Here is a 461,373-nt window from a genome sequence, read left to right as displayed (position 1 = left end):
GCCCGGCTGTCGAGGAGCCCGGTGCTGCGCGCGGTCAGCTGGGTCTACGTCTGGGCGTTCCGCTCCGTCCCGCTGATCGTGGTGCTGCTGTTCCTCTACAACTTCAGCGCCCTGTACAAGACCCTGAGCGTGGGCATCCCCTTCGGTCCCGCCTTCATCTCCTTCGACGAGTCGAAGCTCGCCACCGACATGGTCATCGCGGTCGTCGGCATCAGCCTGCACGAGTCCGCGTACGCCGCCGAGGTCGTCCGCGGTGGCATCCTCTCCGTGGACCAGGGCCAGCACGAGGCGTCCGCCGCACTCGGCCTGCCGAAGGGCTACCAGTTCCGCAGGATCGTGTTCCCGCAGGCGCTGCGCTCCATCGTCCCGAACTACGTCAACCAGCTCATCGGCCTGATCAAGGGCACCTCGCTGGTCTTCTACGTCTCCCTGCTCGACCTGTTCGGCTCGGCGCAGTCCATGGGCTCCACCTACCCCGGCGACATCGTGCCGCTGCTGATGGTCGCCACCGTCTGGTACCTGGTCCTCACCAGCGTCGTCTCCGTCGTCCAGTTCTATGTCGAGCGGTATTACGCCCGGGGCGCCACGCGCTCCCTGCCGCCGACCCCGTTGCACAAGCTGCGGACCGGGTTCACCGACCTGAGGGCCCGCATCCGCAGGGAGGCCGCCGTATGACCGCCGAGACCACCCTCGACAACGCGCCCGCCACCGTGGAGGTGCACGACGTGCACAAGTGGTACGGCGCCCACCGGGTGCTGAACGGGGTCGACCTGACCGTGCGCCCCGGCGAGGTCACCGTGATCATCGGCCCCTCCGGTTCCGGCAAGTCCACCCTGCTCAGGGTCATCAACCACCTGGAGAAGCCGGAGATCGGCCACGTCAGCCTCAACGGCGAGCTGATCGGCGTACGTCGGCACGGTGAGAGGTTGAAGGAGCTGAGCGAGCGGGCCATCCTGACGCAGCGCAGCAGGATCGGCTTCGTCTTCCAGAACTTCAACCTCTTCCCGCATCTCACGGTCCTCGACAACGTCGCTGCCGCACCGGTGGCGACCGGGAAACTCAGCAAGCCCGAGGCCCTGGAACTCGCCCGCGACCTCCTCGGCCGTGTCGGCCTGGCCGACAAGGCCACCGCCTATCCACGGCAGTTGTCGGGCGGACAGCAGCAGCGGGTGGCCATCGCCCGCGCCCTCGCCCTGCGCCCCGGCGTCATCCTCTTCGACGAGCCGACCTCCGCGCTCGACCCGGAGCTCGTCGGTGAAGTCCTGTCCGTCATCAAGGACTTGGCGACCAGCGGCACCACCCTCGTCATCGTCACCCACGAGATCGGCTTCGCCCGCGAGATCGCCGACCGGGTCGTCTTCATCGACGGCGGCAGGATCGTCGAGCAGGGCCCGCCCTCCGAGGTGCTCGACAAGCCGCGCCACGAGCGGACCAGGGACTTCCTCAGCAAGGTCCTCTGAGCCCACCGCTCCCCACGAACCCCCCACGCGTCACCCGCCCCACCCTCACCACCCTCTCGAACACCAAGGACGGCCATGCCCACCCACATCTCCCGACGCAGCCTGATACGCGGCATCACCGCGGCGACCGCCGTCGCCACCCTCGCCACCGGGCTGACCGCCTGCGGTGGGGACAGCGACGCCGCCACCAGAACGAACGACAGCGCAGGCACCGTCACCGTCGGGCAGCTCTCCAACGGCGCCGCCAAGGAGACCACCCTCAAGGTGTCCGAGATGAAGTCCATCAGCGCGAAGCTGCCCGACGCCCTCAAGAAGAGCGGCAAGCTGGTCATCGGCTCCGGCACTCTGCCCTCCGGCGCCCCGCCGCTGGGTTTCGTGGGCAGCGACCAGAAGACCCTCACCGGCTCCGAGATCGACCTCGCCCGGCTGGTCGCGGCCGTCCTCGGCCTTGAGCCCGAGGTCAAGCGGTTCACCTGGGAGAACCTCTTCGTCGGCATCGACAGCGGCAAGGTGAACGTCGGCTTCTCGAACATCACCGACACCGAGGAGCGCAAGCAGAAGTACGAGTTCGCCTCCTACCGCAAGGACGACCTCGCCTTCGAGGCGCCCAAGGACTCGAAGTTCAGCTTCGACGACGACTACCAGGCCCTCGCCGGCAAGACCGTCTCCGTCGGCGCCGGCACCAACCAGGAGCGCATCCTGCTGGAGTGGAAGGGCAAGCTGGAGAAGGAGGGCAAGAAGCTGACCGTCAAGTACTTCCAGGACAACAACAGCACCTACCTGGCCCTCAACAGCGGCAAGATCGACGCCTACTTCGGCCCCAGCCCCAACCTCTCCTACCACGTCACCCAGACCAAGAGCACGCCCACCCCGACGAGGATCGCCGGCCAGTTCTCCGGCGCCGGGGCGACCCTCCAGGGCCTGATCGCCGCGACCGCCAAGAAGGACAGCGGCCTCGCCCAGCCCCTCGCCGACGCGATCAACCACCTGATCGACAACGGCCAGTACGCCAAGTGGCTCGCCGCCTGGAACCTCTCGGGCGAGGCCGTGGCCAAGTCGGAGGTCAACCCGCCCGGCCTGCCGTTGGACAACTCCTGACGGGAACAACCTGCCGAGGTCGGCGCGTTGTGACTCATGACGAGATGTGCGAGGCGCGAAAGCGCGCGACCCGGAGGACGGAGGTGGCGGACGTGACGCACATATTCCACGCCGTCCACCTCCACTCCCGGCCCCACATCGACCTCCAGCGCGTGGCCGGCGCGCTCTGTTGCTCCTGACCCGTTTCTCCACCGCCGAGCCCACCCCTGCGTGAGGCCTTCGGCGTTCTTGTCACGGACTTCCAGGAAGGCACTGACTCGTGTCCTCAACACCCTCTCCCTCCCTGCATCTCGCCGTCGCCCTCGACGGGACCGGCTGGCATCCCGCCTCCTGGCGCGAGCCGGTGGCCCGCCCCCGGGACCTGCTCACCGCCGGGTACTGGACCGACCTGGTCACCGAGGCCGAGCGCGGACTGCTCGACTTCGTGACCATCGAGGACGGCCTCGGTCTCCAGTCCTCCCATTTCCTGGACCCGGACGAGCGCACCGACCAGGTTCGCGGCCGCCTCGACGCCGTCCTCATCGCCTCCCGCGTGGCCCCGCTGACCAGCCGCATCGGTCTGGTGCCGACGGTCGTCGCCACCCACACGGAGCCGTTCCACATCTCCAAGGCGATCGCCACCCTCGACTACGTCAGCGCCGGGCGCGCCGGTCTGCGCGTGCAGATCACCGCCCGCCCGAACGAGGCCGCGCACTTCGGCCGCCGCACCGTCCCGCGCATCGAGGCCTACGACAGTCCGGCCGCGCAGGAGGTCGTGACCGACCTGTTCGACGAAGCCGCCGACCACGTGGAGGTGGTGCGCCGCCTCTGGGACAGCTGGGAGGACGACGCCGAGATCCGGGACGCCGCCACCGGGCGCTTCATCGACCGCGACAAACTCCACTACATCGACTTCGAGGGCCGGCGCTTCAGCGTCAGGGGCCCCTCCATCACACCCCGTCCGCCGCAGGGCCAGCCGATCGTCAGCGCCCTCGCCCACGCCACCGTCCCCTACCGGATCGTGGCCCGCGCCACCGACGTCGGATACGTCACCCCGCACGACGCCGACGAGGCCCGCGCGATCGTCGCCCGGATCCGCGCCGAGCAGGACGTGGCCGGCCGGGCCGCCGAGCCGCTGCACATCTTCGGAGACATCGTGGTCCTCCTCGACGACGACCCGGCCGCCGCAAGGGCACGCCGGGAACGGCTGGACGCGCTCGCGGGACAGCCGTACACGAGTGACGCCCTGATCTTCACCGGCACCCCCGCCCAACTCGCCGACCTGCTGCAGGACTTGAGCGGGGCAGGACTCTCCGGATTCCGGCTTCGGCCCGCCGTCGCGGGCCATGACCTTCCGGTGATCACCCAGGGACTCGTCCCCGAACTCCAGCGCCGGGGCGCCTTCCGCCACGCCTACGAGGCCGCCACCCTGCGCGGCCTGCTGGGCCTGGCCCGCCCCGCCAACCGCTACGCCGCCACCTGAGCCGGAAGGACCCGCAGCCATGACCAAGCCGCTGAAGCAGATCCACCTGGCCGCCCACTTCCCCGGCGTCAACAACACCACCGTGTGGAGCGACCCGCAGGCCGGCAGCCACATCGAGTTCAGCTCCTTCGCCCACTTCGCCCGGACCGCCGAACGCGCCAAGTTCGACTTCCTGTTCCTCGCCGAAGGACTCAGGCTCCGTGAACAGGGCGGGAAGATCTACGACCTGGACGTCGTCGGCCGCCCCGACACCTTCACGATCCTCGCCGCGCTCGCCGCCGTCACCGAGCACATCGGCCTGACCGGCACCATCAACTCCACCTTCAACGAGCCCTACGAGGTCGCCCGGCAGTTCGCCGGCCTCGACCACCTCTCCGGCGGCCGCTCCGCCTGGAACGTCGTCACCTCCTGGGACGCCTTCACCGGCGAGAACTTCCGCCGCGGCGGCTTCCTGCCGCAGGACGAGCGCTACTCCCGCGCCAAGGAGTTCCTCGCCACGGCGAACGAGCTCTTCGACTCCTGGCACAGCGACGAGATCGTCGCCGACAAGGAGACCGGCACGTTCCTGCGGGACGCCAAGGCCGGCGCCTTCGTCCACAGTGGACAGCACTTCGACATCCACGGACAGTTCAACGTCCCGCGGTCGCCACAGGGCCGCCCGGTCGTCTTCCAGGCCGGCGACTCCGAGGAGGGCCGCGAGTTCGCCGCCGCGGAAGCGGACGCCATCTTCAGCCGGCACGGCACCCTGGAGGGCGGCCGGGCCTTCTACAGGGACGTGAAGTCCCGCCTGCCCAAGTACGGCCGCAGCCCGGACCAGCTGCTCATCCTGCCCGCCGCGACCTTCGCCCTCGCCGACACGGACGCCGAGGCGGAGGAGCTCGCCCGCGAGGTGCGCCGCCGACAGGTCAGCGGGGCCACCGCCCTCAAGCACCTGGAGTTCGTCTGGAACCGGGACCTGTCCTCGTACGACCCGGAAGGGCCCCTCCCCGACATCGACCCGGACGTCGGCGACGACCACATCTCCAAGGGCCGCGCCCAGGTCCGCATGTACCGCGACCCGCTGGCCACCGCCCGTGAGTGGCGCGAGCTGGCCGAGGCCAACAAGTGGTCCATCCGCGACCTGGTCATCAACACCGGCAACCGGCAGAACTTCGTCGGCTCCCCGGCCACCATCGCCAGGACCATCAACGACTTCGTCCAGGCCGACGCGAGCGACGGCTTCATCCTCGTCCCGCACATCACCCCGAACGGCCTCGACGAGTTCGCCGACAAGGTCGTCCCGCTGCTTCAGGAACAGGGCGTGTTCCGCACCGAGTACGCAGGCACGACCCTGCGCGACCACCTCGGCCTGACGCACCCCGACGGGCACCGCGACGCACCCCGCGACGAGCGGCTCGCGTCGTGAAGTTCATCGCGATCACCCTGATCGTGCACCGCCCGGATCCGGTCACCGGCGTGAAGAAGCCGACACACGAGCGCTTCCGCGAGGTCCTCGACAACGCCCTGCTCGCCGAGGAGCTGGGCTTCGACGGCTTCGGCGTGGGGGAGCGGCACGAGCGGCCGTTCATCTCCTCGTCCCCCACGGTCGTCCTCAGCCACGTCGCAGCCCTGACGAAGCGGATACGGCTCTTCACGGCCGTGACGACGCTCAGCCTGCTCGACCCGGTGCGCGCCTACGAGGACTACGCCACCCTCGACCACCTCTCCGAGGGCCGCCTCGACCTGATCATCGGCAAGGGCAACGGCGCAGCCCAGCGCGACCTGTTCCACGTCACACCCGACGACCAGTGGGACCGCAACGCCGAGAGCTACGAGGTCTTCCGGCGGATCTGGCGCCAGGACAAGGTGACCGCGGCAACCCGTTTCCGCCCGCCCCTGACGGACGCCGAGGTGTGGCCGCGGCCCTACCAGCAGCCCGTCCGGGTCTGGCACGGCAGCGCCACCAGCAAGGAGTCGGTCGACCTGGCCGCCCGCTACGGCGACCCGCTCTTCTCCGCGAACGTCACCAACCCCATAGAGCCGTATGCCGAGTTGGTCCGCCACTACCGCGAGCGGTGGGAGCACTACGGCCACGACCCGGCCGACCTCGCGATCGGGGCCGGCACGGCGGGCATCCACGTGGCCCCGACCTCCCAGCAGGCACTGGCCGCCTACCGACCGGTCTTCGAGGCCAACCTGGCCTTCTACCGGCAGGCGGGGCTGCCTGTCGTGTTCGAGACGCTGGAGGACTTCGTCGAGCGCAGCTCCGCCCTGATCGGCAGCCCGCAGCAGGTCATCGACAAGGTGCACCGCTACCACGAGCAGTTCGGCCACACGGCGGTCCACGTCCAGGCGGACGCGAGCGGCCTCACCGAGACCCGGCACCGCGACTCGCTGGAACTGTTCCAGTCGGCGGTGACACCCGTGCTGCGCAAGGACATCCCGGACCCGCCCTTCGCATGGGCCCCGGTGCTTCCGGCAGCACCGACATCGCAGGAGCGAGTCCATGTCTGACATCCCCCTCGGCGTCCTGGACCTGATCCCGATCTCCTCCGGCTCGACCGCAGCGGACGCCCTGCGCAACTCCATCGACCTCGCCCGGCAGACCGAACGCCTCGGCTACGCCCGCTACTGGTTCGCCGAACACCATCTCAACCCCGGCGTGGCGGGTACGTCCCCCGCGGTCGCCCTGGCCCTGACCGCCGCGGCCACCTCCACCATCCGCCTCGGCTCCGGGGCCGTACAGCTCGGTCACCGGACCGCGCTGTCCACGGTCGAGGAGTTCGGCCTGATCGACGCCCTGCACCCCGGCCGTCTCGACCTGGGCCTCGGCCGCTCGGGCGGCCGCCCACCGGGGGAGAAGGCGACGACCGCGACGGCGACCCCGGTCGTCGACGGCCGCGCCCCCAACGGCCTGCTCATCCCGCCCCGCTTCTCCTTCGAGCACCTCCTCGGCTCACCCCGCATCGCCCTGCAGCGCAAACTGCTCCTGCTGCCGGGCGCCGAGTCGCAGGACTACGCCGAGCAGATCGACGACATCCTCGCGCTGCTGGCCGGCACCTACCGCTCCCCGGAGGGCATCGAGGCACACGCGGTGCCGGGCGAGGGCGCCGACGTCGAGGTGTGGATCCTGGGCAGCAGCGGCGGCCGGAGCGCCGAGGCCGCAGGCGCCCGCGGCCTGCGCTTCGCCGCGAACTACCACGTCAGCCCGGCCTCCGTCCTGGAGGCGGTGGACGGCTACCGCTCCGGCTTCCACCCCTCCGAGTTCCTCGACAAGCCCTACGTCAGCGTCTCGGCCGACGTCGTGGTCGCCGAGGACGACGCGACGGCCCGCGAACTCGCCGCGGGCTACGGCCCATGGGTCCGCAGCATCCGCACCGCCGAGGGCGCCATCGAGTACCCGACCCCCCGAGGAGGCCCGCGCCCGCGCCTGGAGCGACGAGGACCGGGCGCTGGTCCAGGACCGCGTCGACACACAGTTCGTGGGGTCGGCGGGCCGGGTGGCCGATCAGCTGGAGCAGCTTCAGGAGGCCACCGGGGCCGACGAGTTGCTGATCACGACGATCACGCACGACCACGCCGACCGGGTGCGGTCGTACGAACTGCTGGCGCGGGAGTGGAGTCGCAGGTGAAACGGCAGGCCCGGCGGCGGTCCCCCGCACGCCGGGCCTGTAGGCGCGCACCAGGTCAGCGCTGAGCGGTGGGGCCGACCGGGGTGTCCCCGCGCAACGTGATGCGGTGCATGACGCGATGCCGGTCGCCGTAGTCACGGTTGGCGTAGTGGGCCGTGCTTCGGTTGTCCCACAGGGCGACGTCACCCGGTTGCCAGCGATGCCGTACGACGTGCTCGGGCTTGGTGAGGTGGGCGTACAGGATGTCGAGGATGCCCCGGCTCTCGTATTCGGAGACCCCGGTGATGTGCGAGGTGAAGCCGGGGTTCACGAACAGGCCCTTCCGCCCGCTCTCCGGGTGCACCCGCACCACCGGATGCTCCACCGGCGCCAGTTCGGTGAACACCTCGCCCTCCCAGACGTTGCCGCTCCCCTGCCGGCGCTGCGCGAGGTAGTAGCCGAAGGCGCGGTTGCCGTCGTGCACGGCGGTGAGCGTGTCGGCGTACGCCCGCAGGCCCGGCGACAGCGACTCGTAGGCGAGCTGGCTGTCGGCCCAGTTCGTGTCGCCGCCGTTGGGCGGCAGGACGACGGCGCGCAGGACGGAGATGGCCGGGGGCCGGCGTACGAAGGTCACATCCGTGTGCCACACGTCGGAGAACCCGTTGTCCTGGCTGTCCAGCGCGTACACCTCGGCCGCCACGTCACCCGAGTCGTGGATCGGGTGCCCGGCGGTGACCTCGCCGAGGCGCCGGCCGAACTCGATCTGCGCGGTTTCGTCCAGGCCGTCCTGGCCACGCACGAAGAGCACCTTGTACGCCACGAGCGCTTCCCGGATCGCCTGGATCTGCTCGTCGCCGAGGCGAGCGAGGTCGATACCGTGCAGCTCGGCGCCGAAGTTCGGGCCGAGGGGGGTGAGGGGGAGCTGTGGCGGGGCGATGACGGTCATCCGAACATCCCTTCCTTGATACGAGGTTCAGGCAGCGGCGGCTGTCTTGACGGCGTGGGACACCTGGGCGCGCAGCTCGGCGAACTCCCGTGACTCGCGCAGCTCGTCGGCGTCGACCCCGCCGCGCGGGAGGTCGACCGGCAGGTCCAGGGCGACGGTCCCGGGGGCCTTCGTCAGCACGACGATGCGGGAACCGAGAAACACCGCCTCCTCGGCGGAGTGGGTCACGAACACCGTGGTCCGGCCGGTGACCTGGCGTACGTCCTCCTGGAGCCGTTCCCGGGTCAGCGCGTCCAGCGCCGCGAACGGCTCGTCCAACAGGAAGAGGGGGTTCTCGGCGGCCAGGGCACGGGCGATGGCGACGCGCTGCTGCTGCCCGCCCGAGATCTCCCAGACGCGCCGCTTCTCGGTGCCCTCCAGCCCGACCCGGGCCAGCAACTCGGCGCGCCGCTCGGGCCATTGGGCGCGTTCCACGCCGGCGTACCGCAACGCCAGGTCGACGTTGCCCTGCACGGTCCGCCACGGGAACAGCCGCGGCGACTGGAACACCACCCCGGCCGCCTCGCCGGGCCGTGGCGCCTTGCCGGACACCCGCACCGAACCCTGCGTGGCCCGCTCGAACCCGGCGATCAGCCGCAGCAGGGTGCTCTTGCCACAGCCGGAGGCGCCCACCAGGACGAGGAACTCGCCCGCGGGGACGGTCAGATCGACCGGACCGACGGCCGTGACGGGACCGTACCGATGAGTGACGTGCTCGATCCGGACGGAACCGTCGAGTGCGGGCTCAACCGCAGCCTCGACAGTGTCACTTGAGGACATCGGGGAGTCCCTTCAGGTAGAACGCCTTGCGGACGACGGCCTCGGAGGGCGCCGCGTCGATCTGGTTCTGGCCGGCGAGGAACTGGGCGGTGTCGGTGACGTAGGTCAGCAACTTGCCCGGGCTGCCGTCGGTGCCCAGCCAGTCGGCCGAGGTGACCTGCTCCGGGGTGAGGAACACTCCCTGCGCGAGCTGTGCCTTGGCGTCGGCGGTGCTGATGCCGAGCTCGGCGGAGACGTCCTTGACCGCTCCGTCCGGGTCGGACTTCAGCAGCCGCAGCGCCTGAGCCTGCACCGACCGCCAGGTGTCGATCACCTTGGGAGCGCGGGCGATCAGCTCGTCCGACACGACGGCCAGGTCGAGTGTCGGCTTGCCCGCAGCGCCGATCTCCTTGCTGCTCGTCAACTGAGTGCCGGTTTGGCGGAGTTCGTCGAGGGTGGGCAGCCAGACATAGGCGGCATCGATGTCACCGCGCTGCCAGGCGGCGAGGATCGGCTGCGGCTGCAGGTCGATCAGCTTGACGTCGGACGCCTTCAGCCCGGCCTGCTCCAGCGCCGCCAGCAGGCTGTAGTGCGAGGTGGAGGCGAACGGGGTGGCGATGGTCCTGCCTTTGAGGCCGGCGACGTCGGTGATGCCGGTCTGCTTCCGGGCCACCAGGGCCTCGTTCTCGCCCGCCACGTCGAGGATGAAGGCGACCTTGTACGGGACCGGTGAACTGCCCGACACTCCGCGGGCGAACGGACTCGACCCGAGCGCGGCGATGTCGAGGGACTTGCCGATGAAGGCCTGGTTGACGCCGGCGCCGGAGTCGAACTTGATCCAGGAGATCTTGTAGCCCGGCAGCGCCTGCTCCAGCAGCTTGCGCCGCTTCACGATCAAGTCCCCGCTGGGGAAGGCGAAGTAGCCGATCCGCAGTTGCCGGGAGCCGCCCGACGAAGCCGCCGAGCTGTCCGAGGAGCAGCCGGTGACGGCGGCGGAGACCGTGGCCAGGGCGCCGGCGAGCAGGAGCCGGCGGGACGGGCCGGGGGAGACACGGGACATGACAGGGCCGTTTCTGTGCAGAGGGGTTCTTCTGCGCGGAGCAGAGGGGTGTCTTCTCCGCGGGGGGGGAGGGGGGGTGTCTTCTACGCGGTCCTATGCGCGGCCGCGCCACGGGACGACAGCGCGTTCCAGCCGTAGCAGCAACCCGTCGATGACGAGCCCGGAGACGCCGATGGCGATGATGCCGACGAGTACCACCGGGGTGTTGTTGTAGTTGGCGGCATCCTTGACCATGCCGCCGATGCCGGGCAGTCCGTTGACCAACTCGGCGGCGACGAGGGAGGAGTAGGCCACCCCCACGGCGAGCCGCACTCCGGTGAGCGTCTCCGGGAGGGCGGACGGGACGACGACGTCCCGGACGACGTCCAGCCGCGACGCGCCGAGGGCACGGGCCGCCTCGATGAGGCTCTTCGGTACGGCCGCCACGGCTGTCGTGGTCGACACCGCCACCGGCGGGAAGGCGGCCACCGCCAGCAGGGTCACCTTCGGCTCCTCGTTGATGCCCAGCCAGATGATCAGCAGGGAGAAGTACGCCAGCGGCGGCAGCGTCCGCAGGAAGGTGATCCAGGGCTCGAACAGCGAGCGCACCCAGCCGACGGTGCCCATGAGCAGCCCGAAGACCACCCCGGCGGCGATGCCGATGCCGGCCCCGAGCGCGATGCGTTGCAGGCTGATGCCGAGGTGCTCGACGAGAGTGGTGCCGTTGTAGCCCCGGACGCCGTCGTGCGTGGTGGAGACGTCGATGAACGCGTCCCACACCTTGGCCGGCGGCGGAACCAGCGTGGCGCTCCACGTCCCGCTCGCCGCCAGCAGTTGCCACAGGACGAGGAAGAGCAGGAGCGAGCCGACCGGCAGTGCGGCAGGGCGCACGCGTGCCCCCACGCCCCGCGCGGGCGAGCCGGGCCGGGGCGGCACATCGGCAGGCGTGGGGGTGCGATCAGGCTTGGACAGAGGGGGAGTTGTGGACACGGGGCGTCCTCCATGCGGCGCCGGGACATGAGCTGCTGCCGTCGACCGACATGGGCGGCGGGCCCCGAGCGGGAGTGAAGCTGAACGAAGCGGAGAGAGCACCCTGCGACAGGTGCGGGCACGCCCTCGCCGGGTGGGACCACCGGGCGGCACGGCGCGTGAGACAGGGCTACGTCAGCAACAACAACCCGAGCCCGGGCGTCGGCACAGGTCGATGACCAGGCGTCGCACCAAGGGCTCGGGGTTCATGAAGCCCATTTCTACCTCAGCCGCAGCCCGTCACCAAGAGGCGTCCACTCTCTGGAACTCCGGCAGGACATCCTGTGTCAGCCGGTGCCGCGGCGTCGGCGTGGCCGGGAACGTCACCCTCCCCCGAAGGTGGCGTTCCCGGCCACTGTCCCCGGCGCCGGACTGTGGGCTCTCCCGTCCGTGCGCGTCAGCGGATCCGTGCCGTCACCAGCACATGACCGCTGTCTCCCCCGACCCCCAGCTGGAGTAGAGGCGCACTCTGACGTGATAGCGGCGGCCCTTGACGAGGCGGGCCCTGACGGTGGCGTTGTCCGGGGTACCGCCGTCGTCCTGGGCGGTGAGGTACCGGGGTTCGCCGTCCCGTCCCTCGAAGACCACGACGACGGTGTCGCTGTCGCCGAAGGTGCCCACCGTGTACTCGCGGGTCTCCGGCGGCTCGACGACGAAGTCGGCCTGCTCCGCCGGCCCCAGCCGCAGCGGCACCGAACGGAACGGCACCAGCTCCCGCGGCCCCGGCGGCTCGGCCGGCGGGTACCAGCGCTGGACGAACTCCTTGTCGGCCCTGGACAGCACACCCGGCGGGTTCAGGCCCGCGCGGAACTGCTCCGGCTCCAGGATCAGCCCGGTCGAGAAGGGATACTCCATGATCGAGTGCGGGTCCCAGGCGGAGCCGTTGACCTCGTTCGGATCGAGCTTGCGCAGGATGTTGAAGAACGTCCGGTCCCGGCTCCAGAAGTTCGGCGGGCCCGCCAGATCGGCGTACACGGCCTCGTCGTCCCAGTGGATACCGGCGAACGGGCTCTGGTGCTCGTGCAGCATGCCGAGCGCGTGCCCGATCTCGTGCAGGGCCGTTCCGCGTTCCCCGGGCACGGTCAGGTCCCAGCCGAAGTTCATGGTGCGTTCGTTGAGGCCGACCCGGAGCGCGTCCTTGCCCACGGTCGACCAGGAGCCGTCGCCGAGCTGGAACCCGATGCGCAGTTCGGCCTCCGACCGGTCGCCCACCTCCACGAACGACAGCCCGATGCCGAGGCCCTGCCACTCCTCGAAGCACTCGCGCACGACGTCCTGCTGCTCCTTGCTGCCGACCCACGACACGCGCCGGGTCTCGCCGGTCTCCGGATCGGGGATCACGGATCCGTCCGAGTCCCGGTCGAAGAAGCAGTAGTGCAGCACGGTGCCGTTGACCCACATCCGGCGTCCGCCGATGAGCGCACTGAGCCGCTCGGCGGCCAGCCCCGGGGCGAAAGCGGGGGCCGACTGCTGCGCGAGGGAGCAGTAGCGAGCGGTCATGCGGACAGCCTGCCGTCGGCCCGCCACGGGCGCCTGAGTCGAGGGCTACTCAAGTACCCGTGTATCAAGGGTGAGTCACCGCGCTCCTATTGTCGTGACGAACTTCGAACGTGACGCGAAGACCCTGGAGTTGCCCTGGCCGTTCACCGGCCGGGCGGACGAAACCGAGCTGGTGCGGGGCTCCTTGACCGCCGGACGTCAGGGCCTCGTGATCACCGGTCCGGCGGGCTGCGGCAAGACCCGCCTGGTCACCGAGGCCGTCCGCGGCACCGACTGCGCCCGGGTGGCCGGCACCCCCGAGACCCGCCGGATCCGCTTCGCCGCGTTCGCACACCTCGTACCGGAGTCGGCCTCCCTGCACGGCGCCTTCCAGCACCTGTCCGGCGTACGGCTGCTCCTGGTCGACGACGCGCACCTGCTCGACGACGCCTCCGCCGCGCTCGTCCACCAGCTGGCGGTGCACGGACGCACCCGTCTCCTGGTCGTCACCACCGACGGCGCCCCGGTCCCGGGCGCGATCTCCCGGCTGTGGACCGGTGAACTCCTGCCCCGCCTCACCCTGGAGCCGCTGCCCCGCGAGGAGACCGCCCACCTGCTGGCGGCCGGAACCGCAGTCGGCGGCGGTGGCCTCGAACCTCTCACCGTGAACCGGCTGCACCGCCTGTGCCGGGGGGACCTGCGGCTGCTGCGCGACCTGGTGGGCGCCGTGCGCGAGCGCGGGCTGCTCAGCCGGGTCGCCGGCTCGGAGTCCGCCGAGTGGGCATGGCGCGGCCCGGTGCCGGTCACGGCCAAGGTGCGCGAGCACACCGGACAGGTCCTCGACCGTGCCTGCTCCGAAGAGCGCGAGATCCTCGAACGCCTGGCCTTCGCCGAGCCGTTGCCCCTGGATCTGGAACCGGCTCCGGAAACGGCTTCGGAACAGGGGCCGGAACAGGGCTTGGAGCCGTACCGACTCGATCTTCGCGCCCTCGAACGCCTGGAGGCCGACTCCCTGGTCCACGTCGACGACCGGGGCGCGGTCCGCCTCGCCCACCCCCTGCACGGCCCGGTGCTGCGGGCCGCGGCCGGCCGGCTGCGGGCGAGGCGGCTGTCCAGTACGCCGGATCGGTGCGGGCCCGCCCTCGACGCCGAGCAGGCCGCACTGTCCGACGCCATCGAACGAGCGGACGTACGGGCGCTGCCGACACCGGTGGGGGAGTGGCTGGTCGCGGAGGGCGTACCGGTGCCGTCCGGGTACGCGGCCGTGCGCGCCGGATTCGCGCGGTTGCGCGGCGAGTTGCGTGAGGCGGCGGCATGGGCGCGGGAGGGCCTGCGCGACGGCGCTGCCGATCCCTCCTGCCACCTCGAACTCGCCCTCGCCGCAGCCCAGTCGGGCGATCCGACGGCCGCGCACAAGATCCTGGGTGGCCGCCCCCACGGGGGTGGGGCGGTCACCCGGCCGACAGCGGCCCGCGGCCCCGCCGACGGGACCGTCGAGGCGAGGGGCGGCGACCTCGACGGGAGTGTCCAGGCACTCTCCGGCGATGCGTACGACGCCGTCCGCCTCGGCGACCCGGAGCGCGCCGCGGGCCGCCTGACCGGCGTCTTCGCCGAGCACGCCGCCGCGCTCGACCGTGGCGACGGCCCCGCCCTTGACCGGGTGGCCCAGGAGCTGGAGCAGCGCGGCTTCCTGCTGTTCGCGGCCGAGGCGCACGCCCATGCCGTACGGGCCCACCGCGACCCGCGTGCCGCCCGCACCGCACGCACGCGTGCCGTCGCCCTGGCCCGGCGCTGCCAGGGCGCCCGCACCCCGGCCCTGTCCGGCCTGGTCCTCGGCGAACTGACCACCCGGCAGCGCCAGATCGTCACCCTCGCGGCAACCGGCCTGAGCAACCGCCAGATCGCCGAGAAGCTGACGCTCTCCGTCCGCACGGTCGGCAACCACCTCTACGGCGCCTACGCCCGCCTCGGCGCCAGCGACCGAGGCGCCCTGCCATGGCTGGTGGAACTACCGGACGCGCAGCCGGCGTGAGGGAGTTGTTCAGGCCGTACCGGGATCACGCCGTACCGGGATCAGGTCATACCCGGATCAGGCCGCTCCGAAGGCCGAGAACGCCCACCCCGTCGCCTGATGGAGCGCGTCCCCCGGCAGGGCCGCCCGCGCGTCGCGCAGCGCCTCCGCCAGGGAGAGCCCCTGGCTCAGCCCCTTGTGCAGGGCGAGCATCAGCGGCACCACCGCCGCGTCGTTGACCGGCGCGCTGCTCGCCACCACGCCCGCCGTGCCCAGCGGCAGCAGGGCGGTGACCAGGCCGAGCAGTTCGTCGGCGCCGACGGAGGCGAAGCGGGCGGTGTCGCAGCAGGACAGGATGATCCGGTACGGGCTGCGGTCCAGGCGCTCGAAGTCATGGACGATGAGCGGCCCGTCGGCCATCCGCAGGTCCGAGAAGAGCGGGCTGTCCGCACGGAACGTGCCGTGCGCCGCGATGTGCGCCAGCTCGGCCCCGTCGAGCTCCTCCAGGACACGCGGCACGCGCGCGTCCGCGTACTCCAGGACGACCGATCCGCCGTACCGGCCGGCCAGGTGCGGCACTTCCGCGCCGCCGGTCGCCAGTCCCGGGCCGCGTACCAGCACATGCCTGCCACCGGGCGGCGGTTCGGTCTCCCGGGCGCGCAGCCAACTGCTCGCCGACGGCGACACGCTGAGCACCCGCTCCCGCAGCGACGGCAGCAGCGCCCACGGCACGCGGTGAAGCCGGCCCGGCGGTACGACCACCACGGGGCCGTCGCCCAGATGGGCCGCGGCCGGACCGAGCAGCAGCTCCTCCAGGCGCCGCCCCGCCGCCTCCACCACCGGAAGCCGACCCTCCGCACCCGGGTGGGCCAACCGCCGCAGCCCGGCCTGGACGTGCTCGGCCTCCCTCTCCGCGTCGGCCAAGAGCCCGGCCTCGTACCGACGCACCCGCCCCTGTCCGCACAGCAGCACCTGAACCCGCCCGTCCAGTACGGCGAGTTCGGCCAGTCGTACGTCGTCGCCCAGCCGTTCCAGCAGCCGGCCCGGGTCGAAGCGGTGGCCGTCGCCGGGTGTGTCGCCGCGCATGTGCAGGGTCCGGGAGCGTATCTCCCGCTCCAGACGCCGCTGTTCGCGCTCCAGTGCCGGAACGGGACGCGCCTCCATGCGGGCGGCCTCCGCGCGGGCCGCGATCTCCCGGAACGCAGTGAGGTTGCTCTGCAGCTCCGGGTCCGCGGGCGGCCGGGTCGGTGGGGTGGACAGCGCGGTGGCCCGCCAGCGCTCGCTCCACACCAGCAGCCGGCGTGGACTGCCCGAGTCGAGGCTGGCCTGCTGGGCCAGCGCGGCCAGCTCCGCGCCCTGCTCGGTGGCGCGGGCACGCAACTCCGACGCGCCCAGCGTCATCCGGTGCGCATCGAGCACGTCCAGGCCACGCCGGCAGGCCTCCAGGACGCCGCGTCCCGAACCGGCCGCCTGGGCCCGCAGCGCCTGCGCCGCCCAGCCCGTCATCCGCGCCAGCGGCGGCCCGCTGCGCCTGCTGCGGGCGGCCACCGCCAGATGCTGCTCCGCGTCGGCCCGCCAGCCCAGGCCGAGCGCGATCCGGCCGGCGAGCAGCGAGGCCTCCGGCGCGGCCGGCGCGCCGAACGAGGCCAGCCGTTCGGCGACCGCCGCCGTGTCGGCCACCAGCCGCCCCGAACTGCGCCCGGCGGCCACCCGCGCCTCGATCAGCACCAGCCGGGCATGCGTCTCCCACCAGCCGCGGCGCTGACCCGCGAACAGCCGTACGGCCATGTCGGCGCGCGCGATCGCGGTGTGCGCCTCGCCCGCCAGCCGGGCGGCACGCGCGGCGGCCAGCAGCAGCTCGGCCTTGCGGGTGGACTGACCGCCGATGCCGTCGAGCACGGCGATCGCCGCGTCGGCCTCGGTCAGCGCCTCCCGGGCCAGCCCGGCGGCCATCAGCACCTCGCAGCGGCGGATGTTGAGCATGAAGGTCGGCGTGCCGAGCTTGGCGTACCGCTCCTCGGCCTCGTCGAGCAGCCGCAGCGCGGCGGGGATGTCGCCCGACCGGAACGCTGCCAGACCCCGGCTCTCCACCGCGTCGGCCTTGTCGTGCTCCTGGCCCGTGGTGTCCCACAGCGCCTCGGCCGCGGTGAAGTCGGCATCCGCCCGGTCCACCGCGCCGACCGCCAGATGCACGGTCGCCCGCAGGGTCAGCGCCCGCGCCGTCCAGATGACGTCTTCCATCTGCCGCAGCACGGGTATCGCCTTGCGTACGTCCTCCAGCGCCTCCCGGTGATGGCCCAGCACCCAGCGGGCGTAGGCCCGGCGGAACAGCACACGCGCGCGTGTGTGCCCGCTGCCGCGCTCCACGCCGCGCTCCAGCGCGGCCAGCCCCTGCTGAGTGCGCCCCGCGTGCACCAGCGCGACCCCGAGCGCCGCCAGGACGTCCGCCTCCCGGTCGGCCGACTCCGCGCGTGCCGCGAGGTCCCGGGCACGCCGCAGGTGATACAGGGCGATGCGCATGTCGCCCCAGTCCCGCTGCCAGATGCCGATCACCTGGTGGGCGACGGAGGCGTGCAACGGCGTCGGATCGGCGTCGAGCACCCCTTCCGCCCTCGCCAGGGCGTCGTTGGGGGCGGCGAACACCATCGGCAGCAGTTCGAGAACCGATTCGCTTCCCGCTGTCACTCCACGGATGGTAGTTGCCCCAGGACCGTGCCACACAGGTTTGGCGCTGTATCAATCAGTGACCGCACGGCTCTGATTGACGACCGTCGCCTCAGTGGGAGGACACGCCATGGCACCACAGCGATTCCACGAACAGTTCGAGCAGATCCAACGCACCATGCCCGACGTCCCCCTCGCGATGGGACCGGACGACTCCGCCGAGTTCATCTACGAGAAGGGTTACGTCCTGGTCCGCGACGGCGAGGACGCCCGCCTCGTCGAGGACACCGTACGCACGCACTTCACCGCCGAGCCCGACCTCGTGCAGGACAACGTGCGGCGCGTGAGCCCGCAGACCAACCGCTCGGGCATCACCCGCATCCAGGTCGGCGACCCCGGCGAGGGCGACCGCGCCGGTGACCGCCCCGTCGCGCACGCCCTGCGCGCCCTGCGCGAGACGGAGGGCCGGGCCGGACGCCGCCTGGTCAGCCGCAACCACCTGGTGTCGATCGCCGTCAACTCCTGCCCCGGCGACGAGCCCGTGCCCGTCCCGGCCACCGAGCAGCTCAACCCCGCCGTGGCCGAGGGCGCCCACGACCCGGACACCGCCGTCGGCGTCCTCGTCATCGACACCGGCCTCATGAACGACTTCCGGTCCGCCCCGCTGCTCGCCCACACCGACGGCGACGCGCAGCTCAAGGAGTGCGACGACGACGGCGTCCTCCAGCAGTACGTCGGCCACGGCACGTTCATCGCGGGCCTCGTCGCCGCCGTCGCACCCAACACGAACGTCACGGTGCGCAACTCCCTCAACGACGCGGGCGCCATCCTGGAGTCCGAGTTCGGCGAGAAGCTCTTCGAGGCCGTCGACGCGGGCGGCTGGCCCGACATCCTCAGCCTCTCCGCCGGCACCTCCAACGGCCGCACCGACGGCCTGCTCGGCGTCGAGGCCTTCATGCAGGAACTGCGCGGCCAGCGCACCCTGCTCGTCGCCGCGGCCGGCAACAACGGCAGCGCCACGCCCTTCTGGCCCGCCGCCTACGCCGACCTGCCCGACTACCAGGACACCGTGCTGTCGGTCGGCGCGCTGCGCGGCGACGGCGAGTTCGGCGCCTGCTTCAGCAACCACGGCTCCTGGGTCAAGGTGTACGCCCCCGGCGAGCGCCTCACCAGCGTCCTCACCGGCTTCGACACGCCGGTGCCGTACGTGTACCAGCACTCCACCTACGATGCCTGCCGGTACGGATTCGGCTACTCCTGCTCCTGCGTCTCCCCGCGCCACAGCGGCCTGTTGAGCGAGCCGGGCGGGAGCAGCGGCACCAAGCCCGACCAGGTGATGTTCGAGGGGTTCGCGCACTGGAGCGGCACCTCGTTCGCCACTCCGGTCGTCGCCGCGATGATCGCCACCCACATGAGCTCGCAGCAGGAGAACGACCCGCGGGTGGCCCGGTACAAGATGCTCGCGGCGAACACCGGGTTCGCGGAGGTGCGGGGGGCGCATGTACCCGCGCTTCGCCCCCCGACCTGGCGCCCTGTCCCCGTCGCACCGCCGGCTCCTCGCTCATGAGGGTCGGAACCGCCCCCTCCGCGGCGTACGATGACTTGCCGTACACGAGGGGTGGGGCTGTGGACCGTGCAGATGTCGGTGCGTTGGTCCAGTCCGCCGTCGACGGCGACGCGGCGGCCTGGAAGGCGCTCGTGGAAGGAATGAGCCCACTGGTGTGGTCCGTCGTGCGCGCGCACCGGCTCAATGACGCCGACGCCCACGAGGTGTACCAGACCGTGTGGTTCCGTTTCGCCCAGCACCTCGGGCGCATCCGTGAACCCGAGAAGGCCGGGTCCTGGCTCGCGAGCACCGCACGGCACGAATGCCTGAAGGTGCTCAAGAGCTTAAGGCGGCTGACCGTGACGAGCGATCCGCAGCTGCTGGACCGGGTCAGCGAGGAACGTACGCCCGAACAGTCGCTCCTGGACTCCGAGGAGGCCGCCGCCGAGTCCGAGCGCATCCGCTGGATGTGGCAGGAGTTCGAGGAACTCGGCGACCGTTGCCGCCAGTTGCTGCGCGTGCTGATGGCCTCGCCGCCGCCCAGCTACCAGGAGGTGTCCGCCGCACTGGGCATCGCCGTGGGCAGCATCGGGCCGCTGCGCCAGCGCTGTCTGCGCCGACTGAGGGCCCGACTCGACGCACGGGGAGCGTTGTGAACGACGAGATGCACGACGAAGCGACCGGCGAGGAGCCCGTCGACCACAACGGGTCCGGCGACGACGGGTTCGACATCGAACTGCTGGAGGAGGAACTCCGCCAGGCCGCCGCCATCCTGGACCCCGTGCCGGCCCAGCTGCGGCAGCTCGCCGTCGAGGCCTTCGCACTGCACGACCTCGACGCCCGGATCGCCGAGTTGACCTTCGACTCGGTGGTGGACGCCATTCCGGTCAGGGGGGCCACGGACGTGCCGCGGATGCTGACGTTCCGCGCGGGCGAGGTGACCGTCGACGTGGAGGTGACCGCGCAGGGGCTGATGGGGCAGGTGCTGCCGCCCCAGCAGGCACGGATCGAGGTGCTGGGCGGCCCGCAGACGGCCATCCCGGTGGAGGCCGACGACATGGGCCGTTTCACCAGCGACGCACCGCCGAACGGCCCCTTCGCGCTGCGGCTGCGGACGGGCGCGGAGGTCGTGGTCACGGAGTGGCTGCGGGCCTGACCCACCGGGTCAGCGTGCGGCGGCGTCCACCAGCGCCGCCAGTGCCGCCGAGAGCCGGGTGAGTCCCGCACCTGCGGGGCCGCCCGGCTCGGTCATGTACGTGTCCCGGCGAATCTCGATCATCAGGGCGCCGACCCGGGGCTCGCTGCCGTAGAAGTCCAGCGGTACGTACGTTCCGCTGAACGGACTGTCCAGCCCCGTCTCCCCGCCCGGCGCGAACGCCTCCCGGGCGGCGGCGAGCAGTTCGGGCGGCGTGTGGAACGCGTCGGTGCCCAGGCAGACGGGCGGTCGAGCGCCCTCGCCGTGCAGTTCGTAGGGGAGCGGGGCTGCCGGATAGGAGTGCACGTCGATGATCACGGCCCGGCCGGTGGCGGCGAGCCGGTCGGCCACGGCTGCCGTCATGGCCTTCGCGTACGGCCGGAAGTACCGCTCGACCAGCGGTTCCGGGTCTGTGCCGGCGGGCCGCAGCTCCGCGCGATGCGTGGTCCGGGTGTAGACGGCACCCATGCCCACGGCCAGCATCTCCTCCCGCTCGTCCGGGAACCGCTCCGGATCGACGACCAGCCGGGACAGCCGGTTGACGAACCGCCAGGGCGTGAGCGACGCCCTTTCGGCCGCCGCCTCGGCGAGCTCCGCGGTGTGCGCGTCGGTGATGTGGTCGAGTTCGTGCTCCAGCGCCCGGTCGTCCAGCACGATCGAGGTCCGCGCGTCGGCCGGGATCTGCCGGGCGGAGTGCGGTACGTGCAGGATCACGGGGGAGTCGGCGGCGCCGGGCAGCAGCTCGAAGGAAGCAGACATGGGGCCTCTCAAGGTGTTCTGGTCAGGGGTGGCCGGGTGATCCGGCGGGGCGCGGGCATGGAGACCTGCTGCACCTTCACGTCGACGAGGGAGTGCCGGCAGTCGTACGCCGGTGCCGTGTCCACGAGCAGGAGGTAGGTGATCGTCGTGCCGCGGCCGATGAGGCCGGGTCCGATGCGCAGGAGCGAACCGCACATCTCCGTCTGCGGGGCACGGGCCGCGCCGGGGCCGGCCTCGGTGCGCAGCACTTCCAGACAGGGCACGCCCAGGTCGACCTGGAACGGGTCCCCCCGGTCGAACGCTTCGCTGGGGATGTCCCACCGCCCGGGGTTGGTCAGCACCAGCCGAACCACGTGTGGATCGGTGAGTAAGGCACCGTTCCACCGGATCTCCAGGCTCCCGTACATGACCTGCTGCACCAACGGCTGGTGGCTCACGGTGTAGTTGAGCCGCCGCTTGGGATGGGTCGAGCGGAACGCCGTCCACATCGCGAGGAACCCGACGAGCACGGTCCCGGCGACGCCGGCCGCCGTCCAGAAGGTCTCCCCGGTGTAGAAGGCACCGGACGCGACGGGCAGGAGAGAGGTGACCTCGTTCACGGGCAGCCCGACGCGCCAAGGGGCCGGTCGCGCGTCGTACTCCGTTCGTACGTGCGGCAACTGTTCCGGTGGCTCTCCGTCCCGGCCCGCCGACGGTTCCTTGCACGACTCAGAGGCGGCTGACTCCTCCGCCGAGGAAGGCCCGCCACTCGTGCGGTGTGAACACGAGTGCCGGTCCCTGAGCGTTCTTGGAGTCCCGGACCGCGACGAGACCGGCGACTGCCGCGACCTCGACACACGCTCCGTTGCCCGAACTGCGGCTGCTCCTGCGCCAGTCGGCCCCGTCCAGGTCGACCCGCGACAGCCTTCGTCCGTCGTGCGCGCTCATGACCCCTGCATCTCCCTTGCGATCCGCTCCAGCGTGGTGGGTGTCTCCTGCGGGTCGGGAGCGGCGGCCCGCACGAGGTCGAAGGTCTGGATGAAGGTGCGGACATCGCGTTCCTTCTCCAAGTACACGTTTCCGGCAATGGAGTTGACGTAGACGACGGTGGGCTCGCGCGGCCCGAACTCCAGCAGCGAGAAGGTCCCGGCGAGGGCCGCGTGGGCGCCCTTCGCGGTCGGCATGATCTGGATGGTGACGTTCGGCAGCTCGGTCGCCCTGGCCAGGTGCTCCAGCTGGTCCACCATGACCTCGGTGCCGCCGACCGGCCGGCGCAGCGCGCTCTCCTCCACCACCACCCACAGCTCCAGCGGCTCGGGAGTCCTGGTCAGCAGCGCCTGCCGTTCCTTGCGGAAGCGCACCAACTGGTCCACCTCGTACGGCTCGTTGGGCCGGACGGCGGCGATCACGGCACGGGCGTAGTCCGCGGTCTGCAACAGGCCGTGCACGAACGTGGGTTCATAGCTGCGCAGAACACTGGCGTCGGCCTCCAGGCCCGCATAGGTGGCCATGCCGGAGGGCAGCACCTCGTTGTAGTGCGCCCACCAGCCCTGCTGCTGGGCGCCCTTGTGGATCAGCATGACGGCCTCGGTGAGCTCCGGCTCGGTCACGCCGTACCACTGGAGCAGATCGCGGACGTCCCTGGCCTTGATGGGGGCCTGTCCGGTCTCCACCCTGCTGATCTTGGACATCGAGCACTCCAGGTGCGCCGCGACGTCCTCGATCCGCTTGCCCGCGTGTTCGCGCAGGCGGCGGAGTTCGGCGCCGAGCTGGCGCCGCCGCAGCGTGGGTCCGCCGGCCGTGGCCATTGCCTCACCCCTCGCGTCTGTTGCGCCGGGCAAGTGCGTCCGGCCGTCAATCTCCTTGTACCTGAGGATAGTTGAGATCATGCATATGGCTCACGCAATTGCGTGAGAGAAATTGCCTCACCTCAAAAGGGCCTGGTCACCGACCGCGGACATGACTCCGCCCCGGACATGACTCCGCCCCGGCCGGGCGGTGCACCGGTCGGGGCGGAGACGGCAAGGCCCGCAGGCCCGATGGGTCAGCTCAGGGAGGCGAGCGTCTCGTTCCAGGTGGCCGACGGGCGCATGATCGCGGCGGCCTTGGCCGGGTCGGGCTGGTAGTAGCCGCCGATCTCGGCCGGCTTGCCCTGGACGGCGTTCAGCTCGTCGACGATCTTCTGCTCGTTGGCGGTGAGCGTCTCGGCGAGCGGGGCGAAGGCCTTCGCCAGGTCCGCGTCGTCGGTCTGCTTGGCCAGCTCCTGCGCCCAGTACAGGGACAGGAAGAAGTGGCTGCCGCGGTTGTCGATGCCGCCGACGCGACGGGTCGGGGACTTGTCCTCGTTGAGGAAGGTCGCCGTGGCGCGGTCGAGGGTGTCGGCGAGGACCTGCGCGCGGGTGTTGCCCGTGGCCGTCGCGTACTGCTCCAGGGACGGCACCAGCGCGAAGAACTCACCGAGGGAGTCCCAGCGCAGGTAGTTCTCCTTGACCAGCTGCTGGACGTGCTTCGGCGCGGAGCCGCCGGCGCCCGTCTCGAACAGGCCGCCGCCCGCCATCAGCGGGACGACCGACAGCATCTTGGCGCTGGTGCCCAGCTCCAGGATCGGGAAGAGGTCCGTGAGGTAGTCGCGCAGGACGTTGCCGGTCACCGAGATGGTGTTCTCGCCACGGCGGATGCGCTCCACCGACAGCTTGGTGGCGTCGACCGGGGCGAGGATGCGGATGTCCAGGCCCTCGGTGTCGTGCTCCGGCAGGTACGCGTTGACCTTGGCGATCAGGTTGGCGTCGTGCGCGCGGGTCTCGTCCAGCCAGAAGACGGCCGGGTCGCCGCTGGCGCGGGCGCGGGTGACGGCCAGCTTCACCCAGTCCTTGATCGGGGCGTCCTTGGTCTGGCAGGCGCGGAAGATGTCACCGGCGGAGACCGCCTGCTCGATCACCACGTCGCCGGCCTGGTCGACCAGGCGGATCGTACCGGCGGCCTTGACCTCGAAGGTCTTGTCGTGGGAGCCGTACTCCTCGGCCTTCTGCGCCATCAGGCCGACGTTCGGGACCGAGCCCATGGTCGACGGGTCGTAGGCGCCGTTCGCACGGCAGTCGTCGATCACGGCCTGGTAGACGCCGGCGTAGGAGGAGTCCGGCAGCACGGCCAGCGTGTCGGCCTCCTGACCGTCCGGGCCCCACATGTGGCCGGAGGTGCGGATCATGGCCGGCATCGAGGCGTCGACGATCACGTCGGAAGGCACGTGCAGGTTGGTGATGCCCTTGTCGGAGTCGACCATGGCCAGCTCCGGGCCCTCGGCGATCTCCGCCTCGAAGGACGCCTTGATCTCGGCGCCGTTCGGCAGCGCGTCCAGGCCCTTGAGGATGCCGCCCAGACCGTCGTTCGGGGACAGACCGGCGGCGGCGAGGGCCGCGCCGTACTGCTCGAAGGTCTTCGGGAAGAAGGCGCGCACCACGTGGCCGAAGACGATCGGGTCGGAGACCTTCATCATCGTGGCCTTGAGGTGCACGGAGAACAGCACGCCCTGGGCCTTGGCCTCGGCGATCTGCGCGGTGAGGAACTCACGCAGCTCGGCCACGTGCATCACCGAGGCGTCGACGACCTCACCGGCGAGGACCGGTACGGACTCGCGCAGGACGGTGGTCGTGCCGTCCTCGGCGACGTGCTCGATCCTGAGCGCGCCGGCCTCGGAGATCACGACGGACTTCTCGGTGGAGCGGAAGTCGTTGCGGCCCATGGTCGCCACGTTCGTCTTGGACTCGGCGGACCAGGCGCCCATGCGGTGCGGGTGGGTCTTGGCGTAGTTCTTGACCGAGGCGGGGGCGCGCCGGTCGGAGTTGCCCTCACGCAGGACCGGGTTCACGGCGGAGCCCTTGACCTTGTCGTAGCGGGCCTGGATCTCCCGCTCCTCGTCGGTCTTCGGGTCGTCCGGGTAGTTCGGCAGCGCGTAGCCCTGGCCCTGGAGCTCGGCGATCGCGGCCTTGAGCTGCGGGATCGACGCCGAGATGTTCGGCAGCTTGATGATGTTGGCCGCGGGCGTCTTGGCGAGCTCACCGAGCTCGGCCAGGGCGTCCGGGATGCGCTGGTCCTCGGTCAGGTGCTCCGGGAACAGCGCGATGATGCGGCCGGCCAGCGAGATGTCCCGCGTCTCCACGGCGACACCCGCCTGCGAGGCGTAGGCCTGGACCACCGGCAGGAACGAATACGTCGCCAGGGCGGGGGCCTCGTCAGTGTGCGTATAGATGATGGTCGAGTCAGTCACCGGGTGCTCCGCTCCACGTCTGCAACATTGCTCGACATCAAGATATCTCGTGACCGACCCGTACTCGACAGGGGTCCGCACTGAGGTGCGGGATGTCTGCCGCGATCTCGGATCCGCGCAAACGGACCTACCGCCTCCGTGCAACCGGATCGCCCGGTCCCGGAGTCATGTAAGGCGATCACCACCGATCCGGCGGCCGGCCCTGACCATCCGGCCGCCCGAGCGAAAGCGGACCATGAGATATCGCAGCAGAGTGACGGCCCCCGCGGCCGCCCTGATCGGCACGGCAGCGGCCCTGGCCGCCGCCCCCTCCGCCCACGCGACGCCGACGCTGACGGGGGCATCGGCCGCCAAGACCTCCGGCACCCCGGGCCCCGAGACCCTCGGTGACCCGGTCTACCCGGCCCTCGGCAACGACGGCTACCGCGTCGCCGCCTACCACCTCGACTTCTCCTACGACGCCACGACCCGCCTGGTCGACGCCACCGCGACCCTGAAGATCCGCACCACCCAGGCCCTGAGCCGCTTCTCCCTCGACTCCCTCGGCCTCGACATCCGCTCCGTCCGCGTCGACGGCCGGGGGGCGGCCTTCGAGCAGGTCGACGAGAAGCTGCGCATCACGCCCGCCCGGACCCTGCCGGCCAACTGCCGGGTCACCGTCTGCGTCGAGTACTCGGCGGACCCGCGCCGCACCCTGCCGCACACCGGCTGGGTCGACACGCTGGACGGCTTCGCCGTGGCCTGCCAGGCGGACTCGGCGCACACCGTCTTCCCGTGCAACGACCACCCCTCCGACAAGGCCGACTTCTCGTTCCGCCTCACCGTCCCCAGCGGCCTGCGCGGCGTGGCGACCGGACTGCACATACGCACCGAGCGCCTGTCAGGCGGCCGTACCGCGTACACGTACCGCTCCCGCGAGCCCATGGCCACCGAGTTGGTGCAGATAACGGTCGGCGACTACGTGATCAAGGACCGTAAGGGCCCGCACGGCCTCCCGTTGCGGGACGTCGTGCCGGTCGCGCGGGCCGAGGCGCTGGAACCGGCGCTCGCGCTGACGCCGAAGCTGGTCGAGTGGGTGGAGGCGCGGCTCGGGGCGTACCCGTTCGAGACGTACGGACTGCTGCCCTGCAACTCCGACGTCCCGGAGCCCTTCGACTTCACCGGCCTGGAGACCCAGACCCTCACCATCTACCGGCCGAACTATCTGCTCCAGGAGGAGTCGAAGATCGGCTCGCACATGATGCACGAGCTGGTCCACTCCTACTTCGGCAACAGCGTCAGCCCCGCCACCTGGGCCGACCTGTGGATCAACGAGGGCCACGCCGACTTCTACGGGCTGCTCTACCGCTACGAGCGCGGCTGGGCCGACTCCCTGGGCATGACCACCCTGGAAGCCCGGATGAAGCACACCTACGCGCAGGGCGACCAGTGGCGCCACGACTCGGGGCCGGTCGCGGCGCCGAACGCGGTGAACCTCTTCGACAGCCAGCGCTACCTGGGCGGCGTCCTGGTCCTGTACGCGCTGCGCAACCTCGTCGGCGAGCAGGCCTTCAGCGCCCTTGAGCGGGCCTTCCTCGACCGGTACCGCAACGCCTCGGCGTCCACGGAGGACTACATCGCCGTGGCCTGCGAGGTCTTTGGCCAGGATCTGACCGGATTCCTGCGGGGCTGGCTGTACGGCACGAAGACGCCGCGGATGCCGGGGCACCCGGACTGGACGGTCACCCCGGTGCCCCCGGCCCTCGCCGCGCCGCACAGCCGCAAGGGCAGCCGGTCCCACGACAACTCGGCCACCCTCTAGGCACGTCCGAGCAGGTCAGTCGAGGCGGACGGGGGTCACCTCGTCCGCCTCTCCGGGGAGCCGCGGATGCGGTATCGACTGCTGCGGAATCGACACCGTCCCCTGCTGGATCGCCACCGTCCGCGTGGGCGCCGGAATGCGGATGCCCTCCGCGCGGTAGCGCTTGTGCAGGCGCTTGATGAACTCGTGCTTGATCCGGTACTGGTCGCTGAACTCGCCGACACCCAGGATGACCGTGAAGCCGATCCGGGAGTCGCCGAAGGTGTGGAAGCGGATGATCGGCTCGTGGTCCGGGAGGGCGCCCTCGACCTCGGCCATCACCTCGGCGATGACCTCGTTGGTCACCCGCTCGACGTGGTCCAGGTCGCTGTCGTAGGCGACGCCGACCTGGAGCAGGATCGTCAACTCCTGCTCGGGCCGCATGAAGTTGGTCATGTTCGTCTTGGCGAGCTCCCCGTTGGGGATGACGATCAGGTTGTTGGAGAGCGCGCGCACGGTCGTCTGGCGCCAGTTGATGTCCTCGACGTAGCCCTCCTCGCCGCTGCTCAGCCGGATGTAGTCGCCGGGCTGGACGGTCTTGGAGGCGAGGATGTGGATGCCCGCGAAGAGGTTGGCGAGCGTGTCCTGCAAGGCCAGCGCGACCGCCAGACCGCCCACGCCCAGGGCGGTGAGCAGGGGCGCTATGGAGATGCCCAGCGTCTGGAGCACCACCAGGAAGCCGATGGCCAGGATCAGAACCCGGGTGATGTTGACGAAGATCGTGGCCGAGCCCGCGACACCGGGGCGGGACTGGGTGACCGTCCGCATCAGCCCGGCGATCCCGCGGGCCACCGACAGCGTCACGACGAAGATGAGCAGCACGGTCAGGATCTGATTGACGTTGTGCTGGACCGTCTTCGTCAGCGGCAGCGCGGCGCCCGCGGAGGCCGCGCCGCCGAGGAACGCCGCCCACGGCACCACGGTGCGCAGGGTGTCCACGATGAGGTCGTCGCCGCTCCAGCGGGTGCGGTCGGCGTGCTTGCCCAGCCAGCGCAGCAGCATCCGCAGCAGGACGGCCGCCAGCAGCCCCGCCGCCAGCGCTATCCCCGCGATGACCAGGTCGTCCACAGTGAGCGCGCGCTTCACCGGTCACCCCCGAGGAGAAATGCTGCGGCGAACCCCTTCGCCGACGGCCGGATGTGAAGTCTCGTCACGTTGTCACCTGCTCGATTCCGCGATGTGCCGTCGCGCCGGCCACCCCATCCCCCGAGACCGGCACGAGGGCTCATCCTGCCGTATCGGGTACACGCGTTCGCACCAGGAGCGTCGGCCGGACGGCCTCATCAGCCGCTTTCGGGCATTCTCCCTCGAACTTCCGGCACCCCGAGGGCGGAACGACCGCCTCCGGAGGCGCGCTTGATGCGCGAGCGCCGCTCAGGGGGCGCTCCACGCCGCGCACGCTCCCGCAGCGACGGGGCACGGGATGGGGTAGGGGATGCGGTACGGATGCCTCAGCGGTGAGCCGCGTCACATGTCCGAGAACGACCCGTGCCGCCCCGCACCGGAGGCGAAACGGGACGCGCCCTCCAGGCTCTGAGCCAACACACCCATGCCGTGCCGGAGTTCGGCGCGCATCGCGGCCGGCTCGGCCAGCCCCTCCTGGTCGAGCACGGAGGCGCGGTCGGCGCGCAGGCAGGCCTGCGGGAACCGCGCGATCGTGGCGGCCAGTTCCTCGGCCTCGGCGCGGGAGCGTCCGCTCGGCACCACACGGTTGGCGAGCCCCATCCCGTACGCCTCGCCGGCCGGCACCGGACGTCCGGTCAGGATCATGTCCATGGCGCGGCTCGTGCCGATCAGCCGGGGCAGCCGTACCGTGCCGCCGTCGATCAGCGGTACGCCCCAGCGGCGGCAGAACACCCCGAAGACCGCGTCCTCCTCGGCGACCCGCAGATCACACCACAACGCCAGTTCGAGACCTCCGGCCACGGCGTGTCCCGCGACAGCGGCGATCACCGGCTTGGACAGCCGCAGCCGGGTCGGCCCCATCGGGCCGTCACCGTCCTGCGCGACCTCGTTGCCCCGTCCGCTGCCGAGCGCCTTCAGGTCGGCGCCCGCGCAGAACGTGCCACCCTCGCCCCACAGCACCGCCACCCGCGCCTCGTCGTCGGCGTCGAACTCCCGGAAGGCGTCGGCGAGATCGGCGGCCGTGGGCCCGTCGACCGCGTTGCGGACCTCCGGACGGGAGAGAACGACGGTGGTGACGTGCCCCTGGCGCTCGACGCGGACCGGCATGGCGGGGTCCCTTCCGTGGGTCGGACCCCGTACGTTACTGACTGGTCACATGACCTTCCACCGGAACCGATCGGTCGGACCGCCTGGATCGGACCGCCTGGATCGGACTGCCCGGATTGGACGGCCTTGATCAGATGACCTTGAAGCGCACGAGCGCCCCCAGCGTCAGTGCCCCCGGCAGCAGCGGCAGCCACACCGTGATGATCCGGTACGCCAGCACGACCGCCGTCGCCACCGCAACCGGGCCGCCCGCCGCCACCAGCGCCACTATCAGCGCCGCCTCGACCGAGCCGAGCCCGCCCGGTGTCGGCACCAGGGCGACGGCGACGGTCGCCGCCAGATAGGCGAGCGCCATGTGGGCCGGCGGCACGTCGAGCCCCAGGGCGAGCCCGACCAGGACCAGGCCGGCCGCCTGCAGCGCGGGGAAGGCCAGCGAACCGCCCCACAGTGCCAGTGCCCGGGACGGGCGGGTGTGCACCGAGCGCGCTTCGTCCACCGCGGTGCGCAGGAAGGAGAACACGGCGGTGCGCAGTCGGCGTACGAGTGCGAAGACGGCCACGATCACGATCGCCGCCGCGCCGATGACCAGCAGCAGCGGGCCCCACGCCCCCTCCGGCAGGAGCGGCCCGAGTTGCAGCGCGTGCGGGAAGGCGATCAGCAGGGCGGCCAGCAGGCCTACGCGGGCCACGCTCTCCGCGAGGAGATACAGGGCCAGCGCGGCCGAGGAACGGGCGAGCGGCAGCCCGCACACCGTCATGAAGCGCAGGTTGACCGCGCTCGCGCCCAGCCCGGTGGGCAGCAGGTGGTTGGCGGAGCCCGCCGCGAACTGCGTGACGAGCAGCCGCAGTTTGGGCAGCCGGTCGATGACGGCGCCCTGCCGGGTGACGGCCGCCGCGACCCAGGTGAGGCAGGTGGCGCAGGCCGCGGCGAGCAGCCACGGCCACTTGGCCGTCGCCAGATGACCGATGCCCTCGGCGAGCACGGAGCGGTGCTGCACCGCGACCACGATGACGAGGACGAGCGGAAGCAGGACCAGGATCCGGCGGACCGGGAGACGTCTGAGCAGGCGTCCCGCGGGAAGTCGTACGGCTGTCACATTCGGAGAGGTTCTCCACGCTGTGACAACTGCGGGTAGCGACAGCGGGGACGGCACCTTACGGACCGGCTGCGGACGGACTTCGGTGTTGACCTCAACATTGCTTGAGGTTCTACGTTCTCTCGCATGAGCATGGAGACCACAGCCTGGACCCAGCTGCACAGCGTCATGAACGCCGAGCAGGAGCGCCGCCCCTTCGCCCGCGCCACGCTGCGCCGCATCGCCGCCTTCGCCCGCCCGCACCGCCGCCGGATCGCGCTCTTCGTCGTGCTCGGGGTGATGACCGCGCTGCTCGCCGTCGCGACCCCCGTACTCGCCGGACGCGTCGTCGACGCGATCGTGACGGGCGGCGACGAGGGCACCGTCGTCCGCCTGGCCCTCTTGATCGCCCTGATCGCGGTGGCGGAGGCGGTGCTCGGGATCATCGCCAGGCGCCTGTCGGCGACGCTCGGCGAGGGCCTCATCCTCGATCTGCGGACGGCTGTGTTCGATCATGTGCAGCGCATGCCGGTCGCGTTCTTCACACGTACTCGTACGGGAGCGCTGGTCTCCCGTCTCAACAACGACGTCATCGGAGCCCAGCGCGCCTTCAGCAACACGCTGTCCGGCGTGGTCAGCAACCTCGTCACCCTGCTGCTCACCGTCGCCGTCATGCTCACCCTGTCCTGGCAGATCACCCTGCTCGCCCTCGTCCTGCTCCCGGTGTTCGTGATCCCGGCCCGCCGCATGGGCCACCGCATGGCCCGCATGCAGCGGGAGGCCGCCGCACTCAACGCCGCGATGGGCACCCGCATGACCGAGCGCTTCTCGGCGCCCGGCGCCACACTGATCAAGCTCTTCGGGCGCCCGGGGGAGGAGTCGGAGGAGTTCACGGCCAGGGCCCGCAGGGTGGCCGACATCGGCGTACGGACGGCCGTCGCCCAGTCGGTGTTCATCACCGCGCTCACCCTGGTGTCGGCCCTGGCCCTCGCCCTGGTCTACGGCCTCGGCGGCTGGTTCGCCCTGCGCGGCACCCTGGAGCCGGGCGCCGTCGTCTCACTGGCGCTGCTGCTGACCCGTATGTACGCGCCGCTCACCGCGCTCGCCGGCGCCCGCGTCGAGGTCATGAGCGCCCTGGTCAGCTTCGAGCGCGTCTTCGAGGTGCTCGACCTGAAGCCGCTGATCGAGGAGAAGCCGGACGCGAAGAAGGTCCCCGAGGGCCCGGTGTCGGTGGAGTTCGAGAACGTCCGCTTCGGCTACCCCTCCGCCGACAAGGTCTCCCTCGCCTCCCTGGAGGAGGTCGCGACCCTCGACACGCGCGGCGGGGCCGAGGTGCTGCACGGCATCTCCTTCCGCGCCGAACCCGGCCGGACGGTCGCCCTCGTCGGCTCGTCCGGCGCCGGCAAGTCGACCGTCGCCCAACTCCTCCCGCGGCTGTACGACGTCGACGAGGGCGCCGTGCGCGTGGCCGGCACCGACGTCCGCGACCTCAGCGCCGAGTCCCTGCGCGGCACCCTCGGAATGGTCACCCAGGACGGCCACCTCTTCCACGACACCGTCCGCGCCAACCTGCTGCTGGCCCGCCCCACCGCCACCGACGCCGAACTGTGGGACGCCCTGCGCCGCTCCCGCCTCGACGATCTCGTACGGTCCCTGCCCGACGGCCTCGACACGGTGGTCGGCGAGCGCGGCTACCGGCTCTCCGGCGGCGAACGCCAGCGGATGACCATCGCCCGGCTGCTGCTGGCCCGCCAGCGCGTCGTCATCCTCGACGAGGCCACCGCCCACCTCGACAACACCTCCGAGGCCGCCGTCCAGGAGGCGCTCGCCGAGGCGCTGGAGGGCAGGACCGCGGTCGTGATCGCCCACCGGCTGTCCACCGTGCGGGCGGCGGACCTGATCCTGGTCGTCGAGGCCGGCCGGATCGTCGAACGCGGCACGCACGACGAGTTGCTGGCGGCGGGCGGACGCTACGCCGAGCTGTACCGGACACAGTTCGAGCAGCTGGATTCGGCCAAGGTCGACGGCCGTACCCATCAGGAACACACAAACCTCGACAGCGTCATTGCTTCCACTGTGTTCACAACCTAGTGTGCGTTGGGTTTCCCAACAGCACCGCACATGATCTGACGCTCCCTCAAGCCGTGCAGCGCCGCACTGTCGTCCCGAGGAAGGCCACACGTCGATGCCGCTCACCCCCGTGCCCCCCACCGGCCCGTTCCGCACGCCGGGCGTACCGGTCAGCCGCCGCCGTCTCCTGGAGGGGGGAGCCGCCCTGCTCGGGGTGCTCGCCGTCGCCGGATCGTCCGCCACGGTGCACGCGGCCGACGGGGCCGGAGCGGCGGCCGACACCCCTGAGTGGAACGGCCACATCGACGTCTTCCGGATCGGCACCCAGCCGCCGCACACCACCCTCATGCCGTACGCGGACGTACGGCAGGCGCTGGACGCCGACCGCACCCGCTCGCCCTACCGGATCGGCCTCGACGGCAAGTGGAAGTTCGCCTACGCCGACCGCCCCGACGACCGGGACCCCGACTTCCACCGCACCGACGTCGACGACAGCGACTGGGACAGCATCCCCGTCCCCTCCGTCTGGCAGATGCACGGCTACGACCGCCCGATCTTCGTCAACATCACCTACCCCTGGTGGGGCCCGAACGGCCTGGGCGAGGAGGCCCAGCCCCCGGCCGTACCGACCCGCTTCAACCCGGTGGGGCAGTACCGCCGTACCTTCACCGTGCCGCGCGGCTGGTCGGGACGGCGCACCTTCCTGCACTTCGAGGGCGTGAAGTCCGCGCACTACGTGTGGATCAACGGGGAGTTGGTGGGGTACGCCGAGGACTCGTTCACCCCCGCCGAGTACGACGTCACCCCGCACCTCAAGCCCGGCACCAACCAGATCGCCGTCGAGGTCTACCGCTTCTCCGACGGCGACTGGCTGGAGGACCAGGACATGATCCGGCTGAGCGGCATCTTCCGCTCGGTCTACCTCTACTCCACGCCCGAAGTCCGCCTGCGCGACTTCAAGTTGGACACCCCGCTCAGCGACGACCACAGCGCCGCCGAGCTGTCCGTCACCGCCACCGTGCGCTCGTACGGCGGGACGGCCGAGGGCGGCTACTCCGTCGAGACGCAGCTGTACGACTCCCGCGGCCACGCCGTGTGGTCCAGGCCGCTCCAGCAGGCCGTCGACCTCGCGTCCGCCCCCGCCGGTGAGGACGTGACCGTCCGGGCGAGCAGAGCCGTGCCCGAGCCGAAGCTGTGGTCCGCCGAGCACCCGAACCTCTACACCGCCCTACTGCGGCTGCGCGACCCGGCCGGGAAGGTGATCGAGACCCTCTCGCACCGCGTCGGCCTGCGCGAGTTCGCGCTCAAGGACGGCCTGATGCGGATCAACGGCAAGCCGGTGTCCTTCCGCGGCGCGAACCGGCACGAGATGCACCCCGACAGCGGCATGGCACTCACCCGCGCGCACATGGTCAGGGACATCGAGATCATCAAGCGGATGAACATGAACTCCGTCCGCACCTCGCACTACCCCAACAACCCGCTCTGGTACGAACTCGCGGACGAGTACGGCCTCTATCTCGTCGACGAGACCAACCTCGAAACCCACGGCATCCGCGGCGAGTACCCCGGCAACCACGCCGACTGGACCAAGGCATGCGTGGCCCGCGCCCAGAGCATGGTCCACCGCGACAAGAACCACCCCTCGGTCGTCATCTGGTCGCTCGGCAACGAGGCCGGCGGCGGCAGCACCTTCGTCGCCATGCACGACTGGATCAAGTCCTACGACACCACGCGCGTGATCCAGTACGAGGGCGACGACCGGCCGGCGGTCAGCGACATCCGCTCCGAGATGTACGACAGTCCGTCCCGCGTCGAGCAGCGCGCGAACGACACCGCCGACACTCGGCCGTACGTCATGATCGAGTACGCGCACGCGATGGGGAACTCGAACGGCAACTTCAAGGAGTACTGGGACATCGTCCGCCGCCACGACGTCCTCCAGGGCGGCTGGATCTGGGACTTCGTCGACCAGTCGCTGAACTGGCCCGTGCCGACGCGCAAGTTCCTCACCGAGGCCGGGCCGGGCGCCCTGCGCGGCGAGATCCTCACCGCGAGCGGCACCTTCGACCGCGCCAAGGGCGTCTCCGGGGCCACCGTCTTCCCCCGTGACGAGCGCCTCGACCTCACCGGCTCGCTCACCCTGGAAGCCTGGGTCACCCCGCACCACACCGGCTACCACCAGCCGATCATCGCCAAGGGCGACACTCAGTACGCCCTCAAGCAGTCGGACAACACCCTGGAGTTCTTCATCCACGGCGACGGCCAGTGGATCACTGCCAACTGGACCCTCCCGGCCGACTGGACCGGCCGCGAGCACCACATCGCCGGAGTCTTCGACGCGGACACGGGCACGCTGACCCTCCACGTCGACGGCGAGGTGAAGTCCACCCGCACCACCACGCGCAGGCCCGCCACCACCACCGCGCCCCTCGCCCTCGCCACCGACGTGGACAACCCCACCCGGGAGTTCAGCGGCACGATCCGGCGGGCACGCGTGTACGCCCGTGCGCTCAGCGCCGCCGAACTCGGCCGCGACAGCCGAGGTCCCGGTGACGACGGCGTACGTTTCTGGTTCGACGCGGCCACCGTCGACCTCACCGAGAAGCGGCCCCGCGCGAAGACCTTCTTCCCGTACGGCGGCGACTGGGGCGACAACCCCAACGACGGCACCTCCAACGCCGACGGCATCGTCACCGCCGACCGCCGCCACACCGGCAAGGCGGCCGAGATCAAGCAGATCTACCAGGCGGTCAACGCGGCCCCGGCGTCCGGTGACTCACTGACAGCCGGCGCCGCCATCACCCTCACCAACGAGTACCTCTTCACCAACCTCCGTGAGTTCGACGGCCGTTGGGAGCTCGTCGCCGACGGCGAGGTGGTGCGGAGCGGCAGGCTGAGCCGCGACCAGCTGGACGTCCCGCCGCTCGGCAGCAAGGACATCACGGTGCCGGTGAAGCTGCCGGACGACCCGGCCCCCGGCACCGAGTACTTCCTCCAGCTCTCCTTCACCACCAAGGAATCCACCGCGTGGGCGAAGGCGGGCTTCGAGGTGGCCAAGCAACAACTCGCCATCGACGCCGACACCCCGCCCGTGACGCCCGTGCCCCTGGCGAACGTGCCGGCCCTCCGCCACGAGGAGGGGGACAAGGTCCTCACCGTCAGGGGAGAGGGCTTCTCGGTCACCGTCGACAGGACCAGTGGCGTCATCACGTCGTACGAGTCCCGCGGCACCCGGCTCCTCACCTCCGGCCCGGTGCCGAACTTCTGGCGGGCGCCCACCGAGAACGACCGCGGCAACGGCCAGCACACCCGCAACCAGACCTGGCGCGACGCGGGCGCGAACCGCAAGGTGACGGACGTGGCGGTGCGCGCCCTCCGCGACAAGGCGGTGGAGATCAAGGTCAGCGGCACGCTGCCGACTTCCGTCGAGTCGACGTACACCACCACCTACACGGTGTTCGGCAACGGCGAGATCAGGGTCGACAACACCCTGCACCCGGGCGCCGCGTCCCTGCCGTACATCCCGGAGGTCGGCACGCTGCTGTGCCTCCCCGGACGTTTCGAGCGCCTGCGCTACTACGGCCGCGGGCCGGAGGAGAACTACGTCGACCGCCGAGACGCCACCGACGTGGGCGTGTACTCCGGAACCGTCTCCGAGCAGTGGACCCCGTACATCCGCCCGCAGGAGAACGGCAACAAGACCGACGTCCGCTGGATCGCCCTGACCGACGCCAGGGGCACCGGCCTCCTCGTCTCCGGCGAACCCCTGCTGGAGGTCAACGCCTCGCACTTCACCCCGGAGGACCTGTCGTCCGGGGTGCGCCACGACTACCAGCTCACCCCGCGCGACGAGGTCGTCCTGCGCGTGAACCACCGTCAGATGGGCCTGGGCGGCGACAACAGCTGGGGCGCGCACACCCACGACCGGTACAAGCTGTTCCCGAGCCGCGACTACTCCTACACCTACCGGCTGCGCCCGCTGAGGGACGTCAACGAGGCGATGACGGCGTCCCGCAGGCCCACCGCGGTGGAGTGACCCGACGCGACCCCGGCCCCCTCGATCGCAGTGTGATCCACCTGTAACACCCGCAGGCGCAACCGGTGATGTTGTATTGAGCGTCGGGCTGTAGTGCGATGCTGAGCCGAGGGCACTCGGGCTAGGGAAACAGGGGGACGAAACCGTCATGGAGAACTTGCGGCCCGGCGATCCGACACAGGTCGGGGACTACCGGTTGCTCCGACGGCTCGGGGCCGGGGGCATGGGGCGGGTGTTCCTCGGCCGGTCGCAGCGGGGGCGCACGGTCGCCGTGAAGCTGGTCCATGCGCAGTTGGCGTACGACGCCGAGTTCCGACGCCGGTTCCGCGCGGAGGTGGCCGCGGCACGGCAGGTGGGCGGGGAGTGGACGGCCCCGGTACTGGATGCCGACACCGAGGCGGAGACGCCCTGGGTCGCCACCGGGTATGTCGCCGGTCCCACCCTGCACGAGGCGGTGACCGAGATGGGCGGGCCGCTGCCGGAGCAGTCGGTGTGGCACCTGGCCTCCGGTCTGGCCCGTGCGCTGCAGAGCATCCACGGCTGCGGGCTGGTGCACCGGGACCTCAAGCCGTCGAACGTGATGCTGACGGTCAACGGTCCCCGGGTGATCGACTTCGGTGTCGCCCGCGCGGCTGAGGCCAGTGTGCTGACCCGCACCGGTGCGATGGTCGGCTCTCCGGGGTACATGTCGCCCGAGCAGATCCTGGGCACCGAGATCACCGGGCTGAGCGACGTGTTCAGTCTCGGACTGGTGCTGGCGTTCGCCGCCACGGGCCGACAGCCATTCGGCGGCTCGGACAGCGGCGCCCACGCGATCATGCTGCGCGTGACCGAGGACGAACCGGACCTGGAGGGGATGCCCGAGCCGCTGGCCGAGTTCGTGGGGCGGTGCCTCGCCAAGCAGCCCGAGCACCGGATTCCGCCGGCGGAGATCGTGGCGACGGCAGAGGCGGCCACCGCGGATGGCACCTCGGACGCGTGGCTTCCGGGCGCCCTGATGGCGGAGCTCGGCCGGCGCGCCGCCGCCCTCCTCGACCTCGAGGAGGCGCCGCCGCCGACCCGGGTCGACAACCCGGCCCCGGGTCGTGTCGGGGACGACGTGCACGCCCTGCCGACCATGCACGGCGGGCACGTCCCTGCTCCGCCGCCGGGCACTCCGACGCCGGTACCGATGCCCCCCGTACCCACGCCGACGCCGACCCCCATGCCGCCGATGCCGACGCCGACGCCACGGACAACGGTGACCACACCGCCGATGCCGCCGGTACCGGGCGGCTACCCGCCGGGCGGCAGCCGAGCGAGCCGGGTCGGCCCCGTGCTGCTCGCTTTTGCCGCCGTCGTCGTGCTCGCCATCATTCTCTCCGTGGCGCTTCCCGGCCTCGGAGAAAAAGGGGACGGAGCCAACTCCGGGGCGTCCGGGGCGGGTTCCTCCACGAAGTCCCCGAAGGCGTCCCCGGCCGACTACAAGGGCAAGTGGACCGGGAACGTGCGCGAGTCGGACGGCAGCCTCTACTCGATCCAGGTGAACTACACGGGCGGGAAGATCGGCGACCAGGTGGCCACCGTCGAGTACCCGTCACTGGCGTGCAGCGGCCGATGGATCCTCACCATGGACACCGGGCATTCGGTACAGGTCCGAGAGGAGATCACCAAGGAGAGCAGCCCGATGAACTGCGTCGACGAGGTCGATCTCATCCTGACCCCCTCGGGCGACGGCGCTCTGCGCTACGAGGTGACGAGCGTGGAGGACACCGGAACGCTGCAGCGCAGCAAGTGACCGACACAGATCAGGGGGTCAGTCCGGGAGGGGCAGTGGCGGAAGCTGCTGGTACTCGGACCGGCCCCGGTTGAGCACGGAGATCGTCGCCGCGGTCAGCCACGGCACGGTCGGCCCGGCCAGCCGCATCGGCTCCCACTGCTGGTAGTCGGTGAACAGCGCCCACTGTTCGAGCACGGGAAGAAAACTGATGATCTCGTGGTGCCGAACCGTCACCCAACGGTTCTCCGCCGCGACATGCAGCAGCATGCGACGGTCGGTGAGTATCGCACGGCAGGAGGAGAAGTCGCGCCACTGCGCCTGAGCCATCGCCTGTGCCCGGTTGCGGGCGCTGTTGTTGGAGAGCGCGTCTCCGACCAGCCCGGCGGCGACGAACATCGGTGACCCGAAGTAGAAGCCCGAGCGCTGGTTGTAGGTCACGTTCGTGCCGTAAAAGCGCGAGTAGTCCGCCGCTACGTCGCCGTATGCGATCTCACCCTGTTCGAGCAGCACACCTGGAGTGGCGATCGGGGCCAACTCCCCTCCGCCGCGCAGGTGTCGGTGGAGAGAACACGCGGCCTCCCATCCCTGCTGGTGAAGGGCGCGCAAGTGATCGTCAGCTGAATTCCGTTGTGGCACTGCCTCTAGCCCCCACTGCGACACAGAACGGGTGGATCTCCGTCCGCTCCCATAATGCCAGGTGGGGATGGATCGGGACCCGAGTATTGCGTGCTGAGCGCAGGACCTTCACGGGTGGGCATGAGGTCGGCCGAGACGCGGCGGGCACATTCTCCCACGTGCTCCTTACCTGCGCTCCCGATGCCGGTGGGTCGAGGCGAGGGCGTTTATCCCGCCTCCTCCGGGTCACGCGCATATGGGAAAAGTGTCGGCTGGGATCGTCTGTGCCGCGTCCGTACGGGAGTCGCGACCTGGCCGCCGGTACACCAGGAAAGGGACGACTCATGACGGAGATCCGACCCGCCACCACCTCCGATTCCGGCGCACCTGTGGAGAGCGACGAACACTCGCTCACCGTGGGCCCCGGGGGGCCGATCCTGCTGCAGGACGCCTATCTGATCGAGCAGATGGCGCAGTTCAACCGGGAGCGGATACCCGAACGGCAGCCGCATGCCAAGGGAAGCGGCGCCTTCGGTCACTTCGAGGTGACACACGATGTCAGTGCGTACACGAAGGCCGCCCTCTTCCAGCCCGGTACGCGCACCGACCTGGTCATCCGCTTCTCCACCGTCGCCGGCGAGCGCGGCAGCCCGGACACCTGGCGCGACCCGCGCGGTTTCGCGGTGAAGTTCTACACCAGCGAGGGCAACTACGACATGGTCGGCAACAACACGCCGGTCTTCTTCGTGAAGGACCCGATGAAGTTCCAGCACTTCATCCGGTCCCAGAAGCGCCGCGCGGACAACAACCTGCGCGACCACGACATGCAGTGGGACTTCTGGACCCTCTCCCCGGAGTCCGCCCACCAGGTCACGTGGCTGATGGGCGACCGCGGCATCCCGCGGACCTGGCGCCACATGAACGGCTACACCTCCCACACGTACATGTGGATCAACGCCGCCGGCGAGCGGTTCTGGGTGAAGTACACCTTCAAGACCGACCAGGGCATCGAGTTCTTCACCCAGCACGAGGCCGACCAGATGGCCGCGGCCGACACGGACTACCACACCCGGGATCTCTTCGAGCACATCCGGGACGGTGACCACCCCAGCTGGACCCTGTACGTGCAGGTGATGCCGTACGAGGACGCCGCGGGCTACCGCTTCAATCCGTTCGACCTCACCAAGGTGTGGCCGCATGGCGACTACCCGCTCATCCCGGTCGGTCGCATGACGCTCGACCGCAACCCCACCGACAACCACGCTCAGATCGAACAGGCGGCGTTCCAGCCCAACAACTTCGTCCCCGGCATCGGTCCGAGCCCGGACCGCATGCTGCTGGCCCGTCTGTTCTCCTACGCGGACGCCCACCGCCATCGGATCGGCGGCAACTACCAGCAGCTTCCGGTGAACGCCCCCGTCGTCGACGTCCACACCTACTCGAAGGACGGGGCGATGGCCTACCGGAACACCACCGACCCGGTGTACGCCCCGAACTCCAAGGGCGGCCCCGCGGCGGACACCGAGCACTACGGATCCCCGCCCAGCTGGACGGCCGACGGTGAGATCACCCGCGCCGCCTACGTCTCCCACCCCGAGGACGACGACTGGGGCCAGCCCGGCACCATGGTGCGCGAGGTCCTGGACGACGCCGCCCGCGACCGCCTGGTCGACAACGTCGTCGGACACCTCCTCAACGGAGTGAGCGAACCCGTCCTCGAGCGAGCCTTCGCGTACTGGTCGAAAATCGACGAGACCATCGGCAAGCGCATCGCCGACGGCGTACGGGCCAAGGCCGACGAGAAGGATCCCAAGGCCGCCGAACAGGGCAACCCGGCACGGAGCTCCATGCAGAACAAGGCCTGACAGGCCCGATCGGGCCCCACGGCAGGGACGGCTGACGACGACGGCCCGGCGGGAGAGCGCTCCGGCTCTCTCGCCGGGCACGGCTATGCAGCCGCCGACGTCCGGAACGGTGCGGGCGTGGGCCTCGATGTGGCCATCATCACGAAGCTCTGCGAGGGCCGTTGAGTACGCTGATCCCGACCGTCGGCGAGGGCGTCAGAAGAGTCGCCGTAGCGTGTCAAACAGCCCTTGACCTGCAACAACGCAGGCAGGGAGCCTAGGTCCGGGAGTACCTCCATGCTGCGAACCATGTTCAAATCCAAGATCCACCGCGCCACCGTCACCCAGGCCGACCTGCACTACGTGGGATCGGTGACCATCGACGCGGACCTGCTCGACGCCGCCGACCTGCTGCCCGGTGAGCTCGTCCACATCGTCGACATCACCAACGGCGCCCGCCTGGAGACCTACGTCATCGAGGGCGAGCGCGGGTCCGGGGTCATCGGGATCAACGGCGCCGCCGCCCATCTCGTCCACCCCGGCGACCTGGTGATCATCATCAGCTACGCTCAGATGACCGACGCCGAGGCACGGGAGTTCGAGCCGCGGGTCGTGCACGTGGACGGCGCCAACCGGATCGTGGCCCTGGGCGCGGACCCGTCCGAGCCGGTGCCGGGCTCGGAGCAGGAGCGCAGCCCGCAGGCCGTGCCGGTGGCCTGACCGCACTCATCCTCAGCCTGACGACGGACCAGGAGCGTGCCATGAGCGACATCGAGATCCGTGACGACCGGGCGGCGGGCCGTCTGGAGGCCCTCCTGGGCGACGAAGTCACCGGCCGCATCGAGTACTTCGTCCTCGAATCCCCGGCGCGCGCTTTCGTCCCCGTCCACACCGTTGTGGAGCAGGCTCACGAGGGGAAGGGCATCGCGGGCTCCCTGGCACGCGAGCTGTACGGCATGGCGGCGCGCGAGGGAGCTGTCGTCGCGCCGCTGTGCCCGTACGTCGTGAAGTGGGCCGAGCGTCACCCCGACGAGGCCCCCGTGGCCGACCCGGGGCTGCTGGAGGCGGCGACGGACTGGCTGCGGGAGCACCCCGAGCGCTTCTGACGCCCACCTGGGCGGCCCCGATCGGGGCGGGCGAGTGACTGACGGCGCGGCCCTCGGGTACGCGGGGGAGTAGTCCAGAGCCGACGCGCACCGATTGGCCGGAGGACGCCATGACGAACCCGTATCCGGACCCCGTCCCGCCGGGACCGACCCCGGGACCGACCCCGGGTCCGGAGCCACAGCCTCCCGACCCCCACCCGGTACCGCCCCCGGAGCCCTCGCCGGCTCCCGAGCCGCCTCCGGCCCCGGGCCCGACCCCACCCTCACCGCCGACCCCGCCTGCACCCCCGGACCCGTCCCCGTCTCCGATCCCCCCGGGCCCGGAGCCGGTACCGAGCCCGGAACCGGGCCCGCCACTCAGCTGAGCCGGGCAGGGGAAAGCGGTGGGCGCTTGCAAATGCCGCCCACCGCAACCTCCTGAGGGGCGCGGGGCCCTATCGATCTGCGGCTCCGCCGCGTGGGCGCGACCAGCCCCCACGCACCCGCACGCGCAACTCGCGCTACGAGCGCCCCTCCCGAACTACTAGGCGGAAACCTCCGACCGGTCGCCACCCCACAGCGTGTGGAACGACCCGTCCCGGTCGGTCCGCCGATACGTGTGCGCCCCGAAGAAGTCCCGCTGCCCCTGCGTAAGCGCCGCAGGCAACCGCTCGGCACGCAGCGCGTCGTAGTACGCCAGCGCCGCAGCGAACCCCGGCGTGGGCACACCCTGCCGCGTCGCCGCGATGATCACCTCACGCCAGTCGTCCTGCGCCGCGGCGATCTCCTGCGCGAACGTGTCGTCGGACAGCAGGCTCGGCAGGTCCGCCCGGGTGTCGTACGCCGAGCGGATCCGGTCCAGGAACGCCGCGCGGATGATGCAGCCACCGCGCCAGATCGCGGAGACGGCGCCCAGATCGATGTCCCAGTCGTACTCGGCGCGAGCCGCGTCGATCTCGTGGAAGCCCTGCGTGTACGACACGATCTTCGACGCGTACAGCGCCTGCTCCACCCGGTCGGCGAACGCCCCCGCCTCCGCCTCGCTGAGCGGCGACGCCTTCGGGCCCGCCAGCTCCCGCGAAGCGTCCCGCAGCGCCGCGTGCCCGGACAGGGAGCGGGCGAAGACCGCCTCCGCGATACCGGAGACCGGTACGCCCAGGTCCAGGGCGATCTGGACCGTCCAGCGGCCGGTGCCCTTCTGCTCGGCCTGGTCGACGACCACGTCCACGAACGGCTTGCCCGTCGCCGCGTCCACGTGCGACAGCACCTCGGCCGTGATCTCGATCAGGTAGGAGTCCAGCCGGCCCTCGTTCCAGGTGCGGAAGATGTCCGCGATCTGCGCGGGCTCGTACCCGGCGACATCCCGCAGCAGCTGGTACGCCTCGCCGATGAGCTGCATGTCGGCGTACTCGATGCCGTTGTGCACCATCTTCACGAAGTGCCCGGCGCCGTCGGGGCCGACGTGTGTCACGCAGGGCGCGCCGTCCTTCGCCTTCGCGGAGATCTTCTCCAGCATCGGGCCCAGCGAGTCGTACGACTCCTTCGGGCCGCCCGGCATGATGCTCGGGCCGTGCAGCGCGCCCTCCTCGCCACCGGAGACACCCATGCCGACGAAGTGAATGCCCTGCTCACGCAGGTCGCGCTCGCGGCGCCGGGTGTCGGCGAAGTGCGCGTTGCCCCCGTCGATGATCATGTCGCCGGGCTCCAGCAGCGGCGCGAACTCCTGGATCACCGCGTCGGTCGGCTCACCGGCCTTCACCATGATCACCAGCCGCCGCGGCCGCTCCAGCGCCGCCACGAAATCCTTCGCGGTCTCGGCCGCGATGAAATCGCCCTCGCTCCCGAATTCCTCCACCAGCGCGTGCGTGCGCGCCGACGTCCGGTTGTGAACCGCGACCGTATAGCCGTTGCGGGCGAAATTACGGGCGAGGTTGCGGCCCATGACCGCGAGACCCGTGACGCCGATCTGCGCCGAAGTGCTCATGCGTTGGCTCCTAGTGATCTCGATACAGCAGCGGTACGGGTACCGCTCATGCCCGCCAGTATTGCCCCTTCGTCCATCCTGACGTGCCGGTACTCCGACCGCACATCCGGGTGGCGCGATGTCGCGCAGGCAGATACGGACGGAAGGCCCCGGCGCACTCAGTCGTCCCGGGGCGCCGGGCAACGTGCGCCGGTCGCACGGCACTTGGCGTGAAGAGGCGGCTGATTTGCTGTCTTGTCATGGCTCGTTCGCAGCGCTTACTTTTGCCCCTCCTGACGCATGTCAATGGGGGGCTCCGTCATGGCCGTACGCGGCCGGCACCGCCGGTACCAGCCGAACAGGATCAACCGCGCCTCACTCACCGTCACCGCGGGCGGTGCCGGTATCGCGCTCCCGCTGATCGGGACCGGTGCCGCGCAGGCGGCCGACGTGAGCACCTGGAACAAGGTCGCCGCGTGCGAGTCGACCAGCAGGTGGGACGTCAACACCGGCAACGGCTACTACGGCGGGCTCCAGTTCGCCCAGTCGACGTGGGAGGCGTACGGCGGCCCCCGGTACGCGGCGCGTGCGGATCTGGCCACCAAGGACCAGCAGATCGCCGTCGCGGAAAAGGTGCTGGACGGGCAGGGGCCCGGCGCCTGGCCGGAGTGCTCGGTACGGGCCGGGCTGACGCGCGGCGGCGACACGCCCGACATCCACCCCGCCGGCACCGGCAGGAAGACCTCGGTGCCGGACGTCCAGCCGCAGACACCGCCGCAGTCACGGGCGGGCACCGCCGAGATGTACACCGTCGTGCACGGCGACACCCTCTCGGGGATCGCCGAGTCGGAGCAGGTCAAGGGCGGCTGGCGGGGCCTGTACGCCGCGAACCGGAAGGCCGTCGGCGCGGACCCCGACCTGATCCTGCCGGGCCAGCGGCTGGCGCTGCGCGGCAAGGCCGCCACGACGACGCCCCCGAAGACGGAGCGGCCGACGGCCACCCCGAAGCCCTCGCCCGAGAAGACCTCTTCGGAGAAGACCACCCCGAAACGGGAAGAGCAGGCGACGACGACCAGTCGCTCCATGGTCTCCCCGGTGAGCGCCCCGTCGGGCACCCCGTACCGCAAGGCGGGTTCGGCCTGGTCGAAGGGCTATCACACCGGCCTCGACTTCCCCGTGCCGACCGGGACGTCGGTGAAGTCCGTCGGCGCCGGGCAGGTCGTGAGCGCCGGGTGGGAAGGCTCCTTCGGCTACCAGGTCGTCATCCGGCACACCGACGGCCGCTACACCCAGTACGCCCACCTCTCGGCCATCTCCGTCAAGGACGGACAGTCGGTGGGCGCCGGGCAGCGCATCGGCCGCTCCGGGTCCACGGGCAACAGCACAGGCCCGCATCTGCACTTCGAGGTGCGGACGGGGCCCGGCTTCGGCGCGGACATCGACCCGGTGGCCTATCTCCGGGCCGGAGGCGTCAGGATTTGACGCGGATGCGGTGCCGGTCGAGGACCGGCGTCGGGACGTACGGGCCCCCGTAGAACGGACCGTAGAGGTACTGGGGCCCGCTCTCGGCCTGCGGCGGCTCGTCCTCGTACGCGCCCTCCGCGACCTGGGCCGGTACGAGGATGTCCTCGATCCCGTCCGGTACGCGGATCTCGGATCCGTCCGCTTCGAGGAGCTCCCTCTCCGGTACGAGGACACCCTCGTGGGGCAGCGCCGCGGCCTGCTCCGGAACGCCGGCGAGCAGCGCCCCGGCGGGCACCGGAGCCGCGTCCGGCTCGGGCAGGGCGGCGGAGCGGGCCGGCGAGACCTGCGCCTCGGGCAGCGCCGCCGAGTCAGCGGTCTCCGTACGCGCGATCCGCTCGGTGGTCAGCAGGATCAGGCCACCCGCCGCGACCACGCCGCAGCCCAGGGCGAGCACGGTGCCCGTGGTGCCGTACCGGAAGGTCTCGCCGAACATCGTGATGCCGACCGCGGCCGCCACCACCGGGTTCACGACCGTCAGCGTGGCCAGCGGCGCCGCGAGGCCCGCGCCACGGTAGGCGGCCTGGGACAACAGCAGACCGGCCGTGGCGAAGACGCCTATCGTCGCCAGGGCGGGCACGTCGGCCGCCGACACCCCGCCGTTCCAGTCGACCGCGACGATCTTCGTGAACACCGAGGACATGCCGAACGCTATGCCGGACGCGACCGCGAGCAGCATGCTGCGCACCGCCGGATGCCGGTGGGCCGCCCGCCCCGCGATCATCAGCGTCACGACGACGGTGCCGGTCACGAGAGCGACGGCCACCCGCTCGGCCGTGGCCAGCGACTGCGACTCCGAGGCGCCGACCAGGGACAGCAGCCCGGCGAGACCCACGGTCGCCATGATGGCGCCCCGCCAGGCCGTCGACCCGGCCTTGCGGCCCACGAACAGCGCCGCCATCGGCAGCGCGAACACGATCGTCAGGGCACCCAGCGGCTGCACCAGACTCAGCGGACCGAAAGCAAGCGCCACCACGTGCAGCAGACCACCGAGGCCGTTCAGCGCGACCGCCGCCCACCAGCCCGGCCGACGCATCGGCGCGAACTGCTGTCCCGGAGAGGACACCGCGACACGCTCCTGTACGATCGCCCCGCCCGCGTACGCGACGGCAGAGACGAGCGACAGAAGCACGGACAACGCGAGGGCGCTCATGAGCTGGTCCTCTGCGTGAGGCGGGGCCGCTGACCCCGGCGCGGCGAACGGTCGGCTTTCATAATCAACACGATGCCTCGAAAACCTCTTCCCGTCGTCGTACCAGAGCACGCACTGTGTCGTACTACCGATGGAGTACGACGCCTGCGGAGTCATCCCCAAGACGGGTGACCCCGGGTGGAGACCCCCAGGTGATAACCCCGACGGGCCCTGGTACTACTGCCCTTCGTGGATCTCGACCCCCATCTCGCGGCGCTCCGGCCGCTCGGCGCCTTCTTCGTACTACGCACCCGCGGGGAAACGGCCCGGCCGCTCCCGACCCTGGCGGAGACCTACCGGGAAACCTCATCGAGGACTGAGGGGGACCCCCTGGATTTCCGCGTTCGGAAGGTCGCGAACGCCCTGCACGCCCCCGAGTTGCGCATCGCCGCCTCCGTGGCCCAGCAGGGGCTCGCGGCCCGGCTCTGGTCGGTGGCCCTCGGCTGCGCCGCCCTGTACGGCCGCATCCCCGACCTCGACCCGGGCCTGCTGCACTGGGACCCCGACGGCAGCGCCCCGGACGACCTGTGGCTCACCGAGGTGCGCCCGCTCCCCGCGGACCCGGCGACCGTCGCGGACGTCGTCCTGCACCGCCACCTCCAGCCGCTCACCGACGCCGTGCACGCCCGCTACCGCGTGGCCGCCGGGCTGCTGTGGGGCAACGCGGGATCCGCCCTCGCGGGCGCCGCCCGGCAACTGGACCAGTGGGCGCACGCAGGCGGCCGTACGGACACCGCAGCCCGGGCCCGCGCCCTGACCGCGGAACTTTTCGGCCACCCCCTCCTGGCCGACACCGGCACCCTCACCGGGACCGCGTTCCGGCGCCGCAGCTGCTGCCTCTACTACCGGGTGCCGGGCGGCGGAGTGTGCGGTGACTGTTGCTTCACACGAGCCCCGCGCTCTTCCCCACGCGCCCCATCTGGGTGACCATGAAAGGGCAACAAGCCGCTGAGAACAGGGGGTTCCGGGTGCGTGTGGGACTGCTGACCCGGGAGTACCCGCCGGACGTGTACGGCGGCGCGGGTGTCCATGTCGAGTTCCTCGCCCGGGAGTTGCGGGACCTCGTCGACCTGGAAGTGCACTGCTGGGGCGAGGGCCGCGCGGTGGGCGTGCTGCGCCACCGCCCCTGGTCGGCGCTCGACACCTCGAACGACGCGCTGCGCACCTTCTCCGTGGACCTCGCCATGGCCGCCGGCCTCGAAGGCCGCGACCTCGTCCACTCCCACACCTGGTACGCCAACCTCGGCGGCCACCTCGCCAAGCTCCTGTACGGCATCCCGCACGTGATGACCGCCCACTCGCTGGAGCCGCTGCGCCCCTGGAAGGCCGAACAGCTCGGCGGCGGATACGCCCTGTCGAGTTGGGCCGAGCGCACCGCGATCGAGGCCGCCGACGCAGTGATCGCCGTCTCCGGAGCCATGCGCGAGGACATCCTCAGCTGCTACCCGGCGCTCGACCCGGCGCGGGTCCACATCGTGCACAACGGCATCGACACCGGCCTGTACCGGCCCGACCACGGCACCGACGTCCTCAACCGGTTCGGCCTCGACCCCGACCGTCCCTACGTACTGTTCGTCGGCCGCATCACCCGCCAGAAGGGCGTGCCCCATCTGCTGCGCGCCGTACGGGACATCGACCCGGCCGCGCAGGTCGTGCTGTGCGCCGGGGCACCGGACACCCCCGAGATCGACCGGGAGTTCCGCGATCTCTACCAGGAGCTGAGCCGGGTCCGCGAGGGCGTGCACTGGATCCCGCAGATGCTGCCCCGCCCGGAAGTGATCCAACTCCTCACACACGCCGCCGTGTTCGTCTGCCCCTCGGTGTACGAACCCCTCGGCATCGTCAACCTGGAGGCGATGGCCTGCGGGACTCCCGTGGTGGCCTCGCAGGTCGGCGGCATCCCCGAAGTCGTCGACGACGGCAAGACGGGCCTGCTCGTCCCGCTCGACGACGACTTCGAGGCGGGCCTCGCGCGGGCGCTGGACTCGCTCATCGGCGACCCGGAGACCGCCGGGCGGATGGGCGAGGCCGGACGGCAGCGCGCGGTGGGGGAGTTCGGCTGGGACGCGGTGGCACGCCGGACGGCCCGGCTCTACGGGGAGATCCTCAAACAGGCTTAGCGCGCGGTGCTCAGGGGCAGGCTGGGACCAACCAGGGTGAGGGGAGCGGCCATGCGTCGTGGCGGACCTTCGGTGCTCGGAATCGTGCTGGCGGGCGGAGAGGGCAAGCGCCTGATGCCCCTGACCGCGGACCGCGCGAAACCAGCGGTCACCTTCGGTGGCACGTACCGTCTCGTCGACTTCGTCCTCTCCAACCTCGTGAACGCCGACATCCTGCGCATCTGCGTCCTCACCCAGTACAAGTCGCACTCCCTGGACCGCCACGTCACCACCACCTGGCGGATGTCCAGCCTGCTCGGCAACTACGTCACCCCGGTCCCGGCCCAGCAGCGGCTCGGCCCGCGCTGGTACCTCGGCAGCGCGGACGCGATCCTGCAGTCCCTGAACCTGGTCTACGACGAACGCCCCGAGTACGTCGCGGTGTTCGGCGCCGACCACGTGTACCGCATGGACCCGCGCCAGATGCTCGCCCAGCACATCGAGTCCGGCGCCGGCGTGACGGTGGCCGGCATACGCGTGCCGCGGGGCGAGTCGTCGTCCTTCGGCGTGATCAGCCCCGGCTCGGACGGCCTGAGCGTGGAGCGCTTCCTGGAGAAGCCCGCCGACCCGCCCGGCCTCCCGGACGACCCGGAGTGCGTATTCGCCTCGATGGGCAACTACATCTTCACCACCAAGGCCCTCATCGAGGCGCTCCAGCGGGACGCCGAGGACGGGAACTCCGTGCACGACATGGGCGGTTCGATCCTGCCCCAGCTCACCGACCGGGGCGAGGCCCAGCTCTACGACTTCAGCGCCAACCATGTCCCCGGCGAGACCAACCGGGACCGGGGCTACTGGCGGGACGTCGGCACCCTGGACGCCTACTACGACGCCCACATGGACCTCATCGCCGAGCGCCCCGCGTTCAACCTCTACAACCGCAGCTGGCCGATCTACACCCACTCCAACCAGCTCTCCCCGGCCCGCTTCAACGCGGGCGGCATGGCCAGCGAGTCCATCATCAGCGCCGGCTGCCTGATCCGCGGCCAGGTCACGCGGTCCGTGCTGTCGCCGGGCGTGGTGGTCGACCCGGGGGCGGTGGTGCAGGGGGCGGTGCTGCACGACAACGTGCGCATCGGCCGGGGCGCGGTGGTGCGGGGGGCCGTACTCGACAAGAACGTCGAGGTGCCGCCGGGCGCGACGATCGGCGTCAATCCGGAGCGGGACTCCGACCTGTACACCGTCTCCAAGGGTGGTGTGATCGCGCTGGGGAAGGGGCAGCAGGTCCCCTAGCTACTGCGCGGGACGCAGCAGCGGCGTCGCCCGGCGTACGACGACACCACGGGACAGGCTCCCGAGGATGGTGACAACCGTCCGGAAGGAGCCGACGCCATGCACCGCATCCTGCCCGTTCTCACCGCTGCCCTGGTCGCCTTACCCGTCCTGTCCGTCACCCCGGCGCACGCGGCGACCGGAGCCCAACGCCTCTCCGCCGACAGCCCGTTCGCCGACTGCGCGCCCGGCGCGCTGGACCCCGGCACGGCCGACGGCGCCATTGAGCCACAGCTTGCCGTCGACCCGCACGACCCCCGCCGCCTCGCCGCCGCGTGGCCGCAGGACCGGCAACGGGGTGTGGTCCTCGCCGTCAGCGACGACCGCGGCCGCTCCTGGACCCGGACCGTCGTACCCGGCCTGACCCGGTGTTCGGGCGGCACGTACGACTACGTGGACGGCCCTGCCGTGACCTTCACCGGGGACGGGGCGCTGCTGGTGACCGGCGGTCTCTTCATGGCCGACGGCTCGGCGAGCGCGGCCCTGTCCGTGCGCTCGGACGACGACGGCCGGACCTGGACCCGTCCCGCGGTCGTCGTCGAGGAGACGGACCCGGACCAGGGCGGACACGGGGGCGGTACCGCCGTGACCGACCCGCGCGACCCGGAGGTGCTGTACGTCGTCACCCCGCGCTTCCCCGCCCAGAGCCGCACCCGCAACGACGCCTGGATCAGCCGCAGCACCGACGGCGGACGCAGCTGGGCGGCACCCGTGCTGGTGGCGGACGCGGGGGAGGGCCATCTGATCTCGGGGCACCGGCTGAGCGTGCTCGACGACGGCACACTGGTCGACGTATACAGCAGGGTCAGGTTCGGCGAGGGCCCGATCACCAGCCGGCTCACCCTGCGGGCCGTACGCTCCACCGACGGCGGCCGTACCTGGTCCGCGCCGGTGAAGGTGGCCGACCAGCGCACCAAGTGGCTGTTCCAGGACCCCGAGTCCGGTGCGCAGGTCTCCCACACCACCAGCCTGCTTTCGGACACCGCCGTCGACCGGCGCACCGGCCGGATCTACGTAGCGTGGCAGGACTCGCGGTTCAGCGGCGGCGGCGCCGACGCGGTGGCCCTGGCGGCGTCGGACGACGGCGGCCGTACCTGGTCCGAGCCGGTGAAGGTGAACCGCACGCCCACATCCGTCCCCGTGCCGAACCAGCAGGCCTTCACGGTGACGCTGGCCGTCGGCCGTGACGGCACGGTCGCCGTCGCCCATTCCGACTTCCGACACAACGACGAGGGCACACCCCTGCTCACCGACCGCTGGCTGGCCCGCTGCCGCCCGAAGCCGGTCGACTGCGGATCCGGCGCGGCGACTTGGCGGGAGACCCGGCTGACCCCGACGTCGTACGACATGCGCAAGGCCCCGCGCATCCCCGACGAAGCCAGTCCCCGTGGCTACTTCCTCGGTGAGCAGATGGGGCTGGCCGCGACCGGGCGCGGCTTCACCGCCGTCTGGGCGAAGCCGGACGCGCCCGGCCGGGCGGCGGTGTACGCGTCCGTTGTGCGGTGACCTAGGGGCGAAGGGCTCCATGACGCCTCCCGGGTGACAACCACAGGATGCCCGGTGCCGCTACCTGTGCTGAAGTGACCTCATATGCACCATGAGTCCCGCCCCTTTCACAGGGGCGGGACTTAATCTGCCGTTAACTGAGCGTAGCTTGATCGTACTTGACTGTAATCGCCAGAGGGCGATTGACTGCTGGTCCACCCTTCGTCGACGCGAGGCAAGCCATTGACGTCTGACCTGCTCGCACCTCTCGACCTGGCGTTCTGGAACATCGAGTCCGCCGAACACCCCATGCACCTGGGCGCTCTCGGTGTCTTCACGGCGCACTCGCCCACCGCCGGCGCCCACGCGGCCGACCTGCTCGCCGCCCGCGCCGCCGCCGTGCCCGGACTGCGGATGCGGATCCGCGACGCATGGCAGCCGCAGGGCCTGCTGCGGCCGTTCTCCTTCGGAGGCGCCACCCGCGAGCCCGCGCCCGACTTCGACCCGCTCGACCACGTCCGGCTGCACGCCCCGACCGCCGACTTCCAGGAGGTCGCGGGCCGGCTGATGGAGCGCCCGCTGGAGCGCGACCGGCCTCCGTGGGAGGCGCATGTGCTGCCGGGCGAGGACGGCGTGTCGTTCGCGGTGCTGTTCAAGTTCCACCACGCCCTCGCCGACGGACTGCGGGCGCTGACCCTCGCCGCCGCCATTCTGGACCCCATGGACATGCCCGCACGCAAGCCTCGTCCCGAGGCGCCCCGCAGCGGCCGCCTTCCCGATGTGCGCAGGCTGCCGGGGCTGGTGCGCGGCGCCCTGTCCGACGTGGGGCGCGCCCTCGACATCGGTACCTCGGTCGCCGTGTCGACGCTGGCGATGCGCTCGTCGGACGCCCTGACCGCCGAGCCGAGCGGCACCCGCCGCACCGCCGGGGTCGTCGTCGACATCGACGACGTGCACGTGGTCCGCAAGGCCGTCGGAGGCACCGTCAACGACGTCCTGATCGCGGTCGTCGCGGGCGCCCTGCGCCGCTGGCTCGACGAGCGCGGCGACGGCAGCGAGGGCGTCGCGCCCCGCGCCCTGATCCCCGTCTCCAAACGCCGCCCGCGCACCGCGCACCCCCAGGGCAACCGGCTCTCCGGCTACTTGATACGGCTCCCCGTCGACGACCCCGACCCGCTGCGCCGCCTCGAAACGGTCCGTGCCGCCATGGACCGCAACAAGGACCTCGGCCCCAACCGGGGCGCGGGCGCCGTCGCCCTGCTCGCCGACCACGTACCGGCGCTCGGCCACCGGATCGGCGGACCGCTGGCCGGCCAGGCCGCCCGGCTCTGGTTCGACATCCTCGTCACCAGCGTGCCGCTGCCGGGCATCCCCCTGAGGCTCGGCGGCCACCCCGTCACCGAGGTCTACCCCTTCGCCCCGCTGGCCCGCGGCCAGTCCCTGGCGATCGCGATCTCGACGTACCGCGGACGGGTCCACTACGGCCTCGTCGCCGACGCCAAGGCCGTGCCGGACCTCGACGTGCTCGCCAAGGCCGTGTCCGAGGAGGTGCAGTCGCTGATCACCGCCTGCGGCCCCTGAGCCCCGCCTCCGCGGGCCCGCTTCGCCGGATTTTGGAGGACTGGCCCGGCGCTCCGTAGAATTCCCCGTTCGAAAGCGGGCGCGGTCGGCGCGCCGCTCCGGTGATCAGGGAAACGGCAGCGCGATGACGGTGACAGAGGAAGGCCCGGCGACCACGGACGAGGTCGTGTACGAGCCCGGTGACCAGGTCGTGCACGGCCCCGGCATCGACCCGGAGCGGCTCGCCGTGTGCCTGAGCGTGCTGGACGAGCTCGACAAGCTGGAGGTCGACCACCCCGACGCGATCGCCGTGCGCCGGGCCACCGCCGGCGTCTACCGCACCGTCAAGCAGCGCCGCCGCCAGGAGCGCCGGGCCGCCAAGACCGCCCACGACAAGGCGGTCACGGAGGCCACAGCGACCGGCTCCGCCCAGCGCATCGACGACGAGACCGAGGGCATCCTGCCGTCGTCGGCGACCGAGGAGGGCAGGATCGCCGGGATACTCCAGCGCCCGCGCTCCTGCTACACCTGCAAGACCCGGTACGTGGAAGTCGACTACTTCTACCACCAGCTCTGTCCCGACTGCGCCGCCCTGAACCGGGCCAAGCGCGACGTCCGCGCCGACCTCACCGGCAAGCGAGCCCTGCTCACCGGCGGCCGCGCCAAGATCGGCATGTACATCGCGCTGCGGCTGCTGCGGGACGGCGCGCACACGACGATCACCACGCGCTTCCCGAAGGACGCCATCCGCCGTTTCAAGGCCATGGACGACTCCGCGGACTGGATGCACCGCCTGGAGGTCGTCGGCATCGACCTGCGCGACCCCGCCCAGGCCGTCGCCCTCGCCGACCAGGTCGCCGAGGCGGGCGCCCTCGACATCCTCGTCAACAACGCGACGCAGACCGTACGCCGACTGCCCTCCGCCTACGCCGCCCTGGTCGACGGTGAGAGCGCCCCGCTGCCCGCCGGTGAACTGCCCGCCCACCACGTCATCGGGGCCTTCGGCTCCGGTGCGGTCGACGGACTGGCCTCCCTGCCCGCCGGAATCTCCGGCATCGACGCGCAGCAGGTCGCCGACCTCGCCCTGGTCGCGGGCAACGCCAGCGTCGCCCGGCATCTCGACGGCACCGCCATCGACGCCGGCGGCCTGGTTCCCGACGTCGTGGACAGCAACACCTGGGTGCAGACCATCGAGCAGATCTCCCCGGTGGAGCTCCTCGAAACCCAGCTGTGCAACTACACGGCGCCGTTCATCCTGATCAGCAAGCTGCGGCCGGCCATGGCGGACGCGGCGCGGAAGGCGACGAGCGGACGCGCGTACATCGTGAACGTCTCCGCGATGGAAGGCGTCTTCGGGCGCGGCTACAAGGGCGCGGGGCACCCGAACACGAACGCCGCCAAGGCAGCCATGAACATGGTCACGCGGACCAGTGCGCAGGAGATGTTCCAGAGCGACGGCATCCTCATGACCTCGGTCGACACGGGCTGGATCACCGACGAGCGCCCGCACTTCGACAAGCTGCGCCTCGCCGAGGAGGGCTTCCACGCGCCGCTGGACCTGGTCGACGGCGCGGCTCGGGTCTACGACCCGGTCGTGCGGGGTGAGGCGGGCGAGGACGTGTACGGGGTCTTCCTGAAGGACTACGTGCCCGGCAAGTGGTGAGCGGCTACCGGGGTCGGCCGGTGTGCTGCTCGTACCCGCGTGCCGCCGTCCACCAGTAGGTCGGCTCCCGTTATCCACTGTGCCGCGTCCGACGCCAGCCACAGCACCGCCTGTGCGACGTCGTCAGGCTCCCCGATGCGGCCCAGTGGCAGCCCGCTCGCGACCTCCTGCTCGCCCGGCTCCCACACGAACCGCGCCATCTCGGTCCGTACGAGGCCCGGGGAGACGGAGTTCACCCGTACTCCTGGGCCCAGCTCGCCCGCGAGCTGCTGGGTGAGGTGCAGGAGCGCCGCCTTGCTGGTGCCGTAGGCCCCGACGCCGGGGCCCACGTGCCCGGCGCCCTCCGTGCAGATGTTGATCACCGACCCGCCGTGCTCCCGCATCCAGGCCCGCCACGCGCACTGCACCAACCGCAGCGCGGCCTCGACGTTCACGGTGAAGGCCTCGCACCAGGCGTCCGGGTCGGCATCCATGAGCGGCCCGAACGGCTCGTTGGTCGCCGCGTTGTTGACGAGGATGTCCAGCCGGCCGAACGCGCTCAGGGTGGCCCGCGTGACCTCCCGCAGGTGCGCGGGGTCCGCCACGCTCCCGGCCAGCCCGATGCCGCCCAGCTCGGCAGCCGTCCTGCGCACCTCGTCCGCGTCCCGCGCGGTCACGCAGACCCGCGCCCCGGCCGCCGCCAGTTGCCGGGCGACGGCGAGTCCGATGCCACGCGTGCCGCCGGTGACCATGGCGGCCCTGCCCTCGAGACCGTGCGACGACGTCATCGCCGTACGGTCTCATGACGGGTCGTCAGTCAACAGCCCCGAGCGGCGAGTGCCGCGCCGCCACCAGTTCCAGCACCGTGCGCCAGTCCTCCAGGACCCCCGCGTCGAACTCGGCGCTGCGGCCCTCCTCGTCGGCCTGGCGCAGGCGCACCAGGTCGTCGTCGGCGGAGTTGAAGGCCCGGCACTGGTCGCGTACGAGGCGGGAGACCCGTTCGCCGAGGAGGGGCCGCACCGCGTCGGCGGCACAGTCGGAGTGGCGGGTCACGTCGGCCGGGCCCAGCAGCGGGCCGATGGCATGAACGAGCCCCGCGACCTGGAGTTCCTTGTCGGCGGGGCGTGCGCGGCGCAGCAGTGCGGCTGTCTGCAGCGCGTGTTGGTGGAGATCGACTCGGATGCTCCCGAGGCCCGGGGTGTCCCGGGTGCCCCGGCAGGCGTACAGCAGATCCATCAGCTCTTCGACACTGCGCAGCTCCATGCGTCAGTCCTCCCGCCGGACAAGCCGTTGCCGTACGTCAGCAGATCATGGCCGCCTTGCGATTCGGCCAACGGGACTTGAACTGCGTGGCGTGCCGGGAGTGGAGCCGGGCAGCGGGCGGGTGTTGAGCCGAACGAGTGACTTGTAAATTTCATATTTCGTGACAAGTGGGGATGAAGTCGGCAGGCGAAAACCGGTCGACTCCGGATAGTTACAGCTTGTTTGCAGCCCCATCGAGCGGGTACCCGCTCATTTGGTTAGTCTGTAGCGGACGGACAGCACTACAGGGTCCCAACCCACACCCATGGTCCGTCCCGGGACAAGCCGGTGCACAACGGCCTGCTCTCAGCACCAGTTACCGGCGCCACCGCGTCCGAGCCGACTTTGAGTATGACCCGAGCGGGCGTCAGGTATCCGGACCGCAGACTGGGCCGGCCCGCCCCGAGGGTGATCCGACACATAAGGAGTGCGCGGTGACACCTGAGAAGACGAATCGCGAACAGCGCCCCAAGGAACGCACGGAGCGCGCGGGCCGCCGGTCGAACGAGATCGGCAGTCTCGATGTGTGGGCCAGGTCCGCCCCCATCCGCCTGGCGGGCTACGAGGACGACCTCGCCGAGCCCCACATCCTGCCCAGCGTCGACTGACGTCCGACGCCGACTGAAGGGGCAGAACCCTTCGCGATCGCCGACCGCATGGGCGTGCGAGACCCACGCCCATGCCGAGCAGAGAAGCCGCGGCCGATGACCGGCCGCGGATTTTGTCTTTCTGGCACCGGATCGTGGTCGCCGGTGAGACGTACACAGGCCGACGGCCATCGGGGCATGGTCTTCAACGCCGTTGTCGAGGCCAACCCGGCCGTGCGTCTGTGGACCTCGCTCGGCTTCACGATTCTCGGCACGGCGCTTTGGCGAGCGAACCGAGCTCCCTCTCTATTTGCCTAAATGTTTTAGGCAAGTGCATACTCGTTTATGGCAAGCGAGGGGGTTGTTATGGCACGCGTAGGGCTGACCACGGAACGTCTGGTCCGGGCCGGTGTGGAGCTCGCCGACGAGGTCGGCTTCGAGCAGGTGACCGTGTCCGAGCTGGCCCGGCGGTTCGACGTCAAGGTCGCGAGCCTGTACTCGCACGTGAGGAACTCGAGCGACCTCAAGACACGGATCGCCCTGTTCGCGCTGGAGGAGCTGGCCGACCGGGCCGCCGACGCCATCGCGGGGCGGGCCGGCAAGGACGCCCTGGTCGCCTTCGCGAACGTCTACCGCGACTACGAGCGCGAGCACCCCGGCCGCTCCGCCGCCGCGCGGATGCGGCTCGACCCCGAGACGGCCGCCGCCAGTGCGGGCGTCCGGCACGCGCAGATGACACGGGCGATCCTGCGCGGCTACGACCTGACGGAGCCGGACGCGACACACGCCGTACGGCTGCTGGGCAGCGTCTTCCACGGCTACTCCAGCCTGGAGTCGGCAGGCGGCTTCAGTCACAGCGCCCCCGGCTCCGAGGAGACCTGGACCCGGATCCTCGACGCCCTCGACGCCCTGCTGCGCAACTGGCCGACCGCGCCCACCCCTGATCGAAAGGCCGAGGACACCGGCCCGGAACAAGGACGCTGAGGACATGGACACCCCGCACGACTGGATCACCACGCCCGTCACCGCCGAACTTCTGCGTGGCGCCCTCGACGTCGAACACACCGAGCACGGCGTGCTGCCGCACCGGCTGCCCGCGTGGGCGCGCACCCAGAACACCGACGAGCAGCTGGCCATGGCCGAGTCACAGCCCTCCGGCGTACGGCTCGCATTCCGCACCCGTGCCACCGCCGTCGAACTGGACGCACTGCGCACCAAGCGCTGCTACGTGGGTGCCCCGCCCCGCCCGGACGGCGTGTACGACCTGATCGTCGACGGCCGCCGCGCCGGACAGGGCAGCGTGACCGGCGGCAACGTCGTGACCGTCGACATGATGGCCGGGACCGCCGAGGACCGGCGCGGTCCGGCCGGTACCGTCGGCTTCACCGGTCTGCCCGACGGCGACAAGGACGTCGAGATCTGGCTGCCGCACAACGAGACCACCGAACTGATCGCCCTGCGCACGGACGTCCCCGTCGAGCCCGCGCGCGATCCGGGCCGCAAGGTCTGGCTGCACCACGGCAGTTCGATCAGTCACGGCTCCGACGCCGCGAGCCCCACCGGCATCTGGCCCGCGCTCGCAGCCACCCTCGGAGGCGTGGAGCTGATCAACCTGGGGCTGGCCGGCAGCGCTCTGCTCGACCCGTTCACCGCCCGCACCATGCGGGACACCACGGCCGACGTCATCAGCGTCAAGATCGGTATCAACCTGGTCAACATGGACCTGATGCGGCTGCGTGCCTTCGGCCCGGCGGTCCACGGCTTCCTCGACACCATCCGTGAAGGGCACCCGACGACACCGCTGCTGGTCGTTTCGCCGATCCTGTGCCCGATCCACGAGGACACACCGGGCCCCTGCGCCCCCGACTTCAGCGGCCTCAGCCGAGGCCGACTGAAGTTCGTCGCCATGGGAGACCCGGCGGAACGCGCGAGCGGCAAGCTGACGCTGGCCGTGATCCGGGACGAGCTGTCCCGCATCGTGAAGCAGCGGGCGGCCGACGATCCGAACCTGCACTACCTCGACGGCCGCGACCTCTACGGCGAGGCCGACTCCGCCGAGCTGCCCCTGCCCGACGACCTCCACCCCGACGCCACCACCCACCGCCGCATCGGCGAACGCTTCGCGCAGCGGGCATTCACCGGCGACGGGCCCTTCGCGGCGGCGGCCTCACCGAGTGGCGCCGAATAGCTGCCCGGCCGTCCAGCGATCCGAGACCTAGTCGAGCGGCGCCGTCCGCCGCCACGGACGCAGCTCCTGGATCCGCTCGGCCAGCGCCAGCAGCTCCGCCTCCGCCCCGGGACGCCCCACCAGCTGTATGGCGCAGGGGGCGCCGGAGGGCAGCGTCCCGAAGGGGATCGACATCGCGGGCCAGCCGGTGAGGTTCCACGGCGGGGTCAGCGGCGAGTAGTTGGTGTTGGCCATGATGTTGCGCAGCCAGCCCCGCTCGTGCCAGGGCTCGGACTTGGGGGAGCGGCGGGCCAGGGCCGGGGTGAGCAGGACGTCGTACTCGGCGAAGAACGGCTCCAGCCGCCGGCGCAGCTGCTGTCGGCTCTCGCCGACCCGCACCCGGTTGACGAAGCGCTTGCCGACAGCGGCGTGAACCCGGGTCCGGCGGGTGAGCCGCCGCGGGTCGAGGCCCTGCGCGTCCACCGCCGTGCCCGCAGTCCAGTGAGTCAGGGAAGTGACCCCCAGCGACATGGGATACGGCGGGTCGGCGCGCCGTACCTGGTGACCCGCCTTGATCAGCAGCCCGGCGGCGTCGCGTGCGGCGGTCGCGTACGGCTTGCTGATGGTGACCCCGGCGAGCGGGCTGCGCAGGGACACGGCGATCCTGCGCGTGCCGGGCGCCCGAGGGCCCACGATCTCGGTGTCCGCGAGGACCGACAGCATCAGGCGCGCGTCCTCGACCGTCGTGGCCAGCGGGCCGTTCTCCGACATGCCGAACCAGTCGCCGTCACTGACGCCGGCCGGGACCACTCCGGTGCCGGGCTTGATGGTGACCAGGCCGCAGTTGGCCGCCGGTATGCGCAGGGAGCCCATGCCGTCGTTGCCGAGGGCGATCGGCACCATGCCCGCGGCGACCGCGGCAGCGCTGCCGCCGGACGACCCGCCTGCCGTGCGCGAGGTGTCCCACGGGTTGCGGGCGGTGCCGTGCACGCCCTCCGTGGTGCCGAAGACACACAGCTCCGGCACGTTCGTCAGCCCCACGACCACCGCGCCGGCGGCCCGCAGCCGGGCCACGGTGACGTGGTCGTCGTCGGCCGGGGTGTCCGGCGTGGCCGCGGAGCCGACGCGCTTGGACTCGCCGCGCACCGCGAGGTTGTCCTTGACGGCCACCGGCACGCCCGCCAGGGGCAGTTCGGCGAGGTCGGCGCGCGAGCCCACCTCGTCGGCCTCGGCGAGCGCCGCCTCGGCCCGGACCACCCGGAAGGCGCCGACGCGGCCGTCCAGCCGCTCGATACGGGCCAGGTGCTCGGCCACCACCTCACGGGGCGTGGCCTGCTTCTCGCGTACGGCGGCGGCGATCTCGGCGGCGGTCCGGCCGACCCAGTTGGTCACGGGCGCTCCTCGGGGCTTACTCGCGAGTATGTAGGAGAACTCTGCCCGGCGGCGGACCCGGCGTCGAGAGGTCGCCGGGCTTGGATATTCGGGACGCTCTTCTTGGACTTTTCACAGCGGCTCTCCTCGGTGCCACCCCGCTGACCTGCGCGTCATCCGATCAATCAGCCAACTCGGCGCCAGTCGCATCCCATTGACAGCCCCTGGGGCCCGCCCAATCATCAGACATCCGATGAATGGGGGTGCCTCATGAGGAGACGCTGGCGATCGTTCGGTGTCCTCGCGGCGCTGATGCTGTTGTTCGCGGCGCCGGTGCCGGCGCTCGCGGAGGGCGACCGGGGGACGCCGGTCACGGTGCCGGCCCTGGCCGACTGGACGCCGTCATCCGGCAGTTACACATACGGGCGCTCCGCCCGCCTGGTGGCCGGCAGTGCGGGCGAACGGCGGGTCGCCGGCACCCTGGCCGACGACCTGAACGACGCCGGACACGGCAGGGTTCCCGTGGTGCGTGGCGGCGCCCGGACCGGTGACATCGTTATCGACGTCCAGCCCTCCCGGACCTCCCTCGGCGCGGAGGGCTACCAACTCCGCGCGGACGAGCGGCTCTCGGTCACCGCGGCGACCGAGACCGGCGCCTTCTACGGCACCCGCACCCTCCTCCAGCTCCTCGCCCAGGGGGACCGGATCCCGGCCGGCCACACGGTCGACGTACCGCGCTACAAGGAGCGGGGCGTCGGCGTGTGCGCCTGCTACATCAACATCTCCATGCCCTGGCTGGAGAACCTGGTCCGCGAGATGGCGTACCACAAGCTCAACCAGCTGCTCCTCGAACTGAAGGTGAAGAGCGAGGCCCACCCCGAGGCCAACACCTGGGGCTACTACACCAAGGACGAGATCCGCCGCCTGGTCGCCCTCGGCAAGCGGTACCACGTCGAGATCATCCCCGAGATCAACTCCCCGGGGCACATGGACCCGTGGATCGAGAACCGCCCGGATCTCCAGCTCACCGACTCCGACGGCAACAAGCAGCCCTCGCGCCTCGACATCACCCGGCCGGAGTCCTTCGCCTACTACACGAGCCTGATCGACGAGTACGCCGAGGTCTTCCCCGCCACTTCCTGGCACATGGGAGCCGACGAGTACATGCTCGGCTCCGACTTCGCCAAGTACCCGCAGATCCTCAAGTACGCGCAGGACAAGTACGGCCCGGACGCCACGCCGCAGGACGCCTTCATCGACTTCGTGAACCGCGTGCATGCCTACGCGGGGGACAAGGGCAAGAAGCTGCGCATCTGGAACGACGGGCTCACCGGTGCCAACACCGTCCCGGTGACCGCCGGAACGACGGTCGAGCACTGGCTGAACGTGGCGGTGAAGCCGAGTCAACTCCTCGACCGGGGCTATCCGTTGATGAACGCGGCCTACGCCCTCTACCTGGTCCGCGGCGGCTTCCACAGCGACACCAAGGGGCTGTACGACCAGAGCTGGGACCCGCGCAGCTTCGAGGGGGAGAAGCTGGCCTCCCGTGACGGGATCACCGGCGCGAAGATCAGCCTGTGGCCCGACAACGGACGCGGCGAGACCGAGAACGAGGTCGCCGTCGCCCTGTGGCCCGCGCTTCGGCACATCGCCCAGGCAACGTGGGGCGACCCGCATCCCGACGCCGGCTACGCCGAGTTCACGGCACGCGGCACGGCCGTCGGGCACGCGCCGGAGTGGCGGGACCTGACGCGGGTGCCGGTCGCGGACGGGTCGTACACCTTCCGGTCGCCCGGCCGGTCGTTCGCCGCCGAGGTGAAGCGCACCGCCGACGGCTACGTGACCGTGCGGACCGCGCAGGGCTGCCTCGAGGTGCGCGGCGGAAAGCTCACGCTCAACGTGCCGCTGGAGCCCGGAGTGGAGGCGACGCCTCAAGCGTGCGATGCGCAAAGCACCCTGCAGCGCTGGCAGTTGGAAGCCGTGGCAGGTGGCTACCGGCTCGTCAACGCCATCACGCGCATGGCGCTGAGCGTGACGGAGGACGGCCGGCTCGTGCAGTACCCGCCGGACCGGCGCACGCCCGCCGTTTGGCACCTGACCTGAGGACCTGACCCTGACCCGAGGAGCCGTCCCATGGCCGTATCCCGACGCGTCTTCGTCGCGACAGCCGCTGTCCTCGCCGCGACCGGCGCGGCAAGACCCGCCCTCGCGGCACCCGCCGCCGCTTCGAGCGACGCCCGCTACCGCATCCCCGTCAGCCCCGACGACACCGAGGCCGACCTGGTCCGCAAGGCCTCCCAAGTCCGCCCCACCGCACGGCAGATCGCCTGGCAGCGGCTGGAGCGCACCGCGTTCCTGCACTTCGGCGTGAACACCTTCACCGGTCTGGAGTGGGGCACCGGCGACGAGGACCCGGACGTGTTCCAGCCGACCGGCCTCGACACCGACCAGTGGGCCCGCGCCCTGCGTGACGGCGGCTTCCGGCTCGCCATCCTCACCGTCAAGCACCACGACGGATTCGTGCTCTACCCGTCCGGCTACACCGACCACTCGGTGGCATCGAGCAGTTGGCGCGAAGGCCGGGGTGACGTGCTGCGTCCCTTCGCCGACTCCATGCGCCGGTACGGCATCAAGGTCGGCGTCTACATCTCACCGGCCGACGAGAACCAGTACCTCCACGGCGTGTACGCCAACGGCAGCGCGCGTACCGACCACACCATCCCCACCCCCGTCGAGGCCGACGACCGCACCCCGGCGGCGTCACGCACGTACACCCTCCCCGCCACCGACTACGGCGCCCACATGCTCAACCAGCTCTACGAGGTGCTCACGGAATACGGCCCGATCGACGAGGTCTGGTTCGACGGCGCGCAGGGCCGCATCCCGCCGGACAAGGTGGAGAAGTACGACTGGGACAGCTGGTACACCCTCGTCCGCTCGCTCGCGCCCGACGCCGCGATCGCCGTCTCCGGCCCGGACGTGCGGTGGGTCGGCAACGAGGGCGGGCTGGCCCGGGAGGACGAGTGGAGCGTCGTACCGGTACAGGACAAGGACTACGGCCGGACGGACTACGCCCTCGCCTACGACGCCCCCGACGTGGGCAGCCGTGCGGCACTGGTGCAGGCCCGGCCCGTCGCCGACCACCTCCAGTGGTGGCCGGCCGAGTGCGACGTCTCCATCCGGGACGGCTGGTTCTACCATGCCGACCAACAGCCGAAGAGCGTCGAGCAGTTGACGGACATCTACTTCCGGTCCGTGGGCCGCAACTCGGTGCTCCTGCTCAACATCCCGCCGGACACGGACGGCCTGCTGCCCGCCGCCGACGTGGCACGGCTGCGGGAGTTCCGCGAGCGCGTGGACCGCGAGCTGCCTCGGGACCTGGCGCGCGACGGCCGTACGACCGCGTCGCCTGGCCGGGTCACCGTCGACCTCGGCCGCGAGCGGGAGGCGGACCGGATCCGGCTGGCGGAGGACATCCGGCACGGGCAGCAGGTGGAGAGCTTCGTCGTCGAGGTGCAGCGGGACGGTGCCTGGACGGAGGTGACCCGGGCCGGGGCGATCGGCGCGAGCCGGATCCTGCTGCTGGCGGCTCCGGTGCGGGCCCGGCGGTGGCGGGTACGGGTGACCGGCTCGCGGGCCGCGGTGCGGATCGCGGAGTTCGGGCTGTACCGGTCACGGGTCTGAAATTCGGTTGACCGGGGCGGGGCCGTGCGGGCTGGATGGGGTGCATGGCCGACCTTCAGGGCACGTACGACGACCTGTTCACCGCAGTGCCGAACGCGCTGGCCGCGACGCTGGACGCGGGGGACGCGGGCGGCTCCGTCGCGGTCTTCGTGGACGGCGACCCGGTCGTGGACGTCTGGGGCGGATTCGCGGACGCCGACCGCACCGTCCCGTGGGAGCGCGACACGATCGTCAACGTCTGGTCGGTGACCAAGACGATGACGGCCCTGTGCGCCCTCGTCCTGGCCGACCGCGGCGAGCTCGACCCGGACGCACCGGTCTCCCGCTACTGGCCGGAGTTCGCGGCCGCCGGCAAGGAGAAGGTGCTCGTACGGCACCTGCTCTCGCACACCGCCGGTCTGCCCGACTGGGACGGGCCGGTCGAGGAGCTGTACGACTGGCCCGCCGCCACAGCACGGCTCGCCGCGCGGGCCACTCGGTGGGAGCCGGGCAGCGCGGCCGGCTACCACTCGCTCACGCAGGGATTCCTGGTGGGCGAGGTCGTACGGCGGATCACCGGCCGCACCGTGGGCGAGTTCCTCGCCGAGGAGGTGACCGGGCCGCTGGGCGCGGACTTCCACATCGGGCTGGCCGCCGAGCACGACCATCGGGTTGCGCCCTCGATTCCGCCCACCGGACAGGGCGAGGACTACACGGCGAGCGCCCCCGCGGGCCCCTCGGCTTCCGAGGCGGGCAACGGCGTCAGCGTCCGCGACGGCAACAGCCTGGCCTGGCGCCGCGCCCAGATCCCCGCGGCGAGCGGCTTCGGCAACGCACGTTCCGTAGCCCTCGTACAGTCCCTGCCGGCCTGCGGGGGAGAGGTGAACGGGGCCCGGCTGCTGTCCCGCGCCGGTTGCGACCGCGCTTGGGAGGAGCAGTTCGCCGGCGACGACCGCGTCCTCGGCATGCCCGTGCGGTGGGGCCTCGGGTACGGCCTGTTCGGCACCACGTACGGCTGGGGCGGCTGGGGCGGTTCCCTCGTGATGATCGAGCCCGACAGCCGGATGGTGGTGGCGTACGTGACGCAGCAGATGCGCGAGCCTGCAAAGGACACCCGGGGGCTGGAGATCGTGGCGGCCGTATATGAGGGGCTTCAGGGCCTGCGCTGATGACGTCCGGCGAGCCCAGCGACCAGGACTGTCTCCGGGAGACAGAGCGCCTCGCCGGCCGTGTCCGTGCGGCGGCGTCCGACGACGGCCGGCTCTCGTACCTGGAGGATCCGAGGGGCTGTTCGCGAACTGGGCACCGCGGCCTGCCATTGGCCTAGGGCGTGGGGTCACGCGCCCCGCGCCACCCCCGTGCTCCCCCGCTCGATCAGCCGCGGCACCGGCACCCGCACCGCCCGCGCCGACCCCCCGTCCAGCAGAGCGGTCAACTCACGGGCCGCCGTGCGGCCGAACTCCACGCTGTCCCGGGACAGGGCCGACAGCCAGGGCTTGACCATGCGGCACAGGGCGGAATCCTCCCAGGACACCACCGAGACGTCGGCCGGTACGGAGAAGCCCAGTTCGGTCGCGGCGGCGGCGCCGGCGACGGCCATCACGTCGTTGTCGTAGATCAGCGCGGTCGGGGGAGCCGGGTCCTCCAGGACCCTGCGGGTGACCGCCGCACCCTCGGCGTCGGAGTAGTCGGTGGTCACCGACTTCACCTCGGTCAGGCCGCGCCGCCCGGCCTCGGCGCGCAGGGTACGGATGCGGCGTTCGGTGTGGGCGAGGCCCGGCAGGCCGGCGATGTGCACGATCCGCCGATGGCCGAGGGCGTACAGGCCGTCCACGACCGAAGCCATCGCGCCCGCGTCGTCCGCCCAGACCGTGGAGAGCCCGGGGTGGCGGTCGTCGGGGGCGCCGCCGATCACCACGGCGGGCAGGCCGAGTTCGTCGAGGAGGCCGGGGCGGGGGTCGTCGGTGCGCGGATCGACGACGAGGACGCCGTCCACGCGGTGCTCGGCCCACCAGCGGCGGTACACCGCGCACTCGTCGGCGACGTCCTCCACCACCTGGAACAGCAGCCCGAGATGCCGCTCCGCCAGCACCTCCTGGATGCCCGAGACCAGTTGGAGGAAGAACGAGTCCACCCCCAACGTGTCGGCCGGACGCGCCAGCACGAAACCGACCGTCGCCGCGCCCTCCCCGGACAGCGCCCTCGCTGCCGTACTGGGCCGCCAGCCCAGCTCCTCGGCGACCCGCCGTACCCGGTCGCGGGTCTCCTCCGACACGCCGGGCCGGCCGTTCAGCGCGAAGGAGACCGCGCTCTGCGAGACCCCCGCGTGCCGCGCTATGTCCTTCATCGTCGGCCGACGGGCCGGTGACCGCTTGCCTGACATGGCGATTCCCCATTCCGCCGACACATTCCCACGGCTCATTCCCGGAGCAGTATGCACTAATGCGGTTCAGGTCCGTGAACCTAATACGGTTCAGCTCGGTGATCCTAATGCGCATTAGTCACTAATGAAATTAGCTCCGCAAGAGCCATTGACGGGCCCGTGGAGCGGCGTGCAGGGTCTGCCTCGTCGACCAACCCGCCCGCAAAGGAGGACGGTTCACGGTGCCCGTTTCCCGTAGTACCCGCAGAGCCCTCGCCGCCGTTTTCGCCGCCTGTGTCGTCCTGCCGCTCAGTGCCTGCGGCTCGTCAGGGGGCGACAGCGGCACAGCCGACGCCTCCGGCAAGGTGGAGGGCGACATCACCTTCCAGACCTGGAACCTCCGCGCCAACTTCAAGCCCTACTTCGAGGGCCTGATCGCCGACTTCGAGAAGAAGTACCCCGGCACCGACGTGAAGTGGATCGACCAGCCGGCCGAGGGCTACGCCGACAAGATCAGCGCGGACGCCGCCGGCGGCACGCTCCCGGACGTCGTCAACGTCTCGCCGGACCTGGTCGCCCCGCTCGCCAAGGCGGGCCTCGCCCTCGACCTGGACAAGGCGGCCTCCCAGTACAAGAAGGAGTATCTGGAGGGGGCCTGGGCCAGCCATCAGATACCGGGCATGACCGGCACGTACGCCTTCCCCTGGTACCTCAACACCGGCCCGCTCTTCTACAACAAGTCCCTCTTCAAGGAGGCCGGACTCGACGCCGAGCAGCCGCCGAAGACGTACGACGAGGTCTTCGACGCCGCCCTGAGGATGGCGGACAAGACCGACGGCAAGGTCGCCACCCTCGCCAACGTGCCCACCATCGAGGACTTCGGCCGCTACGGCGTCGAGCTCATGAACAAGGAAGGCACCGCCTTCACCTTCAACGACGCGAAGGGTGTACAACTCCTCTCCAAGTACAAGGAGTTGTACGACGCCAAGGCCCTCGACCCGCAGGCGCTGACCGCCACCCCCGAGTCGTCCGGCAAGAAGTTCCTGACCGGGGCGGTCGCCATGAACCCCGGCAGCGCACTGGACCTCGGCAACTTCAAGAAGCAGGCGCCGAACCTGTACAAGAACATCGGGATCACGGACCAGATCACCAGCACCGGCCACGTCAACATGTACGTGATGGGCGTGATGGTCAACGCACGGACGAAGCGTGCGCCCGCCGCGGTCGCCTTCGCCCACTACGTCACCGACGCCGCGCACCAGATGTCGTTCGCCAAGCAGGTCGCGATCTTCCCCAGCACCGCAGGCTCCCTCGACGACCCGTACTTCACCAAGGAGGACGGCACCGACGAGACGCGCGTGCGGATCGCCGCCGCCAAGTCGCTGAAGAACGCCGTCAATTACACGCCCGTGCTGTTCAGCGAGCAGATGAAGACCGAACTGCGCAACGAGGTGGCCAAGGCGCTGCAGGGCAAGGAGAGCCCGAAGGAAGCTCTTGACAACGCTGTCGAGGCCTGTAACCGGCTCCTTCAGCAGCAGGGCTGAGCCGTCATGGCGAGCTCGGCTGTCCCTCGTGTCTTCCGGGTGCGGCGCCAACTGCCCACCAGTCCTTGGCTGTTCGCCGCCCCGGGCCTGCTGATCATCGGCGCCTTCATCCTGTACCCGTTCGTCTCCACGCTGGTCAACGCCTTCACCGACCGCCGCACGCTGATCCCGGGCGAGTACGTGGGCCTCGCCAACTTCCGCGAGCTGCTCGGCGACGACATGTTCTGGATCGGCCTGCGCAACAGCACGCTCTACGTCGTCGGAGTCGTCCCCGCCCTCGTCGTCCTGCCCCTGCTGCTCGCGCTGCTGGTGCAGAAGAACATCCCCGGCATCACCTTCTTCCGGTCCGCCTTCTACACCCCGGTCGTCGCCTCGATCGTCGTGGTCGGACTGATCTGGGTGTGGCTGCTGGACGAGCGGGGTCTGGTGAACTCGCTCCTGGAGACGATCGGTGTCGGCCGGGTCGGCTTCCTCAGCGACCAGTGGCTGCTCCTGCTGAGCGCCATGGCCGTGACGGTCTGGAAGGGCCTCGGCTACTACATGATCATTTATCTGGCCGCGCTCGCCAACGTGCCCCGTGAACTGCACGAGGCCGCCGCCGTGGACGGAGCGGGCGCGATCCGCCGGTTCCTCACGGTCACCGTGCCCGCCGTCCGCTCCACCATGGTGCTGGTCGGGGCGCTGTCGTCGGTCGCCGCGTTCAAGGTGTTCTCCGAGGTGTACCTGATGGCCGGCCCGAGCGGCGGCCCGGCGGGCGAGGACACCACCCTCGTGATGCTCGTCCAGCGCACCGGCACCGGCCTGACCGGCCGCGTCGGCTACGCCTCCGCCATCTCGGTCGTCGTGTTCGTCGTCACCGTCGCCCTGATGCTGCTCGTGCTGCGCGCGGACCGGAAGGACGAATCATGACCGTCCTGGAGAAGGTACGGCCCGCCGCGAAGGCGAAGGTCAAGCCGTCGGCCGGCGCTCGCGAACCCCGCGTCACCGACGAGCACGGCCGCCGCGTCCGCGTATGGGAACTCGCCCTGCGCTACCTGCTGCTGCTCGGCGTGCTCGCCCTCACCGTCGGCCCGTTCCTCTGGCAGCTGTCGACCTCGCTCAAGGGCCCCACCGAGGACATCTTCAGCTCCCCGCCGAAGTTCCTGCCCGGCGATCCCACCCTGCACAACTACGAGCGGGTCGCCGAGACCATCCCCGTCTGGGACTACGCCCTCAACTCGCTGAAGGTCGCCACCGCCAACGTCGTGACCAACTGCGTCGGCGCGGCACTCGCCGGCTACGCCCTCGCCCGGCTGCGCTACCGGGGCCGCCGCGCGGCCACGCTCGCGTTCATCCTCGCGATGCTCGTGCCCGTGGAGGGCATCATCATCGCCCAGTTCACGACGATGCGGGAACTCGGCCTCAACAACACCCTCATCGGCGTCGTGCTGCCCGGCTGCATCAGCGCCCTGAACGTCCTGCTGATGCGCAACGCCTTCCTCAACCTGCCGTACGAGATCGAGGAGGCGGCCTACGTCGACGGCGCCAACGTCTGGCAGCGGTTCCTGCGCATCGCGGTGCCGTCGGTGAAGGGGACTCTTGCCGTCGTCGCGATCTTCGCCTTCATGGGTGCCTGGGACGACTTCCTGTGGCCGCTCATCGTGCTGAGCGACCCGTCCAAGTTCACGCTGACCATCGGGCTCAACTATCTGCACGGCACCTTCGCCAACGACGAACGCCTCGTCGCCGCGGGCACGATCATCGCCGTGGCGCCGCTGATCGCCCTCTTCGCCTGTCTCCAGCGGTACTTCTTCCGGGGTGTCGGGGAGGGCGCCGTCAAGGGCTGACCCGCTGAGCCGGCCGTCCGTACCTCCGTCGCCCCTCCGTCGCACCTCCGTCACAAGGACACGCATGCCTTCTGCCGTGCGCTTCGGCGTCAACTACACCCCAAGCGTCGGGTGGTTCCACCACTGGCTCGACTTCGACCTCGACTCCGTACGCGCCGACCTCGACTCCATCGCGGCGCTGGGCCTCGACCACGTGCGGGTGTTCCCGTTGTGGCCGTACTTCCAGCCGAACCGCACCCTGATCCGTGGCCGCGCCGTCGAGCAGCTGGTCCAGCTCGTCGACGCCGCCGCGGAACGCGGCCTCGACGTCAACGTGGACGGTCTGCAAGGTCACTTGAGCAGCTTCGACTTCCTGCCTGCCTGGACCCGGACCTGGCACCGCCGCAACCTCTTCACCGACCCGGACGTCCTCGACGGCCAGGCCGCCTACCTGCGCACCCTCGCCGCCGCCCTCACCGACCGCCCCAACTTTCTCGGCATGACCCTCGGCAACGAGGTCAACCAGTTCTCGGCGGGCCCGCATCCCGACCCCGACCGGGCGACCGAGGAGGAGATCGACCGCTGGCTGACGCGCATGCTCGCCGCCTGCGAGGAGGGCGCCCCCGGGCGGCTGCACCTGCACGCCGAGTACGACGCCACCTGGTACCAGGACGACCAGCCGTTCACGCCCGCGCAGGCCGCCCGGCACGGCGCCGTCACGGCCGTGCACTCCTGGGTCTTCAACGGCACCGCCCAACGCCACGGCCGTATCTCCGTCCCGACCGAGCACCACGCCGCGTACCTCGTCGAGCTGAGCAAGGCCTGGGCCGGCGACCCGCGCCGTCCCGTCTGGCTCCAGGAGGTCGGCGCGCCCGCGCCCCTCGTCCCGCCCGAGCACGCCGCCGCCTTCACCGAGGCGACCGTCGCGAACGCCCTGGACTGCCCCGACCTGTGGGGCATCACCTGGTGGTGCTCGCACGACGTGTCCCGTGAGCTGGCCGACTTCCCCGGGCTCGAATACGGGCTCGGCCTGCTGACCAACGACCGGAAACCGAAGGACGCGGCGCACGTGCTGGCCCGCGCCGCGAGTGCACCGGTGCCCGCGCCCGCGCCTCGCACCACCGCCCTCGTCGTCCCGGCCGACCCAGCCGTCCGCTCGGCCTGCGCCCCCGGCGGCCCCGTCTTCAACGCCTTCTTCCGGCTCACCGCCGACGGCGCCCGCCCCACCACGGTCCTCGACACCCGTGCAGGCGACCGGGACCAGCTGGCCGCCCGCGGCATCACCGAAGTCGTCACTCCCGATCAGGTACTCCCCGCCCCACAAGGTCTCCAAGGAGGAACCCGCTCGTGAACCCCACCAGACGCACCGTCCTGCTCGCCGGCGCCACGGCCGCACTGCTGCCCTCGCTACCGGCGGCCGCCGCCCCGAGTTCCCGCGCGCCCAAGGCCGCCGCGCTCCAGCCGTACGCCTCGTACTGGTACCCGGACTCGCTGCCCTCCGGCACCCCGGGCACCGGCATCGCCTGGCGCAGCCTGAAGTCCTGGCGTCCGGCCGACGACACGGACCTCGCCTTCAACGCTTCGACCGTGCCGCTCGCCCCGCGCTTCACGCCGACGCCGGTGAACTCGACCGCCCGCGCGGGCCAGGCCCGTATCCAGTCCCTGGTGTCCTTCGGCCCCACCGCCGGCAACCCCTCGCAGGGCGCGACCACCGCCGACTACTACGCCCTCACCCACTGGGCGTACATCGACGAGCTGGTCTTCTGGGGCGGCTCGTCGGGGGAGGGGCTGATCCTCGCGCCGAACGCGCCGGTCGTCGACGCCGCTCACCGGCACGGGGTGCCCGTCCTCGGCAACATCTTCCTGCCGCCCGTCGCCTACGGCGGGCAGCTGCAGTGGACCCGAGACCTGGTGCAGAAGGACGCGGCCGGGCGGTATCCGCTCGCCGAACGGCTGGTCGCGGTCGCGGACGCGTACGGGTTCGACGGGTGGTTCGTGAACGCAGAGACCAGCGGCGGGGACAGCGCGCTGGGTTCGGCGATGCTGGGCTTCATGCGCGAGCTGAAGACCCTCGCCAAGGCCAAGGGCCAGCGCGTGACCTGGTACGACTCGATGACCGTGAACGGGTCCGTGAGCTGGCAGGGCGCGCTCAACTCCCAGAACGAGGCGTTCTTCCAGGCGGCCGACGACATGTTCGTCGACTTCCGGTGGACGGCCGCGAAGCTGACCTCGTCCGGTCAGCGGGCCGGGCAACTGGGCCGCAGCCGCTACGAGTTGTGGGCGGGTGTCGACGTCGAGTCGAACGGCTGGAACTCGTCCGTGAACTGGGACGCGATCGTGCCCCGCGACAAGGCGCACGTCGTGTCGGTCGGCTTCTACCGGCCCGAGTGGACACGCAACCACCTGCCCGCGGACGGCCGCGGGCCGGAGGCGTTCCACGCCGCCGACGACCGCTTCTGGACGGGGCGCTCACTGGACCCGTCCCGGCCGGACGGCACCGACGTCTGGCGCGCACCGGCCGTGTCGGTCGCCGACCGCTCGACGGTCACGGCGCTCCCGTTCGCGAGCGTGTTCAACACCGGGCACGGGCTGCGGTGGTACGAGGACGGGAAGGTGACGTCGGACAAGCCGTGGAACCATCTGGGCCTCCAGGACCGGCTGCCGTCCCGGCGCTGGGTCGTGCACACCGACGGACAGCGCCCCGCCGTGACGCTCGACTTCGCCGACGCGTGGCGCGGCGGGAGCAGCGTGCTCGTCGACGGTGAACTGGACGAGCCGGCGGTCGTGGACGCTTACGCGACACGCCTGCCGATCACCGCCGACACGGTGGTCGAGCTGACGCACCGGACCGACACGGGCAGCGTCAAGGTCGAGCTGGCGGTGGCCACGGCCGAGCCGAGCAGTCCGGGCGCGACACCGCCGTACACGTACTTCCCCGTGGACTCGGGCAGCACATGGCGGACCTCGACCGTACGGCTCGCAGGTCTGACCGGCACCGCGCACGCGATCGGCGTCCGGCTCACCGCGACGGGCGGGCCCGTGAAGTGGCGGCTGGGCGGTATCGCCGTCCGGGGGGCCGTCGTCACGCCGGCGGCGCCGACCGGATTCCGGATCACCGCGGCGTCCGGCGGAGACCTGCGCCTCGCGTGGAACCCCGGCTCCGGCGACGTACGCCACCACACCCTGCACCGCCTCCTCCCCGACGGCACCCGGCGCTTCCTCGGCGGCACCTGTCAGCCGGCCTACTTCGTCGCCGGCCTGCAACCCGAACAGGGGGAGCAGGCCACACGGTTGGAACTGCGTGCCGTAGGGGAGCTCTACACCTCGTCGGCTCCCGTGACCGTGACACACACCTGGTAACCGCCCTCACCCTTGGAGCACCCCGCATGCATGACGACCGCAGCCTGGTCGAAGCCCGCCTCAAGCGCGTCCTCGACGAGCGCATCCGCCCCGCCGTGTACCCCGAGTCCGTGCCGCTGGACGTCGCGGTGTGGCATGCGCCCGGCGAACCGGTGCCGGTCGCCGAGGGACTCGCGGCCGAACCCGAGCCGATCGAGGTCGGGGCGCGGTGGGGTGCTCCCTGGGGCACCAGCTGGTTCCGGGTCACCGGGACCGTGCCCGAGGCGTGGGCCGGGAAGACCGTCGAGGCACTGCTCGACCTCGGGTTCGACGAGAACATGCCCGGCTTCCAGTGCGAGGGCCTCGTCCACCGGCCCGACGGCACCCCGGTGAAGGGCCTCAACCCGCGCAACCAGTGGGTGCGCGTCGGTGCCCCCGTCGAGGGCGGGGAGCAGGTGCGGCTGCACATCGAGGCGGCCTCCAACCCGGTCATCCTGGACTACCACCCCTTCGTGCCCACGCAGTTGGGCGACAAGGACACCGCCGGCAGCGAACCCCAGTACACGCTGACCCGCATGGACCTCGCCGTCCTCGACGAGAACGTCTGGCAGCTGGTCATCGACCTGGAGGTGCTCGGTGAGCTGATGGCCGAGCTGCCGGTGGAGTCCGCGCGGCGCTGGGACATCCTGCGGGCGGTGGACCAGGCCCTCGACACGATCGACCTCCAGGACGTGGGCGGCACGGCGGCGCGGGCGCGGGAACGGCTGGCCGGTGTCCTGGCCACGCCCGCCGTGCCGTCCGCCCACCGCATCAGCGCCGTCGGGCACGCGCACATCGACTCGGCGTGGCTGTGGCCGCTGCGCGAGACCGTGCGCAAGGTGGCCCGTACGACCTCCAACATGACCGCGCTGATCGAGGACGAGCCCGACTTCGTCTTCGCCATGTCGCAGGCCCAGCAGTGGGCGTGGGTGAAGGAGCACCGGCCCGAGGTGTGGGCGCGGGTGAAGAAGGCGGTGGCGGACGGGCGGTTCGTGCCGGCCGGCGGGATGTGGGTCGAGTCGGACACCAACATGCCGGGCTCGGAGGCGATGGCCCGGCAGTTCGTGCACGGCAAGCGGTTCTTCCTCGACGAGTTCGGCGTCGAGAACGACGAGGCGTGGCTGCCGGACACGTTCGGTTTCGCCGCCGGGCTGCCGCAGATCATCAGGGCCGCGGGCTCCAAGTGGCTGCTGACGCAGAAGATTTCCTGGTCACAGACGAACAAGTTCCCGCATCACACCTTCCAGTGGGAGGGCATCGACGGCACCCGGATCTTCACCCATTTCCCGCCCGTCGACACCTACAACTGCTCCATGAAGGGCAGCGAGATCGCCCACGCGGCCCGCAACTTCAAGGACAAGGGCGTCGCCCGGCACTCCCTCGCCCCGACGGGCTGGGGCGACGGAGGCGGCGGCACCACCCGCGAGATGGTCGCGAAGGCCGCGCGGCTGCGGGACCTCGAAGGCTCGGCGACCGTGGTCTGGGAGACCCCGGCGGAGTTCTTCGAGAAGGCCGAGGCCGAGTACGCGAACCCACCGGTCTGGGTCGGCGAGCTCTACCTCGAACTCCACCGCGCCACCCTCACCAGCCAGGCCAGGACGAAGCAGGGCAACCGCCGCAGCGAACACCTTCTGCGCGAGGCGGAACTGTGGGCCGCGACTGCCGCCGTACGCACCGGAGTCCCCTACCCGTACGAGGAGTTGGACCGCATCTGGAAGACGGTTCTGCTGCACCAGTTCCACGACATCCTGCCCGGCTCGTCCATCGCGTGGGTGCACCGCGAGGCACGCGCCACGTACGAGCGCCTCGCGGGCGAGCTGACCGCGATCATCGAGTCGGCCCAGCGCGCACTGGCGGGCGAGGGCGAGACCGAGCTCGTCTTCAACTCCGCCCCGCACCCGCGCGAGGGCGTACCGGCGGGCGGCGCACGACCCCCGGCGACCGAGGGCCGCACGGCGCTCGCGCCCCGCCCGGACGGCGGTTTCGTCCTCGACAACGGCCTGCTGCGCGTCGAGATCGACGCACGGGGCCTGGTCGTGTCGGCGTACGACCTCGACGCCGACCGCGAGACGATCGCGCCCGGCGGGGCCGCGGGCCTCCTCCAGCTGCACCCTGACTTCCCGAACATGTGGGACGCCTGGGACGTCGACGAGTTCTACCGCAACACCGTCACCGACCTGACCGACCTCGACGAGATCGCCCCCGCGGGGGAGGGCGTGCGCATCGTGCGGTCCTTCGGCGACTCCCGCGTCACCCAACTGCTGTCCCTCGCGCCCGGGGAGCGGCGGCTGGTGGTGGACACCGAGGTGGACTGGCACGAGACGGAGAAGTTCCTGAAGCTCGCCTTCCCGCTCGACGTGCACGCCGAAAGGTACGCGTCCGAGACCCAGTTCGGGCACTTCCACCGGCCCACGCACACCAACACGTCCTGGGAGGCGGCCAAGTTCGAGGCCTGCAACCACCGGTTCGTGCACCTGGAGGAGCCGGGCTGGGGCGTCGCCGTCGTCAACGACTCGACGTACGGCCACGACGTGACCCGCACCGTCCGCACCGACGGCGACCGCGGCACGACCACCACGGTCCGGGTGTCCCTCCTGCGCGCCCCCCGCTTCCCGGACCCCGAGACCGACCAGGGCGTCCACCGCTTCCGGCACGCCCTGGTGCCGGGCGCGGGCATCGGGGACGCGGTGCGCGAGGGCTGGCGGATCAACCTCCCGGAGCGTTCGGTCACCGGCGCGCGGGAGGTGGCGCCGCTGGTGACGGTGGACCGGGACGCAGTCGTGGTCACGGCCGTCAAGCTGGCCGACGACGGCAGCGGAGATGTGGTGGTGCGGCTCCACGAGGCCCACGGCGGCCGGGTGCGGGCCACGCTGGCGGCGGACTTCGACGTCGCGGACGTCGCGGCGACGGACCTGCTGGAACGCCCGCTGCCTCAGACACCGTCGTACGACGGCCGTCGTGTCACCCTGCGCCTTCGCCCCTTCGAACTGGTGACGTTGCGGCTGGGGCGGACTGCGGTCCACTGACGGGTGAACGGCGGCGCGGCATCGCGTGGCGGGCGGCAACCGGCCTCAGAATCAAGGCGATTCGGCGTCCCATGTGCGCCTTGGAGGCACTCTTGAAGCTCGTCACGCGAGCCCAGCTGGGCTGGCCCGCATCCGCCGCACCCACGCAGACATCGACCAAGGGCGTGAAAGTCCATTACGAAGGCGCGCCGGTCAGCCTGCAGCTCCTCGAAGACCACGATCTCTGCATCGCCCAGTGGAAGAAGATCCGAGTCGACCACCTGGCGAACAAGAAGGAGAACTACTCGGACATCGCCTACAACTACGGTGCCTGCCCGCACGGCCGTCTCCTGGAGGGCCGCGGCCTCGGCAAGCGCACCGGGGCGAACGGGAACCAGGACCTGAACCGCGGCCACTACGCGATCATGGGCCTGGTCGGCGACGAGGGGCTCACCGAGCCGACGGACGCGATGCTCGGCGCGATCCGCGACGGCATCGAGCTGCTGCGGCAGCACGGTGCCGGCAGCGAGATCAAGGGACACCGCGACGGCCTCGCCACGGCGTGCCCCGGCGCCCACCTGTACGCGTGGGTGCAGCAGGGCGCGCCGCGGCCAGGTGGTTCGCCGCCCGATCCCGCACCGCGGCCGGTGATCGACGTGTCGAAAGCGGTCGCCGCGGCCCTGCACGACCCGACCGCGTCGGGCACGCCGGTGTCCTACCCGGGCGTGAAGATCGTGGAGCAGGCGCTCGTCGCGGAGGGCCTCCTCGCACCGAACCTCGCGGACGGCCACTTCGGCACGACGACCGTGGCGGCCTACGCAGCCTGGCAGCGCCGCTGCGGCCTCACCGGCGATGACGCCGACGGCATCCCCGGCCGGGCGTCACTGGAGACGCTCGGACGGGAGCACGGTTTCGACGTGAAGCCGTAGCGAACGGCGCGGGCGCGTCCGGGCGGCGATCAGCCGCCCAGCTGCGTCCGCAGCCACTGCTCCACCTCGCCCACGTGTGCGGCCGCCGCGGCCCTGGCCGCCTCCGGATCGTGGGCCACCAGGGCGCGGTGGATCGCGGCGTGTTCGCGGCGGGTGCGGGTGAAGGCGCCCTCCTCCTGGTAGCCGCGCCAGACACGGGCCCGGAAGGTACGGGAGGACAGTCCCTCCAGGATCGCGGCCATGGTGTCGTTGCCGGCGGCGGCCGCGATCACGCGGTGGAAGGCCAGGTCGTGGGCGAGGATCTCCTCGGGGTCCTCCGTGGCGTTCATCGCCGTCAGATGCTTCTCGACCTCGGCGAGCTGGTCCGGCGTGATGCGCGCCGCGGCCAGCGCCGTCGCCGTCGACTCCAGGATGCGGCGCACCTCCAGCAGCTCCACGAGACGCGGACCCCGGGAGAGGTCGGCGACCACGCCGAACGTCTCCAGCAGGTCGCCGGCCTCCAACTGGGTGACGTAGATGCCCGAACCGTGCCGGGCCTCCAGCACCCCCAGCACGGTCAGTGCGCGGATCGCCTCGCGCATCGAGCTGCGGGAGATGCCGAGCTGGACCGCCAGATCGCGTTCGGTCGGCAGGCGCTGGCCGGGCTCCAGCCGCCCCTCGGCGATCATCGCCTTGATCTGCTCCAGGGCGCGCTGCGTCACGGTGCCCTTCTGCGGGGCTGTCTCGTCTTCCACGCCGTTCCTCCCGTCGCCCGAGGCGCCTGAGCGGGCCCGGTGAGCCGCAGTGTAATCACCAGGTTGGTCCGACCACTACGGCTGGAAACGCCGAAAAACTGCCTCCGAAGGGTGTTGCGTCGGCGAAGTGGTCTGATAAATATGCGGGCATCTGCTCGAACACGCTCAACGAGGAGCCGCCAGATGCACGGCCAGATGCACGGCACGACAGCGCGGAAGCAGAACAGTTCGCGGAGGGGCAAAGCGGTGGCCGCAGCGGTCGGCGCCTGTCTCGTGCTCGCCGCGTGCGGCAGCACCAAGGACACCGGCGCCGCGAGCGCCGAAGGCGGCGGCAGCGGCAAGGTCGGGGTGATCCTGCCCCTGCTGACCTCGCCGTTCTGGCAGTCGTACAACGACTATGTGCCGAAGATGGCCGACTCCGAAGGCGTCGAGGCGCTCAAGACGGTCAACTCCAACAGTGACCCCTCCCAGCAGATCACCGACATCAACAACCAGCTCAACCAGGGCGTGAAGGGCCTCGTCGTCGCCCCGCTGGACAGCGCGGCCATCGAAGCGGGCCTCGACCAGGCGGAGCGCAAGGGCGTGCCGGTGGTCGCCGTCGACGTGGCGCCCGACAAGGGCAAGGTCGCGATGGTGGTGCGCGCCGACAACGTGGCCTACGGCGAGAAGGCCTGCCAGTACCTCGGCGAGCAGATCCCCTCCGGCAAGGTCGTACAGATCATGGGCGACCTCGCCTCGGTCAACGGCCGCGACCGCTCGGAGGCGTTCCGAGCCTGCGTGAAGAAGAACTTCCCCAAGCTGAAGGTCCTGGAGATACCGGCCAAGTGGGAGTCCGACACCGCGGCCTCCAAGCTGGACACCCTCCTGAACGCCAACCCTGACCTCAAGGGCATCTACATGCAGGCCGGCGGCGTCTACCTCGCGCCGACCATCCAGACCCTCAAGTCCAAGGGGATGCTGAAGAAGGCCGGCCAGTCGGGCCACATCACCATCGTCTCCAACGACGGCATCCCGCAGGAGTTCGACGCCATCCGCAAGGGCGAGATCGACGCGACCGTCTCCCAGCCCGCCGACCTGTACGCGAAGTACGGCATGTACTACATCAAGGCGGCGATGGAGGGGAAGACCTTCAAGCCCGGTCCGACGGACCACGACTCGACCATCGTCAAACTCCCCAGCGGCATCCTGGAGGACCAGCTGCCCGCCCCGCTGGTCACCAAGGACAACGTCGAAGACCCCAAGCTCTGGGGCAACACGGTCAAATGAGTACGGCCGTGATCACACCCCTCGTCGAGGCGCGCGACATCGTCAAGCGCTACGGGCCCACCACCGCCCTCTCCGACGGCCGGCTCACCGTCGTGCCCGGTGAGTCCCACGCCCTCGTCGGCCGCAACGGTGCCGGCAAGTCGACCCTGGTCAACATCCTCACCGGCCTCCAGGCGGCCGACGAGGGCGAGGTCCGCTTCGACGGCGAACCCGCGCCCGCGCCGGCCGACCGGGACGCCTGGCGACGCAAGGTGGCCTGCGTCTACCAGAAGCCCACCGTCGTCCCCGAGCTGACGGTCGCCGAGAACCTGTTCATCAACCGCCAGCCCCTTCAGCGCGGCTTCATCAGCTGGCGCAAGCTGCGCGCCGAGGCCGCCCAACTCCTCGCCACCTGGGACGTCCACGTCGACCCCGAGGCCCGCACCGCCGACCTCAAGGTCGAGGACCGCCAAATGGTCGAGATCGCCCGGGCGTTGAGCTTCGGCGCCCGCTTCATCATCCTCGACGAGCCCACCGCCCAGCTCGACAACCGCGAGATCGAGCGGCTGTTCACACGGATGCGGGCGCTCCAGGACTCCGGGGTCACCTTCCTGTTCATCTCGCACCACCTCCAGGAGGTGTACGAGGTCTGCCAGACCGTCACGGTCCTGCGGGACGCCCGCTGGATCACCACCGCACCGGTCGCCGAACTCCCGCGCCGGGCGCTGGTGGAGGCCATGGCGGGGGAGTCGCTGGAGACCATCGCCGAACAGGCCGTGGACCCGAGGGACATCGACCACGACGCCCCCGTCCTGCTCGAAGCCCGCGGGCTCACCTCACCGGCGTTCCGGAACATCGACCTCACCGTCCGCCGCGGCGAGGTCGTCGGACTCGCCGGGATCAGCGGCAGTGGCAAGATCCAGCTCGCCGAGTCCTTCGCGGGACTGCACACCCCGACCGGGGGGAGTGCCCAACTGGACGGTGAGCGGCTCCCGTTCGGCGACGTGCAGGCCGCCCTCAAGGCGGGCGTCGCCTGTGTGCCGCGCGACCGGCACGACCAGGGCCTGGTCGCCGGCATGACCATCGGCGACAACGCCACCATGAGCGTCCTCGACCGGCTCGGCCGCTTCGGCTTCGTCGGGACCGAACGCAAGCGCGGCTTTGCCAACGCCCTCATCGACCGTCTCGACATCCACACCGAGGGTCCCGAACAGCCCGTCTCCGACCTGTCCGGCGGCAACGCGCAGAAGGTCGTCATGGCCCGCGCCCTCGCCTCCGACCCCCGTCTGCTCGTGCTGATCAACCCCACCGCCGGCGTCGACGTGAAGTCCAAGGAGTCCCTGCTCGCCCGCATGGACAGCGCCCGCGAGGACGGCACCTCCGTACTCGTCGTCTCCGACGAACTCGACGACCTGCGCCGTTGCGACCGCGTCCTCGTCCTGTTCCACGGCCGTGTCGTCGCCGAGCACCCGGCGGGCTGGCGCGACCACGAGCTGATCGCCTCCATCGAAGGAGTGGACAACAATGGCTGACACCAAGGCTCCACCGGCCCTGCCCGTCAAGGTGCCGGACGCCCGTGCCGCCAGGACGGTCCTGCTCCGCCGTGCCCGCGAACTCGCCCTGGTCCCGGCCCTGTTGCTCCTTCTGGTGCTCGGCGCGGTCGTCAATGACTCGTTTCTCACCGAACGCAACCTGATCTCGATCCTCGGCGCCTCCGCCGCCCTTGCGATGGTCGTGCTGGCCGAGTCGCTGGTCCTCATCACCGGCAAGTTCGACCTGTCGCTGGAGTCGGTGGTCGGCATCGCACCCGCCGTCGGAGCGCTCCTCGTGCTGCCCGCCGCCCAGTCCGGCTGGGGCACCGAACTCCCCGCCGTCCTCTCGCTGTTGGCGGTCCTCGTGGTCGGCGCGGCCGTCGGGGCCTTCAACGGCGTCCTGGTCGTCAAGTTCAAGCTCAACGCGTTCATCGTGACGCTCGCGATGCTGATCGTCCTGCGCGGGCTGCTGGTCGGCGCGACCAAGGGCAAGACGCTGTTCGGCATGCCCGACAGCTTCTACTCCCTCGCCACCACGACCTTCATCGGCATCCCGATGTCGGTGTGGCTCGCGGCGGCAGCCTTCGCGATCACCGGGTTCGTGCTGAAGTACCACCGCATCGGGCGCGCCCTGTACGCCATCGGCGGCAACGCGGACGCCGCCCGCGCGGCCGGCATCCGGGTCGAGCGCGTGATGCTCGGCGTGTTCGTCGTGGCGGGCACGCTCGCGGCCGTCGGCGGGATCATCCAGACCGGCTACGTCGGGGCGATCAGCGCCAACCAGGGCAACAACATGATCTTCACGGTGTTCGCGGCCGCGGTGATCGGCGGCATCAGCCTCGACGGCGGGCGGGGCACCATGTTCGGCGCCCTGACCGGCGTACTCCTCCTGGGTGTCGTCCAGAACCTGCTCACCCTCGCCCAGGTCCCGTCGTTCTGGATCCAGGCCATCTACGGCGGAATCATCCTGGTCGCCCTCATGATCGCCCGCGTGACGACGGGCCGTGCGCAGGACTGACCCGGCGCCGTCCCCACCATCGACCGAAAGGCCCTCTGTGTCCCCGACCCCCGGTCCCCCCGTCCGCGTGACCGCGCTCGACACCTATGACATCCGCTTCCCCACCTCGCGCGAGCTCGACGGCTCCGACGCGATGAACCCGGACCCGGACTACTCGGCCGCCTACGTCGTGCTGCGCACCGACGGGACGGACGGGCACGCGGGGCACGGATTCACCTTCACCATCGGGCGGGGCAACGAGGTCCAGGTCGCCGCGATCGAGGCGCTGCGCGGACACGTCGTGGGCCGGCCCGTCGAGGAGCTGTGCGCCGACCCGGGGACCCTGAACCGCGACCTGATCGGCGACAGCCAGCTGCGCTGGCTCGGCCCCGAGAAGGGCGTGATGCACATGGCGATCGGCGCCGTCATGAACGCCGTGTGGGACCTGGCCGCCAAGCGCGCCGACAAGCCCCTGTGGCGCCTGCTCGCCGACGCCGACCCGGAGTGGATCGTCCGCCAGATCGACTTCCGGTACCTCACCGACGCGCTCACCCCCGAGGAGGCGCTGGCCATCCTGCGCCGGGGCCGGGAGGGAGCCGAGGAGCACACGGCCCGGCTGCTGGAGCGCGGCTACCCCGCCTACACCACCTCCGCCGGCTGGCTCGGGTACGACGACGACAAGCTCAGCCGCCTCGCCGCCGAGGCCGTCGCCGACGGCTTCCGGCAGATCAAGCTGAAGGTCGGCGCCGACCTGGAGGACGACGTACGGCGCTGCCGTGTCGCCCGCTCGGCCGTCGGGCCGGACGTCCGCATGGCGATCGACGCCAACCAGCGCTGGGACGTGGCCGAGGCGATTCGCTGGACCAAGGCCCTCGCCGAGTTCGACCCGTACTGGATCGAGGAGCCCACCAGCCCCGACGACGTCCTCGGCCACGCGGCCGTCCGCGAGGCCGTCGCCCCGGTGAAGGTGGCCACCGGCGAGCACGTGCAGAACAGGGTCGTCTTCAAGCAGCTCCTCCAGGCCGGCGCCCTGGATGTCGTCCAGATCGACGCGGCCCGCGTCGGCGGCGTCAACGAGAACCTCGCCATCCTGCTGCTCGCCGCCAAGTTCGGCGTCCCGGTCTGCCCGCACGCGGGCGGCGTCGGCCTGTGCGAACTCGTCCAGCACCTGTCGATGTACGACTACGTGGCCGTCACCGGCACCACCGAGGACCGCGTCATCGAGTACGTCGACCATCTGCACGACCACTTCCTCGACCCGGTGGTCATCAGGGAAGGTCACTACACGGCACCCACCGCGCCGGGCTTCTCCGCCGCCATGCGGCCCGAGTCGATCGAGCGCTACACGTTCCCGGACGGCGCCTTCTGGGCCGCCGACCTCCAGACGCAGAAGAAGGGGCACGCGGCATGAGCGACTTCGACGGTCTCAAGGCGCTGGTGACGGGAGGCGCCTCCGGTATCGGCCGGGCCACGGCCGAACTCCTCGCCGCGCGTGGCGCCCAGGTCGCCGTACTGGACCTGGACCCGTCCTCCGTCGAGAAGCCACTGCTCGCCTTCCGCGCCGACGTCACCGACGACGCGTCCGTGCGCGAGGCCGTGGCGGCCGCCGTGGCGGACCTCGGCGGACTGGACGTGGTGGTCAACAACGCCGGCATCGGCGCGCAGGGCACCGTCGAGGACAACGACGACGCCGAGTGGCACCGGGTCCTCGACGTCAACGTCGTCGGCATGGTCCGGGTGGCCCGCGCCGCTCTGCCTCAGCTGCGGGAGTCCTCGCACGCGGCGATCGTCAACACCTGCTCCATCGCCGCCACGGCCGGGCTGCCGCAGCGTGCGCTGTACAGCGCGACCAAGGGCGCCGTGTACTCACTCACCCTCGCCATGGCCGCCGACCACGTCCGCGAGGGCATCCGCGTCAACTGCGTCAACCCCGGCACGGTCGACACCCCCTGGGTCGGCCGCCTGCTCGACGCGGCCTCCGACCCCGCCGCCGAACGCACCGCGCTGGAGGCCCGTCAGCCCACCGGCCGCCTCGTCTCGGCCGCCGAGGTCGCGGGCGCCGTCGCCTACCTGGCGAGCCCGCTCTCCGGCGCCACCACCGGTACCGCCCTCGCCGTCGACGGCGGCATGCAGGGCCTGCGCCTGCGGCCGGTGAGCCAGTGACCATCCCCCGGGGACTCGGCTTCGGAGCCGCCGTCATCGGCAACCTCTACACCCAGGTCACCGACGAGCAGGCGCACGAGGCGGTGTCCGCCGCCTGGCAGCGCGGCATCCGCTACTACGACACCGCACCCCACTACGGCCTCGGGCTGTCCGAGCGCCGCCTCGGCGCGGCCCTGCGCGAGCACCCGCGCGCGGAGTACACGGTCTCCACCAAGGTGGGCCGCCGCCTGGAACCACAGGCCGATGCCGGCGACGACCTGGCGAACGGCTTCGCCGTTCCCGCCACGTACCGCCGCGTCTGGGACTTCAGCGCGGACGGCGTACGACGCACCCTGGACGCCGGCCTGGAACGGCTCGGTCTCGACCGTGTCGACATCGTCTACCTCCACGACCCCGACGACCACGCCGAGCAGGCCTTCCGGGAGGGCTACCCGGCCCTGGAGAAGCTCCGCTCGGAGGGTGTGGTCGGCGCGATCGGCGCGGGCATGAACCAGGCGGAGATGCTCACCCGCTTCGTCCGCGACACGGATGTCGACGTGGTGCTGTGCGCGGGCCGCTACACGCTGCTCGACCAGAGCGCGCTCACGGACCTGCTGCCCGCAGCCGTGGAGCGAGGCGTGTCCGTGGTGATCGGCGGTGCCTTCAACTCGGGCCTGCTCGCGGATCCCAAGCCGGGGGCGACGTACAACTACGCCGAGGCACCGACCGACCTGCTGGACCGGGCCGTACGCATGAAGGAGGTCGCGCGGCGCCACGGCATCACCCTGCGCGCCGCCGCGCTGGCCTTCTGCATGGCCCATCCGGCGGTGGCGAGCGTTCTGGTGGGCGCCCGCTCGGCCGACGAAGTCCACGACTGCGTCGATCAGTTCGCCACACCGGTCCCCGCGGCCTTTTGGCAGGAGCTACGGGACACCGGACTCCTGGTCACCGAGGAGCCGTCATGAGAGTCGCCCTGCACACCAAGGTCCGCGCGGACCGCGTCGCCGAGTACGAGGCCGCTCACCGGGAGGTGCCGGCCGAGCTCACGGACGCGATCCGTGCCGCCGGCGCCACCTCCTGGACGATCTGGCGCAGCGGCACCGACCTCTTCCACGTCCTGGAGTGCGAGGACTACGGCCGCCTCCTCGCCGAGCTGGAGAAACTGCCGGTCAACGTGGCCTGGCAGGCCCGCATGGCCCAGCTGCTCGACGTGGTGCACGACTACTCCGACGAGGGCGCGGACGCCGGGCTGCCCGTCGTGTGGGAGCTGCCGTGACGATCGTCGACGCCCACCACCACGTCTGGGACCTGTCGGTGCGCGACCAGGACTGGATCACGGGACCCGAACTCCAGCCGCTGAGAAGGAACTTCACGGTCGACGACCTCGCCTCCGAGGCCCGGGCCGCGGGAGTCGACCGTACCGTTCTCGTCCAGACGGTCACGGTCGCCGAGGAGACCCCGGAGTTCCTCGCCCTCGCCGCCGAGCACGAGCTGATCGCGGGCGTCGTCGGCTGGACCGACCTCACCCGCCCGGACGCCGCCGAGGAACTGGCCCGGCTGCGGGAGCTGCCCGGCGGCCGGTACCTGAAGGGCATCCGCCATCAGGTGCAGGGCGAGCCCGATGCGGAGTGGCTGCTGCGTGCGGACGTACGGCGCGGACTGGCCGCCGTGGCGGAGGCGGGGCTGGTCTACGACCTCGTGGTTCTGCCCCACCAGCTGCCCGCCTGCACCAAGGCGGCCGCCTCCCTGCCCGAACTCACCTTCGTCCTGGATCACATGGGCAAGCCCCCCATCGCGTCCGGCGCCCGCGAGCCCTGGACGTCCGACGTCCGTGCCCTCGCCGCACTCCCCAACACCGTCTGCAAGCTCTCCGGCATGGTCACCGAAGCCGACCTGGTCTCCTGGACCGTCGACGACCTGCGCCCGTACGCCGATGTGGTGCTGGAGGCCTTCGGCCCGCGGCGGCTGATGTTCGGCTCGGACTGGCCGGTGTGCACACTGGCGGCGCCGTACGGTCAAGTACTCGCCACAGCACAGGAGTTGACCGGCTCGGACGATCGCACGCACATCTTCGAAACGACCGCCACCCGCGTCTACGACCTCTGAGCCACGCCCGCCAGGCGCGTCGGCGGCAGATACTCCCGTACAAAGGTCCGCTCCCAGCACGCGCCCGTCTCCCGCAGCTCGCGCCAGGTCGTGTAGCGGTAGCGGAAGAGGCGGGCGCGGACATGGCGGGGCGGCGCGTCCGGCGGGAACGGCGAGCGGCGCAGCAGCTTCAGCGTGTCGCGGTCGTTCTCCAGCAGCCGCTCCACCAGTGCGCCGAACCACGAACCGGCGTATGCGGGTGACAGCGCGGCGAACCACATCAGCCAGTCCAGCCGTAGGTGGTATGGCGCGAACTGCCGAGGCCAGCGCCGCGGATCACCGGGTTTGCCCTTGAACTCGTACTCCCGCCAGTCCGAGTCCTCTCGCGGAACGTCGTCGGCGGTGCCCTCGATCACCACCTCGTACCGGACCCTGCTGACACTGCCGAACGCGCCGTAGGTGTTGACCAGGTGGAGCGGGTCGAAGGAGCGGTTCATGATCTGGCGGCGGGAGATCATGTTCGCGACCGGGTGGTAGCTCAGGCCGACGAGGAGCACGGCGACCGCGAGGACCACGATCACGTACCACAGCGGCGCCTCGGGCACGGACGGCGGATCGCTCGGGAACCGGATCGCCGACAGGGCCAGCACGATGGTGATCCAGTTCAGCCAGGAGAAGTTGCCTGACAGGACCAGCCACAGCTGGGTGAGGACCATCAGCGCGGCGGCGGCCGTGGCGATCGGCTGGGGGGTGAAGAGGAGGACCGGCACCACGAGTTGGGTGACGTGGTTGGCAGCCACCTCGACCCGGTGCACAGGCCTCGGCAGATGGTGGAAGAACCAGCTCAGCGGGCCCGGCATCGGCTGGGTCTCGTGGTGGTGGTCCAGGCACGTCAGCTTCCGCCAGCAGGCGTCGCCGCGCATCTTGATCAGGCCCGCGCCGAACTCGACGCGGAACAGGATCCAGCGCAGCAGGAACAGCACCACGACCGGCGGCGCCACCTCGTCGTTGCCCAGGAAGACGGCCAGGAAGCCGACCTCCAGCAGCAACGACTCCCAGCCGAACGAGTACCAGGTCTGGCCGACGTTCACGATCGACAGATACAGCGCCCAAGGGACCAGCCACAGCAGCATGGCGCCCCACAGCGGCACCACGGAGTCCAGCCCGGCGAGCAGCGCCACCGACACCGCACAGCCCGACCAGGCACAGGCCGCGAAGAACCGGTCCGAGTAGTGGAGTTGGAACAGGCTCGGGGCGGTTTTGAAGGGCACCCGCTCGACGAAGCGGGGCACGGGCAGCATGCCGCGCTCGCCCATGAGCGCGCGGAACTGCAGCGCCGCCGTCAGGAAGGCGACGAGATACACACCGGCCAGAGCCCGCTGGAAGACCAGCCGGCTCGTCCAGTAGTCCGGTGCGGTGAACCAGTCCACGGCCGTGCCCCTCCTCTCTCCATTGTCGCGCCCGGCGACCCTTGTGACTCTCCGTATACCACCTCTCCGCTTGCGTAACCCGAGTGAGTGAAGCAGACAATTAGGGACGAAATTTCTGATGATCTCCGATGACCGGGGGAGGACGTGGTGCGGACACCCACCCGAACCCTCGTCACGGCCTGCGCGCTCTCGGCGGCGCTCGTCGCCACCGGCTGCGGTGTCGCCGGCGACGAGGACGCGGACACGGGCGGCAAGCTCTTCCTCCAGCCCGTCGCCGACCAGGGGCCGGACCCGTTCACCGACTCCACGGCCACGTCGACCGCCACCCCGTCGCCCATCACCCGGACGCCGAGGCCGGCGCACTCGGGGCGGACCGGGCTCCAGCCCCTGTCCGGCGAGACACCCGGCCTGTACGGCGGCACCCAGGGCGCCGGAAGCTGTGACGTCCGGCGGCAGATCGACCAGCTCACCTCCGACCGTGCCAAGGCCCGCGTCTTCGCCCAGGCGGCGGGCATCCCCCAGGCGTCGATCCCCGCCCATCTGCGCGGGCTGACCTCGGTCGTCCTGCGTGCCGACACCCGGGTCACCAACCACGGGTTCCGCGACGGCATGGGAACCGGCTACCAGTCCGTCCTCCAGGCGGGCACCGCCGTCCTCGTCGACCACCACGGTGTGCCCCGCGTCCGCTGTGCCTGCGGCAACCCGCTCGCCCCGCCCGTCGACCCGCACGGCACCCCGGGCACCAGCGGCCGGGCCTGGTCCGGGTACCGGCCGAGCCAGGTGGTCGTGGTGGCCCCGACGATCCGGATGATCACCAACATCACGATCATCAACGTCGTCGACAACACCTGGATCGAACGGCCGATCGGTCATCAAGGCCATCACCGCGACCACGCCGTGCGGCCGCCGAAGCCGGTGGTTCCGACTCCGCACGACAGCGGCCCGCGCGGTGACGTCAGCGCGTTCCCCGAGGACGGGAGTGCGCCTCCGTCCGGTGGGCGCACCTCCCCGCCCGAGTCGCCGGCCGACTGCGTGACTCCGACCGCCACCGCCGCGCCCCGGACCAGTGACGGCCGGCCGGCCAGGGCCCCGTCGGACACGCCCAGCACCCTCCCCGCCGACTGTCCGACCGCCACTGCCACGGCGTCGCCCCCGACGACCGAGCCCGGCCGCACGCCCGCACCGCCGGAGCCGCCCGGCCCGGCCGAGCCGTCCGACGGGCCCAGCCCCTCCGGCTCCCGCACGCAGCCGGGGACCTCCACCGGCTCCCCGGAGGAAGTCGGACCCCAGGCCGTCCCGGACGCCCCCGACGCACCCGACGGCGCCGGGCTGATTCCCGACGGCCCCGACAGCACCGACGCGCCCGTCATCCCCGGCGCCTCCGACCGGACCAGCGGCAGCATCTTCGGCAGCCCGACCGACGTCTTCAACGGCTGACAGAGGCCGGAACATGGTCATGGAATCGGGCAAGGGCAGTTCCGTCGCCCCGGTCGAAGAATCCGGCAAATCCTGGCAAGGTGGCCCCATGGTTGATCGGGGAGCGAGCGCCCTGTCACTCCCGGACGACTGGCCCGCCCACCCGGATCCGATCCTGGCGCTCAATCGCATGGGCAGCTTCGACTGGGACCTGGACTCCGGGGTGTTCCACATGGACGCCCAGGCCCACGAGGTCTTCGACGTGCGCCCCGACGAATACGACGGAAAGCCCGAGAGCCTGGCGATCCGGGTGCCGCGCCCCGAGGCCTACCGACTGGACGGCATGGTCTCCAAGGCCCTGAAGGACGGCAGCGAGAACTACGGCGCCTACTTCCGCATCCGCTGCCGCGACGGCACCCTGCGCTGGACCCACACCCAGGGCTACATCCGCCGCGACGAGACGGGCCGCCCCCGCCGCATCATCGGCATCGTCCGGGACGCCACCGACGAACTCGCCGAGAGCGAGGAGCGGCGCGAGCAGGCGGCCGAGCACGAGGCGCGTCGTCAGCAGACCAGCGTCGTCCAGGTCACCACGGCCGCCCTCGCCCACGCCCGCACCGTCCAGGACGTCATCGACGTCCTCAAGGACACCCACGGCATCACCCACCTGGGCGCCACCAGCCTGGTCATGGGCCTGGTCGAGGCCGGACGTATCCGGCTGGTCGCCGAGGGACCCGCGGGCAGCTTCGTGCCCGGCACCATGGTCACCCGGATCGACGAGCAGTACCCGATGAGCGAGGTCGTACGAACCCTCAGCCCACGTTTCATCGAGTCGCCGGAGGAGTTCGCGGAGCGCTATCCGATCCTCTGGCCGAACATCACGGACCTGAACATCACGGCCGCCGCCTACATGCCGCTGATCGCACAGGCCCGGCCGATCGGAGCCATCGGACTGCTCTACAGCGACCGGAGCGGCTTCACCACCGAGGAGCGCAACGTGCTCGTCGCCCTCGGCAGCAGCATCGCGCAGAGCCTTCAGCGGGCCATGTTCTACGAGCAGGAGAAGGACCTCGCCACCGGCCTCCAGCAGGCCATGCTGCCCCGCACCATCCCCAGCGTGCCCGGCGCCGACGTCGCCGTCCGCTACCGTTCCGCCTCGCTCGGCCGGGACATCGGCGGCGACTGGTACGACCTGATCCCGCTGCCGGGCGGCCGGGTCGGCGCCGTCATCGGCGACGTCCAGGGCCACGACACCCACGCCGCCGCCGTCATGGGCCAGTTGCGCATCGTCCTGCGCGCCTACGCCGCCGAGGGACACACCCCGGCCACGGTGATGGCCCGCGCCTCCGTGTTCCTGCACGAACTGGACACCGACCGCTTCGCGACCTGCCTGTACGCGGAGGCCGACCTGTCCACCGGAGTCGTGCAGGTGGTCCGGGCCGGGCATATCGACCCCCTGCTCCGGGAACCGGGCGGCGCCTGCCGACGCGTCGCGGTGGAGGGCGGGCTGCCGCTCGGCCTGTCGGCGGAGTTCGGGCGGCTCGAATACCCGGTGAGCACCATCGAACTGGACTCCGACCACACCCTCCTGCTGTGCACCGACGGCCTGGTCGAACAGCCCGGCGCCGACCTCGACGACGGCATGCAGACCCTGACCGCGCTCATCGCGACCGGCCCGAACGACGTACGGGATCTCGCGGACCTCCTCATCGACGTCGCCGAGGAACGCGGCGGTGACGACGACGTGGCCCTGCTCCTGCTGCGCCGCCGAGTCCTGGACGCCCCGCAGGCCGGCGGCCGCCTCCAGCAGCATGTCGCCCCCGGTGACCCCGAGGCCCTCACCGGCGCCCGGCACATGATCCGCGCCGCCGTGCGCGCCTGGGGCGCCGAGGACCGGGCCGACGAGATCGAGCTGGTCGCCGACGAGCTGATCACCAACGCCCTGATGCACACCGAGGGCGCGGCCGTCGTGACCCTGCGGGTCCTCACCGGCTCCGACCGCCGGCTGCGGGTCGAGGTCGAGGACTCCTCCAGTGCCCTGCCGCGCCGCCGCGAGGCGGGGGAGTCGGGCGTCTCCGGCCGGGGTCTGCTCCTCGTCGACCTGCTCACGGACGTGTGGGGCGTGGAGGCGCGCGGCGGCGGCAAAGCGGTGTGGTGCGAGTTCGTGGTGCCGGAGCGGAGCTGAGGCTGTCGGTGCCGGGTGGCACTCTGGACGTATGCCGGAACTCCCCGAGGTCGAAGCGCTCAAGGACTTCCTGACCGAGAACCTGGTCGGCCACGAGGTTGTGAGGGTGCTGCCCGTCGCGATCAGCGTCCTGAAGACGTACCACCCGCCGGTCACCGCCGTCGAGGGGCACGAGGTCACCGCGGTGCACCGCTACGGCAAGTTCCTCGACCTGGTCACAGCCGGCGGCCCCCACCTGGTGACCCACCTCGCCCGCGCGGGCTGGCTCCACTGGAAGGACGAGCTCCCCAGCGGGATGCCCCGCCCCGGCAAGGGTCCGCTCGCGCTGCGCGTGGCCCTGGAGACCGGCGCGGGCTTCGACCTCACGGAGGCCGGAACCCAAAAGCGCCTCGCTGTGTATGTCGTGGGCGACCCCCAGGAGGTCCCGGGCATCGCGCGCCTCGGCCCGGACCCGCTCGCCGACGAATTCGACGAGACGCGCCTCGCGGCCCTGCTCAAGGACGAGCGCCGCCAACTCAAGGGCGCCCTGCGCGACCAGAGCCTGATCGCCGGGGTCGGCAACGCCTACAGCGACGAGATCCTGCACGTGGCGAAGATGTCCCCGTTCAAGCTGGCGGCCTCCCTGACACCCGAGGAGACGGGCACGCTGTACGAGGCCCTGCGGACGACCCTCACCGAGGCGGTCGAGCGCTCGCGCGGGGTGGCGGCCGGCCGGCTGAAGGCCGAGAAGAAGAGCGGCCTGCGTGTCCACGGCCGCACCGGAGAGCCCTGCCCGGTGTGCGGCGACACCATCCGCGAGGTCTCCTTCAGCGACTCCTCGCTCCAGTACTGCCCGACCTGCCAGACGGGCGGGAAACCGCTGGCGGACCGCAGACTGTCGCGCCTGCTGAAGTAGCCGGAACGGAACAGGCCGCAGCGGGCCTGAAGTCAGCCGGCGGAACCACGGCTCACCGGGGCTTGAGCGTCACCAGGTGTTCTCCGTCCGCCGTTCTCACCTCGTAGCGGGCGACCTCGTCCATGTGCATCGCCGAGGCACCCGTCATGGTGTTCTCCGCGGTGTCGTGGTCGCCGGCCTGCCAGCTGGTGACGGTCTCCTCGGTGCCGTCCCGGCCGACGGCGATCAGATGACAGGGGCGCGACCCCGCGCCGTCCTTCACCTTCAGCTCCACCTGGCTGCCGTAGCCCTCGTTCTCGGTGGTGACCTGCGCCCACACACCCGAACGGGCGTCGGTCGCCTCGACCACCTGTGCGGCACTGTCGTCGCCGCTCGCCATCACCGCGACTCCGGGTCCGGCCAGGGCGATCACCACCGATGCCGCCACGGCGTACAGCGTGCGCCGGCGCCGGGCGCGGTGGCGGACCGCCACCGTTTCGAGCAGCCGGTTCAGCATCTGCGGGCCCGGCTTGGCCATGGGGTGCACGAACTGGGGCGTGGACCGCCGGTACAGCATCAACTGGCGGGTGATGGGCCCGAACTCGGTCACGTGTGCCGCACAGCGGGGGCACTCCATGAGGTGGTCCTCGAAGCGGAAAGCCTCCGCCTCGTTCAGCACGCCGAGCGCGTACGCGGCGACGTCGCGATGCCTCTCCAGGGACCTCATGCCGAATCCTCGTGCCGTTGGGTGTGGGGTGTGTTACTCCTTGCGCCCACTGGTACGCACCAGGCAGTCGAATCACTCAAGGCCGCTACCGAATCGCAACCAAAGGATTCGTAGCGGCCGGGGCCGAGGATTGGTCCGAGAAGAAAACAACTTAAAAAAGATGGATGGCGAGGTGCCCGAGCGGCAGCCCGAGCTGCCACGCCGGCGTCCACACCTTCGGCCCGTCGTCCTCACCGACCAGCGCTCCGCCGCCCGGCACCGCGTTCAGATCGGGCGCGAGCAGCTCGGTCTCCTGCAGCCAGCGCCAGGCCGCCTCAGCGAGCTCCAGGTCGGGCGCGGGCCCGCCCGACTCGACGGCCTCGGCCGCCAGGCCCGCCATGCGCTCGCGCACCCAGTCCTGCCACGGCTGGTCGTAGGCCGTGAGCGACAGCCAGGTCTCCAGCTGGGTGACGACCCGGATGCCGGAGAGCTCGCCGTCGGTGTCGGACAGATAGATCGTGAGCGCCAGGGCATCGCGCCCGGCACGGAACTCGAAGGACGTCGGCGGCATGAGATCGCCGGTCCGCAGCAGCTCGTCGGCAATGTACTCGGCGTACAACCACGCCATGGGGACGGTCAGTTCACCGCCACCGGTGCCGTCCGTGCTCTCTTGACCTCTGTGCAGCATCCCTTCCTGCCTTCCTCCGGTGAGTGCGTCGCCCTACCCCGGGGCCCTGGGCTCTTGCCCAATCCGGAACACGGATGAGGACAGCCGATTACTCAACCGGGGTGTTCAGCAAGGCGCTTTACGGAGGTTTGACTAAGCCATTGGTTTCACCGCAGGTCGGCCGCATATCCAGGAAGCACCCGGCGCAGGGCGCGCAGCGCGTAGTACGCGCGGGACTTCACCGTACCGGGCGGGATTCCGAGGGTCTGAGCGGCTTCCGCAACACTCGCCCCTTGGAAGTACACCAGCACCAGAACTTCACGGTGCTCCGGAGTGAGTGTCTTCACAGCATCGCGCACATCGAGCATCTCCGCGGCCCGCTCGGCGTGATCGGAGATCACCCGTGCGTTCTCCAGAATCGCGTCGCCGACCTCCGGCGGCCGGGCCTGCCGGGCCCGCCGCGCGTCGATCGCGAGCCGCCGCCCGACGGTCATCAGCCACGGCCGCACGGAGTCGAATTCGTCGGCGCGCAGGGCCTCGGGATGCTGCCAGGCGCGCACCAGCGTCTCCTGGACGAGGTCCTCGGCACGCTGCCGGTCGCCGTCGCAGAGCCGGAGCAGGAGCGCGAAGAGGGGCCGGCCGTGCTCGCGCTGCAGCGCTGCGAGCTCGTGCTCGGCGGTCGTCCCGTTCGTGAGGGTGATTCCGGCCGTCATGGCCGTATGGCATCGCAGGTACCTGTTCCGGGACAGGGCACGCACACGGATCTGCGGCGGACGGTCGATCGCGTCGGCGAACGGTTCGGTGAACGGTTCCTTCCGCCTATGGGACGCGCGCCGGACGGCCTAATGAAAGTGGCCGGATTGTTTGCGGACGGGTAGGGCTTCGTACCTATTGATGCGTATATACGACCACGAGGGGTGAGCCGATGATCGCACGCAGTCGAGTTGTGGCCCTCGCTGCGACCGCCGTTCTCGCCGCAGGCGCCGCCTGCCAGGCCCACAGCCGGGACGCTCCGGGGAACCCGGGCCCCGCCGTCAAGGAGCCCCGTGGCTTCACGCTCGTGGCCTCCGGGGACGTCCTCCCGCACAGCGCGATCATCGAACGCGCCCGCTTCGACTCGGGCGGCTCCGGATACGACTTCCGCCCGATGCTCGCCGGCGTCGAACCCGTGGTCTCGGGCGCCGATCTGGCGCTGTGTCACATGGAGACCGTCTACGGCGAGAACGGCGAGTACACCGGCTACCCCCGGTTCAAGTCCCCGCCGGAGGTCGCGCGGGGTCTCGCGGCCACCGGTTACGACGGCTGCTCCACCGCCTCCGACCACAGCCTCGACGACGGCGCCGCCGGCATCCTGCGCACCCTGAACGCCCTCGACCGGGCGAAGGTGCGGCACGCGGGAACGGCGCGCACCGAGGCCGAGGCGCGCACCGTGACCGTGCTGCGCGCGGGGGCGGCCAAGGTCGCCCACCTCGCGTACACCTACGGCGTCAACGGCTTCCCGCTTCCGTCGGGGCAGCCCTGGGCGGTCAACATGACCGACCAGACCAAGATCCTCGCGGATGCCCGGGCCGCCCGGAAGGCGGGCGCCGACGTGGTCGTCGTATCGCTGCACTGGGGCACCGAGTGGCAGGACGCGCCCGACGGCCAGCAGTTGGCCCTGTCCCGCGAGCTCACGGCCGCCCGCACCGCAGGCCGCCCCGACATCGACCTGATCCTCGGCACCCACGCCTATGTGCCGCAGGCGTACGAGAAGGTCAACGGCACCTGGGTGGTCTACGGCATGGGCAACCAGATCGCCGGCGCGATGTACAACGACCGGGGCGTGCAGGACCCGCGCGGCAATCAGTCCACCCTCGCCCGCTTCACCTTCAAGCCGCCGGCCCGCAAGGGCGCTCGCTGGCAGGTGGCCAAGGCCGAGTTCGTGCCCCAGCTGTTCGACATCGACGCCGGCCGTGTGATCGACCTCAACCGGGCGCTCGCCAAGGGCGCCGACGTGCGCGGCGTGCGGGACCGGATCCGGGACGTCGTGCTGAGCCGGGGGGCGGGCAAGGACGGGCTGGTGATGGCGGAGTAGGCGGGTGGGGTCAGTCGATGTCGACGTGGTCGAAGGTCCGCACCATCTCCGTCAGCACGCGCACGCACGCCCGCACCTCGGCGTCGGTCAGACTCCCGCCCACCTGCCGGTTGAGGGTGTGCTCCCGGGCGAGGACGGCCGCGATGACGTCCCTGCCCTGCTCGGTCAGCCGGATCAGCGACGAGCGCTGGTGCGCGGGGTTCGGGATGAGCTCCACCCAGCCGCGGGCCGCCGCGTCGTTGACCATGCGCTGCACGAACTGTCGGCTCAGTGCCTGGGCCCGGCCCATCTGCGGCACCGTCATGGGCCCGTGCTGCCGGAGCAGATTGAGGACCGCCCGTACCCCGGCGGACACCCCCTCCACCGGTTCGCCCTGTTCGACCTTGCGTGCGGCGAACCGGTAGAGGGGGCCCACCAGGTCGAAGACCTCGGTGAGGCGGCGGCCGAGTTCGTCGGGAGGGAGAGGGAGGGGTGCGTCGGCGTGAGTCACGCGTCCATCATGACACCTCAGTTGTCAAAACCCTGAAAAGATGACACCTTGGTTGTCATGACAGTTGCTTCGGAACTGAGCACTTTCGCGTCCGCCGACGGCGACCTCGCCTACCTCGACAGTGGTTCAGGGGACCTCGTGGTCCTCCTCCACTCCGGGTACGTCGACCACCGGGTCTTCCACCCCCAGATCCCGGCCCTCGCCGCCGAGTACCGGGTGGTCGCCCTGGACCTACGCGGCCACGGGGCCTCCGCCAACGCGTCCATGCCCTTCCGCTGGGCCGACGACGTGGCTGCCCTGCTGCGCCACCTCGATGCCGGGCCCGCGATCCTCGTCGGCGTCTCGATGGGCGGGCTGGCCGCCACCAACACGGTGCTGGAGCACCCGGAACTCATCCGTGCGGTGGTCACCTGCGGCGCCGCGACCGGGGAGTTCCAGTACACGGACGCCTGGACCCGCGCGCTCCAGGCCGAGATGGCGGGCAAGCTGGCCGCGGGGGATGCCGAAGGCTGGCTCGACGCCTTCATGAAGGTCGTACCCGGCGAGCACCGGAGCCTGTCCGACGTCGACCAGGACATCCTGCGCCTGATGCGGGACATGGCCGGCAACACCCTCTCGAAGCACACGCCCGGTGAGAAGGACTGGTTCGTGCCCGTGACCGACACCTTCGCCCGGGCATCGGAGATCGCCGTCCCGCTGCTCACCCTCAACGGCGGCCTGGAACCCGCCGACATGCTCGCCGCGGCCGAGCGACTCGCCGCCACCGTCCGGGACGGCCGCGCCGAGGTCATCGAAGGCGTCGGCCACTACCCGAACCTGGAGAAGCCGGAGACCTTCAACCGGATCCTGTCCGAGTTCCTGCACACGCTCTGACGCGCCCTCATCCGGCGGCGGAGCAACCGAGACCGTTCGCCGTCGGCGACTCCGGCGCGATCCGCAGCCACCCGGCCCCGCCCCCCCCGCCGCGCCGGATCGCCGTACAGACAGCCGACGAAGCGCTCGTCCCGCCGCCCCTCCGTTACTACGGCACCACCGTTACTACGGCACCACCGTCACTACGGCACCACCGTCACCGGCCACCGCCCCGCCTTGACCAACCGCACCGCGACGGAACCGACGATCCGGTGCCCGGCCTGCTCCGAGGCGCCCACCACCACGGCGTCCGCCCTCAGGTCGTCCGCCGCCTTCACCAGGCCGTTGTAGGGGTCGCCGGGGAAGGTGTGGAACTCCCAGCGGACGTCGAATATCCCCTTCACCCGCTCGGTCGCGTCCCTGATCTGGGCGATCAGGTCCTCGGCGATCTCGTCGGTGGTCTCCGCGACCGGCGCCCCGAGGGCCGCGCCCGCCGACATCACCGGCTGCACGTACACGACGGCGAGCAGCGCGTGCTGCCGTCGGGCGAGGCCACCGGCGTAGGCCGCGGCGCGGAGCGAGGAGTCGGAGCCGTCCACCCCGACCACGATGACCTTGGGCCCGTCAGTGCCCCGCTCGAACTGGTGCGAGTGCTGTTCCGTCACGGCACGGAGGCTATCGGAAGCCGCTGGTCCCGCCGTCGGGCAGGCCGCTCGACGGGCGAGGAGGCCGCGGGCTTCCTAGAGTCGGAGCATGAGTGCCACCGTGGAGGTCACCCGCGAGAAGGGTGCCACGGGCCCGATACGGTCGCCCCGGAACGGCTTCCTGCACAGGGTGCCGGAAGGATTCGCGACCTTTTTCGGCGCCCTGGGACTGCTCTGCGCCCTACTGGCCGTCATCCCGCCGCTGCGCACCGCGCTCCGCCCGGTCGTGCGCGGCCTCGACCAGATCATCGTCCCCGTCAGCGCCAACCTCGCCTACGCCGTCTTCCTCTTCCTGCTCGCCGCCGCGACAGCGGCCCGCAAGAAGATCGCCTGGTGGCTGGTGGTCGTCTACCTCGGGCTGCTGGTCCTGAGCGACCTGATCGGCACGATCTTCGGCGACTACGCCGACTCCGTCCCCTCCCTGATCGTCTGCGCCCTCGCCCTGGGCCTGCTGATCGTCGCCCGCAAGGAGTTCTACGCCGCCTCCCGCCGCGCCGCCGTACGCCGGGCCCTCGGCGTCCTGGTCGCCGGGCTGGCCGTCGGAATCCTCATCGGCTGGGGGCTGGTCGAACTGTTCCCCGGCACGCTGCCGCAGAGTCAGCGGCTGGCGTGGGCCGCCGACCGGGTCTGCGGCGGCCTCGTCTCCGGCGCCTCCTACGACGGACGCCCGCCCCGCCCGCTGTTCTTCGTGCTCGGACTGTTCGGCGCGATCGCCCTGCTGAACGCCGCCGCGACGCTGTTCCGCTCGCAGCGCATGGAGGCCGCCCTGCACGACGACGAGGAGGCCCGCATCCGCGCCCTCCTCAAGGCCTACGGCGGCCAGGACTCCCTCGGCTACTTCGCCACCCGGCGCGACAAGGCGGTCGTCTTCTCGCCCAGCGGCAAGGCCGCCGTCACCTATCGCGTCGAGGCCGGCGTGTGCCTCGCCAGCGGAGACCCGGTCGGCGACCGGGAGGCCTGGCCGCGCGCCATCGCCGTATGGCTGGACGTGGCCCGCCGGCACGCCTGGGCGCCCGCCGCGATGGGCGCCTCCGAGGACGGCGCCAAGGCCTACGCGCGCGCCGGGCTCGGCGCCCTCCAACTCGGTGACGAGGCGATCCTTCAGGTGTCGGACTTCGACCTCGACGGCCGCGACATGCGGGTCACCCGGCAGGCCGTGCACCGGGTCCGCCGCACCGGCGCCCACTGCCGCATCCGCCGCCACTCCACCCTCACCGAGGGGGAGATGGAGGAGCTGATCGCCAAGGCCGACGCCTGGCGCGACACCGAGACCGAACGCGGCTTCTCCATGGCCCTGGACCGCCTCGGCGACCCGGCCGACGGCGACTGTCTCTTCGTGGAGGCCCTCGGCGAGGACGGCGAGCTGCTCGCGCTGCTCTCCTACGTGCCCTGGGGCAGGGACGGCATCTCCCTGGACCTGATGCGCCGGGACCGTGGCGCCCCCAACGGCGTCATGGAGTTCATGGTCGCCGACCTGTGCGAGGCGGCACCGAAGATGGGCATCCGCAGGATCTCGCTGAACTTCGCCGTGTTCCGCTCCGTCTTCGAAGAGGGCGCCCGCATCGGCGCCGGACCCGTGCTGCGGCTATGGCGCCGCCTGCTGCTGTTCTTCTCCAAGTGGTGGCAGCTGGAGGCCCTGTACCGCTCCAACGCCAAATACCAGCCGCAGTGGTTCCCACGGTTCATCTGCTACGGCGAAGCCGCCTCCCTCGCCCGCATCGGCACGGCGTCCGCCATCGCCGAGGGCTTCGTCTCCGTACCGTCGCTGCACCAACTCCGCAGAAAGGGGCACCCGCGAGGCGGACCGCGGCCCGCGACCACCGAAGGACTGCCCTCGCTGGCGGCGCTCGGCCTCGACGGAGGGGACGAGGCCGGGGCGGCCGGGCCGGATGCGGGCCTGCCCGAGCAGGTCCGCATCCGGCACCACACCCTCGACCGGCTGCGCGCCGACGGCGTCGACCCCTACCCGGTCGGCATCCCGGTCCGCACCCACGCACTGGCCCACGTCCACAAGGGCGAACAGGTCACCGTCGCCGGCCGGATCATGCTCGTACGCGACTTCGGCGGCATCGTCTTCGCCGTGCTGCGCGACTGGTCCGGCGACCACCAGCTCGCCCTCACCCGCAAGGACTCCGGCGCCGCCCTCGACCGCTTCACCGCCGACACCGACATCGGCGACCTCATCAGCGCCACCGGCCTGGCCGGCGTCAGCGACAAGGGCGAACCGACCGTCTTCGTCACCTCCTGGCAGCTCATCGGCAAGTGCCTGCGCCCGCTGCCCGACAAACGCCGCGGCCTTGCCGACCCCGAGGCCAAGGTCCGCATGCGCTACCTCGACCTGGTCTCCAGCCCCGCCGCCCGCGACGTGGTCCGGGCCCGCTCCACCGCCATCCAGGCGGTGCGCCAGGGCCTGCTGCAACGCGGCTTCCTGGAGGTCGAGACGCCGGTGCTGCAGCAGATCCACGGCGGCGCCAACGCCCGCCCGTTCACCACCCACATCAATGCCTACGACCTCGACCTCTATCTGCGCATCGCCCCCGAGCTGTATCTCAAGCGGCTGTGCGTCGGCGGCGTGGAGAAGGTCTTCGAGATGGGCCGCACCTTCCGCAACGAGGGCGTCGACTACAAGCACAACCCCGAGTTCACGATCCTGGAGGCCTACCAGGCGTACGCCGACTACGACGTGATGCTCGACCTCGTCCGCGAACTGATCCAGGGCGCCGCCACCGCGGCCTTCGGCTCGCCGGTCGCCCGCAAGGACGGCACGGAGCACGACATCTCGGGGCAGTGGCCGGTCAAGACGGTGTACGGCGCGATCTCCGAGGCGCTGGGGGAGGAGATCGACCCCGACACGGAACTGCTCCGGCTGCACCGGTACTGCGATCGCGTGGGCGTGCCGTACACGGCCGACGACGGCCATGGCGACGTCGTTCTGGAGATGTACGAGCGGCTCGTCGAGGAGAAGACCCAGCTGCCGACCTTCTACAAGGACTTCCCGACCGATGTCTCCCCGCTGACCCGCCAGCACCGCACCGACCCGCGTCTCGCCGAGCGCTGGGACCTCGTCGCCTTCGGCACCGAACTCGGCACCGCCTACTCCGAACTCACCGACCCCGTCGAGCAGCGCCGCCGCCTCACCGCCCAGTCCCTGCTCGCCGCCGGGGGAGACCCCGAGGCGATGGAACTCGACGAGGACTTCCTGGACGCCCTCGAGTACGCCATGCCGCCCACCGGAGGCCTCGGCATCGGCGTGGACCGCCTGGTCATGTTCCTCACCGGCCTGACGATCCGTGAGACCCTGCCGTTCCCCCTGGTCCGCCGCCGCTGACGGCGCCCCGCAGACCTGAGGGCTGCGCCGGGCGGGTGTTTTCGTACCGCCGTACCGGTGTCGCACTGGTGCGTCGGTCCCTCATCGGGCGACTGATGAGTCATGACGAAGGATCAGGTGCCCCCACGTCTGCTCACGCGTCGCCGCGCGCTGCTCGCCGGTGCCGCCGCCGTCACAGCCGCCGGCACGGCCGGAGTGTTCGCGAAGGTCGCGGGCGACACCGACAAGCCGGTCCGCACCGCCGCCCCGGCCGCGGGCGCACAGGCGCGGCCCGCGCTCAAGCCCTCCAGCTACCGCCTCCAGCCCCTGACGGGATACGGCCCTCCCCGGGTGGCGCCCCGCCGGACCCTCATCCGGCGCGAACCCCTGCTCAGCGTGTCCGGACGCGGCCGCACCATGGTGCTGACCTTCGACGACGGTCCCGACCCCCGCTACACGCCGCACATCCTGGACACCCTGCGCGAGTACGACGTCCGCGCGATGTTCTTCGTGTGCGGCGAGATGGCCGCCGCGAACGGGGACCTCCTCGCGCGGATGGCCGACGAGGGCCACGTCGTCGGCAACCACACCTGGTCCCACCCGCTGCTCACCCGTCTCAGCACCCGCCGGATCCGCGAGGAGATGGAACGCACCAGCGACGTCATCGAGGACACCTACGGCGAACGCCCCGTCTGGTTCCGCGCCCCCTACGGCGCCTGGAACCGCACCGCCTTCCGGCTCGGCGCCGAGCTGGGCATGGACCCGCTGGCCTGGACCGTCGACACCCTCGACTGGACCGCCCCCGGCACCCGCACGATCGTCGACCGCGTCGGGAACGGCGCCGCCCCCGGCGTCGTGGTGCTCTCGCACGACGCCGGGGGCGACCGCTCCCAGAGCGTCCGGGCACTGCGCGCCTATCTGCCGCAGCTCCTGGACTCCGGGTATTTCGTCACCGTCCCGGAACGGCACTATGCGTGACGGCTTTCGCCCGCCCGGCGAGGATGCTCAGCGCACCTCGACCAGGCTGGCGAAAGCAACGACGTTCCCGTCGTAACCGTTCTGCTGGGAGAAACCGCCGCCGCAGGTGATGACCCGCAATTCGGCACTCCCCTTCGAGGCGTAGACCCGGTCGCCGGGAAAGTTGTTCTTCTCGAACACCTCGATGCCGTAGATCTCGAAAACAGCCGTCTTTCCGTCCTTGCGGACGATCTCGACGCGATTTCCCTTCTGCAGGCCCCCGAGTCCGTAGAACACGGCGGGGCCCTGGCTGTTGTCGACATGGCCGACGACCACCGCGGTGCCCTTCTCGCCCGGAGACACCGAACCGCTGAACCAGCCCGCCAGGTTGGGGTCCTCCGGCGGTGGCGCGCCGACCCAGCCGTCCACGTCCAGACCGACCGGGATCATCGGCGCGTCCACCTGGATGCCGGGAATCCTGACGCGGTCCGGCAGGGCGTACGGCAGCGGCTGCGCGGCCCCGGCGAAGAGGCCCCCGGGCACCCGGGTGTCAGCGGCGGCCGCCGAGGCGGGCTGCGGCGGCCCCTCGTCGAACTCGCCCGAGCCGTTGCGAACGAGCGCGAGGCCGGTCAGCAGAACCAGCGCTATCACTCCCCAAGGAGCACGCTTCTTCCGCCGCTCCTCCTCTTCGGCGAGTTCGGCCAGTTCGGCCAGCTCGGACGCAGACATTCGACTACCCCTCTCGACGCGGCCGTCGCCCCGTCATTCGCGCATATCTGAACGCTAAGTCCCGCGTGCGAAAGCGGCGACGGGGCAGATACGAACGGGTGGCCCGCTCCTTGCGGTGCGCCATCCGAGTTTCCGCCCACAGGAAAATTCTGACGGTGCGTGACCTGCGGCAATTCAGCTTGTGAGGTTATCCGTCGGCGTGTCGTCTCACCAGGACGGACCATCGCCGAAATGCGGCCCGGGGCACGGCATCTGAGGGTCTTTCTGGGAGGCGCTTTCTCGCCGATCGACCGGGGACGGTTCCCGGGGCGTCTTCCGCGGAGGATCACATGCGTACCACTCGTGCCATGGCGGCCGCTGCCACCGCGGTAGCCGCTCTCAGCCTTGCCGCCCCCGCGGCCGTCGCGCGGGACGGCATGCCGTCCGGACCGAGCAATATCGTCGTCCTGCCCAACGTCATCGCCCGTGGCGGGCAGATCACCATCACGGTCGACAACTGCCCGAGAGGCGGCACCGCGACCTCGGACGCCTTCCGGCCCACCCACCTGAGCACGGTGCGCGGGAGCAACACCGCCAGGGGCACGGCCACGGTCAACAGGAACGCGCGGCCGGGTTCCCACAGCGTCACGGTCACCTGCGACTCCAGGACGCTGACCAACCCGACTGCCTTCACCGTCATCGGGGGCGTCCAGGGCGGTCTCGGCGGCAGCAGCTCCACCGGCGCGACCCCGACCGACATGGCCATCGGCGGCGGGCTCATCGCCGTGGCCCTCGTCGGTGGCGGCGTGTTCTGGATGCGGCGCCGCGCGGAGAAGCGGATCTGACCCGCGGGCCCGTCGGAGCGGGATCGCACGCCCACAGGCCTTCACCCCGGCCCCCTTGCGGGATCCGGGGCGAAGGCCTGTGCGGGTGAGGGGGTACCCCGCAACCCGCACAGCCCGGCGACCCACACAGGCCGACCTGTTGGTGTCACAGGCCCGACAGCTGACGGTGACGTCAGGCGCCGTCCTCGTCCGTGCGGCGTCGGGAGAGGTGGTACGCCGTGCCGAGCGCGGCCGTGATGAGGGCGGCGCCCAGGGCGACCTCCTTGAGGTCCAGCCCGGCGAGAGTGCCGCCCCCGCCCGCGTGGGCGCCCTTCTGCGGGTGATCCGGCCGCAGCGGTTCCGGCCGGCCGCCCGCGATGGTGAGGTCGACCGTCTGCCAGAACGTGCCGCAGTAGAAGGACACCTCGTACACGGCACCGGGCCTGGCGTCCCGGTCGACCGTGGCCCTGGCCGTCGTCCGCCCCCGGGGGATGGTGATCGTGTCGAAGACCGCGGACGCCACGGTCACGCCCTGCTCGCAGCCGGTCGCGCGCAGCCTGACCTCTCCGCCCGGCGCGACGGTGGTGGGTACGACCCTGGCCCAGAAACCGGAGTTGTCGCCGCTCGCGTGGGCGGCGGGGGCGGTCATGGTGAGGGCGCCGAGGCCCAGCAGGGCGGCCGAAGCGACACGTATCGCGCGCATGGTGGGTCCTCCGGGTTCCCCGAGGAGCAGCTGCGGACCTTCTTCCGCTCGCGCCGGAAATGCACCTCGATGAGCGAAACGCTAGGAAGGGAGCGCGCACCTGCGCGATCGCTGTCGTGCGAATGGGGCAACCCTGTGAGCCGCCCGGGGGACGTTCGCTCCCGCGACCGGGGGACGTGCCCGGCGTGGCGGCCCTGCCCGGCTCGGCGCCGCTGCTCCGCCGCCGTCCCCCGGCGCTCCGTCAGGTGAGGACCTGTCAGTCCTTGGCCTGGGGGAAGAGTTCGAGGAACGGTTCCGCCGACGCCGTGACCCCACGGCTGTACGGCGCGTCGAAGTCCCAGATGAGGAAGAGCAGGAAGGCGATCAGGGCGGAGAACAGCCCGGCGAGGACCAGTTCGCGGGGGGTGCGCCGGATCTGCAGCGCGAAGATCATCCCAATGGTGACGACGCCGCCGGCGATCAGCCCGAACCACACCACGCCCGGCATCGTCTCCCCGGTCGAGTTCGCGCGGGCGTTGCGCGCCTGGTCGGCGGCGGTCACCTGGTCGAGGAGCGGCTGGTAGGCCTGCGCCTCGAAGTCCGTCCTCGGCTCGTAGTCGGTGACGTCCTCGCGGACGCGCTGCAGGAGCTCGGTGCCGCGCTCGGTCATCCGCCCGTCGTCGGCCATCGTCTTCCACTCGGTGGTGACGACGTGTCCGACATAGGAGTTGACATCCTCCCGAATGCGGTCGCGGATGTCGGCCGGATAAATCCGCACCCGTTCCGAGATCTCGTGCAGCGCCACGGCCTCCGCCTGGACGTGGTCCTGGGCGGCGCTACGGCCCTCCCACACTCCCGCGATGGCAAGGCCCAGGACGATGGCGTACACCACGCCGATCCACATCGTCATGTACTCGATGACGTCCGGGGTCTCGGAGGGATCCTCGTCGTCCGGCGCGGTGCGGTGCCGGACGACGGTGATGATGACCACCACGGCGCAGGCGGCCAGCATCGCGAGGGTGAGAACAAGCCATTCCGGCAAGGGATGCCTCCAGGGTCAGCGCGGACGCAGTGCGGCGACGGCGACGATCGCCGGTACCGCGATGAGCAGGACGAAAATGAGCGGCGACGGGGCGCTGTGCGCCGGCCGCCGGTGTTGGGTGGCCCGATAGGGCGGGTAGTGCACCGGCGCGACGGACGGACTCGGGGTGGGCTTGGCCGACGACTTCGGCGTGGGAGTCGGGGCCGGTGGGGGCGGCGGCGTGGGGGTCGACCGCGGGCGGGGCGGCGCGGGCCGAGGAGCCGGGGGCGCCGGGGGAGGCGGGGGCGGCGGAGGCGGCGGCTCGGGTCTCGGAGTGGGCGTGGGTTTCGGCTCTGGCGTGGGAGTGGGGTCCGGAGAGGGCGACGGCGTGGGCGTCGGGGTGGGAGTCGGTGTCGGCGTCGGCGACGGGCACTGCGGGGGAGTGGGCCAGGTGAGGCTCCCCGCGACCGCCACCGCCCTCGCACCGTCCGGGCCGGTGTCGGCATACGCGCAGGCGGTTGCCCCCGCCACACCGGCCGGCGCCGACACCAGCAGCCAGGTCAGCGTCAGCACCGTCAACGCCCTTGTGGTGAGCGTGGATTGGATCGGTTCGAGTCCATGCACGACGAAGATCCTGAGCCCCGCGCGCGTGGCGACAGGCCCAAGAGTGAGAGGAATGCCCCGAACGGGCGATGGATGCCCCACGAAAGGTTTGATCAGCGGACGAGGGCGTAACCGCTGAGGCGCACGCGCGTGCGACGCGAGGCGGTTTTCACAGCTTCCGGAAAGAAATTTGTGCGCCGGTTGAACACGAGAGTGGCTTTCGTGCGTACCTCTTGTCGTGCGGCGGCGCAGCAGGGCGCTGCAACACCCTTGTGATTATGGGGAGTTGACGATGAAGACCTCGTGGCGGAGCGCCTCGCTCGTGGTGAGCGCCGTTGCAGTGCTGGCGCTGACGACGGCCTGTGGGCAGGAAACGGCCCCGCCGGCGAGCCAGAACGTCGGTGCCACGGCCGCGGCCGGTGATTACGGAACCGCTGGTACGGGCCTTGGGAACGGCACCGGTTACGACTCGGGCGCGGCGGGCCAGGAGAGCGCCGCCACCAAGCCCTCCTCCGCCGGTGAGCTGGCCGTTTCCACCAACCAGGAACTCGGCAAGGTGCTGACCGACAGCTCCGGTCTGACGCTGTACCGCTTCGACAAGGACACCGCCGAGCCGCCCAAGTCGAGCTGCGACGGCGACTGCGCCAAGAAGTGGCCGCCGGTCCCCGCGGACGACGCCACGGCCGGCGCCGGCATCGACAAGGCGCTGCTCGGCTCGGTCACCCGGGCCGACGGCACGAAGCAGCTGACGGTCGACGGCTGGCCGGCGTACCGCTTTGCGAAGGACACCAACGCCGGTGACGTCAACGGTCAGGGTGTCGGCGGCACTTGGTACGCGCTCGCGCCCGACGGCAAGAAGGCGCAGGGCGGTGCGGGTGCCGAGGCGGGCGATCTGCCCGGTCTGTCCACCCGCGAGGACTCGAAGCTCGGCGAGATCGTCATCGACAAGAACGGCCACACGGTCTACCGCTTCATGAAGGACTCGCCCTGGCCGATGAAGACGGCGTGCACCGGCGAGTGCCTGGAGAAGTGGCCGGTCATCGCGCCGGTCGGCGCCGAGGACACCGAGGGCATCGATCTGAAGGGGTCCGGTCCCAGGGGGCAGGGTTACGTGGTCTTCGACCGGCCCGACGGGATCAAGCAGCAGACCATCGACTGCGTACCGATCTACACCTTCGCCGGTGACAAGAAGCCCGGCGACACCAACGGTCAGGGCGTCGGCGGCACTTGGTTCGCCATCCGCCCCGACGGCAAGCCGGTCGGCGCGTCCGAGCAGTAAAAAGATCACACCTCCCCAGGGTTGATCGCCTCACCCAGTCGAGTTCCGACCACGGAAGGGAGGGAGAGACAGCGAGAGTGCCGGACGAACGGACGGCGCGCGCGACCCACCGGTCCGCCCCCTGATGCCATGCGCAGGGGGCGGACCGGTTTGCCGTCATTCACCATGATTCTTCGGCCTCTTTCGCCATGGTTCGGAACTCTGTGGAATGCTTCGGATGCTTTCGTAGCGGGTGCGTGGGGCATCAATACGGCACGTGCCACAGGCAGTGACCGGGAACGGATGGTCAATTTCCGTTTCCGCTCGCTCCTTTGGCGGGCGATCAGTAGCCTCAGCTCGAACACCGGATCGCCTACGCCTTGGAGAGATAGATGGAGCGTCCCGCCTGGGCCCCTCGGAGCATCGACATCTCGGTGCCCAGTGTCTCGCGGATCTACGACTACTACCTGGGCGGTTCGCACAACTTCGAGGTCGACCGGGACGCCGCCCGCAAGGCCATGGAGTTCATGCCGGGGCTCCCCAAGATCATGCAGGCCAACCGGGCGTTCATGCGCCGCGCGGTGCGCTTCGCGGTCGACCAGGGCATCACCCAGTTCCTGGACATCGGCTCCGGCATCCCGACGTTCGGCAACGTCCACGAGGTGGCCCAGGCCGCCGTCCCCGGTGCCCGCGTGGTGTACGTCGACCACGACCCGGTCGCCGTCGCGCACAGCCAGGCGGTCCTCGACGGCAACGACACCGCGGACGTCGTCGCCGCGGACCTGCTCAAGCCGCAGGAGATCCTGGGCAGTTCCGAGGTCGAGCGCCTCATCGACCTGAACCGGCCAGTGGCGCTGCTGCTCGTTGCCATACTGCACTTCGTGGAGGACGAGGACGACCCGTACGCCGTGGTGGCCGAGCTGCGCGACGCGCTCGCGCCCGGCAGCATGCTGGTGCTCACGCATGCCTCGTACGAGGGAATCCCGCTGTCCGAGGAGCGGGCCAAGGGCACGGTGGACGTGTACAAGGACATTCGCAACCCGCTGATCATGCGCTCGCGCGAGGCCATCGCGCGGTTCTTCGAGGGGTACGACATGGTGGAACCCGGACTGGTGCCGATGCCGCTCTGGCGGCCGGACACCGCACCGGACGACGAGGATCCGTATGCCTTCTCCGGCTTCGCCGGCGTGGGACGTACGGCGTGAGCGCGGGGCCGGACGGGCCGGAGGACAGACTGCGCCGGTTCGCGACGATCTGGAGCCGGGCGGTCTTCCCGGTGACCTCGACGTCGTCGACCCGGCCGGAGTTCGAGGAGCAACTGCGCCCGTTGGCCCGGCGGTTGAGTGAGGCGCTCAGGGCCAGGACCTTCGAGGCCGACGAGGGCAAGGCGGTCGGCGCCGCGCTCGTCTCCGCGCACTGCACCGACCCCGAGGCGCTCAGCCGCTCGCTGGACTGCGTCGACGCCTACCTCGTGCTGTACTGCGGCACCGACGGCGACCAGGAGGACCAGCGGGCCCGCTCGGCGCGGCTCCAGCACGCCATGGCCGCCGGGTTCGCCCAGGCGCTGCGCGAGCGGACGCTGGCCGAGCAGGAGGCGATCTCCGCGGCCGCCCTCAAGGCGCAGGGCGTGGTCGCGCAGGCCCTGCACGCCACCGAGGCCCGCTTCCGCGCGGTCTTCGAGGGTGCCGCCATAGGAATCGGCATCGCCGACCTGGACGGCAACGTCCTGCAGGTCAACGGCGCGCTGCTGCGGATGTTCGGCCTCTCCGAGCAGTCCATGCAGGGCCGCAGGGTCATGGAGTGGACCCACCCCGAGGACGCGCCGCAGACCTGGAAGCTCTACGAAGAGCTCGTCCGCGGCGAGCGCGAGCACTACCACGTCGAGAAGGCGTTCTACCGCCCCGACGGAACGGTCCTGTGGACCAACCTCACGGTCTCCCTGCTGCGTGACCCCGACGGCGAACCGCAGTACCAGCTGGCCCTGATGGAGGACACCACCGAGCGTCGCCTGCTCAATCTGCGGCTGCGCTACGAGGCCACCCACGACGCGCTCACCGGTCTGCCCAACCGCACCTTCTTCTTCGAGCGCCTGGAGAAGGCACTGAGCGCCGGGGAAGGCCAGCGGTTCGGCCTGTGCTACCTCGACCTGGACGGCTTCAAGACCGTCAACGACAGCCTCGGCCACGCCGCCGGCGACCGGCTGCTCGTCGAGGTCGCCGACCGGCTGCAGTCCTGCGCCACCGCGCCCGGCGAGATGGTCGCGCGGCTCGGCGGCGACGAGTTCGTGGCGCTGACCACCGGCCCCGACACCGAGCGCGAGGTCGACGAGCTCGCCGCCCGGATCATGAACGCGCTGATCGCACCGATCAGCGTCGACGGCCGGGAGCTGACCGTGCGCGGCAGCATCGGCATCGTCGAGGGCCCGGCCGGGGAGCGCGGCCCGGCGGAGGTGCTGCGCAGCGCCGACATCACGATGTACCGGGCCAAGTCGGCGGGCGGCAACCGCTTCGAGCTCGCCGACCCGGAGGCCGACGCCCGCGCCATCACCCGGCACGGGCTGACCACGGCGCTGCCGACGGCCCTGGACCGGGGCGAGTTCTTCATCGAGTACCAGCCGCTGGTCCACCTCGGCGACGGCAGTGTGCGCGGCGCCGAGGCCCTGGTGCGCTGGCTGCATCCGCAGCACGGCGTCCTCGGCCCGGACCGTTTCATCCCGCTCGCCGAGCACACCGGGCTCATCGTTCCGCTCGGCCGCTGGGTCCTGGAACAGTCGGTGCGCCAGGCACGCGAGTGGCGGGAACGCCACGTCGACGCGGGGCCGCTCCGCATCAACGTCAATCTCTCGCCCTGCCAGCTCACCCACCCCGGGCTGGTGCAGGACACGGTGGACATCCTGGAGCGGGCGGGCGTGGCCCCTGACGCCCTGTGCCTGGAAGTCACCGAGTCGGCCCTCATCGGCGCCGACGACGACCTGCTCAAGCCCCTGCGCCGGCTGGCCGAGATGGGCGTCGACATCGCCCTGGACGACTTCGGCACCGGCTACTCCAACCTCGCCAACCTGCGCCGGCTGCCGGTGAGCATCCTCAAGCTGGACCGCTCCTTCACGCAGAGCATGCAGCAGTTCCCGGCCGACCCCGTCGACCTCAAGATCGTCGAGGGAATCGTCTCCCTGGCCCACAGCCTGAGCCTGGCCGTGACCGTGGAGGGCGTGGAAACCGGCGCCCAGGCCGAACAACTGCGCATACTCGGCTGCGACACGGCCCAGGGCTGGTACTACGCCCGCCCGGGCCCACCGGACCGACTCCACGAACTGGCACTGGTGGACGCCTCGGGCTGAGCCGGCCGGGCCGGGCCGGACGGGATGGGCGGACTGCGGGGCCTCCCCCGGGCCGGGGAGGACGGGCTGAAGCCTGTTCGGCGCGTGGTGTGGGCTGGGTTGGGCCTGTTCTGGATCGGCGGGAGGGGCGGGCATGTGGCCCTTTCCCGGGCCGGGAGGGTGGGCTGAAGGCCGTTCCGTGAGTGGTGTGGGGCGGGCTGGGCCTGTTCCGGCTCGGCGGGAGGAGCGGGCCGTGGGTCCTTTCCCGGGCCGGGAGGGGCGGGCTGGGCCTGTTCCGGCCCGGTGGGATGGGCGGGCCGTGGGTCCTTTCCCGGGCCGGGTGGGGCGGGCTGAAGCCTGTTCCGCGACCGGAGCAGGGCGGGTTGGATCTGTTTCGGACCGGTGGGATGGGCGGACTGCGAGCCGTGGCCCGGACCGGCGAGCGGGACGGACTGCGAGCCTGTGGCCCGGACCGGCGAGCGGGACGGACTGCGAGCCGTGTCCCAGACCGGCGAGAAGCGCGCTGAACCCCTTCCGGGACCGGAGGCTGAACCCCTTCCGGGACCGGAGAAGGGCCGGTGCAGGCGGGGCGCGTCCCGGAGCCCGGTGCTCCCCGGTCCGTGCGGCCGCAGATGTCGACGTGTCCGGGCCGCGACCCACGTCGGGCACGGCGAGCGGGCGATCCGTGCGGAGCGTCCCGTTCGGTCGGATAGCGTGAAGGGCGCCGACTGCGGCACCGCGCGCCGCGTACGTCGGCGGGGAGAGGCAGGACAGGCCATGCCCGACAGGCCGATCGATCTGGATCTGCGCAAGCTGCGCTACTTCGTGGCCGTGGCCGAGCGCCGGCACTTCGGACAGGCGGCCGTCGCCCTGCACGTCACCCAGCCCGCGCTGTCCCGTCAGGTACGCCAGCTGGAGCACGAGCTGCGCGTCGAGCTGTTCACCCGCAGCACGCGCGAGGTCTCGCTCACCCCGGCCGGCGAGCAGTTCCTGCGGGACGCCAAGGCACTGCTCGCCGCCGCGGAGGCCGCCCAGGAGCGGGCCCGCCGCATCGGCGCCGGTGACGACGCGCTGGTCGTCGGGTTCATGCTGGGCACGGATGTGAGCCTGGCCCTGAACGCGTTCTCCGCGCGCTTCCCCCGCGTCTCCATCGAGCTGGTCCGGCTGCGCTGGTGGAGCCAGGCGCGGGCCCTCCTGGACGGCAGTGTCGACGTCGGGTTCGTCCGGCCGCCCCTGGAGGCCGACGGCGTGGATCTCCTGGCCCTGTACGCCGAGCATCTCGCCGCCGTGCTGCCGATCGATCATCCGCGGGCCCGGGACGCCAAGGTCGACCTCGCAGCCCTGACCGACGACCCCGTCCTGGAGTACGCCGAGGCGGCCGAGGCCTGGTCGGCCGTATGGAACGCCGACCCACGCCCCGACGGCACCCGGCCCGGCCATGGCCCCGCCTTCCACGACATGGAGGAGTTGCTGGGCTACGTCCGCGGCGGACGCGGAATCGCCTTCGTGCCGAGTTCCGTCGCGGCCGCGTTCCCCCGGTCCGACATCGCGTACGTCCCCGTCGCCGACGCACCACCGGGCCAGGTGTCCCTCGCCTGGAACGGCTCACGCCCCTCGCACCTCGTGACGAGCTTCGTCGACACCGTCCACGCCGCCGCGCGGGCTCGATCCACGACGTAGACCTGCGTCGATGCCTCCTCGGCATCAATCGACCCGTAACAAGCATTGGACGGGATCACAGCGGGCTCGGAGACTCGGAACTACCAGGAAATCGACTGGAGTACTTCCCCCGACCCCCTTGGAGCCCGCGATGCGTGCTGCCGTCGCCACCGGCGCGAACCTTCCGCTCGCCCTCGACACCCTCGACGTCCCCCAGCCCGCCCCCGGCGAGGTCCTGGTCAAGGTCACCGCCTGCGGCGTCTGCTTCTCCGACCTGAACCTGCTGCGCGGCGAATACCCCTTCGCCCGGTTCCCCGTCATCCCCGGCCATGAGATCACCGGAGTCGTGACTGCCGTCGGCGAGGGCGTGACCTTCCCCGCGGTCGGCACCACGGTCGGCGCCCAGTTCCTGTACGACTCCTGCGAGCACTGCGACTACTGCGTGCGCGGCGACCAGATCCTGTGTCCCCGCAAGCGGATCACCGGCGTCGTGGCCGACGGCGGCTACGCCGAGTACGCCCTGCTCAAGGCCAACTTCGTCACCCCGCTGCCGGAGGGCCTCGATCCCGTTGCCGCCGCGCCGCTGATGTGCGCCGGCCTCACCGCCTTCAACGGCCTCCGGCAGGGCGGCGCGCACGCCGGTTCCCGGGTCGCCGTCGTCGGTCTGGGCGGAGTGGGCACCCTGGCCGTGCGCTACGCCGTCGCCATGGGCGCGCGGGTCGCCGTGGTGGGCCGCTCCCGGCGCGGCGAGGACCAGGCCAAGACCCTGGGCGCCGAACTGTTCGTCGCCACCGACGAGTCCGACCCGGCCGAGGCGCTCAAGGCGTGGGACGGCGGTGCCGACCTGGTGCTCAACGCCGCCCCGTCCACCGCCGCGGCCGGAGCCACCCTGGGCGGCCTCGCCCCCGACGGCACCCTGCTGCTCCTCGGCTACGGCTCCGAGCCGCTCACGCTGCCCACCCCGCCCATGGTCCTCAACCGCCTGCACGTGGCCGCGTCCCCCTCCGGCTCGCCCCACGACCTGCGCGACACCCTCGCCTTCTCGCTGGCCCACGGCATCCTTCCCGAGGTCACCCCGATCACCCTGGACCAGGCCCCGGCAGCCCTCGACGCCATGGCGGAGGGCTCTGCCCACGGCCGCAGCGTCATCACCTTCGCCTGACCGGCCGGACCCACCCCGCGCTGGACCAGGCCCCGGCCGCGATCAGAACCACCCCCTACGTTTTCGCACGCCACCAAGGAGTTCGCCATGCCCTACGTCGTCCTTGTCACGGGTGCCTCCAGCGGCTTCGGCGCCCTGACCGCCCGCGCCCTCGCCGATGCCGGACACACCGTCTACGCCGGGATGCGGCAGACCACCGGCCGCAACGCCCCCGCCGTCGCGGACGCGCAGACCTACGCCGACCGGCACGGCGTGGCGCTGCGTGCCGTCGAACTCGACGTCTCCGCCCAGGAGTCCGTGGACGCCGCCGTCGCGCAGGTCACCGCCGAGGCCGGACGGATCGACGTCGTCGTCCACAACGCCGGGCACATGGTCCTCGGCCCGACGGAGGCGTTCACGCCCGAGCAGATCGCCGAGATCTACGACACCAACGTGCTGTCCACGCAGCGCGTCAACCGGGCCGTGCTGCCGCAGATGCGGGACCGGCGCGACGGACTGCTGCTGTGGGTGGGGTCGTCCAGCACCTACGGCGGTACCCCGCCCTACCTCGGCCCCTACTTCGGCGCGAAGGCCGCGATGGACCATCTGGCCAAGAGCTACGCGGTCGAGCTGAGCCGCTTCGGCATCGACACCTCCATCGTGGTCCCGGGTTCCTTCACCTCGGGCACCAACCACTTCGCCCACGCCATGCACCCCGAGGACACCGAGACCGCGCAGGCGTACGACACCCTCTACGCGGGGCTGATGGACGACGTCGGCAAGGCACTGGCCGCCCTGGCACCCGCCGACGCCGATGTCATGGAGGTGGCCCGAGCCATCGTCCGCATCGTCGGCACACCGAAGGGCGAGCGGCCCTTCCGCGTCACCATCGACCCGGCCGACGACGGTTCGGAGCGGGTCAGCGATGTCGCCGACGGTGTCCGTGCCGACTTCTACGAGCGCATCGGCATGACGGACCTGCTCACGCCCCGCACGGCCGGCTGACCCTCACCGTTCCAGCAGCATCCGCTGCAACTCCCGCGCGGCCCGCGGCGGAGCCACGTCGCTGCGATGGGCCAGGGCGATCGTGCGGTTAAGTCCGGGCCGGGCCAGCGGGGTGACCCGTAGCCCCCGGCCCGACCGGGCCGCCACCATGCGCGGCACGACGGCCACTCCCAGCCCCGCCCGCACGAACCCCAGCACCGCGTCCATCTCCCCGCCCTCGACCGCGAAGTCCGGCTCGAAGCCCTCGGCACGGCAGGCGGCCACCGTCAGCTCACGCAGGTCGTAGCCGTGCCGGAACATCACCAGGCGCTCGCCCTCCAGGTCGGCGACGCGCACGGTGCGCCGCCCGCCGCCCGGCCGGGGCGCCTCCGGCGAGGAGACGACCACCAGGTCCTCGCGCAGCAGCTCCACGGTGGTCAGCGCGGGGGAGGCCGGCGGCAGGGGCAGGACCACCAGGGCCAGGTCGAGGGCACCGCGGGCCAGCTCCCGGATCAGGTCGTGCGAGCCGCCCTCCTCGATCAGCAGCTGGATGCCGGGGTAGCGGTCGTGGAACGCGCGCAGCACGTCCGGGAGCAGGCCCGTGCACAGGCTCGGCGTCGCGCCCAGCCGGACCCGCCCCCGGCGCAGCTGCACCAGTTCCTGCACCTCGTACCGTGCGGTGTCCGCGTCGGCCAGGATGCGCCGGGCGAGCGGCAGCAGGGCCTCCCCGGCGTCCGTCAGCGTGATGTTGCCGCGCGCCCGCAGGAACAGGTCCGCCCCCAACTCCCGCTCCAGCGACTTGATCTGCTGCGACAGCGAGGGCTGGGCGACATGCACCAGGTCGGCGGCCCGGGTGAAGTGCCGGGTCTCGGCGACCGCCACGAAGTACTGGAGCTGCTGGAACTGCATCCAGCCAGCATAGGGCCCGCCTATCGAAACGAGCCGGACCATGTCTTGGACCGATGGGGTGGCCCGGCCGTAGCGTCCTGTTCCATGGCTCTGGCAACGCGGACGGACCGACGGCCGTCCATGGCACGCACAGTGTGGGACTCCACCGTCGGCAAGAAGACCGTGATGGCGGTCAGCGGACTGATCATGCTGGCGTACCTGGTGGTCCACATGATCGGAAACCTGAAGATCTTCTTCGGGGCGGGCGAGTTCAACCACTACGCGCACTGGCTGCGCACCGTCGGCGAGCCGTTCATGCACTACGAGTGGACGCTCTGGCTCGTCCGCATCGTGCTGGTCGTCGCCGTCGTCGCCCACGCCACGTCCGCGTACCAGCTCAGCCGCCGCGACATCAAGGCGCGCCCCAGCAAGTACGTGCACAAGAAGCCGCGCGCCTCCTACGCCACCCGCACCATGCGCTGGGGCGGCATCATCCTCGGCCTGTTCATCGTCTGGCACATCCTCGACCTGACGACCGGCACCGTGCACTCCGGCGGCTTCCAGCAGGGCCACCCGTACCAGAACGTCGTGGACACCTTCTCCACCTGGTACGGCAACGTCATCTACATCGTCGCGATGCTCGCCCTCGGCCTGCACATCCGGCACGGCTTCTGGAGCGCCGCCCAGACCCTCGGCGCCGGCAGCCGCACCCGAGACCGCGCCCTGAAGGCCACGGCCGACATCCTCGCGCTGCTGCTCACGGTCGGTTTCATCGCCGTACCCGTGGGCGTCATGACCGGATTGGTGAGCTGACATGTCTTCCTACGCCGAGTACACGACCGGCGAACCGGTCGTCGACGCCAAATCCCCCGCCGGGCCCGTCAGCGAGCGCTGGGACAAGCGCCGCTTCGAGGCCAAGCTGGTCAACCCCGCCAACCGGCGCAAGCACACCGTGATCGTGGTGGGGACGGGCCTGGCCGGCGGCTCCGCGGGCGCTACCCTCGCCGAACAGGGCTACCACGTCGTCCAGTTCTGCTACCAGGACTCCCCGCGCCGCGCCCACTCCATCGCCGCGCAGGGCGGCATCAACGCCGCGAAGAACTACCGCAACGACGGCGACTCCGTGCACCGCCTCTTCTACGACACGGTGAAGGGCGGCGACTTCCGCGCCCGGGAGTCCAACGTCCACCGGCTCGCCCAGATCTCCGTCGAGATCATCGACCAGTGCGTGGCTCAGGGCGTGCCGTTCGCCCGCGAGTACGGCGGCCTGCTCGACACCCGCTCCTTCGGCGGCGTCCAGGTGTCGCGGACGTTCTACGCCCGCGGCCAGACGGGCCAGCAGCTGCTGCTCGGCGCCTATCAGGCGCTGAGCAGGCAGATCGCCGCGGGGAACGTCGAGATGCACCCGCGTACCGAGATGCTCGACCTGATCGTCGTCGACGGCAAGGCGCGCGGGATCGTCGCCCGGGATCTCATCACCGGCCGCATCGACACCTACTTCGCGGACGCCGTCGTACTCGCGAGCGGCGGCTACGGCAACGTCTTCTACCTGTCGACGAACGCCATGAACTCCAACGCCACCGCGATCTGGCGGGCCCACCGGCGCGGCGCCTACTTCGCCAACCCCTGTTTCACGCAGATCCACCCGACGTGCATCCCGCGCACCGGCGACCACCAGTCGAAGCTGACGCTGATGAGCGAGTCGCTGCGCAACGACGGCCGGATCTGGGTGCCGAAGGCCAAGGGCGACGACCGCCCCGCCGACAAGATCCCCGAGGACGAGCGCGACTACTACCTGGAGCGCATCTACCCGTCCTTCGGCAATCTCGTGCCCCGCGACATCGCCTCCCGCGCCGCGAAGAACGTGTGCGACGAGGGCAGGGGCGTCGGGCCCGGCGGCCAGGGTGTCTACCTGGACTTCGCCGACGCCATCGAGCGGATGGGCCGCAAGGCCGTCGAGGCCAGGTACGGCAACCTCTTCGACATGTACCAGCGGATCACCGACGAGGATCCGTACGAGGTGCCGATGCGGATCTACCCTGCCGTGCACTACACGATGGGCGGCCTGTGGGTCGACTACGACCTGCAGACCACCGTCCCCGGCCTGTTCGCCATCGGCGAGGCCAACTTCTCCGACCACGGGGCGAACCGGCTCGGTGCCTCGGCCCTGATGCAGGGCCTGGCCGACGGCTACTTCGTGCTGCCGGCCACCATCAACGACTACCTCGCCCGCAACCCGCACCACGAGGCGGTCACCGACGAACACCCCGTCGTGCAGGAGGTGCTGGCGGACACCCAGGACCGGCTCAACCTGCTGCTGGCCGTGGACGGCGACCGTACGCCGGACTCCTTCCACCGTGAACTCGGCGAGCTGATGTGGGAGTTCTGCGGGATGGCCCGCACCGAATCCGGCCTGCGCAAGGCCCTCGAACGCATCCCTCAGATCCGCGAGGAGTTCTGGCGGCGGATCAAGGTGCCGGGCACCGGCGAGGAGTTCAACCAGTCGCTGGAGAAGGCCAACCGCGTCGTCGACTACCTGGAGCTCGCCGAGCTCATGTGCCTCGACGCGCTGGACCGCAGCGAGTCCTGCGGCGGCCACTTCCGCGAGGAGTCGCAGACGCCGGACGGCGAGGCGGCCCGCAAGGACGACGAGTTCGCCTACGCGGCGGCCTGGGAGTTCACCGACACGGGCACCGCTCCCGTACTGCACAAGGAAGACCTGGTCTTCGAGTACGTCCACCCCACTCAGCGGAGCTACGCATGAAGCTCACCCTGCGCGTCTGGCGGCAGCGCAACGCCGCCGCCGAAGGCGCCATGTCCACGTACGAGGTGGACGGCATCTCCTCCGACATGTCCTTCCTGGAGATGCTCGACACCCTCAACGAGGAACTCATCCTCCGCGGTGAGGACCCGGTCGCCTTCGACCACGACTGCCGTGAGGGCATCTGCGGCGCCTGCTCGCTCGTCATCAACGGTGACGCGCACGGGCCCGAACGGACCACCTCCTGCCAGCTGCACATGCGGTCCTTCAAGGACGGCGACACGATCGACATCGAGCCGTGGCGGGCGTCGGCGTTCCCGGTCATCAAGGACCTGGTCGTCGACCGGTCCGCGTTCGACCGGATCATCCAGTCGGGCGGGTACGTCACCGCCCCGACGGGTGCCGCGCCGGAAGCCCACGCCGCACCCGTGCCCAAACCGGACGCCGACTTCGCCTTCGAGCACGCCGAGTGCATCGGGTGCGGGGCGTGTGTGGCCGCGTGTCCCAACGGGGCGGCGATGCTGTTCACTTCCGCCAAGGTCAACCACCTGAACGTGCTGCCGCAGGGGGCGCCCGAGCGCGAGACCCGTGTCCTGGACATGGTGGCGCAGATGGACGAGGAGGGCTTCGGCGGGTGCACTCTCACCGGAGAGTGTGCCACCGCCTGTCCCAAGGGCATCCCCCTGATGTCCATCACGAGCATGAACAAGGAGTGGCTGCGGGCCACGCGGAAGGTGAAGCGGTAGGGCGCGGCGCCCAACAGACGTTCGCCGAAAGGTGCGGACGGGCGGGGTCGGGAGTGGTGCTCTCCGGCCCCGTCTCGCGTTTCCGCGCCCCTCAGGTGAACAGCACTGGATCGCCCGGCTGACCGGCCGGACACCGGAACATGGACGGCCGGTACCGGCTCACGCCGTTCAACATTCGCACATCCACTCTCCTGGCACAGGTCACGCATACGCCAACCGGCATAGGAAGAACAGGGGCGGCACATCGCACCGCTCCAACCGAGCTCCGCTCGCCGTCCCCGGCCCGTGACCAGGAGTAAGCCATGACCGGCGTACTGACCGTCGACCGTCCCCCGCAGCCCACGGCACCCACCCGCTACACCGTCGGCCTCGCCCGCAACGAGGAGGACGTGCGCGCCGCCCAGCGGCTGCGGCACGACGTCTTCGCCGGTGAGATGGGAGCCCAGCTGACCACCCCGCAGCCGGGCCACGACATCGACGCCTTCGACGCGTACTGCGACCACCTGCTCGTCCGTGAGGAGGTGTCCGGCCAGGTCGTCGGCACCTACCGACTGCTCCCGCCGGAGCGGGCCGCGGTCGCGGGCCGGCTGTACTCCGAGGGCGAGTTCGACCTGAGCCGCATCGACGGACTGCGCCCGAACCTGGTCGAGGTCGGCCGCTCCTGCGTGCACCCCGACCACCGCGACGGCGCCGTCATCAGCCTCATCTGGGCCGGCATCGCCCGCTACATGGTCGACCGCGGCCACGAGTGGCTGGCCGGCTGCTGCTCGATCCCGCTGGCCGACGGCGGCAAGCTCGCGGCGGCCACCTGGGACCGGGTGCAGGCCAAGCACCTCGCCCCGGAGGAGTACCGGGTACGACCGCTGCGGCCCTGGCAGCCCACCGAGCCCGCCCCCGCCGCCCGCATGGAACTCCCGGCCCTCCTGCGCGGCTACATCCGCCTCGGCGCCTGGGTCTGCGGCGAGCCCGCGCACGACCCGGAGTTCGGGGTCGCCGACATGTACGTGCTGCTGTCGATGCGCCGGGTCAACTCGCGCTACCTACGCCACTTCCTCTCCCTCGTCCCGGCGTGACGGACGTGGCGGCCATGAGCACCCCCTCCCTCGGTGCCGTCGGTGTCCCCACGGCGACCGCTGGCAAGGCCCAGGCGACCGGCGTACCGGCGCCGCTGGCCCATCCCGTCGAGGTGGCGACCCTCTGGCGGCCCAGCGCCCCCTGCACCCCCCAGGGGTGCGTGGACGCGACGGGACCGGCGAGAGCCCTGCCCCTGGCCGCCCTGCGGATCGCGGCGGTCCTGCTCCTGCTGATCGTCGGATTCCTGCTCACCCCGCTCGGCGGGCGGATACCCGGCGCACTGGTCCGGCGCTGGTCCCGCTGGGTCGTACGGGCCGCCGGCGTCCGGGTACGGATCGACGGCGGCGCCGCGCCCGAAGGCGGGCTGCTGCTCGTCGCCAACCACGTCTCCTGGCTGGACATCCCGCTGCTCGCCGCCGTCCGTCCGGCCCGGATGCTCGCCAAGTCGGAGATCAGGGACTGGCCGGTGGCGGGGTGGATGACCGCCCGCAGCGGTGCCCTGTTCATCGACCGGGACCGGATCCGTGCCCTGCCCGGCACGGTGGCCCGGATCGCCGAGGCGTTGCGGGCCGGCGACGCGGTCGCCGTCTTCCCCGAGGGCAGCACGTGGTGCGGCCGCGCGCAGGGCCACTTCCGCCGGGCCGCGTTCCAGGCAGCCCTCGACGCGGGCGTCCCGGTCCAGCCGGTCCGCCTGCGTTACCGGGCGGCCCAGGGCACGCCCGACACGGCGGCCGCGTTCGTCGGCGCGGACTCGCTCCTCACCTCGGTGTGGCGGGTCGTGCGGGCACGCGAGCTGGTCGCGGAGGCGGAGGTGCGGGAGCCGATAGCACCGGGCAGCTGTCCCGACCGCCGGTCCCTGGCGGAGGCGGCTCAGCTCAGCACCGGTCTTGGAGGTGTCGTTCGCCGTCGGCTGCCTGTTCGCACCGGCGGCGGCCGAGCCTGATTCACTCCAAGCGAGTGCGTGGACCCACTGGTTCGGCGATCATTCCGCCATGACCGTTGCGCCTACGCCGACTTGGCCCACGTGCGGGCAGTCCGACTGCCGCGGAGTCCTGGTGCGGGAGCGGGGGCGATGCCTCGCCCATGTCAGCGCCGCCGACCGCCAGATCGCCCTGCTGTCGGTCACCGCCGGCAGCCGTGCCGACTTCCGTGGCGTGCCCCTCACCTCGGAACTCATCGTCGAGCTGCGCCGCTGGACGCACGGCGTGCTCTACGACGCCCGCTTCGACCAGGCCGTCTTCTCGGGCGACGCCAACTTCCGCGGGTTCGTCTTCTCCGGGCGCGCCGACTTTCGTGATGCCTCCTTCCAGGGCGCGGCGAACTTCGAGGGGGCCTGCTTTCGTGGTGGTGCGGAGTTCGGCAGGGCCGTGTTCGAAGAGGACGCCGGTTTTGACGGCGTCAGCTTCGAGGCGGCCGTCGACTTCTCGCGGGCGCAGTTCCGCGGAGCCCTCGCCATGAACGGCGCCTATGTCACCGGGTCACTGGACCTGTCCCGGGCCCGCTGCTCGGGGCCCGTGGAGGGCATGGTCTTCTGCACCGAAGAGGTCCGCCTCAGGGGTGCGCAGCTGGAGCAGCCGGTACGGCTTCAATTGGCAGTGCCGCGGCTGCACTGCCGTGAGGTGACGTTCCTGGCGTCGTCCGAGCTGCTGGTGCAGCGGGCCGAGGTCGACCTCACCGACGCGAACCTCGCCGCCCGACTGTCGCTCTTCCAGCACTACGGGCTGTTCCGGCTGCCCGACGGCAGCCATATGGACGAAGTGTGGCTCCGGCGTCGCCTGTCCGGTTTCCGAATGTCCGAGCTGGTCTCGGTCCGGGGCGCGGACCTTTCGTATCTCACCCTCGTCGACATGTCGTTACGGCGGTGTGTGTTCTTCGGCGCCCACCACCTCGACCAGATACGTATCAGCGGCGAGTGCTACTTCGCTTCCCCTAGGCGCAGTTGGGGCGTGCACGGAGGCATCCCGTTGCGCTGGGCGAAGCGCCGGGCGATCGCGGACGAGCACCTGCTCAGACGGACGGTCGAGTACCGCGCCCGCAACCGCGAGGCCTGGGTCGAGGTCACCGACGACCTGCCCGGGACGGTCATGGAACCCGCCCACGTGGCCCAGCTCTACCGTCAGCTGCGCAAGGCGCTGGAGGACAACAAGGACGAGCCCGGCGCCGCCGACTTCTACTACGGCGAAATGGAGATGCGTCGCCTCGACCGTACCGAGACGACGCGAGCCGAGCGGTGGCTTCTGCACGCCTACTGGCTGTTGTCGGGCTACGGTCTGCGCGCCTCGCGCGCCCTTGCCTGGCTGCTGCTGGCCATGTGCGCCACGATGGTCCTGATGCTCGGGCTGGGCCTGCCGGACCAGAGCCCCGACCAGACCGTCTCGGGCAATCTGCCACGTGGCGGCGGCCACGTCACCCTGGAGATCGACAAGCCGAGCCCAGCGCTCACTCTGCCCCTTGCCGACCGGTTCAGTTCCGAGCGTTTCGAGAAGACCCTGCGCATCGTCCTGAACTCGGTCATCTTCCGGTCCAGCGGACAGGAGCTGACCATGTGGGGCACCTATATCGAGATGGTGAGCCGCTTCATCGAACCCGTGCTCCTCGGTCTCGCGGTGCTCGCCATGCGCGGACGGATCAAGCGCGGTTGAGGCCCACGCGCGCGAGATACGGCGCCGTGGCACTGCCGCTCGCCCGCGCCACCTGGGCGGGCGGCCCCGCCGCCACGATCCGTCCGCCCGCGTCGCCACCGCCCGGCCCCAGGTCGATCACCCAGTCCGCGCCCGCGACCACGGCCATGTCGTGCTCGACCACGACCACGGTGTGCCCGGCGTCGACGAGCCCGTGCAGCTGGCGCATCAGCACCTCGACGTCGGCCGGGTGGAGTCCGGTCGTCGGCTCGTCGAGGAGGTAGAGCGTGTGGCCGCGCCGGCCGCGCTGCAACTCGCTCGCCAGCTTGATGCGCTGGGCCTCACCGCCGGACAGCTCGGTGGCGGGCTGCCCGAGACGCAGATAGCCGAGGCCCACGTCGAGCAGGGCACCGAGACTGCGGGCCACGGCCGGGGTGTCCGCGAAGAACTCCGCCGCCCCCTCGACCGTGAGGTCCAGCACCTGCGCGATGTTCCGCCCCCGGTACGCAACTTGGAGCGTCTCGGGGTTGTACCGAGCCCCGCCGCAGTCGGGGCACGGCGCGTACGTGCTCGGCAGGAACAGCAGCTCCACGCTGACGAACCCCTCGCCCTGACACGTCTCGCACCGTCCTCCCGCGACATTGAAGGAGAACCGCCCGACGCCGTAACGACGGACCCGCGCCTCGTCGGTGGCCGCGAACACCTTGCGTACGACGTCGAAGAGGCCGGTGTAGGTGGCGAGGTTGGAGCGCGGGGTGCGGCCGATCGGCTTCTGGTCGACCGAGACCAGGCGGCCCACACCCGCCAGTTCCTCGGTGATCTCGCCGATCAGCGTGGACTTGCCCGAACCCGAGACGCCGGTGACGGCCGTGAACACACCGAGCGGGAACTCGGCGGTCACCCCGCGCAGGTTGTGCCGGCTGACCGGCCCGACCTTCAACTGGCCCCGCGGGGCACGCACTTGGCGTGCGGCGGCAGGCGAGCCGTCGCACAGGAACCGCGCGGTGGCCGACTCCGTGACCCCCGCCAGCTCCGCCACCGGCCCGCTGTGCAGCACCTTCCCGCCGTGCTCACCCGCCCGCGGTCCCACGTCGACCAGCCAGTCCGCGCCGCGCATGACGTCGAGATGATGCTCGACCACGAACACCGTGTTCCCGGCCGCCTTCAGCCGCGCCAGCACCGTCAGCAGCGCCTCGGTGTCCGCGGGGTGCAGCCCCGCGGACGGCTCGTCGAGGACGTACACGACACCGAACAGCCCGGACCGCAGCTGCGTCGCGAGCCGCAGGCGCTGCAGTTCGCCCGCCGAGAGCGTCGGCGTGGCGCGGTCGAGGCTCAGATAACCGAGGCCGAGCTCGACGACGGGCCCGATACGGGACTTGAGGTCCTCGGTGAGGACACGGGCCGCCTCCGAGGAGCCGCCCTCCAGCAGACCGGCCAGCTCCGTCAGCGGCAGCGCGGCCACATCGGCGATCGTCCGGCCGCCGAAGGTCACCGCCAGCGCCTCGGGCCGCAGCCTGCTGCCACCGCACGCCGCGCAGGGCGCTGCGGCGAGGAACCGCTCCGCCTTCGCCCTGAGGGTCGGGCTCTTGGAGTCGGCGAAGGTCTTCATGACGTACCGGCGGGCGCTCATGTACGTGCCCTGGTACGGCCGTTGGATGCGGTCGGCGTCGCGCACCGGGTGCACGGTGACGACCGGCTGCTCGTCGGTGAACAGGATCCACTCCCGCTGCTCGGCGGGCAGCTCGCGCCAGGGCAGGTCGACGTCGTGGCCGAGCGCGTCGAGGATGTCGCGCAGGTTCTTGCCCTGCCAGGCACCCGGCCACGCCGCGATCGCGCCCTCCCGGATCGACAGCCCCGGATCGGGAACCAGCAACTCCTCGGTCGTACGGTGCACCTGCCCGAGCCCGTGGCACTCCGGGCACGCCCCGACGGCCGTATTCGGTGAGAAGGAGTCCGAGTCGAGCCGCTCGGCACCCGGCGGGTAGTCGCCCGCCCGGGAGTACAGCATCCGCAGGGAGTTGGAGAGGTTGGTGACCGTGCCGACGGAGGAGCGGGACGTCGGCGCCGAGCGGCGCTGCTGGAGGGACACGGCGGGCGGCAGCCCGGTGATCTGGCCGACCTTGGGGGCGCCGACCTGGTGGATCAGCCGGCGCGCGTACGGCGCGACCGACTCGAAGTAGCGCCGCTGGGCCTCCGCGTAGATCGTGCCGAAGGCGAGCGACGACTTCCCCGACCCGGACACACCGGTGAACACGGCCAGCACGTCCCGTGGGATGTCGACGTCCACGCCCTTGAGGTTGTGCTCGCGGGCGCCGCGGACGCGTACGTAGGGGTCGTGCGGGGAGTGCATGGGTGAGGGCTCCGGAAGGTGCGCGTCGGTGTCGTGGGCAAACTCCGCAATTCTAAACGAACGGGGCGCGCGGGCCGTATGAGCCACCTGCTGTTCACGATGCCGTCGGCTCACCCACACCGGCCCCCCATACCGTCTCGCCAGTCTCTCTTCCTACCGAGGAGTATCGTGAGCGCCTCAGCTCTGAGCACTCTCACCGCCGCGCTGCTGATGATCACGGGCGCGTCCGCCCCGCAGCCGGTCTCCGTCTCCGCACGCGTGGAGACCCCCGCCGTGTACGACGACGAGGCGGGCGGCAACGCCGACGCCGACGACCCGGCCGTCTGGGTCGACCCCCACCACGCGGGCCGCAGCCTGGTGATCAGCACCCTCAAGGAGGCCGGCCTCGACGTCTACGGCCTCGACGGCAAGCGGCTCCAGCACATCGCCGCGCCCGCGGCACCCGGCGAGGACGCCGCCCCCGGCCGCTTCAACAACGTCGACGTCGTCCACGGCTTCGAACTGGGCGGCAAGAAGACCGACCTCGCCCTGGTCAGCGACCGCGGCCGGGACCGTGTCCGGGCCTACGCGATCGACCCGGCCGCGGTGGCGGCGGGCAGGCCCCCGCTGAGGGACGTGACCGCGGCCGGCGTCGCGCCGGTCTTCTCCGCGGGCGAGGCCGAGGTCGACGACCAGCGCACCGCCTACGGGCTGGCCGCCTTCAGCGACGACGACAACGCCTACGTGGCCGTGTCGCGCCGCTCGGAGACCCGCGTACGGCTGCTGCAGCTGGAGGACCGGAACGGCCGCGTCGGCTACGAGGCCGAGGACACCCTCGACCTGCCCGGCTCCTTCACGCTGCCGAACGGCAAGAGCTGGACGCCGTGCGCCGACCCCGGCGACCACGCGCAGGTCGAGGGCATGGTCGTCGACCAGGAGGAGCACGTCCTGTACGCCGCCCAGGAGGACGTCGGGCTGTGGCGGGTCGACCTCGACGACGAGGAGTTCGGCCGCCCCGAGCTGATCGACCGGGTGCGGGAGTACGGCACTCCGTGGACGTATGACGCCGGGGAAGAGGAGTGCGTCATCGACACCGCGGGCGACCCCGGCTTCGGCGGTGAGCACCTGAGCGCCGACGCCGAGGGCGCCACGATCTACCACGCCGCCGACGGCAAGGGATACCTGCTCGCCTCCAGCCAGGGCGACAACACCTTCGCCGTGTACGAGCGCCAGGGCCGCAACGCCTACCTCGGCTCCTTCACCGTCACGGACAGCGCCGCCACCGACGGGGTGCAGCATTCCGACGGCGCCGCCGTGGTCAACGTGCCGCTCGGCCGCTCGTTCCCCAAGGGCCTGCTCGTCACCCACGACGGCGAGGCCACGCCCGCCGACGGGGACCGGGAGGGGACCAACTTCAAGTTCACGCGGTGGGACTCGGTGGCGACCGCGTTCCCGAAGCCGCTGACGATCGACACCAAGTCGTTCGACCCGCGCGACACGGACTGACGTCCCGGCCGACGGCTCGCGCGGATCACGCAGAGGTGATCCGCGCGAGCCGCCGGTAGGAGTCCACCAGCGCCTCACGGTCGTACGTGCTCGTCGTGACCAGCACCTCCTGTGCCTGAGTCTCCTTCAGCACCGTCTCCAGCTCGTGCGCGACCTGCTCCTCGGTGCCCGCGATGTGCCCGGCGAGGCCGCCCTCGTAGAAGCCGCGCTCCTTGTCGGTCATGGCCGGCGCCTCCACGCGCTCGGCGGGAGCCAGCGGCGGGAACGTGCCGTGCGTGCGCGAGTACGCCATGGCCCAGGCCTCCGGCACGAGCAGCCGCCGGGCGTCCTCGGGCGTGGCGGCCACCGCGATCGAGCCGGAGATGACGACGTACGGCTCACGTGCCCAGGCGGAGGGCTGGAAACGGTCGCGGTAGTGATCGATCCCGCGCTGCATCTTCTCCCGGTTCCGCAGATCACCGATGACCATCGGCAGCCCGGTGCGGGCCGCGATGTCCGCGCCCTCGCCCATCGCCAGCACGAACGCCGGCACGGTCAGTCCCTCGGCGGGGCGCGCGTGCACGCCGGTCGGCGAGGTGCCGCGGAACCAGTCGAGCAGCTCCCCGATCTGCGCCGCGAAGTCCTCGGCGTCCCCCTTGTCCCGCCCGAGCGCCTTGCGGACACCGTCCGTGAAGCCGACCGATCGCCCGAGCCCCATGTCGATACGGCCGGGAAAGAGGGACTCCAGCACCCCGAACTGCTCGGCCACGACCAGGGGTTGGTGGTTGGGCAGCATGACCCCGCCGGTGCCGACCCTGATGGTGCGGGTGGCGGACGCGACAGCGGCGGCCAGGACGGTCGGCGCGGACCCCGCCACTCCCGGTACGCCGTGGTGCTCCGAGACCCAGACGCGGTGGTAGCCCAGCTCCTCCAGCTCCCGCGCCCGCCGTACGGTGTCACGCAGCGCTTCTCCGGTCGGGCGGCCCTCGCGGGTGCGGGAGCGGTCGAGGACGGAGAAGCGGGTCGAGGCGATCACGGAGCTCATGGAAGGTTCAACACCTGGGAGCGCGCAGGATTCCTCACGGTGCGATGTTGTGGTTCAGGCGGAACAGGTTGCCCGGGTCGTGGCGCCGTTTCAGATCCCTGAGACGGTCGTAGTTCGCGCGGTAGTTGGCCCGTACGCGGTCCTGGTCGTCGCCGTCCATGAAGTTCACGTAGCCACCGCCCATGGAGTGCGGTTCGAGCGCCCGGTGGAAGGCACGCACCCAGTCCTTGCGGTCCTCGCACTCCTGACGGGTGGTGAGCGTCGGGCTGAGCGCGACCGAGTAGTCGGCGTCCCGGTAGGAGAAGGCGGTCTCCTCCGGTCCCACGCGGTGGCAGGCTCCGTCGACGGGGAAGACGACCGTGACGCTCTGGATCGAGGGCGTGGTGGCGCCGTACTCGACGAGGGCGTCGACGGCTCCGTCCGGCAGGCCCTTGGTGAAGCTGCCCTTCCAGTAGTGGTACAGCCCGGCGGGCACCAGCTCGTCGAAGAGGGTGTTGATCACCGGGTAGGGCATGCGCTCCAGGTGCCGGCCCAGCACCGGCCCGAGTGCGGCGACCCGGTCCCGGATCCGGTCGTCCTCGTCCGGCGGCCCGCTCCAGCACGTGACCACGCCGCACATCGGGCGCCCGTGCCGGTGCTCGGGCAGGAACGGCACCGGCGGTCCGAGCCCCACGACGAGGACGGCCCCGAGACGTTCGTCCGCCTCGGCGACCAGCTCCCGGTACCGGCGGATCACGGCGGCGTCGAGCGGGAAGAACGTGGGCCCGCCGAGGATGTCGGCGATGGGGTGCAGCCGGAACGTGAAGGACGTGACGACCCCGAAGTTCCCGCCGCCTCCGCGCACCGCCCACATCAGATCGCTGTGCTGGTCGTCCGTGCAGGTCAGGAAGGATCCGTCGGCCGTCACCAGATCCACCGAGACGAGGTTGTCGCAGGCCAGACCGCAGCGCCGGGCCAGGTGGCCCATGCCGCCGCCGGTCGTCAGACCGCCCACGCCGGTCGTGGAGACGACCCCGCCGGTGGTGGCCAGCCCGAACGCGTGCGTGGCGTGATCGACGTCCGCCCAGGTGCAGCCGCCCTCCACCCACGCCGTGCGGGCGGCGGGGTCGACGCGGACCCCGCACATCCGGCCCAGGTCGAGGACGACCCCGTCGTCGCACGTACCGTGGCCGGGGACGCTGTGACTGCCGCCGCGCACGGCGAGCGGCAGGCCCTGCTCACGGGCGAAGTCCACCGTGGCGACGACGTCGCCCGCGTCGACGGCCCGCACGATGACGGCCGGCCGCTTGTCGTGCATGGCGTTGTAGACCTTGCGGGCCTCGTCGTAGGCCGGGTCACCGGGCACGACGACGTCGCCGCGCAGCCGGTCCGTCAGCCGGTGGCCGAGGGTCGCTGTGGAGGTGGTCATGGCGGCCGCTCTCCGTTCCTGTGCCGGGAGGGGATACACCACCGGTGTACGCGCGCGCAGGGGCCGTGCTCATCGCCGGAATCGCCCATCCAGGGGGCGCGGGGCATGGGCGGAACGGCCCATACGGTCACGCGATGCCGTGCCGGTACGCGTACCCCGTCGCCGCCGCCCGCGAGGACACGTCGAGCTTGGCGAAGATGTTGTTCAGATGCCGGGCGACGGTGTGCTCGCTGATCACCAGTTCCGCCGCGACGGCCCGGTTCGTGCGGCCCGCCGCGACCAGCCGCAGCACCTGGATCTCCCGCTCGGTGAGCCCACCGGGCCGCCCCGGGCGCACATCGGCGAGCAGAGCGGCCGCCCGGAGCGCGTCCGGTACGGCGCCGAGCTGCCGGAACACCTGCTCGGCCGCCCGCAGTTCCATCCGGGCCCCCTCACCGTCCCCGGCGGCCCGGTCGGCGGCGGCCAGGGTCATCCGCACCTGGGCGGCCTCGTACGGCACCCGCAGCTCCAGCCAGAGCGTCAGCGCCCGGCGCAGCCGGGGCAGCGCCCGGTCGAGGTCTCGGGCCACGAAGGCCACCGCGCCGGACGCCGTGGCGGCGCTCGCGTGCAGGAGAGTCGTCTGCGAACCGCACCGCCGCTGCCAGTCGCGGGCCAGGGAGCCCAGCTCCTCGGCTGCCGTGCGTGCCTCGGCCGTGCGGCCCAGGGCCAGGCACACCTCCACCTGGGCGGCCAGCAGTCTGCTCCGTGTGAGACCGCCCGCCTCGACTGTGCCCGCAAGCCGCAGGGCGGCAGCTGCGGCGTCGGCCTTGCCCTGGGCCTGCCGCAGCAGGGCGAGGCCGGGCTGCGGGTCGCGGCCGAGCTCATGGGCGCGGCCGTACGACCGCTCGGCCGCCGCGAGCTCGCCGCGCCTGCGGTGGATCTGGCCGGTCAGGTAGACCGCCTCGGCGGCCATCCGCCCCTCGTACGGCAGCAGTTCCTCGCAGGTCCGCTCGGCCTCGGCCAGCGCTTCGTCCCAGCTGCCCCGCAGCTCCAGCACCTCGACCCGGTGCACCCGGCACAGTCCCCGGAAGTTGTTCTCGGCCGGCATCGCCGCGCACCACCGCATGGCCGCGTCGGTCCATTCGGCGGCGCGGCCCAGGTCGACGCAGGCCATGGACTGCTGCAGGCCCAGGCAGTAGACCCAGCCGGTGAAGAAGGAGCTGAGCTCACCCGCCATGGCCGAGCACATCGCCTCGTCCAGCAGATCGAGCCCCTCGCGGACGCGCCCCTGGGCCACCAGCACACCCGCCTGCGCCTGGACGCCCATGGCGAGCAGATCCGGACTGCCGCGGCGCCGCGCGATCCCTGCCATGCGCCGGGCGGCAGCCATCGCCTCGTCGAACGCACCGCGCCGCTGAGCATCCTCCGCGTCGACCCAGGCGAGGTAGCACTGCTCGACACACTCCGGCTCACCGCCCAGGTGCCGCCGGGCCCGGCCCAGCCAGCCGGCGGCCACGGCCGTACGTCCCGCCAGTTGGTGCTCGTAGAACAGCAGCCACGCCGAGTGGCCCGCCTGCCGGGCGGCCCCCGCCGTGACATATCCGGAGTAGGCCCGCGTCCGCCCGGCGATCGACTCGTCGACACGGCCCGTCCACCAGGCGGCGTCGGCGAACGCGGCGCAGTCGTCGGGGGTGAGCCGGCCGGCGTCCAAGCTGCTCAGCAACCGGTGCGCCTCGGCCCACGCCTCACGCGCGGCGGCATCCCTGGCCCGCCGCAACGTGTCCGCGGCCGCCCTGTCCATCGTCCGCTCGGTCACCCGCGGCTCCCTTCTCGCGCTCTGCGAGCAGGACCGGCCCTCCACCAGAATAGGCAGGACGGCGGCGGGGGAGTCGGCCTACGGCCACCCCGGGTCAGCCCTCGGGGCGCAGCAGCCCGCGCTCGTAGGCCTTCACCAGGTGCTGGGGCACGAGGTGGCTGACGCCCGCGATGGTGACGGGCACGAGCTGCGGCGTGTTCGCCTTCCACCGGGCGCGGCGGTGGCGGGTGTTGCTGCGGGACATCTTCCGCTTGGGGACAGCCATGACGGACCTCCTCGGTGGGTGAACACTGAGGAGGCTATATGAAAATGAATCCCATTAACAATTGCGTCTGTCGGTCATGCCCGCGCAGGGGCGCTGCTGCTCGGAGTCACTCCTTGGCGCCCACCAGCATCCGCACCTCGAACTCCTCGTAGGCGGCGTCGTCCCGGGGCTGTCGGCGGTCGCTCAGCACCGTGCCGAGCCAGCCGAGGAAGAAGCCCGCCGGGATGGAGACGATGCCGGGGTTCTGGAGCGGGAACCAGGCGAAGTCCGAGTCCGGGTAGAAGGAGCCGGGCCTGGCGGAGACCACCGGGGAGAACAGCACCAGCAGGACCGAGCACACCAGGCCGCCCCAGAGGCTGAGCAGCGCCCCCTGGCCCGTGAAGCGGCGCCAGAAGAGGGTGTACACGATCGTCGGCAGGATCGCGGACGCCGCCATCGCGAAGGCGAGGAAGGCGAGCGTCGCTGTGTTGGCGCCCCAGGAGACGAGGGCGAGCATCATGGCGAGGACGCCGATGACGGCCGCGGACAACCGGGCGACCATCAGCTCCTCGGTCTCGCTCGCGCGCCCCTTGCGGATCACCTCGCCGTACAGGTCGTGGGCGAGGGACGAGGCGGCGGCGAGGGTGAGGCCGGCCGCGACCGCGAGCAGCGTGACGAACGCGAGGCAGGACAGCAGCGCGGTGAGGATGCCGCCGCCCAGGGCGTTGGCGAGGAGAAGGACGGCGGAGTCGCCCTTGTGGTCCGTCTCCGCGATGGTCTCCCGGCCGACGATGGCGGTGGCGCCGAGGCCGAGGATGCCGGCCGCGAGGCAGACCAGGCCGACCAGGCCCACCGCCCATACGACGGAGGAACGCAGTACGTCGATCCTGCGCGGCGCGAGCAGGCGCATCAGCACGTGAGGGAGCGCGGCGAGGCCCAGGACGATCGCCAGTTCCAGGCTGAAGAAGTCGAGCTTGCTGGTGGTGCTGACGCCGTAGCGCAGTCCGGGTTCGAGGAACTGGGTGCCGGTGCCGCTGTGGCTCGCGGCGGCGGACAGCAGGGCGCCCGGGTTCCAGTCGTAGTGGTTGAGCACCATGACGGCGGTGACCGTCACGCCCGCCACCAGCATCACCGCCTTGATGATCTGGATGACGGTGGCGCCGGGCGCGCCGCCGATCGCGGCGTACACGATGACGACCGTGCCGATCACGATCACGCACAGGGTCCGTGTCGCGGCGCCGGGTTCGCCCGTGAACTGGGTCAACAGGGCGATGCTGCCCACGAGTTGGGCAACCAGGTAGAGCGTCGCGATGGCGAGGGTGCACATCGCGACGGCGATCCTGACCGGGCGTTGCATCCGGGGCAGCCGCAGGGCCAGCGTGTCACCCAGGGTGAACTTGCCCGCGCGACGCAGGGGTTCGGCGATGAGGAGCAGCACCATCATCCAGGCGACGACGGTGCCGCCGAGGTACAGCAGGCCGTCGTAGCCGTTGAGCGCGACCAGTCCGGTGCTGCCGAGCAGGGTCGCGGCCGACACGTAGTCGCCGCACATCGCGAGGCCGTTGCGCAGCGGGGACATGGTGCGGTTGCCGAGGTAGAACTCGCTGATCTCGTCGCGCTGAGGGGCTGTCAGCAGCGCCATGAACAGCGTGACCACGACCACCGTCAGGAAGAGCACGAACGTCAGGTTGAGGCTGAACCTGTCGACGATGCCTGCGGACACGGTCACCACGTGCGGTGCCCCCCGGCCTCGCCGTGGGGCGCTGCGGCGCGGGGTGATCCGAGCTCCTGCTGCCGCAGTCGCGAGGCCAGGCCACGGGCCAGCGGGTCGACCCGGGTGCGCATGTGCCGTACATAGCACCAGGCCGTCACGCCCATCACGACGAACTGGCCGAGACCCAGCGCGAGGCCGAGGGTGAGGTGGCCGGTCAGACGCTGGTTCATCAGGCCGGGAGCGGCGTCCGACAGCAGTACGTACAGCAGGAATCCGCCGACCGACAGGATCGTCGCGCGCACGCCGAACCTGCGCTGGGCGCGGCGGAGGGAGTGGAATTCGGCGTCTTCGGATATGCGTTTGTACGGTAGGGGACCATTAACCGGAGAATTGGATGTGAGGGAATTGTCGTGCCATGGTGAAAACTCGGGCACAGGCGCACCTTCTTCGCTGCGGCATGCCGAACACACTGGGGGCGTGCGGGCCTGATGGGGACGGGTGGCGGTTGGCGAAAGCCGGAAGCCGGAGTATGACAGCGCTCTCTTTGAGCAATCAACCGGCGATGTGAATTGCCGCCCCGCTGTGGCGCATTCGCCCCTCTTGTTTTTCCGGCGATCATGTGAAGCGCGCGGATAACGGCTTTCGGTGAATTAGTCCGGACCATGCCTTCGGGTCGGACTGTTTCACATCAGGGCCCCGGATTAGAGTGACGGACGTGACCGACAGCAACGACCGCCCCCTCGCCGTGTTCGACCTGGACAACACCCTCGCCGACACGGCACACCGCCAGCACTTCCTGGAGCGCAAGCCGCGTGACTGGGACGGCTTCTTCGCCGCCGCCCCGCACGACCCGCCCCTCGCGGAAGGTGTCGCGCTGGCTCGGGAGAGCGCGCAGGAGTGCGAGGTCCGCTATCTGACCGGGCGGCCCGAGCGCTGCCGGCGGGACACACTCGACTGGCTCGCCGCGCACGGGCTGCCCGAGGGGCGCGTGTACATGCGGCGCAACGACGACCGGCGGCCCGCCCGGCGCACCAAGCTGGAGATCCTGCGCCGCCTCGCCCGGACCCACGAGATCCGGGTCCTGGTGGACGACGACGAGCTGGTCTGCGAGGACGCCGAACGGGCCGGATTCACCGTCGTACGGGCACGCTGGTCCGCCCCCTCCGCGGCGCTGAAGGTGGCGCAGGAGCGGGAGGGGCGGACCTGAGGAGAGGCGCCGGGCCCGCTACCCGGCCTCGTCCAGACGGAAGCCGACCTTCATGGTCACCTGCCAGTGCGCGATCTGCCCGTCGTCGAGCTGGCCGCGCACCTCGGTCACCTCGAACCAGTCCAGGTTGCGCAGGGTCTGCGAGGCACGCTCGATGCCGTTGCGGATGGCCTGGTCCACGCCCTCCGGCGAGGTGCCGACGATATCCGTGACCCGGTAGGTGTGGTTCGACATGTGGGTGCTCCTCTCACACGCGTCACTCCACGGTGCCCCAAGGAGGGGCATCGCGCGAGCCGTCCGTCACCGCGCCACGCTGAGTGACAGCGCGAAGCGACCCTCGCCGTCCGTCCACCAGTGCGCCAGCTCCAGCCCGGCGGCCGAGAGTTCCGCGCGGACACCCTCCTTCCGGAACTTCGCCGACACCTCGGTGCGCATGTCCTCGCCCGCCGCGAAGTGGACGGCGAGGTCCAGCGCGGGCACCTTCACCGTCTGCGCCGCACGGGAACGCAGCCGCATCTCGATCCACTCGTGGTCCGCGTCCCACACGGCGACGTGGTCGAAGGCGGCCGGATCGAAGTCGGCGCCCAACTCGCGGTCGATCACCGCCAGGACGTTCTTGTTGAACGCGGCCGTCACCCCGGCCGCGTCGTCGTACGCCTCGACCAGGACCCTCTCGTCCTTGACCAGATCCGTGCCGAGCAGCAGCGCGTCACCGGGGGAGAGCAGGGACCGCGCCGACGCCAGGAACGCGGCACGCTCGGCCGGCAGCAGATTGCCGATCGTGCCGCCGAGGAACGCCACCAGCCGGGGCCCCGGCGTGTCCGGCAGCGCCAGCCCGCCGGTGAAGTCGGCGATCAGCGCGTGCACGTCCAGCTCCGGGCGTTCCTCGATGAGGGCATGCCCGGCCAGGGTGAGCGCGCTCTCGCTGACGTCGACGGGCACGTAGGTGTGCAGTCCCGTCAGCGCGTCGATCAGGTACCGCGTCTTCTCCGAGGAGCCGGAACCCAGTTCGACCAGCGTGCGGGCGCCGGTGGCCGCGGCGATCTCGCCGGCCCGGTCGACGAGGATCTCTCGCTCGGCGCGCGTCGGGTAGTACTCGGGCAACTCGGTGATCTTCTCGAACAGTTCGCTGCCCTGCGCGTCGTAGAACCACTTCGGCGGCAGCGTCTTGGGCGTGCTCGTCAGGCCCTTGAGGACGTCGGCTCGCAGGGCGGCGTCGGTGGCGTCCTCGGGCAGGGTGCGGGTGAGAAGGAACGGACTCACGTGCGGGGCTCCTTCGGTGGTGCGGAGGGGTGCAGGGGGCCGCTCGGATCCTTGAGCGGGGTGAGCAGCACGTCGGTGCCGCTCGCCACGAGGAGGGTCCGGTCGGGGACCTCCTGCCAGTGCGGATCGTCGTCGTACGGCTCGGAGGCCACGACGGTGCCGCCGCCGGGCCGGGTCAGATGGAAGAGGGTGTCGCCCCAGGCGGTCGCGGCGATGGTCTCGCCGTTGCCGAGCAGCAGGTTGAGCCGGGAACCGGGGGCCGCCTCGGCGACCTCCAGGACCGTGTCGGCCAGCGCCTGCCCCTCGTCGTCGCCGCCGCGCAACCGCGCCAGGACCAGCGCCCATACGAGCGCCGAGTCGTTGCGGGCCTCCATGGACAGCACGTCCACCGCGGGCAGGGTCGGGACGAGCGACGCGAGCGAGCCCGGCCAGCCCTTCACCGCGCCGTTGTGGCTGAACAGCCAGGGACCCGCGGCGAACGGCGCCGCCGCGGCCTCCTGATCGGCGCCCGGCAGCGTCGCGTCCCGCACGGCGGCCAGCAGCGCGCCGCTGCGTACGACCCGGGCCAGATCGGCGAAGGACGGATCCGCCCAGATGGGCCCGGCCCGGCGGTACCGCGCCGGCACCGGGTCGCCCGCCGCGTACCAACCGACCCCGAAACCATCGGCGTTGACGGTCCCGTACCGCTGCCGCCGAGGCGCCCACGACTGGCGGTACAGGCCGTGTGGGGGTTCCACCAGGAGTGTGCCGAGCGGCTCCTCGGGGCCCAGATAGGCCAGGTGACGGCACATCAGGTGTCCCCCGCGGACCGGGCCGTGCGGAACCCGGAGAAGATCTGCCGACGGATCGGATAGTCCCAGTTGCGGAAGGTGCCCCGGCAGGCGACCGCGTCCACGGCGAACGCACCGCCGCGCAGCACCTTGTACTCCGGCCCGAAGAACACCTCCGAGTACTCCTTGTACGGGAACGCCTGGAAGCCCGGGTACGGCAGGAAGTCGCTCGCCGTCCACTCCCACACATCACCGATCAACTGCCGTACGCCGAGGGGAGATTCGCCCTCCGGATAGCTGCCGGCCGGCGCGGGGCGCAGATGCCGCTGACCGAGGTTGGCGTGCTCCGGTCCGGGATCGTCGTCGCCCCACGGGTAGCGCATCGAGCGGTTCCCGGCCGGGTCGTGGCGGGCGGCCTTCTCCCACTCGGCCTCGGTGGGCAGCCGGCGCCCGGCCCAGCGGGCGTAGGCGTCCGCCTCGTACCAGCACACGTGCAGGACGGGCTCGTCGGGCGGTACCACCTCGGTGACGCCGAAGCGGCGGCGGAGCCACTGCTTGCCGTCCCGGCGCCAGAACAGCGGCGCGTGGATCGAGTTCCCGCGGATGTGCGCCCAGCCCTCCGGCGTCCACCAGCGGTCGTCGTCGTAGCCGCCGTCCTCGATGAACGCCTTGTACGCGGCGTTCGTCACCGGTGTGGTGTCGATGTAGAACGGCGGCACCTCGCGCCGGTGCGCCGGGCGTTCGTTGTCCAGCGCCCACGGCTCGGTCGAGGTGCCCATCGTGAACGGGCCGCCGGGGACCAGGACTTCCGACGGTCCCGTCAGCAGGGGCGCCGGTTCCGGGTCGGGGGCCGTCAGGGCCTGCGGGCCCCTGCGGAGCTGATGGGTGATCAGCATCGTCTCGTCGTGCTGCTGCTCGTGCTGCGCGATCATTCCGAAGGCGAATGCCGCCTCGGTCAGCCGCGTCCCGTGGAACGCGGTGCTCTCCAGCAGGTCCAGGACCCGTCCGCGCACCTCGGAGGCGTAGTGACGGGCCTCGGTCGGCGGCAGCAGCGGCAGGGTGGGGCGGGCGGCGCGAGGGTGCTCGAAGGCGTCGTAGATGCCGTCGATCTCGGGCCGCATCGCCTCCCGCCCGGCGACCGTCCGGAGCAGCCACTGCTCCTCCTGGTTGCCGATGTGCGCGAGGTCCCACACCAGGGGGGACATCAGCGGCGAATGCTGGGCGGTGAGGTCGGGGTCCTCGACGCAGGAGGTCAACAGGGTCGTCCGGGCACGGGCGGTGGTGAGGGTGGTCAGTGCCCGCTCGCGGAGCGTGTCGGCGTCGTGGGCGGGGTCGGTCATGTCCGGTTGTCCTTCCCGTGCAGGGTGCGGTCCGTGCCGTAGAGCTCGTCCAGCAGGTCGTCGGCGGGGCAGCGGCCCTTGCTGACATAGCGGTCCCGGTACGCCGCGACGGTGTCCGTGACCTCGGTCGTGGCCCCCAAACGGGGCAGGGCCTCCAGCGCCGCCGCGAAGCAGGTGTCCGCCACCTCCTGCAACTCCGGGTCGGCGAGGCCCGAGCGGGCCGCGTCGAGCCACAGCGGATTGTGCGGGGCGGGCAGCGACATGCCGCGCTCGGCCAGCGGCTTCACCGCGCGGTAGGCGGTCTCGGCGGCCTCGGGGTCGTCGAAGAGCGCCGTGGCCACGGCGAGCGGCACGATCCACCCGTCCTCGCCCGGCTGTGCGTCGATCATGCGCAGTTCCAGATGGCCCCGCGGTCTGACCGGCGGGAACAGTGTCGTCAGGTGATAGTCGAGGTCCTCCTGCGTCGGTGGCCTCGGCGCTCCCGACCTGGTCCACTCCCGGAACGTCAGCCCGTCCGGGACGTCCCACGGGCCGCCGTCCCGCCGTACGCACATCACCGGCGCGTCCAGGACGTGCCGCGCCCAGGCGACCCGCGGGTCGCCGTTCAGCGGAGGTGCGCCCGCGCGGCCCGGGCCTATCTCCATCCACAGCAACTGCCGGGTGGAGAGCCAGCCCGTGGGCTCGTTCCCGGCCAGTGGGGAGTTGGCGAACGCGGCGACCAGAACCGCGCCCAGCTGGTGTGCCAGCCACCAGCGCCTTCCGTGCCCGAGCGGGCCGGGCTCCTCGTATCCGGAGTCCAGGCACACCTGCACGGAAGCCGAGGTGCACATCATGGCGCGGCCTGCCGGGCCCGCCCGGTCCAGGTACGCCTCCATGGCGTCATAGCGCGGCTGGCGCAGGAAACGGCGGGGTGAGTGCCAGGGATCATTGCCCATGCCGACCAGACCGAGGCTGTGCTCGCGCAGCACCGCGCGGGCGGCGTCGAGGTCGGCGGAGACGGTACCGATGCACTCCATCAGCGAGGCGGCGGGCGGGGAGCTCAGCTCCAGCTGACCGCCGGGTTCGACGGTGAGCGCCGACCTCAGGGGCACGGTCCGTAGTGCGGCGTAGGCCGCTTCGAGTCGTTCGGGTGTCACGGGGAGCTGCGGGCTGTGCAGCTCATGGACGAGCCATTCCACTTCGACCCCGAGGGCGCGGGGCGGGCCCGTCTTGAAGCAGATGCCCCGGACCAGGGCCTCCACCTCGGCTTCGGTGACTGCGGAGCGCGGCTGCTCCGTACAGTCGCTCACCGAATCTGACATGTCGTGGATCCTCCTGAGAGTCCAGATGCCACCCGGCCCGGATCTTGTGGGCGGGCCGGCACACTCGTCCCACCCAAGACCCTCGCGTCGCTTCGCACAAGGGCGCGAACCGGCACGTTCCGGGTGCGTAATCTTTGCTCTCCGGGCGTTGGCGGGGGCTTTCCCCAGCGTTCTCGGTCAGCTGTCGGCCCGGGAAATTCTGTTGCACCGCATGACCAGCATCGCTCAGGATGCCTGCATGAGCACGACGGGGGAGATCGCGTGCAGCCGACGCGGTCGCACGGTCATGGCGCGCACGGGGGTGGCGCCATGAGCGCGCGCCTGCGCGGCATCGCGCAGCAGACGCAAGAGATCGTGGCGGCGGGGAGGTACCGCGCGCCGGACGGCAGCGAGGTGTCCCTCGCGCCGGCGATCGAGGCGGCGCGGGACGGCACCCGGATGTACGGGCCGGACCCGGTGCTGGTGCCGGTGCGGCAGGGCCCTGAATGGGAGACGTTCTTCGAGGTCACGGGCGAGAGCAGCCTGGAGGCGGCCCGTCGCCTCGGGACCGGGACGGCCGTACTGAACTTCGCCTCGGCCCGCAACCCCGGCGGCGGCTATCTGAACGGCGCCCAGGCCCAGGAGGAAGCCCTGTGCCGCGCCTCGGCGCTGTACACCAGCCTGCTCGGCGCCCGCGCGTTCTACGACCACCATCGGGCCCACCGCGACCCGTTCTACACCGACCGTGTCATCCACTCACCCGGCGTGCCCGTCTTCCGCGACGACCGCGGCAGCCTGCTGGACGCCCCGTACCGGGCGTGCTTCCTGACGGCCGCCGCACCGAACGCGGGCGTCATCCGGCGTACGGCCCCGCAGCGCACGGCCGAGTTGCCGGGCGCCCTTGCGACCCGGGCCGAGCGGGTGCTGGAGACGGCCCTGGTGCACGGGTACCGGCGCCTGGTGCTCGGCGCCTGGGGCTGCGGGGTGTTCCAGAACGACCCGGTGCAGGTGGCAGGCGCTTTCCGGGGGGTGCTCACGCCCGGCGGGCGGTTCGCCGGGGCCTTCGAGCACGTGGTGTTCGGCATCCTGGACCGCACGCCGGACAGCCCGGTGCGAGCCGCGTTCGTCCGGGCGTTCCTCGAGGGGCAGCTCCGGCGGTAGCGCTCAGGTCCAGCCGTAGCGCTCGTGCAGCCGGTGCCTGACCAGGTTGAACCGCCCGCGGTCCAGGGCGCACGCCTCCCGGCGCATGCCCTGTTCATGCAGGCGGAGGATGCGGTCCACGTCGACCCAGGAGTCGCGCCCCGTCCGGTCCCACGGCCCGCTGCCGATGGCGACCCACTCACGGTCCCCGTCGTGCCGCTTGCTGGACAACTGCACCGCGAGGAACGTCCCGCCGGGCTCCCGGGCCACCACGAGCACCGGCCGGTCCTTGCCCCGCCCGTCGTTCTCCTCGAAGGGCACCCAGGTCCAGACGATCTCCCCGGGGTCGGGGTCGCCGTCGTGCGCGGGGGAGTACTCGGTGCGCACCTTGCCGACCGTGCGGGGATCGGCCTCGGTCGTGGCGGAGGGGCCGAACCGGCCCGGGACGTTCTCATCGGTGGAGATGCTCACGGGGGCACCCTAGAGGCTGCCCCCGCGAGCACGTCCGCCGGGTCACTTCTCGCGCCCGGTCACCTCTCGCACCGGGTCACTTCTCGTCCATCGGCACCTTCTGGGCGAGCCCGTTGAGCGAAGAACCCTCCTTCGGCACCTGCCCGTTCTGGTTCATCGACGCGAGCAGCCGGCGGGCCAGCCCCAGTCCCGTACCGCCCATGGTGAGCGCCTTGGCGAACATGTCCGCCATGCCGTCGGCGCCGTTGAGCAGCACCATGTTGTCGACGCTGCCGAAGGCGGACGCGCCGGCCCGGACGATCTCCGGCCAGTTCTCGGCGAGTTGCTGCGCGACCACGGCCTCCTGGTTCTCGGCGAGGGCGGCGGCCCGGGCCTTGATGGCCTCCGCCTCCGCGAGCCCCTTGGCCTTGGCCGCTTCGGCCTGCGCGAGGCCCTTGGCCTGTGCGGCGGCGGCCTCCGCCTCGCCGGTGGCGCGAGTCGCCGCGGCTGTCGCCGTGCCGCGCGCCTCGGTCGCCTCGGCCTCGGCGCCGGCAGCCGTCTTGACCCGGGTCGCCTCGGCGGCGGCTGCCAGCTCCGTCTCCTTCGCCTTGGCCTGCGCCGCCGAGATCCGCGCGTCGCGCTCGGCCTCGGCCAGGGTGCGCTTCTCGTAGGCCTGCGCGTCGGCGGGTTTGCGGACATCGGCCTGGAGCTGCTGCTCCCGGCGGTGCGCCTCCAGTTCGGCGACCCGGGTCTCCTGGACCACGACCTCCTGCTGGGCCGCCGCGTCGGCGAGCGGACCGGCCTGCCGGGCCTTGGCGCCCGCCTTGTCGCGCTCGGCCTGGTAGCCGGCCTGGAGGATCTCGCTGTCCCGGGTCGCCTCGGCCATCCGCGCGTAACTCTGCTGCTCCGCCTCGGTGGCGAGCCGGTTCGCCTCGGCCTGCGCGATCCGCGCGTCCCGCTGCACGGCCGCCGCGTGCGGCATGGCCAGGTTCTGGATGTACCCGGTGGGGTCCTCGATCTCGTGGATCTGCAGCGAGTCGACGATGAGCCCGAGCTTCTCCATCTCGGTACCGCACGCAGCCCGCGTCTGCCCGGTGAGCTTCTCCCGGTCGCGGATCATGTCCTCCACGGTCAACCCGCCCACGATGGACCGCAGATGACCGGCGAAGACGTTGTGCACCCGCTCCGACATCAGCTTCTGCTGGTCCAGGAAACGACGGGCCGCGTTGGCGATCGACACGAAGTCGTCGCCCACCTTGAAGATGACCACGCCCCGCACCTTCAGCGGAATGCCCTGGTGCGTCACACAGTCCACCTGCAACTCGGTCTCGTTCGCAAGGCCCTCGGTGCGGTGCTTGGAACCGGAGATGACCAGTGCCTCGTTGGGTTCGGCGACCCGCCACATCATCTTGAACAGACCGATCAGAACGAGGACGGCAGCTACCGCCACCTCCGCAACGACGCCGACAGCCATCGGCATACGCATCCTTGCCGCAACCTTGACGCAGACGGCTCTCACCTGCGAAGGAGCGGGCTCAACTGTCGTATGCAGCCTGGACGTAGACGGTCCGCGGCGGCTGGTACTCCACCACCATCACCACCGTGCCGCGTTCGATACGGTCGCTGCCGGTGGCCGGATGGGCGAGGAAGTGCTCGGCGCCGCCGCGCACCCGCACGATCACCTCGCCGACGAGCCCGGGTCCCACCGTGCCGGTGACCCGCCCCATGAGCCCGACCATCGACGCATCGCCCATCGTCACAGGGTAGGGCCTGCGTCCCCTCAGACGACCGGGGCGGGAACGGTCTCGCCCTGCTGCGGCGGCCACAGCTCGTGCCAGCGCAGCTCCGCCTCCAACTGCGCGGCCAGCGAGATCAGCAGGGGCTCGCTGTTCGCCGGCCCGAGCAACTGGGCGCCGACGGGCAGACCGTCCACGAACCCGGCCGGGACGTTCACGCCGGGCCAGCCCAGCACGTTCCACGGCCAGGCATAGGGACAGGCGGCGATCATCGCCCGGTCGGTGGCGAAACCGCCGAGTTCGAGCATCGCACCGATGCGGGGCGGGGGAGCGGCCGTTGTGGGCGCGAGGACCACGTCGTACGACTCGTAGAACGCGCCGATACGACGGTGCAGCACCGCCTCCGCGCGCCGGGCCGCCCGCAGCGGGACCCCGCCGAGGAGCCGGCCCAGCCGGGCGGCGTCCCGGGTGCGCCGGTCGAGCAGCGCGGGGAAGGGCGCCGCGCTCGCCCACTCGGCGATACCTACCGTCGCCCGCGGGATGAAGGTCAGCCCGATCTGGCCGTACGGCGGATCGGCCTCCTCGACGAAGTGCCCCAACGCGCCCAGTTTCTCGGCGAGTCGGACGACCCTGGCCCGTACCTCCGGCTGCAGCCGGGCGGGCAGAGCGGTGAACGGCGGCTTCAGGGAGAGCGCGATGCGCAGCCGTCCGGGTTCGCGGCCGACCGCCTCCGAGGCGTCCACCGCGGGCGGGCGGTGCGGGTCGAGGTCGTGGTTGCCGGCCGCGGCGTCCAGCAGGAGGGCCGCGTCGGCCACCGTACGGGCGAGGGTGCCGTTGACGGTGATGCCCTGGAAGGACTCGCCGCGCGGCCAGGTGGAGACACGTCCGCGCTGCGGCTTGATGCCGATCAGATGCGTCCACGATGCCGGGATCCGCACCGAGCCGGCGCCGTCCGAGCCGAGCGCGGCGGGCACCAGACCGGCGGCCACGGCGGCCGCCGAACCACCGGACGAGCCCCCCGGCGTGTGGTCCGAGTGCCACGGGTTGCGGGTCGCGCCGAAGGCCGGCCCCTCGGTGAACGGCCACTGCCCCAGCTCGCAGGTGTTCGTCTTGCCCACGATCACCGCCCCGGCCGCGCGCAGCCGCCGTACCGCCTCACCGTCCTCGGCGACCGGAGGGAACTCGCCGCAACAGCCGAACGCGGTCGGTTCGCCCGCCACGTCCATGTCGTCCTTCACCGCGACCGGTACGCCCAGCAGCGGGCGACGTCCGCCGGCGGCGAGTTCCGCGTCGGCGGCCTGCGCCTCGGCGAGGGCGGCCTCGGCCCGGACCACCCGGAAGGCGTTCAGGGACCCCTGGGTCGCCTCGATCCGCGCGAGCGCCTCCGCGACGAGCGCCTGCGACGTCACCTCCCCGTCGGCCAGCGCACGGGCGGACTCTGCGAGGCCTACGGCACGGTCGGGTGTCATACGGGCACCTCCGGGACGACGTTGTCTACCGAACAGTAACCTCCGCGGCCCGCGGGTGGAACGACTTCGGAAACGGGGGGAGTCCGATTGGGGGAGCGCCGCCGGAGCACAGGCTTCCCACAGGCATCTCCCGCTTCGTGCGCCAAGCATTGACGAGGCCTGGTCCCACCTCTACCGTCTGATCGCCTCACCGAACTGCGTTCGAGATGCCGAACGCATGGGGTCGTGTGAGCCCCTGAACCCGTGAACCCGTGAACCCCTGAACGTCATGGAGAGCCGCCGTGACCCCACCGCCCCCCAGACCGTCCCGCCGCACCCTGCTGCGCGCGATGGCCGTCCTGCCCGCCTCGGCCCTCGTGCTGGGTGAAGCGCCCGGACTGCTCGGTACCGCCCTGGCCGCCGCACCGCCGAGCGGATCGGCCACCCGGTACACGATCGTGCCGTTCCTGAACAGCGACGACGGGACCGTGAACGTCTACCAGTCGGACGACGCCACCGACTTCCGCCTGGCGAAGGCCTCCGCCTACACGCCGCCGAGCAACCGCATCCGCGACGCGAGCATCTTCAAGCACACCAACGGCTACTACTACGTCACCTACACGACTCACACCTGGCAGGACACCAGCACCACCATCGGCTTCGCCCGCAGCGCCGACCGGGTCAACTGGACGTTCCTGTACGACTACACGATCCCGATCGCGGGCCTCTCCCGCGCGTGGGCGCCGGAGTGGTTCGTCGACAGCGACGGCAGCGTGAACGTCATCGTGTCCTGCTCGACCGCCAACGACGAGTGGATCTTCACGCCGTATCTGCTGAGGGCCACGAACTCCGGTCTCACGGCGTGGAGTTCACCGGTGGCGCTGTCCGGTATCGGCGCGAACCACATCGACACGTTCATCGTGAAGCTCGGCTCGACCTACCACGCCTTCACCAAGAACGAGACGACGAAGTACATCGAGTACGCCACGGCGTCGAGCCTCACCGGCCCGTACACGATCTCCCGCACCGGCGACTGGGCCGGCTGGGGCAGCTACCGCGAGGGCCCCGCACTCGTCCAGCTCGACAACGGCGGCTGGCGGCTCTTCTTCGACGGCTACGGCGACGGCACGTACTACTACAGCGACAGCTACGACACCTTCGCGACCTGGTCGGCCCCGGCCGCCCTGCCCGCCGTCTCCGGAACGGCCCGCCACTTCACGGTCATCAAGGAGACCGTCTCGGGCGGCCCGGCCCTGGCGAAGAACGTCACCCGTTCCTTCCAGTCGGCCAACTACACCACCCGCTACTGGCAGGCACAGTCCTCCCTGCTCAACATCCCGGTGGTCAGCGGCTCCAGCACGGCCGCCGAGAAGCAGTCATCGACCTTCACGGTGGTGCCCGGCCTCGCCGACGCGAACGGCTACTCCTTCCGTGACTCGTCCGGCAAGTACCTCCGCCACTGGGACTTCCGAGCCCGCTTCGACACCAACGACGGCACATCGACGTTCGCGAGAGACGCCACGTTCGTCGCCCGCACGGGCACATCGAGCGGCTCGCTGCGCTTCGAGTCGTACAACTACCCCGGGTACTACCTGCGCCACTACAGCTATCAGCTGCGGGTGGAACGGGCGGACGGGACGGAGCTGTTCCGGCAGGACAGCTCGTTCGTGCCGGTGACTGCCTGGGCTTGACCTGCACACCTGCTGACCTGGGCAATCGTGCTGGCGGTTGCGGAGTACTTCCCTCCAGTTCCAGGGGTTCCGCAGGAGTTCCCGTTCCCGGCCGAGTGTGCACCGGTTGTGCACTCGGCCGGGGAGTGCGGCCCACTCTCGTGATGTTCGCAGCGCGGTCGCCCGCCAGGAACACGACCAGATCCGCGATCTCCGAGGCCCGGGAAAGCGCACTGTCCCTGCCGGGAGTGAGCGCCACTGGGAGGGAGCGCACGTCTTCCGAGCGCCGCGCTTTGTCTGCGGCCATGCCTACCCCGGCATCGGGCGCGAGGCCGGACAGGGTGGGCGGTTGTCAGCGGTTGAGGGCTTGGTCGAGGGTTTCGTGGGAGTCGATGAAGGTGTGGAGGCCGACGAGTCGGATCGTGCGCTGCACGGGTTCGGCGAGGGCGGCCAGGCGCAGCCAGCCGCCGGCCTCGGCGAGAGCCTTGTGGGCGGTGATGAAGATGTTGATGCCGGTGGAGTCCATGAAGCTGACTTCGCTCATGTCGACTACGACACGCGGGCCGGGAGGAGTGGTCACCTCCAGGGCCTGCTGCAGCGGTTCACCGGTGTGCTGATCGACCTCCCCTGCGACGGTCACCACGCGTATGCCGCCGTCGACCGCGGCAACGACCGACAGTTGGCCCAGTTGCCCAGCCCGTCCGGTACCCGTCCATTCGTCATCAGCCATGTCGGTGATCCTGGCATGCCCAGGTCCTCGCCCCAAGTGCTGCCCGCATCATAGGGATCAACCCGATGGGCAGTGGAGCCGGCAAGGCGCTTTCGGCGTCACCGTATGCGGGGGAGTCAATCGTGCGGGGGTGGGTAGGCGCGGCGTGTGAACGGGGAGCGATGGCAGTGATGAGGGAAGCGGGGCCGCTGGGCGAGGACGGCAGGGCCGGGGCCGGGTGTTCACGCTTGCAGACCACGGTGGCCCTGGAGGGAGACGGCACAACGATTGCTCAAGCCCGTCATCTTGCTGCCGACTTCCTGAGGCGCACTCAGAGCAGACACGGGGTTGCGGTCTCGCAGCGCGGTATGGACCTCACGCAGCTGGTCGTCAGTGAGCTGGTCACCAACGCCCGCAAGTACGCTCCGGGCCCCGTGCTGATGCACTTGCGGATTGACGGCGACGTGGTCGAAGTAGAGGTGTGGGACTCCGACCCGGTCCTGCCGGTGGCCCGGGCCGCCGATGTCGGCAGGGTCGGACAGCACGGTTTGGAGATCGTTCTGGCCGTCGCCCAGGGCTTCGAGGCCCAGCGAGAGCCGGTCGGTAAACGCATCACGGCCAGCATCGCCCTGCTCGACGATGACGCCCCCGGGGGCCGGCCCGAGTAGGTCGTAGGGGCCGTCTGTGCGGGTTCCCTGGCAGGGCGGAGATGACGTGGTGTGCTGGGCCAGGGCTTTGAGCAGTTCCATCAGCAGGGCCTTGTGAAGTGGGGCGCCTTGGGTGTGCTTGAGGATGTGTTCTGCGACGGCGGACAGTTTGATGTTGGTGTGCGTGACACAACGCGTGCGTTCTCCAGGCCCGCGGGCCGCAGGACACCCCGGGGCTTGGCTCCGAACCCCGCTTCGCGCGATGCGCTCATGACAGGTCGACGGTCGGGTGTGGGTCGGTGCGGTCATCGGCGGTCGTGCTCGCGCACGGGGCGCGGTCGCCTGCTCGGCCCACCACATGGGTGAGCTACCCGTCGAGGAATTGGTGTCTGGTGTCGGCCGGCGAGGTGAAGAGCCGGCCGTCGCGGACCTGCCATTCGCTCGTTCCGTCGACTTCGTGGCTGACGAGGAATAGACCTTGGACGAGGTCTCCGTCGTCGTCGGAAGCGGGGATCCGAGCAATCTCCTTGATCTGATCAATGAACCAGTCCAGGGCCGACGCACGGATGTCAGCCCCGTAGAAGATGTAGTGGGTCCAGTTGGTGTGCTGGCGCGGTGAGCCCCACCCGTTGGAGTAGTGGTTGTCTTCATGAGACGAGATGACCTTGCGGACGGCGGCGAGTTGTGTCTCGTCGCACTCCAGCCATCCTCTGATCGACACGTAAACGCCCATGAGGCGTCCTCTCTTGTCTTCAGTTCTGACGTGACAACCATCGGCTGATGTCGGCTGCGTAACAGCGCGGTTGAGCGGGTTTCCGCGAGGCGAATGCCGAGCTTGCGGAGTCGCTCGCCGGGAGATCGTTGCCGGCCGGTGTGCCGGCCGAACGTGGCACAGGTCGTGCGGCCGGACCAACACACCACACTTGAAAGGCAGGTGAAGGCAACGGGCAGCAAACACCGGCGGGTTCGGCCGTGCGCGGCGTCATCGGCGATGCGCCTGCAGCCCGGACGCGAAGGCCAGGATGTGCGGGACCGCCGCACGGAGGCTTTCGAAGTGACGGTGCACGCCCTCCACCGCGACAGCGGCGTTCACTCCCCACACGGTCATGCCGGCCCGTAGACCGGACTGCACTCCGGACGGGGCGTCCTCGATGACCAGGCAGTCTCCCGGCTCGGCACCCAGCCGCGCAGCGGCCCGCAGATACGGATCGGGAGAGGGTTTGCCCTCCTCAACAGCGGCCGCGTCCACGATCACGCCCGGCATCGGCAAGCCCGTCCGCTGGAAACGGCCGCGTACCCGGTGCTCGTAGTTCGAGGTCACCAGTGCCCAGGACGCCGACGGCAGGCCGTGCAGGAGCTCCGACGCACCGTCGAAGGCCGCGTAGACGCCGGACCGGACGTCGTCGTCCTCCAGCTCGTGCAGCGCTGCCAGACACTCGTGCGGATCTCGGTCAGGACAGACCCGCGCGAACGTCTCCACCGGCCGCGTCCGCAGGGCCACTTGGTACACCTCGTCCGCATCCAGCCCGTACCGCTTCGCCCACACCCGCCACACCTGACGCTGGTTGCTCACCGCGTCCATCAACGTGCCGTCCACATCGAACAGGACGTACCGCGAACGGCTGGACGGGGCAGATTCACTGGTCACATGCCGATCATGCCAGGCACCGACCAGGTGCCGGTGAGTGCGTGGAGCTGAGGTCGAAGTCGGACAGGGAAGACTGTGACCTGGACGGGGTCGACCAGACCGGCGGCCACCACCGTTGTCGGCATGCTCCTCATCCGGTTGACCTACGGATCACCCACCCCGGACTGGATCGCGAGTTCTTACGAGAAACTGACGCGACAACCGAACTCCCCCTTCACATCAGCCCCATGGACAACTCTGGTGGCGGTCCCACCACGAGAGTTCGGAGGAAGTCCATGCGGCGCAACGCACGAAAACGAACGAAGAGCACGAGCGGCAAGGTCATTGCCGCCCTGGCGGCCCTCACGCTCGGAGGGGGCGGGCTGGTGGTCGTGAACGTGTACGCCTCCGCCCATGAGACGTCCGGCGGCAACACCGTCAAACGGTCTTCTCAGGGCGGAGCGGGCCAAGCCGTGGCCCCGCAGGCCTCGACCATCGACTGCCCCGACGTCGGCAGCCGGCTGGAGCAGACCCCGGCCGGGGCCAGGGCACAGGTCGACAAGGAACTCGCCCTGCTGGACAGCCAGATCTCCGAGGCGTACCAGAAGCTGCGGAGTTCGGGCCGGGCGATGGCGCAGGACAGCGGCTTCGCGAACAACGCCGTCCTCGGCCCCCTCAAGGACAAGCGGGCCGCGACGATCGAGCGGATCGCCGCCGCCATGGACAGGGTGGGGGAGAGGCCGCAGGGTCTTGAGTCAATGGCCGCCTGTACGTTGCGCGATTCCGGCAGCGGCCAGGAGCAGGGCCAGGGGGAGTCCGGCGCCGGTGGTCAGGAAGGCAATGGTCCCGTCGCCGCCGACTTCGTCGACATCACCAAGGTCCGGCCCAACGTGACAGTGCCCCGCAAGTCGCGCAACGCGTCCAGGGGAACCTTCACCACCCGGTGCGGTGTGAACGAGAACAAGCTCTACAACTCCGACAACGTCATCGTCGCGCCCGGTGTGGACAACGGTGCTCATCACACCCACGACTACGTCGGCAACCAGGCCAACGACGCGTTCGCCGACAACCAGGACTTCGCGAACGGCGAGACGACCTGCCGGAACCAGGGCGACAAGTCGTCGTACTACTGGCCGGTCCTCCGGCTGCAGGACGGCACCGAGGAGTTCGACGCCGGGCAACAGGGCGGCGGCGCCGAGGGCAACACCGGCAGGATCCTCACCGCGTCGCAGGTGACCCTGGACTACGTGGGGAACGCGCGGGGCAAGGTCGTGGCCATGCCCAAGTTCCTGCGGATCATCACCGGTGACGCCAAGGCGTTCACCAACGGCACCGCGAACGCCAACGCGGCGTGGAGCTGCACAGGCTTCGAGAACCGTCAGCTGACGGACCAGTACCCGATCTGTCCCGAGGGCAGCCGCCTGGTCCGGACGTCGAAGTTCCAGAGCTGCTGGGACGGCCGGAACGTGGACAGCGCCAACCACCGCACCCACGTCGCCTACGCCGATCCGCGCACGGGCGTTTGCCCGAGCGGCTTCCGGGCCATTCCGCAGCTCGTGCAGCGCCTGGTCTACGACGTGAACGCGCCCAGCCTGAACGACGACGGCAGCTCCAGCCCGTTCTACGCGGTGGACGGTTTCCCCGAGCAGATGCACAAGCCGGTCACGGACCACGGCGACTTCGTCAACGTCTTCGACGAGCGGCTGATGAACCAGATGGTCCGGTGCATCAACACCGCCCGCCAGTGCCGGTGATGTTGACGGCCCGTCAGGTGCCGGGTGAGGGGCGGTTCCAGGTGCGGAGCTTGTCGGGGTTGAGGGTGCCCCACACCTGGACGACGTGAGGGCCGGCGACGTCGAGGCTGATGACGGCGGCCACGTGAGGGCCGTAGCGCACCACCAGACCGGTCCGTCCGTTGACGGGGCGGGGGTGCAAGGTGGTTCGTGGATGTCGGGCCAGCAGGGTCAGCAGGGTGCGGGCCACGTGGGTATTGCCGTGTACCGGATCGATCAGGGTCCGCACCTTGCCGCCACCGTCGAAGAAGGCCGTGGCATCGGCCGCGAGGAGGGACGTCAGGAGCCCCTCGTCGTGCGTCACGCAGGCCAGATGCACCGCACGTGCAACCGTGTCGTGCTGCCGGGCCGACGTGGGACGCGCGTGCCGGGCCCGCAGACTGTGCCTGGCCAGGGCGGCCGGTTCGGCACCCTGCGGTTCGGCACCACGCGATCCGGCACCACGCGAGTCGGTCCGGCGCACGAGATCGGCGACCGCACCGGCCCTGTCCAGTTCGGGCAGGGCCGGCCACGTCAGGCAGATACTCCCGGCGACGCCCGCCAGCCACGACCGCGGCGCCGTGATCCGTGCCCGGACCTGCTCCGGCAGTTCGAACCACCGTCGGTAGGTCTCGTCGATGACGTTCTCCGCCGCACGGCTGCTGCCGAGCATCCAGTACGCGACATGCAGCAGATGCCGCCGTTCGTCGAGCAACTCCGCGATCGGGACCGCGTCATCCGTACCCGCCATACGGCATCTCCCGGGCAGGGGCCACGTAGCAGGAGCAGGACCTACTGCTGCTTCGCGAGCCAGTCGGGCAGCCTGGTCCCGGCGAGGTGTGCGTCCGGACCCGGCAGGAGCGTGGTTTCCTCCAACTCGGCGCCGGCGTACGGGGCGTGCGGGTCGGTGACGACCGTGCGGGGGTCGTTCTGGGCGGCGAGCGTCTCGCGGATGAGCTCGTCGAGCTGGAACACGTCGGGGCCCGCGACCTCCACCGTGCCGTTGACGGGATCGCCGACCGCGGTACGGCCGACGGCCGCCGCCACGTCGTCGGAGTAGATCGGCTGGAACTTGGCGGGGGCCAGCCGCACCGTGTCGCCCTCGGTCGAGATGTCCGCAATCCCCTTGATGAACTCGAAGAACTGGGTGGCGTGGACGAGGGAGTAGGGCATGCCGGACGCCTTGATCAGCTCTTCCTGGGCCTGCTTGGCCCGGAAGTACCCGCTCTCCTGGAGGCGGTCGGTGCCGACCACGGACAGGGCGACGTGGTGGGTCACGCCGGCCTCGGCCTCCGCGTTGAGCAGGTTTTCCGTGGAGGTGCGGAAGAACTTCATGACGGCGTCGTCCTCCCACGAAGGGGAGTTGGACACGTCGACCACGACCGACGCGTCCTTCAGGACCTCGGCGAGGCCCTCGCCCGTCAGCGTGTTGACGCCGGTGTTCGGCGCGGCTGCGACCGCCTCGTGCCCGTGCTCCTCGAGCTTGCCGACGAGCTTCGACCCGATGAGCCCGGTTCCACCGATCACTACGACCTTCATGGTGCTTTCCTCTCGGAGAGATTCTTGGTCTGCACTGGATTGGTCTGCACTGGAAGTGACAGAGCAGGGGTCCTACTTGTGACAGCAGCGCTCACACAGCAGCTCATTCGGCGAGCTTGCCGTCGGTCGAGACCTCCTCCATCAGCGACGAGATCTCGTCGGAACCGCTCGGGATGCTCTCGCGGGTGACACCGGTCGTCGGGGACCACACGAGATTGACCTGCAGAGCGGGGTCGAGGCCGGGGTGGTCGCTGCGGTTGTGGCAGCCGCGGGTCTCGCGACGCTCCAGCGCCGCTTCGAGGGTGGCCCGGGCCGCCAGGGCGGCGGACTTGAGATCGAAGGCGTGCGCGAGGTCCTGATAGCCGGCGATGTCGGGGTGTACGCCGACGTCCTCCATCCGCTTCTCGATCAGGGCGAGTTCCGCCAGCCCCGCACGCAGGCCCTCCTCATCGCGTACGACCCCGGCGTGCTCGGTCATGGTGTTACGGATGGCGCGTTGCAGGGCACGTACGTTCTCGGGCCCGTCCGCCGCGAGCAGGCTGTCGACCTCCGTGCGGGCCTCGGCGACGGCCGACGCCGACCGGCGCTGTGCGGTCAGGGACTGCGAGTACGCGGCGGCGGCCTGCCCCGTGATACGGCCGAAGACCAGCAGTTCGATGAGACTGTTGCCGCCGAGGCGGTTGGCGCCGTGCAGCCCGCTCGACGCCTCCCCGATGGCGTACAGGCCCCGCACATCGGTGCTGTGGTCCTCGGGACGCACCCACACGCCGCCCATCGAGTAGTGCGCGGTGGGCGCGATCTCGATCGGCTCGCGGGTGATGTCCAGCATCTGCAGGTCGAGCATCGTCTGGTAGACGCGGGGGAGCCGCGTCATGATCGTCTGCCGGGGCAAGTGGGACACGTCGAGCCACACACCGCCCTTGGGGGTGCCCCGCCCTTCCTTGATCTCCGTGTAGGAGGCCAGGGCGACGCGGTCGCGGGTGGAGAGCTCCATCCGGTCGGGGTCGTAGCGGGCCATGAACCGCTCCCCGAGGGCGTTGCGCAGGACCCCGCCTTCGCCCCGGGCGGCCTCGCTGACCAGGGTGCCGGCCGCGTTCTCCGGTTCGATGATCCCGGAGGGATGGAACTGGACCAGCTCCGGGTCGCGCAGGCGGGCTCCGGCCTCCACGGCCAGACGGAACGAGTCCCCCGTGTTCTCGTCGCGCCGTGAGGACGTGCGCCGCCAGATCCGGGTGTGGCCGCCGGCGGCGAGGATGACGGCGTCGGCGTGGATCACGCAACGCCGTCCGGTCGCGAGGTCGAAGCCGTACGCACCGAAGACGGCACCCTCATGCACCAGCAGCCGGGTGATGTAGACGCCGTCGAGCACGGGGATCCCGAGTTGCTCGGCGCGGCGGACCAGGGTGCGCTGGATCTCCAGTCCGGTGTAGTCGCCGGCGAAGGCGGTGCGCCGGAACTTGTGCGCGCCGAAGAACCGCTGCGAGATACGGCCGTCCTCCTCCCGGGCGAAGGCCATGCCGAAGCGTTCCAGGTCGTCGATGCCCCGGGCGGCTCCCTGCGTGACGATCTCCACCGTGCGGGGGTCGGCGAGCAGATAGCTCTCCTTGATGGTGTCCGCCGCGTGCTGTTGCCAGCTGTCCTCGGGATCCATGGTGGCCAGCGCCGCGTTGATGCCGCCGGCGGCGAGTGCCGTATGGGCGTCCGCCTTGGGGCGTTTGCCCACGGCGAGGACGTCGACGCCGGCCTCGCCCAGCTCGATCGCCGCCCGCAGGCCCGCACCTCCGGTGCCGATCACCAGCACCATGGTGGAAAGACGTTGTTCGGTGACTGCCACGGTCTTCTCCGATCAGGGGGCGTCACTCATTACGACCGACCAGTGGTCGGATCTGTGACAGCACTCGGGAGGAGACGCACGCGCGGAGCAGAGCTCCAGTGTGCGGGGCACCGGCGTTCCGTGCCACGTCGTCCTCGCGCCGGGACAGCGGCGGGTCGGCCTGTCAGGGCCGCCTCAGCCGGTCAGCGAAGCCACGTAAGGGGCCAGCTTGGCCGGATTCAGGACCCACATGATGCGTTCGATGCCGCGCGCCGAGACGTCGATGCAGAGCAGCGCCTTCGCGTTGCCGTCGGCCGAGACGACGAGGACGGCCGGCCTGCCGTTGGCCTCGACCCAGCGCACGTCCGTCGAGGGCCAGAACCGTGGGGCGAAGGCGGCGAGGTACTTGGAGACGTGTTCGAGTCCGACGACCGGGATCCTGGACGCCCCGCGCATCCCGCCACCGTCGGCGTAACTGACCACGTCCTGTGTGAGGACCTCCTCCAGCACCGACAGACTGCCGGTCCGGGCCGCCGAGAGGAATGCCTCCAGCAGGCGCCGGTGAGCGGTGGAGCTGACCGGCTCCCTGCGCTCCGCCGCCAGGTGCTTCCTCGCGCGGCTCACCAGCTGGCGGGTGTTGGCCTCGCTGGACTCCAGGATGTCCGCGATCCGCTTGTAGGGGTAGGCGAAGGCCTCCCGCAGCACGTAGGCGGCCCGTTCGACGGGGTTGAGCTTTTCGAGGAGCAGGAGCACCGCCATGTCGAGGGCCTCGGCCCGCTCCGCGCCCACCTGCGGATCCGCCCGGGTGTCGACCGGCTCCGGGAGCCAGGGACCGACGTACGACTCACGCCGCATCCTCGCGGACTGGGCGAGGTTGATCGCCAGCCGGGTCGTGACGGTCGTCAGGAACGCGGTCGGTTCCTGGATGTCGGTGCGGTCGGTCTTCTGCCACCGCAGCCACGTCTCCTGGACGATGTCCTCGGCCTCCACGGCGCTGCCGAGCACGCGGTAGGCGATGCCGAAGAGCTGGGGGCGCGCTGCCATGAACTGCTGTGCGGCCTGGTCGAGGGGGGCTGCGTCATCCTCGGCGGGCATGGAGTCCTCCAGTCCTGGACGACCAGGCTACAAGCGGGCATGACAGGGTGCGCGCCGCCGGGAGCCGCCTTCCCGGGACGTTCGTCGGAGCTGCCCGGTCCCGCGCGGTCGTGGCAGGCGTTGGTAGCGTCGAAAGCGTGCCGTGTCCGCCGGTGCGGCGCGTCGATCGACCGAGAGAGATGTGATGTCCCCGACGATCCGCAGGGCTGTGATTCCCGCCGCCGGACTCGGCTCCCGACTGCTGCCTCTGACGAAGGCGACACCGAAGGAGATGCTCCCGGTCGGCGACAAGCCGGTCATCGAGCACACGGTGCGTGAGCTGGTGGATTCCGGCATCACCGACATCACCATCGTGGTCTCCGGCGGCAAGAGCCTCATCCAGGATCACTTCCGCCCCAACCCCGCCCTCGTCGAGCAGCTCCGCAGGGACGGCAAGACGGCGTACGCCGACGCGGTGGAGGAGGTCGCCGAGCTGGCCCGCCAGGGCCACATCACCTACCTCGACCAGTACGGCCCGTACGGCAACGGCACTCCGGTGCTGAACGCCGCCCGCTCCTTCGGCGACGAGCCCGTACTGGTGCTGTGGCCCGACGACGTCTTCGTGGCCGAGGTCCCCCGCGCCCAGCAGCTGATCCGGGCCTACGAGCAGACCGGCTGCCCCGTGCTGGCCCTGCTGCCGATGGACCCCACCGAGTCCCAGCGCTACGGCGTGCCCGTCGTCAAGGAGGACCTCGGGGACGGCCAGCTGCGCATCACCGGTCTGGTCGAGAAGCCGGAGCCCGCCGCCGCTCCCTCGTCGTACGCGGCGATCGGCGGCTACGTCATCACCCCGGGCATCATCGACGAACTGCGCGAGCAGACCCGCCGCTGGTACGAGCACCGGACCGGTGAGGTCTATCTGACCGACGCCATCAACGCCTACGCAGCCACCCGCGCGGTGTACGGCCAGGTCATCAAGGGCCGCTGGTACGACACCGGCAACCCGGCCGACTACCTGGTCGCCCAGATGGCCTTCGCCCTCGCCCACCCGGAGTACGGCCCGCTGCTGCGGGGCCTGGTCTCCGGGCTCGACGCCGACGGTGCCGCGGCCCGCCGGACGGGGACGGGGACTGACAGCTGATCGGGCGGCGCGGGGCCTCATGACATCGGGCGGTCCGTCGCCGCCTTCGCCCAGTGCCGGGCGCGGATGAGGGCGATCACGGTGTCGGTCGTACGGTCGAGGTGGCTGCGGCCCCCGGGCAGCTGAGCCACGGGGCTGATGTAGCTGCGCGGACCGAGGTGGGTGGCCGGATCGAGCCGGTGCACGGTGATCTTCCCCGCGCGACGGGCGCGGTTCCATCCGCTGCCGCGCAGCAGCCGCCGGCGCTGCGGGAAGATCCAGGTGCCGACCCGCTCGATCCGGTCGTAGGCGCTGGTGAGTTGATGCAGGTGTTCGGCCTTGGTGAGGTCGTTGGCGCCGTTGTGGAACCCGCCGAGCGTGATCAGCAGGAGCGAGCAGCGCAGCCGGGTGTGCAGTTCGTCGACCGCGCCGGTGGCGACCTGGGCGCCGCCGCTGTAGCTGAGCAGCACCACGGGGATGCCGCTGTCGGGCTCGTAGCCGGCGAGCCGCAGCTGCGTGGCGATCTGGGAGCCGACGGCCCGGTTGTAGAGGGGCCGGTACCGGTGGTCGGCAGCGACGAAGATCTGCATGACGTTGTGCAGGAACAGCAGCAGCCCGACCCGGCGGCGCAGCCACGCCCACACCGGCCGGTCGGCGAGCGGGTCGGCCAACGGCGAGTAGGGCTGCACCTGCCCCAGCACGCGCAGCTCAGGCGCTGCGGCGAGCACGGCCTTGACCAGCTGGCCGCCGTCCCGGGTGTCACGGACGCGGCGCTTGCCGATGCCGTCCAGGTAGACCAGGTAGGCCTCCGGCGGCCGGTCGGCGTCCGCACCCCGGGCGTAGGGCACCCCCTCGGGGAGCTCGCTGGTGGGGGCCCGGAAGCCGGCGCTGTAGACCAGCACCTCGTAGCGGGCCAGCAGGCCTTCGGCGAGCAGGACGGGCCCGAGTACGCAGGCCCAGATCAGGAAGTCGTTCATGCGACCGGCTCCGGTGTACGGGACGCACTGATCCGTACGACCAGACGCCGAACGGTCTCGACGGCGACACCGAGTCCGGCCCCGGCGACGGCCACGCAGCCGGCGGCGCCCCACCAGCCGAGCCCGGTCGCCGCCGCCAGCGGGTCGGCAAGCCCGGCGCCGACCCCCACGAAGAGCAGCAGGTGCAGCAGCGGCCCGAGCAGGGGAAACGCGAGCACGGCCGAGAGCAGCAGCGGCGCGACCAGGCCCGGTGTCCAGCCCAGCCCGTCGCCCGGCGGTGGCGAGGACACCACCAGCTCGGCGAGGGTCCACGCGGTCAGCGGCCACAGCGCGAACACGGCGGCCTCGACAAGGCCGGCAGCCGGCAGCAGCCCGGCCACGAGCAGCCGAGGCATGCCCGGCCGACCGGCCAGCAGCGGCAGGATGCGCCCGGTGGCCTCGGACAGCCCGGCGAACAGCAGCAGGACGACGACAGCGGACATCGCTCAACCTCGCTGCGACGGATCGGTGGGGACCGGCCGGTGGACCGAGCCGGCCGTATGCGCGTACCGCACCAGTTCGTCGGCGGCCCGCCGATATCCGCCGGCGTCGTGCTGGGCGGTCTTGAGGGTCGTCGCGGCTGCCCGGAACGCGGGCTCGTGCAGCAGGCGTCGGGCGAGAGCACGCACCGAGCCCTTGGCGACGTCCTGGGTGCGCAGCGACAGGCCCGCGCCGAGCCCTGCGACGCGGCGGGCGATCATCGGCTGGTCGGCGCCCTGCGGGACCACCAGCATCGGGACCCCGGCGTACATGGCCTCGTTGACGCTGTTCATGCCGCCATGGGTGACGAACAGCGCCGCCCGGGCCAGCACTTCCGGCTGAGGGACGAAACGCCGGGGGAGCACATTGGCCGGCAACGGGCCCAGTGCGCCGGGATCGGTCTGTCCGGTGGAGACGATCACGCTGCCGCCCAGCGGGGCGAGTGCGGTGGCGAAGGTGCGCAGCAGCTTCGGGTCGGTGTTGAACACCGTGCCGAGGGAGGCGTACAGCACCGGGTCCCGGAGCCGGTCGGCCTCGAACGACGGGTCGACCGGGCGGGCGCCGATGCTCGGGCCGACGAAACGGTACGACTGGTCGAAGTGCTCGACGGCAGGCTGGAACGCCCGTGACGTGTAGACCAGGTTGAGCGGCTGACGGATGTTCAGCAGGTCGAGCGGCGGTAGCCCGCGCGCGTCGAAGCGGCGATGCAACTCCAGGCGGGAGCGCAGGTAGCCCTGCACGCTGCCGGGTTGCCTCCGCGCCGCCGCCAACAGCTGCCACGACCCGCGGGTGGGGCTCGGGACCTGCCGGTTGAAGGCGAACGTGGTGAACGACGACGCCGCCGGTACGTCGAGTTCACGCGCGGCCACCGCGCCCCACAGACAGGAACTGTCGTGGACGATCAGGTCGGGCCGGTCGCGGCGCAGGTCGTCGAGCACGGCGGGCAGCAGCCGGACGGTGGTGCCCGCGAGGGACTCCAGCAGCGTGACCGGCGTCGGCGGATCGGGTAGCGGCAGTTCGCCTCCGGGGTAGAGGTGCACGGTCGCGCCGGTGGCCTCGATCTCCGCTCGGAACGCGGGCGAGGTGTGGTACGTGACGGTGTGGCCGCGCCGGACCAGCTCGGCCACGACCGGCAGCGTCGGGTTGACGTGCCCGTGCATGCCGATGTTGAGGAACGCGATGGTGCTCACAGCCTGGCCTCCACCAGGGAAGAAGTCGATGCCCCGCCCGGGCGGGCGGCCACCGTCGTGCACGGGACCGGCGACTTCTCGATCCGCGACGGCAGCCCGGCCCGCGTCATGACCGGTCAGCCGAACTGGCCGGGCTGGTAGTCCCCGGCGGGCTGCTGGTTGATGACGTTGATGCGGTTGTAGGCGTTGATGACCCCGAGGAGGGAGATCAGAGCCACGAGCTGGTCCTCGTCGAAGTGCTTGGCGGCGTCGGCCCATGCCTCGTCGGAGACACCGCCCGCCGCATCGGCGATCCGGGTGCCCTGCTCCGCCACTTCCAGGGCGGCGCGTTCGGCCTCCGTGAAGACCGTCGCCTCCCGCCAGACCGCGACCAGGTGGAGGCGCTGCGCGCTCTCGCCGGCGTGAGCTGCATCCTTGATATGCATGTCCGTGCAGAAGCCGCAGCCGTTGATCTGGCTTGCGCGGATCTTCACCAGCTCCTGGACCGTCGCCGGGAGGGTCGAGTCCGACACCGCCTTGCCGGCCGAGTTGATGTGCTTCAGGACCTTGCCTGCCAGGGCGTTGCCGAAGTAGTCGAGACGCGATTCCACGGGATCTCCTTGTCTTGTGGCGGGGTACGCCCTACTGACCGGAGTAACGCGGAACATGTGACAGGACGAGCTATGTGAGCTGCGTCTCACCTTCCGCGAGGCTCAACTGCACTTCGCTGCAAGGGAGTTCGAGGTGCGGTCGGTGCGCATGGTGGAAATGTTGAAGAAGGTACTTATGTTGCCTTGTGGGAAAAGATGCGCGCTATGTGACTGTGTGGTGCTCTGGGTCATGGAGGCTATGGCTGACCCCAGAGGAGATGGTGATATGCCTTCCGTTGACAAGGCGATCGAAGAGATCACGGGTGTCCGGACCGACCTGGAAGCGGCACTTGACCCTGCCGAGGCCGACGGCGTCTTCCGCGACAGCCGTGAGTGCGCCGCCCTGGCGCTGCTCTCCGCAGACACCAAGCTGCTGCTGTCCCCGCCGACCCCTCGCCCCAAGAAGGGCTGAGCGGACGAACGGGAGTAGCTGAATGGACCAGTCAGGCACTTCGGCCCTCTTGCAGGGCGCTGTGCAGGACATTGCGTCCGACGTGGTCTCCGCCCTCCGGGGCGGAGACCACGTGCGCATGTCCGGCACAAGGGCGGTCGACGACCCCGAGGGACAGTTCGCCCTCGCGGCCGTACGCGTGGTGGGAGCAGACCTGCTGCTGCCGCACGTACTCTTCCCGACTCCGCCCGCCTCGGACGTACTCACCGTGTTCCGGCAGACGGTGGAGGCCTTCCCGCCGCGCGCCGGCGCGGCACCCACCGTCCAGTGGAGTCACTGGGCGATGCGCCGCACCCTGCTGCGCATCGACGCAACAGGCGCATCCGCCGGGGACGGGGACACCGAACCCGACGCCGCATGGCTCGACGCGGCGACCTGGCAGGTGCTGACGCACCAACTCGCGGTCCTGGCCCCTCTCGCGGTGCCCGGCGAGGACTGTGCCGCGGTCCGCGCGGCCCGGGGGCGCCCGGTCGACCTGGCCCGCGGCTTCGTACGTGCGGTGCGCCGCAGGGACTGGCAGCAGGCCGCCGGAGCGGGACGCTGGCTGACCCTGATCGAGGGGGTACCGGACACGCTCGGCCTCGAAGCGGGCCTGGACTTCGTGGAACTGATGGGCGGCAAGGACCCCCGGGTGGCCCTCCAGGTCCAGGCGGCTCGGGTCATGCGGGCGGCCGGAGCACTCGTATGACCGATACGACGACCGTGACGGCCATGGGCGTCGATGCGATCCGGGACGTCGGAGCCGCCGCCTTCGCGTGGCTGTCCGCCCACCGCGAGGACTTCGCGCTGGGCGAGGACGCGCTCAGCGCCGACGGCCATGTCGACGCCACCTGGAAGCCGCTCGGGGAACTCGCCCAGACCTGTTCCAGCGTGCGCGCGCACACCCCGGCGTGGGACCCGCTGCACGCGTACGCCGCGGACCTGTTGAGGTTCGCCTGGCAGCAGACCGGGCAGGGGGAACTGTTTCTGCGCCTCCAGCGGTGGGAGCCCTTCGCGACCTACCCGCTGGAGGTCTACTCCGTCTTCGCCGCGGCCGGACTGCGGCATGCCGGGTACGAGGCGGCCGCCGCGACGACGGCCCGCACCCGTGGCTGGCGGCTCACCGAGCAGGAGCCGACCCGCCGGCTCGGCGTCCTGAAGGCCGAACGGCGCAGCGGTATCCACCGGCCGGAGCAGGCCGAGCCGGTGCTGCGGAGCACCTGGCTGGGCGGGCTCGCGGAGCCATGGACGTTCGAGCGCTCCTCCGGGTACGCGCTCACCCACGTCGTCTTCCATCTCACCGACTGGGGCCGCCTCCCCGCGGGCGTCCCCGCCGACGTGGCCGGCTACCTGGCCCACTGGCTGCCGCCCTGGCTCGACACCTGCCTGGACGCCGGGATGTGGGACCTGAGCTGCGAGTTGCTGGTCGTCGCCGCGAGCCTCCCGTGCCCGCCCGACCCGGCGACGCTCGAACACGCCTGGACCCGGATCGCGCGGGCGCAGTACGACTCGGGCGCACTGCCGCAACAGGCCCCTGAAGGTGAAGGGGGAGCGGAACCGGAGCCGGACTTCCTGCACTGCTACCACTCCACGCTGATGGCCGCTTTCGCGGCTGCACAGACCGTCAAGTGCCTGAGCGGCGAGGCCGATGACGACGGCCGCGCACCGCACGCGGAAAGCGTGCGGAACCGGTACGGGGGACAAGGAGTGCCCGGATGACCGACACCCGTCTGATGCACACCGTCGGCGTACGCGCCATGGAGTGGCTGTGGGCCCATCGCGACGGCTTCCGCCTGGAGCCGGACGTCGATCCCGAAGTGGGCTTCCTGGAGCGCTTCAAACCGGTCGGCGAACTGGCCCTGATCTGCCGGGTGCTGTTCCGCGAAGGGGTGGCCGGCTCACGCCAGGCCGAACTGGCGCGCAAGCTCCTCGACCACACCTGGCGGCACACCCTGGACGGCGGTCGCATGCTGGCACGCGGCCAGCACATCGAGCCGCTCTCGCCGATCCCGTTCGAGGTGTACCTGCCGTACAAGGAACTCGGGTACAGCGAACCCGAGGTGGAGCGTGCGACCGTCCTCTACCAGCGGCTCAACAGCTGGTCGGCCCTCGAACTGGACCCGACCCGACGCCTCGGACTGTCCGCGTTCCAGCGCCGCTTCGGCCTCACGCCCCGCATGCCCGAGGCAGACATCGTCGGCTCCACCTGGCTGGGCAACAGGCCCGAACCCTGGACGGTCAGCGGACACATCGCCTACGACCTCACCCACACGGTGTTCCACCTCACCGACTGGGGAGAGCACCCCGACGGCCTGCCGCCGGACATCGCCGACTACCTCGCCATGTGGCTGCCGGTCTGGATCGACGACTGGCTGGACCTCAAGCGCTGGGACCTGCTCGGCGAACTCCTCGTCGTCGACGCCTGCCTGCCCCGCCCCACCCTGGACGAACGGGGCTGGGAGGGCTTCGCCGCCGCGCAGCAGGCCGACGGCGCCATGCCCGCCGTACGGGACATGCCGGAGGGCGAGCCGGACGATCTGTTCGACATGATCTACCACCCGACGCTGGTCGCCGCCTTCGCCTCCGTGCTGGCCACCTCCCGCGCCCTGTCCGAGCTGACGCACGCCACGCCATGACCGGCCGGTCCACGCCCTGGCCGGGCATCGCCGACGACGTGGACCAGCCCCGAGCGGACGGCGGTCGCGGCGACGACGACACCCTGCGCGAGCGCCTGGAGAGCGCCGCCGATGCCGTCGACGCACCCGACGTCGTCTTCGCGGTGTCCCGGCACGGCCGCCGCACGCTGCACTGCGCCGGGACGGCGCCGCCCCCGCCGGTCCCCCGGCAGGACCTGCGCTACGAGATCGGTTCGGCCTCGAAGACGTTCACCGGCCTGCTGCTGGCCCAGCTCGTCCGGCGCGGCCTGCTGACCGGGGGCGAACCGGCCGCCGCCTGCCTGGACCCCGGCCGGCGGACCGGCGCCGACCCGGTGACGCTGGCCCACCTCATCACGCACACCGCCGGGCTGCCCGCCCTGCCGGCCGACTTCTACCGCCGGGCGCTGCCCGCCTGGCGTACCAACCCCTACGGCCGCTATCCGGCCGAGCGGGTCACGGAGGCCTTCCTGCGGTACCGCCCGCGGCACCGGCCCGGCACCCGGTGGCACTACTCCAACTTCGGCGTCGCCGTCCTCGGCCACGCCCTCGCGGCGGTGTCCGGTACGGCGTGGGAGGACCTGCTCGCCACGCACGTAATGCGTCCTCTCGGCCTGAGCGGCACGGCCCTGCGGGCGGAGGACCCGAAGGCCGACGCCGTCGGGCACGGCAAGGACGGGCGCACCCCGACCCTCGCCTTCGACGCGGGCGGCTTCGAGGCCGCCGGCGCCGTCCGCGCGACGCCGCACGACCTGCTCACGTTCCTGGAGGCGCACCTCGACCCGGACGGTTTCCCGCCGGCCGACGCGCTGCGAGCGGTGCGCACGCCCGTGCTCCGGCGCGGCCGGGGGCACCGGCACGTGCACACGGTGGCCTGGTTCCGGCACCCCACGGACGGCGGACCGATGTACTTCCACAGCGGAGCCACCCTCGGCCAGCAGGCCTTCCTGGGCTTCAGGCCCGACACGGGAACGGCCCTGGCCGCGGTGTGCACCCGCCGCTTCCGCGCCCACGACCCCTTCGTCACCACCGCGTACGGGTTCCTGGCCGAGGACTGCTGAGGACTGCCGGCGGGGGAGTAGCGACGGGCCGGGGCCGGGAGCGGACGGTGCGGGGACAGTGCCCCGCACCGGAAGCCGTACGACTCCTTGGACCGCCTACATCTTCTGCCACAGGGCCGGAGTGGCCACCGGCGACCACCTGCCCTGGGCCTGGTGGGTCTGCAGGCACTGGTAGCGCACACCCGCGACGGTCACCGTGGTGCCGGCCTCGTAGACGCGTCCCGCGGCCCAGGTGGCCGCCCCGTTGTCCTGCGGAGCGGGAACGCCCTTCTGGGCGGACGCGGTCTTCAGGACGAGGCCGAAGTCGTTGAGGATCGGGTTGATCGGCTGGTAGAAGGTGGTCCCGCCGGACGTGCAGTCACCCGAGCCGCCCGAGGTCACTCCCTGTGCCTGGGAGCCGGAGAGGTACGGGCCGCCGGAGTCGCCCGGCTCGGCGCACACGGTCGTCTCGGTCACGTCGTCGACGGTGCCCTCGGAGTAGCTGACACTCGTGTCGTGCTGCTCGATGGTGCCGCAGTGCCATCCGGTGGTGGAGCCGGAGCGGCAGATCGACGCCCCGACGAGCGCCTGGACCGAGCCGGTGACCTGGGTGCGCTGGCCGCCCTCGCCCTTCACGTCGGCCGTGGCCGTCCAGTCGCTGTTCACGGCGACCCATGACATGTCCTTGCCGGGGAACGTGGAGGCCTGGAACGTGCCCTGTTCGGCCATGTTGGAGCCGGTGGTCTCGTCCTTCGCGCTGCCGCAGTGGCCCGCCGAGGCGAAGCCCTGCTGGGTGCCCTTGGTGACGGAGAACCCGACGGAGCAGCGGGCGGAGCCGTTGATGTAGTAGGCCTCGCCGCCGACGACGTCCGCGAAGAGCCGCGGCCGGTGCTCCGACACGCGTACGCCGACGCCCTTGCCCCGGACGCCGGCGGCCTTGATGAAGGCGGTGGCGGCCGATCGCTTGGTCGCCTGCACGACGACCCGGTTCGTCGGCACGTCGACGTACCAGACCGGCGTGTCGCGCGTCTTGACCCGGGCGGAGGCGGCGTCCAGCTTCTGCTTGACGGCTCGCAGCTCGCTCAGCGGCCGCTTGACGACCGCGGCCTTCGCGCCCTGCGCCTGAATGGCGGACACGTCGCCCGCGTGGGTGGTGGCGACGGTGAGCTCGGCCGCGGTCGCCCCCCGCAGCCAGGCCCCCGCGAAGCGATCGCCCAGGGAATTGCGGAGGCGGCCTGCGCGGACGCCCGCCTCGGCCTCGTTGACCAGCCGCTTGGCCGCCTGCCCCGGCTTCAGCTTCAGGTCACGCTCCAGGGCCCGCAGCAGCGCGGCCGGCGGCCGGTCGGCACCGAGCGTCTGCGCGGCGGTGGACGCGGGCACCGCGGGCGGCGGCTCGGCCGCCGCGGCCGAGGTGGCTCCGGTGAGGGCGAGGGCGCCGAGAGCGGTGAGGGCGACGCGGCGACCCGCCGCGGTATGTCTGCCGAGCATGCGTTGTACCTCCATCGAGTACAGGTGGGGTTACGACCAATGAAGGCCTTGACAAAAAGGCATGACTCAATGTCAGAAAAGATGATTTTTCGCGCTTTGGGCGGTGCGCGGGGTCGTGTGTGCGGGTGACCCGGGGCGGCGCGCCAAAGTTTCATCATTCGTTTTCTTGAATGATTCGTGTTTAGCGCGATAGCTTGGCGTCATGACCGCATCCCAGACTCCGACCCCTGCCGAGGAGCTCCGCGGTGCCGGCCTGCGGGTGACGGCGGCGCGTGTCGCGCTGCTGGCGGCCGTCCGGGCCGGTGACCACCTCGGTGTCGAGGCCATCGCCTCCGGGGTTCGTGATCGCGTAGGTCATGTCTCCCTGCAAGCCGTGTACGAGGGCCTCCACGCCCTCACGGCGGCGGGACTCATCCGTCGTATCGAGCCGGCCGGCAGCCCGGCCCGGTTCGAGGGGCGTGTCGGCGACAACCACCACCACATCGTGTGCCGATCATGCGGTGTCGTCGCCGATGTCGACTGCGAGGTCGGCGAGGCGCCCTGTCTGACCGCGTCGGACGACCACGGCTTCACGATCGACGAGGCCGAGGTCATCTACTGGGGCCTGTGCCCCGACTGCTCCACCGCCCGCAGTGCACCCCGAGCACTGTGATCCACCTAGTTCGGAAGGTTTCCCATGGCTGAGAACCCCGATGCGATCGTCACCGACGCGAAGACGGAGGGCACCGGAGGCGGCTGCCCCGTCGCGCATGATCGCGCCGCGCACCCCACCCAGGGCGGTGGAAACCGCCAGTGGTGGCCGGAGCGGCTCAACCTGAAGATCCTTGCCAAGGACCCGGTCGTCGCCAACCCGCTCGGTGCGGAGTTCGACTACGCCGAGGCGTTCCAGGCCCTGGACCTGGCGGCCGTGAAACGTGACATCGCCGAGGTGCTCACCACCTCGCAGGACTGGTGGCCCGCCGACTTCGGCAACTACGGCCCGCTGATGATCCGTATGGCCTGGCACAGCGCCGGCACCTACCGCATCAGCGACGGCCGTGGCGGTGGCGGCCGCGGTCAGCAGCGCTTCGCCCCGCTGAACAGCTGGCCGGACAACGGCAACCTGGACAAGGCCCGCCGCCTGCTGTGGCCGGTCAAGAAGAAGTACGGCCAGTCCATCTCCTGGGCCGACCTCATGATCCTCACGGGCAATGTCGCCCTGGAGACGATGGGCTTCGAGACGTTCGGCTTCGCCGGCGGTCGCGCCGACGTCTGGGAGGCCGACGAGGACGTGTACTGGGGTCCCGAGACCACCTGGCTCGACGACCAGCGCTACACCGGCGACCGTGAGCTGGAGAACCCGCTCGGCGCCGTCCAGATGGGCCTCATCTACGTCAACCCGGAGGGCCCCAACGGCAACCCGGACCCGATCGCCGCGGCCCGCGACATCCGCGAGACGTTCCGCCGCATGGCGATGAACGACGAGGAGACCGTCGCCCTCATCGCCGGTGGTCACACCTTCGGCAAGACCCACGGCGCGGGCCCGGCGGAGAGCGTCGGCAACGACCCCGAGGCCGCCTCCATGGAGGAGCAGGGCCTGGGCTGGAAGTCCACCTACGGCACCGGCAAGGGCGGCGACGCCATCACCTCCGGTCTGGAGGTCACCTGGACCACCAAGCCCACCCAGTGGTCCAACGACTTCTTCGACATCCTCTTCGGCTACGAGTGGGAGCTGACCCAGTCCCCGGCCGGCGCCAACCAGTGGGTGGCCAAGGACGCCGAGGCGATCATCCCCGACGCGCACGACGCGTCGACGAAGCGTCTGCCCACGATGCTCACCACCGACCTCTCGCTGCGCTTCGACCCGATCTACGGCCCGATCTCGAAGCGCTTCCACGAGAACCCGGCCGAGTTCGCGGACGCCTTCGCCCGTGCCTGGTACAAGCTGACCCACCGTGACCTGGGCCCGAAGTCCCTGTACCTCGGCCCGGAGGTCCCGGCGGAGACGATGCTGTGGCAGGACCCGCTGCCGCAGCAGGCCGAGGGCGAGGCCATCGACGCCGCGGACGCCGCGGCGCTCAAGGCCAAGCTCCTGGAGTCGGGCCTGACCGTCCCGCAGCTGGTCTCCACCGCGTGGGCGTCGGCTTCGACGTTCCGCGGCAGCGACAAGCGCGGCGGTGCCAACGGCGCCCGTATCCGTCTGCAGCCGCAGAACGGCTGGGAGGTCAACGACCCCGACCAGCTCGCGCAGGTCCTGCGCGTCCTGGAGGGCGTCCAGTCGGAGTTCAACTCCGGTGCCAAGAAGGTCTCCCTGGCCGACCTGATCGTCCTCGGCGGTGCCGCCGCGGTCGAGAAGGCCGCCAAGGACGCCGGCTTCGACGTGGAGGTCCCCTTCACGCCGGGCCGTGTGGACGCGACCCAGGAGCACACGGACGCCGAGTCGTTCGCCGCGCTTGAGCCGTCCTCCGACGGGTTCCGCAACTACGTCGGCAAGGGCAACCGCCTGCCGGCCGAGTACCTGCTGCTCGACCGGGCCAACCTGCTCACCCTGAGCGCGCCGCAGATGACCGCCCTCGTCGGTGGTCTGCGTGTCCTGGGCGCCAACCAGGGGCAGTCCTCGCACGGCGTGTTCACGGACACCCCGGGCGTGCTGACCAACGACTTCTTCGTCAACCTGCTCGACCTGGGCACGACGTGGAAGTCGACCTCCGGCGACCAGACGACCTTCGAGGGCCGTGACGCCTCGGGCGCCGTCAAGTGGACCGGCACCCGTGCCGACCTCGTGTTCGGTTCGAACTCCGAGCTGCGCGCGCTCGCGGAGGTCTACGCGAGCGACGACGCGAAGGCGAAGTTCGTGAACGACTTCGTCGCGGCGTGGGCCAAGGTCATGGACCTGGACCGGTTCGACCTCGTCTGATCCATACCGAAACACGGCGTCCAGGCCGGCCCGCAGGGGTCGGCCTGGACGCCGTGTTTTGTACTGCTGCAACACCAGCCGCACCTTTCACAGAACGCGCACCCGTCTCCCATCAATTATTTAAGTTTCAATCGCTAGGCTCGCCGCAGAGGAAGGAGACACGGCGTGCTTGATGGCGACGTAGTGGTGATCGGCGGCGGCTATGCCGGCGTCCGGCTGGCGAAGCGACTGGACGCGACGGCGCGGGTCACGCTCGTGGACCGCAAGGAGGTCTTCTTCCACCGCATCGCAGCCCTGCGGGCCGGAGCGCGTCCGGACTGGTCGCACAGCCCCTTCATCCCGTACGACCGGCTGCTGCGCAACGGCCGGGTCGCCGTGGGCAAGGCGGTCCGCATCGACACCGCCGAGCGGCATGTCACGCTCGCGACGGGGGAGCGGCTCCCGTACGACGTGCTGGTGATCGCCACCGGCGCCGACTACCCCGAACCGGCCCGCTTCACCGGCACCACCACCGAGGAAGCGGTGAAGTCCCTCGTCGCCCATCAGCAGCACATCGCCGCGGCCGAGCACGTCCTGGTCGTCGGCGGCGGGCCCTCCGGGGTCGAGCTCAGCGCCGAGATCCGCCTCGCCCGGCCGGACGCCCGCGTCACGCTCGCCCACTCCGGGCCGGAGCTGCTGCACGCGACGGGCAGTGCGCGGGCCGGACGCAAGGCGCGGGCCTGGCTGGAGTCCCACGGCGTGGACGTGTGGCTGGACTCCTTCATGTCCCCCGGCACCGACTTCGACACCTACCGCGACGCCCGCGGCAACATCCTTGAGGCCGACCGCTCCTTCTGGGCGACCGGCACCACGCCCAACACGCTCTGGCTGCGGCTGGCCGGGCTCGGGAGCTGGCTGACCGGAACGGGCCATGTGAAGGTCGACCAGGCGCTCCGGGTGCAGGGGTGGCTGGACGTGTTCGCGGTCGGCGACGTGAACGACGCCACCGAGGTCAAGATCACCCCGGCCGCGCTCGCCCAGGCCGACCTGGCCGCACACAACATCCGCGCCTATCTGAACAGCGCCGGCAAGCACCGCAGGGAGCCCCGCTTCTACCGGCCGGTCCACCGCACCCCGCTCATCGTCCCGTTCGGCCCGGCCGACGGAGTGACGATGCTGCCCGTACCGGGCGGGGAGACGGCGGTCCTCGGCGGCCGCACCACCACGCTGGCCAAGGCCAAGACCCTCATGACGCCCTACATGAGGCGACAGCTCGGCTACACCGCGGCGTGACCCTGCCGTATCGAAACCCCGGCGCCGGGTACTCGGCTCCCTTACCGAGCCCGTCCCGGGCTCGTAACGGACCTCCGTGCGGCGAACGGAGTGGTCATGACGCAGAACCAGCAGAGCGCGACACCGGCCCGGCGACCCGGGATTCCCGGGCTGCGCCCGGTCGGGAACAGCCCGGGTGATCCGACGCCGGGCGGATCGCGTTCGCTGAACAGCCAGGAGCTGCCCCATGACCGCAGCCAGGCGATCCTGGAGGCGGCCAAACAGGTGGGTGCGCTGCTCAAGCGCAAGGGGCACAGATTCGCCCTGGCCGGCAGCGTAGCGGTGTACGCCCACGGCGGGAGCGGTCATCTGCAGCACGACGCCGACTTCTGCGTGCTGCGCGCGGACGCCGACGCGGTCGCGGACACCCTCGCCGAGGCGAGCCTCACGGTCCGTACGCCGCCCGAGGACTGGCTGATGAAGACGACATGCCTCGGACAGGAGATCGACTTCCTCTTCGAGATGGCACACCGCCCGGTCACCACGGACGTGCTGGCCCGCGCGCAGGACGTCCCGGTCGACTCGGTGCACATGCCCGTCCTTGCGCCGACCGACCTGATGCGCGGGCTGATCGAGGCCTTCTCGGAGCACTACTGCGACTTCGGTCCGGTGCTCGCCGCCGCCCGCGCCCTGCGCGAGAAGGTCGACTGGGAGGACGTACGAGGCTCCTGCGGGGACGAGCCGATGCCGGCCGCGTTCTTCTTCCTCCTGGAGCGCCTCAACGTGATCGCCCCCAGGGAGCAGCCCCGATGAGCCGCCCCGGCGTCGAGCCGGACCAGGGTCCGGGCGGCGCGCAGAACCTGGACTACCTAGTGGCCCATCTGACGGACCACCTGGCCGCCGGGCCCCTCGGTGAGCTGGGGGTGCGCATCGAGATCCGCGGCGAGGCGATCCTGCTGACCGGCACCGTGCCGTCCGCCCGGTACCGCGACGACGTCCTGCGCACCGCCCGCGCGGAACTGGCGGGACACCCGGTGCGCTGCGACATCGTGGTCGCGGACAGCACCGCGCCCGACCACGCCGAGGAGGTCCAATGATCCGGATCGCGGCCGTCGGGGACATCCACATGGGCCCCGAAAGCCAGGGCGTGCTGCGGCCCTCGTTCGAGACCCTGCACGAGAGCGCCGACGTCCTGCTGCTCGCCGGGGACCTCACCAGGCACGGCACCCCCGAGGAGGCCCGGGTCGTCGCCCGGGAGATCAAGGACCTGTCCGTTCCCGTGGTCGCGGTCCTGGGCAACCACGATCACCACGCCGACTGCCCGCAGGAGGTCACCGCCGTGCTCCAGGACGCGGGCGCGCGGGTCCTGGAGGGCCGGGCCACCGTGGTGGAGAACGGCTCCGCGCGGATCGGCGTGGCCGGTACGAAGGGGTTCGGCGGCGGGTTCGTGGGCCGCTGCGCGGGCGAGTTCGGCGAGCCGATCATGAAGGAGTTCGTCCGCTACTCGCGGCGCAGCGCAGACAGCCTGCGGGCCTCCCTGGAGGAGCTTCAGGGGCAGGACTGCGACGTACGCATCGCCCTGACCCACTTCTCGCCGGTGCCGGACACGCTGGCCGGGGAGCCTCCCGAGATCTATCCGTTCCTCGGCAGCTATCTGCTGGCGGAGGCCATCGACACGGCGGGCGCCGACCTCGCCGTGCACGGGCACGCCCACCTCGGCACCGAGCACGGCATGACCAGCGGAGGTGTGAAGGTGCGCAACGTCGCCCAGCCGGTCATCGGCCGGGCGTTTCACGTCTACCACCTCGCGCGGCCCGACCGGGCGACGGCCGGCGCGTCGGGCGGCAGGGCGGGCTGAGCCCGCCGTTTCGGCGCCCCGGCGCCCCGCCCCGGTGTGGGCGAGGCCACGTCGTTCACGAGGCGAAGGACATGTCGGACGCCCGGACCACCGGGCTACCGTGTGAGGGATCCCCGTTCCCGCCAGTACCTCGGACGGCCCTGCAGTGCTCGCAGATCTCTCCCCGCTCATCGCGGCGACCACCCAATGGCTGACGTGTTCCTACCCCGCCTGCGGTGGCGCGCTCGCCGCCGCCCTCGGCGAGGTGCAGGCCCGCCAGGCCGTCACCGTGGCGGCATGGCTGCGCTACCCCACGCCGACGGACGCCGCCCTCGTCGCGATGGCCGGGCCCGGCGGGTCGGCCGGCCTGGACTGGATCACCGGCGCCGACACCGCCACGCCGGACTACGCGGACGACTTCGCCTGGCGCACCTGGGTGGACGAGGTGGTGGCGAGCTGGGCGGCCTGCCTGCTCACCGACACCGACCTGGCCCGGCTGGCGGTCACCGAGATCGCCGAGGGCAGCCACGCGACCGGCGTGCCGGTCGAGTTCCGCCGCCTGGTGGCCCCGGACACCCAGGACCGCCAGGCAGCGGCACTGCTGCGCCACCCGGATCTCCTCGACCCGGTGGCCGCACTGCACCGCCCGGCCCTCCACGAGCGCCTCGACCCGGGCCGGGCGCTCATCGCCCGAGCGTTCGGCTGAACGCCCCCGCCTGAGTGCTTTTGCCGGAGCGCGTCCCCGCCCGAGTGCTCTTGCCGGAGCGCGTCCCCGCTTGAGTGCTCTTGCCGGAGCGCGTCCCCGCTTGAGTGCTCTTGCCGGAGGGCGCCCGTGCCTGAGTGTTCTCGCCCGAGCGTGCGCCCGTGCCTGAGCCGGGCTCGCCGGAGTGCGGACCTGCATGGCTGTTCTCGCCCGAGCGGCCGTCGAGCCCAGCCGGGTTGCCGCCCATGGGAAGTGCGCCAGGTCCAGGTCAGCCCTTCTTGCCGCGTCCCGACAGTGCGTCGCGCAGCCGGTCGACCAGGCCGGCTCCCGGAGCCAGCAGCTTGTTCGCCGGCGGTGTGTCCGGGGCGGACGGGTGCGGGCGGGTCGGCGCCACCTTCTTCGCCTGACGCACCTTGTCGCCCAGCTCGTCCAGCGTCTCCGGGGGACACGCCGCGCGCAGCCTCGGGAAGAGGTTCTGCTCCTCGTCGGCCAGATGCGAGCGGACCTCGGTCATCAGCATCCCGATGAGCCGGTCGAAGTCGGGGTCATCGGCGTCGCACCCCTCCAGGTCCTTCATGAGCCGCTCGGCCCGGGAGTGGTCGTCGATCTCCCGGTCGGCGATGACATCCCCGCCCGCCACATGCTCACGCACGGCCGGGTACAGATAGATCTCCTCGGCCACCGAATGCCGCACCAGCTCGATCGTGGCCTGGTCGGCGTACACCTTGCGGTCCTTGTCACCGGACGGAAGCGCCTCGATCCGGCCGAAGAACTCCTCGACCTCGCGGTGATCGGTCACCAGCTCGTCGATGACGTTCCCACCATGACCCATTGCTCTCCACCTCCAGAATCGGGCGGCGGTCCGGTCGGACGCGCCGCGGACTCCGAGTGCCCGCACCCGGCGGGCTCACACGAAGGGCGGCGGAACGGAAAGGACGGCCGCTGCCACGGCATCCCGCAGACGCCGTGACGACGACGCCCCCGAGCGCCGTCCCCAAGAACAAGCCACCTAGGGTGCGGGCATGACGTCGCAGGCATACCTCTCCGAACTGTTCTCCCTGGAAGGCCGGGTCGCCGTGGTGACCGGTGGCAGTTCCGGCATCGGCCGGGCCATTGCCGAGGCCCTCGCCCGCGCGGGCGCGAGTGTCGTGGTCGTGGCGCGCAGGGAGGCCGAACTGGCCGCGACGGTCGGCGAGTTGGAGGCACAAGGCTGCCGGGCGGCCTGGGTGAGCGCCGATCTCGGCACGCGCGACGGCGTGCGGGCGGCTGCCGAGGAGGCGGTCGGGGCATTCGGTGAGCCCGACATCCTCGTCAACTGCGCCGGGATCAATCTGCGGCCGCCGATGGGCGAGCTGGGCGAGGACGTGTGGGACACCACGATGGCCGTGAACCTGAAGGCGCCCCACCTGCTGGGGCAGCGCTTCGGGCCCGGCATGGCCGAGCGGGGCTTCGGGCGGATCATCCACATCACCTCCCAGCAGGCCCACCGGGCGTTCGTCCAGAGCGGCGCCTACGGCGTGTCCAAGGGGGCGCTGGAGTCGCTGGCCCGATCCCAGGCCGAGGCCTGGTCGCCCTACGGCGTCACCTGCAACACGCTCGTGCCGGGGTTCGTGATGACGCCGCTCAACACTCGTCTGTCGTCCGACGCCGAGAAGGTGGCGGCGCTCGCGGCACGCACGATGGTCGGACGCAACGGCCTGGCCGAGGACTTCGCCGGCGCGGCGGTGTTCCTCGCGAGCAGCGCCTCCGCCTACGTCACCGGGCAGGCGATCTTCGTCGACGGCGGGTTCTCCGTGCACTGAGCCCCGCGGGGGCCGTCGCGTCAGCGCAGGTCGAGCCGCATCAGGATGCGGGGGTGACCGGCCAGGACGGAGGTCGTGTCGGCGGCGTGGACGAACCCGGCGCGTTCGAAGTTCTTCCGGATGCCGGCGTACGCCATCGTCAGGTCGACCCTCGCGTCACCGTTGTCGAGGGGGTACGCCTCGATCACCGGGGCGCCCCGGTCGCGGGCGAACTCGACCGCGCCGGCGATCAAGGTGTGCGTGATCCCCTGCTTGCGGTGGCCGGGGCGGACACGGATGCACCACAGCGACCAGACCGGCAGGTCGTCGACGTGCGGGATCTTGCGGTTGCGCGCGAAGGACGTGGCCGAGCGCGGTGCCACCGCGGCCCAGCCGACCGGCTCGTCACCGTCGTAGGCGATCACCCCCGGAGGAGGATCGGCGCGGCACAACTCGGCGACGTACTCACCGCGGGCCGGCCCTCGGAGCTCGTTGTTGAGCTTGGACGGGATCCGGTAGCTCAGGCACCAACAGACGTTTGCCCCGGGCGACTTCGGACCCAGCACCGCGCGGACGGCCTCGAAGTCCGAAGCAGGGCGAACTTCCATGGTCATGGCACCACCTTTCCACGGAGCGCTCGCGTGCGCCGCGTGGTGGCACAGCGCAATGCGGGTACCCGAGGCGCATGAAGTGGCAACAGGTGGAGGCTTCTCCGGCGTCGGTGTACGTCCTGGTGCCGGCTCCCGGCGAGGACGCCCTCGCCGAGATCACCGGCTTCGCCCGGGAGCACGGGCTCGGGGCGTCGCAGGTGACGGCCGTGGGGGCCTTCTCACGGGCCGTCGTGGGGTGGTTCGACCGCGCGGCGAAGGACTATCGCCGCATCGCGGTCGACGAGCAGTGCGAGGTCCTGTCCCTCCTGGGGGACATCGCCGTCGGCGAGGACGGACCCACCGCGCACCTGCACGCCGTACTGGGCCTGTCCGACGGTACGACGCGCGGCGGCCATCTGCTGGAGGGCCGGGTGTGGCCGACCCTGGAGGTGATCGTCCGCGACAGCCCGGCTGCCCTCGCGAAGATCCACCGGCCTGAACTGGGGCTTGCGCTGATCGACCCGGAATGCTGATCGACCCGGAATGACGTCGCGCCCCGTGGCGCGTCACGCCGTGGTGCGGAACCTGTGCAGCATGTCCGCGACCTCTGTCTCCGAGAGCCGGCCGAAGTCCTCGTACCACTCGCCGACCGAGTGGAGGGACGCCGGCTGGTCCAGGCACACGAGGTCGTCGCAGTCGGTCCGGAGTGCGGTGAGGGTGCGTGGGCTGCCGACGGGGACCGCCAGGATCAGGCGCGCCGGGCCGTGGCGGTGCAGGAAGCGCAGTGCCGCCGTGGCGGTGAGTCCGGTGGCCAGGCCGTCGTCGACGAGGACGATCGTGCGGCCGTCGACGGACGGGAGCGGGTGGCGGCCGCGGTAGACGTACTCGAGGCGGTGCAGCTCGTTGCGTTCGCGGGCGACGACATCGCCGAGCCGGTCCTCGGACAGGTGCATCATGGCGAGGCTCTGCCGGTCGTACAGCGGTGGATCGTCGGCGACGACCGCCCCGATCGGCGTCTCCGGCCGGATCGGCGTGCTGATCTCGCGGGCCACCAGCACGTCCAGCGGGGCTTGCAGAGCACGGGCCACCTCGACCGCGACCGGCACGCCACCGCCCGGCAGGGCCAGCACGAGCGGGTTGATCAGATCACCGGAGTCGGTCCACTCGACCAGCCGCAGGGCCAGTTCCCGTCCGGCGTGGCTACGGTCGCGGAATGGCACGGCGCACCTCCCTCGCGCTCGGCGCGCTCGTCGGGTGCCCGGCGCGGCGGTCCGTGAAACGACGCACGGTCCGCGAATGAGCGCCCGGGAGGAGTGCGGAGCGTCCGGAGGAGGGCCGGGACGACGATGCGCACATGAGGCGGGCGAACACATGAGGGACGGTGGATCGGGTACGCGGATCATGCGGCGCGTACCGGACGGACGGGCACGACACGGCAAGGGGATGGACCATGACTGACCCCCACTTCGAGAGCGGTGCCTTCGCGGCACAGCAGGCTCTGCGCACGGTCGTCGAGAACGGCGCGGACGAGGCGGCGCTGAGCACGCTGGCCCACAGCGAGGTGCTGGTACCGGCGGCTGCGGACGCGGAGGGGCCGGCTCCCAAGGCACTGACGCTTCCGGTGTTCGAGCAGGAGGACGGGACCGAACTGGTGCCGGTCTTCACCACCCAGGAACGCATGGAGCAGGCCCTGCCTCGGATGCACCGGCACCGCAGCGTGCAACTCGGTGCCCTCGCCCACGGCTGGCCCTCCGACAACCTGTCCCTCGTCATCGACGCGGGCACCCCCGAGCAGCTCGCGCTGACGGCCCATGGCGTCAAGGCGCTGCTGGACCGGGAGGAAGGCTGACCGGCTGACCTCGCTTTTCGGTAGCTGCGAGGCGGGAACCCGGCCAGTCGTCCGTGCCCGCCGGCGGTCAGGAGGCCGCAGTGACCGATCCGCAGCACTCCCGGCAGAACCCGGCCACCCAGCACCCACAGCCCGAATTCCCCGCACAGAGCTACCGCGGCAGCGGTCGGCCGGACGGGCGCAAGACCGTCGACTCCGGCATCGAGCGGGTGGTGGCGCTCGCCTTCGCCCCGGGAGGGCGCCGACGTGCTGTTCACCCACCTCCAGGAGGAGGCCGACGAGGCACGCGAGACGTCCCGGACGGCATCGAGGCGATCACCACCGAGCAGTCGGCCTGCACCGAGGGCGCGATCGTGACCTTCACCCAGGGGCCGGCCCAGATGGTCGTCGGCCGGGGCATCCGCCCCGAGATCCTCAACGCCACGGGCGGAACGCCACTGCCGTAGCCGCGGGACGTTGCCGATGCCGACAGAGGAGGACCGCCGTATGACGAGGCCGAGCCGGGTGGTGGACGGCACGGACACCACAGCGCCACCGCTCTCCTACGCCGTGGTCGTGCCGACCCTGTTGCGGGACACCCTGGCGGACTGCCTGGGCGCGCTCGCCGCCGCGACCGGACCGCCGCCGGACGAGATCGTCCTCGTCGACGACCGTCCCGTGCCGGACCGCGGCAACCTGGGCCATCCGCTCGACGTGCTCGGCGACCTGCGGGCCCGCACCACGGTCGTGCGCAGCGGCGGCCATGGCCCGGCGGTCGCGCGCAACGCCGGTCTGCAGGGCGTGCGTACCGCCGACTGGGTCGTCTTCCTCGACGACGACGTGCAGGTGGGACCGCACTGGTGCGAGCAGGTGGTGCGGGACCTGGCCGAGGCGCCGTCGACCACGGCGGGCGTCCAGGGCGTGATCACGGTGCCGCTGCCCGGCGGGCGCCGCCCCACCGACTGCGAGCGCCGCACCGTGGGCCTCGCCACGGCCCGGTGGATCACCTCCGACATGGCCTACCGCACCGACGTCCTGCGGGAGGTCGGCGGCTTCGACGAACGCTTCCGGCACGCGCAGCACGAGGACACCGACCTCGCCCTGCGCGTCCTGGACGCCGGCTGGGGCATCCGGCGCGGCCGGCGCACCACCCGCCACCCCGTCCGTCCCGCCGACCGGTGGGACTCCCTGCACGACGAGCGCGGCAACGCCGACGACGCGCTCATGGTCCGGCTGCACGGCCCCGACTGGTGGTACAAGACGGCGTCGCCGCGCGGCCGTATCCGCGCCCATGCGGCGGTGACCTCGGCGGGCGTCGCCGCCTGCGCCCTCCTCGCGGCCCGAAGGCCCGCGGCCGCGGGCCTCGCGGCAGGCGCCTGGACCCTCGGCACCGCCCGTCTCGCCTGGAAACGCATCGCTCCCGGACCCCGCACCCGGTACGAGGTCGACACGATGCTCGTGACCAGCGTCCTCATCCCGCCCGCCGCGGTCTGCCACCGCCTCGGCGGACTGTGGCGCCATCGCGCGGCCCGTCCCTGGCGAGAGGTGACGGGGAGTTCCGAGCCCGCCGTCCCGACGAACTGACCGGCGCGGTACCCGGCAGGCCTGCGCCCGGCACACCCGAACGGGTGCCGCGTGTGGTCCGCGTGTGGTCCGTGTGACGACGGGTACTGCGGCGCACATGACCGACATCGAACTCAAGAGCTCCGCGTTCGACGACCACGCGATGATCCCGCGGCGGTACGCCCTGGAAGGGGAGAACCTCTCCCCGCCGCTGGCCTGGTCCGGAGTGCCCGACGAGGCGGTGGAGCTGGCCCTGCTGTGCGAGGACCCGGACGCCCCGTCGGGGACCTTCGTGCACTGGCTGGTCACCGGCATCGATCCGCACGCGGACGGGCTGCCGGCCGGCGGAACGACCCCCGGCAGTCACCCGCACACGAACGGCTACGGCGAATCGGGGTGGGGCGGCCCCCTGCCCCCGGTGGGCGATGACGCGCACCGGTACTTCTTCCGCCTGTACGCCCTCCCGGGCCCCGTTTCCGTCCCGGAGGCGGCCTCGGCCGTGGAGGCCCACCGGGTGTTCGACGAGCAGCAGCTGGCCAGCGGAACACTCATCGGGCTCTACAAACGGTGACGGCCGGGCTGCGTTTCCGGCGCGCAGAGCGCATGGTGGTGGCATGAGCACGCGTCCCCCCGTGGTGGTGCAGCCGCCGGCGTCGGACGGCGGGCGTCAGGTGACGATCCGCGGCGAGCCGACGGGCACCGCATACAGCCTGTTCGACGTCATGGACCTGGTGCACCGCGCCGGCCTCCCCGGCGAGGACCGGGCCGTCGACGACCCCGACCTGATCGAGTGGCGCGGCGGTGGGCCGTACGACTGGAACGGCACCGACACGTCCGACACGTCCGACACGGCAAACGGGTGAACGCGGGACCGGCCCCACCCTCGGAGGTCTGAGGTTCCCGTCGGAGCGCCGCTGACCTTGACTGGAGGCAGCAGGTCCGAACGGGACCACCACCTCACGGGGGATACACATGAACCGCAGGACGAGCATCTTCGCGGCCGGCCTCGCCACCACCGTTTCCGCCCTGGCCCTCACCGTCGGCGGACCGGCAGCCCCGGCCCAGGCCGCGGCGGCCGGCGATGCCGCCGCCATGGTGGGCACCGTCGACTGCGACGGCTGGGTGCACAACAACAACCCGGACCACGGCATCGCGGGCTGCAAGAACAACACCGACCGCACCGTCACCTTCCGCGCCGAGGTCGTCTGCGGCTGGGCCCCGGACGTCTCCGGCCAGTGGGTGACGCTGGCGCCGGGCCAGTACGGCGAGTCGTCGGGTGTCTGCGCGATCTACAGCTCCGGCGTCGGCAGCGTCGGCTGGAGCATCCAGTAGCACCTGAAGCCGACGGGGTGTCCGACACGGATGGGCGGGGTACGCGGCGACGGACGGAAGGGGAAGCCCATGCAGTTCCGTGACCGCGCAGAGGCCGGGCGTGAGCTGGCCGAGCAGCTGCGTGTCCGGCAGGACAAGGGCATCCTTCCGCACCCCGTGGTTCTCGCGCTGCCACGCGGCGGCGTCGCGGTCGCCCGGGAGATCGCCCGGGCGCTGCGGGCCCCGCTGGACGTGCTCGTCGTACGCAAGATCGGCGCCCCGTTCCATGAGGAGTTCGGGGTCGGCGCGCTCGCGGGCGACGGGCCTCCGCTCTTCGACGAGCAGACGCTGTTCCGGCTCGGGTTGAACGAGGCCGACCTGGCGCCGGTGGTGGAGCGGGAGCGGAACGAGCTGCGGCGGCGCGAGCAGCGCTATCGGCAGGGCCGTCCGGCTCCCGAGCTGCGTGGCCGTACGGCCGTCGTCGTCGACGACGGAGTCGCGACCGGCTCCACCGCACGCGTCGCCCTGCGCGCCCTACGGGCCCGGCACCCCGAGCGTCTGGTCCTTGCCGTGCCGGTCTGCGCACCCGAGACGGCCGAGGAACTGCGCCGGGAGGTCGACGACTTCGTCTGCCTGCACCAGCCAGGGCTGTTCAGCTCGGTCGGGGAGTGGTACGAGGATTTCGGCCAGCTGACCGACGCCGATGTGCTGGAAGCACTGGGGGGCGAGTGAGCATCGGCGGGAGCGGGCCGTTCAGCGGGCGGCTCGGGCGACGGGCTTCGTCAGGGTGAGCGCGCCGTCCGCTTCGAGTGCGAGGTGGACGCCGTGACTGATGCCGTCGAGGGTGGCGTGCAGCCACGTGCGGTCCTCGGGCGGGGCGGGCTCCAGGCGCATGCGGCGGGCGAGCAGCGGCACCATGCGCAACCCGATGAGTTCGCCCGTGTCCGCCGCCACCGTCACGAAGCAGGCGAGGTGCAGGTCGTCGCGGTACTGCTCGTATCCCGGGATGCCCTCGTAGTCGTCGATGAAGTCGCCGCAGCCGTGCAGGATCAGCCGGCCGCGGTGCACCTCGACGGGGCGGGGATGGTGCGAGGAGTGACCGTGGACGACATCGGCGCCGCCGTCCACCAGGGCGTGCGCGAAACGGCGCTGGTCCCGGGGGACGGGGTAGCCCCAGTTGGATCCCCAGTGCACGGACACGACCACGAGGTCGTCGGCCCGCTTCACCTGCCCTATGTGCCGTACCGCTTCGGCGGCCGCGGTCGGCGACAACTCGGGAACGTGGGCGACGCCGGGCCGGTCCGCCGTCGCCGCCCAGACCGCGGGGACGCCGCTGCTGCCGGCGCCGAGGGCGAAGACGAGCACGCGGCCGCCGTGGGGGAGCGGGAGTGCCACGGGCGCGTACGCCTCCTCGGCGCTCCGCCCCGCGCCAGCCGTGCGCAGACCCGCTCCGTGGAGCACGTCGAGGGTTTCCTCCAGGCCCGCGCGGCCGAAGTCGAGCACGTGGTTGTTGGACAGGACGCACACGTCGGGCCGGGCGACGGTGAGGGCCGGCAGGTTGTCCGGATGCATGCGGTAGTGGACCGCCTTGCCGGGCTCGAACGCGTCGCTGCGCGTCACCGACGTCTCCAGATTGACGATCCGCACGTCCGGACCGCCCGACTCCAGCAGCCCCAGCGCCTCGCCCCACGGCCACGACGGGTCGACGGGCGCCGGGATCGGTCCGTTCACCGCCTCCGCCATGCTCACGTAGGAGCGGGCGTCCGTGACGTACCCCTCCCGCAGCGTCGGGTCGCCGGGCCGGGCCAGGATCTGGTCGACGCCGCGTCCGAGCATCACGTCACCACAGACGAACAGCGTCACCGTGCCGCCGCTCATGTCTCCACCGTACGGGGGTACGGGGGCGACGAGGGGCCTGCCCTTCCTGTGGGCGGCGCTCTCACACGTCCACGGTCACCGCGCACGACCACCCGTACGGATCCGGCCCGATGTGCAGCCCGTGCCAGGAGACGCCCTTCGGGGAGGCGCCGGTGGCCCGCACGTCCGTCAGGTCGGCGAGCGCGAGCCGTACGTCGAGGGCGCCGTCCGAGGTGGTGGCCTCCAGGTCGACGGGCACCCGGCCGTCCGCGTCCAGCCGGAGGGCGACCTCGTCGAGCAGGGCGCTCAGCAGCCGTTCGTCGTCCTCCGCGGCGAGCCGCACCCGTTCCATGGAGGTGGGCCGTACCGCCGTCACGTCGGCGAAGCACTCCACCATGCCCAGCGCCGCCTCCACCAGGCAGCGCTCCCGGCTCACGCCCCAGGCCTCGATCCGTACGTCGTCCGGGTGCGGCACCGCCCGATGGCCGCTTCCACCGCTCCGCCGGGTCTGGATGTCGTCGTCCGTGTCGCCGACCATCGGCACCACCTGATCCGCTCATGCCGTCCGGGCCGCTCAGGGCCACACGGATAGGGGTACCCGTCTCAGGGCGCGGCGTACCGCCGGGGCGGAGGGAGCCGAGATGCCGGACATGGAACGGGCCGAGGCGCGCAGCCGGTTCGCCGGGGCGCCGGTGGCTCGGCTGGCGACGGTCGATCCGGAGGGCCGCCCGCATCTGGTCCCGGTCGTGTTCGCGCTGCGCGGCGACGAGATCGTCACCGCCGTCGACCACAAGCCGAAGCGCTCCCAGCGGCTCAGGCGGCTGCACAACATCGCCGGGCACCCGGCCGTCTGCCTGCTGGCGGACGTGTACGACGACGACTGGGACCGCCTGTGGTGGGTCAGGGCGGACGGCGACGCCCGGATTCTGCCGCCGGACGCGGCCGACGGGGCAGCGCGTGACGAGTACGCCGCCGCCGTCGAGTCGCTGCGGCAGAAGTACCCCCGCCACTACGAGGGACGGCCGCCCGCAGGGCCGGTGATCGCGATCACCGTCGTGCGCTGGAGCGGCTGGCGGGCCGCACGGGACGCCGAGTGAATCACACCGGGTGAATCAGGCCGCGTGAATCACACCGAGTGAATCAACGGGTGCAGACCCATTGACCTTGACCATCCATGAACATAATCTCCGTCTTCATATGTAGACGACGTCTTCATTTGAGGACCCCGTTCAGCGGGGTGAACGTAGGCGGCCGGCGTTCAAAGGAGAACTGACATATGCCGCTCGTGGTGGTCGGGATCAGCGTCCTGGTCCTGCTCGTCCTGATGACCAAACTCCGGCTGAACGGCTTCGCCGCCCTGCTCCTGGTGGCGGTGGGCGTCGGCCTGGTCCAGGGGATCGGGCTGGAGAAGATCCCGGACGTCCTCGCCGAGGGCATCGGCGACCAGATCGGCGACACCATGCTCACCATCGGGCTCGGTGCCATGGTCGGCCGGGTGATGGGGGACTCCGGCGCCGCCCAGCGAATAGCCGGCCGGCTTCTCGACGTGTGCGGGCCACGCTGGGTGCAGGTGGCCATGGTGCTGACGGCCATGCTCATCGGCGTCACGATGTTCTACGAGGTGGCCTTCGTCATCATCGTGCCGATCGCCTTCACCCTCGTCCGGGTCACCCGGGCCAACCTGCTGTGGGTGGGGCTGCCCATGTCGATCGCCCTGTCCACCATGCACAGCTTCCTGCCGCCCCACCCGGGCCCCACCGCGGTGGCCGCCACCTTCCACGCGTCCGTCGGACTCACCTTGTTCTACGGCCTGTTCATCGCCGTCCCGGTCGGCGCGTTCATCGCCCTGCTGTGGCCGCGCCTCCCGTTCGTCCGGGCGATGAACCCGTCCATCCCCAAGGGCCTGGTCAGCGACCGTGTCTTCGAGGACGACGAGATGCCCGGCATGGGCTGGTCGCTGTCCGTCGCCCTGCTGCCCGTCGTCCTCATCGCCGGCGCCGCGGTGACCGACCTCGCCGCCTCCGGCGACAACGGCCTGCTGCACTTCATCGCGTTCATCGGATCCGCGCCGATCGCCCTGCTGCTCACCCTGCTCGTGGCGATCTGGGCGTTCGGCCCGCGCATCGGCCGCAGCCTCGCCGAGGTCAGCGCCTCGTGCAAGGAGGCCGCCCAGGCGATGGCGATGATCCTGCTCGTCATCGGCGCGGGCGGCGCCTTCAAGAACGTCCTCGTCGAGGGCGGCATCTCCGACTACATCAAGGACGCCACCGACGGCTGGTCGATCTCCCCGATCCTCCTGGCCTGGCTGATCGCGGCCATCCTCCGCATCGCCCTCGGCTCCGCGACCGTCGCCGTCGTCACCGCCTCCGGTGTGGCGCTGCCCCTGCTCGCCGGCAGTGGCGTCCACCCCGAGGTGATGGTGCTCGCCGTCTCCTGCGGCTCGATCGCCTTCTCCCACGTCAACGACCCGGGATTCTGGATGTTCAAGGAGTACTTCAACCTGTCCGTCCTCGACGCGATCAAGGCGCGCACCACGTACACGACGGTGCTCGCACTCCTCGGGCTGGGTGGTGTCCTGGTCCTGGAACCGGTCCTCGACGCCCTCAGCATCTGACCGACCTTCCTCCTCACGAGAACGGCATCCGCCAGCCATGACCCAGCCCGTCGTCACCAGCTTCGCCGTCTATCCGGTCGCCGGCCACGACTCGATGCTCCTCAACCTCTCCGGCGCGCATGCCCCGTACTTCACCCGCAACGTCGTCGTCATCGAGGACTCCGAAGGGCGTACGGGGCTCGGTGAGGTGCCCGGCGGCGAGAAGATCACCCGGACCCTGCGCGACGCCGAACGCCTCGTCGTCGGCGCGCGCGTGGGTGACTACAAGCGCGTCCTGCGTGCCATCGAGTCCGCCTTCGCCGACCGCGACACGGGCGGTCGCGGCGCCCAGACCTACGACCTGCGCACCACCGTCCACGCGGTCACCGCCGTCGAGTCGGCCCTTCTCGACCTGCTCGGCCAGCACCTCGAAGTCCCGGTCGCCGCCCTCCTCGGCGACGGGCAACAGCGCGACTCCGTACGGGTACTCGGCTACCTCTTCTACGTCGGCGACCCGGACCGGACCGACCTGGACCACGTCCGAGCCCCGGACGCGGACGTCGACTGGTACCGCATCCGGCACGAGGAGGCACTGACCCCCGAGGCGATCGTCCGGCAGGCCGAGGCCACCTACGACCACTACGGCTTCCGTGACTTCAAGCTCAAGGGCGGAGTCCTGCCCGGCGCGCAGGAGGTCAAGGCCGTCACCGCGCTCAAGGACCGCTTCCCCGAGGCGCGGATCACCCTCGACCCGAACGGCGCCTGGTCGCTGCGCGAGGCGGTCGAGCTGTGTCGTCCGCTCCTGGGCACCCTCGCCTATGCCGAGGACCCCTGCGGGGCCGAGGACGGCTATTCGGGGCGCGAGATCCTCGCGGAGTTCCGCCGGGCGACCGGGCTGCCCACGGCGACCAACATGATCGCCACGGACTGGCGTCAGCTGACCCACGCCCTGGCCCTGCAGTCGGTGTCCATCCCGCTCGCCGACCCGCACTTCTGGACCATGCAGGGCTCGGTGCGCGTCGCCCAGCTGTGCAACGCGATGGGGCTGACCTGGGGCTGCCACTCGAACAACCACTTCGACATCTCCCTGGCGATGATGGCCCACTGCGGTGCGGCAGCACCCGGCGAGTACAACGCCCTGGACACGCACTGGATCTGGCAGGAGGGGCTGGAGCGGCTCACCGCGGAGCCGCCGAGGATCGCCGGCGGCGAGGTCGCCGTACCGGACACGCCCGGACTCGGCATCCGGCTGGACATGGACCGGCTCCTGGCAGCACACGAGCTCCACGAGGAGAAGGCACTGTCGGGCCGGGACGACGCCGTCGGCATGCGGTACCTGATCGACGGCTGGACCTTCGACGCGAAGCGGCCCTGCCTCGTGCGCTGAACCTCGCCGGGTGCCGTCAGATCATGGTCAGGGCGCGTCGCGCTCGCTGTCCCGGGCCGGTTCGGTGACCGCGATGGTGCCCTGGGCCACGGCGCACAGGGTCGTGGTGCCGTCGGCGGCGACCGTCGTCAGATCGCAGCGGCACACCGCACGCGTACGGCCGGCCCGGATCACCCGGGCATGGGCGCGCAGGGTCTCGCCCTTCGCGGGGCGCAGGAAGTCGATGGTGAAACCGGCGGTCATCACACCGGAGCCGACCGCGGCGCCCGCGGCGAACGACAGCGCGTTGTCCGCCGCGTAGCCGAGCAGACCGCCGTGGGCGAAGCCGTGCTGCTGCAGCAGATCCTCACGGAGGTCCAGTTCGAGGGTCGCCTCGCCGTCGCCGAAGGCCGTCAGCCGGGCACCCAGCAGCACGCTGAAGGGTTGGGAGGCCAGCACCTTGCGGGCAAGGGGCAGGTCGAGGGTGTTGTCCACGAGACCACCGTCCACCGTCATCGTAAGTCACTTCACTAGTGAAGTGAGAATGGTGCCGCGCCGTACCGTCTGTCAACATCGGTCCATGCCCGAGCCCGATCAGCGACTGTTCTTCCTGCTCCAGCGGGCGGCGCACCAACTGCGCACCGCCACCGACCGGCGCCTGCTGGCCACCGCCGGGATCACCACGGCCCAGCTCGGCGCACTGTTCGCGATCCGTGACGAGCCGGGCATCACCCAGCAGGCGCTGGCCCGCGCCCTCGGGCTGCGCGAGTCCGCCGTCACCGGGCTGGTCGGCCGCCTCACCGCGGCGGATCTGGTCGCCAGAAGGGCGCATCCGCGGCAACACCGCGCCGTGGTGCTGGAGTTGACCGGCGACGGGGCCGCCGCACTCGACGCCGCGCAGCCGGAGGTCGACCGGTTCAACGCCGAGGCGCGGGCGCTGCTGGGCGAGGACGGGTTCACGCGGACGGCGGCGGCGATGCGCGCACTGGCCTCTTGGGAGTCGCCCCGACCCGCAGACCCGCCACTATCGTGAGGCCATGCACTCGACGCGGGTCTCCTGGCATGTGAACGCCTCGCGCGCGGCCGTCTACCGGGCACTGCTGGACGCTGACGCCGTCGAGAAGTGGCGGGTCCCGGACGGCATGACCGGGCATGTGCACGAGTTCGACGGGCGCGAAGGCGGGGCGTTCCGGGTCTCGCTCACCTATGACCTGCCGACCGGCGCCGGGAAGTCGGACGCACACACCGACACCTACCACGGCCGCTTCGTGCGGCTCGTGCCGGACGAGCAGGTCGTCGAGGAGGTCGAGTTCGAGACCGACGACCCCGCCCTGCGCGGCCTGATGACGATGACCACCACCCTCACCGACGCCGAGGGCGGCACGGACGTCCTCGTCGTGCACGAGGGAATCCCCGACGTGGTGCCGGCCGCGGACAACGAGACCGGTACGCGGATGGCGCTTGCGAACCTCGCCCGGCTGGTCGAGGCCGGATCACGGTGATCCGTTCCGGGAGTTACGTGATCTTTGCCTGGGGTTCGCCGCCCGTATGAAAGCGCTCGCTCTCATGGGTATGCATGGACACCGAACTGCTGTCAGGGTTGCGCGTCGACTACACCGACCAGGACGACCCCGTGCTGATCCGGCCGGACGGAAGTCCGGTGGACACGTGGCGCGAGAACTACCCGTACGACAAGCGCATGGAGCGCCCGGAGTACGAGTGGCACAAGCGCCTGCAGCAGATAGAACTGCTGAAGCTGCAGAGCTGGATCAAGGAGACAGGCCGCCGGCTCGTCATCGTCTTCGAGGGGCGCGACGCGGCCGGCAAGGGCGGCACGATCAAGCGGTTCACCGAGCACCTCAATCCGCGCGGCGCCCGGGTAGTGGCGCTGGAGAAGCCGACCGAGCGGGAGCGCGGGCAGTGGTACTTCCAGCGGTACGTCGAGCATCTGCCCACCGCGGGCGAGATCGTGCTGTTCGACCGGTCCTGGTACAACCGGGCCGGCGTGGAACGGGTGATGGGCTTCTGTACGGATGACGAGTACCGGCGCTTCATGCGGCAGGCGCCTGCCTTCGAGCGCATGCTCGTCGACGACGGAGTCGACCTGATCAAGTTCTGGTTCTCGGTGTCCCAGGGCGAGCAGCGCACCCGGTTCACCATCCGCCAGGTCGACCCCGTACGGCAGTGGAAGCTCAGCCCGATGGACCTGGCGTCGCTGGACCGCTGGGACGACTACACCGCCGCCAAGGTGGCCATGTTCCGCGAGACGGACACCGAGCACACGCCCTGGACCGTGGTGAAGAGCAACGACAAGAAGCGGGCGCGCGTCGAGGCGATGCGCAGGGTGCTGGCCTGCTTCGACTACAACGACAAGGACGAGGAAGTCGTCGGTACCGCCGACCCCCGGATCGTCGGCGCGGCCGCGGGCCTGCTGGAGGCGGGGGAGGACGATTCCTAGGCTCTAACGGCGGGGCAGCACCGTGACCCGGCGGAAGTTGCACTCGTCCCCTGCCGGACGCTTCCCGGCAGGGGACGGCACGCTCTGGTGGGCCTTGAGCGCGGCGCTGACCAGGCTCATCAGCAGATCGACGTCCGTGTCGCAGTCGAGATGCACCGTCACCCAGCCCGAGCCGGGGACCAGCCTGATCGCGGTGGACTCCTGGAGGTCGGCGTGGAAACGTCGGATGGCCGACACCGTCAGGTGCAGGTCCACGTCATGGTCGGAGTGGAAGTGCACGATCTCGCTTTGGACGGAGCGCAGTGCCCGCCCTGCACCGCAACTGGCCGGGCCCGAACTCAGATCGGGCCAGACTTCCAGTTGCTTCATGGCGCGCTGGGCCAGTGTCATGCCCCCATAGTCACCCGATCACCGCGTCGCAACCAGAGGTTGAGCAATTCGTAACCGGGGCGTGAGGTACCTCTCGGCCATCCTGGCCTAGTCGGGAGGGGTCGGCGTGTCGTGCGTGCGGTACATCGCCTGGACGTCCAGCTCCAGCTGGACCGTCGGCCCGACCACCGCGATTCCGCGGGCCAGCATGCTGCGCCAGTTCAGGGTGAAGTCCTCGCGGTGCAGCTCCGCCCTGGCCAGCGCCGCACACCGCAACTCCTCGCCGTAGCCGCCGTTGACCGACCCCAGGTAGGTGGTGTCCAGCTCCACCGAGCGGCTCACGCCGTGCATGGTGAGCGACCCCTGCAGTGTCCACTTGGCGCCGCCGCGGAAGGCGAAACGGGTGCTGGTGAAGTCGATGTACGGGTAGCGCTCGACGTCCAGGAAGTCGGCCGAACGCAGATGGTTGTCCCGGGTGTTGTTGCCCGTGGTGATGCCGGCCGCCTCGATGCGCACCGACACCTGGGAATCGGCCATGTCGGGCGCCACCCGTATGCCGCCGGTGAACCGCTCGAAGCGGCCGTGGACATGGGCCATGCCGACGTGCTTGGCGATGAACCGGATCGCCGTGTGCGGCGGGTCGAACAGCCAGGTGCCCGCAGTCGGCAGTTCCAGCTGCCGGCCCGACATCAGCTGGACCCGCGCGGCGGGCTGCGGCGCATCGGCGACGACGTCCAGCGACTCCCGGTGCGGTGTCAGCCCCTCGGCCGTGATCATGAGGCTGTAGCGGCCCGGCGGGAGCGCGGCGAAGAAGAGGCCGTACGGGTCCGTCGTACCGGACGCCACGACCTCGTGCGAATCCATCGCCGTCACGGTCACGTCGGCGCCGCGCATCGGCAGCCCGACCGGGTCCACGACCTCACGGCCCACGACGCCTGCACCGGCCGGCACGGGCAACGGGATTCCCGGCGCTCCTCGCGAGCGTCGACTCCCTCGGGAGTTTCGGCTCCTGAGTAGACCGAGGGGCATGCTGATCACCTTTCTTCCGTCGTGGGGGGATCTTCGAGCGTGGGGGGCAGGGGGTGTGTCAGTGGGCGCTGAGGTGAGGTCGGCGAGGGACGTCAGTGGGCGCCTGAGACCGGCGCCACGCCCTCGTACGCCGCCCGCAGCAGCGCGAGTACGCCGTCGGCGGTGACCGGGCGGGGGTTGGGGTACGCCTGGCCGGCAGTCTGCGCGGCAGCCGCCGCCAAGTCGGCCTCGGCGAGGCCCAGTTCGGCGAGCAAGCGGGGCGCGCCGAGGCGTCCCGCCAGTTCCCACAGGGCCGTCGGAGCGTCGGCCGCGTCCAGGGCGCGGGCCACGGTGGCGGCCGCGTCCGGGGCGGCGGGCGCGTTGTGGGCCAGGGCGTACGGCAGGACCACCGTGTGCGTCTCGGCGTGCGGGAGGCCGAAGCTGCCGCCCAGGACATGGCACAGCTTGTGGTGCAGGCCCATGGTGGTGGCGCCCAGGCAGGACCCGCACAGCCAGGCCCCGTACAGCGCGCGACCGCGTGCGGCCGTCGACGCCGGCTCCTCGGCCACCGCCGGGAGCGCCCGCGCCATCGCCCGAACGCCCTCCTCGGCCATCAGCGCGACGAGGGGCGAGGTGTCAGGGGCGTACAGGGCCTCGACGGCGTGTGCGAGCGCGTTGATTCCGCTGGTCACGGAGAGGGGCACGGGCAGGGAGAGGGTGAGCTCGGGGTCGTAGACCACACTGCGGGGCAGCACCTTCGGGTCGCGGCCGGTCCGCTTGGCCCCGTGCTCGGTCAGGCCCCAGACGGGGGTCATCTCCGAGCCCGAGTACGTGGAGGGCACCGCGATCAGCGGCAGTCCGGTGCGCAGGGCGATCGCCTTGCCGAGCCCGATCGACGAGCCGCCGCCCACCGCGACGCACCCGTCGGCGCCCGCCGCGCGAGCCGCCTGGACGGCCACGTCGGCGACCTCGACGGGGACGTGCATCCGCGCCCGGTCGTGCACACCGACGCAGGCCGGGCCGAGCGCGTCGGCGACCGCCCGCGCGATGTCCGCGCCCCGCGCCCCGCAGACCACCAGCACCCGCCGCAACCCCAGCCGCTCGACCTCGCCCGGCGTCGCGGACACCGCGGCCCCGGGCCGGAAGACGACCCGGACGGGCAGGGCGTCGTAGGAGAAGTCGAGGGCGTCGTTCACGACCGCTCCAGTACGAGGTCGAAGCGGGCGTGCCGGAACGGGTTCGGCACGCCGAACTCCCGTGCCGCAGACGGGTCGTCGACCGGGGCGAAGTCGGTGACGAGGCCCGGCTTGACGGCGAACACCGCGTCCGAGTCCAGGTAGTCGCTGCCCGCCACGAAGATGTGCGTGGTCACCGGGGTGTGTCCGTCGGCCGAGACGATGAAGTGGATGTGCGCGGGCCGGTAGGGGTGCCGTCCGGTGGCCCGCAGCAGCGCGCCGACCGGTCCGTCCGTCGGGATCGGGTACGGGCTCGGCACGCACGTACGGAACCGGAACCGTCCCTCGCCGTCCGCGATGAACAGGCCGCGGCCGTTGCCCGGAGGCTGAACGTCCGGCTGCTGCACGTCGTAGAAGCCGTTGCCGTCGGCCTGCCACACGTCGACGACCGCGCCGGGCAGCGGGCCGCCGTCCCGCGACAGCACGCGCCCGCTGACCACGCACGGCTCGCCATCGCCGACCAGGTCGATGTTCGCGCCGAGCGCGCGCACCGGCGACTCGGTCATGTGGAACGGACCGAGGACCGTCGACTCGGTGGCGCCGGGACCGTGCCGCTCGTTGATCGTCTCGAGGAGCATCGACAGGCCGAGCACGTCCGACAGCATGATGAACTCCTGCCGGGTCCGCGTGCACGCCTGCCCGGTCGCCGTCAGGAACCCGACCGCCCGCTCCCACTCCTCCTGCGTCAGCCGCGACTCCCGGGCGAAGGCGTGCAGATGCCGGATCAGGCCGGTCAGCAGCTCCCGCAGGCGGGGGTCGTCCGTGCCCCGCAGACTCGCGACGACCTCGTCGGTGACCGTGTCCGGCGCGTCACCGGTCATGTCGGCTCCTTCCCGGGCTTCTTGTCGTGCGGCTGCCCGTCCCGCGGCTTCATGTCCTACTTCGGCTTCCAGTCCTTCTTCGGCTTCCTGGACGTCCATCTCAACCGTGCCCGAGAATCCGCCGCAGTGCGTCGGTGAGCAACCGTTCCGCGTCCACGGCCGCGTCGGCGTGCCGGAACGCCACATACCCGTCGGGGCGTACGAGGAGCGCGCCCGCGTCGGAGATCTCGCTCAGGCCGGCCCAGTCGCCGTAGGGGTCCTCGAACTCCCGGCCCGGTCCGATGACGACCGTGGCGATGTCGAGGGGCTGCGCCTCGGCCGCCCGCAGCCACGTCTCGCCGCCGATGCCGGTGAGCAGGGTGAAGCGGCCCTTGCCGACCGTGTCGAGGGTGGACAGGGTCCGGGTCCCGGAGGTGATCCAGGCGTGCGGGAGCTTGGCGCCGGGGCGGGAGGAGGGCTGGTGGTGCAGTTCGGGATCGCGGGTGAAGCCGGGGTCGGGCGTGCCGTCGGGGACGACCGCCTCGGAGGTGTAGCGCTGGTTGAGGTCGACGCCGTGCGCGTTGAACTCGTACGCCTTGAAGGCGATCGCCTCGCGCAGCGCGGCCCGCTGCCCGGCCGCCGCCTCGGTGGTGTCCTTGCGGGCGGCGATGTTGGCCCACAACTGCCCGGGCGTCTGCGGCGACAGCCCGTCGAGCGCCTCGAAGATCGGGGCGGTCTCGGCTATGGACTTGTTGGCGCGGGTGACGATCTGCCTGCCGACCGGAGCGCGCTCGGCGTCGTAGGTGTCGAGGAGTCGCGGCGAGGCGACGCCGTCGAGGACGAGCTTCAGCTTCCAGGCCAGGTTGTGGGAGTCCTGGATGGAGGTGTTGGAGCCGAGCCCGTTGGACGGCGGGTGGCGGTGCACGGCGTCACCGGCGCAGAGGACCCGGCCGTTGGCATAGGTCTCCGCGTACATCTCGTTGACCGTCCACGCCGAGGACGACTTGATGGTCACCGGAATCCCGTCGTCGCCGACCAACTGGCGTACGACGGACAGGGCGTACTCCTCGGTTAGGTCCGGGGCGCCGGCCGTCACGTCGTAGCCCCACACGATCAGCCACTCGTTCCAGGGCCGTACGCAGCGCACCAGGCCCGCGCCGATGCCGCCGACCGTGGCGCCGGGCGCGAGGACCCAGTACAGGGTGGAGGGGCGGTGCGCGGTGTACTTGCTCAGGTCCGCGTCGAAGACGATGTTGATGCTGCCCGCGACGCCCATCTGTCCGCCCATCGGCAGCCCGGCGTCCTCGGCGACCTTGGAACGGCCGCCGTCGGCGCCGATCAGGTACTTGGCGCGAATCGCGTACTCGTCGCCGCGCAGCCGGTCCTCGACGGTGACCGTGACGCCGCCCTCGTCCTGGACGAAGGACTTGTAGACCGTGCTGAACCGGAGGTCCGTGCCGCGCGCGACCGCCGCGTTCACCAGCACCGGCTCCATCAGGTGCTGCGGCATGTCGCACATCCGCGTCGGGCCGGCCAGCTCGTGCGCCGCCTGCACGAGCGGGTCGTTGCCCCAGGAGCGCACCCTGCCGAGCTCGTCGCCCGCAAGGCTCGTGCAGAACGTCGTGTTGCCCATCAGGTGCTGGGGCGTCGCCTTGGCGATGACCTCCTGCTCGACGCCCAGGTCGCGCAGCACCTCCATGGTCCGCTGGTTGGTGATGTGCGCGCGTGGCGTGTCGGCGAGGCTCGCGTACTGGGTGACGACCATGTTGCGCACGCCGTAGGTGCTCAGCGCCAGCGCGGCCGACGCGCCCGCCGGGCCGCTGCCCACGATCAGTACGTCGGTCTCGACAACGGTGTGCACGACAGAAAGCTCCAGGGGGCGAGTCAGGGGTGAGCAAGCAGATGAGCCAGGGGACTGGCCCGGATTCGGGCAGGCGCCGAGAATCGAGGACGGACCCATGCCTTTCAAGATCATGGAGTGCCGCGGTCGGTCATGGGTGTCTCAATACGAGACAACCTCCGCTGCACATCCCGCCGTCGCCGCGTGCGCGTCGCCCCGGATACGGTGAGGGGCGCCATGACCACCGCGGAACATCCTCCTGCCCTCGCCCCTCTCCGCCATGCCCGCGAACGGTTCCTGTCGGGCCGCCCGCTCCCGGCCGGCGTGCCGGACGACGTCGTCGCCGCCTGGCGGCGTGCCCGGTTCTTCGGCGTACGGCCCGATCTCGACGGCCCGGTACGGGAGTCGGCCCACCCCGTCGACTCGCCCCTGCTGGAGGCCGCGCGTCCGGTGCTCGCCCGGATCGCCCCGGCCCTGGACGCCGGACGCTCGGCGCTCGTGCTCACGGACGAACGGCTGAGGGTGCTGTGGTCGACCGGCAGCGCCCCCGGCGACGACACCTGCAGCGACCTGTCCGAGCGCGAGGTCGGCCACAACAGCGCCGCGCTCGCCCTGCGCACCCGGCGCCGGGCCGAGGTGCACGGACCCGAGCACTTCCTCGACGTGTGGCAGGACGTCTCCGCGGTCAGCGTGCCGCTGCTGGCCCCGGATTCGGAACAGGTGCTCGGCACGGTGACGGTCGCCTCCGGTCTGTGCGCGGGCTGCCGACCACACCCCGGCGCCGCCCTCGCCGAGGCGGCCGCCGCGGCGGTGGAGGCCGAACTGCGGGCACGCGCGCGTACCGCGGAACGGGCGCTGCTCGACGCATACGAGCGGGCCGCGCCGGGACGCGAACGAGCGGTCGTCGCGCTGGACGGCCGGAACCGCCTGATCAGCGAGGCGGCGGCACGCCTGGCCTCGCCGCAGGTGCTGGAGGCGCTTGAGCGGGGTGCGCGGGCGTGGGGGAGGGGGACCGGCGAGTCGTACGAGGTCTCGCTTCCCGAGGACGCGGGGTGCAGTGTCGAGATCACTCCGGTACGGCATGCGGGGTGCGCCGTCGGCCTGGTCGCCGTACTCGCGCCACGTTCCGCGGAGCCGGTGCCGGAGCCCGTGCCGCGTCCGGGGAGCGAGTTGACCGGGAACTCGGTGCCGTGGCGGCACGCTGTCGCGCGGGCCACGGCCCTGGCCCGGACTGCGGGGCCCTTGCTCGTCGTCGGCGAACGGGGAACCGGCAAGACCACGCTGGCCCTCGAACTGCTCGACGGCACGGCCCCCTTGGTCATGGACGCCGCCGAAGCACCCGAACTCGGCCTCAAGGATGACGCGCGTGGCGAGACGGGGGCCGCCCCGGCCGAAGGCTGGGGGAGGGCCGGTGACCGGCCTCTGCTGCTGCGGCACGCCGAACGGCTCGCTCAGCCCGACGTCGCCGCTCTCAACTCCCTCCTGGACGAGCGCCCCGACGCCCGCCTGGTGGTCACCTACACGCCCGGAACCTCACCCGGCCCCTGCCTCCAGCGCCTCCTCGACACCCTCGCGGCCCGCTCGGTGACCCTGCCGGCGTTGCGGGAACGCGCCGAGGACATCAGGGAGCTGCTGCCCGCCCTCGTGCCGGCGCCCGCACCCGGCAGCCCGCCGCTGACCTGGTCGCTGGACGCGCTGCGGGCGCTGGAGCGGCATCCCTGGCCCGGCAACGTCACCGAACTCGCCCACCTCGTGCGGGCGTTGGCGCGTCAGCGGCGGGTCCGCGGACCGGTGCGGCGGAGCGAACTGCCCGATCCCGTCCGGGAAGGGCCCGCGGGACGGAACCTCAGCCCGATGGAGCTCGCCGAACGCGCCGCGATCCTGGAGGCGCTGCGCCGGCACGGCGGCAACAAGGCGCGCGCCGCGGCGGCGTTGGGCATCGCCCGGGCGACCCTCTACCGGAAACTGCGGGAGTACCAGGGGCGGGATGCCGGGATCCGGGGTGGGATGCCGTGATCGGGGAGCGGGATGCTGCGATCGGGAGCGGGAAGTTGTGCTCGGCCCCCGGGCCGGAGCCGGACAGGTCCGGACGGGCCGGGGCGAGACCGTGCGGGGCGGGGCGCTCTGATCGATCCCCGCCCCCGACCGTCCTCAGCGTGCGCCGGTCCAGTTGTGCGCCACGTCGATCACGATCCGGCCGTCGGTCACCGACACCCGGAACGGCAGCCGCGCCCGGACGCCGAGCCCGATCTGCGTGTCCCCTTCGAAGCTGCCGACGAACCGGCCGTCCCTGAAGGTGCGGTATCCCGTGAGGTCCACGCCCTTGAGACGCTGACCGGCTCGCACGGGATACGTGGGCTTCCCGGTGTCGGGGTCGTAGGCGGGTGCGGTGACTCGCACCTCGAGGACGGCTCCGCCGCCGACGGCGATGTGGTTGCCCGAACCGTCCTGATAGACGCGACTGACGTACTGGACGGAATAGCCCAGGTCGCCGCTGCCCGCGCCGGGGACGTCGACGACCATGCGGTCGAAGCAGGCGTGCCGGCCGGTCCGGACGTTCGTCACCGACTCCGTCGTGGCGGCGGAGCGGGTCTCGGCCTGGCTGCCCCAGCCGGTGGGGCAGGCCGTGGCGGCCTGGCTGGTGCGGGCGGGGGCTGCGCCGGCAGGGACCGCCGCCACTCCCAAGGTGATGCCCATGAGCGCGGCTGTCGCCCATGCAGTTCGCTTTTGTACCATTGCGTCCCCCGGGGAGGCTAAGTGTCTGATATCTGGTGAGACACCCGGGTGGCGTCAATGGTTGCATTCCTCGCGAGAGATGGCAGGAATCAACCGGAAGATGGCGAGAGCGCCGATGACCAGCGCCCACACCAGGATGGGGAATGCCGCCACTCGTTCCATTCCGCCCATGCCGAGGCCCAGGTACCGCTCGGAGAGGAAGAGCCCGAGGGCCGTGATCGCGACGACTCCCAGCAGCCCGGTCAGCCGCCTCAGCGCCCGAGGCACGCTGCCCGCCAGGCCGGCCCCGGCCAGCGTCAGGCCGATATTGCCGGCCCCCATGACCAGCAGGGCGCCCAGCGCGTGTTGGTTCTCGTCGACGTCGGAGGGAGCCAGCCCGGCGAGCACGAAGCCGACACCTCCGCCCGCCAGCAGCAGCCTGGCCGACACTCCCGCCGCGCCCTTGCGCCAGAGGGGCCCGGTGAGCGCGGCGCCGACCGCGAGCAGTGCGCCGAGCGCGATGAACGAACCGTTCATCAGTCCGTGCTCGGGCGAGCAGATGTACCTCGGTTCGGGATCCGACTGCAGGGCGCAGTGGACGTTGCCCAGGTCGCTGATGTTGTTCCGGGCCCAGCTGTACACCGGGCTGTGCCACGCGGACTCCACGACCACGTGCAGTACGAAGAACTGGGCGACCCCGACGACCCAAGCGAAGTATCCGAGCCGGGCGAAGTATTTGGGCCGAGCGATGTAGTCGCGCCGGTCCGAGGGGCCGGACCGGTCCGAGGAGCCGCTCCGTGTGGGCGGGCCCGGTCTCATGACGTCACTGTTCCGATTCCTCAACTTGCATGCCTTTCCCCGTAGTTCGTCCGCACAAGCCGATCACGTGTCGTGGGTCCGGGACATGCCGGACGACCCCCGGAACGGGGTGGGGGCAACCCCAGGTCGACGATCTCGGCGGGAACCGACGCCGGGGCCCGGACGTTCCATGAAGTACCTGGGCGACTCACGGGGGTCGTGTGTGTACGAGTGGGGGAGCGACGTGGCACAGGTGCTGGTCATCGGGGGCGGGATCGCGGGCGCGGGGGCGGCTCTGGCGCTGGACAAGGCCGGATTCGACGTCGTCGTGTACGAGGCGCACCCCGACTCCGCCGAGGACATCGGCGCGTTCCTCACGCTGGCGAGCAACGGCATGCGCGCCCTGGCTCAGCTGGACGCCTCGGCCGCGGTGACCGCGATCGGCTTCCCGCTGACCTCGATGCGGGTCCTGGACGACACGGGCACCCAGCTGGCCCAGGTGCCGCTCGGCGAGGCCGGCACGCCGCACCTGCAGTACCGCTGTCTGCGGCGCGGCGACCTCAACTCCGCCTTGCAGGCCGAGGTCACGCGCCGCGGCATCGACATCCGGCACGGCGCGCGCCTGATGTCGGTCGTCGAAGGCCAGGGCGGCGTCACCGCCCACTTCGCCGACGGCAGCACGGCGACCGGCGATCTGCTCGTCGGGGCCGACGGCCTCAACTCCACCGTCCGCCGCCTCATCTCCCCCGACGCCCGGCCGGTCCACGCCGGGCAGTACGTCTTCTACGGCTACACCGGCGCCGCATCCGGTCCGGGCCGGCCCGACACCATCACGATGGTGCGCGGCAGCTCCGTCGCCTTCGGGTACGCGGTGTCGCCGGACGGGGAGACGTACTGGTTCGCCCGTGTCACCGACGAGCCTTTGGCCGCCGACGCCATCGCGCAGGGCACCCCCGCCCAATGGCGCGACCTGCTCCTGCCGCTGCTGCGCAAGGACTCGACCCCCGCCGCCGACCTGGTAGCAGCCACCCCCGACCACCTCATGGTCACCAACGCCACCGAACTCCCCACCGGAACACCCTGGCGCTCGGGCCGGACCCTGATCATCGGCGACGCGGCCCACGCGGCGTCCCCCGCCACCGGGCAGGGCGCCTCGATGGCGCTGGAGGACGCCGTGGTCCTCGCCAAGTCGCTGCGGGACGCCCCGGACACCGACTCCGCGCTGTCCCTCTACGAGACCCTCCGCCGCCCTCGCGTGGAACACAACATCACCGTGAGCGGCAACATCTCCCGCGGTGCCCACACCCCGTCGGGCCCCGGCCCCCGGGGCGCGAGTGCGGACCGGCCGGGCGACGACGATCTCATACGGCACCTGGAGTGGAGCACCGACCTCTCACAACTCGCGCCGTAGCCCGAAGGAACGACCAGCCGACGCAACCTCGCGGTGCACCGACCCCTCATACAGGTCGAACCAGTCCGGTTCGCGGAGAGGAGCGCCTGTTGGCCCGTCAGTTGTCCCGTCGACAGTTCGTGGTCTATTCGCTCGCGGCGACCACTCTGACCGTCGCGGCACCGCTCGGCTGTGACTCCGCGAGTGCGGAGGGCTCCGAGCGAACCGTGGACGGCGACCGCCGGTCCTCCGACGTCCTGGTCACCGGCACCGACGCGGAGATGCTGGTCCTGGAGGTCACTCCGGCCAACAAGGTCGTCGTACGGCTGCCCCGCGTCGAGGTCGGCCAGGGCGTCACCACCGCCGTCGCGATGCTGATCGCCGAGGAACTGGACGCCCGGCTCGCCGACGTGGACATCCCGCTCGCGGATGCCCGCAACGAGGGCAACCAGTTCACCGGCGGCTCCAGTTCGGTCAGTTCGCTGTACGGACCGGCGCGGAAGCTGGCCGCCACCGCCCGCGCCAAGCTGGTGACCGCTGCCGCCCGCCGCTGGCACGTCCCCGCGCGGACCCTGCGCACCCGGGGCACGAGAGTCTTCGCACCGGACGGGCGCTCGGCCACCTTCGGCTCGCTGACCAGGAGCGCCGCCCGGATCACACGGCCGACCGTGCCGACCGATCCGAAGCCGGCGTCGAAGCACCGGGTGATCGGGCGCCCGACGACCCGGATCGACGCCCGCGAACTCATCACCGGCAAGGCGAAGTACACCGGAGACCTCACGGCGGCCGGGGCCGAGCCGACGGTCGTGGCCCGGCCGCCGACGATCGGCGGGAAGGTCCTCTCGGTCGACTCTGCGGCAGCCCGGGCCATGCCCGGTGTCCACGCGGTCGTCCAGATCGACGGTGGTGTGGCCGTGGTCGCGGAGACCTTCCACCACGCCTTCCAGGCCAGGGACGCCCTCCGGATCAAGTGGGCGCCCGGCCCGCTGGCGAACCTCTCCGACTCCGGCATCCGCTCCCGGCTGCGCGCCGCGGTCCCGAAGCTGGGGGACCCGCCGCGCGGGTCGGCGCAGACCGAGGCCGAGTTCGAGTTCGCCTTCGTCAGCCACGCGCCGATGGAGGTCCTCACCGCCGTGGCGGACGTACGCGCCGGGCGGGCCGAGATCTGGTTCTCCTCCCAGACCCCGACGTCCGCGCGCGAGGACATCGCGGCGCGGCTCGGCCTGCCGGTGTCGAAGGTGCAGGTCCATGTGGTGCGCGGCGGCGGCTCGTTCGGACGGCGCCTGAACCATGACGCCGCGATCGAGGCGGCTCTGATCTCCAAGAAGGCGCGCCGGCCGGTCAAGCTCATGTGGAGCAGGGAGGACGACATCCGGCACGGCAGGATGCGCCCGGCCTCCCATCACCGGATCCGGGCCAGCCATGCGCGGGGCAGGGTGGTCGCCTTCGCCCACGCGACGGCCTCGGTCAGCGAGTTCTTCGAGGAGCGGGGGCTGTCCACACAGGGAGGCGTGAATCCCACCCAAGTAGGCCTGCGTTCCCCTCAAGGTGGCGTCGGTCCCGCTCAAGGCGCCGCACGCTCGGCCGTCCGCGCCCCCGCCGCTGCCCCGCTCCCCAGCGACAGTGGCCTCTACAACTTCGGCCGTCTCTCCGGGAACTCGGGCTCGGTCGACCTGGCGATCCCCCTCGGCGCCTGGCGCTCGGTGGACTCCGGCACGGTGCGCACCGCCGAGGAGATCGTCGTCGACGAGGTCGCCCGCAGCCTCGGCAAGGACCCCGTGGCCCTCCGCCGTACGACACTGCGGAGCAAGACCGTCAGGGCCGTACTGGACAAGGTCGCGACCGTCGGGAAGTGGGGCCGGACCATGCCGCGGGGGCACGCCCAGGGTGTCGCGGTCCACGAGGAGTACGACTCCTGTGTGGCCTGCCTGGTCGAGATCGACGCCGTCGACCCGAAGAACCCCCGGGTCACCAAGGTGGTGATGGCGGCCGACGTGGGAACGGCAGTCAACCCGCGCGGCCTGGAGGCGCAGCTCATGGGCACGGCCGTCGACGGCATCTCCACCATCCTCCGCGCCGGCCTGCACATCGACCGGGGCGCCGTCCGGGAGAGCAGCTTCGCCGACTTCCACTACGCCCGTCAGCGGCACGCCCCGCAGCACTTCGAGGCGCACATCATGCCCTCCCGGCGCGCTCCCGGCGGCGCCGGTGAACTCGGCGTCCCGGCCGCGTCCGGCGCCGTCGCCAACGCCTACGCACGGGCGACCGGCACCAAGCCGCGCCGTTTCCCCCTCAACTTCTGAGCCACCCGAGAAGGTACCGATGCCGTCCTACTCCTTCACCCTCAACGGCAAGCGGGTCACCGTCGAGGCCCCCGCCGACATGCCCCTGCTGTGGGTGCTGCGTGACCTGCTGAACGTCACCGGCCCCAAGTACGGCTGTGGCGTGGGCGCCTGCCGTGCCTGCACCAGCCATCTCGACGGCGACGAGATCCAGCCCTGCGTCGTTCCGGTCGCCGACTGCGCCGGCCGTGCGGTCACCACCATCGAGGGCCTGGCCGACGGTGAGCGCCTCCACCCGGTCCAACAGGCCTGGCTCGACTGCGACGTCGCCCAGTGCGGCTTCTGCCAGCCGGGCCAGATCATGGCCACGGCCGCGCTGCTGAAGAAGACGCCCCGGCCGACGGACGAGGACATCGACCGGATCGAGAACGTCTGCCGCTGCGGTACGTACGCCAGGATCCGCGAGGCGATCAAGAAGGCCGCCGCCAACAGCTGACCTGATGGGTGGCTTCGGTACGGCAGGAGGCCGCCGTACCCTGTGGCCGTGTACGACTCCTTCGACGGCTCCGGCGCCACGGCCGCGCGCTTCACCGGACTTCCGGTCACCGGGGAACGCCGGCTCTCCGCAACGCTCGCCGAAGTCACCCTCGCCGACGGGCAGGTCGTGATGGTCAAACGCGGCGAAGGCGACGGCGCCGCACAGGCCGAGGCGGCCGGGCTGCGCTGGCTGGCCGACGCCGGCACGGTCCGTATCCCCGCCGTGCATGGCCAGGACGGGCAGTGGCTGGTCACGGAACGGGTGGCGACCGGCCCTCCCACCACCGACGCGGCCGAGCGGTTCGGACGCGATCTGGCCGCACTGCACGCCACCGGCGCACCGGCGTTCGGCGCCGCGCCGCCCGGCGGCCCAGAGGACGCGTACATCGGGCTCGCCCCGATGCGCAACGTCACCGGCCCGGACTGGCCGCACTGGTACGCCGAGCACCGGGTGCTGCCGTATCTGCGCCGCGCTGTCGACGACGGCACGGTCCGTGGCCCGGAGGCGTCCGTGATCGAGCGGGTCTGCGAGCGGCTCCCCGAACTGGCGGGCCCCGCCGAGCCGCCCGCCCGGCTGCACGGCGACCTGTGGAACGGCAACGTCCTGTGGGGCGCCGACGGGCACGTCTGGCTGATCGACCCGGCCGCGCACGGCGGCCACCGCGAGACCGACCTGGCCATGCTCCACCTCTTCGGCTGCCCCCACCTGGACCGGGTCCTGGTCGGCTACCAGGAGGCGGCGCCCCTCGCCGCCGGCTGGTCCGAGCGGATCGGCCTCCACCAGCTCTTCCCGCTGCTGGTGCACACCGTGCTCTTCGGCCGCGGCTACGCCGGGCAGGCCATGACGGCGGCCGAGGCAGCCCTGCGCAGTTGACGGCGCACGGACCGCAAAAGTGCTGTGATGGTCAGTCAGCTCCAGCTGCCGGAGGGCCCGTTGGGGTTCCCCTGCGGCACGGGGCGGCCCGTGAACGCGTCCAGCAGGAGCCGGTCGGCGAGCGGGCGGTCCAGCTCGACGGTCACCTTCTTCGCACGCAGGTCGGACGTGCACAGGCCTTCCTCCATGCCGACGACGTAGCCGGACAGGACCACGCTGCCGGCCGTTTCCAGCACGTCCACGGCGGGTCCGTCGTCGCAGGACCCGTGGTGGGCCAGCACGGTGACGGAGCGGCCGTCCGCGGCCACCTCGACCAGCCGGTTGAGCTCCCACAGATTTTCGGTGGGGGTGTCCCGGACCGGCCCGATGGGCGGCTTGGGAAGCTTCGAGGGCCTCACGGCGACCCGCTTGAGCGGGGTGTCGTAGCCCTCGACGGTGAACAGCCAGGCGGGGACGGTGGCCGGGCCGCGGCTCGTGACCAGCGTCGTCTCGCCCAGCTTCGCCCCGGTCACGACGAGGCGCGGCGCGGGCGCGTCCGTGCGGTCCACCGTCTGGTACGCCTCCCGCGCCCCCATGAGCGGCAGCGTGAGCGAACCGCCGCCCCGCCACGTCACCTTCCCTTCCCTCTGCTCGGAGCCGGGGAGGTCGCCGCGCAGCTCGAAGTTCTGGCGTTCGTAGGCCTTCTTGTCGTTCTCGTCGTGGAAGGCGTCCTCGGGCGGCTGCACCGCGTCCGCCATCGGGAAGTAGCCCTTGAGCCAGGCGTCGGCGGCCGGTGAACCGTCCCAGGCCTCGGCGACCTCGTGGGCGCGGGCCCTGGTCTCCGGGGGCGGGTCCGCGTCGTCGGAGCCTGCCGTGACGGTGCCGCATCCGGCGGCGAGCAGGCCGAGGGTGGTGAGCAGCGAGGCGGTGCGTGAATCGGTCGTACGCATGGATCCCCCTGAACGGACAGCGGCAGGCGCGGGAAGGGCGGTGCCGCAGCCGCCCGACACTGTGACGCACGGAGGGCGGGCCGCGTTCGGTCACACCGGGGGACCGGTTGTCAGATCACGGCTTCGGCGCGCAGGGCCTCGATCTCCTCGCCGGTACGGCCGAGTTCGGTGAGGATCGCCTCCGTGTGCTCGCCCACCGCCGGGACCGGGTCCATGCGCGCGGGCAGTCCCGCGAGGTCGGCCGGCGGGAGCAGGGCCTGCACCGTCGCGCCGCCGGGTACGGTCACGTCGTGCCAGCGCTCGCGGGCGGCGAGGACCGGGTGATCCAGGAACGCGGTGACGTCGTTGACCCCGGCGCAGGCGATGCCGATGGACTCCAGCTCCTTGAGGATCTCCTCGGCGGCGGAGCGGGCGCAGCGCTCGGCGACGACGGCGTTGACCTCATCCCGGTGCGCCACCCGCGCGGAGCTGGTGGCGAAGCGCGGGTCGTCGGTCAGCTCGGGCCGGCTCAGGAACCGATCGCACAGGACGGCCCACTCGCGCTCGTTCTGGATGGAGAACAGCACCTCCCTGCCGTCGGCGGCCGGGTAGGCACCGTAGGGAGCGAGGGTGGGGTGCTGGGTGCCAAGCCGTGGAGGCTGGATGCCGCCGTACCGGGTGTAGTTGGCGGGCTGGCCCATCCACTCGGCCAGCGCTTCGAACAGGGACACCTCCACGGGGTGGGCCGTGCCGGTGGTGGCCCGCGTGAAGAGGGCGGTGAGGATGCCGCTGTAGGCGTACATCCCGGCCGCGATGTCGGCGACGGAGATCCCGACGCGCGCGGTCTCGTCGGGGGTCCCGGTCAGCGACACGAGCCCGGTCTGGCACTGCACCAGCAGGTCGTACGACTTGCGGTCGGCCCATGGCCCGGACGTGCCGTATCCGGAGATCGTGCACGGGATCAGCCGCGGCCGGCGCGCGCCGAGCGCCTCGACGCCCAGGCCGAGGCGGTCGGCGGCGCCCGGCGCCAGGTTCTGCACGAACACGTCGGCGTCGTCGAGGAGCCGGTGCAGGATCTCGCGGCCACGCGGATCCTTGAGGTCCAGCGTCAGGGACTCCTTGGACCGGTTGAGCCACACGAAGTAGCTGGAGTGACCGTGCACCGTCGTGTCGTACCGGCGCGCGAAGTCCCCCTCCCCGGGCCGCTCGACCTTGATCACGCGTGCGCCGAGATCGGCGAGCTGTCGGGTGGCGTACGGGGCGGCCACGGCCTGCTCCAGGCTGACCACGGTGATGCCGGACAGGGGAAGGTGTGGCGCGCTCATGGGGCCATGTCTACGGCGACATCGGAGATCGCGTCAATGCCGGGGCCGAGCGGTGGATGGGCACGTGAATGCGGATGCATATATTGCGTATGCCGGTAACAGTCGTGTGGTTACATGGGCTTCATGAAGGCCATCACACTGCAGCACTACGGTCAGCCCGAGGATCTGAAGCTGGTGGAGCACCCCGACCCCAAGGTGGCTCCGGGCGAGGTCCTCATCCGCGTGAAGGCCGCCGGGGTCAACCCGGTGGACTGGAAGGTCGGGGCGGGGTACCTCGACCCGCTCATGGAGACCCACTTCCCCATGATTCCCGGCTGGGACGTCTCCGGAGTCGTCGAACGGGTCGGCCTGGACGTCGACGAGTTCGCACCCGGTGACGAGGTGTACGGCTATGTCCGCAAGGACTCCGTGCAGCTCGGCACCTATGCCGAGCTGGTGTCCGCGAACGTGCGGCTGATCGCGCGCAAGCCGGCCTCGCTCAGCTGGGAGCAGGCGGCGGGCGTGCCGCTGGCGGGACTGACCGCCTATCAGTCGATCAAGCGCGTGGGCGTATGTGAGGGCGAGACGGTCCTGGTGCACGCGGCGGCCGGCGGGGTCGGCATCTTCGGCGTGCAGATCGCCGTCGCGCTCGGCGCCCGGGTCATCGGCACCGCGAGCGAGCGCAACCACGACTTCGTCCGGGAACTCGGCGCCGAGCCGGTGACCTACGGCGACGGCCTGGCCGACCGGCTTCGCGAGCTGGCCCCGGACGGCGTCGACGCGGCGCTCGACTTCGTCGGGGGCGACGCCGTGGACGTGTCCCAGCAGGTCCTCAAGCAGCGTGACCGGGTGGTGTCCATCGCCGACCCGGACGTCCTGGCGAAGGGCGGCCACGTCCTGTGGGTGCGCCCCGACTCGGCCGATCTGACGGCCCTCGGCGAACTGGCCGACGCGGGCCGCCTCGCCGTCCACGTCGACCGGGTGCTCCCACTCGCCGAGGCCGCCGAGGCCTGGCGGATCAGCAGTGCGGGGCGCGTGCGCGGAAAGCTGGTGCTGGCGGTCGGGGAGCAGGGGTAGCGCGAAGCGGGGCCCTCAGACGGGGATGCGGAGCGTCTCGACGGCCCGGACCAGTGGGGCCAGCTCGGGGTTCGTGGCGGCCTCGTCGAGGGCCTGGCGCAGCGCCTTGTCGTTGGTGGGCCGTGCCTCGTCGAGGAGCCTCAGGCCTGCTTCGGTGACGTCGGTGTAGATGCCGCGGCGGTCGGTGGGGCAGAGGTAGCGGGAGAGCAGGCCGCGGTCCTCGAGCCGGGTGACGAGCCGGGTGGTGGCGCTCTGGCTGAGGACGACGGCGTCGGCGACCTGCTTCATCTGCAGATGGCCGCCTTCGCCGCTGTGCTGACGGCTGAGCACGTCGAGCAGGGAGTACTCGCGCACGCTCAGGTCGTGCCCGGTCTGCAGGGCGCGCTCGATGTGCGCCTCGATCCTCCCGTGCAGCAGGGAGAGCGCGCACCAGCCCTGGGCGAGCGCGGTGAGCGCGGGGTCCGTGGCGGTCATGGCGCCGGAGTCCTCCGTCCCGAGATGAATGACCTCCAGGATAGGCCATCCGTGAAATTTCCGGCGAGTGCGCGTATAGCGCGCATGCAAGCAGTGGGGCGGCCGGCGGCTGAAACTCCGTGGCTGCCGAGGCCGGGCCGTGGATATCGTCACCGCTCATGCGCAGCCCGACCTCAACCACCACCCTGTGGCGACCCACCGGCCCCAAGGAGCTGGACCTGGTTCGCGAGCTGAACTGGCGAGCCTGGCCACCGAGACTGCCCGAGCAGCCGATCTTCTACCCGGTGCTCAACGAGGACTACGCCGTGAAGATCGCCCGGGACTGGAACGTCAAGCACGACGGCGCCGGCTTCGTGACCCGGTTCGAGGTCGATTCGGAGTTCCTGAGCCGCTACCCGGTCCAGCAGGCGGGCGGCGAGACGATCCTCGAACTGTGGGTGCCGGCCGAGGAATTGGACGAGTTCAACGCCCACATCGTCGGCACGATCGAGGTCGTTCACGAGTTCCGGTGACGGTGGCCACGGCCGTCAGGGGGTGCCTTCGCCGGCATGGTCCAGAAGGCCCCGCTGATTCCGCACCAGGTGCCGCATGGCCAGTGCCAGACCCAGCCGGAATCTGCCCTGCGGAGTACGCAGGGGCCAGCCCAGCAGGTGCTCGGCGTGGGCCAGTCGCTCCTGGAGCGTGGAGTGGTGGACGTTGATCTCGGACGCCGCCGCCCGCAGGCTCACCGTCGAGGCGACCGCGTGCAGCGTGGCGAGCAGCCAGGGCGCGGCCGCCGCAGCCGCCTCCAGGGCCTGTACGTCGGGCGGCGGCTCGGCGCCCGGCAGTACGAGGTCGGCGAGAAGGGCGATGCTGCCCAGCTCGTCGGCGTGGACGACGCCGGGGCCGGGGTCCTGCGCGGTGCCCTCGGCCGTGAACCGCAGCGCGACGCGGGCCTGCGACCAGGAGCGCGGCAGGTCGAGCACCGGGACCGCGGGCCCCACGCCCACCCGGCCGACGGGCGGCTCGGCGTCCAAGTGCGCCGGGACGATGCGGGGTTGGCCGTCGAGCGGGGCCAGGACGCGCGCCGCCGCGGCGGGGTCGAGGCCCAGCCGGCGGGCCGCGTGCAGCCGCGCCGCCTCCGGAGCCGTGGCATCGAGGACGGTCTCCACCAGCGCGGGGTCGTCGGCCGGCGCCCGCCCCCGGGTCCGGTCGAGCACGAGCCGTACGGCCCCGGCGGCCCGCTCCAGGATCACCGCGTCCACGACACTCGGCTCCGCCTCCTGGGCCCGCTCCAGCCACAGCGCCGGAACGCCGCCCGGCGTCAGCGCGGCGGACGGCCACGCGGGATCCGGCGGCACAGCGCTGTCCCGCCGCGTCCCGTCGACCTCGACCCTGACCTGCACCCGCCGGTCCGCGTCCACCAGCCGGGCCGGCACCCCGGCCAGCACGGCGGCACCACGCACCAACGCCTCCAGCCCGGCCCGCGACTCGGCGAGCCGATCGAAGTAGGCGATGACCCGCACGGCCGCCCCGGCATCCGGATCCAACGCGGTCAGACGTCCGGCCAGCTCTTTCATGGGCCCATGGTGCGGCACGCGGTCAAGGACCGAACCCACCCCGACTCAAAACCCAGAGGCCGGCAGCGCACCCGGGGGCGCGGGGAGCTGCGCGACAAGCCACGAACAACCCGCACCCGCACAACACCACAACCCGGCGGACGAGCAGGCGCAACCCCCAGCCCCCCGCCCCCACATCTCACCCGCTCAACAGCCTCTTCAGCCAAGCCAGCTGCGCCCCCCGACACGCCTGCGAAACCACCGCCTGCGGCGCGAAGCCATCGAATCCGTGGAAACCGCCCGGCCACACATGCAACTCGGCCACCCCACCGGCCTGCCAGATCCGCGAGGCATAGGCGACGACCTCGTCGCGGAACGTCTCCGCGGAACCGACGTCCAGAAAGGCCGGCGGCAGCCCGGACAACTCCTCGGCACGGGCCGGCGCGGCGTACGCGGAGACCTCGGGACCGCCCCGCCGCTCACCGAGCAGAGCCGTCCAGCCGGTCTCGTTCGCCGTACGGTCCCAGATACCGCGCCCCGCCATCTGGTGGGTGGACGGGCTGTCGTTGCGGTCGTCCAGCATCGGGCACATCAGCATCTGCCCGATCAGCTCGGGCCCCCGGCGATCCCGGGTGAGCAGGGCGAGCGCCGCCGACAGCCCGCCACCCGCGCTGGCACCGGCGACGACGATCCGCTGCGGGTCGCCCCCCAGCTCGGCGACATGCTTCGCCGTCCACTCCAGCCCGGCGTACACGTCCTCGATCTGCGCCGGATACGGGTGCTCGGGCGCGAGCCGGTACTCCACGGACACCACGACCGCGTCCAGTTCCTTCGCCCAGGTCAGGGGAACGTCGACGCCGACACGGTTGTTGCCGATGATCAGCCCGCCGCCGTGGACGTGATAGATCACGGGCCGCGGACCCGCGTCGGCCGGGGCGGCCGGCCGGCAGATCAGCAGGGAGACCTCGGGTGCGCCCTCGGGACCCGGCACCACGCGGTCCTCGACCTCGAAGAAGCCGTCCATGGTGAGGTCGAGTCGGGCCAGCATCTCGATCCCCGGACCCTGGCGGACGTCCGCTATCTCGTCCATCGTGAGGGCGGGCGAGATCATGTCCTTGATGAGCTCCAGGGCGGCGGCGAGCTCGGGGTCGAACGGCGGCGGGGGCGGGGCCTGGGTCATGGGGTCTCCTCACACGGCAGCACGCGGGTGCCGGACGGATCTGCGGCTCTGCGGCCATGATCTGCGCACCGGTCCCCGCCCGGAGGGCCGCCGTTCGGCGGAACCTCCCCGCCGTCCGGCGGGTGGCACCTGCGTGAGCCTGGAGCTTGCCAGGACATGACCCGTTGTTCACCTGTCGTAGGTGGAAGGGATGCCAGGTGGCGACAACGCTGTCAAGGTCCCACCTGCACCAGGAGTACAACCCGTGAACGTCTCCCTCTCCGTCTGGCTGCTGACCATCGTCGCCCTGTGCGCGCTCGTCGCCGTGGACTTCCTCATCGGTCGCAAACCCCACGACGTTTCCATCCGTGAAGCGGGGACGTGGACGATCGTCTGGGTCGTCCTGGCCTGTCTGTTCGGACTCGGCCTGTTCGTCCACGGCGGTGGCGGGCCCACCGGCGAGTTCTTCGCCGGGTACATCACGGAGAAGTCGCTCAGCGTCGACAACCTCTTCGTCTTCGTCCTGATCATGGGCAAGTTCGCGGTGCCCTCGCAGTACCAGCAACGCGTGCTGATGGTCGGCGTGATCATGGCCCTGGTGCTGCGCGCCGGGTTCATCGCGGCCGGCGCGGCGATCATCTCCGCGTTCTCCTGGGTGTTCTACCTCTTCGGTGCCTTCCTGATCTGGACCGCCTGGAAGCTCATCCAGGACGCCCGCAAGGAGGAGCACGAGGAGGAGTACGAGGAGAGCAAGCTGCTGAAGGCAGTGGAGAAACGCTTCGGCGTGGCCGACCGGTACCACGGCACCAAGTTGTTCATCACCGAGAACGGCAAGCGGGTCATGACCCCGATGCTGGTCGTGATGCTGGCGATCGGCTCCACCGACGTCCTGTTCGCCCTCGACTCCATCCCCGCGATCTACGGGCTGACCCAGGACCCGTACATCGTCTTCACGGCCAACGCCTTCGCCCTGATGGGCCTCAGGCAGCTGTACTTCCTCATCGGAGGCCTGCTGAAGAAACTGGTCCACCTCAGCTACGGCCTGTCGATCATCCTCGGCTTCATCGGCGTCAAGCTCGTCCTGCACGCGCTGCACGAGTCCGGCGTGCACGTCCCGGAGATCAGCATCCCCTTCTCGCTCGGCTTCATCGTGCTCGTCCTGGCCGTCACGACGGTGACCAGCCTGCGGGCTTCGAAGAAGCAGGAGCAGGAGCAGGCCGAGTCGGAGCACATGGCGCCGTGACGGCTTTCCTACGGCTCAGATGGCGGGCGACCGCCACCGCGGTGAGCGTCGCGACCAGTGCGCACACGCCGGTCCACCCGAAGCGGCCGTAGGCCCGGGCACCCAGCCACGAGCCGGCCGTGCCACCCAGGTAGGCGCAGGTCATGTACGCGGTGTTGAGGCGGCCGCGGACGTCCGCGCCGAGGCCGTAGATCCGCACCGTGTTGGCGACCATCCCGGACTGCATGCCGACGTCGAGCAGCAGCGTGCCGACGACCAGCGCGGTCAGCCCGGGCACGCCGCCCAGGCCGCCGAACGCCAGCACCACCGCCGAGGCACCGACCATGAGGAAGCACACGAGGTTGACCCGGTCCGGACCCCGACGGTCCACCAACCGCCCGGCGACCGGCGTGCACAGCATCGTCGCCGCGTTGACGAGCGCCAGCAGCCCGGCCGCCTTCGCGCTCATGCCGTACACCGGCCCCGTGAGGAGCAGCGCCACGCCCGTCCACACCGCGGAGAACCCGGCGAACACCGTCGCCTGGTACAGGCAGGAGCGGCGCAGCTCGGGTTCGGTGCGCAGCAGCCGCAGGGGTGCGGCGAGCAGCGCCGGGTAGGGGGCCCGGGCCGACGGGGGCAGCGTCGGGAGCATGCGGGCCAGCAGGACGGCGACCGTGAAGGAGAGCGCGGCGGCGAGGACGTACGGCGCCCGCCAGCCCAGCCAGTCGCCGAGGGCGCCGCCGACGGCACGGGACAGCAGCATGCCGGCGAGGGAGCCGCTCAGCAGGGTGCCGCTGACGACTCCGCGCCGTTCGGCGGGCACCAGGCCGGCCGCCAGCACACCGGCGAGCGGCGCGATCACCGTCACCGCCCCGACGAGCGCGCTCGCGACGACCAGGGGCAGCAGGGCCCGCGCCGAACTCGCGGCGAGCAGTCCGAGGCCTGTCAGCGTGAGCAGGGTGACGAGCAGCGGGCGGGGACGCAGCCGGTCGCCGAGCGGCACGAGCAGGTAGATGCCGGCCGCGTAGCCGAACTGGGTCGCGGTCACCACGGTGGCGGCCGAATCGGGGGAGACGCCGAGGCCCGAGGCCACCAACGGGCCGATCGCCTGCGGGAAGTAGACATTGCCCACCGCGACCCCGCAGGCGAAGGCGAGCAGCGCGATCGCCGGGGTAGCCTGCCGGGAGTTGTGATCCGTCATACGCCGAAGTCCACGGCAGCGACGGACGGTTGCCAAAGGATGTAGCCGGAGGCTTAATGATCAGCTTCCTGCTCGACGTCGACGACCTCGCGGACACCCGGTTCGCGATCTCGCCGTTGCGCGAGGTCATGGGCAGCCTGCGGGCTCTGCGCGCCCCGGGCCTCTACCCCCTGCACGCCCCATGGCGCCGGTCGGTCCTCGCACGCCTCGACCCCGCCGACGCCCGGCTGCTGCGGGCCCTGGTCGGCCGGAACCTGACGCTGCCCGACTTCCTGACCCCGCGTCCGACGACCTTCGCACCCACGCCGGCCGACCAGCTCACCGTCGTGGGGACGACGCCACCGGAGCTCGTACGACGCGACCTGCTCGCGACCCATGCCCCGCACCCCCTCCCGGACGCTCTGCGGCAGATCACGGCGTCCGGCGACGGGCCCGTGGCGGAGCTGCTGGAGGAGCTGTGCGAACTCCTGCAGCGGTACTGGGCGTTGGCCGTACGCCCCGACTGGCCACGGATGCGGCTCGTACTGGAGGCCGACATCACCCACCGTGCCCGGCAACTGGCCACCGGCGGAGCCCACCTCCTCTTCTCCGACCTGCACCGGAACGTCCGCTGGCGCGACGGCGTCCTGCGCGTCGACCAGATGATCGCCCGGCACGAGGTGGACGGCTCAGGGCGCGGCCTTCGCCTGGTCCCGTCCCTGTTCTCCCACAAACCCGCACCGCCGGTCAGCGCCGCCGAAGCGCCGATGCTGGCGTATCCCAGCAGGGGCGCCGCGACCCTGTGGGAACCGCGGCCCGAGCCCGACGACTCCGCCCTCACCGCGCTGCTCGGCGCGCCCCGCACCACGGTCCTGCGGCTGCTCGCCGAACCGCTCCCCACGGTCGAACTCGCCCGCCGTCTCGGCGTGACGCCCAGCGCCGTCTCCCAGCACCTGAAGGTGCTGCACGCGACGGGACTCGTCACCCGGGCCCGCGACGGACGGCGCGTGCTGTACCGGCGTACCGCGCTCGGCGACCAACTCGCGGGCGCGACTTGACGGCGTGGCCTGCCGGCGTGGTCCGACGGCGTGGTCCGACGGCCGCGCTCGGCGGCGGGGCTTGACTTCGAGAGCGCTCGAAGATCTAGCGTCGGCAAGGTCGCTGAAAATCCGGGTGAACGGAGACAGGCCATGCGCGTCGGCGTGCACATCAACCGGTTCGATCATCCAGGCGGAGGCCCCGCGCTCGGAGCCGAACTCGCCGCAGCGGGCGCCGCGGCCGAGGCGGCAGGTCTGAGCTGGCTGTCGGTGATGGACCACTACTTCCAGATGGAGTTCAACGACCGCGCCGAAGACCCCATGCTGGAGGCCTACACGACCCTCGGCTACCTCGCCGCTCACACCTCCACCGTCCGCCTCGGTGCCCTGGTGACCGGCGTGACCTACCGTCCGCCCGGCCTGCTGGCCAAGATCGCCACCTCGCTCGACGTGCTGTCCGGCGGCCGGGCCACCCTCGGGATCGGCGCCGCCTGGTACGGCCGCGAGCACGAGGGGCTCGGTGTGCCGTTCCCGCCGGTCGCCGAGCGTTTCGAGCGGCTGGAGGAGACTTTGCGGATCTGCCTGCAGATGTGGGATCCGCAGGCCAACGGCCCGTTCGAGGGCAAGCACTACCGCCTCGCCGAGACCCTCTGCGTCCCGGCACCCGTCAGCGCCCCGCGCCCCGAGATCATGATCGGCGGGGGCGGCGAGAAGAAGACGCTCCGGCTGGTCGCCCGCTACGCCGACGCGTGCAACCTGTTCGCCTCCTCGCCGGAGGAGGTCCGGCACAAGCTCGACGTGCTGCGCGGCCACTGCGACACCGAGGGGCGCGACTACGACGAGATCCGCAGGACCGTCCTCTACGCCGTGGAGCCCGCCGTCGGCGGCGACCTCGACGCCTTCACCCGGGACATCGCGGCCTACACCGAGCTCGGCATCGACACGGTGATCCTCAGCCCGCGCACCGGGGAACCGGCGGCCTTCATCGAGAACTTCGCGGCTCCTGCCGTACAGCGGCTGGCCGGGCTCGACTGAACCGAGGTCACCGGCCGTGCGAGTGTGCCGGAGTCCCCGTGGGCCGGCTGCGGGAGACGACGCGCATGCCGCGGGCGTCCACCATGCGCACCTGCAACGAACCGCAGGCGCACCGCGTCCACACCGTGCTGCCCGCCGCCGTGGTGTGCCGGGACACCACCTGGTAGGGCTCGGCTCCGTCGGGCCATCCGCAGTGCGGGCAGACGGTGCCGGTCGTGCTGGTCATGGCGACTCCTCGTACCTCGTGGCTGGTTGACCGTCGCGACACAACCAAGGGTGCGGTGCGCTTTCATGCACGTCCAGGTTGACTTTCCGGACGTCACCTTGAAGCGTGGCCTTCATGATTGACCTGCGCCGACTGCACGTACTGAGGGCCGTGGCGCACTACGGCACGGTCACCGCGGCCGCCCGCGCCCTGCACTTCACCCCGTCCGCAGCCTCCCAGCAGATCCGCCAGCTGGCCCGTGACCTGGGGGTCGACCTCCTCGAACCCCAGGGCCGCGGGGTGCGCCTCACCGCGGCGGCCGAAAGTCTCCTCGCGCACGCGGATGCGATCGCGGAGCGCTGGGAGGCGGCCGAGCTGGACCTGCGCGCCGAGTACAGCGCCCCCGCCGGGCAACTGCGCGTCAGTGGCTTTACGACGGCCGTGTCGGTGCTGCTGGCGCCGATGGCCGTACGCATGCGGGAGCGGCATCCGCAGCTGACCGTACGGATCCACGAGACGGCGGTGCCGGAGAGCTTCGACCTGCTCTTCGAGGGGGAGGCCGACCTGGCGGTGGTGGACGTGACCCCGCGCAACCCGCCGCTGAGTGACGCGCGCTTCGACCAGCAGCCGCTGCTGGACGACCCGTACGACCTCGTCGTCCCCGACGACCATCCGCTGGCCGGCCTCGGGCGCGTCGACCTCGCGGAGGCGGCGCACGAGGACTGGATCGCGCCGGTGCCGCAGAGCCCCTGCCGCCCGCATGTGATGTCGGCGTGCGGGGCGGCCGGGTTCACCCCGGACGTGATCCATCACGCGCTGGACTGGAACGTCACCGCCCACCTGGTCGCCAACCGGCTCGGCGTCGCGCTGATCCCACGCCTGTTCCAGTTGGCCCCGCAGCTGCCGATCACCCGGGTCCGCTGCGTCGGCGACCCGCACCGCAAGGTCCTCACCTGCACGCGCCGGGGCTGCCGGGAGCGGCCGGCGGTGGCGGTGGCGCTGGAGGAGCTGCGGGGGCTGGCGTCCACGGCGGTGGCCTGACGCAGGAGGCGGAGCCGGGCATGCGAGAAGGGGCCGGAGCGCTCGGCTCCGGCCCCTCCACGAGGACCTCGGGTCCGGGTCAGGCCGCGACGACCTCGCCCGCGTGCCCGTGGACGCGCGCGATGACCTCCGTCAGCTGCGCGGCGACCTCGGCGTCGTCGACCGGGTGGGTCTCGGCGAAGCGGGTCACGGAGCCGGGGATGGAGAGCTTGACGTCCTCCAGCACCTTGCCGCCTGCGATACCCACGGCCTTGCGGGTCTCGTCCTGCGCCCACACGCCGCCGTACTGGCCGAACGCGGTGCCGACCACCGCGACCGGCTTGCCGCCGAAGGCGCCGGAGCCGTACGGGCGGGACAGCCAGTCGATGGCGTTCTTCAGGACGGCCGGGATGGTGCCGTTGTACTCGGGGGAGAAGAGCAGGAACGCGTCCGCGGCCTGCGCGGCCTCACGCAGCTTGGCCGCCGTGGCGGGGACGGTGCCCTCGACGTCGATGTCCTCGTTGTAGAAGGGGATGTCGGCCAGGCCCTCGAAGAGCACGACCTCAGCGCCCTCGGGGGCGAGCTTGACGGCCGCCTCGGCCAGCTGACGGTTGTGCGAACCGGCGCGAAGGCTGCCGACGAGCGCGAGGATGCGAACAGACATGCGAACTCCAAGGATGCTGAAACACTGCCGTTACGATCCGGACCGGGGTCCGTTTAGTTTCTAGCACCTTAACCGGACCGCGGTCCAGTTTCATTCCCGATGCTTTACGCTGGCTTCATGTCCGCCGTACTGCCGCCGTTCCCGCAGTCTCAGGAGCCCGAGGGCAAGCCCCAGCTGCTGGAGGTCGGCTCCGCCCCCGACGAGCCCTGCCTGCGCGCCGACGCGGCCCGCAACCGCGCCCGGCTGCTGGAGGCGGCAACCGAGCTGATCGCGGAGCACGGGGCAGCCGGAGTCACCATGGAGGCGGTGGCCGCGGCGGCCGGCGTGGGCAAGGGGACGGTCTTCCGCCGCTTCGGCGACCGCACCGGCCTGCTGACGGCCCTGCTCGACCACTCCGCACGGAAGCTGCAGGCCGACTTCATCGGCGGGCCGCCGCCGCTGGGTCCGGGTGCGCCGCCGGAGGAGCGGCTGCGGGCGTTCGGTGTCGCGGTGCTGTACCGCGCGGCCGAGCAGCTGGACCTGCAACTGGCCGCGCAGCCGGAGCCGACCCGTCGCTTCGCCCACCCCTCGTACCGCGCGCTGCACACCCATGTCGCCGTGCTGCTGCGGCAGATCGTGCCGGACGCCGACTGCGATCTCCTCGCCCAGACGCTCATGGCGTATCTCGACCCCGGCCTGATCCACCACCTGACCAAGCAGTGCGGCATGCCCATGGAGCGGCTGGAGAACGGCTGGTCCGACCTGGTCACCCGAGTGACGCGCACCGAGGTGTGACCGGGCGGGGACCCTAACCTGAGCGCTACGCACAGGTTCTGCAAAGATGCGGTACGTCATGGTGCAGATACCGAAAACGCCCGCGCCCGCACTGCCCGCACAGCGCTCGGTACCCACGAGCGCCGACGTGGCCCGCCTGGCCGGCGTCTCGCGCGCGACCGTCTCCTACGTCCTCAACAACACCAGCGCCGTCCGGATCAGCGAACCCACCCGCCGCCGCGTCCACGAGGCCGCGAAGGAACTCGGGTACGTCCCGCACGCGGCCGCCCGCAGCCTGCGCGCCGGGCACAGCCGCATGGTCCTGATGCCCGCCCCGAGCTTCCCCGTCGGCTCCCTGTACGGCCGGTTCCTCAGCGACCTCCAGCTGGCGCTCGGCCGCCTGGACTACACCGTCGTGCAGCACGGCAGCGTCGGCCTGCACGGCGACGAGGCCGCCCGCGCCTGGGCCGAGCTGCGCCCCGCCGCCGTCCTGTTCTCCGGCTCCGGCCTCGGCCCGAAGGGCGTGACGGTGCTCAAGCGCTCCGGCGCCCGGGCCGTGGTCTCGCTCGGCCCCGAGTCCGTCGAGGGTGCCCACGCCCTGCTGATGGACTACGAGGCCGTGGGGTACCGCGCGGGCCGCCACCTCCACGACCGCGGCAGGCGCCGAGTGGGGGTCGTCGTCCCCGAGGAGGACGGCCTGGAGTCCTTCTCCGCGCCGCGTCTCGAAGGGGTGCGCCGCGCCCTGCACGGCACGGACGCCACCGTGACCGAGCTGCCCCTCGCCTACGACGAGCAGTCCGCCGTGCGGCTCGCCCGCAGCTGGCGCGACCGGGGCCTGGACGCCGTGTTCGCCTACAACGACGAGTACGCGATGCTGCTGATGCGCGCGCTGCAGGACGAGGGCGTCCGCGTCCCCGCCGACACGGCCGTCATCGGCGCCGACGACCTGATGCTCGGACGGCTGCTGCGGCCTAGGCTGAGCACGGTCCACATCGAACTGCCGTCCGGCCGCGACCTCGCGGAGCTGGTCGACCACGCGGTGCGCGACCCCGGCGCCGCACCCCAGACGCACAAGGTGCTGGGAGCGACGGTGGTGCACCGCGAGTCCAGCTGAGGCAGCCGGCGTCCGGCCGACGTACCGTCGAAGCCAGGGAGGCGTGGAATGCGCACGACGGTCGGCATCATCGGCGGCGGCCCCGCCGGGCTCCTCCTCGCCCGCCTGCTGCACCGCGCGGGCATCGACTGCGTGGTCCTGGAGAGCAGGACGCGCAGTTACGTCGAGCAGCGCCAGCGGGCCGGGATGCTGGAGCAGGGCACGGTCGACGCGCTGCACGAGGCCGGTGCCGCCGAGCGGCTGGAGGCGGAGGGCCTGGTGCACCAGGGCATCGAGCTGCGCTTCGACCGGGAACGCCACCACCTCGACTTCCCGGCTCTCACCGGCGGCCACACGGTCACGATCTACGCCCAGACCGAGATCGTGAAGGACCTCGTCGCGCTCCAACTCGCCGACGGCCCACCGCTGTTGTTCGAGGCCGCGGCGCTCGCCGTCGAGCAGCCGGAGAGCGCCACGCCCGTCGTACGGTTCCGGCACGAAGGCCGCGAACAGACGCTGACCTGCGACTGGGTCGCCGGCTGCGACGGCTTCCACGGCATCTCCCGCGCCACCTTCCCGGCCGGGATCAGCAGCTCGTACGCGCACGACTATCCGTACTCCTGGCTCGGCATCATGGCCGAAGTGCCGCCGTCCGGCGGCGAGTTGATCTACGCGCGGGGTGAACGCGGCTTCGCGCTGCACAGCATGCGCTCCTCGTCCGTCTCCCGGCTCTACCTCCAGGTCCCGGTCGGCACCGATCCCGACGGCTGGCCCGACGACCGCGTCTGGGACGAACTCGCCGCCCGCTTCGCGATCGACGCCGACTGGACCCTGAACCGCGGGCCCATCACCGCCAAGTCCGTGACGTCGATGCGCAGTTACGTCCACGAACCGATGCGCCACGGACGGCTCCTGCTCGCCGGCGACGCAGCCCACATCGTCCCGCCGACGGGCGCCAAGGGACTCAACCTCGCCGTGTCGGACGTACGGGTCCTGGCCCGCGCCCTCATCGAGCTGCACCGCACAGGGGACGCACAACTCCTGGACAACTACTCCGAGTTGTGCCTCCAGCGGGTGTGGCAGGCGACCCGTTTCTCCGACGACATGACTAGGATGTTGCACGCTCAACCAGACGGGGATGCCTTCGACCACCGGATGCAGCTCGCACGTCTGCGCCGGATCACCGCATCCCGTCACGCCGCCGCCGAACTGGCGGCCAACTACTCGGGACTTCCGCTCCTCACGTGAGTCCCGCCGGTGATCGAACGGAGATTCGCACATGCCGTTGCTCGACCCCAAGGCCTGGCAGTCCCGCCCCCTGTCGGGAGACGAGTACACCGTCACCGAGCCCGCCACCGGCGACACGCTCGGCACCGTCACCCTGGCCACCGCCGAGGACGTCGCCACCGCCGCCGAGGCCGCCCGCGCCGCCCAGGCCGAGTGGGCCCGCGTCCCGCACTTCGTGCGCGCCGGGGTGCTGCGCAAGGCCGGTGACCTGTTCGCCGCGCACGCCGACGAGCTGCGCGAATGGCTGGTCCGCGAGTCCGGTTCGATACCCGGCAAGGCCGACTTCGAGCTGCACGTGGCCTCCCAGGAGTGCTACGAGGCCGCCGCACTCGCCTCCCGCCCGGCCGGGCAGGTCCTGCCCAGCGAGGCGCCCCGCCTGTCGTACACGCGCCGGGTTCCCGCGGGTGTCGTCGGCGTGATCGCGCCGTTCAACGCCCCCCTGATCCTGTCCATCCGCTCCGTCGCCCCGGCCCTCGCGCTCGGCAACGCCGTCGTGCTGAAGCCGGATCCGCGCACGGCGGTATGCGGCGGGCTCTCGCTGGCCGCGGTCTTCGCGGAGGCCGGTCTGCCCGAGGGACTGCTGCACATCCTGCCGGGCGGCGCGGAGACGGGCCAGGCGCTGGTCGCCGACCCGCGGGTGCCCGTCATCTCCTTCACCGGGTCCACGGCCGCGGGCCGGGCCGTCGGCGAGGCCGCCGGGCGCCACCTCAAGCGCGTCCATCTGGAGCTGGGCGGCAACTCCGCCCTGATCGTGCTGGAGGACGCCGACCTCGACGCGGTGATCTCCACCGCCGCCTGGGGGTCCTTCTTCCACCAGGGCCAGATCTGCATGACGACCGGCCGCCACCTGGTCCACCAGTCGTTGTACGAGGAGTACGTCGAGCGGCTCGCGGCCAAGGCCGACGGCCTCGCCGTGGGTGACCCGCACCGCTCCGAGGTCCACCTCGGGCCGCTCATCGACTCGGGGCAGCTGGGGAAGGTGCACGGTCTGGTCGAGGCCAGTACCTCCCGGGGGGCCAAGCTCGCCGCGGGCGGCAGCCACGAGCAGCTGTTCTACCGGCCGACGGTGCTCGCCGGCGTCGACGACCGGACCCCCGCGTACACCGAGGAGGTCTTCGGGCCCGTCGCGCCGGTACGCCCCTTCACCACCGTCGACGAGGCCGCCGCCCTCGCCGCGGCGAGCTCCTACGGCCTCTCCCTGGGCATCGTCACCAGGGACGCCGCCCGGGGCCTCGACCTCGCCGAGCGCATCCCGACCGGCATCGTGCACATCAACGACCAGACCGTGAACGACGAGGCCGTCGCCCCCTTCGGCGGAATAGCCGCCTCCGGCACCGGCGCCCGGTTCGGCGGCGAGGCCAACCTGGACGCGTTCACCGACGTGCGCTGGACGACGGTGCGTGGTGACGTGGCGGCGTACCCCTTCTAGAGCAGGGCGTCACCGGCCGTTCTGGTCGGCCTGCTCCTGCTGGTCGGCGACGGCCTTGTGGACCTCGTCCATGTCGAGCTTGCGGGCCTGCCCGATGACGTCCGCCAGGGCGGCCTCGGGCAGGGCACCCGGCTGCGCGAACACGGCGACACGGTCACGGACGATCATCAGCGTCGGGATCGACTGGATACCGAAGGCGGCGGCAAGCTCCGGCTGCGCCTCGGTGTCGACCTTGCCGAACACAAGGTCCGGGTTCTCCTCGGCGGCCTTCTCGTAAACGGGGGCGAACTGACGGCACGGCCCGCACCAGGACGCCCAGAAGTCGATCAGGACGAACTCGTTGTCCGTGACCGTCTCATCGAAGTTCTCCTTGGTGAGCTCCACGGTGCTGCTCATGGCGTTTTCCCTCTTCCTGGTGTCGGGGCGGTGCCGTCGGCGTCAACAGGACCGTACGGCCGCGTATTCCGCGCGCGTACCCGTGTGGCCACTCCGCACACCACCCGTAAGACTGACCACATGACGGAAACGGATTCCAACGTGTACGACGTCGTGGTGGTCGGAGCCGGGCCGGTGGGGGAGAACGTCGCCGACCGCACCCGTGCCGCCGGTCTGACCACCGCGGTGGTGGAGAGCGAGCTGGTCGGCGGGGAGTGCTCGTACTGGGCGTGCATGCCCAGCAAGGCGTTGCTGCGCCCGGTCATCGCCCAGGCGGACGCCCGCCGCCTGCCCGGGCTCAGCCACTCGGTACAGGGCCCCCTGGAGGCGGCTGCCGTCCTGGCCCGGCGCAACGAGTTCACCGGCAACTGGAACGACGACGGCCAGGTCCAATGGCTGTCCGGCATCGGCGCCGACTTCCACCGCGGCCACGGCCGCCTCACCGGACCCCGCACGGTGGAGGTGACCGGGCCCGACGGCGCACGCCACGTGCTGACCGCCCGGCACGCAGTCGCCCTGTCCACCGGCACCCGCGCCATGCTCCCCGACCTGCCCGGACTCGCCGAGGTCAAGCCGTGGACCAGCCGCGAGGCCACCAGCGCGCAGTCCGTGCCCGGCCGGCTGGTCGTGGTCGGCGGGGGAGTGGTCGCCACCGAGATGGCCACCGCCTACCAGGCGCTCGGCTCCAGTGTCACGCTCCTGGTCCGCGGCAAGGGCCTGCTCAACCGCATGGAGCCCTTCGCCGGCGAGATGGTCGCCGAGGCGCTCACCGAGGCCGGCGTCGACGTCCGCACCGGTACGTCGGTCGAGTCGGTGACCCGTGAGAACGGCACGGTCGTGGTCGTCACCGACAGCGGCGGCCGTATCGAGGCCGACGAGATCCTCTTCGCGACCGGACGCGCCCCGCGCACCGACGACCTCGGCCTGGACACCGTCGGTCTGACGCCGGGTTCCTGGCTGGAGGTCGACGACAGCCTGCGCGTCACCGGCAGCGAGTGGCTCTACGCGGTGGGCGACATCAATCACCGTGCCCTCCTCACCCACCAGGGCAAGTACCAGGCCCGCATCGCGGGCGCGGCCATCGCCGCCCGCGCCTCCGGAGTCCCCCTCCTGGAATCGGACCCGTGGGGCGCCCACTCCGCCACCGCCGACCACGCCGCCGTCCCCCAGGTCGTCTTCACCGACCCCGAGGCCGGGTCCGTGGGCCTCTCCCTGGCCGAAGCGGAACAGGCCGGTCACCGGGTCCGCGCCGTCGACTACGACCTCGCCTCGGTCGCGGGGGCGTCGGTGTACGCCGAGGGCTACAAGGGCCGCGCCCGCATGGTCGTCGACCTGGAGCGCGAGATCCTGCTCGGCGTCACGTTCGTCGGCCCGGGCGTCGGCGAACTCATCCACTCGGCGACGATCGCGGTCGTCGGACAGGTGCCGATCAGCAGGCTGTGGCACGCGGTTCCGTCGTATCCGACGATCAGTGAGGTGTGGCTGCGGCTGCTGGAGTCGTACCGCGACAACTGACGTACTCAGTGGGGCAGTTCGAAGCCGAGGGCCAGCGCCGCCTCGCCCGGGGCGGGCTGGGCCCAGCGCTCGGCCATCGCCTGGTTCGAGGAGAGTGAGCGCAACTCGGCCCGGTCCAGGTAGAGCACGCCGTCGAGGTGGTCCGTCTCGTGCTGCACGATACGGGCGGGCCACCCCGTGAACACCTCGTCGACCGCGTGCCCGTGCTCGTCCTCGCCGGTCAGCCGCACCTCGCCCGGCCGGGCCACCACTGCCTGATAGCCCGGCACGCTGAGGCAGCCCTCGAAGAACGCGGCACGGGCGCCGCCTACCGGTTCGTACGACGGGTTCACCAGCACCCGGAACGGCTGCGGCACCCGCCCGCGCACCAGCCGCACGTCCTCCGGCACCGGCGCCGGGTCCTCGATCACCGCGATCCGCAGCCCCACACCGACCTGCGGTGCGGCGAGGCCGACGCCCGGCGCCGCGCGCATGGTGACCCGGAGCGCCTCGACGAAGCGGGACAGCAGCGCCGGGTCCAGCTGGCCGTCGAAGCGCGCGGTGGGACGCCGCAGCACCGGGTCGCCGGCCGCCACGATGGGCAACGGTCCCTCGGTGGCCAGGAGTTGCTCGACCTGCTCGGCCAAGGGGGCGCGCTCGTTCGGAAGTGCCATCGCGCCAGCATGCCACGGCACCCTCGCCGCTCGCCGACTCCCTTGTGACGCACGCCACTTAACATGCCCGGAACTCGACGGCCCCTTCGTCCGACTACTGGACCACAACAGCACCGAAGGAAACGTCCCCACTCCCCGTCCCACCCCCGGAGAAGCCGCCGATGTCCACCGCTCCCGCCACCACCACGGACGAGGCGACGCAGCCCGACGCACCGGCGTCGCCGCCCCGCAGATGGGCACCGCTGCGCCCGCTGATCCTGCGCCTGCACTTCTACGCCGGAGTGCTCGTCGCGCCGTTCCTGCTCGTCGCCGCGGCCACCGGCTTCCTGTACGCAGGAGCATTCCAGGCCGAGAAGATCGTGTACGCCCACGAGATGTACGTCCCGGTCGGCGACGCGAAACTGCCGATATCCGAGCAGGTCGCCGCCGCGCGCAAGGCCCACCCCGAGGGCACGGTCTCGGCGATACGGCCCTCCCCGGCCGACGACGAGTCGACCAGGGTCATGCTGTCCGGCGTCAAGGGCGTCGACGCCGAGCACGCGCTGGCCGTGTTCGTCGACCCGTACACCGCCGAGGTACGCGGCGCCCTCGAACAGTACGGCTCGACCGGCGCGCTGCCCCTGCGCACCTGGATCGACGAGTTCCACCGCGACCTGCACCTCGGAGAGACCGGCCGCTACTACAGCGAGCTCGCCGCCAGCTGGCTGTGGGTGATCGCGGCCGGCGGCCTGGTGCTGTGGTTCTCCCGCCGCCGCGCCCTGCGCAAGGTGCGGGGCACCAGCGGGCGCCGCCGCACGCTCGGCCTGCACGGCACCGTCGGCGTCTGGGCCGCGATCGGGTTCATCTTCCTCTCGGCGACCGGCCTCACCTGGTCGGCCTACGCCGGCGCCAACATCGACGAACTGCGCACCTCCCTCGGCCAGGCCACGCCGTCCATCTCGGCGACGGCCGGCGGCGAACACGGGGGCCACGGCGGCGCCGCCGCCACGGGTGGCAGCGGCGAGCACGGCGTCGGCCTCGACAAGGTCCTGGCGTCCGCCCGCGCCGAGGGCCTCGGCGATCCCGTGGAGATCGTGCCGCCCGCCGACGACTCGTCCGCGTACGTGGTACGGCAGGTGGGGCGCGGCTGGCCGACGAAGCAGGACTCGGTCGCCATCGACCCGGCCGGCGGCGAGGTCGTCGACGTGCTGCGGTTCGCCGAATACCCGGTGCTCGCCAAGCTGACCCGCTGGGGCATCGACCTGCACACCGGGGTCCTCTTCGGTCTGGTCAACCAGATAGGCCTGATGGCGCTCGCGCTGTCGCTGATCCTGCTGATCGTGTGGGGCTACCGCATGTGGTGGCAGCGCGGCCGCGGCTCCGCCTTCGGCCGGCCGATCCCGCGCGGCGCCTGGCAGCAGGTGCCCCCGCAGATCCTGGTCCCGCTGGTGGCGGTCGTCGCCGTGGTCGGCTACTTCGTGCCGCTGCTCGGCATCTCGCTGGCCGCGTTCGTCGTCGTGGACGTCGTCCTTGGCGAGGTGGCCCATCGGCGGGAGAAGCGGGGGCCCGCGGAAGTGAACTAGGCGGGCGGGAAGCCGGCCGCAAGAGCCGACGGACGAGAGACGAGGGCCCGGTTCCGATATGGAACCGGGCCCCTCGTGTCGATGCCGCCAAGAGCTGCTGCTCGACCCCGCTCAGAGCTGCTCGAAGTCACCCGCGAGCGCCGAGGCGAGGCGCAGATGCGGCTCCGCCTCATCGTCCCGCCCCTGCCGTTGCAGGGTGCGGCCCAGCATCAGCCGGGCGTAGTGCTCGACCGGGTCGCGCTCGATGACGACCCGCAACTCGCTCTCCGCGCGCCGCAGTTGGGCCGAGTGGTAATAGGAGCGCGCCAGCAGCAGCCGGGGCCCGGTCTGCTCCGGCACCTCCTCGACCAGCTTGCCCAGGACGCGGGCCGCGGCGGCGTAGTCCTTGGCGTCGAAGAACATCCGCGCACGCTCCCAGCGCTCGGCCGGTGTTCCGTGGTCGTAGTACGTCGTGTCCACTCGTGACCTCCTTCGAGGCCGTCAACGGAGCACGGTGGTTCAATATTCCACTACTTCGTGCCGGGTCTCGGGGCTACCGGTTCATGGCAGCGAGCTCGGCGTTGGCCCGCTCGGTGATGAGGGTCAGGACCCGTCCGGCGGCTGCCAGGTCCTCCGTGGGGATGTCGGCGTAGACCCGGGCGGAGATGGGAGCGGTCTCGGCGGAGGTCCGCTCGTACAACTCCCGTCCGGCGTCCGTGATCCGCACCCGGTACGGCTCCTGCGGGGCCAGCAGCTCTGCGGCGACCAGCTCGTCGACCACGGAGTGGGCCTCCGAGGCGTCGATCTTCAGCGCGCCGACGACGCTGTCGACGAGATGGTCGCGCTCGACCGGGCCGTCGGAGACCTTGACGAGCCGGAGGGTGACGGACTGCTGGAAGGTCGCGCCATGGCGGGCCAGCACACGCTCGAGAAGCGCGCGGCTCGCGTAGTGGGCCAGAGCTATGACACGGGGGTCGAGCAGGGGAGTGGTGGTGGTCATGACTACTCCTTGTCGGACTCACTGTCTGGGGCAAGCGGGTCAAGCGGGTCAAGCGGTGCGTCGAGCAGGACCGCGAGGTCACGGGTGAACTCCCGCGCCCGCACGCTGTCCAGGCCGCCGAGAGGTGCCAGCAACTGCTGCAGAAGCCCGTGCACGACCTCGATCGCCTGCCGGGTCCGCTCCCGGCCCTGCTCGGTCAGTGCCAGCTGCACCGCGCGCGGGTCGCGGGGGTCCCGGGTGCGTTCGAGGAGGCCGGCGCTCTCCAGGGAGCGCGCCAGCTTGGAGACGTACAGCGGCTCCAGCCCGGTGTGGTCGGCCAGGCGCCGCTGGCTGGGGCGCTCACCGTGGCGCTGCATGCCGTACAGCGAGGCCACCAGCGCGTACTGCGCGTGGGTGAGGCCCAGCGGGGCCACGGCTCGGTCGACCGCGACCCGCCACTTCGTGGACAGGCGCCACACCAGGAAACCGGGCGTGGCCTTCTCGGAACCCTTGCTCATGACCGATACAGTACATAGCTACTATGTCCATGGCTACTATTTTCTCAACGGCATCCGGACAGCGCAGGGGGACGGACTGACGTGATGGCCCGGACAGGGCTAGTTTGGGCGCCATGAGCAATCTTGATCGCGAGGCGGTGCCCGCCATCTGCGGCGGCCGCGGTTTCGTCGTGGCAGAGCCCGTACGCGAACTCCTCAGCCCTCGCCGCGTCAAGCTCGGCGAATCCACCGAAGTCCGCCGCCTGCTGCCCAACCTGGGCCGGCGCATGGTCGGCGCCTGGTGCTTCGTCGATCACTACGGTCCCGACGACATCGCCGACGAGGCCGGCATGCAGGTGCCGCCGCACCCGCACATGGGTCTGCAGACGGTGAGTTGGCTGCACGAGGGCGAGGTGCTGCACCGGGACTCGACGGGCAGCCTCCAGACGATCCACCCGCGCGAGCTGGGCCTGATGACCTCCGGCCGGGCGATCAGCCACTCCGAGGAGAGCCCGAAGTCACACGCCCGCCTCCTGCACGGCGCCCAGCTCTGGGTCGCCCTCCCGGACGGCCACCGGCACACCGACCCGCACTTCGAACACCACGCCGACCTGCCGGTCGTCACGGCGCCGGGCCTGCGGGCCACGCTGATCCTCGGCGGCCTCGACGGAGCGACCTCGCCCGGCACGACGTACACCCCGATCGTCGGCGCCGACCTCACCCTGTCGCGCGGCGCGGACGTACGCCTCCCCCTGGAGCCGGACTTCGAGTACGCCGTCCTTTCCATGTCCGGCGAGGCCCACGTGGACGGCGTGCCGGTGCTGCCCGGCTCCATGCTCTACCTCGGCTGCGGCCGCACCGAACTCCCGCTGCGCGCCGAGTCGGACGCCGGCCTGATGCTCCTCGGCGGCGAGCCGTTCGAGGAGGAGCTGATCATGTTCTGGAACTGGATCGGACGGTCGCAGGAAGAGATCGAACAGGCCCGCGCCGACTGGATGACCGGAACCCGGTTCGGGGAGGTGAGGGGGTACGACGGGGACCCGCTGCCTGCCCCTGAGCTGCCGGCGGTGGCGTTGAAGCCGCGGGGGAGGGTTCGTTGACCTGAGGCGATGCCTGAAGTCGGGCGGCCGGCGAACGAGCGGGAGACGGTCCGCTGCCCAGGAGGCGATCCAGCGAGGGCGCCAGGACCGGGGCGAGTGCCTCGGCGTACGCCTCTGGGATGTGGATCAAGATCTGTCCGGCCGCCACGCGCGGTTGCACTGTTGTCACCCCTGAGCCCCAATTTTAATACCGGTATAGTTTGACCGGTATAGTTATTGGTTGCATGAGAAGGGCGCCGCATGATCGAGATCTTGAACCCCACCCTGCTGACCCGGGCAAGGGACACCGGCGCCCTGGTCGCTGACATCCTGCAGACGCTGAGGAGCCGCAGCGCGATCGGTACGAACCTGCTGGACATCGACCGATGGGCCAAGGCGATGATCGCCGAGGCGGGAGCGGTGTCCTGTTACGTCGACTACGAGCCGTCCTTCGGGCGCGGACCGTTCGGCCACTACATCTGCACGGCCGTCAACGACGCCGTGCTCCACGGACGGCCGTACGACCACACGCTGGCCGACGGTGATCTGCTGACCCTCGACCTGGCCGTCTCCAGAGGCGGCGTCGCTGCGGACGCCGCCATCAGCTTCATCGTGGGCGACGCGAAGCCCCCGGAGAGCGTCGCGATGATCAGTGCGACCGAACGCGCGCTGGCCGCAGGGATCGCCGCTGCCGGGCCCGGTGCCCGCATCGGCGACATCTCGCATGCCATCGGCACGGTCCTCAGCGAGGCGGGGTACCCGATCAACACCGAGTTCGGAGGTCACGGCATCGGGTCGACGATGCACCAGGACCCGCACGTTGCGAACACCGGACGGCCCGGCCGTGGATACAAACTGCGCCCAGGGCTGCTGCTGGCACTGGAACCATGGGTCATGGCGGACACCGCTCAACTCGTCACTGATGACGACGGGTGGACGCTCCGAAGCGCGACGGGCTGCCGTACAGCACACAGTGAGCACACGATCGCCATCACCGGCGACGGAGCCGAAATCCTCACCTTGCCGAGGTGAGCGCGGTCGTGGGGGCGGAGCCCTGACCCCGTCCCGTCCACGGGCGAGCGGTGTGCGGGCCTGCACCGCGTCGGCTCACCAACTGGGCCTCGCCACTTCGCCGTACGACCAGCTGCGGCCCTTCGACATCTCGAAGTGCAGGTGCGGACCGCTGGAGTTGCCGGTGTTGCCCACCTTGCCGAGCTGCTGCCCGGCGCCGACGCGCTGACCGGTCCTGACCTGTCGCTGCGAGAGATGGCAGTAGGTGTAGACGTGACCGTTGTCCGCCGCCAGCCCGACCCACTGGCCGTACGCTCCGCCCTTGTTGTTCGACCAGGCGATGGTGCCGCCGCGCACGGCGATCACGGGCACGCCGGACCTCGCGGCGAAGTCCTGCCCGGTGTGCCGGCCGACACCGTCGGGCTTCCAGGCGTAGTCGCCGCGTGCGAAGAACGGGAAGGAGACCTTGTGGCCTGGCACGGGTGAGGCGACGCGTCCTCCCTTGCCGGAGGGCCGCGGAGCCGGGCGGGCACCCTTGCAGTCGACCTTGAATCCGGTGAGCCGGCCGAGGGTGGTCAGGGAGGTGCAGCCGGGGATGCCGTCGGCGTCGGCGCCCTTGAAGCCCTGGGCGCGTTGTTCGGCGCGGTAGGCGGCCTTGGTCTGTTCGCCGAAGAGGCCGGTGGCTCCGTCGGGGATCTTGCGGCCTCGCTTGATGAGGGCCTTTTGTACGGTGCGTACGTCCTCGTTGCGCTTGCCGAACCGGACGTTGGACAGTGCGACCATGAGGGACTCCTAGTACCCGTGCGGAGGTCGGCTCGGGTCGGCCTGCTGGACGCGGGCGGCGAAGTTCGAGCCGGACTGGTTCACGTGATAGCGGTGGCGTACGTAGTTGACCGTCGCGCACATGCAGGCGACCACGTTGTAGGGCGTGGTGGCGGTGCCCGCCTGGTGGTGGGTGGCGAACGTGGACGGGATGCACTGCGTGGCCCCCCGCGAGCAGTTCAGCGGGTGGCCGTCCGGAGCGATCCGGCCGTGCGCGTTGACGTCCTTCGTGTTCACCCGGAACCTCGGATGGTTGTGGATGGACTCGCGCTTGGCGATCGTGGTGAGCGCCGGAACCCCGAACTTCGGCTCCATGCCGGTCAGTTCGCACGCCGTGCGCGCATAGCGCCGCATTGCTGCCTCCCCCGACTCGTCGCCGGGATCGCGGAAGGTGACCTGGGCCAGGGCCATCCCTCCCCGGCCGCCGTCCGACGCGTGCCGGCAGTCGACCTTGAAGCCGGTGAGCCGGCCGAGGGTGGTCAAGGAAGCGCAGCCGGGGATGCCGTCGGCGTCGGTGCCCTTGAAGCCCTGGGCGAGTTGTTCGGCGCGGTAGGCGGCCTTGGTCTGTTCGCCGAAGAGGCCGGTGGCTCCGTCGGGGATCTTGCGGCCCCGCTTGATGAGGGCTTTCTGTACGGCGCGTACGTCCTCGTTGCGCTTGCCGAACCGGACGTTGGACAGAGCGACCATGACCGCTCGCTCCCGGTCTCTGTGCACGTCTGGCCGAGCGGATCCTCCCGAGCTGACCCTCAGTCGACGTGGTGGTTGACGTAGTAGGAGGAGTGCTCGTCCTCCGAGTGCGCGAGCTTCGACCGGGGGCCCATGCCGCGCTCGTCCTCGTTGACGGTCAGGGAGCCCGGCACGTCGTCACAGGAAGATCTCCTGGGTACCCTCCGCGGAGACCGGGACTCCCACCGCGATCCGGTCACGGGCAGCCGCTGAGAGAGGATCACCGGAGGGCCAGATCTCACGACCTCGTCGATGGTCGCCGTGGCAGTCATGGCCGTCCTCTCCGGCGTGGTGCGACGGGCTGTTCGGGGGCCCGTGGATCGAACGCCGCCGATCCGATCCCCGTGTTCGAACATACGGAAGCGGTGTCAGCGCAGCGTCATTGGGCCGTCATCGGTGATGCGCAATCGCCCGAGTTGCCGCTGGTGAACGAGGGGGCTGAGAATGGTGACGGTACGCCTCGTCGGGAGGATGCATCAGCCCTCGGCGCCGCACCGACGACCCACGAGCGCGGTCCACACGCCGCGCAGCCGACGAGGCCGGACGGCCTGCACAGGCGTACCCACACGGAACACCGTCCGTGAGGCGATCTACGTGGCGTCTGCTCCCCCTCTGCTGCAACTGCTCGGCCAGTTCCGGCTCGAACTGGCCACCGGGAACGTCGAGTTGTGCCGCAACGGCCAGCGGATGCTGGCGTTCCTGGGCCTGCGGGGACGGGTGTCCCGAACGGTCCTCGCAGGCACCCTGTGGCCCGAGGTCACCGAGGGGCACGCCAGGGGCAGCCTGCGCACCACGCTGTGGAAGCTGCCGCGAGCCGACCCGCCCCTGATCGGCTGCTGCGGAGACGCACTGCTCGTCACCCCCGCCCTGCGCGTCGACGTCCAGGACCTGACGCAGACGGCGCTCGGTGTGGTGCAGGGCGACTGCCCCGGGCTGCGTGCCCTGCCCCGACTCGCCCTGCTGACGGGGGAGGACCTGCTGCAGGGCTGGGACGAGGACTGGGTACTGCTGGAGCGCGAACACCTGCGGCAGCTGCGCCTGCACGCACTCGACGCAGTGGCCGACGACTTGATACGGCAGGGCAGACCCGCTCTGGCGATGGAAGTGGCCTGGGCGAGCGTACGCGCGGAACCGCTGCGGGAGAGTGCGCACCGTGCCGTGGTCTCGGCACATCTCGCGGAGGGCAACGTCGCCGAGGCGATGAGCCACTACGAGGCGTTCCGCCGGTTGCTGGACGACGAACTCGGCGTCGAGCCCTCGGCCGGATTCGTTCGGATGCTTCCCGAGCTTCGAGGAGACAGAGGCAGGAAGACAGAGGCAGGAAGACAGAACCATGCACCGGAGCGTTCGCGACTACTGGATCACCTTCAACTACCCCCTCGAGGGACGGGTCAACTTCATGTGCCTGGACGTCAAGGCGTACCTGAGCACCGGAATCGTTTCTGAGCGGGTCATAGCGGGTCACCAGCGGGTCATGGGGCACGGTCGAGGCCGCCCGGCGCTTCGGCCGTCGTCCCCGGGCCGGACGACGCGGGCGGCAGGGGCGGCAGGCCCGTGGCGAGGTCCGGCAGGAGGACGGGCTCCAGCCGGATCCGGTCCTGGGCGGTCAGGCGGCGCTCCAACTGCGGGGGCCGGTAGCCCGTGACCCGGTCGTAGCGCTCCTTGGCGGGCACCGCAAGGAACTCGTTGCCGTCGGGCACGCCCTCGGCGTCGACCGCTTCCCCGATCGGCCGGTGCAGGGGCTTGGCCAGCCGGTACATACCCGTCCGAGAGTCGTGCAGGTCGCCCAAGGCGTCCGACCGTACCCGGAAGTCGATGCTCTGCTCGGGCTTCATCACCTTGGGGCCGGCAGCGCTGAGTACGTCGGTGTCGAACTGCAGCCCCTGTCTGCGGGCCTGATCGACCATCCACAGCAGGGGGATGTCCGACAGTCCCGTCTCCTTGTAGCCGCCACCGACATCGCAGTGCACCCCGGCGAACCAGACCTGCTTGAGCTCCTGGCCCTGCTCGGCCGCGCCCGGCTGCTGGTGCCACAGCGCCGGCCGGAACGCCGAGCGCTGCTCGTCGATGGCCAGTGCGTGGAACGCCGCCCGGACCCAACTGCTCAACTCGGTGTTGTGGAACGCCCAGCGGCGGTTGAACCGGTGCGCCGCGGGCTGCAGCCACGTGGGGCCGGGCACGGGGATACCGAGGGCACCGACCGTGTCCCACACCCCGATGAAACGGATCTCCGTCTCGCGCGCATAGGAGCGGCGGAACAACGTGGCCGCCGCGCCGTTCGGTTGCTCGATCCGGTCCCGGTACAGGGCCCAGGCCTCCGGGATCCGGTCGGCGTGCTCCCGCCGCAGGATGCCGCCGTTACGCACCAGTCCCGCGAGACTGCGGGCGGTGAACGCGCCCCGGCTGAAGCCGAAAAGGAAGAGTTCGTCGTCGGGCTCGTACGTCTCGACGAGGAACCGGTAGGCGTCCACGACGTTCCGGGACAGACCCGCGCCGAACGCGCCGCCACGCAACCGCTCCCGCCGTCGCGTGCCCACGCCGCTGTGGTAATGGACGCGCTGCTCCTTACCGGCGGCGAACCCCGGGAGCACGGACAGGGCGACCTTGGCGACGTTGGTCTTGCTCGGTTGGTCGGCGAAGTTCCATGTGCCGTCACAGCAGACGACCAGACGCTTGGCCACGACCATCCCTCCTCGCGAGAGCGCGGAGCGGCGCACAGCACCACATCCAGGTTCCCACCACTCGAGGGGCCGCGCCATGCGACAGAGGCACCGCGCGACGGGGCGTACGTCACCCGCTGCCGGGTGCATTCATCCCGGTCAGTGAGGGCACTTGGCCCGCATGCAGGGGATGCGAGGAAGGGCGCTGGGTGTACGCCCCCGCGTCAGGGCCGCCGGAGAGGCCGTCCGGCGGGCCATCGCGGAGCCGGGGCGTGAGCGGGATCTGGCCATGCAGGCGGGCAAGGCCGCGCTGGCGGCGTGTGTGGCGTGGGCGGTGGCGGGCTGGTGGCTGCAGGCGCCGATGGCGTTCATCGCCCCGTGGGTGGCGATCGTGCTGGTGGAGTCGACCGTGTACCGGTCGATCGCGCACGGGCTGCAGCAGCTGGCGGCCATCGCCACGGGAACCGTGGTGGCCACCGGCGTCGCCCTGCTCCTGGACTCCCCGATGGCGGCCATGGCGCTGGTGCTCCCGGCGGTCGTGCTGCTGGGGAACTGGCGTCGACTGGGCAGCCAGGGCGTCTACGCGGCCACGGGCGCCCTCTTCGTCCTGACGGGCGGGCCGATCACGATCACCTCGTCGGCGGCACGGATCGCGGAGGCGGTCTTCGGCGCGGTCGTCGGTATCGCCGTCAATGCGCTGATCAGGCCTCCGGTGTATCTGCGCAGCACCCGTGCCGCGCTGGAGGACGCGTCCGGCGAGGCGCAGGAGATCCTGGACAGGGTGGCCGACCGGCTGGCCGCCGACGAGTGGGACTCCCACACGGCCGGTTCCCTGCACGAGCGTGCCCTGCGCCTCTGGCGCCTGGTGGACCAGGCCCACGCGGCGGTCGGCTGGAGCCGGGAGAGCCTGCGCGTCAATCCCCGCAGCCGCAGCCGCGTCTTCTCGCAGCCGGACCAGGACTACGACGACGCGGTCACCGTTCTCGACTACGTCGCCGTCCACACCGCGGGCGTCACCCGGGCCGTCCTGGAGTCCTCCGGCGACGATCGCAAGGGCTGGCGACCGGGCCCGCACGCCGCGAAGCCGTACGCGGACTTCCTGCACAGCAGCGCCAGTGCCATCCGGCTCTACACGCGCAGCCGGTTCGCCCCCGGCGGGCAGGACGAGCAGGCCGACCAGGAGCTCCGCGAGGTGGTCGAGGACCTGAACCGCGCCTTGGACGATCTACGGCAACGGCTGCTCGGCGCGGCCCCCGACGACCCCGACACCCTGGCGACCTACGGCACCCTCCTCACCCAGGCCCACCGCCTGGCCGACCAGCTGGTCGGGCACTGAGGGTGGGCGGGGACGGACTGGAGCCCGTCGCGCCAGGGGCGTCAAGTCGACCAGACCACCCTGCCGTTGTTCACGATGACCACCTTGGCGTCGGCCCGCAGGACCAGCTGGGCTCCCTCGTTGCCCCAGGTCTGGGAGGCCCAGATGGGGCGGTCCTCGGCGTTGTGGATGACGAGATTGCCGTCCTGCTGGAAGATCGCCCGGTGGTTCTGGCCGAAGGTCATGGACGCCCAGATGGGCTTGCTCTGCTCGTTGTAGACGACGAGATTGCCGTCGGTCTGCATGACCATCCGGATGCGGTTGGTGGTCCAGGCCTGGCTGACCTCCAGGACGCTGGTCGCGAAGACGCTCTCGGTGCTCCAGTTCGGCTTCGGACTCGCCTTGGGCTTCGGCTTCGGCTTCGGTTTCGCGGGAGCGCTGGTCTTGCGGGGCTCCGGGGAGGGCGCGGCGGGCGGGGGAGCGGCGACCTTCGGAAGCTCGCTCTTCTTCGGCTTCGCCTTCGTCGGGGACGGGTTGGGCTTCTCGGCCACGTAGTCGTCGAGGGCGGCGGGGGCGGAGTTCGGGTTGAGGACGGTGTCGGAACCCGCGGTCAGCCCTTTGGAATCGCCGGGCCCGTCGTCCTTCGCGCTGCCGGCCAGCAGCAGCGGTACGGCGATGAGCACCGCGCCGGCTATCGCGGCTCCCGCGAGGACCGGCTTGCGGGGGCGGCCGCTGCCCACACCGGTGTCGGTCTTGGTGCCCGGAGGCGTCGTCCCCACTGCCGCGGCCACCGCGACGCGCTCCTCGGGCGCCTCGGCCGTCCCGGCTGCCGCCGCGGGCGGGGCCGCGGCTTCGGCGGTCTCCTCGGAGGGAGGTGCGGTGGCGGTGGTCTCCCCTGCCGGGGTGCTGCCGGACGCCGCCTCGAGGGCTGCGGCCGTACTCGGCGCCGCCTCGTCCGGGGCGGAGGGCGTGGGCGGTAACCCGGCCTCCCCTTCGCGGGCGGCGGCCGCCTTGGCGTTCGCGCCGGGGGTCTGCTGCTGGGGGGACATGCGGTACTCCTCCTCGGTGGCGGAGCTGTCGGTGGTGTGCAGGGCCCGCGCGATGGCGGGCCGGACGAACACCGGGAAACCCGGCGGGCGTTGGCCGAGTGCCGCGCCGGGGTGAACCGGTTCGGCCCGGTCCCGGTCGCCGAGTTCCCCAGGACCCGCCGCGGTGGCGGCCGCAGGCTGGTCCGACGCCCTTTACGAGCTGTGCGGTCCTCCCGTACGGCCCCGGCCCGGACGTCCGGCCGGAAGGCACCGTATGCCGACCGGACCGATGGCGTAGCCCAACTTAGCCTGTACCGGGGGCGATCAGCTGCCCCACCCGCCCCAACGCTCCCGTCGCTTTGTCCGTCCACGCCTCCCTGCTCCCGGAACGTCCCCCACCCGGGCAGCAAACGGGCACGCAGGCACCCGATACGGACTCCGCCCGCACCGCCACGGAGGAGGCTCGTGTGGCATCCTGTTGGCGCCCCGAGTTGATCAGTGTCGGCGTGCATGCATGCAGTTCGACACTCAAGTATTCGTAGGGACACAAGAGTTCAGGTGGAGATGCGGCCCGGACAACGGCAGGAGGGCGGGCACGACGCCCTGCCCGAGATGCCCGGCGGCTCCGGCCCCGCAGTCGCGTCGGAGCCGGCCGGCTCCGACGCGGTCGAGGCCACCGACACCCCCGACATACCCGAGGCCGTGCAGGCCGCCGCCCGCCGGGCGCCGGGGCACTGGATCGGCATGGTGGACCCCGAGTGGACCGACGAGCGGACGCCGCCCGAGTGGGCGGTGCTGGGGGAGTGGCAGTCGGACGAGAGCGGGAGCGTGGGGGACTACCGCGCCAACCCGGCGTACCGGCCCTCCGCACGGGTGCTCGGCTGGCCGGAGCCCACCGACCCGGTGGACGCGGCGGCACAGCGGGCCGCCACCGGCTACGGACCGGTGGACGAGGCCCTCACGGCGCTCGCCGAAGCGGACATCACCGTGGTGCGCGGACCGGACGGCGGGCCGCTCACGGCCGCCGGGCGGGACGGGGCGCCGGTGGTGCTGTTGTTCACCTCACCGGCGCACGAGTTCATGTCCGCGGCACTTCGGCATGACACGCTCCCCGCCCGGGAGTTGGCCCGTTCCCTGACCGGTTCGGGCACCTTGCTGATGGTCAACGCCGGGGCAGCGGCCCCCTTGCTCGTCCCGGCGGACAGTCTCCTCGGTCCCGGACGCGGGCCGGGTGCCGAGGGGGCGTCCGCGGCGGACGCAGCGGCGGAGGAGGGCGTCGGCGCCCGCTCCGGCCCGGCGGACCGTACCGGTCCCGCGACCGCGGTTCCCTCCGCAGCCCGCACCGACAACTCCCCTGAACCCTGGCCCCACATCACAGGGAGGACCCCGTGACGCGTCCGGTCCAGCACACCCCCGGCTCCGCACGGTCGGAGTCCGGCTCCGACGGCGAGGAGACGGCCGCGACCGCCGCCACCGCCGTGGCTGCCTCGGCCACCGAGCCCGAACCCGAGCCCGCAGAGGCGAAGACCGGGGCCGAGGCCGGTTCCAGGGCCGGTGAGTCGGAGGAAACGGCCGTACAGGCCAAGACCACCGAGCCCGAGGCCGAGCCCGAGCCCGAGGCCGGGACCAGCACCGAGAGCGGGGCCGAGTCCGGCAGCCGGTCCGGGGCCGAGGCCGACACCGACCCCGGTGCCGCCGCTGCGGCCAAGAGCCGGCTGCCCGCACTCGTGCGCACCATGACCGTGACCGCCATCGACCGGCCGCAGCAGGAGGCCGGTCAGGTGGGACGGCCGGGCAGGGCGGCCCTGGCCGGGGCTGCGGTCGCCGGGGCACTGCTCGTGTCGGTGCCGTTCCTGGTACTCGCCGGGGGCGACGACAAGGACAACAAGACGGCCCCGGCGGGAGGAACCGTACTCGGCGGCGGTTCGCCGGAAGCACCGGGCGACTTCGTGGTGACCAAGCCCGACACCAGTGCCTCGGGCGACGGCAAGAAGGAGTCCGCCAAGCCCGACAAGCCGGCCAAGGAAGCTCCCGCGGGCACCTCGGCGCAGAACTCGGGCAAGGACGCGCCGAAGCAGGACGCCGGCCGGAAGGACCGTCCCAAGGGGGACTCGGGCCGGCAGGACCAGCCGGAGAAGCCCAGCGGCGGGAACAAGTCCGGCGGCGACGACAAGCCCGCCAACGCCGGTTCGGGCGTGACGTTCAGCGCCCCGGTCTCCCTGCGCAGCCACCTCTCCGGCCGCTGCATCGACGTCCCGAACGCCGAGTTCGGCGACGGCAAGCGGCTGATGGTGTGGGACTGCAACAACGGCCCCGCGCAGAGGTGGCAGTTCGCCTCCGACGGCACCGTCCGCATCAACGGCCTGTGCCTGGACGTGGCCAACGCGAACTACAACGACGGCACTCCCATCCAGATCGCCTGGTGCAGCGGCAACGCCGCCCAGAAGTTCGTCCTGAACGAGCGGCACGACCTGGTGAACACCGTCGTCGGCAAGTGCGTCGACATCAAGGACAACAACCGGGGCAACGGGGCTTGGCTGCAACTGTGGACCTGCGCCGGCACCGACAACCAGAAGTGGAGCGTCTGACCGGACGCCCACAGGCCGAGAACACCGCTCTCGGCATCCGTACGCCCCGAAGGCGGGGCATGATGGCACGGTCGGCCCGCCGACACGCGCCGCCGACGAGGGGCGCCCGCAGAAGACGCCGCCGGAGCAAGGAGGTTGGTGCGTGTCGCGCCAGGTACTGACGGTCGGTCCGGGGGACCGGGACCGCTACCGGACGATCGGTGAGGCACTCGCGGCCGCCCGAACCGGTGCGCTCATCAGCGTCCGGCCCGGGACGTACGCCGAGAACCTGGTGATCAACACCAGGGTCACCCTCACCGCCGCCGAAGGGCGGGGCACCGTCGAGATCCGGCCGCGTTCTGGCAGCGTCCTCTCGCTGCGGGCCGACGCCGTGATGCTCTCCGAACTGACCCTGCGCGGCGGCGACGCCGAGCTGCCCGCCGTGGACGTGCGGCGCGGGCAGGCCGCCCTCGACGGCTGCGAGATCGTCGGCGCCGCCTGGACCGCGATGCTGGCCGGGGGCACCGGTTCGCTCGCGCTGCGGGAGTGCCGGGTGAGCAACCCGCAGGGCGCGGGCATCGTGGTCACCTCGACCACGCCCACCACCGTGGAGTCCTGCACGCTGGAGCACCTGGGCACCAGCGGCCTGGTCCTCGCCGAGCAGGGCGAGGCCCGCATCCGCGGCTGCACGGTGCGCGACGCCCGCGGCAACGGCCTGCTCGCCAACGGCGAATCCCGCGGCACCGTCGAGGACTGCGACATCTCCTCCACCGACAAGCCCTCCCTCGCCCTGGAGCAGAACTGCTCCCTCACGGTGATCCGCACCGTGGTGCACGACACCAGCACGGGCGTGCACTTGAGCAGCGCGGGCCGCACGACGCTGGAGGACGTCCGCGTCACCGGCGCCTCCGGCAACGGGATCACGCTGGCCGCCGGCAGCGACCCGGTGCTGCGGCGCTGCCGCGTCTCGCGCACCCGCGGCCAGGGCGTGCTGGTCACCGACCGGGCCCGTGGCACCTTCGAGGACTGCTGGGTGGACGGTGCGCAGGGCGCCGCGGTACGCGTCGCCGGGGCCGCCTCCCCGGCGCTGACCGGCCTGACCGTCCGGGACTGCGAACAGACCGGACTGCTCCTGGAGGAGGACTCGGCGCCGGAGCTGGACCGGCTGGAAGTGATCGGCGGCGCGCCCGCGGTCTCGGTGCGCGGCGGCGCCAACCCGCTGCTGCGCCGGGCCCGCCTGGTGGAGCCCGCCGGTGACGGCATCGTGGCCGGCAAGGACGCCCGTGGCCGTGCCGAGGACTGCGAGATCGTACGGCCGAAGGGCGCGGGTGTGCGCGTGGGCTCCGGCAGCACCCTGTACCTGGCCGGCGGCGGGGTCTCCGACACCGCCACCAGCGGCCTGATCGTGGAGGACGGGGGCAACGTCACCGTGCGCGACTTCCGCGTCGAGATATCCGGCGAGGAGGGCGTGCTGGTCGCCGCGGGAGGCGAGTTGACCGCCAACCGCACCACCGTGCACGCCGCCCAGGGCCACGGCTTCCTGCTCCGCGAGGGCGCGCTCGCCTCGCTCAGCGGCTGCGAGGTCTCCGGCGGCGCCCAGGACGGCTTCCGGGTGGAGTCCACCGCGCCGGTCTCGCTCGTGAACTGCCTCGCCCGGGAGAACGAGGGCGGCGGCCTGGTGCAGACCGTGCCCGGCGAACGGCTCGCCGTGGACGGCCTGAACAGCACCGGCAACGGCAAGCGGGACGCCTGGGGCACCGGCAGCGCCGAGAACACCGACCCGGCCGGCTCCGGCGCCGCGGACGCGCCCCCGCCGGACCGCGCGGACGGCCCGCTCGGCGCCCTGAACGCGCTGATCGGCCTGGAGAACGTCAAGCAGCAGGTGGGCACCCTGGTCAACCTGACCCAGCTCGCCCAGCGCCGCGAACAACTCGGCATGTCCGCCCCGCCGATGAGCCGGCACCTGATCTTCGCCGGCCCGCCCGGCACGGGTAAGACCACCGTGGCCCGCCTCTACGGGGCGATCCTCGCCGAACTGGGTTCGCTGCGCAGCGGACACCTGGTGGAGGTCTCCCGCGCCGACCTGGTCGCGCAGGTCGTCGGCGGTACGGCGATCAAGACCACCGAGACCTTCCAACGAGCCCTCGGCGGCGTGCTGTTCGTCGACGAGGCGTACACACTCACCGCGGACAGCGGCAACGGCGGCGCCGACTTCGGCCGCGAAGCGGTGGACACGCTGCTGAAGCTGATGGAGGACCACCGCGACGACGTCGTGGTGGTCGCGGCCGGCTACTCCCGCGAGATGGAGTCCTTCCTCGGCTCCAACCCGGGTCTGGCGTCACGCTTCTCACGGACCGTCGAGTTCGAGAACTACTCGGTGCCCGAACTGGTCGCGATCATGGAGAATATGTGCGCCCAGCACCAGTACGAGCTGGGCGAGGGCACCGCGGCGGCGCTGGCCGCGCACTTCGAGGCGATGCCGAGGGACGCGGGCTTCGGCAACGGCCGTGCCGCGCGCGGGGTGTTCGAGGAGATGGTGGACCGGCAGGCGGTCCGGCTCGCCTCCCAGGCGCAGGTGGGCGAGCACGACCTGCGGCTGCTGCTGCCGGAGGACGTCTCCGCCACCGCCGCGACGGCCGCCGAGTCCGCCGCGCCGGACGACGACCCGCTGACGCGCCTCGGCGACATGATCGGCCTGGCCGAGGTGAAGCGCGACGTCGCCGACCTGGTCAACCTCATCACCACCGCACGCCACCGTGCCGCCGCCGGGCTGCCGGTGCCCTCGCTCAGCCACCACCTGGTCTTCACCGGCCCTCCCGGCACCGGCAAGACCACCGTGGCCCGCCTCTACGGCGAGATCCTGACCCAGCTCGGCATCCTGCAACGGGGCCAGCTGATCGAGGCGGCCCGCGCCGACCTGGTCGGCCGCTACATCGGCCACACCGCCCAGCTCACCCGCGAGGTCTTCGAACGGGCCCGCGGTGGCGTGCTGTTCATCGACGAGGCGTACACCCTCACCCCGCGTGGCGGCGGCGCCGACTTCGGCCAGGAGGCGGTGGACACGCTGCTGAAGCTGATGGAGGACCACCGCGACGAGGTCGTCGTCATCGTCGCCGGCTACACCGATGAGATGGAACGCTTCCTCGCCTCCAACCCGGGCCTGTCCTCCCGCTTCCCGCGCCGGATCACCTTCGCCGACTACTCCTCCGAGGAGCTCGTCACCATCGTGCGCGGCCAGGCCGGGAGCATGGGCTACGAATGCGGGCCCGGCACCGGCCCGCTGCTCAGGGAGTACTTCGAGTCGCTGCCCCGCGACCGCTCGTTCGGTAACGCCCGCCTGGCCCGCCAGGTGGTCGAGGCGATGGTCACCCGGCAGGCGGGACGGCTCGGTTCGCTGTCCGCGCCCACCCTGGACGACCTGCGCATCCTGATCCCCGAGGACGTCCCGGCCGCGGCCCCGAAGGCGGCTCCCCGATGACGCCGCGCGCCCGCGGGACCGCCCTCCTGCTGTCCGGCGCCGGCCTCGCCGCCGCGCTGCTGCTGCCCACGGCCGTCCCGGCCCAGACGGCACCCCTCTCGCGCCCGCCGACGGCCGACGAGAAGAAGGGGCAGGAACTCCCCGGCATGCCGTCCCTGCTCGATCCGGACGCCGAGGGCACGGCCTGCACCCCCGCCTCCAAGGAGACGGCGAAGAAGCAGGACTGGTCGCGCCAGCGCCTCGACCTGGACCGGCTGCGCGGGCACAGCACCGGTGCGGGCGTGACCGTAGCCCTGATCGACACCGGCGTCGCCCCCGACGCCGCCGGTCTCGACGGCCGGGTCACCGCCCAGGGCGCGGCCGCCGAGGACTGCGTCGGGCACGGCACCTTCCTGGCCGGGCTGATCGCCGGCACCGGCGGGGACAGCCCGCGCCTCGCCGGGGCCGCCCCCGGCGCGAAGGTCCTGGCGCTGCGCGGCACCGACACGCGAGGTGCGGCGAGCCCCGAACTGGTCGCGGCGGCGGTACGCGAGGCCACCGAATCGGGCGCCGAGGTGATCGCGGTCACGGTGGCCCTGCCGAGCCGCGACACCGCGCTGACCGACGCGATCGCCGCGGCCCGCCGTGGGGGCGCGGTCGTGGTCGCCGCGGCCACCCCTGACCCGCCCTCCCGGGGCGGCACCGACGAGATCCCGTCCCGCGTCTACTGGCCGGCCGGCGAACCCGGCGTCCTCTCGGTCGCCGACATGCTCCCCGGCGGCGTCCGCCCCGACGGCTCCCTGCCCACCACGGGCATCGACCTGGCCGCTCCCGGCGCCGGGGTGGTCTCCGGGGGCCCGCGCGGCAACGGCCACTACCTCGGCGCCGGCGCCTCGGTGGCCGCCGCCTACGCCGCCGGGGCCGCCGCGGTGGTCCGCGCCGCCCACCCCGACGACGCGCCCGACACCGTCATCCACCGCCTGACCGCGACCGCCTACCCGGCGGACATCCCCCAACTGGACGCCTACGCCGCCGTGACCACGATCCTCGACGACTCGGGTGCGCCGTCCGGCACCGAGGGCGCCGCGGATCCCGTGACCGTCCGCGACACCTCCACCGCCGACCGCGCCACCGGCCGAGCCACCCTCTTCGTCCTCCTCGGCTCCGCCGGCGTACTCGCCATCCTCTGGGCCGCTTTCACCCTCCCCCGGGCCCGCGCCCGCGGCTGGCGTCCAGCGGGACGACCGGAACGAGCGGCCAACTCAGAAGAAGTTGGCGTCAGTTAATCCTCGCGGCCATGTTCGACGTCGGCGTCTGTCGGGCTGCCTGAGCGAGCGGCGCGAGCCGAGGCCGGAGGGTGCCGGGGTGCCGTAGGGACGGTGGGCTGAGGGGGCCGGTAGGCCCGGGGCCGGACTGGTGCAACCGCTCCCAACGACAGTGGGGGCCACCTCAGGTGGCCCCCACTGCGTGCCTCACATGCCGTCAGCTTTCCTGCCCCCGACCCTCCTCCACCAGCGCCGTCTGCATCAACCGTGCCTTGCGGCGGGCGATGTGCAGGGCTCGGCCCGGCGGGAGGTTGAGGGGCTTCGCGTTGCCGAAGAGGCGGCCCTCGGTGGGCGGGCAGGAGAGGAGGACGGCGGGGTTGTTCGCCTCGTCCATGCGGCGGATCAGGCCGTCGCTGAGGCCGCGGCCGGCGCCCATGGCGCTGCGGGCGACGACCAGGTGCAGGCCCATCTCGAAGCCGAGGGTCAGATGCTCGAAGAGCGGCTCGAAGGGGCTCTGGAAGGAGTTGCCGGAGACCATGTCGTAGTCGTCGACCAGGATGAACAGCCGCGGCCCGGTCCACCAGTCGCACTGACGCATCCGGGCAGGGGCGATGTCCGCGCCGGGGACGCGGGTCTTCAGCGCGCGGGCCGCGCCGTCGACGGTCTCCTTCAGGTTGTCCAGGGAGATCACGTGCCCGATGCGGTACTCCTGCGGGATGGCGTCCACCAGAGTGCGGCGGTAGTCCACCGCGATGATCTTCGCCTCGCTCGGGGTGTACCGGGCGGTGATGCCCTCGGTGATACGGCGCAGCAGGTTGGTCTTGCCGCTCTCCGTGTCGCCGACCACGATCAGGTGCGGGGTGCGGCTGAAGTCGTGCCACACCGGCTCCAGGGCGTCCTGGTCGATGCCGAGCGGGAGGCGCAGGCCGCCGCCCTCGGTGGGCTGCGGCGCGGGGAGTTCGGCGAGCGGCAACCGGTGCGGCAGCATCCGCACCGGCGGTGCGGCCGGGCCCGACCAGTGCTTGGCGACCTCGCCCACCAGGTGGGCCACGCCCTCGCCCAGGTCCTCGAGGGAGCCGCTGCCGTCCAGTCGGGGCAGGCCGGCCAGAAAGTGCATCTTGCTGTCGGCGGTGATGCCGCGACCGCCGCTGCGCGGCACCGAGCGGGCCTTGCGGGTGTCGATCTCGGAGTCCATGGGATCACCCATCCGCAACTCCAGCCGGGTGGCGGACTGATCGCGGACCTGGGCGGACAGCTCGACCCAGCGGGTGGTGGTGATGAGCAGGTGGATGCCGTAGTTCAGGCCACGGGCGGCGAGTTCGTTGAACTTCGGGACCAGGTCGTCGTAATCCTGACGGACCGTCGACCAGCCGTCGACCACCATGAACACGTCGCCGAACGGCTCGTCGGGGAACTCCCCGGCGGCCCGGCGACGACGGTAGGACTGCATGGAGTCGAGGGTGTGGTCCACGAAGAACTGCTCGCGGCGGGCGAGCAGCGTCATCACCTCGGCGACGGCCCGGTGCACCCGCTCCGGGTTGAGCCGCGCCGCGACCCCGCCGACGTGCGGGAGCGAGGCGAGCTGGGAGAGACCGCCACCGCCGAAGTCCAGGCAGTAGAACTGGATCTCGGCGGGGGTGTGCGTGAGGGCGAGGGCCGCGATCAGCGTACGGGCCAGGGTCGACTTGCCGCTCTGGGAGCCGCCCGCGATGGCGACATGGCCGCCGGCCCCGGCCAGATCCACGACCAGCGGATCGCGGCGCTGGTCGAAGGGCTTGTCCACCAGGCCCACCGGCACCCGCAGCTTGCCGGTCCCGGCCCAGCCGGTGGCGGTGAGGCCGCGCTCGGGGTCGGGGGCGATGCCGGGCAGCAGGACGTCCAGCGGGGAGGGCTCGTCCAGCGGCGGCAGCCACACCTGATGGGCGGCGGGTCCCGCGCCGCGCAGCCGGTCGAGGGCCACGTCCAGCAGGGTCTCCTCGTCGCCGGTCTCCTCGATCTCCGGCTCCGGCTCGGATGTCGGCTCCAGCGTGCGCGGCACCACCCAGCCGCTGGTCCACGGCACGACCTGGCTGGCCACCCGGGCCTGCACCACGGCGCCGGTGCGGCGCCGGTACGTACCCGAGGAGTAGGCGGCGCGGAACCGGGTCAGGGCCTCCACGCCGGACTTCAGATAGCCGCTGCCGGGCTGGGCCGGCAACTCGTAGGCGTCCGGCACGCCGAGCACGCCGCGGCTCTCCATGGCGGAGAAGGTGCGCAGACCGATGCGGTACGACAGATGGCTCTCCAGCTGGTGCATGCGGCCCTCGTCCAGGCGCTGCGAGGCCAGCAGCAGATGCACCCCGAGGGAGCGGCCGAGGCGGCCGATCATCACGAACAGGTCCATGAACTCCCGGTGCGCGGACAGCAGTTCACTGAACTCGTCGACCACCACGAACAGGCTGGGCAGCGGGGTGAGGTCCGTCCCGGCGGCGCGGGCCCGCTCGTACTCCAGGGCGGAGGTGTAGTTGCCGGCGGCGCGCAACAGCTCCTGGCGGCGGATGAGTTCGCCGTGCAGGGCGTCCTGCATACGTTCCACCAGGGCGACTTCGTCGGCGAGGTTGGTGATGACGGCGGAGGTGTGCGGGAGTTCCTCCAGGCCGAGGAAGGTCGCGCCGCCCTTGAAGTCGACCAGCACGAAGTTGAGGGTCTCTGAGGAGTTGGTCAGCGCGAGACCGAGGACGAGGGTGCGCAGCAGTTCGCTCTTGCCGGAGCCGGTGGCACCGATCAGCATGCCGTGCGGGCCCATGCCCCCTTGCGCGGACTCCTTGATGTCGAGGTCCACCGGACGGCCGTCCACGCCGACGGCGATCGGCACCCGCAGCCGGGCGGAGCCGGTGTGCCGGTCGAAGAGGACCTTCGGGTCGTGCCGGTGCAGATCGGGGATGCCGAGCAGGGTCGTCAGCTCGACGTCGGCGTCCAGCGGCTGCGCGATGTCCGTGCCCAGGCTCATCCGGCGGGCGGTCAGCAGCCGGGCCAGCGACTCGGCGCCGAGCGGGCCGAGCCGGTCCGGGCGGCCGAGCGCGACGGAACGCTCCTTGCGGCTGCGGTCGGTACGCACCAGGTTCACCTGGTCCGGTCCGACGGTCAGCCGCAGCGTGTTGCGGCCGGGCCGCCAGCGCAGCGCCCCGGAGACGTCCAGGACCATGGCGTTGCGGTAGCCGTGGCCCTCCCAGCGGTGCCCCTCGGGGACGGTGACGCCGTCCAGGACGACGACCGTGTAGGGCTCGTCGCGGCCGGGGCGGGCATCCGGGTCGAAGCCGGGACGTTCGGCGAACTCGGCGCCGAGCAGATCGTCCAGCTCGGTGAGGTCGGCGGTGATCCGGCGGACCTGGCCGGCGCCGTCCTCCTCGTGCGGGTGCAGCGCGTGCGGCAGCCACTTGACCCACTCCCAGTCGGGCCGCCGCTCGTCACTGACGCACACCGCGAGCCACAGCTCCTCGGGCGCGTGGAACACCGCGAGCTGGCCGAGCATGGCACGCACCAGGGCACGTACCGCGTCGGCGCCCGGATCGGCGCCCTCGGCCCGGCTCGCGCCGCCCTCCCCGTACGACGCCGCGCCCGGCTCGGTCGCGTCCTCGCCGGGTGACTCCTCGGGGCGCAGCATGACCCGCGCGGAGGAGCGCAGGTAGAGCCCGAGGGGCTGCTCGGGGATGGTGGAGTAGGCGCGGATGAAGCGGCGCAGGGCGTGCGCGCAGAGCGGTTCGAGGTCCTCCACCGGGCGGGTGGAGACCGGGTTGAGGGTGAGGGCGAGCTGCTGTTCGCCGATCGCGAGCCGGACCTCGCCGAAGTCCTCGTCGGCCGGGCGGCGTTCCCACAGCCGTGAGGTGCGGGCCAGCGAACGCAGCGAGGCGGGATCCGGGTGGCGCCAGGCGAGCGCCCGCTGTTGCTCCGTGATGGTGCCCCGGACCCGCTTGCGCATCTGCGCCAGATAGCGGAGGTAGTCGCGGCGTTCGCCCTTCAGGCGCTGCTTGCGCTCGCTGGAGCGGCGCATCAGCTGCCCCAGCAGCATCGCACCGGCGGAAAGCGCCATGACGCCCATCGCCAGATACATGAAGACGCCGTTGCCACCGCCCGGGCGCAGGAACATCAGCATCATCGACACCGACATCAGCGCCATCGGCAAATAGGTCCATATCGCCGAGGTGTCCGGCACCGTCTCGGCGAGAACCGGCGGCTCCTGGAGGGTCAATTGGCCGTCGGGCATCTCGGGTCCGCGCCTGCGGGCCGGCCGGCGAAACAGCACCACACTCAAGGAACGAAACCTCCGGTTTCACTGGCTTTCCGGCCCGCGCCGAATACCGGCACACCCGGTAGCGGGAAAGACCGCACCGCACCCATTCTGCGGGTCCCGGGCGGCGCGGTGAACGCCGGATGAATGTTGTGAGCTGAAAGCGGGGGACGGTCAACTCCCCCCGCACTCAACTGCATACCGGACAGGGAGTCCGGTCCGCAGCACGATCCGGCGGGCGCAGGCAGTAGTCTGCATTCACGTAACGCGACCTGTCCACGTGGGAGAGGTGGTTTCCGGGCGCACGGACACAATTCCCTTGTCCGGCAGCCCGGTTCCCGGCCGCGCGGGCCTTACGTACTCTGCGCACGGCCCTCTCCCGAGGAAGTCCTTCTGTCAAAGCCCCCCACGGAAGACGAGAGTTCAGCTGATGACCGACAGTGCGGTGGCCGAACTGTGCCGCCTGACCGTACGTGCGCCGAGCGTCTCCGTCGATCTGGCCGTGCCCGCCGACGTGCCGGTCGCCGATCTGCTGCCGACGCTGCTGCGTTACGTCGGTGAGGAGGCCGAGGAGGCCGGACTCGACCACGCAGGCTGGGTGCTGCAGCGGCTCGGTGACGCCCCGCTCGACGAGGAGACCACCCTCGCGCGCGCCGGCCTCGCCGACGGGGACGTGCTCTATCTGCGCCCGCACACCGAGGTGTTGCCCGAGGCGAGGCTCGACGACCTGGTGGACGGCATAGCCGACACCGCGGGCCGCAGGCTGCACACCTGGCACCCCGAGGCGGCCCGCGGACTGCTGGTGGGCACCACGGTGGCGACCGTGGTGGCCGCCCTGGTGCTGGTGTTCTGGCCAGGGGTGACCGGCTCCGGCTCGGTCAGGGCCGCCTGCGCCGCCGTCGCGGGGGTGCTGCTGCTCGCGGGCGCGGGCACCGCCAGCCGCGCCGTCGGCGAGCGCCTCTCCGCGACCGCACTCGGCCTGCTGGTCGCGCCCTGCCTGGCACTGGCCGGCTGGGTGCTGCCCGGCGGCGAGCTGACCGGCCCGGACGCGGCGCGGGTCGTGGGCGCGCGGCTGCTCGCCGCGGGCGCCGCGGGCGCGGGCGGCGCGGTCCTCGCGCTGGCCGCCACCGCGGTCGGCGCCCCGGCCCTGCTGGCCACCGCGGTCGTCTCGGTGGCCACCGCGATCGCCGGGGCCCTGATCGGGTACTCGGGCCTGGACGTGCCCGCCGCCGTGGCGCTGGTGGCCGCGGTGGTCGCTCTGGCGGCCGGGACGGTCGCACCGTTCGCCTTCAAGCTGGCCGGGATGCGGATGCCGTCCCTGCCCTCCTCCGCCAGCCAGCTCCAGGAGGGCATCGAGCCCTACGCGGGCGACGAGGTCGCCGAACGCACCGAGCTGGCCGGGCGCTGGGTCACCGCGCTCTTCGCCGCCACCGGCGTCGTCGCCGCGGCCGCCCTCGTCGTCATCGCCCAACAGCCGGACCTGCCCGAGGTGTTGACCGCGGTCACACTGAGCCTGCTGCTGCTCCTGCACTCCCGCGGCCTGGTGCACATCGGCCAGCGGCTGACCCTGGCCGTACCCGGCGTCTGGGGGCTGCTGCTGCTCGCCCGCGCCTGGGCGGCCCACAGCGACGGCGACGGACGCCTGGTGGTCTTCGCGGTGCTGCTCGGCGCCGCTGCCGCACTGGTCATCGCCGCCTGGACGGTGCCCGGCCGGCGGATGCTGCCGTACTGGGGCCGGGCAGCGGAGATCGCGCACACCGGCTTCGCCGTGGCGCTGCTGCCGCTCAGCCTGTGGGTGGCCGGGCTCTTCGGCTGGCTGCGCGGCCTGTTCGGCTGAGCACACCCGCACTCCGGCAAGAGAACGAAGTCGAGGAGAGGCCGTGCAGTCCAAACGCGACCAGGTACACGCCCACAGTTTCATGATGGGCAGGCTCAGTTCGGGCCTGCTGATGGCCGACCCGGACGCCCCGGAGAGCCCGCTCGGGCGCACCACCCGCGGAGTGGTCTTCGGCGTCCTGGTCACCGTCCTGATCGGCGCCGGCGCCACCGTCTACGGCTTGCTGCGCCCCGGCGGGAACGACGCCTGGCGCGACGGGGACCACCTGGTGGTCAACCGCGACACCGGCGCCCGCTACCTGTGGACCGGCACCGACGGCGTACTGCACCCCGTGCGCAACTACGCCTCGGCGCGGCTCATCGGCGGGTCCGACCTGCAGACCGTGGACGTCGGCACCGCCTCGCTGCGGGACGTCCCCGTGGGCGCCCCGGCCGGCATCCCCGGCGCCCCCGACACCGTGCCCGAGCCCGGCCAACTCGACGACGGCGCCTGGCACATGTGCGTCACCGGGCCCGACGGGGCGCTGCCCGACACCTCCGGAGTCGTGGCGAACACCGGCGTGGACGAGCCGGGCGCCACCACCGTGGTCGCCGGGGCGCCGCTGGACTCCCGCGGCATCGGCGCAGACCGCGCGCTGCTGGTGCGCGGGCCGGACGACACCGAGTACCTGGTGTGGCGCGGCAGCAGACTGCCGCTGGACCGCGCCTCCGACGCCCGCAACGCCCTCGGCTACGGCTCCGAGCGGCCGATGCCGGTCTCGGCGGCCTTCCTCGACGCGCTGGCCCCCGGCCCCGCCCTGAAGCCGCCCGCGGTACCGGGGCGCGGTGCGGAGGGGCCCGTACTCGGCGGCGAAGCCAGCCGGATCGGCCAGCTGTTCAAGGTCAGCGTGCCCGGCGGCGGCAGCACCTACCACCTGCTGCGCAAGGACGGCCTGGTGCCGCTGACCCGGCTCGGCGCCGCCCTGGTGCTGGGCGACCCGGCCACCCAGAAGGACGCCTACCAGGGGCAGTCGCCCGAGGTGCGCACGGTCGGCGCGGACGCGCTGCGCGAGCACCGGGCCACGGACCCGGGCCCCTCCGCATCGGCTGAGCTGCCGGACGCCCCGCCCCTCCCGCAGTCCGCGCCACGCGGCACCGCGCTCTGTGCGCAGGTGGACGGCGACGACGGCGGCGCCCGGATCAGGTCGGTGCTGGTCCCCCTGACCCGGCTCGCCCCGGTCGCGGTGCCGCAGGGCACCGCCGAGCCGCTGAAGCAGGCCTGTGTCCCGGTGGACGCCACGGTGGTACGGCCCGGACGCGGCGCCCTGGTCAGGGCCCTGCACGCCAGTGGCGCCGCGCACGCCGGGACCACCTATCTGGTGGCGGAGAACGGCGTGAAGTACCGGGTCTCCGCCAAGAACTCGCTGGCAGCCCTCGGCTACGGGACCGGTGACATCGGCTCGGTCCCCGCCCCGCTGCTCGCGGCGCTCCCGACCGGCGCGGACCTCGACCCGGCCGCCGCGTCGGGCGCCGCGGAGCCCAAGGTCACGGCACCTGCGTGCGGTGCCGCCGGACGGCCGGAGCGCAGCGAGGCGAATGCCGAGAAGGACAAGGCGGACACGGCGCGCTGATCACAGCAAGGAAGGCATACCGTGCCGAAGAAAAAGAAAAGGGCGGGGGTAACGGAGGTATTCAGCCAAACTCGGCGCCGAGGGTGTGAAGTTCTCGGAGTCATCGGGGGATCGGGTGCGGCGGAGAACCTCAAATAAAGCTCAGAGTTTTAGACCCGCCGCGACCCTGAAATCCCGCGGAAGCGCTTTCATTGCCGGATACGGTCCTCGCCGATGCCCGTTCACCTACTTCGCGTGCCCGCTTTCTGCCCGCGTCGCGTCGCCCCGTGGACGGGTTCACATCCGCTGCCCCGCTGGTCGGGTGCGCGTGTTCATATCGCCGAAACCTCCGCACAACTCCCGTGCCACGCAAGAATTCTGGGGTGAGCTGACCGATGCTCAAATCTTCCCTGCACGCGTTGCGCGGAACGCTCAGTTCTCTTTAGCCTCAGCGGGCAACGATGCGTCGAGACAAGCCTGAACGAAGGGAGCGCGACATGGCGGACAGTGCCGCGAGGAAAGCGGATTATGCCAAGGGCTTGGGGGGTGTCTCCTCCCTGGAGTCGGCACGGAGCCAGGTCGAGAAGATCCAGAACAACGTCAGTGAGATCGCCGCGCGTTCGGGTGTCGGCGGCGACGAGGGCCAGGCCCTGCTGAAGCTCTTCCGCAGCTGGAACGCCGAGGCGCAGAAGGTCGTCATCCAGATCAGCAAGATGGTCGACGCGCTCCAGGAGAACGTGACCTCCGCCAACCGCCTGGCGCAGGAGAACCAGGACCTGACCGAGGTCCTCAACAGCAAGACCAGCCAGGGCGTCTTCGAAGCGCTGCGCTGACCCGTCCCCGCAGCACCGGCCCGCGTAAGGCGAGGCCGGACCCCCCTGAGCTTCCCGGGCGCCGACGCCCGGCCGTCCGAGAGGAGACGTCATGGCCGACGGCATCATCGACGTGCAGTACCCCGCGGTCCGCAATGCCATCGAGGAACTGATGGCCCAGACCCAGCAGATCATCACGACCCTCAACAACCTGGAGGACGAGCTGAAGCCGCTCGTCACCTCCTGGGAGGGTTCGGACCAGGAGACGTACCGCCAGGTCCAGGCGGAGTGGGACCAGGCCACCAAGAACATGGCCATGCTCCTCGGCGACAACGGCGAGCTGATCCAGACCATCCACGACAACCACTCCCGCGACGAGCGCAGGAGCGCCGACAACTGGGGGAACGTGCGGGCCCGTTAAGGCCTAGGGCCTGTTGCGAAAGTGGCCTCTGCCGCGCGACGCCCGGCACGCGCTCCCGCCGCACCGCCCGAAAACCCGAGTACGCCCGGTACGAGGGCTTTCGGTCGGCACGCCGCGAGCACGCACCGGACGCCGCGCGGCCGCCTTCCGGGCGACGAGACCACTTTCGCAACAGGCCCTGGCCGGAGTTCCCCCTCGTCCGCCCGCAGGGCGGCCCCGCGGCCGGCACACGTGACCGTCGGACGCCGAACCGCCCGTATCCCGGTCCCGCACGGACGGTTCGGCGACGCGGCCGGAACCGCCGCCCGAGGATTTCGGAAACGGACGTGCCGGACGCCGGTGAGCGGGCGGGAAACTCCGGACCGACCCGGTGTGCCCACCCGGCACACGGGCCCACCGGCCCGGCCGTCGCCCGTGCGCGGGGCGTTTGCCGGGCTCCCGTATCCCCGTCCGGCACCAAGCGGCAGGAGAGCGTCCCATGGCCGGTGAGAAGGCCGACGTCAAGCATTTCGACCTCAAGCAGATGGAGAACTTCCGGGACAACGAGGTGCAGCCGGTGTACACCGCCGCGAAGAAGCACCGCGAGGACGGCGACGGGTCCCACATCCGCCCCCTCGGCCACCTCATCGACGGCCACACCACACCGGAGAACCTCGCCCAGGACAAGCAACTCCTGCGCATCGGCAGGATGGTGACCGAACCCCTGGTCTCGGGACCGAAGCTGATCGAGGACATCCGCACCGCGGCCGAGGCCATCGACAAGCTGCTCGGTGACCAAATGGACCTCTTCAAGGAGCTGAAAGAGGCGCTCACCGACACGATTGACGAGGCCAACAAGACCAAGGACAAGAACCTCGACGCGATCGACGCGCAGACCTTGCTCCAGACCTTCGACGAGGTCGACACCCTCACCGCCGGCACCACCGGCGACCCGGACGACGAGTCCTGACCAACCGACCAGAAAGGGCGCCCGGTGGCCGATCGCTACGATCCCAACTCCGTCGCCAACCTCGACAAGTTCGACAATGCCGGCGACCCGTCGAGCGACACCTGGGCCACTCTGGTCACCCACATCACCGGCTATCCGGTGCCGGACCGTAACACCGTCTTCGACTCGCTCCGTTCCGAACACGGCGGCAAGCTCTTCCGGATGGACATCAAGGAGCGCAGCCTCTCCCTGCTCGTCAAGGACTCCGGTTTCCTGACGAACAAGGGCGAGGACTACGACATCTGGTTCTTCGACAGCGGCAAGAAGCGGTCCATCATGCAGGCCCGGATCGTCTTCGAGGGCCGTGTGAAGGACGGCGAGGAGATCATCTTCGCCGGTCCGGGTTCGGACAACGTCCATGACGCGCAGGTCCGTGAGGGCAACGAGTTCACGGACTACAACAAGGACAAGATGAGCACCATCCCGCTCGCCCGGTACATGAACGGGCCGCGGGCGGCACTCCTCGGACTGCTGGGCGGCAACACCCAGGACGCCCGGTTCAGCAACCTGGGCGTACCCGGTGCCGACGTGGTGGACCTGAACTCCTTCAACACCACAGGGGAGTCCTTCGACTTCGCGGCCAAGTTCTTCCGGGACCACGCGGTGGTGCTGAAGGACTGGGAGGACCGCTTCGGGCGGGACGACGCCAGCTGGAAGGGCGAGGCCGCGGAGGTCTTCCGCAGCCTGCTGAAGAAGATCCGCGAGAACTACGACAGTTACGTCGAGACCTTCGACTCCAGCCCCGGCTCCGGGGACGAGACCGGCACCGGCAACACGGTGTACTCGCGCGCCCTGTCACTGGGCCGCAAGTACCTGGTGGACTCCGCCAACAAGCTGCTGGAGGCGTGGCTGGCCTGGGCCAAGTCCCCGTACTACGACCCGCACCAGGTGCTGCGCTACGTCCTGGACGAACTCGCCCAGTGGGTGGACGCCAACAACGTCGCCAAGACCGACATCAAGTCGTACACCTCCCGCTACACCACGACCGTCAGCCACAGCCCGCAGGGCGGCTTCTCCCAGGTGCACCCCGAGTACGGCGACCTCACCGACATCGCGAACTGGGCGAAGGTCGGCGACAAGGCGGTGAAGATCTGGAGCCAGGGCGTCGACGAGTTCCTCGGCAAGCCCGCCGCCCAGGTGCAGTCGAACCTCAACAACCACTTCCTCGACCTGGGCGACGACTTCTCCGACAACGTGCCCAAGCCGAAGTCGACCAGCACGGCCGCGGAGGAGTACGAGGAGAGGAAGGCCGAGGAACAGCAGGAGGAGATCAACCGGCAGAACGAGGAGAACCGCAAGTACCAGGACGAGCTGCGCGAGGAGCAGGAGCGGCAGCGCGAGGAGGACAAGAAGTACCAGGAGGAACTCCGCGAGGAGCAGCGGCAGCAGCGGGAGGAGGACAAGAAGTACCAGGACGAGTTGCGCGAGGAGCAGAACCAGCAGCGCGAAGAGGACAAGAAGTACCAGGACGAGCTCCGCGAGGAGCAGCGGCGTGAGCAGGAGGAGGCCAAGCGCGAGGCCGAGGAGCAGACCAAGGCCATGCAGGAGAGCCTCGGCGGCATCAACGACCCGGGCGCCGTCACCGAGCAGAACCTCGGCAACATCGACGAACTGCTGAACCCGACCACGGTCACGGAGAGCCTGGGCAGCCTCGGCGACGTGAACAACCCGGGTGGTGAGCAGGAAGCTCTCACGAGCACCCCGCCGCCGGTCACCACGAATCTGGGCAGCCTCGGGAACCTGAACAACGGACCGGGCGGGACGAACAACGCCGCCAACGACGCGATCACCGAGAACCTCGGCAGCCTCGGCGGCCTGAACACCGGCGTCGGCTCCCTCAAGACCCCGACCGGCGGCAGCACCCAGCTCAACGACGGCAAGCTCACCACCGACTTCCCGGACGGCAGCAGCACCAGCTTCGACCCGGACAGCGGGACGCTCACCACGACCCATCCGGACGGCAGCGTCACCACGCAGGACCTGGGCGACGGCACCCGGGTGACCAACCCGGACGGCTCGGTCACGTCGCTCGGCGACGACGGCAAGCTGACGACGACCTTCCCGGACGGGACCACGCAGACCGTCGATCCGACGACCGGGCAGACCACCACGACCGACCCGGACGGCACGACCACCACGACCGACCTGGGCAGCCTCGACGGCCTCAACAGCGGCCTCGGCGGCGGCGACGGCGTGCTCGACACCCCGACCGGCGGCAGTACCCAGCTGACCAGCGGCGGCGACCTGACGACCGACTTCGCCGACGGCAGCCGTACCAGCTTCGACCCGGACAGCGGGACGCTCACCACCACGAACCCGGACGGCTCGACGACCACCACCGACCTGGGCAACGGTGCCGAGGTGACCAATCCGGACGGCTCGGTCACCTCGCTGGGCGACGACGGCAAGCTGACGACGACGTTCCCCGACGGCACCACGCAGACCGTCGATCCGACGACCGGGCAGACCACCACCACCGGTCCGGACGGCAGAACCACCACCGAGAACCTCGGCGGCCTGGGCAACCTCAACAGCCAGAACGGGCTCGGTGACCTGGGCGACCTCAACCCCGATCTGCCCACGGAGTCCATCGGCGACCTGGGCGACCTCGGGAACCTCAACACCGACCGGGCCGGCCTGGAGACCCCGACGGGCGGGCACACCGCACTTCAGGGCGACGACTTCGCCACCACCTTCGCGGACGGCAGCAAGGCCGTCTTCGACCCGGACACCGGGACGCTCACCACCACCGACGCGGACGGGTCCACGACGACCACCGACCTCACCCACGGCGCGAAGGTGACCAACCCGGACGGCTCCACCACCGTCCTGGACGACGGCAAGCTGACCACCACGTTCCCGGACGGCAGCACCCAGGTCATCGACCCGGACACCGGCATCGCCACCGTCACCGACGCCAAGGGCAACACCGAGACGGTGAACCTGCACGACCTCAACTCGCAAGGCGGACGCGGCGATTCGGGCGTACTCGACGACCTCGGCAGCCTCGGCGACCTCAATGGGACCGGCGGCGGTGACGGAACCGGCAGCCGGGACGTGTCGCTCTCCGATCTGGGACTCGGCGGCGGCGTGGGCGCAGGCGCGTCCGGCGGCGGCCTGTCCGGGGCGGACTCCTTCTCCCCGGGCGGCTCCGGCGGACTCGGTGCCGAGCCTCTCTCCGACGGTGCCGCCGCGAGCGAGGGCACCCCGCTCGCTCCCGCCGCCGCGGCCGGCACCCCTGGCGCGCCCGGCACACCCGGCAGCCCCGGGATGCCGATGGGCGGCGGCATGGGCGGCATGGGCGCCGGCGGCGACAAGGGCAACGGCGAGCGGGTGCGCGCCGTCCTGGTCGACGCGGCGGAGGAGAGCGAGCGCCGCAACCGCCGCCGACGCAGCCCGTGGAACCGCCAGGAGGACAGCGACACCTTCCTGGCGCCGGCCTCCCGGGTGGCGACCACCGGCGGCGACAGCCCCGAGGAGGAGACGGAGCAGGGCCGCAGGGTCACCAGCTCCGCCGACTACCTGGAGGAGGACACGGACGTGTGGGGCACCGAGGACGGCGGCACCCCGGCCGTCATCGGGCGGTGAGCACCGTGTCGCCCGGCACAGCCACCGCGCGCAGGCGAATCCCACCCGGCCCCGGCTTCCGCAGCGAGGGCCTCACCAGGCAAGATCAGCAGGGCAGTTGATGAAGTGGGCGACTCAGAAGGGCAGGAGCGGCCGTGACGGAACCGCTGGAGAAGCGCCTTGAGAAGGCGATGGCCGAACTCCAGGCGGCCCAGGAAGCGGTCGCGCGCACCGAACGCGAACTGCGGCAGGCGTCGTTCGCGGTGCTCTCCTCCGACCGCGCGGTCCGCGCCACCGTGGGCCCGCAGGGTGAACTGGCCGGGATCGAGTTCCTGGAGAACAAGTACCGCGACATGTCCCCCCAGGAGCTGGCCGCCAGCGTCCTGGAGGCGGCGAACGCGGCCCGCCTGAAGATGAACCGCCATGTGATGAAGGCGATGGCGCCCTTCGCCGAGCCCAGCAGCAAGGTGCCGGAACTGAAGGGCTTCGAGCTGGACTGGGAGCGGATCTTCGGTCCCGAGGTACTGCGCGAGGACGACGAGGACACGGTGCGCGACGGCCAGGCGGCCACCCCCGCCTGGCGGGACGCGCTCGGCGAGGACGGGGAGGACTGACCATGGGGCAGCGGTACTACGTCGACCCGCACCGCATCGAGGCGCTGGCGAGGCAGCTGGAGGAGATCGGCACCCTCGCCACGAGCATCACCGAGGAGTTCCTCGACGAGCTGGCGCCCACGGTCAGGTGGCCGGGCACGGAAGGCGAGTTCGCCGAGAAGGCCAAGCCGCAGGAGCAGAAGGAGCGGCAGACCACCAAGGAAACGATGATGTCCATCCGCGACGCGCTGGTCGGCATCACCGACGCCACGGTCAGCCAGGTCCGGATGATGAAGGACACCCGCGACCGCAACCTCGAGGACATCGAGCGGGGCGACAACCGCATCAGGACCAACGGGTTGAACGGCGACGGCGGCCCGGGCGGGCATGGCCGCCGCTGACCACCTCCGCACCGCCGGCCGCTCCAGCACCACGCCGGGAGCGGCCGCTCCGTCCTGCCCGCTCGGTGTCCAGGACGGCCCCCGATGAGCATTCAGGCATCGCCCGAGGTCAACGCGATGATCTTCATCCTCACCGGGGAGAAGCTCATCGACGCCGACGAGGACCTCGCCTACGAGAGCCGACGGCCCTACTCAGGGCTGGGCCGCAAGCTGGACCGGATGTCGTCACTGATCGACAAGTCGATCCACGACATCGCCGAGGTCATGCCGGACGACCTGGCCAAGTCGTACGCCAAGGCGATGGGCATGCTCATCGACGACGGCGGCAAGAACTACCTGCGCGACTTCGCCGAGCAGCTCGACAAGATCGCCGAGGGCCGGCGCAAGACCTCCATGGACATCATGGAGTCCAAGTGGCAGGTGATCGCCGAGGTCATCCGGCTGCTCATCGAGATCGCCATCTATCTGGCGATGTCCTTCTTCACCGGCGGCGCCTCGGCCAGCCAGATCATGATGGCCAAGCTGCGCAGCCGGTTCCTGATCCTCACCACGCTCACCCACCTGCTCCAGCGGCTGCACATAGCGCCCTCGCTGACCGAGGCGTTCGCCGAGGCGTTCACCACCTTCGCGGTCCGGCTGGCGATGATGAACTTCGCCCCGGACGGCCGCCGCCCCGACGGCTTCGACTGGAACGACATCCTCAAGTCCGCCGCGTTCGGCGCCGCCGCGGGCTTCTTCACCAGCATCTTCGACAACTTCGCCAAGAACATCGTCAAGAGCTACGACAACAACTTCCTCAAGAACGGGCCGGACCTCGACTTCAAGCCGACCCCCAACCCCAACCTGCGGAACACGCCCGGCCTCGACTTCAAGAACAACAGCCCCAACCCCAAGCCGAACCCCGACCCCGGCCCGGGCCCGAACAACCGCCCCGACCCCACTCCGAACCCCAACGGGAACGGGCCCAACCTCACCAACAACACGCCGGTGACGTTCCGCAACGACCCGCTCTCCTTCCGGAACAACCCCGACCTGTGGCGCAACAACCAGCTCCTGCGCAACAACGCCGACCGGCCGGGCGCGCTGGCCGGGCACTACGGGCTCAAGGGGACGGCCGACTTCCTCGCCGCCGGCGCGGGGGAGTCCGTCGCGGAGATCCTGATCAAGGGCGCCTTCGAGGGGGACTGGTCCACCAGCTGGTCCACCTTCGTCGGCGCGGGCGTCAGCAGCCAGGTCGAGGCCACCCTCACCGACACCGCCCAGAACAGCGGCGCCGAACTGCGCCACGTCATCGACAAGATGCGCAACCAGCCGCCCACCGTCTCCGGCGACACCGCAGACACCGGCGACTCCGACACGCGGGAGTCCTCCGGCTCCTCCCGCTCCGAGAACGGTGACGGCCCCGACAGCACGGGCGGTCCCTCGACCGTGAACACCCCGGGCGGCGTCGGCTCCTCGTCGACCTCGCCCCAGTCCGTCACCCAACAGAACACCGGACAGGGCGACTTCTCCGGCAGTCAGTCGCCTCCGCCCTACACCGCGGAGGACCTGCCGCCGTACACGACCCTGGACCCACCCCCGTACTCCCCGGGCACGCTGCCCGTGACCGCCGCCGAGAACGCGCTGTGGCAGCAGGTCCACAACGGGCCCGCCGAGGTCCGCGAGCAGGCACTGCGCGACATCGCAGCCCTGCGCGGCGCCGAACCGCCCGGCAGCACGGAGATCGGCGTCCGCGACAGCGTGCACAGCAACCTGTCGCAGCTGCCCGAGGTCCGGGTGGTGCCCGCCGGGAACGGCCCCGCCGCCCAGGTCGACGCCGACCAGGTCCGCCGCGCCCTCGACGGTTTCGGCACGCCGGTCACGGTGGACGACCCGCTCACGTCCTCCGTCGAGGTGGGCGGGCAGGACGACCGTACGGCTGCGGCGCCGGGTCAGGGGAGCGGCGGTTCCGTCGCCTCCAACGGCTCGACCAACGCAAACGCGCCCGGCACGGCCACCGGCGGCCGGCCGGGTGGCGTCCCCACCAGCGGAGGCGCCCCGGCCCCCGCCGCCCCCCGAACCCCGGACGGCGCGGCCCAGGCAGACGCCTCGCAGACGACGACAGACGACTCCCGGCAGACCTCGCCGCCGCCGGAGAGCACGTCCCCGGCGGGGGACACATCTTCTACGGGGGACACGTCCTCCCAGGAGTCCGCGTCCTCCCAGGAGTCCACCTCTTCCACGGACTCCAATTCCTCCACGGACTCCTATTCCTCCACGGAGAACACCTCTGCTCCGGACACCACCTTGCCGCCGGAGCCCACTCCCTCTCCGGACACCATCAACTCACCTGAAATCGCCGTCACTTCAGACTCCACAGGCCGCATCTCCACCCTGCCCGCGGACCTCACCGCCGCTCCGTCGAAGGTGGGCACCACCGGCTCGTACGCCGACACGGGCGACGCACTCGGCATCAGCGGCGCAACTACGGCACCGCCGCTGACGATCGTCGTCTCCTCCGAGGTGCCGCCGTCGGGGGAGGGGTCGCCGGAGGCCGTCGCGTTGCTGGACGGGGCCGGGACGGACCGGGCCGTGGTGCTCGGGCCGGCGGTCACGCCCGACGCGGCGGGGCGTCCGGTTCGCGCCGCCGTCGAGCTGACCCGCGAAGGGCCGGGCGCCCCGGTCCGCGTCCGCCCGCTCACCGGCCCCCCGCCCGCCATGCCGGAGGACGGCACCACGGAGGCCACGGGCGCCGCCACGGTCACCACGGAGACCGCCTTCCCCGGCGCGGACGTACTGCTGCCCCTCGCCGACGCCCTCGGACCCGCATCCCGCCCCGCCACCCTGAGCACGTCGACGACCGACAGCAACCCGGTGAGCACCACCACGGCACCGCCGCCCGCGAAGGTGCTCACGGAGACCACAACGCCCCTGCACGGCAACGGAGTCGGCTCGGATTCCAAGGTCGTCACCACCATCACCACCACCATCACCACCGAACCCCCCGCGGCCAAACTCGCCACCCTGTCCCGCCCCTGGACCGAGCCGGCCACCGACCTGCACCTGGAGTCGGGCCACGGCAACGGAAGCGGCGGACAAGTCACCGACCCGGGCGGCGGCGGGCGTGGTCCGGGCGGCGACGGCACTCCGCCGCCCCCACCCCCGCCCACCACGCCGGACAACACCCCGGCGACACCCCCCGTAGCGCCTCCACCGCCCGGACGGCTCGTCGTACGACCGGTGGACGACAGCGGCGACACCGGCGACGGGAACGGGCCCAAGCGCCCCACGGGCGAGCCGTTCGTCACCACCCTGGACGGCCACACGGTGCCCGTCGAGCAGCTGCGGCGCTGGGTGCCGGACGCGTCCGTGAAGCCCCAACCCGGGCGTGCCGTACGGACGTTGACCATCTCGCAGAGCCCCGCCGAGGACGGAACTGCGCACGGGACGGCACGCCGGACTCTGCTCGGCCAGGACGCCTTCCGCGGTGTGCGCACCACCTCAGGTCCGCCGGCCCCGGAGGGCAACTCCGTCCAGCCTCCGCCCCGTACCGTGTTCACCGGCCCGCCGACCGCCCTCCCCGGCTCGGGAACCGAGCAGGGCGCCGACTACTTCGCCGGGCACGGCACCCCCCGTACCGTCACCCTCGGCACCGACGACGCGGCGCGACCCACCGTGAAGGTCAGCGGTGTGCAGCTGGGCGAGGTGCTCAAGTCCTGGGCGCAGGACGGCGATCAGGACCGGCCGCTGGTGCTGTTCTCCTGCGAGACGGGGCGACAGCCTGAGGTGGCGGGCCTGCCGGTGGCGCAGCACGTGGCGAACCGCACCGGGCGGCCGGTGTACGCGCCGACCACCGAGGTGGGCACGGCCCGGGACCGGGACGGCGACGTGCGCCCGGTGCTCACCGAGGGGCCGGACGGGCCGGGCCGGTGGCGGCTGTTCACCCCCGAGCCGGGCGGCGCCGACCTCGACGGGCCGGCGCGCGACGCCGGCCTGCACACGGGCCCGGAACCGGCCGACGCCTTCGCCCGGGCCCGTACGCTCCAGCAGATCCGCACGTTGCGCGACGCCCTCGGGACGGACGCCGAACAGCGGCCGGAGAACCGGGAGTTGCTCGCCGGTCTCGCCTACGTGGACGGCCTGCGCTGGCTGAGCCCCGACACCGCGAGCCGCTACGGCGACGGCCGCATGACCCCGGATCTGCTGCGCCGCATGGTCACCGACCGGGTCGGCGCCGGGGGCGGTACCGATGTCGATCCGGCGGCCGGCCCCACCGTCGAGCAGTACACCGAATTCCTGAGCGCCGCTGCCGAGTTGCGGTCCACCGCCGGACCCGACACCACCCTCGACGCGCTGCTGCCCCCGCCGCCGCCCGCGCTCCCGCCGACCGCCCTGGTCTCGCCGGAGGACGTGCGTGGTCTCGCCTATGCGCCGTCCGCGCAGATCACCTGGTCGCTCTCCGACACCCCGCTGCCGCTCTCCGAGCTGGCCCTCAGCGCCGAGGACACCGCGGAACTCGCCCGTCGCAGACCCGACTTGGCGCCCACGCCGAGCCGCCCGGAGAGCCTCGCCGAAGACCTGGCCCTGTACAGCAAGGGCGCCACCACGACCGGCCCTGCGGACACCGTGCATGCGGACGGCACGCAGTTCAGGCGGCTGGACACGCCGGGCGACGGGGACTGCCTCTTCCGGGCGCTGCTCGACAGCGCGCGCAGCCAGGACCTACCGCCCGCGTGGGCGGCGCGCAACGTCGCCGGGCTGCGCGGCATGCTGCGCGAGCGGATCACCGGGTCCGAACTGGTCACCGCGGCGGCCGAGGCGATGCCGGACCCGGTGCTCGCCGTGGTGGACGACCTGCGGATGACCGCCATCGCCGGAGTGCGGGACCCGGACGCGCGGCGCCGGATCACCGGGCGCTGGAACCGGATCGCACAGTCGGTCGTCACCGACGGCGACGCCCGCCAGTGGCGGCGCATCCTGCGCGACAGCGGCTACCCGCACCTCGCCCACGTGGCTCCCACTCCCGCCGACGCGCGACGACTGGGCACCGAGGGGCTCATCGCCGAGGCGGCCGAACTCAGGGAGCTGTGGTCCTCCCCCTTCGCCGACCTGCTCCCGCAGGCGCTGGCGCACACCCTCGACCTCGACCTGCGGCTCGTCGGGCGCGACCCGCAGGCGTCGGGGAACACCCTCGTCACGACCCTCCACCCGGGCGGACAGGGCGGCACCCTGCACCTGGCCTACAACGGCAGCGACCACTACGACGCCCTGGTCCCGGCCAACGCCCCGCTCACCCCCGTACCGGACCCGGCCACCACCACCCCGGACCCGGCCACCGAGGAGCCGGACGGCTCCGACCCCTTCAGCGAGTGGCTGCGCGGCATGGGCGGGATCACCGACCTCGACCGCCCCGACCCCGAGACCCCCGACCGGGGCGACCCGGTGCCGCTGGAGACCCAGCTCGAACGGCACCGCCCGGCCCGGCTGCTGACCGGCCCGGACGCCCGGCCGCCGGGCCCGGCCCCGCGCACCGTCACCTTCGAGGACGGCAGCCGCCTGCCCGCCGTACTGATCAGCCCGGAGGCCGATCCGCACGGCGGCAGCCCGCAACCTCCCACGGACGCGACGACCCCGCAGAGCGTCCCGACCGGGCTCTTCACCGGCCCCGGTGTCCTCACCCTGCGTTCACCCGAGCAGGTTGCCCAGGAGATCCTCGGGCAACTCCCGAAGAAACTGCGCGACCAGTTCGACGAGGCGGAACTGCTGCGCCTGCTCACCGAGCAGCCCGGCGCCTTCACCGCCCCGCGCGGGGCACGCTTCGTGGGCCGGGAGAAGTCCGGCGTCGGCCACGAGATGACCGTCGAGGCCATCCCGTACCACCGGTGGGAACGCTTCTCCGACGTGAACGGCGGCACCGTACGGCTGGACACCATGCGGCGCGGCCAGGCCGGTACCGGCGGCGGGCGCAGCGTCGGTTACGGGCGCCGGATCGCCGCCGCGCTGAGCATGGGCCCGCCGCTCAACTGGCTGCTGAAGATCGGCGTCTCGCTGGGCTGGACCCGCAGGACCGACTACACGCAGGGCACCCAGGCGTACCACCAGACCGAGCACCGCGCCCACGAGGGCTCACACCTGCACCTGGACGACGTCCACTACCGGGTACGCGTGGACCGGGTCACCGAGGCGTCACCGAAGACCCCCGGCCCGGACAACTCGCCGCCCACGAGCCCCAGTTGGCGGCGCAGCCCGGTGCACTCCGCGGAGTTCGCCATGCGTGACGGGCTCAGCTGGCGGCTGCCGGACGACTTCACCGTGCCTTTCGCGGGGCCCCGGCGGGCGCCGGAGACGCTCACCTTCCCGGACGGGGTCGAGCCGCGGATCACCGACACCACCGGACTGCACCTGACGGACCCGCCGGAGGACCTGGCGCTGGCCATCTCCGGTGCACGGCCCGGCAGTTCGGCGCACCGCACGCTGGTCTCGTACGTCCGTCCGGGGCGGCTGCTCGCGCTGTTCGGACGGTTCTCCGGACCGGTCAGCGGACCCGAGCTGACCCGGGGGAGCGGCCAGCACCCGCTGGGGCACCTGATCGTCGAGCGGTCGATCCCGCACCGGGCCACCCTGGTCACGGAGTCGGTCAAGGCGGAGCTGCGCGACCTCACCCAGACCACGTATCAGAACGAGCGCGGCCACGCCCGCGACACCCGCTTCGGCGCCCAGGTCACCGCCGGCCCCAACTACACCCTCATCGGCCCGGAGACCGACGTACGTCTCCAGGGCGGCCCGCTGGTCCGCGCGGACCTCAGCACCGGGCGCGGCCACTACCTGGGCACCGACGCCGCCCGCAAGACCACCGGCCGCGTCCGCAACCACCCGGTCGCGCTCTACCGGGTGGAGCGCACCCTGATGGTGCGCAAGGCCGGCGAACCCCCGTCCGCGGCCCGCCCGGTCCGGGTGGTCAGTCTGGACTGGATCTCCACCCAGGACGCCCGCCGGCTCGCGGGCTGGGACAGCCGTACGCCCGGGCAGACCGGCCCGAACCCGGACGCCGAGCCGCCGGTGCCGTGGTACCTCACCCGCGAGGACCCGGTCCACCTCAGCGGCCAGGTCCGCGCCGAGGGCTTCCGACCCGACCGCCCGCAGAACGCCGTACCGAACCAAGGGCAGAACCAGCCCCAGAGCCGACAGCCGGACCAGCAACAGAACCGGCAGCAGAACCAGCAGCCGGGCCAGCAACCCAACCAGCAGCAGAACCAGAACGGGCAGCCCGCCCCCCAGGACCCCATGCGGGCCTTCGCGGACACCGTTCTCGACACCCTGCACCGCTCGTACCCGTCGCTGTTCGTCCCGCCGCTGATGCTGCGGCACCCGCGGCTGGCCAAGTTCTGGTACGGCGACGGGCGGATGCGGACCGCGCTGCACAACGACCGCCAGGTGCGCGAGGCGCTCAACCGGCCCACCCTCGCGCAGAGTCTGGACGACCTGACCACCACCGGGGTGCCGGTCACCCTCACCGAGGACGGCAAGGTAAGCCGCGGCCACCACACCCTGATCCTGCGGGCCCGGCTCTCCGACCGGCGGTTCGAGACCACCATGAGCGAACGGTCACTGCGCAACGCCGTGATCGGCACCGAGATCTCCGGCCAGGGGCAGCAGGCGTCCACCACGCTCTCCAGCGGTGTGGAGCTGGGCATCTCGCCGCGCGACCACGACAAGGCGCCCGAAGCCGGGGTGCCGCGCCAGACCGGCAACGTGTCCGTCGGCGTCCGCTACGCCAAGACCGACCAGAAGGCCACCCGGAGCACGGTCGCGGTCACCCACGACCACCTGACGTTCCAGAACGGCGCCGACCTCTACAGCTACCAGGTGGAACTGGGCGCCTCCTTCGAGGGCCACCGCCGCCCGCGCGGCTGGGCCCGGCTCGCCTCGGTCGGCCTGCTCGGCGCCGGCGTCTTCGTCAGCAAGGTCGAGGAGCGCCCGCTGTTCAACCGGGGCAGCGAGACCGTGGGCCGAGTGGAGCTGGCCGTGCCCGTGGCACACGGCTCCGAACGGCACGGCCCCGCCGACCCGCCGCCCGGCGGACCGGTGACGGCACCGGCGCCCACCACCCCCGCACCGCAGCGGCTCTCCGCCGTCGAGGCCGACCAGCTCCTCGACGGCACCCGCCCGCTGCCGAGGACGGAATCGGCCGAACGACAACTCACCCGGAAGCTGCTGAGCGCCCCGCACGTGGTGCTCAGCGCCGAGGGCGGCCCGCAGCGCCAGCAGCTCATGCAGGACACCGCCGACCGCGCCTCGGGCACCTCCTGGCACGTCAGCGCACCCGGCGCCCCGGTGCGCACCGCCCTGCGCCGGGCCATGGCCAACCTCAACGTGGCCGGCCAACTCGGCCAGTACCTGGGCCCGTTCGGCTCCCGCATCACCGGACTCAACGGTGCCGGACCGTTCCAGACCCACTACCTGAAGGCCGCCGTCCGCGGCGAACTGCACAACCTGCGCGTCAAGAGCGACCCGAAGCCCGCCAGCCTCGAAGCCACCATCGGCAACGAGCACCGCGTCGCCGGCAGCGTAAGCACCACCTCACGCACCACCCTCGGCGTCCAGGGCGCCGACATGCCGCTCCAGCAGGCCCCGGGCCAACCGGCGGTGGTCGGGTCCTACTCGACCGCCCTCCAATACGCCTGGGGCAAGGGCCGCAGCGTCTCGCAGACCCTCACCCGGGGACGCAACACCACCCTCACCTTCGCCGGGCGCATGTACCTGGTGGTCGCCGACGCCGCCGAGACCGTCGCCGTACGGGACCGGTGGACGGCCGCGATGGGCGCGATCGGCACCCGCGCCGGGGACCGGATCAGCTCCGCCGCCGGCCGGCTCTCCGAGCGCCTCGGACGCGGCCTCGCCCCGCGCCGGGCCGCCGCCGCGCTCCAGCGCGTCCGTGACGCCGTGATGTTCCATCTGCCGATGCAGGACGCCATCGAGGCCGGACTCGCCCCGGACGGCCTGGGCACCACCACCCCGCACAACCTCGGCGGCGGCTACCGGCTGCCCGGCTTCCTGCGCGGCCGCCGCTTCCCCACCCACCCCAGTGGCCAACTCGACGCGAGCCACGCGGCGCAGCAGCTGATGGGGCGGCTGGAGAAGATCGGAGTGCCCTCCCACGACCGCGAGCAGGTCCTCCAGCGGCTCTCCCCGGACTTCCTGCGCGCCAACCTGCACGAGCTGACGACCGACGGGATGACCCTGCCGGTCCGCTACCGCGCCTGGTCCAGCCCGCTGCGGCTGCCGGTCGGCGGCAGCCCCGGACAGGTCCGGTTCAAGCTGACGCCGGTCACCACCACCGTGGAGCGGCTGCGCACCGGCTTCGAGTTGGAGGACTACCGCACCACCGCCCGCGACGATGCCGACGGCTCCTCCCAGGACCGCGGCGCCGACGTGACGCTCGGCGTCGGCCAGCGCGCCGTCGACAGCGGTGTCCTCCTCGCCAACCCCTCGCTCCAGGGCACCGCGGCCAAGCAGCGGTCGAGCACCCGCACCGAGACCGCCGGCAGTACCTCGATGCCGAACATCGCCACCACCCAGGCGCACGCCGAGATCGTCACCAGCTACACCCTGACGGTCGCCATGACGGACGCGACCGGCGAACCGCTCTCCCCTCGTGCCGTCGCCCCGGTCGGCAGCCTCAACGAGATCCTCCCGGCGAGCCTGCTCACCCCGGACGGCGACGGCGCCGACGGCGCACTCACCGAGCAGAACGTGCCGGAACCCGAGCGCGCGGTACGGATGCTGACGGCCGATCAGGCACGCCCGGACGGCATCGCCGCCTGGCGCAGCGGCGACACCGACGACTCGGAGGTACTGCCCTTCGACGACCGGATCGGCTCCGGCATCCTCGCCGTGGACATCCGTGGCGCGGCCAACGTGCAGGACGCCCTGACCCTGGCCACCGCCCGCGCCGACGGCCTCGGCGACAGCGACCTCGGCAAACGGCACTCCGGCAGGACGCTCAGCGAACGCGTCCGCATGGCCCGCCTCACCCCGCTCACCGGCCTCGGCACCGCCCCCGCCCAGGCCCAGCAGGAGGCCACCACACAGGTCGGCCTGACCGCCGGCTTCCGGGAGGCGCTCGGCGCGAACGGCTCGTCGCTGCCCACCCAGGCCTCCGCCCGTCTCTTCGGCCAGTCCCACACCGCCGACTCCCGCCTCTACGCGAAGATGCACCGCCGCGGCGCCCGGCTGCTCACCGTGGAGAACAAGCCGCGCATGGAGGCCATGCAGCGCGCGAAGACCTCCGACGCGCTGGAGGCCGGCATCACCGACAACGTCGAGGGCGTGGTCGGCACAGCGCCGCTGGCCGGCAACAGCAACGCGGGCGTCACCAACCCGGGCGCCGCGATCCCGATCGGCGGCGCGAACGACGGCACCGCCCTCAAAGGCACCGTCGACACCACCCTCGGCACCCACCTCAAGGTCGTCACCGACCGCTCCATGCTCTTCGCGCTGCCGGTGAGCTGGCTGTCCGTGGCCGAGGTGGACCACCGCATCACCGACAGCCGCCCGCTGCACGCGCTCGGCAAGGCCAAGCGCGGAGCCCGGGCCGCCGAGGCCGAGACCACCGCCCTGGTCTGGCTGCGCGAGGACATCGCCCGCGACTACGGCCTCCTGGACGACAGCACGTTCCCCGACGAGGTCAGCAGCGCCTGGGACGACCTGGCGGGCGCGGCAGGCGACCTCGCCGCGGCCGAGAAGGGCTACTACGACGCCCGCGCCCGGGCCCGCGAGACATGGCTCGACCTGAACCCGCAGGAGCAGGCCGCGCTCGGCGACGACCACCCCGACCGGCCGACCGTCCTGCCGCAGGCCATGGCCCAGTCCCCGGCCGTCGCCGCCTGGCAGGCCGCCCGCGAGGAGGTCCGCCGCTGGGAACAGCGCACCGACGCCGCCGCCGCGGACCACCACCGGCTGCACCTCGCAGCCTCCCGCCGCACCGCCCACCACCAGGGTTCGGCCTCGGTCCCGGTGCCGGACCGGCAGCAGGAGTACACCGCGCCGGACTGGCGCTCCGAGGCGCCCGAGCCGTACACCGTCACCGACGGCACCGACTCCACCCCGCGCACTCTCACCTCGCCGGACGGCACCACCGTGCGCGAGGTGCACGAGATGCCGCACGACGGCGCCTCCTTCTTCCACGCACTGCTCGCCGCCGCCCACGACCGCGGGCGGCTGCCCCACCTGCTCGGCACCGACCTCGCCGGCCGGTTCACCGCCGCCCCCGGCGACCCGGCGGTCACCGAGCGGGCCGTCCGCGCCGCCCGCAACCGCCTCGCCTGGGCCCTGGGCGAGGACAGCAACGCGGACCTGCTCGACGGCCTCGCCCTGGACGCCGCGGACTCCTTCACCCAGGGCGAACTCGACTTCGCGGGCGTGCGGTTGAGCCCCGCCCAGCAGGCCGAGTTCGATGCACTCGGCCGGCTCCCGCAGACCGTCTGGCCGACTCCCGCGCAACGCGTGGCGCTGGCCACCGCGGCCATGCTCCGCCCGTTCACGAGCGAGCCGCGTCAGGACGACGGCACCGGGCAACCCGACGGCGAACCGGCCCCGCCCGAGCGCCGCGCAGGCGACCACGGCGGCGCAGACCTGCTGCCCGCCCTCGCCGCCCGGGTCCTGGGCACCCCCCTCACCGTGGTGACCGGCGAGGGCCGCGACCAGCTCTTCCTCCCGCACGGCACCGATCCGGCCGCCGTCGACCCGGTCACCGATCCGGTCCTGTTCGCCGCCGACGGCTTCTTCCACGCCGCGCTTCCGCCCGGCACCCCACTCCCCGTCGCCACCCCGCTCCCGGCCCCGGCCGGCGCCACCACGACCGCCGGGACGACGACCGGACCCACCTCGCAGCAGCAGTCCGCGAAGCCGCCGGCGCACCGCAGCCATGCCACCCCGCCCTGGATGCCGCCCGCCGACAGCAGCGGCCCCCGCTACCGCCTCGACCGCGACGGCATCCTCACCGCTCCCGACGGCGCCACGTACACCCAGGGCACCCCCACCGGCCGCGGCAACGGCTTCTTCGCCGCGCTCTCCACGGCCCTGCACCACGCCGCCGACCAGCCGGGCCTGGACAGCCACGAGGCAACCCGACTGCGCAGCCGCGCCGGAGCCCCGCCCAAGCGCCTGATGCGCCTGAACGGCCTCCCCGGCGCCCCGACCGAGCGCGACTCGCTCTTCACGCCCCCGCCACTCCGCCGGTTCCCCGGTACGCCCGCACCGAGCCAGGACGCCCGCGACGGCCACCTGCGCCGCCACCTCGCAGACGCCCCCTGGGGCCCGGCGGCCGACCGCGCAGTGGCCGAGTGGGCCGCCTCCGCGACCGGCGCCACCGTCACCCTGATCGAGGAGGACGGCACCGCCCACACCTACGCCGGACCGTCCGGCGAAGCGGGCCCCCACCTGAGACTCCGCCGCCGCGGCGGCGACTTCGTCCCCCTGACCCTGCGCACCCCGGCACCCGAGCCGCGGCAGGACGACGAGCAGGACCCGGCCACCATCCCGCTGCCCCCGTCCCCCACGGGCAACGACCTCCCGAGCCTCGCCGGCCTCCCCGCCGAGGAGGAGGCGCTCGACCTGAGCACGCTGTCCGGAAACAGCCCCACCCCGCACCTGGGGGACGCGGGCGACACGGGGCAGCCGGGCGTGGACTCGGACGTCGAGATGGACCTCGAATCCGACGACGACTCCGCGCCCGAGGAAGCTGCCGTACTCACCGGCCCGGAGACCGAGTTCGCGACTCGGTTCGCCGACCTCCTCAACGAGCCCGACCTGCGGGTAGACGCCCTGCTGGACGTGGTGCGACAGCGCAACACAGCCCTCGGCGGCTTCCCGGACGTGGCGTTCGACAGCGCCTTCACCGAGCTCACGGGCATCGGCGTACCCGAGGCCCTGGACCAGGCGGAGCAGGGCGGCCGACTCGCGACCGAGGACTACGACGACCTGCGCGAGGCCCTCGGCCTCGGTACCGGCGGCCCGTTCACCCAGACACACCCCACCGGCACCTCGGCGCGGGACCGCGAGGTGACACTGCGGATGCTGGACCGGGTGGCCCGCCTGGTGAAGGAAGCCCTCCGCAAGGAGAACCGGGAAGCGGACGCCCAGGTCACCCCGCACATCGCCGTCGCCCTGCTGCCGGACGGCTCCCTCGGCATCGCGGGCAACACCGGCGCGAAGGCGCTGACCAGCGACGAGGCCGCCCTGGTGGAGCAGGAACTGCGCTGGTTCGTCACCGGTCAGGAAGCGGCAGGCACACCGCGCCAGCGGAAGCTGGAGCAGTGGAACCGGGACGAGGAGCAGCACCGGCAGAGCCAGGCGCGGCTGGACCGGCGACAGCAGGAACTCGACCAGCGGGCACAGGAGTTGGCGGACCTGGGGGCCCGGCTGGACGAACAGTACGAGTCGGGCGCCTGGAACGACGAGCGGCAGCAGCAGTGGGACAACCTCCCGAACGAGGAGGAGGCCCTCCGGCAGGACCGCCAGCGCCTGACGGCGGACCAGCAGCAGTGGCGGCGCGACGAACGCTGGCTGGCCCGCAGGCGGCCCGCGATGGCACGGGAGATGCGCGACCGTACGAAGCTACGGGCCCTGGCCACCGGCTGGTACCGGCTCTACCACCCGGGTTCACCCGAACTCGACCTCGTCAAGCGGGCGTTGGCCAACCCGACCGTCTTCAACGTCAGCGGCCGCGACGCGACCCCGGCCTTCGGGTCGTACGGCTCCGAACACGGCGAGCTGACCCTGCTCGGGCACTGGGTCGAGCACTGGCAGAACAACCCCGGCGACCCGAACAACCCGCAGATGCTCGACCTCGGCGGGTTCAAGATGGCCTGCGCCTCCTGCGACCTCGCCTACCAGGCGGTCAACGAGCACATCGGGCGCCCCCTCGGCCACCGGGTGCAGGCGTCCGGGACCCACGGAACCTTCTTCCCCGGCTGGCGCATGCCGCAGTGGATGCAGCAGCGGACGGAGCTGTGGAACCACATCCGGGACAACGCGGGAAGCATCGGCGCGACCCTCGACGAGAACGGCGTACTCAACGGCGACAGGACAGGCACGGGGGCCCCGCAGAACCCCGACGCGTCCTCCTCCGAGTACGAGTCCGGCGGCGAGGCAACGGACACGGACGCCGCGATGGACACGGACGCCGCCCCGGACAACGCGGCGCCGAGCCCGGAAGCGGTGGGCCCGCGGCTGCCCCAGAACCCGTCCGCCGAACCACCGAGGGCGACCATCCCCACCCCACGGGGCTCGCGGGACAACCGCCCCCGTTTCGTGGTGCGGTCGGGCTTCGACACCCGTCGGTTCTCGTACCAGGGGGAGCCGGTCACCGACCTCACGGTACGGCTGGCGATCCGGGGTCCGGAGGGTCAGACCGCCCACGTCCGCGACCAACTCGACGCAGGTGTACGTGACTTCCTGAACGCCCCCGAGTACCGCCTGCCGAACGGTGACCGTCTGCATGTGACCGTCGAGCACGTCGACCCGTCCGAGAACCCGCACTTGACGGTGGACCTGGCGGGCCGGGACCGGGCCATGGACCAGAACACGTGGTGGTCGGACGCCGACCCGGTGCACATGGTCCACGAACTCACCCACCAGCTCGGCCTACGCGACGAGTACCGTGACGCCGACTCCCCGCACCGCCCCCACATCCCGGGCAGCCTGCTGGGCGACCTGAACGCTGCCCCCGAGGACGCCTCTCTCGCAGCTTCCGGTCTGCGTGGCAGGCATCTGGCGCTGCTCGGCGCCCTGATCGGGGATGTGACTCCGGCGCCTGACCAGGACACGGAGCAGAGCTGGGACGCGGCGCGTACCGCCACCACACCGGTCCTCCGCGAGTCGGTGTGGGTGGACCCGGTCTCCTTGCCGCAGCCGGCCGAGGGCACGACGAGCGAGGAAGTCCCGGCGCACATGCCGGCGGACCCGGATGCGACAGTCACGCCTTTCAGGTCGGGGAATTTCGAGTTCACGAATTTGAAGCACACGAACGAGAAGTACCGCGACAAGGCGATCCGGATCATCGAACTGCTCCGCAAGCACGACACGATCCGGGACTACATCGGCAACCGCCCCTGCCGCATCATGCTCCACCTGCGCACGACGGAGACTCCGGCTGATGTGACGGACCGCGGCGACGACGGCGTGGACATCAACCTGGCGAGCTACTACTTCGAGAAGTACGGCATCGGCTACATCATGGGCATGCTGGCCCACGAGATCGGCCTCCACCCTCTCGCCTCGCGAAGGACGGACATCCCTGTTGAGGAGTCCATGTTCGAGGATGTCCCGCTTCCGGTGCCGGGCCTGTCGGACTTGAAGACGCCGCGCAGTATGAGTACCAAGGGCGCGGGACAGGCGGACCACATCATGGCTGCTTTCACCAGCAGCACCCGTCACGGGATCTACCGGGACATTGTCCTGAGGATGGCCCATGTTCTGGCGGAAGAGGCTCAGTCGGGGGAAGAGGGCGCCAAGCCCAAGGACGTCACGGATCTGATCGACTGCTACTTGATGGACCTGGCGACGATCGCCGTCACCAACGACAACCGTAAGAGCGCGGCTTGGGAGCCTCGTAATACCGCGAAGGTCTATAACGCGTACAAGGAGATGTTCGCCGCTCGGTTGGCGGAGGACAGTCCGGTACGGCCGCTGCTGCCCGCGGACAAGGGCATGTTCGGCGTCACCAACAACTTCCTCGGCCTCGGCACCAGCTTCACCTTCAACAACCAGGGCGACAGCATCCAGACAGTCGGCCCCCGGCTTCCCCAGCCCAGCTCCGACACGGAGCCGTCGTCGAGCACACCGAGGCCGAGGGGCCCGCGTGACAGCCGTCCGCGTTTCGTGGTCCGGTCGGGCTTCGACGCCCGTCGTTTCTCGTACCAGGGAGAGCAGGTCACCGACCTCACCGTCCGGGTCGCGCTGCGCGGTACGGAGGCACAGGCCGCGCACGTTCGCGACCAACTCGACGCGGGCGTACGGCAGTTCCTGAACGATCCGGCGTACCGTCTGCCGAACGGTGACCGTCTGCATGTGACCGTCGAGCACGTCGACCCGTCCGACAACCCGCACTTGACGGTGGACCTGGCGGGCCGGGACCGGGCGATGGATCAGAACACGTGGTGGGCGGACGCCGACCCCGTACACCTGGTCCATGAGCTGACCCATCAGCTCGGCCTACGCGACGAGTACCGTGACGCCGATTCCCCCCACCGCCCCCACATCCCGGGCAGCCTGCTTGGCGACCTGAACGCCCGCCCCGAGGACTCCTCCCTCGCCGCTTCCGGTCTGCGTGGCCGTCACCTCGCCCTGCTGGGGGCGCTCATCGGGAACGTGACCCCAGAGCCTCAGCAGAACGGCGAGCAGACCTGGGAAGCGGCTCGCACCGCCACCACACCGATCACCCGCGAGTCAGTCTGGGTCGACCCGGTCTCCCTGCCCCGACCGGCCAACGGCACAGCAACCACCGAAGTCCCGGCCCACATGCCGCAGGCCGCGACCCTGACACCGTTCAAGTCGGGCAGCTTCGAGTTCACGAACCTGAAGCACACCGACGAGAAGTACCGCGACAAGGCCGTCCGGATCATCGAACTGCTCAGGGAGCACCCGACGATCCGGGACTACATCGGCAACCGCCCCTGCCGCATCACGCTCCACCTGCGCACGACGGAGACTCCGGCTGATGTGACGGACCGCGGCGACGACGGCGTGGACATCAACCTGGCGAGCTACTACTTCGAGAAGTACGGCATCGGCCACATCATGGGCATGCTGGCTCATGAGATCGGCCTGCATCCCCTGGCCTCGCGGGACACGAGCATCCCGGACGAGGAGGCGATGTTCCGGGGTATCCCCCTGCCGGTGCCGGGCCTGTCGGAACTGAAGACGCCGCGCACGATGAGCACGGAGGGCGCCGGGCAGGCCGACCACATCATGGCCGCCTTCACCAGCAGCACCCGGCACCGGATCTACCGGGACATCGTCCTGAAGATGGCCGACATGCTGGCCGACGCCGCGCGGGACGGCGTGGAGGGAGCCAAGGCCAAGGACGTCACGGACCTGATCGACTGCTACCTGATGGACGTCGCCTCGATCGCCATCACCAGCGACTACCGGATGAACGCGGCAAAGGAGCCCGGCAACACCGCCAAGGTCTACAACGCCTACAAGGCCCTGCTCGCCGAGCACATGGCCGAAGACAGTCCCGCCCGCCCCCTGCTGCCCGCCGACAAGGGCCTGTTCGGCGTCGTGCGGGACTTCGCCCAGCTCGCCACCAGCCTTGCGACCAACAACCGCGGTGACAGCATCCAGCAGCCCGTCACGACGGACGAGGCCCAGCCCCGGCTCCCGCAGCACCCCGAGACGCCCGCGCAGCAAGCCTCGCCGCCCTCCCCGTCCCCGCGCGACAGCCGCCCGCGATTCGTGGTGCGGTCGGGCTTCGACGCCCGTCGTTTCTCGTACCAGGGAGAGCAGGTCACCGACCTCACCGTCCGGGTCGCGCCGCGCGGTACGGAGGCACAGGCCGCGCACGTTCGCGACCAACTCGACGCGGGTGTACGGCAGTTCCTGAACGATCCGGCGTACCGCCTGCCGAACGGTGACCGTCTGCATGTGACGGTGGAGCACGTCGACCCGTCCGAGAACCCGCACTTGACGGTGGACCTGGCGGGCCGGGACCGGGTGATGGACCAGAACACGTGGTGGGCGGACGCCGACCCGGTGCACATGGTCCACGAACTCACCCACCAGCTCGGCCTGCGTGACGAGTACCGTGACGCTGATTCCCCGCACCGCCCCCACATCCCGGGCAGCCTGCTGGGCGACCTGAACGCCCGCCCTGAGGACTCCTCCCTCGCCGCTTCCGGTCTGCGTGGCCGTCACCTCGCCCTGCTGGGGGTGCTCATCGGGGATGTGACCCCAGCTGCTGAGCAGCACCCGGAGCAGTCCTGGGACGACGCCCGCATGGCTACGGCACCGGTCCCACGCGCGTCCGTCTGGGTCGACCCGGTCTCCTTGCCGCAGCCCGCCGAGGGCACGGACACCACCGAGGTCCCGGCCCACATGCCGCAGGCTGACGTACCCCTCACACCCTTCAAGTCGGGGAACTTCGAGTTCACCAACCTCAGGCACACGAACGAGAAGTACCGCGACAAGGCGATCCGGATCATCGAGCTGCTGCGGAAGCACGACACGATCCGGGACTACATCGGCAACCGTCCCTGCCGCATCACGCTCCACCTGCGCACGACCGAAACCCCGGCCGACGTCACCGACCTGGGCGACGAGGGCGTCCAGATCAACCTGGCCAGCTATTACTTCGAGAAGTACGACATGGGCTACATCATGGGGATGCTGGCCCACGAGATCGGCCTCCACCCCCTCGCCTCGCGGGACACGAGCATCCCGGACGAGGAGTCGATGTTCGAGGACGTCCCCCTCACCGTGCCGGGTCTGGCGGACCTCAAGAGCCCGCGGACGATGAACACCAAGGGCGCGGGTCAGGCGGACCACATCATGGCTGCCTTCCCCAGCAGCACAAGGCACCGGACGTACCGCGACATCGTCGCGAAGATGGCCCAGGTCCTCGTGGATGACGCCCAGGACGGGGAAGACGGCGCCAAGGCCAAGGACGTCACGGACCTGATCGACTGCTACCTGATGGACCTGGCGACGATCGCCATCACCAACGACAAACGCAAGGACGCCGCCTGGGAACCCCGGAACACGGCGAAGGTCTACAACGCGTACAAGGAGATGTTCGCCGCCCAGCTCTCGGAGGACAGCCCCGTCCGGCCGCTGTTGCCGCCGGACAAGGTCTGGTGGAAGGTCACGGGCAACTTCCTGGGCCTCGGTGCCAGCTTCACGTTCACCAACAAGGGCGACAGCATCCAGACCGTCGCGCCGGAACAGAGCACCAGCACGGCGGAGGCCAGGCCGCGCCTGCCGCAGCACGGCTCGGACAGTGCGCCCGAGAGCCCGTCGGCCGTGCCGCCGTCCAAGGCGCGGCGCGACAACCGGCCCCGGTTCGTGGTGCGTTCGGGCTTCGATGCCCGGCGGTTCTCGTACCGGGGCGAGCCTGTCACCGACCTCACGGTCCGTGTCGCGATGCGCGGTTCGGACGGGCGGATCGCGCGTGTGCGCGGCCAACTCGACGCTGGGGTTGGTGAGTTCCTGAACGACCGGGCCTACCGCCTGCCCAACGGCGACCGGCTGCACGTAACCGTCGAGTACGTCGACCCTGCCGATGCCCCCCACCTGACCGTGGACCTGGCGGGCCGGGACCGGGCCATGGACCAGAACACGTGGTGGGAGGACGCCGACCCCGTACACCTCGTCCATGAGCTGACCCATCAGCTCGGCCTGCGTGACGAGTACCGTGACGCCGACTCCCCGCACCGCCCCCACATCCCCGGTAGCCTCCTCGGCGACCTCAACGCCGGCCCCGAGGATCCCTCCCTCGCGGCTTCCGGTCTACGCGGCCGGCACCTGGACCTGCTCCACGCGCTCGTCGGGGATGTGACCTCAGCTGCTGAGCAGCACCCGGAGCAGTCCTGGGACGACGCCCGTACGGGCGCCACACCGGTCCCGCGTGCGTCCGTCTGGGTCGACCCGGTCTCCCTGCCCCAACCGGACGACCGCACCGACCCCACGGCCACAGAGGTCCCGCCCCACATGCCCGCGGACCCGAACGCGACGCCCGCTGCGGTCGAGCCGACCCTCGTCCCCTTCAAGTCGGGGAACTTCGAGTTCACCAACCTGAAGCTCACGGACGACAGGTACCGCGACAAGGCCGTCCGCATCATCGAGTTGCTGCGCAAGCACGCGACCATCCGGAGCTACATCGACGGTCGTCCGTGCCGCATCACCCTGCTGGTGCGGACCACGGAGACGCCGGCCAATGTGCGGGACCGGGGCGCGGACGGCGTCGACATCGAACTCGCCAGCTACTACTTCGAGAAGTACGACATCGGCTACGTGATGGGCATGCTGGCCCATGAGATCGGTCTGCATCCGCTGGCCTCCCAGAACGCGGGCATCCCCGACGAAGAGATGATGTTCCGGGGAGTGCCGCTGGCGGTGCCCGGACTGTCCGATCTGAAGACGCCGCGCACGATGAGCACGGAGGGCGCCGGGCAGGCCGACCACATCATGGCCGCCTTCCCCAGCAGCACGAGGCACCGGATGTACCGCGAGATCGTCATGGAGATGGGCCAGGTGCTCGCGCGGGACGCGGCGACCGGGGTCGACAACGCGAAGTCCAAGGACGTCACGGACCTGTTCGACTGCTACCTCATGGACCTCGCCTCGATCGCGGTCACCAACGACCACCGGATGAACGCGGCGACCGAGCCCGGCTACACGGCGCGGGTCTACAACGCCTACAAAAAGATGCTCCGAGCCCAGCTGGCACAGGACGCCGCGCTCCCGGCCCTCCTGCCGTCGGACAAGAGCATGTTCGGCGTGATCAACGACTTCCGGCGCATCGGCACCCACATCGCGATCAACAACCGAGGCGACAGCATCCAGCAGCCCCTCACTACCTGAGCCCGGCCACGGGCCGGCCAAGAGCCCGGCCGGCAACCTCACGCCGCACGTGCTGACCCGCTCGTGAGGACTGGCAGACCGCACCGTGGCACAGTGGCCGTATGTGCGGACGCTATGCCTCCAGCCGCGGTCCCGAGGATCTCGCCCAGCTGTTCCAGGTGTCCGAGTGGCATCCGGAGGAGACACTTGCGCCCAGCTGGAACGTGGCCCCGACCGACGAGGTGTGGGCCGTTCTGGAGCGCACGCCGCGCGGCGCCGACGAGGACGAGCCGGTACGGCGCCGGCTGCGGCCGCTGCGGTGGGGGCTGGTGCCCTCGTGGGCGAAGGACGTCAAGATCGGGGCGCGGCTGATCAACGCGCGGGTGGAGACCGTGCACGAGAAGCCCGCCTTTCGCCGCGCGTTCGTCAAACGCCGCTGTCTGCTTCCGGCCGACGGCTTCTACGAGTGGGACCAGGTCGAGGACAAGAAGTCGGGCAAGGTCCGCAAGCAGCCCTACTTCATCCATCCGGAGGACGGGCAGGTCCTGGCCCTCGCCGGGCTGTACGAGTTCTGGCGCGACCCGGAGATCAAGGATTCCGACGACCCCGCCGCCTGGCTGCTGACCTGCACGATCATCACCACCGAGGCCACCGACGCCGCCGGCCGAATCCATCCGCGCATGCCCCTCGCCCTCACCCCCGAGCACTACGACGCCTGGCTCGACCCGCACCACGAGGACACCGACGACCTCCGCGCCCTGCTCGCCCCGCCGGCAGACGGCCACCTGGATGCCCGCCCCGTCTCCCCGGCCGTCAACAGCGTCCGCAACAACGGCCCTCAACTCCTGGACGAGGTCCCCGCTCCCTGACCCCGAAGGTGAGTTCCGGGCAAGGGTTGCCCGGTCGGACGGCCGTCAGACGCTTTTGACATCCGTTTTCATCTAGCGTGGGGCCGAAGCCGGGACGGGTGCAGCTCGGCGGACCATTCGCCTTGCCCTCGGAGGGTTCCATGCCTGCGTCCTCGTACGGTCGCCTTCCGCTTGTGCCGCTGACGACCGGCGCATGCCTGATCCTCCTCGCCGGCTGCGGCAACACGCCGGACTCCGGACGTGACTCCGAGGCCGCGCAGGGCCCCGCTGCCGCGTCCGCCGTCCCGGTGGTGGCATCGACGAACGTCTACGGGAATGTCGCAGAGCGAATAGGCGGCGGAAAGGTGCAGGGTCGCCTCGTTCATCGGCGACCCCGACCAGGACCCGCACTCCTACGAGGCCAACACGCAGAACCAGCTGGCGCTGTCCAAGGCGAAGGTCGTGATCGAGAACGGCGGCGGCTGCGACGACTTCGTCGACCGCATGCTGAAGAGCGGCGGTTCGTCCGCCGAGGTGGTCAACGCCGTCAAGGTCTCCGGGAGGACGGCCCCGGCGGGCGGGGAGCTCTGGGCCGCCGCCGGAAGCCCACGCGACATGAAGACATGAAGGGGTGTTCATCTATTCCTGTATCGTGAGCGCATGACTTCGACGCTCACCCCGCCGTCGGCCGAGCGGGCCGTGTCGGCGTGTGCCGGGGCCGTGCCACGGCGGCGTACCCGGCTCCTCGCGCTGCCGGAGGTCCGCTGGGCCGGCGCGGCCACCGCACTGTTCCTGCTCGCTCTGCCCCTACAACTCGCCGGAGCGCCGGCCTGGACGTGGGGCCCGCTCTACGCGTTGTCGTACGCGACCGGCGGCTGGGAGCCGGGCTGGGAGGGGCTCAAGGCGCTCAAGGGCAGGACCCTCGACGTCGATCTGCTGATGGTCGTCGCCGCGCTCGGCGCCGCCTCGATCGGGCAGGTGATGGACGGCGCCCTGCTGATCGTCATCTTCGCGACCTCGGGCGCACTGGAGGCACTCGCCACCGCCCGCACCGCCGACTCCGTGCGCGGACTGCTCGACCTGGCCCCTGCCACGGCCACCCGGATCGCCCCCGACGGTACCGAACAGGCCCTCACCGTCGAGGAGTTGACGGTCGGCGACACCGTCCTCGTACGGCCCGGCGAGCGCGTCGGAGCCGACGGCCGGGTGCTGGACGGCGTCAGCGAGGTGGACCAGGCGAGCATCACCGGCGAACCGCTCCCCGCGCCGAAGCAGCCGGGCGACGAGGTGTTCGCGGGCACCCTCAACGGCACCGGGGCGCTGCGCGTCCGGGTCGAACGCGACGCCTCCGATTCCGTGATCGCCCGGATCGTACGGATGGTGGAAGAGGCGTCAGAGACGAAGGCACCCACCCAGTTGTTCATCGAGAAGGTCGAACAGCGCTACTCGCTGGGCATGGTCGCCGCGACGCTTGCCGTGTTCGGAGTCCCGCTCGCGTTCGGCGAGGAGTTCTCCGAGGCGCTGCTGCGCGCCATGACCTTCATGATCGTCGCCTCGCCCTGCGCGGTGGTCCTGGCCACCATGCCGCCCCTGCTGTCGGCCATCGCCAACGCCGGCCGGCACGGTGTGCTGGTGAAGTCGGCGGTGGTGATGGAGCGCCTCGGCCAGGTCGACGCCGTCGCCCTGGACAAGACCGGCACGCTCACCGAGGGCACCCCGCGTGTCGTCGACGTACGGCCCCTGCCCGGAACGGCGCTGGACGAGGACGAGCTGCTGACGCTCGCCGCGGCGGCCGAGCACCCCAGCGAACACCCGCTGGCCCGGGCCGTGGTGGACGCCGCACGCGAACGGCGCCTCCACCTGCCCGACGTGCGGGACTTCATGTCCGCGCCCGGGGTCGGCGTGAAGGCCGTCGCGGGCGGTCGTACCGTCGAGGTGGGTGCCCCGGCCCGCCTGCTCGACGACGCCTACGACGCAACCGACGCCGATGACGCGAGCCCGGTCGCCGCGCTCGCCGAAGAACTCCAGCACTCCGGCCGTACCGCCGTCCTCGTGGTCGTCGACGGCACCCCCGCCGGGGTGCTCGGCATCGCGGACCGGCTGCGCCCCGACGCCGCCGCCACCGTCGTCTCCCTCACCGCACTCACCGGCGCCGCCCCGACCATGCTCAGCGGCGACAACCCCCGGGCCGCTGCCCACCTGGCCGCCGAGGCCGGCATCGAGGACGTGCGCGCGGGGCTCCTGCCGCAGGACAAGATGGCCGCGGTCAAGGAGATGGAGGGGGCGGGCCGCAAAGTGATGGTCGTCGGGGACGGTGTCAACGACGCACCCGCCCTGGCCGCCGCCCATATCGGCGTCGCCATGGGCCGCGCGGGCTCCGACCTCGCCCTGGAGACCGCCGACGCGGTGATCGTCCGCGACGAACTCGCCGCCGTCCCCACCACCGTCGCCCTCTCGCGCCGGGCCCGGAAACTGGTCGTGCAGAACCTCGTCATCGCCGGGGTTTTCATCACCGGCCTCGTCACCTGGGACCTGGTCGGCACGCTCCCGCTGCCGCTCGGCGTCGCGGGCCACGAGGGCTCCACGGTCCTCGTCGGCCTGAACGGACTGCGGCTGCTGCGGGACGCGGCTTGGGAGCGGGCGGCGGCAGACGGGGCCGGCTGACGGAAGCGGCTGACAGCGCCCCGTGCCGACAGAGCCCGGCCGGCAGGGGCTGTGGCCCGAGGGCCGTACGTGCCGGCGGCCCACTGCGCGGGGCCGTTGGCCCGCCCTGTCACACACCGGGCGGGCCAACGGCCCCTGTCGCGCTGCTCCGTTCGGACTGCGCCGCCAGGTCAGTCGCAGCGGCCCGCCGGCCGAGCGCGGGTCACGGCATCGGTGGTGCCGGTCGTCGAGTCCAGCCACACCACCTGGCTGCCGCCGACCGCTGCCGCGGACGACTGCTCGCCGCGGTTGCAGGAGACCCGGCCCTTGCGGGTGGCCGGATCATCGGGCGCGCCGACCGCGTCGAACTGGTAGAGCTTGGGCGCCGATTCGTTGCTGAGCGGGGCGCCGGCCAGGTAGCTGCCGACCGTCACCCTGTCCTCCGAGACCGTCAGGTCGTAGGCGTTCAGGGCGTTCGGCCCGGTCTCCGGGCTCAGGTCCACCACGCCGGAACCGTCGAGTGCGGCGCGGCGCAGGGCCCTCGTTCCGTCGGTGGCGTCATCGTCGAGGAGCCAGAAGACGTGGGTGCCGTTGATCGCCGTCGGGCCGAGACTGCTGCCATCCGCAGCCGCTTGGACCGCTGTGTTCTCGCCGGTGGCGACGTCGATGACCCGTGTGCTCACCGCGTACTCGGCGCGCACCCGTCGCCGCTCCTGGTAGGCGACCTTGCCGTGGCCCACCGACGGCGCCCACGCCCGGTAGTAGGTGCCACCGCCGATCGTCTCCACGTTCGCCGGGTCCTTGATGCTCAGATACGCCACGGCCCGGCGCCCGCCGTAGGTGACGTAGTCGAAGGCCACGAGGTCACCGTCGACGTCCACCGAGCTGCCAGGGGTCCGGCCGTGCCAGAGCTTCTTCACGGGACCGCCCGCGAGCGGCCTGGCCAGGACGTCGACGCCGTCCGAGCCGTACGCCTGCCACACCACGGTCTTGCCGTCGGTGGCCGGATTGACGTGGTAGCGGCCGTCGTTGGGGCTCATCGGCTTGGGCGTGCCCTGGCCGTCGGCGCGCCCGGCCCACACCGAGTACGGCTCCGTGCCGTCCTCGTTGGACTTGGACGCCGCCCACCAGCCGCCGCCCCCGCCCAGGTTCGTGTTGCTGGTGTTGATCCGGTCGAGGAGGACGTCGGCGTCCATGCCGAGGGCCGACTCCCAGCCGGGCGCTATGCCGTGGGCGGTGAAGGCGCGCTGCAGTGTCTTCCGGCCCGCCGCCGGGATCGCGAGGTCCTGGGCGGCGGCGAGCACGGCGGCCCGTGCCTCGGTGAAGCCGTCGAGCGGCGTGAGGTACTCGGTCAGTGCTCTGTAGACGATCTTGTCCATCGTCTCGGCGCCCAGGTCCTCACGGGCGTCCCACAGCGCGCCGCCGATGATGGTCGAGTTGAGGTGGACACCGCCGCTGTCGGTGGCGAAGCCGACGCCGAGGAACGACTTGGCCGTGGTGCGTCCGTCGCCCAGGTCGCGCAGCGCGCATTCCCGAGGGGACTTGGTCCGGCAGAGCCGCTCGCCCAGCAGGCCCGAGTCGGGGTCCGTCGCCGGGATGCCGTACACGTCCGCCTCGATGGCGTTGCCGAAGTAGTCGGCGATGGCCTCGTTCAGGGCGCCGGACTGGCCGGCGTAGACGAGGTTCGCGGAATGCTCGATCACGCCGTGCGTCATCTCGTGGCCTACGACGTCCATGGCCGCGGAGAGCGGGCGGTACTCGGCGTCACCGTTGCCGTACACCATCTTCTGGCCGTCCCAGAAGGCGTTGACGTACGGCTGCCCGTAATCGGTCACGCCCACCAGGGAGTTGACGGTCATGCCGCGGCCGTTGAGGCTGTCGCGGCCGTGCTTGCCCTTGAAGTAGTCGTAGACCTGCCCGGCGGCCCAGTGTGCGTCCACGGCCCCCGAGTCGGTGGCCTCGGCGCCGAACGCAGGGGTCGGCGAGCCGAACTCCTGGACGCCCTCGGGCCACACCCCGCCGACGTCGGTGTACCACTTGCCGCGCGCGTCCCAGGTCGACAGGACGTTGTCGGAGTCGCCGGCGGGTATTCGGGAGCGGTCGCGCAGGACGTACAGGCCACGGTTGTCGTCGCGGTCGATGTCGAGGCCGACGGAGGTGCCGTCGAGCCTGACGCCGGTGCCCTTCTCGGCGGCGAGCGCCTGCCGCGGGGTCGTGTCGGCCGCGGACTGCCCGGCTGTCGTGCGAGGCGTGCCGAACGTCTTGATACCGCTGTACTGAAGGACCGGGTATCCGGCGCGGGCGTCCACGTAGACCTCGCGGCGCACGGGCGCACCCGTCGCCGGGTCCGTGCCGTGCACGGTGACGTGCCGGGTGAGGACGCCTGCTCCGGCGGGCAGTACGACGAGGCCGCGCGCGGTGCTTTCGAGCGGGGACTCCTCCTCGGCCCCCTCGCGCGGTGGCGCGGCGGCGAAGTTCCTGTCGCCGAGTTCGGTGAGGACGGCGTGTACGGCACGCTCGACGGCGAGCGCCTCGCCGACCTCGGGCGTCGTGCCGGTGCTCAGCTCGGTGAAGTACTTGCCCGAGGTTCCGGTGACGACCCGCTCGCCGTCCTGCCGCTGCATACGGACGACGTACTGGCCGCCCAGGACGGGCACCCCCCGGTGCCGCTGCTGGAGCCGGACGGTCTCGCGACCGTCGGCGGCGGTGGTCCCGGCGAGCACCAGATCGCGGTTCGCGTCGGGGATCCGGTACCGGCCCTGCCTGCCGTCCAGATAGGCGCGGGCCGCGGCTGCGGCACTGCCGGTGGCGGGAGCCTGCTCCCGGATGCCCCGTACCAGCGCCGGGGTCTGCGTCTCCTGCCCCGGGATCACTTCCGCCGGGCTAGGCGGCGGTGCCGTCGCCTCCGTCACGGCGTCGGCAGGCGCCGCCGAGACGACGAGTGCGACGACGCTCAACAGCGCCGCCGCACCCGGTAATCCGATCGGTTGTGCCCGGTGACCGCCTCGGCGGCCGCCGACTCTTCCGGTGGCTCTTCTGGGGTGACGCACGATACGCACGGTCTCCCGACCCCCCTCGCTCGCGGTGCCGGTGACACAGTGCCGCCCGGCCAGGGGTCATCGAAGCGGCGAAGTTCCGTTCGATCAACGGGGCGGGTGTGCCCAAAGGTGACTTCCGGCCGTAGTCGGGCAGGCGGCGGCTGCCGGTCAGCGTCCGGGCTCGGGCGTAGGGCTGTTGCTGCGGCGGACCAGCAGGTCGACGGGGATGAGTGAGTGGACCGGGTGGGGCTCGGCAGGGGCGTCGAGCCGGTCCAGCAGTAGGCGTAGCGAACGGGTGCCGGTCTCGGGGTGGGTGTGCCGACTGGTGGCTTCCGGCCGTAGTCGGGGAGGGGGGCTGCCGGTCGGCGTCCGGGCTTGGGTGCAGGGCTGTTGCTGCGGCGGACCAGCAGGTCGACGGGGATGAGTGAGTCGACCGGGTGGGGCTCGGCAGGGGCGTCGAGCCGGTCCAGGAGCAGGCGCAGCGAACGGGTGCCGGTCTCGGCGAAGTCCGTGCGCACGGTGGTCAGCGGCGGCCGGAAGTGCTCGGCCTCGGGGATGTCGTGGTGGCGCACGACGCTGACGTCGCCGGGGACGGACCGGCCGGCCTCGTGCAGCGCGTGCAGCAGGCCGAGGGCCATCCGGTCGGTGGAGGCGAACACGGCCGTGACGTCGGTGCGCCGGGTCAGGCGACGGCCCAGCTCAGCTCGTAGCCGGAGTCGGCGCTCCAGTCACGATCAGCGGGGCCGGCACTTCGGCCCCGGCCGCCTCCAGACAGGCCTGCCGGCTGCCCAGCCGCTGGTCGGCCGAGGTCCAGCCGGTCGGACCCGCGATGTGCCACACGGTGTCGTGGCCCAGGCCCAGCAGACGCCCTTGCCTGGACCCTGTTTGGACTGTCAGTACAGAGTCTGGACGTGTAGTCTGGATCGTGGCTCGGAGGGGCAGGCCGACGAGCCCTTGCGGCAGAGGAGTGTGCGATGGCGGCCGAGCGGGCCCTCGAAGCGGAGCGGGATGCGATCGTGGCCGCGCTGAGACCGGTCGTCGACGGGCTCGTGGCGACGTTCGGGGCGATGTGCGAAGTGGTCCTCCACGACTATCGGCGGCCGGAGAAGTCCGTGGTCGCCGTGGCCGGTTCGGTGACCGGGCGGGCCGTGGGCGGGGCCATGAGCGAGATCGGCATGCGGGTCGTCGCGCGCGGCGACGGTGCGGGCGACGAGCTGAACTACGTCACCCGCACGCGGAGCGGCAAGCTGGTCAAGGCGTCCACCATGGTGCTGCGGGACTCGACGGGCACGGTGTTCGGCGCCCTCTGCGTCAACCTCGACGTGACCGCCGTCAATGACGCCCACGCCCTGCTCGGAGCCCTCGCCGGCGCCGGCACCACCTCGGCCGACGTCCCGGTCACCACCTTCGGCAACGACATCGACTCCGTGGTCGACGCCATCCTCGACGCCCACCAGCTCCGGCAGAACGGCAGCTGGGCCGGTCTCGCACGCGCCGAGCGCCTGGAACTGTTCCGCGGCCTGGACGAGCGGGGCGTCTTCGCCGTGCGGCGCGCGATCGAACAGGTTGCGGCACGGCTCGGCATCTCCCGAGCGTCCGCCTACAGCTATCTGTCGCAGGCGCGCACCGAGGCCGGGACGTCGATCGACGAGGCCGCCACCGACACGACACCCTCTGGAGGACACGCGTGACGACCACCACCCCACCGGTCACCCTCGACGACGTCCGCGACGCCGCCGCCCGGCTCAAGGGCGTCGCGCACCGCACCCCGGTGCTGCGCTCGCGCACGCTCGACGAGCTCGTCGGCGCGGAGGTCTTCCTCAAGTGCGAGAACTTCCAGCGGGCCGGCGCCTTCAAGTTCCGCGGCGCCTACAACGCGGCCTCCCGTCTGACGCCGGAGCAGCTGGAGCATGGCATCGCCGCGTACTCCTCCGGGAACCACGCGCAGGCCGTCGCCCTCGCCGCCCGGGAACTCGGCACCACCGCGGTGATCGTCATGCCCGAGGACGCCCCGCCGTCGAAGCGGGCCGCGACCGTCGGTTACGGCGCCGAGATCGTCACCTACGACCGCTACACAGGCGACCGGGTCGCGATCGCCGAGACACTGGCCGCCGAGCGCGGCCTCACCGTCATCCCGCCGTACGAGCATCCGCACATCATGGCCGGGCAGGGCACCGCCGCGCTCGAACTCCTAGAAGAGGTGGGGGAGTTGGGTGCGCTGCTGACGCCGGTCGGCGGCGGCGGGCTCATCGCCGGCAGCTCCACGGTGGCCAAGGGCCTGTATCCGGACATCCGGATGATCGGCGTCGAGCCGGACGCCGGGGACGACACCAAGCGATCCCTGGAGGCGGGGCGGCGCATCAGCATCCCGGTGCCGCACACCATCGCCGACGGCCAGGCCCTGCACACCCCCGGCGAACTCACCTTCTCCGTCAACCGACGGCTCGTCGACGCGATCGCGCTGGTCAGCGACGACGAGATCCGGGACGCGATGCTGTTCGCCTTCGAACGCCTGAAGATCGTCGTCGAGCCGAGCGGCGCCACCCCGCTTGCCGCCCTGCTCACCGGACGGGCGGGCACGCTGCCACGCCGGGTTGGCGTGATCATCTCCGGGGGCAACGTCGACGCCGAGCGCTTTGCCGAGCTCTGTGGGACGCGGCCCTGAGCGGGAGTTTCCCCGAATGGCGGCCTCGGATGGCCGGGCGGACGATGGAGTGGTAGGGGGCCGGCCGTCGACGGCGGTCCGCAGGGTTCGCCGGGGAGACCGGCCGCGGTCGCGGTGAGTCGCGGCCGGAAGGGAGCACATCATGTTGGAAGTGAAGCCCATCGACAAGCCGGACGAGCGGCGTGATTTCCCCCGCGGTCACCTCGAAGCCGTCCACATGACGGATCTCGACTTCGCCGTGGCGACCTTCGAGCCCGGTTGGCGCTGGACGGAGTCCGTGGCCTCCATCGCGGGCACCGACACCTGCCAGATGCACCACAACTGCTACATGGTCCAGGGCCGCATGCATATCCGCATGGACGACGGCGGCGAGAGCGAAGTCGGTCCGGGTGACGTCTTCGTCTGCTCACCCGGACACGACGCCTGGGTCGTGGGCGACGAGCAGGTCGTGGTCTACGACTTCCAGGGACAGACGGCGAGGGAGTACGCGAAGCAGAAGTAACGCGCGGCCCACCGATTCGGGCCCGGTACGTCAGACATCACAGGGTGACGACTCCGGTGCGTCAGACGGTGACGACTATCTTCGCGCGCGCGTGCTTCACCTCCACGTACCGGAGCGCCTCGGCAGCCTCGCTCAGCGGATACGTCCGCTCGACGACCGGGGCGATCCTGCCGGACTCGGCGAGTTCGCGCAGCGCCGCCAGGTTGGCCCTGCTCTGCCGGGCCGAGATCTCGAGCAGCTGCTGCGGGCGCGCGAAGGGCGCCGCCAGCCGCCGCTTGAGGAAGAGCCCCATGGGGCCGACGACGCTGCCGCCCTCGTACACCCCGCCGCCGGACAGGATGAGCTTCCCGGTGGGCGTCAGGACCCGCCGGAACTCCCCGAGTGAGCGATTGCCGACGAGGTCCAGGACTACGTCGTACCGCTGCTCGCCCCGGGTGAAGTCGTCCTGCGTGTAGTCGATGACACGGTCGGCGCCGAGTGAGCGGACAAGGTCGACGTTCCTCGTGCTGCACACGGCCGTCACCTCCGCGCCGTACGCCTTGCCGAGTTGCACGGCGAACGTGCCCACCCCGCCCGACGCCCCGTTCACCAGGACCGTCTGGCCCGGTTGCAGCCGGGCGACGTCGCGCAGGCCGATCAGGGCGGTGTTCCCCGCCAGCGGTATCGCCGCCGCCTGCTCGAAGGTGAGGTTGGCCGGCTTCGGGCCGACCTCGCTGTCCCGCGCGCACACGTACTCCGCGAACGCGCCGTCGGCCTCCCCGTACACCTCGTCTCCCGGCTCGATCCCCGTGACCCCGGCGCCCACCGCCTCCACCGTGCCTGCGAAGTCCCGGCCCCGCACGCGCGCCCTGGGCCGCCGCAGCCCCATCATGCCGCGGCCGATCAAGGGGTCCCCGCGCATGAAGTGCCAGTCGTAGGCGTTCACCGAGGCCGCATGCACCCGCACCAGCACCTCGTCGGTGGCCGGCACCGGCCGGTCGATGTCCCTGAACTCCAGCACGTCCGCCGAGCCGTACCGGTCCTGCAGCACTGCCTTCATGGGATCCCCCTCCATCTCTGGCGAGCCTACGGAAAACCATCGGAGGCGGATATCGGGGATGAACCCTGATTTTCTCGGGGTCACCCCCGGCCTTGCCCTGATGAAACCGATCGGTTTACGCTGGGTCCCACAGTCGGAAACCGATCGGTTTCCATGTCTCGAGACAGCCTGGAGAGTCCCATGACCGCCATCGAAGGTTCCGTCGCCCTGGTCACCGGCGGCAGCCGCGGCATCGGCCGTGCCCTGGTCGCCGCTCTGTACGAGCGGGGCGCGAAGAAGGTGTACGCCACCGCCCGCGACCCGCGCACCGTCACCCACCCCGACGCGGTGCCGCTCGCCCTGGAGGTGACCGACCCCGCGTCCGTCGCGGCGGCGGCCGAGCAGGCGCAGGACGTCACCCTGCTGATCAACAACGCGGGCGCGTCGGTCAACGCGAACTTCCTCGACTCTCCCGTCGAGGACGTCCGCCGTGAGTTCGAGACCAACTTCTACGGACCGCTCCTGGTCACGCGGGCCTTCGTGCCCGTCCTCGAACGCAACGGCGGCGGGCACATCCTGAACGTCCACTCCGTGCTGTCGTGGATCGGTCTCGCCGGTTCCTACAGCGCGTCCAAGGCCGCCTTCTGGTCGCAGACCAACTCACTGCGCCTGGACCTGAAGCCGCGGGGCATCGAGGTCACGGGCCTGCACGTCGGATACGTCGACACTGACCTGACCGTCGGCATCGACGCGCCCAAGTCCACGGCCGAGAGTGTCGCCGCACAGGCCCTCGACGGGATCGTGTCGGGCGCCTTCGAGGTCCTGGCCGACGACATCTCGCGGCAGGTCAAGGCGGGCCTGGCGGCCGACCCGGCCACTCTGTACCCGCAACTCGCCGCCTGATCTCCGCCCTGATCACACCGGCAGCAGGCGCGCCACCAGCGCGCTGAGCTGCCGGGCGGTGCGGCACTCGTGCATCTCGACCAGCTCGGCGTAGGCAGGCGCGGCGGAGTCGCCCGTGCCCCAGCGGGAGTGCTGCTCCGGGTTCAGCCAGTAGACCCGACGGGCCCGTTCGGAGATCTGCCGTACGGCCGGCAGGTTCGGGTCGCTCTGGTTGGTACGGGCGTCACCGAGGACGAACACGGTCGTGCGCGGGCCGACGGTGTCGACGTACCGCTCCGCGAACTCGCCCAGCGCCATGCCGTAGTCGCTGCTGCCGTGATAGCCCGTCAGCGTGGCCTCCGCCTCGATGCGGGCGCTGAGCCCCTCCGGGTCGGCGGTCCCGCGCTGGAGCAGCCCGGTCACCTCGTCGATCCGGTTGACGAAGGCGAACACACGCACCTTGCTGAACTGGTCGTGCAGCGCCTGCACCAGCAGCATCGTGAAGTCCGAGAAGCCGGACACCGACCCCGACACATCGCACAGCAGCACCAGTTCGGGGCGGACGGGCCGGCGTCGGCGCAGTACCGGCTTCATCGGCACGCCGCCCGTCGACAGGGAACCGCGCAGGGTCCGCCGTAGATCGATGCTGCCCCGCGAAGCGCGGCGGCGGCGTGCCGCCAGCCGGGTCGCGAGTTTGCGGGCGAGTGGCTGCACGGCCCTGCGCAGCTCGGCCAGTTGAGCCTTGCCGGCGAAGAGGAAGTCGACCCGGTCGGCGGTCGGAGCCACCGCCCGCCGGGCGATCTCGTCCCGCCCGCGCCGCTCGGCGACCCGGCGGCGCGCCTCCGCGGCCACCAGCGCCCGGAACGCCTCGATGCGCTGCCGGATCTCGTCCTCCAGCAGCCGGTCCGTGAACCCCGGACTCCCGCCCTGCCCACGGATGGTGTCGCGGACACGGGCCAGCAGGGTCTGCGGCCGCAGCCGTTCGAGCGTCTGGTACGACGACCAGCCGTCCGACTCCGGCGAGGAGCCGTAACCGCCGAAACCGTCGACCGCCTCGGCCGCCAGGCGGCCCATCAGGGCCCGGTCGTCGGCGGCCAGGGCCGCCGCCAGACGGTCGCGCAGGTCGTCCCGGCCCGCCGCTTTCTGCTCCGGCGCGCCGACACCGCGCGGAAAGTAGAGGTCGAAGACCGGGTCGAACACCGGCCGTTGGCCGTTTCCGTGCAACAGCGTCGCCGCCAGCCCCTCGCGCAGCAGCTCCCGGTCAGCGAGACCGAGGGCCTCCATCGCGCGCCCCGCGTCGACCGTCTCGCCGGTGCCGATGCGGACACCGTGCGCGCGCAGCGCCGAGACGAGGGACGTCAGCCGCTCCGCGACGCCCGCGGGCGTGGTCACAGGGCGTCCAGGTCGAGCTTGGCGGTCGCCTTCAGGACGTCGTCCTGGTGCTTGAGGAGCACGCCGAGGCTGGCCTGCACGACCGTCTCGTCCAGCGTGCCGGCGCCCAGCGCCAGCAGGGTGCGCGCCCAGTCGATGGTCTCGGCTACCGACGGCACCTTGCGCAGGTCCATCGCCCGCAGCGCGCCCACGACCCGGACGACGGAGCGGACCAGCGCCTCGTCGAGCCCCGGCACCTTCAGCCGTACGATCCGGCGCTCCAGCTCCTCGTCCGGGAAGCCGATGTGGAGGAACAGGCAGCGGCGGCGCAGCGCCTCGGACAGCTCTCGGCTGGCGTTGGATGTGAGGACGACGAAGGGGCGGCGCGTCGCGGTGATCGTGCCGAGTTCGGGGACGGTCACCTGGAAGTCGCTGAGCACCTCCAGCAACAGGCCCTCCACCTCGACGTCCGCCTTGTCGGTCTCGTCGATCAGCAGGACCTTCGCCTCGTCGCCCCGGATGGCCGTCAGCAGCGGCCGCGTCAGCAGGAACTCCTCGCTGAAGATGTCCGTGCGCGCCTCGTCCCACGTCTCGTCGCGGCCCGCGCTGATGCGCAGCAGCTGCTTGGCGTGGTTCCACTCGTACAGTGCCCGGGACTCGTCGACGCCCTCGTAGCACTGCAGGCGCACGAGCCGCGCCCCGGCGACCTCGGCCACGGCCTTGGCCAGCTCCGTCTTGCCGACCCCGGCCGGGCCCTCCACCAGGAGCGGCTTGCCGAGACGGTCGGCGAGGAAGACGGTCGTGGCGACCGCGGACGAGGCGAGATAGCCGGTCTCGGCCAGACGTGCGGAGACGTCGTCGACGGAAGTGAACAACGGGGCCTCCGGCTGGGTGGGAGATGTCTGTTCCGGTCACCTATCTGGTCCGGTCACCTATCTAAGCGCTTGTTCACCGCCGCTGTCACCTGTGATCCGAGGCCTTTTCCGAGGGCTCCCTCGCTGGAGACCGATCGGTTTCCTTCTGGCTCGGGCGCGCGGTAGCCTCGCCGTATGGCCATGACAGACAAGGCGTCCACCAAGGACCGGCTCCTCGACGCGGCGGCCGAGCTCTTCTACCGCGACGGTGTCTCCATCGGCGTCGAGGCGCTGTGCCGGACCGCCGGGGTCTCGAAGCGGTCCATGTACCAGCTCTTCGCGAGCAAGGACGAGGTCCTCGCGGCGAGCCTGGCCCGACAGCTCCCGGCGTACGAGGCCCAGCTGGCGCCCGGCGCGCAGGACGCCGGCACGCCCCGGCAGCGGATCCTGCTTGTCTTCGAGCGGCTGGAGAAGGCTTCCACCGAGCCCGCCTACCATGGCTGTCCCTATCTCGCGGCCCTGGTCGAGCTGAAGGATCCCGGGCATCCGGCGAGTGTGGTCGCCCGCGGGGCGAAGGAGTGGATGCGGGACTTCCTCCGTGCGCGTGCACAGGAGGGCGGGGCGCGGGATCCCGAGCTGCTCGCCCGCCAGCTGATGCTGGTCTTCGACGGGGCCAGCGCCCGGGCGGGCGCCCAGGTCGAGACGCTGGACGGGCTGGCCACCGCGACCGTGACCGCACTGCTGGACGCGGCCGGCGTGGAGTGACACAGGAAGGGGCGGCCACCGTGGTGACCGCCCCTCGACCTACCTGTCGTCCTCGTCGTACCTGCCGTCCACGTACCTGTCGTCCTCGTCGTGCCCGGCGTCACGACGCCACCGCGACCGCCCCCACCGCCGGAGTGCGCAGCATCCGCCGGGCCGTGGCCAGGCTGGTGCCCAGGGTCGCCGTCGCCGCGATCGCGACCACGGCGACCGCCGTGCCGTAGGTCTGGCCCGGCAGTACCCCGTCGGTGCGGACCATCGTGAACGGGACGATCCCGGCCAGCGCGGCCACCATGCCGAGGAGGACTCCGGAGACGGTCAGGATCAGCGTCTCGGTGCCGACCGTCCCGAGCACCTGCCCCGGAGTCGCCCCGGCGAGTCGCTGCTGCCCGAACTCCCGGCTGCGGTAACTCGTCGCGGCATACAGCGAGTTGACCAGCATCACGCAGACGAAGACCACGATGATGCCGACGACCGTGAAGTTGAGCGTCTCCAGGTTCTTGGCGTCGATCGACTTCGTCAGACCCGAGGACTCGACGGCGTCGCTCTCCACCGCCTGCATGGTGAGCGTGGCCGTGGCCACCGCCGTGAAAAGGATCAGCGACATCAGGATCCCGGCCAGATGACCGGCCCGCTCCCGCAGATTCCGCACGGCCAGCCAGCCGCTCGCCCCGCTCAGCGGCAGTCGGTCCAGCACGCCCTCCAGGAGCCGCGGCGCCAACAGCGCGAAGCCGACCGACAGCAGGATCGCCCCGTAGGCCGGCGCCGCCATCAGCGCCGCGTCCGTCGCCGAGAACGCGAAGGTGGAGGAGGCCGCGGCGGCCCCGGCGAGCAGCGCGCCGTACGCGAGGAACTTCCGTGCCCCGCCCCGCCGTTGGTGTCCGCGCGTCGCCCGCCGTACGGCGAGGAAGGCGGCGCCCGCGGATGCGAGCAGTGTGATGTCGATGCCCGACAGGAGCGCGATCGGGCCGAAGGAGTGGTCGACGGACTCGGCAACCTGGCCGCTGTTCCGGAAGATCTCCAGCAGTGCCCGGCCGCCCAGCATCGCCGGGCCGATCGCCAGCGCCGCGCCCACCAGCGCCACGACCACCGCCTCGCCGACGACCATCCGCTTGAGCTGCGCCGGAGTCGCCCCCGAGCAGCGCAGCAGCTCCAACTCGGCGGTACGTTGACGGACGTTGACCGTCAGGGCGGAGGCGACGGCGAAGAAGACCAGCAGGGTGCCGTAGCCGCCGACGACGCCCGCCGCGGTGGACAGTGTCTCCGCGCTGGTCGAGTCGACGCCGTCCTGCGCGGCCGTGTCGTGCATCGAGTTGAACGTCATGATGATCGCCGCGCCGAGAAACGCGGACAGCAGCGTGGCGAGGAACCGCCCGGGGCGGTGCCGTATCGACCGTATGGCCAGCATGAACATCGCTCATACCCCCGTCGTCACGTTGTCGCCCAGGTGCGCCAGGCGTTCGGCCACCACATCCGCCGTCGGGGCGTCCAGCCTGCCCGCCAGCCGTCCGTCCGCCAGGAACAGCACCGAGTCCGCATAGGAGGCGGCGACCGGATCATGGGTCACCATCACCACCGTCCGGCCGTGCACCCGCACCGTCTCCTGGAGCAGCCGCAGCACATCGCGTGCGCTGCGCGTGTCCAGGGCGCCCGTCGGCTCGTCCGCGAAGATCACCCGGGGCTCGGCGACCAGGGCGCGGGCGATGGCGACTCGCTGGCGCTGACCGCCGGACAGCTGGTCCGGGCGGTGCCCCAGCCGGTCGCCGAGACCGACGGACGTCAGCACCTCCTTGGCCCGCCTCCGGTCGACGCGCTGCCCGGCGAGCTTGAGCGGCAGCACCGTGTTCTGGGCGACGGTCAGCGTGTCCAGCAGGTTGTACTGCTGGAACACGAACCCGATCCGGCCACGCCGGAACTTCGTCAACTCGGCCTCGCCGCCCCCGGACAGCTCGGTGCCGTCCACGCACACGATGCCGCTGTCGGGCCGGTCGAGACCGGCCGCACAGTGCAGCAGCGTGGTCTTGCCGGAGCCGGACGGCCCCATCACCGCGGTGAAAGTGCCCCGCCCCAGCCCCAGCGTGACCCCGTCCAGCGCGGTCACCGCGCTGTCCCGCGCACCGTAGGTCTTGGTGACCTTGACCAGCCGGAGTGCCTCGGCGGCGGGTCCCTTGTCGTGCGTACGTCGCGAGCTTGCCCGAAACATCGTCATCACTCTCCGTCCGGCACTCCCTGTGCCCCGCCGACGAAGCTACGGAGCCGGCGAGCCGACCACATGGGGCGCAGAACCCGTATTGCCGGGTGTACTTGGCGACACCCCCTGGCGGGGCAGAGCCTCGGGCCGCACGGAACCAGCCAATTGAACGGTTTCAATTCCATCATTGCCGCACGCTTCGCCGACTGAGTGCTTCTGTTGGAATCTGCACAGAATTCATGCTGCTCGCACCATGGACTCACGTCACTTCTGCCACTAGCTTCAACCGTCGTTCGACCTGAATCGTTCCAACTTCGATGAGCCGAAGGGACAACGGCATGAACGACGGAGTCGACCGTACGAAGGGCAGAGGGGTGCGCCGCAGGACCGTGCTCACCACCGCACTCGGCGCAGCACCGGTGGTTCTGGCGGGCGGGATCGCCGCGGGCGGCCCCGCTTCGGCCGCACCCAGCTCGCGCCGCACGGCCGTCGAGGGCCTGACGGTCGAGCACAGAACGAACCCCCTCGGCGTGGACGCCGCCCACCCGCGGTTCGGCTGGCGCATGGCGTCCTCGACGCGCGGCCGCCGCCAGTCCGCGTACCGGATCCTCGTCGCGACCGCACCCGACCGCCTGACCCCCTCCCGGGCGGACGTCTGGAACAGCGGCCGGGTCGCCTCACCCGACTCGATCGCGGTGCGCTACGAAGGCCCCGCCCTGCGCGCCTCCACCCGCTACCACTGGACGGTGACGGCCTGGGACGAGACCGGCCGCGCCGTCCCCGCCGCCCCCACCGCCCACTTCGAGACCGGCCTGCTCGGCACCGACGGCATCGCCGGCTGGGACGGCGCCCGTTGGATCACCATGGCCGGCAAGCAACCCAACACGCCCGGCGCCCCACTGCTCCGCCGCCAGGCAGACCTGACGGGACGTCAAGTGCTCGGCGCCCGGCTCTACATCTCCGCCCTCGGCGTCTACGAGGCCCACATCAACGGCCACCGCGTCGCTGTGGCGCAGGGCGACACAACCACCCATGAGCTGCTGACGCCGGGCTGGACCAACTACGACAGCACCGTCAACTACTTCACCTACGACGTCACGGACCTGGTCACGGGGGAGCGCCACGACGGGCAGCAGGGGAACACGGGGCACGTCACCCTCGCCGCCGTACTCGGCAACGGCTGGTACAACAGCCGTGTCTCCGAGAACAGCACCTACTACTCCGCCGACGGCAATCGCCTGGCCCTCAAGGCCAAGCTCCTGATCCGGTACGCCGACGGATCCGAGCAGACGGTGGTCACCGCACCAGGCGACGACTGGAAGGCCACCGACACCGGCCCCTACCGCGCCGACGACATCTACGACGGGCAGACCTACGACGCCCGTGAGGAACTGGCGGGCTGGACGGCCGGCGACTTCGACACCTCCGCCTGGGCCGGCGTGACCGAGCACGACTTCACCACCAGGTTCCCCGACGTCAGACTGGTCGCCCACCCGGGCGAGAGCGCCCGCCTGATGTCCCGGTGGGACCGCAAGCCGCAGTCCGTCACCGTCTACACGGGCGTCACCGGCCAGGACGGCAGCCCAGGCGGCAAGGGACGCATCGTCGTCGACCCCGCCCGCACGGTCACCGACCCGGACGCCGCAGCCGAGGCGGCCGTGACCCTGCACCCCGGCGACACGGCCGTCATCGACCTGGGCCAGAACCTGGTCGGCGTACCCCGCTACACCCTGCGCGGCCCCGCAGGCACCCAAGTCGCCTTCAAGCCCGGCGAGATGCTCAACGACGACAGCGAGGGCGCCGACGGCCCCGTCGGCTCGGTCTACCGCGCCAACCTCCGCTCCGCGAAGGCCACCAGCACGTACATCCTCAAGGGCGACCCCGACGGCGAGTCCCACGAGGACTCGCTGACCTTCTACGGCTTCCGCTACGTCTCCGTCACCGCGACCGACACGGTCACCCTGACCCGCTTCACCGGCCGGGTCGCGACCTCCGCCCTCCGTGACATCGGCACGATCACGACCGACGACACCGACGTCAACCAGCTGATCAGCAACGTGCGTTGGGGACAGCGCGGCAACTACCTCTGGGTGCCCACCGACTGTCCGCAACGCGACGAACGCCTCGGCTGGACGGGTGACACCCAGCTCTTCTCCAACACCGGGCTCTACAACACCGACGCGGTCAACTTCCTCAGCCACTTCGAGGACAACCTCATCGACTCGCAGCGCACCTACGGCCTGGACGGCGCCCAGTTCACGGCGGTCGCGCCAGGCAACCGCTACAACGCGGCCGCTCCCGCCAGCGGCTGGGCGGACTGCGGTGTGGTCGTGCCGTGGACGGTGTGGCAGATGACCGGCGACCCCACGATCGTCGACCGCAGCTGGGCGGCGATGACGAAGTACGTCGACTGGATCCGCGGGCGCACCGGCGACGCGTACGCCGGGCAGGGCGCCATCTTCGGCGACTGGCTCGCCTTCCAGGACACCAGCACCCAGCTGATCAGCGACGTCTACTACGGCTACAGCGTGCGCCTCATGGCGGACATGGCCCGCGGCACCGGCCGCACCACCGAGGCACGCGCCTACGACGACCTCTTCGCCCGCATCAAGCGCGCGTTCACCACCAAGTACCTGGCCACCGACGCGACGACGGGCCGGGTGACCGTACGGTCGAGTCTCGGAGACGCGCCTCCCACGGGCGGCCGGACCGAGGACGACACCCAGACCGCCCTGCTGTGGGTCCTCAAACTCGGCTTCTACGACACCGAGGCCCAGCGCCGCCAACTGGTCACGCTGCTCGCCGAGAACATCGGCAACGACGAGGCCTACAAGGAGGCCCACCCCGACAGCACCCGCGTGAAGTACACCGAGAACACCCTGTCCGTCGGCTTCCTCGGCGTGAACGTCCTCGCCCCCGTGCTCACCGACGAGGGCCGCGTCGACCTCGCGTACCGGCTGCTGCACCAGGACGCCATGCCGTCCTGGCTGTACTCGGTGCGCAACGGCGCCACCACCATCTGGGAGCGCTGGAACTCGTACTCCAAGGAGGACGGCTTCGGCCCGGTCGACATGAACTCGTTCAACCACTACTCCTACGGCGCGATCATGGAGTGGATGTACGAGAGCATGGCGGGCATCGCGAAGGACCCGGCCCACCCGGGTTTCCGCCACTTCTTCCTGCGCCCGCACCTCGACCCGGCCGGGCGGGTCACGCAGGTCGCCGGCTCGCACCACTCTCCGTACGGGGAGATCGTCAGCGAGTGGCGGGCGGAGGGCCGGAGGCTGACGTACCGGGCGGTGGTCCCCGCGAACAGTACGGCGACCCTGCACATCCCCACGTCCGACCCGGTCTCGGTGCGCGAGGGCAGGACCCCCCTGGCCCGGGTGACGGGCGTCGAGCACCTGGGCTTCGAGGACGGGACAGCGAGCTACCGGCTGCCCTCCGGCCACTACCGGGTGACCGCCGCCCTCGGCTGACCTGCGGTCCCCCGTGTGGCGATGCCGGTCGGGGGAACTCGGCCGGCATGGACGAGCCGACCCGCACCCGCACGTCGTACTGGATCGAGACGGCACCGCCCGGCGACCTCGCGCCCCCGCCGGACGGTGACCTCACGGTCGACGTCGCCGTCGTGGGCGCGGGGATCGCCGGGATCGCCACGGCCTGGGAGCTGGCCCGGCGGGGTCACGGCGTCGCCCTGCTGGAGGCGGACCGGATCGCCGCCGGCGTCACCGGGCACACCACCGCCAAGCTGACCGCCCAGCACACCCTGATCTACGACCGGCTCCGCCGCACCCGCGGGAAGGACGGCGCCCGCCTGTACGCGACCTCGCAGACGGACGCGATCCGGCACGCCGCCGACGTCGTCGACGAGCTCGGCATCGACTGCGACTGGGAGGAGACGGCGGCCTACACGTACGCCGAGGACGAGGACCGTACCGACGAACTGCGCGCCGAGGCCGATGCCGCCCGGGAGGCGGGCCTGCGCGCGGAGTACGTGACCGGGACGGAGCTGCCGTTTCCGGTGGCGGGGGCGGTGCGCGTCGAGGGACAGGCGCAGTTCCATCCCCGCAAGTACCTGCTGGCGCTGGTCGCCGACCTCAAACGCCTCGGCGGGCAGGTGTACGAGCACACCCGCGTGGTGGGTCTGTCCGAGGGCGAGCCCTGCGTGCTGACGACCGAGGACGGCGTGAAGGTGACGGCCGGCACCGTCGTGGTCGCCACCCACTACCCGATCTTCGACCGGGCGCTGCTGTTCACCCGCCTCTCACCCCGGCGGGAACTGGTCGTCACCGCCCCCATCGAAGCGGCCAAGGCGCCGACCGGCATGTACATCACCCCCGAGCAGAACACCCGCTCGCTCCGCACGGCCCCCTACGGGGACGGAGAACGCCTGCTCATCGTCACCGGCGAGCACTTCACCCCGGGCGCGGGCGGCGATGTCGAGGCGCGCTTCGACGCGCTGACCAGCTGGGCGGTGGAGCGCTTCGGTGACCTCACCTTCACCCACCGCTGGGCCACGCAGGACAACGACTCCACCGACTCCGTCCCGCTCGTCGGCCCCCTGCACCCCGCCGGCCGTCATGTGCACGTGGCCACCGGCTTCGGCGGCTGGGGACTCAGCGGCGGCATCATGGCGGGCCGCCTGCTCTGCGACCTGATCACCGGTCGGGAGAACCTGTGGAGCGACCTCTACGACCCACGCCGTCTGAAGTCCGTCGTCCGCGAGGGGAAGGACTTCGTCAAGCACCAGACTGACGTCGCCCGCCACTTCGTCGGCGACCGGCTGCACCACCTCCCCGGCCCGTCGACCTCATCGGTGGACGACATCGCCGCCGGAGAAGGCGCCATCGTCCGCGTGTCCGGCAAGCGCTGCGCAGTCCACCGCGACGACGACGGAAACGTGCACGCCGTCTCCGCCAAGTGCACCCACCTCGGCTGCCTGGTCGCGTTCAACCGCGCGGAACGAACCTGGGAGTGCCCCTGCCACGGCTCCCGCTTCGATCCGGACGGCCGTGTCGTCCAGGGGCCCGCCGTACGGCCGTTGGAGCGGCGCGACCTCTGAGGCGGTGCCCTCAGCTGCCGTCGGGGCCGACCAGGACGACCTCCAGCGTGCGCGGGCCGTGCACCCCCTCCACCCGGTCCAGCTCGATGTCGCTGGTGGCCGAGGGGCCGGAGATCCACGTCAACGGGCGGGTGGGATCGAGGCGTTCCAGCGCCTGAGGGACCGACGACACGACCTGCTCGGGGACCCGTACGACACAGATGTGGTGATCGGGCACGAGCGTGATGCGGCGACGGCCCTGGTCGGGGGAGCCGTCGAGGACGAGAGTGCCGGTCTCGGCGATGGCGAGTGCGCAGCCGGTGACCACGCTCTCGACCTTGTCGAGTTCGTGAGGCGTACTCACGGCGCGGTCGTGGACGCGGGTGGGGTCGGCGGCCGACATCCACTCCGGCGGGAGACCCGGAGGGACGAGCACGTACTGGGGCCCTCGTTCGGCGAGCAACCGCATGATCAGGTAGGGCAGTTCCTCCGTGGTCGTCCGGTGCACGATCGCCCGGTAGTCCGCCAGGTTCTCGGCCAGCAGACCGACCGTCTCCGCGACACCGCGCTGCCCGTGCTCACGCAGATAGTCCCGTGGAACCGCCTCCTCGTACGGCGGCTCGTCCCGGGGCGTGTCCGGTACGTCCGCCAGCGCGCGTCGCACCCGGCCCAGGATCCGTTCCCTGCTGCTCACTTGGCACCGCCCTTTCCGCCCTGCGTCCGCTGCCACCAGTCCCGGAACGGCTCCGCAGGCACCGCCGGCAGATCCCTCGTACCGCTCCAGGCCTTGCCAGGGCCGGGCAGCGAACGCGGATGCAGGCGGCGGGTGCGTGACGCGAATCGCTGCCCGGTGCGCAGTGCGCCCGGGTGGCTGAACGCCCAGCGTGCCGCCCGCATCGCGGCCCGCTCGGCGGCATGCCCCTTCGCGGGCTTCAGGACCACCTTGTTGCCGTTCGAGGTCACCTGGCCGCCCTCCACGACGCGCTCCCGCAGATGCACCAGCACCTCGGGGATGTCGATGGCGACCGGGCAGACCTCGTAGCAGGCACCGCACAGCGATGACGCATACGGCAGCGAGGCGTCGATCTCGCTTGTCACGCCCCGGAGTTGGGGGCTGAGGATGGCACCGATCGGGCCCGGGTAGACCGAGCCGTAGGCATGACCGCCGGCCCGCTCGTAGACGGGGCAGACGTTGAGGCACGCCGAGCAGCGGATGCAGCGCAGGGCCTGGCGGCCGACCTCGTCGGCGAGCGTGTCGGTCCGCCCGTTGTCGAGGAGGACCAGATGGAAGGTCCTCGGTCCGTCTGCCGTCGCGGAGTCCGTCGTGCCGGTCCACATGGACGTGTACGGGTTCATGCGCTCGGCGGTGGAGGAGCGGGGGAGGGTCTGCAGGAACACCTCCAGGTCCCGCCAGGTCGGCACGATCTTCTCGATGCCGACGACCGAGATCAGCGTCTCGGGCAGGGTCAGACACATCCGTCCGTTGCCCTCGGACTCCACCACGACCAGGGTGCCGGTCTCGGCGACCATGAAGTTGGCGCCGGAAATACCGACCTTGGCGCGCAGGAACTTCTCGCGGAGGTGCAGCCGGGCCGCCTCGGCGAGTTCGGCGGGGGTGTCCGTCAGGCCTTCCGGAGCCGGGCGGCCCCACTGGCCCATCTCACGCCGGAAGATGTCCCGGATCTCGCCCCGGTTGCGATGGATGGCCGGGACGAGGATGTGCGAGGGCCGGTCCTTGCCCAACTGCACGATCAGCTCCGCGAGATCGGTCTCGTACGCGCGGATGCCCTCCGCCTCCAGGGCCTCGTTCAGTCCGATCTCCTGCGTGGCCATCGACTTGACCTTGACGACCTCCGACTCACCGGTCGCCTTGACCAGCTCGGCCACGATCCGGTTGGCCTCGTCGGCGTCGGCGGCCCAGTGGACCGTGCCGCCCGCCGCCGTGACCGACTCCTCCAACTGCACGAGATACCGGTCGAGATGACGCAGCGTATGGTCCTTGATCCGTTTTCCGGCCTCCCGCAGGGCCGTCCAGTCGGACACCTCCGCGACGGCCTTGGCCCGCTTGGCGCGGATCGTGTGCGTGGCGTGACGCAGGTTGCCGCGCAGGGTCGTGTCGTGCACGGCCTCGTGCGCGGCCTCCGGAAACGCCGGCATCCCCACGAACGTTCCACTCATGCCGCCGGGTCCTCCTCCGTGCTCGCCAGGATCTCCGCGATGTGCACCGGCCGCATACCCGTCCGCAGCCGGGTCATGGTCCCGCCGATGTGCATCAGACACGAGTTGTCGGCCGCGCACAGCACCTCGGCGCCCGTCGACTCGGCGTTGCGCACCTTGTCCGTGCCCATCGCCGCCGAGACATCGGCGTTCTTCAGCGCGAAGGTCCCGCCGAATCCGCAGCACTCGTCCGCGCCCGGCAACTCCGCCAACTCCAGCCCCTTGACGGCCTGGAGCAGCCGCCGGGGCCGGTCGGCCAGCCCCAGCCCGCGCAGCCCGTGACAGGTCGGGTGGTACGTCACCCTGTGTGGGTAGTAGGCGCCCACGTCCGTCACCCCCAGCACGTCCACCAGGAACTCCGTCAGCTCGTACGTCTTCGGCACGACCGGCGCCAGGGTCGCCGCGAGCGTGTCCCCGCGCCCCTCGGCCCGGGCCCGCTCACCCATCCGCGGATACAGCTCGCGCACCATCGCCCCGCACGATCCGGACGGGGTAACGATCGCCTCGTACTCCCCGAAGACATCGGAGAAATGCCGGGCGAGCGGCTCGGCCTCATGCCGGTATCCGGTGTTGTAGTGCGCCTGTCCGCAGCAGGTCTGGGCCATCGGGAAGTCGACCTCGACGCCCAGTCTGGTCAGCAGTTTCACCACAGCGCGCCCGGTGTCCGGATAGAGCGTGTCGTTGACACAGGTCAGGAACAGGGCGACACGCATCGCGGCTCCTTGCGATCGATCATCGGATGAGTGCAGGGTAATGCGGCAGCGCGGCGCAGGGGAGACCCCGCTCGCCCCGGGTGCCCCGGTCACCGTCGGACAAGGCGGTCACCCCCGGACGAGCCGCGCCTGCGCCTCGCTCCAGCGCGCCGCGTCGCCCCGCGGCTCGTACCGGGTCAGCGGCTGCGTACGGGTGAGCAGGCGCCGCCCGTCGGCGAGGTCGCCGACCAGCCCGTGGGACCGTGCCTGGACCAGGACGTTCCCGAGGGCGGCGGCCTCGCCCGGGCCGGCCACCACCGGCAGCCCGCAGGCGTCGGAGGTCAGCTGGCACAGCAGGGCGTTGCGGGTGCCGCCCCCGACGACATGCACGACGTCGACGGGACGGTCGGCCAGCCGCTCGGCGTCCCTGATCGCGCGCCGGTGGGCCAGGGCGAGCGAGTCGAGGATGCAGCGCGTGATCTCGGCGGGCGAGACGGGCACCGGCTGCCCCGAGGCCCGGCACGCCTCGGCGATCCGCTCCGGCATCCGCCCCGGCGCCAGGAACGCCGCGTCCCCCGCGTCCACGACCGACCGCAGCGCCGGCACCTCGGACGCGTCGCGCAGCAGCCCGCCCAGGTCGGGGTCCCCCCAGGCCCGTACGCACTCCTGGAGCAACCACAGCCCCATGATGTTCCGCAGATACCGGACCGTGCCGTCCAGCCCCAGCTCATTGGTGAAGTTGGCGGCCCGGCTCTCCTCGGTCAGCACGGGGGCGTCCAGCTCCAGCCCCGCCAGCGACCAGGTGCCGGTGCAGATGTACGCGAACCGCTCGCCGCCGTCGGCCGCAACGGCGGCCACGGCGGACGCGGTGTCGTGCGACCCCACCGCCGTCACCGGCACCGGGCCGCTCAGCCCGGTCTCCTGAAGCACCTCGTCGCGCAGCACCCCCGCGGGCTCGCCGGGTTGCCGCAGCGGCGCGAACAGGCCCAGGTCGATGCCCAGCCGGGAGGCGATGTCGTAGGCCCAGTCGCGCGTGCGGGGATCGATCAGCTGGGTGGTGGAGGCGTTGGTGAGCTCGGTGCCCTGCTCGCCGGTGAGCCAGTACGTCAGCAGGTCCGGCATCAGCAACAGCCGCTCGGCGTAGTGCAGTTGAGCCGAGGCTCGGGCGGCCGTCAGCTGATACAGGGTGTTGAAGGGCGCGTGCTGCAACCCGGTGGCCGCGTACAGCTCCTCCGCCGGGACGGTCGCCCACACCTTCTCCGCGACCCCGTCCGTCCGGGAGTCCCGGTAGTGCACCGGATTGCCGAGCAGGGCCCCGTCCGCGTCCAGCAGGCCGTAGTCGACGGCCCAGCTGTCGATGCCGACCGAGTCGACCTGACCGGCCGTCCGCAGCCCCGCGAGCACGCCCGCGTACAGGGCGAGAACATCCCAGCGCAGTCCCTCGGGCACCCGCACGGGCCGGTTCGGGAAGCGGTGTGCCTCGGTCAGCTCCAGACGGTCGGGGCCGACGCGGCCGACCATGACACGCCCGCTGGACGCGCCGAGGTCGACCGCGGCGTACGACTTCACGGGCGCACTCACCGCAGGAAGGCGGCCGCGACGCCGGCGTCGACCGGGATGTGCAGTCCCGTGGTGTGGGTCAGGTCCCCGCCGGTGAGCGCGAGGACGGCGTTCGCGACGTGCTCCGGCAGAACCTCCCGCTTGAGGATGGTCCGCTGGGCGTAGAACTCGCCCAGCTTGTCCTCCTCGACCCCGTACACGGCGGCCCGCCGGGCACCCCAGCCCCCGGCGAAGATCCCGGACCCACGGACCACGCCGTCCGGGTTGACGCCGTTGACGCGGATGCCGTGCTCGCCCAACTCGGCGGCCAGCAGCCGCACTTGGTGAGCCTGGTCGGCCTTGGTGGCCGAGTAGGCGATGTTGTTGGGCCCGGCGAAGACCGCGTTCTTGGAGGCGATGTAGACGACGTCACCGCCCAGCCGCTGGGCGATCATCACGCGCGCCGCCTCCCTCGACACGAGGAAGGAGCCACGCGCCATGATGTCGTGCTGGAGGTCCCAGTCCTTGGCCGAGGTCTCGAGGAGGGGCTTGGAGATGGAGATCCCGGCGTTGTTGACGACGAGATCGACGCCTCCGAAGGCCAGCACGGCGGCCTTGAACGCGTCGGCGATCTGCTCCTCGGACGTGACGTCCACCGCCACCGCCACGGCCTTGTCGGGCCCGCCCAGCTCCTCGGCGACGGCCTGGGCGTTGCCGGCGTTGAGGTCGGCGACGACCACACACGCGCCCTCGGCGACGAGCCGGTGCGCGATGGCCTTCCCGATCCCACTCCCGGCGCCGGTCACGAACGCGACCCGCGTCGCGAGCGCCTTGGGCTTCGGCATCCGCTGAAGCTTGGCCTCCTCCAGCGCCCAGTACTCGATACGGAACTTCTCGGACTCCTCGATGGGCGCGTACGTCGAGACCGCCTCGGCCCCGCGCATCACGTTGATGGCGTTGACGTAGAACTCACCGGCGACGCGGGCGGTCTGCTTGTCCTTGCCGAAGCTGAACATGCCGACGCCCGGGACCAGCACGATCGCCGGGTCGGCGCCGCGCATGGCGGGGGAGTCGGGCAGGGCGTGCCGCCGGTAGTAGGCGGCGTACTCCTCGCGGTACGCGGTGTGCAGCTCCCCCAGCCGGGCGATCGCCTCGTCGAGGGGAGCGGTGGGCGGCAGGTCGAGGACGAGCGGCCGCACCTTGGTGCGCAGGAAGTGATCGGGGCAGGACGTACCGAGCGCGGCGAGTCGCGGGTGCTCGGCGCTCGCGAGGAAGTCGAGAACGACCTCGGAGTCGGTGAAGTGACCGACCTGCGGGCGGTCCTGCGAGGCGATGCCGCGGATGACCGGCGCCAGCGCCGCGGCCCGCTCCCGCCGCTCACCGGCGCCGAGCGCCGCGTACCCCTCGATCACCGGCCCGAAGGGCTCCGGCTTCCCGCGCTCGGCGAGAAACGCCTCGGCGGTCCGGATGATGTGCAGCGAATTGCGCTCGCACTCCTCGGAGGTGTCACCCCAGGCGGTGATGCCGTGCCCACCGAGCACGCACCCGATGGCCTGCGGACTGGCCTCCTTGACCGCGGCGATGTCCAGCCCCAGCTGGAACCCGGGCCGCCGCCACGGCACCCACACCACGCTGTCCCCGAAGCACTCGGCGGTGAGCTTCTCCCCGTCGGCGGCACAGGCGAGAGCGATGCCGGAGTCGGGGTGCAGATGATCGACATGAGCGGCCGCCACGAGCCCGTGCATGGCGGTGTCGATCGACGGAGCCGCCCCGCCCTTGCCGTGCAGGCAGTAGTCGAAGGCGGCGACCATCTCGTCCTCCCGATCGACGCCCGGGTAGACGTCGACAAGGGCCCGCATACGGTCCAGCCGCAGCACCGCCAGCCCGGCCTCGGTGAGCGTGCCGAGGTCACCACCGGACCCCTTGACCCACATCAGCTCGGCATCACCGCCGGTGACGGGGTCGATGCCGGTGCCCTTGGCGGACGCGTTTCCGCCGGCGTAGTTGGTGTTGCGGGGGTCGGAGCCGAGGCGGTGGGACCGGGCGAGGAGGGCGGCGGCTTCGGGATGGGGAGCCATGATCATTCAGTCCTGTCTGAGAGAGGGGGCGGACACGCCCTCAGGGGCGCGGGGCTGTATTGAATTTGCGGCTACCGCCGCGCGGGCGCGACCAGCCACATACAGCCTTGGGTCTGCGACCGGTCGGACCAGGCAGATGAGACCCAGTGATCAAGCCCCCCAACCGGCTTGCTGCCCACCAACCCGCTCAGCCACGACCTTCTCGGCCCACCCGGAACGGCGGTACGCACCCATGGGATCCGCATCGAGCCCCATCTCTTCCCGAACCTCGGCCAGCAACGGCCGCACATCCGTGTTGTACGCATCCATGAGCACCGCGTTCGCGCCCAGCACATCACCGGAAGCCTGCGCCGCAGCCAACGCCTCCCGGTCAACCAGCAGCGCCTTCGCCGTGGCCTCCTGCACGTTCATCACGGACCGGATGATCGCCGGGATCTTCGCCTCGATGTTGTGGCACTGGTCGAGCATGAACGCCACGTCGGACGTGAACCCGCCCCCACGCACCACCTCGTACATGATCCGGAACAGCTGGAACGGATCCGCGGCCCCCACCATCAGGTCGTCGTCGGCGTAGAAGCGCGAGTTGAAGTCGAATCCGCCGAGCTTCCCCTCCCGCAGCAGCGTCGCGACGATGAACTCGATGTTGGTGCCCGGCGCGTGGTGCCCGGTGTCGACGACGACCTGCGCCTTCGGCCCGAGCTTCAGACAGTGCGCGTACGCCGTGCCCCAGTCCGGCACGTCCGTCGTGTAGAAGGCCGGCTCGAAGAACTTGTACTCCAGCAGCATCCGCTGCCCGTCCCCGAGCCGCTCGTACACCTCCGCCAGACCCTCGGCCAGACGGTCCTGCCGCGAGCGGATGTCATCCTGCCCGGGATAGTTCGTGCCGTCCGCGAACCACAGCTTCAGATCGGCGGAGCCCGTCGCGTCCATGATGTCGACGCACCCCAGCAGATGATCGACGGCCTTCCGCCGCACCGCCGCATCCGGATGACAGATGCTGCCCAGCTTGTAGTCGTCGTCCTGGAACGTGTTGGAGTTGATCGCGCCCAGCTGCACGCCGCGCTCCTCGGCGTGCTTGGCCAGCGCCGCATAGTCGTCGACCTTGTCCCACGGGATGTGCAGGGCGACGGTCGGCGCGACACCGGTGAACGCGTGCACCTGAGCGGCGTCGTCCAGCTTCTCCTGCGGTGTCCGCGGAACGCCTTGCTGGGCGAACACCTTGAACCGCGTCCCCGAGTTCCCGTACGCCCACGACGGCGTTTCGACTGCCTGGGTCTTGAGTGCGGCCTTCACCGCGGCGAGCTCGGTCACTGAGGGCTCCTGTGACGTCGGGACGGAAGTCGGACGGTGGACATCTGAAAAGCTTCGCCGTGAAACGATTCAAGACGGGAACGTATGAGGCCCCCGGAGGGGTGTCAAGCCCCGCGGCCACGGCTTCCTGTTGTGACTCGGCCGTGACCTTCGTTCATCGAAAGTTTTTCGACACGGACCCATTGACGTGACATGGGCTCCGTGCCTAACGTCCCGGCAACCAAGTTGAAACCTTTCACGACGTCGAGAGGGCCGTCCCGCCGGCGTCGTCGAGGAGCCCCCATGACCCACCCGTCCACCACGGGTCCGGCCCCGGTTCTTGCGCTCAGGGACATCTCCAAGTCCTTCGGCGCGGTCCGCGCCCTGCGGGACGTCTCCCTGGAGCTGTTTCCCGGGGAGGCGCACGCCCTCGCCGGGGAGAACGGCGCGGGCAAGTCGACCCTGATCAAGACGCTCGCCGGAGTGCACCGGCCGGACGCCGGCCAGGTGCTGCTCGACGGCGCGCCCGTCGTCTTCCACGGCCCCGGCGACGCCCGCGACGCCGGTATCGCCGTGATCTACCAGGAGCCGACCCTCTTCCCCGACCTGTCGATCGCCGAGAACATCTTCATGGGCCGTCAGCCACGGCGCGCCCTCGGCCGGATCGACCACAAGGCCACGCACACCGCGACCCTCGCCCTGATGCAGCGGCTCGGCGTCGAACTCGACCCCGACCGCCCCGCGCGCGGCCTGTCCATCGCCGACCAGCAGATCGTCGAGATCGCCAAGGCGCTGTCCTTCGACGCCCGCGTCCTGATCATGGACGAGCCGACCGCCGCCCTCACCGGCAGCGAGGTCTCCCGGCTCTTCGGCGTCGTACGCACCCTGCGCGAACAGGGCGCCGCCGTCCTCTTCATCTCCCACCGCCTGGAGGAGATCTTCCAGATCTGCCGGCGGGTCACCACCCTGCGCGACGGCGCCTGGATCGCCAGCGAGCCGCTGGACGGCATGACCGAGGACGACCTCGTACGCCGGATGGTCGGCCGCGACCTCGACGACCTGTACCCGAAGCAGGACGTGAAGCCGGGCGAAGTGGCCTTGAGCGTACGCCGGTTGACCCGCGAGGGCGTCTTCACCGACGTCTCCTTCGACGTACGGCGCGGTGAGATCGTCGGTCTCGCGGGGCTCGTCGGCGCGGGCCGTACGGAAGTCGCGCGGGCCGTGTTCGGCATCGACCGCTGGGACGCCGGCGAGGTCTCCGTCGGCGGCAAGGCCCTCACCAACGGAGCCCCCTCCACCGCCATGGCCTCCGGCCTCGCCCTGGTCCCCGAGGACCGGCGTGCTCAAGGCCTGGTGATGGACATGTCCATCGAGCGCAACATCGGCCTCACCGGGCTTCGTACGACCGTCAGGGCCGGGCTGATGGACCGCGGCGCCGAACGCAGCCGCTCCCTCGACTGGGCCGTCAAGCTCCAGGTCAAGTACGCGCGGATCGCCGACACCGTCAACACCCTGTCCGGCGGCAACCAGCAGAAGGTCGTCCTCGCCAAATGGCTCGCCACCGGCCCCAAGGTGCTGATCGTCGACGAGCCCACCCGGGGCATCGACGTCGGCACGAAGGCCGAAGTGCACCGGCTGCTCAGCGAGTTGGCCGCCGACGGCGTGGCCGTCCTGATGATCTCCTCCGACCTGCCCGAGATCCTCGGCATGGCCGACCGCGTGCTCGTGATGCACGAGGGACGCCTCACCGCCGAGATCCCGCGCTCCGAAGCCACCGAGGAAACCGTGATGGCCGCAGCAACGGGGAGGGCCGCCGCATGACGGTGATCACTCCCAAGGAGGCCCCTGTCACCGACGTGCCGAAGTCCAGCGGCACCCGCCTGGTCGACCGCGTCTTCAAGATGCGCGAACTCGCCATCCTGGTCGTCTTCGTGGTGATGATCGTCGTCACCCAGCTGGGCAACAGCGAGTTCCTCACCGAACAGGGCATCAAGGACCTGCTGCTGAACGCGACGATCCTCGTCCTGGTCGCCACGGGCCAATCCCTGGTCGTCATCACGAGGAACGTCGATCTGTCGGTCGGCTCCACGCTCGGCATCAGCGCCTTCGCCGCCGGAACGTACCTCCAGGGCGGCGGAAACCCGGTCGTCGCCGTGGTCCTGGCGGTCCTGATGGGCATCGGCTTCGGCTTGCTGAACGGACTGCTCGTCAGCCTCGGCCAGGTGCCCGCGCTCGTCGTCACCCTCGGCACCCTCTACATCATCCGCGGCATCGACTCCATCTGGGTCGGCTCCCGCCAGATCACCGCGGCCGACCTCCCGGACGGCTTCGTCGACTTCGGCTCCGGCGGCATCTGGGCGGTGCCGTGGCTGGCGCTGATCGCCCTCGCCGTGCTCGTGGCGACCGCGTACTGCCTCAAGCACTTCGGCAGCGGCCGCGAGCTGTACGCCCTCGGCTCCAACCCGGAGGCCGCCCGCCTCGCCGGCATCCCGGTCCGCAAGCGGATCCTCGCCGCGTACACCTTCTGCGGTGCCCTCGCCGGTCTCGCGGGCGCCCTGTACCTGGCCCGGTTCGGCAACGTCGACTCCGGCACCGGCAACGGCTACGAACTCACCGTCGTCAGCGCGGTCGTGGTCGGCGGCGTCGTCTTCACCGGCGGCTCCGGCAGCGTCTACGGCGCCGCCCTCGGCGCGCTGCTGCTGACCTCCATCAACAGCGTGCTGCCCGCCCTCGGCGTCAGCTCCGTCTGGGTGCTCGCCATCAACGGCATCCTGCTCATCCTCGCCATCGCGGTCGACCGGATCGTCGCGCTGCGCGTGGCCAACGCCCTGAAGAAGAGGAACGCACGCCATGGCTGACTCGTCGCTCGCGCGCGCCGTTCGCTGGGACACGGTCGTCGGCGCCCTTCTGATCGTCGTGCTCCTGCTGTCCTTCACCACGGTCGACGGCTTCGGCAACGCTCTCAACCTGTCGTTCCTGATCGGAAACACCCTTCCGATCGCATTGATCGCTCTGCCGATGACGCTCCTGGTCGTCTCGGGCGAGATCGATCTTTCGGTCGCGTCGACCGCGGGGCTCTCGGGCGCCGTGATGGGTGCGCTGTGGAACCAGGGCATGACGATCGAGACGATCATTCCGATCTGTCTGTTGCTCGGTGTGGTGTGCGGTCTGATCAACGGGCTCCTGGTGACCAGGCTGGGCCTGCCGTCCCTCGCCGTCACGATCGGCACGCTCGCCGCCTACCGGGGCATCGCGCAGATCGTGCTCGGGTCGGACGCGGTGACCGACTTCCCGTCCCAGTACCTGGACTTCGCGGCGGGACGGATCGGCGACACGTTCATTCCGTACGCCTTCCTGCCCTTCCTCGTCCTGCTCGCCGTCGCCGTGGTCGCCCTGCACGCCACGCCGTTCGGGCGGTCGGTCTTCGCCACCGGCGCGAGCGAGGAGGCGGCGCGCTTCGCCGGTATCCGGGTCAAGCGGCAGAAGTTGATCCTGTTCACGGTGACCGGCCTGATGGCCTCCCTCACCGGTATCTTCTGGGCGCTGCACTACGCGAGCGCCCGCTACGACAACGCCACCGGACTCGAACTCTCCGTCGTGGCAGCCGTGTTGCTCGGCGGCATCGACTTCGACGGCGGCAAGGGCACGCTGGGCGGCGCCGTCGCCGGGGTGTTCCTGCTGGGGGCGCTGCAGAACGTCATGAGCCTCCAGGACGTCTCCGCCCAGTCGCAGATCGTCGTCACCGGCGTCCTGCTCGTGCTTTCCGTGCTCGGCCCGCGGGTCGCACGGCAGATCTCCGTGGCAAGGGCGGGCCGTAGAGCCGCCTCGACCCCGACCTCGTAACTCAGCCCTTCTTCGCAAAGGACTCCCACCATGCGCAAGTCATCCCTCCGCCGCGCCTCCGCTGCTCTCGCCGCCGCCACGTCCCTCGCTCTCGCCCTCACCGCGTGCGGCGGCACCACCAAGGAGGACGTCAAGAACGAGGGCGCCTCCGCCGCCACCGCCGGCAAGGCCGACCCGAACGCCGAGTTGAAGAAGGGCCTGACCGTCGGCTTCCTGCCCAAGCAGGTCAACAACCCCTACTTCACCTCCGCCGACAAGGGCGGCGAGGCGGCGCTGAAGGAGCTGGGCTCCAGCTACAAGGAGGTCGGGCCGTCCAGCGCCACCGACACCGCCGGACAGGTGAGTTACGTCAACACGCTCACCCAGCAGCAGGTCGACGCGATGGCCGTCTCCGCGCAGGACCCCGGCGCCCTGTGCACCGCGCTGAAGCAGGCCATGAAGAACGACATCAAGGTCGTCACCTACGACTCCGACACCACCGCCGACTGCCGCAACGCCTTCGTCTCGCAGGCGTCCGCCGAGGACCTCGGCCGCACCGAGGTGCAGCTGCTCGCCGAACAGATCGACTACAAGGGCGAGATCGCGATCCTGTCGGCCGCGCAGACCGCGACGAACCAGAACACCTGGATCGACTTCATGAAGGACGAGCTCAAGGACCCCAAGTACAAGGACATCAAGCTCGTCAAGATCGCCTACGGCAACGACGACGCCCAGCAGTCCTTCCAGCAGACCCAGGGCCTGCTCCAGGAGTACCCGAACCTGAAGGGGATCATCTCCCCGACGACGGTCGGCATCAAGGCGGCCGCCCAGTACCTCTCCGGCTCGAAGTACAAGGGCAAGGTCAAGCTGACCGGCCTCGGCACGCCGAACGACATGCGCAAGTACGTCAAGAACGGCACCGTCGAGGCGTTCGAGCTGTGGGACCCGTCGAAGCTCGGCGAGCTGGCCGCCCGTACCGCCGTTGCCCTGGTCTCCGGCCAGATCACCGGCAAGGAGGGCGAGACCTTCAAGGCCGGCGACATGGGCGAGTACACCATCGGCAAGGACGGCGTGATCAGCCTCGGCAAGCCGACCGTCTTCGACGCCAAGAACATCGACAAGTTCAACTTCTGACATCCGGAGGGTTGTTGATGCAGCGCGTGTGCTTCCTGCTGAAGGTCAGGGCGGACCGCCTCGACGAGTACCGCGAGCGGCACGCCGCCGTGTGGCCCGAGATGCTCGAAGCGCTCTCGGCCACCGGCTGGCACAACTACTCGCTCTTCCTGCGCGACGACGGCCTGCTCGTCGGCTACCTGGAGACCGAGGACTTCGCCGCCGCCGTGGCCGGTATGGAAGCCACCGATGTCAACGCCCGCTGGCAGGCGGATATGGCGCCGTTCTTCGAGTCATTGGACGGAGACCGGCCCGACGAGGCCATGCAGCCGCTCACCGAGGTGTTCCACCTCGCCTGACACACCCCACTCACACCTCCCCACCCCTCGCCGACAACGGAGTCCCCGAGATGAAGAGACGCACCCTGCTGGGCGCCGCCCTCGCCGGAGCCGTGATGACCCCCGCCCTCGCGTCCGGCACCGCCCGTGCCGCCGACCCCGGTCCGTCCCTCACCCTGACCGGCACGACCACGCTCGACACGCAGGCCATCTTCTTCGTGTCGTACGACGGCCTGGTCAACAACAACGCCTTCCAGAAGAACGGCCTGCTGACCTACAAGGGCTACCAGTACGCCGTCTGGTACACCGCCGACCGAGGCGCCGTCGTCGGCCGCCGCGCGCTCGGCGCCACCACCTGGTCCACGGTCAAGGTGGGCCACACCCTGCGCTACGACGACTCCCACAACGTCATCTCGATGGGGATCTCGAAGGTCGACGGCCGCCTCCATCTCAACATGGACTCGCACAGCGACGGCTTCACCTACGTCAAGTCGGTCGCCGGGCTGATGGACAACCCGGCAGGCCTGAGCTGGACCGCGAGCCGCTTCGGCGCACCCCGGTCGACCATGGACGGCCTCGCACTCACCTCGCAGTTCACCTACCCGCAGTTCATCTCCACCCCCGACGGCGGACTCCAGCTCAGCTACCGGGTCGCCGTCTCCGGCAACGGCCGCAACGCCCTCGCCGAGTACGACGGTTCGACCTGGACCGACCTCGGCGAGTGGTCCAGCTCCACCGGCACGTACACCAGCGAGCACGGCTCCTCGACCGCTCGCAACATGTACCTGCACGGCATCGACTACGACCGGGGCGGGCGCCTGCACTCCTTCTTCACCTGGCGCGAGCAGAACGGCGCCGTGATGTGCAACGGCGGCGGCATCACCAACCACGACACCGGCTACGTCTACTCCGACGACCGCGGCCGGACCTGGCGCAACAACGCCGGCACCGTCGTCGGCACGACCGGCGGCTCCGACAAGGTCGCCGTCACCGACAGCGGACTGGTGATCGACGCGATCAACCCGGACCACTCCCTGATGAACCAGGAGAGCCAGTTCACCGACTCCGCGGGCCTGCCGCACGCGATCATCAGCTACGTCCCCGGCCGCTTCGGCCAGTGCACCACCGACTACGTCGCCGACCGCACCGCGAACGGCCGCGCCTTCCACGTGCGCAAGAACGCCTCGGGCACCTGGCAGAAGACCGAGATCCCGGTCCCGCTGAACTCCAGCCAGCGCACCAAGCTGATCCTGGACAAGTACGACAACGCGTACGCGATCTTCCCGTTCTGCCGGATGGCCGGAGCCTCCCAGGCCTCCGGATACACGGACTGGACGGTGCTGTACGACGGTGTCACCGCCGGGCTGAACGCCTTCGGCGAGGTCGTGATCGACGAGACGCGCGTCGGTCAGGACCACTACCTGTCGATCATGTACCAGGAGAAGTCCAGCGGCACGACACCCTCGGCGCTGCGCAACCTCAACTTCCGCCTGCCTGCCTGATCGCAGCCGATGTGGGCGGCATGACGGTAATGTGAAGGCCTTCCCGCCGCCCCGCGTCTTACGAGTCTTTCTGGAGGTCCCTGCCCGATGGCCCAGTCGGTGGGTATCAAGGACGTCGCACGCGCCGCCGGAGTCTCCGTCGGCACGGTGTCCAACGTCATCAACCGTCCGGACGCGGTCGCCACGGAGACCCGGGCGCGGGTGCAGTCCGCGATAGACCGGCTGGGCTATGTCCGCAGCGAGTCCGCGCGCCAGCTGCGCGCGGGGCGCAGCCGGATCATGGGGCTGCTCGTCCTGGACATGGGCAACCCCTTCTTCGTCGACGTGGCGCGCGGCGCCGAGCGGACCGCGCGCGACGCCGGGCTCGGCGTGATGGTCTGCAACAGCGCGCAGAGCGCCGGTGAGGAGGCCGACTACCTGTCCCTCTTCGCCGAACAGCGCGTAAGGGGCGTACTGCTGACCCCGGCCGACGCCACCGGACGCAACATCGAAACGTTTCGCCGCCACAACATCCCCTTCGTCCTGGTCGACCGGGTCGCCGAGGGCACCACCGAGTGCTCGGTCTCCGTCGACGACGTCGCGGGCGGCGCGCTGGCCGTACGTCACCTCGTCGACGCCGGGCACCGCTCCATCGCGTACGTCAGCGGCCCGCCCGCTCTCAACCAGGTCCGCGACCGCCGTACCGGCGCCCTGAACGCGCTGGAGGAGGCCGGCCTCGGACCCGGGAACCTGCGCGAGCTGCCGACCGAGCGCCTCGACGTCGCCGCCGGCCGGGACGCGGGAGCCCGGCTGCTCGGCCTCGCCGACCGCCCCACCGCCGTCTTCTGCGCCAACGACCTGCTCGCCCTGGGCGTCCTGCAGGCCATGTACGCCGCGGGTGTCGGCGTCCCCGACGACCTGGCGATCGTCGGCTACGACGACATCGAGTTCGCCGCCGCCGCGGCCGTCCCCCTCACCTCCGTACGGCAGCCCGCGGTCACCATGGGCACCCTCGCGGCGGAGATGCTGCTGGAGGAGACGGAGGAGGAGACCGGGACGAAGCGGCACGAGCACCGGCGGGTCGTACTCCAGCCCGAGCTGGTGGTGCGGCGCTCCAGCCTGTCGGCCCGCTGATCCTCAGGCGGTCCGCACCTGGGGTCACTGATCGGTCGTTCAGTACGATTTCATGATCCCAGGACTCGGTCGGCGGACGAACATGTGCTGAACTGGGACGCGGCCCGAAAACCCTCCGTCCCGGGAGCCCTGTTGACCGTCAGTTACCGCCAGCCCGGCGTCGTCCTCACCGACCGTCACTTCACCGTGCCCCTCGACCACGACGCCCCGACGGGTGAGACGATCGAGCTCTACGCCCGTGAGGTCGTCGCCAGCGACAAGGCGAACCAGGACCAGCCGTGGCTGGTCTACCTCCAGGGCGGCCCCGGCTTCGGGGCGAACCGATTCGTCGGCAAGGGTGCCTGGCTCGGCCGCGCGCTCAAGGAGTACCGCGTCCTGCTGCTGGACCAGCGCGGCACCGGCCACTCCGCACCCGCCAACCGCCAGACGCTCCCGCTGCGCGGCACCGCCGCCGAACAGGCCGACTACCTCACGCACTTCCGTGCCGACTCGATCGTGCGTGACTGCGAGGCGATCCGCCGCGAGGTGACCGGCGGCGCCCCCTGGACCGTCCTCGGCCAGAGCTTCGGCGGCTTCTGCACGGTCAACTACCTCTCCACCGCCCCCGAGGGCCTGACCGCCGCGGTCGTCACCGGCGGCCTGCCCTCCCTCGACGCGCACGCCGACGACGTGTACCGGGCGGCCTACCCGCGCATCGAGCGCAAGGTCGCCGCGCACTACGCCCGCTACCCGCAGGACGTCGAGCGCGCCCGCCGCATCGCCGACCACCTCCTCGCGAACGACGTGGTCCTGCCGAACGGCTACCGCCTCACCGCCGAGGCCTTCCAGTCGCTCGGCATCCTCCTCGGCGGCAGCGAGGGCAGCCACCGCCTGCACTACCTGCTGGAGGACGCCTTCGTCCGCACCCCGCAGGGATCCGCCCTCTCGGACGCCTTCCAGGAGGAGGTCCAGGGCCTGCTGTCGTACGCGAGCCACCCGCTGTACGCCCTCGTCCACGAGGCGATCTACGGCCAGGACGCACGCCCCACCGACTGGTCCGCCGAGCGCGTCCGCGCGGAGTTCCCGCAGTTCGACGCCCCCAAGACCCTCGCGGGCGACGCACCGCTGCTGTTCACCGGCGAGACGATCCACCCCTGGATGTTCGACTGCGACCCGGCGCTGCGCCCGCTGCGCGAGACCGCCGAACTCCTCGCCGCCCGCACCGACTGGAAGCCCCTGTACGACCCGGCGCGCCTCGCCGCCAACGAGGTGCCGGTCGCGGCGGCCGTCTACCACGACGACATGTACGTCGACACCGCCCACTCCCTCGCCACCGCCCGCACCATCCGCGGCCTGCGGACCTGGGTGACGGACGAGTTCGAACACGACGGTGTACGGGCCGGCGGCCCCCGCGTCCTGGACCGGCTGCTCGCGCTCACCCGTGACGAAGCGTGATGTCGGTGTCACGCGTTAGTGTGCGGACATGACCGAGCCGACGATCACTCAGCTGAAGCCCATGCCGGACGACTGGCAGCGCGCGCTCGCCGTCGTCGCGCACCCGGACGACCTCGAGTACGGCTGCTCGGCGGCGATCGCCGCCTGGACCGACGCCGGCCGTGAGGTCACCTACGTCCTCGCGACCCGCGGCGAGGCCGGCATCGACACCCTGGAACCCGCGAAGTGCGCACCGCTGCGGGAGCGCGAGCAGCAGGCCAGCGCGGCCGTCGTGGGCGTGTCGGCGGTGGAGTTCCTCGACCACAAGGACGGCGTGATCGAGTACGGCATGGACCTGCGCCGCGACATCGCCGCCGCGATCCGCAGGCACCGGCCCGAGCTGGTGATCACGCTCAACCACCGGGACACCTGGGGCGGCGTCGCCTGGAACACCCCGGACCATGTGGCGGTGGGCCGCGCCACGCTGGACGCCGCCGGCGACGCGGGCAACCGCTGGATCTTCCCGGAGCTCATCGAGCAGGGCCTGGAGCCCTGGAACGGCGTCCGCTGGGTGGCCGTCGCCGGCTCCAGCACCCCCACGCACGCGGTGGAGGCGACGGCGGGCCTGGAGCGCGCGGTGCGCTCACTGCTCGAACACCGCACCTACATCGAGGTGCTGACGAGCAAGGACCCGGAGACGTACGTCCGTGGCTTCCTCACCGCGAACGCCGAGGCGCTGGGGGAGCGGTTCGGCGGGAAGCCGGCGGTGGCGTTCGAACTGTTCGGCCGGTAGTTCCGACGGATTGACGGGGAGACGGGGGCAGCACGTGAACGACACGGAAGCGCTGGCGGACCGCTTCGAGGAGCACCGCGGCCGTCTCAAGGCGGTCGCCTACCGCATGCTCGGCTCACTCGCCGAGGCGGAGGACGCCGTCCAGGAGGCCTGGCTGAAGCTGAGCCGCAGCGACGCGGGCGCCATCGAGAACATCGGCGCCTGGCTGACCACCGTCGTCGGCCGGGTCTGCCTGGACATGCTGCGCTCGCGCACACGGCGCCACGAGGAGCCCCTGGACGACACCTTCGTCCCGGACCCCGTGATCAGACCGCTGTCGACGATCGATCCCGAGCAGGAGGTTCTCCAGGCCGACTCGGTGGGCCTGGCCCTGCTGGTGGTGCTGGAGGCGCTGGAGCCCGCCGAGCGGATCGCGTTCGTGCTGCACGACATGTTCGCGGTGCCCTTCGACGACATCGCGCCGATCGTGGAACGCTCCTCGGCCGCCACCCGGCAGCTGGCCAGTCGCGCCCGGCGCCGGGTGCGGGGCGCGACGCCATCGTCCGAGCCCGACCTCGGCCGACAGCGGCAGGTCCTCGACGCCTTCATGGCGGCCTCCCGCGCGGGGGACTTCGAGGCGCTGCTCGCGGTCCTCGACCCGGACGTGGTGCTGCGTGCGGACTCCGGGCCGCTGGTCCGCGGTGCGGCGGCGTCGAAGGTGGTGCGCGGTGCGAAGCCGGTGGCCGAACAGGCGCTGCTGTTCGCTCAGTTCGCGCGGTACGCGCAGTTCGTGCTGGTCAACGGCGAGATCGGGGTCGTCCACGCACCCGAGGGGCGGACGCAGTCGGTCATGGGCGTCACCATCGCCGACGGCCGCATCACGCACATGTACATCCTGGCGGACCCCGACCGGCTCGGCGGCCTCGATCTGCCGGGCCTCGACGGCTGAGTCACCCGGGAGCGGAAACCCATCGGCGAGTTTCTCGTTCCGTATGCTGAACGGTATGCAAGATCAGATGTTCGACCGGGCCGACCTGCACGGTGACTGCACAAGCTGCTTCGGGCTGTGCTGTGTGGCCCTTCCCTTCGCCGCGTCGGCCGACTTCGCGGTCGACAAGGCGGCCGGGAAGCCCTGTCACAACCTCCGTGACGACCACCGGTGCGGCATCCACGACCGGCTCCGGCAGACCGGTTTCACCGGCTGCACCGTCTACGACTGCTTCGGCGCCGGCCAGAAGGTCTCGCAGGTCACGTTCGACGGACAGGACTGGCGGACGGGCTCGCGTGAGCACGCCCGGCAGATGTTCGACGTCTTCCCCGTCGTCCGTCAGCTCCACGAACTGCTCTGGTACCTCACCGAGGCACTCACCCTGCCCGCCGCCCGCCCTCTCCGGGCCGACCTGCGGCGCATCCTGGAGAGGACCGAGGAACTCACCCGGGGGACCCCGCAGGAACTCGCGGCGCTGGACGTGGCCGCGCACCGGCAGGACGTCAACGTGCTCCTGCTCAGGACCAGCGAGCTGGCCAGGGCCGGCATCGGCGGCGGGCGCAAGAAGAACCGCCGGGGCGCGGACCTGATGGGCGCCCGGCTGGGGGGTGCCGACCTGCGGGGCGCGAACCTGCGTGGCGCCTACCTCATCGCCGCCGACCTGACCGGCGCCGATCTGCGCGGCGCGGACCTCATCGGGGCCGACCTGCGCGACACCGACCTCACGGACGCCGATCTGACGGACGCCTTCTTCCTGACCCAGCCCCAGCTCAACGCCGCCCGGGGCAGCGCCGGCACACGGCTGCCCGCGTCAGTCGGCCGACCTGCGCACTGGACAGCGGACGTCTGACGTCGCGCTCTCGACGGTCCCGGACGGGACGGGCTCGGTGCGCGCGGTGCCGGGCATCCGTCGCCGCACGCGCAGCCGCAGCCCGTCCGGCATCAGCGTCAGCCGCTCCGTCACCCGCAGCCGATATCCCGGGTCGGCCGGCAGCTCGTACCGGCGCAGCAGCAGACCCAGCACCAGCGTGGCCTCGTGCAGCGCGAACTGGCGCCCGATGCACGCCCGCGCCCCGGTCCCGAACGGCTTGAAGGTGTGCGACGCACGCGTCCGAACGGCCTGTGGATCGAAGCGGTCCGGATCGAAGCGCTCGGCGTCCGGGCCCCACACCTGCGGATCACGGTGCAGCATCGCCGTCAGCACCAGTGCCCAGGCGCCCCGCCGCATCGGATGGTCGCCGCCGAGCACGGTGTCCTCGCGCGCCTCCCGGGCGAAGGCCGGCGCCGTCGGCCACAGCCGCAGCGACTCGTCGAGAATCCGGCGCACATACCGCAGCCGCGCCACCTGGTCGTAGCCGGGCGCCGCCGTGCCGCCCCACACGCGCTCCACCTCGGCGCGGGCGCGAGCCGCGACGTCCGGATGCCGGGACAGATAGTGCAGGGCGAAGGAGAGGGCGCCCGAGGTGGTCTCGTGGCCGGCCACCAGGAAGGTGATCACCTGCCGGCGGACGTTCTGCGCGCAGAGCCGCTCGCCCGTCTCCGGATGGGTGGTCTCCAGCATCCGGTCCAGCAGATCCCCGTCCCCGCCGCCGCCCGCGGTACGGGCGCGGACCAGGTCGTCGACCGTGCGGTTGAGGTAGCCGATGTCGACCTGGTTGCGCTGGGCGGCACGCCGCAGCAGGAACGGCGACGGCGCGGTGTTCAGCCGCTGCGCGTAGCTGAGCGTGCCGACCATCGCCGTCACGAAGGGATGCGGACGGGCGCGTTCGAAGGAGCCGAAGTCGTGCCCGAACCCGGTGCGGGCGATGGTCTCCAGGGTCAGCTTGGTCATGTCCCCGGGGACGTCCACCGCCCGGCCCGCGTCGGCGGCGCGGTCCCAGGAGTCCATGAGCCGGTCGGCGACGGCCAGCATCATCGGGTGGTAGCCCGCCATGGCCTCCCGGCTGAACCCCGGCGCCAGGACATCGTGCGCCAGCTGCCAGTTCGGCTCGTGGTTGTACGCCGTGAACAGGCCGTCCCCGACGACCGGCCGCAGGTTGGCTATGCCGAGCCCCACATGCTTGGCGAACCGCGACTCGTCCGCCATGTCGGCCGCGAGGCCGGCGCCCCACACGAACACGAACTCCTTGTTGAAGGCCTTGCGCCGGAAGATCGGCCCCAACTGCCGGGCGAACCGCAGGGAGTCCTGCAGCGGTGTACGCCGACTGGCGCCCAGCGCATCACCGAGCAGCGGGAGCCGGTGCGGAGGATGCGGGATGCGGGACAGCTCCGGCCAGCCCTGCTCGGCGCTGCGGAATCCCCTCGGAAGTCCGGACCCGGTCGTTGTCTCCGCCATGACGCGATCTCCCTCGATCTCCCTTGATCCAGCGGCACGTTGAGCTCGTTGTACGTGGGTTCAATAACGCGTTTCAGTGTGATCCCGCTATTGAACCCACGTCAAGTAAAGTGCGGGCATGGCCGCGAACCAGGGCGAGCGCACCCGCCGCCGGCTCAGCACGGAGGAACGCCGTGAGCAGCTCCTCGCGGTAGGGGCGCGGCTGTTCTCGGAGAGTCCGTACGACGAGGTGTGGATCGAGCAGGTCGCCGAGATCGCCGGCGTCTCCCGCGGGCTGCTCTACCACTACTTCCCGACGAAGCGTGACTTCTTCGCGGCCGTCGTCGAGCGGGAGAGCGAGCGCATGCTGCGGATGACGGCCGCCGTGCCCGGAGTCCCGGTCCGCGAGCAGCTCGCCGCGAGCCTCGACAGGTATCTGGAGTACGTCGAGGCGCACGCGCACGGCTACCGCGCCTTCCATCGCGCCGACGCGGCCGGCGACCACGCCGTGCGCAAGGTCTATCAACAGGCCCTTGCCGCGCAGGAGAAGCAGATCCTGGCGGCGATGTCGGCCGACCCCGAGTTCGGCCCGGCCTTCGAGAAGCGGCCCGACGTCCGGCTCGCGGTGCGCGGCTGGCTGGCGTTCACCACGGCCGTCTGTCTGGAGTGGCTGCGGGGTTCCGACCTCTCGCGGGAGCAGGTGCGCGACCTGTGCGCCCGCGCCCTGCTGGGTGTCATCGCCCGCTGAGTGCCCCCGCGCACGTCGAAGAGATCCCACAGGAACGCCGTGGCCGGTTGGCGTGCGGCTCGATCTTCGATAGGTTAGGTGAGGCTTACCTAAGGAGGTATGGGATGGGTGACAGCCAAGCCTGGACGGCGGCACCTTCCGCGGCGGAACGAGCACGGTCGGTGCTGGCCGGCGCGTGGTCCTGCGGGGTGACTGCGGAGAGCTGCCGCGAGGAGCTCGTGGGCGCGCACACCGTGACCGAGGAGGGGCGCGTCCTGCTGGAGGTGCCGGAGGACAGCGTGCTCGTCACGGCGGCGATCTGCGCGCCCCGCGGAGAGCCCTCCGCCGTCCTGGAGTTCGCCGACGTCGCCCCCGTGCCCGTACGCAGGCGGATCCGCACCCGGCTCTGGATGTCCGGCTGGTTCACGCCCGAGGACGGCAAACTCGCGTTCAAGGCCACCCGTGTGGTGCTGCGGCAGCCGTCCGGTCCCGTGGTCGTCGACCTCGACGAGTTCGCGGACGCCGCGCCCGACCCGCTGGCCACCGCCGAGGCCCGGCTGCTCACGCACCTCGCCGACTGCCACCCGGACGCCGTCGAGCGGCTCACCCGCCTCGTGGAGTCCGACAGTCTGCACGGCGCCGTCCGCGTCCAGCCGCTCGCCGTCGACCGGCACGGACTGACGCTGCGCATCGAACGTGCCAGCTCGCACGGTGACGTACGGCTGCCGTTCCACCGGCCCGCCGACGACGTCGCGCAGCTCACCGAGCGCATGCACATCCTGCTCGCCCAGGCCAGCGCCGCCTCCTGCCCGCGTGCCCTACAGCGGCAGCGCACAGACGGCGACGGGTGACGCGAACGGCTCGCCCGCGAGCTTCAGTTCACCGCTGTCCTCGTCGACATGGAAGACGCTGACGGTGCTCGACCGCTGATTCGCCGTGAACAGCAGCGTGCCGTCCGGCGAGAGGGCGATCTGCCGCGGGAAGTCCCCGGACACCGGCACCGTGTCGAGCAGCCGCAGCCGGGCGCCGTCCGCCTCCACCGCATAGCGCGTGAGGCTGTTGTGGCCGCGGTTGGCGAGATAGGCGTAACGGCCGTTCCGCGTCACCACGGGCTGCGCCGGATAGCTGGTGCCCGAACCCGTGCCCGTGGACTGCGCCGCGCCGATGCTCAGCCGGCCCGTGCCGACGTCGTACGCGCAGACCGCCACCGTGTTGTCGACCTCGTTGGCCAGATACGCGTACCGCCCGCCCGGGTGAAAGGTGAGATGCCGCGGGCCCGCACCCGGCTCGGTCCGCGCCCGCGCGACCTCGGAGAGCGTGCCGGCCTTCTGGTCGAGGCGGTAGCTGTACACCGTGTCCGTGCCCAGGTCGACGGCGAGCACATGGCCGCCGTCGGGGCTGGTGACGAACTGGTGCGCATGCGGGCCGTCCTGGCCCGGACCGGGCGCCGGATCGGAGTGCGTGACGAGATCGGTGCGCTCACCGAGCGCGCCCGAGGCGTCGATCGGGTGCACGGCCACGCTGCCCGTGCCGTAGTTGGCGCTCAACAGCCAGCGCCCGCTCGGATGCACGGACAGATGGCAGGGCGCCGCGCCGCCGGTGCTGCGGCTCCCCAGAACCTTGCGGTCGGCAAGGCGGACGGCGGTCACGGCACCGTCCTCACGCTCGTTGACCGCGTACAGCGTCCGGCCGTTCGGGTGCAGCGCCAGATACGACGGGTCGCCGACTCCGCCGATTGTGCCGGCCCCGGTGATGCGGCCCGATTCCGGATCGTACGTGGCCAGGCCGATGCCCTCGCCGCCGCCGTCGACGGAGGTGTAGGTGCCGAGGTGGAGAGGGCGGGGGCCGGACGGCTCGCGGCTCTCGGTCTGGGAGCTCGGACGCGTACCGGGGCCGGTGGCTTCGGGAGCTGCCGTGTCGGCCGTGTCCGCGGGGGCGGGGGCGTCGTCACACGCCGTGGCCGCCGGGAGTGTCACGCCGGCGGCCGATCCCGCGAGGGTTCCGACGAATCGGCGCCTGCTCAGCCCACCACTGCCCATGTCCACACCTCAGGTCGTCGGTCGTCGTGGTCGTGACAGCAACCTTGGCGTGGATCAGCAGCCCAGCGCAAGAACGGCAACGTGCGTTGCGCAGGGTGCAATGAGAGGGGTGTGGCTCCGCTTGCCGTCCGTCAGCCGGGAGTTGCCGTGCCCCGGCTACCAGTCACCGTCCTCCACCGGCTTCCCCGGCGCGTCCTTGAGCGGCTTCACCTGGCTGGTCGAGGGTGCCTGCCAGGGCTCGTGGTCGTCGCCGAGCCAGTCGCCGACCGGCTTCACGGCTCCCAGCGTGTCCGTGGGGGCGAGATCCTCGGCGTCCTGGTCGTAGTAGTCGAACCAGGGCAGCCCCGCGCGCGTGTACGCCGCCCGGTCCACCGGGGACGGCGGGGGAGCCTCGCCGGTGATGCGGCGCCACTCCGGGGGCGTGACGAGATGGACGAAGACCCGGCCGGCGGGGGTCTCGGCCCAGTCCGAGAGCGGACGGTCGTCCTCGTAGACCTCCTGGCGCATCGAACCGCCGACGCCCAGGCCCATCGCCGCGGCGGCCCTGCGCGTCCCGCCCGCCGATGCGCCGGCGGGCGCCGAGACCGCACCCTGGGCGGGAGCCGCCGCCATCGGCATGGCGGCGCCATAGCCTCCGGACGGCATGAACGCCCGTGCCCGCTCCGCCCGCAGCGTCTCCTCCCGACGCCACCGCGCCAGCTGCGGCTCCTTCAGCGGGAACGACTGGAGCTGTACGCCGCCCCAGACCTCCTCGCCCGTGACCTGGCCCTCGACGGTCGCGCCCAGCCCGAGCGGCACCGCCACGAACTGGCGGACCGTGCCCTTCCCGGAGTTGATGCCGTCCAGCCAGCGCTGGCGGGGCAGCACGACGTAGTTCTGCGGCTTGTGGCGCAGCCGGTCGCTCCACGGCTTCCCCGAGACCGCACACACCTTGCCCACGCCGACCTGGAGGGCGGCCGGCTCGGCGGTGCCCCCGAAGCTCAGCCACATCGCCTCGCGCAGATACACCGGGAGCATCACACCGCCGCGCGCCCGCCACGCCTCGGGAACGGTGTCCGGGTAATCCGCAACCCGCCGGACCGGGAACTCCCCGAGCCCCGGCGGCAGTGCATGCGTGCCCGACTCGGGCAGCCGCAGCGTACGGATGAACCGCACCGCCACCCCGCCCGGCAGCCGCAGCGTGTTCCCGTCGATCCGTACGGTCGTGTCGGCCATCGGCCCCCGCTCCCTCGCGTCCGGCGCCGGCCCCGTCCGTCCCCGCGCTCCCTACCGAGAACGTTCGAAGAACCCCGTCCGGTTCCGCCACAGCTGCTCCTGAACACCCATCCGCTCGCGCAGCCGGGTCAGGCGCGGCATCCGGGCGCGGGACTCCTGCGACACGCGGTCCAGTTCCTCCAGCAGCCGGCGCGAGCGGTGCTCGGTGTCGAGCTCGTCGAGGATGCGGTTGACCTCGGTCAGGACGGCGCCGTGCAGCTGCCAGTACCGCGTCTCGCGCTCGGCCTCCTCGCGCAGCAGCGGGGCGAGCTTGTCGCGGGTGCCCGCCGCCGTGCGCAACTCGGCGGCCAGCCGGGACTCCGCCGCGTCGGCGTTGCTGCTGACATTGGTGGTGACCAGCACCGAGAAGCTGACCACCGCGTCGGCGATCTCGGACAGCAACTGCCCCAGGACGGCGCCCGTCTCCTCCGCGAACAGCGGCTCGGGCTCGCGATCCCTCGCGAGGTCCGTGAGGGAGCGGGCCAGCACCCGCAGCACGACCGTGCAGATCTCCAGCGTGTCGAGCCCGGTGCGCAGCACCACGCGGTGCAGCACGCTGTCGCGCACGCGCGGATTGAGCCGCAGGCTGTCCTCGGCCTGCCGCAGGGCCGCGTCCACCTCGATGATGTCGTGGTCGAGCCGGCGTGCCTCGTGCAGCCGGGCCGCGGCCTCCTCGAACGCGGGGCGGCCGGCCGCCTCCTCGCCGATGCGCAGCATCAACTGCCGCAGCCGGCGGGCCAGTCCTCCCATCGACTCGCCGGCCTCGTCCACCCACACCGGCGGCGCGAGGAGCAGATTGAAGCCGAGCCCGACCACCGCGCCGATCAGCGTCTCCAGGACCCGCGCCCATGCCGTGTCCCCGACGGTCGTGACCCCGAGGACCAGCATCGCGCTGATCGCCACTTCGGGCACGTACTCGTTGACCCGCACAAGGTGCCCGACCCCGAGGGAGGCCACGATCAGCAGGGCGAGGCTCCACCAGGTCAGGCCGACCAGGAGGCTGAAGGCGATGGCCACCAGGACGCCGGCCACCACCGCGTTCACCCGGCGGATGCCGTTGGTGAGCGTGGCGTAGAAGGTCACCTGGACGACCAGCAGCGCGGTCAGGGGCGCGGTCAGCGGGGCGGCCTCCGGACTCAGGCGCAGCGCGATGACGTAGGCGATCGTCGCCGCGGCCGCCGATCGCAGCGTCTGGACCACCACGGGGTCCCGGCGCAGTTTCCCGAGCCGTTCCCGGAGCGCCGGTTCCTCACGTACCTCTCGCATCCTTGGGCTGTTCCCTTTCCACAGATGCTTCCCACACCCTGCTTGCGGAACGTAACGGTCCGCAAGGACCCCCAGATTGATCGCAGCGGCCGCCGTACGGCAAGGGGCCGGTCCGGTGATCGTCGACACCCGCGCGCGGCCGGGCGGCCGACCGGGTCCGGGACTGGGGAAAACCCCCGCCGTCACCCCAAGGTTGTCCGCACCCCGGGACGGAGGACCGTCGGATGGTCCCCGCCCGCCCGGAACGCAAGCCTTGGATCATGCAATGGCAATGGCAATGGCAATGGCAATGGCAATGGCATCGGCATCGGACCGGATTAACGCTGACCCTGTTCATCATCCTCGCCGCCCTGACGACCGGCATCCCGGCCACGGCGGCACCAGCCGCCACCACCACCTCCTCCACCACCGTCGTCGAGGCGCTCAACCGTGCCGCCCACCCGCTGCGGACCGTGGAACCGGGCGGCAACACCCGCGATCTGCGCCCCCTGGACCGGATGATCGGCGACGCGCGGGTCGTCGGCCTGGGGGAGGCCACCCACGGCTCGCACGACTTCTTCGCCCTCAAGGCCCGCGTCTTCTGGCATCTCGTCGAGGAGAAGGGATTCCGCACCTTCGCCCTGGAGGCCCCCTGGAGCACCGGTGTGCGTCTCAACGACTATGTGCTCCACGGCAAGGGCGATCCCCGGCGCATCATGCGCGCGGAGTTCCAGCGGGACTACCTGTGGTGGAACAACACCGACTATCTGCGGCTCGTCGAGTGGATGCGCGGATACAACGTCCGGCACCCCGGCGACCCCGTCCGTTTCATGGGCGACGACATCGCCTGGACCGGACCCGAGTCGTACGACGCCGTCGAGGACTACGCGGCCGGTGCCCGGCCCGAGCTGAGCGCCCGCCTCGCCGCGCTCTACCGCGGGCTGCGGCCCACCGTGCCGACCGGCGCGTACATCGAGCAGTACCTGGGCCTGCCGTACGCCGAACGCAAGGAGCGGGCGGAGCGCACGGGCGAGGCGCTCGCGCTGCTGCGGCGGCAGTCCGCGGACGGGGCCGGCGCCGCCGCCGACACGGAGGCGTACGACTGGGCCGTCCAGCAGGCGACGGTGATCGACCAGACCGCCCGGCAGTACGACTTCGACGTCGAGGACCCTGCCCAGATCGCCGAGGCCATGCGCTATCGCGACGGGGTGATGGCGGCCAACGTGGTGTGGTGGCAGGAGCACACCGGCACCAAGGTGCTGCTGTCGGCCCACAACAACCACGTCGGCCATGTCCCGGAAGTGCCTGCCGAGAACCCCGAGGTCCAGGGTGCCTTCCTGCGTGACCGCCTCGGGGCGGGCTATGTGAGCGTGGGCCTGACCTTCGGCCACGGCTCGTTCAACGCCACCGGCTGGGACGACGACACCATCCGCCGCTGGACGCTCGGCCCGGCGGGCCCGGGCAGCAACGAGCGGACCCTCGACCGGGTGCGGCACGGCGGCGACTACGTACTGGACCTGCGGTCCGTCGGATCACCGGCCGACGACTGGCTGCGCCGGGCCCGGCCGACGCGCAGCATCGGCACCGCCTGTCCGGACGGCCCGCACGACATCGCGCTCGCCCGCAGCTACGACGTCCTGATCCATCTGCGCGAGGTGGAGGCGGCGCGGCTGCGGGACCGGTAGCTGCCTGTCAGGCATACAGCTTGTCGATGAAGGCGGCCAGATTGCCCGTGGTCCGGACGATCTGCTCCTCCACCGTCAGGCTCTCCTCGAAGCGGGCCCCGGAGTCCGGGACCTTCTTGCCCCGGACGTAGAGGGAACAGGCGAGGTCGGTGCACATGTACACGCCGACGGAGTTGCCCTCGCGTCCGGCGGGGCCCGCTTTGCGCGCCGTCATCAGCGAGACGCCGCCGCCCGGATGGGTGGTCAGACAGAGCGAGCACATGCTGCGGTGCAGGAACCCGCGCCGCGAGGTCGGGAACCGGAAGGTGACGCCCACCGGCCGCCCCTCCCGCTCGACCACCAGATAGCTGCGATCGGGCGCCCCCGGGTCCCGCCACCCCAGGAAGTCGAGGTCGTCCCAGGGGCGTTCACCGAGATCGCGGGGGAGGGAGACGCGCTTCGCCTCCCCTTTCGAGCAGTTGATGAAAGAGTTGCGGACGTCCTGCTCGGTGAGCGGCTTCATGGGGGGCCTCCTGAGGGCTCAAGCGTCACAAAGTCAAACCTAGAGGTACTAGGTTCTTGGCTAGGTTAGGCAGGGTGCAGGAGGGGGGCCAGTGAATTTCGGCGAGGGCGAGGCCCGTGTACGGCGCGCTGAACTTCCGGCACCAAGTGGCCGGCGCCGCCCCACGGTTCGGCTCCTCGCACGTCCGCCTGGCCGGCACGGCGCTCGCCCGGGCGACCTTCTGCGCTGCCGAACCGAATTCCAGAACCTGCGACTGGCCGGGCGGACATGCCGTCGGTTGCTTCGGCGCGCGCCCCTGCCGGTACCGGCACCGCCTACTCCGCCCCGTCCCACGAGGCCGGTGTCGGGGGCCACATCCCCGGGGCGAGGACGCCCAGTGCGTAGGCGCGGGCGACCAGCTCCGTGCGGTTGGCCGCGTTCCAGCGGGACGAGAGGCGGCGCAGGTGGTAGTTCACGCCGTCCACCGTGAGGTCGGTCTCGCGGGCGGCCTGGGCGGTGGTGGTGCCTGAGGCGAGGAGGGCCAGGATGCGGGCCTCGATCGGTGCGACCTGTGGGGGGCGGCGCTGTTCGTGTGCCTCGCGCTCGGCGAGGACGCGGAGCATCACCAGCAGTGCCGGCGTGTCCTCCACGGTGTCGCTCACCGGGTCGGCCGTGAGCTCCCCGTACCGCTGCGTACCGTCCGGAGCCCGCCAGCGCACCGACACCTGATACCGCGACCGGTGCCGCAGCCGCAGCGCCTCGGCGATCCGCTCCACCTGCGTCGCCTCCTGCGGCCGGAACAGCTCCAGCACGTCCCGGCCCCGCAGCCGCCCCGGCGTCGTACCGAACTCGGCCGCCATCGCGGGATTGGCCACCTGGACCGCGCCGTACACATCGCACACCGCGACCGGCACCGAGACGCGGTCGAAGACCATCAGGGCACGATTGCGCCACACCACGGCCGCGGGGTGGGCCCAGTCCACGGACACCTCCTGTCACCGGGCGCAAGTACCGCGCGCGTTTCCGCACTACACAATCATGTAGTGCGGGGGCGTCGTGGGCCGGGACCCGTCGCTCACGCTTGATCGCAGTACTCCCGTACCGCGAAAGGCACTTGTCGCGCCATGCCCCCCACCGCGTTGCACCCCCAGCCCCTCGACGCCCTCCCCGGCGTCCCCGTCGTCGACATCACCGCCGTAGGACCCGGCTGTACCCCGATCCAGCAGGTCATGGAGCTGATGCGGGAGCACGGGCCGGTGCTCGTGCGGCGGCTGCACGGGCGGGACGCACTGTTCACCGCCGACCTGGATCTGGTGGCCGACCTCGCGGACGAGAAGCGGTTCGCCAAGCATGTCGGGCCCGCCCTGGAGAACGTGCGGGAGTTCGCCGCCGACGGGCTGTTCACGGCGTACAACGACGAACCGAACTGGGCCAGGGCGCACGACATCCTGATGCCCGCGTTCGCGCTCGGCTCGATGCGCACCTACCACCCGGTGATGCTGAAGGTGGCCCAGCGGGTCCTGGCGTCCTGGGATCGTGACGCCCGTGACGGCCGGCCGGTCAACGTGCCCGACGACATGACCCGCATGACCCTCGACACCATCGGGCTCGCCGGTTTCGGGTACGACTTCGGGTCGTTCGAGCGGGCCGAGCCGCACCCCTTCGTCGAGTCGATGGTCCGCTGCCTGGAGTGGAGCATGAACCGGCTCGCCCGCATCCCGGGACAGGACCACTCCGCCGCCGACGCGGCCTTCCGGGACGACGCCGACCATCTCGCGCAGGTCGTCGACGACGTCATCGCCTCCCGCGCCGGCACCGACCAGCGCGACGCCGAGGACCTCCTCGGGCTGATGCTCACCGCCGAGCACCCGAAGGACGGCAGCACCCTCGACGCGGCCAGCATCCGCAACCAGGTCATCACCTTCCTGATCGCCGGTCACGAGACGACCTCCGGCGCGATGTCCTTCGCGCTGTACTGCCTCGCCAAGCACCCGACCGCGCTCCGGCTCGTGCAGCGCGAAGTCGACGAGCTGTGGGGCGACCGGGCCGACCCCGAGCCGACCTACGACGAGATCGGCAAGCTGACGTACACCCGCCAGGTCCTCAACGAGGCGCTCAGGCTCTGGCCCACCGCCGCCGCCTTCAGCCGTCACGCCCTCGAAGACACCCTGCTCGGCGGACGCATCCCGCTGCGCGCCGGGCAGCCCGTCACCGTGCTTGCGCCGATGCTGCACCGGCAGCCGGTCTGGGGCGACAACCCCGAGCTGTTCGACCCCTCCCGTTTCACGCCGGAGGCGGAGGCGGCCCGTTCGGTGCACGCATTCAAGCCGTTCGGCACCGGTGAACGCGCCTGCATCGGGCGGCAGTTCGCCCTGCACGAGGCGACCATGCTGCTGGCGATGCTGGTCCACCGCTACCGGCTGCACGACCACGCCGACTACCGCCTCACGGTCAAGGAGACCCTCACCCTCAAGCCCGACGGCTTCACCCTGACCCTGACCCCGCGCACCCCCGCCGACCGCGTGCACACCCCGCTGCCCGGCGCCGCCCCCGCGGTCACGGAGGCCGCGTCCGACACGACCGCCCTTCCCGCCCGTGTCCGCCCCGGCACCAGCGCCCTGTTCCTGCACGGCAGCAACTACGGCACCTGCCGCGACTTCGCCGCCCAGCTGGCCGACGAGGCCGCCGCCATCGGCTGCGAGACACAGGTCGCGGCGCTGGACGAGTACGCGGGCGGTCTGCCCACCGACCGCCCCGTCGTGATCACCGCCGCCTCCTACAACGGCCGCCCCACCGACGACGCCACCGCCTTCGCCGCCTGGCTTCAGGAGGCGGCGGACGCCACGGACGTCACCTACGCCGTCCTCGGCGTCGGCGACCGCAACTGGGCCGCCACCTACCAGCACGTCCCGACCCGCATCGACGACCGCCTCGCCGAACTCGGCGCCACCCGTCTCGTCGGCCGCGCCGCCGCCGACGCCTCCGGCGACCTGACCGGCGCGGTACAGGACTTCACCGCCAGGCTCCGCACCGCGCTGCTGGAGCAGTACGGCGACCCGGACGCCACCGTCCCGGCCGACGACGAGCCGACGAGCGCGTACGAGATCCGCACCCTGACCGGCGGCCCCCTGCACGCCCTCGCCGAACGGCACGGCCTCGTCCCCATGACCGTCACCGAGGCGTACGACCTCACCGCCCCCGGCCACCCGCGCCGCAAGCGCTTCGTCCGCGTCGCCCTGCCGGACGGCGTCACCTACCGCACCGCCGACCACCTCACCGTCCTGCCCGCCAACGCCCCGGCCCTCGTCGACCGCGCCGCCGCCGCACTCGGTGTGGACCTCGACTCCGTCCTGGACATCCGGCCGGCCCGCCCGCGCCGCGACGGCCTCGCGGTGGACCGGCCTTTGACGGTACGTCAACTCCTCACGCACCACGTCGAGTTGCAGGAGCTCCCGAGCGCCGACCGGCTCTCGGCCCTCGCCGCCGCCAACCCGTGTCCGCCGGAGCGCACGGCTCTGGCGAACCTCACCGACGATCCGCGCACCCTGGTCGAGCTGATCGAGGACTTCCCCGCCCTGCGCGGCGCCCTCGACTGGCCGCAGCTCCTGGAGATCCTGACCCCGCTGCGCCCGCGCCACTACTCCGTCTCGTCCTCGCCCGCCGTCGACCCCGGCCACACGGACCTGATGATCTCCCTGCTCCAGGCCCCGGCGCGCTCCGGCAAGGGCACCTACCGCGGCACCGGATCCGGACACCTCACCACCGTCCGGCCCGGCGACACGGTGTACGCCCGCGTCCAGCCCTGCCGGGAGGTCTTCCGGATCGACGCCGACACTCCCGTCGTCATGGTCGCCGCGGGCACCGGCCTCGCCCCGTTCCGCGGCGCGATCGCCGACCGTACGGCGGCCCTCGCGCTCGGCGCCGAACTCGCCCCCGCCATCTGCTACTTCGGCTGCGACGCTCCCGACGCCGACTACCTGCACGCCGAGGAACTGCGCGCCGCCGAGGCCGCCGGAGCCGTCTCGCTCCGCCCGGCCTTCAGCGCCGCCCCGCAAGACGGTGTGGCCTTCGTGCAGCACCGGATCGCCGCCGAGGCCGACGAGCTCTGGGAGCTGCTCGGTTCGGGTGCCCGGGTGTACGTCTGCGGTGACGGTTCGCGGATGGCGCCGGGCGTGCGGGAGGCGTTCCGTACGCTGTACCGGGAGCGCACGCCGGGTGCCGACGACGCGGCGGCCGGGGAGTGGCTCGACGCACTGGTCGCGGACGGCCGCTACGTGGAGGACGTCTACGCGGCCGGCTGACCGAAGGGGCGGGGTGGGCGCACGGTGGTGGACTCCTGGGAACGGGCCCGGCAGGTCCTGGACGCGGCGGGCATACCGCCGGACCACCTCGCCCACCTCCGCCCGCTGACGGGCGGCACGTACAACACGGTCGAGGAACTGCTCCTCACCGACGGCAGCCGGTACGTGCTGAAGGTGCCGCCCGCACCGACCGTCCCGGGGCTGCGGCACGAGCGCCGGCTGCTGGTGTCCGAGGCCGAGTTCCACCGCGGGGCCGCCGAGGCGGACGTACCTGCACCGCGTGTGGTGGCCGGCGGGGACCGGCTGCTGATGACGGCCTGTCCCGGGGAGCCCTGGAACGGTGAGCTCGCCGACGCCGAACGGACGGCCCTGCGCAGGGAGTTGGGTAGTCAGGTGGCCCGTCTGCACCGGGTGACCGGACCGGGCTTCGGCTATCCGTCCGGTGCCCTGGGCCCGCTCGCCGCCGACTGGCGCACCGCGTTCACCGGGATGCTGGATGCCGTCCTCGACGACGCCCGCCGCTACGGGGCCCGGCTGCCCCGCCCCGCCGACGCCGTGGCCCACACGCTCCGGGCCGCCTGCGACGCACTCGACGACGTCACCGTCCCGTACCTGGTCCACTTCGACCTGTGGCAGGGCAACATCCTGGTGGACCGCGCATCGGGGGAGGCCCGGATCGGCGGCCTCATCGACGGGGAGCGGATGTTCTGGGGCGACCCGCTGGCCGATTTCGTCTCCCTGGCGCTCCTGGACGACATCAAGAAGGACGAGGCGTTCCTCGCCGGCTATCGGGAGGCCGGGGGCCGGGCCGACTTCGACGTTCCCGCCCGGCTGCGGCTGGCCCTCTACCGCTCCTACCTCTACCTGATCATGCTGACGGAGACGATCCCCCGCGCGGTCGACCCCGCACAGCACCGCTGGGTCCAGGACACGGTGGCTCCGGAGCTGGTGGCTGCGCCGGCCGAGATCGAGGATCTGACGCCGTAGGCCACAATGAGGGACGATTCGAACAGGGCGCGGAGCAGGGCCGACCGAAGGGGAGCCGCATGGCGGGGCGGAACGGGCGCACGGTACGAGATCTCAGACGGGGCAACCGGACGGCCGTGCTGCAGCGCCTCTACTTCGACGGCCCTCTCAGCCGCTTCGAACTGGGCCCCGCGACCGGGCTCAGCTCCGGTTCCGTCAGCAACGTCGTCGCCGATCTGATCGCCGACGGTCTGGTCGAGGAGGCCGGCAGCGTCGACTCCGACGGCGGCCGGCCCCGCATCCTGCTGCGCGTCGCACCCGGCAGCGGTCACATGATCGGCATCGACGTCGGCGAGACCCGGGTGCGGATCGGGCTGTTCGACCTGACCCTCACCGAACTCGCCCGCGCGGAGCGGCCGTTGGCGCAGCAGCGGTACGAGGTCGAGGGCATCGTCGGCCATGTGCGCGACGGCATCACCGAGGTGCTCGCGGGCGCCGGGGTCGGACCCGAGCGGCTCCTCGGCGTCGGCATCGGCGTTCCCGGGATCGTCGAGCGCATGCCCCGGCTCGGTGCCGTCGTGCACGGACAGACGATCGGCTGGGACGCGGTACCGCTGGAGCAGCGCCTGCGCGACGGCTCCCAACTCCCGGACTCCGTCCCCTACTTCATCGACAACGGCGCCAGGACCCTCGGCCAGGCCGAGATGTGGTTCGGCGGCGGACGCGGCGCCCGCAACGCGATCGTGGTCCTCTTCGGCTCCGGCGTCGGCGCCTGTCTGGTCACCCCCGAGGTGGAGCACGGCCGGGCGGTCGAGTGGGGGCACCTGACGGTACGGGTCCGGGGGCGCCGCTGCCGCTGCGGTGCGCTCGGCTGCCTGGAGGCGTACGCGGGCGCCGAGTCGCTGCTGGCGCGCTGGGGCGAGGAGGGCGGGACCCTGCCGGAGGGCGCCGACGAGGAGACGGCACTGGCGGCGCTGCTGGCCGGCGCGTATCCGCCCGAGGGCGGCGCGGCCGACCCGGTGGCGCTCGCCGTACTGGAGGAGACCGCCGAGTACCTGGGCGCGGGCCTGTCCGACCTGATCAACCTCTTCCAGCCCGAGCGCATCTTGATCGGCGGCTGGGCGGGACTGCGGCTCGGCGCCCGTCTCCTGCCCTCCGTACGCCGTCACGCCGCCGCCTACGCCCTGCGGCATCCGGCCGGGAGAGTCACGATCGACGTGGGCCGGCTCGGCCCCGAAGCCGTCACCGTCGGTGCGGCGATCCTGCCGCTCGCCGACTTCTTCGCCCGCGGCGGCCGGCGCGCCGGGCCCGCGGCCGAGGGCCCGGCGCCCGCGTGGCACACGAACCTGGCTCAGCGGGTGGCGCACTGAGGTTTCGCCCGCGGCCCGGGCGGTACTCGCGGGCCCTCGGACGACCTTGAACGACGCGAAAGAGGTGCACCATGGCCGACGACCGTCGCGAGGCGCCGGAACAGACCGGCGAGCCGATACCGAGGGATCTGCCGGACCAGCAGGCCGCCCCGGGGGAGGACCCGTGGGATCTGCAAGCCGGGCCGGCGGAGGACACGACCACCGAAGCGGACGACGTGCCCGACACCGATGAGGCGGGCACGGGCCGGCAAGGCGGGCGGCAGTCCGGTGCGGTCCACCCCGAACACCCGGCGCCCGAGGAGTCGCCGGGCTGAGAGACGAGTTCCGGCCCGGGGGCGAGCGGGGCGCCGCAGGACGTGGCTCAGCCCACCTTGCGGCCCCGCATGGGCTCGGTCGGTTCGCCCGCACCGCGCTGGAGGCCCTGAACGAACTCCTCCAGCACCTCGGTCGCCGTGCGCTCCGGCCGCCAGCCCAGTTCCGTACGCGCCCGCGTGCAGTCCATCAGGGGCAGTCCGAGGACCGCGTCGAAGAGGTGCGGGGAAGCGGGCAGCAGGTGCAGCCCCCACGCGGCGGCGATCGCCGAGCGGGCCGCCGTGCGCGGGAGCCGGACCGGGCGGGCCCCGAGCATCTCGCCCAGCACCCTCGCGTCGACCGGCGGCTCGGCCGCCAGGTTGAACGCCCCGCGCGCGTCGGACTTCACGGCCAGCTGATACGCCGTGGCCGCGTCGTCGCTGTGCAGGGCCTGCACCCGCAGTCCCGGGATGTCGGGCAGGAACCGCAGCAGCTCGGGTCGCGCCAGCGGCCCCGGCAGGAACCGCCCGCCGAAGATACGGCGCTGCTCACTCGCCGACTGCCGCTTGAACAGGAACGCCGGCCGCATCCGCACCACCCGCACCCTGGGGTGGGCCCGGTCGAAGGTGTCCAGCGCCCGTTCCAGGTAGGCCTTCTCCCGGCAGTACGCGGCGTCGGGCCAGCCGTGCGTCGGCCACGACTCGTCCACGGCGTGATCCTTCGGACCCGGCGAGTACGCGCCCACCGACGACGCATGGACCAGTGCCGGGACCCTGGCGGCCGCCACCGCCTCGAAGACCTGCATGCCGCCCAGCACGTTCGTGCGCCAGGTCGCGGCCGGATCATGCGTCGGCTGGAACGCCCAGGCCAGATGGATGACGGCGGCGGCGCCCTCGAACACGTCCGCCAGATCGGAACGCTCGGACGCCAGGTCCACCGCCGCCCACTGCGTCTTCGGCGGCGACCAGTCGGGGATCCGGCGGGCCAGCCCCAGTACGGAGCCGACGTCCGGATCCTCCGAGAGGAGTCGCACCACACTCGTACCGACATTGCCCGTGGCACCGGTGACGACGATCCTTCGGGCCGCTTCGCTGCTCACCTGCGGCTCCTCCCGGAGAGTGGGGACGGGAGCCCCCGAGTACCCACTGTGGCTAGGCGGGGAACGCGTTCACGCCCGTCAGCTCCGCCGACAGCGTCCACAGCCGCGCCGCCTGCTCCGGGTCGGTGGCCCAGCCCATGACGCCGCTGCGGTCCTCGTCGTCCCCGGCAGCGGGCCCGGCGATGTCACAGTCCTCCAGATAGACCCCGCCCATGCCGTTGAGCTGCGGCGACGTCGCGGCCCACACCTGCGTGGCCGCGCCCTGCTCAGGGGTCTTGAAGGCCTCGGGGTGGAGCATGTTGCCCTGCTCGTCGATCCAGCCGCGCTCCACCATCTCCTCCTTGGCGAGGTGGCGCTGCAGCGGGGTGAGGATGCCGCCCGGGTGGAGCGAGAAGGCCCGTACCCCGTGGCCGGCGCCGAGCTTGTCGAGGTGGACGGCGAACAGGACGTTCGCGGTCTTCGCCTGCCCGTACGCCCTCCCACTTGTCGTAGCCGTGCCGCCAGTGGACGTCGTCCCAGCGGATCCCGGACAGGTGGTGGCCGCGCGAGGAGACCGACACCACTCGGGCGCCGCCGGGTTCGATCGCCGGCCACAGCCGGTTGACCAGGGCGAAGTGACCGAGGTGGTTGGTCGCGAACTGTGCCTCCCAGCCCGGCCCCACCCGGGTCTCGGGGCAGGCCATGATCCCGGCGTTGTCGATCACGATGTCGACCGTGCGGCCGGAGGCGAGGAAGCGCTCGGCGAAGCCGCGCACGCTCTCCAGGTCGCCCAGGTCCAGCTCGTCCACCTCGACGCCGGTGAGGCCGGACAGCGCCTCCTCGGCGGCGGCGCGGCGGCGGGCGGGGACGACGACACGGGCGCCCGCCTTGGTGAGTGCCCGCGTGGTCTCCAGGCCGAGGCCGGAGTAGCCGCCGGTGACGATCGCGAGCTTCCCGGTCAGGTCGATGCCCCGCAGGACGTCGTCGGCGGTGCTGGTTGCCCCGAAACCGGAGCCGATCTTGTGCTGTGCAGTGCTCATGTGCGGAACGCTACGAATTCGAGCGCTCTCGAAGTCAAGCCGACCTGTGGGACACGCCCGAACAGGAAGAAGCCCCGGCCGGACGGGGGAGTTCCGGTCGGGGCGGTCCTTAGGTGTGGGCGCGGATGGCGGTCGCCTCTCGGCGAAAGGCTCCACAGGGCTTCAGCCGAACGATCGTCCCTGTGGGCAAAAGGTGAGGCCCGGGGACACTGTCCCATCCGCACCCACGGCTGGTTCAACGGGCAACTACCGGTGAGTGTTCCTGCGTTTCCGACGAAGCCCGGTGATGTGCATCACGCCCCACCCCCGCTCGTTGCCCCCCGCTCACTTCACCGCCGACTTCTCACGCGTCCACGCCAGCAGTTCGTCCGCCGTCCAGGTGGTGAGCACCCGTTCGGCGGGCACCTCGCACTCCTCCGCCCGCGCACAGCCGTACCGCTGCCAGTCGAGCTGCCCGGGCGCGTGCGCGTCGGTGTCGACGGAGAACAGCACGCCCGCCGCCACGGCCTGCCGCAGCAGCCGACGGGGCGGGTCCAGCCGCTCGGGCCGACTGTTGATCTCCACCGCCGTTCCGGACTCGGCGCACGCGGTGAACACCTCGTCCGCGTCGAACTCCGACTCCGGCCGGCCCCGCCCGGTGATCAGCCGACCGGTGCAGTGGCCGAGGATGTCCGCATGCGGACTGCGTACGGCGGCGACCATCCGGCGGGTCATCGAGCGCGCGTCCATCCGCAGCTTGGAGTGCACGGACACGACCACCACGTCGAGCCGCTCCAGCAGCTCGGGTTCCTGGTCGAGCGAGCCGTCCTCCAGGATGTCGCACTCGATGCCGGTGAGCAGCCGGAAGGGCGCCCAGGCCGCGTTCAGCTCCGCCACCACGTCCAGCTGCTCGCGCAGCCGGTCCGCCGACAGCCCGCGGGCCACGGTCAGGCGCGGCGAGTGATCGGTCAGCACCGCCCACTCGTGGCCGAGCTCGGCCGCCGTCCGGCCCATCTCCTCGATCGGGCTCCCGCCGTCCGACCAGTCGGAGTGCAGATGGCAGTCCCCGCGCAGCAGCTCCCACAGCCGGTGGCCGTTCACGGGCGGCTCGGCCGCCGGCCTGCCCTCCAGGTCCGTCAGATAGGCGGGCACCTGCCCGGCCAGCGCCTCGCGCACCACCTGGGCCGTCTTCGGGCCGACGCCCTTGAGCGACTCCAGCGTCCCGGCCTGTGCCCGCGCCCGCACCTCGTCCGCGGGCAGCCCGGCCAGCACCCGGGCGGCCGTACGGAAGGCACGTACGCGATACGTCGGCTCCAGTGACCGCTCCAGCAGAAAGGCGATCCTGTTCAGCGCGTCGACGGGATCCATCGCCACCTCCTCCTCCAGGGTTCCCCGGCCCTGCGGCGCCCGCACGGCGGCGGACGGAGCGGCGGCTGCGTGTCGCGGTCCGCCTGGAGGATTCGCTGACGCGGGTTGCGTTCTACGCTCTATTCATGACCGAAAGCGCGAGCCCGCACATTTCACAGCCGCGGATCATGGTGCTCGGGGTTCAGCCGGGCACGCCTCCGTTCCGCATCATGGAGATCGACGGTGAAGTCGTCGGTCAGCCGAGGACGATCACCGACGTCCTGGAGTACGCCGCCGCGTTCGGCATCACGGTCCACGACCTGGACGACCCGGACGTGGTCCGCTGGGTCGGCGGAGACAAGTTCACCTGGCACCACCACTAGTAGGACTCCGTTAGGTTGCTCTGGCTCTGGGGTTTTGGCTGGTGGTGGATGTTCTGGGCAGGGGGCGGTGGCAGGTGGTGCAGGTGCCGGTCCAGCAGTTCAGCAGGTCCTGGATGGCGTCGAGGGTCTGGTAGAGGGTGAGTTGGCTGTATCGGCTTTTGGGGCCAGTCGCTGTTCGGTGAGGAACGCGTGGGCGGCGGTGACCAGGGTGACGTGGTGATGCCAGCCGTTCCAGGAACGTCCCTCGAAGTGGTCCAGGCCGAGGCCGTGCTTGAGTTCCCGGTAGTCGTGCTCGATGCGCCAGCGGATCTTCGCCAGGCGGACCAGTTCGGCGATTGGGGTGTCTGCGGGCAGGTTGGACAGCCAGTAGCCGGTGGGTGCTTCGGCGCCGTCGGGCCATTCGGCCAGCAGTGTGACCTCAGGCAGGACGCCGTCCCAGTGGCCGTGTGAGGCGAGGGCGGCGGCCTGGGCGAGGCGTTTGGATTTGATCCCGGCGGGCCGCACCTGCAGGGACAGGAAGTGTGAGCGCAGCGGTCCGCGGGATCCTTCCCGCCAGGTCACCTCGGTGAAGGCCTGCCGTCCGTGGCCGGCCACCAGCGCGGCCACCGGAGTCGGCCTGTCGCGGTAGCGGGGCTGCGGCTTGCGGCCGTTGCCGGACCAGGTGGGGGCCATGGGCATCGCATCATGCGGGTGGACGGTCACATCCGAGCGGATCGCCACCACGTAGTCGATGCTGCGATGTTCCAGGCCGTCGCGGAAGTCGGCGTTCTGTCCGTAGCCGGCGTCGGCCACCAAAACCGGAGGCACCAGACCCCATCCGGCCAGCTCATCGATGGTGTCCAGGGCCAGACGCCACTTCTCCCGGTGCCCGATCTCGTCGGGCATCCCGGTCTTGCGCCGGCGAACCGGATCGTGCGCCCACTCCTCAGGCACGAACAGGCGCCATTGCAGCGGACAGGACGCCGTGTCGGAGACCGCGTGCACACTCACTGCGACCTGGCAGTTGGCCTGCTTGCCCAGCGCCCCGCAGTACTGGTGGGCGACCGCCACCGACATCTTCCCGTCCTTGGGAAACGACACGTCATCGACCGCCCACGCGTCCGGACCGACCAGCGGCACCATCCGCTGCGCAATCCGCCGCCGCACCGGCAGCGGATCCCACGTCGACTGGTTCACGAACTGCTGCAGATTCTGCTCGTTGCCGTCCGGCAGCCGCTGCGCCATGGCCTGGATGGACTTGCGGCGACCGTCCACCATCAGTCCCCGCAGATAGCAGTCGCTCTTGGCCCGCTGGTCCTTGCGCGGCACCGAGGCGAACACATCAGCCACGAATAACGCCAACTTCGCCCGAGCCCGGTTCACTTCATGTGTATCCACACCTTCAGCGTTCCCCCAAACAGGACCGACAGGCAGACATAACGGAGTCCTACTAGGGCCTGTTGCGAAAGTGGCCTCTGCCGCGCGACGCCCGGCACGCGCTCTCGCCGCACCGCCCGAAAACCCGAGTACGCCCAGTACGAGGGCTTTCGGGCGGCACGCCGAGAGCACGCACCGGACGCCGCGCGGCCGCCCTGCGGGCGACGAGGCCACTTTCGCAACAGGCCCTAGGCGGCCGGACGGCCGGGTCAGCCGACCGTCCATTTCTGGTTGCCGCCACCGCCGCAGGTCCAGATCTGCAGCCGGGTGCCGTTGGCCGAGTTGTTGCCGGTCACGTCGAGGCACTTGTCGGCCTGCGGGTTGACGATGTCCCCTGCCGCGCTGACGGCCCATCTCTGGTTGGGGCCACCCGTGCAGTCCCACAGCTGGACCGGCGTGCCGTCCGCCGTGCCGTTCCCGGTGGCGTCCAGACACTTGCCGAGCGCGCGGAGCGTGCCGTCCGAACCCCGGGACCACTGCTGGGCGGCACTGCCGTTGCAGTCGTAGAGCTGTACGGGCGTACCGTTCGCGGAGCTCGCCCCGGCCACGTCCACGCACTTCCCGGCCAGCCCCCTGATCGCGCCGCCGGCGGAACTGGCGCCGGTCGTCACCGAGACGTGGTCCACCACCAGTTGCTGCGGGAACACCGTGGAGCCGTCCGGGTCGCCGGGCCAGTAGCCGCCCACCGCGAGGTTCAGGATCAGGAAGAACGGCTTGTTGAAGACCCACTGCCTGCCGCCCAGGTCGGCGGGTGTGCGCCGCTGGTAGACGTTGCCGTCCACGGACCAGGTGATCGAGTCGGGTGCCCAGTCGACGGCGAAGGTGTGGAAGGCGTCCGCGAAGGCCTGTCCGTTCGGGAGGGAGTAGCCGGCGCCTATGCCGCCCGACCCGGAGTAGCCGGGGCCGTGGAGGGTGCCGTGGACCGTCGAGGGCTCGAAGCCGACGTTCTCCATGATGTCGATCTCGCCCGAGTCCGGCCAGTTGACCGGTGTGCCGAGCATCCAGAACGCGGGCCACATGCCCTGCCCGCGCGGCACCTTCATACGCGCCTCGATGTGCCCGTACTGGGCCGTGAACTTGCCGGAGGTGTTCAGCCGGGCCGAGGTGTACTGACAGGTGCCGTACCAGCACTGGTAGTTGGCGGGGTTCTCGCGCCGGGCGGTGATCACCAGGTGGCCCTGGCCGTCCAGCGCCGCGTTCTTGTTGCCCGAGGTGTAGTACTGCCGCTCGTGGTTGTTGACGTTGTCGCCGGTCTCGATCTGCCACTTCGACGAGTCGACCGCGGCGCCCGCGGGCCCGTCGAAGTTGTCGGAGAACGTCACCGCGGCGGCCGAGACGTCAGGAGGTTCGGCCTGCGCGGGGCCGATCGCGGCGGACGCGACCAGGACGGCCGACAGAGCGGCGAGGAGAGCCGTGCGGAGCAGGCGTGGGGAGGCCATCGTGCTCCCTTCCATACGGCGGCCCGTGCGGACGGGGTGCGCCGAGCGAGGTGGGGGGTGAAGGTGTCGCCACTTGATTTAAGGAGTGAGGTAAGGGGCCGTCAATACCTTGGTACGGACCAGAACTTGAGTGTCCGGATATCGCGGAGAGATCGCCCCCACCCGGCATGGTTCGTCCGCCGCCGAAGTGTCGGGTTCCTAGGCTTCTCGCCATGAACGCCGCACACATCGGTGAACTGCTCGCCATTCTGGGCGCGGGCCTGGCCGCCGGTGCCGTCAACGCCGTCGTCGGCTCGGGGACGCTGATCTCGTTCCCTGTCCTGCTGGCGACCGGCCTGCCACCCGTCACCGCCACGGTCTCCAACGCGCTCGGGCTGATCCCCGGCTCGATCAGCGGAGCCATCGGCTACCGCGAGGAACTGCGCGGTCAGCGCCGGCGCCTGCTGAAGTGGGGCGCCGGCGCCGTCCTCGGCGGGCTCAGCGGCGCCGCGCTGCTCCTCACCCTGCCCGCCTCGGCGTTCGAACGGATCGTGCCGGTCCTCGTGGGCCTCGCCCTCGTGCTGGTCGTCCTCCAGCCGCTGATCAGCGGGAAGGTGAGCAGCCGCCGGGCACGGAAGGGAAAGCCGGCGCGCCCCGACGGCGGCCCCCTGCTGCTTGTCGGACTGACCCTGGCCAGCGTCTACGGCGGCTACTTCGCGGCGGCCCAGGGCATCATCTACGTCGCTCTGATGGGCATGCTCCTCGACGACAGCCTGCAACGCCTCACCGGCGCGAAGAACGTGCTCGTCGCGGTGGTCAACTCCGTTGCCGCGCTGTTCTTCCTCGTCTACGCGGAGTTCGACTGGACGGCCGTGGGCCTCCTCGCGATCGGGTCCGCAGCCGGCGGCCTCCTGGGAGCCAGGACGGGTCGCCGGCTGCGCCCCGCTGTGTTGCGCGCGTTCATCGTGGTCGTCGGCACGGTGGCCATCGTCCAGTTGGTGCTGCGTTAGGCCTTCGCGGGGCGGGACCCCCGGGCGTGCACCACGCGGCTGAGTCGGCGACCCAGCAGGAGGTAGCCGAGCAGGGCGCCGGTGGTGTTGAGGATGACGTCGTCGATGTCGAAGGCGCGCCCCGTCACCAGGGCTCCCTGCGCGAACTCGACCAGAAGCATGACGGTCGCCGTCAGCAGCAGCACCCGCAGGACACCGCGCGTTCGTGGCGCGACGACGGGAACGAGGATGCCGAACGGGACACCCAGCAGCACATTGCCCCCGATCTGCTTGACGGCGTCGCGCAGTTCGGGCTGGTCCAGATAGGCCCGCAGCGAACTGCCAGGCTGCAGATTGGTGTGCGTCAGGGCCTCGGACGCGGGGGAGGGCTGCAGGGTGAGCTTCGCCAGCACGACGGCAAACGCGACCATGAACGCGAAGGCGCACAGCATGGCGAGGAGACGGGCGAGAAACCGCAGGGGGCTTCGTATGGGGCGCGCGGTGCGCTCGGGGGTGGCGGCGCGTTCGGACTTCTTTGCGGTGCGTCCGGGCTTTGCGGTGCGTCCGAGCCTGGCCCTGAGTCCGGGCTTGGCGGTACCTCCCGATTTTGCGCGGCCCGCGGACTTGCCCGCGCCCCGCGACTTCGAGCCGCCTGCCGACCGAGCCGCCTTTCGCCACTTCGCGCCCAGTGCGGACTTGAGGGAACCCGCGGACTTCGAGCGCCCCGCGGACTTGCCGGAACTTGCGGACTTCGCTCCTCCTGCCGCCTTGGCGGCACCTCTGGATTTGGGGGTGCCGGGGTGCAACGCGGCACGCGAACGTGAGGTCCCACCGGCCATGCGATCCTCCAGTCTTCAACAGTCCTTCGTGGTAGGCCGTTTACCCCCGTCCCGTGTCGAGATGCCCAGCGAGGCGGAGCCCGGTATCACAGCCGCCCCCGGTTTCCCTTCACGCTGTCGGGGCACTCCGGGCGGAGGCCGCGCGTGCCGCCGCCTCCGTCATCCGGGGTGGTGTTTGGATGACGCGGAACGGAAGTAACGGACATCCGGCTCGCGGAGGTGGCGCATGGACCGGCGTACGACGCTCCTCGCCGCGACCGAGTTCCTGGCCTGGTGGGCCGCGCTCGCCGCACTGTGGCTGATCCTCGTCACCACCGTGGACACCCTGGAACTCGCGGTCGGCGCGGGCGTCGCCGGCGTGGCAGCGCTCGCGGCCGTCGCCGCGCGCCGGGCGGTGGCCGGTCGATGAACGGCTGGCTCCTCGCCGCGACCGTCGTGCTCGGCGGGGGAGTGGGCGCCACCGTCTGGGGCGCCGCCACCGGACCGCTGCGGCGCCGGGTCGTCGCCCAGAACCTGTCCACCGCCCTGGCCTGCCCCGGACTGCTCCTGCTCGCCCAGGGATACGACCGCCCCGCTTACGTCGATCTCGCCCTGGTCCTCGCCCTGCTCGGCCCGCTCGGCACCCTCGTCTTCGCCCGCCTGCTGACCGGCGAACTCGCCGACGACCCGCCGCGCGCCCGGGGCCTGACGTGGGCGGCCGCCGGCCTCGGCGCGGCCGTGGTGCTGGCGCTGTGCGTGGCGGAGGGGCCGAGCCGGGCGATGGTGAAGGTCCTGCTCACCGGCGCGCTGCTGATCGGCGGGAACTTCGTCGCCTCCCACGCGCTGTCCGGCGGCATCGCGAGGGTGCGCGGTGGCTGACGCGGTGATCGTCGTCGCGCTGCTGCTGGTCGCCGGCTGCGCGACCGTGGCCGTACTGGTCCGCGACCCCGTGCGCCAGGCCCTCGTGCTGGCCGTCCTCGGCGTCGTACTGGCCGTGCTCTTCACCGCGGTGCAGGCGCCGGATGTCGCCCTGTCGCAACTGGCGGTCGGCGGGGCCCTCACCCCGCTGCTGTTGCTCCTGTCGGTCCGCAAGGTCAAGCGGCGCAAGGAGCGTGACGAATGAACCCGCGCACCCGGCTCCGGCTCGTCGCCGTCGGCGGCACCGGCCTGGCCGCGCTCCTCGTCGCGGCATGTCTGCGGCTGCCCGACTTCGGCGGCGACAGCCACCCGTACGGCGACCGCGCGGTGCGCGATTCCCTCGCCCGGCAGACCGCCAACACCATCGCCTCCATCAACTTCGACCAGCGTGCCTTCGACACCATGGGCGAGATGACCATCCTGTTCGCGGCCGTCGTCGGCTGTGTCGTCCTGCTGCGGCAGACCAGCGACGAGCACCGAGCCCGGCCCGAACCCGCCGACGTCGCCCCGCCGGTGCGCCGTTACGCCCTGATCGTCCTGCCGGTCGCCCTGGTCGTCGGCCTGTACGTCATCGCGCACGGGCAACTCAGTCCCGGCGGCGGCTTCCAGGGCGGCGTCGTCGCCGCGACCGCCCTGCACCTGCTCTACATCGGCGCCGACTACCGCGCCCTGGAACGTGTCCGCCCGGTCGGCCTGTACGAGGTCGGTGACGCCGTGGCGGCCTCGGCCTACCTGGTCACCGGCCTCGCGGGCCTCATCGGCGGCACCGCGTTCCTCGCCAACACCCTGCTGCCGTACGGCACGTTCAACACGCTGTCCTCCGGCGGCACCGTGCCGCTGCTGAACGCGGCCGTCGGCATGGAGGTCGCCTGCGCGGTCGTCGTGCTGCTCGCCCGCTACCTGGACCAGGCCGTCGAGATCGAGGAGGAGAGCGGGAAGTGAGAGCGCCGTGATGGACGTCCTGCCGTACCTCGTCGCCGTATGGATCTTCCTCGTCGGCTGCTACGGCCTTGCCACCAGCCGCAATCTGATCCACGCCGTCGGCTGTCTGGCCGTCTGCCAGTCGGCCACGTACGTCCTGCTGCTGGCGGTCGGCTACCGCGACGACGCCACCGCGCCCGTCTTCTCCGACCTGGAGCCCGGCTCACGCCCCGTCGTCGACCCGGTCGTCCAGGCCCTCGCCCTCACCGACGTCGTCGTCGGTGCCACCGTCACCGCACTTCTGCTCGCGCTCGTCATCCAGGTCGCCAAGCGGCACGGCACCGTCGACCCCGACGAACTCTCCGAGCTGCGCGGCTGATGAACGACCTGCTGCCGCTGCTCGTCGCCGTGCCGCTGCTCGGTGCCGCCCTCCTGGTCGCCGGTGGCCGTCGCCTGCCCCGCGTCGTCGCGGACTCCGTGGCCTGTGCCGTGTCGGCGGGCACGGCCGGGCTCGCGATCGTGCTGTCGCTGAACTCCTCGCCGCCGATGGTCGAATGGGTCGGTGGCTGGACGCCCGTGGAGGGCCGCAGCGTCGGCATCGTCCTGGTCGGGGACGGCGCGGGGCTCGGCATGGCCGCCCTGGCCTCCCTGCTGACCCTCGCGGCCCTGGCGTACTCCTGGCGCTACTTCGAAGAACCCCCGCGTCGGCACGCCGGTTCGTTCCCCGCGCTGGTCCTGCTCCTCCAGGCGGGCATGTGCGGATTCGCCATCGCGGGCGACCTGTTCAACGCGTTCGTGTGGTTCGAGCTGATGAGCGTCGTCGCCTACGCGCTGACGGGCACCCGGGTCGAGGAGGCCAAGGCCGTGCAGGGCGCGCTGACCTTCGGCGTCGTCACCTCGCTCGGCGCCTACGCCATGCTGATGGGCATCGCGCTGCTCTACGCCCGCACCGGCGAGCTCGCCATGGACGGGATCGGGCGCGGCCTCGATGCCCACGGGCCGCCGGACGCGCTGGTCCTGGCCGCCTTCGTACTCGTCCTGACCGGCCTGCTGATCAAGTCGGCCGCGGTGCCGTTCCACTTCTGGCTCCCGGACGCGCACGCCGTCGCACCCACGCCGGTGTGCATGCTGCTGTCGGGCGTCATGGTCGAACTCGGCGTGTACGGCGTCTGGCGGGTGTACGGCACGGTATTCGCCGGACCCGGCGGGATCCCGGCGGCCGACCTGGAGCGGGTCCTCGTCGTGCTGGGCGCGGTGACGGCGGTGATCGGCGCGGTCATGTGCTGGTACCAGCGGCACATCAAACGGCTGCTGGCGTACTCGACGGTCGCCCACACCGGACTGTTCCTGATCGGCATCGGCGTCCTCACACCTCAGGCCGACGACGGGGTCGCGCTGTACGTCCTCGGACACGCCGGCGTGAAGGCCGCGCTGTTCGCCTGCACCGGCATCCTCCTCGACCGGTACGGCAACGTCGACGAGCACGCGCTGCACGGGCGTGCCCGTGAACTGCGCGGCGTCGCCGTGATGTACGTGGTGGGCGGGCTCGCCCTCGCCGGACTCCCGCCCTTCGGGACGGGGTTCGGGAAGGCCGTCACGGAGAAGGCCGCGGGCGGCTCGCTGACCCTGCTGTACGTGATCGCGAGCGCGGTCACCGCCGCGGCCGTACTGCGGGTCGCCGCCCGGGTGTTCTTCGGACTCGGCCCGACACCTGCGGACGACCCCGAGTACGAGACGACCGGCGCCGGCGAACGGCCCGAGACCCGGCACCGGCTCAGCCGGATCCCCGACACCATGACCGCGGTACCCGCCGTCCTGCTCGCCGGCTCCCTCGCCGTCGGTGTGGCTCCCGGCTTCGGCGAGGTCGTCGCCCACGCCGTCAACGAGGCCGGTTCGGGCGGCGCCGTGGTCCCCGCCCCGCACTGGACCCCGGCCGGCGTCCTACTGGACCTCACCTCGACCGTACTGGCCCTCGGCCTGGCAGCCCTGGCCGTAACCCGCCCCGACCTCCTGGCCGCCCCGTCCCACGCACGCCCCCTACGTCGCCTGCAGTCCGGGCACCTCGGGGACTACGTGGCCTGGGTACTGGTAGGAGCCACCCTGCTGGGCGCACTGGCCCTGCCGGGCCTGCTGACATAGGCCCCTACCGCCCAAGGCCCGCCGGGCGCCGTCCGCCATGTGCCTTGCCGGAGCGCGATCCGGCTTCGCCGCGCGAGCGCTGGGCGCCGAGCGACCGCACGGGCCGCCAGGCTTGATGTGGCTTCACCGAGGCGAGCCCGGCGGCTCCACGCGGGGCGGGCAGCCAGCTGACGTAGGCCTTGCCCTCAAGTGCCCCCTGCGCCGGGCGCCGTCCGCCATGTGCCTCGCCGGAGCGCGATCCGGCTTCGCCGCGCGAGCGCTGGGCGCCGAGCGACCGCACGGGCCGCCAGGCTTGATGTGGCTTCACCGAGGCGAGCCCGGCGGCTCCACGCGGGGCGGGCAGCCAGCTGATGTAGGCCTTGCCCTCAAGTGCCCCCTAGCGCCGGGCGCCTTCCGGTATGCGCCTCGCCGGGGCGCGGATCCGGCGTCGCCGAGGCAAGTCGGGTGGGCTCCATCCGGGGCCGGCAGTCAGCTGTCGTAGGACGCTTCTCTCAGGTGCCCCCTGCGCCGGGCACCGTCCGGCATGGGCCTCGGCGGAGCGCCCGCACGGCTTCGCCGCCGCGCGCCGGCAGTCGGCGATCGCACGCTCCCCCCAACGCTTGACGTCGGTTCGCCGAGGCCGCCCGGCGGCGTCACCAGCAGTCGGCGGTCGGCCGGGCGGGCCCGTCGTGCCGGCCCACGGGAGATGCCCGCCCGCCGGGCGTCGTCGGCATCGGCCTCACCGGAGCGCCCACGTGGCTTCTCGCCGCGCGAGCGCTCCGGCACCCCCTTGACATGGCTTCGCGAGGCCCGCCCGGAGTCCCTCAGGGCAGGCGCCCGTGAACCCGGGGAAAAGCCATGCGCATCAGGCCCCGTACGTCACCTTCACCTCCTTGAACCCCAGTGAGTGGAGCAGGCCTTCGAGCATGCCGGTGGTGTTGGTCTCGGCACGGGCCGTCAGTTCGCTGTCCTTGGCCGCGTCGCCGATGTGCTTCACCGCCAGCTTCTGCACGGCCTGTTCGCTGTTCGGGTTGTCCGAGAAGAGGTCACCGAGGCGGTCGAGGAGACCGCGCTGCTTCGAGACGGCGTAGGAGCGGTCGGGGTCGAGGGACGGTTTGCCGAGGGCGGCGTGCGGCAGGCGGAGCGTGGCGGACGTACGGTCCTCGTTGACCGTGACGTCGTCCTCGCCGACCTTGCCGAGGTCGACATAGGCGTCCACGGTGCCCGCACCGACGTACAGCGTGCGGGAGCCGCGGATCGCGTCGGGCAGGAGCTTGGCGTCCTTCTCCAGATCCACGACGATCTGGAAGTTGCCGGAGGCGGCGTCGTAGCGGCTCATGTCCTGGATGGACTGGAGCAGTGCGGGACCCGAGCGGTCGTTGGTCTCGGTGCCGAACAGGTCCTTGAGGCCGGGGAGCACGCTGAACCGGATCCCGGCGAAGAAGACGACGAGCACCAGTACGAGGGCGCTCACCACCTTCGCCCAGCCGGGCATGCGCTTGTTGATGCGCTTGATGGGAGTCGTCATGTCGACGTTCCTCCTTCCCTGCCCTTCGGATACCCCCAAACCCCCTGGAGGACCGGATCGTTGGCCGATCGGCACCTCCGAGCGGGGCAGGGACGTCCACGCCCACGGCCGCGCTGCAACGTTTCTGCCGAGGTCAGTAGCATGAGTCCGCCACCCGGAATGATCATTCGAGGAGCGGATCGTGCGAGAGATCGCCGTGTTCAGCGGTAGTGCCCACCCCGAACTGGCGGCGGAGGTCTGCGCGCAGCTGGGGGTGCCGCTCAGCCCCAGCCGGGTCAGCCGGTTCGCCAACGACTGCCTGGAGGTGCAGCTCCAGGCCAACTGCCGGGAACGGGACGTCTTCCTGATCCAGCCCCTGGTCCGGCCTGTGCAGGAACACCTCGTAGAACTGCTGCTGATGTGCGACGCCGCCCGCGGCGCTTCCGCGGGCCGGATCACCGTCGTCATGCCGCACTACTCCTACGCCCGCTCCGACAAGAAGGACGCGCCCCGCATCTCCCTCGGCGGCCGGCTCGTCGCCGACCTGATGGTGTCGGCCGGCGCCGGCCGGGTCCTCGCGATGACGCTGCACTCGCCCCAGGTGCACGGCTTCTTCACCGTGCCGGTCGACCACCTGCACGCGCTGCGCGAACTCGCCGCGCACTTCCGGCAGTACGACCTCTCCCGTACGACCGTCGTGTCGCCGGACCTGGGCAACGCCAAGGAGGCCGCCGCGTTCGCGCGGATGATCGGTGCCCAGGTGGCCGCCGGTGCCAAGCAGCGGTTCGCGGACGACCGGGTCAGCATCAACTCCGTGATCGGCGAGGTGACCGGTCGGGACGTCATCATCCTGGACGACGAGATCGCCAAGGGCAGCACGGTCCTCGAGCTCCTCGACCGGCTGCGGGAGCTGGGGCCGCGCTCGATCCGCGTGGCCTGTACGCACGGCCTGTTCGCGTCCGGCGCGCTGAAGCGGATCGGGGAGCAGCCCGACGTACTGGAGATCGTGTGCACCAACACGGTGCCGGTGCCCGCGGAGGAGCGCACCGAGAAGCTGCGGATCCTGTCCATCGCCCCGGCGCTCGCCGAGGCCGTGCGCCGCATTCACAACGGGGAGTCCGTCAGCGCCCTGTTCGACGCGCCGGGCACCGAATAGCAGGGGGCGAGGCCCTCACAACGTGCCGGACGTGGCCTCCGGCTGGTTCAGGGCCGCGTCCAGGGTGGGATGCGGGGGCAGCAGCCGGGACAGGCCGGTGATCCTCAGGACGCGCAGGGTGAGCGGGTGAGTGCAGACCAGGTGTAACTGCCCGCCGTGGTCGAAGGTCCGGCCGCGGGCCCGGTACAGCAGGCGCAGTCCGGAGCAGTCGAAGAACTCGACCATCCTGAGGTCGATCACGATCCGCGCGTCGGGGTGCGCCGTGACCCGGTCCAGGTACGGGGCGATCTCCACCGCGGCGGCGATGTCGATCTCGCCGCGGAACTCCAGCACCGTGTGTTCCCGGTGCCGATGGACGCGCAGATGCCGGCTGAACGGCGCAGGTTCCTGCTGCACGACGACATCGCCTCCAACCTGCTCAGGGTGCGGCGGGGATGCAGCCCGGGTGAGCGCAAATCCTGTCCCCGCACTGCAAGTTACCCTCGATTGAGCGAATCTGAGCATGTTCGATTGACATATGTCTTTGATTTGCGTCAGAGGCTTCGCGTGATGTTTGGGGTTGACTACGACAGCGCGTGCCAGGCCTTGGAGAGTGCCTGGCGGAACTGCTCGGCCTGATGAGCAGTGAGGTCTCGCACCATCTGCTCCTCCAGCTCCCGCACGGGCCCCGCGTGCCGCGCCAGCAGCTCACGCGCGGCGTCGGTCAGCAGGATCTGCAGCTCCCGGCGATTGTCGGGATTGCGCTCCCGGCGCACCAGCCCGCGGCCCTCCAGGGATCGCACGAGATCGGCGATCGACTGCGCGGTGACGAAGGAGTCGCGGGCGAGCTGTGCGGCCGAGAGTCCGTCGTGGCGTTCCAGGACGGTCAGTGCCGTGTACTGGAGCGCGGTGATCCCGGACGGCTTGACCAGCTCGTCCAGGTGGGAGCGCACGACCAGCTCCACCTGCTTCACCATGTAGAGAAGCGAGGGATGGGCTTTGGCTGCCTGGGTGTCGAGCATGACTTCAGCCTAGAGCATTGACAGGAAACCTGTCTGTAATGAGACTGCGGACAAACAGGAATCCTGTTGGTTGAAATCTTGGCGATGAGGCTGAGGAGTGGCGATGACCACCTTCGAGATCGAACCCGGTCGGTTGTTCATCGGGGGCCAGTGGCGCGAGGCCGCCGACGGAGCGCGCGCCGAGGTGGTCGACCCGTCCCGCGGTGCCGTCGTCACCACCGTCGCGGACGCCGGTGCCGCCGACGTGGACGCGGCCGTGCGCGCCGCGCGGGAGGCCTTCGACGACGGTGCCTGGTCCGGACTGAGCGGCCGCGAGCGGGGCCGGGTGCTGTACCGGGTCGCCGAACTGATCCGGGAGAACTCCGACACCATCGCCGAGCTGGAGAGCCGTGACGTCGGCAAACCGATCACGCTCGCCCATGCCGTCGACGTCACCAATGCCGCCAACGACTACGAGTACTTCGCCGCCCTCGCCCAGTCCCTGGACGGCTCCGTCCGGGACACGCCCATGAACGCCCTCGCCTACGTCCGCCGCCGGCCGATCGGGGTGGTCGCGGCGATCACGCCGTACAACTTCCCCCTGATCCTGGCCGGTTCGAAGATGGCCCCGGCGCTCGCGGCCGGTAACACGGTGGTGCACAAGCCTGCCGAGGAGACCCCGCTGAGCGCCCTGTACATGGCCGAGCTCTTCAAGCGCGCCGGTGTCCCCGACGGCGTGGTCAACGTCGTCACCGGTGGCCCCGCCGCGGGCGAGGCGCTGCTGCGGCACTCCGGAGTGGACAAGGTCGCCTTCACCGGCTCGACCGCGGTCGGCCGCAGGGTCGCCGCCCTCGCCGGTGAGTCGCTCAAGCCCGTGACCATGGAGCTCGGCGGCAACGCGGCCCACCTCGTGTTCGAGGACGCCGATCTGGAGAAGGCCGTCGGGGCGATCATCAAGGGGTTCGTCTTCAACACCGGGCAGTTCTGCATGGGCGGACCCCGGCTGCTGGTGGCCCGCCAGGTCCACAGCACGCTGCTCGGCATCCTCGCCGACGCCGTGCCCGACGTTCCGCTGGGCGATCCCCGGCGGCCCGAGACCGTCATCGGCCCGATGGCGGGGGAGCGGCATCTGCGCAAGGTCGAGGAGTACGTCGAACTGGCCCGCAAGGAAGGCGGCCGTATCGTCTGCGGCGGCGAGCGGCTCGACCTCGGCGGCGGCTACTACTACAAGCCCACCGTGATCGCCGACCTGCCGAACGACTCCCGCGTGATCCAGGAGGAGATCTTCGGCCCGGTGCTCACCGTCCAGCCCTTCGACTCCGAGGACGAGGCCGTCGAGCTGGCCAACTCCACGCCGTACGGGCTGGCCTCCGGCGTCCAGACCGGCAACCTGGCCCGTGCCCACCGAGTCGCCGACCGGCTCCGGGCCGGCATCGTCTGGGTCAACGACTGGGCGATGCTCGACCCCGCGGTCCCCTTCGGCGGGGTCAAGGACTCCGGATTCGGCCGCGAGTACGGGACCGAGGCGCTCGACGCCTACACCACGACCAAGTCCGTCGTCGTCTCGCTCGACTGAGCGCCCCCGCCAAGGAGTTCGTACGATGTCCATCCCCACTCGTGCCGCCGTCGTCGAGTCCGGCGGAGCGCCCTTCACCCTCTGTGACGTCGAGCTCGACGAGCCCGGACCGCACGAGGCCGTTGTCCGCATGGTGGCGACCGGTCTGTGTCACACGGACCTCGGTGTGGCGAGCGGCGGACTGCCCTTCCCGCTCCCCGGCGTCCTCGGACATGAGGGCGCGGGTGTCGTCGAGGCCGTCGGCCCGGCGGTGACCGGCGTCGCGCCCGGCGACCACGTCGTGCTGTCCTTCACCTCGTGCGGTGACTGCCGCACCTGCCGTGGCGGCCACCCCGCGTACTGCGCGACCTGGCTGCCGCTGAACCTCATCGGCGGCCGACGGGCCGACGGAACCGGCACCATCAGCCGGGGCGGGGAGGAGCTGGGCGGGCACTTCTTCGGCCAGTCCTCCTTCGCCGAGCGGGCGTTGGTGGACGAACGCAGCCTGGTGAAGGTCGACCCGGAGGTGCCGCTGGCCTCGATCGCCCCGCTCGGCTGCGGCGTGCAGACCGGAGTCGGCGCCGTATGGAATGTGCTGAGGCCGGTCACCGGCAGCACCGTCGTCGTCCTCGGCGCGGGAGCCGTCGGCCTCTCCGCGGTCATGGCCGCCGCTCTGACCCCCGCCACCCACATCGTCGCCGTCGACCGGGTCGACGAACGCCTGTCGCTGGCCAAGGAGTTGGGCGCCACCCACACCGTCAACGCCGCCGAGGCCGACCTCGGCGAGGCGCTCGGCGAGATCACCGGGGGCCAGGGCGCCGACGGCGTCGTGGAGACCACCGGCAACGTCGGCGTCCTGCGCCAGGGCGTCGACGCGCTGGCCGCCCGCGGCACCCTGGTCGTCGTGGGCGCCCCGCCCTTCGGCACCGAAGTCGCCCTGGACGTCAACGGACTGCTGGGCGGCAAGCAGATCGTCGGCCTCACCCTCGGCGACGCCGAGACGCAGACCTTCATCCCCGCCCTGGTCCGGCTGGTGAAGGAAGGCCGACTCCCATTGCACCGCCTGATCAGCAGCTATCCGTTCGCGGACATCGACCAGGCGGTGCGGGACATGGGCGCGGGCAAGGCGATCAAGCCCGTGCTGACGTTCTGACCCATCCGACCGAATCGACCGCGAGCCGACCGAATAGACCGCGAGCCGACCGAGTCGACCGGGAGTCGACCGAGTCGTGAGGGGCGGCCGATCGGCCGATCCGACTCAGTCGACCGTCAGGACCAGCTTTCCCGCGGTCCGGCCGGTGTCGCCCAGCGCATGCGCCTCGGCGGCATCGGCCAACGGGAACGTGCCGGCGATCTCGGCGCGCAACTGGCCCTTGTCGACCAGGTCGGCGATCGCCCGCAGGTCGGCGCGGTCGGAGTCCACGAGCATCCGCAGTGCCCGGACGCCGAGCCGCTCGGCCTCCTCGTAGAAGTCGTCCGAACCGACCGGAAGGATCGAGACCACGACGCCGCCCGGGCGCAGCACGCCCAGCGAGCGCACGGACGTCTCACCGCCCAGGGTGTCCAGGACGACATCCACGTCCTTCACGGCCTCGGCGAAGTCGGTCTCCCGGTAGTCGATCACCTCGTCCGCGCCCAGGCCCCGCAGGAACTCGTGCTTGCCCGCGCTCGCCGTGCCGATCACATGCGCGCCCCGGGCCTTGGCGATCTGCACGGCCACGTGCCCGACCCCGCCAGCGGCCGCGTGGATCAGTACCCGCTGCCCCGGCTGCACGTCCGCGTACTCGACCAGGGCCTGCCAGGCGGTGAGGGAGACCAGCGGCAGCGCGCCCGCCTGGATGTGGTCGACCGAGGCCGGCTTGTGCGCGAAGACGCGTGCCGGTGCGGTGACGTACTCGGCGTGCGAGCCATGGCCGAACGGGTAGGACAGCATGCCGAAGACCTCGTCGCCGGGCTGGAACCGGACGACGCCGATGCCGACCGTCTCGACCACACCCGAGACGTCCCAGCCCAGGACGAAGGGCGGCTCGCCCAGGAATCCGCCGTTGTCGCGGTGCTTCCAGTCGGTCGGGTTGAGGCCGGCCGCGCGTACCCGGACGAGTACCTCGTTGGGGCGGGGGGCCGGGCGCTGAACTTCCACTTCCTTGAGGACCTCGGGACCGCCGAGAACGTCCTGGCTGATGGCTCGCATCGTGCTCACATTGCTCATGGTGAACCAGCCTGCCGGGATCCGCCGCCCCGGGATATGGCACGATTGCCAACCTTCGATAGGATCGTGCCATGCGTGATGAGCAGTTTGGTGAGCAGTGTGAGGGCGAGCGACGCGGCGACGGTCGGGTGGAGCGCGTCGTGGTGCTGGCCCTGGACGGCGTCTACCCCTTCGAGCTGGGCATCCCCAGCCGGATCTTCGGCGCGGCCGACGGCCGGTACGAGGTGCTGACCTGCAGCGTCGACGGCGGACCGGTGCACAGCAACGCCGACTTCACGATCGGAGTGCAGCACGGCCCGGAGATTCTGGCCACCGCCGACACCGTGGTGGTCGCCTCCGTGGCCGTCCCGTACATCCCCGTGGAGCTGCCCGCCGAGGTCGCCGGCGCGCTCGCGCGGATCCGCCCGGACGCACGCATCGTGTCCATCTGCACCGCAGCCTTCGTCCTCGCCGCGGCGGGCCTCCTGGACGGCCGCAGGGCCACCACGCACTGGCAGGTGACCGAGCCGTTCCGGCGCCGCTACCCGCACGTCGACCTCGACCCTGACGTCCTCTTCGTCCACGACGGCCGGATCCTCACCTCGGCGGGCGCCGCCTCCGGTGTCGACGTCTGCCTGCACATCGTCCGCACCGACCACGGCAGCGAGCTGGCCAACGCGGTCGCCCGGCGCTGTGTCGTGCCTCCCTTCCGGGACGGTGGCCAGGCCCAGTACATCGAGCAGCCCGTTCCGCAGAGCGGAGCGGCGAGCACCGCAGACACCCGCGTCTGGGCCCTGGAGCGCCTCGCCGAGCCCCTCACTCTGGCCGACCTCGCCGGCCACGCCCGGATGAGCCTGCGCACCTTCGCGCGCCGCTTCAACGACGAGGTCGGCATGAGCCCCGGTCGCTGGCTGATCCAGCAGCGCGTCGTCCGCGCCCGGCATCTGCTGGAGTCCAGCGACCTCTCGGTGGACCGGATCGCCGGCCAGGTCGGCTTCGCCACGGGCGCCTCGCTGCGCCAGCATCTGCACGCCGCGATCGGGGTGTCCCCGCAGGCGTATCGCCGTACGTTCCAAACGGCCGCCGCCCGTTAGCCTCCCCGCAGCCCCTCCGCCCCGGCGCGATGCCCGGTTTGGTCAACTGTGCCGATCAGTAAAGGCATTTGTCGATGTTCGTTCGCTTGGCTGACAGTGACGGAATACTCACGTCCGCCAACCTTCGTGGTTGATCCTTTCGCGTTCAAACCCGATAAGCTCCCGTTCGGCACTGCGAGTTGACCCGGTCGCGATCGGTCAACTTGCGGTGCGTACTCATGAGTGCGATCGCCCAGCACACCCCCAATGTTCGATCGTCGCCTCGAAGGATGCAGATGGAACTCGCCACTCCGCCCCCGGCGGCGCGGCCCCCTGTCGCCTGGTACAGCTGGTGGCTGATGCCACTGGCTTTAGGAGGTGGGACCGTTGCCGCCACGTTCATGAGCTCGGAGCGAATAACCGCCGGCATCGCCGGTGTCGCCGCCACCACCGCCAGCGCCGTGTGTGTACGACTCCTGCTGCGCACCCGGACCCAACTGCGCCGGTCCGAGGGCGACTTCCGCACCTCGCAGGCCGAGCACTCACAGCAGTGGCAGCAGCATGTCGCGGGCCTGGAGCGGAAGTACAGCGCCGAACGCGGCGCCCTGGAGAACCGGCTCGCCGAGCAGTCGGGCGCCTATGAGGCGCAACTGGCCGAGCAGGCCCGCTCCTACGAGGAGCGCCTGGCCCAGGAGAGCACCTCCTACGAGGAGCGGATCGCCGCCCAGGCCAAGTCGTACGAGGCCCAGCTCGCCGACCAGGCCGAGGTCTGGCAGGAGCAACTGGCCCACCAGCTCGCCGCAGTCGTCCGGCTCGCGGACGAGCAGCTGCCCGAGGCGCTGCGCCAGCTGCGCGAGGGCGAGTCCATCGACGACGTCCTGCCGAGCGTCAACCAGTGCGCGAAGGTCAGCGCCGAGCTGCAGACAAACCTGCGCAAGGTCCTGCGCACGTCGCTGGTCGGCGTCGAGGAGGAGTTCAACCGCTCGACCGCCGCCGAGCACGCCGTGGTCGGCATCGGCAGCCGCATCCACGTCCTGACCAGCAAGCTCCGCGGCCGTCTGCACGACCTCCAGGGCGAGCACGGCCGGCTGCCCGCCGTCGCCCGGGGCCTGATGGAGCTCGACCAGGCGATCGGCCCCGCCGACTGTCTCGCCGCCAGCGTCACCGTCCTCGGCGGCTCCGACCGGCCCGGCAGGCAGTGGCAGGAGCCGCAGCGCCTGCTCAGCGTGGTCCGCGGCGGCATCGGCCGGATCAAGGACTTCCACCGGATCGACGTACGCCACCTGCCCGAACTCGGCGTCGACGGCGGCATGGTGGACCACCTCACGCTGATCTTCGCCCACCTCCTGGACAACGCCGCCCGCTACTCGCCGCCCACCGAGCCGGTCGTCGTCTCCGGCAAGGAGGTCCCGAACGGCGTCGGCATCGAGATCCAGGACTCCGGAAAGGGGCTGAGTGAGGAGAAGAAGCGCGAGGCCGAGCACGCTCTCGCGGGCACCGCGCAGGGCGCGGGCCTCGGCGGCATCTCGGAGGACGCGAACATCGGTCTGCGCGTCGTCGGCATCCTCGCCCGCCGGTACGGCATCCGCGTCACCTTCGCGGACTCGCCGTGGCTGGGTACCTCGGTGGTGGTCGTGGTCCCGCACAAGTACTTCAGCCCGCTGCCCGCGGCCGCCTCCGCCACCCCGGCGGCGCCCGCCCCGACGGCACCGGCCGGCGCCTTTGCACCGGCGCGCGAGCCGGCCGTCGTCGAAGCGGCCCCGGCCGACTTCGGCGACGCCGTGGACACCACGCCCGGCGGCCTGCCCCGCCGGCGCAGCAAGCGGAACGAGGAGGCCCGCCACGAGCCGGCCGGACGTCCGGAGCGGGACGACGACACGACCTCCGTCGTCGCCGTGCCGCCCGACGCGTCCTTCGCAGGCTTGGCCGCCTTCGCCACCGCGGGCCGCGAGCCCGGCGAGGAAGGCGGGCCGGCCGTCGGCCGCGAGTCCACCGAGCCGCACAGCACTGAAGGAAGCGACTAGTCCCCATGACGCAACAGGGAACCGACGTGAGCTGGGCGCTCCGCGACCTGGTGGAGAGCATCCAGGAGATCAACTTCGCCCTGGTGGCCTCCAGCGACGGCAAGGCCATCACCTCCTACGGCGCCGAGGACCCCGACGACGTGGACCGCTTCGCGGCCGTCGTGGCCGGGCTGCAGGCACTGGCCCAGCCGGTCGCCGAGCAGTTCCCCAAGTACGCGGGACAGCTCAGGCTGGCGATGATCGAGGTCGACGGCGGCCACCTCTTCGTCGTCCGGGCCGGAGTGGAGACCTATCTCGGCGTCCTCGCCCGGGAAGGCCTCGACCAGGGCCTGCTCGGCCATCAGATGAGGGACCTGGCGCGCAGGATGGGCGAACTGCTCGGCACCACTCCGCGCCAGGAGGAGCACTCTGGATGAGTGCTCCCCGCCGGCCCACGAACCCGTCCGGTCTCGAGCGCTACTACGTCCTCACCCGGGGCCGTAGCGGACCGGGCGGTTCGGCGTCGAGTCTCGACGTGGCAACCCTCATCGTCACCCGTACCGCCCCCGCACCGGGGTTGCAGCACGAGCACGAGGAGATCCTTCGGCGCTGCCGCGATCCGCTGTCGGTGGCCGAACTCGGCGCCCATCTCGGATTGCCCTTCAACATTCTCGCGGTGCTGCTGACGGATCTGCTGGAGGCAGGCCACGTCGAAGCCCGTGACCCCATATCGGCACACCACGCCGGCCGCGGGCCCGACCTCGCGCTCCTTGAGGAGGTACTCAGTGGACTTGAAAGGCTTTGACCAGCCGGGCGGGCCCGGTGCCGGGGGCACCCGCTCGGTGAAGGTGATGATCGCCGGCGGCTTCGGCACCGGGAAGACCACCATGGTCCGGTCGGTCAGCGACATCAAGCCGCTCACCACCGAGGAGACGCTCACCCAGGCAAGTGCCGACGTCGACCACCTCATCGGTGTCGCCGACAAGACGCAGACCACCGTCAGCCTGGACTTCGGCAAGATCGGCCTCAACGAGAGCCTGACGCTGTACCTGTTCGGCACGCCCGGACAGGAGCGGTTCTGGTTTCTGTGGAACGGGCTGTTCAAGGGCGCGCTCGGCGCGGTCGTCCTGGTCGACACCCGTCGCCTCGCCTCCAGCTTCCGGGCGATCGAGGAGATGGAGCGGCAGGACGTGCCGTTCGTCGTCGCGCTGAACGTCTTCCCCGACTCCAAGGACTATCCGGTCGAGGAGATCAGGGACGCCCTCGACATCTCCCCGCACACCCCGGTGGTGGCCTGCGACGCCCGCGACCGGGCCTCCAGCCGTGACGTCCTCGTCGCCCTGATACGTCACTTGAAGGAACGCTCCGCCGTCGCCCTGGAGTCCCGATGAACGCCCAGCCCTTAAACGATCCCGATGCGCCCGGCGGGTGCCCTGTCGCGCATGGCGAGGGCTTCACGCGGCTCTACGGGCCCGGTGTGGCGAGTGACCCGCACGGTGTCTACGCGCAGCTGCGCAAGGAGTACGGCGCCGTCGCGCCGGTCCTGCTCGACGGCGACGTGCCCGCCTGGCTGGTGCTCGGCTACCGGGAGAACCGCAGGGTGCTGGACAACCCCCTCCAGTTCGCCCGGGATTCACGCATCTGGCGGGACTGGAACGAGGGCCGGGTCGACGCCACCTCGCCGTTGATCCAGGTGCTGGGCTGGCGTCCCGACGCCGTCTCCCAGGACGGCGAGCCGCACCGCAGACTACGGGCGGCGGTGACCGACAACCTGCAGGCCATGACCGGCCGCGGCATCCGCCGCCATGTGGCCCACTACGCGAACAAGTTGATCGACGCGTTCGCCGACGAGGGCCGTGCCGACCTGGTGGCCGACTTCGCCGAGTACCTGTCGATGCTGGTGCTGTGCCGGGTTTTCGGGCTCGCGGAGAAGGAGAGCCGTAATCTCGCGGAGTCCTGCAAACTGGTCCTCAACGGAGGTGCGGAGGCGCTCGAACACAACGAGCGCGTCATGACCATCCTCGGTGACCTCGCCGCCCGCAAGCGCGAAGAACCGGCCTCCGACTTCACCACCGGGCTCATCGACCACCACGCGGGCCTGGACCAGGACGAGATCGTCAGCCACCTGCGTCTGGTGCTCATCACGGCCCACAACATGACCAGCAACCTGCTGGCGCGGGTCCTGCAGCTGGTCCTGACCGACGAGTCCCGGCTGTCCGGACTGGTCAGCGGTCAGCTGAGTGTGTCCGCGGTCGTGGAGGAGGTGATGTGGAACTTCCCGCCGCTGGTCGTGCTGCCGGGACGTTTCGCGACCGCCGACCTCGAACTCGGCGGCTGCCAGATCAAGGAGGGCGACCTGCTCGTCCTGGGCCTGGCGGCCGGCAACGCCGACCCCGAGATCCGGCCGGACGCCGGGGTCTCCGTCCAGGGCAACCAGTCCCACCTGGCGTTCAGCGCCGGACCGCACGAGTGCCCCGGACAGAACACCGGCAGCTCCATCATCGAGGGTGCCGTGGACGTCCTGCTGCACCGGTTGCCGGGACTGCGTCTGGCCGTACCGCCGGAGGAGCTGGCCTCGACGGCCTCCACCTGGGAGTCGCGGCTCGACAGCCTGCCGGTCGAGTTCCCCGTATAACGGTCACAAGCGAGCCGTCCGGCCGGTTTGTCCCGGCCGGACGGCTTCGTCGTTCAAGTCGCTTTCCCTATACGGCCAGCAGGTCGTCCACGGACCCCCGCCCCGCCAACTCGGCGGCCGCCGCGGGCCCGTCCTTCGCCGCGCTGTAGCGGCCGGACACCAGCGCCCACTCGTAGTTGCCGTTGATCCAGTGCTGGATGGCCTCCACGCCCATCCGCACCTCGTCGCGCGCCTTGGCGTCCAGGGCGAGTTCGTCGCACATCTGCGGGACGCTCGCCTCCAGTTCGAGGTACTCGTCGAGGCACGCGACCGTCATCCGGTACGCCTCGTCGGCCGCCTCCTCCCACGAGCACCGTCGCTCCCGGTGCAGCACGGCTATCAGGTTGTGGCCGTCACCTCGGCGCTTCTCGCGTTCGAAGGAGTGGATGTCGTTCATGAAGCCGATGGTGTCCGCGGCGAGGTCCCGCATCCGTTCCATCAGCGGATGTGCCATCGCCTGCGCGGGCACCATGAACCCGCGGCTGCGCTCGCCCGCGTCGATGCTGTGGTGGATGCCGACCGTACGGCGCCGGAAGATCGCGTACTCGTCGAGCCCCAGCGTCCCCTCCAGGCCGCGGGCCGCCAGGTCGACCTCCTCGCAGTGCGCCACGAGGAACCGGCCCCAGGAGGCGGCGAACCGCGTCTGCCATGTCAGGGGCATGCCATCCGAGAGGTGGTTCCAGACCTCGGCCCAGGCCAGGGTGATCGGGCAGACCACACGGGGTCGGGTGCCGGCGGGGCGCAGCGGCGTGACGATCAGCTCACGCGCGACCTCGGCTATGCGCTCGGCGCGGTCCGGCTGGTTCGCGTCGAACTGGTCGTCGAAGAGGAAGGCGAGGGAGAACCAGTTCATCAGGACGACCATGTCGTCCGCCGAGGCGTGCGGGTAGGTGCGGGCGGCGGCCTGCGGCAGGTCCCACGACCTGTACTCCTCGAACCCGGCGTGGCTGCGCACCAGGCCCATGTCCCAGATCCAGCGCAGGTGCCGTGCCCGGGCGTACTCCAGATGCTCACTGACCGGGGTGTCGAAGGGGAGGTCGAACCTGACGTCCTGAGGCATGTGCTTCCTTTCGGGAGACGGACCGCAGAGTCCCCCGCCCCTGCGAACGGGCGGTCACCTTGACCGCCCGTGCACTCGAACTGGGCTTCGTCATACGAAGGTTGAACCGAAAATCGCTACGAGACTGCCCAGATCGTAAATGATCTACGCGTGACCCGGCCGTGATGTCCGTTACTGCTCACGCCTCATGAGCTGCGTATACTCGCGCGCCCCCCACAAACGTCATCGCGACCCGCGTCTGTGCGATCGCCTCGGCCGCCCCGTTGAACGGATCGCGGTCCAGGACCACGAGATCCGCGAGCGCACCGGCGCGTACCTCGCCCGTGTCGTCCAGGTGGTTCACATACGCCGAGCCCGCCGTGTAGGCGGTCAACGCCTCGGCGAGTCCGATGCGCTCGCCGGGCAGGAACACCGGCGTGTCGCCGTCGCCCGGTGTCACGTCCGGCGCCGTGCGGTTGACGGCGACATGGATCCCCTGGAGCGGATCGGGGCTGCTCACCGGCCAGTCGCTGCCTGCCGCGAGCCGGGCGCCGGAGCGCAGCAGTGCGCCGAACGGGTACTGCCACGCGGCGCGTTCGGCCCCCAGGAACGGAATCGTCAGCTCGTCCATCTGCGGTTCGTGCGCGGCCCACAGCGGCTGGATGTTCGCCGTGGCCCCGAGCCGGGCGAAGCGCGGCACGTCGGTCGGCTGGACGACCTGGAGGTGAGCCAGGTGGGGCCGCGTGTCGCTCGGCCCGTTCGCAGCCCGCGCCGCCTCGATCGCGTCCAGCGCGTCGCGTACGGCACGGTCGCCCAGGGCGTGGAAGTGGCACTGGAAGCCCAGAGCGTCCAACTCGGTGACGTACTTGGGCAGCTGCCCCGCGTCGATGAAGCTGGTGCCCCGATTGGCAGTCGCGCAGCCGCACTTGTCGAGGTAGGGCTCAAGGAGCGCCGCCGTCCCGGTCTCGGCGACGCCGTCCAGCATCAGCTTGATGCTCCCCGCGTGGAAGCGACCATGGCTCAACGTCGCCCGCTTCTCGACCAGTTCGGGGATCTGCTCGGCGCCGCGCTCGCGGTCCCACCACAGCGCCCCGACGACGCGGGCGGTGAGCGAGCCGTCCCGCGCGGCCGTCAGATACGCCTGTGACGGGTCGTCCATGCCGAGGAAGTCCCCGACCAGTGCGTCCTGCCAGGCCGTGATGCCGAGCGCGTGCAGGTGCCGCTGGGCGTGCAGCAGCGCCGCCACCCGGTCGGCCGGCGTGGCGGGCGGGGTGAGCCGCCCCACCAGCTGCATCGCACCCTCCTGGAGCGTGCCGCTCGGCTCGCCGGAGGCGTCCCGGTCGATCCGTCCGTCGGCAGGGTCGGGCGTGTCGCGAGTGATGCCCGCGAGCGCGAGGGCGCGGCTGTTGACCCAGGCGCCGTGATGGTCACGGTTGGGCAGATAGACCGGCCGGTCGGGCGCCACCGCATCCAGCAGCTCCTTCGTCGGCGTACCGCCTTCGAACGCCTCCATCGACCAGCCGCCGCCGGTGATCCACTCCCGCTCGGGATGCGCTTCCGCATACGCGCGCACCGCGGCGAGGGTCTCGTCCGCCGTCTTCGCCCCGGTCAGGTCGCACTGGGTCAGCTCCAGCCCCGCCGGCACCGGATGCACGTGCGCGTCCTGGAACCCGGGCAGCAGCAGCCGCCCGGCGAGGTCCACCACCTGTGTCCGTGGCCCGGCGAGATCGTGCACCTCCTCCCGCCCTACGGCAGTGATGCGGTCGCCGGTGACGGCCACAGCGGTCGCGGTGCGGCCCTCGGGCGTGAGGACGGGGCCGCCGGTGAAGAGGAGATCTGCGTACATGGTCCGCTTCCTGGTAGGGGGTTATCGGGAGGAGGTGGCGATGAGCCGGGGCGCGTCGGCGTCGGTTCCCTTGCCGGTGCGGAAGTACGGCGACTTGCGCACCCACTTCGCCCAGGCGGCGGCCACGAAGCCGGACGCGATCATCGCCAGGGGAGTGGCCAGCAGGAACCAGCCGTTGTCCGCGCTGACTTCGAAGTGGTCGGCGGAGGTGTAGAACGACCAGCCGAGGTAGCCCCCGAGGCCGAGCAGCGCCGCCGCGCTGAGCGAGGGGAGCACGACCGCCCGTATGCCCTCGCGCCAGTCCTCCCGCAGCAGGGAGCGGAAGCGCACGGCGGCCGCGATGGCCGTGAGGGCGTAGGACAGGGCGACCACGATGCCCACGGCGCTCACCGTCGCCATGATCATGTCGGCGAGCCGGGGGATGACCAGCGCCAGTCCCGCGACCACCGCCGCGAGCGCGCCGATGAGCACCGTCCCGGCGGCCGGAGTGCCGTACCGGGGGCTGACCTTGGACCACACCGGCCCGACCGTACGGTCCCGGCTCATCGCGAACATCGCCCGGGCCGTGGGAATCACCCCGGCCTGCAGAGAGGCGACCGCCGAGAACATCAGGGCGATCAGCGGGAGCGCCGCCCACGGCTGGGACGCCAGCCGGTCGCCGAAGAAGGCCAGGCCCTCGGCGCCGTGGCCCACCAACTCCTCCTCGGACAGGACGCGTTGGAAGGCGATCGAGCCCAGCAGGAACAGGCCCAGCATGGTGAACAGGGTGGTGATCCCGGCCCGGGACGCGTCGCGCGGGTCGCGGACCTCCTCGTTGACGCTGAACGCCGACTCGAAGCCCCAGTAGCAGAACACCGACAGCAGCAGCCCCTGCGCGAGCGCCGTCGCCGAGGGGATCGCGAACGGGTCGAACCAGCTCAGGCTGAAGTCGTGCGGGCCGGTGACGATGCCGTATCCGCAAAAGCCCAGCAGGACGACGTACTCGAAGACCAGCAGCCCGGCCTGGAGGCGCGCGGCGCTGCGGATGCCGGTCACGGCGGTCAGTGTGACCGCCACCAGAACCACGATGCCGACCGCCGTCGTCTGCGCGGTCGAACCCGGGTCCAGCGCGAGGTCGCCCACCCGGTGCAGCCCGGCGTCCCCGGCCAGCTGGAGCAGGGCCGAACCGGTGACCGCGGTGGTGTACGCGAGGAACGCCAGCACGGCGACGAGGTTCACCCAGCCGACCATGAAGCCCAGCCAGGGCGTGAGCGAACGGCCCACCCACACATAGCCGTTGCCCGCGTTCGGCTCGACCTTGTTGAGCCGGGAGAAGGCGCCCGCGATGCCCAGGACCGGCAGGAACGCCAGCAGCATGATCGCCGGCAGATGCAGCCCGACCACGCCGGCCGTGACGCCGAGCCCGATGCCGATGCTGGTGGTCGCGGCCGTGCTGGACGCGGCGATGGCGACGCCGTCCAGGACGCCGAGGGACTTGCGCAGCTCGGGCCGCGCGGGTGGGTCGACGCTGTAGGGGTTGTCGGACATGGCCGGTCTCCGCTCGCACCGGGGGGCCTGGGCGGCCCCGATGAGCGGACATGAAACTGTCCGGGGGGTTAACAGGTCAACGGTGTTGTCGTAAGGTCTCGCCCATCGACCTCGGTTTCACCGGCCCACGGAGGCGCCCATGACCGACCGCGTCGTCCCGCCCACCGCCCGGCAGCGCAGGCGCCCCACCAAGCAGGGCGTCGTCCTGTCCGAGGAGCTGATCGTGGAGACGGCCCTCAGGCTGATCGAGGAGCACGGCACCGACGCCCTCTCGGTACGCCGCCTCGGCCGTGCGCTCGGCGCCGACCCCAGCTCGCTGTACCGATACTTCCGGCACACCGACGACCTGATGCTCGCCATCGCCGACGAACTCATCGGGCGTACCCTGCGCACCTGGCGCCCGACCGGCGACTGGCGCGCCGACCTGCGGGATCTCGGCCTGCGTATGCACGCGGGCGCCCTCGCCCACCCCCGGGCGGCGGTGCTCAGCTCGTACCGGGTGACCGGGCGGGCGTACGAGATCCAGGCCGTCGAGACGATCCTCGGCGTGCTGCGCGACGCGGGCTTCCCCGACGCGGAGGCGGTGCGGATCTACCACGCCTTCGTCGACCAGGCCCTCGCGTACGGCGCCCTGGACTCGGCAAGCGTGGCGATGCCGAAGGCCGCACGCGAGGCGGAGCTGACCGTCTGGCGGGCGACGTACGCGCGGCTGCCCGCCGAATCCCACCCGCACATCGCCGCCACCGCCCGTCATCTCGTGGCCGACATGCCGAACAGCTCCTATCCGGCGGCCCTGGACCTGCTGCTCACCGCCGCCGCGGCCCGACGGGCGGAAATCCACGCCCGGCCGGGACGCCCGACGGCCACACTGGACCCGCCCGTCACCGCCGTTCCGTGAGGAGACCGTTCACCGATGACCCCGCCACCCGCCCGCCCGGCCAAGCAACGCAAGCAGGACACCCTGCACCGACTGGAGCACGACGAGGACGTGTGGGTCGCCACCGCCGACGCCGCCGGGGGACTGCCGTACCTCGTCCCTCTGTCCTTCCTGTGGGACGGCTCGACCCTGCTGCTCGCCACGCCGGCCACGAGCCCGACCGGCCGGAACCTGAAGGCGACCGGCAGAACACGCCTCGGCATCGGGCCGACCCGCGACGTCGTCATGGTCGAGGGGACGGTCGAGACGATCGCCCCGGCCGAGCTGTCCGAGGAGGAGGGCGACCTCTTCGCGACCAGGACCGGCTTCGACCCGCGCCGACTCAGCACGCCCTACCTGTACTTCCGCGTCCGGCCGACCCGGGTGCAGGCCTGGCGTGAGGCCGACGAACTGGACGGGCGGGAACTGATGCGGGACGGCGAGTGGCTGGTGGCGGACTGAAACAGCCTGGCCGGGACACCCGTTGGGGTGCAGGCAACGGGGCAGGACGTCCCGTGCCCCGGACCCTTCGGAGGAGACATGCCACTGGTCAAAGCGGGTTTCGTGGTGCTCGACTGCGCCGAGCCCGAGAAGCTCGCCGAGTTCTACCGGGATCTGCTGGAAGGCGAGATGACGGACGCGACCGCCAACCGCGTCGAGATCAGGGGCGCCGACGGGACCCGGCTGGCGTTCCGCCGCGACATGAACGCCACCCCGCCGAGCTGGCCGCGCCCGGAGAACTCCCTCCAGGCCCACCTGGACTTCGTGGTGGAGGACCTGGACGAGGCGGAGCGCAAGATCGTCGGGCTCGGCGGCCGTCCCGTGGAGGCGAAGGACGCGGCCGGCCCCCACGAGGAACGCGGCTACGCCGACCCGGCCGGCCACTCCTTCATGCTGCGCACGGTGGCCCCGACGGCACCGAAGCAGGGCTGACTCCCGCCGCCGGCACCGCAGCGGGGCTCAGTCCGCCCTCGGTGCCGGCGGGACCGCCGGTCCCGGCCGTCAGTCCCGGCCGCCCTTGTCGCTGACCGGCCACACGCCCGTCGAGCGCTCGATCGCCTTCGCGCCCGTGCGGTCCGCCAGGCTGCGCGCCGCCGCGAACAGGGCGCCCTGGACCGCTGCCGCGAGCAGGATCTCTCCCCAGCCGCGGTCCCGGTCCAGGGCGTCGGGGGCGTCCTCCTCGTGCCGGATCGCCATCCAGGTCTTGCGGAAGGCGAGCCCGGCCAGCGCCCCGCTCGCCCAGCCGAGGGCGAATCCGAGGGGCTTGTAGGCGAGGGGGAGCTTCATCTTCTTCTGCTTGTTCTTCTTGGCCATGTGCGTCTGCGCCTCCTTCGTCGGTCAGGGCCGCCCGTGCGCCGGTACCCGCTCGGCCTCGGGGACCGGCCCTGGCGGTGTCCCGTCGCCGAACGGCCTGCCGCCCAGCTCCTGACGGTGATGCGGCGTCAGCCAGCCCGACAGGTCCGGCCCCAGCGGCACGATGCCGGTCGGGTTGATGCCGCTGTGGACTTCGTAGTAGTGCCGTTTGATGTGGTCGAAGTCGACGGTGTCACCGAACCCCGGCGTCTGGTAGAGGTCGCGGACGTACGCCCACAGCACCTGGTTCTCCGTCAACTTCCAGCGGTTGCACTTGAAGTGGCCGTGATAGGCGGCGTCGAAACGGACCAGAGTGGTGAACAGCCGGATGTCCGCCTCGGTGATGGTGTCGCCGACCAGATAGCGCTGCCCGGCCAGTCGCTCCGCCAGCAGCTCAAGCCGCCGGAACAGTCGCGCGTACGCGTGCTGGTACTCCTGCTGCCCGGTGGCGAAGCCCGCCCGGTACACCCCGTTGTTGACGTCGTCGTAGACGTCCGCCATCACGGCGTCGATCTCGTCCCGCAGCGCCTTCGGGTAGAGGTCGGGTGCCCCCTCGCGGTGCAGGGCCGTCCACTCGGTGGCGAGGTCGATGGTGATCCGCTGATAGTCGTTGGTGACGAGCCGGCCGCTGGGCACGTCCACGATGGCGGGCACGCTGACGCCGCCCGGGTAGTCGGTCTCCCGCTTGTCGTAGGCCTCGCTGAGGTAGCGGATGCCGAGTACCGGGTCGCGGTCGTCGGGGTCCAGCGTGAAGCGCCAGCTGCGGTCGTCCTGGATGGGGTCGGCGACGGCCAGGGACAGGGCGTCCTCCAGGCCGAGCAGCCGCCGGGACACCAGTGACCGGCTCGCCCACGGGCAGGCACGGCTGACCACCAGACGGTAGCGCCCCGCCTCCACCGGCCAGCCGTCCCGCCCGTCCGCGGTGATCCGGTCCGTGAAGTGGGCCCTGGACCGCTGGAATTTCTTCCTCCCGTAGGCGGTGTTGCCCCCGCCGCTCATGACCTGGCTCCTCTCTGCCGTACGCGTCTGCCGTATGCCGGGTTCCCCGATCTCACCGAGTCCCCCGAAATCCGCCGACGGCACGGTGTGAGCCCCATCGACCGGGGCAGTCGGTGACAAATGAGCAGCACCTCCACAGAACCGAAGACCGACCACAGGACCCGTGTCACCGTCCTGGTGGCTCTCGCGGCCAATCTCGTCATCGCCGTCGCCAAGGCGGTCGGCGGACTCCTGGCCCAGTCGCCCGCGCTGCTGTCGGAAGCGGCGCACTCCGTGGCGGACAGCCTGAACGAGGTCTTCCTGCTGGCCGCGCTGCGCCGCAGCCGCCGGCCCGCGGACGCCCGCCATCCCTTCGGCTACGGCAAGGAGCGCTTCTTCTGGTCGCTGCTCGCGGCCGTCGGCATCTTCGTGATGGGTGGGTGCTTCTCCTTCTTCCAAGGCTTCGAGGCACTGCGCGGCGGCGGCGAGGAGACGTTCACCGGGTATGTGGCGGGCATGGTCGTGCTCGGTGTCGCCTTCGTCGCCGAGGGCCTGTCGCTGCTGCGGGCGCTGTACCAGGTACGCCGGCAGGGCGGCGCCGCGGACGGACTGCGTGACCCCGCCCTGCGCACGGTCGTGGCCGAGGACGGCACGGCGGTGATCGGCGTGACCCTCGCCTTCGCCGGCATGGCGTTGCACATGGTCACCGGGCAGGTCGTGTGGGAGGCGTCCGCGTCGCTCGCGATCGGCGCACTGCTCGTCTTCGTCGCCTACCGACTGGGCCGCGACGCCCGCGACCAGCTGATCGGGGAGGCCGCCGACCCGGAGGCCGCCGGCCGGATCCGGGCGCTGCTGGAGGCACAGCCCGAGATCGACAGCGTGGAAGCCCTGCTCACGATGAAGACAGGACTGGAAACGGCCCTGGTGGCGGCCCGGGTCGATCTGGTGCCCGGGATCGACAGCGAGCAGGTGGAGGAGGTCGCCGTCCGCATCAAGCGGTCCATCGCCCGGACCGTGGCCGAGGCGGACCAGATCTTCCTCGACGTGACCGAACGCTCCGCGCGCGAGGCACAAGGAAGCCCCGCCGCGACGGGGGAACGCGGCGGGGCCTGACGCACGTGTGCCCGGCGAACGGGGGTTCATGCGTTCCCCGGGAGAAAAAGTTTCCGGAGCCCCGATCAGTCCCTGCGGGAGGTCCGGTCCGGCCTTCCCGGGGCCTGATCAGTCCTGGTCGAACGGCTCCAGGACGAACACCGGGATCACCCGGTCCGTCTTCTGCTGGTACTCGGCGTACGGCGGATACGCCTCCACGGCCCGCTCCCACCACTCGTCCTTCTCCGCACCGGTGATCTCGCGGGCCTTCATGTCCCGCTTCACCGCGCCGTCCTGGAGCTCCACGTGGGGGTCGCCCTTGACGTTGTGGTACCAGACCGGGTGCTTGGGCGCCCCGCCGAGCGAGGCCACCGCGGCATAGCGGCCGTCGTGCTCCACGCGCATCAACGGCGTCTTGCGGATCTTTCCGCTCCTGGCGCCCCGGGTCGTGAGGAGGATGACGGGCAGCCCCGTGTTCATCAGGGTCGTGCCCTCGGTGCCGCCGGAGTTCTCGTACAACTCCACCTGATCGCGGACCCATTTGGTGGGGCTGGGCTCGTACTCGCCGTCAAGAGGCATGGCATCGGTCCCATCGTCGTGTCCTGGTACTGACTGACGTCGTGCTGTAACACCGTTGCGTGCAAGATTCATCCTGCGGCGACTACACCAGCATCCGCACGCCCAACGCCAGCATCACGCCGCTCGACACCAGCGCCGTCACCAGCCGCCCGCGCGGCCCCGTCAGTACGCGCCCCAGCAGCGCCCCGCCCCCGGCGAGCAGCAGCTGCCAGCTCGCCGACGCGGCGAAGGCGGCCAGGACGAAAACGCCCTGGTCCAGGGGATGCACGGGGCCCGTCGCACGGGTGCCGAGGACGAGGGCCGCGAAGTAGATCACGGTGGTCGGGTTGAGCAGGGTGATGCCGAGCAGCGCCAGGTAGGCGCGCGCCGGGCTCGGAGGAGGCGGGGTGGAGCGGGCGGTGGCGAGCCGGTGGTCGCGGTACCGGCGTACGGCGGTGGCCGCGCCCCGTACCGCGAGCGCGGCCAGCACCAGGGCGCAGGCCCAGCGCAGCGGCACCAGCACCGGACGCAGCGCGGCCGCCAGTGCGGAGCCGCCGAGGGTGGCGACGAGGGCGTAGAGCCCGTCGGCGGTCGCGACGCCGAGCGCGGCACAGATGCCGGTCCTGAGGGATGTGCGGGCGGTGAGGGAGACGAGGTAGGTCGCGACCGCGCCGACAGGGATGGCGATGCCATAGCCCGCGAGCAGTCCCGCGACGAGCGCGGCGGTCACGACGTGGGAAGCGTCGGCCTCCACGGTCGGCCGGGCTGCTGCTGGAACGGCACCGGGCGAAGGGTGTCGGTCAGCGGCAGGAAGGCGATGGTCTTGGGCATGGCCGGATTGTGCGGGTGGTGGCCGATCGCCGACAAGCGAATATCTCCGGTAGCTCCGGCCGGGCGGGACCGCGATCGAAGTTCTGTGCGATCTTCACCCGCTCCGTGCGACCATCCCCGGCCAGATTGCCCGTGCGGCTGATCTGGCCGAACTTGACGTCGTCCATTGGATGCCCCAGGCATCTAATGAAGATCGGCACGACGCACTCTTCGTCTGTGAGGTCTTCCATGACGGACATGACGGAATCCCACACCGTCGCCTTCCCCCAGAGCCGCACCTGTCCGTATCACCCGCCCACCGCCTACGACCCCCTGCGCGACGCGCGCCCGATGGCCCGCGTGAAGCTCTACGACGGCCGGCTCGTCTGGCTGGTCACCGGCCACACGCTGGCCCGCACCCTGCTGGCCGACCGGCGCCTGTCCACCGATCCCAACCGGCCCGAATTCCCGGCGACCAACGCCCGGTTCGCAGAGGTCCGCCGCCGGAAGACCGCGCTGCTGGGCGTCGACGACCCCGAGCACCGCGTCCAGCGGCGGATGATGATCCCCAGCTTCACCCTCAAGCGCGCCGCCGAACTGCGTCCGCGGATCCAGAGAATCGTGGACGAGCGGATCGACGCGATGATCGCCCAGGGGCCGCCCGCCGAGCTGGTGAGCGCGTTCGCCCTGCCGGTGCCGTCGATGGTGATCTGCGCCCTGCTCGGCGTCCCCTACACGGACCACGAGTTCTTCGAGGGCCAGTCCCGCAGGCTGCTGCGCGGGCCGACGGCCGCCGACTCGATGGACGCGCGCGGTCGCATGGAGGCCTACTTCGAGGAGCTCATCGAGCGCAAGCAGAAGCAGGGGGAGGCGGCCGACGGCGTCCTGGGCGAACTCGTCCACCAGCAGCTGAGCAACGGCGATCTGGACCGCGAGGAGCTCATCGCCATGGCGATCATCCTGCTGGTCGCCGGCCACGAGACGACCGCCAACATGATCTCCCTGGGCACTTTCACCCTCCTCCAGCACCCCGACCGTCTGGCCGAGTTGCGCGCCGACCCTGGACTGCTGCCCGCCGCGGTCGAGGAGCTCATGCGGATGCTGTCGATCGCCGACGGGCTGCTGCGGGTCGCCGTCGAGGACATCGAGACGGACGGCGAGACGATCCGCGCGGGCGACGGCGTGCTCTTCTCGACCTCGGTCATCAACCGCGACGAGGCCGTCTACCCCGACCCCGACACCCTGGACTGGCACCGCCCGGCCCGCCACCACGTCGCCTTCGGCTTCGGCATCCACCAGTGTCTCGGCCAGAACCTGGCCCGCGCCGAGATGGAGATCGCCCTGCACACGCTCCTCGACCGCCTGCCGACCCTGCGGCTTGCGGTCCCCGCGGAGGAAATCCCCTTCAAACCCGGCGACACGATCCAGGGGATGCTGGAACTCCCCGTGACCTGGTAAGAGGCTCCGGTCATGCACAACGAAACGCGCGAAACGCGTGAAGCAGACGAAATGCACATCGACATCGACCACGACCTCTGCGTCGGCGCCGGGCAGTGCGCCATGGTCGCCCCGTCCGTCTTCACCCAGGACGACGACGGCTTCAGCGCCCTGATCGCCGGCCGCGAGGACGGCGGCGGCGACCCGATGGTGCGGGAGGCCGCCCGGGCCTGCCCGGTCAGCGCCATCACCGTGTCGGAAACGGGGAGTTGACGCCTGACGCATCCAGTACGGCCCGGCCGGCCCGCAGCCCCGTCGCCGCACTCGGCGGCAGGGCTGCGGGGGTCGAGCCCGGCGGACGCCGGGTACCGGCGGGAACGCCTCACCGACCTGGCGGTGCCGGCCGAGTCCGGCCCTGGGCCGTGTCCGTAAGGCCCCGCCTGCCCCGCGACGTCTGGCACGCTCCCTCAGCGCCTTAAGGGCATGGGAGGTAGTACCCCCACTCGCCGCACCGGGCGAAGCCCCGAGTACGTCCACCATTGCAAGGGGCTCCGCCCGGCACGCCGGGAGCACGCACCGGACGCCGCGGGGCCCGCCCTCCGGGCGGACCACGGGACTCTGCGGACCCGGCCTAGCGCGCCGCCAGCAGTGCCCGCGCCGCTTCCCGGGCCTCGGCCGCCGGTCGCGTACTGCCCGTGATGCCTGCCGTGACCATGGCGCCCTCGGCCAGCAGGTACAGCTGCCCGGCCAGGGCGTCGGGCAGTTCCGCTGCCGTCACCAGTGAGCCGAGGTAGTCCCGGAACGCCTGCTTGTGTGCCCGGACCTGCTCCGCCACCCGCTCCGACCGGGCGCCCAGTTCGCCGTACGAGTTGATCCAGGCGCACCCGCGGAAGTCCGTCTCACCGAACCATTCCTCCAGCCAGGCGAAGACGGCCAGGAGCCGTTGCTCGGGGTCCGCCTGTCGCTCCACGTGGGCGGCGAGCTGCCCGCGCCAGCGCACGTCGCGTCGTTCCAGATACGCCTCGACCAGCTGCTCCTTCGCCGGAAAGAGCTGGTAGAGGCGCTTCAGCGAGACCCCGGACGCGCTCCGGATGTCGTCCATGCCGACGGACTGGATGCCGCGGCCGTAGAACAGCTTCTCCGCGGCGTCCAGTGCCTGCACCCGGGCGGTCGTGCTGTCCATGTACGGCCTCTCCTTGACTTGAGAACGAGCGTTCTCCTACGGTAGCAGCCAAGCGGGAGAACGCACGTTCTCCCTGCCTCTGCCGCCGTTTCGACCCCGGAGGACGACATGACCGACCGACCGCCCCTGCCGCCGTTCACCCGCGAGAGCGCCGCACAGAAGGTGCAGGCCGCCGAGGACGCCTGGAACACCCGTGACCCGCACAAGGTGGCGCTCGCCTACTCGGAGGACTCGGTCTGGCGCAACCGCGACACCTTCGTCACCGGCCGCGCCGGGATCGTCGAGCTCCTCACCGCCAAATGGGCGCGCGAGCAGGAGTACGCGCTGCGCAAGGACCTGTGGGCCTTCGACGGCGACCGCATCGCGGTCCGCTTCCAGTACGAGTGCCAGGACGCCGACGGCCGGTGGTGGCGGTCGTACGGCAACGAGTTGTGGGAGTTCGACGAGCACGGGCTGATGACCCGGCGCGAGGCGAGCATCAACGACGTGTCGATCGAGGAGAAGGACCGCCGGATTTTCGGCCCCCGGCCCGAGACCGAGCGCGGGCTCACCTTCCCGCTGCAGTAGGCCCGTTGAGGAGGTTGAGTAGGGTTCCCGGGTGACCCAACAGGCCCAGAAACCCTTCCTCCACGTCGTCGTCTGCGCCGCCGGGATCGCCGCGGACGTCAGCAAACTGATCACCGCCGCGCAGGAGCGGGACTGGGAGGTCGGCGTCATCGCGACCCCGGTCGCCATGAACGGCTTCTTCGACACCGCAGCCGTCGAGGCCCGGACCGGCCGCCCGATCCGCTCGGCCTGGCGCACGCCCGCCGACCCGCGTCCCTTCCCCCCGCCGGACGCCGTCGTCGTCGCCCCGGCCACCTTCAACACGATCAACAAGTGGGCCGCCGGCATCGCCGACACCCTCGCCCTGGGCACCCTGTGCGAGGCGTCCGGCCTCGGCGTCCCCGTCGCCGTGCTCCCCTGCGTCGCCGACGCGCTCACCACCCATCCCGCCTACGGGGACAGCCTGATACGGCTGCGAGGGATGGGTGTGCGCTTCGGGGAACCGTACTCCGGCGAGGCGGGAGAGGACGGCGGGCGGCCGGAGTTCGGGTGGGAGCGGGCGCTCGATCTGCTCGATCGCGGCTAGCCGCGGCCCGGTGACGAGAACCCGCGGGGCGCCCCGGACGGAACCGGCGTCGCATGCACCCAACCACGTACGCTCCCCCTGATACCCCATCCCGAAGGCAGGAGCAGCAACGATGCAGTACGTGAAGCTCGGTTCGACGGGCCTGGACGTGTCGCGGATCTGTCTGGGCTGCATGACCTACGGGCTCCCCGACCGCGGTGCGCACGAGTGGACCCTCGACGAGGAGGCGTCGCGGCCGCTGATCCGGCAGGCGCTCGACGCCGGTATCAACTTCTTCGACACCGCGAACGTCTACTCCGACGGCACCAGCGAGGAGATCGTCGGCAAGGCGCTGCGCGACTTCGCCCGCCGGGACGAGATCGTGCTGGCCACGAAGGTCAACGGCCGGATGCGGCCCGGTGCCAACGGCGCCGGCCTCTCCCGCAAGGCCATCATGACCGAGATCGACCACAGTCTCGCCCGCCTCGGCACCGACTACGTCGACCTGTACCAGATCCACCGCTTCGACCCGCACACCCCGGTCGAGGAGACGATGGAGGCGCTGCACGACCTGGTCAAGGCGGGCAAGGTGCGTTACATCGGGGCGAGTTCGATGTACGCCTGGCAGTTCTCCAAGATGCAGTACACGGCCGAGCGGCACGGCTGGACGAAGTTCGTCTCCATGCAGAACTACTACAACCTCCTCTACCGCGAGGAGGAGCGCGAGATGCTGCCGCTCTGTGCCGACCAGGGCGTAGGCGTGCTCCCGTGGAGCCCGTTGGCGCGCGGCCGGCTCACCCGGGACTGGGGCACGGTCACCGACCGCAGCGCGAGCGACAACTTCGGCAGCCGACTGTACGTCGACAGCGACCGGGTCGTCGTCGAGGCCGTCACCCGCGTGGCGAACGAACGCGGCGTTCCGCGCGCCCAGGTCGCCCTCGCCTGGGTGCTGCACCAGGACACGGTGACGGCCCCGATCATCGGCGCCGCCAGGCCGCAGCACCTGAAGGACGCGGCGGCCGCGGTCGAACTGGAGCTCACGGAGAAGGAGTTGGAGGAGCTCCAGCAGCCGTATGCGCCGCATCCGGTCATCGGTCACTGACCACTCGGTGAGCGAATGGTTCACCGACTAGTGGGGCCCGTGCGGCGAGAACTCGGTGCCGCACGGGCCCGCCCCTTCACTTTCGGCCAACGGCACACGAGCTCCGCTCATCGACAGAGTCCGGTAGTGCTCGCCGATGCGCTCGGTCGAACGCCCCACGTAGTGGCCGATGAACGAACGGCGGAACCGGTCCTGCGTGCGGTTGGGCTGTGAACCGTGCACGAGGCTGCCGTTGAAGAACAGGACGTCCCCCGGTTCCATGTCGACGGGCACGGCCGCCAGACCGGGCGGCGGCGGGACGTACTCCCGGGCGAAGGACACCTCGGCGTCCGCCGTCTCCGGGCAGAACACATCCATCTCGTGCGTGCCGGGGACGACTTCGAGCCCGCCGTTGTCCCGGTCGATCACATCGCAGGCGATCCACGCCGCCACACAGGTGCCCGGCTCGACCCGCAGATAGAAGTTGTCCTGGTGCAGCGCCTGCCCCCGGGCGCCCGGCGGCTTGAAGTAGAACATGCTCTGTGCCGCCAGCACCTCCTCCCCGAGCAGCACCTCCAGCACGCCGCGCAGCCGGGCGTCGAGCAGCACCCGCAGGGGCAGCTCGTCGATCTCGTGCGGGTGCATCACCCTCGGGTACGCCCGTAGCGGGTCGCTGTCGGACGGACGCGGCTCGAAGTGCCCGGGCACCGGCCCGGCCGCGTGCAGCGCCGCGAACCGGGTGCACAACCGGTCGATCTCGTCGCGGCCGAACAGTCCGCGTACGACCGTGAAGCCGTCCTCGCGGAACCGGCGGAGCCCGGCCTCGGGCAGGATGGGGGCGTCGGGGGCGCCCATGTCCGTGGCTGTCATGCGTGCACTCCTCGGTCAGGTGTCCTCACACGGTCCACGCTAGGCCGACGTCTGCCCGAGGGGGATGACTGTGAGCGCTGACGGATTGCCCGAGGCTGCTGCACCCGGCGATCCCGCACCGCCGCCGGGCCTGGTGGTGGTCGGCCACTTCGACCAGCCGCCGGGGTACGGGATCAGCCGGCCGCGAGGGGCCGACAGCTGGCTGTTCACCTGGACGACCGGCGGACAGGGCCGCCTGCGGCACGGGAGCACCGAGGCGCGGGCCGGGGCGGGGGACCTGGTGGTGCTGGCGCCGGGCGTCGCGCACGGCTATGGGGTGGCCCATGGGCGCGCCGCACTGGGCCTTCTGGTGGGTGCACTGCCAGGCCCGCCCCTCCTGGCGCTCCTGGCTGCGCCCGTACGACGCCGGTGAGGGGATGTACGTCGTCGCGCCGACGCCGGACGCCGTGCACGGCCGTATCGAGGCGGCGTTTCGCCGGATGCTCGACGACGCCCGCTGGACCGGCACGGAGGCCCCGCCGGTGACGACGCCTGGGGAGGAGTCGGTCGCCGTGGCGCACGGCACCGCGGCCCGCGAGCTCGCCCTGTGCTCGCTGGAGGAGGTGGTCCTGCTCACCGCGGGCACCGCGCCGACCCGGCCGCCCCGGCCCGGCGTGGACGCCCGGGTGCGTCGCGCGCAGGCGCTGATCGCCGCCGACCCGGCCGCCCCGCACACCGTCCGCTCGCTCGCCGAGCACGTCGCGCTCTCGCCCTCCCGGTTCGCCCACCTCTTCACCCAGCAGCTCGGGCAGTCCCCGATGCGCGTGTTGCGTGAGGCGCGGCTACGGCACGCCGCCCGGCTGCTGGAAAGCACGGACCTGTCCGTGGAACGCGTTGCGGCCGCCTCGGGGTTCGCCAGCCCGTTTCACTTCAACCGCGTGTTCCGTGACCGGTACGGGAGACCGCCGGGCGCCTACCGGGGGAGTGGCCCAATGGTTGGCGCATGACTTGTGAAGGAGGGGTGAAGGCGGGTGCATCCGTATGACCAGGCAAAAAAGTGGGAGATCACCTGCTCAATGGTTCCCCGGGGGCGGCCCGAAACGGCGTTGAGTGAATACCGTTTCCAATTGCCTTGCCGATGGCCCGAAATGTCAAGGCACTTATTGACCGCTCGTCAAATAGTGATCGCCGGGCACGCAATGCGCAAAAACTGGAACCGGTTGTTCTCTGCCCCTGACCTGTGCAAAGGTGTGTCTCGCTCCCCCCGCGCCCGCGCTTCACAAGAGCCGCGTCCGGAGCATACTCATTGGTATGGACCTTCAATGCCGCATGCCCTCCGGAGGAATGCCGCCGTGCGTGACGCAGGCCTGTCGAATTCCCCCAGCGACGCCCGCCTCTTTGATGCGACGGATGCTCAACTGAGCGCCGAGCTGAAGAAGTGGACGGGGGTGACGCCGGCGCTGCATCCCGTCGGTGAACTCCTCGACAGGCACTGGGAAGCGGGATTCGCCTACGCACGGCTGTGCACCGCCGACGCCCGGTCCGCGGGAATGCTCACCACCGCGGCATTCACCCGGCTTTTCGGTGAAACGCTGCGACAGACCGGCCCGACGGCCGCTTGGCGCCCCCAACTTCTCGTCACCGTGCGCCGTATCGCGGCCGAGTGGGACACCGATCGCAGGCGCGAGTTGCTCCACCCCTCGCTGCAGTCCGAGGCGGAGGGCGCCGAGCGCGTGGCCGCCCGGCTGCTGCCGCCCGCGAACCGCCGGCTGCTGTCCGGCGCGTTCCAGCGGCTTCCCCAGTCGGCCCGCTGTCTGCTGTGGCACACCGAGGTCGAGGCCGAACCGCTCGCCGTACCGGCCGCCCTCCTCGGCCTCGACGCGGAGTCCGCCCGCCTCGAACTGGGCCGCGCCAACGAGCGGTTGCGCGAGGAGTGCCTCCAGGTCCACCGTGAACTCGCCCCCGAGCACGAGTGCCGGCAGTACCTGCGGATGCTGGACGTGACGTACCGGCGCGGCGGCGTCGACGTCGACCCCGACCTGCGCGGGCACCTGGACCGCTGCGGGCACTGCAGCGACGCCGCGGGCCAGCTCACCTTCTTCAACGACGGACTCGGCCCCGCACTTGCGGAGGCGGTGCTCGGCTGGGGTGCGCGGGACTATCTGGAGTCGAGAGCGAGACAGGCCGAGGAACCGGCCGAGGCGGAGCCGGCCGCGGCACCGCCGATCGTCGGCGAGTCGTTCTTCGCGGACGGCGCCGCCGCTTTCGCGCCACCGGGCGATGCCTCTGCTGCCGCCCCGGGAAGTGCTCCCGTCTCCCCGATGAATTCCCGTGCCGCTGCGGGCCGAAGCCGGCGTGCCGCTGCCGCGGAGAGCTTCGCCGGCGGTGGTGAGCCGCCGGCCCCCGCCGGCGAGTCATCGGCCTTCCCGGGCCGGCCCGCCGCCCCTGCCGGTGAGCCGTTCACGGCGGCAGGCGAGCCCTTCGCCCCTGCGGGCGAGCCTTTTGCCGCCCCGGACATGGTGTCCTCCCCTGCGGAGGCCGGCCCCCGAACCACCGGTAGGGCCGCCCGCAGGACGGCTCGCAGAACGTCCCCCGCCACCGCCCCGCGTTCCGGCGCCACCCGCACCTGCACCGGTCGTGTGGCCCTCAAGGCCGCCCGTCGTGCCGCCCGGCGCCGCAACCTCACCGCGGCCGTCGCGACCGTCAGCGCCCTCGTGGTCCTCCCGCTCGTCATCTGGTCCACCAACGGTTCCGGGGACGGTTCCGCTCCCGCCGCGAACGACCGCCCCACCGAGACTCCCGGCCCCGGCACCGGCTCCGCCACCAGCAACCCCTCCTGGGCGGGCGCCGCCGAGGCCGCGAAGGGCGAGCTGCGAGGCCGGCTGTACAACATCGGGTCCGGGCTCTGTGTCGGCGTCGTCGGCGGGAAGGCCGTCAAGAACGCGGAGACCGAACTCACCAAGTGCTCCGCGGCGGCGGCCGGTCAGCAGTGGTCGTACGAGACCGACGGACTGGTGCGCAGCGGCGCGAACCCCGATCTGTGCCTCGACTCCCACCTCGGCTATTCGGTCCGGCTGGCCCCCTGCACGGGTGCCACCGACTCGGCGACCAAGAACGTCCGCTACGACTTCACACTCCAGGGCACCCTGGTCCCGCGCTTCAACCAGGACCTCGCCCTGAGCCCCGCCGCCACCGACGGTTCGGGCGCGCTGGTCCTCAAGACCCGCGAGGACGACAGTGACGCCCAGCACTGGGTGGTCGACACGTCGCAGCCGGAGCTCCAACTGGAGGTGGTCAACTGGGACTCGGAGGCGGAGAGGGCGAAGTCGGCCGACCCGACCCCGACCCCCCGGCCGTCGAGGACGCCGACGCCCGAGCCGGCCCCCTCCGCAACGCCGACGGCATCGCAGCCGACGACCACGAGCCCGACCCCGACCGACGCGTCCTGCTACTACGACCCGTACTCCTGCTCGTCGGACGGCCAGAACGGCTGGTCCGGCGGATATGGCGGCTACGGAGGGTATGGCGGCTACGACGGCTATGGCGGACACGGCGGCTACGGATACGGCGGTGGCGGTCGCCGCTGAACCGACGTCCGACTGATCAGCCGCCGGTGCCGGGCTGGAACACCGTCAGCCGCACCGAGGACTCGTTCCCGGCCACGGGCACCTCACCCGCCGTCCACGCCACCTCGATCGACTCCCGCTCGTCGGGCGGCGTCACGAGCAGCGCCGCCGGCAGGGCCGTACGGGCCCCGCTGATCTCGGGGCTGGCGAAGGACAGCCCCGCCCAGGCGCTTCGGCCCGGGGCCAGCGTGACGGCCGTCGGCGTGTCGGGGGAGCGTTTCGGGTCCGGGCCGAGTTGCTTCCCGGACGCGTCCACGAAGGCGGCACCGGGGTAGCCGCGGACCGTGCAGGTGCGGTCGGTCGTATTGGTCAGCACGATCGGGAAGTTGCGCTGTCCGGCGCCCGGACTGGGGCGGCCGATCTTTGCGCGCAGCTCGGAGGTGTGGCAGCGCGGGGCGGCGGCGCCCGACTGGGTCACAGGACTGCCGGTGTCGGCGGGGCCCGTCCCGGTCGTGGCAGGCCCGGTGGTGCCGGGCCCCGTCGGGGGGCTCCCGGTGTCGGCCGTGGGCGGGCCGGTCGTACGGCTGCTCGTGCCGGCCGGTGTCTGTGCCGGGCTCGTGGAGTCGCCGCCGTCGGCGCAGCCGGCCAGCAGGGTCACCAGCGCGAGGGCGCTCACGAGGGGAGTCGCCCGATGCAAGGGGTGGAGTGTCCGTGCACGTCCCATGTCTGTCACGACTCCCCGTTTTCCGGCCGAGTAGTCACCCGACATCAAGGAGTCACACCTCGCCGAGGAGCCCGATCTCCGCCCAGATGGTCTTGCCGTCCGGCGTGTGCCGGCTGCCCCAGCGCTGGGTCAGCTGAGCGACCAGCAGCAGTCCGCGGCCGCCCTCGTCGAAGATCTTGGCGCGGCGCAGATGCGGTGCCGTGTGGCTGGTGTCGGACACTTCGCAGATCAGCGTCCGCGCGTCATGGATCAGCCGGAGCCGGATGGGGTGGATGCCGTAGCGGATGGCGTTCGTGACCAGCTCGCTCACCACCAGCTCGGCCGTGAACGACGCCTCGCTCAGATTCCAGACGTCGAGCTGCTCCAGGACCTGCTTGCGGATGGGTGCGACCAGCGCCGGGTCCGCCGGGATGTCCCAGGTCGCGACCCGGGAGGCGGGCAGCCCCTGGGTACGGGCCAGCAGCAGGGCCACGTCGTCCGCGACGCCCCCCGTCGGGAGCAGGGCGCTCAGGACGCGGTCGCAGGTCTCCTCCAGGGAGTCGGAGGAGGCCGCCAGCGCGTGGCACAGGAGCGCGTGGCTGGCGTCGACGTCACGCACCCGGGTCTCGATCAGGCCGTCGGTGTAGAAGGACAGCACCGTGCCCTCGCGCAGCTCGACCTCCGTGGACTCGAACGGCAGCCCGCCCAGGCCCAGCGGCGGTCCGGCGGGCAGCTCGATCTCCTGCGGCTCGCCGCCGGGCGGGACCATGACGGGCGAGGGGTGTCCGGCCCGGGCCAGCGTGCAGCGCCGGGAGACCGGGTCGTACACCGCGTACAGACAGGTGGCGCCGACGTCGCCGGAGCTGCCCTCGGTGCCCGCCTCGTCGGACAGCCGCACGACCAGGTCGTCGAGGTGGGTCAGCAGCTCGTCGGGCGCGAGGTCGATGTCCGCCAGGGTGCGCACGGCGGTGCGCAGCCGGCCCATGGTGGCCGAGGCCTGGACGCCGTGGCCGACCACGTCCCCGACGACCATCGCCACCCGCATCCCGGACAGCGGGATCACGTCGAACCAGTCACCGCCCACGCCGGAGCGCGCCGCCGGGAGGTAGCGCGAGGCCGCTTCGAGGGCCGCGGTGCGCGGCAGGGACCGGGGCAGCAGGCTGCGCTGCAGGGCGAGGGCGGTCTCGCGTTCACGGGAGTAGCGGCGGGCGTTGTCGATGCAGACGGCCGCGCGTGCCGTGACCTCCTCGGCCAGCAGCACGTCGTCGGGCGTGAACGGCTCGGGATTCTTGAACCGGCTGAGCACGGCGACCCCGAGGGTGGTGCCGCGGGCCTGGATCGGTACGGACATGGTGGTGTGGATGCCGTAGGCCTTGACGCGCTCGGCGCGTTCGGGGTCCCAGGAGAGCCACTGCGTGAGGTCGTCGGTCGAGGTCGAGGCCACGATGGTGTGGCCCGCCAGCAGCGCGTCCGCCTGGGGCGACGGGGTGGGATACACATCCACATGACCCGGCTCGACAACGGCTTCGGGGTTGCCCGTGTTGATGGACCGGTGGGCGGCGCGGCGCAGGTCGATCGGGGCGGTCGGCCGGCCGGTGGGTGCTTCGCCGCCGTGCTCCGGCGGGTCCAGCAGATCGACGCTGACGAAGTCGGCGAGCGCGGGGACGCAGATGTCCGCCAGCTCCTGGGCCGTGCGTGTGACATCGAGGGTGGTGCCGATGCGGACGCTGGCCTCGTTCACCAGTTGCAGCCGCTCCTGGGCCATGTACTGCTCGGTGAAGTCGTGCGCGGCGACGGACACGCCGCGCACCCGCCCCTTGGCGTCGGTGATCGGGGCCATGCGCGCCAGCCAGGCGTGCGTCCGGTCACCGCCGACCGGGATGTACGTCCGTACGTTGGTGCCCTGGCCCGTGGTGAGCACGCGAAGGAGGTGCCGCTCGATGTCGTAGCTCTGACGTCTGCCCGTCAGCTCGGGCGCCCGCAGCCCCCGCACATGCTCCTCGGAGAGTTGGAGGACCTCCGCCATGACGTCGTTGATCCTGCGCAGCCGGAGCCGTTCGTCATAGATCGCGATGGCGCAGGGGGAGTCGAGGAGCCCGACGTGGTCCAGCGGATCGTCCGGCGGACGGGGGCCCTGCCCTTCGAGCGGCGTGACCACGAGCCAGCGAAAGGGGCCGCCGTGCTCCGGCCGTACACGGTGGGCGAGCGCCCACACGGACTGCGTGCCGCCGTCGCGGCGGCGCAGGGTGAGGATGCCGTCCCAGCGGTCGCCCGGCGGGGGGTCGCTTCCCTGCCGGTCGGCCAAGAGTTCCGCGGCCGGGCGCCCCACGACGTCGGCGGCCCGGTGGCCCAGCAGCCGCTCGGCGCCGGCGCCCCACTCGACGAGCACACCGTCGTCGTCGATGACCGCCCGGGCCGTCGCGGCCTCGTCGAACGGATACTCCGGGCTCATGCTCGCCACTCCAACGCGCACACTCACGGTGAACAAGCGTGTCAGCTGGGCTCCAGCCTAGTGCGTCGGCGACTCGCCCGTACCGGAACAATCGTGCGCACCCTTGACTGCCCGGCATCAGGTCCCGTCAGAATCTGTTTGTTCACGATCGCTTGTGAGTACTTCTGGGTCCTGATGAGGGAGAGTCGCCATGACAGTCACTCGAAGATCGTTACTGCTCGCCTCCACGGCCGCTCCGGCGGCCGGAGCGTTGCTGAGCACCCCGCCGGCGCAGGCCGCCGAGGCCACGGGGGCCGGCGCCGCCGCGTCCGGCCGCCGAACCGTCCCCCTGCGCGACGGCTGGCGCTTCGCCCTCGTGAACCCGGGCGACATCACCGACCCCACCGGTGCCTACGCCGACGCCGCCCAGCCCGGTTACGACGACTCGGACTGGCGCGAGGTCGCGGTGCCGCACGACTGGAGCATCGAGTTCGCCCCCACCACCGAGCACGGCACCACCAGCGGCACCGGATTCTTCCCCGGCGGCCTCGGCTGGTACCGCCTCGCCTTCACCCTGCCGCCCTCCCTCGCGGGCAAGCGGATATCGGTGGAGTTCGACGGCGTCTACATGGACTCGTACGTCCACTGCAACGGCAAGGAGGCCGGCCGCCACCCCTACGGCTACACCGGCTTCGCCTTCGACCTCACGGACCTGCTGCACACCGACGGCACCACCGAGAACGTGCTCGCGGTCAAGGTGCAGAACCGGCTGCCCAGCAGCCGCTGGTACTCGGGCAGCGGCATCTACCGCGAGGCCCGCCTGGTCGTCACCGAGCCGGTGCACGTGGAGCGCTGGGGTACGTACGTCACCACGCCGGAGATCACCGGGAAGCGGGGCGTCGTCCACGTCCGTACCTCGGTGGTGAACGCGTCCGGCGGCGGCACGGACGTCGAGGTCGTCTCGCGGATCGTCGACCCCGGCGGCCGTACGGTCGCGCGTACGTCCTCCACGATCGCCGTCACCGACAAGGCGACCGCAACCCATGAACTCACCGTCCCCGAGCCGAAGTTGTGGGACTTCGCGACCCCGCACCACCGCTACATCCTGAGGACCGACCTGCGCGTCGGCGGCGGAACGACCGACACCTGTCGCACGCCCTTCGGCTTCCGCACCTTCCGCTTCGACCCGGATGAGGGCTTCCACCTCAACGGCGCCCACAGCAAGATCAAAGGCGTCGATCTCCATCACGACCTGGGCGCCCTCGGCGCGGCCGTCAGTATCGACGCCATCCGCCGGCAGCTGACCATCATGAAGTCGATGGGCGTCAACGCCTTCCGCACCTCCCACAACCCGCCCTCGCCGGAGATGATCCAGGTCTGCGAGGAGTTGGGCATCGTGATGCTGGTGGAGGCGTTCGACTGCTGGAGGACCGGCAGGACGCGCTACGACTACGGTCGCTTCTTCGACGAGTGGGCCGAGCGCGATGCCACCGAGATGGTGCTGGCGGCCCGCAACTCGCCCGCCGTCCTGATGTGGTCGATCGGCAATGAGGTCCCCGACTCCACGTCCACCGCCGGGCTCGCCATGGCAGACCGGATCATCGACGCCATCAAGGCCGCCGACGACACCCGTCCGCTCGTCATCGGCTCCGACAAGTACCGCCGGCTCCCCGCCAAGGGCTCGGCGGCCGACCTGATGCTGGCCAAGCTGGACGGGCTCGGCCTGAACTACAACACCGCCAAGTCGGTGGACCAGCTGCACGACGCCTACCCGCATCTGATCCTCTTCGAGTCGGAGTCGTCCTCCGAGACGTCCACGCGTGGGACGTACCAGGAGCCCGACCGCCTCAACACCGGCGAGAACCACACGCCGGGCGGGCGTGCGACCTCCTCGTACGACAACAACCTCGCCTCCTGGACCATGAGCGGCGAGTACGGGCACAAGAAGGACCGGGACCGGAAGTGGTTCGCCGGGCAGTTCCTGTGGTCGGGCATCGACTACCTCGGCGAACCCACGCCGTACGACGTCTTCCCGGTGAAGGCCTCCTTCTTCGGCGCGGTCGACACGGCCGGCTTCCCGAAGGACATGTACCACCTCTTCCGGAGCCAGTGGATCAGCGAGCCGATGGTCCACCTGGTGCCGATGACCTGGAACCACGAGGAGGGCGACACGGTCGAGGTGTGGGCGTACTCCAATGTCGACACCGTGGAGCTGTTCCTGGGCGGGCAGTCCCTCGGTACGCGGACGTTCGACACCAAGAAGACCGTCGACGGCCGGACCTACCTGGAGACCACCGAGGCGACCGGCGACGACAAGACCTTCACCGACGGCCCCTACCCGGGCAGCTACACCAGTCCCAACGGCAGCGCGGGCAAACTCCACCTCACCTGGCAAGTGCCGTACAAGGCGGGGGAGTTGAAAGCCGTGGCCCGCAAGGGCGGCAAGGCCGTCGCCACCGACGTGCTGCGCACCGCCGGCGCACCGAAGGCCGTACGGTTGCGTGCCGACCGCAAGTCCCTTGCCGCCGACGGCCGTTCACTGGTCTTCGTGACCGCCGAGGTCGTCGACGCCCGTGGCGTCGTGGTGCCCGACGCCGAGGACCTGATCGCCTTCGAGGTGACGGGAGGCTCGCTCGCCGGGCTCGACAACGGACGGGAGGAGAGCGCCGAGCGCTACCAGGCCAGTACGCGTACCGCGTTCCACGGCAAGGCGCTGGCGATCGTGAGGTCCGGTACGAAGGCGGGCGCCCTGAAGGTGACCGCACGGGCCGAAGGCCTGCGCACGGGCAGCGTGGCGGTGCGGACGACTCCGGCACGGCCGGCCGCGCTCACCCCGGCCGCGGTGTTCGAGCCGGACCATCCGGCGCCCCCGAACCACCCCTATGCAGACGCCAGTTACTCCGGCCGCCCGGACACCCTCCCGGCCGCCATGCTCGACGGTGACCCTGCCACCGGCTGGTCCAACGGCTTCTCCAAGGCGGCCACAGCCCTGCTGCCCGCCTTCGACGGAGCCCGGCCCGAGGGCTGGGTCTTGGTGGACTTCGGGCGGACGCGGACCTTCGCCCGGGTGGAGGTCTCCTTCACTGTCGACGCCACGCACACGCTGCCCGCGTCGGTGGTGGCCGAGGTGTGGGACGGCCGGCGGTACGTGCCGGTGGAGGGGGCGGCCGTGGAGTGGGCCACTGCCTCGGACGCGGCGACCGTCATCACCTTCGACGCCGCACGCGGGTCCCGGGTGCGGCTCAGCCTGGTCAGCGCTCATCCGGGGGAGACGCGAGGGGCGGTGCGCATCAGCAGGCTGGAGGTGCCGACGAGCTGAAGCGGTGAGCGGTCCGGACGGGGACCGGGCCCACCGGTTCCCGTCAGAACCGTTGACGGAGTGTCATGTCGCCGACAAGCATGGCTGCGTCCGCATCTGGGAGCGCTCCCACCGTGAGCGTCACCCGTACCTCCCCCGAGGAGCCCAGACGTGAAACGACGCAGAACCACCCTGTTGTCCCTGACGGCCCTGCTGGCGGCGGGACTCACCGCACTCCCGGCACCACCGGCCGGCGCCGAAGAGGTCGAGCAGCTCAAGAACGGCACCTTCGACACCACCACCGACCCATGGTGGGTGAGCAGCAACGTCAGCGCCGGCCTGTCCGACGGGCAACTCTGCGCCGACGTGCCCGGCGGGACCGCCAACCCCTGGGACGCGGCCGTCGGTCAGAACGACATCGCCCTGGTGAAGGGGGAGTCGTACCGCTTCTCCTTCACCGCCGACGGCTCGCCCGAGGGACATGCCGTGCGGGCGATCGTCGGTCTGTCGGCGGCGCCGTACGACACCTACTTCGAGGTGACGCCGCAGCTGAGCGTCTCCGGGAACTCCTACGCGTACACCTTCACCTCGCCCGTCGACACCCCGCAGGGCCAGGTCGCCTTCCAGCTCGGCGGCAGCACCGACGCGTGGCGCTTCTGCATGGACGACGCCTCGCTGCTGGGCGGTGTCCCGCCCGAGGTGTACGAGCCGGACACCGGGCCCCGGGTGCGGGTGAACCAGGTCGCCTATCTGCCCGCGGGGCCGAAGAACGCCACGCTGGTCACCGACGCGACCGGGAAGCTCCCCTGGCAGCTCAAGAACGCCTCCGGGACCGTCGTCGCGCACGGCTGGACCGTGCCGCGCGGCACCGACGCCTCCTCCGCGCAGAACGTCCACTCCATCGACTTCGGCGCCTACCGCAAGCAGGGTGAGGACTTCACGCTCGTCGCCGACGGTGAGACGAGCCGTCCCTTCGGCATCGGGACGGCCGCCTACGAGCGGCTGCGCCTGGACGCCGTGAAGTACTACTACACGCAGCGCAGCGGCATCGCGATCCGCGACGACCTGCGCCCGGGCTACGCCCGCCCCGCCGGACATGTCGACGTCGCACCCAACCGGGGCGACGGCAACGTGCCCTGCCAGCCGGGCGTCTGCGACTACCGGCTCGATGTCACCGGCGGCTGGTACGACGCCGGCGACCACGGCAAGTACGTCGTCAACGGCGGCATCTCCGTGTGGGAGCTGCTGAGCACGTACGAACGCGAACAGCTGGCCCGCACCGGGGAGCCGAAGAAGCTGCGTGACGGCACGCTCGCCATCCCGGAGAGCGGCAACAAGGTGCCGGACATCCTCGACGAGGTCCGCTGGGAGCTGGAGTTCCTGCTGAGGATGCAGGTGCCCGCGGGGCAGCCGCTGGCCGGCATGGCCCATCACAAGATCCACGACGAGCAGTGGACGGGCCTGCCGCTGCTGCCGAGCGACGACCCGCAGAAGCGGGAACTGCATCCGCCGTCCACCGCGGCGACCCTGAACCTGGCGGCGACGGCCGCGCAGGCGGCGCGCCTGTACCGGCCGTACGACGAGGAGTTCGCGGCGAAGACCCTCGCGGCCGCACGGAAGGCGTGGTCGGCGGCGCTCGCGCACCCCGACCGGTACGCCTCCGAGAGCGACGGCATCGGCGGCGGCACCTACGCCGACGACAACGTCACCGACGAGTTCTACTGGGCCGCGGCCGAGCTGTATCTCAGCACCGGCGAAAGGGAGTTCGCGGACCACGTCCTCAACTCCCCGGTGCACACGGCCGACATCTTCGGCCCTCTCGGCTACGACTGGGCCAGGACGGCGGCAGCGGCCCGGCTGGACCTCGCGACCGTGCCGAGCAGGCTGCCCGGCCGGGACAAGGTGCGCCAGTCCGTGATCAAGGGAGCGGACGGCTATGTGGCCACGCTGAAGTCACAGGCGTACGGCATGCCCTACGCCCCGCCGGAGAACCTCTACGACTGGGGATCCAACCACCAGATCCTGCACAACGCCGTCGTCATCGCGACCGCCTACGACATCACGGGTGCCTCGAAGTACCGCGACGGCGCCGTGCAGAGCATGGACTATCTGTTCGGCCGCAACGCGTTGAACATCTCGTACGTGACCGGCTACGGCGAGGTCAACTCCCGTAACCAGCACGCGCGTTGGTACGCCCATCAGCTCGATTCGAGGCAGCCGAATCCGCCGGTCGGCACGCTCGCCGGCGGGCCGAACTCGAGCATCCAGGACCCCTACGCACAGAGCAAACTCCAGGGCTGTGTCGGTCAGTTCTGCTACATCGACGACATCCAGTCCTGGTCGACGAACGAGCACACGATCAACTGGAACTCGGCCCTGACCCGGATGGCCTCCTTCGTGGCCGGTCAGGGATAGCCCGGAGCCGGGCCGTGCGCCCGCCGCCGCGAGACACGGCGGCGGGCGCACGGCAGCGACCGGAGGCTGTTACCGGGTGATGTTCTTGATCGGGAGCTCCTTGGTCGCCCCCGATATGTAGTAGTCCTTGGGCGCCGAGAACAGCACGAACTCGTTGTCGTAGCCGCGGACCGTGGTGTTGATCGTGAAGTTGCCGGCTGCGTCCGTGGTGGCCTGCGCCTGGTACTCGTTCTCGTAGTACTGCCGCAGGAACACCCGGGTGCCCTGGACCGGCCCGTGCCCGGCGGGCCAGGTGACCTTGCCGGTGACGGTCAGGCGCATACCGGCGCGCACGATGATGTTGCTGACCCGGTAGCTCAGGGAGCTCGCGACGGGCTGGACGCTCACCTCCGCGTCCGCGAACGCCATCTGGCCGTCGGTGGGGTTGTCCGTGTCGTACATGGCACGGAACATCACCTCGTGGCGGGGGTCGAGGTAGTGGCTGGGCCGGGTGTCCCAGCGGTCCGCCGGCACGTCCTCCAGCTTGAAGCGTCCCTCGGAGTCCGTGCGGACGGTGCCCAGGCCGCGGGTCTCCCATTCCGTCGGGTCGATGGGGTCGCCCCACGGGTTCCAGGTGTTGAACAGGACGGACTGTTCGAGCTGGACCGGGTGGTTCGCGGCCGGCTTCCCGTCCGGACCGGTCAGGGTCCCGGTCAGGTCGACCGTGCGGTGGTCGAAATCGGTGGTGTCGGTGCTGGTGGTGAGGGTCACGGTGTAGTCCCGGTCCGCCGAGTGGACGGACGGGACGACCACCGCGCTCGCGAGCAGGGTGAGGGCCGCCACGGCGATCGGTCGGGCGGCCGGTAAGCGCATACGCACGTGAACTCCGTTGTGGTGAGGCGTGATGTCGTGCCGGGAGCATGCGGGGGTGTGCCGGCATGGGTGTGACACCCGGGACGTCACCGGTGGTTGTACGGCATTTCAGAAATGCACCGCTCGTGCACCCGGTGTTCGGTGGCAGGTCACCTACTGGTTCCTCCGCGGCTCGTGCTCCACGAGTTGGCCCGGCCGTTCGTGGGCGGTCAGTGTGTGCAGGGCGGCCCGGTCCAGCGGCTGGTGCACCTCGACGTACTCGCCGTGCGGAAGCCGCTTGATCACACCGGTCTCCCGGCCGTGCAACACGCGCTCCCTGTCCTGGAGTTGGAGCCCCAGGCAGATGCGCCGGGTGACGACGAACACGAGCACCGGGACGGTCAGCACCGCGATGCGGACCGCCCAGGTCACCGCGTTGATCGACAGATGGAGCCGGGTCGCCACGATGTCGTTGCCGCCGCCGGCCAGGAGGATCAGATAGAGGCTGATCCAAGCGGCGCCGATGCCTGTGCGGACGGGGCGGTTGCGGGGGCGGTCGAGGAGGTGGTGCTCACGCTTGTCGCCGGTGATCCGGGCCTCCAGGAAGGGATACACGCCGATGAAGACGAGCAGCAGCGGGAAGACCACGACCGGGATCAGCACTCCGAGGACGAGCGTGTGGCCCCAAAGGCTGATCTCCCAGCCCGGCATGATGCGGACCAGCCCCTCCGCGAAGCCCAGATACCAGTCGGGCTGGGCGCCGGTGGAGACCTGGTCCGCGCGGTAGGGGCCGTACGACCAGACCGGGTTGATCGACGCCACCGCCGCGATCGGGGTGAGGGCGCCGAAGACCAGGAAGAAGAAACCCCCCGCCTTCGCCAGGTACACCGGCATGAACGGGGCGCCGACGACGTTGCGTTCGGTACGTCCGGGACCCGCGAACTGCGTGTGCTTGTGGTACACGACCAGCAGCACGTGCGCCACGACCAGCGCCGCCATGATGCCCGGGATCACCAGGATGTGCAGCGAGTAGAAGCGGGCCACGACGTCATGGCCCGGGAACTCCCCGCCGAACAGGAACATCGACAGATACGTCCCGACGATCGGGACGGACAACAGTGCCCCGTTCACGAACCGCAGGCCCGTCCCCGACAGCAGGTCGTCCGGCAGCGAGTAGCCGAACAGGCCCTCGAACAGGCCCAGGAACAGCAGGGTCCAGCCGAACAGCCAGTTGATCTCCCGCGGCTTGCGGAACGACCCCGTGAAGAAGTGCCGCATCATGTGCGTGAGCATCCCGGCGACGAAGACCAGCGCCGCCCAGTGGTGCAGCTGCCGCATCAGCAGCCCGCCCCGCACGTCGAAGCTGATGTCCAGCGTGGAGGCGTACGCCTCGGACATGCGGACGCCGTTGAGCGGCAGGTAACTGCCGTGGTACGTCACCTCGTTCATCGACGGATGGAAGAAGAGGGTGAGGTACACGCCCGTCAGGATCAGGACGACGAAGCTGTACAGGCAGATCTCGCCGAGCAGGAAGGACCAGTGGTCCGGGAAGACCTTGCGCAGATACTTCCGGCCGAGCGAGTGGACGCCGAGCCGCCCGTCGAACCAGTCCGCCACCCGCTCGCCCCTGCCGGGCAGCTCCCGGGCGCTCACGCGTCCTCCCGGTGCACATGCGTCAGCTTGTCCGGGTTGCTCACCACGTAGACGCCGGACACCCGGTCGCCGTCCGGCGTGAGATCCAGGACCAGGACGGCGTACGGCTCCTCGCCCTCGAACAGCACCACCGCGTCGTCACCGTTGACGCGCCGGTAGCGCAGGTCGAGGTTGCCGCCCCCACCGCCACCCCGGCGTGCGTACGAGCCGAACAGCCGGACCGCCTTGTCCCGGCCGTGCACCGGGCGCAGCCCCGCCGGCTTCCGCTTGCCGCCGCCGTCCGTCCACACCGTCACGTCCGGCGCGAGGATCTCCATCAGCGCGGCGATGTCCCCGCCCACCGCGGCCCGCACGAACCGCTCCGTCGCCTCCCGCCGCACCCGCGGATGCGCCTCGTACAGCGGCCGCCGCGCATGCACATGCCCCCGTGCGCGATGCGCCAGCTGCCGTACGGCCGCCGGGCTGCGGTCGATGATCTGCGCGATCTCCGTGTGCGGGTATCCGAACACCTCGTGCAGCACGAACACCGCGCGTTCCAGCGGCGTCAGCGACTCGAGGACGACCAGCATCGCCAGCGACACGGACTCGGTGCGCAGGGCAGGATCGTCGGCCCCGTCGTCCTCGCCGCCCGCGACCAGCGGCTCGGGCAGCCACGGGCCGACGTAGGTCTCCCGGCGACGGCTGATCGCGGCCCGCCGGGTCAGCGCGTGGTTGACTGCGATCCGCACGAGATACGCCCGCGGATTGCCGACCCCGTCGAGCGGCGCGCCCTCGTTCCGCGCCGTCCACGACAGCCAGGTCTCCTGCAGTACGTCCTCGGTGTCGGCGACGCTGCCGAGGATGTTGTAGACGACGCCGAACATCAGCTCGCGATGCTCGACGAAGACGCCGGTCGCGTCGTCGGTGACGGATATGGGGGTGTCGGACATGCGTGGGCCTCCCAGTGCGCGCTCACTACTGCGAGGTCCGCCGGGTGCCGGAATGTGACATCCCACCGTTGAATGTGACCCACGTCTCGGCCGCGCGGCGGTCCGCGCCTGCCGAACCCGGCGTTCCGAACCCGCCAGGTACCGGCGTGGATCACGCTTGACCTGCTGGTATTTACGCGTAAGTACCCGAGCGGTACCGTGAAGGCATGCCAGCTCTCAATGTGGAGTTCAGCGACCGCGAGCTAGAGGACCTGCGGCAGATCGCCAAGGAACGCGGTACGTCGATGAAGGCGCTCGTACGGGAGGCCGCCGCGGCCGACATAGCGCGGCACCGGGCGCTGCAGGAGGGCGCCGAGGCGTTCCGCCGTTTCTTCGCGTCGCACGCCGACGAATTCGCGGCCGCCTTCCCCGACGACGAACCGTCCGCCAAGGGCGAGGGGCGGGCTGCCTGACCCATGGCACCCGTCATTCACATCGACGTGCCCTGGCTGCTCCAGCGTCACGAAGAGGTCCTGCCCGACGAGCCCACGGTCAACGACTTCTCCGCGCTGGTCGCCGCCGTCGCCCGCCATCGCGTGGATCCGCCCCGCCTGGGCATCGACTCCGACCCGGCCTGGCGGGCCGCAGCCCTGCTGCACACCCTCGCCCTGCTCAAGCCGCTTCCCGCGGCCAACGCCCGCTTCGCCTGCGCGTCCGCGGTGGCGTACATGTTCGTCAGCGGCGTCGGCATCGACCCGCCCTACGGCGCCATCGTCGACCTCGCACGTGACCTGATCTCCGGCAAGACCGACGTGTACGGCGCCGCCGACCGGCTGCGCTCCTGGCAGATCTGAGGCCTGCCGACCGGTCCCCGTCCTCCCCGCCGCCGGGGGCCGCCGACCGAGGGCGGGAGGAACGGGGTCGGCGGCCCGTTGCGCGCAGGAGCGCCGCCGTCCCGCGCGGGGCCTTCCGAGAGGCCGCTCCCAGTGGACTACGCCGGCATGCGCGCCGGGGAGCGCGCGTAGTGCTCCGGCGCGTGCGGGAGAATCACACGGGGCGCATGGAATGTCGAAAGGTCACGCAGGGGTGGCCAGTTGTCGCCGTTTCTGACTTTCTTTCAAAGGGGCGGATGTTGCCCGAGTGTCTTGTTGGCCATCCGTGCGCTGTGCAAGGGTGAACCACCCGTGGGGGGTGGAAAAGGCCGGAGCTCTTGCGTTCCGTGGGGAACCGGAGCGGATGGGCTCAGGTGAATTCGTGCTCCCCGCGCCCATGCCGAAGAGGTACACACCAAGTCGCTCGGTCCTTTTCGGCGATCAGGACTTCTGAGTCATGAGCGTGGGAAGGAAAACGTTCAGTGCCCACCCCCCACCCCCCTCGTCCTCCTTACCCGCCGCCCGGCGGGGTTCCGGAGGAATCCGACGAAGGTCTCGCCGGCCGGCTCCGGGGCCGCCCGGACGGCGAGGCCGCTCCCTCCGTCGCGCTGCTGATGGCGCGGCACTGGCAACCGGCCCACGAGTACGCGGTGATCTGCCTCGCCTCCCCCGGGACCGCCGCCGACATGGTCACCGCCGCCGCCTTCCACCAGGTCCTCGACCGGCTGGCGCTGGGCGAGCCGGGCACCGCCCTTCGCCCCAGGCTCCTCGTCGCCGTCCGGGACGCGGTGCGGCAGTGGTCGGCCGACGAGCGAATAGCGAGCGTTCTGCCGGAGCTGGGGAAACCCGCGGGCGGGCGCGGTATGCGTACCGCGAAGTCCATGACGCCCGAAAATCGGAAACTCGCCGATCGGTCATTCCAGGCACTTCCGGGACTTGCCCGATGCCTGCTCTGGCATACCGAGGTGGAGGCCGAGCCGGTAAGCGTGCCCGCCGGCCTGTTGGGCATGGATACCGTTACCGCCTCGGTTGCCCTCGAACAAGCGCGTGATAAATTCCGCGAAGGTTGTGTACATGCTCATCGGGAACTCGCGCCGACGAAGGATTGCCGGTTCTACAACCGCCTCCTTGACGTCCCGATTCGCCGGGGCGGTGCCTTGCTGCCGGATGTGCAGCAGCATCTGACGGAGTGCCGCTACTGCCGTAACGCCGCCGAACAACTGAGCCATTTCGAGGGCGGGCTGGGCTTACTCATCGCCGAGGCGGTGCTCGGCTGGGGCGCGCGCCGCTATCTTGACACCAGACCGGGGCGTACCAAGTCCGACGGACCTCGCGCACGCGGCTCCGCGCGGCACGGCGCCGGACGACGCGGTCTGCTGTCGCGGATCCCCGCGCAGGTTCGCAGGCCGCCCGGCGGACCGCGTTCCTCGCGGACGCTGCTCACGGGAGTCGGCCTGGCCTCGGCCGGGCTGATCGCGATCATGCTCGCGGCGGGACTGCTGTCCGACGACGACGGGGCCGACCCGGCCGCATCCGCCACCGGCGGCGGCACCGGATCCCAGCTGCCCCCGGCCGTGTCCTCCGCACCGCCCGGCACGGCCCAACTCCCCAACGCCCCGCGGCAGACCAGATTGCGCAACGCCGACGCCGACCTGTGCCTCGACATCCGGGGCGAGCCGAAGGAGGGGGCCGGGACCAGGCTGGCCGAGTGCTCGGCCGACGACACCCAGCAGTGGTCGTACGAGAAGGACGGCCGGCTGCGCAGCGTGGTGGAACCCGATCTGTGCCTGGACTCGCACGTGGACGCCGGCGTGGTGATCCTCGGCAAGTGCGCCGACGAGGACTCCGAACGGGCCGACGACGTGCGTTACGACCTCACCGTGCGGGGCGAGTTGCTGCCCCGCTGGGACGAGCAGCTCGCCCTGGCGGCCACGACGGCGGACGCCGACGCCGAGATCGTCGTCAAGGTCCGCGAAGGCTCCGACGCCCAGCGCTGGCTCACCGATCCGGCGACATCGGCGAGCCCCGGGTCGCTGTCGAGCGCGGAGGCCGAGACGCCTGGGGCGCGGTCGGTGCGGTTGGGGGAGGAGAGGGCGTAGGGCGGGGTGGGGCGCCTCGCGCCGAGCGCTCTCGGCGGCCGGGGCCGGCGGTTCCGACGGTCCCTGCGGCCGGGGCGCTCACCGCTGATGCGTGCTGGGGCCGGGGGCCGGGACGGTGGGAGGCGTGGGGCGACTTGCCCTGAGCCGCCCCACCGCCCCACCGTCCCGGCCTCCGCGCCTCCGCGCCTCCGCGCTCAGCGGAGAGGCGCCGGGCCCAGCTGCCAGGAGCAGGGCCGGCCCTAGCCGCATCCCCGGGCTCCCACGCTCCCGTGAACCCCCTAGTTCACGACATCCCGAGGCGCCCCGCCCGAGAGGAAGTCCGTCACGTTCTGGACGGCGGCCAGGGCGATGCGGACGAGGGTTTCGCGGGTGACGCCGCCGACGTGGGGGGACAGCACCACGTTCGGGGCGCGGAGCAGGCGCAGGGCCGGGATGGGGGGTTCGGGGTCGAAGACGTCGATGCCCGCCCCTGCCACGGCGCCCTTCTCCAGAGCGTCCGCGAGGGCGTCCTGGTCGATCAGGGCGCCGCGCGCGGTGTTGATCACGAACGCCGTCGGCTTGAGGAGCGCCAGCCGCTCGGCGTTCAGCAGGAGCGGGGTCTCGTCGGTGAGCGGGGTGTGCAGGGAGACGTAGTCGGAGGTCCGCAGCAGGTCGGCGAGCGGGACATGACGGGCGCCGCCGAACTCGGCCTCCGTCTCCGGCGGCAGCCGGCGCCGTCCGGCGTAGACGACGCTCATGTCGAACGCGGCGGCGCGGCGCGCGACTTGCCGGCCGATCTGGCCCAGGCCCACGATCCCGAGCGTCTTGCCGGACAGTTCGGTCAGCGAGTGCTGGAGCCGGGGGAGTGCCCAGTCGGCCTCGACGAGCGCGGTGTGGGCGGGAACGATCTGCTTGGCCAGCGCGAGCATGAGGGCGAAGGTCTGCTCGGCCACGTTCTGCGCCTCGGCGCCGCTGGAGCCGATGTTGCACACCCGCACTCCGCGCTCGCGCGCCGCCTCCACATCGACGTAGTCGAAGCCGTGGCTCGCGCACTGCACGAGCTCCAACTCCGGTGCGGCGGCGAGGTGTTCGCCGGTCACCGGGGCGAGGGCGGTGATGACGACGTGCGCCGAGCGCAGCGCGGCCGGGTCCTCGTCGGCCGCCTCGACGACGGTGACGTTCGCGCCCTCGGGGAAGAGGGTGGCCAGTCCGGCTCCGATGTCCCGCCCGCCCACGTGCGGCGAGATGACGGCGAGGACGTTCTTCGTGACGGTCATACGGAATCCTCGATGAGGTCGGCGGGGCCGATCGTGGCGGGGGTGGCGTGCCCGGACAGGGCGAGGGTGAGGTCGAGTTCGGCCAGCAGGCAGCGGATGACGTGCTCGACGCCCGCCTGTCCGTCGAGGCCGAGCCCGTACACGTACGGCCGTCCGAGGAGCACCGCCCGCGCGCCGAGCGCGAGGGCCTTGAAGATGTCGTCGCCGGTGCGCACGCCGCTGTCGAACAGCACGGTCATCCGGTCGCCGACCGCCGCCACCACCCGGGGGAGAGCATCGGCCGCTCCGACGGAGCCGGCGACCTGGCGTCCGCCGTGGTTGGAGACGACGACGCCGTCCATCCCGGCGTCGGCCGCCGCGCGGGCGTCGTCCGGGTGCACCACGCCCTTCAGGACGATCGGGCCGTCCCAGTTCTCCCGCAGGAACGCCAGGTCCGGCCAGGTCTTCGCGGGGTCCGAGAACATGCCGACGAAATGCATGACGGCCGCGTTCGGATCCTCGTGCACGGGCTTGGCCAGGCCCGCCTGGAAGGCCGGGTCGGAGAAGTAGTTGGCGGTGCCCACGCCATGCAGGAACGGCAGATACGCCTGGTCGAGGTCGCGCGGTCGCCAGGCCAGCATCGGCGTGTCCAGGGTGACGACGAGGGCGGTGAACCCGGCTGCCTTCGCCCGGTTCAGGAAACTCCGCGCCACCTCCGGGTCCTTCGGCCAGTACAGCTGGAACCAGCGTTCGGCGTCCCCCATCGCCTCCGCGACCTGCTCCATGGGGGTGCTGGACGCCGAGGACAGGGTGAACGGCACGCCCTGCGCGGCGGCTGCCCGCGCCGCCGCGCACTCGGCGTCCGGGTGCATGATCGACAGCACGCCGACCGGCGCCAGCGCCAGCGGAGCGGGCAGGGCGCGGCCCAACACCTCCACGGACAGGTCCCGTTCGTGTACGTCCCGCAGCATGCGTGGCACTATCCGGCGCCGCCGCGGCGCCTCCCGGTTGGCGCGGGCGGTGCTGCCGTCGCCGGCGCTGCCCGCCACATAGCCGACGGGACCGGGACCGAGGCGCTGCTCGGTCAGCTCCTCCAGCCGGGTCAGATCGGTGGGCAGCCGGGGTACGACGCCCGTCATGCCGTTCAGATAGATCTCGTACTGGAAGTCCGCCCAGTGCTTGCCCATGCGTAGGCCCCGCCTCTCGTCACTGAGAACGCGCTGTACGCCGACCATACCGACCGGTAGGCGGGGGAGTGGATCAGGGGCTCGCCACCGACTCGCGCAGGATGCGTGCCAGTTCGCGGGGCTGGGAGAACATCGGCCAGTGGCCGGTGTCCAGGGTCACGAGTTCCCAGCGGTCGCTCTTGAGGAGTTCGGCTGCGGCGGGCATCGGCTCGTCGCCGTCGAGCAGGCACTTGATGTAGAGGCCCGGCAGCTCACTGAGCGGGCGTGGCATCACCGCCGGTTCGGTCAGCGTGGCGCCCGGGTGCGGGGTGGCGCCCACGATGCGGGCGATCTGCTCGTCCGTCAGGCCCTGGCCCGCGTAGTCGTCCGCCGCGAGGGGCGGCCAGACGCCGCCGCCGGCCTCGATCGCCGCCCGCACGTCGTCGCTCGGCCAGCCCGACAGGAACGACTCCCCGTCGACCGCGGCATTGGCGTCGACCAGCACCACATGCCTCAGCCGGTCCCCGATCCGCTCGGCCGCCTGCCCGACGGGAATCCCGGAATAGCTGTGCCCGACGAGGACGACGTCCCGCAGACCGAGGCGCTCGACCTCCGCCACGATGTCCTGGACGTGCGTCTGCTGCCCGGCGGTGACACCTGCCTTCTCGGCGAGGCCGGACAGCGTCAGCGGATGGGCGTCGTGCCCGGCCGCGCGCAACTCGCGCGCCACCTCGTCCCACGCCCAGGCACCGAGCCACGACCCCGCCACCAACACGAAATGAGTCATGCCCGCAACGTAGTCGACGGGTCTGACAATGCCCCGTCGTCGCCGGAAGCACCCGGCCCCGTGATCGGCGCCACGGGAACCTCGACGGTACGGGACAGCCGCGCACCCTCGGGGCCGTAGACCGCCCGCGGCTCGGGGAACAGCCGCAGCAGTGTCAGGAACAGGACGGCGGCGACGGCCAGGGACAACGGCAGGCTGATGTCCACCCCGTTCGCGAGATCGCCCAGCGGTCCGACGAACTGGCCCGGGATGTTGGTGAACAGCACGCCCAGCAGTGCCGCCACCCACCACGCGGTCATGCCGCGCCAGTTCCAGCCGTGCGCGAACCAGTAACGGCCGCCGCGCTGACGGCGGTTGAAGACCTGAAGGGCGTCGGGGTCGTACCAGCCGCGCCGGGTCCAGTAGCCCAGCATCATCACGACCATCCACGGCGTGGTGCAGGTGATGATCATGGTGGCGAAGGTCGAGATCGACTGCACCAGGTTCAGCCCGAACCGTCCGATGAAGATGAACGCGATCGACAACGCGCCGACCAGCAGCGTCGCCTGTACCCGCGACAGCCGCGGGAACACCGAGGAGAAGTCGAGTCCGGTCCCGTACAGCGCGGTCGTGCCCGTCGCCATGCCGCCGATCAGCGCCAGGAGACACACCGGCAGGAAGTACCAGCCGGGCGAGATCGCCAGCAGGCCGCCCACGAAGTCGGGGGCGCCCGGGTCGACGTATTCAGGGACCTTCGTGGCGATGATGCTCGCCGTCGCCAGGCCGAACACGAACGGCAGCAGCGTCGCGATCTGCGACAGGAACGCGGCGCCGATCACCTTGCGGCGCGGGGTGCTCGCAGGGATGTAGCGCGACCAGTCGCCGAGGAACGCCCCGAAGGAGACCGGGTTGGACAGCACGATCAGAGCCGCGCCGATGAAGGACGGCCAGAACAGCGACTGGGTCGCCGTGTCCGCGGAGTCGGTGAAGACGCCCGTGTACGACGGGTCGAAGTCACCGGCGAACGCGACCACGCCGAGCAGGAACAGCACGCTCGCCGCGGGCACGGCGACCTTGTTGACGAACAGCATGAAGCGGAACCCGTACACGCACACCGCGAGAACCAGCCCCGCGAACAGGGCGTACGCGACGACGTACGACAGGTCGCCGCGCGGCAGGCCGAAGAGCCGGTGGGCGCCGCCGACCAGGGCGTCACCCGAGCTCCACACCGAGATGGAGAAGAACGCGACGGCCGTCAGCAGGGACAGGAACGAGCCGACCACGCGGCCGTGCACACCGAGGTGCGCGGAGGACGAGACGGCGTTGTTGGTGCCGTTGACCGGTCCGAACACAGCCATGGGGCACAGGATCAGCGCACCCGCGACGACCCCGAGGAGTGTGGCCGCGAGGCCCTGCCAGAAGGAGAGGCCGAACAGGATCGGGAAGGCGCCGAGGACACAGGTGGAGAAGGTGTTGGCGCCGCCGAAGGCGAGGCGGAACAGGTCCAGCGGGGAGGCGCTGCGTTCGGCGTCGGGGATGCGGTCGACGCCATGGGTCTCGACCTCGGTCAAGGAGGGGGCGGGGGAGGGGTGTTGGGCCGGTGAGGCCGCTGGGAACTGTGGGGGCAAGGGATGGGCTCCAGCGTGGGCGGGGCGGTGGAGCGCGTTGTGGCGCGGCGGGGCCGACGGCCGGTGCCGGGCGCTGCCGCTGGGGTGTGCGGGCAGCGCGGATGCCGTCCTCTCGGGGGTCTGCAGACGGTAAAGCGCTCCGCGGGAGCCGCACCAGAGGACGGTTCATCCATCTTCGGTGCCGTGACTGGACGAAACCTCCATCAGTCGCCGTCCTCGGGTGCCTTCTCCGCGTCCGTGTCCGGTGTGTCCGGCCCTTGTGCCCGCACCCGCTGGACGTTCTCCAGTGACTCGCGCAGTTCGGTGAGCCAGTCGTCCGTGTGCCGCTGGACGAGGCGTACGCACCAGGCGAGGGCGTCGCTGCGGCTGCGGGCGACGCCGCCGGCGATCAGGGTGTCGAGGACCTGTCGCTCGGGCTGACGGAGCCGGGTCATCACGGGGGCGGCGATGTGCGTGAACATGGCGCGCTCACCGTCGCACTCCACGCCCCAGGAAACCTTTCTGCGGAATCGGTGCTCCGCCTCGCGGGCCACCTCGATCCGGGTCTCCCGGGTGCGCTCCCGGAACTCCTGGATGCGGCCCTCCACGGCTGCCTCCCGCTCGGCTGCCGAGCCGCCCCCGGCCGGCTGAGGTGCGGGAATGCGGCCGATCACGGTGATCTCCTCGCGGTCGACCGTGACCTCGGTCAGCTCCTCGAAGAGGTCGTCGGGCAGGCGGCCGGCGAACCAGCCGCGCAGCTTCTCTCGTTGCTCGTTGGTAATCATGTAATCACGATTACTCGGTCCGACCATGAACACAAGGGACGCCGGGGCGTGTCAGCCGAGGGCTCAACCGGAATGTTTCAGGCCTATTAATGAGCGTGCGAGATCAAGCCACTCGACGACTTGGAACGATCAAGAACCGCCAGGTTTCGGCGTTGGAACGTTCGAACTCCGTTACTTCACGCCACTGCTTCAATACGCAAGGTTACTGAAACTCGTGGTGTCGATGTGAGTTTCGGCGCCGGACTCGGCAGACTCCCGCTCGTCGCTTCGGCACCGATCGCGCCGGAGTCGTCACACCCTGTAACTCAAGCGGAAGGATGCACACAATGCGGAACACCGCGCGCTGGGCAGCGACCCTCGCTCTCACGGCCACCGCCGTCTGCGGACCCCTCACCGGATCCGCCCTGGCTGCCCCGGACCCTGCGCCCGCCTCCCTGTACGCCCCGTCGGCCCTGGTGCTCACCCTGGCCCACGGTGATGACGCCACCATGACGACACCGGTGCGTGCCGTCACCCTGAGCTGCGCCCCGACCTCCTCCGGCACACATCCCGACGCCGCCTCGGCGTGCGGGGAGCTGCGCAGTGTGGGCGGGAACTTCGACGCCCTCGGGAGTAGAGACGGGGTGCTGTGTACCAAGCAGTACGACCCTGTGCTCGTCACGGTCGACGGGGTCTGGCAGGGCCAGCGCGTCTCCTATCAGCGCACCTTCGCCAACGAGTGCGTGAAGAGCTCCTACGGGACCAGTCTCTTCGCGTTCTAGGGGACCGGGATCGCACGGCCTCGTGCAGTTCGGCAGCGGCTCGCGGATGGGGAGTGTGAGCCTGCCGAAGAGGCCCCGGCGATCTCGCACCGGGGGTCGGCCGGGCGGAGTGGGGCCGCCCGGTCGGCACCTCGGATCTTTACCGAACGACCGACTTCCCGGGGGATACGGGTGATCGTCGCCGTGGGGGCATACGATCACCCGTCTTCCCCGGGGACCCCCTCGTTGCCGGGGATCCCCTCTTCGTCGGGGATCCCCGGCAACAGCGCAAACCGGTCCAGCAGGCCGGCACCGCGCAACAGCCGCCGTATACGCGGTGCGTCCGATACGACCCGCAGGCGTCCGCCGCGGTACCTGGCGCGCGTTTCGGCCCGGCACAGGACACGCAGTCCCGAGCAGTCGAAGAAGTCGACCTGCCGCAGATCGACCAGCACATCCGACTCCGGTCGCGCCGTCGCCTCGTCCAGGTGCTCGCTGACCAGCGCCGCCGTCGCCAGATCGATCTCACCCGTCACCTCGACCACGGTGAACGGGCCGTGTCTGCGGGTGCGGGCATGGGTGTTCGCCGTGGGCGGCGCTGACCGGGACAAGCCCGCGGCCAGATCCTCGGTCGGATGGGAGGCGCGGTCGTCGGCGTCCGGCGTCATGTCCGCTCCACCTCGGCAAGGGGCGCATTGATCAGGGTAGTTACCCGGGGCCGGGCGTGAGCATCCCTGCGGCACCGCGTGCAAGACGCGGTTCACTCGACGTGCTGAATTTCATCCAAGACGGTTGACTTCGCGTGCGCGGACTCAGCGCTCCTTGGTCCGGTCGCGATGGCTGGTATCGCACCACGGGTAGCGGCGGCTGCGCCGGCAGGTGCACAGGGCCACGCGGAAGCGGTCGGAGGAGACGATCGTGCCGTCCTCCAGCTCCACCTCGACCGGGCCCTCCACCAGGAGAGGGCCTTGGCGCTGGACCTTGATCCGGCGCGGCTCGTCAGACCGGGAGTTCGGCACGGACCACCACCAGCTCTTCCCTCTGATCCGGGGCGGACAGCAGGCCGTGCTGCCGCAGCCAGTCCTCCCGCGTGCGCAGCACCGGGCCGAACGGGACGACGCGACGCCGGGTCACGGAAGCCTTCAAGCCTGCGTCGCGCAGATGCGACACGGTCCGCCCGGGGCGGCTGAGCACCGATTGCACCACCAGGAGGACCCCGCCCGGACGCAACAGGGCGGGCGCCTCCAGACAGATCCGGTCGAGGACGAGCCGCCCGTCCCGGCCCGCGTCCCACGCCCGCGCCGCACCCTGCGGCGCGCGGCCCGTGTCGGGTGCGGGGACATACGGCGGATTGGCCAGGATGAGATCGAAGGACTGCCCGCGCACCGGCGTGAAGAGGTTGCCGTGCAGGATGCGGACATGGAGACGGGCCATCCAGGCGTTCAGTTGCGCCGTGCAGACCGCCCGCCACGACACGTCCACCGCGGTCACCCGCGTGCCGCGCCGCGCCGCCTCGATCGCCAGCGCGCCCGAACCGGTCCCCACGTCGAGGACGTCCGCGCCGTCCGGCAGCGGCTCCTCGAGCAGGGCGTCGACGAGCAGGTCGGTGTCTTCCTGAGGGGTGTACACACCCGGCGGCACCAGTGGCTTCACGGCGCCCGGGTACCCCGGCATTCAGGAACTAAGGGGTATATCGGAACGTTGGTGGTGATCGCGGAGCGACGATCGTCCCGCGCGCCAGGCGTCGAGCACCTGCTCGGCGAAGCGGTCCTCCAGGTAGCCGGTGACGTCGATGCCGAAGGCGACGTCGGGCGCGAGGTGCGGCTCCTCGGCGAGCAGACCTGCGATGACGTCCTGGCGCACGACCTGTTCGTGCACCGCGTCAGCCTCGACATGCTCGTCGTAGAAGTGCTCGGCGGCGGGCCCGGCGCCCGTGCGGCGCATCGCCTCCGCCAGCCGCCGGGATGCCGGCGACGAGGTGATCTCGACGGCCGCGAAATGACCGACGAGCGCTCCGCGCAGTGCCCGGTGCAGTCCGAGCAGGGACATCAGGTTGACCGTGGCCAGGGCTTGGGCGGTCGCCTCGTCGACATACCGGCCGTACGTCGTGTCCAGGCCGAGGTCCGTCATCAGGTCGGCGAAGAGGCGTGCGTGGACGCGGTCGGGGCGGCCGCCGCCGTACTCGTCGAACTCCACCGCCGCCATGCCGGCCTTCGCCCTGCCCCACAGCCGGGGCAGCACCCAGGCGTGCGGGTCCGCCTCCTTGAGGTGGTACAGGGAGCGCTGGGCCACGTATTCGCGCACCTGCCACAACTCGCCCTCGGTGCAGAGGTAGTGGCTGACACCGGTGCCGTCGACGGGTTCGACGAGGAGGTCGGCCAGCGCGTCCTCGACGCTGTCGTGGGCGGCGGTGTCCGCGCGCAGGGCCGTCAGGAACCGGTGCTCCAGTGCCGCACGGACACGCAGCAGCTCGGGGTCCCACTCGTGGTCCTCGGGCACGCCGGCGAAACCGCGGTAGTGCAGCTCGTAGCAGAGGTAGAGGGCCAGCTGGAGATCGTCGCCGTAGACGTCCGTGCGCGCGACGTCCAGGCGCCGGGGCGGTGGCCCGTCACCCCGCAGATACTCCTCCACGGCGGCGGAAACGCCGCCCCGCGCGGACGGCAGCCGGGGCCCCTCGCCGCCGCCTGCCCTACGGACGTCGGGTGCCATGGTCGCCGAGTACCCGTTGGGTGCAGGGCCACCCGTACGACCATCCGTCCGACCGGGCGGGCCGAGCCGCCGCCGCCGGCGAGGACCACGGCCGGGGCCCGCCGCGAGCGCCGGTGTCCGGCTGCTCCTGTGACTGCTTGCTGCCGTCGGGCACGGGTGTCTCCGCCTCACTCGTCGTGTTCAGCTGGTCGCGGGTGCGATCCGTAGGGGCACCGGGTCGGCGCGGGCGTCCTCCTCGTCGAGGCGGGCCACCTCCGCCCACCAGGACGCGCCATCCTCGATGTGCCGCAGCATGATTCCCTCGCGGATCGCCCACGGGCAGACCGTGACCGTTCTGAGGCCGGTCAGCTTCATCGCCGTGTGCGCCACGACCGCGCCGGCCAGGCTCTGTTCGGCGCGCGGCGCGGAGATGCCGGGGAGCAGGGCGCGTTCGGTGACGGGCAGCGCGGCCAGGCGGCCGACGGCCTCGCGCAGGGCGGAGCGCTCCAACCGCCGTTCCACGAACGGCCCGTGGCGTCCGGGTGCCGCCCCGCACAGGCGGCCGAGCTGCTGGAACGTGCGCGAGGTGACCGCCGCCGTGCGCGGTCCCTCCCAGCGGATCCGGGCCGCGACGTCGCGCAGTTGATGGCGGACCTTGCGGCGCAGCTCCCGTACCTGTGCCGCCGTCGGCGGGTCCTCGCCGGTGAAGAACTCATGGGTCAGCCGGGCCGCGCCGAGCGGCAGTGACGCCACGAAGTCGGGCAACCGGCCGCGCCCGAAGGCCACTTCGAGTGAGCCGCCGCCGATGTCCAGCAGCGCGAGCGGCCCCGACCGCCAGCCCATCCACCGTCGCGCGCCGAGAAACGTGAGCTCGGCCTCCAGCTCGCCGGGCAGCGTGCACAGGCTCACCCCGGTCCGTGTCCGCACCGTACGCAGTACGTCCTGTCGGTTCGGGGAGGCACGCACCACGGCGGTCGCGAAGGCCAAGGGAGCGCTCGCGCCCCATCTGTGCGCAGTGCGGTGCGCCGCCGCGACGGCGTCGGCCAACTGCCCGACGCACTCCTCGGGGATGGCCTCCCCGGGCCTGACCTGCTCCGACAGCCTCAGCCGCCACTTGGCGGTGTGTACCGGCAGCGGCACCCCGTCCGCCGCATCGGCCACTACGAGCCGCACCGTTTTCGACCCCACGTCCACCACGCTGATTCGCATGAATGCGGAAGTACCCGTTTCCTCGTGCAGCCAACGGGGTCAGCCACCGCGCGCCGTCGCCAATGACACAAGCGCCGCACTCCGGAGCCCGCATATTCCTTGACTGGAATATAACCGCCGAGGCATATTGGAGCCATGGCCGACGCCTCGCTCTGGACCGCCCTCGCCGATCCGCACCGACGGGCCATCGTCGCGCTGCTCCTGGAGCGGCCCCGGCCCGTCGGCGAGATCGTGGAGGCATGCGGGCTGAGCCAGCCGAGCACCTCCAAGCACCTGAAGGTGCTGAGGGAGGCGGGCCTGGTGCAGGTCAGGCAGGACGCGCAGCGCCGCGTCTACGCCCTGGATCCCGTGCCCATCGCCGAGCTCGACGCCTGGCTGGCCCCGTATCGAAGGCTGTGGAACACCAGCCTGGACAGGCTGGGCCGCCGCCTCGACGAGACGTCGGTCGACCCCGAGGAACCCACCACGAAGGACTGATCCACCATGACCGCCGACCTCACCGGCACCTTTCTGCCCCTGGAGGACGGCCGCCCGGCCGTCCGCTTCAGCCGAACCTACGACCATCCCGTCGAGCGCGTCTGGCAGTTCGTGACCGCCGCCGACGAACTCGCCCACTGGTTCCCCTCGCGCGCCGAGATCGAGCTGCGCCCCGGCGGCACCATCAAGTTCGGAGGCGACCCGAACATGGAGGACTCCACGGGCCGGGTGATCGCCGTCGACGCGCCCCGGCACCTGTCCTTCGAGTGGGGCGGCGACGAGGTCCACTTCGACCTGGAGGCTCTGGACGAGGGGCGCACCCGCTTCACGCTCACCAACGTCCTGGTCGCCGAGAACACCGCCGCCCGCAACGGCGCCGGCTGGGAGGTCTGCCTGGCCGCCCTCGACGCGCACGCGCGCGGCGAGCGTTTCGAGGGGCCGCACGCCGGGGCCGGTGCGCCCTGGAAGGAGTTCTACGACGGCTATGTGGCCGCAGGTCTGCCCTCCGGCGCTCCGGTCCCGGGCCTGGACGCCTGAGCGCGATCAGTCCGTCGTGTTCGTCGTGGCAGGCGCGCAACTGCTCCCGGCGCTCGGGATTCTCAGCTCCGTGAGGTAGTCGTCCACGGCGTCACGGGTGCAGTCGCTGCGGCCGTAGACACTGTGTCCGGCGCCTTCGTACGGCAGCAGGACGGTCTTCCCGCGGGTCTGGCGGTGCACGTTGGCCGCCCACGAGAAGTGGTTCGCCGGGTCGTGCCGCGCATGCAGCATGAGGATCCTGGGCGCGTCGGTGATGCGCAGGCGGTGCTGCGGGTTGTTCACCTCGCCGGGCCAGCCGATGCAGCCGGCCACCGCGGGATGCACGCGTGGTGTGCCGCGCATGTGCGGTGCGGCCCGCATCTCGGCCCGGGTCAGCCTGGCGTACTCCGGGTAGTCCTTCGCGCGGAAGCGCCAGTCCTGGCAGAAGACCGCGTAGAACGGTTCCGCTTGCGTCTGCTCGTCCGCGCCCGGCGGGGTCGACGGCCGGACCTGCCGAGGCTGCACGGATGGCTGCCGCTCGGGCGGTTCCTGCGCGTCGAGGCCCGCCACATAGGTGGCCAGTTCCTCCCGGTCCGGGCCGTAGAACATCCTGAAGACGTTGAACGTGATCTCGTGCGCGGTCAGGACCCGGTCCGGATGCTCCGGATCGCGGATCTCCCCCCGGTCCGCCCGGGCGAGCAGGCCGTCCCACACGCCCGTGACGTCACGGCCGTGCAGGGCGCAGGAGCTGGTGCGGTCGCACCACTTCACCCACTCCTGGAACGAGTCCTCGGCGGCGGCAGCGGAGGAGACGAGGAACTCCCGGGCGCCGAGGCTGTGGTCGATGTTCGCGGTGAGCGCCATGGACCGGATCCGGTCGCCGTACTCCTCCGCGTACTGCTCGCCGATCAAGGTGCCATAGGAGTGGCCGAAGTAGTTGATCTTCTTCTCGCCTAGTGCCCTGCGCAGCGCGTCCATGTCCCGGACGACGCTCAAGGTGTCTGCGTGGTCGAAGAGCGGACCGGTGTGCCGCCGGCAGTCCTCGCGCAACGCGCGGTTGTGATCGGCGAGCCGATCGAACTCCGCCTGGTTGCGGGGGTAGACCGACGGTTGTCGGCGCAGCAGTTCGGTGGAGCACATCACCGGGTGGCTGCGGCCGACGCCCCGCGGGTCGAACCCGACGATGTCGAACCTCTCCTGGATGCCCGGACTGAAGTGGGACTTGGCCTCGTCCACGGCGAAGTCCACACCCGAAGCGCCCGGTCCGCCCGGGTTGACCAGCAGCACGCCGACCCGGCGGGCCGGATCGGTGGCCTTGCGGCGGGCCACCGCGAGATCGAACGTCTCGCCCGACGGTCGGGCCCAGTCGACCGGCAGGCGCAGCGTTCCGCATTCCGCCGTGGCGTCCTCGGGACACGGTTTCCAGCCGATCGCCTGCTGCTTCGTCGACTTCGTGCCGGGCGGCTCGGGTTGCGCCGCCGCCACGCTCGGCGTCGACGCTCCGGTGAGCGATCCGGCGAGTAATCCGGCGGCGAGCACTCCGGTGAGCCCTCTGATTCGTGGGTGCATGAAGTCCTTCCAAGGGTCCTGCGAACGGATCACGGGAATGCCCGCATGATCGAACGTGGCAGTGATCCACTCGGGGTCACAACCGTTCAGGACAGGAATCAGGGAAGGCACCGGGGCGTGGTCGGGGTCGTGTGGGGGAGATGCCTCAGGGGTTGCCGACCGAACCCCTGAGACCGCCCCGGACTTGCTACGGCTCCGGCCCGACCCACGGATCACGCCATCTGGCGCCGAACCAGCTCGTGCAGCCGCCCGTGCGTGTCCGCCAGCAGTTGCGCGGGCGGGCCCTGCTGGGCGACCTTGCCGTCCTCCATCACGATCACACGGTCGGCGTCCAGCACCGTGGACAGACGGTGCGCGATGACGATGCGGGTGGCGTTGAGGGCCTTGGTGCTCTCGATGACCGTGCGCTGCGTCTCGTTGTCGAGGGCGCTGGTCGCCTCGTCGAAGAAGAGGATGCGTGGGCGGCGGATCAGGGCCTGGGCGATCATCAGACGCTGCCGCTGCCCGCCGGAGATCGCGCCGCTGCCCGACACGATGGTGTGCAGCCCCATCGGCATCCGCTTGATGTCCTCCGCGAGCCCCGCCATCTCGGCCGCCGCCATCGCCTCCTCCGGCGTGTACGGCTCCGTACCGCAGATGACGTCCAGGATGGACCCGGTGAACGGCTGCGCGTGCTGGAGCACGACCCCGCACTGCCGTCGTACGGCCGACTGGTCGAGCGCCGCCAGGTCCTGACCGTCGTACAGCACACTGCCCGAGACCGGCTTGTCGAAGCCGATCAGCAGCCTGAGCAGCGTCGACTTGCCGCAACCGCTGGGGCCGACGATCGCCACGAACTCGCCCGACCGCACGTCGAACGAGACGTCGTCGAGGACGAGGGGGCCGTCGTCCGAGTACCGGAAGGACAGGCGGCGCGCCTCGATCGCACCGGTCAGCGGGCCCGGCCGGGTGCTCGCCGTGCGCACCTCGGGCGTAGCCTCGAGCACCGGCTTGATCTCCTCGAACAGCGGCAGCGCGGCCACCGCCGAGACGAACGCTCCGGTCAGCTGGGTGACCGAGGTCAGCAGCATCGTCACCGAGGTGTTGAAGGTGAGGAACGCCGCCGCCGACATCGAGCCGCGCGCCGGACCGGCGAGCAGCATGAACATCAGCAGCGTGCACAGCGGCAGATACACCGCACCCAGCACCGTGGTGAGGTTCTTGATCCGCCCCACCTTCTGCTGGAGCTCCCGGCTGCGCGCGAACTGGTCCGCCCACGCCCCGTAGGCGTAGTTCTCGGCCGCCGCAACACGCAGCTTCGGCAGCCCGCGCAGCGTCTGGAACGCCTGGTTGTTCAGCTTGTTGCTCAGCACCACCAGCCGCCGCTGCCAGCGCACCTGCCACAGCCCGAGCCCCAGGAACACCCCCGCGATGACGACGAGCATGCCGATCGCCGCCAGCGCCATCGGCACGCTGTACCAGAACAGCAGCGACAGGTTCATCGCGCCGACCGTCACCGACTGCGCGACGACCGGGCCGACCCCGGCCATCAGGCGGCGGATCGAGCTGATGCCCATGGCCTGGCTCGCCAGCTCACCGGTCGAGCGCTCGGTGAAGAACTTCGTCGGCAGCCGCAGCAGCCGGTCCCACAGGGCCGGTTGAAGCGTCGCCTCGATACGGCCCTCCAGGCGCAGGATCGTCATGTTCTGCAACAGCATGAACGCCGCGGCCACGACACTGCTGATCATCACGGCCAGACAGAACTGCACGATCAGATCGGTCTGCGCCTTCGGCACGAACTCGCCGAGCACCTTGCCCGTCGCGACCGGCACCAGCGCACCGATCGCGACCGTGACCAGGCCGCTGATCAGGAGGTTCGTCAGATCGCCGCCCGTGCCACGCATGCTGAACCGCAGCAGCCGCAGCGGGCTCAACGCGCGATCGGGCAGCGGCCGGTAGAACATCACCGCACGCGGCTCGAACTCCTCCGCGTTGGCCTTCTCGATCGGTGTCTCACGGCCGGTCGCCGGATGCACGGAGACATAGCCGCCGCGCCGCCACAGCAGCGCCACCGGCGCACCCGACAGTGCCCGGTGACCCACCAGCGGGCCCACGTTGTCCCGCCACCAGGGCCCGTCCAGCCGTACGGCCCGGGTGCGCACGCGCGACGCGATGGCCACCCGCTCGACCGGGTCGAGCCGGTCGCTCTCGGTGCCGCTCTGCGCGGGCTCGGCCAACGTGATCCCGGCCGCCTGCGCGACCAGCTTGCAGGCCGCGTAGCTGGCGTCCGCGTCGGCGGCCGTCGTGCGCTTGTCGCTGCGCTTGCCGATCGACGCCAGCAGCGTCCGGTCGGCCTGGGCGCGTACCGCCTCGCCGGCCTTGATGCCCTCCGCCGTGCGCGACTCGTGAGTGCGCTCCACCTGCTCGATCCAGCGGTCCAGCGTGGTCAGCAGGCGGTACTGCTGGTCGACCATGGACTGCCAGACCGCCGGGTCCATCAGCAGATCGGCGGCGGCCTCGGCGCCGTACAGCGAGCCGTACTGCACACTGCCCGGCGGCACCTGCATCCAGAAGACGTCGTCGTCGGTGACCTCGGCCGCCCGTTCGGTGGCCATGGGTGCCTGGAAGAGGATGGTGAGGCTGCGTCCGACGCCCAGGGCGAGGGCGTACTCCAGCGGGCTCGTCTGCGGCGGGACGTACTGCGGGTTGCCGTACTCGTCGTAGGACCAGGTCTGCGTGTGCGCGGGCTGGTGCAGCTCGCGCAGCCCGATGCGGTGCACGACGCAGTCCCTGAGCGGGCGGGCCACCAGGGTGTGCTGCGGTCCCGGGACCGGGCCGAGCAACAGGGAGCCCGCCTCCAGGCGGCCGAGGTGGTGCCAGTGGCCCTGCTGCCCGGCGTCGACCGCGAACAGGTCGACGGCGCCGGACGCGACCAGCCACAGCACCTGCGGGCCTTCGAGGTCGAGTCGGTTGTGCCCGGCGCAGTCGATGCGCGTGCCCATCTGCCCGAGCGCGTTGAGAACGAGGTCACCCTCGTGGACGGAGGTCATCTCACCGCTCCTTGACCAGTGCCGCGTACGCGCCGCCGCGTGCCACCAGGTCCTCGTGCCGGCCGCGTTCCACGATCGCGCCGTGCTGGAGTACGACGATCTCGTCGCTGTCGCGCACGGTGCTGAGCCGGTGCGCGATCACCACACAGGCACAGCCGCGCTTGCGCAGGTTGTCCATCACGATCTGTTCGGTCTCGGCGTCCAGCGCGCTCGTCACCTCGTCCAGCACCAGGATGCTCGGCCTGCGCACCAGCGCCCGCGCGATCTCCAGGCGCTGGCGCTGCCCGCCGGAGAAGTTGCGGCCGTCCTGCTCGACCCTGCTCTGGATGCCGCCCGGGCGGCGCATGACCACGTCGTACAGCGCCGCGTCGCGCAGCGCGTCCACCACCGCCTCGTCCGGGATCGACGGGTCCCACAGCGCCACGTTGTCGCGGACCGTGCCCTCGAACAGGAAGACCTCCTGGTCGACGAAGGACACGGAGGCCGCGAGCGCGCCGCGCGGGATGTCCTCGATGCGCTGGTCGTCGATGCGGATGACGCCCTCCCACGGGGCGTACAGACCCGATATGAGGCGGGACACCGTCGACTTGCCGCTGCCGGAGCCGCCGACCAGGGCCACCTGCCGTCCGGGGCCGACGGTCAGGTCGAAGCCGGTGAGCAGGGGCTTGTCGAGCGGGCTGTAGCCGAAGGTGATGTTCTGGAGCTCGACGTGGCCGTGCAGCCGGCGTGTCGAATCGCCCGCGCCGGGGCGGCCGTAGAGCGGGTCCGCCTCGAAGTTCTCCACGTCCTTGAGCCGGGCCACGTCGGCGGCGAAGTCCTGGATGCGGCCCGCGACGCCGTTCAGGCGGGTGATCGGGGCGGTGAAGCGGGTGACCAGGGCCTGGAAGGCGACCAGCAAACCGACGGATATGCCTCCCTCGATCGCCCGCATGCCGCCGATCCAGAGGATGAGCGCGCTGTTGAGCGTGGCGAGCGTGGGGGCCACCACGCCCAGCCAGGCGCTCGGCACGCCGAGGCGCTGCTGCTCCTCCAGCGTGGTGGCGTGCTGTCCGGCCCACTTGCGGAAATAGCCGTCCTCGCCGCCGGTCGCCTTCATCGTCTCGATCAGCTGAAGGCCGGTGTACGCGGTGTTGGTGAGCCGGGCGCTGTCCGCGCGCAGCTTGGCCGTACGGGTCGCGCGCAGGCGGATGACGACGCGCATGGCGACGACGTTCAGGAGGGCGACGCCGATGCCGACGAAGGTGAGCTGGGGATCGTAGGTATAGAGGAGGATCGCGTAGAGGATGACGACCACCGCGTCCACGCCCGCCGCCGCGAGGTCACGGGCCAGCGTCTCGGACACCGCGTCGTTCGACTGGAGCCGCTGCACCAGGTCGGCCGGGCTGCGCTGGGAGAAGAAGGTCACCGGCAGCCGCAGCAGATGGCGCAGGAAGCGGGCGCTGGACAGGGTGGAGGAGATGATCCGGCCGCGCAGCAGGTTCGCCTGTTGCAGCCAGGTCAGCACCACGGTGAACGCGACACAGGTCCCCATCGACGCGAACAGCACGCCCAGCAGGGAGGTCTGGCCGCCGATGAGGAACATGTCGATGTAGGTGCGGCTCAGCGCGGGCACCGCCGCGCCGACCACGACCAGGAGGAGGCTCGCCAGCACCGCGGCGGGCATCGTTCCCGCGGTGCCGCGCAGCCGGGCCGGCATCGCGCCGAGCACGCCCGGCTTGCGCCCGCCCTTGCTGAAGCTCTCGCCGGGCTCCATGACCAGGACGACACCGGTGAAGCTGCCGTCGAAGTCCTCCATGGGCACGAAGCGGCGGCCCTTGGCGGGGTCGTTGATGTACACGCCCCGGCGGCCGAAGCGGCGGCCCATGCCGTCGTAGACGACGTAGTGGTTGAACTCCCAGAACAGGATGGCCGGCGTCTTCACCTCGGCGAGGGCGGCCGTGTCCATCTGCATGCCCTTGGCCGTCAGCCCGTAGCTGCGGGCCGCCTTCAGGAGGTTGCTGGCGCGCGACCCGTCGCGGGAGACACCGCACGCTATGCGCAGTTCCTCCAGCGGGACATGGCGGCCGTAGTGGCCCAGCACCATCGCGAGGGAGGCGGCGCCGCACTCCACGGCCTCCATCTGGAGCACGGTGGGCGTGCGGACGGTCTTCGACTTTCCCTTGGGCACGGGGCGCTTCGGCGGTGCGGCGCGGCGCCTGCTGCGCGTCTCCTGTGCGGCGCTCACGGCAGCAGCCAATCGACGGGACGCTCGTCGGCCAGCCGGATCGAGGCGTCGGCCATGGTCATGGAGGTGAGGGAGAAGGGCGGGCCGTCCGCTGACGACCACTTGTAGCCGCTCTCGGTGCTCGACTTCTCGTCCAGCTTCACCAGTACCGCGACCGGCCTGCCGTCCTTGGTGAACTGCTCGCCGAGCTGGTTGTCCCCGAGGAACGCGGCGATCTGCTGCGCCGACTGCACGGAACGGTCGACCGACTTCACATGGCCGCGCAGGACGCCGTACTCCTGGGTGGGCACCGACTGGACGGTGAGGTCCACGGCAGCCTTGTCGGGGATGGACGCCGCGTTCTCGGCGGGAACGTACACCGTCGCGTACAGCGGGTCCTTGGTGCGGGCGACCTTCTCCACGGCGGCCACGTTCGCGCCGGTCTGGATGATCTGCCCGATGGTGGCGGCGAGCCCGGTGACCCGGCCCGCTGCGACCGTACGGACGACCGTCTCGCCCTCGGCCGTACGGACCTTCAGGACGGGGGAGTTGGCCGGCAGCCGCTGGCCCTGCTTGGCGAGGACCGCGGTGACCTGGCCGGCGACCGGGCTCTGCAGGATGTAGCTGCCCTGTCCGTGGGTGAGGATGGCGGGCGCGCCGACGGTGGAGGCGACCGAACCGGTCACCGCCCACACGGACGCGGCGGCCATGACGACCACGGTCACGGAGAGGACCAGCCAGCCCTGCGGGCGGGCGAAGCGCACCGGAAGGTCGAGCTCCTCCGGTGACTGGAGCTTGGCGAGGGCCTGTTGGCGGAACTGCACGGAACTTTCCCTCACCTGAGGATGAGTGGAGACCGGCGCGCGTGGGCCGGTCGTGGTGCGGACGGTGCCCGTCTGTTTTCAGGCACCCAAGAGTCCCGGAGCCGGGGAATGGCTCCGGGACTCAGAGGTATGAAAGGTGCGATCAGAGACCGGCAACCAGACCCGAGACCGGGGCGGTGTTCAGGCCGGTGACACCCTCCACGGTGCCGACGGCCGTGTCGACCAGGCCGGAAACCGGGGCGATGCCGTTGACAGCGTCGAGGGCACCGTTCACGGCGTTGACCTGCAGGCCGCCGGAGACGTTGTCGAGCTCGGCGTCGGAGATCTCGACGGTCGCAACCTGGGGGGTGGAGTTCATGATGGAACTTCCCTTCCTAATGGATATCTCACAAGGGGGAGCGGCCCCCTCTGGGGACAGATGACGGCCGCGACCGCAGGCGTCCGGCGCCCGTTTCCGGGAGCCGCTCACGACCCCTGCGGTGCGATGGATCAAAGCACGCTGTGGCCACGGGCTTCCAATCAAACTTCGGCCTCACCAGGGCACTTTGATCTCGGCGGCATCGATCCGTGCAGAAGTGCCCACGCCTTGTCGGCGACTTCTTCACATGCGTCACAGCATCGGCTCGGGCGAGCTGTTGCATCGCCTCGGAGGGGAGACGCGAAGGTGGCGGCGAATCCGACACTCCGGCCTCAAGGGGGTGACCGCCGGTAGCGCCCCTGTGCAGAACCTCGGCCCACGGTGACTTCGTTGAGTATTGAATGTGTAGATTCGCTGAAGCATGGATTCCGCTCCACTTTCTCAACCGACCGTTACTGATCGGTAGCGGATCGTGTCGGCTCGGGGTCGGCCCGGGGTCGGGTCGGGTCAGCCCAGAAGCGCGTACACCGTGCTCGCCCGGGCCGCGATGTCCCCCGACCCCTCGTCGGTCATCGCGATGTCGGCGAACGCCATGCGACGGCCGAGTTTGGTGACGACCGCTTCGATCAGGACATCCGAACCGATCACCGCGCGCTGAAATGACGTCGACTGCTGCACCGTCGTCATCGGCCCGTACGCCCCGCGCGCCGCCGACACGGCGATCACGGTGGCGGTGTCGGCGGCGGCCATCAGCGCCTGGCCCGACAGGGCGCCGCCCTCCCGGGCCAGCCCGTCCGACCAGGGCAGGCGCAGGACCGCGCGGTGGCCCTCCACCGCCTCGACCGACAGGCCCAGTTCGAGGACCCAGGGGGCGAAGTTGGCGGAGAGGATCTTGTCGGCTTCAGCGGTGGTCATCGTCATATGGGGGATTGTTCCCGCCGCCGGACCGGGAGGTGCGGTCCTTGGCCGATTCGGTGTTGCGAACGCGACGCACTGAAACGGAATTGAACGCCCCGTGCGGCCCGTGCGTACCAACTGCCAACCAGGCGCCCCGAAAAGCTGCCGCACAAGGCGGCACAGACCCCGTCCCCCAGGAGGTCGAGAAGTTTGAGTCACAAGCGAATTCCGAAGCGCAAGGCCGCGATAGCAGCGGGCAGCGTGGTGGCGCTCGGAGCGGCCGCGATCCTGCTGCCCAACGCCAACGCGTCGCAGGACGCCGCGACGGACAGCGCCGCCGCTCCCAAGACCCTGAAGGCGGGGGACGCGTCGGATCTCGCCTCGCAGCTCGCGGGAATGCTGGGCGACGCCTTCGCCGGTTCGTACTACGACGCCGAGAGCCAGCAGCTCGTCGTCAATGTCGTCCCCGGCGACAACAACAACGTGATCGTCCAGGCGAAGAAGGCCGGCGCGAAGGTCCGCGAGGTCGAGAACAGCCTGAACGAGCTCGCGTCCGGCGCGCAGACCCTGAAGTCCGAGGCGACCATCCCGGGCACGGCATGGTCGGTCGACCCCAGAACGAACAAGATCCTCGTCACCGCCGACAGCACCGTCACCGGCGACAACTGGGACCAGCTGGAGTCGACCGTCGACGGCCTCGGCTCCAGCATGGCGACCATCAAGAAGTCGGCCGGCACCTTCAAGACGTTCCTCTCCGGCGGCGACGCCATCTTCGCCGGCGGCTCACGCTGCTCCGCGGGCTTCAACGTCACCGCGGGCGACGGCACCCCCGCCTTCCTGACCGCCGGTCACTGCTCCCTCGGCGGCAACGAGTGGTCGGACACCGAGGGCGGCCAGCCGATCGCCACCGTCGATCAGTCCACCTTCCCCGGCGACGGCGACTTCGCGCTCGTGAAGTACGACGACCCGGCGACCGAGGCGCCCAGCGAGGTCAACGTCGGCGACCAGGCCGTCCCGATCAGCCAGGCGGCGGACGCCGAGGTGGGACTCCAGGTCTTCCGGATGGGCAGCACCACCGGACTGAACGACGGTCAGGTCCTCGGACTCGACGCGACCGTCAACTACCCGGAGGGCACCGTCACCGGGCTCATCCAGACCGACGTCTGCGCCGAGCCCGGCGACAGCGGCGGCTCCCTGTTCACCCAGGACGGCCTGGCGATCGGCCTGACCTCCGGCGGCAGCGGTGACTGCACGGTCGGCGGCGAGACCTTCTTCCAGCCGGTGACCACCGCCCTGGAGGCGGTCGGCGCGACCCTCGGCGGTGACGCCGCGGGCGGCGGCGCGGGTGCCGGTGACGAAGCCGGTGCTGGTGAAGAGGCCGGTGCTGGTGAAGAGGCCGGCGCGGGCGAGGAAGCGGGCGCGGGCGAGGAAGCCGGTGCTGGTGAAGAGGCCGGTGCAGGCGAGGAGGCCGGTGCGGGCGAGGAAGCCGGTGCTGGTGAAGAGGTCGGCGGCGGCAACGCCGACGGCACGGGCAACGGCCTCGGCGAGATCGTCGGAAACGGCGTCGGGAACTGACGCCCTGACACCGGCACACGGATCCGAGTGATCCGGACGACAACGCGGTCCGGCCCTCCGGCGGGAGGGTCGGACCGCTGTCGTGTCCAAAGACGTCAGCCGCGCGCCCGCAACAACAGCAGCGCCACGTCGTCGACACGCTCGTGCCTGGACGCGCTGTGCTGCACCAGCAGATCGGCGAGTTCGTCCAAGGGCAGCTCCCCGGCCTCGGCGAGCAACTGGCCGAGCTCGGCGAGCGCGTCCTCGATGTCGACGCCGGGGGACTCGATCAGCCCGTCCGTATAGAGGACCAGCACACAGCCGGGCGTGAGCTCGACCTCCGTCGTCGGATACGTGGGCGAGCCGTCGATGCCCAGCAGCGGGCCCCCCGCGAGGTCGAGCACCCGCACGCGTCCGTCCGGCCGTCGCAGCAGCGGGGGCGGATGCCCGGCACGGGCCATCACCGCCCGCCCGTGTTCCGGATCGAGGCGCAGATACAGACAGCTGGCGAACAGGTCCGAGCCGAGGTCGAGCAGCAGCCGGTTGGTGCTGCGCATGACCTCCTCCGGGGCCTGACCGACGGTCGTGTACGCCCGTACGGCGGTGCGGATCTGGCCCATCAGGCCGGCCGCGGTGACGTTGTGCCCCTGCACGTCCCCGATCACCGCCGCGGTCAGGCCGTCTTCCGTCGGCACCAGGTCGTAGAAGTCCCCGCCGATCTCCATGCCCTGGGTGGCGGGCAGATAGCGCGCGGCCGCTTCGACGCCCGGCAGCGGAGGCAGCGAGTGCGGGAGCAGCGCGGCCTGCAGTCCGTGTGCCAGCTGGTGCTTGACGTCGTAGAGCAGAGCGCGCTCCAGCGCCTGCGCGATGAGCCCGCCCAGGCTGGTCAGGACCGCCCGCTCGTCCGCCGGGAAGGGATGCCGCTCCGAGTAGGCGAGCACACAGGTGCCCACCGGCCGCCCCGAGGCGATCAGCGGCAGATACGCCCAGGCCGCGAAGCCGTCGGGCGTCGAGTGCCGCGTCGGATACAGGCGCTCCAGCTCCTGCTGGGAGTCGAAGAACGCGGGCACGCCCGAGGTCAGGGCGTGCGTGCCGGGGGTCTGCTCGGTCAGCGGCAGACCGTCGAAGCGCTCCACGATCTGCGGATCCGGATAGCCGCGGTGACCGAGCACGTGCAGCCGGCCCGCCCGCGACCCCAGGACGACCAGCGCCTGGCTGCCGACGGCCGGGACGATCTCGTCCGCGACCAGCTGCACCACGTCCTGCACACCCGCCGCCTCGGTGAGCGCGCCCGCCAGGCTCAGCACCTGGGAGATGGTCACCAGCCGGCCCGGCGCGTCGTCCTGCCGCGGCCCGCTGCGGCCCATCTCCGCCACCGCGCGGGCCCTGCTGATGCGCACGCTCAGACCGGTCGTGCTCGGATACATACGGAACGACAGCCAGTCGCCGGGCGGGCGCAACGCCAGGAAGGACGTGGTGTGCTGGCTCATCAGCGCGGCCCGGTAGCGGTCCTCGTACACGGGGTCGTTCAGCCAGGGCACGGACGCCCACAGCTGGTTGCCCAGCAGGCGGTTGACCGGGACGCCGATCAGCTCGGCCGCCGCGGGGTTGGCGAAGCTGACCCGGCCGTGCAGATCGAGCGAGCACAGCCCGTACGGCAGCCGCGCCACCATGCGTGCCGCCTCCACCGTGCCGAGCGTGCCGGCGGCGCCGCTGAACGCCGGACCGGCGAGCAGATCGGGTTCCGGGAGCGGCGGAAGGCTCTCCTCCAGAGCGCGTTCCAGCCGCACCGCGAGCCGTCGGCAGGCGGCGGTGAGATGGTCGCGCTCCCGCTCCGACAGCTCCGGGGGGTGTGCACCGGGCCAGGTCACGAAGATCGCGCCGTAGGCGGTGGTCTCGGTGGCCACGGGCAGCGCGGCCAGCGCGAACGGATACGGCAGCACGACGGCGATCCGCGGATAGCGGGCCGCCATGTCCTCCTCGCCCTTGACCCAGACGAGCCGCCGCTCACGCACGGCCTCCGCGACCGGGATCGGCGCGCTCAGCCCGACCCGCTCCCAGGGCGCCGCGAACGCCCGGGGCAGACCGGCCATCACCGCCATCTCCAGCACGGGCTCGTCGGCCGCCAGCAGATACACCGCACCGGAGTGCGCGTGCACCTCGTCCAGCATCGAGGCAAGCGCCAGCGACAGGAGCGGCCGGCCGACCCGCGTCCGCGCGGCCACCGGCGCCTGGGCGGACGTCTGCCCGTCGGACACGCCGACCACCTCCTCCGCAGGGCCGCGCGACGGGTCCCAGGGCTTCAAATCTCCCTCCTCACGGCCCGACGCGCACGGCGAGCGGCGCCGCGTACCCCCTGGCCGTCGGCCCATGCCCCCACAGTCGATGCGCGACCCCGGCGTACGGGCGCCTCGCGTGCGCCCCCGCGCACCCTGATGGCCGGATCTTCGCGCCCGCAGACGGTCACGGACGCCAACAATGGGGCACGCGCTCAACACCATGAGAGCGACGAACGGCGGGGTGGAGGGGCGGCAGTGATCCGGGTCCTTGTGGTGCATGACGCGTGTCTGGTGCGATCGGTGCTGGCGGAGTGGCTGCGCAGGGAACCAGGCCTGGAGGTGTACGACGCCCCTTGGCGCAGCGCGCCCGCACGCGCGCGTTCCGTCCGGCCGGACGTGTGCGCGGTGGACCTGGAGTGCACGGACTCGTACGGCATACCGCCGCTCGGCGAGCTGCGCGTACGCGACGTGGGCCGGACCCCGCCGCACCTGCTGGTGCTGGCGAGCGCTCACCGGCCGGGGCTGCTGAAGCGGGCCCTGGAGGCGGGGGCGCTCGGGTACGTCGACAAGGAGGGCTCGCCGGACCGGCTGGTGCGCGGAATCCGGCGCGTCGCCGAGGGGGAACGTTTCGTCGACGATTCGCTGGGCTTTGCATTCCTCAAGGCCGCCGAGATGCCGCTGACCCGGCGTGAGCTCAGCGTGTTATCCCTCGCGGCGGAGGGAGCCTCCGTCGCGGAGATCGCCGGGAGCCTGCACCTGTCCCACGGGACGGTGCGCAACTACATGGCGGCCATCACCCGCAAGACCGGGGCCCGCAACCGCATCGACGCGATCCGGATATCCCAGGGCGAGGGCTGGCTCTGACCGCTGCCGCGACACGGGCGTCCAGCCGCCGACGAGTTCGCGATAGCGCGCCGAGCGCCGTACGAGCTCGTCGTGTGTCCCGTACGCCGTGTCGCGGCCGTCCATCATCAGGACGCGGTCGGCGCGGCGGGCCGAGCTGATCCGGTGGGCGACGACGACCAGCGTGCCGCCGGGGCGGGCCGCGAAGGCCCGCTCCGCGCGTTCCTCGGCCCGCGCATCGAGATGACAGGTCGCCTCGTCGAGCAGCGCGAGCGGGGCGTAGGACAGGTGAGCCCGGGTCAGCGCGATCAACTGCCGCTCCCCGGCGGACAGCGCCCCGGGATCCACCCGGCCCTCCGGCCCGCCCAGCGTGTCGAGCAGCGGCGCCAGCCCGACCGCCTCGGCGGCGGCGAGCAACTCCGCGTCGGAGACCGGGTCGGGCCGCAGCAGGGCGAGGTTCTCGGCGAGGGTGCCGGTGAACACGTACGCCTCCTGCGGAATGAGCACCCGCCGCGCGAGCGCGCCCGGCCCCGGCACCGCCTCCCCGCACACCCGGATCGTGCCGCACCGGGGCTCCAGCAGCCCGGCCACCAGCGCCGTCAGGGTGGACTTCCCGATCCCGCTCGGCCCGACGACGGCCAGGTGGGAGCCGGACGGGAGGGTGAGGTCGAGGTCGTCGATCACGGGGAGTGCGGTGGGGCCGTAGGCGAAGGTGACGGAGGTGAGGCTGAGGGCCGGGGCGTGGGTGCGTGGCGGAGAGGGCGGCAGCTGCGGGGTGTCGGTGTGGGGCGTGGTCGAGGCGTGGGCCTCGGTGGTGACGGGTGTGTCGCCCCCGGCCGTGTCCGACCCGCCCTCCTCCGGCACCAGCCGCCGAATCACCACCGCCAGCCGCGACCCGCTCGTGCCCAGACCGTGGACCAGGTTGTGCAGAGCGGGGAGCAGGGACTGGGTGACGTAGGCGAGAGCGCCGACCAGGGCGCCGGTGGTGACACCGTGGCGGAGGAGCCAGGGCGCGGTGGCGAGGAGCAGCGCGATCGGGAGCTGTCCGCCGAGGGCGAGGGCGGCCACGCGGAGCACACCGAAGCGGGCGAGGGAACGGGCGGCCCGCAGCTCGGCGTCCACGCGTTCCCCGGCGTCGGCGGCGACCCGATCCTCCGCGCCGGCCGCCGTGATGTCCCGCAGCCCGGGGCAGACGGCGCCGAGCCGGTCGGCCAGGGCCTCGTCGGCGGAGAGGAAGACCTCCTGTCTGCGGGCCAGCGGCCGCAGGGTCGCCGCGAACAGGCCCACCCCCGCGGCCAGCGGCGGCAGGACGACGAGCAGCAGCAGCGGGGCCAGCGAGAACAGGCCGGCCAGTGCGCCGACCGCGGTGAACACGAACGACCGCGACACCATGACCAGGCCCGCGAAGGTGTCCCGCGCGATCTCCACCTGCTGGGTGAGCCCGGACAGCGCCCCGCGGTCCGCCTCCCGCACCCCGCGCTCGACCACCCGCGTCACGAGCCGGTCCCTCAGCGGCTCGACCAGCGCCGCGACCGCCCCGTACACACGAGCCGTGCCGTACGCGCCGACGACGACCCCGAGACCGGCGACGGCGAGCCACCCGAGCCCGACCTCCGTACGGCCCCGGAGGAACCCGTCGTCCAGGGCGCGGGCCGGGGCGTATCCGATCAGGAAACTCTGACCCGTCTCCAGCACCGACCAGAGGGCCAGCCGTACGAGGACGGGCCATCGGGCCAGCAGGAAGGGCACCGCGCGCGGGTGCGGCCCGCGGGTCACGCCGACCCCTCCCCGGCGAAAGCCTCCCGGTACTCCGCGATCCCCCACAGCTCCTCGTGCCGCCCCACGGCACGCACCCGCCCGCCGTCCAGCCAGGCCACCGCGTCCGCGCGGGCCGCCGTCGCCGCACGGTGGGCGACCAGGAGGCGGGTGGCGGACGAACCGCCGGTCAGGGCCTCGGTGATGCGGGCCTCCGTCACGGTGTCGAGGCTGGACAGCGCGTCGTCGAGGATCAGCAGGCGGCCGTCGTGGGCGAATGCCCGGGCGAGTCCGAGGCGCTGGGACTCGCCGCCGGAGCGCGGGGCGTCGGCAAGTGCGGTGCCGTAGCCGTGGGGCAGGCGGCGGATGAAGTCGTCCGCGTGGGCCGTACGGGCGGCCTCCCGGATGCGGGTGGGGGAGGGGGCCGGCAGGCCCAGGCCGATCGCGTCCTCGACGGTGCCGCCCAGCAGGACAGGGCGTTCGAAGGCGTGGGCCACGGCGCGGCGCAGGTCGTCGTGGGCCAGCTCGCGCACCGGCACTCCGTCGAGCAGGACTTCGCCGTCGTCCGGGTCGGCCAGGCGCCCGGCGATGGCGGCGAGCAGGGACTTGCCCGCGCCCGAACGCCCGACCACGGCCAGGGTGGTCCCGCCGGGGACGACCAGGTCGATCCCGTCCAGCACGGTGTGTCCGCCGCGCCGGGCGGTGACGCCGCGCAGCTCCAGGCGGCCGGGACCGGGAGGCAGGCGGCGCACGCCATGGGCGGGGGCGGGTTCGGCGACGACCTCGCCGAGGCGCCCGGCCGCCGCCCTGGCGCGGGCCAGGCTCGCGAGCTGCGCGACCAGCACGCCGACGCCGGTCGCCAGCACCGCGTAACGGGAGGCGGCGAGCATCTCGCCGACGGACAGCCGGTGCCGGGTGAGCAGGACGCCGGCTGCGGCGATGACACCGAGCTGCAGCAGCGGGGCCACGGTGACGGCCTGGGCGGCGGCCCGCCCCTGCACCCGCCACATGCGATGCCCCGCGCGGGAGAGTTCGGGCAGCGGCCGCAGGATCCGTGCCGTCTCCCGGTCCGTCGCACCCGCCGCGTGGATGGTGCGCCGGCCGTCGACGGCTTCGGCGAGTGCGGCGGCGATCCGGCCCTGTTCCTGCTGGTAGCGGGTCGTACAGCGGGAGGTGTCGCGGGCGAAGGTCCGCAGCAGGGCGGCCAGTACCGGCGCCCCGGCGAGGAACCCGGCCGCGAGCCACAGGTCGGTCAGGCCGAGGGCGACGATGCCGCCGACCGGCCCGGCGAGCGCGGCGAGCAGTGCGGCACGGGCGGCCGGTGCCGTGCCGGCCTGAGCGGCGTTGCCGACGAGCCGTGCGACCAGGTCACCGGCCCCGAAGCGGGCGTTGGCCCGCGGGCCGACGGCCAGGACATGGCCGGTCAGCCGCCGCCGCAGCCAGGCGGTGGTCCGGGCGTCGACGGTGCCGACGAGGACGCTCTGGCATCCGTCCAGCAGAGCGAGCAGCAGCACGAGTCCGGCGCAGCACAGCACCCAGCCCGTCGCCGGTGCTTGCGCCAAAAGGAGGTCCAGGGTCCGCCCGAGCGCGGCGGGCAGCAGCAGCCCGGCCCCGGTCGCGGCGAGGGTCACCAGGCACAGGGCCGCCGTACGGGCCCCGCTGTGCCGGGTGGCGGCGCGCAGCAGCGTGCCCGAAGCGTCGTCGGCAGGAGTCGTCGTACCCCTCATTCGGCTGCGGCCTCGCTCCCTCGTTGGGGCAAGGGCCCCGGGCGGTCCTCCCGTGAGGGAGGGAAACCGCCCGGGGCCGTGGTTGCGCGATGTCCGTCAGAGACAGAGCGTGATGCTGGCCTGGCTGGCGCACAGGAGCAGGCTGGCCACGCTGCCGCCGCCGGTGTACTCCTCGGTCTCCATCGTCTGCAGGTCGAGCAGTGCCATGTCGGGTCCTCTCCTTGGTGGGGACGGGGTTGTGTCACGACTCCGTCAGGTGGCGGAGCCGCGTTCCGGGTGCCGCGTCGGCGGCGGGAGGAAGGGCAGGTGGGCCGGGGCGGCGCTCGCCGCGTCGGCGCCGAGGGCGGATCCGAGCGCGAGCAGGCAGCCGGCCGTTCCGGTGCCCAGGTCCATGGAAAGCCGCATCATCTGGTGCCCGGGGAAGGCCAGTTGGCCCTGGTAGGACATCGCGTACCAGCCGAGCCCGGCGATCTGCCCGGCCAGCCGGTCCGCGTCCGCGCCCGGTGCCGTCGTGCGGCTGAGGTGCAGGATCATCCCGGCGCGTCCCTGGAAGAGGCCGGGCTGGGCGTAGAAGCGTGAGGTGGCGGCGGTGAGGATGCCGGCGCGGGCCTGCTCGAAGGCGTCGATGCCGACGCCGGAGTCCCGCTCGGACCGCCCGCCCTCGCTGCCGGCGGCGTGCGCGAGGTAGTCGTCGACGACCATCCCCACCCCGACGCTCCCGTCGCCCAGATACGGCATGGTCCGCCAGCCCTCGTCGACCTCCAGCGCGCCGCCCTTCTGCTCCACGCAGCACGCCAGGTCCTGGCGCAGCGCCTCGCCGGCCGCGTCCAGCAGCCGCCGGTCGCCGGTCCGTTCGTACTGGCGCAGCAGGAACAGCGCGGGCCCGCTCGCGCCCCGCAGCAGTCCGGCACGCGGCCGGGCCCCGGACGGGGGTGGTGCGGTCAGCCGCCCCACGAGGATGTCCGCGGCCTCCGCCGCCCGCTCGCGCAGCTCCGGCTCCCCGGTGGCGTCGGCCAGCCCGCCGAGGACCAGCCCCAGCCCGGCCAGCCCGCCGCGCAGGTCGGAGGAGAGCCGCTGCCACCTCTCGCGCAGGACCGTGTCGATCAGGTCCAGGGCGCGCTGCCGGTGGCCGAGCATGTCGAGGACGTGGGCCACGCCCGCGAGACCGTCGTACAGGCCGAGCGGGGTGCCGACCGGTGGCGGGTCGGTGCGGTCGAGCAGCCAGCGTTCGCCCTCGTCGTAGCGCTCGGCGCCGGTCGCGGCCAGGGCGTACAGCACGCCGGCCGCGCCATGGGCGAGGCCCAGCCCGCCGCCGTCGGAGAACTGTGCGACGTCGCCCGGGAAGAGCCGGTCCTCACGCTCCGGGGTGGCCGAGGCGAGCAGCGCCTTGACCATCGAGTCGCGACTGTAGGGCCAGTCGCCGGGTTCCACGAAGGACGCGGAGCGGGCACGGGCCGTGTGCGCGGCACGCTCGGGACCGGCCACGTCGCGGCAGATCTCGGCGACCGCCGCGTCCAGGAACTCGCGTGGCACGTCCGGGAACTGACCCGCGATCACGTCCGCCAGGTGCGCCGCCTTGTCGCGGTCCACCACGAACAACGAGGTGATCGGCAGGAACATCGCCAGCCTCAGACAGGCCAGCGCATAGCGGTCGACGTCGACGCCCCTGCGGTCGGCCGGGGCCAGGAAGCCGGGGTGGGCGACGACCTGACGGCCGTTCTCGCCCACCGGGGCCGCCGCCTCGAAGTCGAGCAGGGACACCGACTCCTCGTCGGGGGCGACCATGATGTTGAAGACATGCAGGTCGTTGAAGACGATCCCGCGCGCGTGCACCGCCTCCACCGCGCGCTCCACGGCCCGGTGGATGCGCAGGGCCCAGGCCGTGTAGTCGGCCACGGCGCGCGGATCCGGGTCCGGGCCGATCAGCGGGTGTCGTTCGGCGAAGAAGGAGTTGAGGGGGCGCCCCTCGACGAAGTCCATGACCAGGAAGCGGTGTTCGCCGAGCAGGAACCAGTCGCGCACCTCGGGCACCACACCGGTTCCCGCCAGCTGTTCGAGCGCCTGCCGCTCCCGCTCCAGCCGGGTCACGGCGTCCGCGCCGTCCGCGGCGAGGCCCGCGTGCGGCCGGCCCTCCTTGAGGACCACCTTGCGTCCGTCCCGGGTGTCGGTGCCCGCGTACACCCCGCCGCCGTTGGAGAAGTGCAGCGCCTTCTCGATGCGGTACGGCAACTCGCCGACCGTCGTGGTGTTGCGGGCCGCCAGCTGCGGCGCGAGGAACGCGGGCAGCGTCACCCAGTCCGGCACCTGGAACGACGGCGCCCGCCGGTCCGGCACCAACTGGCCTTCCCCGTCCCGCACCGCCGGCACCAGCGAACCGCGGTCGTCGACGACGAAGAGGCGCGCGAAGGCGCCGTAGCGCACGTACAGCGGACCGTCGTCCCAGCGCAGATCGGTGAGGACGTACGGCCCCTCGAACCCCTCCAGCAGCCGGCCCAACTCGCACAGCACCGTGTGGAGCTGCTCTTCGTCGGCCGGGTAGACGGTGACGAACTTGCCGCTGGAGTCGCGGCCCGCGTACTTGGCGTTGCGCAGATGCAGCAGCTGCGGGCCGGGCACGAACTTGAACGGTATGCCCCGCGGCACGCAGTAGTCCCACACGATCCGCGCGATCTTCTCCGCGTTCGCCAGGGTGGCCGAGGCATGGATCTTCCAGCCCTGCGCGGGGCCCTGCACCGGGGCGCCGTCCGGGCCGAGCGGCGTCAGCGTCAGCCAGTCGCCGATCCGTGCCGCCTTCCAGCCCTCGGGGACCTCGTCCCGCGCCGCCTCGTACGGACGCGCGGCGCCCTGCGTGCCCACGGACAGCCGGTCCGGCGTCTCGTAGAAGTGCCTGTCGGCGAGCGCGTACACCTCGTAGCGCTTGTCCATGCGTCCCCCTCGGCTGGCCCGGCACCGAGACTTCCAGCGATGCAACGGCTACGGACAGTAACGACTGTCATGAGATCGCCGTGCGGAACGCATGCGTAAAGACATGTTCGGGGCCTTTCGAGCACCGGAACCCCGACCTCCCCACGGAACGCGCCACAGGGGCTGCGCAGGTGTCTCATTAGCGCTGTAATGGCGGACGTGGTCGGTGAGGGCGCCGCGGGACGCGGAACGAGAAGGCTGCGTGCCGAAGTTGCCCTCAAGACGGTCGCCGCCGAGCCCGGCTCACCGGACCGACTGCGCCGCGTGCTCGAACAGGCCCTGGTCTTCGGCGGAGCGACACTCGCCGCCGTGTACGCGCCGGGCGAGGACGAGGACCTGCTGTGTCTGGTCGAGTCCGCCGGTGTGCCGAGGACCTTCTACGGGCTGCGCGACAGCTATCCGCGCTCCGGCCGGTCCGCGGTGGCCGGCGCCCTGCGCACCGGACACGCACGGTGGCTCGGCCCGGCGGAACTGGCCGCGCGAACGGAGTCCCGACGGACATCCGGCCGGGACTTCTTCCTGGCAGCCCTGCCCACCCACGGCGACGAGGGCGGCGGCTGTCTGCTGGCCGTGAGCGAGCGCCCCGGCGGGTTCGACTCCGACGACCGGGAGTGCCTGGAGCTGATCGCCGATGCCGTCGCCTTCCCCGCCCTGCCCGCGGCCACGGAAGACGGCGAGCTGCCGGCCGACGCGTTCAGCCTCGCCATGGACACCGGCCGCGTCGAGGTCGGCGACGACATCCTGGCGCTGTTCGGTCTCGGCCCGGACGAGTTCGACGGCAAGGTCGAGACCCTGCTGGGCCTCACCGTCCCCGAGGACCTGCCGTCCCTGATGTCCGTCGTAGAGGCCGACCACACCGCCCTCGGCGACCGCGACCTGGAGTTCCGGGTCCTGCAGCCCACCGGCCCGCCCAGGTGGCTCAGGCTGCGCGGCCGTCTGCTGCCGGGCGGCGAGGGACTCCCGGCCCGTATCGTCGGCACCGTCGCCGACGCCTCCAGCCTGCGCGCCGACGTCACCGACGTGGCCCGCGTCCAGCGTCTGGCCGCCGCGCTCGCCATCGCGGGCACCGTCCGCGACGTCAGCCACGCCGTTGTCACGGCTCTGCGGGGGCCGCTGCGCGCCGACCGCATCGCCCTCGCCGAGCTGGAGAACGACCGTCTCGTCGTCACCGTCCTCGACCCGCCCGACCCCGAGTCCTGGCCGCAGCTGTGGCGCGTGGAGTGGCGTACCGAATGGCCGGACGCGCCCGTGCGCGCGATGCCCACCCTCGCCGCCGCCCTGCGCGAGGGCCGCGCCCAGATCTGGCCCGCCGGCAGCCCGCTGGAACCGGCCCTCGCCGATGTCGGCCCCGGCGGCCTGGCCGTCCTGCCGCTGCCCGCCGGGGGCCGGATGGTCGGCGCCTGCCTGATCGGCTGGGACGCCCCGCACGACTTCGGCCCCGACGAGCGCGCCCTGCTCACCGCCTCCGCCGGCCTCGCAGGGCAGGCCCTGCTGCGCGCCCACGCCTTCGACGCCGAGCACGAACTCGTCGGCATGCTCCAGCGCCAACTGCTGCCGCGCCGCCTGCCCCGGCTGCCCGGCGCGGAGGCCGTCGCCCGCTACCTGCCCACCACCGCCGGACTGGAGGTCGGCGGCGACTGGTACGACGTGATCCCGCTGCCCGACAACCACGTCGCCCTGGTCATCGGCGACGTCCAGGGCCACAGCGCGGCCGCCGCCACCCTGATGGGCCAGATGCGCACCGCGCTGCGCGCCTACGCCGCCGAAGGGCACCCCCCGGACGTCGTCGTCGACCACGCCAACCGCCTCCTCATGGACATGGAGACCGACCTCTTCGCGACCTGCTGCTACGTCGACGTCGACCTGGAAGAGGGTTCCGCCTGGTGCGTGCGCGCCGGTCACCCCCCGCCGGTCCTGCGCCACCCGGACGGCAGTACGGAGATCGCCGAGGCGGAGGGCGGCCCGCCGCTCGGCGTGCTGCGGCAGGCCGGCTTCCCGATGAGCCCACTCGGGCTGCAGCCCGGCACGGTGGTCGCCCTCACCACCGACGGCCTCGTCGAGTCCGCCGACTCCGACATCGACACCGGCATGGCCCGGCTCGCCCGCGAACTCGCCCGCTCCGACCCCGCCCACCTCGGCCTCGTCGCCGACGCCCTGCTCGTGGGCGCCCGCCGCAGCGACGACATCGCCCTGCTCCTGATGCGCTACGACGGCATGGCCGTACGGCCCTTGCGCGAGAGCTGGACGGTCTGGCGCGTACCGCAGGCCGTCGGTCACGCCCGCCGCTTCACCCGCCGAACCCTGCGCGCCTGGGGGGTGCCGCCGCAGGACATGGACGCCGTCCTGCTCGTCGTCTCCGAACTCGTCACCAACGCCCTCGTGCACACCGACGGCCGGGTCCGCCTCGACCTCATGCTCGTCAACCGCCGGTTGCGCGTGGCGGTCGCCGACTCCTCGCCGCGCACACCGGTCAAACCGGCCAGCATCAGCTGGGAGGCCACCGGCGGGCGCGGCATCCTCCTGGTCGAGGCGATGGCGGCGACGTGGGGAACCGTGCCGGTCAGTGGCGGAAAACAGGTGTGGAGCGAGATCGTCCTCGGCGACTGAGAGCGCGCTCCGGTGAACGGCCGGTGGCATGGAAGTGGCGCGCGAGCCAATCCCGACACCGTCAAATTGGCCGAATCGGGGCTAAGGTGAACCGATGAAGGCTCTCGTGCTGTCCGGTGGCGCCGGTACGCGCCTGAGGCCGATCACGCACACTTCGGCCAAACAGCTCGTGCCGGTGGCGAACAAGGCCGTGCTCTTCTACGGGCTGGAATCCATCGCCGCGGCCGGGATCACCGAGGTCGGTGTGATCGTCGGTGACACCGCCCCGGAGATCCAGGACGCCGTCGGCGACGGTTCCAAGTTCGGTCTGGAGATCACCTACATTCCCCAGGAACGGCCCCTGGGACTGGCCCACGCCGTGCTCATCGCCCGTGACTACCTGGGCGACGACGACTTCGTGATGTACCTCGGCGACAACTTCATCGTCGGCGGAATCGCCGGCCTCGTCGACGAGTTCCGCACCAACCGCCCCGACGCCCAGATCCTGCTCACCCGCGTCCAGGACCCGCGCGCCTTCGGCGTCGCCGAACTCGACGACACGGGCCAGGTCGTCGGCCTGGAGGAGAAACCCGAGCACCCCAAGAGCGACCTCGCCCTGGTCGGCGTCTATCTCTTCACCCCGCTGATCCACGACGCGGTCCGCGCCATCACACCGTCCTGGCGCGGCGAGTTGGAGATCACCCACGCCATCCAGCATCTGATCGACGCCCGCGCCGACGTGCGCTGCACGGTCATCAAGGGCTACTGGAAGGACACCGGGAACGTCGCCGACATGCTGGAGGTGAACCGGACCGTCCTGGAGGGCCTCACGCGGCGCATCGACGGCGAGGTCGACGACGCCTCGGAGACCGTCGGACGCGTGGTCGTCGAGGAGGGGGCACGCATCGTCAACTCGCGCATCGTCGGCCCCGCCGTCGTCGGCGCCGGCACCGTCGTCGAGGACTCCTACGTCGGCCCCTTCACCTCCATCGCACAGAACTGCCGTATCAACGACAGCGAGTTGGAGTTCTCCATCGTGCTGCGGGACTCCTCGATCCAGGGAGTGGGCCGGATCGAGTCGTCGCTCATCGGCCGGCACGTCGAGGTCACCCCCGCGCCCAGCGTCCCCAGCGCCCACCGACTCGTCCTCGGAGACCACAGCAAGGTGCAGATCCACACATGAACCTTCTCGTCACCGGCGCCGCCGGCTTCATCGGCTCGACCTACGTCCGCACCCTGCTCGCCCGCGACGCACCGGACGCGCCCGAGGCGCCGCGGATCACGGTGCTGGACAAGCTGACCTACGCCGGCACCCTGGACAACCTCGAACTCGACCACCCCCGGCTGGAGTTCGTGCAGGGCGACATCCGGGACGCCGAACTGGTCGACAAGCTGATGGCCGAGGCCGACCAGGTCGTGCACTTCGCCGCCGAGTCCCATGTGGACCGCTCGATCACCGGCGCCGGCGACTTCGTCCTCACCAACGTGGTCGGCACCCAGACCCTGCTGGACGCGGCCCTGCGCTACGCCGTCGCACCCTTCGTGCACGTTTCGACGGACGAGGTCTACGGCTCGCTGGCGACGGGTTCCGCCACGGAGGAGGACCTGCTGCGGCCCAGCTCGCCGTACTCCGCCTCCAAGGCCTCCTCCGACCTGTTCGCGCTCGCCTGTCACCGCACTCACGGCCTGGACGTCCGCGTCACCCGCTGCTCGAACAACTACGGCCCGCACCAGTTCCCGGAGAAGGTCGTCCCGCTCTTCATCACCAACCTCCTCGACGGCGAGCGGGTACCCCTGTACGGCGAGGGCCTCAACGTCCGCGACTGGCTGCACGTCGACGACCACTGCGACGGCGTCGAACTCGTCCGCACCAAGGGCCGCCCCGGCGAGGTCTACAACATCGGCGGCGGCACCGAGTTGAGCAACAAGGACCTCACCGCCCTGCTCCTGGAGGCCTGCGGCGCCGACTGGGACCGGGTGGAGCACGTCGAGGACCGCAAGGGCCACGACCTGCGCTACTCCGTCGACTGGACCAAGGCCCGCACCGAACTCGGCTACCGGCCCCGCCACGACTTCGCGTCGGGCCTCGCCGGCACCGTCGCCTGGTACCGCGACCACCGCGCCTGGTGGGAACCCCTCAAGCGCCGCGTCGGCGAGGAGCACGGATGAGGTGGCTGGTCACCGGAGCGGGCGGCATGCTCGGCCGCGACCTGGTCGAGGAACTGCGCACCCGCGACGAGCAGGTGACCGGCCTCGACCGCCCTGCCCTCGACATCACCGCCCCCGACGCCGTCGACCGTGCCCTCGCCGCACACCACCCCGACGTGGTCGTCAACTGCGCCGCGTACACGGCCGTCGACGACGCCGAACAGGACGAGGAGAGCGCCCTGCGCGTCAACGGCGACGGCCCACGCATCCTCGCCCGGGCCTGCGTCGCGTACGAGGCCCGCCTGATCCAGGTCTCCACCGACTACGTCTTCGCCGGAGACGCCCGCACCCCCTACGCCGAGGATGCCGCGCCCGACCCCCGCACCGCCTACGGTCGTACCAAACTGGCAGGTGAGCGGGCCGTACTGGACGAACTCCCGGACGCGAGCGCCGTCGTGCGCGCCGCGTGGCTCTACGGCGTCCACGGCCGCAGTTTCGTGCGGACGATGACGGAACTCGAAGCCCGCCGGGACACCGTGGACGTCGTGGACGACCAGCGCGGCCAGCCGACGTGGAGCGCCGACGTCGCCGCGACGATCGCCGACCTCGGCCCGCGGGTCGGCCGTGACATGACCGGCGTCCTGCACGCCACCAACTCCGGCGAGGCGTCCTGGTACGACCTGGCCCGCGAGGTGTTCCGGCTCCTCGGCGCCGACCCCGACCGGGTGCGGCCCGTCACCAGCGAGGCCTTCGCCCGGCCCGCGCCCCGCCCCGCGTACAGCGTCCTCGCGCACGGCCGCCGGCAGCGGCTCGGCCTCGCGCGAGCACGCGACTGGCGCACCGCCCTGCACGAAGCACTGCCCCGGATCCGCAAGGAGACCCCTTCGTGAAACGCCATGAGTTCCTGCGGGAACTGCACAAGGTCAGCGGCAACCGCAACTACCTGGAGATCGGCGTCAACGACGGCCGCAGCCTCCGGCTGTCCCGCGTGCCCACCATCGCCGTCGACCCCGCCTTCAAGGTCGTCACGGAGATCCGCTGCGACGTCCACCTGGTCAAGGCCACCAGCGACGACTTCTTCGCCCGCGACAACCCGCTCGTCCACCTCAGGGGCGGCCGTCATCCGGTGCGGAACCTGCGACGCGGTCGCAAGCCGTTCGGGTACTGGCGGCGTACCGTCCTCGACCTGTCGTTCATCGACGGCATGCACCTGTTCGAGTACGCGCTGCGGGACTTCATGAACATCGAGCGGCACTCCGACTGGACCAGCGTGATCGTCTTCGACGACATGCTGCCGCGCAACGTCGACGAGGCGGCACGCGACCGGCACACCGGGGCGTGGACCGGCGACGTGTACAAGATCGCCGAGATTCTCGGCCGGTACCGGCCCGATCTGGTGACCGTTCTGGTCGACACCCAGCCCACCGGGCAGCTCGTCGTCTTCGGGGCCGATCCCCGGAACACGGTGCTGCGGGACCGGTACGACGAGATCGTCGCCGAGTACGAGGTGCCCGATCCGCAGAAGGTGCCCGAGGCCATCCTGGACCGGGCGTCGGCGGTGGCTCCGGAGGCGCTGCTCGGGGCGGGTTTCTGGCGGTCGCTGGCGCGGGCCCGCAGGCTCGGTGTGCGGCGTGGGCGGGCGTGGGTGCCGTTGCGGCTTGCGATTGCGGGGGTCGCCGCCGGCGGTTGAGCGGTGGTGCCGGGTTCTGCAGGCGCACGTCTGCGGGCTCGTCGTGGCTGGTCGCGCGGTTCCCCGCGCCCCTCAGGGCGTTGCCGAACCGACCCCAGTGCGTAGCCGGGCGTAGTGGGCGGTGCAGTCCTCGTACGACGGGAGCAGGTCCGCCTCTCGCGCCCGTGCCAGGGACGGTGCCTGCGCGTCCTTGGGGGACAGTACGGGTGGGATGTCCTCGGGCCAGGCGATGGCCAGGTCCGGGTCGAGCGGGTTCAGCCCGTGTTCGCGCTCGGGCGCGTAGCCGGTCGAGCACAGGTAGACCACCGTGGCGTCGTCGGTGAGTGCCATGAAGGCGTGACCGAGGCCCTCCGCGAGGAACAGGGCGTGTCGGCTGTCGTCGTCGAGGCGCAGGGCCTCCCAGCGGCCGAACGTGGGGGAGCCGACGCGGATGTCGACGACCACGTCGAGGATGGCGCCGCGCACACAGGTGACGTACTTGGCCTGACCGGGCGGCACGTCCGAGAAGTGCACGCCCCGCAGTACGCCCCTGCGGGAGACCGAGCAGTTGGCCTGGGCCAGCGACAGGTCGTGGCCGGTCGCCTCGCGGAACTCCGGGCCTCGGTACCACTCGTGGAAACTGCCCCGGTCGTCCGGGAAGACCTTGGGCTCCAGCGCCCAGGCGCCTTCGATGCCGAGCGATCGCATGTCCTCACCTCCTCGTGGCCAGGGCCCGCAGCCGGGCCGTCGTGCGCCCCAGGGCCGTACCGAGCCTGCGTCGTGCCCTGCGGGCGAGACGCCCTAGCGCACTGGGCGTCGGCGCCTGCACGACGCGCACGCCGCCGACCCCGGAGCGCAGGGCGAAGGGAAGCGGCAGGAAGCGTGACCCCGGCACGCCGAGCGCTGCCCGCCAAGTCGCCCCGCTCAGCTCGCCGAGCGGCAGCACGGCCTCCAGCAGCGCCGCGGACCCTTGCGGGGACAGCGTGGCCGGGACGTCGTGGGCGGTTCCGGACGCGGTGAGCCGGAGCGTCACTTCGGTGCCGTCGTCGGGGACGTGCAGGGGGAGCCGTGCGTGCAGGCGGGCGCCCGAGAGAGTGATCTCGGCCGGGGTGAGGGCGCCCAGGCCGACGCGGTGGGTCGCGCGGTCGACGTCGAGGGCGAGATGGGTGTGCGGTGACGTCCAGTACGGCAGGACCACGTGGCCGCCGGTCACGGCGGCGTACGGCGTGGGGCGGTTCCCCCGCGGGGCGGGGCCCAGACGGCATTCCTTGGTCCAGCCGCCCAGCTTGACGCGGACGAGGGCGTCCCACAGGCCGTCGCGGGTGAGGCCGGCGGGGTCCACGGTGGCGGTCGCGCGCAGGAGCAGCCGGACCCGGCCGTCGTCGCCGGCCGGCACCTCCTCCCGGGTGAACTCGACCGGCTGGAAGTACTGGGCGGCGCTGGCGCGCTCGCGCACCAGCAGGTCCGCGGTGGCCCCCTCGAAGCGGGCGACGGTGTCGGCGCCCACCCAGGCGACAGCCGCCGCCAGGTCCTCGGGCGGGCCGTCGAGAGGGGTACGAGCCGTACTCGCGGCGAAGGTCATCGGCTCACCGGCGGACGCGTACTCCGCGGTGAAGGCGACCCGCAGTGTGCCGTCCTCCCACGCCACGCGCTCGGGGACGGCCGTGAGGGCGATGCCGGCCTCCCACTCGGCGAAGGCCTCGACGTCGTCGTACCGACCCGCGGCGATCAGCGCGGCGACGACCTGCTGCGTCGGCTGCAGTCCGGCCGCGACACCGGGACCGAAGCGCTCCACGACGACCTGGTGGATCTCCTCGAACAGGTCCCGGCGATAGTCCGCCGGCAGGGCGAGCAGCCGCCGGGCGCGCATCCGCTCGACCATCTCCACCCGCAGCCAGCGCCGGAACAGCCGGTCCCGCAGCGGCCCAGGTTCGGTGTACTGCTCGACGACGTCCAGGGCCTCGCGGAGGTTCTTGAAGTAGCCGCCCGGGTCGAAGCGCTGGAAGCCGGCGTTCGAGGCGTCGTCCCGGCGGACGTGGTAGTAGCAGACGTAGTCGCTGAGCACCGAGACGTTGGACGCGCGCAGATACGCCTCGGTGACGAAGACGTGGTCCTCCAGCCGCCGCCTCCCCTCGGGGAAGCGCAGGCCGATGTCGTCGAGGAAGGCCCGGCGGAACATCTTGTGCGGGGTGAGGCTGTCGATCAGCGGCGCGTTCTCGACGGTGGCACGCGGGTGGTTGCGGCGGAACAGCTCCACCGGCACCCCGCGGCCCTTGCCCGCCATCTTGCCGACCACGACATCGGCGCCGTGGGCCACGCCGTAGTCGTACATCCGCTCCAGGGCCTCGTCACCGAGGTAGTCGTCGTTGTCCACGAACATCACGTACTCGCCCCGGGCGGCGGCGATGCCGACGTTGCGGGGCTTGCCGGACCAGCCGGAGTTCACCTGGTGAACGACGGTCACCCGGGACTCCGCGGCGGCCAGCACGTCGAGCCGGGCCGGTGTGTCGTCGGTGGAACCGTCGTCGACGAAGATCACTTCGTACTCGTCCGGAGGCAGCGACTGCCGCAGCAGCGACTCGATGCAGTCCTCGACATAAACCCCCGGGTTGTACACGGGGACGACCACGCTGACCTTGACCGGCATCGGTCTCCGAGCCCCCTAGGGGTCGCTGGGCGTTTGCGTCGAATTACGGCGCTCGTGGCCAAATGCTAACCCTGACACCGGGTTTGTCCACCGCTCAACCGTGGCGCCCTCGCGCCGAGAACCGGCCCGAAGATCGTCCGCGCCGGTAGCCTGAGGGCGTGCGCCTGCTGCTGATGTCCGACACCCACCTGCCCAAACGCGCCAAGGCGCTGCCCGAACCGCTACTCGCCGAACTCCCGCGCGCCGACGTCGTGTTCCACGCCGGGGACTGGGTCGATTCGGCCACGCTCGACCTGCTGGAGAGCCGCAGCGCCCGACTCATCGGCGTCCACGGCAACAACGACGGACCGGACCTGCGCGCCCGGCTCCCCGAGGTGGCGTACGTCGATCTCGGCGGCCTGCGCTTCGGCGTGGTCCACGAGACCGGGCCCGCCCAGGGCCGTGAGGCGCGCTGCGCGGCCAGGTTCCCCGACCTCGACGTCCTGGTCTTCGGCCACAGCCACATCCCCTGGGACACCACCGCGCCCACCGGTCTGCGTCTGCTCAACCCGGGCTCACCGACGGACCGCCGCCGCCAGCCCCACTGCACCTACATGACGGCGACCGTGACCGAGGGCGGGCTGGGGGAAGTGGAGCTGCACCGGCTGCCGCCGCGCTGAGCTGGGAAAGGGCTGAACTCAGAAAGGGCTGAACTCGGAGGGCCGAGCTCAAAAGGAGCCGAGTTCAAAAGGAGCTGAGCTCAAAAAGATCCGGGCCGCTCCGTGTGCAGGGAAGCGGCCCGGGCGCTGCGATGCGCTGTCATGGACCTCCTTCCCGCTCCGAGGCGTTGTTCGGGGGCCCGTAGGCCTCCTTGTGTCGCCCCCTACCCCTTCGCATCCGCGTTACACCCCTGATTTGGGGCCGCCCGCGCGTCGATCGACGCCTGAGATCACCTGCGACCCGCCCGCCGCCTGCGCAACAGGCGCACCAGGACCAGCAGCACCCCGACCGCCGCCACGGCCGCCCCCGCCCGTTTCGCCACCGGCACCGCGGCCGTGCGGATCAGGTCGAGCGGCTGTTCAACCTCATCCTCGGCAACCGGCGCACTGTGCGCCGGCTCGGTCAGCCGCTCCGACAGACACGTCGCGAACTGCCCGACCAGCCGGTCGCCCACCTCGGCCATCACCCCGCGTCCGAACTGCGCGGGCCGCCCCGTCACGGTGAGGTCGGTGTCCACCGACACGGCCGTACCGTCGTCGCGCTCGCTGAGCGTGCCGGTCATCGTGGCCCGTGCGGTGCCCTGCCCGCGCGTCTCGCGGCCGCTCGCGATCAGCACCATGCGATACGCCGTCTCGTCCTGCTCCTCGAAGACCGCGGTGCCCCTGTAGGCCACGGTGATCGGGCCGACCTTGACCTTCACCGCACCGGTCACGGTCTTCCCGTCGTACTCCTCGACGCTCGCCCCGGGCATGCAGGGCGCGATGCGCTCGATGTCGAGGAGCGTGCGCCAGGCCTCGCCGACCGGGACGGGGACGGTGAACTCGTGGTGCAGCTCCATGACTTCCTCCAACCGGGTGCTACGACGATGGATGGATCGCGCCCGCCGTGGCCGTCAGCGGGGCTCCCGTTCCGCCCCACCGCAGGGCGACGATCTCGGCGGCGACGGACACGGCGACCTCCTCGGGCGTACGGGCCCCGAGATCCAGCCCGACGGGGGAGCGCAGCCGGGCCAACTCGGCCTCGCCGAGGCCGGCTTCGGTCAGCCGCTTGATCCGGTCGTCGTGGGTGCGGCGGCTGCCCATCGCCCCGATGTACGCCGCCGGGCGGCGCAGCGCCTCCTCCAGCAGCGGGACGTCGAACTTCGGGTCGTGGGTGAGCACGCAGATCACCGTGCGTTCGTCGGTGCCGGTGCCGCTCAGATAGCGGTGCGGCCAGTCCACGACCACCTCGACGCCCGCCGGAAAGCGCTTCGGGGTGGCGAAGACCGGGCGGGCATCGCACACCGTGACCCGGTAGCCGAGGAAGTCGCCGATGCGCGCGACCGAGGCCGCGTAGTCGATCGCGCCGAACACGAGCATCCGCGGCGGCGGCGCGAAGGAGTGCAGGAAGACGGAGACCGCGTCCTCGCGGCGCTCGCCGTGCGGGCCGTAGTGCCTGAGGCCCGTGGCGCCGAGGGCGAGTTCGCCGCGCGCGTCGGCGGTGACGGCCACGTCCAGGCCGGGCGCGCCGAGCGTGCCCGCGACGCGGTCCGGCCACACGGCGAGGGTCGCCCCGCGCGGCGCGGGCCCGTCGGTCACCGTCGCCACCGTGACCGGACGCCCCGCCGCGACCGTCTCCGCGACCTCGCCGAAGGCCGGGTCCGAGGCGGCCGTGACGGGACGTACCAGCAGGGTGATCTCGCCGCCGCAGGTGAGCCCGACCTCGAAGGCGTCCTCGTCGCTGTAGCCGAAGGTCTCCAGCCGGGCCTCGCCGCTCGCCACCACTTCCTGCGCGAGTTCGAAGACGGCCCCCTCGACGCAGCCGCCGGACACGCTGCCCACGACCTCGTCGTCGGGGCCCACCGCCATGGCGGCCCCGGGTTCGCGCGGGGCGCTGCGGCTCGTGGCGACCACGGTGGCGAGTCCGAAGGGCACCCGGGCCGCGTACCAGGGACTGATCACCGGGAGAATCTCACGCATCGTCCGCTCCTCTCACCACCGCAGCCAACCGCTCCAGGGCGGCCAGGCTGTGCCCCTCGACGAACGCGTCCACGCTCGGCAGGGCCGCCGCCATCCCGGCCGCCAGGGGCGCGTAACCCGGCCGTGCCTTGCGCGGATTGGCCCAGATCACCCGGTGCGCCAGCCGGTGCAGGCGGCGCATCTGGGCCGCGAGCAGCTCCGGATCACCACGCTCCCAGCCGTCGGACAGCAAGACCACGATCGCACCGCGCGCCATGCCGCGCTGCCCCCAGCGGTCCAGGAACGCCCGCAGCAGCTCACCCAGCCGGGTACCCCCGCGCCAGTCGGGCACCGCCGCCGCGACCGCCGCCATCGCCAGGTCGGGGTCCCGGTGCGCCAGCTCCCGGGTCACCCGGGTCAGCCGGGTGCCGATCGTGAACACCTCCGTACGGCTGCCTCGGGCGGCCGCGTGGGCGAAGCGCAGGAGCGCGTCCGCGTACGGCGACATGGAGCCGCTCGGTGCCCTTGTCGGAGTGGACCAGGGGCGCGCCGTCCGTCAGCGCGCCCTCGATGTCCAGGGCGGCGGGCAGCGGGGTGTAGTCGACCTCGATGGCCTCCAGCGCGTCGGCGGCCGTGTACCGGTCGCGGGCCACCACCACGGCCACCGGGTCGCCGGCGTAGCGCACCTCGTCGACGGCGACCGGGGGATGGTCCGGCACCACGGTGTCCTCGGCGACCGGCCAGGCGCACGGCAGCGAGCCCATCTCCTGCGCGACGTCGCGTCCACTGAACGCGGCGATGACGCCGGGGCGTTCGAGGGCCGCCGAGACGTCGACGCGGTCGATGCGGGCGTGGGCCATCGGGCTGCGCAGGATCGCGATGTGCAGCAGTCCGGTGACGCTGATGTTGTCGGTCCAGTTGGTCTGCCCGGTGATCAGATGGGCGTCCTCCTTGCGGTACCGGGCGCGGCCGACCTCGCGTTCGACGGTCTCGCTCATGCCGTGACCTCCTCCTCGGAGGCGTCCAGGACCGCCCGGACGATGTTCTGGTAGCCGGTGCAGCGGCAGATGTTGCCCTCCAGGCCGTGGCGCACCTCGTCCGGCGTGGGGTGCGGGTGCTCGCGCAGCAGATCGCGGGCCGCCATGATCATCCCCGGGGTGCAGTAGCCGCACTGCAGCGCGTGCCGCTCGTGGAACGTCCGCTGCAGCGCCGTCCACTCGCCGTCGTGGGCGAGCCCCTGGACGGTGGTCACCTCGCTCCCGTCCGCCTGGACGGCGAGCACGGTGCAGCTCTTGACGGCCGTGCCGTCCAGCTCGACCGTGCAGGTCCCGCAGTTCGAGGTGTCACACCCGATCGGGGTGCCGGTCAGACCGAGACGGTCGCGCAGGTAGTGGATCAGGAGGAGGCGGGGCTCCACATCGTCCTCGTACGTCGCGCCGTCCACCTTCACCGAGATGTGAGTCATGTGCCCTCCAGAGGCCGAGTGGAGATGAGAGGGGAAACATCGGCCGGGCGTGATGTACGTCACTCTATGGCGGCTGCGGTGTCACGGCGAGTGCTGCGGCAGCGTTCGTTGAGCGTTAATCCATTGCCGGTGCGGGGCCGATCCTGCTGCACTGCACGTAACCCGTCGTCACGTGGACGGGACCCGTCGTCACGCACAGAGGAGCCCCAATGCGCACTGCGTTCATGTCCCCCCAGGAAGGAACGACCCCCTCATCGAAGGACATGACGCTTCGTGCATTTGCTCAACCTCGGGATCCTCGCCCATGTCGACGCCGGTAAGACCAGCCTGACCGAACGCCTGCTGCACACGGCGGGCGTGATCGACGAGATCGGCAGCGTCGACGCCGGGAACACCCGGACCGATTCCCTCGCGCTGGAGCGGCAGCGCGGGATCACCATCAAGTCCGCCGTCGTCTCCTTCGCGCTCGACGACGTCACGGTCAACCTCATCGACACCCCCGGCCACCCGGACTTCATCGCCGAGGTGGAGCGGGTGCTCGGCGTCCTGGACGGCGCCGTGCTGGTCGTCTCCGCCGTCGAGGGCGTCCAGCCGCAGACCCGCGTCCTGATGCGCACCCTGCAGCGGCTGCGCATCCCCACCCTCGTCTTCGTCAACAAGATCGACCGACGCGGTGCGCGTCACGACGCCGTCCTGCGGGCCGTCTCCGAGCGGCTGACCGCGGCCGTCGTGCCGATGGGGGCGACCGACGCCCTCGGCACCCGTGAGGCCCGCTTCCTCCCCGGCCTCGACGCGTCGGCGCTCGACGTCCTCTCCGGCCACGACGACGCGTTGCTGACGGCGTACGTCGAGGACACCGTCTCGTACGACCGCCTCGGTGCCGCCCTCGCCGAGCAGACCCGGCAGGCCCTCGTCCACCCGGTGTACTTCGGCTCCGCGATCACGGGCGCCGGGGTCGGCAGCCTCATCGACGGGATCAAGCGGCTGCTGCCCGCCGCCGACGGCGACCCGGACGGGCCGGTCTCGGGCACCGTCTTCAAGGTCGAGCGGGGGCCGGCGGGGGAGAAGGTCGCCTATGCGCGGCTGTTCTCCGGCACCCTGCGCACCCGCGACCGGATCCGCGTCGACGAGGCGGGCGGCGAGGGCCGGGTCACCGCGATCAGCGTGTTCGACGACGGCACCGACGTCCGGGACGACTCGGTGCCGGCCGGCCGGATCGCCAAGCTGTGGGGGCTGGCCGACATCAGGATCGGCGACGTCATCGGCGAACCCCGCAAGGCGTACGGGCACTTCTTCGCCCCGCCCACCCTCGAAACGGTCGTCGTCCCGGCCGGTGACACGGACCGGCGGGCCCTGCACCGCGCGCTCACCCTGCTCGCCGAACAGGACCCGCTCATCGATCTGCGCCACGACGAGGTACGGCAGGAGACCTTCGTCTCCCTCTACGGCGAGGTGCAGAAGGAGGTCATCCAGGTCACGCTCGCCGAGGAGTTCGGCCTCGACGTCACCTTCCGCCGGACGACGCCGCTGTGCGTCGAGCGGCCGGTCGGCCCGGGCGCGGCGGTCGAGTTCAACAAGAAGGACGACAACCCCTTCCTCGCCACGGTCGGCCTGCGCGTGGACCCCGCCCCGGTCGGATCCGGCGTGGCCTTCCGGCTGGAGGTGGAGCTCGGCTCCATGCCGTACGCCTTCTTCAAGGCCGTCGAGGACACCGTCCGCGAGACCCTCGGCCAGGGCCTGCACGGCTGGCAGATCCCCGACTGCGCGGTCACCATGACCCATTCCGGCTACTCGCCCCGGCAGAGCCACGCCCACCAGGGCTTCGACAAGAGCATGTCCAGCACCGGCTACGACTTCCGTGGCCTCACGCCGCTGGTCCTGATCGAGGCCCTGCGCCGGGCGGGCACCGAGGTCCACGAGCCGATGCACCGCTTCCGCATCGAGGCCCCGACCGACACCCTGGCGGCTCTGCTGCCGGTGTTCGCCAGGCTGCGCGCGGTGCCGCAGACAACGGAGACACGCGGCGCCTCCTGCGTCCTGGAGGGATCGGTGCCCGCGGCTCACGTGCACGAGCTGGAGCAGCACCTGCCCGGCCTGACGCGCGGCGAGGGCGAGCTGGAGAGCGCCTTCGACCACTACGCACCCGCCGCGCGCGGCACGCTCCCGGAACGTCGGCGCACCGATCTCAACCCGCTGAACCGGAAGGAGTACCTGCTGAACCTGACGCGCCGGGTCGGCGGTTGAGAAGTGAGGGCAGGGGCAGAACTTACTCCAGAGTCAGGGGTGTTGACTGTGTCGTGATATCACCGGACTGTAGTGGACATGCCGAACATCCGGACGCGTCTGCTCGTTGTCCTGGTTGTCCTCTTCGGATCCCTGACGGTGGCGGGCCCCGCTCCCGCCACCGCCGCCACCCTTCCCGGCTCCCTCTGGTTCGACGAAACACCCCTCACCGTCCAGAACGGCCGCTTCACGGACGGCCACGGCCGCGAGGTGGTGCTGCGCGGCTACAACGTCTCCGGCGAGACGAAGCTGGCCGAGAACAACGGCCTGCCCTTCGCCTCGGTCGCGGACGCGAGGAAGTCCGCGACCGCGCTGCGCGCCCTCGGCGGCGGCAACTCGATCCGCTTCCTGCTGTCCTGGGCCTACGCGGAACCCGTACGCGGCCAGGTCGACACCATGTATCTGGCCGCCGCCACCGCCCAGATGCGCGCCTTCCTCGACGCCGGCATCCGCGTCTACCCCGACTTCCACCAGGACCTCTACTCCCGGTACCTGTTCGACCCCGACAGCTGGTACACGGGCGACGGCGCCCCCAAGTGGGCCGTGGACGCCGGGAACTATCCGGACGAGTCCTGCGGCATCTGCCTCTTCTGGGGGCAGAACATCACCCAGAACGAGGCCGTGAAGCAGGCGTCGTACGACTTCTGGCACAACCGGTACGGACTCCAGGACGCCTTCCTGGCCACCGCCCAGAAGACCATGGCCCACATCGAACAGAACGTCTCCGCCGCCGAGTTCGCAGGCGTCGTCGGCTTCGACCCGTACAACGAGCCGCATGCGGGCGTCCATGACTCCGGCCAGACCAGCCGCACCTGGGAACGGGACGTCCTGTGGCCGTTCTACGAGAAGTTCCGGGCCCGCATGGACGCGGCCGGCTGGCAGGACAAGCCGCTGTTCGCCGAGCCGAACCTCTTCTGGAACGCCAACATCGACTTCCAGAAGCAGGAGGGCGGCCTGCTCGACACGGGCACACTCGGACCGCGGTACGTGTTCAACACCCACTTCTACGACCAGAAGGCCATCTCCGGCATCTTCATGTGGGGCAAGGCAAAGGACGGCCAGTACGCCGGTGACTTCGGGACCGTCCGCGACCGCGCCTCGGCCACCCGCACGCCCGCGATCATCAGCGAGTTCGGCCACCCGCTGGCGGGCTCCGTCTCCGACAAGGCGCCGACCGTGCTCAAGGCGATGTACCAGGCCCTCGACTCCCGTGTCCCGGGCGCGAGTTGGTGGTCGAACCCGGCCGGCTCCGGCCCTGTGCTCTCCGGTTCGCAATGGCAGTGGGACATCTACAACGGACGCCACCACGAGCTGATGAACGCCAACCCCGACAAGGCCTTCACCACCGGGGACGCCTGGAACGACGAGGACCTGTCCGCCGTACGCCTCGACGACTCGGGTACGCCCGTGCTCCGCCAGGACGGCCGGCTGCTCGACCGGATCTACCCGAGCGCGACGTCCGGCACAACCGTCGCCTTCACCTACGAGGACCGCTCCCGCGACGGCGACACCACCCTGACCTGGAACCCGGTGCCCAGCTCACTGCCGAACGTGGCACAGCTGGTGGGATCGGGACAGTACGGGCTGCTGGTGTGGCGCTCCCACACCGGCACGGCACCGACCGAACTGCACCTCCCGGCATCCTTCCCGACCGGGTCCACCACAGTGGTCTCCGACCTGGGCACCGCATACGCACCGCCGTCGTACACCTCGGCCACCCCGATCGGCGTGGCCGCGGAACCGGGCGGCACCGGCAGCCGGCGCCTGCTGCTCACCGACTCGGACTCCGGCGTCCTGCACTACGCGCTGGTGACGAACGGGGCGAACAGCCCCTCGACCACTGTGCTGAACGCCGCACGGTCCGAGCTCTCCGCATGGGCCGCGCGGACCGCCGGATAGCACCCGGTTGACCCTCCCCTTACGTCAGGCCGCAGGCTGTATTCCGACGAAAGGGCAGGTGAATGAGCTACTCCGTGGGGCAGGTAGCGGCCTTCGCCGGGGTGACCGTGCGCACGCTGCACCACTACGACCGGGCGGGACTGCTCTCGCCCGGTGAACGCAGCGGCGCCGGTTACCGGCTGTACGGCGACACCGACCTGGCCCGGCTCCAGCAGATCCTCTTCTACCGAGAACTCGGCTTCTCCCTCGACGAGATCGCCGAGATCCTCAAGGACCCGCAGGCGAACGCCCTGGAGCATCTCCAGGCCCGGCTGCGGCAGTTGAGCGACGAGATCGGCCGGCTCCAGCGGCTGGCCGAGGTCGCCGAGCAGGCCATCGAGGTCCAGCGGACGGGCGTGGAGCTGACCCCCGCCGAACGCTTCGAGGTCTTCGGCGAGATCGGCTTCGACCTCAGTTACGCCACCGAGGCCCAGCTCAAATGGCAGGGCTCGGCGGGACAGCGGGAGTCGATGGCGCGCGCCGCCGCCCACACCAAGGACGACTGGCGGCAGCTCATGGGGGAGGCCGCCGCCTGGCGTGGCGAGTTGCTCGCGGCCTTCGACGAGGGCGAACCCGCCGACGGCGAGCGGGCCCTGGACCTCGCCGAGGAGCACCGGCTGCACATCGCCCGCTGGTTCACCACGTGTCCGCCCGACATGCACCGGCGCATCGCGGACGACTTCGCCGCCGATCCGCGCGCCTTCGCGCTCGTCGTACCGCCCTCGCAGCAGCGGCCCGGACTCGCCGCCTATCTCTGCAAGGCCGTCCACGCGAACGCGGGCCGCCGGGCCGACCGTGAGGAGGACGGATGAGGATCCTGATCGCCGCCGCCGGATCACGCGGCGACGTCGCGCCGTACACCGGGCTGGGGGCAGGCCTGCGCGAGGCGGGCCACGACGTCACGCTCGCCACGACCGACGCGTTCGCACCGCTGGTACGGGAGGCAGGCCTGGGGTTCCGGAGCCTGCCCAGCCGCCCGCAGGCCCAAGGCGCTGTCCAGGGCCGACGCGAACTGATGCGGACGGCCGCCGCGTTCGTCACCGAACTCGGACACGGCTTCGCCGACGCCGTGGACCCGGACACGGACCTGCTCCTCCTGTCCACCACCACGGCACCGCTCGGCAAGCACGTGGCCGAGGCCATGAGCATCCCGACGATCGCCGCCTACCTCCAACCCACCGCCCCGACCGGCGACTTCCCACCCAACGTCATGGGAACCCGCCAGCTCGGCCGCCTCGGCAACCGCATCGCCGGACGCTTCGCGCTGCGCATGGCCGACCGCGTCTACGCCGAAGCCGTGACCGGGCTTCGCCGCCGCCTCGACCTGCCTCCCCTGGGGCCGAGCGAGGTGCGCCGCCGACAGGATCGCGCGAACCGGCCCGTCCTGCACGGCTTCAGCACGGCGCTGGTGCCACGCCCTTCCGACTGGCGTCCCGGACTCGACGTCGTCGGCACCTGGTGGCCGTACGTCGCACCGGACCGTCGGCTGCCGGCCGAGGTGGAGGACTTCCTCGCGGCCGGCCCCCGCCCGGTGTTCATCGGCTTCGGCAGCATGGCGGCCGGCCACGGCGAGCGGCTCAGCGAGCTCGCCGTCCAGGCGCTGCGCCGCGCCGGGCTGCGCGGCATCCTCCAGGCGGGCAGCGCCGGACTCGCCGCCGCCGGCGACGACGTCCTGACCATCGGCGACATACCGCACGCGCTGCTGTTCCCGAGGGTGGCCGCGGTGGTCCACCATGCCGGGGCGGGCACAGCGGCGGCCGCACTGCGTGCCGGAGCGCCCTCGATTCCGGTGCCGGTCACGGCGGACCAGCCGTTCTGGGCGGCACGGCTCGCCGCGATCGGCGCGGCCACCGACCCGGTCCCCTTCACGTCCCTCACCGCCGAACGGCTCGCCGGCGCCCTCGGCCGGGTCGTGCGGCAGCAGACGTACGCCCGTGCCGCCGCGGTCGCCGCGCGGCACATGGCGACCGAGGACGGTGTGGGGGCGGTGCTCAAAGCTTTGGGCTGAGCCCTTCTCTACACGACTGCGTACACGACAAAATTGATCGTCGGGTAGGCGAGGCGGTGGGAGGACAGCGTGGCGGGCAGGCTCAAGGCGCCCACCGGTCGATACGGCGGCAAGTCGGCCGAGGAGCGAAAGGCGGAACGACGGCGACGCTTCCTGGACGCGTCGCTCCAGCTCTTCGGCGACAGCCCCGGCTACCGGGGCACCACCGTGGCGGCACTGAGCGAGGCCGCCGGCCTGTCGACCCGCCAGTTCTACGAGGAGTTCCGCGCTCTTGAGGACGTTCTGACGGCCCTTCACCTAGAGGTCAACGCCTGGGCGGAGGAGGCCGTCCTGGCGGCGGTGACCGGCGCGAAGGACCTGCCGCTGGCCGAGCGCGCCACCGCGATCTTCCGCGAGTACGCCGCGAACGTCACCTCCGACCCGCGCCGCATCCGCATCACCTTCGTCGAGATCGTCGGCGTCAGTGCCCGCCTGGAGGAACAGCGCCTCGCCCGCCGTGCCCGCTGGGTCGACCTCGTCTGCGTCGAGGTGGCGTCCGCCGTGGCCCGCGGGGAGGCGGCCCCGCGCGACTACCGCCTCGCCGTGACCGCCTTCATCGGCAGCGTCAACGGGCTGCTGCACGACTGGAGCGCCGGGTGGGTGGACGCGACCCTCGACGAGGTTGTCGACGAACTCGTCCGTATCCTGCTGGGCATTCTGCAGCCGGCGGATCCGCGGCTCGCAGGTCCCTGAGACCGGCCCTGGGGGGCGGCGACTCAAGGCCGGGTGACGGGTGCCCGCCTGAGCCTCACGCCCCGAGCCTTCGGCGGCTCATGCCCCGAGCCGGTTCACCGCGTCGACGACCGCGGCCGTACCGTCCTCGGCGCGCAGACCCTCGGCCAGGGCCTTGGCGCGCCGGCCGTACGACGGGTCGCCGGTCGCCTCCCGTACGGCCGTCGTCAGCGCCTCGGCCGTCAACTTCCGTAGCGGCACGGCCCGGGGCGCCACGCCGAGCGCGACCAGACGCGAGGCCCAGAAGCCCTCGTCGAACTGGATCGGCACCGGCACGGCCGGCACTCCGGCACGCAGACCGGCGCCCGTCGTGCCCGCACCGCAGTGGTGGATCACGGCGGCCATCCGCGGGAACAGCGCGGAGTGCGGCACCTCGTCGATGGTCAGTACGTCGTCCCCGGCGGCTTCCAGGCCACCCCAGCCCCGCTGGATCAGCGTGCGCAGCCCGGCCCGGCGCAGAGCGCGTACGACCTCGGTGCTCAGCGCCGCCGGATCGGGCACGGTCGCGCTGCCCAGGCCCACGAACACCGGCGGCGGACCCGAGTCCAGGAACTCCCTCAGTGCGGGCGGGAGTTGAGCCTCGCCGTCGTACGGCCACCAGTAACCCGTCACTTCCAGGTGCGGCTGCCAGTCGCGCGGGCGGGGCACCACCAGGGGGCTGTAGCCGTGGAGCGTGCGGTCCGGGCGCGCGGCGGTGCGGGGCTTGCCGCGCGACAGCCCCAGGCGTTCCCGGACGTCCGGTACGGCCGCCGAGAAGACCCGGTGGATGGCGAGGTTCACGCCGTGTCCGGCGACCCGGTTTCCGACGGCTCCCCAGGAGCCGCCCCCGAGCATCGGCGGCCCGAACTCACGCGTCGGGGCGAGCGGTTGCAGGGGGAGGTCGATGGCCGGGAGTGACAGGCCCTCGGCGATGGCGTGCCCCAGCGGTGCGGTGGAGCCCGCCAGGAGCAGGAGGTCGCTGGTCCGCGCGGCGGCGAGCATGTCGTCCGTCATCTCTCCGGCCAGCGCCCGCGCCATCCGGACCACCCGCACGAGCTTGCCCAGCCCGGTCCCACTGCGGTGCAGGCTCCGCCCCCGCTCCGACTCCAGCTCGGCCCGTGGATCCACCGGCATCGGATGGAAGCGCACACCCGACCCGGCAACCAGCCGCTCGAAGCAGCCGTGCGTGACCAGGGTGACCTCGTGTCCGGCCCGGGACAGGGCGTGCCCGAGTCCGGTGTAGGGGGCGACGTCGCCCCGGGATCCCGCCGTCATGATCGCTACGCGCACAACGGCCAGTATGGCGGTACGGGCCGCCCATGGCGCCAACTGTGCCTCCGTAAGGGCGACTTCAGGTCTGCCCCATCCGTTGACTTCCCTCTCCCGTGGCCCTACTTTCAGCGCCACATGTTCGATGTTCCGACTTGCGTTCGAAATATCGAACTTGCTGAGTCTCTCCCGCACGAAGGAGCCGCATGTACCCCCCGCCCCGAATGAGTCCCGTCGGCCGCCGCAGAACCACCGCGGTGCGCGCCCTCGTCCTGGTGCTCACGGCCGTCGCCGCCCTGCTGTTCGCGGCGCCCGCGCCCGCCCGGGCGGCCACGGCCCGTCAGATACCGGTGCCCACCGCCCCCATGGGCTGGGCGTCCTGGAACGCGTTCGCCGCGAAGGTCGACCACAACGTCATCAAGCAGCAGGTCGACGCGTTCGTGGCGGCGGGTCTGCCCGAGGCCGGCTACGAGTACATCAACATCGACGAGGGCTGGTGGCAGGGCACCCGTGACGGCGCCGGCAACATCACCGTCGACGAGGCGGAGTGGCCGGGCGGCATGAAGGCCATCGCGGACTACATCCACAGCAAGGGACTCAAGGCCGGCATCTACACCGACGCGGGCAAGGACGGCTGCGGCTACTACTTCCCGACCGGCCGCCCGGCCGCGCCCGGCTCGGGCAGTGAGGGCCACTACGAGCAGGACATGCTGGCGTTCTCCCGGTGGGGCTTCGACTTCGTCAAGGTCGACTGGTGCGGTGGCGACGCCGAGGGCCTCGATCCGAGGACGACCTACCAGGCGGTCAGTGACGCCGTCGCCGCGGCGAGCGCGACCACCGGCCGCCCGCTCGCCCTCTCCCTGTGCAACTGGGGCTACGACAACCCCTGGAACTGGGCCCCGGGCATGGGCCCGATGTGGCGGACGAACACGGACATCTTCTTCCACGGCGGTACGCCGTCGTACGGCAACGTCCTGACCGCGTTCGACCGGAACATCCACCCCACGGCCCAGCACACCGGCTACTACAACGACCCCGACATGATGGTCGTCGGCATGACGGGCCTGACCGCCGCCCAGAACCGCAGCCACATGAACCTGTGGGCGATCTCCGGCGCCCCGCTCCTCACCGGCCTCGACCTCACCACCATGACCGCCGAGACGGCGAGCATCCTCAAGAACCCCGAGGTCATCGCCGTCGACCAGGACCCGCGCGGCCTGCAGGGCGTCAAGGTCGCCGAGGACACCTCCGGTCTCCAGGTGTACGGCAAGGTCCTGTCCGGCAGCGGCAACCGTGCCGTCGTCCTCCTCAACCGCACGTCGACCACGCAGAACATGACCGTCCGCTGGTCCGACCTCGGCCTGACGAACGCCGCCGCGACCGTCCGTGACCTGTGGGCCCGGCAGAACCTCGCCACCACCGGCACGAGTTACACCACCGGCGTCCCGGCCGGCGGCTCGGTGATGCTCACGGTCACCGGTGGCACGGAGCAGTCCGCGAGCACCTACAGCGGCACGTCGAGCTTCTCCAACGTGGTCGCGGGAAGCGCCGGTCCGAAGACGGTCGAGGTCTCCTACACCAACAACACGTCCACGGCCCGCACGGCCACGCTCACCGTCAACGGCCAGACCCCGACCAAGGTCTCCTTCCCGCCGACCGGCTCCGCTCCCGGCAACGTCTCCGTCAACGTCTCCCTGGCCAAGGGCAGCGCCAACACCCTCTCCTTCTCCGGCGCCCCGACCCTCGACGGCATCGTCGTCCGGCCGCTGCCCGGCGGGAACGGCATGCTGATCTCGGGGACCGGGTCCGGCCGCTGCGCGGACATCGACGACAACACCATCGTCAACGGCACCGACGCCCAGCTGTGGGACTGCACCGCCGGGCCGAACCAGGTCTGGCAGTACAACAGCACCCGCAAGGAGCTGGTGGTCTACGGCAACAAGTGCCTCGACGCCTACAACCTCGGCACCACCAACGGCACCCGGGTCGTCATCTGGGACTGCAACGGCCAGAGCAACCAGAAGTGGAACCTCAACAGCGACGGCACCATCACCAACGTCAACGCCGGGCTCTGCCTCGACGCGTACGGTGCGGCCACGGCCAACGGCACCAAGCTGGTGCTCTGGAGCTGCAACGGCCAGGACAACCAGAAGTGGACGGTGAGCTAGCGCCGACCTAGGCGAGGCACACCACGAGTACACCGAATGCCAGGGCGCAGATCAGCAGCCAGCCGGCCAGCAGACGGCGCCGCAGGTCGCGGTACTTCGCCTCGTACTCGTCCCGCAGTCTCCCGGCACGCGCCGCAGTGTGCTGCCAGGAGCCGCGGGCGAGTGCGAGGTACTCCGCCTCGAACCGCCGCTCCACCTCGTCCCGCTGGGTGTCCGTCAGCCAGTGCAGCGGCGCGCTGAAACGGGCGGCGGCCGTACGGCCCTCATCGCGGGTCGCGGCGAGCAGCAGATGCCCCTCGACGTCGTTCAGGAACTTGTCCGTGACGCTCACAGAGTGGTCAACTCCCTCTCCGGCGCGGGCGCGTGATGCAGGTCGAACGCCGGGGATTCGGATCGGATCCGCGGCAGCGTGACGAAGTTGTGCCGCGGCGGCGGGCAGGACGTCGCCCACTCCAGCGAGCGGCCGTACCCCCAGGGGTCGTCGGTGTCGACCTTCGCGCCGTATTTCGCGGTCTTCCAGATGTTGTAGAAGAACGGCAGGAGCGACGCGCCGAGCACGAACGAGAAAATGGTCGACAGGCTGTTCAGCGCCGTAAGCCCTTCCACCGCCAGATAGTCGGGAATGCGGCGCTGCATTCCGTTCACACCCAGCCAGTGCTGGACCAGGAAGGTGCCGTGGAAGCCGATGAACAGCGTCCAGAAGGTCATCTTGCCGAGGCGCTCGTCGAGCATCTTGCCGGTCATCTTCGGCCACCAGAAGTGGAAGCCGGAGAACATCGCGAACACCACCGTGCCGAAGACGACGTAGTGGAAGTGGGCGACGACGAAGTACGAGTCGGACACGTGGAAGTCCAGTGGCGGTGAGGCCAGGATGACACCGGTCAGACCACCGAAGGTGAAGGTGATCAGGAAGCCGACCGCCCAGAGCATCGGTGTCTCGAAGGACAAGGATCCCTTCCACATCGTTCCGATCCAGTTGAAGAACTTCACGCCCGTCGGGACGGCGATGAGGAACGTCATGAAAGCGAAGAACGGCAACAGCACACCGCCGGTGACGTACATGTGGTGCGCCCACACCGTCACGGACAGACCCGCGATCGCGATGGTCGCCGCGATCAGACCCATGTAGCCGAACATCGGCTTACGGGAGAAGACCGGGATCACTTCGGAAATGATTCCGAAGAATGGCAGGGCGATGATGTACACCTCTGGATGGCCGAAGAACCAGAAGAGGTGTTGCCACAGCAAGGCCCCGCCGTTGGCGGCGTCGAAGATGTGGGCTCCGAACTTGCGGTCCGCCTCCAGCGCGAACAGCGCCGCCGCGAGGACGGGGAAGGCGAGCAGGACCAGCACCGCGGTCAGCAGCACGTTCCACACGAAGATCGGCATGCGGAACATGGTCATGCCCGGGGCGCGCATGCAGATGATCGTGGTGATGAAGTTGACCGAGCCGAGGATGGTGCCGAAGCCGGAGAAGGCCAGACCCGTGATCCACATGTCGGCACCGATACCCGGGCTGCGGACCGCGTCCGACAGCGGGGAGTAGGCGAACCAGCCGAAGTCGGCGGCGCCGTCCGGGGTGAGGAAGCCGCCGACCGCGATGAGCGAGCCGAACAGGTACAGCCAGTAGGCGAACATGTTCAGCCGCGGGAACGCCACGTCCGGCGCGCCGATCTGCAGCGGCATGATCCAGTTCGCGAAGCCGGCGAACAGCGGCGTCGCGAACATCAGCAGCATGATCGTGCCGTGCATCGTGAACGCCTGATTGAACTGCTCGTTCGACATGATCTGCAGACCCGGCCGGGCGAGCTCGGCGCGCATGAACAGCGCCATCACGCCACCGATGCAGAAGAAAGCGAACGAAGTGACCAAATAGAGCGTTCCGATCGTCTTGTGGTCAGTGGTGGTCAGCCACTGGACGACCCTGGTGCCTGTGACGTTTCTGATCCTCTTCACGCCCCGCCTGTGTCCGCGGCCCACCCGCACGTCACACTCGGGGGACGCGACAAGAATCACGGAAACGGGTGTGACGATCCGGCCGGTGCCGGACACGAACGGAACATGAGCAACGACGAGATCTTCGCCGCTGCCTATCGCGAGCACTACTGGGCGGTCAGCCGCTATGTCGCGCGGCGACTGGACGGGCGTACGAGTGAGGTCGAGGAAGTGGTGGCGGAGGTCTTCACCGTCGCCTGGCGGCGCCGGGACGACCTCCCGGCCGCACCGCTGCCCTGGCTGTACGGCGTGGCACGCAACTGCCTGGCGAACGCGGTACGCGGCTACGGGCGCCGGCGGCGACTGGTCGACCGGCTGGGCAACGACGAGACCGCGCACGGCCGGCACATCGTGGACGGCCTCGACGCGGAGGCACCGGGCGCCTGGGTGCACGAGGCGCTGCACCGGCTGTCCCCGGCCGACCAGGAGGTCCTGCGGCTGACGGCGTGGGAGGAACTGGGCGTCGAGGAGGTCGCCGTGGCACTCGGCTGCGGCAGTCGGGCCGCGGCCATGCGGCTGCACCGGGCCCGGCGCCGGCTCAGAGCCGAGATCGACCGTATGAGCCCGACGACCGTGTCCAAGGAACGAAGCCATGGCTGACGAACTCGAACTGCTCCGCGGAGCCAACCCGGTACCGGTCGACGGCCCCCAGTTCGGCGACGGCCCGCTGGACCATCGTGCGGAACGCCACCTCGACCGGCTGCTGCACGAACGCGCCACCGCCGCCACCACCACCGCCACCACCACCGCCACCGTCCCCCGCCGCCGCACCCGGCTCGCCTGGGGTCTCGCCGCCACCGCCGTCGTCGCCGCGCTCGTGTCGGCGTTGCTGTTCACCGGCCAGACGACGGCCCCCGCCGTCGCCGCGCCGCGGCCCCTGGTCGTGCAGACGGACTCCTCGCCCGTCCCGCTGAAGGAACTGGCCGAGCGTGCCGAGCGGGCGGCGGCGGACAACGCACCCGAACTGCGCAAGGGCACGCACGTGCAGGCGTGGAGCCTGGCCATGAGCGACAAGAAGCCGCCCATCACGCTCCCGGTCGAGCGCATCGTGCGATGGAACGCCGACGACAGCCACACGGAGATCGTCGTGGCGACGGACCCGCGCCACCCCGGCCGACCGGCCCTGACCGACGAGGACGGCGAGCCGCGTCCGGTCGAGGACGGCCATGTCCTCAGCAAGCAGACGTACCCGCGCAGTTGGAGCGACGCCCCGCCGCAGTCGCCGCCTCCCACCGACGTCGCAGGCCTGCGTGCCTACCTGCAGGAGGCCGCGTACAGCAAGACCGCGCTGACCAGCGGCGAGCTCCTCGACGCCGTCGCGTCGCTGCTCGGCACCTGGACACTCGGCGCCCGCGAGTCGGCGACGCTCGCGCAACTCCTCGCGGACACGGAGGGGCTCAAGCCCCTCGGCCAGGTGACGGACCGGCTCGGACGGCGCGGACAGGCCTACGTCCTGGACCGGCCCGGCACCCGCGAGATGCTGATCATGGACCCGGCCACCGGCGCCGTACTCGGCCTTGAGACGACCTTCACGAAGGCGGAACCGGAGTACGGCGTCAAGGCCGGCGACGTGATGTCGTACAGCGCCTGGATGCGCTGATCACGCCCGATGCCGGGTACGCCGGGCACGGACGGCACGATGCGGTGGAGGAAGCCGGCGAGGCCGCACCGCTCGCAGCGCCGTGCGCGCGAGAGCAGCGGACAGCAGGCGGCCCGCCGCGGACACCGGCCATCGCCGCCCGGACCGGACCGGACGTGACCGGCCCGCGGCGGCACGTGCCGAGAAGGTCCAGCTCAGCCGTGACGTGACCTGGACCTCCGGCAGCGTCCTCCCTACTCGTCCCATGCCTCGATGATGATCTGCCGCGAGATCCTGCCGTCGCGCAGCGTGATCATCGACTCGGACATGACGCGCACACCGTCCGCGTACTCACAGGACTCGCTGTAGGCAGCGCGGTCGCCCTGGATCACGCAGCCTTCCAGCTTGTGCGTCATGTCGCGGCTGTAGACATCGGTGAGCATGTCGGCGATCTCGTTGTGGCCGTGCAGCACCTTCGGGTGGCTGGGCTGGGCGTTGCGGTTCACGACGCGTATCTCCGCGTCGTCCGTGTACAGCGACAGAAGCGAATCCGGGCTCTGTCCTTCCACGGCCCGGCGCAGTGTCTCGGTGTCGAAAGACGGGCGTGCAGCGGTGCCCATGGTGACCTCCTCCGAGGCCCGCGGCAGGACGAGGAGCGGCCGCGAGGGCCTCACCTTTGAGAGTCCTCCGCCCCGCCGGACTCGGCAAGCCCAGGCGAACCGACGCGCCCGCCCCGGCCTGTCCGCGCACCGGAACCGCCGTCCAGGAAGTGGAATCCGGGCCGCGGGTGCATGAGGAAATCATGGTGGGAGATGTTCCACGCGTACGCCCCCGCCAGCGCGAACGCCACCCGGTCCCCGGCCCGCAGCCCCGGTGCCGGGACCCGGCGGGCCAGGACGTCCTTCGGGGTGCACAGCTGTCCGGCCAGCGTGATCCTCCCCCGGACTTCGTCCGAGGGGACCCCCGTCCCGCTTCGCTCGTCCTCGGCGGCCGGCCGTGGCCATGGGTGCGGCCATGCGTCCACCGGCAGGACGGAGCACGGCTGGTCGTGCCCCTTGGTCGCCGGCGTCCGCAGATGGTGGGTGCCGCCCCGGACGACGGCGAACTCCTCGCCGTGACTGCGCTTCACGTCCAGCACCTCGGTGGCGTACCAGCCGCAGTACGCCGTGAGCGCCCGGCCCGGCTCGATGCGCAGGGTCAGCTCCGGGTGCCGTTCGCTCAGCCGGGCGAGCCCGGTGCCGTACGTCTCCCAGTCGAAGCGCCGCTCCGGGGCGGCGTAGTCGACGTGCATGCCGCCGCCGACGTTCACTTCGGCGAGCCGGACGCCGAGCCCTGTCGCCCACGCGACGACGGACTCGGCCACCGCCACCTGCTCCGGGGCTTCGAGCCCGCTGGCCAGGTGGGCGTGCACGCCGCGCAGTTCGAGCTGCGGATACGTGCCGTCCGTCAGCGCGCCGATCACCGCTTCGGCTCGCTCGGGATCCATGCCGAACGGGGTCGGCCGGCCGCCCATGGCCAGGGAGCTGCCGGCCAACGCCCCGTCGGCCACCGGCAGGTTGACGCGCGGCAGCACCGCGACCCGCCGCCCGGGCGTCACACGTCGCGCCAACTCGGCCAGCATGCGCAGCTCGTGCGCGCTCTCGACATGGAAGCGCTCGACTCCCGTCGCCAGCGCGGCCGTCACCTCGTCCGGCGTCTTGCCGGGACCGCCGAAGGCGAGCGGACGACCCGGCACCGCCTTGGCGACATGGGCGAGTTCGCCGCCCGAGGAGACCTCGTAGCCGTCGACGGACGGACCGAGCGCGGCCAGAATCTCCGGCTCGGGGTTGGCCTTCGCGGCGTAGTACAGCTCGACCCGCTCGGGCAACGCGGCGCGCACGGCGGCGGCGTGGGTGCGCAGGGCCGTCATGTCGTAGACGTACGCGGGCAGTTCGGTGGACGGCAGGGACAGGATGCGGTCGTGGACCGCGGGCGTGGGCTCGGTCATCGGGCAGCGCTCCCGGTCGTGTCCCGCAGGATGTCCTCGGCGAGCGGCGACGGCAGCCGGACGTAGCCCGCCTCCCGGTCGGCCTTGCGCTCCCAGCGGGTGAGGAGATTGGCCTTGGCGGGCAGCGGCACCCCGGCGAGCAGGGCCGACAGCCGGGGCGGGCAGCCGAACCGGTCGGTGTACGACCGGAGCGTGTCGCGCACCCGGCCCCACAGCGCGGCCTCCGCCTGCGGGTGCAGGTCGGCGAGCGCGGCCAGCAGCTCGGCGATGTGGTTGACCAGCAGGCAGTACACGACCCGGTCCCAGCCGCGCTGCGCGTCGTAGGTCAGGGGCCCCGCGACCTCGGGCGGCAGCGCGGCGAGGGTGTCCTCGTGGTGGTCGGGGACCAGCTTGGTGCCCTCCAGGTCGCGGAAGAGGACCTGGGCGGGCCGGCCTTCGCCGTCGACGCAGATCAGGACGTTCTGGAGGTGGGGTTCCAGGACCAGCCCGTGGTCGAAGTAGGCGGCCAGGACGGGCGGCAGGAGAAGGTCCAGATACGTCGACCACCAGTCGAGGGCCGCCTGTTCGTCCGCCCCGGCGAGGAGGCGGGAGATGTGGGCGGGGCCGGTCGGGTACTCGTCCGCGACGGCGGCCGCCAGCAGGGGAGTGGTGCCCGGGGCGAGCCGTCGCGGCAGGCCCTCGCGGACGATGACGCCGAAGCCCTCGAACAGTGCGCGGTCCGGTGTGCCGTCGGGACCGGGGAGGGCGAGCGTGCGATAGGCGGGCTCGCGCAGGACGGCGTTGCCGGGGAAGCGCTCGGCCAGGTCGGCCAGCGCCGGTGCCAGGACCCGGGTGAGGGCGACGGCGCCGGACAGCTCGTAACTGCTGTTCTTGCGCAGGCAGTTGGTGATCCGCACATTCAGGCTGAACTTGAGGAACGTCTCCCCGTCGTACAGCGTGCGCACCGACGCGGTGGCGGCGAACGGCCGTCCGCCCGGGCCCAGGTCGACGACGTCGCCGCGGTCGAGGGCGCCGCGCAGCAGCGGGTGGTCGCGGAGTGTCTCGTACTGCCAGGGGTGCGCGGGCAGCAGCCGGTAGCCGGCCGGCACGTCCCCGCGCTGCCGCTCCAGGGCGGCGACGGCCGCCGGGTCGGCGTGTTCCTCGGCGATCAGATCGGCGCGCACGGCGAGGTGCCGCAGCGGGAAGGAGGCCCCTGCCTCCGGGGCGTACGCGGACCAGGCGCGCGGGTCGCCCGTGCGGGCCTTCGGGGTGGGGTGGAAGCGGTGGCCGAAGAGGAGGGACTGCTCGGAGGCGAGGTAGGTGGAGAACCGGTCGTCGGTCGGATGGTGAGCCGCACGCGTGGCGGCGAGAGCCGTGTCGACGGCCCCGTGGCTGGAGGCGATCTGCTCCAGGAACTCCTCGTTGCGCACGCCCGTCCGCAGCGACAGCTCGTCGTGGGTGTACTCGGCGAGGCGCCGCCAGTCCACCTCGGCCCATGCGCCGTCCCGCTGCTCGCTCACCGGTCCGGTGAACCGGTGCGCCCCCAGCAACGAGGTGCGGCGCAGGGCGACGCGCAGCAGGACCCCGCGGCGCGGCAGCCGCAGCAGCAGGCGGCCGTCGGTGACGACGGACTGGTGCTCGGGGCCGGACACCTCGCGCAGCAGGCAGTTGAGGAGGGTGTGGGCCACGGCCGCGTCGGCGGTGGGCAGGCCGGTGCGGGCGAGGGGGGTACCGCCCCGCTCGTCGAGCGGCGTCGAGAGCTCGGGGGAGCTCCCGAGGGAGTCGGTCAGGGAGGGCATCAGTGGCTCCAGCGGGTGCGCAGGTGCAGTGTGGGGAGGAGAGCGGCCGTGACGGCGGCAGCGGCGCCGCCTATCAGCACGGGTGCGGTCGGCCCGTAGAGGGCGCTGCCGGCCGCCGCGGTCACGCCGGCGGCTACCGCGCCGGCCTTGGAGAAGAACTCCAGCGAACCGAACAGCTTGCCGGGCGCCCGCCCCTTGGCGCTGTCGGCGGCCAGCACCGACAGACAGACCAGGCCGAGCGTGAGGCCCGCGCCCAGCAGCAGCCGTACGGCGATCAGCGCGGTCAGTGAGCCGGCGATCCCGTGTCCGGCGAGCCCGAGCGCTATGCAGGTGAAGCCGAGCACGAGCCCGGCCCGTGGCCGGCTGCGGAAGGCGGCGTGCACCGCCAGCGCGGCCACCAGATAGCACAGGTGGGGCAGGGCGAAGAGGACGCCGGTCAGCGCCGGTGAGGTGCCGGGGAGCCGGTCGTGGACGAGTTCGATGAGGTAGGGGAAGGAGATGACGGTGGAGAACACGAAGGCGAACTCCAGGGCGAACAGGCCCTTGAGCGACCGCACCGCAGGCACCTCGGCGGATATGGGCTCCGGCTCCCGCCGGGGCTCCTCGGCCGGAGCCGGTTCGGGCAGCGCCGCGAGCAGCAGCGCGGCCGTCAGCGGCAGTACGGCGAGCAGGGCGTACTGCCGGTGCGGGGAAAGCCAGCCCGACAGCGAGCCGACCAGGATCGGCGCGGCGACCAGCGCGGCCCGTGCGCTGCCTTGCATCAGGGTGAGCGCCTTCGACAGGGCCGGGCCCTCCAGGGCAGCGCCCAGATAACCGTTGGACGCGGCGAACGTGCCGCCCAGGATCCCCTGGAGCACCAGCGCCACCGTGAACGTGGCCAGTGAGCCCGCCCAGCCCGCGAGCAGGAAGGACACCGCGAGTCCCAACTGGGCGCGCAGCAGCAGCCGTTTACGGCCGTAGCGGTCCGCGAGCCGCCCCCACAGCGGGGCGCCGAGCGCACCGAACACGGTCGGCACGACGTAGAGCACGCCCGCCCAGCGTGCATCCCGGTCGCCCAGCTCCGGCAGGATCTCGGTGAGATACGGCGGCAGCCCCAGCGCGGCGAACGACGCCACGAAGTAGCAGCCCGCCACCGCGTGCACCTGCCCACGCCCGAACCCCGACCGCGGCATCCGCAGAGCTTGGGCGCTCATGCCGAACCCCCGTCCCGCAGCAGGTAGTTGGGTCCCGTCGTGTAGTGCTTGTTGATGTCGGCCGCGCCCGACCGTTCCTTGGACAGCAGCGTCCCGGCGGACACCATCGCCTTCACCGGCAGCTCGGCGGCCTCCAGCACACGGGCGCGCAGGACGTCGGCCGCGTCGCCGCCGAGCCGGTCGACGGCCTGAGCCAGCCGGTCACGCAGGAGATCCAGCAGCGCACGGCGGTACCGGGGCAGCCCGAACGCGTACGCACCGGCACACAGATGCACGCTGATCGTGGCGAACAGGTCGGCGACCGGCCCGTCGTCCCTACCGAGAATCCGCGCGTCGTCGAACCCCCACGGCCCCGGCAGCACGGCGCCCAGCCGTTCGGTGTTGATGCGCGGCCCGTCGTTGTCCTTGAACAACAGCCGCAGGCTGCCCGGCCGCAGGACCAGCGAGACGTTCTGCTGGTGCGACTCCAGGGCGATGCCATGGCCGAAAAGCGTGCTCTGCCAGTCGAACAGCAGGGTGAGGGCCGCGTCCAGCAGGGCCGGCGGGTCGCCGCCGTAGAACCGGTCGGCGAGACCGTCGATCACCGGCCGTCCGTCGGGGGCCCGGGCGAGGAGCGCCGCCATCGGCACCACCACGGCGTCGTCGAGGCCGGCCGGATGGCGGCGGCACAGGACGGCGAGCAGCTCGTGCCCGGCATGCGCGTACGTCGTCTCGTCGGCGTGCAGGATGGTGTCCCGGAACCGTGGCTCACGGTCGATCACAGCCTCCAGCAACCGCTGCCCCGCCGCGCCGTCGACGAGCGTGCCGGGCTTGATGGTCCGCTTGTTGCGCAACCCCAACGTCGCCGTGGCGAGGGGGAGTTTGAGATGTACGGAGGGATCGGTCACCGTGGCGACCGTCCTCATGGACAACGTCGGTACGACGTCCAGGTGAGCCCGGTCGGCGAGCACCGTGCCGTCCGGGAGTCCGGCGGCGCGCACGGCGTCGACGGTCAGCGGATGGACCGGCAGCACCACATGCGTGCCCAGAACCTCGGGCAGTCCAAGGTTCGCGGGACTCGGCCAGAACTCCGGCAGCGCACCCGCCAGAGTGACCGCGTCCCGGGGCACGGCAACCCAGCGCAGCGCGAAGCGCGGAAGGAACTCCGGGGCGTACGCCCGCAGTTGCTCCTCGTCGAGCCCTGAGCGGCCCCGTGCCGTCGGGTAGACGGGATGGTCGTGACGGGCGGCGAGGGCGTCGAACACCAGGCTGCCGCCGAGGCCCGTCCCACGCCGAAGGCTGTCCCCGAGGCCATCCATGACCTCCGCCCGCGTCACGGCGTGCAAACGCATCGTGGCCAGCGTCTGACGGCACTCCTCGGCGAACGCGTCGAAGCCGCCCCGGTCCTCCGGTTCGGCGAGCGCCCGCAGCGCGCCGAGCACGGTGTCGTACGAAGCCAGCTCGGCGCCGTCCGATTCGCGCAGCAGTAGCGGCAGCCGGGCGGCGTACACGCACTGGTAGCCGTCCTCGGCCACCGGCAGCAGCAGCGCACCGCCGTCCGGCGTCGCCAGGCGCATCCAGTCCCCGTCCGGCCGGTGCACGAGCGCGCCGCGCGTGCGCAGCCCGGCCACGTCCTCCCGCAGCAGCGCACTGAGCACCCGCGTCAGCAACTGCGCCTCGCAGGTGTCCGGAACGGTCGGCGCGGTCACGGCTGGATCTCCCAGCGCCGCTCGGCCAGGAATCCGGCCACCACCCGGTCCACGGCCGGCTGGTCGGTACCGGTGGCCCGCAGGACGCCGAGGTAGTCGCGGTTGGTGCGGTACAGCTCGTGCCGCTCACCCGCCGAGCGCTGCGGACGGTACGTCAGATGTACGCCGTCCACGTCGAGTTCAGTGGCCTCCGGGGCGGCGACGAGGGTGCCTTCGCGGTAGGCGCACGGGTACTCCAGGCGGGCCGCGCCGTCCCGGCGGGCGCCCAGGTCGGCCGGGAGCGGCTCGCCCAGGTGGGTGCGCAGGATGTGCTCGAAGAGCGGGATCTCCAGGAGCCGGGCGAGCAGCAGGTCGCACTGGTCGCCGATGGCACGGTAGTTGACCTCGATGATCCGCGCCCGCCCCTCGTGCACCACGAACTCGGTGTGACACACGCCGAACCCGACGCCCAACGCGTCCAGTTGCTCCAGAACCTGCGCGACGACCGGCTCGGGGTGGGCGGGGACGAAGGTGAGGCGTTCCTCGATGAAGTACGGAGGCGGCGACAGCTCGGTGTGGAAGCCGCCCAGGACATGACGGACCCGCCCGTCGCCGAGGGTCTCCAGGGTGAACAGGTCGCCGGGCAGGTACTCCTCGACGACCAGGACGGTGCCGGGACGGCGCTCCAGGATCGCCTTGGAGTGTGTCACCAGCTCCTCCGGGCCGTGCACGAGGACGACGTCCTCGCTGGCCACGCCCTCGCGCGGCTTGACGACACACGGGTACGGCGTGTCGCCGGGTGCGACCGGTTCGGTCAGCTCGGCAGAGCGGACGGTGTCCACGCCGGCCGCGGCGAGGCGGCGGCGCATCTCGGCCTTGTCCTTGCTGCGCAGGGTGGCCCGCCAGTCCTTGCCGGGGAGGCCGAAGTAGGCGGCGGCCAGGGCAGCCTGGGTCTGGAGGTGGTCGCTGTTGGTGAAGACGGCGTCGGGCCTGTGATGGGTCGAGACACGGGTGATCACGGCCCGGAAGTCACGGACGTCGCACTCCAGGATCTCGATGTCCGGGTAGGCGCGGCGGTGGGAGTCGGGCTGGTCGGTGAGGATGGTGACGTCCAGGCCAAGCCGGGCCGCGGCAGGCAGAAAGCCCTCGGTGACGGAGTCGGTGGGATTGAGAGCGAGCAGGTACAGGCGCATGCCGGATGCACAACTTCCGCTAGCAGGTGGGGGGTTGAGGGGCGGGCCGGGCGCCGGTCGGGTACGGCCCGCCCCGAGAGGTCAGCGGCAGTCACTTCGCCGGGAGCTCCACTCCGGTGGCCTTCGCGACGTCCTTCAGCATCTCCTCGGCGGCCTGGACGCCGATGCCGGACATCCAGGTCTCGTCCGGGACCTCGAAGACCTTGCCGTCCTTCACGGCCGGGAGGTCCTTCCACACCGGGTTGGAGACGACCTGCTTCTTCTGCGTCCTGTCCTCGGCGTCGGCGGCGGTGACGAAGATCAGGTCCGCGTCGGCCTGGTCGATCTCCTCCGGGCTGACGTCCTTCATCGTGACCTCGGGGTCGTCGGAGACCTGGGACTCGGGCCGCCGGAAGCCGATGTCGTTCAGCACGACGCCGCTGTAGGAGTTGGACTGGTACAGGCGGGTCGGGCCGGCGATGAAGCGGACCACGGACGCGGTCGGCATGGTGCCGCCGTCCTTCTTCCTGATGGCTGCACCGAGCGCCTTGGCCTGCGTCTCGTACTCCTCGAGCTTGGCCGCGGCCTCCTTCTCCAGGCCCAGCGCCTCGGCGTGGACCTTCAGGTTCTCCTTCCAGACACCGCCGGTGGTCTCGGTGAACACGGTCGGGGCGATGGTGCCGAGCTTGTCGTACACCTTCTCGTGCCGGACCTTGGAGGACAGGATCAGGTCGGGCCTGAGGGAGGCGATCTTCTCCAGGTTCGGCTCCAGGAGCGGGCCGACGTCGACGGTGTCCTTCAACTCGCCGTTCAGGTACGTCGGGAAGCCGCCCGACGTCTTGAAGTGCGGGGCGACCGCGCCCACCGGGTCGATGCCGAGCAGGGTGACGTCGTCCAGCTCGCCGGTGTCGAGCACGACGACCCGCTTCGGCTGGGAGGGGATCTTCACGTCGCCCATGACGGTCTTGAGAGTGCGCGGGAAGGCAGAGCTGTCGTTGGCTGCCTTGGCGGTGTCGCTCTCGGCGGCGGAGTCCGAGCCGCCGCAGGCGGCGAGCACGGCCGTGCCGAGCACGACGGCGAGCAGCGCGGCCAAGAGCCGGCCGATTCCGCGCAGGGGGTATCGCTTGAGCATGGGGGTCCTTCTGTGAGAGGGGAGTGATCAGGCGGTGGCGGCGGCATGCCGCACCGCGCTGCTCTTGGGGACGACCAGCGGGGTACCGGTCTCCGGGTCGGGGATGACCCGGCAGTCGACGTCGAACACGGACCTGACCAGCTCCGCGTCGAGTACGTCGGCCGGGGCGCCGGCGGCGGCGAGGCGGCCGTCCTTGAGGACCACCATGTGGTCCGCGTAACGGGCGGCCTGTCCGAGATCGTGCAGCACCATCACCACGGTGCGGCCCGCCTCGGCGTGCAGGGCGGCGACCAGGTCGAGGACGTCGAGCTGGTGCCGCAGATCGAGGAAGGCGGTCGGCTCGTCGAGCAGCAGCAGCTCGGTGTCCTGCGCCAACGCCAGCGCGATCCAGGCGCGTTGGCGCTGACCGCCGGACAGCTGGTCGACGGGTTGCTCGCGCAGGGCAGTGGTGCCGGTGCGCTCCAGAGCCTCGTCCACCGCCTTCTGGTCGGCGGCCGACCAGGGGCTCAGCAGCCGCTGGTGCGGATACCGGCCCAGGCGCACCAGCGCCTCGACGGTGATCGCCTCCGGCGTGACCGGCTGCTGCGGGAGCAGACCCATGCGCAGGGCCAGCGCCCGGGCGGACATCCGGTGGATGTCGGCGCCGTCGAGGGTGACCATGCCGGCGGCCGGCGCGAGCAGTCGGCTCAGCCCCCGCAACAGGGTGGACTTTCCACAGGCGTTGGGGCCGACGATCGCCGTGACGGCCCCACCGGGCAGCGTCAGGTCGAGGCCGCCCACCACGAGGCGGTCGCCGTAGCGCAGGTCGAGGCCCTGGGTGGTGAGCTGGTTGGGGGTGGTCATGTGCGGCTCCTGAGGACCGGTGGGGGTTCTGGGTGTGCGCCGGTCATCCGTGGCTCGTGGGGACGGGCGTGCTCTGGCGCGGCATCAGTGCGAGCAGCTGCTGCGGTGCGCCGAGCGTTGGGGTGACGGGGCCGCCGGGTCGTGTCAGGTCGAGGCCGCCGCCCACGAGGCGGTTGCCGTAGCGCCCGCCTCGTGGGCCGCCAAGTACGCCGGTCATCCCTGGCTCCTGCGGACGGGCGTGCTCTGACGCAGCATCAGCACCAGCAGCCAGGGCGCGCCGAGCGTGGCGGTGACCGCGCCCACCGGCAGTCCCTCGATCGGCAGGAGGTGCTGTACCACCAGGTCGGAGGCGAGCAGCAGGACCGCCCCGGTGAGCCCGGCCAGCGCCAGGGAGGCGGTGGTCGGCGGGCCGGTGACGAACCGCACGATGTGCGGGACGGCGAGGGCCACGAACGTCACGGGACCGGCGAGCGCGGCGGCCAGCGAGGCCAACGCGACGGCGATGAAGAGGAGTTGGAGGCGAGCCCGGGACGTGTCGAGGCCGAGCGAGCCGGCCGAGTCGTCCCCGAGGTCGAGCACGGCCAGCCGCCGGTGCGTGACCAGTGCGGCGGCGAGCGCGACCACCATGGCGCCGCCCGCGCCCCACACCTCCGTCCAGGTCCGCCCGTACACCGAACCGGTGGTCCACTGCAGCGCCGACCCGGCGAGCTCGGCGGGGAAGCGCACGATCATCAGGTTCACGGCTGCCGCGAGACCCGCCTGCACGGCGAGCCCGGTCAGCACGAGCCGGGTGACGGCGAGTCCCGAGCCCCAGGCGAACACCCCGAGCAGCAGGGCCGCGAGCAGCCCGCCGCCCAGCGCCCCGACGGGGATCAGGGTCTGCGAGGCCCCGGCCGCGATCAGCGCGACCGCGCCCAGCGAGGCCCCGCCGGTCACACCCATGACGTCGGGAGAGGCCAGCGGGTTGCGGAACAGCCGTTGCAGCACGCAGCCCGCCGCGCCGAGCCCGGCGCCGGCGACGATCGCCGCCACCGAACGGGGCGCCCGGAACTGCTGCACCACCAGCACGTCCCCGGGATCCCCGAGCCCGGCCAGCGCGCGCAGTGCCGTGCCCGCCGGCATCGGCATCTCACCCGTCGTCAGGGACACGGTGAGCAGCGCGAACAGCAGGGCCGGAGCACTCACCGCGAACAGCAGGACGCGGCGCCGGATCCGGGCACGGGACGTGGACTTCGTCCGTCCGGTGGACACGACCGCGGCGCTCATCGGGCCACCCTCCGGGCCAGCAGCGCCAGCAAGGGGGCGCCGAGGAACGCGGTCACGATGCCGACCTCCAACTCCGAGGGCCGGATCACCATCCGGCCGAGCACATCCGCCGTGAGCAGCAGCAGGGGACCCGCGATCAGACAGCCCGGGACCAGCAGCCGGTGATCGCCGCCCAGCAGGGGCCGTACGAGATGAGGCGCGGCCAGGCCGATGAAGGCGATCGGACCGGCCACCGCCACCGCCGACCCGGCGAGCAGAACGACCGCGATTCCGCCGGCCAGCCGGATCCGGGCCACCGGCACCCCGAGCGCCTGGGCCGAATCGTCGCCCAGGGCAAGGGCGTTGAGCGCGGGGGAGACGGCGAGCGCGACGACCAGGCCGAGCAGCAGAGTCGGCAGGACCGGCCACAGGACGTCCAGGGAGCGCCCGGAGAGCGACCCGGCCAGCCAGAAACGGGCCTCGTCCAGCGTGCGCTGGTTCATCAGCATCACCGCCGACGTCCAGGACAGCAGCACGAGTTGGAGCACGGTGCCGCCGAGCGCCAGCCTTACGGGATCGATGTCCCCGGCCCGGCGGGCCGGCGCCTGGGCGAACAGGGCGGCCCCGGCGGCACCCGCGAACGCGAACCACACATACTGCGCGGGGCTGTTGAGCTTCAGCGCGAAGATGGCGACGACGACCGCGAAGCCGGCGCCCGCGTTGATGCCGAGCGTGGTCGGAGAGGCGAGCGGGTTGCGGGTGATGCCCTGGGCGACGGCCCCGGCCACCCCGAGGGCGGCACCGACCGCGAGCCCGATGACGGTCCGCGGCAGGCGCAGCCCGGTCACCACCAGGGCCTCGCGTCCGTGAACGTTCCCGAGCAGAGCGTCGGCCACCGTGCCCAGGGGCACCGAGCGGGCTCCGAGGGCGAGGCTGAGCGCGGTGCAGAGCGCCAGAGCGGCGAGGCCGGTGAGGAAGAGCGGTACGTGCCTGAGGGCACGGAAGGGCGCACCGATCGGTGCGCCCTGTTGGGTCGCAGTCACAAGCCGTGAGCTTAGGTTAGCCTTGCTTTAGACTTCAAATGCCGTGTGATCACTGTGGTGATCGCGATAGATGATCAGTCGTCGTGAGTCGACGATCAGCTGCCGTGAACCGCGGAGACCCCACCTGGCATTTTCCGCTTGATCACGAGTGTAAGGTAAGGCTTACCTATCCGGCTTTTGCTGAAACCCGCACAGGAGCACCGATGTCCGTGGCCCTGACGACCCCGCCGGCCGGCGCCGTCGCGCATACGCTCCGTGACGCCTATACGCGGCTGGTCGATCTCTGCGACGTGCTGTCCGTGCGGATCGCCGGGCCCGGGGGCGATCGGGACCGAGCGGGAGTGTCGGCGGCGGAGCTGGTGAAGGACGAGGCCGTGCTCGACGCCTTCGTCGCAGCGGAGGCCGGCCGAATTCACGATCGCCACGGGACAGTTCCGCGCCGAGACGTCGCCGCCTCGCGCGCCCTGCACGACTACGCGTGGACGGTCTCGCTCCTCATGAGCGGCGTCTGGTACCTGGAACGCCGCGTGCCGCGAATCCGGCCCGAGGACCTGCGCCTGGACCTCGACTCGGCCGAGTTCACCCTCACGCCGGGGAGCGACCTCGCCTGCCTGGCCGACGACCGGGCCGCCGCCATCCTGCCG

Annotated in this window: 382 protein-coding genes and 11 pseudogenes (2 of these 393 running past the window's edge); 217 read left to right on the top strand and 176 right to left on the bottom strand. The window is 71.4% G+C overall.

Annotated features, from left to right (window positions below; all coding sequences use genetic code 11):
• The 8 genes and pseudogenes from OG331_RS10150 to OG331_RS10115 all read left to right on the top strand — a co-directional run.
• On the top strand, positions 1-675 hold the 3' portion of the coding sequence (locus tag OG331_RS10150; protein WP_406194157.1) for an amino acid ABC transporter permease. The gene continues 309 nt to the left of window position 1, outside the view; only the last 675 of its 984 coding nucleotides appear in the window; its start codon lies beyond the left edge, outside the window; it ends in the stop codon at positions 673-675.
• The gene (locus tag OG331_RS10145; protein WP_406194154.1) at positions 672-1,460 is read left to right on the top strand and encodes an amino acid ABC transporter ATP-binding protein; all 789 of its coding nucleotides are present in this window, start codon (positions 672-674) and stop codon (positions 1,458-1,460) included. The genes OG331_RS10150 and OG331_RS10145 overlap by 4 nt, the downstream gene beginning before the upstream one ends.
• A gap of 75 nt (positions 1,461-1,535) precedes the next feature.
• Positions 1,536-2,558 carry a transporter substrate-binding domain-containing protein gene (locus OG331_RS10140; protein ID WP_406194152.1) on the top strand — a complete coding sequence of 341 codons (1,023 nt, stop codon included), beginning with the start codon at positions 1,536-1,538 and terminating at the stop codon, positions 2,556-2,558.
• Positions 2,559-2,602: 44 nt separating this feature from the next.
• Positions 2,603-2,737, top strand: coding sequence for a putative leader peptide (locus tag OG331_RS10135; protein ID WP_406209890.1), 135 nt, complete (start codon positions 2,603-2,605; stop codon positions 2,735-2,737).
• Positions 2,738-2,817: 80 nt separating this feature from the next.
• Positions 2,818-4,020, top strand: coding sequence for an LLM class flavin-dependent oxidoreductase (locus OG331_RS10130; protein ID WP_406194149.1), 1,203 nt, complete (start codon positions 2,818-2,820; stop codon positions 4,018-4,020).
• Positions 4,021-4,039: 19 nt separating this feature from the next.
• Entirely contained in the window at positions 4,040-5,425 is a 1,386-nt protein-coding gene (locus tag OG331_RS10125) for an NtaA/DmoA family FMN-dependent monooxygenase (RefSeq protein WP_406194146.1), read from the top strand.
• A complete protein-coding gene (locus OG331_RS10120) occupies positions 5,422-6,513 on the top strand; it encodes an LLM class flavin-dependent oxidoreductase (protein ID WP_406194144.1) in 1,092 nt (363 codons plus the stop codon). Before OG331_RS10125 ends, OG331_RS10120 begins: the two co-directional genes overlap by 4 nt.
• Positions 6,506-7,631: pseudogene (locus OG331_RS10115) on the top strand (LLM class flavin-dependent oxidoreductase). Before OG331_RS10120 ends, OG331_RS10115 begins: the two are co-directional and overlap by 8 nt.
• A 55-nt stretch (positions 7,632-7,686) precedes the next feature.
• Here the strand turns inward: OG331_RS10115 and OG331_RS10110 are convergent.
• From OG331_RS10110 to OG331_RS10090, 5 genes are all read right to left on the bottom strand, one after another.
• On the bottom strand, positions 7,687-8,556 hold the full coding sequence (locus OG331_RS10110) for a TauD/TfdA dioxygenase family protein (protein WP_406194141.1): 870 nt from the start codon (positions 8,554-8,556) through the stop codon (positions 7,687-7,689).
• Between the two features lie 27 nt (positions 8,557-8,583).
• Positions 8,584-9,375 carry an ABC transporter ATP-binding protein gene (locus tag OG331_RS10105; protein WP_406194139.1) on the bottom strand — a complete coding sequence of 264 codons (792 nt, stop codon included), beginning with the start codon at positions 9,373-9,375 and terminating at the stop codon, positions 8,584-8,586.
• A complete protein-coding gene (locus tag OG331_RS10100) occupies positions 9,362-10,414 on the bottom strand; it encodes an ABC transporter substrate-binding protein (RefSeq protein ID WP_406194136.1) in 1,053 nt (350 codons plus the stop codon). The genes OG331_RS10105 and OG331_RS10100 overlap by 14 nt, the downstream gene beginning before the upstream one ends.
• Positions 10,415-10,507: 93 nt before the next feature.
• Entirely contained in the window at positions 10,508-11,329 is an 822-nt protein-coding gene (locus OG331_RS10095) for an ABC transporter permease (RefSeq protein WP_406209888.1), read from the bottom strand.
• A gap of 507 nt (positions 11,330-11,836) precedes the next feature.
• The gene (locus OG331_RS10090) at positions 11,837-12,922 is read right to left on the bottom strand and encodes a M12 family metallopeptidase (protein WP_406194133.1); all 1,086 of its coding nucleotides are present in this window, start codon (positions 12,920-12,922) and stop codon (positions 11,837-11,839) included.
• Positions 12,923-13,016: 94 nt separating this feature from the next.
• On the opposite strand from OG331_RS10090, the gene OG331_RS10085 reads away from it, so the two are divergent.
• Positions 13,017-14,933: a LuxR C-terminal-related transcriptional regulator gene (locus tag OG331_RS10085; RefSeq protein ID WP_406194130.1), complete on the top strand. Its 1,917-nt coding sequence runs from the start codon at positions 13,017-13,019 to the stop codon at positions 14,931-14,933.
• Between the two features lie 57 nt (positions 14,934-14,990).
• Here OG331_RS10085 and OG331_RS10080 read toward each other — a convergent pair whose 3' ends face one another.
• Positions 14,991-17,558 (bottom strand): CHAT domain-containing protein, encoded by a 2,568-nt coding sequence (locus OG331_RS10080; protein WP_406209885.1) that lies wholly within the window; start codon positions 17,556-17,558, stop codon positions 14,991-14,993.
• Positions 17,559-17,706: 148 nt separating this feature from the next.
• On the opposite strand from OG331_RS10080, the gene OG331_RS10075 reads away from it, so the two are divergent.
• From OG331_RS10075 to OG331_RS10065, 3 genes are read left to right on the top strand one after another with little or no spacing between them, the layout of a single operon-like run.
• On the top strand, positions 17,707-19,143 hold the full coding sequence (locus OG331_RS10075) for a S8/S53 family peptidase (protein ID WP_406194127.1): 1,437 nt from the start codon (positions 17,707-17,709) through the stop codon (positions 19,141-19,143).
• Positions 19,144-19,202: 59 nt separating this feature from the next.
• Positions 19,203-19,778: a sigma-70 family RNA polymerase sigma factor gene (locus tag OG331_RS10070; RefSeq protein ID WP_328877796.1), complete on the top strand. Its 576-nt coding sequence runs from the start codon at positions 19,203-19,205 to the stop codon at positions 19,776-19,778.
• A gap of 8 nt (positions 19,779-19,786) precedes the next feature.
• Complete coding sequence (locus OG331_RS10065; RefSeq protein ID WP_365054385.1) at positions 19,787-20,278, top strand: hypothetical protein; 492 nt, start codon at positions 19,787-19,789, stop codon at positions 20,276-20,278.
• 9 nt (positions 20,279-20,287) lie between these two features.
• Here OG331_RS10065 and OG331_RS10060 read toward each other — a convergent pair whose 3' ends face one another.
• From OG331_RS10060 to OG331_RS10040, 5 genes are all read right to left on the bottom strand, one after another.
• Positions 20,288-21,076 (bottom strand): N-formylglutamate amidohydrolase, encoded by a 789-nt coding sequence (locus OG331_RS10060; RefSeq protein WP_406194124.1) that lies wholly within the window; start codon positions 21,074-21,076, stop codon positions 20,288-20,290.
• Positions 21,077-21,084: 8 nt separating this feature from the next.
• The gene (locus OG331_RS10055; RefSeq protein WP_406194122.1) at positions 21,085-21,735 is read right to left on the bottom strand and encodes a hypothetical protein; all 651 of its coding nucleotides are present in this window, start codon (positions 21,733-21,735) and stop codon (positions 21,085-21,087) included.
• A 49-nt stretch (positions 21,736-21,784) separates the two neighbouring features.
• Positions 21,785-22,003, bottom strand: coding sequence for a DUF397 domain-containing protein (locus tag OG331_RS10050; RefSeq protein WP_406194120.1), 219 nt, complete (start codon positions 22,001-22,003; stop codon positions 21,785-21,787).
• Positions 22,000-22,863 (bottom strand): helix-turn-helix transcriptional regulator, encoded by an 864-nt coding sequence (locus OG331_RS10045; RefSeq protein WP_363034257.1) that lies wholly within the window; start codon positions 22,861-22,863, stop codon positions 22,000-22,002. The genes OG331_RS10050 and OG331_RS10045 overlap by 4 nt, the downstream gene beginning before the upstream one ends.
• 236 nt (positions 22,864-23,099) lie before the next feature.
• Positions 23,100-25,319 carry an NADP-dependent isocitrate dehydrogenase gene (locus tag OG331_RS10040; RefSeq protein WP_406194117.1) on the bottom strand — a complete coding sequence of 740 codons (2,220 nt, stop codon included), beginning with the start codon at positions 25,317-25,319 and terminating at the stop codon, positions 23,100-23,102.
• 235 nt (positions 25,320-25,554) lie between these two features.
• Between OG331_RS10040 and OG331_RS10035 the strand changes: the two genes are divergently transcribed.
• Entirely contained in the window at positions 25,555-27,120 is a 1,566-nt protein-coding gene (locus OG331_RS10035) for a M1 family metallopeptidase (RefSeq protein ID WP_406194114.1), read from the top strand.
• 15 nt (positions 27,121-27,135) lie between these two features.
• Here OG331_RS10035 and OG331_RS10030 read toward each other — a convergent pair whose 3' ends face one another.
• The 3 genes from OG331_RS10030 to OG331_RS10020 all read right to left on the bottom strand — a co-directional run bounded on the left by OG331_RS10030 (position 27,136) and on the right by OG331_RS10020 (position 30,487).
• Positions 27,136-28,245, bottom strand: a complete 1,110-nt coding sequence (locus OG331_RS10030; RefSeq protein ID WP_406194112.1) for a mechanosensitive ion channel family protein — start codon at positions 28,243-28,245, stop codon at positions 27,136-27,138.
• A 381-nt stretch (positions 28,246-28,626) separates the two neighbouring features.
• Positions 28,627-29,391, bottom strand: coding sequence for a crotonase/enoyl-CoA hydratase family protein (locus OG331_RS10025; protein ID WP_406194110.1), 765 nt, complete (start codon positions 29,389-29,391; stop codon positions 28,627-28,629).
• Between the two features lie 130 nt (positions 29,392-29,521).
• A complete protein-coding gene (locus tag OG331_RS10020; RefSeq protein WP_406194107.1) occupies positions 29,522-30,487 on the bottom strand; it encodes a YbhN family protein in 966 nt (321 codons plus the stop codon).
• Between the two features lie 126 nt (positions 30,488-30,613).
• Between OG331_RS10020 and OG331_RS10015 the strand changes: the two genes are divergently transcribed.
• From OG331_RS10015 to OG331_RS10005, 3 genes are all read left to right on the top strand, one after another.
• Positions 30,614-32,557, top strand: coding sequence for an ABC transporter ATP-binding protein (locus OG331_RS10015; RefSeq protein ID WP_406194105.1), 1,944 nt, complete (start codon positions 30,614-30,616; stop codon positions 32,555-32,557).
• 94 nt (positions 32,558-32,651) lie between these two features.
• Positions 32,652-36,575 (top strand): glycoside hydrolase family 2 TIM barrel-domain containing protein, encoded by a 3,924-nt coding sequence (locus tag OG331_RS10010; protein WP_406194103.1) that lies wholly within the window; start codon positions 32,652-32,654, stop codon positions 36,573-36,575.
• A gap of 148 nt (positions 36,576-36,723) precedes the next feature.
• A complete protein-coding gene (locus tag OG331_RS10005) occupies positions 36,724-38,352 on the top strand; it encodes a serine/threonine-protein kinase (protein WP_406194101.1) in 1,629 nt (542 codons plus the stop codon).
• Between the two features lie 18 nt (positions 38,353-38,370).
• Here OG331_RS10005 and OG331_RS10000 read toward each other — a convergent pair whose 3' ends face one another.
• On the bottom strand, positions 38,371-38,868 hold the full coding sequence (locus OG331_RS10000; RefSeq protein ID WP_328877784.1) for a hypothetical protein: 498 nt from the start codon (positions 38,866-38,868) through the stop codon (positions 38,371-38,373).
• Positions 38,869-39,293: 425 nt separating this feature from the next.
• Between OG331_RS10000 and OG331_RS09995 the strand changes: the two genes are divergently transcribed.
• The 3 genes from OG331_RS09995 to OG331_RS09985 all read left to right on the top strand — a co-directional run bounded on the left by OG331_RS09995 (position 39,294) and on the right by OG331_RS09985 (position 41,899).
• The gene (locus tag OG331_RS09995) at positions 39,294-40,814 is read left to right on the top strand and encodes a catalase (RefSeq protein ID WP_406194099.1); all 1,521 of its coding nucleotides are present in this window, start codon (positions 39,294-39,296) and stop codon (positions 40,812-40,814) included.
• A 276-nt stretch (positions 40,815-41,090) separates the two neighbouring features.
• A complete protein-coding gene (gene panD / locus OG331_RS09990; RefSeq protein ID WP_406194097.1) occupies positions 41,091-41,513 on the top strand; it encodes an aspartate 1-decarboxylase in 423 nt (140 codons plus the stop codon).
• 41 nt (positions 41,514-41,554) lie between these two features.
• Positions 41,555-41,899 (top strand): GNAT family N-acetyltransferase, encoded by a 345-nt coding sequence (locus OG331_RS09985; protein ID WP_406194095.1) that lies wholly within the window; start codon positions 41,555-41,557, stop codon positions 41,897-41,899.
• A 523-nt stretch (positions 41,900-42,422) separates the two neighbouring features.
• Here the strand turns inward: OG331_RS09985 and gndA are convergent.
• Complete coding sequence (gene gndA / locus OG331_RS09980; protein ID WP_406194093.1) at positions 42,423-43,862, bottom strand: NADP-dependent phosphogluconate dehydrogenase; 1,440 nt, start codon at positions 43,860-43,862, stop codon at positions 42,423-42,425.
• A gap of 300 nt (positions 43,863-44,162) precedes the next feature.
• Between gndA and OG331_RS09975 the strand changes: the two genes are divergently transcribed.
• On the top strand, positions 44,163-45,323 hold the full coding sequence (locus OG331_RS09975; RefSeq protein WP_406194091.1) for a transglycosylase family protein: 1,161 nt from the start codon (positions 44,163-44,165) through the stop codon (positions 45,321-45,323).
• Here the strand turns inward: OG331_RS09975 and OG331_RS09970 are convergent.
• Positions 45,313-46,515, bottom strand: coding sequence for a DMT family transporter (locus OG331_RS09970; RefSeq protein ID WP_406194089.1), 1,203 nt, complete (start codon positions 46,513-46,515; stop codon positions 45,313-45,315). The genes OG331_RS09975 and OG331_RS09970 overlap by 11 nt on opposite strands.
• 210 nt (positions 46,516-46,725) lie before the next feature.
• On the opposite strand from OG331_RS09970, the gene OG331_RS09965 reads away from it, so the two are divergent.
• The 6 genes from OG331_RS09965 (at position 46,726) to OG331_RS09940 (ending at position 54,693) form a co-directional block, all read left to right on the top strand.
• Positions 46,726-47,481: a (2Fe-2S)-binding protein gene (locus OG331_RS09965; protein WP_406209882.1), complete on the top strand. Its 756-nt coding sequence runs from the start codon at positions 46,726-46,728 to the stop codon at positions 47,479-47,481.
• A 41-nt stretch (positions 47,482-47,522) separates the two neighbouring features.
• Entirely contained in the window at positions 47,523-48,674 is a 1,152-nt protein-coding gene (gene glgA, locus OG331_RS09960) for a glycogen synthase (protein WP_406194087.1), read from the top strand.
• A gap of 51 nt (positions 48,675-48,725) precedes the next feature.
• Positions 48,726-49,946, top strand: a complete 1,221-nt coding sequence (gene glgC, locus OG331_RS09955; RefSeq protein WP_406194085.1) for a glucose-1-phosphate adenylyltransferase — start codon at positions 48,726-48,728, stop codon at positions 49,944-49,946.
• Positions 49,947-50,045: 99 nt separating this feature from the next.
• On the top strand, positions 50,046-51,491 hold the full coding sequence (locus OG331_RS09950) for a sialidase family protein (protein ID WP_406194083.1): 1,446 nt from the start codon (positions 50,046-50,048) through the stop codon (positions 51,489-51,491).
• 222 nt (positions 51,492-51,713) lie between these two features.
• On the top strand, positions 51,714-53,051 hold the full coding sequence (locus OG331_RS09945) for a wax ester/triacylglycerol synthase family O-acyltransferase (RefSeq protein WP_406194081.1): 1,338 nt from the start codon (positions 51,714-51,716) through the stop codon (positions 53,049-53,051).
• Positions 53,052-53,175: 124 nt separating this feature from the next.
• Positions 53,176-54,693: an SDR family NAD(P)-dependent oxidoreductase gene (locus OG331_RS09940; RefSeq protein ID WP_406194079.1), complete on the top strand. Its 1,518-nt coding sequence runs from the start codon at positions 53,176-53,178 to the stop codon at positions 54,691-54,693.
• On the opposite strand, the gene OG331_RS09935 is transcribed toward OG331_RS09940, so the two are convergent.
• Both OG331_RS09935 and OG331_RS09930 read right to left on the bottom strand, forming a co-directional pair.
• Positions 54,672-55,460, bottom strand: coding sequence for an SDR family oxidoreductase (locus OG331_RS09935; RefSeq protein WP_406194077.1), 789 nt, complete (start codon positions 55,458-55,460; stop codon positions 54,672-54,674). The genes OG331_RS09940 and OG331_RS09935 overlap by 22 nt on opposite strands.
• A gap of 25 nt (positions 55,461-55,485) precedes the next feature.
• The gene (locus tag OG331_RS09930) at positions 55,486-55,935 is read right to left on the bottom strand and encodes a hypothetical protein (protein WP_328877768.1); all 450 of its coding nucleotides are present in this window, start codon (positions 55,933-55,935) and stop codon (positions 55,486-55,488) included.
• Between the two features lie 473 nt (positions 55,936-56,408).
• Here OG331_RS09930 and OG331_RS09925 point away from each other — a divergent pair, with 473 nt between their 5' ends.
• The 3 genes from OG331_RS09925 (at position 56,409) to OG331_RS09915 (ending at position 58,749) form a co-directional block, all read left to right on the top strand.
• Complete coding sequence (locus OG331_RS09925) at positions 56,409-56,582, top strand: hypothetical protein (protein WP_328420641.1); 174 nt, start codon at positions 56,409-56,411, stop codon at positions 56,580-56,582.
• Positions 56,583-56,927: 345 nt separating this feature from the next.
• Positions 56,928-57,545, top strand: a complete 618-nt coding sequence (locus OG331_RS09920) for a TetR/AcrR family transcriptional regulator (protein WP_406194075.1) — start codon at positions 56,928-56,930, stop codon at positions 57,543-57,545.
• A 4-nt stretch (positions 57,546-57,549) separates the two neighbouring features.
• Positions 57,550-58,749, top strand: coding sequence for a GDSL-type esterase/lipase family protein (locus OG331_RS09915; protein ID WP_406194073.1), 1,200 nt, complete (start codon positions 57,550-57,552; stop codon positions 58,747-58,749).
• A 27-nt stretch (positions 58,750-58,776) separates the two neighbouring features.
• On the opposite strand, the gene OG331_RS09910 is transcribed toward OG331_RS09915, so the two are convergent.
• Positions 58,777-60,120, bottom strand: coding sequence for an amidase (locus OG331_RS09910; protein ID WP_406194071.1), 1,344 nt, complete (start codon positions 60,118-60,120; stop codon positions 58,777-58,779).
• 249 nt (positions 60,121-60,369) lie between these two features.
• On the opposite strand from OG331_RS09910, the gene OG331_RS09905 reads away from it, so the two are divergent.
• From OG331_RS09905 to OG331_RS09895, 3 genes are read left to right on the top strand one after another with little or no spacing between them, the layout of a single operon-like run.
• The gene (locus OG331_RS09905) at positions 60,370-62,202 is read left to right on the top strand and encodes a family 20 glycosylhydrolase (protein WP_406194069.1); all 1,833 of its coding nucleotides are present in this window, start codon (positions 60,370-60,372) and stop codon (positions 62,200-62,202) included.
• Positions 62,203-62,232: 30 nt separating this feature from the next.
• On the top strand, positions 62,233-63,783 hold the full coding sequence (locus OG331_RS09900; RefSeq protein WP_406194067.1) for an alpha-L-fucosidase: 1,551 nt from the start codon (positions 62,233-62,235) through the stop codon (positions 63,781-63,783).
• Between the two features lie 44 nt (positions 63,784-63,827).
• Positions 63,828-64,931: a serine hydrolase domain-containing protein gene (locus tag OG331_RS09895; RefSeq protein ID WP_406194065.1), complete on the top strand. Its 1,104-nt coding sequence runs from the start codon at positions 63,828-63,830 to the stop codon at positions 64,929-64,931.
• Positions 64,932-65,098: 167 nt separating this feature from the next.
• Here the strand turns inward: OG331_RS09895 and OG331_RS09890 are convergent, their stop codons facing one another.
• A complete protein-coding gene (locus tag OG331_RS09890) occupies positions 65,099-66,145 on the bottom strand; it encodes a LacI family DNA-binding transcriptional regulator (RefSeq protein WP_328877760.1) in 1,047 nt (348 codons plus the stop codon).
• Positions 66,146-66,366: 221 nt separating this feature from the next.
• Here OG331_RS09890 and OG331_RS09885 point away from each other — a divergent pair, with 221 nt between their 5' ends.
• The 7 genes from OG331_RS09885 (at position 66,367) to OG331_RS09855 (ending at position 76,785) form a co-directional block, all read left to right on the top strand.
• A complete protein-coding gene (locus OG331_RS09885; RefSeq protein WP_406194063.1) occupies positions 66,367-67,668 on the top strand; it encodes an ABC transporter substrate-binding protein in 1,302 nt (433 codons plus the stop codon).
• 6 nt (positions 67,669-67,674) lie between these two features.
• Positions 67,675-68,577, top strand: coding sequence for a carbohydrate ABC transporter permease (locus OG331_RS09880; RefSeq protein ID WP_406194061.1), 903 nt, complete (start codon positions 67,675-67,677; stop codon positions 68,575-68,577).
• Entirely contained in the window at positions 68,574-69,494 is a 921-nt protein-coding gene (locus tag OG331_RS09875; RefSeq protein WP_365052952.1) for a carbohydrate ABC transporter permease, read from the top strand. The genes OG331_RS09880 and OG331_RS09875 overlap by 4 nt, the downstream gene beginning before the upstream one ends.
• A 64-nt stretch (positions 69,495-69,558) precedes the next feature.
• Positions 69,559-70,824, top strand: coding sequence for a glycosyl hydrolase (locus tag OG331_RS09870; RefSeq protein ID WP_406194059.1), 1,266 nt, complete (start codon positions 69,559-69,561; stop codon positions 70,822-70,824).
• Complete coding sequence (locus OG331_RS09865) at positions 70,821-72,833, top strand: endo-beta-N-acetylglucosaminidase (protein WP_406194057.1); 2,013 nt, start codon at positions 70,821-70,823, stop codon at positions 72,831-72,833. Before OG331_RS09870 ends, OG331_RS09865 begins: the two co-directional genes overlap by 4 nt.
• A 26-nt stretch (positions 72,834-72,859) precedes the next feature.
• Positions 72,860-75,877, top strand: coding sequence for an alpha-mannosidase (locus OG331_RS09860; RefSeq protein WP_406194055.1), 3,018 nt, complete (start codon positions 72,860-72,862; stop codon positions 75,875-75,877).
• A 92-nt stretch (positions 75,878-75,969) separates the two neighbouring features.
• Positions 75,970-76,785, top strand: a complete 816-nt coding sequence (locus OG331_RS09855) for an N-acetylmuramoyl-L-alanine amidase (RefSeq protein ID WP_406194053.1) — start codon at positions 75,970-75,972, stop codon at positions 76,783-76,785.
• A gap of 29 nt (positions 76,786-76,814) precedes the next feature.
• On the opposite strand, the gene OG331_RS09850 is transcribed toward OG331_RS09855, so the two are convergent.
• A complete protein-coding gene (locus tag OG331_RS09850) occupies positions 76,815-77,519 on the bottom strand; it encodes a FadR/GntR family transcriptional regulator (RefSeq protein ID WP_369274936.1) in 705 nt (234 codons plus the stop codon).
• Between the two features lie 195 nt (positions 77,520-77,714).
• On the opposite strand from OG331_RS09850, the gene OG331_RS09845 reads away from it, so the two are divergent.
• From OG331_RS09845 to OG331_RS09810, 8 genes are read left to right on the top strand one after another with little or no spacing between them, the layout of a single operon-like run.
• Positions 77,715-78,785 carry a sugar ABC transporter substrate-binding protein gene (locus OG331_RS09845; protein ID WP_406209879.1) on the top strand — a complete coding sequence of 357 codons (1,071 nt, stop codon included), beginning with the start codon at positions 77,715-77,717 and terminating at the stop codon, positions 78,783-78,785.
• The gene (locus OG331_RS09840) at positions 78,782-80,296 is read left to right on the top strand and encodes a sugar ABC transporter ATP-binding protein (protein ID WP_406194051.1); all 1,515 of its coding nucleotides are present in this window, start codon (positions 78,782-78,784) and stop codon (positions 80,294-80,296) included. Before OG331_RS09845 ends, OG331_RS09840 begins: the two co-directional genes overlap by 4 nt.
• Complete coding sequence (locus OG331_RS09835; RefSeq protein ID WP_406194049.1) at positions 80,289-81,314, top strand: ABC transporter permease; 1,026 nt, start codon at positions 80,289-80,291, stop codon at positions 81,312-81,314. Before OG331_RS09840 ends, OG331_RS09835 begins: the two co-directional genes overlap by 8 nt.
• A gap of 37 nt (positions 81,315-81,351) precedes the next feature.
• Positions 81,352-82,704 (top strand): L-fuconate dehydratase, encoded by a 1,353-nt coding sequence (locus tag OG331_RS09830; protein ID WP_406194047.1) that lies wholly within the window; start codon positions 81,352-81,354, stop codon positions 82,702-82,704.
• Positions 82,701-83,456 carry an SDR family NAD(P)-dependent oxidoreductase gene (locus tag OG331_RS09825; RefSeq protein WP_406194045.1) on the top strand — a complete coding sequence of 252 codons (756 nt, stop codon included), beginning with the start codon at positions 82,701-82,703 and terminating at the stop codon, positions 83,454-83,456. The genes OG331_RS09830 and OG331_RS09825 overlap by 4 nt, the downstream gene beginning before the upstream one ends.
• Positions 83,453-84,400: an aldo/keto reductase gene (locus OG331_RS09820; RefSeq protein WP_406194043.1), complete on the top strand. Its 948-nt coding sequence runs from the start codon at positions 83,453-83,455 to the stop codon at positions 84,398-84,400. Before OG331_RS09825 ends, OG331_RS09820 begins: the two co-directional genes overlap by 4 nt.
• On the top strand, positions 84,397-84,711 hold the full coding sequence (locus OG331_RS09815) for an L-rhamnose mutarotase (protein WP_406194041.1): 315 nt from the start codon (positions 84,397-84,399) through the stop codon (positions 84,709-84,711). The genes OG331_RS09820 and OG331_RS09815 overlap by 4 nt, the downstream gene beginning before the upstream one ends.
• Positions 84,708-85,541, top strand: a complete 834-nt coding sequence (locus OG331_RS09810) for an amidohydrolase family protein (RefSeq protein ID WP_406194039.1) — start codon at positions 84,708-84,710, stop codon at positions 85,539-85,541. Before OG331_RS09815 ends, OG331_RS09810 begins: the two co-directional genes overlap by 4 nt.
• On the opposite strand, the gene OG331_RS09805 is transcribed toward OG331_RS09810, so the two are convergent.
• Positions 85,529-86,950, bottom strand: coding sequence for a lipase maturation factor family protein (locus tag OG331_RS09805; RefSeq protein WP_406194037.1), 1,422 nt, complete (start codon positions 86,948-86,950; stop codon positions 85,529-85,531). The genes OG331_RS09810 and OG331_RS09805 overlap by 13 nt on opposite strands.
• Before the next feature lie 147 nt (positions 86,951-87,097).
• On the opposite strand from OG331_RS09805, the gene OG331_RS09800 reads away from it, so the two are divergent.
• The 3 genes from OG331_RS09800 to OG331_RS09790 all read left to right on the top strand — a co-directional run bounded on the left by OG331_RS09800 (position 87,098) and on the right by OG331_RS09790 (position 91,446).
• Positions 87,098-88,387, top strand: a complete 1,290-nt coding sequence (locus OG331_RS09800) for a DUF6777 domain-containing protein (protein WP_406194035.1) — start codon at positions 87,098-87,100, stop codon at positions 88,385-88,387.
• Between the two features lie 88 nt (positions 88,388-88,475).
• Positions 88,476-90,551 (top strand): SpoIIE family protein phosphatase, encoded by a 2,076-nt coding sequence (locus OG331_RS09795; protein WP_406194033.1) that lies wholly within the window; start codon positions 88,476-88,478, stop codon positions 90,549-90,551.
• A 31-nt stretch (positions 90,552-90,582) separates the two neighbouring features.
• The gene (locus OG331_RS09790; protein WP_406194031.1) at positions 90,583-91,446 is read left to right on the top strand and encodes an Fpg/Nei family DNA glycosylase; all 864 of its coding nucleotides are present in this window, start codon (positions 90,583-90,585) and stop codon (positions 91,444-91,446) included.
• Between the two features lie 52 nt (positions 91,447-91,498).
• Here OG331_RS09790 and OG331_RS09785 read toward each other — a convergent pair whose 3' ends face one another.
• From OG331_RS09785 to OG331_RS09775, 3 genes are all read right to left on the bottom strand, one after another.
• The gene (locus OG331_RS09785; RefSeq protein WP_406194029.1) at positions 91,499-92,152 is read right to left on the bottom strand and encodes a zf-HC2 domain-containing protein; all 654 of its coding nucleotides are present in this window, start codon (positions 92,150-92,152) and stop codon (positions 91,499-91,501) included.
• A gap of 151 nt (positions 92,153-92,303) precedes the next feature.
• Positions 92,304-92,819: a hypothetical protein gene (locus OG331_RS09780; RefSeq protein WP_406194027.1), complete on the bottom strand. Its 516-nt coding sequence runs from the start codon at positions 92,817-92,819 to the stop codon at positions 92,304-92,306.
• Positions 92,820-92,965: 146 nt separating this feature from the next.
• Positions 92,966-93,511, bottom strand: a complete 546-nt coding sequence (locus OG331_RS09775) for a sigma-70 family RNA polymerase sigma factor (protein WP_406194025.1) — start codon at positions 93,509-93,511, stop codon at positions 92,966-92,968.
• Between the two features lie 212 nt (positions 93,512-93,723).
• Here OG331_RS09775 and OG331_RS09770 point away from each other — a divergent pair, with 212 nt between their 5' ends.
• Positions 93,724-94,872, top strand: a complete 1,149-nt coding sequence (locus tag OG331_RS09770; RefSeq protein ID WP_406194023.1) for a CapA family protein — start codon at positions 93,724-93,726, stop codon at positions 94,870-94,872.
• A 10-nt stretch (positions 94,873-94,882) separates the two neighbouring features.
• Here the strand turns inward: OG331_RS09770 and OG331_RS09765 are convergent, their stop codons facing one another.
• On the bottom strand, positions 94,883-95,362 hold the full coding sequence (locus tag OG331_RS09765; protein ID WP_406194021.1) for a MarR family winged helix-turn-helix transcriptional regulator: 480 nt from the start codon (positions 95,360-95,362) through the stop codon (positions 94,883-94,885).
• Between the two features lie 57 nt (positions 95,363-95,419).
• On the opposite strand from OG331_RS09765, the gene OG331_RS09760 reads away from it, so the two are divergent.
• Positions 95,420-96,235, top strand: coding sequence for an alpha/beta fold hydrolase (locus OG331_RS09760; RefSeq protein ID WP_406194019.1), 816 nt, complete (start codon positions 95,420-95,422; stop codon positions 96,233-96,235).
• A gap of 182 nt (positions 96,236-96,417) precedes the next feature.
• Here the strand turns inward: OG331_RS09760 and OG331_RS09755 are convergent, their stop codons facing one another.
• Complete coding sequence (locus OG331_RS09755) at positions 96,418-96,879, bottom strand: universal stress protein (protein ID WP_362383468.1); 462 nt, start codon at positions 96,877-96,879, stop codon at positions 96,418-96,420.
• 88 nt (positions 96,880-96,967) lie between these two features.
• Between OG331_RS09755 and lysX the strand changes: the two genes are divergently transcribed.
• Entirely contained in the window at positions 96,968-100,246 is a 3,279-nt protein-coding gene (gene lysX, locus OG331_RS09750) for a bifunctional lysylphosphatidylglycerol synthetase/lysine--tRNA ligase LysX (protein ID WP_406194017.1), read from the top strand.
• A gap of 102 nt (positions 100,247-100,348) precedes the next feature.
• Positions 100,349-101,203, top strand: a complete 855-nt coding sequence (locus tag OG331_RS09745) for a polysaccharide deacetylase family protein (RefSeq protein ID WP_406194015.1) — start codon at positions 100,349-100,351, stop codon at positions 101,201-101,203.
• Positions 101,204-101,230: 27 nt separating this feature from the next.
• On the opposite strand, the gene OG331_RS09740 is transcribed toward OG331_RS09745, so the two are convergent.
• The gene (locus OG331_RS09740) at positions 101,231-101,911 is read right to left on the bottom strand and encodes a class F sortase (protein ID WP_406194013.1); all 681 of its coding nucleotides are present in this window, start codon (positions 101,909-101,911) and stop codon (positions 101,231-101,233) included.
• A 329-nt stretch (positions 101,912-102,240) separates the two neighbouring features.
• On the opposite strand from OG331_RS09740, the gene OG331_RS09735 reads away from it, so the two are divergent.
• Positions 102,241-102,735, top strand: a complete 495-nt coding sequence (locus OG331_RS09735) for a hypothetical protein (RefSeq protein WP_363036702.1) — start codon at positions 102,241-102,243, stop codon at positions 102,733-102,735.
• 172 nt (positions 102,736-102,907) lie between these two features.
• On the opposite strand, the gene OG331_RS09730 is transcribed toward OG331_RS09735, so the two are convergent.
• Positions 102,908-103,417 (bottom strand): hypothetical protein, encoded by a 510-nt coding sequence (locus OG331_RS09730; RefSeq protein WP_406194011.1) that lies wholly within the window; start codon positions 103,415-103,417, stop codon positions 102,908-102,910.
• A 256-nt stretch (positions 103,418-103,673) separates the two neighbouring features.
• Positions 103,674-104,438 carry a hypothetical protein gene (locus OG331_RS09725; RefSeq protein ID WP_406194009.1) on the bottom strand — a complete coding sequence of 255 codons (765 nt, stop codon included), beginning with the start codon at positions 104,436-104,438 and terminating at the stop codon, positions 103,674-103,676.
• Between the two features lie 874 nt (positions 104,439-105,312).
• Here OG331_RS09725 and OG331_RS09720 point away from each other — a divergent pair.
• From OG331_RS09720 to OG331_RS09695, 6 genes are all read left to right on the top strand, one after another.
• Positions 105,313-106,299 carry an SCO0930 family lipoprotein gene (locus OG331_RS09720; RefSeq protein WP_406194007.1) on the top strand — a complete coding sequence of 329 codons (987 nt, stop codon included), beginning with the start codon at positions 105,313-105,315 and terminating at the stop codon, positions 106,297-106,299.
• Between the two features lie 371 nt (positions 106,300-106,670).
• Complete coding sequence (locus tag OG331_RS09715; protein ID WP_406194005.1) at positions 106,671-107,483, top strand: SAM-dependent methyltransferase; 813 nt, start codon at positions 106,671-106,673, stop codon at positions 107,481-107,483.
• On the top strand, positions 107,480-109,615 hold the full coding sequence (locus OG331_RS09710) for a putative bifunctional diguanylate cyclase/phosphodiesterase (RefSeq protein ID WP_406194003.1): 2,136 nt from the start codon (positions 107,480-107,482) through the stop codon (positions 109,613-109,615). Before OG331_RS09715 ends, OG331_RS09710 begins: the two co-directional genes overlap by 4 nt.
• 756 nt (positions 109,616-110,371) lie before the next feature.
• Entirely contained in the window at positions 110,372-111,274 is a 903-nt protein-coding gene (locus OG331_RS09705; RefSeq protein ID WP_406194001.1) for a LysR family transcriptional regulator, read from the top strand.
• A 130-nt stretch (positions 111,275-111,404) separates the two neighbouring features.
• On the top strand, positions 111,405-112,415 hold the full coding sequence (locus OG331_RS09700) for an alcohol dehydrogenase catalytic domain-containing protein (RefSeq protein WP_406193999.1): 1,011 nt from the start codon (positions 111,405-111,407) through the stop codon (positions 112,413-112,415).
• A gap of 87 nt (positions 112,416-112,502) precedes the next feature.
• Positions 112,503-113,399: an SDR family oxidoreductase gene (locus OG331_RS09695; protein WP_406193997.1), complete on the top strand. Its 897-nt coding sequence runs from the start codon at positions 112,503-112,505 to the stop codon at positions 113,397-113,399.
• Between the two features lie 3 nt (positions 113,400-113,402).
• On the opposite strand, the gene OG331_RS09690 is transcribed toward OG331_RS09695, so the two are convergent.
• Positions 113,403-114,287 (bottom strand): LysR family transcriptional regulator, encoded by an 885-nt coding sequence (locus OG331_RS09690; protein WP_406193995.1) that lies wholly within the window; start codon positions 114,285-114,287, stop codon positions 113,403-113,405.
• A gap of 120 nt (positions 114,288-114,407) precedes the next feature.
• Here OG331_RS09690 and OG331_RS09685 point away from each other — a divergent pair, with 120 nt between their 5' ends.
• From OG331_RS09685 to OG331_RS09660, 6 genes are all read left to right on the top strand, one after another.
• A complete protein-coding gene (locus tag OG331_RS09685; RefSeq protein WP_406193993.1) occupies positions 114,408-115,079 on the top strand; it encodes a succinate dehydrogenase in 672 nt (223 codons plus the stop codon).
• A gap of 1 nt (position 115,080) precedes the next feature.
• Positions 115,081-117,030 (top strand): fumarate reductase/succinate dehydrogenase flavoprotein subunit, encoded by a 1,950-nt coding sequence (locus OG331_RS09680; RefSeq protein WP_406193991.1) that lies wholly within the window; start codon positions 115,081-115,083, stop codon positions 117,028-117,030.
• Positions 117,027-117,773, top strand: coding sequence for a succinate dehydrogenase/fumarate reductase iron-sulfur subunit (locus tag OG331_RS09675; RefSeq protein WP_406193989.1), 747 nt, complete (start codon positions 117,027-117,029; stop codon positions 117,771-117,773). The genes OG331_RS09680 and OG331_RS09675 overlap by 4 nt, the downstream gene beginning before the upstream one ends.
• A 302-nt stretch (positions 117,774-118,075) precedes the next feature.
• Positions 118,076-118,846, top strand: a complete 771-nt coding sequence (locus OG331_RS09670) for a GNAT family N-acetyltransferase (protein ID WP_406193987.1) — start codon at positions 118,076-118,078, stop codon at positions 118,844-118,846.
• A 14-nt stretch (positions 118,847-118,860) separates the two neighbouring features.
• Positions 118,861-119,790: a lysophospholipid acyltransferase family protein gene (locus OG331_RS09665; RefSeq protein WP_406193985.1), complete on the top strand. Its 930-nt coding sequence runs from the start codon at positions 118,861-118,863 to the stop codon at positions 119,788-119,790.
• 49 nt (positions 119,791-119,839) lie between these two features.
• Positions 119,840-121,489: a pentapeptide repeat-containing protein gene (locus OG331_RS09660; protein ID WP_406193983.1), complete on the top strand. Its 1,650-nt coding sequence runs from the start codon at positions 119,840-119,842 to the stop codon at positions 121,487-121,489.
• Here OG331_RS09660 and OG331_RS09655 read toward each other — a convergent pair.
• Positions 121,476-123,818 carry an ATP-binding cassette domain-containing protein gene (locus tag OG331_RS09655; protein ID WP_406193981.1) on the bottom strand — a complete coding sequence of 781 codons (2,343 nt, stop codon included), beginning with the start codon at positions 123,816-123,818 and terminating at the stop codon, positions 121,476-121,478. The two genes, OG331_RS09660 and OG331_RS09655, sit on opposite strands and share 14 nt — an antisense overlap.
• A 168-nt stretch (positions 123,819-123,986) precedes the next feature.
• On the opposite strand from OG331_RS09655, the gene OG331_RS09650 reads away from it, so the two are divergent.
• Positions 123,987-125,303: a phytase gene (locus OG331_RS09650; RefSeq protein WP_406193979.1), complete on the top strand. Its 1,317-nt coding sequence runs from the start codon at positions 123,987-123,989 to the stop codon at positions 125,301-125,303.
• Between the two features lie 25 nt (positions 125,304-125,328).
• Here the strand turns inward: OG331_RS09650 and OG331_RS09645 are convergent, their stop codons facing one another.
• The 6 genes from OG331_RS09645 to OG331_RS09620 all read right to left on the bottom strand — a co-directional run bounded on the left by OG331_RS09645 (position 125,329) and on the right by OG331_RS09620 (position 131,922).
• Positions 125,329-126,327, bottom strand: coding sequence for an LLM class flavin-dependent oxidoreductase (locus OG331_RS09645; protein WP_406193977.1), 999 nt, complete (start codon positions 126,325-126,327; stop codon positions 125,329-125,331).
• A gap of 34 nt (positions 126,328-126,361) precedes the next feature.
• A complete protein-coding gene (locus tag OG331_RS09640; protein ID WP_406193975.1) occupies positions 126,362-127,735 on the bottom strand; it encodes an FAD-binding oxidoreductase in 1,374 nt (457 codons plus the stop codon).
• Between the two features lie 127 nt (positions 127,736-127,862).
• Positions 127,863-129,530, bottom strand: coding sequence for a LuxR C-terminal-related transcriptional regulator (locus OG331_RS09635; RefSeq protein WP_406193973.1), 1,668 nt, complete (start codon positions 129,528-129,530; stop codon positions 127,863-127,865).
• A 94-nt stretch (positions 129,531-129,624) separates the two neighbouring features.
• Positions 129,625-129,795, bottom strand: coding sequence for a 50S ribosomal protein L32 (gene rpmF / locus OG331_RS09630; RefSeq protein ID WP_406193971.1), 171 nt, complete (start codon positions 129,793-129,795; stop codon positions 129,625-129,627).
• 106 nt (positions 129,796-129,901) lie between these two features.
• Positions 129,902-131,506, bottom strand: coding sequence for a cation acetate symporter (locus OG331_RS09625; RefSeq protein WP_406193969.1), 1,605 nt, complete (start codon positions 131,504-131,506; stop codon positions 129,902-129,904).
• Entirely contained in the window at positions 131,500-131,922 is a 423-nt protein-coding gene (locus tag OG331_RS09620) for a DUF485 domain-containing protein (protein ID WP_406193967.1), read from the bottom strand. Before OG331_RS09620 ends, OG331_RS09625 begins: the two co-directional genes overlap by 7 nt.
• A gap of 281 nt (positions 131,923-132,203) precedes the next feature.
• Between OG331_RS09620 and OG331_RS09615 the strand changes: the two genes are divergently transcribed.
• Entirely contained in the window at positions 132,204-132,695 is a 492-nt protein-coding gene (locus OG331_RS09615; protein WP_406193965.1) for a hypothetical protein, read from the top strand.
• 18 nt (positions 132,696-132,713) lie between these two features.
• On the opposite strand, the gene OG331_RS09610 is transcribed toward OG331_RS09615, so the two are convergent.
• From OG331_RS09610 to egtA, 5 genes are all read right to left on the bottom strand, one after another.
• Positions 132,714-132,929: a dodecin gene (locus OG331_RS09610; protein ID WP_328877705.1), complete on the bottom strand. Its 216-nt coding sequence runs from the start codon at positions 132,927-132,929 to the stop codon at positions 132,714-132,716.
• A 66-nt stretch (positions 132,930-132,995) separates the two neighbouring features.
• Positions 132,996-133,958 (bottom strand): L-histidine N(alpha)-methyltransferase, encoded by a 963-nt coding sequence (gene egtD / locus OG331_RS09605; protein WP_406193963.1) that lies wholly within the window; start codon positions 133,956-133,958, stop codon positions 132,996-132,998.
• Positions 133,955-134,749, bottom strand: a complete 795-nt coding sequence (egtC, locus tag OG331_RS09600) for an ergothioneine biosynthesis protein EgtC (protein ID WP_406193961.1) — start codon at positions 134,747-134,749, stop codon at positions 133,955-133,957. The genes egtD and egtC overlap by 4 nt, the downstream gene beginning before the upstream one ends.
• The gene (egtB, locus tag OG331_RS09595) at positions 134,749-136,068 is read right to left on the bottom strand and encodes an ergothioneine biosynthesis protein EgtB (RefSeq protein ID WP_406193959.1); all 1,320 of its coding nucleotides are present in this window, start codon (positions 136,066-136,068) and stop codon (positions 134,749-134,751) included. Before egtB ends, egtC begins: the two co-directional genes overlap by 1 nt.
• A complete protein-coding gene (egtA, locus tag OG331_RS09590; RefSeq protein ID WP_406193957.1) occupies positions 136,065-137,369 on the bottom strand; it encodes an ergothioneine biosynthesis glutamate--cysteine ligase EgtA in 1,305 nt (434 codons plus the stop codon). Before egtA ends, egtB begins: the two co-directional genes overlap by 4 nt.
• 309 nt (positions 137,370-137,678) lie before the next feature.
• Between egtA and OG331_RS09585 the strand changes: the two genes are divergently transcribed.
• Positions 137,679-138,509: a TIGR02452 family protein gene (locus OG331_RS09585; protein WP_406193955.1), complete on the top strand. Its 831-nt coding sequence runs from the start codon at positions 137,679-137,681 to the stop codon at positions 138,507-138,509.
• A 3-nt stretch (positions 138,510-138,512) separates the two neighbouring features.
• Here OG331_RS09585 and OG331_RS09580 read toward each other — a convergent pair whose 3' ends face one another.
• The 4 genes from OG331_RS09580 to OG331_RS09565 all read right to left on the bottom strand — a co-directional run bounded on the left by OG331_RS09580 (position 138,513) and on the right by OG331_RS09565 (position 142,143).
• On the bottom strand, positions 138,513-138,959 hold the full coding sequence (locus OG331_RS09580) for a type II toxin-antitoxin system PemK/MazF family toxin (RefSeq protein ID WP_406193953.1): 447 nt from the start codon (positions 138,957-138,959) through the stop codon (positions 138,513-138,515).
• Positions 138,960-139,035: 76 nt separating this feature from the next.
• Positions 139,036-140,418, bottom strand: a complete 1,383-nt coding sequence (locus tag OG331_RS09575) for an SPFH domain-containing protein (protein WP_406193951.1) — start codon at positions 140,416-140,418, stop codon at positions 139,036-139,038.
• A gap of 55 nt (positions 140,419-140,473) precedes the next feature.
• A complete protein-coding gene (locus OG331_RS09570) occupies positions 140,474-140,692 on the bottom strand; it encodes a hypothetical protein (protein ID WP_406193949.1) in 219 nt (72 codons plus the stop codon).
• Positions 140,693-140,718: 26 nt separating this feature from the next.
• A complete protein-coding gene (locus OG331_RS09565) occupies positions 140,719-142,143 on the bottom strand; it encodes an amidase (protein ID WP_406193947.1) in 1,425 nt (474 codons plus the stop codon).
• A gap of 281 nt (positions 142,144-142,424) precedes the next feature.
• On the opposite strand from OG331_RS09565, the gene OG331_RS09560 reads away from it, so the two are divergent.
• Positions 142,425-143,813, top strand: coding sequence for a glycoside hydrolase family 43 protein (locus tag OG331_RS09560; RefSeq protein WP_406193945.1), 1,389 nt, complete (start codon positions 142,425-142,427; stop codon positions 143,811-143,813).
• Positions 143,814-144,144: 331 nt separating this feature from the next.
• Here the strand turns inward: OG331_RS09560 and OG331_RS09555 are convergent, their stop codons facing one another.
• On the bottom strand, positions 144,145-144,522 hold the full coding sequence (locus OG331_RS09555; RefSeq protein ID WP_406193943.1) for an STAS domain-containing protein: 378 nt from the start codon (positions 144,520-144,522) through the stop codon (positions 144,145-144,147).
• Positions 144,523-144,692: 170 nt separating this feature from the next.
• On the opposite strand from OG331_RS09555, the gene OG331_RS09550 reads away from it, so the two are divergent.
• Positions 144,693-145,169 carry an ATP-binding protein gene (locus OG331_RS09550; protein WP_406209876.1) on the top strand — a complete coding sequence of 159 codons (477 nt, stop codon included), beginning with the start codon at positions 144,693-144,695 and terminating at the stop codon, positions 145,167-145,169.
• Positions 145,170-145,515: 346 nt separating this feature from the next.
• On the opposite strand, the gene OG331_RS09545 is transcribed toward OG331_RS09550, so the two are convergent.
• Both OG331_RS09545 and OG331_RS09540 read right to left on the bottom strand, forming a co-directional pair.
• Positions 145,516-145,881: a hypothetical protein gene (locus OG331_RS09545; protein ID WP_406193941.1), complete on the bottom strand. Its 366-nt coding sequence runs from the start codon at positions 145,879-145,881 to the stop codon at positions 145,516-145,518.
• Between the two features lie 249 nt (positions 145,882-146,130).
• Entirely contained in the window at positions 146,131-146,796 is a 666-nt protein-coding gene (locus OG331_RS09540) for an HAD family hydrolase (RefSeq protein ID WP_406193939.1), read from the bottom strand.
• A gap of 275 nt (positions 146,797-147,071) precedes the next feature.
• On the opposite strand from OG331_RS09540, the gene OG331_RS09535 reads away from it, so the two are divergent.
• The gene (locus OG331_RS09535) at positions 147,072-148,529 is read left to right on the top strand and encodes a DUF1996 domain-containing protein (RefSeq protein WP_406193937.1); all 1,458 of its coding nucleotides are present in this window, start codon (positions 147,072-147,074) and stop codon (positions 148,527-148,529) included.
• Between the two features lie 13 nt (positions 148,530-148,542).
• Here OG331_RS09535 and OG331_RS09530 read toward each other — a convergent pair whose 3' ends face one another.
• The 4 genes from OG331_RS09530 to OG331_RS09515 all read right to left on the bottom strand — a co-directional run bounded on the left by OG331_RS09530 (position 148,543) and on the right by OG331_RS09515 (position 152,994).
• Positions 148,543-149,298, bottom strand: a complete 756-nt coding sequence (locus tag OG331_RS09530; protein ID WP_406193935.1) for an RNA polymerase subunit sigma — start codon at positions 149,296-149,298, stop codon at positions 148,543-148,545.
• Between the two features lie 41 nt (positions 149,299-149,339).
• The gene (locus tag OG331_RS09525) at positions 149,340-150,086 is read right to left on the bottom strand and encodes an SDR family oxidoreductase (RefSeq protein ID WP_406193933.1); all 747 of its coding nucleotides are present in this window, start codon (positions 150,084-150,086) and stop codon (positions 149,340-149,342) included.
• Between the two features lie 103 nt (positions 150,087-150,189).
• Complete coding sequence (locus OG331_RS09520) at positions 150,190-151,890, bottom strand: L-aspartate oxidase (protein ID WP_406209873.1); 1,701 nt, start codon at positions 151,888-151,890, stop codon at positions 150,190-150,192.
• Between the two features lie 204 nt (positions 151,891-152,094).
• Complete coding sequence (locus tag OG331_RS09515) at positions 152,095-152,994, bottom strand: RNA polymerase sigma-70 factor (protein ID WP_406193931.1); 900 nt, start codon at positions 152,992-152,994, stop codon at positions 152,095-152,097.
• Positions 152,995-153,178: 184 nt separating this feature from the next.
• Between OG331_RS09515 and OG331_RS09510 the strand changes: the two genes are divergently transcribed.
• A complete protein-coding gene (locus tag OG331_RS09510) occupies positions 153,179-154,114 on the top strand; it encodes a UTP--glucose-1-phosphate uridylyltransferase (RefSeq protein ID WP_328877677.1) in 936 nt (311 codons plus the stop codon).
• A gap of 17 nt (positions 154,115-154,131) precedes the next feature.
• Here the strand turns inward: OG331_RS09510 and OG331_RS09505 are convergent, their stop codons facing one another.
• From OG331_RS09505 to OG331_RS09490, 4 genes are all read right to left on the bottom strand, one after another.
• Positions 154,132-155,070 (bottom strand): hypothetical protein, encoded by a 939-nt coding sequence (locus OG331_RS09505; protein ID WP_406193929.1) that lies wholly within the window; start codon positions 155,068-155,070, stop codon positions 154,132-154,134.
• Positions 155,067-155,552 carry a hypothetical protein gene (locus OG331_RS09500; RefSeq protein WP_406193927.1) on the bottom strand — a complete coding sequence of 162 codons (486 nt, stop codon included), beginning with the start codon at positions 155,550-155,552 and terminating at the stop codon, positions 155,067-155,069. Before OG331_RS09500 ends, OG331_RS09505 begins: the two co-directional genes overlap by 4 nt.
• 3 nt (positions 155,553-155,555) lie before the next feature.
• Positions 155,556-156,779: a macrolide family glycosyltransferase gene (locus tag OG331_RS09495; RefSeq protein ID WP_406193925.1), complete on the bottom strand. Its 1,224-nt coding sequence runs from the start codon at positions 156,777-156,779 to the stop codon at positions 155,556-155,558.
• Between the two features lie 116 nt (positions 156,780-156,895).
• Positions 156,896-157,369, bottom strand: coding sequence for a carboxymuconolactone decarboxylase family protein (locus OG331_RS09490; RefSeq protein ID WP_406193923.1), 474 nt, complete (start codon positions 157,367-157,369; stop codon positions 156,896-156,898).
• 265 nt (positions 157,370-157,634) lie between these two features.
• On the opposite strand from OG331_RS09490, the gene OG331_RS09485 reads away from it, so the two are divergent.
• Genes OG331_RS09485 through OG331_RS09465 form a run of 5 tightly spaced genes read left to right on the top strand, consistent with a single transcriptional unit; the run spans position 157,635 to position 161,553 of the window.
• Positions 157,635-157,820: a hypothetical protein gene (locus OG331_RS09485; RefSeq protein ID WP_406193921.1), complete on the top strand. Its 186-nt coding sequence runs from the start codon at positions 157,635-157,637 to the stop codon at positions 157,818-157,820.
• 22 nt (positions 157,821-157,842) lie between these two features.
• Positions 157,843-158,547, top strand: coding sequence for a hypothetical protein (locus OG331_RS09480; RefSeq protein WP_406193919.1), 705 nt, complete (start codon positions 157,843-157,845; stop codon positions 158,545-158,547).
• On the top strand, positions 158,544-159,557 hold the full coding sequence (locus OG331_RS09475; RefSeq protein WP_406193917.1) for a DUF6895 family protein: 1,014 nt from the start codon (positions 158,544-158,546) through the stop codon (positions 159,555-159,557). The genes OG331_RS09480 and OG331_RS09475 overlap by 4 nt, the downstream gene beginning before the upstream one ends.
• Entirely contained in the window at positions 159,554-160,474 is a 921-nt protein-coding gene (locus tag OG331_RS09470; protein WP_406193915.1) for a DUF6895 family protein, read from the top strand. Before OG331_RS09475 ends, OG331_RS09470 begins: the two co-directional genes overlap by 4 nt.
• Positions 160,471-161,553, top strand: coding sequence for a serine hydrolase domain-containing protein (locus OG331_RS09465; protein ID WP_406193913.1), 1,083 nt, complete (start codon positions 160,471-160,473; stop codon positions 161,551-161,553). Before OG331_RS09470 ends, OG331_RS09465 begins: the two co-directional genes overlap by 4 nt.
• Before the next feature lie 96 nt (positions 161,554-161,649).
• On the opposite strand, the gene OG331_RS09460 is transcribed toward OG331_RS09465, so the two are convergent.
• Positions 161,650-163,020, bottom strand: coding sequence for an alpha-lytic protease prodomain-containing protein (locus OG331_RS09460; RefSeq protein ID WP_406193911.1), 1,371 nt, complete (start codon positions 163,018-163,020; stop codon positions 161,650-161,652).
• Positions 163,021-163,222: 202 nt separating this feature from the next.
• On the opposite strand from OG331_RS09460, the gene OG331_RS09455 reads away from it, so the two are divergent.
• The 7 genes from OG331_RS09455 (at position 163,223) to OG331_RS09425 (ending at position 169,710) form a co-directional block, all read left to right on the top strand.
• Complete coding sequence (locus tag OG331_RS09455) at positions 163,223-163,672, top strand: Fur family transcriptional regulator (RefSeq protein WP_406193909.1); 450 nt, start codon at positions 163,223-163,225, stop codon at positions 163,670-163,672.
• Positions 163,673-163,696: 24 nt separating this feature from the next.
• On the top strand, positions 163,697-165,916 hold the full coding sequence (gene katG, locus OG331_RS09450) for a catalase/peroxidase HPI (protein WP_406193907.1): 2,220 nt from the start codon (positions 163,697-163,699) through the stop codon (positions 165,914-165,916).
• 165 nt (positions 165,917-166,081) lie between these two features.
• Positions 166,082-167,188 carry an NAD(P)/FAD-dependent oxidoreductase gene (locus tag OG331_RS09445; protein ID WP_406193905.1) on the top strand — a complete coding sequence of 369 codons (1,107 nt, stop codon included), beginning with the start codon at positions 166,082-166,084 and terminating at the stop codon, positions 167,186-167,188.
• A gap of 96 nt (positions 167,189-167,284) precedes the next feature.
• Positions 167,285-167,980 carry a hypothetical protein gene (locus OG331_RS09440; protein WP_406193903.1) on the top strand — a complete coding sequence of 232 codons (696 nt, stop codon included), beginning with the start codon at positions 167,285-167,287 and terminating at the stop codon, positions 167,978-167,980.
• Entirely contained in the window at positions 167,977-168,264 is a 288-nt protein-coding gene (locus OG331_RS09435) for a hypothetical protein (RefSeq protein ID WP_406193901.1), read from the top strand. The genes OG331_RS09440 and OG331_RS09435 overlap by 4 nt, the downstream gene beginning before the upstream one ends.
• The gene (locus OG331_RS09430; RefSeq protein WP_406193899.1) at positions 168,261-169,025 is read left to right on the top strand and encodes a metallophosphoesterase; all 765 of its coding nucleotides are present in this window, start codon (positions 168,261-168,263) and stop codon (positions 169,023-169,025) included. The genes OG331_RS09435 and OG331_RS09430 overlap by 4 nt, the downstream gene beginning before the upstream one ends.
• A 145-nt stretch (positions 169,026-169,170) precedes the next feature.
• The gene (locus tag OG331_RS09425) at positions 169,171-169,710 is read left to right on the top strand and encodes a hypothetical protein (RefSeq protein ID WP_406193897.1); all 540 of its coding nucleotides are present in this window, start codon (positions 169,171-169,173) and stop codon (positions 169,708-169,710) included.
• 265 nt (positions 169,711-169,975) lie between these two features.
• On the opposite strand, the gene OG331_RS09420 is transcribed toward OG331_RS09425, so the two are convergent.
• A complete protein-coding gene (locus tag OG331_RS09420) occupies positions 169,976-170,539 on the bottom strand; it encodes a hemerythrin domain-containing protein (protein ID WP_406193895.1) in 564 nt (187 codons plus the stop codon).
• A 190-nt stretch (positions 170,540-170,729) separates the two neighbouring features.
• Between OG331_RS09420 and OG331_RS09415 the strand changes: the two genes are divergently transcribed.
• Positions 170,730-171,509, top strand: a complete 780-nt coding sequence (locus OG331_RS09415; RefSeq protein WP_406193893.1) for an SDR family NAD(P)-dependent oxidoreductase — start codon at positions 170,730-170,732, stop codon at positions 171,507-171,509.
• Positions 171,510-171,529: 20 nt separating this feature from the next.
• Here the strand turns inward: OG331_RS09415 and OG331_RS09410 are convergent, their stop codons facing one another.
• Complete coding sequence (locus OG331_RS09410) at positions 171,530-172,102, bottom strand: GNAT family N-acetyltransferase (protein ID WP_406193891.1); 573 nt, start codon at positions 172,100-172,102, stop codon at positions 171,530-171,532.
• Positions 172,103-172,173: 71 nt separating this feature from the next.
• On the opposite strand from OG331_RS09410, the gene OG331_RS09405 reads away from it, so the two are divergent.
• Complete coding sequence (locus OG331_RS09405; RefSeq protein WP_406193889.1) at positions 172,174-172,611, top strand: PPC domain-containing DNA-binding protein; 438 nt, start codon at positions 172,174-172,176, stop codon at positions 172,609-172,611.
• Positions 172,612-172,644: 33 nt separating this feature from the next.
• Here OG331_RS09405 and OG331_RS09400 read toward each other — a convergent pair whose 3' ends face one another.
• Positions 172,645-173,298, bottom strand: coding sequence for a phosphoribosyltransferase (locus tag OG331_RS09400; RefSeq protein ID WP_406193887.1), 654 nt, complete (start codon positions 173,296-173,298; stop codon positions 172,645-172,647).
• Between the two features lie 230 nt (positions 173,299-173,528).
• Between OG331_RS09400 and OG331_RS09395 the strand changes: the two genes are divergently transcribed.
• The 7 genes and pseudogenes from OG331_RS09395 to OG331_RS09365 all read left to right on the top strand — a co-directional run bounded on the left by OG331_RS09395 (position 173,529) and on the right by OG331_RS09365 (position 177,512).
• A complete protein-coding gene (locus OG331_RS09395) occupies positions 173,529-173,927 on the top strand; it encodes an SseB family protein (protein ID WP_328420472.1) in 399 nt (132 codons plus the stop codon).
• 80 nt (positions 173,928-174,007) lie between these two features.
• Positions 174,008-174,227: pseudogene (locus tag OG331_RS09390) on the top strand (NAD(P)-dependent dehydrogenase); the annotation flags it as partial.
• Between the two features lie 186 nt (positions 174,228-174,413).
• Complete coding sequence (locus tag OG331_RS09385; protein ID WP_406193884.1) at positions 174,414-175,490, top strand: glycosyltransferase family 2 protein; 1,077 nt, start codon at positions 174,414-174,416, stop codon at positions 175,488-175,490.
• 97 nt (positions 175,491-175,587) lie between these two features.
• Positions 175,588-176,040, top strand: coding sequence for a YbhB/YbcL family Raf kinase inhibitor-like protein (locus OG331_RS09380; RefSeq protein WP_406193882.1), 453 nt, complete (start codon positions 175,588-175,590; stop codon positions 176,038-176,040).
• Positions 176,041-176,083: 43 nt separating this feature from the next.
• A complete protein-coding gene (locus tag OG331_RS09375) occupies positions 176,084-176,332 on the top strand; it encodes a hypothetical protein (RefSeq protein WP_328877650.1) in 249 nt (82 codons plus the stop codon).
• 109 nt (positions 176,333-176,441) lie between these two features.
• On the top strand, positions 176,442-176,801 hold the full coding sequence (locus OG331_RS09370; protein ID WP_391404308.1) for a hypothetical protein: 360 nt from the start codon (positions 176,442-176,444) through the stop codon (positions 176,799-176,801).
• Between the two features lie 69 nt (positions 176,802-176,870).
• Positions 176,871-177,512 (top strand): phosphoribosyltransferase, encoded by a 642-nt coding sequence (locus OG331_RS09365; protein ID WP_406193880.1) that lies wholly within the window; start codon positions 176,871-176,873, stop codon positions 177,510-177,512.
• Between the two features lie 21 nt (positions 177,513-177,533).
• On the opposite strand, the gene OG331_RS09360 is transcribed toward OG331_RS09365, so the two are convergent.
• Positions 177,534-178,658 (bottom strand): CapA family protein, encoded by a 1,125-nt coding sequence (locus tag OG331_RS09360; RefSeq protein WP_406193878.1) that lies wholly within the window; start codon positions 178,656-178,658, stop codon positions 177,534-177,536.
• Positions 178,659-178,719: 61 nt separating this feature from the next.
• A complete protein-coding gene (locus OG331_RS09355) occupies positions 178,720-179,175 on the bottom strand; it encodes an archease (RefSeq protein WP_406193876.1) in 456 nt (151 codons plus the stop codon).
• A gap of 103 nt (positions 179,176-179,278) precedes the next feature.
• Here OG331_RS09355 and OG331_RS09350 point away from each other — a divergent pair, with 103 nt between their 5' ends.
• The 3 genes from OG331_RS09350 (at position 179,279) to OG331_RS09340 (ending at position 182,617) form a co-directional block, all read left to right on the top strand.
• The gene (locus OG331_RS09350; protein WP_406193874.1) at positions 179,279-179,734 is read left to right on the top strand and encodes a TIGR03668 family PPOX class F420-dependent oxidoreductase; all 456 of its coding nucleotides are present in this window, start codon (positions 179,279-179,281) and stop codon (positions 179,732-179,734) included.
• A 179-nt stretch (positions 179,735-179,913) separates the two neighbouring features.
• Complete coding sequence (locus tag OG331_RS09345) at positions 179,914-181,251, top strand: gluconate:H+ symporter (protein ID WP_406193872.1); 1,338 nt, start codon at positions 179,914-179,916, stop codon at positions 181,249-181,251.
• A gap of 37 nt (positions 181,252-181,288) precedes the next feature.
• On the top strand, positions 181,289-182,617 hold the full coding sequence (locus OG331_RS09340; protein WP_406193870.1) for an enolase C-terminal domain-like protein: 1,329 nt from the start codon (positions 181,289-181,291) through the stop codon (positions 182,615-182,617).
• 27 nt (positions 182,618-182,644) lie between these two features.
• Here the strand turns inward: OG331_RS09340 and OG331_RS09335 are convergent, their stop codons facing one another.
• On the bottom strand, positions 182,645-183,091 hold the full coding sequence (locus tag OG331_RS09335) for a PaaI family thioesterase (RefSeq protein WP_406193868.1): 447 nt from the start codon (positions 183,089-183,091) through the stop codon (positions 182,645-182,647).
• Between the two features lie 85 nt (positions 183,092-183,176).
• Between OG331_RS09335 and OG331_RS09330 the strand changes: the two genes are divergently transcribed.
• From OG331_RS09330 to ppk2, 3 genes are all read left to right on the top strand, one after another.
• Positions 183,177-183,629 (top strand): MarR family winged helix-turn-helix transcriptional regulator, encoded by a 453-nt coding sequence (locus tag OG331_RS09330; RefSeq protein WP_406193866.1) that lies wholly within the window; start codon positions 183,177-183,179, stop codon positions 183,627-183,629.
• A 4-nt stretch (positions 183,630-183,633) separates the two neighbouring features.
• Complete coding sequence (locus tag OG331_RS09325; protein WP_406193864.1) at positions 183,634-184,098, top strand: SRPBCC domain-containing protein; 465 nt, start codon at positions 183,634-183,636, stop codon at positions 184,096-184,098.
• Between the two features lie 74 nt (positions 184,099-184,172).
• Positions 184,173-185,054: a polyphosphate kinase 2 gene (gene ppk2, locus OG331_RS09320; RefSeq protein ID WP_406193862.1), complete on the top strand. Its 882-nt coding sequence runs from the start codon at positions 184,173-184,175 to the stop codon at positions 185,052-185,054.
• Between the two features lie 3 nt (positions 185,055-185,057).
• Here ppk2 and OG331_RS09315 read toward each other — a convergent pair whose 3' ends face one another.
• From OG331_RS09315 to OG331_RS09295, 5 genes are all read right to left on the bottom strand, one after another.
• Positions 185,058-185,444 carry a luciferase family protein gene (locus tag OG331_RS09315; protein WP_406193860.1) on the bottom strand — a complete coding sequence of 129 codons (387 nt, stop codon included), beginning with the start codon at positions 185,442-185,444 and terminating at the stop codon, positions 185,058-185,060.
• Positions 185,445-185,531: 87 nt separating this feature from the next.
• Positions 185,532-186,452, bottom strand: a complete 921-nt coding sequence (locus tag OG331_RS09310) for a YceI family protein (protein ID WP_406193858.1) — start codon at positions 186,450-186,452, stop codon at positions 185,532-185,534.
• A 92-nt stretch (positions 186,453-186,544) separates the two neighbouring features.
• Positions 186,545-187,627 carry a maleylacetate reductase gene (locus tag OG331_RS09305; protein WP_406193856.1) on the bottom strand — a complete coding sequence of 361 codons (1,083 nt, stop codon included), beginning with the start codon at positions 187,625-187,627 and terminating at the stop codon, positions 186,545-186,547.
• Entirely contained in the window at positions 187,624-188,487 is an 864-nt protein-coding gene (locus tag OG331_RS09300) for an intradiol ring-cleavage dioxygenase (RefSeq protein WP_406193854.1), read from the bottom strand. The genes OG331_RS09305 and OG331_RS09300 overlap by 4 nt, the downstream gene beginning before the upstream one ends.
• A gap of 100 nt (positions 188,488-188,587) precedes the next feature.
• On the bottom strand, positions 188,588-190,327 hold the full coding sequence (locus tag OG331_RS09295) for an FAD-dependent oxidoreductase (RefSeq protein WP_406193852.1): 1,740 nt from the start codon (positions 190,325-190,327) through the stop codon (positions 188,588-188,590).
• Between the two features lie 216 nt (positions 190,328-190,543).
• Here OG331_RS09295 and OG331_RS09290 point away from each other — a divergent pair, with 216 nt between their 5' ends.
• A complete protein-coding gene (locus OG331_RS09290; protein ID WP_406193850.1) occupies positions 190,544-192,322 on the top strand; it encodes a helix-turn-helix domain-containing protein in 1,779 nt (592 codons plus the stop codon).
• Positions 192,323-192,457: 135 nt separating this feature from the next.
• Here the strand turns inward: OG331_RS09290 and OG331_RS09285 are convergent, their stop codons facing one another.
• Both OG331_RS09285 and OG331_RS09280 read right to left on the bottom strand, forming a co-directional pair.
• Positions 192,458-193,003, bottom strand: coding sequence for a hypothetical protein (locus OG331_RS09285; protein ID WP_406193848.1), 546 nt, complete (start codon positions 193,001-193,003; stop codon positions 192,458-192,460).
• Between the two features lie 93 nt (positions 193,004-193,096).
• Positions 193,097-193,840, bottom strand: coding sequence for a DUF998 domain-containing protein (locus OG331_RS09280; protein WP_406193846.1), 744 nt, complete (start codon positions 193,838-193,840; stop codon positions 193,097-193,099).
• A gap of 223 nt (positions 193,841-194,063) precedes the next feature.
• On the opposite strand from OG331_RS09280, the gene OG331_RS09275 reads away from it, so the two are divergent.
• The 4 genes from OG331_RS09275 to OG331_RS09260 all read left to right on the top strand — a co-directional run bounded on the left by OG331_RS09275 (position 194,064) and on the right by OG331_RS09260 (position 198,902).
• The gene (locus OG331_RS09275) at positions 194,064-195,230 is read left to right on the top strand and encodes an FAD-dependent oxidoreductase (protein WP_406193844.1); all 1,167 of its coding nucleotides are present in this window, start codon (positions 194,064-194,066) and stop codon (positions 195,228-195,230) included.
• Positions 195,231-195,349: 119 nt separating this feature from the next.
• Positions 195,350-197,512, top strand: coding sequence for a molybdopterin cofactor-binding domain-containing protein (locus tag OG331_RS09270; RefSeq protein WP_406209870.1), 2,163 nt, complete (start codon positions 195,350-195,352; stop codon positions 197,510-197,512).
• A 19-nt stretch (positions 197,513-197,531) separates the two neighbouring features.
• Positions 197,532-197,987, top strand: a complete 456-nt coding sequence (locus OG331_RS09265) for a (2Fe-2S)-binding protein (RefSeq protein WP_406193842.1) — start codon at positions 197,532-197,534, stop codon at positions 197,985-197,987.
• Positions 197,988-198,035: 48 nt separating this feature from the next.
• Positions 198,036-198,902: a fructosamine kinase family protein gene (locus tag OG331_RS09260; RefSeq protein ID WP_406193840.1), complete on the top strand. Its 867-nt coding sequence runs from the start codon at positions 198,036-198,038 to the stop codon at positions 198,900-198,902.
• Between the two features lie 35 nt (positions 198,903-198,937).
• Here the strand turns inward: OG331_RS09260 and OG331_RS09255 are convergent, their stop codons facing one another.
• Together OG331_RS09255 and OG331_RS09250 are read right to left on the bottom strand one after the other, a co-directional pair.
• Entirely contained in the window at positions 198,938-199,831 is an 894-nt protein-coding gene (locus OG331_RS09255; protein ID WP_406193838.1) for a hypothetical protein, read from the bottom strand.
• A gap of 110 nt (positions 199,832-199,941) precedes the next feature.
• On the bottom strand, positions 199,942-201,135 hold the full coding sequence (locus OG331_RS09250) for a CaiB/BaiF CoA transferase family protein (RefSeq protein WP_406193836.1): 1,194 nt from the start codon (positions 201,133-201,135) through the stop codon (positions 199,942-199,944).
• A 123-nt stretch (positions 201,136-201,258) separates the two neighbouring features.
• On the opposite strand from OG331_RS09250, the gene OG331_RS09245 reads away from it, so the two are divergent.
• Positions 201,259-202,191, top strand: a complete 933-nt coding sequence (locus tag OG331_RS09245; RefSeq protein WP_406193834.1) for an NADP-dependent oxidoreductase — start codon at positions 201,259-201,261, stop codon at positions 202,189-202,191.
• A gap of 15 nt (positions 202,192-202,206) precedes the next feature.
• Here OG331_RS09245 and OG331_RS09240 read toward each other — a convergent pair whose 3' ends face one another.
• Positions 202,207-202,665 carry a MarR family winged helix-turn-helix transcriptional regulator gene (locus OG331_RS09240; protein ID WP_406193832.1) on the bottom strand — a complete coding sequence of 153 codons (459 nt, stop codon included), beginning with the start codon at positions 202,663-202,665 and terminating at the stop codon, positions 202,207-202,209.
• Positions 202,666-202,823: 158 nt separating this feature from the next.
• On the opposite strand from OG331_RS09240, the gene OG331_RS09235 reads away from it, so the two are divergent.
• Entirely contained in the window at positions 202,824-203,177 is a 354-nt protein-coding gene (locus OG331_RS09235; RefSeq protein WP_406193830.1) for a hypothetical protein, read from the top strand.
• Positions 203,178-203,192: 15 nt separating this feature from the next.
• Here the strand turns inward: OG331_RS09235 and OG331_RS09230 are convergent, their stop codons facing one another.
• Positions 203,193-204,224 carry a helix-turn-helix domain-containing protein gene (locus tag OG331_RS09230; RefSeq protein WP_406193828.1) on the bottom strand — a complete coding sequence of 344 codons (1,032 nt, stop codon included), beginning with the start codon at positions 204,222-204,224 and terminating at the stop codon, positions 203,193-203,195.
• 178 nt (positions 204,225-204,402) lie between these two features.
• The gene (locus OG331_RS09225) at positions 204,403-205,383 is read right to left on the bottom strand and encodes an alpha/beta hydrolase (RefSeq protein ID WP_406193826.1); all 981 of its coding nucleotides are present in this window, start codon (positions 205,381-205,383) and stop codon (positions 204,403-204,405) included.
• A 244-nt stretch (positions 205,384-205,627) separates the two neighbouring features.
• On the opposite strand from OG331_RS09225, the gene OG331_RS09220 reads away from it, so the two are divergent.
• A complete protein-coding gene (locus OG331_RS09220; RefSeq protein ID WP_406193824.1) occupies positions 205,628-206,605 on the top strand; it encodes a TerC family protein in 978 nt (325 codons plus the stop codon).
• Here OG331_RS09220 and OG331_RS09215 read toward each other — a convergent pair.
• Positions 206,529-207,785, bottom strand: coding sequence for an MFS transporter (locus OG331_RS09215; protein ID WP_406193822.1), 1,257 nt, complete (start codon positions 207,783-207,785; stop codon positions 206,529-206,531). The two genes, OG331_RS09220 and OG331_RS09215, sit on opposite strands and share 77 nt — an antisense overlap.
• 56 nt (positions 207,786-207,841) lie before the next feature.
• Here OG331_RS09215 and OG331_RS09210 point away from each other — a divergent pair, with 56 nt between their 5' ends.
• Positions 207,842-208,822 carry an ArsR/SmtB family transcription factor gene (locus OG331_RS09210; protein WP_406193820.1) on the top strand — a complete coding sequence of 327 codons (981 nt, stop codon included), beginning with the start codon at positions 207,842-207,844 and terminating at the stop codon, positions 208,820-208,822.
• A gap of 132 nt (positions 208,823-208,954) precedes the next feature.
• Entirely contained in the window at positions 208,955-209,836 is an 882-nt protein-coding gene (locus tag OG331_RS09205) for an LLM class F420-dependent oxidoreductase (RefSeq protein WP_406193818.1), read from the top strand.
• 7 nt (positions 209,837-209,843) lie between these two features.
• On the opposite strand, the gene OG331_RS09200 is transcribed toward OG331_RS09205, so the two are convergent.
• Positions 209,844-210,062: a hypothetical protein gene (locus OG331_RS09200; RefSeq protein ID WP_406193816.1), complete on the bottom strand. Its 219-nt coding sequence runs from the start codon at positions 210,060-210,062 to the stop codon at positions 209,844-209,846.
• 114 nt (positions 210,063-210,176) lie between these two features.
• On the opposite strand from OG331_RS09200, the gene OG331_RS09195 reads away from it, so the two are divergent.
• Complete coding sequence (locus tag OG331_RS09195) at positions 210,177-211,082, top strand: LysR family transcriptional regulator (protein ID WP_406209866.1); 906 nt, start codon at positions 210,177-210,179, stop codon at positions 211,080-211,082.
• A 79-nt stretch (positions 211,083-211,161) separates the two neighbouring features.
• Here the strand turns inward: OG331_RS09195 and OG331_RS09190 are convergent, their stop codons facing one another.
• Positions 211,162-211,725, bottom strand: a complete 564-nt coding sequence (locus tag OG331_RS09190) for an NAD(P)H-dependent oxidoreductase (protein WP_328877616.1) — start codon at positions 211,723-211,725, stop codon at positions 211,162-211,164.
• A 99-nt stretch (positions 211,726-211,824) separates the two neighbouring features.
• Here OG331_RS09190 and OG331_RS09185 point away from each other — a divergent pair, with 99 nt between their 5' ends.
• From OG331_RS09185 to OG331_RS09170, 4 genes are read left to right on the top strand one after another with little or no spacing between them, the layout of a single operon-like run.
• Positions 211,825-212,499 carry a TetR/AcrR family transcriptional regulator gene (locus OG331_RS09185; RefSeq protein ID WP_406193814.1) on the top strand — a complete coding sequence of 225 codons (675 nt, stop codon included), beginning with the start codon at positions 211,825-211,827 and terminating at the stop codon, positions 212,497-212,499.
• A 58-nt stretch (positions 212,500-212,557) separates the two neighbouring features.
• Positions 212,558-213,592, top strand: coding sequence for a LacI family DNA-binding transcriptional regulator (locus tag OG331_RS09180; protein ID WP_406193812.1), 1,035 nt, complete (start codon positions 212,558-212,560; stop codon positions 213,590-213,592).
• A gap of 48 nt (positions 213,593-213,640) precedes the next feature.
• Complete coding sequence (locus OG331_RS09175) at positions 213,641-214,819, top strand: 4-hydroxybenzoate 3-monooxygenase (RefSeq protein WP_406193810.1); 1,179 nt, start codon at positions 213,641-213,643, stop codon at positions 214,817-214,819.
• Between the two features lie 31 nt (positions 214,820-214,850).
• Positions 214,851-216,287, top strand: coding sequence for a benzaldehyde dehydrogenase (locus OG331_RS09170; RefSeq protein ID WP_406193808.1), 1,437 nt, complete (start codon positions 214,851-214,853; stop codon positions 216,285-216,287).
• 9 nt (positions 216,288-216,296) lie between these two features.
• On the opposite strand, the pseudogene trxA reads toward OG331_RS09170, so the two are convergent.
• Positions 216,297-216,689: pseudogene (trxA, locus tag OG331_RS09165) on the bottom strand (thioredoxin); the annotation flags it as partial.
• 114 nt (positions 216,690-216,803) lie between these two features.
• On the opposite strand from trxA, the gene OG331_RS09160 reads away from it, so the two are divergent.
• Positions 216,804-218,237 (top strand): dihydrolipoyl dehydrogenase family protein, encoded by a 1,434-nt coding sequence (locus tag OG331_RS09160; RefSeq protein ID WP_406193806.1) that lies wholly within the window; start codon positions 216,804-216,806, stop codon positions 218,235-218,237.
• A gap of 5 nt (positions 218,238-218,242) precedes the next feature.
• On the opposite strand, the gene OG331_RS09155 is transcribed toward OG331_RS09160, so the two are convergent.
• On the bottom strand, positions 218,243-218,890 hold the full coding sequence (locus OG331_RS09155) for a peptide deformylase (RefSeq protein ID WP_406193804.1): 648 nt from the start codon (positions 218,888-218,890) through the stop codon (positions 218,243-218,245).
• Between the two features lie 161 nt (positions 218,891-219,051).
• Here OG331_RS09155 and OG331_RS09150 point away from each other — a divergent pair, with 161 nt between their 5' ends.
• Positions 219,052-220,452, top strand: a complete 1,401-nt coding sequence (locus tag OG331_RS09150; protein WP_406193802.1) for a PepSY-associated TM helix domain-containing protein — start codon at positions 219,052-219,054, stop codon at positions 220,450-220,452.
• A 111-nt stretch (positions 220,453-220,563) separates the two neighbouring features.
• Here the strand turns inward: OG331_RS09150 and OG331_RS09145 are convergent, their stop codons facing one another.
• The 3 genes from OG331_RS09145 to OG331_RS09135 all read right to left on the bottom strand — a co-directional run bounded on the left by OG331_RS09145 (position 220,564) and on the right by OG331_RS09135 (position 221,928).
• Complete coding sequence (locus tag OG331_RS09145; RefSeq protein ID WP_328877608.1) at positions 220,564-220,911, bottom strand: tetratricopeptide repeat protein; 348 nt, start codon at positions 220,909-220,911, stop codon at positions 220,564-220,566.
• Between the two features lie 73 nt (positions 220,912-220,984).
• The gene (locus OG331_RS09140; protein ID WP_406193800.1) at positions 220,985-221,431 is read right to left on the bottom strand and encodes a MarR family transcriptional regulator; all 447 of its coding nucleotides are present in this window, start codon (positions 221,429-221,431) and stop codon (positions 220,985-220,987) included.
• Between the two features lie 2 nt (positions 221,432-221,433).
• Positions 221,434-221,928: a MarR family winged helix-turn-helix transcriptional regulator gene (locus OG331_RS09135; protein WP_406193798.1), complete on the bottom strand. Its 495-nt coding sequence runs from the start codon at positions 221,926-221,928 to the stop codon at positions 221,434-221,436.
• 113 nt (positions 221,929-222,041) lie between these two features.
• On the opposite strand from OG331_RS09135, the gene OG331_RS09130 reads away from it, so the two are divergent.
• Together OG331_RS09130 and map are read left to right on the top strand one after the other, a co-directional pair.
• A complete protein-coding gene (locus OG331_RS09130) occupies positions 222,042-223,007 on the top strand; it encodes a pirin family protein (RefSeq protein ID WP_406193796.1) in 966 nt (321 codons plus the stop codon).
• Positions 223,008-223,247: 240 nt separating this feature from the next.
• Positions 223,248-224,018, top strand: coding sequence for a type I methionyl aminopeptidase (map, locus tag OG331_RS09125; protein ID WP_406193794.1), 771 nt, complete (start codon positions 223,248-223,250; stop codon positions 224,016-224,018).
• A gap of 75 nt (positions 224,019-224,093) precedes the next feature.
• Here map and OG331_RS09120 read toward each other — a convergent pair whose 3' ends face one another.
• Complete coding sequence (locus tag OG331_RS09120; protein WP_406193792.1) at positions 224,094-224,780, bottom strand: peptidoglycan DD-metalloendopeptidase family protein; 687 nt, start codon at positions 224,778-224,780, stop codon at positions 224,094-224,096.
• 9 nt (positions 224,781-224,789) lie between these two features.
• On the bottom strand, positions 224,790-225,506 hold the full coding sequence (locus OG331_RS09115) for a peptidoglycan-binding protein (RefSeq protein WP_406193790.1): 717 nt from the start codon (positions 225,504-225,506) through the stop codon (positions 224,790-224,792).
• A 633-nt stretch (positions 225,507-226,139) separates the two neighbouring features.
• Here OG331_RS09115 and OG331_RS09110 point away from each other — a divergent pair.
• The gene (locus OG331_RS09110) at positions 226,140-226,991 is read left to right on the top strand and encodes a BTAD domain-containing putative transcriptional regulator (RefSeq protein ID WP_406193788.1); all 852 of its coding nucleotides are present in this window, start codon (positions 226,140-226,142) and stop codon (positions 226,989-226,991) included.
• Positions 226,992-227,017: 26 nt separating this feature from the next.
• On the opposite strand, the gene OG331_RS09105 is transcribed toward OG331_RS09110, so the two are convergent.
• Positions 227,018-228,226 (bottom strand): DUF2235 domain-containing protein, encoded by a 1,209-nt coding sequence (locus OG331_RS09105; RefSeq protein WP_406193786.1) that lies wholly within the window; start codon positions 228,224-228,226, stop codon positions 227,018-227,020.
• A gap of 160 nt (positions 228,227-228,386) precedes the next feature.
• Between OG331_RS09105 and OG331_RS09100 the strand changes: the two genes are divergently transcribed.
• Positions 228,387-229,541: an FUSC family protein gene (locus OG331_RS09100; RefSeq protein WP_406209864.1), complete on the top strand. Its 1,155-nt coding sequence runs from the start codon at positions 228,387-228,389 to the stop codon at positions 229,539-229,541.
• Between the two features lie 41 nt (positions 229,542-229,582).
• Here OG331_RS09100 and OG331_RS09095 read toward each other — a convergent pair whose 3' ends face one another.
• Positions 229,583-230,569 (bottom strand): mannose-binding protein, encoded by a 987-nt coding sequence (locus OG331_RS09095; RefSeq protein WP_406209861.1) that lies wholly within the window; start codon positions 230,567-230,569, stop codon positions 229,583-229,585.
• A gap of 591 nt (positions 230,570-231,160) precedes the next feature.
• Here OG331_RS09095 and OG331_RS09090 point away from each other — a divergent pair.
• From OG331_RS09090 to OG331_RS09075, 4 genes are all read left to right on the top strand, one after another.
• The gene (locus OG331_RS09090; RefSeq protein ID WP_406209858.1) at positions 231,161-231,940 is read left to right on the top strand and encodes a type VII secretion system-associated protein; all 780 of its coding nucleotides are present in this window, start codon (positions 231,161-231,163) and stop codon (positions 231,938-231,940) included.
• Entirely contained in the window at positions 231,937-233,136 is a 1,200-nt protein-coding gene (locus OG331_RS09085) for a ricin-type beta-trefoil lectin domain protein (RefSeq protein ID WP_406193784.1), read from the top strand. Before OG331_RS09090 ends, OG331_RS09085 begins: the two co-directional genes overlap by 4 nt.
• A 142-nt stretch (positions 233,137-233,278) precedes the next feature.
• Positions 233,279-236,593, top strand: coding sequence for a right-handed parallel beta-helix repeat-containing protein (locus tag OG331_RS09080; protein WP_406193782.1), 3,315 nt, complete (start codon positions 233,279-233,281; stop codon positions 236,591-236,593).
• Positions 236,590-237,858 (top strand): S8 family serine peptidase, encoded by a 1,269-nt coding sequence (locus tag OG331_RS09075; protein WP_406193780.1) that lies wholly within the window; start codon positions 236,590-236,592, stop codon positions 237,856-237,858. Before OG331_RS09080 ends, OG331_RS09075 begins: the two co-directional genes overlap by 4 nt.
• 196 nt (positions 237,859-238,054) lie before the next feature.
• Here the strand turns inward: OG331_RS09075 and eccCa are convergent, their stop codons facing one another.
• Positions 238,055-242,080: a type VII secretion protein EccCa gene (gene eccCa, locus OG331_RS09070; protein ID WP_406193778.1), complete on the bottom strand. Its 4,026-nt coding sequence runs from the start codon at positions 242,078-242,080 to the stop codon at positions 238,055-238,057.
• A gap of 454 nt (positions 242,081-242,534) precedes the next feature.
• Here eccCa and eccD point away from each other — a divergent pair, with 454 nt between their 5' ends.
• From eccD to OG331_RS09010, 12 genes and pseudogenes are all read left to right on the top strand, one after another.
• On the top strand, positions 242,535-243,941 hold the full coding sequence (gene eccD / locus OG331_RS09065) for a type VII secretion integral membrane protein EccD (RefSeq protein WP_406193776.1): 1,407 nt from the start codon (positions 242,535-242,537) through the stop codon (positions 243,939-243,941).
• A 43-nt stretch (positions 243,942-243,984) separates the two neighbouring features.
• Positions 243,985-245,550 carry a type VII secretion protein EccB gene (eccB, locus tag OG331_RS09060; RefSeq protein ID WP_406193774.1) on the top strand — a complete coding sequence of 522 codons (1,566 nt, stop codon included), beginning with the start codon at positions 243,985-243,987 and terminating at the stop codon, positions 245,548-245,550.
• 476 nt (positions 245,551-246,026) lie between these two features.
• The gene (locus OG331_RS09055) at positions 246,027-246,362 is read left to right on the top strand and encodes a hypothetical protein (protein ID WP_406193772.1); all 336 of its coding nucleotides are present in this window, start codon (positions 246,027-246,029) and stop codon (positions 246,360-246,362) included.
• 91 nt (positions 246,363-246,453) lie between these two features.
• On the top strand, positions 246,454-246,762 hold the full coding sequence (locus OG331_RS09050; protein ID WP_328420337.1) for a WXG100 family type VII secretion target: 309 nt from the start codon (positions 246,454-246,456) through the stop codon (positions 246,760-246,762).
• Between the two features lie 478 nt (positions 246,763-247,240).
• Positions 247,241-247,711 carry a type VII secretion system-associated protein gene (locus OG331_RS09045; RefSeq protein WP_406193770.1) on the top strand — a complete coding sequence of 157 codons (471 nt, stop codon included), beginning with the start codon at positions 247,241-247,243 and terminating at the stop codon, positions 247,709-247,711.
• A 24-nt stretch (positions 247,712-247,735) separates the two neighbouring features.
• Positions 247,736-251,338, top strand: coding sequence for an AAWKG family protein (locus OG331_RS09040; RefSeq protein ID WP_406193768.1), 3,603 nt, complete (start codon positions 247,736-247,738; stop codon positions 251,336-251,338).
• Between the two features lie 134 nt (positions 251,339-251,472).
• Entirely contained in the window at positions 251,473-251,931 is a 459-nt protein-coding gene (locus OG331_RS09035) for a YbaB/EbfC family nucleoid-associated protein (RefSeq protein WP_406193766.1), read from the top strand.
• A 2-nt stretch (positions 251,932-251,933) separates the two neighbouring features.
• On the top strand, positions 251,934-252,311 hold the full coding sequence (locus OG331_RS09030) for a hypothetical protein (protein ID WP_362385821.1): 378 nt from the start codon (positions 251,934-251,936) through the stop codon (positions 252,309-252,311).
• 84 nt (positions 252,312-252,395) lie between these two features.
• Positions 252,396-272,873 (top strand): hypothetical protein, encoded by a 20,478-nt coding sequence (locus OG331_RS09025; protein WP_406193764.1) that lies wholly within the window; start codon positions 252,396-252,398, stop codon positions 272,871-272,873.
• Positions 272,874-272,974: 101 nt separating this feature from the next.
• Positions 272,975-273,721 (top strand): SOS response-associated peptidase, encoded by a 747-nt coding sequence (locus OG331_RS09020; protein WP_406193762.1) that lies wholly within the window; start codon positions 272,975-272,977, stop codon positions 273,719-273,721.
• A gap of 140 nt (positions 273,722-273,861) precedes the next feature.
• A pseudogene (locus OG331_RS09015) lies at positions 273,862-274,288 on the top strand (metal ABC transporter solute-binding protein, Zn/Mn family); the annotation flags it as partial.
• 72 nt (positions 274,289-274,360) lie between these two features.
• Positions 274,361-276,364, top strand: a complete 2,004-nt coding sequence (locus OG331_RS09010; RefSeq protein WP_406193760.1) for a heavy metal translocating P-type ATPase — start codon at positions 274,361-274,363, stop codon at positions 276,362-276,364.
• A gap of 170 nt (positions 276,365-276,534) precedes the next feature.
• Here OG331_RS09010 and OG331_RS09005 read toward each other — a convergent pair whose 3' ends face one another.
• Together OG331_RS09005 and OG331_RS09000 are read right to left on the bottom strand one after the other, a co-directional pair.
• On the bottom strand, positions 276,535-279,300 hold the full coding sequence (locus OG331_RS09005) for a M4 family metallopeptidase (RefSeq protein WP_406193758.1): 2,766 nt from the start codon (positions 279,298-279,300) through the stop codon (positions 276,535-276,537).
• A 458-nt stretch (positions 279,301-279,758) separates the two neighbouring features.
• Positions 279,759-280,248: pseudogene (locus OG331_RS09000) on the bottom strand (substrate-binding domain-containing protein); the annotation flags it as partial.
• A 107-nt stretch (positions 280,249-280,355) separates the two neighbouring features.
• Here OG331_RS09000 and OG331_RS08995 point away from each other — a divergent pair.
• The 3 genes from OG331_RS08995 to OG331_RS08985 all read left to right on the top strand — a co-directional run bounded on the left by OG331_RS08995 (position 280,356) and on the right by OG331_RS08985 (position 282,548).
• Positions 280,356-281,072 (top strand): transcriptional regulator, encoded by a 717-nt coding sequence (locus tag OG331_RS08995; RefSeq protein WP_406193756.1) that lies wholly within the window; start codon positions 280,356-280,358, stop codon positions 281,070-281,072.
• Positions 281,069-282,046: a pyridoxal-phosphate dependent enzyme gene (locus OG331_RS08990; protein ID WP_406193754.1), complete on the top strand. Its 978-nt coding sequence runs from the start codon at positions 281,069-281,071 to the stop codon at positions 282,044-282,046. The genes OG331_RS08995 and OG331_RS08990 overlap by 4 nt, the downstream gene beginning before the upstream one ends.
• A gap of 142 nt (positions 282,047-282,188) precedes the next feature.
• On the top strand, positions 282,189-282,548 hold the full coding sequence (locus tag OG331_RS08985) for a cupin domain-containing protein (protein WP_328877559.1): 360 nt from the start codon (positions 282,189-282,191) through the stop codon (positions 282,546-282,548).
• Positions 282,549-282,609: 61 nt separating this feature from the next.
• Here the strand turns inward: OG331_RS08985 and OG331_RS08980 are convergent, their stop codons facing one another.
• Positions 282,610-283,587 (bottom strand): NAD(P)-dependent alcohol dehydrogenase, encoded by a 978-nt coding sequence (locus tag OG331_RS08980; RefSeq protein ID WP_406193752.1) that lies wholly within the window; start codon positions 283,585-283,587, stop codon positions 282,610-282,612.
• A 180-nt stretch (positions 283,588-283,767) separates the two neighbouring features.
• On the opposite strand from OG331_RS08980, the gene OG331_RS08975 reads away from it, so the two are divergent.
• Positions 283,768-284,469 (top strand): SDR family oxidoreductase, encoded by a 702-nt coding sequence (locus OG331_RS08975; protein WP_406193750.1) that lies wholly within the window; start codon positions 283,768-283,770, stop codon positions 284,467-284,469.
• A gap of 12 nt (positions 284,470-284,481) precedes the next feature.
• On the opposite strand, the gene OG331_RS08970 is transcribed toward OG331_RS08975, so the two are convergent.
• Positions 284,482-285,840 (bottom strand): vWA domain-containing protein, encoded by a 1,359-nt coding sequence (locus tag OG331_RS08970; protein WP_406193748.1) that lies wholly within the window; start codon positions 285,838-285,840, stop codon positions 284,482-284,484.
• On the bottom strand, positions 285,837-286,694 hold the full coding sequence (locus OG331_RS08965) for an AAA family ATPase (RefSeq protein ID WP_406193746.1): 858 nt from the start codon (positions 286,692-286,694) through the stop codon (positions 285,837-285,839). The genes OG331_RS08970 and OG331_RS08965 overlap by 4 nt, the downstream gene beginning before the upstream one ends.
• Positions 286,695-286,868: 174 nt before the next feature.
• Here OG331_RS08965 and OG331_RS08960 point away from each other — a divergent pair, with 174 nt between their 5' ends.
• Complete coding sequence (locus OG331_RS08960) at positions 286,869-287,438, top strand: TetR/AcrR family transcriptional regulator (RefSeq protein WP_406193744.1); 570 nt, start codon at positions 286,869-286,871, stop codon at positions 287,436-287,438.
• Positions 287,439-287,538: 100 nt separating this feature from the next.
• Here OG331_RS08960 and OG331_RS08955 read toward each other — a convergent pair whose 3' ends face one another.
• Both OG331_RS08955 and OG331_RS08950 read right to left on the bottom strand, forming a co-directional pair.
• The gene (locus OG331_RS08955; protein WP_406193742.1) at positions 287,539-288,849 is read right to left on the bottom strand and encodes an FtsX-like permease family protein; all 1,311 of its coding nucleotides are present in this window, start codon (positions 288,847-288,849) and stop codon (positions 287,539-287,541) included.
• A gap of 3 nt (positions 288,850-288,852) precedes the next feature.
• Entirely contained in the window at positions 288,853-289,644 is a 792-nt protein-coding gene (locus OG331_RS08950) for an ABC transporter ATP-binding protein (RefSeq protein ID WP_406193740.1), read from the bottom strand.
• 320 nt (positions 289,645-289,964) lie between these two features.
• Between OG331_RS08950 and OG331_RS08945 the strand changes: the two genes are divergently transcribed.
• On the top strand, positions 289,965-293,105 hold the full coding sequence (locus OG331_RS08945) for a family 78 glycoside hydrolase catalytic domain (protein ID WP_406193738.1): 3,141 nt from the start codon (positions 289,965-289,967) through the stop codon (positions 293,103-293,105).
• A 47-nt stretch (positions 293,106-293,152) separates the two neighbouring features.
• Positions 293,153-294,691: an FAD-dependent oxidoreductase gene (locus OG331_RS08940; protein ID WP_406193736.1), complete on the top strand. Its 1,539-nt coding sequence runs from the start codon at positions 293,153-293,155 to the stop codon at positions 294,689-294,691.
• Positions 294,692-294,701: 10 nt separating this feature from the next.
• Here OG331_RS08940 and OG331_RS08935 read toward each other — a convergent pair whose 3' ends face one another.
• From OG331_RS08935 to rhaI, 6 genes are all read right to left on the bottom strand, one after another.
• Positions 294,702-295,364 (bottom strand): lactate utilization protein C, encoded by a 663-nt coding sequence (locus OG331_RS08935; protein WP_406193734.1) that lies wholly within the window; start codon positions 295,362-295,364, stop codon positions 294,702-294,704.
• The gene (locus OG331_RS08930) at positions 295,361-296,848 is read right to left on the bottom strand and encodes a LutB/LldF family L-lactate oxidation iron-sulfur protein (RefSeq protein WP_406193732.1); all 1,488 of its coding nucleotides are present in this window, start codon (positions 296,846-296,848) and stop codon (positions 295,361-295,363) included. Before OG331_RS08930 ends, OG331_RS08935 begins: the two co-directional genes overlap by 4 nt.
• On the bottom strand, positions 296,845-297,600 hold the full coding sequence (locus OG331_RS08925) for a (Fe-S)-binding protein (RefSeq protein ID WP_328877547.1): 756 nt from the start codon (positions 297,598-297,600) through the stop codon (positions 296,845-296,847). The genes OG331_RS08930 and OG331_RS08925 overlap by 4 nt, the downstream gene beginning before the upstream one ends.
• 108 nt (positions 297,601-297,708) lie before the next feature.
• Entirely contained in the window at positions 297,709-299,148 is a 1,440-nt protein-coding gene (locus tag OG331_RS08920; RefSeq protein WP_406209856.1) for a rhamnulokinase family protein, read from the bottom strand.
• An 8-nt stretch (positions 299,149-299,156) separates the two neighbouring features.
• On the bottom strand, positions 299,157-301,196 hold the full coding sequence (locus OG331_RS08915) for a bifunctional aldolase/short-chain dehydrogenase (RefSeq protein ID WP_406193730.1): 2,040 nt from the start codon (positions 301,194-301,196) through the stop codon (positions 299,157-299,159).
• A 150-nt stretch (positions 301,197-301,346) separates the two neighbouring features.
• On the bottom strand, positions 301,347-302,507 hold the full coding sequence (rhaI, locus tag OG331_RS08910; RefSeq protein WP_406193728.1) for an L-rhamnose isomerase: 1,161 nt from the start codon (positions 302,505-302,507) through the stop codon (positions 301,347-301,349).
• Positions 302,508-302,789: 282 nt separating this feature from the next.
• Here rhaI and OG331_RS08905 point away from each other — a divergent pair, with 282 nt between their 5' ends.
• The 11 genes from OG331_RS08905 (at position 302,790) to OG331_RS08855 (ending at position 314,397) form a co-directional block, all read left to right on the top strand.
• Positions 302,790-304,307, top strand: a complete 1,518-nt coding sequence (locus OG331_RS08905; RefSeq protein ID WP_406193726.1) for a sugar ABC transporter ATP-binding protein — start codon at positions 302,790-302,792, stop codon at positions 304,305-304,307.
• Positions 304,304-305,344, top strand: a complete 1,041-nt coding sequence (locus OG331_RS08900; RefSeq protein WP_406193724.1) for an ABC transporter permease — start codon at positions 304,304-304,306, stop codon at positions 305,342-305,344. Before OG331_RS08905 ends, OG331_RS08900 begins: the two co-directional genes overlap by 4 nt.
• Entirely contained in the window at positions 305,337-306,329 is a 993-nt protein-coding gene (locus OG331_RS08895; protein WP_406193722.1) for an ABC transporter permease, read from the top strand. Before OG331_RS08900 ends, OG331_RS08895 begins: the two co-directional genes overlap by 8 nt.
• Before the next feature lie 30 nt (positions 306,330-306,359).
• Positions 306,360-307,442, top strand: a complete 1,083-nt coding sequence (rhaS, locus tag OG331_RS08890) for a rhamnose ABC transporter substrate-binding protein (RefSeq protein ID WP_328877540.1) — start codon at positions 306,360-306,362, stop codon at positions 307,440-307,442.
• Between the two features lie 17 nt (positions 307,443-307,459).
• The gene (locus OG331_RS08885) at positions 307,460-307,780 is read left to right on the top strand and encodes an L-rhamnose mutarotase (RefSeq protein WP_406193720.1); all 321 of its coding nucleotides are present in this window, start codon (positions 307,460-307,462) and stop codon (positions 307,778-307,780) included.
• A gap of 50 nt (positions 307,781-307,830) precedes the next feature.
• Complete coding sequence (locus OG331_RS08880) at positions 307,831-309,261, top strand: BNR repeat-containing protein (protein WP_406193718.1); 1,431 nt, start codon at positions 307,831-307,833, stop codon at positions 309,259-309,261.
• An 87-nt stretch (positions 309,262-309,348) separates the two neighbouring features.
• A complete protein-coding gene (locus tag OG331_RS08875; protein WP_406193716.1) occupies positions 309,349-310,374 on the top strand; it encodes a LacI family DNA-binding transcriptional regulator in 1,026 nt (341 codons plus the stop codon).
• A gap of 132 nt (positions 310,375-310,506) precedes the next feature.
• A complete protein-coding gene (locus tag OG331_RS08870) occupies positions 310,507-311,808 on the top strand; it encodes an alpha/beta fold hydrolase (RefSeq protein ID WP_406193714.1) in 1,302 nt (433 codons plus the stop codon).
• Positions 311,809-311,836: 28 nt separating this feature from the next.
• Entirely contained in the window at positions 311,837-312,580 is a 744-nt protein-coding gene (locus OG331_RS08865) for a PIG-L deacetylase family protein (protein ID WP_406193712.1), read from the top strand.
• A 34-nt stretch (positions 312,581-312,614) separates the two neighbouring features.
• Entirely contained in the window at positions 312,615-313,508 is an 894-nt protein-coding gene (sigJ, locus tag OG331_RS08860) for an RNA polymerase sigma factor SigJ (protein WP_406193710.1), read from the top strand.
• Between the two features lie 55 nt (positions 313,509-313,563).
• Positions 313,564-314,397, top strand: a complete 834-nt coding sequence (locus OG331_RS08855) for a pentapeptide repeat-containing protein (protein ID WP_406193708.1) — start codon at positions 313,564-313,566, stop codon at positions 314,395-314,397.
• Here OG331_RS08855 and OG331_RS08850 read toward each other — a convergent pair.
• Positions 314,359-315,882, bottom strand: a complete 1,524-nt coding sequence (locus OG331_RS08850; protein WP_406193706.1) for a cytochrome P450 — start codon at positions 315,880-315,882, stop codon at positions 314,359-314,361. The genes OG331_RS08855 and OG331_RS08850 overlap by 39 nt on opposite strands.
• Before the next feature lie 118 nt (positions 315,883-316,000).
• Here OG331_RS08850 and OG331_RS08845 point away from each other — a divergent pair, with 118 nt between their 5' ends.
• Positions 316,001-316,609: a TetR/AcrR family transcriptional regulator gene (locus tag OG331_RS08845; protein ID WP_406193704.1), complete on the top strand. Its 609-nt coding sequence runs from the start codon at positions 316,001-316,003 to the stop codon at positions 316,607-316,609.
• A gap of 104 nt (positions 316,610-316,713) precedes the next feature.
• A complete protein-coding gene (locus tag OG331_RS08840; RefSeq protein ID WP_406193702.1) occupies positions 316,714-317,439 on the top strand; it encodes a DUF2470 domain-containing protein in 726 nt (241 codons plus the stop codon).
• Here the strand turns inward: OG331_RS08840 and OG331_RS08835 are convergent.
• The 3 genes from OG331_RS08835 to OG331_RS08825 form a co-directional block, all read right to left on the bottom strand.
• A complete protein-coding gene (locus OG331_RS08835; RefSeq protein WP_406193700.1) occupies positions 317,407-318,627 on the bottom strand; it encodes a lactonase family protein in 1,221 nt (406 codons plus the stop codon). The two genes, OG331_RS08840 and OG331_RS08835, sit on opposite strands and share 33 nt — an antisense overlap.
• 156 nt (positions 318,628-318,783) lie before the next feature.
• On the bottom strand, positions 318,784-319,842 hold the full coding sequence (locus OG331_RS08830; protein ID WP_406193698.1) for a hypothetical protein: 1,059 nt from the start codon (positions 319,840-319,842) through the stop codon (positions 318,784-318,786).
• Between the two features lie 51 nt (positions 319,843-319,893).
• Entirely contained in the window at positions 319,894-321,147 is a 1,254-nt protein-coding gene (locus OG331_RS08825; protein WP_406193696.1) for an aromatic acid exporter family protein, read from the bottom strand.
• A gap of 260 nt (positions 321,148-321,407) precedes the next feature.
• Between OG331_RS08825 and OG331_RS08820 the strand changes: the two genes are divergently transcribed.
• Positions 321,408-322,811, top strand: a complete 1,404-nt coding sequence (locus OG331_RS08820) for an erythromycin esterase family protein (protein ID WP_406209853.1) — start codon at positions 321,408-321,410, stop codon at positions 322,809-322,811.
• A 7-nt stretch (positions 322,812-322,818) separates the two neighbouring features.
• Here the strand turns inward: OG331_RS08820 and OG331_RS08815 are convergent, their stop codons facing one another.
• A complete protein-coding gene (locus OG331_RS08815; protein ID WP_406193694.1) occupies positions 322,819-323,313 on the bottom strand; it encodes an FBP domain-containing protein in 495 nt (164 codons plus the stop codon).
• A 101-nt stretch (positions 323,314-323,414) separates the two neighbouring features.
• Here OG331_RS08815 and OG331_RS08810 point away from each other — a divergent pair.
• Positions 323,415-323,549, top strand: a pseudogene (locus OG331_RS08810) (DUF3626 domain-containing protein); the annotation flags it as partial.
• 78 nt (positions 323,550-323,627) lie between these two features.
• On the opposite strand, the gene OG331_RS08805 reads toward OG331_RS08810, so the two are convergent.
• Positions 323,628-324,227, bottom strand: coding sequence for a PAS domain S-box protein (locus OG331_RS08805; RefSeq protein ID WP_406209850.1), 600 nt, complete (start codon positions 324,225-324,227; stop codon positions 323,628-323,630).
• Between the two features lie 189 nt (positions 324,228-324,416).
• On the opposite strand from OG331_RS08805, the gene OG331_RS08800 reads away from it, so the two are divergent.
• From OG331_RS08800 to OG331_RS08785, 4 genes are all read left to right on the top strand, one after another.
• Positions 324,417-327,593 (top strand): cytochrome P450, encoded by a 3,177-nt coding sequence (locus OG331_RS08800; protein ID WP_406193692.1) that lies wholly within the window; start codon positions 324,417-324,419, stop codon positions 327,591-327,593.
• 24 nt (positions 327,594-327,617) lie between these two features.
• On the top strand, positions 327,618-328,580 hold the full coding sequence (locus tag OG331_RS08795) for a phosphotransferase family protein (protein ID WP_406193690.1): 963 nt from the start codon (positions 327,618-327,620) through the stop codon (positions 328,578-328,580).
• Positions 328,581-328,639: 59 nt separating this feature from the next.
• A complete protein-coding gene (locus OG331_RS08790) occupies positions 328,640-329,929 on the top strand; it encodes an ROK family protein (protein ID WP_406193688.1) in 1,290 nt (429 codons plus the stop codon).
• A 71-nt stretch (positions 329,930-330,000) separates the two neighbouring features.
• Entirely contained in the window at positions 330,001-330,243 is a 243-nt protein-coding gene (locus OG331_RS08785; protein WP_406193686.1) for a hypothetical protein, read from the top strand.
• Positions 330,244-330,290: 47 nt separating this feature from the next.
• Here OG331_RS08785 and OG331_RS08780 read toward each other — a convergent pair whose 3' ends face one another.
• From OG331_RS08780 to OG331_RS08770, 3 genes and pseudogenes are all read right to left on the bottom strand, one after another.
• Positions 330,291-331,319 carry an SDR family oxidoreductase gene (locus OG331_RS08780; protein ID WP_406193684.1) on the bottom strand — a complete coding sequence of 343 codons (1,029 nt, stop codon included), beginning with the start codon at positions 331,317-331,319 and terminating at the stop codon, positions 330,291-330,293.
• A gap of 52 nt (positions 331,320-331,371) precedes the next feature.
• Positions 331,372-332,338: pseudogene (locus tag OG331_RS08775) on the bottom strand (SDR family NAD(P)-dependent oxidoreductase).
• Between the two features lie 324 nt (positions 332,339-332,662).
• Complete coding sequence (locus OG331_RS08770; protein WP_406193682.1) at positions 332,663-333,685, bottom strand: PHP domain-containing protein; 1,023 nt, start codon at positions 333,683-333,685, stop codon at positions 332,663-332,665.
• A gap of 125 nt (positions 333,686-333,810) precedes the next feature.
• Here OG331_RS08770 and OG331_RS08765 point away from each other — a divergent pair, with 125 nt between their 5' ends.
• Positions 333,811-334,047, top strand: coding sequence for a hypothetical protein (locus OG331_RS08765; protein ID WP_362385739.1), 237 nt, complete (start codon positions 333,811-333,813; stop codon positions 334,045-334,047).
• Between the two features lie 99 nt (positions 334,048-334,146).
• On the opposite strand, the gene OG331_RS08760 is transcribed toward OG331_RS08765, so the two are convergent.
• Together OG331_RS08760 and OG331_RS08755 are read right to left on the bottom strand one after the other, a co-directional pair.
• A complete protein-coding gene (locus OG331_RS08760) occupies positions 334,147-335,424 on the bottom strand; it encodes an IS701 family transposase (protein WP_406190343.1) in 1,278 nt (425 codons plus the stop codon).
• Positions 335,425-335,672: 248 nt separating this feature from the next.
• Entirely contained in the window at positions 335,673-336,902 is a 1,230-nt protein-coding gene (locus tag OG331_RS08755; RefSeq protein ID WP_406193680.1) for a ricin-type beta-trefoil lectin domain protein, read from the bottom strand.
• Between the two features lie 212 nt (positions 336,903-337,114).
• Here OG331_RS08755 and OG331_RS08750 point away from each other — a divergent pair, with 212 nt between their 5' ends.
• A complete protein-coding gene (locus tag OG331_RS08750) occupies positions 337,115-337,891 on the top strand; it encodes a sulfite exporter TauE/SafE family protein (RefSeq protein ID WP_406193677.1) in 777 nt (258 codons plus the stop codon).
• Here OG331_RS08750 and OG331_RS08745 read toward each other — a convergent pair.
• On the bottom strand, positions 337,888-338,322 hold the full coding sequence (locus OG331_RS08745) for a VanZ family protein (protein WP_406209848.1): 435 nt from the start codon (positions 338,320-338,322) through the stop codon (positions 337,888-337,890). The two genes, OG331_RS08750 and OG331_RS08745, sit on opposite strands and share 4 nt — an antisense overlap.
• Before the next feature lie 613 nt (positions 338,323-338,935).
• On the opposite strand from OG331_RS08745, the gene OG331_RS08740 reads away from it, so the two are divergent.
• The 6 genes from OG331_RS08740 to OG331_RS08715 are packed head-to-tail and all read left to right on the top strand — an operon-like array spanning position 338,936 to position 342,666.
• Entirely contained in the window at positions 338,936-339,118 is a 183-nt protein-coding gene (locus tag OG331_RS08740) for a hypothetical protein (protein WP_406193675.1), read from the top strand.
• Positions 339,115-339,567: a monovalent cation/H+ antiporter complex subunit F gene (locus tag OG331_RS08735; RefSeq protein ID WP_406193673.1), complete on the top strand. Its 453-nt coding sequence runs from the start codon at positions 339,115-339,117 to the stop codon at positions 339,565-339,567. Before OG331_RS08740 ends, OG331_RS08735 begins: the two co-directional genes overlap by 4 nt.
• The gene (locus OG331_RS08730; protein ID WP_362385732.1) at positions 339,560-339,811 is read left to right on the top strand and encodes a hydrogenase subunit MbhD domain-containing protein; all 252 of its coding nucleotides are present in this window, start codon (positions 339,560-339,562) and stop codon (positions 339,809-339,811) included. The genes OG331_RS08735 and OG331_RS08730 overlap by 8 nt, the downstream gene beginning before the upstream one ends.
• The gene (locus OG331_RS08725) at positions 339,808-340,548 is read left to right on the top strand and encodes an MnhB domain-containing protein (protein WP_406193670.1); all 741 of its coding nucleotides are present in this window, start codon (positions 339,808-339,810) and stop codon (positions 340,546-340,548) included. The genes OG331_RS08730 and OG331_RS08725 overlap by 4 nt, the downstream gene beginning before the upstream one ends.
• A gap of 10 nt (positions 340,549-340,558) precedes the next feature.
• A complete protein-coding gene (locus OG331_RS08720; RefSeq protein WP_328430338.1) occupies positions 340,559-340,906 on the top strand; it encodes a sodium:proton antiporter in 348 nt (115 codons plus the stop codon).
• Positions 340,906-342,666, top strand: coding sequence for a complex I subunit 5 family protein (locus OG331_RS08715; RefSeq protein WP_406193668.1), 1,761 nt, complete (start codon positions 340,906-340,908; stop codon positions 342,664-342,666). The genes OG331_RS08720 and OG331_RS08715 overlap by 1 nt, the downstream gene beginning before the upstream one ends.
• 844 nt (positions 342,667-343,510) lie before the next feature.
• Here the strand turns inward: OG331_RS08715 and OG331_RS08710 are convergent.
• On the bottom strand, positions 343,511-344,173 hold the full coding sequence (locus tag OG331_RS08710; RefSeq protein WP_406193666.1) for a DUF4230 domain-containing protein: 663 nt from the start codon (positions 344,171-344,173) through the stop codon (positions 343,511-343,513).
• 181 nt (positions 344,174-344,354) lie between these two features.
• Here OG331_RS08710 and OG331_RS08705 point away from each other — a divergent pair, with 181 nt between their 5' ends.
• Positions 344,355-345,308: a ribose-phosphate diphosphokinase gene (locus OG331_RS08705; protein WP_406193664.1), complete on the top strand. Its 954-nt coding sequence runs from the start codon at positions 344,355-344,357 to the stop codon at positions 345,306-345,308.
• 15 nt (positions 345,309-345,323) lie between these two features.
• Here the strand turns inward: OG331_RS08705 and OG331_RS08700 are convergent, their stop codons facing one another.
• Positions 345,324-345,704 (bottom strand): anti-sigma factor antagonist, encoded by a 381-nt coding sequence (locus OG331_RS08700; protein ID WP_406193662.1) that lies wholly within the window; start codon positions 345,702-345,704, stop codon positions 345,324-345,326.
• A gap of 167 nt (positions 345,705-345,871) precedes the next feature.
• Positions 345,872-346,309 carry a MarR family transcriptional regulator gene (locus OG331_RS08695; protein WP_363036251.1) on the bottom strand — a complete coding sequence of 146 codons (438 nt, stop codon included), beginning with the start codon at positions 346,307-346,309 and terminating at the stop codon, positions 345,872-345,874.
• A gap of 103 nt (positions 346,310-346,412) precedes the next feature.
• Between OG331_RS08695 and OG331_RS08690 the strand changes: the two genes are divergently transcribed.
• Complete coding sequence (locus OG331_RS08690; RefSeq protein WP_406193660.1) at positions 346,413-347,864, top strand: aldehyde dehydrogenase family protein; 1,452 nt, start codon at positions 346,413-346,415, stop codon at positions 347,862-347,864.
• Positions 347,865-347,889: 25 nt separating this feature from the next.
• Positions 347,890-348,996, top strand: coding sequence for an NAD(P)-dependent alcohol dehydrogenase (locus OG331_RS08685; RefSeq protein ID WP_406193658.1), 1,107 nt, complete (start codon positions 347,890-347,892; stop codon positions 348,994-348,996).
• 105 nt (positions 348,997-349,101) lie between these two features.
• Here the strand turns inward: OG331_RS08685 and OG331_RS08680 are convergent, their stop codons facing one another.
• The gene (locus tag OG331_RS08680; RefSeq protein ID WP_406193656.1) at positions 349,102-350,052 is read right to left on the bottom strand and encodes an NADP-dependent oxidoreductase; all 951 of its coding nucleotides are present in this window, start codon (positions 350,050-350,052) and stop codon (positions 349,102-349,104) included.
• Positions 350,053-350,123: 71 nt separating this feature from the next.
• Here OG331_RS08680 and OG331_RS08675 point away from each other — a divergent pair, with 71 nt between their 5' ends.
• From OG331_RS08675 to OG331_RS08650, 6 genes are all read left to right on the top strand, one after another.
• A complete protein-coding gene (locus tag OG331_RS08675; RefSeq protein ID WP_406193654.1) occupies positions 350,124-351,125 on the top strand; it encodes a GlxA family transcriptional regulator in 1,002 nt (333 codons plus the stop codon).
• Positions 351,126-351,400: 275 nt separating this feature from the next.
• Positions 351,401-353,128: an ATP-binding protein gene (locus OG331_RS08670; protein ID WP_406193652.1), complete on the top strand. Its 1,728-nt coding sequence runs from the start codon at positions 351,401-351,403 to the stop codon at positions 353,126-353,128.
• Between the two features lie 5 nt (positions 353,129-353,133).
• Positions 353,134-353,544: a roadblock/LC7 domain-containing protein gene (locus OG331_RS08665; protein WP_328420191.1), complete on the top strand. Its 411-nt coding sequence runs from the start codon at positions 353,134-353,136 to the stop codon at positions 353,542-353,544.
• Positions 353,541-353,912, top strand: a complete 372-nt coding sequence (locus tag OG331_RS08660) for a DUF742 domain-containing protein (protein ID WP_406193650.1) — start codon at positions 353,541-353,543, stop codon at positions 353,910-353,912. The genes OG331_RS08665 and OG331_RS08660 overlap by 4 nt, the downstream gene beginning before the upstream one ends.
• On the top strand, positions 353,893-354,498 hold the full coding sequence (locus OG331_RS08655; RefSeq protein WP_406193648.1) for a GTP-binding protein: 606 nt from the start codon (positions 353,893-353,895) through the stop codon (positions 354,496-354,498). The genes OG331_RS08660 and OG331_RS08655 overlap by 20 nt, the downstream gene beginning before the upstream one ends.
• Complete coding sequence (locus OG331_RS08650; RefSeq protein WP_406193646.1) at positions 354,495-355,742, top strand: cytochrome P450; 1,248 nt, start codon at positions 354,495-354,497, stop codon at positions 355,740-355,742. Before OG331_RS08655 ends, OG331_RS08650 begins: the two co-directional genes overlap by 4 nt.
• A 67-nt stretch (positions 355,743-355,809) precedes the next feature.
• Here the strand turns inward: OG331_RS08650 and OG331_RS08645 are convergent, their stop codons facing one another.
• The 3 genes from OG331_RS08645 to OG331_RS08635 form a co-directional block, all read right to left on the bottom strand.
• Positions 355,810-356,841, bottom strand: a complete 1,032-nt coding sequence (locus tag OG331_RS08645) for a 7-epi-alpha-eudesmol synthase (protein WP_406193644.1) — start codon at positions 356,839-356,841, stop codon at positions 355,810-355,812.
• 178 nt (positions 356,842-357,019) lie between these two features.
• Entirely contained in the window at positions 357,020-358,666 is a 1,647-nt protein-coding gene (locus tag OG331_RS08640; protein ID WP_406193642.1) for an amidohydrolase, read from the bottom strand.
• A gap of 21 nt (positions 358,667-358,687) precedes the next feature.
• Positions 358,688-360,193 (bottom strand): APC family permease, encoded by a 1,506-nt coding sequence (locus OG331_RS08635; protein ID WP_406193640.1) that lies wholly within the window; start codon positions 360,191-360,193, stop codon positions 358,688-358,690.
• Positions 360,194-360,332: 139 nt separating this feature from the next.
• Between OG331_RS08635 and OG331_RS08630 the strand changes: the two genes are divergently transcribed.
• From OG331_RS08630 to OG331_RS08620, 3 genes are all read left to right on the top strand, one after another.
• Positions 360,333-361,091: a TetR/AcrR family transcriptional regulator gene (locus OG331_RS08630; RefSeq protein WP_406193638.1), complete on the top strand. Its 759-nt coding sequence runs from the start codon at positions 360,333-360,335 to the stop codon at positions 361,089-361,091.
• A 15-nt stretch (positions 361,092-361,106) separates the two neighbouring features.
• Positions 361,107-361,571, top strand: a complete 465-nt coding sequence (locus OG331_RS08625; protein WP_406193636.1) for a pyridoxamine 5'-phosphate oxidase family protein — start codon at positions 361,107-361,109, stop codon at positions 361,569-361,571.
• Between the two features lie 78 nt (positions 361,572-361,649).
• Complete coding sequence (locus OG331_RS08620; RefSeq protein ID WP_406193634.1) at positions 361,650-362,042, top strand: VOC family protein; 393 nt, start codon at positions 361,650-361,652, stop codon at positions 362,040-362,042.
• A gap of 69 nt (positions 362,043-362,111) precedes the next feature.
• Here OG331_RS08620 and OG331_RS08615 read toward each other — a convergent pair whose 3' ends face one another.
• Both OG331_RS08615 and OG331_RS08610 read right to left on the bottom strand, forming a co-directional pair.
• The gene (locus tag OG331_RS08615; RefSeq protein ID WP_362385694.1) at positions 362,112-362,423 is read right to left on the bottom strand and encodes a DUF4235 domain-containing protein; all 312 of its coding nucleotides are present in this window, start codon (positions 362,421-362,423) and stop codon (positions 362,112-362,114) included.
• A gap of 24 nt (positions 362,424-362,447) precedes the next feature.
• On the bottom strand, positions 362,448-363,461 hold the full coding sequence (locus OG331_RS08610) for a glutathione S-transferase family protein (protein WP_406193632.1): 1,014 nt from the start codon (positions 363,459-363,461) through the stop codon (positions 362,448-362,450).
• A 120-nt stretch (positions 363,462-363,581) separates the two neighbouring features.
• Here OG331_RS08610 and OG331_RS08605 point away from each other — a divergent pair, with 120 nt between their 5' ends.
• Complete coding sequence (locus OG331_RS08605; RefSeq protein WP_406193630.1) at positions 363,582-364,553, top strand: cation diffusion facilitator family transporter; 972 nt, start codon at positions 363,582-363,584, stop codon at positions 364,551-364,553.
• Between the two features lie 108 nt (positions 364,554-364,661).
• Here the strand turns inward: OG331_RS08605 and OG331_RS08600 are convergent, their stop codons facing one another.
• Both OG331_RS08600 and OG331_RS08595 read right to left on the bottom strand, forming a co-directional pair.
• On the bottom strand, positions 364,662-365,111 hold the full coding sequence (locus OG331_RS08600) for a nitroreductase family deazaflavin-dependent oxidoreductase (RefSeq protein ID WP_406193628.1): 450 nt from the start codon (positions 365,109-365,111) through the stop codon (positions 364,662-364,664).
• An 82-nt stretch (positions 365,112-365,193) separates the two neighbouring features.
• Entirely contained in the window at positions 365,194-365,820 is a 627-nt protein-coding gene (locus OG331_RS08595; RefSeq protein ID WP_406193626.1) for a LysE family transporter, read from the bottom strand.
• 329 nt (positions 365,821-366,149) lie between these two features.
• Here OG331_RS08595 and OG331_RS08590 point away from each other — a divergent pair, with 329 nt between their 5' ends.
• A complete protein-coding gene (locus OG331_RS08590; protein WP_406193624.1) occupies positions 366,150-367,358 on the top strand; it encodes a cytochrome P450 in 1,209 nt (402 codons plus the stop codon).
• Positions 367,359-367,409: 51 nt separating this feature from the next.
• On the top strand, positions 367,410-367,610 hold the full coding sequence (locus OG331_RS08585) for a ferredoxin (RefSeq protein WP_406209845.1): 201 nt from the start codon (positions 367,410-367,412) through the stop codon (positions 367,608-367,610).
• 358 nt (positions 367,611-367,968) lie between these two features.
• Here the strand turns inward: OG331_RS08585 and OG331_RS08580 are convergent, their stop codons facing one another.
• Positions 367,969-368,520: a TetR/AcrR family transcriptional regulator gene (locus tag OG331_RS08580; protein WP_406193622.1), complete on the bottom strand. Its 552-nt coding sequence runs from the start codon at positions 368,518-368,520 to the stop codon at positions 367,969-367,971.
• Between the two features lie 108 nt (positions 368,521-368,628).
• Here OG331_RS08580 and OG331_RS08575 point away from each other — a divergent pair, with 108 nt between their 5' ends.
• The 3 genes from OG331_RS08575 (at position 368,629) to OG331_RS08565 (ending at position 370,733) form a co-directional block, all read left to right on the top strand.
• Complete coding sequence (locus OG331_RS08575) at positions 368,629-369,087, top strand: nuclear transport factor 2 family protein (protein WP_406193620.1); 459 nt, start codon at positions 368,629-368,631, stop codon at positions 369,085-369,087.
• Between the two features lie 31 nt (positions 369,088-369,118).
• The gene (locus tag OG331_RS08570; protein ID WP_406193618.1) at positions 369,119-369,652 is read left to right on the top strand and encodes a flavoprotein; all 534 of its coding nucleotides are present in this window, start codon (positions 369,119-369,121) and stop codon (positions 369,650-369,652) included.
• 112 nt (positions 369,653-369,764) lie between these two features.
• Positions 369,765-370,733 carry an aldo/keto reductase gene (locus OG331_RS08565; RefSeq protein WP_406193616.1) on the top strand — a complete coding sequence of 323 codons (969 nt, stop codon included), beginning with the start codon at positions 369,765-369,767 and terminating at the stop codon, positions 370,731-370,733.
• Between the two features lie 27 nt (positions 370,734-370,760).
• On the opposite strand, the gene OG331_RS08560 is transcribed toward OG331_RS08565, so the two are convergent.
• Positions 370,761-371,582, bottom strand: coding sequence for a phytanoyl-CoA dioxygenase family protein (locus tag OG331_RS08560; RefSeq protein WP_406193614.1), 822 nt, complete (start codon positions 371,580-371,582; stop codon positions 370,761-370,763).
• A gap of 64 nt (positions 371,583-371,646) precedes the next feature.
• Here OG331_RS08560 and OG331_RS08555 point away from each other — a divergent pair.
• Both OG331_RS08555 and OG331_RS08550 read left to right on the top strand, forming a co-directional pair.
• Positions 371,647-372,568: pseudogene (locus OG331_RS08555) on the top strand (helix-turn-helix domain-containing protein).
• Positions 372,569-372,913: 345 nt separating this feature from the next.
• On the top strand, positions 372,914-375,148 hold the full coding sequence (locus OG331_RS08550; protein ID WP_406193612.1) for a ricin-type beta-trefoil lectin domain protein: 2,235 nt from the start codon (positions 372,914-372,916) through the stop codon (positions 375,146-375,148).
• Between the two features lie 16 nt (positions 375,149-375,164).
• On the opposite strand, the gene OG331_RS08545 is transcribed toward OG331_RS08550, so the two are convergent.
• Positions 375,165-375,851: a DUF4232 domain-containing protein gene (locus OG331_RS08545; protein WP_406193610.1), complete on the bottom strand. Its 687-nt coding sequence runs from the start codon at positions 375,849-375,851 to the stop codon at positions 375,165-375,167.
• Positions 375,852-375,903: 52 nt separating this feature from the next.
• Positions 375,904-378,282, bottom strand: a complete 2,379-nt coding sequence (locus OG331_RS08540; RefSeq protein WP_406193608.1) for a SpoIIE family protein phosphatase — start codon at positions 378,280-378,282, stop codon at positions 375,904-375,906.
• A gap of 190 nt (positions 378,283-378,472) precedes the next feature.
• Between OG331_RS08540 and OG331_RS08535 the strand changes: the two genes are divergently transcribed.
• Positions 378,473-381,580 (top strand): glycoside hydrolase family 2 TIM barrel-domain containing protein, encoded by a 3,108-nt coding sequence (locus OG331_RS08535; protein ID WP_406193606.1) that lies wholly within the window; start codon positions 378,473-378,475, stop codon positions 381,578-381,580.
• A 150-nt stretch (positions 381,581-381,730) separates the two neighbouring features.
• Positions 381,731-383,974: a glycoside hydrolase family 9 protein gene (locus tag OG331_RS08530; protein WP_406193604.1), complete on the top strand. Its 2,244-nt coding sequence runs from the start codon at positions 381,731-381,733 to the stop codon at positions 383,972-383,974.
• A 69-nt stretch (positions 383,975-384,043) separates the two neighbouring features.
• On the opposite strand, the gene OG331_RS08525 is transcribed toward OG331_RS08530, so the two are convergent.
• From OG331_RS08525 to sigJ (OG331_RS08515), 3 genes are all read right to left on the bottom strand, one after another.
• Positions 384,044-384,832 carry an acyl carrier protein gene (locus tag OG331_RS08525; RefSeq protein WP_406193602.1) on the bottom strand — a complete coding sequence of 263 codons (789 nt, stop codon included), beginning with the start codon at positions 384,830-384,832 and terminating at the stop codon, positions 384,044-384,046.
• 147 nt (positions 384,833-384,979) lie between these two features.
• Positions 384,980-386,458, bottom strand: coding sequence for a cytochrome bc complex cytochrome b subunit (locus OG331_RS08520; RefSeq protein ID WP_406193600.1), 1,479 nt, complete (start codon positions 386,456-386,458; stop codon positions 384,980-384,982).
• Positions 386,455-387,387: an RNA polymerase sigma factor SigJ gene (gene sigJ, locus OG331_RS08515; RefSeq protein WP_406193598.1), complete on the bottom strand. Its 933-nt coding sequence runs from the start codon at positions 387,385-387,387 to the stop codon at positions 386,455-386,457. The genes OG331_RS08520 and sigJ (OG331_RS08515) overlap by 4 nt, the downstream gene beginning before the upstream one ends.
• Before the next feature lie 206 nt (positions 387,388-387,593).
• Between sigJ (OG331_RS08515) and OG331_RS08510 the strand changes: the two genes are divergently transcribed.
• The 3 genes from OG331_RS08510 to OG331_RS08500 all read left to right on the top strand — a co-directional run bounded on the left by OG331_RS08510 (position 387,594) and on the right by OG331_RS08500 (position 390,337).
• On the top strand, positions 387,594-387,839 hold the full coding sequence (locus tag OG331_RS08510; protein ID WP_048578995.1) for a hypothetical protein: 246 nt from the start codon (positions 387,594-387,596) through the stop codon (positions 387,837-387,839).
• 3 nt (positions 387,840-387,842) lie between these two features.
• Positions 387,843-388,220, top strand: a complete 378-nt coding sequence (locus OG331_RS08505) for a toxin Doc (RefSeq protein WP_406193596.1) — start codon at positions 387,843-387,845, stop codon at positions 388,218-388,220.
• Between the two features lie 500 nt (positions 388,221-388,720).
• On the top strand, positions 388,721-390,337 hold the full coding sequence (locus tag OG331_RS08500) for an RICIN domain-containing protein (protein ID WP_406193594.1): 1,617 nt from the start codon (positions 388,721-388,723) through the stop codon (positions 390,335-390,337).
• Between the two features lie 278 nt (positions 390,338-390,615).
• On the opposite strand, the gene OG331_RS08495 is transcribed toward OG331_RS08500, so the two are convergent.
• From OG331_RS08495 to OG331_RS08475, 5 genes are all read right to left on the bottom strand, one after another.
• Positions 390,616-391,593, bottom strand: coding sequence for a 2-hydroxyacid dehydrogenase (locus OG331_RS08495; protein WP_406193592.1), 978 nt, complete (start codon positions 391,591-391,593; stop codon positions 390,616-390,618).
• Positions 391,590-392,759: a lactate 2-monooxygenase gene (locus OG331_RS08490; protein ID WP_406193590.1), complete on the bottom strand. Its 1,170-nt coding sequence runs from the start codon at positions 392,757-392,759 to the stop codon at positions 391,590-391,592. Before OG331_RS08490 ends, OG331_RS08495 begins: the two co-directional genes overlap by 4 nt.
• 73 nt (positions 392,760-392,832) lie before the next feature.
• A complete protein-coding gene (locus OG331_RS08485) occupies positions 392,833-393,525 on the bottom strand; it encodes an alpha/beta fold hydrolase (RefSeq protein WP_406193588.1) in 693 nt (230 codons plus the stop codon).
• Positions 393,522-395,132 carry a purine-cytosine permease family protein gene (locus OG331_RS08480; RefSeq protein ID WP_406193586.1) on the bottom strand — a complete coding sequence of 537 codons (1,611 nt, stop codon included), beginning with the start codon at positions 395,130-395,132 and terminating at the stop codon, positions 393,522-393,524. The genes OG331_RS08485 and OG331_RS08480 overlap by 4 nt, the downstream gene beginning before the upstream one ends.
• Before the next feature lie 203 nt (positions 395,133-395,335).
• Complete coding sequence (locus OG331_RS08475; RefSeq protein WP_406193584.1) at positions 395,336-395,896, bottom strand: hypothetical protein; 561 nt, start codon at positions 395,894-395,896, stop codon at positions 395,336-395,338.
• A 326-nt stretch (positions 395,897-396,222) separates the two neighbouring features.
• Between OG331_RS08475 and OG331_RS08470 the strand changes: the two genes are divergently transcribed.
• Positions 396,223-396,657 carry a protease inhibitor gene (locus tag OG331_RS08470; protein WP_328877471.1) on the top strand — a complete coding sequence of 145 codons (435 nt, stop codon included), beginning with the start codon at positions 396,223-396,225 and terminating at the stop codon, positions 396,655-396,657.
• A gap of 197 nt (positions 396,658-396,854) precedes the next feature.
• Here OG331_RS08470 and OG331_RS08465 read toward each other — a convergent pair whose 3' ends face one another.
• From OG331_RS08465 to OG331_RS08445, 5 genes are all read right to left on the bottom strand, one after another.
• The gene (locus OG331_RS08465; protein ID WP_406193582.1) at positions 396,855-397,304 is read right to left on the bottom strand and encodes an STAS domain-containing protein; all 450 of its coding nucleotides are present in this window, start codon (positions 397,302-397,304) and stop codon (positions 396,855-396,857) included.
• Between the two features lie 144 nt (positions 397,305-397,448).
• Positions 397,449-397,655, bottom strand: coding sequence for a CDGSH iron-sulfur domain-containing protein (locus tag OG331_RS08460; RefSeq protein WP_383230441.1), 207 nt, complete (start codon positions 397,653-397,655; stop codon positions 397,449-397,451).
• Positions 397,636-398,310 (bottom strand): HemK2/MTQ2 family protein methyltransferase, encoded by a 675-nt coding sequence (locus OG331_RS08455; RefSeq protein ID WP_406193580.1) that lies wholly within the window; start codon positions 398,308-398,310, stop codon positions 397,636-397,638. Before OG331_RS08455 ends, OG331_RS08460 begins: the two co-directional genes overlap by 20 nt.
• Positions 398,311-399,345: an iron-containing redox enzyme family protein gene (locus OG331_RS08450; protein WP_406193578.1), complete on the bottom strand. Its 1,035-nt coding sequence runs from the start codon at positions 399,343-399,345 to the stop codon at positions 398,311-398,313. It lies immediately after the preceding gene.
• A 180-nt stretch (positions 399,346-399,525) separates the two neighbouring features.
• On the bottom strand, positions 399,526-400,533 hold the full coding sequence (locus tag OG331_RS08445; RefSeq protein WP_406193576.1) for a Ppx/GppA family phosphatase: 1,008 nt from the start codon (positions 400,531-400,533) through the stop codon (positions 399,526-399,528).
• A 135-nt stretch (positions 400,534-400,668) separates the two neighbouring features.
• On the opposite strand from OG331_RS08445, the gene OG331_RS08440 reads away from it, so the two are divergent.
• Entirely contained in the window at positions 400,669-401,010 is a 342-nt protein-coding gene (locus tag OG331_RS08440; RefSeq protein WP_406193574.1) for an ArsR/SmtB family transcription factor, read from the top strand.
• 6 nt (positions 401,011-401,016) lie between these two features.
• Complete coding sequence (locus OG331_RS08435) at positions 401,017-401,547, top strand: SRPBCC family protein (protein ID WP_406193572.1); 531 nt, start codon at positions 401,017-401,019, stop codon at positions 401,545-401,547.
• A gap of 6 nt (positions 401,548-401,553) precedes the next feature.
• Here OG331_RS08435 and OG331_RS08430 read toward each other — a convergent pair whose 3' ends face one another.
• From OG331_RS08430 to OG331_RS08405, 6 genes are all read right to left on the bottom strand, one after another.
• Positions 401,554-403,095, bottom strand: a complete 1,542-nt coding sequence (locus OG331_RS08430; RefSeq protein WP_406193570.1) for an alpha/beta fold hydrolase — start codon at positions 403,093-403,095, stop codon at positions 401,554-401,556.
• A 212-nt stretch (positions 403,096-403,307) separates the two neighbouring features.
• Positions 403,308-406,124, bottom strand: a complete 2,817-nt coding sequence (locus tag OG331_RS08425; RefSeq protein ID WP_406193568.1) for an NHLP bacteriocin export ABC transporter permease/ATPase subunit — start codon at positions 406,122-406,124, stop codon at positions 403,308-403,310.
• 1 nt (position 406,125) lies between these two features.
• On the bottom strand, positions 406,126-408,348 hold the full coding sequence (locus tag OG331_RS08420; protein WP_406193566.1) for an NHLP family bacteriocin export ABC transporter peptidase/permease/ATPase subunit: 2,223 nt from the start codon (positions 408,346-408,348) through the stop codon (positions 406,126-406,128).
• A complete protein-coding gene (locus OG331_RS08415; RefSeq protein WP_406193564.1) occupies positions 408,345-409,151 on the bottom strand; it encodes an HlyD family efflux transporter periplasmic adaptor subunit in 807 nt (268 codons plus the stop codon). Before OG331_RS08415 ends, OG331_RS08420 begins: the two co-directional genes overlap by 4 nt.
• A gap of 142 nt (positions 409,152-409,293) precedes the next feature.
• Entirely contained in the window at positions 409,294-409,509 is a 216-nt protein-coding gene (locus tag OG331_RS08410; RefSeq protein ID WP_384779591.1) for a type A2 lantipeptide, read from the bottom strand.
• Between the two features lie 507 nt (positions 409,510-410,016).
• The gene (locus OG331_RS08405; RefSeq protein WP_406193562.1) at positions 410,017-410,430 is read right to left on the bottom strand and encodes a PaaI family thioesterase; all 414 of its coding nucleotides are present in this window, start codon (positions 410,428-410,430) and stop codon (positions 410,017-410,019) included.
• A 186-nt stretch (positions 410,431-410,616) separates the two neighbouring features.
• Here OG331_RS08405 and OG331_RS08400 point away from each other — a divergent pair, with 186 nt between their 5' ends.
• The gene (locus OG331_RS08400; protein ID WP_406193560.1) at positions 410,617-411,981 is read left to right on the top strand and encodes a S1 family peptidase; all 1,365 of its coding nucleotides are present in this window, start codon (positions 410,617-410,619) and stop codon (positions 411,979-411,981) included.
• 95 nt (positions 411,982-412,076) lie between these two features.
• Here the strand turns inward: OG331_RS08400 and OG331_RS08395 are convergent, their stop codons facing one another.
• Positions 412,077-414,227: a SpoIIE family protein phosphatase gene (locus OG331_RS08395; protein WP_406209843.1), complete on the bottom strand. Its 2,151-nt coding sequence runs from the start codon at positions 414,225-414,227 to the stop codon at positions 412,077-412,079.
• Between the two features lie 168 nt (positions 414,228-414,395).
• On the opposite strand from OG331_RS08395, the pseudogene OG331_RS08390 reads away from it, so the two are divergent.
• Positions 414,396-415,019 (top strand): annotated as a pseudogene (locus OG331_RS08390) (LuxR C-terminal-related transcriptional regulator); the annotation flags it as partial.
• Here the strand turns inward: OG331_RS08390 and OG331_RS08385 are convergent.
• From OG331_RS08385 to lanKC, 4 genes are all read right to left on the bottom strand, one after another.
• Positions 414,942-416,858 carry an ATP-binding cassette domain-containing protein gene (locus tag OG331_RS08385; protein ID WP_406193558.1) on the bottom strand — a complete coding sequence of 639 codons (1,917 nt, stop codon included), beginning with the start codon at positions 416,856-416,858 and terminating at the stop codon, positions 414,942-414,944. The pseudogene OG331_RS08390 and the gene OG331_RS08385 sit on opposite strands and share 78 nt — an antisense overlap.
• Complete coding sequence (locus tag OG331_RS08380) at positions 416,855-418,564, bottom strand: ABC transporter ATP-binding protein (protein WP_406193556.1); 1,710 nt, start codon at positions 418,562-418,564, stop codon at positions 416,855-416,857. The genes OG331_RS08385 and OG331_RS08380 overlap by 4 nt, the downstream gene beginning before the upstream one ends.
• A gap of 96 nt (positions 418,565-418,660) precedes the next feature.
• A complete protein-coding gene (locus OG331_RS08375) occupies positions 418,661-418,771 on the bottom strand; it encodes a SapB/AmfS family lanthipeptide (protein ID WP_048578973.1) in 111 nt (36 codons plus the stop codon).
• Between the two features lie 45 nt (positions 418,772-418,816).
• Positions 418,817-421,489 (bottom strand): class III lanthionine synthetase LanKC, encoded by a 2,673-nt coding sequence (gene lanKC / locus OG331_RS08370; RefSeq protein WP_406193554.1) that lies wholly within the window; start codon positions 421,487-421,489, stop codon positions 418,817-418,819.
• Between the two features lie 189 nt (positions 421,490-421,678).
• Here lanKC and OG331_RS08365 point away from each other — a divergent pair, with 189 nt between their 5' ends.
• The 5 genes from OG331_RS08365 to OG331_RS08345 all read left to right on the top strand — a co-directional run bounded on the left by OG331_RS08365 (position 421,679) and on the right by OG331_RS08345 (position 427,952).
• Complete coding sequence (locus tag OG331_RS08365) at positions 421,679-424,135, top strand: SpoIIE family protein phosphatase (protein WP_406193552.1); 2,457 nt, start codon at positions 421,679-421,681, stop codon at positions 424,133-424,135.
• 94 nt (positions 424,136-424,229) lie between these two features.
• The gene (locus tag OG331_RS08360; RefSeq protein WP_406193550.1) at positions 424,230-425,297 is read left to right on the top strand and encodes a glucose-1-phosphate thymidylyltransferase; all 1,068 of its coding nucleotides are present in this window, start codon (positions 424,230-424,232) and stop codon (positions 425,295-425,297) included.
• Positions 425,294-426,283: a dTDP-glucose 4,6-dehydratase gene (rfbB, locus tag OG331_RS08355; RefSeq protein ID WP_406193548.1), complete on the top strand. Its 990-nt coding sequence runs from the start codon at positions 425,294-425,296 to the stop codon at positions 426,281-426,283. Before OG331_RS08360 ends, rfbB begins: the two co-directional genes overlap by 4 nt.
• Positions 426,280-427,152: a dTDP-4-dehydrorhamnose reductase gene (rfbD, locus tag OG331_RS08350; protein WP_406193546.1), complete on the top strand. Its 873-nt coding sequence runs from the start codon at positions 426,280-426,282 to the stop codon at positions 427,150-427,152. Before rfbB ends, rfbD begins: the two co-directional genes overlap by 4 nt.
• Positions 427,149-427,952, top strand: coding sequence for a class I SAM-dependent methyltransferase (locus OG331_RS08345; protein ID WP_406193544.1), 804 nt, complete (start codon positions 427,149-427,151; stop codon positions 427,950-427,952). The genes rfbD and OG331_RS08345 overlap by 4 nt, the downstream gene beginning before the upstream one ends.
• Before the next feature lie 72 nt (positions 427,953-428,024).
• Here the strand turns inward: OG331_RS08345 and rfbC are convergent, their stop codons facing one another.
• Both rfbC and OG331_RS08335 read right to left on the bottom strand, forming a co-directional pair.
• On the bottom strand, positions 428,025-428,639 hold the full coding sequence (gene rfbC / locus OG331_RS08340) for a dTDP-4-dehydrorhamnose 3,5-epimerase (RefSeq protein ID WP_406193542.1): 615 nt from the start codon (positions 428,637-428,639) through the stop codon (positions 428,025-428,027).
• A 4-nt stretch (positions 428,640-428,643) separates the two neighbouring features.
• Complete coding sequence (locus OG331_RS08335) at positions 428,644-430,578, bottom strand: glycosyltransferase family 2 protein (RefSeq protein ID WP_406193540.1); 1,935 nt, start codon at positions 430,576-430,578, stop codon at positions 428,644-428,646.
• A gap of 158 nt (positions 430,579-430,736) precedes the next feature.
• On the opposite strand from OG331_RS08335, the gene OG331_RS08330 reads away from it, so the two are divergent.
• Positions 430,737-431,237 carry a metallophosphoesterase family protein gene (locus tag OG331_RS08330; protein ID WP_406193538.1) on the top strand — a complete coding sequence of 167 codons (501 nt, stop codon included), beginning with the start codon at positions 430,737-430,739 and terminating at the stop codon, positions 431,235-431,237.
• A gap of 269 nt (positions 431,238-431,506) precedes the next feature.
• Here the strand turns inward: OG331_RS08330 and OG331_RS08325 are convergent, their stop codons facing one another.
• The 5 genes and pseudogenes from OG331_RS08325 to OG331_RS08305 all read right to left on the bottom strand — a co-directional run bounded on the left by OG331_RS08325 (position 431,507) and on the right by OG331_RS08305 (position 434,679).
• A complete protein-coding gene (locus tag OG331_RS08325; RefSeq protein WP_406193536.1) occupies positions 431,507-432,115 on the bottom strand; it encodes an SRPBCC family protein in 609 nt (202 codons plus the stop codon).
• Positions 432,116-432,134: 19 nt separating this feature from the next.
• Positions 432,135-433,235 carry an XdhC family protein gene (locus OG331_RS08320; RefSeq protein WP_406193534.1) on the bottom strand — a complete coding sequence of 367 codons (1,101 nt, stop codon included), beginning with the start codon at positions 433,233-433,235 and terminating at the stop codon, positions 432,135-432,137.
• Positions 433,228-433,731 (bottom strand): annotated as a pseudogene (locus OG331_RS08315) (VWA domain-containing protein); the annotation flags it as partial. The gene OG331_RS08320 and the pseudogene OG331_RS08315, both read right to left, overlap by 8 nt.
• Positions 433,721-434,212 (bottom strand): annotated as a pseudogene (locus OG331_RS08310) (xanthine dehydrogenase family protein molybdopterin-binding subunit); the annotation flags it as partial. The pseudogenes OG331_RS08310 and OG331_RS08315, both read right to left, overlap by 11 nt.
• Positions 434,209-434,679, bottom strand: a complete 471-nt coding sequence (locus tag OG331_RS08305; RefSeq protein WP_406193531.1) for a (2Fe-2S)-binding protein — start codon at positions 434,677-434,679, stop codon at positions 434,209-434,211. The pseudogene OG331_RS08310 and the gene OG331_RS08305, both read right to left, overlap by 4 nt.
• Positions 434,680-434,952: 273 nt before the next feature.
• Here OG331_RS08305 and OG331_RS08300 point away from each other — a divergent pair, with 273 nt between their 5' ends.
• The 5 genes from OG331_RS08300 (at position 434,953) to OG331_RS08280 (ending at position 441,640) form a co-directional block, all read left to right on the top strand.
• The gene (locus OG331_RS08300; RefSeq protein ID WP_406193528.1) at positions 434,953-436,923 is read left to right on the top strand and encodes a GTP-binding protein; all 1,971 of its coding nucleotides are present in this window, start codon (positions 434,953-434,955) and stop codon (positions 436,921-436,923) included.
• A 78-nt stretch (positions 436,924-437,001) separates the two neighbouring features.
• On the top strand, positions 437,002-438,861 hold the full coding sequence (locus OG331_RS08295; protein WP_406193525.1) for a cellulase family glycosylhydrolase: 1,860 nt from the start codon (positions 437,002-437,004) through the stop codon (positions 438,859-438,861).
• Between the two features lie 62 nt (positions 438,862-438,923).
• Complete coding sequence (locus OG331_RS08290; protein ID WP_406193522.1) at positions 438,924-439,712, top strand: MerR family transcriptional regulator; 789 nt, start codon at positions 438,924-438,926, stop codon at positions 439,710-439,712.
• On the top strand, positions 439,709-440,908 hold the full coding sequence (locus OG331_RS08285; protein WP_406193519.1) for a glycosyltransferase: 1,200 nt from the start codon (positions 439,709-439,711) through the stop codon (positions 440,906-440,908). The genes OG331_RS08290 and OG331_RS08285 overlap by 4 nt, the downstream gene beginning before the upstream one ends.
• A gap of 69 nt (positions 440,909-440,977) precedes the next feature.
• A complete protein-coding gene (locus OG331_RS08280; protein WP_406193516.1) occupies positions 440,978-441,640 on the top strand; it encodes a TetR/AcrR family transcriptional regulator in 663 nt (220 codons plus the stop codon).
• Positions 441,641-441,718: 78 nt separating this feature from the next.
• Here the strand turns inward: OG331_RS08280 and OG331_RS08275 are convergent, their stop codons facing one another.
• Positions 441,719-442,933, bottom strand: coding sequence for a glycosyltransferase (locus OG331_RS08275; RefSeq protein ID WP_406209840.1), 1,215 nt, complete (start codon positions 442,931-442,933; stop codon positions 441,719-441,721).
• Positions 442,934-443,133: 200 nt separating this feature from the next.
• Between OG331_RS08275 and OG331_RS08270 the strand changes: the two genes are divergently transcribed.
• Positions 443,134-445,095 (top strand): RICIN domain-containing protein, encoded by a 1,962-nt coding sequence (locus tag OG331_RS08270; protein ID WP_406193513.1) that lies wholly within the window; start codon positions 443,134-443,136, stop codon positions 445,093-445,095.
• Between the two features lie 7 nt (positions 445,096-445,102).
• Here the strand turns inward: OG331_RS08270 and OG331_RS08265 are convergent, their stop codons facing one another.
• Both OG331_RS08265 and ctaD read right to left on the bottom strand, forming a co-directional pair.
• A complete protein-coding gene (locus OG331_RS08265) occupies positions 445,103-445,426 on the bottom strand; it encodes a hypothetical protein (protein ID WP_406193510.1) in 324 nt (107 codons plus the stop codon).
• A complete protein-coding gene (ctaD, locus tag OG331_RS08260; RefSeq protein ID WP_406193507.1) occupies positions 445,423-447,051 on the bottom strand; it encodes a cytochrome c oxidase subunit I in 1,629 nt (542 codons plus the stop codon). The genes OG331_RS08265 and ctaD overlap by 4 nt, the downstream gene beginning before the upstream one ends.
• A gap of 105 nt (positions 447,052-447,156) precedes the next feature.
• Between ctaD and OG331_RS08255 the strand changes: the two genes are divergently transcribed.
• Positions 447,157-447,690 (top strand): RNA polymerase sigma factor, encoded by a 534-nt coding sequence (locus tag OG331_RS08255; protein ID WP_406193504.1) that lies wholly within the window; start codon positions 447,157-447,159, stop codon positions 447,688-447,690.
• A complete protein-coding gene (locus OG331_RS08250; RefSeq protein WP_406193501.1) occupies positions 447,683-448,690 on the top strand; it encodes a CU044_5270 family protein in 1,008 nt (335 codons plus the stop codon). The genes OG331_RS08255 and OG331_RS08250 overlap by 8 nt, the downstream gene beginning before the upstream one ends.
• Before the next feature lie 233 nt (positions 448,691-448,923).
• Here OG331_RS08250 and OG331_RS08245 read toward each other — a convergent pair whose 3' ends face one another.
• The 11 genes from OG331_RS08245 to OG331_RS08195 all read right to left on the bottom strand — a co-directional run bounded on the left by OG331_RS08245 (position 448,924) and on the right by OG331_RS08195 (position 460,729).
• Entirely contained in the window at positions 448,924-449,289 is a 366-nt protein-coding gene (locus OG331_RS08245; RefSeq protein WP_406193498.1) for a nuclear transport factor 2 family protein, read from the bottom strand.
• A 50-nt stretch (positions 449,290-449,339) separates the two neighbouring features.
• Positions 449,340-450,656, bottom strand: coding sequence for a type III PLP-dependent enzyme (locus OG331_RS08240; RefSeq protein ID WP_406193495.1), 1,317 nt, complete (start codon positions 450,654-450,656; stop codon positions 449,340-449,342).
• Complete coding sequence (locus OG331_RS08235; RefSeq protein ID WP_406193492.1) at positions 450,653-452,434, bottom strand: IucA/IucC family protein; 1,782 nt, start codon at positions 452,432-452,434, stop codon at positions 450,653-450,655. Before OG331_RS08235 ends, OG331_RS08240 begins: the two co-directional genes overlap by 4 nt.
• Entirely contained in the window at positions 452,434-453,627 is a 1,194-nt protein-coding gene (locus tag OG331_RS08230) for an MFS transporter (RefSeq protein WP_406193489.1), read from the bottom strand. The genes OG331_RS08235 and OG331_RS08230 overlap by 1 nt, the downstream gene beginning before the upstream one ends.
• Positions 453,624-455,315 (bottom strand): IucA/IucC family protein, encoded by a 1,692-nt coding sequence (locus OG331_RS08225; protein ID WP_406193486.1) that lies wholly within the window; start codon positions 455,313-455,315, stop codon positions 453,624-453,626. Before OG331_RS08225 ends, OG331_RS08230 begins: the two co-directional genes overlap by 4 nt.
• Positions 455,312-456,487: an acetyl-CoA carboxylase biotin carboxylase subunit family protein gene (locus OG331_RS08220; protein ID WP_406193483.1), complete on the bottom strand. Its 1,176-nt coding sequence runs from the start codon at positions 456,485-456,487 to the stop codon at positions 455,312-455,314. The genes OG331_RS08225 and OG331_RS08220 overlap by 4 nt, the downstream gene beginning before the upstream one ends.
• Before the next feature lie 91 nt (positions 456,488-456,578).
• On the bottom strand, positions 456,579-457,598 hold the full coding sequence (locus OG331_RS08215; RefSeq protein WP_406193480.1) for an ABC transporter substrate-binding protein: 1,020 nt from the start codon (positions 457,596-457,598) through the stop codon (positions 456,579-456,581).
• 27 nt (positions 457,599-457,625) lie between these two features.
• A complete protein-coding gene (locus OG331_RS08210; RefSeq protein WP_406193477.1) occupies positions 457,626-458,441 on the bottom strand; it encodes an ABC transporter ATP-binding protein in 816 nt (271 codons plus the stop codon).
• 43 nt (positions 458,442-458,484) lie between these two features.
• The gene (locus OG331_RS08205) at positions 458,485-458,658 is read right to left on the bottom strand and encodes a hypothetical protein (protein WP_406193474.1); all 174 of its coding nucleotides are present in this window, start codon (positions 458,656-458,658) and stop codon (positions 458,485-458,487) included.
• Complete coding sequence (locus OG331_RS08200) at positions 458,655-459,707, bottom strand: FecCD family ABC transporter permease (protein WP_406193471.1); 1,053 nt, start codon at positions 459,705-459,707, stop codon at positions 458,655-458,657. Before OG331_RS08200 ends, OG331_RS08205 begins: the two co-directional genes overlap by 4 nt.
• Positions 459,704-460,729 (bottom strand): FecCD family ABC transporter permease, encoded by a 1,026-nt coding sequence (locus tag OG331_RS08195; protein ID WP_406193468.1) that lies wholly within the window; start codon positions 460,727-460,729, stop codon positions 459,704-459,706. Before OG331_RS08195 ends, OG331_RS08200 begins: the two co-directional genes overlap by 4 nt.
• A gap of 203 nt (positions 460,730-460,932) precedes the next feature.
• On the opposite strand from OG331_RS08195, the gene OG331_RS08190 reads away from it, so the two are divergent.
• A protein-coding gene (locus OG331_RS08190; RefSeq protein ID WP_406193465.1) for a (2Fe-2S)-binding protein crosses the window boundary here: on the top strand, positions 460,933-461,373 show its 5' portion. 408 nt of this gene lie beyond the right edge of the window; the window shows 441 of its 849 coding nt (coding positions 1-441); its start codon is at positions 460,933-460,935; the stop codon falls past the right edge of the window.

The sequence above is a fragment of the Streptomyces sp. NBC_01017 genome (assembly GCF_045162795.1).
GTDB lineage: Bacteria > Actinomycetota > Actinomycetes > Streptomycetales > Streptomycetaceae > Streptomyces > Streptomyces machairae.
This window is presented reverse-complemented; position numbering and strand designations above follow the sequence as displayed.

Bases quoted from the DNA above. Each gene is read 5' to 3' on its own strand.
- OG331_RS10145 (WP_406194154.1), top strand. From the start codon at position 672: ATGACCGCCGAGACCACCCTCGACAACGCGCCCGCCACCGTGGAGGTG.
- OG331_RS10140 (WP_406194152.1), top strand. From the start codon at position 1,536: ATGCCCACCCACATCTCCCGACGCAGCCTGATACGCGGCATCACCGCG.
- OG331_RS10135 (WP_406209890.1), top strand. From the start codon at position 2,603: ATGTGCGAGGCGCGAAAGCGCGCGACCCGGAGGACGGAGGTGGCGGAC.
- OG331_RS10125 (WP_406194146.1), top strand. From the start codon at position 4,040: ATGACCAAGCCGCTGAAGCAGATCCACCTGGCCGCCCACTTCCCCGGC.
- OG331_RS10110 (WP_406194141.1), bottom strand. From the start codon at position 8,556: ATGACCGTCATCGCCCCGCCACAGCTCCCCCTCACCCCCCTCGGCCCG.
- OG331_RS10105 (WP_406194139.1), bottom strand. From the start codon at position 9,375: ATGTCCTCAAGTGACACTGTCGAGGCTGCGGTTGAGCCCGCACTCGAC.
- OG331_RS10100 (WP_406194136.1), bottom strand. From the start codon at position 10,414: ATGTCCCGTGTCTCCCCCGGCCCGTCCCGCCGGCTCCTGCTCGCCGGC.
- OG331_RS10090 (WP_406194133.1), bottom strand. From the start codon at position 12,922: ATGACCGCTCGCTACTGCTCCCTCGCGCAGCAGTCGGCCCCCGCTTTC.
- OG331_RS10080 (WP_406209885.1), bottom strand. From the start codon at position 17,558: ATGGTGTTCGCCGCCCCCAACGACGCCCTGGCGAGGGCGGAAGGGGTG.
- OG331_RS10075 (WP_406194127.1), top strand. From the start codon at position 17,707: ATGGCACCACAGCGATTCCACGAACAGTTCGAGCAGATCCAACGCACC.
- OG331_RS10065 (WP_365054385.1), top strand. From the start codon at position 19,787: ATGCACGACGAAGCGACCGGCGAGGAGCCCGTCGACCACAACGGGTCC.
- OG331_RS10060 (WP_406194124.1), bottom strand. From the start codon at position 21,076: ATGTCTGCTTCCTTCGAGCTGCTGCCCGGCGCCGCCGACTCCCCCGTG.
- OG331_RS10050 (WP_406194120.1), bottom strand. From the start codon at position 22,003: ATGAGCGCGCACGACGGACGAAGGCTGTCGCGGGTCGACCTGGACGGG.
- OG331_RS10045 (WP_363034257.1), bottom strand. From the start codon at position 22,863: ATGGCCACGGCCGGCGGACCCACGCTGCGGCGGCGCCAGCTCGGCGCC.
- OG331_RS10035 (WP_406194114.1), top strand. From the start codon at position 25,555: ATGAGATATCGCAGCAGAGTGACGGCCCCCGCGGCCGCCCTGATCGGC.
- OG331_RS10025 (WP_406194110.1), bottom strand. From the start codon at position 29,391: ATGCCGGTCCGCGTCGAGCGCCAGGGGCACGTCACCACCGTCGTTCTC.
- OG331_RS10015 (WP_406194105.1), top strand. From the start codon at position 30,614: ATGAGCATGGAGACCACAGCCTGGACCCAGCTGCACAGCGTCATGAAC.
- OG331_RS10010 (WP_406194103.1), top strand. From the start codon at position 32,652: ATGCCGCTCACCCCCGTGCCCCCCACCGGCCCGTTCCGCACGCCGGGC.
- OG331_RS10005 (WP_406194101.1), top strand. From the start codon at position 36,724: ATGGAGAACTTGCGGCCCGGCGATCCGACACAGGTCGGGGACTACCGG.
- OG331_RS09995 (WP_406194099.1), top strand. From the start codon at position 39,294: ATGACGGAGATCCGACCCGCCACCACCTCCGATTCCGGCGCACCTGTG.
- panD (WP_406194097.1), top strand. From the start codon at position 41,091: ATGCTGCGAACCATGTTCAAATCCAAGATCCACCGCGCCACCGTCACC.
- OG331_RS09985 (WP_406194095.1), top strand. From the start codon at position 41,555: ATGAGCGACATCGAGATCCGTGACGACCGGGCGGCGGGCCGTCTGGAG.
- gndA (WP_406194093.1), bottom strand. From the start codon at position 43,862: ATGAGCACTTCGGCGCAGATCGGCGTCACGGGTCTCGCGGTCATGGGC.
- OG331_RS09975 (WP_406194091.1), top strand. From the start codon at position 44,163: ATGGCCGTACGCGGCCGGCACCGCCGGTACCAGCCGAACAGGATCAAC.
- OG331_RS09970 (WP_406194089.1), bottom strand. From the start codon at position 46,515: ATGAGCGCCCTCGCGTTGTCCGTGCTTCTGTCGCTCGTCTCTGCCGTC.
- glgC (WP_406194085.1), top strand. From the start codon at position 48,726: ATGCGTCGTGGCGGACCTTCGGTGCTCGGAATCGTGCTGGCGGGCGGA.
- OG331_RS09950 (WP_406194083.1), top strand. From the start codon at position 50,046: ATGCACCGCATCCTGCCCGTTCTCACCGCTGCCCTGGTCGCCTTACCC.
- OG331_RS09940 (WP_406194079.1), top strand. From the start codon at position 53,176: ATGACGGTGACAGAGGAAGGCCCGGCGACCACGGACGAGGTCGTGTAC.
- OG331_RS09935 (WP_406194077.1), bottom strand. From the start codon at position 55,460: ATGACGTCGTCGCACGGTCTCGAGGGCAGGGCCGCCATGGTCACCGGC.
- OG331_RS09930 (WP_328877768.1), bottom strand. From the start codon at position 55,935: ATGGAGCTGCGCAGTGTCGAAGAGCTGATGGATCTGCTGTACGCCTGC.
- OG331_RS09920 (WP_406194075.1), top strand. From the start codon at position 56,928: ATGGCACGCGTAGGGCTGACCACGGAACGTCTGGTCCGGGCCGGTGTG.
- OG331_RS09915 (WP_406194073.1), top strand. From the start codon at position 57,550: ATGGACACCCCGCACGACTGGATCACCACGCCCGTCACCGCCGAACTT.
- OG331_RS09905 (WP_406194069.1), top strand. From the start codon at position 60,370: ATGAGGAGACGCTGGCGATCGTTCGGTGTCCTCGCGGCGCTGATGCTG.
- OG331_RS09900 (WP_406194067.1), top strand. From the start codon at position 62,233: ATGGCCGTATCCCGACGCGTCTTCGTCGCGACAGCCGCTGTCCTCGCC.
- OG331_RS09895 (WP_406194065.1), top strand. From the start codon at position 63,828: ATGGCCGACCTTCAGGGCACGTACGACGACCTGTTCACCGCAGTGCCG.
- OG331_RS09890 (WP_328877760.1), bottom strand. From the start codon at position 66,145: ATGTCAGGCAAGCGGTCACCGGCCCGTCGGCCGACGATGAAGGACATA.
- OG331_RS09880 (WP_406194061.1), top strand. From the start codon at position 67,675: ATGGCGAGCTCGGCTGTCCCTCGTGTCTTCCGGGTGCGGCGCCAACTG.
- OG331_RS09875 (WP_365052952.1), top strand. From the start codon at position 68,574: ATGACCGTCCTGGAGAAGGTACGGCCCGCCGCGAAGGCGAAGGTCAAG.
- OG331_RS09870 (WP_406194059.1), top strand. From the start codon at position 69,559: ATGCCTTCTGCCGTGCGCTTCGGCGTCAACTACACCCCAAGCGTCGGG.
- OG331_RS09860 (WP_406194055.1), top strand. From the start codon at position 72,860: ATGCATGACGACCGCAGCCTGGTCGAAGCCCGCCTCAAGCGCGTCCTC.
- OG331_RS09845 (WP_406209879.1), top strand. From the start codon at position 77,715: ATGCACGGCACGACAGCGCGGAAGCAGAACAGTTCGCGGAGGGGCAAA.
- OG331_RS09840 (WP_406194051.1), top strand. From the start codon at position 78,782: ATGAGTACGGCCGTGATCACACCCCTCGTCGAGGCGCGCGACATCGTC.
- OG331_RS09835 (WP_406194049.1), top strand. From the start codon at position 80,289: ATGGCTGACACCAAGGCTCCACCGGCCCTGCCCGTCAAGGTGCCGGAC.
- OG331_RS09825 (WP_406194045.1), top strand. From the start codon at position 82,701: ATGAGCGACTTCGACGGTCTCAAGGCGCTGGTGACGGGAGGCGCCTCC.
- OG331_RS09815 (WP_406194041.1), top strand. From the start codon at position 84,397: ATGAGAGTCGCCCTGCACACCAAGGTCCGCGCGGACCGCGTCGCCGAG.
- OG331_RS09795 (WP_406194033.1), top strand. From the start codon at position 88,476: ATGGTTGATCGGGGAGCGAGCGCCCTGTCACTCCCGGACGACTGGCCC.
- OG331_RS09790 (WP_406194031.1), top strand. From the start codon at position 90,583: ATGCCGGAACTCCCCGAGGTCGAAGCGCTCAAGGACTTCCTGACCGAG.
- OG331_RS09785 (WP_406194029.1), bottom strand. From the start codon at position 92,152: ATGAGGTCCCTGGAGAGGCATCGCGACGTCGCCGCGTACGCGCTCGGC.
- OG331_RS09780 (WP_406194027.1), bottom strand. From the start codon at position 92,819: ATGCTGCACAGAGGTCAAGAGAGCACGGACGGCACCGGTGGCGGTGAA.
- OG331_RS09775 (WP_406194025.1), bottom strand. From the start codon at position 93,511: ATGACGGCCGGAATCACCCTCACGAACGGGACGACCGCCGAGCACGAG.
- OG331_RS09770 (WP_406194023.1), top strand. From the start codon at position 93,724: ATGATCGCACGCAGTCGAGTTGTGGCCCTCGCTGCGACCGCCGTTCTC.
- OG331_RS09760 (WP_406194019.1), top strand. From the start codon at position 95,420: ATGACAGTTGCTTCGGAACTGAGCACTTTCGCGTCCGCCGACGGCGAC.
- lysX (WP_406194017.1), top strand. From the start codon at position 96,968: ATGAGTGCCACCGTGGAGGTCACCCGCGAGAAGGGTGCCACGGGCCCG.
- OG331_RS09745 (WP_406194015.1), top strand. From the start codon at position 100,349: ATGACGAAGGATCAGGTGCCCCCACGTCTGCTCACGCGTCGCCGCGCG.
- OG331_RS09740 (WP_406194013.1), bottom strand. From the start codon at position 101,911: ATGTCTGCGTCCGAGCTGGCCGAACTGGCCGAACTCGCCGAAGAGGAG.
- OG331_RS09735 (WP_363036702.1), top strand. From the start codon at position 102,241: ATGCGTACCACTCGTGCCATGGCGGCCGCTGCCACCGCGGTAGCCGCT.
- OG331_RS09730 (WP_406194011.1), bottom strand. From the start codon at position 103,417: ATGCGCGCGATACGTGTCGCTTCGGCCGCCCTGCTGGGCCTCGGCGCC.
- OG331_RS09720 (WP_406194007.1), top strand. From the start codon at position 105,313: ATGAAGACCTCGTGGCGGAGCGCCTCGCTCGTGGTGAGCGCCGTTGCA.
- OG331_RS09715 (WP_406194005.1), top strand. From the start codon at position 106,671: ATGGAGCGTCCCGCCTGGGCCCCTCGGAGCATCGACATCTCGGTGCCC.
- OG331_RS09705 (WP_406194001.1), top strand. From the start codon at position 110,372: ATGCCCGACAGGCCGATCGATCTGGATCTGCGCAAGCTGCGCTACTTC.
- OG331_RS09700 (WP_406193999.1), top strand. From the start codon at position 111,405: ATGCGTGCTGCCGTCGCCACCGGCGCGAACCTTCCGCTCGCCCTCGAC.
- OG331_RS09695 (WP_406193997.1), top strand. From the start codon at position 112,503: ATGCCCTACGTCGTCCTTGTCACGGGTGCCTCCAGCGGCTTCGGCGCC.
- OG331_RS09690 (WP_406193995.1), bottom strand. From the start codon at position 114,287: ATGCAGTTCCAGCAGCTCCAGTACTTCGTGGCGGTCGCCGAGACCCGG.
- OG331_RS09685 (WP_406193993.1), top strand. From the start codon at position 114,408: ATGGCACGCACAGTGTGGGACTCCACCGTCGGCAAGAAGACCGTGATG.
- OG331_RS09680 (WP_406193991.1), top strand. From the start codon at position 115,081: ATGTCTTCCTACGCCGAGTACACGACCGGCGAACCGGTCGTCGACGCC.
- OG331_RS09675 (WP_406193989.1), top strand. From the start codon at position 117,027: ATGAAGCTCACCCTGCGCGTCTGGCGGCAGCGCAACGCCGCCGCCGAA.
- OG331_RS09670 (WP_406193987.1), top strand. From the start codon at position 118,076: ATGACCGGCGTACTGACCGTCGACCGTCCCCCGCAGCCCACGGCACCC.
- OG331_RS09665 (WP_406193985.1), top strand. From the start codon at position 118,861: ATGAGCACCCCCTCCCTCGGTGCCGTCGGTGTCCCCACGGCGACCGCT.
- OG331_RS09660 (WP_406193983.1), top strand. From the start codon at position 119,840: ATGACCGTTGCGCCTACGCCGACTTGGCCCACGTGCGGGCAGTCCGAC.
- OG331_RS09655 (WP_406193981.1), bottom strand. From the start codon at position 123,818: ATGCACTCCCCGCACGACCCCTACGTACGCGTCCGCGGCGCCCGCGAG.
- OG331_RS09645 (WP_406193977.1), bottom strand. From the start codon at position 126,327: ATGAGCTCCGTGATCGCCTCGACCCGCTTCTCCGTCCTCGACCGCTCC.
- OG331_RS09640 (WP_406193975.1), bottom strand. From the start codon at position 127,735: ATGACCACCTCCACAGCGACCCTCGGCCACCGGCTGACGGACCGGCTG.
- rpmF (WP_406193971.1), bottom strand. From the start codon at position 129,795: ATGGCTGTCCCCAAGCGGAAGATGTCCCGCAGCAACACCCGCCACCGC.
- OG331_RS09610 (WP_328877705.1), bottom strand. From the start codon at position 132,929: ATGTCGAACCACACCTACCGGGTCACGGATATCGTCGGCACCTCGCCG.
- egtC (WP_406193961.1), bottom strand. From the start codon at position 134,749: ATGTGCCGTCACCTGGCCTATCTGGGCCCCGAGGAGCCGCTCGGCACA.
- egtB (WP_406193959.1), bottom strand. From the start codon at position 136,068: ATGACCGACCCCGCCCACGACGCCGACACGCTCCGCGAGCGGGCACTG.
- egtA (WP_406193957.1), bottom strand. From the start codon at position 137,369: ATGTCAGATTCGGTGAGCGACTGTACGGAGCAGCCGCGCTCCGCAGTC.
- OG331_RS09585 (WP_406193955.1), top strand. From the start codon at position 137,679: ATGAGCGCGCGCCTGCGCGGCATCGCGCAGCAGACGCAAGAGATCGTG.
- OG331_RS09575 (WP_406193951.1), bottom strand. From the start codon at position 140,418: ATGCCGATGGCTGTCGGCGTCGTTGCGGAGGTGGCGGTAGCTGCCGTC.
- OG331_RS09570 (WP_406193949.1), bottom strand. From the start codon at position 140,692: ATGGGCGATGCGTCGATGGTCGGGCTCATGGGGCGGGTCACCGGCACG.
- OG331_RS09565 (WP_406193947.1), bottom strand. From the start codon at position 142,143: ATGACACCCGACCGTGCCGTAGGCCTCGCAGAGTCCGCCCGTGCGCTG.
- OG331_RS09555 (WP_406193943.1), bottom strand. From the start codon at position 144,522: ATGGCTGATGACGAATGGACGGGTACCGGACGGGCTGGGCAACTGGGC.
- OG331_RS09550 (WP_406209876.1), top strand. From the start codon at position 144,693: ATGAGGGAAGCGGGGCCGCTGGGCGAGGACGGCAGGGCCGGGGCCGGG.
- OG331_RS09545 (WP_406193941.1), bottom strand. From the start codon at position 145,881: ATGGGCGTTTACGTGTCGATCAGAGGATGGCTGGAGTGCGACGAGACA.
- OG331_RS09535 (WP_406193937.1), top strand. From the start codon at position 147,072: ATGCGGCGCAACGCACGAAAACGAACGAAGAGCACGAGCGGCAAGGTC.
- OG331_RS09530 (WP_406193935.1), bottom strand. From the start codon at position 149,298: ATGGCGGGTACGGATGACGCGGTCCCGATCGCGGAGTTGCTCGACGAA.
- OG331_RS09525 (WP_406193933.1), bottom strand. From the start codon at position 150,086: ATGAAGGTCGTAGTGATCGGTGGAACCGGGCTCATCGGGTCGAAGCTC.
- OG331_RS09520 (WP_406209873.1), bottom strand. From the start codon at position 151,890: ATGGTGCTGGTGATCGGCACCGGAGGTGCGGGCCTGCGGGCGGCGATC.
- OG331_RS09515 (WP_406193931.1), bottom strand. From the start codon at position 152,994: ATGCCCGCCGAGGATGACGCAGCCCCCCTCGACCAGGCCGCACAGCAG.
- OG331_RS09510 (WP_328877677.1), top strand. From the start codon at position 153,179: ATGTCCCCGACGATCCGCAGGGCTGTGATTCCCGCCGCCGGACTCGGC.
- OG331_RS09505 (WP_406193929.1), bottom strand. From the start codon at position 155,070: ATGAACGACTTCCTGATCTGGGCCTGCGTACTCGGGCCCGTCCTGCTC.
- OG331_RS09500 (WP_406193927.1), bottom strand. From the start codon at position 155,552: ATGTCCGCTGTCGTCGTCCTGCTGCTGTTCGCCGGGCTGTCCGAGGCC.
- OG331_RS09485 (WP_406193921.1), top strand. From the start codon at position 157,635: ATGCCTTCCGTTGACAAGGCGATCGAAGAGATCACGGGTGTCCGGACC.
- OG331_RS09480 (WP_406193919.1), top strand. From the start codon at position 157,843: ATGGACCAGTCAGGCACTTCGGCCCTCTTGCAGGGCGCTGTGCAGGAC.
- OG331_RS09475 (WP_406193917.1), top strand. From the start codon at position 158,544: ATGACCGATACGACGACCGTGACGGCCATGGGCGTCGATGCGATCCGG.
- OG331_RS09470 (WP_406193915.1), top strand. From the start codon at position 159,554: ATGACCGACACCCGTCTGATGCACACCGTCGGCGTACGCGCCATGGAG.
- OG331_RS09465 (WP_406193913.1), top strand. From the start codon at position 160,471: ATGACCGGCCGGTCCACGCCCTGGCCGGGCATCGCCGACGACGTGGAC.
- OG331_RS09460 (WP_406193911.1), bottom strand. From the start codon at position 163,020: ATGCTCGGCAGACATACCGCGGCGGGTCGCCGCGTCGCCCTCACCGCT.
- OG331_RS09455 (WP_406193909.1), top strand. From the start codon at position 163,223: ATGACCGCATCCCAGACTCCGACCCCTGCCGAGGAGCTCCGCGGTGCC.
- katG (WP_406193907.1), top strand. From the start codon at position 163,697: ATGGCTGAGAACCCCGATGCGATCGTCACCGACGCGAAGACGGAGGGC.
- OG331_RS09440 (WP_406193903.1), top strand. From the start codon at position 167,285: ATGACGCAGAACCAGCAGAGCGCGACACCGGCCCGGCGACCCGGGATT.
- OG331_RS09435 (WP_406193901.1), top strand. From the start codon at position 167,977: ATGAGCCGCCCCGGCGTCGAGCCGGACCAGGGTCCGGGCGGCGCGCAG.
- OG331_RS09430 (WP_406193899.1), top strand. From the start codon at position 168,261: ATGATCCGGATCGCGGCCGTCGGGGACATCCACATGGGCCCCGAAAGC.
- OG331_RS09420 (WP_406193895.1), bottom strand. From the start codon at position 170,539: ATGGGTCATGGTGGGAACGTCATCGACGAGCTGGTGACCGATCACCGC.
- OG331_RS09415 (WP_406193893.1), top strand. From the start codon at position 170,730: ATGACGTCGCAGGCATACCTCTCCGAACTGTTCTCCCTGGAAGGCCGG.
- OG331_RS09410 (WP_406193891.1), bottom strand. From the start codon at position 172,102: ATGACCATGGAAGTTCGCCCTGCTTCGGACTTCGAGGCCGTCCGCGCG.
- OG331_RS09405 (WP_406193889.1), top strand. From the start codon at position 172,174: ATGAAGTGGCAACAGGTGGAGGCTTCTCCGGCGTCGGTGTACGTCCTG.
- OG331_RS09395 (WP_328420472.1), top strand. From the start codon at position 173,529: ATGACTGACCCCCACTTCGAGAGCGGTGCCTTCGCGGCACAGCAGGCT.
- OG331_RS09385 (WP_406193884.1), top strand. From the start codon at position 174,414: ATGACGAGGCCGAGCCGGGTGGTGGACGGCACGGACACCACAGCGCCA.
- OG331_RS09380 (WP_406193882.1), top strand. From the start codon at position 175,588: ATGACCGACATCGAACTCAAGAGCTCCGCGTTCGACGACCACGCGATG.
- OG331_RS09375 (WP_328877650.1), top strand. From the start codon at position 176,084: ATGAGCACGCGTCCCCCCGTGGTGGTGCAGCCGCCGGCGTCGGACGGC.
- OG331_RS09370 (WP_391404308.1), top strand. From the start codon at position 176,442: ATGAACCGCAGGACGAGCATCTTCGCGGCCGGCCTCGCCACCACCGTT.
- OG331_RS09365 (WP_406193880.1), top strand. From the start codon at position 176,871: ATGCAGTTCCGTGACCGCGCAGAGGCCGGGCGTGAGCTGGCCGAGCAG.
- OG331_RS09360 (WP_406193878.1), bottom strand. From the start codon at position 178,658: ATGAGCGGCGGCACGGTGACGCTGTTCGTCTGTGGTGACGTGATGCTC.
- OG331_RS09355 (WP_406193876.1), bottom strand. From the start codon at position 179,175: ATGGTCGGCGACACGGACGACGACATCCAGACCCGGCGGAGCGGTGGA.
- OG331_RS09350 (WP_406193874.1), top strand. From the start codon at position 179,279: ATGCCGGACATGGAACGGGCCGAGGCGCGCAGCCGGTTCGCCGGGGCG.
- OG331_RS09345 (WP_406193872.1), top strand. From the start codon at position 179,914: ATGCCGCTCGTGGTGGTCGGGATCAGCGTCCTGGTCCTGCTCGTCCTG.
- OG331_RS09340 (WP_406193870.1), top strand. From the start codon at position 181,289: ATGACCCAGCCCGTCGTCACCAGCTTCGCCGTCTATCCGGTCGCCGGC.
- OG331_RS09330 (WP_406193866.1), top strand. From the start codon at position 183,177: ATGCCCGAGCCCGATCAGCGACTGTTCTTCCTGCTCCAGCGGGCGGCG.
- OG331_RS09325 (WP_406193864.1), top strand. From the start codon at position 183,634: ATGCACTCGACGCGGGTCTCCTGGCATGTGAACGCCTCGCGCGCGGCC.
- ppk2 (WP_406193862.1), top strand. From the start codon at position 184,173: ATGGACACCGAACTGCTGTCAGGGTTGCGCGTCGACTACACCGACCAG.
- OG331_RS09315 (WP_406193860.1), bottom strand. From the start codon at position 185,444: ATGACACTGGCCCAGCGCGCCATGAAGCAACTGGAAGTCTGGCCCGAT.
- OG331_RS09310 (WP_406193858.1), bottom strand. From the start codon at position 186,452: ATGCCCCTCGGTCTACTCAGGAGCCGAAACTCCCGAGGGAGTCGACGC.
- OG331_RS09300 (WP_406193854.1), bottom strand. From the start codon at position 188,487: ATGACCGGTGACGCGCCGGACACGGTCACCGACGAGGTCGTCGCGAGT.
- OG331_RS09290 (WP_406193850.1), top strand. From the start codon at position 190,544: ATGACCACCGCGGAACATCCTCCTGCCCTCGCCCCTCTCCGCCATGCC.
- OG331_RS09285 (WP_406193848.1), bottom strand. From the start codon at position 193,003: ATGGGCATCACCTTGGGAGTGGCGGCGGTCCCTGCCGGCGCAGCCCCC.
- OG331_RS09280 (WP_406193846.1), bottom strand. From the start codon at position 193,840: ATGAGACCGGGCCCGCCCACACGGAGCGGCTCCTCGGACCGGTCCGGC.
- OG331_RS09265 (WP_406193842.1), top strand. From the start codon at position 197,532: ATGCCGTCCTACTCCTTCACCCTCAACGGCAAGCGGGTCACCGTCGAG.
- OG331_RS09255 (WP_406193838.1), bottom strand. From the start codon at position 199,831: ATGCGTACGACCGATTCACGCACCGCCTCGCTGCTCACCACCCTCGGC.
- OG331_RS09250 (WP_406193836.1), bottom strand. From the start codon at position 201,135: ATGAGCGCGCCACACCTTCCCCTGTCCGGCATCACCGTGGTCAGCCTG.
- OG331_RS09245 (WP_406193834.1), top strand. From the start codon at position 201,259: ATGAAGGCCATCACACTGCAGCACTACGGTCAGCCCGAGGATCTGAAG.
- OG331_RS09240 (WP_406193832.1), bottom strand. From the start codon at position 202,665: ATGACCGCCACGGACCCCGCGCTCACCGCGCTCGCCCAGGGCTGGTGC.
- OG331_RS09235 (WP_406193830.1), top strand. From the start codon at position 202,824: ATGCGCAGCCCGACCTCAACCACCACCCTGTGGCGACCCACCGGCCCC.
- OG331_RS09230 (WP_406193828.1), bottom strand. From the start codon at position 204,224: ATGAAAGAGCTGGCCGGACGTCTGACCGCGTTGGATCCGGATGCCGGG.
- OG331_RS09225 (WP_406193826.1), bottom strand. From the start codon at position 205,383: ATGACCCAGGCCCCGCCCCCGCCGCCGTTCGACCCCGAGCTCGCCGCC.
- OG331_RS09215 (WP_406193822.1), bottom strand. From the start codon at position 207,785: ATGACGGATCACAACTCCCGGCAGGCTACCCCGGCGATCGCGCTGCTC.
- OG331_RS09210 (WP_406193820.1), top strand. From the start codon at position 207,842: ATGATCAGCTTCCTGCTCGACGTCGACGACCTCGCGGACACCCGGTTC.
- OG331_RS09205 (WP_406193818.1), top strand. From the start codon at position 208,955: ATGCGCGTCGGCGTGCACATCAACCGGTTCGATCATCCAGGCGGAGGC.
- OG331_RS09200 (WP_406193816.1), bottom strand. From the start codon at position 210,062: ATGACCAGCACGACCGGCACCGTCTGCCCGCACTGCGGATGGCCCGAC.
- OG331_RS09195 (WP_406209866.1), top strand. From the start codon at position 210,177: ATGATTGACCTGCGCCGACTGCACGTACTGAGGGCCGTGGCGCACTAC.
- OG331_RS09190 (WP_328877616.1), bottom strand. From the start codon at position 211,725: ATGTCTGTTCGCATCCTCGCGCTCGTCGGCAGCCTTCGCGCCGGTTCG.
- OG331_RS09185 (WP_406193814.1), top strand. From the start codon at position 211,825: ATGCTTTACGCTGGCTTCATGTCCGCCGTACTGCCGCCGTTCCCGCAG.
- OG331_RS09180 (WP_406193812.1), top strand. From the start codon at position 212,558: ATGGTGCAGATACCGAAAACGCCCGCGCCCGCACTGCCCGCACAGCGC.
- OG331_RS09175 (WP_406193810.1), top strand. From the start codon at position 213,641: ATGCGCACGACGGTCGGCATCATCGGCGGCGGCCCCGCCGGGCTCCTC.
- OG331_RS09170 (WP_406193808.1), top strand. From the start codon at position 214,851: ATGCCGTTGCTCGACCCCAAGGCCTGGCAGTCCCGCCCCCTGTCGGGA.
- OG331_RS09160 (WP_406193806.1), top strand. From the start codon at position 216,804: ATGACGGAAACGGATTCCAACGTGTACGACGTCGTGGTGGTCGGAGCC.
- OG331_RS09155 (WP_406193804.1), bottom strand. From the start codon at position 218,890: ATGGCACTTCCGAACGAGCGCGCCCCCTTGGCCGAGCAGGTCGAGCAA.
- OG331_RS09150 (WP_406193802.1), top strand. From the start codon at position 219,052: ATGTCCACCGCTCCCGCCACCACCACGGACGAGGCGACGCAGCCCGAC.
- OG331_RS09140 (WP_406193800.1), bottom strand. From the start codon at position 221,431: ATGACCACCACCACTCCCCTGCTCGACCCCCGTGTCATAGCTCTGGCC.
- OG331_RS09135 (WP_406193798.1), bottom strand. From the start codon at position 221,928: ATGAGCAAGGGTTCCGAGAAGGCCACGCCCGGTTTCCTGGTGTGGCGC.
- OG331_RS09130 (WP_406193796.1), top strand. From the start codon at position 222,042: ATGAGCAATCTTGATCGCGAGGCGGTGCCCGCCATCTGCGGCGGCCGC.
- map (WP_406193794.1), top strand. From the start codon at position 223,248: ATGATCGAGATCTTGAACCCCACCCTGCTGACCCGGGCAAGGGACACC.
- OG331_RS09120 (WP_406193792.1), bottom strand. From the start codon at position 224,780: ATGGTCGCACTGTCCAACGTCCGGTTCGGCAAGCGCAACGAGGACGTA.
- OG331_RS09115 (WP_406193790.1), bottom strand. From the start codon at position 225,506: ATGGTCGCTCTGTCCAACGTCCGGTTCGGCAAGCGCAACGAGGACGTA.
- OG331_RS09100 (WP_406209864.1), top strand. From the start codon at position 228,387: ATGCAGGGGATGCGAGGAAGGGCGCTGGGTGTACGCCCCCGCGTCAGG.
- OG331_RS09095 (WP_406209861.1), bottom strand. From the start codon at position 230,569: ATGTCCCCCCAGCAGCAGACCCCCGGCGCGAACGCCAAGGCGGCCGCC.
- OG331_RS09090 (WP_406209858.1), top strand. From the start codon at position 231,161: ATGCCCGGCGGCTCCGGCCCCGCAGTCGCGTCGGAGCCGGCCGGCTCC.
- OG331_RS09075 (WP_406193780.1), top strand. From the start codon at position 236,590: ATGACGCCGCGCGCCCGCGGGACCGCCCTCCTGCTGTCCGGCGCCGGC.
- eccCa (WP_406193778.1), bottom strand. From the start codon at position 242,080: ATGCCCGACGGCCAATTGACCCTCCAGGAGCCGCCGGTTCTCGCCGAG.
- eccD (WP_406193776.1), top strand. From the start codon at position 242,535: ATGACCGACAGTGCGGTGGCCGAACTGTGCCGCCTGACCGTACGTGCG.
- OG331_RS09055 (WP_406193772.1), top strand. From the start codon at position 246,027: ATGGCGGACAGTGCCGCGAGGAAAGCGGATTATGCCAAGGGCTTGGGG.
- OG331_RS09050 (WP_328420337.1), top strand. From the start codon at position 246,454: ATGGCCGACGGCATCATCGACGTGCAGTACCCCGCGGTCCGCAATGCC.
- OG331_RS09045 (WP_406193770.1), top strand. From the start codon at position 247,241: ATGGCCGGTGAGAAGGCCGACGTCAAGCATTTCGACCTCAAGCAGATG.
- OG331_RS09030 (WP_362385821.1), top strand. From the start codon at position 251,934: ATGGGGCAGCGGTACTACGTCGACCCGCACCGCATCGAGGCGCTGGCG.
- OG331_RS09025 (WP_406193764.1), top strand. From the start codon at position 252,396: ATGAGCATTCAGGCATCGCCCGAGGTCAACGCGATGATCTTCATCCTC.
- OG331_RS09020 (WP_406193762.1), top strand. From the start codon at position 272,975: ATGTGCGGACGCTATGCCTCCAGCCGCGGTCCCGAGGATCTCGCCCAG.
- OG331_RS09010 (WP_406193760.1), top strand. From the start codon at position 274,361: ATGACTTCGACGCTCACCCCGCCGTCGGCCGAGCGGGCCGTGTCGGCG.
- OG331_RS08995 (WP_406193756.1), top strand. From the start codon at position 280,356: ATGGCGGCCGAGCGGGCCCTCGAAGCGGAGCGGGATGCGATCGTGGCC.
- OG331_RS08985 (WP_328877559.1), top strand. From the start codon at position 282,189: ATGTTGGAAGTGAAGCCCATCGACAAGCCGGACGAGCGGCGTGATTTC.
- OG331_RS08980 (WP_406193752.1), bottom strand. From the start codon at position 283,587: ATGAAGGCAGTGCTGCAGGACCGGTACGGCTCGGCGGACGTGCTGGAG.
- OG331_RS08975 (WP_406193750.1), top strand. From the start codon at position 283,768: ATGACCGCCATCGAAGGTTCCGTCGCCCTGGTCACCGGCGGCAGCCGC.
- OG331_RS08960 (WP_406193744.1), top strand. From the start codon at position 286,869: ATGGCCATGACAGACAAGGCGTCCACCAAGGACCGGCTCCTCGACGCG.
- OG331_RS08955 (WP_406193742.1), bottom strand. From the start codon at position 288,849: ATGTTCATGCTGGCCATACGGTCGATACGGCACCGCCCCGGGCGGTTC.
- OG331_RS08950 (WP_406193740.1), bottom strand. From the start codon at position 289,644: ATGACGATGTTTCGGGCAAGCTCGCGACGTACGCACGACAAGGGACCC.
- OG331_RS08945 (WP_406193738.1), top strand. From the start codon at position 289,965: ATGAACGACGGAGTCGACCGTACGAAGGGCAGAGGGGTGCGCCGCAGG.
- OG331_RS08940 (WP_406193736.1), top strand. From the start codon at position 293,153: ATGGACGAGCCGACCCGCACCCGCACGTCGTACTGGATCGAGACGGCA.
- OG331_RS08930 (WP_406193732.1), bottom strand. From the start codon at position 296,848: ATGAGTGGAACGTTCGTGGGGATGCCGGCGTTTCCGGAGGCCGCGCAC.
- OG331_RS08925 (WP_328877547.1), bottom strand. From the start codon at position 297,600: ATGCGTGTCGCCCTGTTCCTGACCTGTGTCAACGACACGCTCTATCCG.
- OG331_RS08915 (WP_406193730.1), bottom strand. From the start codon at position 301,196: ATGGCTCCCCATCCCGAAGCCGCCGCCCTCCTCGCCCGGTCCCACCGC.
- OG331_RS08905 (WP_406193726.1), top strand. From the start codon at position 302,790: ATGACCCACCCGTCCACCACGGGTCCGGCCCCGGTTCTTGCGCTCAGG.
- OG331_RS08900 (WP_406193724.1), top strand. From the start codon at position 304,304: ATGACGGTGATCACTCCCAAGGAGGCCCCTGTCACCGACGTGCCGAAG.
- OG331_RS08895 (WP_406193722.1), top strand. From the start codon at position 305,337: ATGGCTGACTCGTCGCTCGCGCGCGCCGTTCGCTGGGACACGGTCGTC.
- rhaS (WP_328877540.1), top strand. From the start codon at position 306,360: ATGCGCAAGTCATCCCTCCGCCGCGCCTCCGCTGCTCTCGCCGCCGCC.
- OG331_RS08885 (WP_406193720.1), top strand. From the start codon at position 307,460: ATGCAGCGCGTGTGCTTCCTGCTGAAGGTCAGGGCGGACCGCCTCGAC.
- OG331_RS08880 (WP_406193718.1), top strand. From the start codon at position 307,831: ATGAAGAGACGCACCCTGCTGGGCGCCGCCCTCGCCGGAGCCGTGATG.
- OG331_RS08875 (WP_406193716.1), top strand. From the start codon at position 309,349: ATGGCCCAGTCGGTGGGTATCAAGGACGTCGCACGCGCCGCCGGAGTC.
- OG331_RS08865 (WP_406193712.1), top strand. From the start codon at position 311,837: ATGACCGAGCCGACGATCACTCAGCTGAAGCCCATGCCGGACGACTGG.
- OG331_RS08855 (WP_406193708.1), top strand. From the start codon at position 313,564: ATGCAAGATCAGATGTTCGACCGGGCCGACCTGCACGGTGACTGCACA.
- OG331_RS08850 (WP_406193706.1), bottom strand. From the start codon at position 315,882: ATGGCGGAGACAACGACCGGGTCCGGACTTCCGAGGGGATTCCGCAGC.
- OG331_RS08845 (WP_406193704.1), top strand. From the start codon at position 316,001: ATGGCCGCGAACCAGGGCGAGCGCACCCGCCGCCGGCTCAGCACGGAG.
- OG331_RS08840 (WP_406193702.1), top strand. From the start codon at position 316,714: ATGGGTGACAGCCAAGCCTGGACGGCGGCACCTTCCGCGGCGGAACGA.
- OG331_RS08835 (WP_406193700.1), bottom strand. From the start codon at position 318,627: ATGGGCAGTGGTGGGCTGAGCAGGCGCCGATTCGTCGGAACCCTCGCG.
- OG331_RS08830 (WP_406193698.1), bottom strand. From the start codon at position 319,842: ATGGCCGACACGACCGTACGGATCGACGGGAACACGCTGCGGCTGCCG.
- OG331_RS08825 (WP_406193696.1), bottom strand. From the start codon at position 321,147: ATGCGAGAGGTACGTGAGGAACCGGCGCTCCGGGAACGGCTCGGGAAA.
- OG331_RS08820 (WP_406209853.1), top strand. From the start codon at position 321,408: ATGCAATGGCAATGGCAATGGCAATGGCAATGGCAATGGCATCGGCAT.
- OG331_RS08815 (WP_406193694.1), bottom strand. From the start codon at position 323,313: ATGAAGCCGCTCACCGAGCAGGACGTCCGCAACTCTTTCATCAACTGC.
- OG331_RS08805 (WP_406209850.1), bottom strand. From the start codon at position 324,227: ATGGTCTTCGACCGCGTCTCGGTGCCGGTCGCGGTGTGCGATGTGTAC.
- OG331_RS08800 (WP_406193692.1), top strand. From the start codon at position 324,417: ATGCCCCCCACCGCGTTGCACCCCCAGCCCCTCGACGCCCTCCCCGGC.
- OG331_RS08790 (WP_406193688.1), top strand. From the start codon at position 328,640: ATGGCGGGGCGGAACGGGCGCACGGTACGAGATCTCAGACGGGGCAAC.
- OG331_RS08785 (WP_406193686.1), top strand. From the start codon at position 330,001: ATGGCCGACGACCGTCGCGAGGCGCCGGAACAGACCGGCGAGCCGATA.
- OG331_RS08770 (WP_406193682.1), bottom strand. From the start codon at position 333,685: ATGGATCCCGTCGACGCGCTGAACAGGATCGCCTTTCTGCTGGAGCGG.
- OG331_RS08765 (WP_362385739.1), top strand. From the start codon at position 333,811: ATGACCGAAAGCGCGAGCCCGCACATTTCACAGCCGCGGATCATGGTG.
- OG331_RS08755 (WP_406193680.1), bottom strand. From the start codon at position 336,902: ATGGCCTCCCCACGCCTGCTCCGCACGGCTCTCCTCGCCGCTCTGTCG.
- OG331_RS08750 (WP_406193677.1), top strand. From the start codon at position 337,115: ATGAACGCCGCACACATCGGTGAACTGCTCGCCATTCTGGGCGCGGGC.
- OG331_RS08745 (WP_406209848.1), bottom strand. From the start codon at position 338,322: ATGCTGTGCGCCTTCGCGTTCATGGTCGCGTTTGCCGTCGTGCTGGCG.
- OG331_RS08740 (WP_406193675.1), top strand. From the start codon at position 338,936: ATGGACCGGCGTACGACGCTCCTCGCCGCGACCGAGTTCCTGGCCTGG.
- OG331_RS08735 (WP_406193673.1), top strand. From the start codon at position 339,115: ATGAACGGCTGGCTCCTCGCCGCGACCGTCGTGCTCGGCGGGGGAGTG.
- OG331_RS08725 (WP_406193670.1), top strand. From the start codon at position 339,808: ATGAACCCGCGCACCCGGCTCCGGCTCGTCGCCGTCGGCGGCACCGGC.
- OG331_RS08720 (WP_328430338.1), top strand. From the start codon at position 340,559: ATGGACGTCCTGCCGTACCTCGTCGCCGTATGGATCTTCCTCGTCGGC.
- OG331_RS08715 (WP_406193668.1), top strand. From the start codon at position 340,906: ATGAACGACCTGCTGCCGCTGCTCGTCGCCGTGCCGCTGCTCGGTGCC.
- OG331_RS08710 (WP_406193666.1), bottom strand. From the start codon at position 344,173: ATGACGACTCCCATCAAGCGCATCAACAAGCGCATGCCCGGCTGGGCG.
- OG331_RS08695 (WP_363036251.1), bottom strand. From the start codon at position 346,309: ATGCTCGACACCCAGGCAGCCAAAGCCCATCCCTCGCTTCTCTACATG.
- OG331_RS08690 (WP_406193660.1), top strand. From the start codon at position 346,413: ATGACCACCTTCGAGATCGAACCCGGTCGGTTGTTCATCGGGGGCCAG.
- OG331_RS08685 (WP_406193658.1), top strand. From the start codon at position 347,890: ATGTCCATCCCCACTCGTGCCGCCGTCGTCGAGTCCGGCGGAGCGCCC.
- OG331_RS08680 (WP_406193656.1), bottom strand. From the start codon at position 350,052: ATGAGCAATGTGAGCACGATGCGAGCCATCAGCCAGGACGTTCTCGGC.
- OG331_RS08675 (WP_406193654.1), top strand. From the start codon at position 350,124: ATGCGTGATGAGCAGTTTGGTGAGCAGTGTGAGGGCGAGCGACGCGGC.
- OG331_RS08670 (WP_406193652.1), top strand. From the start codon at position 351,401: ATGGAACTCGCCACTCCGCCCCCGGCGGCGCGGCCCCCTGTCGCCTGG.
- OG331_RS08665 (WP_328420191.1), top strand. From the start codon at position 353,134: ATGACGCAACAGGGAACCGACGTGAGCTGGGCGCTCCGCGACCTGGTG.
- OG331_RS08660 (WP_406193650.1), top strand. From the start codon at position 353,541: ATGAGTGCTCCCCGCCGGCCCACGAACCCGTCCGGTCTCGAGCGCTAC.
- OG331_RS08650 (WP_406193646.1), top strand. From the start codon at position 354,495: ATGAACGCCCAGCCCTTAAACGATCCCGATGCGCCCGGCGGGTGCCCT.
- OG331_RS08645 (WP_406193644.1), bottom strand. From the start codon at position 356,841: ATGCCTCAGGACGTCAGGTTCGACCTCCCCTTCGACACCCCGGTCAGT.
- OG331_RS08640 (WP_406193642.1), bottom strand. From the start codon at position 358,666: ATGTACGCAGATCTCCTCTTCACCGGCGGCCCCGTCCTCACGCCCGAG.
- OG331_RS08635 (WP_406193640.1), bottom strand. From the start codon at position 360,193: ATGTCCGACAACCCCTACAGCGTCGACCCACCCGCGCGGCCCGAGCTG.
- OG331_RS08630 (WP_406193638.1), top strand. From the start codon at position 360,333: ATGACCGACCGCGTCGTCCCGCCCACCGCCCGGCAGCGCAGGCGCCCC.
- OG331_RS08625 (WP_406193636.1), top strand. From the start codon at position 361,107: ATGACCCCGCCACCCGCCCGCCCGGCCAAGCAACGCAAGCAGGACACC.
- OG331_RS08620 (WP_406193634.1), top strand. From the start codon at position 361,650: ATGCCACTGGTCAAAGCGGGTTTCGTGGTGCTCGACTGCGCCGAGCCC.
- OG331_RS08615 (WP_362385694.1), bottom strand. From the start codon at position 362,423: ATGGCCAAGAAGAACAAGCAGAAGAAGATGAAGCTCCCCCTCGCCTAC.
- OG331_RS08610 (WP_406193632.1), bottom strand. From the start codon at position 363,461: ATGAGCGGCGGGGGCAACACCGCCTACGGGAGGAAGAAATTCCAGCGG.
- OG331_RS08605 (WP_406193630.1), top strand. From the start codon at position 363,582: ATGAGCAGCACCTCCACAGAACCGAAGACCGACCACAGGACCCGTGTC.
- OG331_RS08600 (WP_406193628.1), bottom strand. From the start codon at position 365,111: ATGCCTCTTGACGGCGAGTACGAGCCCAGCCCCACCAAATGGGTCCGC.
- OG331_RS08590 (WP_406193624.1), top strand. From the start codon at position 366,150: ATGACGGACATGACGGAATCCCACACCGTCGCCTTCCCCCAGAGCCGC.
- OG331_RS08585 (WP_406209845.1), top strand. From the start codon at position 367,410: ATGCACATCGACATCGACCACGACCTCTGCGTCGGCGCCGGGCAGTGC.
- OG331_RS08580 (WP_406193622.1), bottom strand. From the start codon at position 368,520: ATGGACAGCACGACCGCCCGGGTGCAGGCACTGGACGCCGCGGAGAAG.
- OG331_RS08575 (WP_406193620.1), top strand. From the start codon at position 368,629: ATGACCGACCGACCGCCCCTGCCGCCGTTCACCCGCGAGAGCGCCGCA.
- OG331_RS08565 (WP_406193616.1), top strand. From the start codon at position 369,765: ATGCAGTACGTGAAGCTCGGTTCGACGGGCCTGGACGTGTCGCGGATC.
- OG331_RS08560 (WP_406193614.1), bottom strand. From the start codon at position 371,582: ATGACAGCCACGGACATGGGCGCCCCCGACGCCCCCATCCTGCCCGAG.
- OG331_RS08545 (WP_406193610.1), bottom strand. From the start codon at position 375,851: ATGGGACGTGCACGGACACTCCACCCCTTGCATCGGGCGACTCCCCTC.
- OG331_RS08540 (WP_406193608.1), bottom strand. From the start codon at position 378,282: ATGAGCCCGGAGTATCCGTTCGACGAGGCCGCGACGGCCCGGGCGGTC.
- OG331_RS08535 (WP_406193606.1), top strand. From the start codon at position 378,473: ATGACAGTCACTCGAAGATCGTTACTGCTCGCCTCCACGGCCGCTCCG.
- sigJ (WP_406193598.1), bottom strand. From the start codon at position 387,387: ATGTCCGACACCCCCATATCCGTCACCGACGACGCGACCGGCGTCTTC.
- OG331_RS08510 (WP_048578995.1), top strand. From the start codon at position 387,594: ATGCCAGCTCTCAATGTGGAGTTCAGCGACCGCGAGCTAGAGGACCTG.
- OG331_RS08505 (WP_406193596.1), top strand. From the start codon at position 387,843: ATGGCACCCGTCATTCACATCGACGTGCCCTGGCTGCTCCAGCGTCAC.
- OG331_RS08495 (WP_406193592.1), bottom strand. From the start codon at position 391,593: ATGACCGTCACGAAGAACGTCCTCGCCGTCATCTCGCCGCACGTGGGC.
- OG331_RS08490 (WP_406193590.1), bottom strand. From the start codon at position 392,759: ATGGGCAAGCACTGGGCGGACTTCCAGTACGAGATCTATCTGAACGGC.
- OG331_RS08485 (WP_406193588.1), bottom strand. From the start codon at position 393,525: ATGACTCATTTCGTGTTGGTGGCGGGGTCGTGGCTCGGTGCCTGGGCG.
- OG331_RS08475 (WP_406193584.1), bottom strand. From the start codon at position 395,896: ATGATTACCAACGAGCAACGAGAGAAGCTGCGCGGCTGGTTCGCCGGC.
- OG331_RS08470 (WP_328877471.1), top strand. From the start codon at position 396,223: ATGCGGAACACCGCGCGCTGGGCAGCGACCCTCGCTCTCACGGCCACC.
- OG331_RS08465 (WP_406193582.1), bottom strand. From the start codon at position 397,304: ATGACGCCGGACGCCGACGACCGCGCCTCCCATCCGACCGAGGATCTG.
- OG331_RS08455 (WP_406193580.1), bottom strand. From the start codon at position 398,310: ATGCCGGGGTACCCGGGCGCCGTGAAGCCACTGGTGCCGCCGGGTGTG.
- OG331_RS08450 (WP_406193578.1), bottom strand. From the start codon at position 399,345: ATGGCACCCGACGTCCGTAGGGCAGGCGGCGGCGAGGGGCCCCGGCTG.
- OG331_RS08445 (WP_406193576.1), bottom strand. From the start codon at position 400,533: ATGCGAATCAGCGTGGTGGACGTGGGGTCGAAAACGGTGCGGCTCGTA.
- OG331_RS08440 (WP_406193574.1), top strand. From the start codon at position 400,669: ATGGCCGACGCCTCGCTCTGGACCGCCCTCGCCGATCCGCACCGACGG.
- OG331_RS08435 (WP_406193572.1), top strand. From the start codon at position 401,017: ATGACCGCCGACCTCACCGGCACCTTTCTGCCCCTGGAGGACGGCCGC.
- OG331_RS08430 (WP_406193570.1), bottom strand. From the start codon at position 403,095: ATGCACCCACGAATCAGAGGGCTCACCGGAGTGCTCGCCGCCGGATTA.
- OG331_RS08425 (WP_406193568.1), bottom strand. From the start codon at position 406,124: ATGACCTCCGTCCACGAGGGTGACCTCGTTCTCAACGCGCTCGGGCAG.
- OG331_RS08410 (WP_384779591.1), bottom strand. From the start codon at position 409,509: ATGAACTCCACCCCCCAGGTTGCGACCGTCGAGATCTCCGACGCCGAG.
- OG331_RS08405 (WP_406193562.1), bottom strand. From the start codon at position 410,430: ATGACGATGACCACCGCTGAAGCCGACAAGATCCTCTCCGCCAACTTC.
- OG331_RS08380 (WP_406193556.1), bottom strand. From the start codon at position 418,564: ATGAGGGGTACGACGACTCCTGCCGACGACGCTTCGGGCACGCTGCTG.
- OG331_RS08375 (WP_048578973.1), bottom strand. From the start codon at position 418,771: ATGGCACTGCTCGACCTGCAGACGATGGAGACCGAGGAGTACACCGGC.
- lanKC (WP_406193554.1), bottom strand. From the start codon at position 421,489: ATGGACAAGCGCTACGAGGTGTACGCGCTCGCCGACAGGCACTTCTAC.
- OG331_RS08365 (WP_406193552.1), top strand. From the start codon at position 421,679: ATGGCGGACGTGGTCGGTGAGGGCGCCGCGGGACGCGGAACGAGAAGG.
- OG331_RS08360 (WP_406193550.1), top strand. From the start codon at position 424,230: ATGAAGGCTCTCGTGCTGTCCGGTGGCGCCGGTACGCGCCTGAGGCCG.
- rfbB (WP_406193548.1), top strand. From the start codon at position 425,294: ATGAACCTTCTCGTCACCGGCGCCGCCGGCTTCATCGGCTCGACCTAC.
- rfbD (WP_406193546.1), top strand. From the start codon at position 426,280: ATGAGGTGGCTGGTCACCGGAGCGGGCGGCATGCTCGGCCGCGACCTG.
- rfbC (WP_406193542.1), bottom strand. From the start codon at position 428,639: ATGCGATCGCTCGGCATCGAAGGCGCCTGGGCGCTGGAGCCCAAGGTC.
- OG331_RS08335 (WP_406193540.1), bottom strand. From the start codon at position 430,578: ATGCCGGTCAAGGTCAGCGTGGTCGTCCCCGTGTACAACCCGGGGGTT.
- OG331_RS08325 (WP_406193536.1), bottom strand. From the start codon at position 432,115: ATGGAGCTGCACCACGAGTTCACCGTCCCCGTCCCGGTCGGCGAGGCC.
- OG331_RS08320 (WP_406193534.1), bottom strand. From the start codon at position 433,235: ATGCGTGAGATTCTCCCGGTGATCAGTCCCTGGTACGCGGCCCGGGTG.
- OG331_RS08305 (WP_406193531.1), bottom strand. From the start codon at position 434,679: ATGACTCACATCTCGGTGAAGGTGGACGGCGCGACGTACGAGGACGAT.
- OG331_RS08295 (WP_406193525.1), top strand. From the start codon at position 437,002: ATGCCGAACATCCGGACGCGTCTGCTCGTTGTCCTGGTTGTCCTCTTC.
- OG331_RS08290 (WP_406193522.1), top strand. From the start codon at position 438,924: ATGAGCTACTCCGTGGGGCAGGTAGCGGCCTTCGCCGGGGTGACCGTG.
- OG331_RS08285 (WP_406193519.1), top strand. From the start codon at position 439,709: ATGAGGATCCTGATCGCCGCCGCCGGATCACGCGGCGACGTCGCGCCG.
- OG331_RS08275 (WP_406209840.1), bottom strand. From the start codon at position 442,933: ATGACGGCGGGATCCCGGGGCGACGTCGCCCCCTACACCGGACTCGGG.
- OG331_RS08270 (WP_406193513.1), top strand. From the start codon at position 443,134: ATGTACCCCCCGCCCCGAATGAGTCCCGTCGGCCGCCGCAGAACCACC.
- OG331_RS08255 (WP_406193504.1), top strand. From the start codon at position 447,157: ATGAGCAACGACGAGATCTTCGCCGCTGCCTATCGCGAGCACTACTGG.
- OG331_RS08250 (WP_406193501.1), top strand. From the start codon at position 447,683: ATGGCTGACGAACTCGAACTGCTCCGCGGAGCCAACCCGGTACCGGTC.
- OG331_RS08245 (WP_406193498.1), bottom strand. From the start codon at position 449,289: ATGGGCACCGCTGCACGCCCGTCTTTCGACACCGAGACACTGCGCCGG.
- OG331_RS08240 (WP_406193495.1), bottom strand. From the start codon at position 450,656: ATGACCGAGCCCACGCCCGCGGTCCACGACCGCATCCTGTCCCTGCCG.
- OG331_RS08235 (WP_406193492.1), bottom strand. From the start codon at position 452,434: ATGCCCTCCCTGACCGACTCCCTCGGGAGCTCCCCCGAGCTCTCGACG.
- OG331_RS08230 (WP_406193489.1), bottom strand. From the start codon at position 453,627: ATGAGCGCCCAAGCTCTGCGGATGCCGCGGTCGGGGTTCGGGCGTGGG.
- OG331_RS08220 (WP_406193483.1), bottom strand. From the start codon at position 456,487: ATGCGCCTGTACCTGCTCGCTCTCAATCCCACCGACTCCGTCACCGAG.
- OG331_RS08215 (WP_406193480.1), bottom strand. From the start codon at position 457,598: ATGCTCAAGCGATACCCCCTGCGCGGAATCGGCCGGCTCTTGGCCGCG.
- OG331_RS08210 (WP_406193477.1), bottom strand. From the start codon at position 458,441: ATGACCACCCCCAACCAGCTCACCACCCAGGGCCTCGACCTGCGCTAC.
- OG331_RS08205 (WP_406193474.1), bottom strand. From the start codon at position 458,658: ATGACCGGCGTACTTGGCGGCCCACGAGGCGGGCGCTACGGCAACCGC.
- OG331_RS08200 (WP_406193471.1), bottom strand. From the start codon at position 459,707: ATGAGCGCCGCGGTCGTGTCCACCGGACGGACGAAGTCCACGTCCCGT.